General features: G+C 62.0%; 419 protein-coding genes, 1 tRNA gene and 2 pseudogenes (1 of these 422 only partly in view). 205 read left to right on the top strand and 217 right to left on the bottom strand.

All coding sequences use genetic code 11. The annotated features are described in order from the left end of the window. A protein-coding gene (locus NN662_RS06790; RefSeq protein ID WP_261931883.1) for a DUF1285 domain-containing protein crosses the window boundary here: on the bottom strand, positions 1 to 503 show its 5' portion. Its footprint begins 121 nt before the window's first position; only the first 503 of its 624 coding nucleotides appear in the window; its start codon is at positions 501 to 503; the stop codon falls past the left edge of the window. A 175-nt stretch (positions 504 to 678) separates the two neighbouring features. On the opposite strand from NN662_RS06790, the gene NN662_RS06785 reads away from it, so the two are divergent. The 5 genes from NN662_RS06785 to NN662_RS06765 are packed head-to-tail and all read left to right on the top strand — an operon-like array spanning position 679 to position 7,944. Next, entirely contained in the window at positions 679 to 1,683 is a 1,005-nt protein-coding gene (locus NN662_RS06785; protein ID WP_410010964.1) for an AAA family ATPase, read from the top strand. A gap of 25 nt (positions 1,684 to 1,708) precedes the next feature. After that, positions 1,709 to 2,629: a DUF58 domain-containing protein gene (locus NN662_RS06780; protein WP_261929540.1), complete on the top strand. Its 921-nt coding sequence runs from the start codon at positions 1,709 to 1,711 to the stop codon at positions 2,627 to 2,629. Next, on the top strand, positions 2,626 to 5,448 hold the full coding sequence (locus tag NN662_RS06775) for a DUF4159 domain-containing protein (RefSeq protein ID WP_261929539.1): 2,823 nt from the start codon (positions 2,626 to 2,628) through the stop codon (positions 5,446 to 5,448). Before NN662_RS06780 ends, NN662_RS06775 begins: the two co-directional genes overlap by 4 nt. Continuing rightward, a complete protein-coding gene (locus NN662_RS06770; protein ID WP_261929538.1) occupies positions 5,448 to 7,517 on the top strand; it encodes a hypothetical protein in 2,070 nt (689 codons plus the stop codon). The genes NN662_RS06775 and NN662_RS06770 overlap by 1 nt, the downstream gene beginning before the upstream one ends. Positions 7,518 to 7,521: 4 nt before the next feature. Beyond that, entirely contained in the window at positions 7,522 to 7,944 is a 423-nt protein-coding gene (locus tag NN662_RS06765) for a GNAT family N-acetyltransferase (RefSeq protein ID WP_261929537.1), read from the top strand. 158 nt (positions 7,945 to 8,102) lie between these two features. Here NN662_RS06765 and purU read toward each other — a convergent pair whose 3' ends face one another. Further along, positions 8,103 to 8,987: a formyltetrahydrofolate deformylase gene (purU, locus tag NN662_RS06760; RefSeq protein WP_261929536.1), complete on the bottom strand. Its 885-nt coding sequence runs from the start codon at positions 8,985 to 8,987 to the stop codon at positions 8,103 to 8,105. Between the two features lie 414 nt (positions 8,988 to 9,401). Further along, positions 9,402 to 9,926 carry a GNAT family N-acetyltransferase gene (locus NN662_RS06755; RefSeq protein ID WP_261929535.1) on the bottom strand — a complete coding sequence of 175 codons (525 nt, stop codon included), beginning with the start codon at positions 9,924 to 9,926 and terminating at the stop codon, positions 9,402 to 9,404. A gap of 266 nt (positions 9,927 to 10,192) precedes the next feature. Here NN662_RS06755 and NN662_RS06750 point away from each other — a divergent pair, with 266 nt between their 5' ends. Continuing rightward, positions 10,193 to 11,179 carry a glutathione S-transferase family protein gene (locus tag NN662_RS06750; RefSeq protein WP_261929534.1) on the top strand — a complete coding sequence of 329 codons (987 nt, stop codon included), beginning with the start codon at positions 10,193 to 10,195 and terminating at the stop codon, positions 11,177 to 11,179. 10 nt (positions 11,180 to 11,189) lie between these two features. On the opposite strand, the gene NN662_RS06745 is transcribed toward NN662_RS06750, so the two are convergent. Beyond that, positions 11,190 to 11,678: an NUDIX domain-containing protein gene (locus NN662_RS06745; RefSeq protein WP_261929533.1), complete on the bottom strand. Its 489-nt coding sequence runs from the start codon at positions 11,676 to 11,678 to the stop codon at positions 11,190 to 11,192. A 41-nt stretch (positions 11,679 to 11,719) separates the two neighbouring features. Here NN662_RS06745 and NN662_RS06740 point away from each other — a divergent pair, with 41 nt between their 5' ends. Next, a complete protein-coding gene (locus NN662_RS06740) occupies positions 11,720 to 12,622 on the top strand; it encodes a metallophosphoesterase family protein (protein WP_261931882.1) in 903 nt (300 codons plus the stop codon). A gap of 28 nt (positions 12,623 to 12,650) precedes the next feature. Here the strand turns inward: NN662_RS06740 and NN662_RS06735 are convergent, their stop codons facing one another. The 4 genes from NN662_RS06735 to NN662_RS06720 form a co-directional block, all read right to left on the bottom strand. Continuing rightward, positions 12,651 to 13,346, bottom strand: coding sequence for a CerR family C-terminal domain-containing protein (locus NN662_RS06735; protein ID WP_261929532.1), 696 nt, complete (start codon positions 13,344 to 13,346; stop codon positions 12,651 to 12,653). A 432-nt stretch (positions 13,347 to 13,778) separates the two neighbouring features. Continuing rightward, positions 13,779 to 15,512, bottom strand: coding sequence for a 2-isopropylmalate synthase (leuA, locus tag NN662_RS06730; RefSeq protein WP_261929531.1), 1,734 nt, complete (start codon positions 15,510 to 15,512; stop codon positions 13,779 to 13,781). A 336-nt stretch (positions 15,513 to 15,848) separates the two neighbouring features. After that, positions 15,849 to 17,609, bottom strand: a complete 1,761-nt coding sequence (locus NN662_RS06725) for an alpha/beta fold hydrolase (protein WP_261929530.1) — start codon at positions 17,607 to 17,609, stop codon at positions 15,849 to 15,851. A gap of 198 nt (positions 17,610 to 17,807) precedes the next feature. Next, a complete protein-coding gene (locus NN662_RS06720; RefSeq protein WP_261929529.1) occupies positions 17,808 to 18,398 on the bottom strand; it encodes an ATP-dependent Clp protease proteolytic subunit in 591 nt (196 codons plus the stop codon). A gap of 296 nt (positions 18,399 to 18,694) precedes the next feature. On the opposite strand from NN662_RS06720, the gene NN662_RS06715 reads away from it, so the two are divergent. Beyond that, entirely contained in the window at positions 18,695 to 19,261 is a 567-nt protein-coding gene (locus NN662_RS06715) for a HupE/UreJ family protein (protein WP_261929528.1), read from the top strand. Between the two features lie 64 nt (positions 19,262 to 19,325). Here NN662_RS06715 and NN662_RS06710 read toward each other — a convergent pair whose 3' ends face one another. The 5 genes from NN662_RS06710 to NN662_RS06690 all read right to left on the bottom strand — a co-directional run bounded on the left by NN662_RS06710 (position 19,326) and on the right by NN662_RS06690 (position 26,347). Beyond that, on the bottom strand, positions 19,326 to 20,045 hold the full coding sequence (locus NN662_RS06710) for a gamma-glutamylcyclotransferase (RefSeq protein WP_261929527.1): 720 nt from the start codon (positions 20,043 to 20,045) through the stop codon (positions 19,326 to 19,328). A 33-nt stretch (positions 20,046 to 20,078) separates the two neighbouring features. Then, entirely contained in the window at positions 20,079 to 20,543 is a 465-nt protein-coding gene (queF, locus tag NN662_RS06705; protein ID WP_261929526.1) for a preQ(1) synthase, read from the bottom strand. A 67-nt stretch (positions 20,544 to 20,610) separates the two neighbouring features. Next, complete coding sequence (locus tag NN662_RS06700; RefSeq protein ID WP_261929525.1) at positions 20,611 to 21,543, bottom strand: cation diffusion facilitator family transporter; 933 nt, start codon at positions 21,541 to 21,543, stop codon at positions 20,611 to 20,613. Between the two features lie 131 nt (positions 21,544 to 21,674). Continuing rightward, complete coding sequence (locus NN662_RS06695) at positions 21,675 to 23,864, bottom strand: anthranilate synthase (protein WP_261929524.1); 2,190 nt, start codon at positions 23,862 to 23,864, stop codon at positions 21,675 to 21,677. 281 nt (positions 23,865 to 24,145) lie between these two features. Next, positions 24,146 to 26,347, bottom strand: a complete 2,202-nt coding sequence (locus NN662_RS06690; protein ID WP_261929523.1) for a TonB-dependent hemoglobin/transferrin/lactoferrin family receptor — start codon at positions 26,345 to 26,347, stop codon at positions 24,146 to 24,148. A gap of 264 nt (positions 26,348 to 26,611) precedes the next feature. On the opposite strand from NN662_RS06690, the gene NN662_RS06685 reads away from it, so the two are divergent. Continuing rightward, on the top strand, positions 26,612 to 27,436 hold the full coding sequence (locus NN662_RS06685) for an extensin family protein (protein WP_261929522.1): 825 nt from the start codon (positions 26,612 to 26,614) through the stop codon (positions 27,434 to 27,436). On the opposite strand, the gene NN662_RS06680 is transcribed toward NN662_RS06685, so the two are convergent. Continuing rightward, positions 27,399 to 27,803, bottom strand: coding sequence for an STAS/SEC14 domain-containing protein (locus tag NN662_RS06680; protein WP_261929521.1), 405 nt, complete (start codon positions 27,801 to 27,803; stop codon positions 27,399 to 27,401). The genes NN662_RS06685 and NN662_RS06680 overlap by 38 nt on opposite strands. 289 nt (positions 27,804 to 28,092) lie before the next feature. On the opposite strand from NN662_RS06680, the gene NN662_RS06675 reads away from it, so the two are divergent. Then, complete coding sequence (locus NN662_RS06675; RefSeq protein WP_261929520.1) at positions 28,093 to 28,563, top strand: PAS domain-containing protein; 471 nt, start codon at positions 28,093 to 28,095, stop codon at positions 28,561 to 28,563. 67 nt (positions 28,564 to 28,630) lie between these two features. Here NN662_RS06675 and NN662_RS06670 read toward each other — a convergent pair whose 3' ends face one another. From NN662_RS06670 to NN662_RS06645, 6 genes are all read right to left on the bottom strand, one after another. Beyond that, complete coding sequence (locus NN662_RS06670; RefSeq protein ID WP_261929519.1) at positions 28,631 to 29,740, bottom strand: DUF2333 family protein; 1,110 nt, start codon at positions 29,738 to 29,740, stop codon at positions 28,631 to 28,633. Next, complete coding sequence (locus tag NN662_RS06665; protein WP_261929518.1) at positions 29,733 to 31,031, bottom strand: DUF6638 family protein; 1,299 nt, start codon at positions 31,029 to 31,031, stop codon at positions 29,733 to 29,735. Before NN662_RS06665 ends, NN662_RS06670 begins: the two co-directional genes overlap by 8 nt. Further along, complete coding sequence (locus NN662_RS06660; RefSeq protein WP_261929517.1) at positions 31,028 to 32,944, bottom strand: ATP-binding protein; 1,917 nt, start codon at positions 32,942 to 32,944, stop codon at positions 31,028 to 31,030. The genes NN662_RS06665 and NN662_RS06660 overlap by 4 nt, the downstream gene beginning before the upstream one ends. A 2-nt stretch (positions 32,945 to 32,946) precedes the next feature. Continuing rightward, entirely contained in the window at positions 32,947 to 34,092 is a 1,146-nt protein-coding gene (locus tag NN662_RS06655) for a hypothetical protein (protein ID WP_261929516.1), read from the bottom strand. A gap of 69 nt (positions 34,093 to 34,161) precedes the next feature. Beyond that, complete coding sequence (locus tag NN662_RS06650; RefSeq protein WP_261929515.1) at positions 34,162 to 35,250, bottom strand: hypothetical protein; 1,089 nt, start codon at positions 35,248 to 35,250, stop codon at positions 34,162 to 34,164. Between the two features lie 226 nt (positions 35,251 to 35,476). Further along, positions 35,477 to 35,863, bottom strand: coding sequence for a c-type cytochrome (locus NN662_RS06645; protein ID WP_261929514.1), 387 nt, complete (start codon positions 35,861 to 35,863; stop codon positions 35,477 to 35,479). Positions 35,864 to 36,356: 493 nt separating this feature from the next. Between NN662_RS06645 and NN662_RS06640 the strand changes: the two genes are divergently transcribed. The 6 genes from NN662_RS06640 (at position 36,357) to NN662_RS06615 (ending at position 42,094) form a co-directional block, all read left to right on the top strand. Then, entirely contained in the window at positions 36,357 to 37,304 is a 948-nt protein-coding gene (locus NN662_RS06640) for a choline ABC transporter substrate-binding protein (RefSeq protein ID WP_410010963.1), read from the top strand. A gap of 78 nt (positions 37,305 to 37,382) precedes the next feature. After that, positions 37,383 to 38,276: a choline ABC transporter permease subunit gene (choW, locus tag NN662_RS06635; RefSeq protein ID WP_261929512.1), complete on the top strand. Its 894-nt coding sequence runs from the start codon at positions 37,383 to 37,385 to the stop codon at positions 38,274 to 38,276. After that, entirely contained in the window at positions 38,273 to 39,328 is a 1,056-nt protein-coding gene (gene choV, locus NN662_RS06630; protein ID WP_261929511.1) for a choline ABC transporter ATP-binding protein, read from the top strand. Before choW ends, choV begins: the two co-directional genes overlap by 4 nt. A 14-nt stretch (positions 39,329 to 39,342) precedes the next feature. Further along, positions 39,343 to 40,101 carry a HugZ family protein gene (locus NN662_RS06625; protein ID WP_261929510.1) on the top strand — a complete coding sequence of 253 codons (759 nt, stop codon included), beginning with the start codon at positions 39,343 to 39,345 and terminating at the stop codon, positions 40,099 to 40,101. A gap of 76 nt (positions 40,102 to 40,177) precedes the next feature. Continuing rightward, a complete protein-coding gene (locus tag NN662_RS06620) occupies positions 40,178 to 40,501 on the top strand; it encodes an ArsR/SmtB family transcription factor (protein ID WP_261929509.1) in 324 nt (107 codons plus the stop codon). 264 nt (positions 40,502 to 40,765) lie between these two features. Continuing rightward, entirely contained in the window at positions 40,766 to 42,094 is a 1,329-nt protein-coding gene (locus NN662_RS06615; RefSeq protein ID WP_261929508.1) for an aspartate aminotransferase family protein, read from the top strand. Positions 42,095 to 42,197: 103 nt separating this feature from the next. On the opposite strand, the gene NN662_RS06610 is transcribed toward NN662_RS06615, so the two are convergent. Then, the gene (locus NN662_RS06610) at positions 42,198 to 43,529 is read right to left on the bottom strand and encodes a GGDEF domain-containing protein (RefSeq protein ID WP_261929507.1); all 1,332 of its coding nucleotides are present in this window, start codon (positions 43,527 to 43,529) and stop codon (positions 42,198 to 42,200) included. 213 nt (positions 43,530 to 43,742) lie between these two features. Here NN662_RS06610 and NN662_RS06605 point away from each other — a divergent pair, with 213 nt between their 5' ends. Further along, positions 43,743 to 44,144 (top strand): rhodanese-like domain-containing protein, encoded by a 402-nt coding sequence (locus NN662_RS06605; RefSeq protein WP_261929506.1) that lies wholly within the window; start codon positions 43,743 to 43,745, stop codon positions 44,142 to 44,144. A gap of 80 nt (positions 44,145 to 44,224) precedes the next feature. Continuing rightward, a complete protein-coding gene (gene ade, locus NN662_RS06600) occupies positions 44,225 to 45,919 on the top strand; it encodes an adenine deaminase (protein WP_261929505.1) in 1,695 nt (564 codons plus the stop codon). 12 nt (positions 45,920 to 45,931) lie between these two features. Here the strand turns inward: ade and aac(6') are convergent, their stop codons facing one another. Both aac(6') and NN662_RS06590 read right to left on the bottom strand, forming a co-directional pair. Beyond that, positions 45,932 to 46,387: an aminoglycoside 6'-N-acetyltransferase gene (gene aac(6'), locus NN662_RS06595; protein ID WP_261929504.1), complete on the bottom strand. Its 456-nt coding sequence runs from the start codon at positions 46,385 to 46,387 to the stop codon at positions 45,932 to 45,934. Continuing rightward, the gene (locus NN662_RS06590; RefSeq protein WP_261929503.1) at positions 46,387 to 48,039 is read right to left on the bottom strand and encodes an alpha-glucosidase; all 1,653 of its coding nucleotides are present in this window, start codon (positions 48,037 to 48,039) and stop codon (positions 46,387 to 46,389) included. The genes aac(6') and NN662_RS06590 overlap by 1 nt, the downstream gene beginning before the upstream one ends. Before the next feature lie 168 nt (positions 48,040 to 48,207). Between NN662_RS06590 and NN662_RS06585 the strand changes: the two genes are divergently transcribed. Then, positions 48,208 to 49,119, top strand: a complete 912-nt coding sequence (locus NN662_RS06585) for a sugar kinase (RefSeq protein ID WP_261929502.1) — start codon at positions 48,208 to 48,210, stop codon at positions 49,117 to 49,119. A gap of 100 nt (positions 49,120 to 49,219) precedes the next feature. Continuing rightward, positions 49,220 to 50,314 (top strand): glycosyltransferase family 4 protein, encoded by a 1,095-nt coding sequence (locus NN662_RS06580; RefSeq protein WP_261929501.1) that lies wholly within the window; start codon positions 49,220 to 49,222, stop codon positions 50,312 to 50,314. A gap of 22 nt (positions 50,315 to 50,336) precedes the next feature. Here NN662_RS06580 and der read toward each other — a convergent pair whose 3' ends face one another. The 3 genes from der to NN662_RS06565 form a co-directional block, all read right to left on the bottom strand. Further along, positions 50,337 to 51,761 (bottom strand): ribosome biogenesis GTPase Der, encoded by a 1,425-nt coding sequence (gene der / locus NN662_RS06575; RefSeq protein ID WP_261929500.1) that lies wholly within the window; start codon positions 51,759 to 51,761, stop codon positions 50,337 to 50,339. Position 51,762: 1 nt separating this feature from the next. After that, a complete protein-coding gene (locus tag NN662_RS06570; RefSeq protein ID WP_261929499.1) occupies positions 51,763 to 52,440 on the bottom strand; it encodes a tetratricopeptide repeat protein in 678 nt (225 codons plus the stop codon). A gap of 107 nt (positions 52,441 to 52,547) precedes the next feature. Further along, on the bottom strand, positions 52,548 to 53,135 hold the full coding sequence (locus NN662_RS06565; protein WP_261929498.1) for an NnrU family protein: 588 nt from the start codon (positions 53,133 to 53,135) through the stop codon (positions 52,548 to 52,550). A 129-nt stretch (positions 53,136 to 53,264) separates the two neighbouring features. Between NN662_RS06565 and NN662_RS06560 the strand changes: the two genes are divergently transcribed. Further along, the gene (locus NN662_RS06560) at positions 53,265 to 54,242 is read left to right on the top strand and encodes a polysaccharide deacetylase (RefSeq protein ID WP_261929497.1); all 978 of its coding nucleotides are present in this window, start codon (positions 53,265 to 53,267) and stop codon (positions 54,240 to 54,242) included. A gap of 22 nt (positions 54,243 to 54,264) precedes the next feature. Here NN662_RS06560 and sbmA read toward each other — a convergent pair whose 3' ends face one another. The 7 genes from sbmA to glpK all read right to left on the bottom strand — a co-directional run bounded on the left by sbmA (position 54,265) and on the right by glpK (position 61,081). Next, positions 54,265 to 55,515, bottom strand: a complete 1,251-nt coding sequence (sbmA, locus tag NN662_RS06555; RefSeq protein WP_261929496.1) for a peptide antibiotic transporter SbmA — start codon at positions 55,513 to 55,515, stop codon at positions 54,265 to 54,267. Between the two features lie 131 nt (positions 55,516 to 55,646). Beyond that, positions 55,647 to 56,813, bottom strand: coding sequence for a YbfB/YjiJ family MFS transporter (locus tag NN662_RS06550; RefSeq protein WP_261929495.1), 1,167 nt, complete (start codon positions 56,811 to 56,813; stop codon positions 55,647 to 55,649). Positions 56,814 to 56,898: 85 nt separating this feature from the next. Continuing rightward, the gene (gene map, locus NN662_RS06545) at positions 56,899 to 57,651 is read right to left on the bottom strand and encodes a type I methionyl aminopeptidase (protein WP_261929494.1); all 753 of its coding nucleotides are present in this window, start codon (positions 57,649 to 57,651) and stop codon (positions 56,899 to 56,901) included. Positions 57,652 to 57,694: 43 nt separating this feature from the next. Then, positions 57,695 to 58,753 carry an LLM class flavin-dependent oxidoreductase gene (locus tag NN662_RS06540; RefSeq protein ID WP_261929493.1) on the bottom strand — a complete coding sequence of 353 codons (1,059 nt, stop codon included), beginning with the start codon at positions 58,751 to 58,753 and terminating at the stop codon, positions 57,695 to 57,697. Positions 58,754 to 58,852: 99 nt separating this feature from the next. After that, positions 58,853 to 59,281, bottom strand: coding sequence for a type II toxin-antitoxin system VapC family toxin (locus tag NN662_RS06535; protein WP_261931881.1), 429 nt, complete (start codon positions 59,279 to 59,281; stop codon positions 58,853 to 58,855). After that, complete coding sequence (locus NN662_RS06530; protein WP_261931880.1) at positions 59,278 to 59,523, bottom strand: type II toxin-antitoxin system prevent-host-death family antitoxin; 246 nt, start codon at positions 59,521 to 59,523, stop codon at positions 59,278 to 59,280. Before NN662_RS06530 ends, NN662_RS06535 begins: the two co-directional genes overlap by 4 nt. Before the next feature lie 70 nt (positions 59,524 to 59,593). Continuing rightward, on the bottom strand, positions 59,594 to 61,081 hold the full coding sequence (gene glpK, locus NN662_RS06525; protein WP_261929492.1) for a glycerol kinase GlpK: 1,488 nt from the start codon (positions 61,079 to 61,081) through the stop codon (positions 59,594 to 59,596). Between the two features lie 207 nt (positions 61,082 to 61,288). Between glpK and NN662_RS06520 the strand changes: the two genes are divergently transcribed. From NN662_RS06520 to xdhC, 4 genes are all read left to right on the top strand, one after another. Continuing rightward, on the top strand, positions 61,289 to 62,065 hold the full coding sequence (locus NN662_RS06520; RefSeq protein ID WP_261929491.1) for a 3-hydroxybutyrate dehydrogenase: 777 nt from the start codon (positions 61,289 to 61,291) through the stop codon (positions 62,063 to 62,065). Positions 62,066 to 62,149: 84 nt separating this feature from the next. Then, complete coding sequence (gene xdhA, locus NN662_RS06515; RefSeq protein ID WP_261929490.1) at positions 62,150 to 63,616, top strand: xanthine dehydrogenase small subunit; 1,467 nt, start codon at positions 62,150 to 62,152, stop codon at positions 63,614 to 63,616. A gap of 11 nt (positions 63,617 to 63,627) precedes the next feature. Then, positions 63,628 to 65,967, top strand: a complete 2,340-nt coding sequence (gene xdhB / locus NN662_RS06510; protein WP_261929489.1) for a xanthine dehydrogenase molybdopterin binding subunit — start codon at positions 63,628 to 63,630, stop codon at positions 65,965 to 65,967. Positions 65,968 to 65,976: 9 nt separating this feature from the next. Further along, a complete protein-coding gene (gene xdhC / locus NN662_RS06505; protein ID WP_261929488.1) occupies positions 65,977 to 66,777 on the top strand; it encodes a xanthine dehydrogenase accessory protein XdhC in 801 nt (266 codons plus the stop codon). A gap of 3 nt (positions 66,778 to 66,780) precedes the next feature. Here the strand turns inward: xdhC and NN662_RS06500 are convergent, their stop codons facing one another. Continuing rightward, positions 66,781 to 67,014 (bottom strand): hypothetical protein, encoded by a 234-nt coding sequence (locus tag NN662_RS06500; protein WP_261929487.1) that lies wholly within the window; start codon positions 67,012 to 67,014, stop codon positions 66,781 to 66,783. A gap of 96 nt (positions 67,015 to 67,110) precedes the next feature. On the opposite strand from NN662_RS06500, the gene NN662_RS06495 reads away from it, so the two are divergent. The 4 genes from NN662_RS06495 (at position 67,111) to guaD (ending at position 72,447) form a co-directional block, all read left to right on the top strand. After that, positions 67,111 to 68,028, top strand: coding sequence for a LysR substrate-binding domain-containing protein (locus NN662_RS06495; protein ID WP_261929486.1), 918 nt, complete (start codon positions 67,111 to 67,113; stop codon positions 68,026 to 68,028). A 142-nt stretch (positions 68,029 to 68,170) separates the two neighbouring features. Further along, a complete protein-coding gene (locus NN662_RS06490) occupies positions 68,171 to 69,778 on the top strand; it encodes a tetratricopeptide repeat-containing sulfotransferase family protein (protein WP_261929485.1) in 1,608 nt (535 codons plus the stop codon). A gap of 117 nt (positions 69,779 to 69,895) precedes the next feature. Continuing rightward, entirely contained in the window at positions 69,896 to 71,140 is a 1,245-nt protein-coding gene (locus NN662_RS06485) for a urate hydroxylase PuuD (RefSeq protein ID WP_261929484.1), read from the top strand. Then, complete coding sequence (gene guaD / locus NN662_RS06480) at positions 71,137 to 72,447, top strand: guanine deaminase (RefSeq protein WP_261929483.1); 1,311 nt, start codon at positions 71,137 to 71,139, stop codon at positions 72,445 to 72,447. The genes NN662_RS06485 and guaD overlap by 4 nt, the downstream gene beginning before the upstream one ends. Before the next feature lie 177 nt (positions 72,448 to 72,624). On the opposite strand, the gene NN662_RS06475 is transcribed toward guaD, so the two are convergent. Next, positions 72,625 to 73,461, bottom strand: coding sequence for a LysR family transcriptional regulator (locus tag NN662_RS06475; RefSeq protein WP_261929482.1), 837 nt, complete (start codon positions 73,459 to 73,461; stop codon positions 72,625 to 72,627). A 95-nt stretch (positions 73,462 to 73,556) separates the two neighbouring features. Between NN662_RS06475 and NN662_RS06470 the strand changes: the two genes are divergently transcribed. Continuing rightward, a complete protein-coding gene (locus NN662_RS06470; RefSeq protein WP_261929481.1) occupies positions 73,557 to 74,531 on the top strand; it encodes a quinone oxidoreductase family protein in 975 nt (324 codons plus the stop codon). Positions 74,532 to 74,731: 200 nt separating this feature from the next. On the opposite strand, the gene NN662_RS06465 is transcribed toward NN662_RS06470, so the two are convergent. The 7 genes from NN662_RS06465 to NN662_RS06435 form a co-directional block, all read right to left on the bottom strand. Then, positions 74,732 to 75,472, bottom strand: coding sequence for a metallophosphoesterase family protein (locus NN662_RS06465; RefSeq protein WP_261929480.1), 741 nt, complete (start codon positions 75,470 to 75,472; stop codon positions 74,732 to 74,734). 3 nt (positions 75,473 to 75,475) lie between these two features. Continuing rightward, the gene (gene uraH / locus NN662_RS06460; protein ID WP_261929479.1) at positions 75,476 to 75,832 is read right to left on the bottom strand and encodes a hydroxyisourate hydrolase; all 357 of its coding nucleotides are present in this window, start codon (positions 75,830 to 75,832) and stop codon (positions 75,476 to 75,478) included. Further along, on the bottom strand, positions 75,829 to 76,329 hold the full coding sequence (locus NN662_RS06455) for an ureidoglycolate lyase (protein WP_261931879.1): 501 nt from the start codon (positions 76,327 to 76,329) through the stop codon (positions 75,829 to 75,831). The genes uraH and NN662_RS06455 overlap by 4 nt, the downstream gene beginning before the upstream one ends. A gap of 46 nt (positions 76,330 to 76,375) precedes the next feature. After that, positions 76,376 to 76,876: a 2-oxo-4-hydroxy-4-carboxy-5-ureidoimidazoline decarboxylase gene (uraD, locus tag NN662_RS06450; RefSeq protein ID WP_261929478.1), complete on the bottom strand. Its 501-nt coding sequence runs from the start codon at positions 76,874 to 76,876 to the stop codon at positions 76,376 to 76,378. Then, positions 76,876 to 77,799, bottom strand: coding sequence for an allantoinase PuuE (puuE, locus tag NN662_RS06445; protein WP_261929477.1), 924 nt, complete (start codon positions 77,797 to 77,799; stop codon positions 76,876 to 76,878). The genes uraD and puuE overlap by 1 nt, the downstream gene beginning before the upstream one ends. Positions 77,800 to 77,881: 82 nt before the next feature. Beyond that, positions 77,882 to 78,589, bottom strand: coding sequence for a DUF1045 domain-containing protein (locus NN662_RS06440; RefSeq protein ID WP_261929476.1), 708 nt, complete (start codon positions 78,587 to 78,589; stop codon positions 77,882 to 77,884). Positions 78,590 to 78,705: 116 nt separating this feature from the next. Then, positions 78,706 to 79,884 (bottom strand): NAD(P)/FAD-dependent oxidoreductase, encoded by a 1,179-nt coding sequence (locus NN662_RS06435; RefSeq protein ID WP_261929475.1) that lies wholly within the window; start codon positions 79,882 to 79,884, stop codon positions 78,706 to 78,708. On the opposite strand from NN662_RS06435, the gene mnmD reads away from it, so the two are divergent. Next, positions 79,883 to 80,611 (top strand): tRNA (5-methylaminomethyl-2-thiouridine)(34)-methyltransferase MnmD, encoded by a 729-nt coding sequence (gene mnmD / locus NN662_RS06430; RefSeq protein ID WP_261929474.1) that lies wholly within the window; start codon positions 79,883 to 79,885, stop codon positions 80,609 to 80,611. The genes NN662_RS06435 and mnmD overlap by 2 nt on opposite strands. On the opposite strand, the gene NN662_RS06425 is transcribed toward mnmD, so the two are convergent. The 3 genes from NN662_RS06425 to NN662_RS06415 all read right to left on the bottom strand — a co-directional run bounded on the left by NN662_RS06425 (position 80,600) and on the right by NN662_RS06415 (position 84,903). Then, positions 80,600 to 83,893 (bottom strand): response regulator, encoded by a 3,294-nt coding sequence (locus tag NN662_RS06425; protein ID WP_261929473.1) that lies wholly within the window; start codon positions 83,891 to 83,893, stop codon positions 80,600 to 80,602. The two genes, mnmD and NN662_RS06425, sit on opposite strands and share 12 nt — an antisense overlap. A gap of 181 nt (positions 83,894 to 84,074) precedes the next feature. Then, the gene (locus tag NN662_RS06420; RefSeq protein ID WP_261929472.1) at positions 84,075 to 84,641 is read right to left on the bottom strand and encodes a cytochrome b/b6 domain-containing protein; all 567 of its coding nucleotides are present in this window, start codon (positions 84,639 to 84,641) and stop codon (positions 84,075 to 84,077) included. Beyond that, positions 84,631 to 84,903 carry a PepSY domain-containing protein gene (locus NN662_RS06415; protein WP_261929471.1) on the bottom strand — a complete coding sequence of 91 codons (273 nt, stop codon included), beginning with the start codon at positions 84,901 to 84,903 and terminating at the stop codon, positions 84,631 to 84,633. The genes NN662_RS06420 and NN662_RS06415 overlap by 11 nt, the downstream gene beginning before the upstream one ends. A 130-nt stretch (positions 84,904 to 85,033) precedes the next feature. Here NN662_RS06415 and NN662_RS06410 point away from each other — a divergent pair, with 130 nt between their 5' ends. The 9 genes from NN662_RS06410 to NN662_RS06370 all read left to right on the top strand — a co-directional run bounded on the left by NN662_RS06410 (position 85,034) and on the right by NN662_RS06370 (position 93,203). Continuing rightward, entirely contained in the window at positions 85,034 to 85,387 is a 354-nt protein-coding gene (locus NN662_RS06410) for a PepSY domain-containing protein (protein WP_261929470.1), read from the top strand. Further along, entirely contained in the window at positions 85,388 to 86,050 is a 663-nt protein-coding gene (locus NN662_RS06405) for a response regulator transcription factor (RefSeq protein ID WP_261929469.1), read from the top strand. Continuing rightward, the gene (locus NN662_RS06400) at positions 86,050 to 87,405 is read left to right on the top strand and encodes a sensor histidine kinase (RefSeq protein ID WP_261929468.1); all 1,356 of its coding nucleotides are present in this window, start codon (positions 86,050 to 86,052) and stop codon (positions 87,403 to 87,405) included. Before NN662_RS06405 ends, NN662_RS06400 begins: the two co-directional genes overlap by 1 nt. A 302-nt stretch (positions 87,406 to 87,707) precedes the next feature. Further along, positions 87,708 to 89,096: a DEAD/DEAH box helicase gene (locus NN662_RS06395; protein ID WP_261929467.1), complete on the top strand. Its 1,389-nt coding sequence runs from the start codon at positions 87,708 to 87,710 to the stop codon at positions 89,094 to 89,096. A 12-nt stretch (positions 89,097 to 89,108) separates the two neighbouring features. Beyond that, positions 89,109 to 89,429 carry a hypothetical protein gene (locus NN662_RS06390; protein ID WP_261929466.1) on the top strand — a complete coding sequence of 107 codons (321 nt, stop codon included), beginning with the start codon at positions 89,109 to 89,111 and terminating at the stop codon, positions 89,427 to 89,429. Position 89,430: 1 nt separating this feature from the next. Further along, entirely contained in the window at positions 89,431 to 90,825 is a 1,395-nt protein-coding gene (locus NN662_RS06385; protein ID WP_261931878.1) for a circularly permuted type 2 ATP-grasp protein, read from the top strand. Positions 90,826 to 90,828: 3 nt separating this feature from the next. Further along, a complete protein-coding gene (locus tag NN662_RS06380; RefSeq protein ID WP_261929465.1) occupies positions 90,829 to 91,767 on the top strand; it encodes an alpha-E domain-containing protein in 939 nt (312 codons plus the stop codon). Between the two features lie 46 nt (positions 91,768 to 91,813). After that, positions 91,814 to 92,641, top strand: a complete 828-nt coding sequence (locus NN662_RS06375; RefSeq protein ID WP_261929464.1) for a transglutaminase family protein — start codon at positions 91,814 to 91,816, stop codon at positions 92,639 to 92,641. 79 nt (positions 92,642 to 92,720) lie between these two features. Then, positions 92,721 to 93,203: a hypothetical protein gene (locus NN662_RS06370; protein ID WP_261929463.1), complete on the top strand. Its 483-nt coding sequence runs from the start codon at positions 92,721 to 92,723 to the stop codon at positions 93,201 to 93,203. Positions 93,204 to 93,224: 21 nt separating this feature from the next. Here NN662_RS06370 and NN662_RS06365 read toward each other — a convergent pair whose 3' ends face one another. The 3 genes from NN662_RS06365 to NN662_RS06355 are packed head-to-tail and all read right to left on the bottom strand — an operon-like array spanning position 93,225 to position 97,538. Next, entirely contained in the window at positions 93,225 to 94,889 is a 1,665-nt protein-coding gene (locus tag NN662_RS06365) for a CRTAC1 family protein (protein ID WP_261929462.1), read from the bottom strand. 11 nt (positions 94,890 to 94,900) lie between these two features. Continuing rightward, positions 94,901 to 96,310 carry a di-heme oxidoredictase family protein gene (locus NN662_RS06360; protein WP_261929461.1) on the bottom strand — a complete coding sequence of 470 codons (1,410 nt, stop codon included), beginning with the start codon at positions 96,308 to 96,310 and terminating at the stop codon, positions 94,901 to 94,903. 25 nt (positions 96,311 to 96,335) lie between these two features. Further along, positions 96,336 to 97,538: an ROK family transcriptional regulator gene (locus NN662_RS06355; protein ID WP_261929460.1), complete on the bottom strand. Its 1,203-nt coding sequence runs from the start codon at positions 97,536 to 97,538 to the stop codon at positions 96,336 to 96,338. Between the two features lie 212 nt (positions 97,539 to 97,750). Here NN662_RS06355 and NN662_RS06350 point away from each other — a divergent pair, with 212 nt between their 5' ends. From NN662_RS06350 to NN662_RS06335, 4 genes are all read left to right on the top strand, one after another. Then, the gene (locus NN662_RS06350) at positions 97,751 to 98,791 is read left to right on the top strand and encodes a substrate-binding domain-containing protein (RefSeq protein WP_261929459.1); all 1,041 of its coding nucleotides are present in this window, start codon (positions 97,751 to 97,753) and stop codon (positions 98,789 to 98,791) included. Positions 98,792 to 98,998: 207 nt separating this feature from the next. Further along, on the top strand, positions 98,999 to 100,324 hold the full coding sequence (locus NN662_RS06345) for a sugar ABC transporter permease (RefSeq protein WP_410010962.1): 1,326 nt from the start codon (positions 98,999 to 99,001) through the stop codon (positions 100,322 to 100,324). Positions 100,325 to 100,335: 11 nt separating this feature from the next. Continuing rightward, entirely contained in the window at positions 100,336 to 101,145 is an 810-nt protein-coding gene (locus NN662_RS06340; protein ID WP_261929457.1) for an ATP-binding cassette domain-containing protein, read from the top strand. A 175-nt stretch (positions 101,146 to 101,320) separates the two neighbouring features. Further along, positions 101,321 to 101,397 (top strand) — tRNA-Arg (locus NN662_RS06335). Between the two features lie 70 nt (positions 101,398 to 101,467). On the opposite strand, the gene NN662_RS06330 is transcribed toward NN662_RS06335, so the two are convergent. The 3 genes from NN662_RS06330 to NN662_RS06320 form a co-directional block, all read right to left on the bottom strand. Beyond that, positions 101,468 to 102,373, bottom strand: a complete 906-nt coding sequence (locus NN662_RS06330; RefSeq protein WP_261929456.1) for an AraC family transcriptional regulator — start codon at positions 102,371 to 102,373, stop codon at positions 101,468 to 101,470. Positions 102,374 to 102,439: 66 nt separating this feature from the next. Then, complete coding sequence (locus NN662_RS06325) at positions 102,440 to 103,267, bottom strand: oxidoreductase (RefSeq protein WP_261929455.1); 828 nt, start codon at positions 103,265 to 103,267, stop codon at positions 102,440 to 102,442. A gap of 519 nt (positions 103,268 to 103,786) precedes the next feature. Further along, complete coding sequence (locus tag NN662_RS06320; protein ID WP_261929454.1) at positions 103,787 to 104,692, bottom strand: LysR family transcriptional regulator; 906 nt, start codon at positions 104,690 to 104,692, stop codon at positions 103,787 to 103,789. A 263-nt stretch (positions 104,693 to 104,955) separates the two neighbouring features. Here NN662_RS06320 and NN662_RS06315 point away from each other — a divergent pair, with 263 nt between their 5' ends. Continuing rightward, positions 104,956 to 105,993 carry an aldo/keto reductase gene (locus NN662_RS06315; RefSeq protein WP_261929453.1) on the top strand — a complete coding sequence of 346 codons (1,038 nt, stop codon included), beginning with the start codon at positions 104,956 to 104,958 and terminating at the stop codon, positions 105,991 to 105,993. Between the two features lie 101 nt (positions 105,994 to 106,094). Here the strand turns inward: NN662_RS06315 and NN662_RS06310 are convergent, their stop codons facing one another. From NN662_RS06310 to NN662_RS06295, 4 genes are all read right to left on the bottom strand, one after another. Continuing rightward, positions 106,095 to 106,841: an ATP-binding cassette domain-containing protein gene (locus tag NN662_RS06310; RefSeq protein ID WP_261929452.1), complete on the bottom strand. Its 747-nt coding sequence runs from the start codon at positions 106,839 to 106,841 to the stop codon at positions 106,095 to 106,097. Beyond that, a complete protein-coding gene (locus NN662_RS06305) occupies positions 106,834 to 107,898 on the bottom strand; it encodes an ABC transporter permease subunit (protein ID WP_261929451.1) in 1,065 nt (354 codons plus the stop codon). The genes NN662_RS06310 and NN662_RS06305 overlap by 8 nt, the downstream gene beginning before the upstream one ends. Before the next feature lie 106 nt (positions 107,899 to 108,004). Beyond that, on the bottom strand, positions 108,005 to 108,994 hold the full coding sequence (locus tag NN662_RS06300) for an ABC transporter substrate-binding protein (RefSeq protein ID WP_315972583.1): 990 nt from the start codon (positions 108,992 to 108,994) through the stop codon (positions 108,005 to 108,007). 236 nt (positions 108,995 to 109,230) lie between these two features. Then, positions 109,231 to 110,142: a sugar-binding transcriptional regulator gene (locus tag NN662_RS06295; protein WP_261929449.1), complete on the bottom strand. Its 912-nt coding sequence runs from the start codon at positions 110,140 to 110,142 to the stop codon at positions 109,231 to 109,233. Positions 110,143 to 110,389: 247 nt separating this feature from the next. Between NN662_RS06295 and NN662_RS06290 the strand changes: the two genes are divergently transcribed. The 12 genes from NN662_RS06290 to NN662_RS06235 all read left to right on the top strand — a co-directional run bounded on the left by NN662_RS06290 (position 110,390) and on the right by NN662_RS06235 (position 121,713). Continuing rightward, a complete protein-coding gene (locus NN662_RS06290) occupies positions 110,390 to 111,307 on the top strand; it encodes a tagatose-bisphosphate aldolase (RefSeq protein WP_261929448.1) in 918 nt (305 codons plus the stop codon). Between the two features lie 18 nt (positions 111,308 to 111,325). Beyond that, complete coding sequence (locus NN662_RS06285; protein WP_261929447.1) at positions 111,326 to 112,750, top strand: ROK family protein; 1,425 nt, start codon at positions 111,326 to 111,328, stop codon at positions 112,748 to 112,750. Then, positions 112,747 to 113,430, top strand: coding sequence for an HAD family hydrolase (locus NN662_RS06280; RefSeq protein ID WP_261929446.1), 684 nt, complete (start codon positions 112,747 to 112,749; stop codon positions 113,428 to 113,430). The genes NN662_RS06285 and NN662_RS06280 overlap by 4 nt, the downstream gene beginning before the upstream one ends. A 128-nt stretch (positions 113,431 to 113,558) precedes the next feature. Next, positions 113,559 to 114,593: a LacI family DNA-binding transcriptional regulator gene (locus tag NN662_RS06275; RefSeq protein WP_261929445.1), complete on the top strand. Its 1,035-nt coding sequence runs from the start codon at positions 113,559 to 113,561 to the stop codon at positions 114,591 to 114,593. Positions 114,594 to 114,814: 221 nt separating this feature from the next. Further along, entirely contained in the window at positions 114,815 to 114,937 is a 123-nt protein-coding gene (locus NN662_RS06270; RefSeq protein ID WP_261929444.1) for a hypothetical protein, read from the top strand. A gap of 19 nt (positions 114,938 to 114,956) precedes the next feature. Beyond that, the gene (locus NN662_RS06265; RefSeq protein ID WP_261929443.1) at positions 114,957 to 116,033 is read left to right on the top strand and encodes a Gfo/Idh/MocA family protein; all 1,077 of its coding nucleotides are present in this window, start codon (positions 114,957 to 114,959) and stop codon (positions 116,031 to 116,033) included. Continuing rightward, positions 116,033 to 116,866: a sugar phosphate isomerase/epimerase family protein gene (locus NN662_RS06260; RefSeq protein WP_261929442.1), complete on the top strand. Its 834-nt coding sequence runs from the start codon at positions 116,033 to 116,035 to the stop codon at positions 116,864 to 116,866. Before NN662_RS06265 ends, NN662_RS06260 begins: the two co-directional genes overlap by 1 nt. Next, positions 116,863 to 117,684 carry an alpha/beta fold hydrolase gene (locus NN662_RS06255; protein ID WP_261929441.1) on the top strand — a complete coding sequence of 274 codons (822 nt, stop codon included), beginning with the start codon at positions 116,863 to 116,865 and terminating at the stop codon, positions 117,682 to 117,684. The genes NN662_RS06260 and NN662_RS06255 overlap by 4 nt, the downstream gene beginning before the upstream one ends. Then, on the top strand, positions 117,677 to 118,378 hold the full coding sequence (locus NN662_RS06250) for a ribulose-phosphate 3-epimerase (RefSeq protein ID WP_261929440.1): 702 nt from the start codon (positions 117,677 to 117,679) through the stop codon (positions 118,376 to 118,378). The genes NN662_RS06255 and NN662_RS06250 overlap by 8 nt, the downstream gene beginning before the upstream one ends. A gap of 15 nt (positions 118,379 to 118,393) precedes the next feature. Beyond that, entirely contained in the window at positions 118,394 to 119,380 is a 987-nt protein-coding gene (locus tag NN662_RS06245) for an ROK family protein (protein WP_261929439.1), read from the top strand. A 105-nt stretch (positions 119,381 to 119,485) separates the two neighbouring features. Next, on the top strand, positions 119,486 to 120,433 hold the full coding sequence (locus NN662_RS06240; protein WP_261929438.1) for a sugar kinase: 948 nt from the start codon (positions 119,486 to 119,488) through the stop codon (positions 120,431 to 120,433). After that, positions 120,430 to 121,713 carry a D-tagatose-bisphosphate aldolase, class II, non-catalytic subunit gene (locus tag NN662_RS06235; protein WP_261929437.1) on the top strand — a complete coding sequence of 428 codons (1,284 nt, stop codon included), beginning with the start codon at positions 120,430 to 120,432 and terminating at the stop codon, positions 121,711 to 121,713. The genes NN662_RS06240 and NN662_RS06235 overlap by 4 nt, the downstream gene beginning before the upstream one ends. 48 nt (positions 121,714 to 121,761) lie before the next feature. Here NN662_RS06235 and glyA read toward each other — a convergent pair whose 3' ends face one another. Beyond that, entirely contained in the window at positions 121,762 to 123,078 is a 1,317-nt protein-coding gene (gene glyA, locus NN662_RS06230) for a serine hydroxymethyltransferase (RefSeq protein WP_261929436.1), read from the bottom strand. Between the two features lie 96 nt (positions 123,079 to 123,174). Here glyA and NN662_RS06225 point away from each other — a divergent pair, with 96 nt between their 5' ends. Then, on the top strand, positions 123,175 to 124,065 hold the full coding sequence (locus tag NN662_RS06225) for a LysR family transcriptional regulator (protein WP_261929435.1): 891 nt from the start codon (positions 123,175 to 123,177) through the stop codon (positions 124,063 to 124,065). Positions 124,066 to 124,210: 145 nt separating this feature from the next. Next, entirely contained in the window at positions 124,211 to 124,951 is a 741-nt protein-coding gene (locus tag NN662_RS06220) for a sulfotransferase family protein (protein WP_261929434.1), read from the top strand. 4 nt (positions 124,952 to 124,955) lie between these two features. Here NN662_RS06220 and NN662_RS06215 read toward each other — a convergent pair whose 3' ends face one another. Then, positions 124,956 to 125,336 carry a GFA family protein gene (locus NN662_RS06215; RefSeq protein WP_261929433.1) on the bottom strand — a complete coding sequence of 127 codons (381 nt, stop codon included), beginning with the start codon at positions 125,334 to 125,336 and terminating at the stop codon, positions 124,956 to 124,958. 144 nt (positions 125,337 to 125,480) lie between these two features. Between NN662_RS06215 and NN662_RS06210 the strand changes: the two genes are divergently transcribed. Both NN662_RS06210 and NN662_RS06205 read left to right on the top strand, forming a co-directional pair. Further along, positions 125,481 to 125,792, top strand: a complete 312-nt coding sequence (locus tag NN662_RS06210; protein WP_261929432.1) for a helix-turn-helix domain-containing protein — start codon at positions 125,481 to 125,483, stop codon at positions 125,790 to 125,792. 121 nt (positions 125,793 to 125,913) lie between these two features. Further along, positions 125,914 to 127,413 (top strand): hypothetical protein, encoded by a 1,500-nt coding sequence (locus NN662_RS06205; RefSeq protein WP_261929431.1) that lies wholly within the window; start codon positions 125,914 to 125,916, stop codon positions 127,411 to 127,413. A gap of 67 nt (positions 127,414 to 127,480) precedes the next feature. On the opposite strand, the gene NN662_RS06200 is transcribed toward NN662_RS06205, so the two are convergent. Then, positions 127,481 to 128,752 (bottom strand): NAD(P)/FAD-dependent oxidoreductase, encoded by a 1,272-nt coding sequence (locus NN662_RS06200; protein ID WP_261929430.1) that lies wholly within the window; start codon positions 128,750 to 128,752, stop codon positions 127,481 to 127,483. 180 nt (positions 128,753 to 128,932) lie between these two features. Between NN662_RS06200 and NN662_RS06195 the strand changes: the two genes are divergently transcribed. Then, positions 128,933 to 129,322, top strand: coding sequence for a globin (locus tag NN662_RS06195; protein ID WP_261931877.1), 390 nt, complete (start codon positions 128,933 to 128,935; stop codon positions 129,320 to 129,322). A 4-nt stretch (positions 129,323 to 129,326) separates the two neighbouring features. Then, positions 129,327 to 129,692: a DUF423 domain-containing protein gene (locus NN662_RS06190; protein ID WP_261929429.1), complete on the top strand. Its 366-nt coding sequence runs from the start codon at positions 129,327 to 129,329 to the stop codon at positions 129,690 to 129,692. A 6-nt stretch (positions 129,693 to 129,698) separates the two neighbouring features. Here the strand turns inward: NN662_RS06190 and NN662_RS06185 are convergent, their stop codons facing one another. Genes NN662_RS06185 through NN662_RS06170 form a run of 4 tightly spaced genes read right to left on the bottom strand, consistent with a single transcriptional unit; the run spans position 129,699 to position 131,079 of the window. Then, positions 129,699 to 130,097 carry a VOC family protein gene (locus NN662_RS06185; RefSeq protein ID WP_261929428.1) on the bottom strand — a complete coding sequence of 133 codons (399 nt, stop codon included), beginning with the start codon at positions 130,095 to 130,097 and terminating at the stop codon, positions 129,699 to 129,701. A 1-nt stretch (position 130,098) separates the two neighbouring features. Continuing rightward, a complete protein-coding gene (locus NN662_RS06180; protein ID WP_261929427.1) occupies positions 130,099 to 130,413 on the bottom strand; it encodes an antibiotic biosynthesis monooxygenase family protein in 315 nt (104 codons plus the stop codon). A gap of 13 nt (positions 130,414 to 130,426) precedes the next feature. Continuing rightward, positions 130,427 to 130,684, bottom strand: a complete 258-nt coding sequence (locus NN662_RS06175) for a hypothetical protein (protein ID WP_261929426.1) — start codon at positions 130,682 to 130,684, stop codon at positions 130,427 to 130,429. Next, on the bottom strand, positions 130,681 to 131,079 hold the full coding sequence (locus NN662_RS06170; protein ID WP_410010908.1) for a DUF2325 domain-containing protein: 399 nt from the start codon (positions 131,077 to 131,079) through the stop codon (positions 130,681 to 130,683). Before NN662_RS06170 ends, NN662_RS06175 begins: the two co-directional genes overlap by 4 nt. Positions 131,080 to 131,390: 311 nt before the next feature. Here NN662_RS06170 and NN662_RS06165 point away from each other — a divergent pair, with 311 nt between their 5' ends. Both NN662_RS06165 and preA read left to right on the top strand, forming a co-directional pair. Then, positions 131,391 to 132,752: an NAD(P)-dependent oxidoreductase gene (locus NN662_RS06165; protein ID WP_261929425.1), complete on the top strand. Its 1,362-nt coding sequence runs from the start codon at positions 131,391 to 131,393 to the stop codon at positions 132,750 to 132,752. A gap of 17 nt (positions 132,753 to 132,769) precedes the next feature. Further along, positions 132,770 to 134,083 carry an NAD-dependent dihydropyrimidine dehydrogenase subunit PreA gene (preA, locus tag NN662_RS06160; RefSeq protein WP_261929424.1) on the top strand — a complete coding sequence of 438 codons (1,314 nt, stop codon included), beginning with the start codon at positions 132,770 to 132,772 and terminating at the stop codon, positions 134,081 to 134,083. Between the two features lie 49 nt (positions 134,084 to 134,132). On the opposite strand, the gene NN662_RS06155 is transcribed toward preA, so the two are convergent. Then, positions 134,133 to 134,927 (bottom strand): potassium channel family protein, encoded by a 795-nt coding sequence (locus tag NN662_RS06155; RefSeq protein WP_261929423.1) that lies wholly within the window; start codon positions 134,925 to 134,927, stop codon positions 134,133 to 134,135. 92 nt (positions 134,928 to 135,019) lie between these two features. Here NN662_RS06155 and NN662_RS06150 point away from each other — a divergent pair, with 92 nt between their 5' ends. Continuing rightward, entirely contained in the window at positions 135,020 to 135,952 is a 933-nt protein-coding gene (locus tag NN662_RS06150; RefSeq protein WP_261929422.1) for a DMT family transporter, read from the top strand. A gap of 30 nt (positions 135,953 to 135,982) precedes the next feature. On the opposite strand, the gene rutR is transcribed toward NN662_RS06150, so the two are convergent. Beyond that, entirely contained in the window at positions 135,983 to 136,675 is a 693-nt protein-coding gene (rutR, locus tag NN662_RS06145; RefSeq protein ID WP_261929421.1) for an HTH-type transcriptional regulator RutR, read from the bottom strand. Positions 136,676 to 136,960: 285 nt separating this feature from the next. Between rutR and NN662_RS06140 the strand changes: the two genes are divergently transcribed. The 4 genes from NN662_RS06140 to NN662_RS06125 all read left to right on the top strand — a co-directional run bounded on the left by NN662_RS06140 (position 136,961) and on the right by NN662_RS06125 (position 141,032). Further along, positions 136,961 to 138,214 (top strand): Zn-dependent hydrolase, encoded by a 1,254-nt coding sequence (locus NN662_RS06140; protein ID WP_261929420.1) that lies wholly within the window; start codon positions 136,961 to 136,963, stop codon positions 138,212 to 138,214. Between the two features lie 32 nt (positions 138,215 to 138,246). Beyond that, the gene (locus tag NN662_RS06135; protein WP_261929419.1) at positions 138,247 to 138,681 is read left to right on the top strand and encodes an endonuclease domain-containing protein; all 435 of its coding nucleotides are present in this window, start codon (positions 138,247 to 138,249) and stop codon (positions 138,679 to 138,681) included. A gap of 288 nt (positions 138,682 to 138,969) precedes the next feature. Beyond that, entirely contained in the window at positions 138,970 to 140,424 is a 1,455-nt protein-coding gene (gene hydA, locus NN662_RS06130; protein ID WP_261929418.1) for a dihydropyrimidinase, read from the top strand. 26 nt (positions 140,425 to 140,450) lie between these two features. Beyond that, positions 140,451 to 141,032 (top strand): hypothetical protein, encoded by a 582-nt coding sequence (locus NN662_RS06125; RefSeq protein ID WP_261929417.1) that lies wholly within the window; start codon positions 140,451 to 140,453, stop codon positions 141,030 to 141,032. Between the two features lie 5 nt (positions 141,033 to 141,037). Here NN662_RS06125 and NN662_RS06120 read toward each other — a convergent pair whose 3' ends face one another. Next, entirely contained in the window at positions 141,038 to 141,448 is a 411-nt protein-coding gene (locus NN662_RS06120; protein ID WP_261929416.1) for a cupin domain-containing protein, read from the bottom strand. Between the two features lie 79 nt (positions 141,449 to 141,527). Between NN662_RS06120 and NN662_RS06115 the strand changes: the two genes are divergently transcribed. The 8 genes from NN662_RS06115 to NN662_RS06080 all read left to right on the top strand — a co-directional run bounded on the left by NN662_RS06115 (position 141,528) and on the right by NN662_RS06080 (position 151,621). Further along, positions 141,528 to 142,319 (top strand): ABC transporter ATP-binding protein, encoded by a 792-nt coding sequence (locus tag NN662_RS06115; protein ID WP_261929415.1) that lies wholly within the window; start codon positions 141,528 to 141,530, stop codon positions 142,317 to 142,319. Next, on the top strand, positions 142,316 to 142,873 hold the full coding sequence (locus NN662_RS06110; RefSeq protein ID WP_261929414.1) for a hypothetical protein: 558 nt from the start codon (positions 142,316 to 142,318) through the stop codon (positions 142,871 to 142,873). The genes NN662_RS06115 and NN662_RS06110 overlap by 4 nt, the downstream gene beginning before the upstream one ends. Before the next feature lies 1 nt (position 142,874). Further along, positions 142,875 to 143,765, top strand: a complete 891-nt coding sequence (locus tag NN662_RS06105) for an ABC transporter permease (RefSeq protein ID WP_261929413.1) — start codon at positions 142,875 to 142,877, stop codon at positions 143,763 to 143,765. After that, positions 143,762 to 144,634, top strand: a complete 873-nt coding sequence (locus NN662_RS06100) for an ABC transporter permease (RefSeq protein ID WP_261929412.1) — start codon at positions 143,762 to 143,764, stop codon at positions 144,632 to 144,634. Before NN662_RS06105 ends, NN662_RS06100 begins: the two co-directional genes overlap by 4 nt. Positions 144,635 to 144,654: 20 nt before the next feature. Beyond that, complete coding sequence (locus NN662_RS06095; protein ID WP_261929411.1) at positions 144,655 to 145,638, top strand: ABC transporter substrate-binding protein; 984 nt, start codon at positions 144,655 to 144,657, stop codon at positions 145,636 to 145,638. A 341-nt stretch (positions 145,639 to 145,979) separates the two neighbouring features. Further along, on the top strand, positions 145,980 to 147,176 hold the full coding sequence (locus NN662_RS06090; protein WP_261929410.1) for an efflux RND transporter periplasmic adaptor subunit: 1,197 nt from the start codon (positions 145,980 to 145,982) through the stop codon (positions 147,174 to 147,176). Positions 147,177 to 147,191: 15 nt separating this feature from the next. Then, complete coding sequence (locus NN662_RS06085) at positions 147,192 to 150,608, top strand: efflux RND transporter permease subunit (protein WP_261929409.1); 3,417 nt, start codon at positions 147,192 to 147,194, stop codon at positions 150,606 to 150,608. A 293-nt stretch (positions 150,609 to 150,901) separates the two neighbouring features. Then, positions 150,902 to 151,621, top strand: coding sequence for a Crp/Fnr family transcriptional regulator (locus NN662_RS06080; protein ID WP_261929408.1), 720 nt, complete (start codon positions 150,902 to 150,904; stop codon positions 151,619 to 151,621). Positions 151,622 to 151,639: 18 nt separating this feature from the next. Here the strand turns inward: NN662_RS06080 and ureG are convergent, their stop codons facing one another. The 22 genes from ureG to NN662_RS05970 all read right to left on the bottom strand — a co-directional run bounded on the left by ureG (position 151,640) and on the right by NN662_RS05970 (position 167,903). Then, the gene (ureG, locus tag NN662_RS06075) at positions 151,640 to 152,251 is read right to left on the bottom strand and encodes an urease accessory protein UreG (protein WP_261929407.1); all 612 of its coding nucleotides are present in this window, start codon (positions 152,249 to 152,251) and stop codon (positions 151,640 to 151,642) included. Between the two features lie 27 nt (positions 152,252 to 152,278). Beyond that, entirely contained in the window at positions 152,279 to 152,965 is a 687-nt protein-coding gene (locus NN662_RS06070; protein WP_261931875.1) for an urease accessory protein UreF, read from the bottom strand. Beyond that, positions 152,958 to 153,458, bottom strand: coding sequence for an urease accessory protein UreE (gene ureE / locus NN662_RS06065; protein ID WP_261929406.1), 501 nt, complete (start codon positions 153,456 to 153,458; stop codon positions 152,958 to 152,960). The genes NN662_RS06070 and ureE overlap by 8 nt, the downstream gene beginning before the upstream one ends. A 111-nt stretch (positions 153,459 to 153,569) precedes the next feature. Then, positions 153,570 to 154,403: a GGDEF domain-containing protein gene (locus NN662_RS06060; RefSeq protein ID WP_261929405.1), complete on the bottom strand. Its 834-nt coding sequence runs from the start codon at positions 154,401 to 154,403 to the stop codon at positions 153,570 to 153,572. A gap of 429 nt (positions 154,404 to 154,832) precedes the next feature. Next, a complete protein-coding gene (locus NN662_RS06055; protein WP_261929404.1) occupies positions 154,833 to 155,441 on the bottom strand; it encodes a LysE family translocator in 609 nt (202 codons plus the stop codon). An 11-nt stretch (positions 155,442 to 155,452) separates the two neighbouring features. Next, positions 155,453 to 155,776 carry a type II toxin-antitoxin system RelE/ParE family toxin gene (locus NN662_RS06050; protein WP_261929403.1) on the bottom strand — a complete coding sequence of 108 codons (324 nt, stop codon included), beginning with the start codon at positions 155,774 to 155,776 and terminating at the stop codon, positions 155,453 to 155,455. Beyond that, positions 155,773 to 156,018 carry a type II toxin-antitoxin system ParD family antitoxin gene (locus tag NN662_RS06045; protein ID WP_261929402.1) on the bottom strand — a complete coding sequence of 82 codons (246 nt, stop codon included), beginning with the start codon at positions 156,016 to 156,018 and terminating at the stop codon, positions 155,773 to 155,775. The genes NN662_RS06050 and NN662_RS06045 overlap by 4 nt, the downstream gene beginning before the upstream one ends. 62 nt (positions 156,019 to 156,080) lie before the next feature. Continuing rightward, positions 156,081 to 157,793, bottom strand: coding sequence for an urease subunit alpha (gene ureC / locus NN662_RS06040; RefSeq protein ID WP_261929401.1), 1,713 nt, complete (start codon positions 157,791 to 157,793; stop codon positions 156,081 to 156,083). A 3-nt stretch (positions 157,794 to 157,796) separates the two neighbouring features. Next, the gene (locus NN662_RS06035; RefSeq protein ID WP_261929400.1) at positions 157,797 to 158,441 is read right to left on the bottom strand and encodes a Urease operon accessory protein; all 645 of its coding nucleotides are present in this window, start codon (positions 158,439 to 158,441) and stop codon (positions 157,797 to 157,799) included. 2 nt (positions 158,442 to 158,443) lie between these two features. Continuing rightward, on the bottom strand, positions 158,444 to 158,890 hold the full coding sequence (locus tag NN662_RS06030; RefSeq protein ID WP_261931874.1) for a lysozyme inhibitor LprI family protein: 447 nt from the start codon (positions 158,888 to 158,890) through the stop codon (positions 158,444 to 158,446). A 13-nt stretch (positions 158,891 to 158,903) separates the two neighbouring features. Then, positions 158,904 to 159,209 carry an urease subunit beta gene (locus NN662_RS06025; RefSeq protein WP_261929399.1) on the bottom strand — a complete coding sequence of 102 codons (306 nt, stop codon included), beginning with the start codon at positions 159,207 to 159,209 and terminating at the stop codon, positions 158,904 to 158,906. Between the two features lie 19 nt (positions 159,210 to 159,228). Next, positions 159,229 to 159,531 (bottom strand): urease subunit gamma, encoded by a 303-nt coding sequence (locus tag NN662_RS06020; protein ID WP_261929398.1) that lies wholly within the window; start codon positions 159,529 to 159,531, stop codon positions 159,229 to 159,231. A 22-nt stretch (positions 159,532 to 159,553) separates the two neighbouring features. After that, positions 159,554 to 160,372, bottom strand: a complete 819-nt coding sequence (locus NN662_RS06015; RefSeq protein ID WP_261929397.1) for an urease accessory protein UreD — start codon at positions 160,370 to 160,372, stop codon at positions 159,554 to 159,556. 186 nt (positions 160,373 to 160,558) lie between these two features. Then, positions 160,559 to 161,254: an urea ABC transporter ATP-binding subunit UrtE gene (urtE, locus tag NN662_RS06010; protein WP_261929396.1), complete on the bottom strand. Its 696-nt coding sequence runs from the start codon at positions 161,252 to 161,254 to the stop codon at positions 160,559 to 160,561. A gap of 171 nt (positions 161,255 to 161,425) precedes the next feature. Continuing rightward, positions 161,426 to 162,193 (bottom strand): urea ABC transporter ATP-binding protein UrtD, encoded by a 768-nt coding sequence (urtD, locus tag NN662_RS06005; RefSeq protein ID WP_261929395.1) that lies wholly within the window; start codon positions 162,191 to 162,193, stop codon positions 161,426 to 161,428. Between the two features lie 5 nt (positions 162,194 to 162,198). Then, positions 162,199 to 163,362: an urea ABC transporter permease subunit UrtC gene (gene urtC, locus NN662_RS06000; protein WP_261929394.1), complete on the bottom strand. Its 1,164-nt coding sequence runs from the start codon at positions 163,360 to 163,362 to the stop codon at positions 162,199 to 162,201. After that, the gene (gene urtB, locus NN662_RS05995; RefSeq protein WP_261929393.1) at positions 163,359 to 164,981 is read right to left on the bottom strand and encodes an urea ABC transporter permease subunit UrtB; all 1,623 of its coding nucleotides are present in this window, start codon (positions 164,979 to 164,981) and stop codon (positions 163,359 to 163,361) included. Before urtB ends, urtC begins: the two co-directional genes overlap by 4 nt. Positions 164,982 to 165,060: 79 nt before the next feature. Next, positions 165,061 to 166,353 (bottom strand): urea ABC transporter substrate-binding protein, encoded by a 1,293-nt coding sequence (gene urtA / locus NN662_RS05990; protein ID WP_261929392.1) that lies wholly within the window; start codon positions 166,351 to 166,353, stop codon positions 165,061 to 165,063. Positions 166,354 to 166,610: 257 nt separating this feature from the next. After that, complete coding sequence (locus tag NN662_RS05985) at positions 166,611 to 166,829, bottom strand: hypothetical protein (RefSeq protein ID WP_261929391.1); 219 nt, start codon at positions 166,827 to 166,829, stop codon at positions 166,611 to 166,613. Positions 166,830 to 166,979: 150 nt separating this feature from the next. Continuing rightward, the gene (gene rpsU, locus NN662_RS05980) at positions 166,980 to 167,216 is read right to left on the bottom strand and encodes a 30S ribosomal protein S21 (RefSeq protein ID WP_261929390.1); all 237 of its coding nucleotides are present in this window, start codon (positions 167,214 to 167,216) and stop codon (positions 166,980 to 166,982) included. A 50-nt stretch (positions 167,217 to 167,266) separates the two neighbouring features. Beyond that, a complete protein-coding gene (locus NN662_RS05975) occupies positions 167,267 to 167,569 on the bottom strand; it encodes a cold-shock protein (RefSeq protein WP_261929389.1) in 303 nt (100 codons plus the stop codon). Between the two features lie 124 nt (positions 167,570 to 167,693). After that, a complete protein-coding gene (locus NN662_RS05970) occupies positions 167,694 to 167,903 on the bottom strand; it encodes a cold-shock protein (RefSeq protein ID WP_261929388.1) in 210 nt (69 codons plus the stop codon). A 429-nt stretch (positions 167,904 to 168,332) separates the two neighbouring features. Here NN662_RS05970 and NN662_RS05965 point away from each other — a divergent pair, with 429 nt between their 5' ends. From NN662_RS05965 to NN662_RS05920, 11 genes and pseudogenes are all read left to right on the top strand, one after another. Beyond that, positions 168,333 to 169,268, top strand: a complete 936-nt coding sequence (locus tag NN662_RS05965; RefSeq protein ID WP_261929387.1) for a DMT family transporter — start codon at positions 168,333 to 168,335, stop codon at positions 169,266 to 169,268. 92 nt (positions 169,269 to 169,360) lie between these two features. Further along, the gene (locus NN662_RS05960) at positions 169,361 to 169,990 is read left to right on the top strand and encodes a HupE/UreJ family protein (protein WP_261929386.1); all 630 of its coding nucleotides are present in this window, start codon (positions 169,361 to 169,363) and stop codon (positions 169,988 to 169,990) included. Positions 169,991 to 169,993: 3 nt separating this feature from the next. Further along, positions 169,994 to 170,761 (top strand): hypothetical protein, encoded by a 768-nt coding sequence (locus tag NN662_RS05955; protein ID WP_261929385.1) that lies wholly within the window; start codon positions 169,994 to 169,996, stop codon positions 170,759 to 170,761. Beyond that, positions 170,758 to 171,345: a DUF1007 family protein gene (locus NN662_RS05950; protein WP_261929384.1), complete on the top strand. Its 588-nt coding sequence runs from the start codon at positions 170,758 to 170,760 to the stop codon at positions 171,343 to 171,345. The genes NN662_RS05955 and NN662_RS05950 overlap by 4 nt, the downstream gene beginning before the upstream one ends. A 105-nt stretch (positions 171,346 to 171,450) precedes the next feature. Further along, a complete protein-coding gene (locus NN662_RS05945; RefSeq protein WP_410010907.1) occupies positions 171,451 to 171,711 on the top strand; it encodes a CopG family ribbon-helix-helix protein in 261 nt (86 codons plus the stop codon). Beyond that, on the top strand, positions 171,708 to 172,049 hold the full coding sequence (locus NN662_RS05940) for a type II toxin-antitoxin system RelE/ParE family toxin (protein WP_261929383.1): 342 nt from the start codon (positions 171,708 to 171,710) through the stop codon (positions 172,047 to 172,049). The genes NN662_RS05945 and NN662_RS05940 overlap by 4 nt, the downstream gene beginning before the upstream one ends. Positions 172,050 to 172,191: 142 nt before the next feature. Then, positions 172,192 to 175,581 carry an ATP-binding protein gene (locus tag NN662_RS05935; protein WP_261929382.1) on the top strand — a complete coding sequence of 1,130 codons (3,390 nt, stop codon included), beginning with the start codon at positions 172,192 to 172,194 and terminating at the stop codon, positions 175,579 to 175,581. Next, positions 175,574 to 176,108: pseudogene (locus NN662_RS21495) on the top strand (response regulator); the annotation flags it as partial. The gene NN662_RS05935 and the pseudogene NN662_RS21495, both read left to right, overlap by 8 nt. A 68-nt stretch (positions 176,109 to 176,176) precedes the next feature. After that, positions 176,177 to 176,494, top strand: a pseudogene (locus tag NN662_RS21490) (response regulator transcription factor); the annotation flags it as partial. A gap of 135 nt (positions 176,495 to 176,629) precedes the next feature. After that, positions 176,630 to 177,670, top strand: a complete 1,041-nt coding sequence (locus NN662_RS05925) for a DUF2793 domain-containing protein (protein WP_261929380.1) — start codon at positions 176,630 to 176,632, stop codon at positions 177,668 to 177,670. 213 nt (positions 177,671 to 177,883) lie between these two features. Then, positions 177,884 to 178,159, top strand: coding sequence for a DUF1153 domain-containing protein (locus tag NN662_RS05920; RefSeq protein ID WP_261929379.1), 276 nt, complete (start codon positions 177,884 to 177,886; stop codon positions 178,157 to 178,159). 79 nt (positions 178,160 to 178,238) lie between these two features. Here NN662_RS05920 and NN662_RS05915 read toward each other — a convergent pair whose 3' ends face one another. Then, the gene (locus NN662_RS05915) at positions 178,239 to 178,691 is read right to left on the bottom strand and encodes a paraquat-inducible protein A (protein WP_261929378.1); all 453 of its coding nucleotides are present in this window, start codon (positions 178,689 to 178,691) and stop codon (positions 178,239 to 178,241) included. Positions 178,692 to 178,894: 203 nt separating this feature from the next. Next, positions 178,895 to 179,248, bottom strand: a complete 354-nt coding sequence (locus NN662_RS05910) for a flagellar export protein FliJ (protein ID WP_261929377.1) — start codon at positions 179,246 to 179,248, stop codon at positions 178,895 to 178,897. 444 nt (positions 179,249 to 179,692) lie between these two features. Between NN662_RS05910 and ctrA the strand changes: the two genes are divergently transcribed. Next, a complete protein-coding gene (gene ctrA / locus NN662_RS05905) occupies positions 179,693 to 180,394 on the top strand; it encodes a response regulator transcription factor CtrA (protein ID WP_261929376.1) in 702 nt (233 codons plus the stop codon). 169 nt (positions 180,395 to 180,563) lie between these two features. Here the strand turns inward: ctrA and NN662_RS05900 are convergent, their stop codons facing one another. Beyond that, positions 180,564 to 180,926: a PleD family two-component system response regulator gene (locus NN662_RS05900; protein WP_261931872.1), complete on the bottom strand. Its 363-nt coding sequence runs from the start codon at positions 180,924 to 180,926 to the stop codon at positions 180,564 to 180,566. 153 nt (positions 180,927 to 181,079) lie between these two features. After that, positions 181,080 to 181,727, bottom strand: a complete 648-nt coding sequence (gene chpT / locus NN662_RS05895; RefSeq protein ID WP_261929375.1) for a histidine phosphotransferase ChpT — start codon at positions 181,725 to 181,727, stop codon at positions 181,080 to 181,082. A gap of 306 nt (positions 181,728 to 182,033) precedes the next feature. Between chpT and NN662_RS05890 the strand changes: the two genes are divergently transcribed. Together NN662_RS05890 and NN662_RS05885 are read left to right on the top strand one after the other, a co-directional pair. After that, positions 182,034 to 182,624: a DUF1134 domain-containing protein gene (locus NN662_RS05890; protein WP_261929374.1), complete on the top strand. Its 591-nt coding sequence runs from the start codon at positions 182,034 to 182,036 to the stop codon at positions 182,622 to 182,624. Positions 182,625 to 182,799: 175 nt separating this feature from the next. Next, positions 182,800 to 183,930, top strand: a complete 1,131-nt coding sequence (locus NN662_RS05885; protein WP_261929373.1) for a hypothetical protein — start codon at positions 182,800 to 182,802, stop codon at positions 183,928 to 183,930. 32 nt (positions 183,931 to 183,962) lie between these two features. Here NN662_RS05885 and NN662_RS05880 read toward each other — a convergent pair whose 3' ends face one another. Both NN662_RS05880 and NN662_RS05875 read right to left on the bottom strand, forming a co-directional pair. Further along, positions 183,963 to 184,799, bottom strand: coding sequence for a TrmH family RNA methyltransferase (locus tag NN662_RS05880; protein WP_261929372.1), 837 nt, complete (start codon positions 184,797 to 184,799; stop codon positions 183,963 to 183,965). Positions 184,800 to 184,803: 4 nt separating this feature from the next. Next, the gene (locus NN662_RS05875; RefSeq protein ID WP_261929371.1) at positions 184,804 to 185,184 is read right to left on the bottom strand and encodes a hypothetical protein; all 381 of its coding nucleotides are present in this window, start codon (positions 185,182 to 185,184) and stop codon (positions 184,804 to 184,806) included. Positions 185,185 to 185,213: 29 nt separating this feature from the next. On the opposite strand from NN662_RS05875, the gene NN662_RS05870 reads away from it, so the two are divergent. Both NN662_RS05870 and rpoH read left to right on the top strand, forming a co-directional pair. Further along, positions 185,214 to 186,242, top strand: a complete 1,029-nt coding sequence (locus tag NN662_RS05870) for an RluA family pseudouridine synthase (RefSeq protein WP_261929370.1) — start codon at positions 185,214 to 185,216, stop codon at positions 186,240 to 186,242. Between the two features lie 164 nt (positions 186,243 to 186,406). Continuing rightward, positions 186,407 to 187,321, top strand: a complete 915-nt coding sequence (gene rpoH / locus NN662_RS05865; RefSeq protein WP_261929369.1) for an RNA polymerase sigma factor RpoH — start codon at positions 186,407 to 186,409, stop codon at positions 187,319 to 187,321. Positions 187,322 to 187,412: 91 nt separating this feature from the next. On the opposite strand, the gene NN662_RS05860 is transcribed toward rpoH, so the two are convergent. Next, complete coding sequence (locus tag NN662_RS05860; protein ID WP_261929368.1) at positions 187,413 to 189,275, bottom strand: hypothetical protein; 1,863 nt, start codon at positions 189,273 to 189,275, stop codon at positions 187,413 to 187,415. 55 nt (positions 189,276 to 189,330) lie between these two features. Further along, the gene (locus tag NN662_RS05855; RefSeq protein WP_261929367.1) at positions 189,331 to 190,629 is read right to left on the bottom strand and encodes an adenylosuccinate synthase; all 1,299 of its coding nucleotides are present in this window, start codon (positions 190,627 to 190,629) and stop codon (positions 189,331 to 189,333) included. 302 nt (positions 190,630 to 190,931) lie between these two features. Between NN662_RS05855 and NN662_RS05850 the strand changes: the two genes are divergently transcribed. Beyond that, complete coding sequence (locus NN662_RS05850) at positions 190,932 to 191,825, top strand: DMT family transporter (RefSeq protein ID WP_261929366.1); 894 nt, start codon at positions 190,932 to 190,934, stop codon at positions 191,823 to 191,825. 10 nt (positions 191,826 to 191,835) lie between these two features. On the opposite strand, the gene NN662_RS05845 is transcribed toward NN662_RS05850, so the two are convergent. From NN662_RS05845 to NN662_RS05835, 3 genes are all read right to left on the bottom strand, one after another. Then, the gene (locus tag NN662_RS05845) at positions 191,836 to 192,768 is read right to left on the bottom strand and encodes a VOC family protein (RefSeq protein WP_261929365.1); all 933 of its coding nucleotides are present in this window, start codon (positions 192,766 to 192,768) and stop codon (positions 191,836 to 191,838) included. 170 nt (positions 192,769 to 192,938) lie between these two features. Then, complete coding sequence (ung, locus tag NN662_RS05840; protein WP_261929364.1) at positions 192,939 to 193,643, bottom strand: uracil-DNA glycosylase; 705 nt, start codon at positions 193,641 to 193,643, stop codon at positions 192,939 to 192,941. A gap of 93 nt (positions 193,644 to 193,736) precedes the next feature. Then, on the bottom strand, positions 193,737 to 194,138 hold the full coding sequence (locus NN662_RS05835) for a ketosteroid isomerase-related protein (RefSeq protein ID WP_261929363.1): 402 nt from the start codon (positions 194,136 to 194,138) through the stop codon (positions 193,737 to 193,739). A gap of 148 nt (positions 194,139 to 194,286) precedes the next feature. Between NN662_RS05835 and NN662_RS05830 the strand changes: the two genes are divergently transcribed. Together NN662_RS05830 and NN662_RS05825 are read left to right on the top strand one after the other, a co-directional pair. Then, complete coding sequence (locus NN662_RS05830; protein WP_261929362.1) at positions 194,287 to 194,889, top strand: GNAT family N-acetyltransferase; 603 nt, start codon at positions 194,287 to 194,289, stop codon at positions 194,887 to 194,889. A 17-nt stretch (positions 194,890 to 194,906) separates the two neighbouring features. Then, a complete protein-coding gene (locus NN662_RS05825) occupies positions 194,907 to 195,773 on the top strand; it encodes a carbon-nitrogen hydrolase family protein (RefSeq protein WP_261929361.1) in 867 nt (288 codons plus the stop codon). Between the two features lie 61 nt (positions 195,774 to 195,834). Here the strand turns inward: NN662_RS05825 and NN662_RS05820 are convergent, their stop codons facing one another. The 17 genes from NN662_RS05820 to chvE form a co-directional block, all read right to left on the bottom strand. Next, positions 195,835 to 196,689, bottom strand: a complete 855-nt coding sequence (locus NN662_RS05820; RefSeq protein WP_261929360.1) for an ABC transporter permease — start codon at positions 196,687 to 196,689, stop codon at positions 195,835 to 195,837. A gap of 15 nt (positions 196,690 to 196,704) precedes the next feature. Further along, positions 196,705 to 197,973: an ABC transporter permease gene (locus NN662_RS05815; protein WP_261929359.1), complete on the bottom strand. Its 1,269-nt coding sequence runs from the start codon at positions 197,971 to 197,973 to the stop codon at positions 196,705 to 196,707. Positions 197,974 to 198,042: 69 nt separating this feature from the next. Further along, on the bottom strand, positions 198,043 to 199,143 hold the full coding sequence (locus NN662_RS05810; RefSeq protein ID WP_261929358.1) for an extracellular solute-binding protein: 1,101 nt from the start codon (positions 199,141 to 199,143) through the stop codon (positions 198,043 to 198,045). Positions 199,144 to 199,223: 80 nt separating this feature from the next. Further along, complete coding sequence (locus NN662_RS05805) at positions 199,224 to 200,297, bottom strand: ABC transporter ATP-binding protein (RefSeq protein ID WP_261931871.1); 1,074 nt, start codon at positions 200,295 to 200,297, stop codon at positions 199,224 to 199,226. Between the two features lie 243 nt (positions 200,298 to 200,540). Beyond that, positions 200,541 to 201,404 carry an SMP-30/gluconolactonase/LRE family protein gene (locus tag NN662_RS05800; RefSeq protein WP_261929357.1) on the bottom strand — a complete coding sequence of 288 codons (864 nt, stop codon included), beginning with the start codon at positions 201,402 to 201,404 and terminating at the stop codon, positions 200,541 to 200,543. Beyond that, positions 201,401 to 202,009 carry a 2-dehydro-3-deoxy-6-phosphogalactonate aldolase gene (locus NN662_RS05795; protein ID WP_261929356.1) on the bottom strand — a complete coding sequence of 203 codons (609 nt, stop codon included), beginning with the start codon at positions 202,007 to 202,009 and terminating at the stop codon, positions 201,401 to 201,403. The genes NN662_RS05800 and NN662_RS05795 overlap by 4 nt, the downstream gene beginning before the upstream one ends. Then, on the bottom strand, positions 202,006 to 202,920 hold the full coding sequence (locus NN662_RS05790) for a 2-dehydro-3-deoxygalactonokinase (RefSeq protein WP_261929355.1): 915 nt from the start codon (positions 202,918 to 202,920) through the stop codon (positions 202,006 to 202,008). The genes NN662_RS05795 and NN662_RS05790 overlap by 4 nt, the downstream gene beginning before the upstream one ends. Positions 202,921 to 202,926: 6 nt before the next feature. Continuing rightward, positions 202,927 to 203,697, bottom strand: coding sequence for an SDR family NAD(P)-dependent oxidoreductase (locus tag NN662_RS05785; RefSeq protein WP_261929354.1), 771 nt, complete (start codon positions 203,695 to 203,697; stop codon positions 202,927 to 202,929). 94 nt (positions 203,698 to 203,791) lie between these two features. After that, positions 203,792 to 205,381 carry a response regulator gene (locus tag NN662_RS05780; RefSeq protein ID WP_261929353.1) on the bottom strand — a complete coding sequence of 530 codons (1,590 nt, stop codon included), beginning with the start codon at positions 205,379 to 205,381 and terminating at the stop codon, positions 203,792 to 203,794. Continuing rightward, a complete protein-coding gene (locus NN662_RS05775) occupies positions 205,382 to 205,813 on the bottom strand; it encodes a response regulator (protein WP_261929352.1) in 432 nt (143 codons plus the stop codon). Beyond that, complete coding sequence (locus NN662_RS05770; RefSeq protein WP_261929351.1) at positions 205,794 to 208,262, bottom strand: PAS domain-containing sensor histidine kinase; 2,469 nt, start codon at positions 208,260 to 208,262, stop codon at positions 205,794 to 205,796. The genes NN662_RS05775 and NN662_RS05770 overlap by 20 nt, the downstream gene beginning before the upstream one ends. 191 nt (positions 208,263 to 208,453) lie before the next feature. Continuing rightward, the gene (locus tag NN662_RS05765; protein ID WP_261929350.1) at positions 208,454 to 209,380 is read right to left on the bottom strand and encodes a Gfo/Idh/MocA family protein; all 927 of its coding nucleotides are present in this window, start codon (positions 209,378 to 209,380) and stop codon (positions 208,454 to 208,456) included. A 15-nt stretch (positions 209,381 to 209,395) separates the two neighbouring features. Continuing rightward, positions 209,396 to 211,141, bottom strand: coding sequence for an L-arabinonate dehydratase (gene araD, locus NN662_RS05760; protein WP_261929349.1), 1,746 nt, complete (start codon positions 211,139 to 211,141; stop codon positions 209,396 to 209,398). Between the two features lie 11 nt (positions 211,142 to 211,152). Further along, on the bottom strand, positions 211,153 to 212,118 hold the full coding sequence (gene araD1, locus NN662_RS05755; protein ID WP_261929348.1) for an AraD1 family protein: 966 nt from the start codon (positions 212,116 to 212,118) through the stop codon (positions 211,153 to 211,155). Between the two features lie 16 nt (positions 212,119 to 212,134). Continuing rightward, positions 212,135 to 213,340 (bottom strand): multiple monosaccharide ABC transporter permease, encoded by a 1,206-nt coding sequence (gene mmsB, locus NN662_RS05750; protein ID WP_261929347.1) that lies wholly within the window; start codon positions 213,338 to 213,340, stop codon positions 212,135 to 212,137. Position 213,341: 1 nt separating this feature from the next. Continuing rightward, a complete protein-coding gene (gene mmsA / locus NN662_RS05745) occupies positions 213,342 to 214,931 on the bottom strand; it encodes a multiple monosaccharide ABC transporter ATP-binding protein (RefSeq protein WP_410010906.1) in 1,590 nt (529 codons plus the stop codon). A gap of 81 nt (positions 214,932 to 215,012) precedes the next feature. Then, positions 215,013 to 216,083 carry a multiple monosaccharide ABC transporter substrate-binding protein gene (chvE, locus tag NN662_RS05740; RefSeq protein ID WP_261929345.1) on the bottom strand — a complete coding sequence of 357 codons (1,071 nt, stop codon included), beginning with the start codon at positions 216,081 to 216,083 and terminating at the stop codon, positions 215,013 to 215,015. Positions 216,084 to 216,259: 176 nt separating this feature from the next. Between chvE and NN662_RS05735 the strand changes: the two genes are divergently transcribed. Next, positions 216,260 to 217,231: a LysR family transcriptional regulator gene (locus NN662_RS05735; RefSeq protein ID WP_261929344.1), complete on the top strand. Its 972-nt coding sequence runs from the start codon at positions 216,260 to 216,262 to the stop codon at positions 217,229 to 217,231. A gap of 5 nt (positions 217,232 to 217,236) precedes the next feature. Here NN662_RS05735 and NN662_RS05730 read toward each other — a convergent pair whose 3' ends face one another. Both NN662_RS05730 and NN662_RS05725 read right to left on the bottom strand, forming a co-directional pair. Next, positions 217,237 to 217,737: a hypothetical protein gene (locus NN662_RS05730; RefSeq protein ID WP_261929343.1), complete on the bottom strand. Its 501-nt coding sequence runs from the start codon at positions 217,735 to 217,737 to the stop codon at positions 217,237 to 217,239. A 237-nt stretch (positions 217,738 to 217,974) separates the two neighbouring features. Continuing rightward, entirely contained in the window at positions 217,975 to 218,616 is a 642-nt protein-coding gene (locus NN662_RS05725; RefSeq protein WP_261929342.1) for a TerC family protein, read from the bottom strand. A 228-nt stretch (positions 218,617 to 218,844) separates the two neighbouring features. Here NN662_RS05725 and NN662_RS05720 point away from each other — a divergent pair, with 228 nt between their 5' ends. The 9 genes from NN662_RS05720 (at position 218,845) to NN662_RS05680 (ending at position 228,722) form a co-directional block, all read left to right on the top strand. Then, the gene (locus tag NN662_RS05720; protein ID WP_261929341.1) at positions 218,845 to 219,798 is read left to right on the top strand and encodes a sugar-binding transcriptional regulator; all 954 of its coding nucleotides are present in this window, start codon (positions 218,845 to 218,847) and stop codon (positions 219,796 to 219,798) included. Positions 219,799 to 219,941: 143 nt separating this feature from the next. Next, positions 219,942 to 221,252 (top strand): ABC transporter substrate-binding protein, encoded by a 1,311-nt coding sequence (locus NN662_RS05715; RefSeq protein ID WP_261929340.1) that lies wholly within the window; start codon positions 219,942 to 219,944, stop codon positions 221,250 to 221,252. Between the two features lie 133 nt (positions 221,253 to 221,385). Next, entirely contained in the window at positions 221,386 to 222,258 is an 873-nt protein-coding gene (locus tag NN662_RS05710; protein WP_261929339.1) for a carbohydrate ABC transporter permease, read from the top strand. Between the two features lie 4 nt (positions 222,259 to 222,262). After that, a complete protein-coding gene (locus NN662_RS05705; RefSeq protein ID WP_261929338.1) occupies positions 222,263 to 223,093 on the top strand; it encodes a carbohydrate ABC transporter permease in 831 nt (276 codons plus the stop codon). Positions 223,094 to 223,105: 12 nt separating this feature from the next. Further along, positions 223,106 to 224,104, top strand: a complete 999-nt coding sequence (locus NN662_RS05700; RefSeq protein WP_261929337.1) for an ABC transporter ATP-binding protein — start codon at positions 223,106 to 223,108, stop codon at positions 224,102 to 224,104. Continuing rightward, positions 224,101 to 224,877, top strand: a complete 777-nt coding sequence (locus tag NN662_RS05695) for an L-iditol 2-dehydrogenase (RefSeq protein ID WP_261929336.1) — start codon at positions 224,101 to 224,103, stop codon at positions 224,875 to 224,877. Before NN662_RS05700 ends, NN662_RS05695 begins: the two co-directional genes overlap by 4 nt. A gap of 53 nt (positions 224,878 to 224,930) precedes the next feature. Further along, the gene (locus NN662_RS05690; RefSeq protein WP_261929335.1) at positions 224,931 to 226,421 is read left to right on the top strand and encodes a mannitol dehydrogenase family protein; all 1,491 of its coding nucleotides are present in this window, start codon (positions 224,931 to 224,933) and stop codon (positions 226,419 to 226,421) included. 33 nt (positions 226,422 to 226,454) lie between these two features. Continuing rightward, the gene (locus NN662_RS05685) at positions 226,455 to 227,120 is read left to right on the top strand and encodes an HAD family hydrolase (protein WP_261929334.1); all 666 of its coding nucleotides are present in this window, start codon (positions 226,455 to 226,457) and stop codon (positions 227,118 to 227,120) included. An 18-nt stretch (positions 227,121 to 227,138) separates the two neighbouring features. Continuing rightward, entirely contained in the window at positions 227,139 to 228,722 is a 1,584-nt protein-coding gene (locus NN662_RS05680; RefSeq protein WP_261929333.1) for an FGGY-family carbohydrate kinase, read from the top strand. A 9-nt stretch (positions 228,723 to 228,731) separates the two neighbouring features. Here NN662_RS05680 and NN662_RS05675 read toward each other — a convergent pair whose 3' ends face one another. The 4 genes from NN662_RS05675 to NN662_RS05660 all read right to left on the bottom strand — a co-directional run bounded on the left by NN662_RS05675 (position 228,732) and on the right by NN662_RS05660 (position 232,434). Continuing rightward, positions 228,732 to 230,027, bottom strand: a complete 1,296-nt coding sequence (locus NN662_RS05675) for a TRAP transporter large permease (RefSeq protein WP_261929332.1) — start codon at positions 230,025 to 230,027, stop codon at positions 228,732 to 228,734. Then, a complete protein-coding gene (locus tag NN662_RS05670) occupies positions 230,024 to 230,467 on the bottom strand; it encodes a TRAP transporter small permease (protein WP_261931870.1) in 444 nt (147 codons plus the stop codon). The genes NN662_RS05675 and NN662_RS05670 overlap by 4 nt, the downstream gene beginning before the upstream one ends. A 74-nt stretch (positions 230,468 to 230,541) precedes the next feature. Continuing rightward, positions 230,542 to 231,543, bottom strand: a complete 1,002-nt coding sequence (locus NN662_RS05665) for a sialic acid TRAP transporter substrate-binding protein SiaP (RefSeq protein WP_261929331.1) — start codon at positions 231,541 to 231,543, stop codon at positions 230,542 to 230,544. A gap of 189 nt (positions 231,544 to 231,732) precedes the next feature. Next, positions 231,733 to 232,434 (bottom strand): GntR family transcriptional regulator, encoded by a 702-nt coding sequence (locus NN662_RS05660; RefSeq protein ID WP_261929330.1) that lies wholly within the window; start codon positions 232,432 to 232,434, stop codon positions 231,733 to 231,735. 97 nt (positions 232,435 to 232,531) lie between these two features. On the opposite strand from NN662_RS05660, the gene aroQ reads away from it, so the two are divergent. Continuing rightward, the gene (gene aroQ, locus NN662_RS05655; RefSeq protein ID WP_261929329.1) at positions 232,532 to 232,972 is read left to right on the top strand and encodes a type II 3-dehydroquinate dehydratase; all 441 of its coding nucleotides are present in this window, start codon (positions 232,532 to 232,534) and stop codon (positions 232,970 to 232,972) included. After that, complete coding sequence (locus NN662_RS05650) at positions 232,969 to 234,018, top strand: Gfo/Idh/MocA family protein (protein WP_261929328.1); 1,050 nt, start codon at positions 232,969 to 232,971, stop codon at positions 234,016 to 234,018. Before aroQ ends, NN662_RS05650 begins: the two co-directional genes overlap by 4 nt. Positions 234,019 to 234,039: 21 nt before the next feature. On the opposite strand, the gene NN662_RS05645 is transcribed toward NN662_RS05650, so the two are convergent. From NN662_RS05645 to NN662_RS05620, 6 genes are all read right to left on the bottom strand, one after another. Further along, complete coding sequence (locus NN662_RS05645) at positions 234,040 to 234,786, bottom strand: FadR/GntR family transcriptional regulator (protein WP_261929327.1); 747 nt, start codon at positions 234,784 to 234,786, stop codon at positions 234,040 to 234,042. Beyond that, on the bottom strand, positions 234,779 to 235,765 hold the full coding sequence (gene yjfF, locus NN662_RS05640) for a galactofuranose ABC transporter, permease protein YjfF (protein ID WP_261929326.1): 987 nt from the start codon (positions 235,763 to 235,765) through the stop codon (positions 234,779 to 234,781). The genes NN662_RS05645 and yjfF overlap by 8 nt, the downstream gene beginning before the upstream one ends. Beyond that, positions 235,762 to 236,769, bottom strand: coding sequence for an ABC transporter permease (locus NN662_RS05635; RefSeq protein WP_261929325.1), 1,008 nt, complete (start codon positions 236,767 to 236,769; stop codon positions 235,762 to 235,764). Before NN662_RS05635 ends, yjfF begins: the two co-directional genes overlap by 4 nt. Next, complete coding sequence (locus NN662_RS05630; protein WP_261929324.1) at positions 236,766 to 238,295, bottom strand: sugar ABC transporter ATP-binding protein; 1,530 nt, start codon at positions 238,293 to 238,295, stop codon at positions 236,766 to 236,768. The genes NN662_RS05635 and NN662_RS05630 overlap by 4 nt, the downstream gene beginning before the upstream one ends. A gap of 104 nt (positions 238,296 to 238,399) precedes the next feature. Continuing rightward, entirely contained in the window at positions 238,400 to 239,371 is a 972-nt protein-coding gene (gene ytfQ / locus NN662_RS05625) for a galactofuranose ABC transporter, galactofuranose-binding protein YtfQ (RefSeq protein ID WP_261929323.1), read from the bottom strand. Between the two features lie 285 nt (positions 239,372 to 239,656). Beyond that, positions 239,657 to 240,376 carry an aspartate/glutamate racemase family protein gene (locus tag NN662_RS05620; protein WP_261929322.1) on the bottom strand — a complete coding sequence of 240 codons (720 nt, stop codon included), beginning with the start codon at positions 240,374 to 240,376 and terminating at the stop codon, positions 239,657 to 239,659. 162 nt (positions 240,377 to 240,538) lie between these two features. On the opposite strand from NN662_RS05620, the gene NN662_RS05615 reads away from it, so the two are divergent. Then, positions 240,539 to 241,000, top strand: a complete 462-nt coding sequence (locus NN662_RS05615; protein WP_261929321.1) for an Lrp/AsnC family transcriptional regulator — start codon at positions 240,539 to 240,541, stop codon at positions 240,998 to 241,000. 6 nt (positions 241,001 to 241,006) lie between these two features. Here the strand turns inward: NN662_RS05615 and NN662_RS05610 are convergent, their stop codons facing one another. The 7 genes from NN662_RS05610 to NN662_RS05580 form a co-directional block, all read right to left on the bottom strand. Next, on the bottom strand, positions 241,007 to 241,906 hold the full coding sequence (locus NN662_RS05610; protein WP_261929320.1) for a PfkB family carbohydrate kinase: 900 nt from the start codon (positions 241,904 to 241,906) through the stop codon (positions 241,007 to 241,009). A 143-nt stretch (positions 241,907 to 242,049) separates the two neighbouring features. Then, positions 242,050 to 243,789 carry an OFA family MFS transporter gene (locus NN662_RS05605; protein WP_261929319.1) on the bottom strand — a complete coding sequence of 580 codons (1,740 nt, stop codon included), beginning with the start codon at positions 243,787 to 243,789 and terminating at the stop codon, positions 242,050 to 242,052. A 291-nt stretch (positions 243,790 to 244,080) separates the two neighbouring features. Beyond that, positions 244,081 to 246,081, bottom strand: coding sequence for a cache domain-containing protein (locus tag NN662_RS05600; protein ID WP_261929318.1), 2,001 nt, complete (start codon positions 246,079 to 246,081; stop codon positions 244,081 to 244,083). Further along, complete coding sequence (locus tag NN662_RS05595; protein WP_261929317.1) at positions 246,074 to 247,462, bottom strand: sigma-54-dependent transcriptional regulator; 1,389 nt, start codon at positions 247,460 to 247,462, stop codon at positions 246,074 to 246,076. Before NN662_RS05595 ends, NN662_RS05600 begins: the two co-directional genes overlap by 8 nt. A gap of 95 nt (positions 247,463 to 247,557) precedes the next feature. Next, entirely contained in the window at positions 247,558 to 248,643 is a 1,086-nt protein-coding gene (locus tag NN662_RS05590) for an ABC transporter substrate-binding protein (RefSeq protein ID WP_261929316.1), read from the bottom strand. Continuing rightward, a complete protein-coding gene (locus NN662_RS05585; RefSeq protein WP_261929315.1) occupies positions 248,640 to 250,052 on the bottom strand; it encodes a sensor histidine kinase in 1,413 nt (470 codons plus the stop codon). The genes NN662_RS05590 and NN662_RS05585 overlap by 4 nt, the downstream gene beginning before the upstream one ends. After that, positions 250,049 to 250,732 (bottom strand): response regulator transcription factor, encoded by a 684-nt coding sequence (locus NN662_RS05580; RefSeq protein ID WP_261929314.1) that lies wholly within the window; start codon positions 250,730 to 250,732, stop codon positions 250,049 to 250,051. Before NN662_RS05580 ends, NN662_RS05585 begins: the two co-directional genes overlap by 4 nt. Before the next feature lie 128 nt (positions 250,733 to 250,860). Here NN662_RS05580 and NN662_RS05575 point away from each other — a divergent pair, with 128 nt between their 5' ends. The 3 genes from NN662_RS05575 to NN662_RS05565 all read left to right on the top strand — a co-directional run bounded on the left by NN662_RS05575 (position 250,861) and on the right by NN662_RS05565 (position 253,925). After that, complete coding sequence (locus NN662_RS05575) at positions 250,861 to 251,844, top strand: Bug family tripartite tricarboxylate transporter substrate binding protein (protein WP_261929313.1); 984 nt, start codon at positions 250,861 to 250,863, stop codon at positions 251,842 to 251,844. 93 nt (positions 251,845 to 251,937) lie between these two features. Further along, entirely contained in the window at positions 251,938 to 252,369 is a 432-nt protein-coding gene (locus NN662_RS05570; protein WP_261929312.1) for a tripartite tricarboxylate transporter TctB family protein, read from the top strand. Between the two features lie 14 nt (positions 252,370 to 252,383). After that, the gene (locus NN662_RS05565) at positions 252,384 to 253,925 is read left to right on the top strand and encodes a tripartite tricarboxylate transporter permease (RefSeq protein ID WP_261929311.1); all 1,542 of its coding nucleotides are present in this window, start codon (positions 252,384 to 252,386) and stop codon (positions 253,923 to 253,925) included. Between the two features lie 90 nt (positions 253,926 to 254,015). Here the strand turns inward: NN662_RS05565 and NN662_RS05560 are convergent, their stop codons facing one another. Next, positions 254,016 to 255,353, bottom strand: a complete 1,338-nt coding sequence (locus tag NN662_RS05560) for an MFS transporter (RefSeq protein WP_261929310.1) — start codon at positions 255,351 to 255,353, stop codon at positions 254,016 to 254,018. 354 nt (positions 255,354 to 255,707) lie between these two features. On the opposite strand from NN662_RS05560, the gene cyoA reads away from it, so the two are divergent. The 8 genes from cyoA (at position 255,708) to argE (ending at position 263,203) form a co-directional block, all read left to right on the top strand. Further along, positions 255,708 to 256,643 carry a ubiquinol oxidase subunit II gene (gene cyoA / locus NN662_RS05555; protein WP_261929309.1) on the top strand — a complete coding sequence of 312 codons (936 nt, stop codon included), beginning with the start codon at positions 255,708 to 255,710 and terminating at the stop codon, positions 256,641 to 256,643. A 101-nt stretch (positions 256,644 to 256,744) separates the two neighbouring features. After that, positions 256,745 to 258,751 (top strand): cytochrome o ubiquinol oxidase subunit I, encoded by a 2,007-nt coding sequence (gene cyoB / locus NN662_RS05550; protein WP_261929308.1) that lies wholly within the window; start codon positions 256,745 to 256,747, stop codon positions 258,749 to 258,751. Positions 258,752 to 258,754: 3 nt separating this feature from the next. Continuing rightward, complete coding sequence (gene cyoC, locus NN662_RS05545; protein WP_261929307.1) at positions 258,755 to 259,384, top strand: cytochrome o ubiquinol oxidase subunit III; 630 nt, start codon at positions 258,755 to 258,757, stop codon at positions 259,382 to 259,384. Beyond that, positions 259,384 to 259,773, top strand: a complete 390-nt coding sequence (cyoD, locus tag NN662_RS05540; protein ID WP_261929306.1) for a cytochrome o ubiquinol oxidase subunit IV — start codon at positions 259,384 to 259,386, stop codon at positions 259,771 to 259,773. Before cyoC ends, cyoD begins: the two co-directional genes overlap by 1 nt. Before the next feature lie 52 nt (positions 259,774 to 259,825). After that, positions 259,826 to 260,590: an SURF1 family protein gene (locus NN662_RS05535; RefSeq protein ID WP_261929305.1), complete on the top strand. Its 765-nt coding sequence runs from the start codon at positions 259,826 to 259,828 to the stop codon at positions 260,588 to 260,590. An 89-nt stretch (positions 260,591 to 260,679) separates the two neighbouring features. Then, positions 260,680 to 261,726, top strand: coding sequence for a cation diffusion facilitator family transporter (locus NN662_RS05530; protein ID WP_261929304.1), 1,047 nt, complete (start codon positions 260,680 to 260,682; stop codon positions 261,724 to 261,726). Further along, the gene (locus NN662_RS05525) at positions 261,723 to 262,031 is read left to right on the top strand and encodes an ArsR/SmtB family transcription factor (protein ID WP_261929303.1); all 309 of its coding nucleotides are present in this window, start codon (positions 261,723 to 261,725) and stop codon (positions 262,029 to 262,031) included. The genes NN662_RS05530 and NN662_RS05525 overlap by 4 nt, the downstream gene beginning before the upstream one ends. Before the next feature lie 47 nt (positions 262,032 to 262,078). Further along, a complete protein-coding gene (argE, locus tag NN662_RS05520) occupies positions 262,079 to 263,203 on the top strand; it encodes an acetylornithine deacetylase (protein WP_261929302.1) in 1,125 nt (374 codons plus the stop codon). Positions 263,204 to 263,212: 9 nt separating this feature from the next. Here argE and NN662_RS05515 read toward each other — a convergent pair whose 3' ends face one another. Beyond that, positions 263,213 to 263,671, bottom strand: a complete 459-nt coding sequence (locus NN662_RS05515) for an Lrp/AsnC family transcriptional regulator (RefSeq protein ID WP_261929301.1) — start codon at positions 263,669 to 263,671, stop codon at positions 263,213 to 263,215. Positions 263,672 to 263,814: 143 nt separating this feature from the next. Here NN662_RS05515 and NN662_RS05510 point away from each other — a divergent pair, with 143 nt between their 5' ends. The 7 genes from NN662_RS05510 (at position 263,815) to NN662_RS05480 (ending at position 272,215) form a co-directional block, all read left to right on the top strand. After that, a complete protein-coding gene (locus NN662_RS05510) occupies positions 263,815 to 265,005 on the top strand; it encodes an acetyl-CoA C-acyltransferase (RefSeq protein WP_261929300.1) in 1,191 nt (396 codons plus the stop codon). A 25-nt stretch (positions 265,006 to 265,030) separates the two neighbouring features. Further along, the gene (locus tag NN662_RS05505) at positions 265,031 to 266,158 is read left to right on the top strand and encodes an acyl-CoA dehydrogenase family protein (protein WP_261929299.1); all 1,128 of its coding nucleotides are present in this window, start codon (positions 265,031 to 265,033) and stop codon (positions 266,156 to 266,158) included. A gap of 71 nt (positions 266,159 to 266,229) precedes the next feature. After that, positions 266,230 to 267,462, top strand: a complete 1,233-nt coding sequence (locus tag NN662_RS05500) for a 3-methyl-2-oxobutanoate dehydrogenase (2-methylpropanoyl-transferring) subunit alpha (protein WP_261929298.1) — start codon at positions 266,230 to 266,232, stop codon at positions 267,460 to 267,462. Between the two features lie 2 nt (positions 267,463 to 267,464). Next, positions 267,465 to 268,478, top strand: coding sequence for an alpha-ketoacid dehydrogenase subunit beta (locus tag NN662_RS05495; protein ID WP_261929297.1), 1,014 nt, complete (start codon positions 267,465 to 267,467; stop codon positions 268,476 to 268,478). A gap of 3 nt (positions 268,479 to 268,481) precedes the next feature. Continuing rightward, positions 268,482 to 269,747: a dihydrolipoamide acetyltransferase family protein gene (locus NN662_RS05490; protein ID WP_261929296.1), complete on the top strand. Its 1,266-nt coding sequence runs from the start codon at positions 268,482 to 268,484 to the stop codon at positions 269,745 to 269,747. 4 nt (positions 269,748 to 269,751) lie between these two features. Next, a complete protein-coding gene (gene lpdA / locus NN662_RS05485) occupies positions 269,752 to 271,143 on the top strand; it encodes a dihydrolipoyl dehydrogenase (protein ID WP_261929295.1) in 1,392 nt (463 codons plus the stop codon). Beyond that, positions 271,127 to 272,215 (top strand): enoyl-CoA hydratase/isomerase family protein, encoded by a 1,089-nt coding sequence (locus tag NN662_RS05480; RefSeq protein ID WP_261929294.1) that lies wholly within the window; start codon positions 271,127 to 271,129, stop codon positions 272,213 to 272,215. Before lpdA ends, NN662_RS05480 begins: the two co-directional genes overlap by 17 nt. A gap of 30 nt (positions 272,216 to 272,245) precedes the next feature. Here the strand turns inward: NN662_RS05480 and NN662_RS05475 are convergent, their stop codons facing one another. From NN662_RS05475 to araD (NN662_RS05465), 3 genes are read right to left on the bottom strand one after another with little or no spacing between them, the layout of a single operon-like run. Beyond that, a complete protein-coding gene (locus tag NN662_RS05475) occupies positions 272,246 to 272,956 on the bottom strand; it encodes a ribonuclease activity regulator RraA (RefSeq protein WP_261929293.1) in 711 nt (236 codons plus the stop codon). 22 nt (positions 272,957 to 272,978) lie between these two features. Continuing rightward, complete coding sequence (locus NN662_RS05470) at positions 272,979 to 273,878, bottom strand: dihydrodipicolinate synthase family protein (protein ID WP_261929292.1); 900 nt, start codon at positions 273,876 to 273,878, stop codon at positions 272,979 to 272,981. Positions 273,879 to 273,896: 18 nt separating this feature from the next. Further along, positions 273,897 to 275,633 carry an L-arabinonate dehydratase gene (gene araD / locus NN662_RS05465; protein WP_261929291.1) on the bottom strand — a complete coding sequence of 579 codons (1,737 nt, stop codon included), beginning with the start codon at positions 275,631 to 275,633 and terminating at the stop codon, positions 273,897 to 273,899. Between the two features lie 224 nt (positions 275,634 to 275,857). Here araD (NN662_RS05465) and NN662_RS05460 point away from each other — a divergent pair, with 224 nt between their 5' ends. The 4 genes from NN662_RS05460 (at position 275,858) to NN662_RS05445 (ending at position 280,010) form a co-directional block, all read left to right on the top strand. Continuing rightward, positions 275,858 to 276,901, top strand: a complete 1,044-nt coding sequence (locus tag NN662_RS05460) for a Bug family tripartite tricarboxylate transporter substrate binding protein (protein WP_261929290.1) — start codon at positions 275,858 to 275,860, stop codon at positions 276,899 to 276,901. A gap of 61 nt (positions 276,902 to 276,962) precedes the next feature. Further along, positions 276,963 to 277,382, top strand: coding sequence for a tripartite tricarboxylate transporter TctB family protein (locus NN662_RS05455; RefSeq protein ID WP_261929289.1), 420 nt, complete (start codon positions 276,963 to 276,965; stop codon positions 277,380 to 277,382). Between the two features lie 25 nt (positions 277,383 to 277,407). Continuing rightward, on the top strand, positions 277,408 to 278,904 hold the full coding sequence (locus NN662_RS05450; RefSeq protein WP_261929288.1) for a tripartite tricarboxylate transporter permease: 1,497 nt from the start codon (positions 277,408 to 277,410) through the stop codon (positions 278,902 to 278,904). A gap of 44 nt (positions 278,905 to 278,948) precedes the next feature. After that, the gene (locus NN662_RS05445) at positions 278,949 to 280,010 is read left to right on the top strand and encodes a LacI family DNA-binding transcriptional regulator (RefSeq protein WP_261929287.1); all 1,062 of its coding nucleotides are present in this window, start codon (positions 278,949 to 278,951) and stop codon (positions 280,008 to 280,010) included. Between the two features lie 19 nt (positions 280,011 to 280,029). Here the strand turns inward: NN662_RS05445 and NN662_RS05440 are convergent, their stop codons facing one another. Further along, the gene (locus NN662_RS05440; protein ID WP_261929286.1) at positions 280,030 to 281,055 is read right to left on the bottom strand and encodes a glycoside hydrolase family 25 protein; all 1,026 of its coding nucleotides are present in this window, start codon (positions 281,053 to 281,055) and stop codon (positions 280,030 to 280,032) included. Between the two features lie 267 nt (positions 281,056 to 281,322). Here NN662_RS05440 and NN662_RS05435 point away from each other — a divergent pair, with 267 nt between their 5' ends. Both NN662_RS05435 and NN662_RS05430 read left to right on the top strand, forming a co-directional pair. Beyond that, positions 281,323 to 282,597: an MgtC/SapB family protein gene (locus NN662_RS05435; protein WP_261929285.1), complete on the top strand. Its 1,275-nt coding sequence runs from the start codon at positions 281,323 to 281,325 to the stop codon at positions 282,595 to 282,597. Positions 282,598 to 283,078: 481 nt separating this feature from the next. After that, complete coding sequence (locus NN662_RS05430; protein WP_261929284.1) at positions 283,079 to 285,640, top strand: FAD-dependent oxidoreductase; 2,562 nt, start codon at positions 283,079 to 283,081, stop codon at positions 285,638 to 285,640. Positions 285,641 to 285,727: 87 nt separating this feature from the next. Here NN662_RS05430 and NN662_RS05425 read toward each other — a convergent pair whose 3' ends face one another. Continuing rightward, positions 285,728 to 288,571: a M10 family metallopeptidase C-terminal domain-containing protein gene (locus NN662_RS05425; protein WP_315972582.1), complete on the bottom strand. Its 2,844-nt coding sequence runs from the start codon at positions 288,569 to 288,571 to the stop codon at positions 285,728 to 285,730. 507 nt (positions 288,572 to 289,078) lie between these two features. On the opposite strand from NN662_RS05425, the gene NN662_RS05420 reads away from it, so the two are divergent. After that, complete coding sequence (locus NN662_RS05420; protein WP_261929282.1) at positions 289,079 to 290,569, top strand: NAD-dependent succinate-semialdehyde dehydrogenase; 1,491 nt, start codon at positions 289,079 to 289,081, stop codon at positions 290,567 to 290,569. 22 nt (positions 290,570 to 290,591) lie between these two features. On the opposite strand, the gene recQ is transcribed toward NN662_RS05420, so the two are convergent. The 6 genes from recQ to hutI form a co-directional block, all read right to left on the bottom strand. Next, positions 290,592 to 292,445, bottom strand: coding sequence for a DNA helicase RecQ (gene recQ / locus NN662_RS05415; RefSeq protein ID WP_261929281.1), 1,854 nt, complete (start codon positions 292,443 to 292,445; stop codon positions 290,592 to 290,594). A gap of 90 nt (positions 292,446 to 292,535) precedes the next feature. Continuing rightward, positions 292,536 to 293,132, bottom strand: a complete 597-nt coding sequence (locus tag NN662_RS05410; RefSeq protein ID WP_261929280.1) for a HutD family protein — start codon at positions 293,130 to 293,132, stop codon at positions 292,536 to 292,538. Between the two features lie 57 nt (positions 293,133 to 293,189). Further along, positions 293,190 to 294,863, bottom strand: a complete 1,674-nt coding sequence (hutU, locus tag NN662_RS05405) for a urocanate hydratase (protein ID WP_261929279.1) — start codon at positions 294,861 to 294,863, stop codon at positions 293,190 to 293,192. Between the two features lie 10 nt (positions 294,864 to 294,873). Continuing rightward, positions 294,874 to 295,674, bottom strand: a complete 801-nt coding sequence (gene hutG, locus NN662_RS05400; protein ID WP_261929278.1) for an N-formylglutamate deformylase — start codon at positions 295,672 to 295,674, stop codon at positions 294,874 to 294,876. Position 295,675: 1 nt separating this feature from the next. After that, positions 295,676 to 297,211, bottom strand: coding sequence for a histidine ammonia-lyase (hutH, locus tag NN662_RS05395; RefSeq protein ID WP_261931869.1), 1,536 nt, complete (start codon positions 297,209 to 297,211; stop codon positions 295,676 to 295,678). Further along, a complete protein-coding gene (gene hutI / locus NN662_RS05390; RefSeq protein ID WP_261929277.1) occupies positions 297,208 to 298,419 on the bottom strand; it encodes an imidazolonepropionase in 1,212 nt (403 codons plus the stop codon). The genes hutH and hutI overlap by 4 nt, the downstream gene beginning before the upstream one ends. Before the next feature lie 167 nt (positions 298,420 to 298,586). Here hutI and NN662_RS05385 point away from each other — a divergent pair, with 167 nt between their 5' ends. From NN662_RS05385 to NN662_RS05290, 20 genes are all read left to right on the top strand, one after another. Next, entirely contained in the window at positions 298,587 to 299,930 is a 1,344-nt protein-coding gene (locus NN662_RS05385; RefSeq protein ID WP_261929276.1) for a formimidoylglutamate deiminase, read from the top strand. A gap of 49 nt (positions 299,931 to 299,979) precedes the next feature. Continuing rightward, entirely contained in the window at positions 299,980 to 300,711 is a 732-nt protein-coding gene (gene hutC, locus NN662_RS05380; protein WP_261929275.1) for a histidine utilization repressor, read from the top strand. Positions 300,712 to 300,829: 118 nt separating this feature from the next. Continuing rightward, positions 300,830 to 301,759: an ArsR/SmtB family transcription factor gene (locus NN662_RS05375; RefSeq protein WP_261929274.1), complete on the top strand. Its 930-nt coding sequence runs from the start codon at positions 300,830 to 300,832 to the stop codon at positions 301,757 to 301,759. 126 nt (positions 301,760 to 301,885) lie between these two features. Beyond that, positions 301,886 to 303,397, top strand: coding sequence for an alpha-N-arabinofuranosidase (locus NN662_RS05370; RefSeq protein ID WP_261929273.1), 1,512 nt, complete (start codon positions 301,886 to 301,888; stop codon positions 303,395 to 303,397). A gap of 9 nt (positions 303,398 to 303,406) precedes the next feature. Beyond that, on the top strand, positions 303,407 to 304,477 hold the full coding sequence (locus tag NN662_RS05365) for an ABC transporter ATP-binding protein (RefSeq protein WP_261929272.1): 1,071 nt from the start codon (positions 303,407 to 303,409) through the stop codon (positions 304,475 to 304,477). A 74-nt stretch (positions 304,478 to 304,551) separates the two neighbouring features. After that, on the top strand, positions 304,552 to 305,826 hold the full coding sequence (locus NN662_RS05360) for an extracellular solute-binding protein (protein ID WP_261931868.1): 1,275 nt from the start codon (positions 304,552 to 304,554) through the stop codon (positions 305,824 to 305,826). Positions 305,827 to 305,887: 61 nt separating this feature from the next. Further along, a complete protein-coding gene (locus NN662_RS05355; protein WP_410010905.1) occupies positions 305,888 to 306,769 on the top strand; it encodes a carbohydrate ABC transporter permease in 882 nt (293 codons plus the stop codon). After that, positions 306,769 to 307,596 carry a carbohydrate ABC transporter permease gene (locus tag NN662_RS05350; protein ID WP_261929271.1) on the top strand — a complete coding sequence of 276 codons (828 nt, stop codon included), beginning with the start codon at positions 306,769 to 306,771 and terminating at the stop codon, positions 307,594 to 307,596. Before NN662_RS05355 ends, NN662_RS05350 begins: the two co-directional genes overlap by 1 nt. Before the next feature lie 213 nt (positions 307,597 to 307,809). After that, positions 307,810 to 308,775, top strand: coding sequence for a helix-turn-helix transcriptional regulator (locus tag NN662_RS05345; RefSeq protein WP_261929270.1), 966 nt, complete (start codon positions 307,810 to 307,812; stop codon positions 308,773 to 308,775). A 225-nt stretch (positions 308,776 to 309,000) separates the two neighbouring features. Then, positions 309,001 to 310,098, top strand: coding sequence for an HD domain-containing phosphohydrolase (locus NN662_RS05340; RefSeq protein ID WP_261929269.1), 1,098 nt, complete (start codon positions 309,001 to 309,003; stop codon positions 310,096 to 310,098). Beyond that, positions 310,095 to 310,418: an STAS domain-containing protein gene (locus NN662_RS05335; protein WP_261929268.1), complete on the top strand. Its 324-nt coding sequence runs from the start codon at positions 310,095 to 310,097 to the stop codon at positions 310,416 to 310,418. The genes NN662_RS05340 and NN662_RS05335 overlap by 4 nt, the downstream gene beginning before the upstream one ends. Beyond that, positions 310,418 to 310,786, top strand: a complete 369-nt coding sequence (locus NN662_RS05330; RefSeq protein WP_261929267.1) for a response regulator — start codon at positions 310,418 to 310,420, stop codon at positions 310,784 to 310,786. Before NN662_RS05335 ends, NN662_RS05330 begins: the two co-directional genes overlap by 1 nt. After that, positions 310,783 to 312,825 carry a chemotaxis protein CheA gene (locus tag NN662_RS05325; RefSeq protein WP_261929266.1) on the top strand — a complete coding sequence of 681 codons (2,043 nt, stop codon included), beginning with the start codon at positions 310,783 to 310,785 and terminating at the stop codon, positions 312,823 to 312,825. The genes NN662_RS05330 and NN662_RS05325 overlap by 4 nt, the downstream gene beginning before the upstream one ends. Beyond that, on the top strand, positions 312,822 to 313,334 hold the full coding sequence (locus NN662_RS05320; protein ID WP_261929265.1) for a chemotaxis protein CheW: 513 nt from the start codon (positions 312,822 to 312,824) through the stop codon (positions 313,332 to 313,334). Before NN662_RS05325 ends, NN662_RS05320 begins: the two co-directional genes overlap by 4 nt. Positions 313,335 to 313,357: 23 nt before the next feature. Next, positions 313,358 to 315,046, top strand: a complete 1,689-nt coding sequence (locus tag NN662_RS05315) for a methyl-accepting chemotaxis protein (RefSeq protein ID WP_261929264.1) — start codon at positions 313,358 to 313,360, stop codon at positions 315,044 to 315,046. A gap of 171 nt (positions 315,047 to 315,217) precedes the next feature. After that, positions 315,218 to 317,032: a methyl-accepting chemotaxis protein gene (locus NN662_RS05310; protein WP_261929263.1), complete on the top strand. Its 1,815-nt coding sequence runs from the start codon at positions 315,218 to 315,220 to the stop codon at positions 317,030 to 317,032. Then, the gene (locus NN662_RS05305; protein WP_261931866.1) at positions 317,032 to 317,529 is read left to right on the top strand and encodes a chemotaxis protein CheW; all 498 of its coding nucleotides are present in this window, start codon (positions 317,032 to 317,034) and stop codon (positions 317,527 to 317,529) included. Before NN662_RS05310 ends, NN662_RS05305 begins: the two co-directional genes overlap by 1 nt. After that, positions 317,526 to 318,410: a CheR family methyltransferase gene (locus NN662_RS05300; protein ID WP_261929262.1), complete on the top strand. Its 885-nt coding sequence runs from the start codon at positions 317,526 to 317,528 to the stop codon at positions 318,408 to 318,410. Before NN662_RS05305 ends, NN662_RS05300 begins: the two co-directional genes overlap by 4 nt. 3 nt (positions 318,411 to 318,413) lie before the next feature. Continuing rightward, positions 318,414 to 319,508, top strand: coding sequence for a chemotaxis response regulator protein-glutamate methylesterase (locus NN662_RS05295; RefSeq protein ID WP_261929261.1), 1,095 nt, complete (start codon positions 318,414 to 318,416; stop codon positions 319,506 to 319,508). A 111-nt stretch (positions 319,509 to 319,619) separates the two neighbouring features. Continuing rightward, positions 319,620 to 321,368 carry a hypothetical protein gene (locus NN662_RS05290; protein ID WP_261929260.1) on the top strand — a complete coding sequence of 583 codons (1,749 nt, stop codon included), beginning with the start codon at positions 319,620 to 319,622 and terminating at the stop codon, positions 321,366 to 321,368. A gap of 6 nt (positions 321,369 to 321,374) precedes the next feature. Here the strand turns inward: NN662_RS05290 and NN662_RS05285 are convergent, their stop codons facing one another. The 11 genes from NN662_RS05285 to pobA form a co-directional block, all read right to left on the bottom strand. Further along, positions 321,375 to 322,091, bottom strand: coding sequence for a ParA family protein (locus NN662_RS05285; protein ID WP_261929259.1), 717 nt, complete (start codon positions 322,089 to 322,091; stop codon positions 321,375 to 321,377). Between the two features lie 140 nt (positions 322,092 to 322,231). Further along, a complete protein-coding gene (locus tag NN662_RS05280) occupies positions 322,232 to 323,794 on the bottom strand; it encodes an acyl-CoA dehydrogenase family protein (RefSeq protein WP_261929258.1) in 1,563 nt (520 codons plus the stop codon). Then, on the bottom strand, positions 323,791 to 324,666 hold the full coding sequence (locus tag NN662_RS05275; protein ID WP_261929257.1) for an amidohydrolase family protein: 876 nt from the start codon (positions 324,664 to 324,666) through the stop codon (positions 323,791 to 323,793). Before NN662_RS05275 ends, NN662_RS05280 begins: the two co-directional genes overlap by 4 nt. A 12-nt stretch (positions 324,667 to 324,678) precedes the next feature. Continuing rightward, positions 324,679 to 326,493: a feruloyl-CoA synthase gene (locus NN662_RS05270; protein WP_261929256.1), complete on the bottom strand. Its 1,815-nt coding sequence runs from the start codon at positions 326,491 to 326,493 to the stop codon at positions 324,679 to 324,681. Further along, entirely contained in the window at positions 326,486 to 326,986 is a 501-nt protein-coding gene (locus NN662_RS05265) for a MarR family winged helix-turn-helix transcriptional regulator (RefSeq protein WP_261929255.1), read from the bottom strand. Before NN662_RS05265 ends, NN662_RS05270 begins: the two co-directional genes overlap by 8 nt. A gap of 13 nt (positions 326,987 to 326,999) precedes the next feature. Then, the gene (locus NN662_RS05260) at positions 327,000 to 328,322 is read right to left on the bottom strand and encodes a TRAP transporter large permease (protein ID WP_261929254.1); all 1,323 of its coding nucleotides are present in this window, start codon (positions 328,320 to 328,322) and stop codon (positions 327,000 to 327,002) included. Next, a complete protein-coding gene (locus NN662_RS05255) occupies positions 328,319 to 328,861 on the bottom strand; it encodes a TRAP transporter small permease (protein ID WP_261929253.1) in 543 nt (180 codons plus the stop codon). Before NN662_RS05255 ends, NN662_RS05260 begins: the two co-directional genes overlap by 4 nt. Before the next feature lie 2 nt (positions 328,862 to 328,863). Further along, positions 328,864 to 329,904: a TRAP transporter substrate-binding protein gene (locus NN662_RS05250; RefSeq protein WP_261929252.1), complete on the bottom strand. Its 1,041-nt coding sequence runs from the start codon at positions 329,902 to 329,904 to the stop codon at positions 328,864 to 328,866. A 46-nt stretch (positions 329,905 to 329,950) separates the two neighbouring features. After that, the gene (locus NN662_RS05245; protein WP_315972581.1) at positions 329,951 to 330,745 is read right to left on the bottom strand and encodes a crotonase/enoyl-CoA hydratase family protein; all 795 of its coding nucleotides are present in this window, start codon (positions 330,743 to 330,745) and stop codon (positions 329,951 to 329,953) included. Between the two features lie 10 nt (positions 330,746 to 330,755). Further along, positions 330,756 to 331,517 carry an SDR family NAD(P)-dependent oxidoreductase gene (locus NN662_RS05240; RefSeq protein ID WP_261929251.1) on the bottom strand — a complete coding sequence of 254 codons (762 nt, stop codon included), beginning with the start codon at positions 331,515 to 331,517 and terminating at the stop codon, positions 330,756 to 330,758. 126 nt (positions 331,518 to 331,643) lie between these two features. After that, entirely contained in the window at positions 331,644 to 332,816 is a 1,173-nt protein-coding gene (gene pobA, locus NN662_RS05235) for a 4-hydroxybenzoate 3-monooxygenase (protein WP_261929250.1), read from the bottom strand. Positions 332,817 to 332,976: 160 nt separating this feature from the next. Between pobA and NN662_RS05230 the strand changes: the two genes are divergently transcribed. Further along, positions 332,977 to 333,864, top strand: coding sequence for a helix-turn-helix domain-containing protein (locus tag NN662_RS05230; RefSeq protein ID WP_261929249.1), 888 nt, complete (start codon positions 332,977 to 332,979; stop codon positions 333,862 to 333,864). Positions 333,865 to 333,910: 46 nt separating this feature from the next. Here the strand turns inward: NN662_RS05230 and NN662_RS05225 are convergent, their stop codons facing one another. Continuing rightward, positions 333,911 to 334,984, bottom strand: a complete 1,074-nt coding sequence (locus NN662_RS05225; protein ID WP_261929248.1) for an ABC transporter ATP-binding protein — start codon at positions 334,982 to 334,984, stop codon at positions 333,911 to 333,913. Between the two features lie 348 nt (positions 334,985 to 335,332). On the opposite strand from NN662_RS05225, the gene NN662_RS05220 reads away from it, so the two are divergent. The 7 genes from NN662_RS05220 to NN662_RS05190 all read left to right on the top strand — a co-directional run bounded on the left by NN662_RS05220 (position 335,333) and on the right by NN662_RS05190 (position 343,162). Continuing rightward, a complete protein-coding gene (locus tag NN662_RS05220; RefSeq protein ID WP_261929247.1) occupies positions 335,333 to 336,973 on the top strand; it encodes an extracellular solute-binding protein in 1,641 nt (546 codons plus the stop codon). A 72-nt stretch (positions 336,974 to 337,045) separates the two neighbouring features. After that, positions 337,046 to 338,164 carry a carbohydrate ABC transporter permease gene (locus NN662_RS05215; RefSeq protein ID WP_261929246.1) on the top strand — a complete coding sequence of 373 codons (1,119 nt, stop codon included), beginning with the start codon at positions 337,046 to 337,048 and terminating at the stop codon, positions 338,162 to 338,164. Next, entirely contained in the window at positions 338,164 to 339,075 is a 912-nt protein-coding gene (locus NN662_RS05210; RefSeq protein ID WP_261929245.1) for a carbohydrate ABC transporter permease, read from the top strand. Before NN662_RS05215 ends, NN662_RS05210 begins: the two co-directional genes overlap by 1 nt. Positions 339,076 to 339,090: 15 nt before the next feature. After that, on the top strand, positions 339,091 to 340,089 hold the full coding sequence (locus NN662_RS05205; protein WP_261929244.1) for a LacI family DNA-binding transcriptional regulator: 999 nt from the start codon (positions 339,091 to 339,093) through the stop codon (positions 340,087 to 340,089). A gap of 51 nt (positions 340,090 to 340,140) precedes the next feature. Next, on the top strand, positions 340,141 to 340,602 hold the full coding sequence (locus NN662_RS05200; protein ID WP_261929243.1) for an RbsD/FucU family protein: 462 nt from the start codon (positions 340,141 to 340,143) through the stop codon (positions 340,600 to 340,602). Further along, the gene (gene rbsK / locus NN662_RS05195) at positions 340,599 to 341,528 is read left to right on the top strand and encodes a ribokinase (protein ID WP_261929242.1); all 930 of its coding nucleotides are present in this window, start codon (positions 340,599 to 340,601) and stop codon (positions 341,526 to 341,528) included. Before NN662_RS05200 ends, rbsK begins: the two co-directional genes overlap by 4 nt. 8 nt (positions 341,529 to 341,536) lie before the next feature. After that, positions 341,537 to 343,162, top strand: a complete 1,626-nt coding sequence (locus NN662_RS05190) for an FGGY-family carbohydrate kinase (protein WP_261929241.1) — start codon at positions 341,537 to 341,539, stop codon at positions 343,160 to 343,162. A 42-nt stretch (positions 343,163 to 343,204) separates the two neighbouring features. On the opposite strand, the gene NN662_RS05185 is transcribed toward NN662_RS05190, so the two are convergent. From NN662_RS05185 to NN662_RS05150, 8 genes are all read right to left on the bottom strand, one after another. Next, positions 343,205 to 344,488 (bottom strand): NAD(P)/FAD-dependent oxidoreductase, encoded by a 1,284-nt coding sequence (locus NN662_RS05185; protein WP_261929240.1) that lies wholly within the window; start codon positions 344,486 to 344,488, stop codon positions 343,205 to 343,207. A gap of 83 nt (positions 344,489 to 344,571) precedes the next feature. Next, positions 344,572 to 345,768: a kynureninase gene (gene kynU / locus NN662_RS05180; RefSeq protein WP_261929239.1), complete on the bottom strand. Its 1,197-nt coding sequence runs from the start codon at positions 345,766 to 345,768 to the stop codon at positions 344,572 to 344,574. 2 nt (positions 345,769 to 345,770) lie between these two features. Continuing rightward, the gene (gene kynA, locus NN662_RS05175) at positions 345,771 to 346,610 is read right to left on the bottom strand and encodes a tryptophan 2,3-dioxygenase (RefSeq protein WP_261929238.1); all 840 of its coding nucleotides are present in this window, start codon (positions 346,608 to 346,610) and stop codon (positions 345,771 to 345,773) included. A 52-nt stretch (positions 346,611 to 346,662) separates the two neighbouring features. Next, a complete protein-coding gene (locus tag NN662_RS05170; protein ID WP_261929237.1) occupies positions 346,663 to 347,136 on the bottom strand; it encodes a MarR family winged helix-turn-helix transcriptional regulator in 474 nt (157 codons plus the stop codon). Positions 347,137 to 347,272: 136 nt separating this feature from the next. Further along, a complete protein-coding gene (locus NN662_RS05165) occupies positions 347,273 to 348,202 on the bottom strand; it encodes an XdhC family protein (protein WP_261929236.1) in 930 nt (309 codons plus the stop codon). Positions 348,203 to 348,328: 126 nt separating this feature from the next. Continuing rightward, positions 348,329 to 350,593 carry a xanthine dehydrogenase family protein molybdopterin-binding subunit gene (locus NN662_RS05160; RefSeq protein ID WP_261929235.1) on the bottom strand — a complete coding sequence of 755 codons (2,265 nt, stop codon included), beginning with the start codon at positions 350,591 to 350,593 and terminating at the stop codon, positions 348,329 to 348,331. Then, positions 350,583 to 351,641, bottom strand: a complete 1,059-nt coding sequence (locus tag NN662_RS05155) for an FAD binding domain-containing protein (RefSeq protein WP_261929234.1) — start codon at positions 351,639 to 351,641, stop codon at positions 350,583 to 350,585. The genes NN662_RS05160 and NN662_RS05155 overlap by 11 nt, the downstream gene beginning before the upstream one ends. Next, positions 351,638 to 352,135: a (2Fe-2S)-binding protein gene (locus NN662_RS05150; protein ID WP_261929233.1), complete on the bottom strand. Its 498-nt coding sequence runs from the start codon at positions 352,133 to 352,135 to the stop codon at positions 351,638 to 351,640. The genes NN662_RS05155 and NN662_RS05150 overlap by 4 nt, the downstream gene beginning before the upstream one ends. Before the next feature lie 199 nt (positions 352,136 to 352,334). Here NN662_RS05150 and NN662_RS05145 point away from each other — a divergent pair, with 199 nt between their 5' ends. From NN662_RS05145 to NN662_RS05100, 10 genes are all read left to right on the top strand, one after another. Then, positions 352,335 to 352,913: a TetR/AcrR family transcriptional regulator gene (locus NN662_RS05145; RefSeq protein ID WP_261929232.1), complete on the top strand. Its 579-nt coding sequence runs from the start codon at positions 352,335 to 352,337 to the stop codon at positions 352,911 to 352,913. 243 nt (positions 352,914 to 353,156) lie between these two features. Then, on the top strand, positions 353,157 to 355,478 hold the full coding sequence (locus NN662_RS05140; RefSeq protein WP_261929231.1) for a bifunctional salicylyl-CoA 5-hydroxylase/oxidoreductase: 2,322 nt from the start codon (positions 353,157 to 353,159) through the stop codon (positions 355,476 to 355,478). 9 nt (positions 355,479 to 355,487) lie between these two features. After that, positions 355,488 to 356,276, top strand: coding sequence for an SDR family NAD(P)-dependent oxidoreductase (locus NN662_RS05135; RefSeq protein ID WP_261929230.1), 789 nt, complete (start codon positions 355,488 to 355,490; stop codon positions 356,274 to 356,276). Positions 356,277 to 356,314: 38 nt separating this feature from the next. Then, positions 356,315 to 356,761: a cupin domain-containing protein gene (locus NN662_RS05130; protein WP_261929229.1), complete on the top strand. Its 447-nt coding sequence runs from the start codon at positions 356,315 to 356,317 to the stop codon at positions 356,759 to 356,761. A 64-nt stretch (positions 356,762 to 356,825) separates the two neighbouring features. Next, complete coding sequence (locus NN662_RS05125) at positions 356,826 to 357,668, top strand: enoyl-CoA hydratase family protein (RefSeq protein WP_261929228.1); 843 nt, start codon at positions 356,826 to 356,828, stop codon at positions 357,666 to 357,668. A 3-nt stretch (positions 357,669 to 357,671) separates the two neighbouring features. Beyond that, positions 357,672 to 358,868 (top strand): acyl-CoA dehydrogenase family protein, encoded by a 1,197-nt coding sequence (locus tag NN662_RS05120; RefSeq protein ID WP_261929227.1) that lies wholly within the window; start codon positions 357,672 to 357,674, stop codon positions 358,866 to 358,868. A gap of 8 nt (positions 358,869 to 358,876) precedes the next feature. Beyond that, complete coding sequence (locus NN662_RS05115; protein WP_261929226.1) at positions 358,877 to 359,290, top strand: acyl-CoA thioesterase; 414 nt, start codon at positions 358,877 to 358,879, stop codon at positions 359,288 to 359,290. Further along, on the top strand, positions 359,283 to 359,678 hold the full coding sequence (locus NN662_RS05110) for a RidA family protein (protein ID WP_261929225.1): 396 nt from the start codon (positions 359,283 to 359,285) through the stop codon (positions 359,676 to 359,678). Before NN662_RS05115 ends, NN662_RS05110 begins: the two co-directional genes overlap by 8 nt. Before the next feature lie 10 nt (positions 359,679 to 359,688). Next, complete coding sequence (locus tag NN662_RS05105; RefSeq protein WP_261929224.1) at positions 359,689 to 361,686, top strand: 3-hydroxyacyl-CoA dehydrogenase NAD-binding domain-containing protein; 1,998 nt, start codon at positions 359,689 to 359,691, stop codon at positions 361,684 to 361,686. Between the two features lie 153 nt (positions 361,687 to 361,839). Next, positions 361,840 to 362,340 carry a MarR family winged helix-turn-helix transcriptional regulator gene (locus NN662_RS05100; protein ID WP_261929223.1) on the top strand — a complete coding sequence of 167 codons (501 nt, stop codon included), beginning with the start codon at positions 361,840 to 361,842 and terminating at the stop codon, positions 362,338 to 362,340. A gap of 2 nt (positions 362,341 to 362,342) precedes the next feature. Here the strand turns inward: NN662_RS05100 and NN662_RS05095 are convergent, their stop codons facing one another. From NN662_RS05095 to NN662_RS05070, 6 genes are all read right to left on the bottom strand, one after another. After that, positions 362,343 to 363,029 carry an ABC transporter ATP-binding protein gene (locus NN662_RS05095; RefSeq protein ID WP_261931864.1) on the bottom strand — a complete coding sequence of 229 codons (687 nt, stop codon included), beginning with the start codon at positions 363,027 to 363,029 and terminating at the stop codon, positions 362,343 to 362,345. Then, positions 363,026 to 363,775, bottom strand: coding sequence for an ABC transporter ATP-binding protein (locus NN662_RS05090; RefSeq protein ID WP_261929222.1), 750 nt, complete (start codon positions 363,773 to 363,775; stop codon positions 363,026 to 363,028). Before NN662_RS05090 ends, NN662_RS05095 begins: the two co-directional genes overlap by 4 nt. Continuing rightward, positions 363,768 to 364,739, bottom strand: a complete 972-nt coding sequence (locus NN662_RS05085; protein ID WP_410010961.1) for a branched-chain amino acid ABC transporter permease — start codon at positions 364,737 to 364,739, stop codon at positions 363,768 to 363,770. The genes NN662_RS05090 and NN662_RS05085 overlap by 8 nt, the downstream gene beginning before the upstream one ends. 18 nt (positions 364,740 to 364,757) lie before the next feature. Beyond that, positions 364,758 to 365,672 (bottom strand): branched-chain amino acid ABC transporter permease, encoded by a 915-nt coding sequence (locus NN662_RS05080; protein ID WP_261929220.1) that lies wholly within the window; start codon positions 365,670 to 365,672, stop codon positions 364,758 to 364,760. A gap of 9 nt (positions 365,673 to 365,681) precedes the next feature. Beyond that, complete coding sequence (locus NN662_RS05075) at positions 365,682 to 366,818, bottom strand: ABC transporter substrate-binding protein (protein WP_261929219.1); 1,137 nt, start codon at positions 366,816 to 366,818, stop codon at positions 365,682 to 365,684. 117 nt (positions 366,819 to 366,935) lie between these two features. Continuing rightward, positions 366,936 to 368,561, bottom strand: a complete 1,626-nt coding sequence (locus NN662_RS05070) for an AMP-binding protein (RefSeq protein ID WP_261929218.1) — start codon at positions 368,559 to 368,561, stop codon at positions 366,936 to 366,938. 259 nt (positions 368,562 to 368,820) lie between these two features. Here NN662_RS05070 and NN662_RS05065 point away from each other — a divergent pair, with 259 nt between their 5' ends. Further along, positions 368,821 to 369,645, top strand: a complete 825-nt coding sequence (locus NN662_RS05065; RefSeq protein WP_261929217.1) for an alpha/beta hydrolase — start codon at positions 368,821 to 368,823, stop codon at positions 369,643 to 369,645. A 146-nt stretch (positions 369,646 to 369,791) separates the two neighbouring features. Here NN662_RS05065 and NN662_RS05060 read toward each other — a convergent pair whose 3' ends face one another. After that, the gene (locus NN662_RS05060) at positions 369,792 to 371,786 is read right to left on the bottom strand and encodes a methyl-accepting chemotaxis protein (protein ID WP_261929216.1); all 1,995 of its coding nucleotides are present in this window, start codon (positions 371,784 to 371,786) and stop codon (positions 369,792 to 369,794) included. Positions 371,787 to 372,146: 360 nt separating this feature from the next. On the opposite strand from NN662_RS05060, the gene NN662_RS05055 reads away from it, so the two are divergent. From NN662_RS05055 to NN662_RS05025, 7 genes are all read left to right on the top strand, one after another. Beyond that, complete coding sequence (locus NN662_RS05055) at positions 372,147 to 373,166, top strand: LacI family DNA-binding transcriptional regulator (protein ID WP_261929215.1); 1,020 nt, start codon at positions 372,147 to 372,149, stop codon at positions 373,164 to 373,166. Between the two features lie 62 nt (positions 373,167 to 373,228). Continuing rightward, positions 373,229 to 374,464: an ABC transporter substrate-binding protein gene (locus tag NN662_RS05050; protein ID WP_261929214.1), complete on the top strand. Its 1,236-nt coding sequence runs from the start codon at positions 373,229 to 373,231 to the stop codon at positions 374,462 to 374,464. 109 nt (positions 374,465 to 374,573) lie between these two features. Next, entirely contained in the window at positions 374,574 to 375,503 is a 930-nt protein-coding gene (locus NN662_RS05045; RefSeq protein WP_261929213.1) for a carbohydrate ABC transporter permease, read from the top strand. Next, positions 375,503 to 376,366, top strand: coding sequence for a carbohydrate ABC transporter permease (locus NN662_RS05040; RefSeq protein ID WP_261929212.1), 864 nt, complete (start codon positions 375,503 to 375,505; stop codon positions 376,364 to 376,366). Before NN662_RS05045 ends, NN662_RS05040 begins: the two co-directional genes overlap by 1 nt. 18 nt (positions 376,367 to 376,384) lie before the next feature. Then, positions 376,385 to 378,316: a glycoside hydrolase family 127 protein gene (locus tag NN662_RS05035; RefSeq protein WP_261929211.1), complete on the top strand. Its 1,932-nt coding sequence runs from the start codon at positions 376,385 to 376,387 to the stop codon at positions 378,314 to 378,316. 5 nt (positions 378,317 to 378,321) lie between these two features. Then, entirely contained in the window at positions 378,322 to 379,413 is a 1,092-nt protein-coding gene (locus NN662_RS05030) for an ABC transporter ATP-binding protein (protein WP_261929210.1), read from the top strand. 422 nt (positions 379,414 to 379,835) lie between these two features. Next, the gene (locus NN662_RS05025; protein WP_261929209.1) at positions 379,836 to 381,020 is read left to right on the top strand and encodes a sensor domain-containing diguanylate cyclase; all 1,185 of its coding nucleotides are present in this window, start codon (positions 379,836 to 379,838) and stop codon (positions 381,018 to 381,020) included. A gap of 42 nt (positions 381,021 to 381,062) precedes the next feature. On the opposite strand, the gene NN662_RS05020 is transcribed toward NN662_RS05025, so the two are convergent. Together NN662_RS05020 and NN662_RS05015 are read right to left on the bottom strand one after the other, a co-directional pair. Continuing rightward, complete coding sequence (locus tag NN662_RS05020; protein ID WP_261929208.1) at positions 381,063 to 383,546, bottom strand: response regulator; 2,484 nt, start codon at positions 383,544 to 383,546, stop codon at positions 381,063 to 381,065. 310 nt (positions 383,547 to 383,856) lie between these two features. Further along, positions 383,857 to 384,750: a LysR family transcriptional regulator gene (locus NN662_RS05015; protein ID WP_261929207.1), complete on the bottom strand. Its 894-nt coding sequence runs from the start codon at positions 384,748 to 384,750 to the stop codon at positions 383,857 to 383,859. A gap of 128 nt (positions 384,751 to 384,878) precedes the next feature. Between NN662_RS05015 and NN662_RS05010 the strand changes: the two genes are divergently transcribed. Together NN662_RS05010 and NN662_RS05005 are read left to right on the top strand one after the other, a co-directional pair. Then, positions 384,879 to 386,459: a proton-conducting transporter membrane subunit gene (locus NN662_RS05010; RefSeq protein ID WP_261929206.1), complete on the top strand. Its 1,581-nt coding sequence runs from the start codon at positions 384,879 to 384,881 to the stop codon at positions 386,457 to 386,459. A gap of 4 nt (positions 386,460 to 386,463) precedes the next feature. After that, positions 386,464 to 388,893, top strand: a complete 2,430-nt coding sequence (locus tag NN662_RS05005; RefSeq protein ID WP_261929205.1) for a YbcC family protein — start codon at positions 386,464 to 386,466, stop codon at positions 388,891 to 388,893. Between the two features lie 70 nt (positions 388,894 to 388,963). Here NN662_RS05005 and NN662_RS05000 read toward each other — a convergent pair whose 3' ends face one another. After that, positions 388,964 to 390,130, bottom strand: a complete 1,167-nt coding sequence (locus NN662_RS05000; protein ID WP_261929204.1) for an HPP family protein — start codon at positions 390,128 to 390,130, stop codon at positions 388,964 to 388,966. Positions 390,131 to 390,429: 299 nt separating this feature from the next. Between NN662_RS05000 and NN662_RS04995 the strand changes: the two genes are divergently transcribed. The 10 genes from NN662_RS04995 to NN662_RS04950 all read left to right on the top strand — a co-directional run bounded on the left by NN662_RS04995 (position 390,430) and on the right by NN662_RS04950 (position 401,164). Beyond that, positions 390,430 to 391,362 carry a DMT family transporter gene (locus NN662_RS04995; protein ID WP_261929203.1) on the top strand — a complete coding sequence of 311 codons (933 nt, stop codon included), beginning with the start codon at positions 390,430 to 390,432 and terminating at the stop codon, positions 391,360 to 391,362. Between the two features lie 169 nt (positions 391,363 to 391,531). Further along, a complete protein-coding gene (locus NN662_RS04990) occupies positions 391,532 to 392,581 on the top strand; it encodes a sensor histidine kinase (protein WP_261929202.1) in 1,050 nt (349 codons plus the stop codon). Further along, complete coding sequence (locus tag NN662_RS04985; RefSeq protein ID WP_261929201.1) at positions 392,575 to 393,324, top strand: LytR/AlgR family response regulator transcription factor; 750 nt, start codon at positions 392,575 to 392,577, stop codon at positions 393,322 to 393,324. Before NN662_RS04990 ends, NN662_RS04985 begins: the two co-directional genes overlap by 7 nt. 572 nt (positions 393,325 to 393,896) lie before the next feature. Beyond that, the gene (locus NN662_RS04980) at positions 393,897 to 394,754 is read left to right on the top strand and encodes an NAD(P)-dependent oxidoreductase (RefSeq protein ID WP_261929200.1); all 858 of its coding nucleotides are present in this window, start codon (positions 393,897 to 393,899) and stop codon (positions 394,752 to 394,754) included. 307 nt (positions 394,755 to 395,061) lie between these two features. Continuing rightward, the gene (gene dctP / locus NN662_RS04975; RefSeq protein WP_261929199.1) at positions 395,062 to 396,168 is read left to right on the top strand and encodes a TRAP transporter substrate-binding protein DctP; all 1,107 of its coding nucleotides are present in this window, start codon (positions 395,062 to 395,064) and stop codon (positions 396,166 to 396,168) included. Positions 396,169 to 396,235: 67 nt separating this feature from the next. Next, positions 396,236 to 396,781, top strand: coding sequence for a TRAP transporter small permease (locus NN662_RS04970; protein WP_261929198.1), 546 nt, complete (start codon positions 396,236 to 396,238; stop codon positions 396,779 to 396,781). A gap of 21 nt (positions 396,782 to 396,802) precedes the next feature. Continuing rightward, positions 396,803 to 398,089: a TRAP transporter large permease gene (locus NN662_RS04965; RefSeq protein ID WP_261929197.1), complete on the top strand. Its 1,287-nt coding sequence runs from the start codon at positions 396,803 to 396,805 to the stop codon at positions 398,087 to 398,089. Further along, positions 398,086 to 398,901: an amidohydrolase family protein gene (locus NN662_RS04960; RefSeq protein ID WP_261929196.1), complete on the top strand. Its 816-nt coding sequence runs from the start codon at positions 398,086 to 398,088 to the stop codon at positions 398,899 to 398,901. Before NN662_RS04965 ends, NN662_RS04960 begins: the two co-directional genes overlap by 4 nt. A gap of 195 nt (positions 398,902 to 399,096) precedes the next feature. Further along, positions 399,097 to 400,299, top strand: coding sequence for an alpha-hydroxy acid oxidase (locus NN662_RS04955; RefSeq protein WP_261929195.1), 1,203 nt, complete (start codon positions 399,097 to 399,099; stop codon positions 400,297 to 400,299). Positions 400,300 to 400,501: 202 nt separating this feature from the next. Further along, entirely contained in the window at positions 400,502 to 401,164 is a 663-nt protein-coding gene (locus tag NN662_RS04950; protein ID WP_261929194.1) for a GntR family transcriptional regulator, read from the top strand. A gap of 154 nt (positions 401,165 to 401,318) precedes the next feature. On the opposite strand, the gene NN662_RS04945 is transcribed toward NN662_RS04950, so the two are convergent. The 5 genes from NN662_RS04945 to NN662_RS04925 form a co-directional block, all read right to left on the bottom strand. Next, complete coding sequence (locus NN662_RS04945) at positions 401,319 to 401,999, bottom strand: RraA family protein (RefSeq protein ID WP_261929193.1); 681 nt, start codon at positions 401,997 to 401,999, stop codon at positions 401,319 to 401,321. Positions 402,000 to 402,024: 25 nt separating this feature from the next. Further along, entirely contained in the window at positions 402,025 to 402,954 is a 930-nt protein-coding gene (locus tag NN662_RS04940; protein WP_261929192.1) for a hydroxyacid dehydrogenase, read from the bottom strand. 581 nt (positions 402,955 to 403,535) lie between these two features. Next, entirely contained in the window at positions 403,536 to 405,062 is a 1,527-nt protein-coding gene (locus NN662_RS04935; RefSeq protein WP_261929191.1) for a tripartite tricarboxylate transporter permease, read from the bottom strand. Between the two features lie 4 nt (positions 405,063 to 405,066). Next, positions 405,067 to 405,522, bottom strand: a complete 456-nt coding sequence (locus tag NN662_RS04930; RefSeq protein ID WP_261931863.1) for a tripartite tricarboxylate transporter TctB family protein — start codon at positions 405,520 to 405,522, stop codon at positions 405,067 to 405,069. A 77-nt stretch (positions 405,523 to 405,599) separates the two neighbouring features. Beyond that, complete coding sequence (locus NN662_RS04925; protein WP_261929190.1) at positions 405,600 to 406,523, bottom strand: tripartite tricarboxylate transporter substrate binding protein; 924 nt, start codon at positions 406,521 to 406,523, stop codon at positions 405,600 to 405,602. Positions 406,524 to 407,204: 681 nt separating this feature from the next. On the opposite strand from NN662_RS04925, the gene NN662_RS04920 reads away from it, so the two are divergent. Further along, positions 407,205 to 408,386: a hypothetical protein gene (locus NN662_RS04920; RefSeq protein ID WP_261929189.1), complete on the top strand. Its 1,182-nt coding sequence runs from the start codon at positions 407,205 to 407,207 to the stop codon at positions 408,384 to 408,386. A 540-nt stretch (positions 408,387 to 408,926) separates the two neighbouring features. Next, on the top strand, positions 408,927 to 409,358 hold the full coding sequence (locus tag NN662_RS04915) for a hypothetical protein (RefSeq protein WP_261929188.1): 432 nt from the start codon (positions 408,927 to 408,929) through the stop codon (positions 409,356 to 409,358). Here the strand turns inward: NN662_RS04915 and NN662_RS04910 are convergent. From NN662_RS04910 to NN662_RS04785, 26 genes are all read right to left on the bottom strand, one after another. Further along, complete coding sequence (locus tag NN662_RS04910) at positions 409,324 to 409,749, bottom strand: hypothetical protein (protein ID WP_261929187.1); 426 nt, start codon at positions 409,747 to 409,749, stop codon at positions 409,324 to 409,326. The two genes, NN662_RS04915 and NN662_RS04910, sit on opposite strands and share 35 nt — an antisense overlap. Positions 409,750 to 409,821: 72 nt before the next feature. Beyond that, positions 409,822 to 410,385 carry a recombinase family protein gene (locus NN662_RS04905; protein ID WP_261929186.1) on the bottom strand — a complete coding sequence of 188 codons (564 nt, stop codon included), beginning with the start codon at positions 410,383 to 410,385 and terminating at the stop codon, positions 409,822 to 409,824. 474 nt (positions 410,386 to 410,859) lie between these two features. Further along, the gene (rfbD, locus tag NN662_RS04900) at positions 410,860 to 411,783 is read right to left on the bottom strand and encodes a dTDP-4-dehydrorhamnose reductase (RefSeq protein ID WP_261929185.1); all 924 of its coding nucleotides are present in this window, start codon (positions 411,781 to 411,783) and stop codon (positions 410,860 to 410,862) included. A 71-nt stretch (positions 411,784 to 411,854) separates the two neighbouring features. Next, the gene (gene rfbC, locus NN662_RS04895; protein WP_261929184.1) at positions 411,855 to 412,418 is read right to left on the bottom strand and encodes a dTDP-4-dehydrorhamnose 3,5-epimerase; all 564 of its coding nucleotides are present in this window, start codon (positions 412,416 to 412,418) and stop codon (positions 411,855 to 411,857) included. Next, a complete protein-coding gene (locus NN662_RS04890) occupies positions 412,400 to 413,719 on the bottom strand; it encodes an O-antigen ligase family protein (protein WP_261931862.1) in 1,320 nt (439 codons plus the stop codon). The genes rfbC and NN662_RS04890 overlap by 19 nt, the downstream gene beginning before the upstream one ends. After that, the gene (locus tag NN662_RS04885; protein WP_261929183.1) at positions 413,719 to 414,912 is read right to left on the bottom strand and encodes a tetratricopeptide repeat protein; all 1,194 of its coding nucleotides are present in this window, start codon (positions 414,910 to 414,912) and stop codon (positions 413,719 to 413,721) included. Before NN662_RS04885 ends, NN662_RS04890 begins: the two co-directional genes overlap by 1 nt. Next, positions 414,830 to 417,223, bottom strand: coding sequence for a GumC family protein (locus NN662_RS04880; RefSeq protein WP_261929182.1), 2,394 nt, complete (start codon positions 417,221 to 417,223; stop codon positions 414,830 to 414,832). The genes NN662_RS04885 and NN662_RS04880 overlap by 83 nt, the downstream gene beginning before the upstream one ends. A 41-nt stretch (positions 417,224 to 417,264) precedes the next feature. Beyond that, complete coding sequence (locus tag NN662_RS04875) at positions 417,265 to 418,008, bottom strand: polysaccharide biosynthesis/export family protein (RefSeq protein ID WP_261929181.1); 744 nt, start codon at positions 418,006 to 418,008, stop codon at positions 417,265 to 417,267. 1 nt (position 418,009) lies between these two features. Next, positions 418,010 to 418,822: a tyrosine-protein phosphatase gene (locus NN662_RS04870; protein WP_261929180.1), complete on the bottom strand. Its 813-nt coding sequence runs from the start codon at positions 418,820 to 418,822 to the stop codon at positions 418,010 to 418,012. A gap of 109 nt (positions 418,823 to 418,931) precedes the next feature. Continuing rightward, complete coding sequence (locus NN662_RS04865; RefSeq protein ID WP_261929179.1) at positions 418,932 to 419,483, bottom strand: hypothetical protein; 552 nt, start codon at positions 419,481 to 419,483, stop codon at positions 418,932 to 418,934. Positions 419,484 to 419,586: 103 nt separating this feature from the next. Beyond that, on the bottom strand, positions 419,587 to 420,681 hold the full coding sequence (locus NN662_RS04860; RefSeq protein WP_261929178.1) for a DUF1972 domain-containing protein: 1,095 nt from the start codon (positions 420,679 to 420,681) through the stop codon (positions 419,587 to 419,589). After that, a complete protein-coding gene (locus NN662_RS04855; protein ID WP_261929177.1) occupies positions 420,678 to 421,790 on the bottom strand; it encodes a glycosyltransferase family 4 protein in 1,113 nt (370 codons plus the stop codon). The genes NN662_RS04860 and NN662_RS04855 overlap by 4 nt, the downstream gene beginning before the upstream one ends. Beyond that, on the bottom strand, positions 421,787 to 423,178 hold the full coding sequence (locus NN662_RS04850) for a hypothetical protein (RefSeq protein WP_261929176.1): 1,392 nt from the start codon (positions 423,176 to 423,178) through the stop codon (positions 421,787 to 421,789). The genes NN662_RS04855 and NN662_RS04850 overlap by 4 nt, the downstream gene beginning before the upstream one ends. A gap of 5 nt (positions 423,179 to 423,183) precedes the next feature. Then, positions 423,184 to 424,185 carry a glycosyltransferase family 2 protein gene (locus NN662_RS04845; protein ID WP_261929175.1) on the bottom strand — a complete coding sequence of 334 codons (1,002 nt, stop codon included), beginning with the start codon at positions 424,183 to 424,185 and terminating at the stop codon, positions 423,184 to 423,186. Next, a complete protein-coding gene (locus NN662_RS04840; RefSeq protein ID WP_261929174.1) occupies positions 424,182 to 425,408 on the bottom strand; it encodes a glycosyltransferase family 4 protein in 1,227 nt (408 codons plus the stop codon). Before NN662_RS04840 ends, NN662_RS04845 begins: the two co-directional genes overlap by 4 nt. Continuing rightward, positions 425,405 to 426,682 carry a hypothetical protein gene (locus NN662_RS04835; protein ID WP_261929173.1) on the bottom strand — a complete coding sequence of 426 codons (1,278 nt, stop codon included), beginning with the start codon at positions 426,680 to 426,682 and terminating at the stop codon, positions 425,405 to 425,407. The genes NN662_RS04840 and NN662_RS04835 overlap by 4 nt, the downstream gene beginning before the upstream one ends. Further along, the gene (locus NN662_RS04830) at positions 426,679 to 427,578 is read right to left on the bottom strand and encodes a glycosyltransferase family 2 protein (RefSeq protein WP_261929172.1); all 900 of its coding nucleotides are present in this window, start codon (positions 427,576 to 427,578) and stop codon (positions 426,679 to 426,681) included. The genes NN662_RS04835 and NN662_RS04830 overlap by 4 nt, the downstream gene beginning before the upstream one ends. A gap of 21 nt (positions 427,579 to 427,599) precedes the next feature. Further along, positions 427,600 to 428,772 carry a phosphotransferase gene (locus NN662_RS04825; protein ID WP_261929171.1) on the bottom strand — a complete coding sequence of 391 codons (1,173 nt, stop codon included), beginning with the start codon at positions 428,770 to 428,772 and terminating at the stop codon, positions 427,600 to 427,602. Beyond that, entirely contained in the window at positions 428,769 to 429,779 is a 1,011-nt protein-coding gene (locus NN662_RS04820) for a glycosyltransferase (protein ID WP_261929170.1), read from the bottom strand. The genes NN662_RS04825 and NN662_RS04820 overlap by 4 nt, the downstream gene beginning before the upstream one ends. Next, positions 429,770 to 430,639, bottom strand: a complete 870-nt coding sequence (locus NN662_RS04815; protein WP_261929169.1) for an acyltransferase — start codon at positions 430,637 to 430,639, stop codon at positions 429,770 to 429,772. The genes NN662_RS04820 and NN662_RS04815 overlap by 10 nt, the downstream gene beginning before the upstream one ends. Further along, positions 430,636 to 432,243 carry a hypothetical protein gene (locus tag NN662_RS04810; protein WP_261929168.1) on the bottom strand — a complete coding sequence of 536 codons (1,608 nt, stop codon included), beginning with the start codon at positions 432,241 to 432,243 and terminating at the stop codon, positions 430,636 to 430,638. Before NN662_RS04810 ends, NN662_RS04815 begins: the two co-directional genes overlap by 4 nt. A 64-nt stretch (positions 432,244 to 432,307) precedes the next feature. Continuing rightward, the gene (gene rfbA / locus NN662_RS04805) at positions 432,308 to 433,180 is read right to left on the bottom strand and encodes a glucose-1-phosphate thymidylyltransferase RfbA (RefSeq protein ID WP_261929167.1); all 873 of its coding nucleotides are present in this window, start codon (positions 433,178 to 433,180) and stop codon (positions 432,308 to 432,310) included. 105 nt (positions 433,181 to 433,285) lie between these two features. Continuing rightward, positions 433,286 to 434,329 carry a dTDP-glucose 4,6-dehydratase gene (gene rfbB / locus NN662_RS04800; RefSeq protein WP_261929166.1) on the bottom strand — a complete coding sequence of 348 codons (1,044 nt, stop codon included), beginning with the start codon at positions 434,327 to 434,329 and terminating at the stop codon, positions 433,286 to 433,288. Between the two features lie 100 nt (positions 434,330 to 434,429). Continuing rightward, positions 434,430 to 435,713, bottom strand: coding sequence for a sugar transferase (locus NN662_RS04795; RefSeq protein WP_261929165.1), 1,284 nt, complete (start codon positions 435,711 to 435,713; stop codon positions 434,430 to 434,432). A 148-nt stretch (positions 435,714 to 435,861) separates the two neighbouring features. Further along, positions 435,862 to 436,152, bottom strand: coding sequence for a hypothetical protein (locus tag NN662_RS04790; RefSeq protein WP_261929164.1), 291 nt, complete (start codon positions 436,150 to 436,152; stop codon positions 435,862 to 435,864). A gap of 167 nt (positions 436,153 to 436,319) precedes the next feature. Then, complete coding sequence (locus NN662_RS04785; protein ID WP_261929163.1) at positions 436,320 to 437,510, bottom strand: EAL domain-containing protein; 1,191 nt, start codon at positions 437,508 to 437,510, stop codon at positions 436,320 to 436,322. 433 nt (positions 437,511 to 437,943) lie between these two features. Between NN662_RS04785 and NN662_RS04780 the strand changes: the two genes are divergently transcribed. Continuing rightward, the gene (locus NN662_RS04780) at positions 437,944 to 438,570 is read left to right on the top strand and encodes a recombinase family protein (protein WP_261929162.1); all 627 of its coding nucleotides are present in this window, start codon (positions 437,944 to 437,946) and stop codon (positions 438,568 to 438,570) included. Positions 438,571 to 439,004: 434 nt separating this feature from the next. Here the strand turns inward: NN662_RS04780 and NN662_RS04775 are convergent, their stop codons facing one another. Further along, entirely contained in the window at positions 439,005 to 439,268 is a 264-nt protein-coding gene (locus NN662_RS04775; protein ID WP_261929161.1) for a hypothetical protein, read from the bottom strand. Positions 439,269 to 439,324: 56 nt separating this feature from the next. On the opposite strand from NN662_RS04775, the gene kdpF reads away from it, so the two are divergent. The 6 genes from kdpF to NN662_RS04745 are packed head-to-tail and all read left to right on the top strand — an operon-like array spanning position 439,325 to position 447,195. Further along, the gene (gene kdpF / locus NN662_RS04770; RefSeq protein WP_261929160.1) at positions 439,325 to 439,444 is read left to right on the top strand and encodes a K(+)-transporting ATPase subunit F; all 120 of its coding nucleotides are present in this window, start codon (positions 439,325 to 439,327) and stop codon (positions 439,442 to 439,444) included. Positions 439,445 to 439,457: 13 nt separating this feature from the next. Then, entirely contained in the window at positions 439,458 to 441,167 is a 1,710-nt protein-coding gene (kdpA, locus tag NN662_RS04765) for a potassium-transporting ATPase subunit KdpA (protein WP_261929159.1), read from the top strand. Positions 441,168 to 441,177: 10 nt separating this feature from the next. Continuing rightward, positions 441,178 to 443,223, top strand: coding sequence for a potassium-transporting ATPase subunit KdpB (gene kdpB, locus NN662_RS04760; protein WP_261929158.1), 2,046 nt, complete (start codon positions 441,178 to 441,180; stop codon positions 443,221 to 443,223). Positions 443,224 to 443,228: 5 nt separating this feature from the next. Further along, complete coding sequence (gene kdpC / locus NN662_RS04755; RefSeq protein ID WP_261929157.1) at positions 443,229 to 443,798, top strand: potassium-transporting ATPase subunit KdpC; 570 nt, start codon at positions 443,229 to 443,231, stop codon at positions 443,796 to 443,798. An 8-nt stretch (positions 443,799 to 443,806) separates the two neighbouring features. Further along, a complete protein-coding gene (locus tag NN662_RS04750) occupies positions 443,807 to 446,497 on the top strand; it encodes a sensor histidine kinase (protein ID WP_261929156.1) in 2,691 nt (896 codons plus the stop codon). Then, positions 446,494 to 447,195 carry a response regulator gene (locus NN662_RS04745; RefSeq protein WP_261929155.1) on the top strand — a complete coding sequence of 234 codons (702 nt, stop codon included), beginning with the start codon at positions 446,494 to 446,496 and terminating at the stop codon, positions 447,193 to 447,195. Before NN662_RS04750 ends, NN662_RS04745 begins: the two co-directional genes overlap by 4 nt. Positions 447,196 to 447,517: 322 nt before the next feature. Here the strand turns inward: NN662_RS04745 and NN662_RS04740 are convergent, their stop codons facing one another. After that, positions 447,518 to 448,735 carry a hypothetical protein gene (locus tag NN662_RS04740; RefSeq protein ID WP_261929154.1) on the bottom strand — a complete coding sequence of 406 codons (1,218 nt, stop codon included), beginning with the start codon at positions 448,733 to 448,735 and terminating at the stop codon, positions 447,518 to 447,520. A gap of 169 nt (positions 448,736 to 448,904) precedes the next feature. On the opposite strand from NN662_RS04740, the gene NN662_RS04735 reads away from it, so the two are divergent. Together NN662_RS04735 and NN662_RS04730 are read left to right on the top strand one after the other, a co-directional pair. Next, positions 448,905 to 449,900 carry a helix-turn-helix domain-containing protein gene (locus NN662_RS04735; protein WP_261929153.1) on the top strand — a complete coding sequence of 332 codons (996 nt, stop codon included), beginning with the start codon at positions 448,905 to 448,907 and terminating at the stop codon, positions 449,898 to 449,900. 149 nt (positions 449,901 to 450,049) lie between these two features. Then, positions 450,050 to 451,972: an autotransporter outer membrane beta-barrel domain-containing protein gene (locus NN662_RS04730; RefSeq protein ID WP_261929152.1), complete on the top strand. Its 1,923-nt coding sequence runs from the start codon at positions 450,050 to 450,052 to the stop codon at positions 451,970 to 451,972. A gap of 362 nt (positions 451,973 to 452,334) precedes the next feature. On the opposite strand, the gene NN662_RS04725 is transcribed toward NN662_RS04730, so the two are convergent. The 7 genes from NN662_RS04725 to NN662_RS04695 all read right to left on the bottom strand — a co-directional run bounded on the left by NN662_RS04725 (position 452,335) and on the right by NN662_RS04695 (position 459,303). Beyond that, positions 452,335 to 453,042 carry a ThuA domain-containing protein gene (locus NN662_RS04725; protein WP_261929151.1) on the bottom strand — a complete coding sequence of 236 codons (708 nt, stop codon included), beginning with the start codon at positions 453,040 to 453,042 and terminating at the stop codon, positions 452,335 to 452,337. Continuing rightward, positions 453,039 to 453,923 (bottom strand): NAD(P)-dependent oxidoreductase, encoded by an 885-nt coding sequence (locus NN662_RS04720; RefSeq protein ID WP_261929150.1) that lies wholly within the window; start codon positions 453,921 to 453,923, stop codon positions 453,039 to 453,041. Before NN662_RS04720 ends, NN662_RS04725 begins: the two co-directional genes overlap by 4 nt. Continuing rightward, positions 453,923 to 455,440: a sugar ABC transporter ATP-binding protein gene (locus NN662_RS04715; RefSeq protein ID WP_261929149.1), complete on the bottom strand. Its 1,518-nt coding sequence runs from the start codon at positions 455,438 to 455,440 to the stop codon at positions 453,923 to 453,925. The genes NN662_RS04720 and NN662_RS04715 overlap by 1 nt, the downstream gene beginning before the upstream one ends. Next, a complete protein-coding gene (locus tag NN662_RS04710) occupies positions 455,437 to 456,441 on the bottom strand; it encodes an ABC transporter permease (protein ID WP_261929148.1) in 1,005 nt (334 codons plus the stop codon). Before NN662_RS04710 ends, NN662_RS04715 begins: the two co-directional genes overlap by 4 nt. 10 nt (positions 456,442 to 456,451) lie before the next feature. Continuing rightward, complete coding sequence (locus tag NN662_RS04705) at positions 456,452 to 457,426, bottom strand: ABC transporter permease (protein ID WP_261929147.1); 975 nt, start codon at positions 457,424 to 457,426, stop codon at positions 456,452 to 456,454. 40 nt (positions 457,427 to 457,466) lie between these two features. Beyond that, the gene (locus tag NN662_RS04700; protein ID WP_261929146.1) at positions 457,467 to 458,264 is read right to left on the bottom strand and encodes an SDR family NAD(P)-dependent oxidoreductase; all 798 of its coding nucleotides are present in this window, start codon (positions 458,262 to 458,264) and stop codon (positions 457,467 to 457,469) included. Between the two features lie 82 nt (positions 458,265 to 458,346). Beyond that, positions 458,347 to 459,303 carry a sugar ABC transporter substrate-binding protein gene (locus tag NN662_RS04695; RefSeq protein WP_261929145.1) on the bottom strand — a complete coding sequence of 319 codons (957 nt, stop codon included), beginning with the start codon at positions 459,301 to 459,303 and terminating at the stop codon, positions 458,347 to 458,349. 384 nt (positions 459,304 to 459,687) lie between these two features. Here NN662_RS04695 and NN662_RS04690 point away from each other — a divergent pair, with 384 nt between their 5' ends. Continuing rightward, positions 459,688 to 461,364 (top strand): ABC transporter substrate-binding protein, encoded by a 1,677-nt coding sequence (locus NN662_RS04690; RefSeq protein ID WP_261929144.1) that lies wholly within the window; start codon positions 459,688 to 459,690, stop codon positions 461,362 to 461,364. The last annotated feature ends 9 nt before the right edge of the window (positions 461,365 to 461,373 follow it).

The raw sequence follows: 461,373 nt of genomic DNA, 5'->3' as shown, positions 1-461,373 counted from the left end.
TACATCAGCGCCCGCGTGACAAGCGCCTCCAGCCGGCCGCGCACGTGAATGTAGGGCTTAAGCTGATTGTCCTCGCCCGCCATCTCGAAGCGCAGCGGATGCTCCGGCCCGACCTCGACGACATCGCCGACATTGGTCCGGAAGGTGAGCAACGGCGCGCCGTCCTTCTCGCCGACATGCATCTCGACGGCCAGGAACGGCGCGTCCTCGACCCGGATGCCGACCTTTTCCACAGGCGTGACGAGATAGGTCTTGCCGTCCTCGTCCCGCCGCAGGACGGTCGAAAAGAGCCTCACCAGCGGTTTCCTACCGATCGGGGTACCCATGTAGAACCACGTGCCGTCGGCGCGGATTTCCATGTCGATATCGCCGCAGAACGGCGGATTCCAGCGCTCCACCGGCGGCAGACCACCGCCCTTGGCGCCGGTCTCCGATGCGGCACGCTGCACGAGTGCGGCCAGTCCGGCCGCATCCTGCTGCGCTTTCATCTCATTGGCCGCCATCATTCAGTCCCGATTATCCATTTACCATTCCCTTCACGAGATAGTCATTTGCACCCAGCTTGTCAGCCACCACAATGGAAATAAGCTATGATGCGCTGAAGTGCAGAGCCCGACACCACGATTCGGCAGCCCAATTTCGCCCGCACCCTGCCAATGGAGATGCCCCATGAGCCTGATGTCCGCTTCCGAAACGACACTCGATGAGAAAGCCATCGTCGAGCTTGCCGAACGGGCGCTCGCCGACATCGCCTCGGTCAAGAGTGAGGTGGCTAAAGTCATCTTCGGCCAGGAAAGCGTCGTCGAGAACACCCTGCTCGCAGTCCTCTCCGGCGGTCACGCACTTCTGGTCGGCGTGCCGGGCCTCGCCAAGACGAAGCTGGTAACGACGCTCGGGACGGTCCTCGGCCTCTCGGCCAACCGCATCCAGTTCACCCCCGACCTGATGCCATCGGACATTCTCGGTTCCGAAGTCATGGACCAGGACGAGCACGGCCGCCGCTCCTTCCGCTTCGTCAAGGGGCCGGTGTTCGCGCAGCTCCTGATGGCCGACGAAATCAACCGCGCTTCGCCGCGCACCCAGTCTGCGCTCCTGCAGTCCATGCAGGAGTACCACATCACCATGACCGGCCAGCGCTACGACCTGCCAGCGCCCTTCCACGTGCTCGCGACCCAGAACCCGCTGGAGCAGGAAGGCACCTATCCGCTGCCGGAAGCCCAGCTCGACCGCTTTCTGCTGCAGGTCGACGTCAACTATCCGGAGCTCGCCGCCGAGCGACAGATCCTGATGGAGACGACCGGCATTGCCGAAGGCAAGGCGGAGAGCGTGATCGATGCCGAGCGGCTGCAGTTCATCCAGAAGCTCATCCGCCAGATGCCGGTGCCGGACAGCGTCGTCGATGCGATCCTCGATCTGGTCCGCTCGGCCCGCCCGGGTCAGGGCAATGCGACGACGGACAAGCATGTCGCCTGGGGTCCCGGCCCGCGCGCCGGCCAGGCAATGATGCTCTGCGCCCGCGCCCGCGCGCTCTACGAAGGCCGGCTGGCGCCGTCGCTCGACGATGTCTATGCGCTTGCCGAGCCGATCCTGCAGCACCGCATGGCGCTGACCTTTGCAGCAAGAGCGGAAGGCATGAGCGTTCGCGACGTCATCGCCGACCTCGTCCGGAAGGCCAAGGGTTGAACAAGGTTATAGGAGGCCGGCGAATTTGGCGGCAATAGGCCAGAAGGTCATCCCGACACCGGCGACGGAAACGCTTGCACGCGCCCGCCAGCGCGCTGCACTCATCCCCGATTGCATGGTCGAGGCCAAGCGTATCGCCAATACGGTGATCGCCGGCTGGCATGGCCGCCGCAAGCGCGGCATCGGCGAAAACTTCTGGCAGTTCCGCCCTTTCACCGAAGGCGAAAGCCTGTCGCGCATCGACTGGCGTCGCTCGGCGAGAGACGATCATGTCTATGTCCGCGACCGGGAATGGGAAGCCGCCCACACCGTCTGGCTCTGGGCCGACCTCTCGCCGTCGATGATGTACAAGTCGAGCATGGCGCCGGTATCCAAGGAAAGCCGGGCCATGGTGCTGATGCTGGCGCTTGCCGAAATCCTGGCGCGCTCCGGTGAACGCATCGGCTGCCCGGGCGTCATGGAACCCGTCTCCGCCCGCAACGCCGCCGAACGGCTGGCCACCGCCCTGATGCACACCGACATCGACGGCGGCCTCCCCGACACCGGCATGATCCGCTCCTTGAGCGATCTGGTGCTGATCGGCGATTTTCTCGACACGCCGGAAGCCATTCTCGACCGGCTCGGCCCGCTCGCCAAGCGCGGCCTTCGCGGCCATGTGGTCGAGATCGCCGACCCGGCGGAAGAGGAATTTCCCTATGCCGGCCGCACGGAATTCGTCGATCCCGAAACCGGAGACAAGCTGATTTCCGGCCGCGCCGAGACCGTCCGCGAGGATTACCGCAACGCCTATCTGTCGCGACGTTCCGCGCTTGGCGAGAGCTTGCGCCACCTCGGCTGGAACTTCATCAGCCATCGCACCGATCATCTCGCCTCCGAGGCCCTTGTCGCCGTGCACATGTATCTCTCCGGCATGCCGGCAAAGACCGTCAACGGAGGCCGGCGATGATGGGATTGCCTTTCGCCTTCACCTTTCCGCTGGCGCTCGGCGCGCTCATCGCCCTGCCGCTGATCTGGTGGTTGCTGCGCCTGACGCCGCCATCGCCAAGGACGGAAGTCTTTCCGCCGCTGCGCATCCTTGCCGGTGTGCTCAAACGCGAAGAGACGCCGGCCAAGAGCCCATGGTGGCTGACCCTCCTGCGCATGATCATGGCGGCGGCCGTCATTCTCGCCATCGCCGGCCCCGTCTACAATCCGCAGGTCAGCAAGGTCGCCGGCGACGGGCCACTGGCGCTGGTGATCGACAACAGCTGGGCTTCGGCCGCCGACTGGGACAAGCGGGTCGAAACGGCGAAATCGATCATCGAGGATGGCGCTGATGGCGAAAAGCCGGTGGCGATCGTCTTCACCACCGACCAGACGCATGACGCGACACCCGGAACGGCCCGTGCGGCGCTGGAAAAGCTCGCCGCCGCCAAGCCGCGCCCGCTGAAGGCCGACCGCGCCAAGGCGATCGAAGCCCTGCGCGCCGAACTGCAGGGGCAGACGCCCGGCACGCTCGCCTTCATCTCGGACGGTATCGACGAGGCCGGCGACCGCAAGGCGATGCAGATGCTCGCAGACCTCAAGCCGCAATCGCTCGATCTGATCGAGGGCGACAACAGCCGCGCGGTGGCGCTGACCTCCGCGTCCAACGATGCCAGCAGCATGACGGTCACCGCGACGCGCCTCGACACCGCCGCGCCCGCCCGCCATCTTCTCGTTGCCCAGGATAGCCAGGGCCGGCCGATCGCCACCGGCGACCTCGACTTTGCCGCCGGTGCGGCTACGGCCAGCGCCAAAATCGACGCGCCCTTCGAAATGCGCAACGACTTCGCCCGCATCGCCATCCGCGACATGGACACCGCCGGTGCTGCCTATCTGCTGGACGACGGCTTCAAGCGCCGGCGCGTGGCGCTGATTTCCGGCGAGGCGGCCAACGAATTCCAGCCGCTGCTCTCGCCGCTCTATTACATCCGCCGGGCACTGGAGCCCTATGCCGACCTGATCGCCCCGGACAATGCCGACATGTCGGTCGCCATCCCAAATCTCCTCGAGCAGAAGCCCTCGGTCATCATCATGGCCGATGTCGGCCGCCTGCCGGCCGAAACCTATGCGCCGCTCGAACGCTGGCTGGCAAACGGCGGCATGCTGATCCGCTTTGCCGGTCCAAGACTGGCGGCCGCCCCCGCCGACGATCCGCTGGTGCCGGTGACGCTTCGCCAGGGCGAACGTTCGCTCGGCGGCGCGCTCTCCTGGGCCGAGCCGCAGCCGCTTGCCGACTTTCCGCCGGACGGCCCCTTCGCCGGCCTGCCGACGCCGAAGGACATCCTCGTCAAGCGGCAGGTGCTGGCCGAACCAAGCCCGGACCTTGCCGCCCGCACCTGGGCGAGCCTTGCCGACGGCACCCCGCTCGTGACCGCCAAGCCGGCCGGCGCCGGCAACATCGTGCTCTTTCATGTGAGCGCCGAGGCGACATGGTCGAACCTGCCGATCTCGGGCGAGTTCGTGGAAATGCTGCGCCGTGTCGTGCAACTGTCCCGCTCGGGCGGCGCGACGGCGGAAACCACCGCCAATTCGATCGCCAGCCTCCTGCCGCCCTACCGATTGCTGACCGCCAACGGCGCGTTGACGAGCGACACCGGCTCGGCCAAGCCGCTCGACGTCGCGGCCAAGGGCGGCGTGCGGACGAGCTTCGACAATCCGCCCGGCCTTTATGGTTCCGAGGACGGCTTCACCGCCCTCAATCTAATGGCGAAGGACGAAGTGCTGAAACCGCTTGATCTTTCCGGCATCGCCGTGCCCGTCACCCGCAGCCAGCTTGTCGGCAACGAGGCATTGTCCCTGAAGCCGCCGCTCTTCATCCTCGCCTTCATGCTGCTGGCACTCGACAGCCTGATCGTGCTCTTCATCAACGGTGCGTTTGCCCGTCTGCCAAAGGCGACACGGGCGGCGGGGAGTGCCGCCGCGATCCTGCTCTTTGCCGCAGCCTTTGCCTTCGCGGTACCGCATCAGGCCCGCGCCGACGACAGCAAGCCCGGCGACGACATCCTGATGAAAAGCCTGGACACCACCCATCTCGCCTATGTGGTGACCGGCGAGAAGGCGACCGACGACATTTCCGAGGCGGGGCTGAAGGGGCTAACCGAATTCCTGACCTACCGCACGGCGCTGGAACCCGGCGAGCCGATCGGCGTCGATATCTCGCAGGACGAGCTTGCCTTCTACCCGATGATCTACTGGCCGGTTTCCGCCACGGCCCCGATGCCGACCCCCGCCGCGATCAGCCGCATCGATGCCTATATGCGCAACGGCGGCACGGTCTTGTTCGACACGCGCGACCATATCAGCGGGCTCGGCGACGACTCCGTCTCCGCCAATGGCGAGCGCCTGCAGATGATCCTTGCCAATCTCGACATTCCGCCACTTGAGCCGGTGCCGGCCGATCATGTGCTGACCAAGGCCTTCTACCTGCTCTCCAGCTTCCCCGGCCGCTATGCGGGCGGCCCGTTGTGGGTTGAAGCGCGGCAGGATCCCGACAAGGCGAGCCGGAAGTCATCGTCTTCGGGCGACGGCGTCTCGCCGATCTTGATCACCGGCAATGATTTCGCGGGCGCCTGGGCCATCAACGATCGCGACGAGCCGCTGCTGCCGACAGTGCCGAATGACGAAACCCAACGCGAATACGCCTACCGTGTCGGCGTCAACATCATGATGTACATGCTGACCGGCAACTACAAGGCCGACCAGGTCCACATCCCGGCGCTGCTTGAAAGGTTGGGCCAGTAATGACGGTTGCCTTTTCGCCCTTCCTGCCCTGGCCCGTCATCGCCGTTCTGGCCTTCGCCGCCGCAGTCCTGCTGGCGCTCGGTATCTGGCGCTCGGTGCGCGGCACATGGCTTCGCGCCGGTGCGCTTCTCCTCCTCCTGGCGGCGCTCACCAATCCGGAACTCCTGCAGGAGGACCGCGAGCAGCTGTCGACCATCGTGCCGGTCGTCGTCGACCGCTCGCAAAGCCAGATGACGCCCGAGCGCATCAAGGCGACCGATGAGGCTCTGGCTCAGGTCGAACAGAGACTGTCGCGCTTTCCGCGGCTGGAACCACGCATCGTGGAAGCCCGCGACGACGCCGATGCCGAGGCGCCCGCCACCAGGCTCTTCTCCGCCCTGCAGGCGGCCGTCGCCGACGTCCCGCCGTCGCGCATCGGCGCGGCGATCTTCATCACCGACGGCCAGATCCATGACCTTCCTAAATCGGCCGACCAGATCGGATTCAACGCGCCGGTCCACGGCCTGATCACCGGCCGGGCGGACGAGTTCGACCGCCGCATCGAGATCGTCAAGGCGCCCCGCTTCGGGCTCGTCAACAAGGAGCAGGAGCTCACCTTCCGCGTCATCGACGACGGCAAGGCCCCCTCCTCCGCCGCCGACGTCACGGTGCGCATGAATGGCGAGGAAATCGCCACCTTGAGCGCAAGGCCCGGCCAGGACACTCCCTTCTCCTTCAAGGTCCCGCGTGGCGGCAACAACATCCTGGAATTCGACGTCGGCGCACTTGCCGGCGAGGTGACGACCGCCAACAACAAGGCGATCCACGAGATCGAAGGCATCCGCGAGAACCTGCGCGTGCTGCTGGTCTCCGGCGAACCGCATGCCGGCGAACGCGCCTGGCGCAATCTCTTGAAGTCGGACGCGTCCGTCGACCTGGTGCACTTCACCATCCTGCGGCCGCCGGAAAAGCAGGACGGCACGCCGATCAACCAGCTGTCGCTGATCGCCTTCCCGACCCGCGAACTCTTCGTCGAGAAGATCGAGGACTTCGACCTGATCATCTTCGACCGCTACCAGCATCGCGGCGTGCTGCCGATCCTCTATTACGACTACATCGCCCAGTACGTGCAGAACGGCGGCGCGCTGCTGATCGCCGCCGGGCCGGAACATGCGGGCGACAATTCGATCGCGCTCACCCCGCTCGAAACCGTGCTGCCCGCCGAACCGACCGGACGCATCGACGAGAAGGCGTTCTATCCGCGCCTTTCCGACGAGGGCAAGAAACACCCCGTTACCCGCGGGCTCGAAGGTTCCGACCAGGAGCCGCCGCACTGGGGCCGCTGGTTCCGCAGCGTCGACGTCGAACGGCCGAAGGGCGAGACGGTGATGGTCGGCGACGACAACCACCCTCTCCTCGTTCTCAACCGCGTCGGCGAAGGCCGCGTCGCCATGCTGCTCTCCGACCAGGGCTGGCTCTGGGCGCGCGGCTTCGAAGGCGGCGGACCGCATGTCGCCCTCTACCGGCGCATTGCCCACTGGCTGATGAAGGAGCCGGCGCTGGAAGAAGAAGCCCTGACGGCAAAGAGCAGCGGCCGGACGCTCGAGATCACCCGCCAGACCATCGGCGACGATCCGGGCCCGGCAACCGTCCGCTTCCCGTCCGGCAAGAGCGAGAGCGTAACCCTGACGCAGTCGAAGCCCGGGCTTTACGCCGCCGAGGTGAAGACCGATGAGACCGGCCTCTTCCAGATCACCAACGGCGATCTTTCGACGCTTGCCCATGTCGGCGCACCGGATGCGCCGGAGTTCAAGGCGATGGTGTCCACCGAACAGGTGCTCGCCCCGGTCGTCGAGGCCAGCAAGGGCTTGATGACACGCGTCGAGAAGGCCGACGGCAATGTCGACGTGCCCGCGGTCCTGCCGCTTTCCGGCACCATTCGCACGGCCGACAGCCAGCGCATGGTGGTCCACCTGACCGATGAAAGCGTGCTGAAGGGCATCAACACCTATCCGCTGTTTGCGGGCTTTGCGGGGCTTGGCGCGCTGCTCCTCGCCTTCTCGGCCATGTGGTGGCGTGAAGGACGCTGAAACCGTGACGCCTCGTCTCGAAGTCACCGATACGCTGGACGCTGGGGCCGAAGAGAAGATCCTCGCCGAATTGAAGGCTCACAATGACGTGCTGTTCGGCGCTCCGAGCGACCGCCGCGGCCTCTACGTACCGATCCGCGATGAGGCCGGCGCCGTCATCGGCGGGCTGACCGGCTACACCGGCCGCGGCTTCCTGCATGTGGAAATGCTGTTCATTCCGGAAGAGATGCGCGGAAAGCGCCTCGCCGGCCGTCTGCTGGAGATCGCCGAGACGGAGGCGAAGGCCCGCGGCTGCGTCGGCGCCTATATCGACACGGCCAATCCCGACGCCCGCCGCGCCTACCAGCGGCAGGGCTACGAGATCATCGGCACGCTTGCCGACTACCCGCCGGGCTTCTCCATCACCTGGATGGCCAAGCGGTTTTGACGCGCTTCCCGGAAATGGAAAACCCCTCGGAGATGTCCGAGGGGTTCAATCAATAGCAGTATTAAAAGACCGATACCCGGCCCTTCGCATGGCTCCGGGCGTTCGGCGCTTGAAACGCTCCACCGGAGCGTTTCATCGGGCTTGCGCCCGACCGTGCCTCACCCCATGCGCTCCGACTTGTAGGCGCCGGGGCTGGCCGGGAAGACGACCGTGCGGTTGCCGTTGATGAAGGTCCGGCGCTGGATATGCGCATGGATGGCGCGCGCCAGAACCTGCGCCTCGACGTCACGGCCGATCGAGACATAATCGTCTGCCGACTGCGAATGGGTGATGCGGGCGACATCCTGCTCGATGATCGGGCCTTCGTCGAGGTCCGACGTTACGTAATGCGCCGTGGCGCCGATCAGCTTCACGCCGCGCTGGTAGGCCTGCTTGTAGGGGTTGGCACCCTTGAAGGACGGCAGGAAGGAGTGGTGTATGTTGATGATCTTGCCGGACATCTTGCGGCACATGTCATCCGACAGCACCTGCATGTAACGGGCGAGCACGATCAGTTCCGTCCCGTTCTGCTCGGCCAGATCCATGATCCGCGCTTCGGCTTCCGGCTTGTTCTCCTTCGTCACCTTGATGTGGTGGAAGGGAATGTCGTGATTGACGACGACCTTCTGGTAATCGAAGTGGTTGGAGACGACGCCGACGATGTCGATGTTCAGCGCGCCGATCTTCCAGCGATAGAGAAGGTCGTTCAGGCAATGGCCGAAACGCGACACCATCAGCAGCACCTTCATGCGGCTTTCGGCGTCGTAGATTTCCCAGTCCATGTCGAACTTGTCGGCGATCGGCGGGAAACCGGCCTTCAGGGCCTCGAGCGTCGCGCCCTCTTCCGAAAGGAAGGTGACGCGGGTGAAGAAATTGCCGGTGTCCAGATCGTCGAACTGGGATGAATCGGTGATGTTGCAGCCCTTGTCGGCAAGATAGGTCGCGATCGCAGCGACAATCCCGCGCGTCGACCGGCACGAAACGGTGAGAATAAAGGTCTTCATGGTTCCCCCGCAAAAACGGCGTCGTTGGTCTTCTGTCCTGCCCGAAGCGGTCGGCGCCGCAGCGGATCGGCTTAGTGGCAAAGTCTCGGGGACATGTCCACCCGCAACGTCGAATGCCGGTTTCACCGTCAATCACCGTTGGCAGATGCGCATCTTGCAGATGTCCCTTTCCTCAGCCGCCGAGATTAGGCGAGATCGCAAAAAACTCTGCTCCCTTTGCGCCTTCGAAAGGCTCATCACCGCCAAGGCATTTCCGGGCCGGCCGCCGCAAACCGATTTCCGGCAGCGGGAGACGAAAAGCGATTCCTATCCAGGCGCTTGGTCGCGACGCTTGACTCCGAACGCGAAGCGACCATCGGACCGTCCCTTCTACGGAAGGCCTGATATTTCAAGCCGTTTGGCGCAAAAGCTGAATCAGGCCGTCAAGGCCTGCCGGATTTCACCGCGCCAGCCGATCACGCCGTGCAGCCGCTCATGGGTATCGGCGGCGATCGGCACGACCAGCACGCGGCCCGGATCGACCGGGCCCGGGAATTCCAGCGCGCCATAAGCGACTTTCTCGAACCCCAGAGGCCCGTAATAGGGCGGATCGCCGACGAGGATGACGGCCTCCGAGCCGGCCCTTCTGGCGGCCGCAACCGCAATCCGAACCAGTTCGCGGCCGATGCCGATGTTCTTGTGCGACGGGCGAACGGCAAGCGGTCCGAGCAGATGGCCCTTGACCGACCCGGCATTCACCGGCGTCATCCGCACGGAGGCAATCACCTCGCCATTGTCCTCGCAGACATAGGAGAGCGAACGCGTGTGCGGCCCCTGCTCGCGAATGCGGGCGGCAGCGCGCGTGAACCGGCCAGGGCCGAAAGCTTCTTCGTTGATGACTTCGATGACGTCGTCGTGCGACGGATCCTCGGTGAGGTAGACGAGATCGTGCTTTTTCATGTGGGAACGGAAACCGGAAAGACAAACAGATGAGCGGTTCGAACGCGCTGGCAAAAGCGCGTGAAGGTCATCGGCGTCGTCGCAGGTTCCGTACGGCAGTCATGGTCACATGTGTCCCGAGTTGAGGTGAAAGGCGGATATCAGGAAATTTTCATTGCGTCCAACACAAAACGCATTGTTCACCTTTTTTGTCTCGATCTTCCCGTCATGGTCACTAAGTATAAACGTGACATCACGAACACGAAAACAAACGGGAGACACCGGATATGGGCAAGCTGATCGACGGCACCTGGCACGACGTCTGGTACGACACCAAGGAAACCAAGGGGCACTTCAAGCGCTCCGCATCGCGCTTTCGCAATTACGTGACGGCCAGCGGCGAGGCAGGCCCGTCCGGGGACGCCGGCTTCAAGGCCGAGGCCGACCGCTACCACCTTTACGTCTCCTATGCCTGTCCCTGGGCTCACCGCACGCTGATTTTCCGCAAGCTCAAGGGGCTGGAAGACCTGATCGGCGTTTCGGTCGTCAATCCGCTGATGCTCAGCAACGGCTGGGAGTTCGGCGGCCATGAGGGCGCGACGGAAGATCACCTTCATGGCTCCACCAAGCTCTGGCAGGTCTACACCAAAGCCGATCCGCACTATTCCGGCCGCGTCACCGTGCCGGTCCTGTGGGACAAAGAGAAGGAAACCATCGTCTCGAACGAATCCGCCGAGATCATCCGCATGTTCAACTCGGCCTTCAACGGCCTGACCGGCAACACCGACGACTATTATCCGGAGGCGTTGAGGGAAGAGATCGACGCGATCAACGACCGGGTCTATGACACCGTCAACAACGGCGTCTACAAGGCCGGCTTCGCGACGACCCAGGAAGCCTATGAGGAGAATGTCGCGAAACTGTTCGAGACGCTTGATTTCCTGGAAGAGAAGCTGGCGAGCAGCCGCTACCTCGTCGGAAACCGGCTGACGGAGGCCGACTGGCGGCTCTTCACCACGCTGGTGCGCTTCGATCCGGTCTATGTCGGCCACTTCAAGTGCAATATCCGCCGGATCGCCGACTATCCGCATCTGAGCGGCTACCTTCGCGATCTCTACCAGACGCCGGGCGTCAAGGAGACGGTCAACTTCGACCACATCAAGCAGCACTATTACCGCAGCCACACGATGATCAACCCGACCGGCATCGTCCCCGTCGGCCCGGCCCTTGATCTCGACGCCCCGCACGATCGCGCAGCGCTCGTCAAAGGCTGAGACCCGACCTCTACCAGTGCTCGGCGGGAGAAATCTCGCCGGCCAGTTCCGCCAGCCGCCGACGGGTTGCCGGCGTCACACCGTCAGGCAATCCGTCCAAGGCAAAAAATCCGGCCTCGGCGATTTCGCGATCCGGCAGGCGCGGCGCACTCTGTCTCACGCGAACCCGGTAGAGCAGCACATGGTCGCGCCGCGTCGTCACGGTATTGAAGTATGCCTGGACCAGTTGCGGCGCCTCGAGCATTTCGAGGTTCCCCTCCTCCTTGAGCTCCTTCGTCAACGCCGCATGGGCCGTCTCGTCGCGCTCGACGCCCCCGCCCGGCAAATGCCAGCCGCTGACATAGGTGTGGCGCACGAGGAAGATCCGGCCCGCCTCGTCGAAGCACGCTCCCCTGACGCCGAGCGTCATGCCGCGCACCAGGAAGTAGTAGACGTGCAAGGCGCGCAGGAGGACCTTCTCGCCGATCCGCCGCATGCGGGATGTTCTTTCCGGGTTCATTTTACTTGCCCCAGGCCCCCCGCATGCTTATGCCTCTTGCCATGTTCAAACTTGCCCATATCTCCGACGTCCATCTCGGCCCCCTGCCTCGGCTGACCATAGGCGAACTCCTGTCGAAACGCATCACCGGCTTCATCAACTGGCATCGCAACCGGCGCAAGCACATGTTCACCAATGCCCTCGACATGATCCTCGAGGATATCGAAAAGCAGGCGCCCGACCATCTGGCAATTACCGGCGATCTGGTCAACCTCGGCACCGGTTTCGAAGTCCGCGCCGTGGCACGCTGGCTCGATACCGTCGGCAATCCGAAGGATGTGTCCGTCGTGCCGGGCAATCACGACGCCTATGTCCGCGGCTCGATCAAGAAGGCGATCGCGGCCTGGAAGCCGTACCTAACCGGCGATGACGGCGCGATTTCCGGCGTCGAGCCGGATCAGCCCTTTCCCTATATCCGCCGGCGCGGCCCGATCGCCCTGATCGGCTGCTCGACATCCATCGCCACCCCGCCCTTTTCCGCGACAGGCTATTTCGGCCCCGGACAGGCGCGCGAGACGGCAAGGCTGTTGAAGCAGGCGGGAGACGAAGGCTTGTTCCGGGTGGTGATGATCCACCACCCGCCGATCCGTGGCGCGGCCGCCAGCCACAAGCGCATGTTCGGCATTCGTCGCTTCAAGGCGGCGGTCTCGGTCGGCGGCGCCGAACTCGTTCTGCACGGCCACACGCATCTCGACACGATCAACTGGATAAAGACGTCGAAAGGCGACATTCCGGTGGTGGGGATCGCATCGGCATCGCAAGGTCCGGGCGGGAAGAAGCCGCCGGCCGCGTATAATCTGTTCGAAATTTCGGGAGAGCCCGGAAACTGGAACCTGTCGCTCGAGCGGCATGCGCTGACGGAGGACGGCGAAAGCATCGCATTGGATATGCGCAAGGACTTCTGACGCCGGGATACCCGGCGCCGCGTGTTGATCAGGTGTCGAGAAGCTCCAAATGCTTCTGCGGCGACATCGCCTTGCCGGCGCGATGATAGGCGATGATCGCGCGGAGATTGTCCTTCAGCGTATCGATCACCATTCCGGCCTGTTTCGGTCCGAACTCGCACCAGCCCATCTGGTGCAGGACCACCGCCTGACAGTTCTTGAAATGCATGGTCTGGCCGATCAGCGTGAAGACCAGCGCCCGCATGGCACAGGTATCGGCGCGCTCACCCGTCGCAATCGACAGCAGCTGGCACATGCGCTCATGCAGCGGTCCGGTCAGTTCCCTTTCGAGATAGACCAGCACCTCGCCCGGCTGGAGCATCTCGCGCATGATGAAGCGCGTGATTTCGAGAGCGTCGGGCCGTTCCGTCGACGAACGGATGAAGGTCGCCAGGATGTCTTCGAGCATCAAGGTGGCGGCGTCCGGCGTCATCTCGGGCGCCAGCGTCTTGCTGAAGGCGTCGCCCATTTCGTCGATGATCGTCGACACCACGTATTCGGCACAGGCGAGCCGCAGACCCGGCTTGCCACCGAAGTGATAGGCAATGGAGCCAATGTTGGCCGCTGCCTGATCGGCGATCTGGCGCGTTGACACGGCGTCGTACCCATGCTCTCCAAACAGGCTCAGAGAGGTGGAAATGAGCGCCTGCCTCGTGGCCATTGCCCCCGAGAGTGTCTTTTTCATAGCTGCCAAACCCCTTTCTTTCTCTTTTAATCACTCGATTAATATACAATTTTCGCCGAAGATCAAGCCTTGCTGTCCACCGCGACGGTTCGCCGCGATACGTGCCCGGCAAGATTGGCCGCAAATTGCCATCCCCTGCCCTGCATAAAAGCACGTCATCGAAGGTTTTAAAACTCGTAAGGCTGCCTTCAGGCCGGATTGGCTCGACATCCGACAGCCATCTTTGGGCTTTGCCCGGTACGAGACGACACGATCTCCTCGCCGGCGCCATAGGGAACATATGGTTATTGTAATGTATAAATGCAAGGATCAGCCGGCAGCCGGCCAGTCCTGAGCAAGGTCCGTTGCCACCTTATCGGCCGTGGACGCAGAAAAGGCCGCGCTCTGCAGCACGGCCTTTCCAGGTCTGGTCTCTCGGATACCGTGTCAGGGTCAGCGTTGCGCCAGCACCCGGTTTGCAGCCGAGACCACCGCTTCCATCGAAGCGGCAACGATGTTGGTATTGACCCCGACGCCGAACAGCTTGCCGCCCGGATAGGACACTTCCATGTAGCAGATGGCCGACGCGTTGGAGCCGTGCTGCAGGGAGTGCTCGGAATAGTCCTCGACCGTCATCTCTATGCCGAGATAGGCCGAGAGCGCATTGATGAACCCATCGATCGGGCCGTTGCCAAATCCTTCGATCCGCTTCGTTTCACCACGGTCGGTTATTTCGGCGGCGACCACGCGCCGGCCCTTCACCGCCGTATCGGCATAGGTGTGGTGATCGACGAACTTCAGACGCGCCTCCGGCTGGTCGACGTAGCGCTCGATGAAGCGTTCATAGATGCGCTTCGAAGGAAGCTCCTTGCCCTCTTCGTCGGTGATGCGCTGGATGTCCTCGCGGAACTCCACCTGCAGGTTGCGCGGCAGGTTGATGCCGTAGTCCTGCTGCAGGATGTAGGCGATACCGCCCTTGCCCGACTGCGAGTTGATGCGGATGATCGCCTCGTAGGTGCGGCCGACATCCTGCGGATCGATCGGCAGGTAAGGCACTTCCCACAGCGGCTTGTTGGCGACCTTGATCGCCTTCATGCCCTTGTTGATCGCATCCTGGTGCGAGCCGGAGAATGCCGTGTAGACCAGTTCGCCGACATAGGGATGCCGTTCCGGGATCGTCATCTGGTTGGAATATTCGTAGACGTCCTTGATGCGCTCGATATCGGTGCAGTCCAGCTCCGGATCGACGCCCTGCGTGAACATGTTCAGCGCCAGCGTGACGACGTCGACATTGCCCGTGCGCTCGCCATTGCCGAACAGCGTGCCCTCGACGCGATCTGCACCGGCCATCAGCCCCAGTTCGGTCGCCGCAATGCCGGTACCGCGGTCGTTGTGCGGATGCAGCGAGACGATGACGTTTTCGCGGTTGTTGATGTTGCGGCACATCCATTCGATCTGGTCGGCATAGATGTTCGGCGTCGCCATCTCGACGGTCGAAGGCAGGTTCAGGATCAGCTTGTTGTCGGCGGTGGGCTGGATGATGTCGATGACGGCATTGGAAATCTCCAGCGCCACTTCCAGCTCCGTGCCGGTAAAGCTTTCCGGAGAATATTCGAAGCGAAAGCCGCCGCCGGCCTTTTCGGCCATGTCGGTGATCATCTTCGCCGCATCGACGGCAATCTGCTTGATGCCGGCGACATCCTTGCCGAACACCACGCGACGCTGCAGCTCGCTCGTCGAGTTGTAGAAGTGGACGATCGGACGATGAGCGCCCTCCAGCGCCTCGAAGGTGCGGGTGATCAGTTCCGGGCGGCACTGAACCAGTACCTGCAGCGAGACGTCTTCCGGCACACCGCCTTCCTCGACGCACCAGCGGGCGAAATCGAAATCGGTCTGCGAGGCGGACGGGAAACCGATCTCGATTTCCTTAAAGCCCATGTCGAGCAGCAGCCTGAACATGCGCGCCTTGCGGTCGTGTCCCATCGGATCGACCAGCGACTGGTTGCCGTCGCGCAGATCGACCGAGCACCAGATCGGCGCCTTGGTGATCGATTTCGACGGCCATGTGCGATCCGGAATGTCGATTTGCGGATAGGCACGGTACTTCACGCCGGCGGACGGCATGCCCTTCTTGCCGGAGGCATCCGGCTGGGCTTCGGTCTGGGCGGGGGATGCGTTCACGTTCATCTTGCTTCTCTCTTCGCTCCCGGCAGGTCACGCGGCCTATAGCGTATTGTCGCTCTCTTGGCGACGGAAAAGGCGTGTGTTGCCGTTCAATTGGTCTGGAAATCTGGCTTTCGAGGAGAGCTTCTGCCGGCAGGGCTTATCGGCCGCCGGGCGCTCCCTCAAAGGACCCGGCAACCGCGAGTAAGGCCGAGGAGAAGAAGCGAGGATAGCGCACGCGAAAAGAACGGGCGGCCATATCGGCCACGTCCGGCTTCGCTGATGATCTGTGCGCGTTCTGTCGTCATGACTGGGCTTATAGGGGCTGCGGCAAGGAAAGGCAAGCATAACCGCAAGCAATCACGAAGGCAGATACTGGACCGCCTCCGCCAGCACGTCGCGCCAGCGCTTGAAGAAGATCAGTTCGCCTGCATGCTGGTCCTCGACATAGTGCAGTTTTGGAAAGACCTTCTTGATCTCGGCCAGCGTTTCCGGCGGAGCGGAAGGATCCTCGCCGCCGATGAAGACGATTTGCGGCAGGTCGCATGCCGACATCAGTTCGGACCAGTCCTGCTGCTGCAGGATCACCTCTTCCGCGAAGGCTTCGTGCGCGCTGTGCCAGTCGGAGAAGGAAATCTCCGAGCCGGTGAGCAGTGCCTCGAAAATCTCCGGCGTGTCGCAAAGCGCAAGGTCGTTCGGCGAATTCTGATGGACGAGCCGTACGAAGCCCGCCTTGCCGATCCGCCGTGCCAGCGAAAAACCGGCCTTGATCAGGAAGGGAAGAATCTTCGGCGCGTAACGCGCGTTGGCGCGCACGAACCGGTGCCATTTGCTCATCCGTTCGAGCTGGATATGCGAGAGCGTCGGAAATCCCCCACCGCAGATCAGGATCGCCGTCAGCCGTCCGGGATGACGGCGGGCGAAGGAATAGGCGAAGAAGCTGTCCGGCCCGAGCGCGATGACCGGCGCCGCCACCACCGCCAGATGGTCCATCAGAGCCAGAAGGTCGTCCGAAACCACGTCTACCCGGCTCGCGCGCCGCGGCACCGGCGAACTGTGACCGTAGCCCGGGCGGATCGGCACGATGACCTTGTAACCGTTGCGCCTGGCGAGCGCTTCGGCCACCGCCGGCCAGCGGATGAGGCCGTATTTCATCGGCATGAAGATAATCGGCCGGCCAGCCGGATCGCCAAGGACGACGTAGTCCGCACGACGCCCGTCGGGACGCCAGAGCGTCTGGAACGGCACCGGAGCGAGTTGCCCTGCCGCGCCCGATACCGCCAGCCCACGGGCCGCCGTCCGGTCACCATCGCCACCGACCATGTCCATGAGGTTCAGCGTTACGCGCAGGAGATCCGCCTGGCTCTTGGTGCGGGTCTTGTTCAGGATCGACTTGACCTGCGTGCGGATCGTCTCCAGCGAACGCTCCCGCGACGCCGCCAGCGCCCCGATCGTCTGGCCCTCGACCAGCCCGCGCACAATGTCGATTTCAGCGCTCGTCAGCTGGAAGGCATCCTTGATCATGATCGACAACGCTTCCGGCCAGGCAAGCTCCGTCGAGATCGCCAGCACGAACTGGCCGCCGTAGCGCGACGGATCCAGCGGACTGAGACGGAAGACGACGACACGCCCGCCGTCGCCAAGGTGACAACGCAGATACCGATTGCCGGCAGCCAGCCCGGCAACGCTTTGCACCTCCGTGCGGTAAAGTTCGATTTCGTCGGCATCGAAGGGAAGCGCATCGGCAGCATCACCGCCCCTCACCCCGAACACGGAAATCGCCGCAGCGTTCGACTGTCTGACCGTGCCGTCCGGCTCCACGACGAATGCCGCCGTGGGCAGCAGCGAGTTGAGGAGCGCGTGCAAGGGGTTGACGACGGTCTCCGCCGGCGTGCGGTCGAGCACCATGGCCGCCCGTTGCGCATGATCCTCGAGAAACGTGTCGAGAAATTCGCCGCCCTTCTCGCCGTCAAGGCGCAGGATCGGCCCGACCTTCTCTTCCCATACGTCGATCAGCCGCTCGTAGTGGAGCGACGGGTCAAGCGCAGTGTCATAGAGCGATGTGACGATTTCCGCCCTCTGTCCCTCGCTCAGCCTGCCACGTTCGTCGTCTGTCCCCATCCTGTCCCCATGGCCCGGGCCGGCTCCCGCGATCCTTGCAGCAGACGCGGCGACACCCAGGCTCTGCCAGAACCTATATCATGGACCAGCCGGGAACGACCCCTTGAATTGAGGGGTTCCGGATTTCCGCACGCACAGGCTGATGCACGAAGGGCCCCGCATGCGAGGCCCTTCGACGTATTCCGGATGTCGCGAGGATCAGCCGATCTCGGCCTGCGACGTGATGATCTTCGACACCAGGCCATAGGACTGGGCTTCTTCGGCAGACAGCCAGTAGTCGCGGTCTGTATCCTTGGCGATCTTTTCGACCGGCTGGCCGGTGGCCTCGGCGAAGATCTTGTTCAGCCGCTCGTTCATCTTGATGATTTCGCGAGCCTGGATCTCGATGTCGGACGCCATGCCGCGTGTGCCGCCGGACGGTTGGTGAAGCAGGAAGCGGGTGTTCGGCAGGCAGATGCGGCGCTCCTTCGGAGCGGCGACATAGATCAGCGCGCCGGCGGAAGCCACCCAGCCCGTGCCGATCATCCAGACCTTCGGCTTGATGAACTTGATCATGTCATGGATGGAATCACCCGATTCCACGTGACCGCCCGGCGAATTGACGAAGATCTTGATGTCTTCGTCGCCGGCAGCGGCCAATGCCACCAGCTGGGCGCAGACCTTGTTGGCCAATTCCTGCGTGATGCCGCCATAGATGAAGATCGAGCGGGACTTGAACAGGTTGGCTTCTGCATCCTTGCCAAGCGGCGCTGCGGTCTTCTTGTCGTCTTCTTCGTCTTCGAGGCGCATACGCGAACTCCCAATGCTTGATTTCTGTGTCACGGACATAATGCGACTCCAGTCGTAAAACAATGGATGAAAAAGGCAAGGCGAGCACGCAGTGAAGGAAAGGTTATGGGGTGAAGACATTGATCGCGGTTAATTGGAGCGCCGATTGTCACCGTCTCAGCGTCGCAAACGCCATAGTCTACGGCAAAATGCGCATGGACATCGCCGAAGGACTTACCCTAGGCTGTGAATCTCATTATGACGGGGTCAGGCGTGACCGGTTCTCGGGCGCCGTGTCGACCAAAACGAGGGACATCATGTTGAAAAGAATTTCCATCACCGCCGCCATTCTCGCCGCTGCCGTCGCGCCGGCCTTCGCGCATATCAGCAGCGAACACCTGTCCGCGATGACCGGTCTCGAGCATCCGCTGTCGGGTGCCGACCACATCCTCGCCATGGTCGCCGTCGGCCTGTGGGCATCGATGATCGGCGGTCGCGCCAGGCTCATCGTTCCCGCAGCCTTCGTCTCGACGATGGCGCTCGGCTTCCTGCTGTCGATCTCCGGCGTCGCCCTGCCCTTCGTCGAGCCGGCGATCCTCGCCTCGGTCATCGGCCTCGGCCTGCTCGTCGCCATGGCGGTGAAGATGCCGACTGCCGCTTCCGCCGCCGTCGTTGCCGTCTTCGCCCTGTTCCACGGCTTTGCCCATGGCACCGAAATGCACGGCGCCGGCGCGCTGCCGTTTGCCGCTGGCTTCATCGCCTCGACGATTGCGCTGCACGCCGCCGGTATCGGCCTCGGCACGCTGCTCGGCCGTTACCAGACCGTCGCCCGCCTGCTCGGTGGCGCAACGGCCATTGGCGGCATCGCCTTGATGATGGCGTAAGCCGGATCAACCAGATTCAAATATGCGAAACGGGGACTTCAAGCCCCCGTTTTTCATTGGCCGGTCAGACCGATTTCGGGAAGTCGGGCCGCCGTTCGATCTCGTCGGCGATCAGCGACTGCAGCCGCCAGAGGTTCCGGTCGCGAATGCCCAACTGCTCGAGATGCGAGACGGTGTTGAAGACATAGTCGGCCATCGACCCGCGAAAGCCGCAGGCTTTGGCGAGAATGGCCGCAAGCGCTGCGTCGTCCTCGCAGACGATATAGCGCCCGCTCTTGCGGTTCATGGCGAATGTCAGAGCCCGCACCCTGCCCTCTTCGGTCACAACGTCGATCCAGCGCCAGGGAAAGGCGGACGGCACCATGCTGACCTCGCGGCGGATGAGCTTGTGCAGTTCGGCCTCGAGCCCGTCGTCTGGCAACCGGTAGGCCATGCCACGACATTGCCCGCCGCGATCGAGCGCCAGCATCACGCCAGGCGTTTCCCGGCAGCCGCGATAGCGGTAGTCCCATCCGAGGCAGAAGCGCCGATGCCAGCCGAGCGCCGTCGCCGGCCGCTTCTCGGTATAGGCCGTCTCCGGATTCCAGATCAGCGATCCATAGCCGAACAGCCAGATGCCATCGTCCGGCCGCGAGGCCAGAATTGCCTCGACATCTCTGGCGTAATCGGCATCGGTGGCCGTACGAAACCCTTCGATCAGCTGCGGACCGGGGTCGGCGATCTCGCGCGCGACATGGCGGAGGTGCGTCTCGGTGAGCCGCATCTGCCTTGGCGCCTTCGCCATGATCAGCCTCCCCAGTTATGTCTTCAACTGCCCTCAGCCGCGCCCGCGATAGGTCGGCACGCCCTGCTCGGGAATCCACACCCCCTTCGGCGCCTCGCCGGTCTGCCAGAAGACGTCGATCGGAATGCCGCCGCGCGGATACCAGTAGGCGCCGATCCTCAGCCATTCCGGCTCCAGGAGATCGACAATACGCTTGGCGATATAGACAGAGCAATCCTCATGGAAAGCGCCATGGTTGCGGAATGCGGTGAGGAACAGCTTCAGCGACTTCGATTCCACCAGCCATTTGCCAGGCACATAGTCGATGACGATATGGGCGAAGTCCGGCTGCCCCGTCATCGGGCAAAGCGAGGTGAATTCCGGCGCGGTGAAGCGCACGACATATTGCGTGCCGGCATTGCCGTTCGGAACCCGTTCGAGAACGGCCTCTTCCGGCGTCTGCGGCGTGGATACGGTCTGGCCGAGCTGCGTCAGCCCGGAAACATCGGTCTTGGACATGGGTAGGCCTCTAGGTCTGGAAATTGCCGGTGTCATAGACCCGGCGGGCACGGAAGGGAAGCCCCGGTCAGCCGGCGGCTGCCTGGCGGCTGCGCCGCCGGCCGATATTCACATGCACGCCGTGCGCCTTCTCCCCTTCCGGCTCCACATGAATGGCGATGCTGGCGCCGGAGATCACGTTGTGGATCGCATCTTCCAGCCGATCGCAGATGTCGTGCGCCTCGCCGACCGGCATCTGTCCGGAAACGACGAGGTGGAAGTCGACGAAGACCGCCGGGCCGGCGCGCCGGGTGCGCAGATCGTGGACGCCGATGGCGCCCTTCGCATTGTCCGAAATTGCCTGCTTGATCGCCGCCTCCTCGTCCGTCGTCACGGCCTTGTCCATGAGGCCGCTCACCGAGTGGGAGATCACCTTCCAGCCCTGATAGAGGATGTTGACGGCGACCAGGATGGCCATCAGCGGATCGAGGATCGCGTAGCCCGTGAGGATGGCTGCGACGAGCCCGACAAGAACGCCGCCGGAGGTGATGACGTCCGAAAGAATATGCTGGCCATCCGCCGTCAGCGCCGCAGAATGATGCGCCTTGCCGATACGGATCAAGAGGTAGGCCCAGGCGGCGTTGACGACAGCAGCCCCCGTATTGATCACCAGGCCCAATGCCGGCGCGGCGGGCAATTCCGGTGAGCTGAGATGCGGCAGCGCCTCGTTGACGATCAGCAGCGCCGCCAGCACGATCATCACCCCTTCGGCGACCGCCGAGAGATACTCCGCCTTGTAGTGACCGAACTGGTGATCCTCGTCGGCCGGCTTCTGCGCATAGACGACGACGAAATAGGCGATGAAGGCAGCAATCACGTTGACCGTGGATTCCAGCGCATCCGAAAGCAGCGCGACGGATCCCGTCACCCACCAGGCAAGCAGCTTCAGACCCATCACGAAGAAGGCAAGTGGGATGCCCCAGAAAGCGATCCGCTTCAGGTTTTCGCGCTCGACAGCCATGACCGGCTTCCTTTCGTGATCTCCCGCGCCGCATAGCATTCAAACGCCGGAGAGCATAGCGGCAGATTGCGCTATCAAAAGAAAAAGGCGGCCATGGATGCCGCCTTTCCTGCTCGAAGCGATCGGGCGGCTCAGGCAGCCTTGATCTTCGCCCGCTTTGCCAGATGCGTTACCACGTTCTCTATCATCCGCATGCCGGCGTCATGGCCGAGCGTCATGATCGATTCCGGGTGGAACTGGACGGCAGCGATCGGCTCCTTGGTGTGCTCGATTCCCATCACCGTGCCGTCTTCGCTTTCCGCCGTGATCATGAATTCGGCCGGCAGGGCGACGGGATCGGCGAAGATCGAGTGGTAACGGCCGACCGTGATCTCCTTGCCGAGGCCCGAGAAGACGATCCCCGGATCGAGCACGCGGATGCGCGACGGCTTGCCGTGCATCGGGATCGCCAGCTGGCGCAACTGCCCGCCATAGGCTTCGGCAAGCGCCTGAAGGCCGAGGCAGACCCCGAAGATCGGCAGGTCGCGAGCCCGCGCCTTCTTGATCGTCGCCTTGGTGTCGAAGTCCTGCGGGCTGCCCGGTCCAGGCGACAGCACTACGAGGTCCGGCTTCATGCGGTCGAACACCTCTTCCGGCACCGGCGTTCTGACGGTCGTGACCGTTGCGCCCGTCTGGCGGAAATAATTGGCGAGCGTATGCACGAAGCTGTCTTCGTGGTCGATCAGGAGGATGTTGACACCCTTGCCGACGGCGGCGACATCGCGCTGCGTCTTGGCGTTGGTGGCGACCTTGGCTTCACGGATGGCAGAGAGCATGGCGGATGCCTTCAGTTCGGTTTCGGCTTCTTCTTCCTGCGGATTGGAATCGAACAAAAGCGTCGCGCCGGCGCGCACTTCGGCAATGCCGTCCTTGATGCGGATCGTGCGCAGCGTCAGGCCGGTGTTCATGTCGCCGTTGAAGCCGACCATGCCGATCGCCCCGCCGTACCATGCGCGCGGGCTCTTCTCGTGGTTCTCGATGAAGCGCATCGCCCAGAGCTTCGGCGCACCGGTGACGGTGACCGCCCAGGCGTGGCTCAGGAAGCCGTCGAAGGCGTCCATGTCGTCGCGCAGGCGGCCCTCGATGTGATCGACCGTGTGGATCAGGCGGGAATACATCTCGATCTGCCGGCGGCCGATGACCTTGACAGAACCCGGCTCGCAGACGCGCGACTTGTCGTTGCGGTCGACGTCCGAGCACATGGTGAGCTCGGATTCGTCCTTCTTGGAGTTCAGGAGCTTGAGGATCTGTTCCGAGTCCGCGATCGGATCATCGCCGCGCTTGATCGTACCCGAAATCGGGCAGGTTTCGATGCGCCGGCCGGACACCCTGACGAACATTTCCGGCGAGGCACCGATCAGGTACTCCTGATTACCGAGATTGATGAAGAAGGAGTATGGCGACGGATTGATCGCCTTCAGGCGGCGGGAGATCGCCGACGGCTTGCTTTCGCAGCGCTCCATGAACTTCTGGCCGGGAACGACCTCAAAGAGATCGCCCTTCTGGAAGCTTTCCTTAGCCTTGACCACCAGTTCGGAATATTCGCCCGGACGATGGTCGCCGCGCGGCGGGATCGTATCCGTCATCCTGAACGGTTCCGGCGCGATCGTGCCGGCCTTGCCGAAGGTGGTCAGATCGCCCTTTTCGAAGTCGTAGCGCTGCACCCATGCCTTGGCCGAGTAATTGTCGACGACGAGGATTTCGTCCGGCAGGTAGAGCACCATGTCGCGCTGGTCGCCCGAACGCTCCAGCTTCAACTTGATGGCGTCGAACTGGAAGGCGAGATCGTAGCCGAAGGCGCCGTAGAGACCGAGATTGTCGTCGGCCTTGGAGAAGAACAGGTCCGTGATCGCGCGCAGCACGGTGAACACGGTCGGGATCTTCGAGCGCTCTTCCTCGGTGAAGACCCGGTCCGGTTCCTTGACCGTCAGGTCGATGCGGCGGGCGGTGCTCTGGTCGATGATCACGTCTTCGACAGCGGCAAGCTTTTCGCCGATCAGGGTCAGGAGCACCTCGCCGCGCTCGTTGTAGGCGTCGAGCCACATCTTGCGGCCGAAACATGAGACGCCGACGGGCGGATCGACGATCGCCGTATCCCAACGGGTGTAACGGCCCGGATACTCGTAGTTCGACGACAGAACCGCGCCGCGACGCTCGTCCATCATGTCGATGTAATCGGAGATCGCGTCGGCGTAAGGCTTCTCGATCTTCTGCCGGGTGATAGTGATGCCACCCTTAGTCTCGTAGACTTCCGCGCCGTCTTCGCGAAGTATCGTAACCATTCTCTTCTCTCCAGCATTCCCCTGGCCGGGTGATCAGGCGCCTAAAATGCAAAAAAGCCGCCTGAAGGATCCCGGGCGGCTTCACAAGTCTTCGTCTTCAAGACACGACTGGTCGCGGCCGCCTCAGCGAGCCCACCACCAGTTCCAGATGTTCAAAGACGTGTTCATGGGGCGAATTGTTAGCGCGTGTCCCCGCCTTTAGCAAGACCGGCTTTTCCGCTTTCAATAAATAGGGAGCGGCATGATGCATGCCGCCCCCGAAACTGCTAAAACCTTGAAGCTTAAAAGGTCTTCGTGATTGAAACTTTGAACGTGCGTCCCGGTTCCGAATAGAAAGCACGGTTGGATGAAGCGGATGTGACGTTCACGTCCTTGACCTCCAGCGCATCGTAATACTCCTTGTCGAACAGGTTGTAGACGCCGGCCTGCACCCGCAGCCCCTTCAGCTTTGCGGGCTCCCACCATCCGGTCAGGTTGACGATGCCGTAGCCGGCAGGCTTGAAATTGGCCGTGGACTTGTCCGAAACGCCGCTGACGCCGATGACGGTCAGATCCGTTCCCCATTCCTCCCGCTGATAGCCGATGCCGGCAACCACCTTCAGCGGCTGCACCGACGCCAGGCGCTCACCCGTATCGATGTCCTCGCCGAACGCGTAGCTCAGCGCGCCATGGAGATTGATGCCGTTGTCGAAGCTCTTGTGCAGGTTCGCCTCGACACCATAGATGCGGACACGGTTGCGATTGAAATACTCGGTGCTGCCCATCGGGAAGTCACCGGTGATGGTTGTCTCGCTGTCGATGAAATTGCGGTAGCGGTTGTAGAAGCCGGCCAGCCGGCCGCCGAAGCCCTCATTGCCGAAGTTGGTGCCAATCTCGAAGCCGTTGCTGGTTTCCGGGTCCAGATCCGGATTGCCGATCGTCCGGTAACGGCCCGGATTGGTGTAGTTGAGATACATCTGCGTAACATTCGGCGCCTTGAAGCCGACCGCCCATTGCGCATAAAGCTCGACATCCGGCCGAACCTGCCAGGACGCTCTCACCTTCGGCGAGAACTGGTAGTCGCTGGTTCCGTCCGGCAGCCCGTCATAGCCGTCATTGTTCTCGTACCCGGCCGTTTCCTTCGTATCGTAATTGAACCAGTCGAAACGCAGGCCCGGCGTCAGCGAAAAATTGCTGTCGCTGAAGGTGATCTTGTCGTCGGCATAGATGCCCAGATTGGTGCTCCAGACTTCCGGCATGTCGGCCTGGTTGTTGTGATAGAAATTGCACGGTGAATAAGGATTGTAGAGAATGTCCGTGCAAGTGCCGTTCTCGCCGGTTTCATATTGCGTCGTCTTGGCGAGCGATGCGTTGCCGCCGACGGTGACCTCGTGGCTCAGGCTGCCGGTTTCGAAGCCACCCTTCACCCAGCCGGTGAAGCCGAACGACTTGTCGTCATAATCGCTCTTGCGCCAGTAGTCGCCGATGGGATTGGTCAGGCGATAGCCTTCCACCCCGCCGTATTTCTGCAGCTTCTGCCAGTAGAGCGTGGCTGACGCACTGTCGATCAGGCTGTCGGCGCTTTCAGATTGGAACCGGTAATCGAGCGAGACGCGCGTGCGGGTCGTGTCGTCGATATCGTCGTAATCGTTCGGACGATAGGTCGAGCCTTGCTGGTTGCGCAGATCGGTCGTCGAATCATAGTTGTAGTGCTCGGCAGTCAGCCCGATCGTGTGCCCGCCCTCGAGCTTGCGGCGGATCTTGAACATGACGTTCTCGCGATCGAAATCCTCCGGGTTCGCCTCGGTGCGGGCCGAACCATAACCGCCGACATCGCCCTTCGTCTCGGTCTCATGTCCCTTCTTGTAGCTGCCCTGGAACAGCACGGAAGTATCGCCCACGCGCTTGGCACCGGCAACCGAACCGCTGAAGGAGCGGTCGGAGCTGTCATAGGTGGTCTTGGCGACGGCACCCCAGTCCTTGCCATCGGTGATCAGGTCTTCCGGCTCCAGCGTGCGCAGCACCACGGCGCCGCCGAGTGCACCCGAACCCGCCCGCGACGAATCCGCGCCGCGGACAATATCGACGGCAGACAGCGACGAGAAGTCGTAGCTGTCCGAACCACCCAGCGCATAGCCGCGCACCGGGTCGCTCACATAGGGGATCGGAACGCCATCGATCAGCGTCAGGACCCGGTCCTCTTCCAGCCCGCGGATGTTGACGGAGCCGGACGCGCCGACGAAGCTGACGCCGGGCTCAGTGGTATTGCCGAGGTCATCAAGATTGTCGACGTCCTTCTTGGCAATCTCCTCACGCGTCGTCTCGCTGGCGAGCGGCGTGTCGGCAACCGCGGATTTCACGCGCTTGCCCTTGAGAACGATCGGGGCGAGTTCCGTCGTCTCCTCGGTCTTCTGCGCATCCTGGGCAAAGACGAAGCAGGCCGACGAGGCAAGAAGGATGGCAGACAGCGCAAGTATCGAGGAATGCGCGGGGCGAAGCGGCATTGAGCTAGTCCTTTCGACGAAATCGACCGGGCTGGCTAAGGCATCGTCATATGCCGGGCTGGCTGGGCAGGAAAATGAGGCACCTAAAAGTGCCCGATTTCCGCCACATAAATAACATGAGTTTTTATGTCAACAAATTATGCACGCCGTATCGGAATTGAACATTTGCGCCGTTCGCGCGTTGCAGCCTTGCAACAACGGCGCTTTCGGCCCGAATGCCGTTGCGGGCCCCTCGCCCACGGGCGGAAGCATGGAGACGACGCATTGAGGACATTGACGGCCGGACTTCTGGCCCTTGCCACGCTGCTGCTGATCTCGGCCGCCCTGCCGAAAACCGGACCAGTTCCCGAGGAAAATCCTATACGCGAAGCCGCCGAACCGAAGTCGAACGAAAAGGACGACGCGACCGAGAAGAACGCGGAGGCGCAAAAGTCCGATTCCGACGACGCGGAAAAGACCAGCGACGAGACGAAGCCGGACGAACAGGCTACCCCGAAGTCGCCCCCGCCCCCTCCGGTCGAAAAGGAGGATCCTGCCGCCTATGCCGCCTGTATCAGCGACCTGAAGGCCATCGGCGCCGCCTTTACCGAAAAGGAACGGATTGACGATGGCAATGGCTGCGGTATCGACAAGCCCATTGAGGTCACCGCCATCCTGCCCGGCGTCAAGATCGAGCCCGCGGCGACACTGCGCTGCGAGGCGGCGCTGGCGCTGGCCCACTGGACTCGTGACACCGTGATACCCATGTCCGAAAAGGCCTTTCCGAAGGCCGGTCGCTTGACCTCGCTCAGCCAAGCGTCAAGCTATATCTGCCGCAACCGCAACAGCGCGGCGACCGGAAAGCTGTCCGAGCATGCCAGAGGCAATGCAATAGACATCGCCACGTTCAAGTTCGAAGGCGGAAAGACACTCTCTGTGGAGCCGCGCGGCAAGGATTCCACCTTCGACGGCGCCTTTCAGCGCTCCGTCCGCGAGGCAGCCTGCCTGGACTTCACCACCGTGCTTGGGCCGCCAAGCGACGATGCCCACAGAACGCACCTGCACCTCGACGTCATAAAGCGGCGTGGCGGGTTTCGCTATTGCTGGTGAAATCCTTGTCATAGGCAAGCCAGGCCGTCGCCTTGTCGAGGTTTTCCGTCTTGAAGACATGCGTTTCCGCCGGGATCATGAAGGCGACGGAATGAATGATGGCGGCCATCACCGAACTGGAGGTCACCACCGCGATCTTCTCGAAATCGAAATAGTGCCTCAGGCCAAATACCGCATCGTCCCAGACGGCGCCGAGTTCGAAGCCGGCAAAGTCGTCCGCCAGCACGAACAGGAACCGCATCTTCCCGTCTTCCAGAGCCGTCAGCACGGCCGGAATGAGAACCGCCTCATAATCATGCGCCTTGAGTTTTCCATGCGCCTCGAACCCGATAATTCCGTCGGGCAGATCGTCCATTGGTTTCAGCATCGTTTTCTCCCTTGCAACCGGACCGAAGAACGAAATCGGGCCACAGTGTAGCACAAACGATGCACTGGGTGCACGGAACCGGAAGGCGGCCTCGCGGCAGAATTACATAGGAAATGCAAGATTTAAGGATATTCAGGCATCTTGACAGCGGGTATCCTTCGCGCGGTTGGAGGAGAACTGCGAGAAAATTCCGCCACGCCCAAGGTTTTCAATGAGATTTTCAATCTCTTGAAATCCGAAGGTGAAGCCGCCCCGTATATGTGGTGAAATTAGGAAACAGCTTGTGCCATTGCGTTTTACAGATATAGACGAGCGTTCAAATAGCGCCGACCGCGACCATATCGGTATTTCCGACAAGGAAATCGTGGAACTCGTCGCCGCCTACCGGCTCTATGGTTTCTGGCGGATGGATCTGGAAAGCGGGCATTTCTTCGCCACGAAGGATATCTTCACGCTGTTCGGCATGGAATACACCACAGGTCCGATGAACCTGGTCGAGGCCAACAGCAAGATCCATCCCGACGACTATACCCTTGTCGTCCAGGCGCTCGAGACCTGCATCGAGCAGAAGAACAGCTTCCACGTCATCTTTCGCCTGAAAGGCAGCGACCAGAACTACAAGTTCGCCCGCTGCGTCGGCCGGTACCGGGAAACGCCGGAAGGTCGGGGCGAGATGGTCGGCGTGACCTATGAATTCTTCGAGCGGCTTCGCGCCATCGGCTTCGTAGGCGATGGCACCGAAAACTTGGCAACCGCCTGAGACCGCTGCAGGCCCGCCAAAGCACAGGGCGGGCCGACGATTTTCTTCATAAAATTATCGCAACCCGTCAGCGGTCGAGGACCGACCGGAGTTCGACGAGGTTCGAACGCACTCTCAGGATATAGAAGCCCATCGTCGCCAAATGCGTCGGCATGATCCAGCCGGCCTCGCTGCCGTTCGAAATGATCGCCGGACGAATTTTCAGTGCACCTTCGAACTGCGCATCCATCTGCGACCAGATGGCGCCAAGATTGCGTTCCTTGACCACATCCGCGAAATCCGACCGGGCCGCCGACAGCACCGCATACTGGGCGTAGAGCTGCCCGTAGGCGAACCAGAAGCGGTCGTCGGCACGGGTATCGAACCAGCCGGAATTATAGTCTTCCGAGCGCTTGCGCAGAATGTCCGAGGTGCTGCCGAGGTCGCTTGCCATGCGGTCGAAGAGCTGGATCAGGTTGTCGGCGCGCGTATCGAAGGTCGCGTTGCAGGATGCAAGATCGCTGTTGAACTTGTCGAAATCCTTGATCGCTTGACGATAGAAGCTCGGCGTCGGCGTCTTGAACCCGAACGGATGCAGGCCGAAATACCAGGTATATTCGTCGAACTGGATATTGCCCCGCGCCCGCTGCAGGTCGTTGTTGATGCTCGACGTGCCGCGCACGCGGCCGAGCGCATCGACGAGCTCGATCGCCGTCCGGCGGACGACCTGGTTCACACCGCGCTGGAAGGACGCCTTGTTGTCGAGGAACGGCGTGTTGTCCCAGTCCATGCCGAAGAGGCCGAGCTTGTAGAGCAGCATCGACGAAATCCAGGCATTCTGGTTGACGTTGAAATCGGTAAGATCGGAGGCGACCTTGACGACCGCCGACGGCTCGCAGGTCCCCGGCTTGTCCGGGACGGCCTCACCGGCGCTCAGCGTGCGAGATCCGAAATCATAGCTCTTGACCAGGTCTGGATTAAAACCGGACCAGACCTGAGTCTGCCAGATGAAATAACCATAGAGACCGACCAGCACGATGAGAAAGACGCCGATCGGCCCCTTGACCAGCCAGTGGCGGCGGCGATACCAGCCAGTCAGCGCCATGAACGGCCAGACGATCCACGCCACGAGCATGCCGAATCCGCGGCCGATGGCACGGAAGCCGCGCTCGAAGAATTCGATGATCGGATCAAGCATTGATGTCGTCTCCTATGCCGTAGAGGCGCTTGCGGAACGCTTTCTTGTCTTTCAGATATGCGCCGGTCAGCACCGACACAACATGCGCGCGGAAATTCTCGGGAAAATCCTCATAGCTCCGGTAGAAGCCCTGCTTGTCGAAGACGAAGCGGGACACGAAATCCTGCGGCACAAGCTGGGCGATCAGCCGGTTGGTGAGCCACATGTCCGGATGTGCGGGGTCGGCGCGCAACAGCGAAAAGCGCCGTTCAGGCGCCACCTCATCCATCCGGATGGAGCCCGTCTGCGCGATGGTCTTCTGGATGCCCGCGAGAAACGGATAGGTCCCCTCCGCCATCACGGCGTCGGCGTTTCGATGCAGGAAGGTCTGCGTCCAGATCGGATCGATCCGCTCGAAATCCGCCTGCGGCTCCAGCCTGGCGATCAGCGACTGCAGGGCCATGTCGGCGCGGTGGCGGTAGAGCCCCGATGCGTCCACCCAGCTCGCCCGCGGCAGCTCGATGCGGCCCGAGCGGGCCAGGAATTCGTAGATGCGGGCATGATCGTTGATGGAGATGTAACTGACCTGCCAAGGCCGCGAGCGACGGAAGCCCGGCGCATCCGGATCGCAGATCACCGTGATCGTCCGCTCGTCGGAAAAGATGTAGACGCCACCGAAATGATCCGCCCAGAAGCTCTCGTGGCGAAACACCAGCTTGTCCGGCACCAGCGCGTTCTGACGGATGTCGCCGGTCGACTTGGCGAGCTCCACCATGCGGTTGAGCATCGCATCGTCGCGCCAGGCGTCCGGCACCGTCGTCAGCCGGTCGGCAAGCGCCCGCAACTCGCCGGCCTTGCCGAGCAGATCCTCCGCCGACAGCACGCGGAAACGGACTTCGTTGATCGACAGCAAATCTTCGAGACTTTTGACCTCGGCAACCGAATCCTCGATCTCGCCGTAGAGCGCATCCTTGATCGTCACCGCCGTGATCGCCCGCCGGTTGGCGAGGTAGAATTCGTGCATCAGCCCGGCGGTGTTGGAAAAGCTCGTATGGACGACCGGCAGATTCTCCTGATCCGGCGTCATGATGACGAAGCGGCGGTTGACCTTCTTCGGGTCGAGATAGTCCCAGTCGTCGAGTTCTGCCGCCACGTCCGGCGAAAATCCGGTCATGTCTATCGAGAACCGGTCGAGCTTCGTTTCCGGCAGCCCGAAACCCTTCAGCGCCTTGTTATAGCGCGCGATCAGGTGCGGCTCGGCGATGTCGAGCAGCCTGCCATAGATCAGTTCGGCTTCGAGAAGGCGTTTCATTCCTGCCAGCGCCCTTCCCGTTTCATCGTCTCGATCTCGCGCACCGCCTTCTCCCGCTGACGCTCGCGGCGGACAATGTCGGAAACGGCGGCATCGTCGGACTTGTCGGTGTAGCGGAATTCGCTGTCGGCGTAGCGGTTGATCTCCTGCAGGATCATCTCAAGCGTGATCGGCCCGCGCAGATCCTCGATCATCGCCTTCTTCTCGTCGTAGCTCTTGTGCATGAAGGCTTCCGGTGTCGCGAACCATTCGTCCGGCAGGTCGACATCCATTGCCCGCATGTTGATCGCATCGGTGATACTCTTGATCGCCCGGCCGGTGAAGCGCGGCTCGGCGACCTTGATCATGTGCAGATAGGCGCCGATGTCGGCCAGCGACCTCGGCTCGCCGTGGTCTCGCGTAAAGCGGTCCCACACGGCCACCAACCCCTCCTCCTGTGGGCGCGAATAGCCCTGATAGGCCTCGGAGACGGCCTTTTTTATCTCCTGTCCGGCAAAGAGCACGTGCTGGCCGAGCGGGATCGAGTGGTTCTTGCCGATCAGGAGCGCGAAGATGTCGATATAATCATCTTCCGTCTGCGGACCATCGACCAGCCAGCGGGCGCCGGCGCGCTGGCGCAGCGCATCGTCGACGTTCTCCGGATAGTTGGAAAACATGCCGAAGGAGCAATTGCCGCGCACCACGGTCGACGCGCCGGCAAAGCTCTCCATCAAGACGGCGGTCACCTCCTGCTGGCCAGCGGATGCCCGGTCGTCGGCGCGCTTCGCGGCCACCTGATCGATGTCGTCGATCGTGCCGAAGCCGATCGCCCGCGGGTTCATCACATTGTTGATGAACTCCTTGCAGTTCTGGCCGGACTTGCCCTGATAGGACGAAATCTGGTCGACACCGAAATTCTCGTAGTGGAAGGCATAACCGGCCACCTGGCAGTAGTCATTGAGGAGGCCCGCGACCATCTGGATGAGGATGGTCTTGCCGGTGCCCGGCATGCCATCGCCGATGAATGTGAAGAGAAAACCGCCGAGCTCGACGAAGGGGTTCATCTGCCGGTCGAAATCATAGGCCATCAGCATCTTGGCAAGCTTCATCGCCTGATACTTCGCGATATGGTTGCCGATGATCTCGTTTGGCTTCTTGAACGTCATGACCAGCGGCTTGCGCGTCTGTCCCGGCGCGACATCGAAACCGTCGAGCGTGAAATCGTCCTGGTCGATGCGGATGTGATTGCCTTCGAAGGCGGAAAGGCCGGTAAAGCGCGCCTTGCGGCCGATCAGTCCGGCAATCGCCTCACGCGCAAACGCTCTCGCCCGCGCCGTCATCGCCATCTCGTCGGCGCCACCGGCAATTGCGGTGTCGAGCCCCGAGATCATGCTTTTCAACGCGTCCTGCGGCGTGTCGAACAGATAGTCCGGCTCATGCGTGTCGTTGACCGGCTCGCCCTCTCCGGCCAGCGTCTGCGCCAGATAGGCGGCGAAGGTGAAGGCGGCGACGTAGGCCTGGGCGGCGAGCAGCGCCTTGAAATGCGTCGCCTCCTCACCCTGCAGCGGCGCCGAGATGTTGCGCGCCATCAGGCCTTCGAGCGCGGTCTGCCGGCCGTAGACCTCCGCCACCGCCAGCGCCACCTGCAGTCCGCGCCGCGCCCTGTAAAGCAGCGTATGCTGGGCCGGCGACATCAGCGGGTCGTCGGGCTTCACCGACTGAATGGTCTTCGACAGCTCGACCTCGCGGGTTCGCCGCATGCCTCCGGTCGAGACCGTGGAAACGAAGCGCCGACCGGTGCCGGCAAGCGGTGTCGACGGCGCGGCACCGCCGGTCTCGATCATCACGAGCCGCGTCACCATGCCTTGCGCGACCGCCAGATGCTTGGCGATATCATCTTCGTGGATCGTGGTCAGTCCGGTACTGGCAGCCATCGTCAAACCTCGCTGATCACCCTGTTCGATGAAATCACATGCACCTTGTAATTGCCGAAAATGCTGTCGGCCTCGCCGGCTGCATAGAGCGCCTGATAGGCGTCATGCGGCACGAGGGCGTGCTTTTCGTAGGCGCTGACCCCCATGCGGGTCGCCTCGAGATCGTTGGTCTCGATGTGGAATTCCTCCGCCGCCGGCGCGGTCGAGAAGAAGCCCTTCTTTTCCGGCCGCTCGCGCTTGGAGAAGATCTCCTGCATCGTCCAGGTGAACATCCAGGCATTGTCGCCGTTCCGGACCTTGGAGAGCACGTCGTTGACGCGCCCGTTGTTCTCGGTGATGCCGGCGGAATAGAGCGGGCCGAGCACCAGCCGGCGCACGACCTTCGGATGCAGTTCCGGAAAATCCTGGTCGAGATTGACGGCAATCGTTGCCGGCGTGAGCGAATAGGCGCCGTTGCGCACGACGAAATCGTCGAACCGCACCGCAAGCCGCGGATTGAGCAAACCGCCGACCGGCAGCGGAATGTCTGCATCCGGATTGAGCCTGCCGTCCTTCGTCACCAGCAGCTTGACCATCTCTTCCGACGAATCCTCGATCGCCGCCAGATAGACCATCGGCAGCGTCTGGCTACCGTCAAAAATGCCCCAGGCGACGTGATAGACCGGCCGCATCGTCTTCGGATTGACGGAAACATGCAGCGTGTCCGGCAGGACGGCCGGCGAGAAGACGGCGCCCTCGCCGATCTGCTCCAGGTAGATGCGCTCGGCCATCTGCTGCTGCAACGCCGACGGAAAGCTCTTCTGCCTGAGGATGAAGTCCGCCATTTCCTCGCGCAGCGCCTGCGCCGGGGGAATGGAGGCCAGCCGGCTCTCGGCGCTGGCACGGTCGTTTTCGAGTTCCAGCACGTTCTGGAACACCGGAAAGCCGCTGTCGGCACGCGAAATGCGGAACTGCTCGGCAAAGCCGGCATGCGTCTCCCAGCAGGAAAACGACGCCATCAGCCGCCTGAGATAGGGTTCCAGCACGCCCGCCGCGAAACCATCGACGGGCCCCTTCGGCCCACGCTGCTCCACATAAGCCTCAAACCCGGAAAGCGCCGCCTTGATCGTCGCAAAATAATGCGCGGCGGCGGGTGACCCATTGCTCATTTCCAAATGCCCCTGATCCCAACCCTGACCCCATGTATGGGGAAAGGGTCGGGAATGCCGTGTGAAAGCTTACTGCTTCACGTAGTTTGCCGAATTGTGCTTGTCCATCACCGCCTGGAAGCGGCGGGCGAAGGCGTCGTCGGCGAGCTTCTTGCGGCGCTGGATGTCCTGGGTGGACAGCATGTTCTTCTCGTGCATTTCCAGAAGATCGCCAATGTGGCGCTGGGCGGCGGCGCCGATGCCGGCCATCGTCTCCTCGGCGGCTGTATCGACCTTGCTGCCAAGCGTGTTGATCTTGTGCGCCACATCCTGCTGCGCCGCCGTCTTCAGCGAATCTTCCAGCGCCTTGTAGAGAACGATGCGCTGCTCGGTGTCGATCGTCAGCTTGTTGATCAGCGTATTCTGGGCGGCAATCTGGTTGTTGAGCGAGTCGACGAAGGTCTGGAACATCGACGTGTAGCGTTCCAACGTCTGGCTCTCGGCCAACAGTTCCTGCTCGCGTGCCTGCAACTGATTGTACTCCGTCGCCATCGCCGAGCGCTCGCCCTCGATCTGCGTGCGTTCGCCCTGGTCGGTCGAAGCGGCAATGCGGTTTTCGAGGTCCATGAGCATGGGATTAAGATCGTCGATCCGCTTCTGCGTCTCTTCCAGCGTGCCGATCGTCGCCTTGCGACGCTCGATCACCTGCACGAGGCTCGCCTCGGACGTCTTGTAGCGCTCGTCGAGAACGGCGCGCTGCTCTTTCAGGATACCGACGATCGCATCCGACTTGCCGAGCAGGTCCTGCAGATTGCCGGCGAGCGACATGTTGCGAACCCGGTCGGTGCGCATGCGCTGCGCCTTCTGCTTGGAGAAGATGCCGACGAACTTTTCGAAACCTGTCATGCTCTTCATGCTTTCGAACTCCTGTCCGAAAACATTGGTGGCATCCTCTAGCCCGATGATCAGGTCGGCGATATTCGTTTCCATCACCTTCTGCTGGTTGATGACATCCTGTAGCCGCGCATTCTCGATGTCGAAATCGGCACTGCCGAGCTTTTCATCGGATTTGGCGAATTCCTCGAGGACAATGCCGGACTGCTCGAGCTTCGAGCGCATGTCCTTGACGATACCCCTGGTCTTTTCGATCTCGCTGTCGAACGATTGAAGCGTGGCCATTGCAAACGTCTCCCCTTGTGAGCCCGTCTGCAGATTATCGGCAGACGCGGTTCCGTCAATCGCGGGAAGACAATCAATCCAAACGGATAGTTGTGATTCCGCCGCTGAAATGTAGTTATGGCTGCAATCGGTACAAGAGATAATCGGCAGGCGAATGACAAGAGGCCCGGCGGAACGATCCGCCGGGCCATCTCTTTGAAAATGCTGTCAAGAGATCGGCGCGACGTTACTTTGCCGCCGCCGGATCCTTGAGGTAGGCGATGATGTCGAGGATATCCTCTTCCTTCGTCAGACCTGCAAACGCCATCTTGGTCTTCGGCACCAGCGCCTTGGGCTTCTTGAGATACTGGTCGAGCAGAGCGTCGTCCCAGACCTTGCCGTCGGCCCCGAAGGCCTTCATGTCGGGCGAATAGGTGTAGCCCTCTACGGTTGCCACCGGACGGCCGACCACACCCATCAGCGACGGTCCAACCTTGTTCTTCGGCTCGGTGGCGGTGTGACAGGCCGCACACTTCTTGAAAACCTTGGCGCCGGCTGCAGCATCCCCGTCCGCATGGGCCGCTCCCGCGACCATTAGCGATGCGGCAGCAACGGCAACAAAACTCAACTTCATCCGATGTCCTTTCGTCGTCATCCGTTTTGCCGACCCCACGCCGACAAAACATGCAGCAATGCTACTCGATATAAGCATGCTCTACGGCATGACCTGATGACGCGGCTTGATCAGGATCAAACCCGGCACATTTTCACCCACTAGGTGCGCGTGCAGCAACAGGACTTCCGCCAGCCATCGCCAAAAGTGAAAAAACTGGCAAAAATCACAGGAATTTCAATGAAATTTCCCCAAAAGGGGTTGCCCTTCCAGCAGCCTGCCGCTAGGTCACACCCGCCCTTTCCGGGCTTGCCTCACCGTTTCACCGCCGCTGTGCGTTCGCATGCGGCATGATCAAAATCCCAGACCAACTCCCCGCGCGCTTAAATTTTAGCCATTTCTGAACGTCGCAAACGCACTGGGCAAACTGGCGCAAACGAACCGAAACCGCTTGATCGATTGAGGTATTGGTGCTTGGCTTGGGAACAAAAATTAAGACTGGGAGTCAAACATGATGAAAACAAGCATTCTGGGAATTTTTGCGGCTTCGGCCATGTCCATCGTCGGCTTCACAAGCGCGATGGCAGCAGAAGCCGACAACTGCAAGGCAGTCCGCTTTTCCGACGTCGGCTGGACCGACATCACCGCCACGACGGCGACGACGTCCGTCGTTCTCAAGGCTCTCGGCTATGAGCCGAGCGTCACCGTTCTCTCCGTTCCCGTGACCTATACCTCGCTGAAGAACAAGGACATCGACGTGTTCCTCGGCAACTGGATGCCGACGATGGAAGGCGACCTGAAGCCCTACCGTGAAGACGGTTCGGTCGAAAGTGTGCGCGCCAACCTCGAAGGCGCCAAGTACACGCTCGCAACCAATGCCAAGGGCGCCGAAATCGGCATCAAGGATTTCGCCGACATAGCCAAGCATTCGGACGAGCTCGAAGGCAAGATCTACGGCATCGAGCCCGGCAATGACGGCAACCGCCTGATCCTCGACATGATCAAGGGCGACCAGTTCGGCCTGAAGGACTTCGAACTCGTGGAATCCTCCGAACAGGGCATGCTGGCGCAGGTTGCCCGTGCCAAGAAGGCCGACCAGCCGATCGTCTTCCTCGGCTGGGCACCGCATCCGATGAACGTTCGCTTCGACCTGACCTATCTGTCCGGCGGCGACGACGTGTTCGGCCCCGACTTCGGCGGCGCAACCGTCTACACCAACGTCCGCGCAGGCTACACCAGCGAATGCCCGAACGTCGGCGCTCTCCTGAAGAACCTGTCCTTCACACTGCCGATGGAAAGCGAGATCATGGGCAAGATTCTCGATGACGGCGAAGAGCCGGAAGCTGCCGCAACGGAATGGCTGAAGGCCAATCCGGACGCCATCGAGCCGTGGCTCGCCGGCGTGACGACCTTCGACGGCGGCGATGCCTCTGCCGCGGTCAAGTCGGCTCTCGGCCTCTGATGACATGACGAAACGGGGTGCCAAGGCACCCCGTTTCCGATTGCAGGGACAGTCTAGGCACGGGGGCCCCACTCAGCCATGTTTTCAGACAACTCATTTCTCTTCGACAAGGACTACAAGATTGCCATCGGCAAATGGTCGGAAGCCTTCTTCGAATGGCTCACCGACAATTTCGGCTGGTTCTTCAATTTCGTCACCAGGGTCCTGAAGTCCTGCATCGATGCGCTCGTCTACGTGCTGCAGATGCCCGACCTCAAAGGCACCGGATACGAGAACTACTACGGCATCTTCATCATTCTCGTCTTCACGGCGGCGACCTGGTATTTCAGGCGCAGCCTCTCCAACGCGCTGCTGGTGCTCATCGGCTTCCTGCTGATCATGAACCAGGGCTACTGGAAGGAAACCACCGAAACCCTGGCGCTGGTCGTCGTCGCCACGGCGGTCTGTATGATCATCGGCGTTCCGATCGGCATTGCCGCCGCCCGCCGCGCCTGGCTCTATTCCGTCATTCGCCCCATTCTCGATCTCATGCAGACGCTGCCGACCTTCGTCTACCTGATCCCGGCGCTCATCCTGTTCGGCCTCGGCATGGTACCCGGCCTGATCGCAACGGTGATCTTCGCGATCCCGGCGCCGATCCGCCTCACCCGTCTCGGCATCATCTCGACGCCCGGTTCGCTGGTCGAAGCCGCCGAAGCCTTCGGCGCGAAGCCGCTGCAGGTGCTGACCAAGGTGGAACTGCCCTTCGCGCTACCGCAGATCATGGCCGGCCTCACGCAGACGATCATGCTGTCGCTGTCGATGGTCGTCATCGCCGCACTCGTCGGCGCGCCGGGTCTCGGCGTACCGGTGGTGCGTGCGCTCAATACGGTCAACGTCGCCAAGGGCTTCGAGGCAGGCACCTGCATCGTCATCCTGGCAATCATCCTCGACCGCGTGTTCCGCATTTCCGACGAAGGAGAAGGCGCATGAGTGACGCTGTCATCTTCAAGAACATCGACATCGTCTTCGGCGACAAGCCCGGACCAGCGATCCCGATGATCGACGCCGGCAAGACCCGCGACGAGATCAGCCGCGAGACCGGCCTCGTTCTCGGCGTCGCCGACGCCTCGCTGACCGTCAAGGAGGGCGAGATTCTCGTCCTGATGGGCCTGTCCGGCTCCGGCAAGTCGACGCTGCTGCGCGCCGTCAACGCGCTTGCCCCGGTCGTGCGCGGCGAAGTCTCGGTGATCACGCCGAACGGGCCGGTCAACCCTTACACCGCCAATGCCCGGACACTGCGCGACCTGCGCACGCACACCGTTTCCATGGTGTTTCAGCAGTTTGCGCTGCTACCGTGGCGGACAGTCGCCGAGAATGTCGGCTTCGGCCTCGAGCTCGCCGGCATGCCGGAGAAGGAGATGAACGCCAAGGTCGACGAGCAGCTGGAACTGGTCAACCTCGCCCAGTGGAAGAACCGCAAAGTGGGCGAACTGTCCGGCGGCATGCAGCAGCGCGTCGGCCTGGCCCGTGCCTTCGCGACCGGCGCACCGATCCTCCTGATGGACGAACCCTTCTCGGCGCTCGATCCGCTGATCCGGACGCGGCTGCAGGACGAACTCCTGGAATTCCAGCGGCGGCTAAAGAAAACTATTCTCTTCGTCAGCCACGATCTCGACGAAGCGGTCAGGATCGGCAACCGCATCGCCATCATGGAAGGCGGGAGGATCATCCAGTGCGGCACGCCGCAGGAGATCGTCCGCAACCCGGAAAACGACTACGTCGCCGATTTCGTCCAGCACCTGAACCCGATCAACATGCTGCTCGCCCGCGACGTGATGCGGCCGGGCGCCGGCGGAGCTGAAGCCGGAAGCGGTGTGACCGGGACGACCTCTCCGACGACGCCGCTCGCCAACATCCTCGACGCTCTGTCGCGCCAGCCCGGTGTCATCGGCGTGGTCGAGAACGGCGCGGTTGTCGGCACGATCGGAGCGCAGGACGTCATTTCCGGCCTGACGCGCCACAAGCGCGCCGAGCCGGCGTAACGCGGTCAGGAAACATGGCAGACAAGCCGTCGGTCATCAGAGAGACGGATGAGGAAGCGCGCGGTCTGGCCCGCGCGCTTCTGCGTTCGGCCTCCTACGCCTCCCTGTCGGTCCTGGAGCCCGGAACCGGGTTTCCGTTTGTCAGCCGCACGCTGGTCGGGACCGCTCCCGACTGCGCCCCGATCATTCTGGTGTCCGCGCTCTCCACCCACACCAAGGCATTGCTGGCCGATGGCCGCGCCTCGCTGCTTGCCGGCGAGCCGGGCAAGGGCGACCCCCTCGCCCACCCGCGCGTCACCGTTCAATGCCTCGCCGATCCGGTCGACCGTGACAGCGCCATACATGCGACATTGCGCCGCCGATTCCTCGCTCGTCATCCCAAGGCGGCCTTGTATATAGATTTTCCGGACTTCCGTTTCTTCAGGCTTACGCCGCAACGCGCGAGCCTGAACGGCGGGTTTGGCCGGGCCTATCTTCTGGAAGGCAGCGATTTTGTGATCCCGCCATCTATCGCAAATCAAATGGAGAGATACGAACAGGATCTTTTGGACACCATTAACGCAGGATGGCCGGACATCATTTCCAGGCTTGCGGCAGCCAGGGGGCGCAACCCGGCAAAGGGAAGATGCAGGCTGGTTGGCATCGATCCAGCCGGCCTTGATCTCAAGAATGGCGACACTCTAATCCGCAAGGAATTCGGAAGGATAGTGGACAGCATAGAAAGTATGCGAACCTTATTAAATGAACTAAATATTCCAGTTTTCCAAAATTAAGAATGTACGATCCAACAATTGCTGATATACCACATGGCAATCCCAAGGCCCTACTTTAATACCGAGACACAAAACCATGACCGAGAAAATGGCGCTTACCGTCTTCTGCGATGAGGCGGCCAGGATGCTGTCAGCATTCGCCAATCCCAAGCGACTGATGATCCTGAATTTTCTTTTGATGGGCGAAGTCGCCGTCGGCGACCTGGCCGAACGGGTCGACCTCAGCCAATCCGCCCTGTCACAGCACCTCTCCAAATTGCGCGCACAGAAGCTTGTAGCCACCCGTCGCGAAGCCCAGACAATATACTATTCGAGCAACAGTGAAGCCGTCGCGAGGCTGATGACCCTATTGACGGATCTTCACGCCGCCAAGGCGATACAGGGAGAGGCGGCGGCCTGATATCAGCGATCGGGCCTCGCCCAGGTCTACCGACCGACACATCGACGGTGTGAACGCGGCCAGGCACACGCCTGGTCCGCTGACACAAATCGACAGCGAGAGACCCGCCCTCGTTGCACCTTCCACCCAACCTCATCACCGAACGGTAACAGGACTCGCGGCGCTCGTTGACTAAAGGCGCAGCGCTGATAATTTGCCATCCGGTAAAAAAACGAAGCGGCATCCGCATCGGGTGCCGTTTTGCATTGGGCTTCGGAGAAGAAAATGTCAAACAGATTGAATGCCACACCGAACGATTTGCGCGCCTTTTGGATGCCGTTTACGGCGAACCGCCAGTTCAAGAAGGAACCGCGCCTGTTCGTTGGCGCCAAGGATATGTATTACACGACGCACGACGGGCGCCAGGTGCTCGACGGCACCGCCGGCCTGTGGTGCGTCAATGCCGGCCACTGCCGCCCGAAGATCACCGAAGCCATTCGCGAGCAGGCCGGCGAGCTCGACTATGCACCCGCCTTCCAGCTCGGCCACCCCAAGGCCTTCGAACTGGCCAACCGCCTGGTCGACATTGCGCCGGAAGGCATGAACCACGTTCTCTATACCAATTCGGGTTCGGAATCGGTCGAGACCGCGCTGAAGGTGGCGCTCGCCTATCACCGCGCCAAGGGCGACGGCTCCCGCTTCCGCCTGATCGGCCGCGAACGCGGTTATCACGGCGTCAATTTCGGCGGCATTTCGGTCGGAGGCATCGTCGCAAACCGCAAGATGTTCGGCACACTTCTGACCGGCGTCGACCATATGCCACACACCCACCTGCCCGGCCAGAACGCCTTCACCCGCGGCGAGCCGGAGCATGGCGGCGACATCGCCACCGAGCTTGAGCGTATCGTCACCCTGCATGATGCCTCGACGATCGCCGCCGTCATCGTCGAGCCGGTCGCCGGCTCCACCGGCGTGCTCATTCCGCCGAAGGGCTACCTCAAGAAGCTGCGTGACATCTGCACCAAGCACGGCATCCTGCTGATCTTCGACGAAGTCATCACCGGTTTCGGCCGTCTTGGCACGCCGTTCGCCGCCCAGTATTTCGACGTCATGCCCGACATCATCACCACCGCCAAGGGCCTGACCAACGGCGTCATCCCGATGGGCGCCGTGTTCGTGACGTCGGAAATCCACGACGCCTTCATGAACGGGCCGGAACACCTGATCGAGTTCTTCCACGGCTACACCTATTCCGGCAACCCGATCGCATCCGCGGCGGCGCTTGGCACCCTCGACACCTACAAGGAAGAAGGCCTTCTCACCCGCGGCGCCGAGATGGCGTCCTACTGGGAAGATGCGCTGCATTCGCTGAAGGATTGCCCGAACGTCATCGATATCCGCAACATCGGCCTGATCGGTGCAATCGAGCTCTCGCCGATCGCCGGCGAGCCAACGAAGCGCGCCTTCACCGCCTTCCTGAAAGCCTACGAAAAGGGCCTTTTGATCCGCACGACGGGCGACATCATCGCCTTGTCGCCGCCGCTGATCATCGAAAAGCACCACATCGACGAGCTGTTCGGCAAGCTGCGCGAAATCCTGATGAACAACATCTGAGGCAAAAGGCCGAGGATTGCGAAACGACAGCCTCCCCGCTCATCACGGGGAGGCTTTTTCGTCTGTAGGTCCGTTCACGTCATTGGCCGCGAGCATGGCGGGCTCAGCCGAGGATTTCGGCCCTGTGGACACGGTTGCGCCCGGAAGCCTTGGCGGCGTACAGCGCTTCGTCAGCCCGCTTCAGCACGTCATTGAGGCCGCCGTCTTCGGCATGGAGTTGGGCGACGCCGATGCTGACCGTCACCGTCACGCTGCCGCTGCTGACCGGCACAGCGTCTCTCGCCACCAGATTGCGCAGCATCTCCGCATAGACGACGGCATCGTCGAGCGATTTGCCCTTCATCACCACGAAGAACTCCTCGCCACCGGCTCGCGCAATCAGCCCGTCGCCGCGCACGCGATCGTCGAGACGCTCCGCCACCTCCAGCAGGACCACGTCACCGCCGGCATGTCCGAAGCGGTCATTGATGGTCTTGAAGTGATCGATGTCGAGAACCAGCACGCAGAGAGGATCATTTCCCCCAATGGCCTCCTCGACCATCGCAGCGCCTGCGGTAAAGAACTTGCGGCGATTGTAGCAGTTCGTCAAAGGGTCACGCTCGGCCGCATCGATCAGCTTGGCCTCCAGCGCCTTATGTTCTGTGATGTCGAGCATGGCGCCGGCAAGACCGATGACCTCGCCGCCTTCGTCGATCATCGCCGCCTTGTGGAAGCTCACCGTATGCCTGCGGTCGTCGCCTGCAAAACAGACCTTCGCTTCGTAGATCTGCACGCCGCGCTCCTGCATCAGGGCTTCATCCGCATCTTCGTAGGTCTTCGCAAGATCCGGCGGAGCGACGTCATACACGGTGCTGCCCAGCACCTCGGCGCGACTGCGCCCGATGAAGGCGGAAAAGGCCTTGTTGCATCCGATATATCGGCCTTGCCGGTCCTTGTAGAAGATCGGCGAAGGCAGCGTGTCGATGCAGGTCTGCAGGAATGCGCGGTCGGATGCGACCTCCTCAAGGCGCGCGACGTTGGCCGATTGCCGCGCCAGTGCCCGACTGGCGCGCGCGATGACGACATCCGGCGTCGCGGTCACATCCATCACGTCATCGGCACCGAGAGAGATGACCCTCGCGGACCATGTTGGTGAGAGAGCGACATCGACGACGGCAATCAGATAGGCATCATCGCCGAGTTCATCGCGGACTGCGGCGATATCGCGTCCAAGGCTTCCGGCACTGACGGGCACGAAATAGGCGTCGCCGGCGCCACCTTCCCGCTTGTCCGTAATCGGCATCACCTTGGCTTCGAGGCACCAGCCGGGCAGATCGCTCCCGTCGGCCGCCCACCAGAAAAAACCACGCTCTGAAGGGCGATCTGTGCGGGCGGGACATTTTGGGGGAATGACTGCAGGCAGGCTCTGGTCGAGCTTGGTGGTCTGATTGAGCATTGGTGAGCAGGCCTCAAGAAATTACAGGTTAGTTCTAGGCTAGGCTGATTATCGAACTCTTAAGCCGGAGGCTGTTGTCGACAAAAACATGAGGCGGATTGCGCGCCCGAATTCTTCGGCATGCGCTCTTTTTCATCTTGCCCTGTTTTCGCACGGAGCAAGCGACGCTAGGTTGATCTCTGGAACGCTTGGAACATGCGGACGGAGGAGCGAATGAAAAAGGGCTACAAGCAACTGCTCGATGAGGCGAATGCCCAGGTCATCGCGGTCACCGCGGCCGACGCGGCCTCCCTGCACGGTGACCCGGCCGTCGTCTTCGTCGATCTGCGCGACCCGCGCGAGCGGGAGCGCGAAGGCACCATTCCGGACGCATTCTCCTGCCCGCGCGGCATGCTGGAATTCTGGATCGATCCGGAAAGCCCCTACGCAAAGCCGGTCTTCGCCGAGGACAAGCGCTTCATCTTCTTCTGCGCCAGCGGCTGGCGCTCAGCGCTCGCCGCCAAGACCGCTGAAGACATGGGACTTGAGAATGTCAGCCACGTGGCGGGCGGCTTCACCGCCTGGCGCGATGCCGGCGGACCGGTCGCGACCGTCGAGCACAAACCGAAGGCCTGAGCGCCAAAGCCGTCTCCCGCCATTTCCTTGACCTGCCGCGGGGGATACACTTGCTGCAAAGCAACATGGAGCAGATTCGCATGAGTGACCTCAGCCGACGTATCGACCAGGGCGTGGGCCGTGAAAAGGCGGACATCGTCTTGAAGGGCGGCCGCTTCTTCGATCTCGTCACCGGCGAACTCGTTCACTCCGACATCGCCATATGCGGCGACACCATCGTCGGCACGCTTGGCGAATACAGCGGCAACGAGGAATTCGACATTTCCGGCCGGATCGTGGTCCCCGGATTCATCGACACCCATCTGCACATCGAATCCTCGCTGGTCACCCCGCATGAGTTCGACCGCTGCGTACTGCCCTATGGCGTGACCACTGCCATCTGCGACCCGCATGAGATCGCCAATGTCCTGGGCACGGAAGGCATCCGCTTCTTCCTCGCTTCCGCCATGGAAACGATCATGGACATCCGCGTTCAGCTGTCGTCCTGCGTGCCGGCGACCCATCTCGAGACCGCGGGGGCCGACCTGCCGATCGAGAGCCTCCTGCCCTTCCGCGACCATCCTAAGGTGATCGGCCTGGCGGAGTTCATGAACTTCCCGGGCGTGATCCACAAGGATCCGATCTGCATGGCGAAGCTCGAAGCCTTTCAGGGTGGGCACATCGACGGCCACGCGCCGCTTCTGCGCGGCAATGACCTGAATGGCTATCTGTCCGCCGGCATTCGTACAGACCACGAATGCACCAGCGCCGAGGAAGCGCTGGAGAAAATCCGCAAGGGCATGCACATCCTCGTGCGTGAAGGCTCCGTTTCCAAGGACCTGCATGCGCTGATGTCCATCCTCACCGAGCGCCTGTCGCCCTTCGTCGCGCTGTGCACGGATGACAGAAACCCGCTGGACATCGCCGAACAGGGCCACCTCGACTACATGATCCGCACCGCGATCCGCGCCGGCGTCGAACCGATCGCAGTCTACCGCGCCGCCTCGATTTCCGCCGCCCGCGCCTTCGGCCTGCGCGATCGCGGCCTGATCGCACCCGGCTGGCGCGCCGACCTGGTGGTGATCGACAGCCTGGAAAACTGTGCGGCGGAATATGTCTTCTCCGCTGGCCGCATCGTCACCGAAGGCCTGTTCGCGTCGCGCAAGCCCGTCGCCCCCGTCGGCCTCGAAAGCGTCAAGGCGAACCCCGTCAATGCCGCCGACTTCGGCGTGCCGTCAAGCGCACTGGAGACCTCGGTCATCGGTGTCCTGCCCGGCAAGATCATCACCGAGCACCGCCGCTATCAACTGCCCTCGAAGGGCAACCAGACGGGCATAGATTTCGACCGCGACATCATCAAGGTCGCGGTTATCGAGCGACACGGCAAGAACGGCAACCATGCCAACGGCTTCGTCCAGGGTTTCGGCCTGAAGAAGGGCGCGATCGCCTCCACCGTCGGCCATGACAGCCACAACATTTGCGTGGTCGGCGTCAACGAGGACGACATGGCGCGGGCCGCCAATCGGCTGTCCGAGATCAACGGTGGCTTCGTCGTCGTCGAGGACGGCAAGGTGACCGGCGAGATCGCCCTGCCCGTCGCCGGCCTGATGAGCTTGGAACCCTACGAAAGCGTCCGCGACACGCTGCACGACCTGCGTAAGGCCGCCTACGCCCTCGGCGCCACGCTGGAAGAACCCTTCCTGCAGCTCGCCTTCCTGCCGCTGCCGGTGATCCCGCACCTGAAGATCTCCGACAAGGGCATGGTCGACGTCGACAATTTCACGCTGATGGGATGAGCAGCGGGAGGATCACTCCAGCGCCTTGCGGAAGAAAACCACCCGTTCGGTATCCTCGAAGCCGAGCGACCGGTGCATCTCGTGCGAGACGGTGTTGTCGGCATAGGCGTCCGAGCCGAGCTCGGTCATGCCCTTTTGTCTGGCCCATCCCTCCACCGCCTGCACAAGCTGGCCCGCAACGCCTTTGCGGCGTGATTCAGGAGCAACATAGATGCCCTCGAGAAAGGCGACCGGTGAGGTCTTGCAGCCGCTCACGGAGTCATGGCGGATGCTGACTTCAGCAAAACCGACAGGTCCCGACGCATCGTCGACCGCCAGGAAGCCGGCAAACCGGTCCGGCCGCGTCAGCATTGCCTCCACCTCGGCGAAGAGATGCTCCTCGGTGTGTTCATGCCACAGCACGTGCCGGAAGCGGACCCAGTCGCGCATGTTATCCGTCGTGCAACGAACAATCGCGATCGCCATCATCAGTCTCCTATCTTGCCCGCAAACCCGCTCATCGGCGGAAGGCTGACGACGCGGTTTTCCAGCGTCCCCTCCATCGCCGGCGCATCGAGCGGCCGGCAGTCGGCAAGGTGCTCCGGCAGCGCATAGTCCTGCGGCCGCCGGGTCAGGTTGAAGACGAAGACCAGATGCTCCCCGTCCTTCTCCCGCGTGAAGGCCAGCAGGTCGGCATTGCCGCCAAGGAACATCATGTCGCCATCGAAGAGAACGGCATGCGACTTGCGGAAGGCCAGCACGGCACGGTAGTGCTCCATGACCGATCCCTCGACGCCGGCCTGACCGTCCGCGGCCATCGCCAGATGCTCCGGCTTCACCGGCAGCCAGGGCTTTGCCATGCTGAAACCACCATTCGGCTGCTGCCGCTCCCACACCATCGGCGTGCGGCATCCGTCGCGACCCTTGAAAGCCGGCCAGAAGCGGATGCCGTAGGGATCGGTCAGTTCCTCGAAGGAAAGCTCCGCCTCCGGCAGCCCCAGTTCCTCGCCCTGGTAGAGGCAGATCGAGCCGCGCAGGCAGGCGAGAATGCTGATCGCCAGCTTTGCCACGGTCTCGTATTCGGCAGAGTTATGGGCAAACCGGCTCACATGACGGTGGACGTCGTGGTTCGAGAACGCCCAGCAGACCCATCCGTCCGACACCTGCTTCTGGAATTCGATGACACAGCGACGGATGTGATCGGCGGTAAAATCAGGGCTCAGCAGGTCGAACGTGTAGCACATGTGCAGCTTGTCGCCGCCGCTGGTATAATTGGCGACCGTCTTCAGTGATCGCGCCCCGTCGCCCACCTCGCCGACCGATGTCCGGCCTTCATATCGGTCGAGCAACGCCCGGAAGCGCTTCAGGAAGTCGATATTCTCCGGCTGCGTCTTGTCGTAGAGGTGATTCTGCATGCCGTAGGGATTGACGTCGGGAGCATCGAGCCCGACGGCGTCCGGATCCGGCTCCAGCGGCGGGTTGTCGCGCAGGTGCTTGTCGTGAACGAAGAAGTTGACGGTATCGAGCCGGAAGCCATCGACATCCCGGTCGAGCCAGAACTTCACGGCTTCGAGCAAAGCCTCCTGGACCTCCGGATTGTGAAAATTGAGATCGGGCTGCGAGGCGAGGAAGTTGTGCATGTAATACTGCTTGCGCACGCCGTCCCATTCCCAGGCCGGGCCGCCGAAGATCGACAGCCAGTTGTTCGGCGCCGTGCCATCGCGCTTGGGATCGGCCCAGACGTACCAGTCGGCCTTGGGATTGTCGCGGCTCGAGCGGCTTTCCTTGAACCAGGGATGCTGGTCGGAACTGTGCGAGAGCACCTGGTCGATGATGATCTTCAGACCGAGCTCGTGTGCCTTTTCGACCAGCGCATCGAAATCGGCAAGCGTGCCGAACATCGGATCGACGTCGCAGTAGTCCGAAACGTCGTAGCCCATGTCGGCCATCGGCGAGGCGAAGAACGGCGACAGCCAGATGGCGTCGACGCCGAGCGAGGCAATATGGTCGAGACGACGGGTGATGCCCTTGAGATCGCCGATGCCGTCGCCGCTGGTGTCCTGATAGGAGCGCGGATAGACCTGATAGATGACACCGCCGCGCCACCAGTCCGCACCCGTATTCGTCCTGCCAGCCGCCATGAGAACCTCTCGTCCTGTTGATCTGAAAATCGGATGACCGCCACCGCGCGGAGGGTCTCCTGTGACAAGGGGTAAAGCACAATCCGGGGAACCGCAATGCGGCCCTGGCGTCTTGTCTGCATCGCGTCAAAAGGCTAGGACCGCTCGGCAGCAATTCTGGAGGCGGACTTGGCGAAGCGTTTTCTTTCCATCGGCGAATGCATGGTCGAACTGTCGCAGGCCGAAGGCGGGCTTCTGCGCAAGGGCTATGCCGGCGACACCTTCAACACCGCCTGGTATGCCCGCATCTGCCTTTCTGGTGACTGGTCGGTTTCCTACTACACGGCGCTCGGCGACGATCCGGTCTCCGACGAGATGCTCGCCTTCATGTCCAGGGCCGATATCGAGACCGGCGACATCCGCCGCATCAAGGGCCGCACGCCCGGCCTCTACATGATCCACCTGAAAGACGGCGAACGCTCCTTCAGCTACTGGCGCGATACGTCCGCCGCCAAGGATCTCGCCGCCGATCCGGATCACCTCCGCCGCGCCATCGATGCGGCCGACATCGTCTATGTGTCCGGCATCACACTGGCTATCCTGAAGCCCGACGGCCTCGATACGCTGCTCTCCGAACTGCGCCGCGCCAAGGTCTCCGGCAAGCCGGTCGCCTTCGATCCGAACCTGCGCCCGCGCCTCTGGCCGGATCGTCAGACCATGCTCGACACGATCAGCCTCGGCGCCCGCGCCGCGTCCATCGTGCTCCCCGGCTTCGACGACGAGGCCGCCCATTTCGGCGATGCCTCCATCGACGCCACCCTTGACCGCTACAAGGGTCTCGGAGCCACCGGCATTGTCGTCAAGGACGGGGCCAAGGGCGCAACCCTCGATTTCGGCAATGGCCGCCGCCATGTGCCGGCCGCGACCGCCGACAAGGTCGCCGACACCACAAGCGCCGGCGACAGCTACAACGGCGCCTTCCTCGCCCGCTATCTCGACGGCGCTTCGCCGGAGGATGCCGCCGCCTTCGCAGCACGCGTCGCGGCAAGCGTCATTAGCCATCATGGCGCATTGATACCGGCCGAAAAGCTCGGCCTTTGAGGCGTTCCGCCGCACTGTAATATTCACGTCACATGACGCAGGCATGGTCCGGGCGTGCTGGAGCCAGCCCGGTCCCGGCAAGGATGGGTGTGACTGTGGAATGACACGAATCATCATCGTCTCCGATGCCTGGCATCCTCAGGTCAACGGCGTCGTCCGCTCGATCGAGATGACCTCCCGGGAGCTCGACAAGATGGGCTTCGAAACCGTGATGATCACGCCGCAGCTCTTCCGCTCCGTCCCCTGCCCGTCCTATCCGGAAATCCGCCTGTCGCTCTGCAGCGCCCGCTCCGTCGGCAAGAAGATCGAGGAAGCCCAGCCGGCCTTCGTCCACATCGCCACCGAAGGGCCGCTCGGCTATGCCGCCCGCGCCTGGTGCCGCCGCAAGGGCATGCCGTTTTCGACAAGCTACCACACGCGCTTTCCGGAATATGTCGCCGCCCGCTACCCCGTGCCACTGACGCTGCTCTACGGCATCATGCGCCGCTTCCACAATGCCGGCTCCGGCTGCATGGTGGCGACAAAGAGCCTCGAGAATGATCTCGCCGCGCATGGCTTCAAAAACCTGATGCGCTGGAGCCGCGGCATCGACGGCGCGCTCTTTCATCCCCGCGAAAAGCAGGAGCGCCCCTTCGGCCTCCCCCGCCCGATCTTCATGACGGTCGGCCGCGTGGCGATCGAAAAGAACCTGCCCGCCTTCCTCGACCTCGAGCTTCCGGGCTCCAAGGTCGTCGTCGGCGACGGTCCGGATCTGGAAAAGCTGAAAGCCCATTACCCGGACGTTCATTTCACCGGCGTGAAATTCGGCGAGGAGCTTGCGTCGGCTTACGCCGAGGCCGACGTCTTCGTCTTCCCTTCGAAGACGGATACGTTCGGCAATACCATCCTCGAAGCCCTTTCAAGCGGCGTTCCGGTGGCCGCCTATCCGGTAATGGGACCGATCGACATCATCGGCGACCATCCGCAGGCCGGAGCGCTGAACGACGACCTGCGGCAGGCCTGTCTCGACGCTCTTCCGCTGAAGGGCGAGGATGCGCACGCGCTGTCGGAAACCTTCACATGGGAAGCGGCGACGCGGCAGTTCCTGGACAATGTCTTCAAGGCGAACGGCATCCCGCCGTCGCGTCGCTTCGGCCTGTTCCGGCGCCGCCAGAACGCGGAATCAATCACGCAGGAACTGCCCGCATCCCATTGACGGATCGGAGAAATCCAACCGATCAGCGAGTCTTGCGCTTCTTCTTTTCGAACGGATTGTCGGAGGTCCGGAAATGGATCCGGATCGGCACACCCGGCATGTCGAAATCCTTGCGCAGACCATTGATCAGGTAACGCACGTAGGATTCCGGCAGCGCGTCCGCGCGCGTCGAGGAAATCATGAACGCCGGCGGGCGTGTCTTCACCTGCGTCATGTATTTCAGCTTGATGCGGCGGCCGGAGACGGCCGGTGGCGGATGCTGGACCTGCTGGGTGTCGAGCCAGCGATTGAGCTTGGCCGTCGACACGCGCTTGTTCCACACCCGGTCGGTATCGGTCACCGATTGCATCAGCTTGTCGAGGCCCTGCCCCGTTTCGCCGGAGATCGGCACGGCGCGAATGCCGCGCGCCTGCGGCAGCAGCCGGTCGGTCTTTTCGCGAAGCTCGGCGAGCACCGCCTGACGGTCCTCAATCAGATCCCACTTGTTGAAGGCGAGCACGGCGGCGCGGCCTTCGCGCAGCACGAGATCGACGATGTGCAGGTCCTGCTTTTCGAACGGGATCGTCGCATCGAACAGGATGACCACCAGTTCGGCAAAGCGGATGGCGCGCAGCGTGTCGGCGACCGAGAGCTTTTCGAGCTTCTCGGTGACCTTCGCCTTGCGGCGCATGCCGGCGGTGTCGAACATCTTGATCATCCGTCCGCGCCATTCCCACTCGACGGAAATGCTGTCGCGGGTGATACCGGCCTCGGGGCCGGTCAAAAGACGGTCTTCGCCGAGGAAGCGGTTGATGAGCGTCGACTTGCCGGCATTCGGACGGCCGACGATCGCCACGCGAAGCGGCTTGCTGTCGTCGTAGAGCGGCTCTTCGTCGTCATCATCGACATCGTCGCTGATCGGCAGGTCGATGTCCGTGACCGCCTCTTCCTCTTCGGACGGAAACGCCTTTTCCTCGCCGATCGCGGCGATGATGGCATCACGCAGATCCCACATGCCTTCGCCGTGCTCGGCGGAGATCGGACACGGTTCGCCGAGGCCGAGGGTGAAGGCGTCGTAGAAGCCGCCGTCGGAACCGCGCGCCTCGGCCTTGTTGGCGACCAGCACCACCGGCCGGCCGCGCTTTCTCAGCATGCCGGCGAGTTCTTGGTCGACCGGCGTCAGGCCCATCTTGGCGTCGACCAGAAACAGCGTCAGGTCGGCCTCATCGATGGCGATCTCGGTCTGGGCGCGCATGCGGCCCTGCAGCGTATCGGCGCCGGCCTCTTCGAGACCGGCGGTATCGATGATGCGGAAACGGAGGTCGATGAGCTTCGCCTCGCCAGGACGGCGATCGCGGGTCACGCCCGGCGTATCATCCACCAGCGCCAGCTTCTTGCCGACGAGCCGGTTGAAAAGGGTGGACTTGCCGACGTTCGGACGGCCGACGATGGCGACGGTGAAGCTCATATCAGCCTTGCGCCACCTTGCCGGAGGCAGCGATCACGCCGAGCAGCATCTTGGCCCGGTTGGCGATGTTTGCCGGCGTTTCGTTGTCGTTTTCGATCGCGTCGAACCATTCCTTGGCCTTGCCGTAATCGCCGGCCTTGAAGGCGGCGAGACCGAGAAGTTCGCGGGCGGAATGCCGGAAGGAATTGCCGGCAACGGCCAGAACTTCGACTTCGGCCGAAACCTGATCATAGGTGCCCGTTTCGACGAGCAGCCAGCCGGCGCGCAGCTTTGCGGCGTTGCGGATCGCTTCGGGAACGGACTCATCGTTACCGATTGCCGAGAACGCGTCGATCGCGCCCTTCTTGTCGCCCTGCTGGGCCATCAGCGAAGCGGCGCGCATCTTCGACAGGATCGGGTAGGAGCCGGAGCCGTTGGCTTCGAGGTCGGCCAGCGCCTTCTTGGCTTCGTCCAGCTTGTCCTGGTCAGCAAGCTGCAGCGCCGCAAGGAACTGGTCGCCCGACCGGGAAGCACGGGAATCGGCCCAATATTCGTAGCCGCGATAGGCAGCAGTTCCCACGACGACCAGGACGGCAAGCGCAACGATGATCCGGCCGAAGCGTCTCCAGACGGCCTTCATCTGATCCGAGCGCAGCTCTTCGTTTACCTCACGGATAAAACTGTCGTCGTTGTGTACCATGCATGTCTCCGCGGCCGCGTTCTGCGCCAGCCTTTGTTATCCGGGCCTTCTACCCGATTTTGCCTGCATTGTAAGGGGGCTGCCCGTGTTTTCTTGCCGACCCTGGTTTACATGGCCACCAGAGGGCTGACGCCGATCAGGGCCTCATGCAGATGGAAGACGATCGCCGCCCAGATCAGAATGCCGAGTGCGACCGCGAAAATGTCGTAGCGGCTGGACACGAAAGGCCGCGCTACGACCTCGCCGGACGCCACCCGCTTCTTCAGCGAAATGCGCAGCACCACCGCCCAGGCGAGGAATGCGCCGAACAGCATCACCGAGGAGGTCTCACCATTGGCAAGCAGGTGCGAGAACGCCCAGATCTTGATCGCCACAAGCAGCGGAAACTTCGTCTTGGTGCGGATGTAGCCTGCCGGCAGCGCGGCGGCCGCCAGACAGACGCAGGCAATCAACATCAGGCTCAAGGTGATATGCGACATCCAGACCGGCGGATTGTAGAGCATGCCGGTCACCGACCGCGCCTCGGCGAAGGCCCAGACCAAGAGCGCCAATGTGGCAATGCTCAGCACCGAATGGAGCATGATCCACACCGGTCTTCCCATCGCGGAAATGGCTGACCGGCGCAGACCCGGCGCAACGACACGGACCAGATGGACCGCGAGAAAAAGCAAGATGCTGACCGCCAGAAGCGCCATATGTCCGATCCCCGAAAGCTGTATTCAATCGTTTTTTCGCCACGAAACGCCTGCATGAAGCAGCGACAATCCGTTCGCGCCACAGGTTTATTCGGGATTGGCCCGCGAAATCAATATTGAAGGACATTCATGCGTCATTCTGCTCGCCTTTCATTGCTGTTCACCTGCCTTCTTGCCTCCACGGCGATCGCGAAGGAGCCGCAGAAGCAGCTGGTCATCATCTCCTTCGACGGCGCCCACGACAACGCGCTGTGGGAAAAGAGCCGGCAGATGGCGAAGGACAGCGGCGCGCACTTCACCTATTTCCTCTCCTGCACCTTCTACATGACCAAGGACAGGGCGCACGCCTATCAGGCACCCGGCGAGAAGCGCGGCCGCTCGAATGTTGGCTTCGCGCCCGACAATGCCGACATCGCGGCGCGGCTCGACAATGTCTGGAACGCCCATCTGGAAGGCCACGAGATCGCCAGCCACGCCTGCGGCCATTTCGACGGTTCCAAATGGAGCAAGGCCGACTGGCTTGAAGAATTCGGCACGTTCCGCAAAACCCTGCTCTCTGCCTGGGACGGCATCGGCAAGACCGCGCCGGATGGCTGGGCCGACTTCGTGACCAACGACATCCGCGGCTTCCGCGCGCCATATCTCGCCGTCAGCAAGACGCTGCCGGAAGCGGAGAAGGACGCGGGCTACCTGTTCGATGCGAGCCTCGTGACCCGCGGTCCCGCTTTGCCGGTCATGGATGGAAAGCTGACCCGCTTCGGCCTCCCGACCATCCCCGAAGGCCCGCGCGACCGCCGCATCATCGGCATGGACTACAATCTCTATGTCCGCCATTCCGACGCCAAGGAAGACAAGCGCGATGCGCCTCAGTTCGAGGAGCGCGCCTATGAAGCCTTCAAGTCCGCATTCGACCGGCAATATGACGGCGACCGCATTCCGCTGCAGCTCGGTTTCCACTTCGTGGAGATGAACGACGGCGCCTACTGGCGTGCACTCGACCGGCTTCTGCAGGATGTCTGCCACAAGGACGATGTTGCCTGCGTCACCTATCCGGAAGCCATGGAAATCCTGAAAAAGGAAAAGGCGGAGAAATCCTCCGCCTCTTGATCTTCAGACAAATCCTGACCGATCAGTGCTCGACCGGGTTCGCCATGTAATCCTGGTCGATCTGCGGCAGCGGCTCGTCATAGATCGCCGCCTCGAAGGCGCGCAGGCGCTTGTAGATCGACAGGAGGTCGACGATCGTCGTCCAGGAATTCACGAGATACTGGAATGATCCGCGCACCTGGTCGAAGACGTTGTTGATCTGCGTCATCAGGCCGAGCGTCAGCTTGCCCGCGACGATCGACGGCACCAGCACCAGCAGGCTGAAGATGTTGTCGGCCTGTAGATAGAAGATGCGGGCGACGTTGAAATAGAGGTAGTGGAAATAGAGCCGGAAATAGTTCGTCCGGACATTGTCGTAGAGTTCGCGGATCGTCAGCGGCTCGGCGCGGGCGCCGTCATCCTCGCCATAGACGAGTTCCTTGCGGTAGGCCGCTTCCACACGCTGGTTCTTGAATTCGAGCCCCGGCAGCTTGATGCCGACGATCGCCAGGAAGAACGTGCCGAAGACCGACCAGAAGATCGCCGCCCAGACGAGCGCATAGGGAATATGCCCGACGATCGGCAGTTCGGTGATGTCCTTACTGAGCGTAAAGAGAACCGGAAGGAAGGCGATCAGCGTCATCACCGAGCCGATCAGGCTCACACCCAGCCCCTCGACGGTCGAAGAGAAGCGCATCGTGTCTTCCTGCACACGCTGGGAGGCACCTTCGATGTGGCGCAGCCGCCCCCAGTTGGCCATGTAGTATTCGTTCATCGCGGTCCGCCAGCGGAAGATCCAGTGGCTGACGAAGAAGCGGTTGAGGACGCCGATGGTGATCGCCACGAAGGCGATGCCGGCAACGCCGAGCATGCCGAGGTAGAGCTCGCTTGCGGTGACGGCGCCGGGCGTCGAGAGCGCTTTCTGGATGAGGTCATAGTAGGGACCGTACCAGGCATTGAAGGCGACGCTGACCTGAACGCTGAAATAGGTGTTGAAGATGATCAGCGCGCTGCCCCAGAGCGACCAGCCCTGCCACGGATGCGGGCTGATCATCCGCCATGCGGCGCCAAACAGCAGGACCACGAAGAAGTAGTAGATGTAGAACCAGAGAAACGACGGCGCCCAGAAGCGCGATATGCCGATCGGCAGATCGCTGTCGGGCATTGTGCTTGCCAGTCCAATGTATTCTCCCCATCTGTCGGCGCCGGCATACCATAAGCCGATGCAGAGCAGCGACCAGACGACGGCGGAAATGAAGAATGGCTTCGGCTTGGGGAAGAATGAGAGGAACAAGCTATGCGGCTCCCTTGTCGTATGTCTCGCATGCGAGCAGGATTGATTTGCGGGGAACCTAGGCCAGAACGCAAAACGCGGCAATGGCGGGCGGCCAAGATGACACAATTGTAATCAGGGAAAATGCGCCTTTACCGGGGCTTGGCACCGAGCGTCATCACAAGGAACGCAACCACAAGCATCCCCGCGGCCATCAGGCTCGCCATGGTAAAGCTTCCCGTCAGCGACGCCGCATAGCCGGCAACGACAGGGCCGATGATCTGCCCGACCCCGAAGGCCGCCGTCATGAGACCGATCGCCCGGCGCGGACTTTCATGCCAGAGCGTGCGGCTGAGCTGCAGGCCGTAGGCGGTGATCATGATGAAGGTCGCACCGAGAAAGATGCCGCCGATCAGAAGGCCGGCGAGCCCGGGCACCAGAACGGACGCAACGACGCCCACCGCTTCCAGCGCAATCCCTGTGAGGTAGGTCCGCCGAAGACCGTTTCTCTTCGCATAGAACGGCCAGAGAAACATCGACGCCATGACGGCCAGGCCGGTGGCGAACCAGCAGAGAAACTCGGACGCCGCCCCGCCCCCGCCCATCCGCGCGATGGTGACGAGGAAGGTGGCGGTGATGATGTAGCCGAAGCCGAACAGGCCGTAGGAGACGATCATCCGGATCCCCTCGCCGCTCCATCTCAGATGCGGCTCGGCTGGCGTCTTGCCGCGATGCCGGTCCGGTCGCGGGATGAAGATCACGCCAACCACGAAAGCCAAGACACACAGCGCGCCGGCCACAATCCACTCAGCCCGCCATTGCGCGATGCCGAAATCGATCGGCTTCATGGCAAACACCATGAGCGAGGACAGCGCGATGCCGAAACCGACGCCGCCGAAATGCAGCGCCTGCACGCGTGCGTCGCCCGGAAAGCGGGCAAGGATCAGCGATGTCGCGAAGATCATGATGAAGGCGCTGGCGACGCCGGCGCCGAAACGCACGACCGAGAACAGGAAAAGATTGGAGGTAGAGGCCATTAGGCCAAGCAGGACGGCGTTGGCGGCCAGAGACCAGAGCGCCACCTGTCGCTCGCGCCCCGAGGCCCATCCGAGCGATGCGAGAATGGCGCCTGCGAGATATCCTACAAAATTGGCCGAGGCGATGATGCCGGCATCACCCGCCGAAATCCCCGCGCCGGCCATCATGCCCGGCAGGATGGGCGTGTACACGAAACGCCCGAAGCCCATCGCCGCAGCCATGACGATCGCACCGGACAGGCCGGCAAACAGGGCGGATTCGGAGGCGGGCTTCATTTGCATACAAGCGTTATGGCATCCCACACCGCGCTACACAAACGCGGAATGCTGAATGGTGGCGCAATAAATTTGATCGGTAGCCCGCCGCTCAATCCGGCAGCGTCAGGATCAGCGGCCCGTTCTTGGTGGCAACGACGGTATGCTCGTACTGCACGGTCAGCGCCCGCGGATCGGAATAGAGCGTCCATTCGTCCGCCTCGCCGTCATCCGCCCATTCGGCGCCGAGCGAGAGAAACGGCTCGACGGTGAAGACCAGTCCGTCTTCGGCAACACGACGCTCCGACCTATCCGGCCAGGTGGACAGCTCGGAGGGTTCCTCGTGGAGCGAGCGGCCGACGCCGTGGCTCGCAAGGTTGCGAATCAGCGTGTAGCGGTTCCTGTTGGCGAAACGCCCGATGGCATTGCCGATATTGGCGAGCGGCGCGCCGGCCTTCACCTGCTGCAGCCCGATGAACAGCGCTCGTTTGCCGTCGCGGCAGAGCCTTTCCGTCCGCTTGGCGACCGGCGGCACGCCATAGGACGCGCCCGTATCACCGAAGAAGCCGTCCTTGACCGCCGACACGTCGATGTTGACGAGGTCGCCGGGCTGGATGACGCGCGCGCCGGGAATGCCGTGCGCCACTTCCTCATTGACGGAAATGCAGGTGGCGCCGGGAAACTTGTAGCAGAACTCCGGAGCCGATTGCGCACCATTGTCCTCGAGGATCTTGCGGCCGATCGCGTCGAGTTCCGCAGTCGTCATTCCCGGCTCCAGCGCTTCGCCCATTTGCTTCAGAGCAACGCCACAGATGCGGCCGATATCCTTCAGCTTTTGAAGTTCGTCGTCTGAGGAAATGACCATGGGCTCCGTCCGGTTGCTCGCTATTCTGGTTCAGGTAGCAGTGTTATTCTGCCGCTTTCTCCATCTTTTTCTCATCCGTCAATGCTTTTCTGACGAGAGGAGCCACCTTCGTGCCGAAGAGTTCGATGGCGTGCATGAGCTTTTCATGCGGCATCAGGCCGATCGCCATCTGCAGCAGGAAACGGTCGTTGCGGAAGATGCGGTGATGAGCGACGATCTTCTCAGCCATCTCCTCCGGACTGCCGACGAAGATGGCACCATGCTTTCCGCGCTGCATGTCGAAATGCGACCGCGTCATTGCCGAGAAGCCGCGCTCGCGACCGATACGGTTCATGACCGCGGCCTGCGGCTCGTAGAAGATGTCGGCCGCTTCTTCCGTCGTATCCCAGACGAAGCCGTGAACGTTGATGGAGGTCGGCAGCTTGTCCGGATCGTGACCGACCTTGCGGGCCGTCTCGCGGTAAAGCTCGAACAGCGGTGCAAACCGGCGCGGCTCGCCGCCGATGATGGCAAGCGCCAGAGGCAGGCCGAAATAGGCCGCCCGGGCCACCGAGTTCGGCGTACCACCGACGGCAATCCACAAGGGGATCGGATCCTGCAGCGGCCGCGGATAGACCGGCAGATCATGGATTGCGGCCCGTGTTTCGCCCGACCACGTCACCCGTTCGCCTTCGCGCAGCTTCATGAGAAGACCGAGCTTTTCGTCGAACAGCTTGTCGTAGTCGTCGAGATCGTAACCGAAAAGCGGGAAGGATTCGATGAAGGAGCCGCGCCCGGCCATGATCTCCGCCCTGCCCTTCGAAAGAAGATCGACGGTAGCGAACTGCTGGAACACCCGCACCGGATCGTCGGAGCTCAGGACCGAGACGGCGCTGGTCAGGCGAATGTTCTTGGTCTTGACCGCCGCCGCCGCCAGCAGCGTTGCCGGGCTGGAGGCCATGTAGTCAGGGCGGTGATGTTCGCCGAGACCGAAGACGTCGAGCCCGACCTTGTCGGCAAGCTCGATTTCGGCGATCAGTTCCTCGGCGCGCCGTGCCGCGGCCTCCCCCTTGTTCGGTGCATTCGGGTCGACATCGGCGAAGGTATAGAGGCCAAGTTCCATGATCGTTCCTTTCGGTTTTCACGCCTGACATAGGCCGCCGACGGAACGAGGCCAAGGGCAGCCGCGAAGACAGACTGTCCTCAACACGAAAACAGTCGCCTAGTCGACCGGTTCCCACGGATTGAAGAGTTTGACCGGCATGCCCTCGAAATCGCGGACATTGCGGGTCACCAGCGTAAATCCAGCAGCAATGGCGGTTGCCCCGATCAGCGCGTCACGCTCCGGTTTGTGGTCCGGAATGTGCAGTCCGGCGCAGACACGAGCAACGTGTCCGTCGATTGGCAGTATTCTGGTGTCAAAGACGCCTACCACCGTCTCTTCGAGCCAGCGCCTCAGTCCCTCACCCTGGCGGGCATCGCGACGCTCCATCAAAAGCGCACCATATTCCAGTTCCAGAAGCGTGATGGCGGAGATAAAGGATTGCCGTGGATCGCTAACGCCAATCCATGCCACAACATTCTTGTCTGCCCGACCGCTACGAAATTTTCTCAACTCTGAAACGACATTTGTATCGAGGAGATACATCAGTCGAATTCAGCCGGTCGAATTCCCAAGTCTCCAAGCTTGGGCGGATCGAAATCGATGTCGTCATCTTCCGGCATGGAAAGAAGCTCCGCCAGATTCTGCTTCCGGAGCCCCGCGAGGCGTTCGTACTCCTCGATCGACAAAAGCACATGCGCGGGCCGGCCGCGGTCGGTGATGAACACGGGTTCCTTTTCGGCCGCCTTCTTGGCGCCGCTGGTATTCTGGTTGAATTCCCGGCTGGTCATGATCGTCACGGCCGCGTCTCCTTTGTAGCAACGTTACTACATTTGGTGCCGGCCGTAAATCGGAACAATATCAGCTCAGCGTCCGCTCGACCGCCCGCTTCCAGCCCTTGAGCCTTGCCTTGCGTGTGTCGTCATCCATCTGCGGCTCGAAACGGCGGTCGCGCGCCCAGCTGGCGGCAAAGCCGTTCATATCCGGCCAGACGCCGGCCCGCGATCCGGCGAGCCAGGCGGCCCCTAGCGCCGTCGTCTCGAGGATCGTCGGACGATCGACGGGCGCGTCGATCAGGTCGGAAAGCCGCTGCATGGTCCAGTCTGAGGCGACCATCCCGCCATCGACGCGCAGTACCGTGTCGCCTTCAGCACTCTTCCAGTCCTTCTTCATCGCGTCGAGCAGGTCGCCGGTCTGGAAGCAGACCGCCTCGAGCGCCGCCTTGCAGAATTCGGCGGGGCCGGTGTTGCGAGTCATGCCGTAGATCGCGCCCCGCGCCTCCGCATCCCAGTAGGGCGCGCCGAGGCCGGTGAAGGCCGGAACGAGATAGACGTCCTGCGACGGGTCGGCATTGGCGGCGAGCGCGCCGGATTCGGCCGCATTGTCGATGATCATCAGCCCGTCGCGAAGCCACTGCACCGCAGCCCCTGCGATGAAGATGGAGCCTTCCAGCGCATAGGTGGTCACCCCGTTCATGCGGTAGGCGATCGTCGTCAGGAGCCGGTTCTTCGAATGCACGAAATCCGTGCCAGTGTTCAGAAGGGCAAAGCAGCCAGTGCCGTAGGTCGATTTCATCATGCCCGGCTTGAAGCAGGCTTGGCCGATGGTCGCCGCCTGCTGGTCGCCGGCAACGCCGAGGATCGGGATCGGCGCGCCGAACAGATCCTTCTCCGTCGTCCCGAAATCGGCGGCGCAGTCCTTCACCTCCGGCAGCATCGACACGGGGATTTTGAGGATGCCGAGAAGATCCGCATCCCACTCATTGTTCCTGATATTGTAGATCAGCGTGCGCGAGGCATTGGTCGCATCGGTGACGAAGGACTTGCCGCCCGTCAGCCGCCAGATCAGGAAGCTGTCGATCGTTCCGAAGCAGAGCTCGCCGTTTTCCGCCTTGTCGCGTGCGCCTGCGACATGATCCAGCAGCCAGGCAACCTTGGTCCCGGAAAAATAGGGATCGAGCAGCAGCCCGGTCTTGTGGGTGAAGGTCTTTTCATGGCCCTGCTTCTTCAGCGTCTCGCAGAAGGAAGCGGTGCGGCGATCCTGCCAGACGATCGCCTTGTGGATCGCCTTGCCGCTGTCGCGTTCCCAGACGACCGTCGTTTCGCGCTGGTTGGTGATCCCGATCGCTGCGATGTCGGATGCCGTTATCCCGGCCTTCTTGATGGCGCCCTTGATCGTCGAGACTACGGACTGCCAGATCTCCTCCGGATCATGCTCGACCCAGCCGGAATCGGGGAAGAACTGGGTGAATTCCTCCTGCGCGATCGCAACGACCTTCATGTCCCCGTCGAAGATGATCGCCCGGCTTGATGTCGTGCCCTGATCGATGGCGAGAATGTAGCTGCCCATGCCGTCCTCCCAGAAGTCATGCTTTGGTTTCACTTCAATATCAGCCAAAAACGAATGTCAAACGAAAACAAAACGCAAATACTCCGCATCCGCGGCATCGCGTCACGGTCGCCGGAAATCTCAATTGCCAGCGCTCCCTGTTGTCAATAACCTGCCCTAGATACTGCAATGCAGCAGAACACAAACTCATTCACAGGGAGTTCCATCATGGCAATCACTGTCGTCGTCACCGGGTCGACCAGCGGTATCGGTTTCGGCATCGCCAAGGGCTTTGCCGGCAAGGGTGCCAATATCGTGATGAACGGCTTCGGCAAGCCCGAAGACATCGAGGCAAAGAAGAAGGAACTGGAAGACGCCGGCAGCGGCAAGGTCCTCTATCACGCCGCCGACATGACCAAGCCGGAAGAGATTGCCGACATGATCGCCACCGCCGAGAAGACCTTCGGCGGCATCGACGTCCTCGTCAACAATGCCGGCATCCAGCATGTCGCTCCGGTCGAGGAATTCCCGATCGAGAAGTGGAACATGATCATCGCCATCAACCTGTCCTCCTCCTTCCACACCATCAGCGCCGCGGTTCCGGGCATGAAGAAGAAGGGCAAGGGCCGGATCATCAACATTGCATCCGCCCACGGCCTCGTCGCCTCCCCCTTCAAGTCGGCCTATGTCGCCGCCAAGCATGGCATTCTCGGCCTGACCAAGACGGTCGCGCTGGAGCTGGCCGAACACGGCGTGACGGTCAACGCCATCTGCCCCGGCTACGTGCTCACACCGCTCGTCGAAGCGCAGATCCCGGATACGGCCAAGGCGCGCAACATGACGGAAGAACAGGTGAAGAAGGAAGTCATCCTCGAAGCCCAGCCGACGAAGGAATTCGTCACCGTCGAACAGATCGCCGCACTGGCACAATACCTTGCGAGCGACGACGCCAAGCAGATCACCGGCACGCACATCTCCATGGATGGCGGCTGGACGGCGAAATAGTTTCCGTTGCACTGCAACCATTGACGGAATGCCGAAATAGGCAAAGAGTGGCCTTTTGTTTACTAATTGGACAAAAGGCAAGTCATGGCAGATTCGATCCGCTTCTTCTTGAATGATGAAGTCGTTTCTCTTTCGTCCGTCCGCCCGACGGAAACGCTTCTGGATTTTCTTCGGCTGAAACGCCGGCTGACCGGGACGAAGGAGGGATGCGCGGAAGGAGATTGCGGCGCCTGCACGGTCCTCGTCGGCCGCCTGGTCGACGGCGCATTGCGCTATGAAGGGGTCAATGCCTGCATCCGTTTCCTGGGATCGCTAAACGCGACTCACGTCGTCACGGTCGAGCATCTGGCGGCCAAGGACGGCAAGCTGCACCCCGTCCAGCAGGCGATGGTCGACACCCACGGCTCGCAATGCGGCTTCTGCACGCCCGGCATTGTCATGTCGCTTTACGGGCTCTGGCTCTCCAACAGCGCACCCTCGCGCGCCGATATCGAGAAGGCCCTGCAGGGCAATCTCTGTCGCTGCACCGGCTACGAGCCGATCGTCAAGGCCGCCGAACAGGTGTCGGCGGCGCGCCCGAGCACGCTGTTCGATCCGGTGGAAAAGATCCGTACCGAAGTCGCCGCCAAGCTGTGGTCGATGCGCAGCGACGAAACGATCGCCATCTCCTCGGAAGACGGCCAGATGCTGGTGCCCGGCTCGGTCGAGAAGCTCCTCGAAATCCTTGCCGCGCATCCGGAAGCGACGATCGTCGCCGGCTCCACCGATGTCGGCCTCTGGGTCACCAAGCAGATGCGGGAGTTGAACCCCGTCGTCTTCATCAATCACCTGACCGACCTGCAGATCGTTCGCGCCGACGAGACGGGCGTCTTCATCGGTGCCGGTGTTACCTATAGCCAGGCCTTCAAGACACTTGCCGCCGAAATCCCGGCGCTTGGCCCCCTCCTCGACCGGATCGGCGGCGAGCAGGTGCGCAACATGGGCACGATCGGCGGCAACATCGCCAACGGCTCGCCGATCGGCGACACGCCGCCGCCGCTGATCGCGCTGGGCGCGACCCTGACGCTGCGCTCCGTGCGCGGCCGCCGGTCGATCCCGCTCGAAGACTTCTTCATCGAATATGGCAAACAGGATCGCGCCGCCGACGAGATCGTCGACAGCCTCTTCATTCCCCGCCCGCCGGCGGCAAGCCGGTTTGCCGTCTACAAGATTTCCAAGCGCCGCGACGAGGACATCTCGGCGCTCTGCGGCGCTTTCAGCCTTACGCTCGACGACAGCAACAGCGTCACCGACATCCGCATCGCCTTCGGCGGCATGGCCGGCACGCCAAAGCGCGCCCGGTCCGTGGAAAGCGCTCTCATCGGCAAGCCATGGAGCGAGGAGACGATCGCCGCGGCGCGTGACGCCTTTGACAGCGATTTCCAGCCGCTGACCGACTGGCGCGCCAGCGCCGGATACCGCCAGCTGACGGCGAAGAACCTTTTGACCCGCTTCTACCTCGAGACCACCGGCGACCGACAGGAACTGGTGCGCTTCGAAGCCGCGGAGTGAGGAAGACGGACATGGACAAGAGAACCTTCGAACCGAAAAACAGCATCAACGGCCCGATGCATCAGGTCCTGAAGCACGACTCCGCCCACAAACATGTCAGCGGCACCGCCGACTACATCGACGACATGCCGGAACCGGCGAACCTCCTGCATGGCGCACTCGGTCTGTCGACGCGCCCGCATGCGAAAATCCTGTCGATGGACCTGTCCGAGGTGGAAGCCTCGCCCGGCGTCGTCTGCGTGCTGACCGGCAAGGATGTGCCCGGCGTCAACGACGTCTCGTCCGCCGGACTGCATGACGAACCGCTCCTCGCGGAGACGGAAGTCCAGTTCCACGGCCAGCCGATCTTTGCCGTCATCGGCGAGACCCGCGAGGCTGCCCGCCGCGCCGCCACGAAGGCAAAGATCGAATACGAGGATCTGCCCTTCTGGACCGACATCGATGGCGCGCTGGCCAATAAGGCTCCGACTGTGGTCACCCCGATGACGCTGAAGCGCGGCGAGGCAGAAGCGGAAATGAAGAATGCGCCGCGCAGGCTCTCCGGCACGATGCGGATCGGCGGCCAGGAGCATTTCTACCTGGAAAGCCACATCTCGATGGCGATTCCCGGCGAGGACGATGAGGTCACCATCTGGGCCTCCACCCAGCATCCAAGCGAAATCCAGCACATTGTCGGCCACGTTCTCAACATTCCCTCGAATGCGATCACCGTGAACACGCGGCGCATGGGCGGCGGCTTCGGCGGCAAGGAGACGCAAGGAAACCAGTTTGCGGCTCTGGCTGCCATCGCCGCAAAGAAGCTGAAGCGGGCCGTAAAATTCCGCCCCGACCGCGACGAGGACATGACCGCGACCGGCAAGCGCCACGATTTCCGCGTCGATTACGAAGTCGGCTTCGACGACGACGGCGCCATCCACGCGGTAAAGGCGAACTATGCCGCCCGCTGCGGCTACTCGGCCGATCTGTCCGGCCCCGTCACCGACCGCGCCCTCTTCCATGCCGATTCCAGCTATTTCTATCCGCACGTGCTTCTGAAGTCGCAACCGCTGAAGACCCATACGGTCTCCAACACCGCCTATCGCGGCTTCGGCGGTCCGCAGGGCATGGTCGGCGGCGAGCGCATCATCGAGGAGATCGCCTATGCGCTGGGCAAGGATCCGCTCGAAATCCGCCGCAAGAATTTCTACGGTGAGAAGGGCTCCGACCGCGTTCTGACGCCCTACCACCAGACGGTCGAGGACAACATCATCGGCCGCATCGTCGACGAGCTGGAAGCCTCGTCCGACTATCAGGCCCGCCGGCAGGCGATCATCGAGTTCAACCGCACGAGCCGCGTCATCCGCAAGGGCATCGCGCTGACGCCGGTCAAGTTCGGTATCTCCTTCACCATGACGGCCTTCAACCAGGCCGGCGCGCTCGTACACGTCTATCAGGATGGCTCCATCCACCTGAACCACGGCGGCACGGAAATGGGCCAGGGACTCTACACAAAGGTCGCCCAGGTTCTTGCCGATGCCTTCCAGGTCGATATCGACAAGGTGAAGATCACCGCGACGACGACCGGCAAGGTGCCGAACACCTCGGCGACCGCCGCCTCCTCCGGCACCGACCTCAACGGCATGGCCGCACTCGATGCCGCCAACCAGATCAAGGACCGGCTGGTCCGCTTCGCCGCCAAGAAGTGGAAGGTGAAGATGGCCGACATCACCTTCCTGCCCAACCGGGTACAGATTGGCGACAAGGAGGAAGTCCCCTTCCCCGATCTCGTCCGTCAGGCCTATTTCGAACGCGTCCAGCTGTCCGCTGCCGGTTTCTACAAGACGCCGAACATTCACTGGGACCGCGCCAGCGGCAAGGGCCAGCCGTTCTACTACTTCGCCTATGGCGCGGCCTGCTCCGAGGTGTCGATCGACACGCTGACGGGCGAATACATGATCGAGCGAACCGACATCCTTCATGACGTCGGCAAGTCGCTCAATCCGGCAATCGACATCGGCCAGGTGGAAGGCGCCTTCGTGCAGGGCATGGGCTGGCTGACAACGGAAGAACTCTGGTGGGACGGCAAGGGACGGCTGCGCACGCACGCGCCGTCGACCTACAAGATCCCGCTCGCCTCCGACCGGCCGAAGATATTCAACGTCCAGCTGGCGGAATGGTCCGAAAACGCCGAACCGACCATCGGTCGCTCCAAGGCTGTCGGCGAGCCGCCCTTCATGCTGGCGATCTCGGTCCTGGAAGCCCTGTCGATGGCCGTTGCCAGCGTCGGCGACTATCGGGTCTGCCCAAAGCTCGACGCACCGGCGACGCCGGAGCGTATTCTGATGGCCGTGGAACGCATGAAAACGGTATGATGCCGTCTCATGTTCACTCGTGATTCCTTCAGGGCGTTTTGCGCCCGCCATCGCCAGCTGGTCTTCGTAGAGGTCGCCTCGGTCAAAGGGTCGACGCCCCGCGAGGCGGGCGCCTTCATGCTGGTCGCACCGCGCGAGACATGGGGCACGATCGGCGGCGGCCAGCTGGAATATCGCGCCATCGCCCATGCGCTGAAGCTGATGGTCGGCGAAGAGACCACGCTCTCGCTCGACATTCCGCTCGGACCCGAGATCGGGCAGTGCTGCGGCGGGCGAACGCTGTTGCGCTTCCTGCAGGCCGATCCGCACATAATCCAGCTGATCGAACGGCGTCTGGAGGACGAACGCGCCATCTGGCCGGACGTTTACATCTTCGGCGCCGGCCATGTCGGCAAGGCGCTCGTCCGCGCGCTGTCTCCCCTGCCGCTCGCCGTCACCATGGTCGAGACGCGCGCCGAGGAACTGCAGGGCCTTAAGGCGGAAGGGGTCTCGGTGAAGCACGTCGCCATGCCGGAGGCGCTGGTGGCGGACATCCGGCCGGGCGGCGCCGTCCTGGTGATGACCCACGACCACGCGCTCGATTTCCTGATCGCCCGCGAAGCGCTCATGAACGACGATCTTCTCTACGTCGGCATGATCGGCTCGTCGACGAAACGCGCGACCTTCGTCAACTGGCTGGCGCGTGAAGGCGAGGACGAGACGCTGGCACGGCGTCTGATCCTGCCGATCGGCGGCGCCAGTGTCAGGGACAAGCGTCCAGCGGTGATCGCCGCCATGGTTGCAGCCGAGCTTCTCGACCACCTGCTTTGACCGTCACAGCATGAGGCGAAGGACGCTGCCGGCCCGCCAGAATTGCTCGCGTCCGGCCAAACTTGCCGGTTCGGCGCCATCGCCGATGCCGATATCGGCGCGGATAGGCGCATCGAGCGCATCTACACGACCGCCTGACGTTGCAGACGGAGTTGATCGCCCGAACATCAGGCGCAGTTTTTCGATGACAGAGCGCGCCGCCGCGCCGCTGCCCTGGACGTCTTCAATGCTGGCCATTGCCAGTTTCCTTTTATTGATCCACAGTCAATTTCGTCCGAAAAATGCTTTCGCACCAACGAATTTGTTGTCGACATGCATAAAGAGAACTGATCCATGAAATTGTCGAAACAACTGCCGCTCAATGCACTCAGGGTCTTCGAGGCCGTGGCCCGGCACGGGTCTTTCACGCGCGCCGGCGACGAACTGGGCATGACCCAGACGGCGGTCAGCTATCAGATCAAGCTTCTGGAGGAGGCGATCGGCGAACAACTGTTCCTTCGCCAGACACGGCAGATCACCCAGACGCCGGTGGCCGAGCGCATGCTGCCGAAGGTGACCGAGGCTATGTCGCTGCTGCACGAGGCCATGGATTCGGCGCGCAAGGCATCGAATGAGATGCTGGAAATCCATGCGGTCCCGACCTTCGCCACCCTGTGGCTCGCCCGCAATCTCGGCTCCTTCCAGTTGCGCCATCCGGAAATCGCCGTGCGGCTGGTCCGCTCCGACCAGGCAACGCAGGTCTATCGTCAGGGTGCGGACGTCTCGATCGAATATTGCAACGAGGCGCCGGCCGGTCTCGTCGCGCATCCCCTGCTTCGGCTGGAATTCACGCCGATGCTGAGCCCGGCCCTGGCGGAGAGCATCGGCGGCGTGAAGACCCCCGCCGACCTGCTGCGGCTCCCGGTGATGAACGAAACCGCCGACGAAGAATGGTGGCGCCGTTGGCTGGCGCTGGCCGGCGCGGACTACCAACCGCTGAAACGTGCGACGATCAACGCCATGGGCATCATGGACCTGGAGGCCAAGGCAGCCATCAGCGGCCAAGGCATCGCCATCCTGAGCCCCTTCCTGTTCCAGGAGGAACTGGCCTCCGGCCGCCTGATCCAGCCGTTTCCCTTCGCCCTGCCGGCCAAGGCGCCGCTCAGCCTCCTCTACGCCCACGCCCACCGCCGCGCACCGAAGATCCAGGCCTTCCGCGCCTGGCTGGAGAGCGAACTTGCCGGCGAAGCCGCCACGCTGGAGACACGGTGAGCCAAAAGCAAAAGGCCGAGGTTCAGCCCTGGACAAGCCGCAGACGCTATCCACCGGTTGATAGTTGGAAAACATGCGCAGGGCGATGAGCAGCGACACGGCAGAAAAAATTGAGGCTATGCTGGCGCGAGCCCGCCAAGGCATGCAGTCAGCAGCGCTTGCCGGCCGGCAGCTGCCAGCGGGCTTCGCCGATACGATCGCCGAGACCTGCATCAAGGCGGCGCGGCAGGAAATTGGCCGAAACGAGCCGGCCGCCGCCGTCAGCATAGTCGATGGCGCCCTCTCGCTGTTTCCGGATCACCCGGCCCTCCACCTGGAGCGTGCCTCGATCGCCATCACCACCGGCGATCCGCGCACCGCCCTCTCCCACCTCTCGTCCGTGCTGGCCATCCGCAAGGATGATGCCGACGCCCTCCACCTTGCCGGCTATGCCAGTCAACTTCTGTGGCGCCTCGACGAGGCCGTCGCCTATCTGCGGCGCGCCGTGGAACTGCGTCCGGATAACGACCGCTTCCTCAGGACGCTCGCCAACGCCTATTCCGCCGCCGGCCGGCCGCAGGACGCCGCCGCCATCTGGCTAGACTTCGTGGAGCGCGAGCCGGACTGCCTCGACCACCTGTACTGTCTTGCCGGAACCCTGAACGACGCCGGCGAGATCAAGCAGGCGACCGAGACCTACCGTCGCATCGTCACGCTGGCGCCGGACAGCGGCGCCGCGCATCGCATGCTGGGCCTGGCGACGCGGTATGACGACCCATCGCATCCGCATATCGCCGAACTGGAGAACGGCCTGGCGCGGGCGTCGGAAGACAAGGCCAATGCCCGGGAATTCCATTTCGCGCTCTACCGCGCCTATGACGGCACCGGGGACTATGACCGTGCCTTCGCCCATCTGATTGAGGCGAACCGGCTGCTTGGAGAAACCAAAGGCTATTCAAGAGGTTCCGAGTTCACCCTGATTCAGCGTCTGCAAGATCATTTCTCTTCGGCTTTCGTTGAAGAGATGCCCGTATCCGATTCGCAGGATTCACCTATTTTCATCGTCGGCCTGCCGCGCTCCGGTTCGACGCTGACCGAGCAGATCCTCGCCAGCCATCCCGATGTCGGCGGCGCCGGCGAGGTTGCGGTGCTGCAGGATCTCGTCGAGCGTAACCTGTTCGATCACGGCCTCTCTACCCTCAAGACCCTCGACCGCGGTTCGGTTCCGTTACTGAATACGCTTGCCGCCGAATACATGTCTTGCCTCACCGCCCTCTCTCCCGGTGCCCGGCGTGTCACCGACAAATACCTGTCGAACTTCCTGTGGATCGGCGTCATCCGCATGCTGTTTCCGCAAGCCCGCATCGTCCATTGCCGGCGCGACCCTGTCGCCAACGGGTTTTCGATCTTTTCCAACCACTTCGAAACCAGCGGCCTGCTCTACAAGGCGCGGCTGGAAGATATCGGCCGCTACCATCGCGCCTATAGCGGCCTGATGGATCACTGGCACGCCTGCTTTCCGGGCTGGATCCACGATCTCGACTACGAGACGCTGACGGAGAACCAGGAGGCGGAAACCCGCCGCCTGCTTGCCTATTGCGGCCTTGCCTGGAACCCGGCCTGCCTCGAATTCCACAAGACGAAACGGACGGTCAAGACGACGAGCTACAATCAGGTCCGGCAAGCCATGTATAGCGGCGCGGACCGCAAGACCCTGAATTACATCCATCATCTGCAGCCGCTGATCGACAGTCTCGCTGCCGGGAAGTGACGCTTCATATGCCGAACCGCCACGCGGCGCGACAAATGCGGTGCGGCGCACAAAATCTCTTTTCTTGTCCGTCCGAATTGCGCAAAGTGGTCGCAAAGACTTCATGGGGGCACTTGCATGTATGAATTCGCCATCGCCTGGGAATGGCTGGCCTTTGCCGTTCGCTGGCTGCACGTGATCACGGCGATCGCCTGGATCGGATCGTCCTTCTATTTCGTTGCCCTCGACCTCGGCCTCGTGAAGCGGGACCACCTGCCGGAAGGCGTCTATGGCGAGGAATGGCAGGTCCACGGCGGCGGCTTCTATCACATGCAGAAGTACCTGGTGGCGCCGGCGACGATGCCGGAGCACCTCACCTGGTTCAAATGGGAAAGCTACGCCACCTGGCTTTCCGGTTTCGCCATGCTCTGCGTGGTCTATTACGGCGGCGCCGACCTGTTCCTGATCGACCGGCACGTGCTCGATGTCAGCCAGCCGGTCGCCATCCTCATCTCCATGGCGTCGCTCACCGTCGGCTGGCTGTTCTACGACACGCTCTGCAAGTCGCCGATCGGCAAGAGCACCTGGGGCCTGATGATCCTGCTCTATGTGCTGCTGGTGCTGATGGCCTGGGGCTACACCCATCTCTTCACCGGCCGTGCCGCCTTCCTGCATCTCGGCGCCTTCACCGCGACGATCATGTCGGCCAACGTCTTTTTCATCATCATCCCGAACCAGAAGATCGTCGTCGCCGATCTGGTGGCCGGCCGCACGCCTGATCCCAAGCTCGGGCTCCAGGCCAAGCAGCGCTCGCTGCACAACAACTACCTGACGCTCCCCGTCATCTTCTTCATGCTGTCGAACCACTATCCGCTGGCATTCGCGACCTATTTCAACTGGATCATCGCCGCCCTCGTCTTCCTGATGGGCGTCACCATCCGCCACTGGTTCAACACCACGCATGCGCGCAAGGGCACGCCGCACTGGACCTGGGCGCTGACCGCCATCATCTTCGTCGTCATCATGTGGCTGTCGACCCGCCCCGGCCCCGAGCAGGCGGCGCAGGATGAAAACACCGCCGTGGCGCCCGCCTTCCAGGAGTTTGCCGCCGACGCCCATTTCGGTGCGGCCCGCGACGTCATCCTGTCGCGCTGTTCCATGTGCCATGCCGCCGAACCGGCCTATGAAGGCATCAACCGTCCGCCGAAGAACGTCATGCTCGAGACCGATGCGGAGATTGCCTCGCATGCGCGGGAAATCTATATCCAGGCCGGCCGCAGTCACGCCATGCCACCGGGAAACGTCACCGACGTCACGCCCGACGAGCGCAAGCTGCTGACGGCCTGGTATGAAAGCGCAACAGGCGGAAGCAAGACCGAATGACCGAAACTCTCCTTTTGCGCGGGCGGCTCCTGTCCTTCCGCCGCGCACCTGCCGACATTTCCGACACCGGCAGCTATCTTTACGAGGAGGACGGCGGTCTCCTGATCGAGAACGGCAGGATCGCTGCATGCGGCAGCTACGCCGACGTCGCCAGCAAGGCTTCATCGGGCGTCCGCGAGGTCGACCATCGACCGCATCTCATCATGCCGGGCTTCATCGATACCCATCTGCATTTCCCGCAGATGCAGGTCATCGGCTCCTACGCCGCCAATCTGCTGGAATGGCTGAACACCTACACCTTCATCGAGGAACAGCGTTTCGCCGACAGGGCGCATGCGGAGAGGATAGCCGTCCGCTTCTTCGACGAGATGGCCCGCCACGGCACCACGACGGCGGTCGCCTACTGCTCGGTCCACAAGACCTCTGCCGACGCCTTCTTCGCGGAAAGCCTGAAACGCGGCACCGCGATGATCGCCGGCAAGACGATGATGGACCGTAATGCGCCGGACGCGCTGACCGACACGCCGCATTGCGCCTATGACGACACCAGGGCGGTGATCGCCGAATGGCACGGCAATGGCCGCAATCGCGTCGCCATCACGCCACGCTTCGCCATCACCTCGACACCGGAGGAGATGGAGGTGGCAAAGACGCTCGCCGCCGAACATCCCGATCTGCACATCCAGACGCATCTTTCAGAGAACAAGGACGAGATCGCCTTCACCTGCTCGCTCTATCCGGAGGCGAAGGATTACACCGATATCTATGCCCGCTACGGGCTCCTGGGCCCGAAGAGCCTGTTCGGCCACGCGATCCACCTTTCCGACCGCGAGGCGGATGCCATGAGCGAAAGCGGCTCGGTCGCCGTCCACTGCCCGACCTCAAACCTCTTTCTCGGCTCCGGCCTTTTCCCGATGAAGACCTATCAGCGCCGCGACAAGCCGGTCCGCGTTGCGGTCGCAACGGACATTGGCGGCGGCTCCAGCTATTCCATGCTGCGCACGCTCGACGAAGCCTACAAGATCCAGCAATTGCTCGGCGAACGGCTGAACCCGCTCGAAAGCTTCTACCTGATGACGCTCGGCAATGCCGAGGCGCTCTCCATGGCGGACGAAATCGGCACGCTCGACCCCGGCACCATCGCCGACCTCGTCGTGCTCGACGCCTCGGCCACACCGGCCATGGCGCTGAAGCAGGAGGTCAACCGGACGCTGACGGAAGAACTCTTCCTCATGCAGACCATGGGCGACGACCGCACGATCGCCGAGACCTACATCGCCGGCCGTCCTGCCAAGAGCGTTCTGTGAGTTCTTGACCTGACCTTTCTTGTAAATTGCCCCTCACCCTGACCCTCTCCCCGCTCGCGGGGAGAGGGGACGAAGCCGCGGCGCTTCTGCACAGTCCCTTCTCCCCGCGAGCGGGGAGAAGGTGCCCGGCAGGGCGGATGAGGGGCAATTATCGCTGAGGTTTGCTCGGCCACTCCCCTACCCCGCCGAAACCGCGTCGATCACCGCCCGGATCGCCGGGGCCTGACGGATATCGGGGTGCACGACGAGCCAGACCTCGCGGGTCAGCGGCGGCAGCCGGCTTTCGACGACCTCAAGGCCCAAATCGGGGCCGACCATGAAATCCGGCAGGATGGCGATGCCGGACCCGCTGCAGGCCGCCATCAACTGAAGGTCTAGAACGGAAGACCGGAAGGAAACCGGGCGACCGGCAGCAAATTCCAGCAGCAACCGGTATTGCGGCGAATTCTCCATCTCCCGGTCATAGCCAATGAAGGTCCAGTCCGCCTCCGGCGTCTGCCGCGTGTAGCCATGCGCAGCGTAGAGAGAAAACGTCACGTCGTCGATCTTGGTAATCGTCAACTCGCCTTCCACCGGTCGGGTCATGCGGATCGCAATATCGGCCTCGCGCCGCGCCAGCGAGGCATCGCGCTTTTCGCCGAGAATGGTGAGCCGCAACTGTGGATGCCGCTGGCGCAACGCCAGAAACCGGGGGCCGAGCACCTTGGTGCCGTAACCCGGCGGAGCGCTGATGACGACCTCGCCCGCTATCTCCGAACGGCCACCGACCGCTGCCCGCTCGATTGCGATCGCCCCCTCCTCCATGCGCTCGGCCAGCGCTGCAATGCGTTGTCCCTCCACCGTCAGCGACAGGTGGCGTCCGCGCCGATCGACGAGCTTGAGGCCGAGCTCGGCCTCAAGCGCAGCCACCCGCCGCGCCACCGTCGCATGCTCGACCCCGGCCGCCCTGCCCGCCGCTGACAGCGTGCCTTCTTTGGCAAGCAGCGCAAAGATGCGCAGGTTTTCCCAGTCCATATCCGTTAATTTCCTCACATCCAATGCGCATATATCGGGAATTTTCAATCAGAATAGCGTGCGCCAAACTCCTGTCCAGACACAGGAGATGCAGCATGACCAAAGTCGTGAAACTCACCGAGACCGGTGGCCCCGAAAACTTCGTCATCGAGGATCAGTCGCCGGCAGATCCCGGCCCGCAGGAAATCCGCATCCGCCAGGAGGCGATCGGGCTCAATTTCGTCGACATCTATCATCGCGTCGGCCTCTACAAGCTTCCGAGCTATCCGGCCGTGCTCGGCGTCGAAGGCGCCGGCGTGGTCGAGGCCGTCGGCAGCGCGGTGACCGACCTGAAGCCCGGGGACCGCGTCACCTATGCCGGCGCACCCGTCGGCGCCTACGCTGCAACCCGGCTGCTGCCCGCCGAACGCGCCTTGCGGCTGCCCGACAGCGTGTCGGCGAAGGTCGCCGCCGCATCAATGCTGAAGAGCCTCACCGCCTATATGCTCCTGAAGGAAGTTTATCCGGTTGGCGACAACACCACCGTCTTCGTCCAGGCGGCCGCCGGCGGCGCCGGCTCGACCATCGTCCGCTGGGCCAAGCATTTCGGCGCCACCGTCATCGGCGCCGTCAGCTCGGACGAGAAGGCGGAGATTGCCCGCCGCCATGGTGCCGACCACGTGATCGTCGGGCGTAACGCCGATCTCGGCAAGGAGGTCAAGGCGCGGACGGACGGTCGCGGCGTCGATGTCGCCTATGAGGGGCTTGGCGGCGACGCGCTGATCAAGGTGCTGGACTGCGTGCGCCCGTTCGGCATGGCGGTCAATATCGGCCAGATCGTCGGGCCGGTGCCGTCCACGATCGGCGCCGACATTGCCGCACCGCGTGCCATTGCCTTCGCCCGGCCGAGCGTGATGTTCTACATCTCCGACACGGCACGATACCGCAAGGCCGCCGATCGCGTGATCCACCATCTTGCAGCCGGCATGGCACCAGGCGAAGGTCAGGAATATGCCCTTGCCGACGTCGCCCAGGCTCATCGCGACCTTGAGGCCGGACGCACGAGCGGCAGCGCCATTCTCATTCCCTGACGGGCACAGCGGAGTAAAATTCGAGCGGGAAGAAAAATTTACCGGAAAGAAAATTTCTTCTTTACTTTACGTTAACCACTCGGCAGTATCTTCACATACAGATCCTGCATTTACGAATGCAGTCGAGGGAAACCGCGCTAGCACGGATGTACTGCAGCGCGGTTTCCCGCACATGAACACTCCAGAAATTGCAGTCGTTTCTAGCGCAGCCAACCGGTCGCCAGCGCCGACGCCCACTCGTGCCGGCCGTTCTCGCGTGCCAGCCCGGCTGCGGCCTCGCAATCATAGCGCACCTGCCGGAAGGTGACCGACCAGCCCCCGTTGTCCTTCTCGAGAATTGCGTAGCTTGCCAGCGGATTGCCCGCCTGCAAGCTGTGCGGATAAGGCTGATCATCCTCGTAGCCGGGACAGCCGACGCTGCCCGGATTGACGATCAGCCGGCCGTCGCGAAGCCGGACCGTTCGCGGCGTGTGGGTGTGTCCGCAGAGGATCAGTTCAAACGCCACACCTGCGGCCATTGCCTCGACCTCATCGATCGGGCGCTGATGCATCACGCCCTCGGGCGAGACGGTTTCCAGCCAGTAGGTGTTGTCGTCGCTCGGCATGGCATGACAGAGATAGACTGCGTCCCGCCAGACGCGATCGAATGGAAGGCTTGCCAGCCATTCAAGATGCGCAGGGATCAACCGGTCGCGGGCATAGCGATCGGTCCGCCCCATCTCCTCCGGCATCTGTTCGACGAGATAACGGTCGTGATTGCCGCGCACCGTCGGCAGGTCGAGGGCGATCAGCCGGTCCGCCACCTCCGCCGGCCAGAGTGGTCCGGAGACGCAATCCCCCAGATTGACGATATCGCGCACCCCCAACCGCGCAATATCGGCGAGCACAGCTTCCAGCGCTTCGAGATTGCCGTGAATGTCGGCGATCGCGGCGAAACGCACCGCTCAGCTGCCGCGATAGGTGGAATAACTGTAAGGCGAGAGAAGCAGCGGCACGTGATAATGCGCCGTCGTATCGGCAATGCCGAAGCGGATCGGGATGTCGTCGAGGAACGGCGGATCGGCAAGCGCCACGCCCTTCACCTTCAGATAATCGCCGGCATGAAACAGGAGTTCGTAGCGGCCGGCGGCGAAATCGTCGCCCTGCAGCAGCGAACCGCCATCGACGCGGCCATCGGCATTCGTCACCACCGTCTTGATCAGCACCGGGGTCTTTCCGTCGAGCCGGAAGAGATCGATGACCAGCCCTTCGGCGGGCGTGCCGCGGGCGGCGTCGAGGACGTGCGTGGTAAGACCGGTCATGGCTTCGGCTCCGTGATCGTGAAGGGTGTGTCGAAGAAGAATTCCTCGAGATTGTTGCCCGGCCCGGCGCGATCGACAACCAGGAAGTCGGACGCCTCGCCGATCGCCATCAACGGATGGTGCCAGACATTGCGGCGATAATTGACGCCCTGGTGAGCCTCGGCGAGGAACACCTGCGGCTCGCCGGGATGTCCGTCCTCGTCCGTCGAAACGATCACCAGAAAAGGCCGGCCGGAAAGCGGCGTGAACGACTGGCTGCCGAACGGGTGCCGTTCCATCATGTCGACAGCGTAAGGAAAGCTGCGCGCCTGCCCGCGGAAGATGTTGAGGATGACCGAAGCCCCCTCGCCTTCGGCTTCGGCGGTGGCGAGCGCATGAAAGCGCTCCGTCGTGCCGCCATTGATCAGCCGCATGGTCTGCGGATCGGCCTCCAGCACATCGCCAAAGGGGGCAAAGGCCGCCTTGGTCAGCGGCCTTATCGACAGCACGCGGCTCATCATGAGCAATCCATCAGCCGCAAGCGCAGCACGTCAACGACGTCAATCATGGGGCATTCTCCGAAAACAGGGCTTCGAGCCGCAGCCGCGCGATCTTCTCCACCTGTGCGCACGCCGTTTCCAGTTCCTCGCCGCGCTCGTGATGAATGCGTGTCTCGAACGCCGCCAGAATGGCATCCTTGAAGAGGCCCTTCACGGCAATGATGAAAGGAAAGCCGAACTTCGCGACATAGGCCGCATTGAGCTCCGTAAAGCGCGCATGCTCCGCGGCCGTCAACTGGTCGAGACCGGCGCCGGCCTGCTCCTTGCGGCTGTCCTCGGTCAGCTTGCCGGCAATCGCGAGTTTGCCGGCGAGATCCGGGTGAGCGCGAAGCACGCCCAGCTTCTCCTCGTCGCTCGCCGCGCGAAAGGCGTCGCATAGGGCGGCATGAACGCCTTCCGCCGAAAGCGGCTCCCGGAGGCCCGCATCATAGGCCCGCTCGGCGACCCAGTGCGAATGCTCGAATATGCCGCCGAAGCGGGCGACGAATTCCTGTCTGTCCATCATCACATGATCTGCGGCTTGTGGTGCTCGTGCCAGTGATGGGCGATCTCGATCCGCTTGGGGATCCACACCTTCTCGTGGGACAGCACATATTCGACGAAGCGCTTCAGCGCGGCGGCACGGCCCGGGCGGCCGACGAGACGGCAGTGCAGGCCGACATTCATCATCTTCGCCTGCCCCTCCTTGCCCTCCTGATAGAGCACGTCGAAGGCGTCCTTCAGGTAGTTGAAGAACTGGTCACCGGCGTTGAAGCCCTGCGGCGTGGCGAAACGCATGTCGTTGGTTTCGAGCGTGTAGGGAATGATCAGGAACGGCTTGCCGTCGAGACCCGGCACCCAATAGGGCAGATCGTCGGCATAGGAATCGCTCGAATAGAGGAACCCGCCCTCCTCCATCACAAGCTTCAGCGTATTGTCGGACGGCTTGCCCTGATACATGCCGAGCGGGTGCGATCCGGTCAGTTCCTTGTGCAGCCGCACAGCTTCGAGAATGTGCTCGCGTTCCTTCTCGATCGGGAAGTCCTTGTATTCGAGCCAGCGATAACCGTGGCTGGCGATCTCCCAGCCGGCTTCCTTCATCGCCGCAACCGCTTCCGGATTGCGCGCCATGGCAAGCGTGACGCCGTAGACGGTCACTGGGACATTCAGGCTCGTGAACATGCGATAGAGACGCCAGAAGCCGGCGCGCGAACCGTATTCGTAGATCGATTCCATGTTGAGGTTGCGCTGCCCCGGCCAGGACTGCGCGCCGACGATTTCCGACAGCAGCGATTCCGACCCCGGATCGCCATCCAGGATCGAGCTTTCGCCGCCCTCTTCGTAATTGACCACGAACTGCACCGCGATCCGCGCATCGCCCGGCCATTTCGGGTCGGGAGATTGGCGGCCATAGCCGACGAGATCGCGGGGATAATTGTCTATGTCCATCGACGCACCTTTTTTCCAGTCGGTCAAAAATTATCAGGTGCGATTGGATTGTCGAGGGCGCGAAGCCAAAAAGCGGTGCGTTCTACGCCCTCTTTTTCTGCGACACGGGACCAAGCGGATGCAGCGAGTGCACGTGGAACGGAGCGCCCTGCTCCTCCTCGATCATCAGCGCCAGATTTGCCACTTCCAGCGGTGTTTCGAGGGCCGGCGCAAAGAACCGGTTCAGGGCGCGCTCGAAACGCTCCAGTTCGGACACGTTGAGCGCACCCGTCAGCATCATGTGGAACCGGTATTCGTCCATCACATGCGGATGGCCCCAGCGATGGAGATTGGCAAATTCGGCGGCGTTGAGGATATCGGGGTTGCGCCGCTCGATCTCGACATCGCTGAGCGGGGCGCGGTAGGCGTCGAACTCATGGATGACGGCGGCGGCCAGTTCATGCATTTCATAGGGATAGGTCGATGCGATCAGACCCAGTCCCTGCCCGACCCGCGCGACTTCGAGCGGCGGCAGCAGGAACGGCTGGCGGCCGCCGGCAAACGTCATCATGTGCTTGAGAAGAGACGCCGGATTGGCATCCTCCTTCAGCCGGAACGGCGCCTGCAGCATGGCGTGGAAGCCCGCCCGGCGCGGCAGCGCGGTGTGAAAGGCGATCTCATGGATGCCGAGCCCGCCGATGCCATGCGGTTCATAGAGATGGCCCGCGAAAGCGTCGCGGCCGAGCCACAAGGCCGCCGCCTCCGCAAGCTGATGGCGCGGCGGCGGTGTAAAGACGATAGAATAGCGCATGTCGTACATCCCGCAGGAAGGATGAAATCTGTCCGCATCGGTCTTTCCGATGCCGTTTGCGCCGGTTTAGGTGATTTGCGTAACAGATTGACGACGGGGATATGGCCGAAATGCGCTCATATCTTGCCGGCAAGGGCAAAGTGTCTTGCGGCCTGGAAACTATCCGGAACGTCGATTTCCGAAGGCGCTCCGATAATCTCGCCGACGACGGCGCTTGCCAACCGATGGGCGATCCCGAAACTGACCTTGAAGCCGCCCGTCAGGAACGAGACATTCGCATGCGCAGGATGCCGGCCGGCCATCGGATCGCGTCCGATCGCCTTCGGCCTCAGCCCGGCCCAGCGTTCCACGACCGCCGCGTCCCTGAGGCAGGGCGCCAGCACCCTCGCCCGCTTCAGCAGGTCATCGAGCAGGGCATCGGTCGAGAACGGCCGATCGAACTCCTCCTCGCTGGTACTGCCGATTGCGACCAGGCCATCTTCATGCGGCACCACATAGACGCCGTCATGAAAGATCACCGGCAGTGTCGGATCGATATCCGCCTTCAGCAATGCGGCCTGTCCCTTGACGGGCTTGCCAAGCGGCTTGCCTGCGGCAGTCAGGGCGCCCGCAAGCGGAAACGACCCCACGCCGGCGGCAATCAGGCAGTGGCCAAACCGGATGGTCTTATCGCCGACAGAGGCGACGCCGGCATCCGGATCGATGGCGGTCACCGCAGCATTCTCCAGACCCCTTGCCCGGCCCGACTGCCGAAGGGCCGCGATCAGCGTCGCCGTCAATGCCCTGGGCGACACACGGGCCGCAAACGTGTCGAGCACCACGCCGAACGGCGCGGCTTCGGCGTCAGGCCAATCCGCAAACGGTGAGCGCTCCAGCACCTGCCAGACATAGTCCGCACCGCTGGCCTGCCAGTTCCGTCGTGCGTCGTCTGCATGCCCGAAGGCGCGCTCGCGGTTCTGCTCGTGGGTCAGCGGCAGCAGGCGGCCGCAACGGCGATATCCGGTCGAAAGGCCCGTCATCCCTTCCAGCGCGGCGATTTCGGCTTCCAGCGAGACCAGCGCATCGAACTGAAACTGCTTCTTCGCGTTCCACCGGTCCGGCTGGTGAGACATCAAGGCGCCGAGGAAGCCGTTGCTTGTTCCGCCGCCCAGTCGGCCCGCATCGGCGAGCACGATATCGAGCCCCGCCGCGGCTGCCTTGCAGGCTGCCCACAGCCCCATGATGCCGCCGCCGACGATCAAAAGACCGGTGGACGATTGACCGCTCGCTACCGCGGTATTATCGGCTTGGCTCATGACGGATCCAATTTCAAACGACGGCGCCTCCGGCAACAGGCTCGAATGGCGCGAGGGCGATATGCCCTATTCGACCGCCTTTGGCGACCACTTTTATTGCCAGACGGACGGGCGGCTGGAATGCGCCTACGTGTTCATGGACGGCAACGGATTGCCGGCGCGCTGGCAGGACGGCCAGGATTTCCGGATTGGCGAACTCGGCTTCGGCACAGGCCTCAACCTCTGCGAAACCTGGCGGCAATGGAAGCTGTCGCGCCCGGCAGGTGGTCATCTACACTTCACCTCCTTCGAGCTCTATCCCATGCAGCGCGACGAGATCGACAGGGCGCTCGCCCATTGGCCGGAGATAGACGCGGAACGACAGGGGCTGGTAGACCTTTGGCCCGACGCCCCTGAGGGCATCGTCACGCTCGAACTCGACGGCAGCACGACGCTGACGATCGTCTGCGGCTCGGCGATGGACACCGTTCCCGCCGTTCCAGTGCCCTTTGACGCCTGGTATCTCGACGGCTTCGCGCCGTCGCGCAATCCCGACATGTGGTCGCCGGAACTGATGGCCGATGTCTTTGCGAAGACCGCAGAGGGAGGCAGTTTCGCCACCTATGCCGCGGCAGGCTTCGTGCGCCGCAATCTCGCCGCCGCGGGCTTCGAGGTCAGGCGCCGGCCCGGCTTTGCCGGCAAGCGCGAAATGCTGTTTGGAACGAAGACGTCCCCTTCAGCGGCGTGATTGCCCCGCCCCTTCGCCTTCCACATCGCTCAGCAGCGCATGAATCTTGTCCAGCAGGACCGATGGCACGATCGGCTTGGCGAGGTGATCATCCATGCCGGCATGGAGGCAGATTTCGCGCTCCCGTTCGAGTGCATGGGCGGTTATGCCGATGATCGGCACATGCGCGCCATCGCCCCTTTCCTGTTCGAGGTCTCGTATCATGCGGGCAGCCTCGAAGCCGTCCATCACCGGCATCGAGATATCCATGAGGATCAGCGCGGGCGACGATGCCTCCCATGCGGCCACCGCCTCCGAGCCGTTTTCGACCATCTTGAAGCGAAGGCCCGCCTCGAGGAGGATTTGCGAGAAGAAGATCCGGTTGACCTCGTTGTCCTCGGCGACCAGCACATCAATCCGCTGCACCAGGGTCGAAGCGTCGACCGCCGGCGGCCTCGTTTCCGGACGCGGACCCTGCTGCTGCCGATGCCGGACGTCTGGCACCTCGCGCACCGCAGTCCTGAGAACCTCGATCAGCGTGTTGCGCAGAATTCCAAGCCGCACCGGCTTGACCACATAGGTGTCCGCGATCGTGCCGGTCTTCGGCTGCCCCCGCTCCGCGGCATCCAGCGATGACAGGAGGATGGCCGGAATATGCGGGCATATATCGCGATGGATGATACCAACGGCGGTCGTGCCCTTCATGTCGTCAAGCCTGTCGTCGACGATGATCGCGGCCGGCTTCACCCCCGCTTCGATGGCAGCCCGGAGGATCTGCATCCCCATCGCCGCATCTTCCGCCGCCACCGCGTCGCAACCCCAGTCGGACAGCTTGTTGGTGAGCATCGCGCGACCGTACGGATTGGAATGGACGACGAGAACACCGCTTCCGCCGAGATCCACCGGCAGCGACCAGACCCGCTCGCGATGCGCGGCGACTTCGAACGGCAGCTCGACGATAAAGGTGGAGCCGACGTGGGGCTCGCTCTCGACCGCAATCGTACCGTGGAAGAGATCGACCAGTGCGGCCGTCACCGACAGGCCCAGCCCCATGCCCTCATGGCGCTTGCTGCTTCCCGCATCCAGTTGATGGAACTTGTCGAATATGGTCGGCAGCTTCTCGCCGTCGATCCCTGTTCCCGTATCCCTGATCGTCAACACCAGCCGTATCCGCCTGGGATCGTCCTTGTCGGGCTTCGACGAGACGTCGATCAGCACGTGGCCTTCTTCGGTGAAGCGGATGGCGTTGCTGACAAGGTTGATGAGAACCTGTCTCAGACGGCCGGCATCGCCGACGAGCGCACTTGGCAGGCTGTCGTCGCTCGAAAGGAAGATATCGAGATCCTTTTCGAACGCCGTCGCCGAAAACAAGGTCGCCACGTCTTCAACCGCTTCGAGCGGATCGAAATGCTGGTTGACCAGTCGCAACTGGCCGGCCTCGATCGTCGAGAAGTCGAGAATGTCATTGATGATCGTCATCAGGGCCTTGCCGGATTTGATCATCACGTCGATGAAGGTCTTCTGCCGCGGATCCGGATCCGTTTTGGCAAGCAGTTCCGCCATGCCGAGAACACCGTTCATCGGCGTGCGGATTTCGTGGCTGACGGCCGCGAGGAAATCGGACTTCGCCCGGTCTGCGGCCTCGCTGCGGGAGAGCGCCACCTTCAGCTCTTCTTCACGCTGCTTCATCTCCGTCATGTCGGTCAGCACGATGGTCCACTGACCAAGTCCGTTGGGCGAGGCTTCCATATGCACCCAGGTCTTGCCTGCGGCCAGGAAACCGGCGGAGAACGCCTGGTCGTTCTGGAGAAAATTGTCCCATTCCGCCCGCTTGTCTTCGAGCGCGCCTTCGAAATCGCCCCGCGCAGCACAATGTGAAATGAGGTCTGTCCACGCGGCGCCGGGCAACAGCAACTCCGGCGGCAGTTCCAGCATGGCCGGCAATGCGTCATTGGCAAGCAGAATGCGCCCGTCCTCGATCAGCAGCAGCCCCTGCGACATCACCCGCGTTGCATCGGAGATGAACCGCCCGAGACGGGACAGCTGTTCCTGTACCTGATCGATCTCCATCTCCCGCGACCGGATGGTGGTCACGTCCGTGTAGATCATCAGCAGGCGTCCGTCGCTCAGATGCCGGTTCGAGACGACAACGGTCTTGCCGTTGGCATATTCTATCTCCTGCGGCTCGTCGAAATTGCCATCCGCGAGCTCCTTCGTCCGCCGGTCAACATAGGATTCCAGCGCCTCGGATTTGACCGGCACCATGCCGCTCCTGCGCGTCACCTCCACCACCTCGGCAAATCCCATGCCTTCGAGCACAAGGTCATCGCCCCAGCCCCATATGTTGCGGGCCTCCGGATTGACGTATTCCACGGTGAGTTCGCTCGACATGATGACCACGCCGACGGGCATCGCCGACACGAGACGTTCGAGATCGCCGCGCAGGGCTTCGGTTTTCGCCCTTTCGGCAATCAGCTGCGCCTCGCGCTGCTTGAGCTCCGTAACGTCGGTGATCGTCCCGACGAGGAAGGACCTGCCACCGGCGGAAACACTGCAGACACGGCAAAGCAGGTCATGGTCCGCGCCGTCAGACAGGACCGCCGTTTGCTGAAATTCGGCCGTTCGCCCGGTCTTGAGAACCTCCTCATCCGCGGCCTGGTATTCATACCCCGCGGGACCGAAGATATCTGGCTGGGTCGTTCCTACCAGCTCCTCTTCGGGCATGCCGACGATATGGGCATAGTGACGATTTGCGGCGATCAGCCGATGGTCTCGCGCACGCACAAATGTGGCGACCGGAAGATTGTCGAGCAGTTCCTTGAAAAGATCCTGCCCGAAGGAATTCTCGCCGCCAGCAGGTACAGGTCCCTCAGGCGAGGGTGCCCCGGCGACGAGAGCGCCCTCACCGGACGTCTCCTGCAAAGTTGCCCTGCTGCCGGAAATTGCGCCCGCCTGCTCATCGAAGAGGCCGATAACGTGAAACTGGCCGCCATCCGAGATGAAACGTTCGATCAGCACGGAATGCCGTGTGTTGGCGGTCGCATCGAACCAGCCGGTGGTTTCTTCCGAGCCGAAGACAAGCGCGCGCCGTTCCCGTTCCTCGAGTTCGCCCGTCTCGCCGGCGATGCCGAGATCGCTTGCGGTATGACCTTCAAAGCTGTCGGCGGTCCGCCCGAAGAGGCGCGCAAAGGCATCGTTGACCACGGCAAAGCGAAGCTTCCCGTCTTTCACATAGGCGGGAAGATCGTAAGCGCGGACGCGCGCACATGCCAAAAGAACCAAGTCGGCCCCGGCCTCGGACAATTCAAAACTCCCGGTTGCACCAGTTCAGGTCAACAACAGGAATATCAGATGTCCCTTGAATAATTCGTTAACCATAAGCCGGAACCAGGGATTGGAAGCCGGAGGAGTGAAATGACAATGCCAGGGCCGCACGGGCGGGGAGCGTGGCGGCCCTGGCATCGATGCAGCGATCGGTGTTCTGTTATCGCGACCGCTTGCGCCCGGTGATCATGGCCCGAACAAGGTTTTCCCGATGTTCGAAGCTGGCGAGTATGACACCCAGGATATGAAGCCCGACCAATGCGAGCGTCAGATTGACCGCACCTTCGTGCAGATTGCCGACCCATTCGACGCCCCAATAGGCGTCCGTCGTCATCATGTAGCCCGACGTGGCGATGGTTGCGATCAGGACGAGGAGTGCGATCACCATCGCGCCGCCAGCCGGGTTGTGGCCGATATAGCGCCGCGCCCGCATGCGGACGGTATCCTTCAGAAAACCGACAACCGTGGACGGCCGGTAGATGAAGGCCGAGAAACGTGCGTGCTCGGTGCCGATCAGTCCCCAGATGACCCGGAAGGCGATCAGCCCGGCGATCACATAGCCCGAGATGATGTGGGCGTTCTTCCACTCGTCGCCGGTCAGGTAGGAAAAGGTGAAACAGCCGACCAGAGACCAGTGGAACAGCCGGACGAACGGGTCCCAGACCTTTTCGGTCGCGGCGCCCTCATTGAGCGCGCCGCGATTGTCGAAACCGGCATCAACCGTCATTGTCTTCACCGGCGGCTTCGCCGGTCACCGGGTTGAACAACTGCTCGACGCGCTTGCCCTTGGGATCGACGGCATAGACTTCGTAGCAGCCCTTCTCGGCCTTTACCTGACGAACCTTGTAGCCCATGCCTTCGGCCTTCTGCTGCATGGCCTCCTTCGTCATCCACTTGGACTGGGGCTCGTTGCCGCAAGGGCTGCCTGCGGCAAAAGCGGCGCCGGCGAAAGCTGCGGAAGCAAGGATTGCAAGAATGGTGGTTTTCATAAAGTCGTCTCCAACGTCTTGTCGGGACCGGACTGTCCGGCCACGAGATGGAAACTAGCGCAGGCAAGCTGACAGCCGGCTGACGGCGCTTGTCAGGTTGCTGTAAGGTTCGCGGCGCTAATGGGAGGATATGGCAACCCGTGGCGCAACCCAGACCATGTCCCTCTCCCGTCGGCGCATGCTGCTTCTCGCGGCAGGCGCGTTTGCGACCGTCTTGCCGAGGCTCGCGCGCGCAGACGATGACGATGGAGACGGTGATCGCGACGATGCGCTGCGCTCCGTCAGCGCCGGCCACGCAAAACCTCTGTCCGCCATCCTGCCGACGATCCGGGAAAAGTGGCCGGGCGATCTCGTCGGCGTGAAGATCCGCCGCAAGAAAAGCCGTCTCTATTATTCCATCCGCGTCGTCGCCGAGAACGGCCACCTGATCGAGATCGAGGTCGATGCCGCTACCGGCGCGGTGCTCGAGGTGGAAAACGAATAGATGCGCATTCTGCTGGCCGAAGACGATCCGTTGATCGCGCGCGACGTCGCCGCACATCTGGCAAGTGCCGGATATCTGGTCAGGCACGTCGCCGACGGCGAAACCGCCTGGCACCTAGGCGACACCGAGGATTTTTCCGCCGCCGTCCTGGATCTTGGCCTCCCGACACTCGACGGCATGCAGGTCCTGAAGCGCTGGCGCGCCGCCGGCCGCGACATGCCGGTCCTCATCCTGACCGCAAGGGGCAATTGGGAGGAACGGGTCGAGGGAATCGACGCGGGCGCCGACGACTACCTGCCAAAGCCCTTTCGCATGCTCGAACTTCTGGCCAGGCTGAGAGCGATCATGCGCCGCTATGCCGGCCAGACCGGGACGATGCTCGCCTGCGGCCCGATCGAGATCGACACGAAGAACAAGGCCGTCTTCCTTAATGGCGTGCCAGCCCCGCTGTCTGCATTGGAATACCGCTGCGTCTCCGTGCTCGCCATGAATGCCGGCCGTCCCGTCTCGCAGATCGAGCTGACCGAGCAACTCTACGAGCAGGACTTCGAGCGCGACAGCAATTCGATCGAGGTGCTCATCACGCGATTGCGCCGCAAGCTCGGCAGGGAAACCATCCTGACCAAGCGCGGCTTCGGCTACCAGTTGACGACCAGCGAGTGATGATGCGGTCGATCCGGCTTCGCTTTCTGCTCGTTTCGCTGATCGGCATCACCATTGCGCTCTCGCTCGCCGCATGGTTCTTCGTCGCGCTGTTCACCCGCAATCTGCAAGCCCGGATCGACGGGGAGCTCTCCGGCTACATCGGGCGGCTGGCGGCCACGCTTCGGTTCGACGATAGCGGCGCCCTCGAGCGTCCGCAGCAGCTCGCCGACAACCGCTTCTACCAGCCCTATGGCGGCCTTTACTGGCAAATCGAGGACGAGGCGCAAAGTGTCCGCATGCGCTCGCCATCTCTCTTCGACTACGCCCTGCCCCTGCCCGCCGACACCCATGAGCCGGGCACCGTTCACCGCTACCGCCTTCCGGGACCGGACGGCCGGGACGTCATGGTTCAGGAGCGCATCATCGTCGCGGCCGCGCCCGGCGGAAAGCGGGAGATCCGCATCGCCGTGGCCGTCGATGCCACCGACCTCGACAATGCCAGCAGCCGCTTTGCCCGAACGATCCTGCCCTACATCCTGGCCCTGGCGCTTCTGCTGTCGCTCATGTCGGCCTTGCAGCTCTCCTTCGGCCTGCGTCCACTGTCGAGGCTCGCCGACGACGTCAGGAAGATACGCGAGCGCCGGGCCACGCATCTCGACGGTGAATATCCGAGCGAGCTTTCGGTGCTCTCCAGCCAATTGAACCAGCTGATCGAAGCGCAGGAAAAGACGGTCAAATCCGCCCGCGCCCGCGCGGCCGACCTGGCCCACGGGCTGAAGACCCCGCTGACCGTTCTTGCCAATGACGCCCTGACCTTGCGCGACAAGGGTGAGACGGAGATCGCCGACGAGCTGGAGGCGCTTGCCGCGACGATGCGGGCACATGTTGACCACGAACTGGCGCGGGCGCGCATGGCTCCAAGCCCGGAGCAGAGACGATCCGACGCCAATCTCCGGGACGTCGTCGACGGTCTCGTCAGGACGTTGCGCCGCTCGCCGGATGGCGAACGGCTGGACTGGCGCTCGGAGGTTCCGGAAGGCGCCGTCGTGCCCGTCGATCCGCAGGATGCCCGCGAGATGCTCGGCAACATCCTGGAAAACGCCGCCAAATGGGCGTCGGCAGCGGTCAGCGTCCGGGCGATCATGACGCGCGACGGCTGGCGGCTGGCGGTGGAGGACGACGGTCCCGGCGTCTCCCCCGACAAGCTTGGCGAGATCACCGCCCGCGGCCTGCGTCTCGATCACCGCAAGCCGGGCAGCGGCCTGGGCCTCGCCATCGTCGAGGACATCGCGACGCTTTATGGCATCGACGTCCTTTTCGACAATCGCGAGAAGGCCGGATTGCGGGCCGTGCTGACGTTTCCAAGGCTTTGAGAAACGACAGGTTTTTCGCACCTGCGAAACATTTACCTTGACTTGTGGGCCGCAATCCATCAATTAACGCCCAGCTTTCACCTTCCGGCCGCCGCGTGAGCTGGCCCCTGCGATTGAATTGAACGGACGCTCAAGAAGGAAAAGCGCAATACGTTAAGCACCGTGACGGTGCCATCCCAGCGCTGGAAAGCTATTTCCAACAAGCAAGTTCCCACTTCACGCGGGGTTCTTGATGTCTCACAGGCCCGACCCGCAACGAGCGGAGCCGGCAATACCTGTTGCGGCATCCGAAAGGTATTGAATTGACCACATTTGAATCTCTGGGTCTCTCTCCCAAGATCCTGAAGACGCTCGCCCTCGCCGGTTTCGAAAATCCGACGCCGATCCAGGCGCAGGCGATCCCGCTGGTACTCGAAGGCCGTGACCTGATCGGTCTCGCCCAGACCGGCACCGGCAAGACGGCAGCATTCGGCCTGCCGATCATCGAGCGGCTGATGGCGGAAGGCAAGGACGGCGTTCGTCCGGAATCGCGCACGACCCGCACGCTCATTCTCGCCCCGACCCGCGAACTGGTGAACCAGATCGCCGACAACCTGAAGTCCTTTGTCCGCAAGACGCCGCTGAAGATCAACACCGTCGTCGGCGGCGCCTCGATCAACAAGCAGCAGATGCAGCTTCTTCCCGGTTGCGACATTCTCGTCGCCACCCCGGGCCGCCTGCTCGACCTGATCGCCCGCAACGCGCTCTCGCTCGCGAAGGTCAGCTACCTCGTCCTCGACGAAGCCGACCAGATGCTCGACCTGGGCTTCATCCACGACCTGCGCAAGATCTCCAAGATGGTTCCGGCCAAGCGCCAGACCCTTCTGTTCTCGGCCACCATGCCGAAGACGATCGCCGATCTCGCCGGCAACTTCCTGACCAACCCGGTCAAGGTGGAAGTCACCCCTCCGGGCAAGGCCGCCGACAAGGTCGAGCAGTATGTCCACTTCGTCGCCGGCAAGAACGACAAGACGGCCATCCTCGAGAAGTCGCTCAACGACAATCCGGACGGCCGCGCGCTCGTCTTCCTGCGCACCAAGCACGGCGCCGAGAAGCTGATGGTGTACCTCGACAAGCGCGGTTTCGCCGCCGCCTCGATCCACGGCAACAAGAGCCAGGGTCAGCGCGAACGGGCTCTCAAGGGCTTCCGTGACGGCACGGTCAAGGTTCTGGTCGCCACCGACGTTGCCGCCCGAGGCATCGACGTTCCCGGCGTGACCCACGTCTACAATTACGACCTGCCGGAAGTGCCGGACGCATACGTCCACCGCATCGGCCGTACGGCCCGCGCCGGACGCGACGGCGTTGCCATCGCCTTCTGCGCACCGGACGAAGCCGGTCTCCTGCGCGACATCCAGCGCCTGATGGGCATCGAGATCGCCATCGCTTCGGGTGAACCGCATGCCGGTAACGCCCGACCGGTCCGTGGCAGCGGTGGCCGCAATGCAGGCGCCGGTCGCGGCAACGGCAACGGCCAGCGCGCACCGCGTGGCCAGGGAGCAGACGCCGAGCGCCGTGATCATGGCGATGGCGCCGGCCATCATCGTCCGGGCAAGAAGCCGCACCGCAAGGGCGCGTCTTTCCGTGGCGGCAAGGGGTCCGGCAGCGGACGCCCGAGTGCCGGCCGACAGGACCGCCGCGAACGCGCCTGAGCCTTTGATGGCATGACTATTTTGGATGGCGGGGCTCGTTCCCCGCCATTTCTTTTTTTTCCGGCAGGACATTTTCTGCTGTCGCTGAACAGCAAATGCTCAACTGATCAAATAAGCAGCAATCGCATTCTGCTTTTTCGGCAATTGCGTGCTGAACACGATCGACGAAGCGCGCGTTACAGCATCGCCAGATTGAGCTTCGCGGCCAAAGTCAGACCGTTGCGTACCCGCGAAATTTCTTTTGCTTCAACTGCGCACGCTTCTTGCATTGCCGATGGCATTGTAATCTTATGGAAAAAAATCACAGGGGAAAGTTCACTTGGCATTCGATGAAATGACAAACGCGGACGGAAGCCCGCGGGAACCCTACAGGAAATACATGGAGTGGCTCTCGGTACAGGATACCGAGCATCTGAAAGCCAAGGCGCGCGACGCCGAGAACATCTTCCGGCGAACAGGGATCACATTTGCCGTCTACGGCCACGAAGACTCCTCCGAACGCCTCATTCCCTTCGATCTCATTCCCCGCATCATATCTGGCCGCGAATGGCGAAAGCTGGCCCAGGGCATCGAGCAGCGCGTGATCGCCCTCAACGCCTTTCTCGACGACATCTACCACAAGCAGGAGATCGTCCGCGCCGGCCGCATTCCCCGGGAACTCATCGAGCGCAACGACGCCTTCCTGCCGCAGATGATCGGCATGAAGCCGCCGGGCGGCGTCTACACCCACATCATCGGCACGGACATCGTGCGCACCGGTGAAGACCAGTTCTATGTGCTGGAAGACAATGCCCGCACGCCGTCCGGCGTCAGCTACATGCTGGAAGACCGGGAAACGATGATGCACATGTTCCCGGAACTCTTCCAGAAGATCCGGGTGCGCCCGGTGGAAGACTATCCGCTGCGGCTGCGCCAGTCGCTCGACACGCTGGCGCCTCCCGGCTGCAAGGGCAAACCCCGCGTTGCCGTTCTTACCCCCGGCATCTTCAACTCCGCCTTCTATGAGCACGCCTTCCTCGCCGACCAGATGGGCGCCGAACTGGTGGAAGGCTCGGATCTGCGCGTCATCGACGGCAAGGTGCAGATGCGCACCATCCGTGGCTACGAGCCGATCGACGTGCTCTATCGCCGCGTCGACGACGACTTCCTCGACCCCCTCACCTTCCGTCCGGATTCGGCGCTCGGCATCGCCGGCATCATGGATGTCTACCGCGCCGGCAACATCACGATCGCCAATGCGCCCGGCACCGGGATTTCCGACGACAAGGCGATCTATTCCTACATGCCCGACATCGTCGAGTTCTACACCGGCCGCAAGGCGATGCTCGAGAATGTGCCGACTTGGCGCTGTTCCGAGCCCGACAGCCTCGCCTATGTGCTCGACAATCTGGCCGACCTCGTCGTCAAGGAAGTACACGGCTCCGGCGGCTACGGCATGCTGGTCGGCCCGACCGCGACGAAAAAGGAAGTCGCCGAATTCGCCAAGAAACTGAAGGCCAAGCCGGGCAATTACATCGCCCAGCCGACGCTCTCCCTCTCCACCGTTCCCATCATGGTCAAGAAAGGCGTTGCCCCGAGACACGTGGACCTCAGACCCTTCGCACTCGTATCGGACAAGGTCAGGATCATCCCCGGAGGGCTGACGCGCGTCGCCCTCAAGGAGGGTTCGCTCGTCGTCAATTCCAGTCAGGGAGGCGGCACCAAGGATACCTGGGTGCTGGAGGACTAAGACATGCTCGGACGTACTGCCAACGGACTCTACTGGATGTCGCGCTATCTGGAGCGCGCCGAAAACACCGCTCGCCTCGTCGATGCCGGCCTGCGCCTGTCGCTCACCCGCTCGTCAGGTGCCGACGACGAATGGGAAAGCATCCTGCATTCGGCCGATGTGAAGGAAGCCTACTTCAAGAAGCATGACAAGGTGACCGCCGCCGACGTGATCGACTTCATGCTGCGCGACCGGGACAACACCTCCTCCGTCATCAACAGCATGGAATTCGGCCGCAACAACGGCCGCATGGTGCGCACCGCGCTCACCCGCGACACCTGGGAAGCGCTGAACGAATGCTGGCTGGAAACCCGTCAGCTTCTGTCGAAGCGGATCAGCCCGGCCGTGCTGCCCGACGTCATCGAGACGATCAAGCGGCGCATCTCGCTGATCGGCGGCATGTTCTTCGGCACCATGCTGCGTGACGAGAACTACAATTTCGCCCAGCTCGGCACCTTCATCGAGCGCGCCGACAACACGAGCCGCATCCTGGACGTGAAGTACTACGTGCTCCTGCCGTCGATCACCTCAGTCGGCTCGTCGCTCGACAGCGTGCAGTGGGAATCGATCCTGCGCTCGGTCTCGGCCCAGCGCTCCTACAGCTGGGTCTATCAGGAGGACTATTCGCCGGCCAACATCGCCGACTTCCTGATCCTCAACGTCCAGATGCCGCGCTCGCTGGCCTATTGCTATGAGAAGCTCTGCTCGAACCTGAACTATCTGGCGCTGTCGGTCGGCGACCGTCACCCAGCCCATTCCACGGCGGAAGCGATGCGCAACCAGCTGCGCACCAAATCGATCGCCGAGATCATGGACCAGGGCCTGCACGAATTCCTCGACGACTTCATCACGCAGAACAATCAGCTCGGGATGGAAATTTCATCCGCATACAGGTTCTATTGATCGTGGACCTGTTTGAGCCCCGAACAGACAGGATGGAGATTGCGGCATGAGACTGAAGATCAGCCACATCACCGAATACCGCTATCCGACCCCGATGGAATTCTTCCTCCAGCGCCTGCGCCTGACGCCGAAATCCGGCCCAGGCCAGACCGTTGGGGCGTGGAAGACATCGGTTGAAGGTGCAAATTTCGAGGTCGGATACGACGACCACTTCGGCAACCGCGTGCAACTGCTGAGCATCACGGCGGAAACCGACAGCGTGCGGATCATCGCCGAAGGCGAAGTGGAGACCTCCGACCTCGCCGGCGTCGTCGGCCCGCATGTATCGAATGCGCCGCTGTGGCTTTTCAAGCGCGAAACGCCGCTGACCAAGCCCGGCAAGCTGGTGCGCGAACTGACCCGCGGCCTGACGGGTACCGATCTCGAAAAGATGCATGCGCTGATGCTCTCGATCCACGAGACCATCGCCTACGAGCCGGGCAACACCACGACCGCCACGACGGCAGAGGATGCGCTGGAGCACAAGAAGGGCGTCTGCCAGGACCATGCCCATGCCTTCATCGCCGCCGCGCGTTCCATGAAAATCCCGGCGCGCTACATTTCCGGCTACCTGTTCATGGAAGACAAGCTGGAGCAGGAGGCGACGCATGCCTGGGCGGAAGTCTACATTCCGGATCTTGGCTGGGTCGGCTTCGATCCGGCCAACAATCTGTGCCCCGACGACCGCTACATCCGCGTTGCCTGCGGCCTCGACTACCGCGATGCCGCTCCGGTTTCCGGCATGCGCATCGGCTCCGGCGAAGAAAAGATGACCGTCACGGTGAAGATCGTCGAGCAGCCGGCCGGCCAGTCGCAAAGCCAGAGCCAGGGCTGACGGCGACCCGCGCCTGAAGGACGGCAAGCTCCGCGCCAATTTGCGTGTCTAGAACCCTTGACCGAAAGGGAGCGTGATCATGCTGTTCGGGCAATCGGTCTTTCAGTCGGTGCTCGAGCGGCTGAAGGAAGAGCATCCTGAGGTCGAGGACGAGGAACCGTCGTACCGCGTGCGCGGTCTCGGCGCGGCGTTCGTTGCCGCCCAGTCGCCGTCAGACGATGTCAGAGCCAGTGGCGTCATGAGCGCCTACATGGATATTGCCGGCGAAACACCCCCTTCCCCGCCCGAACCGGAACCGGCTGAAGAACCCGCCATCGAGCAGGAGCCGGTCATGCCGGCGCATCTCTCCCGCATCGACCCGCAGGAAGTCTCTGAGGAACTGGCGCTCAGCGAGGACGAAACCGTCGCCAGCCTGCACGAAAAGCGCCGCCTGTTTGCCAAGGCCAATCACCCGGACAGCGTTGCCGCGGAATTCCGCGACAATGCCAATATCCGCATGATGATCGCCAACCTGCTGATCGACGAGGCGCTGCGGCGGCTGAAAAAGCAGGACACCCGCTGATCCAGCCGCCTATGGCTTCAGTCAATGCGCATTGCTCACCGGAAACCAGTACTGCGCCCCGGCGGCACCGCGCCGGATCACCACATGCTGGTTGGCGAAGATGCGGTAGGGCGCGCTCCATTCGCCATCCGGCCATTGCACCCGGATCACCGCGCGTTCGTTGACGCCGAGCCCGAAATGCGTGAAGCCGAGATGGCCCGACGCATGGCCGCCGCCGACCTGGACGGTCCGCACCTGCGTCAACGTCCCTGCCCTGACATTGATCTTGGCGCCGACGGCGAAGGGATTGACCTTGCCGTTGTCGAGTTCGATCTCCGTCCAGTTGCCGAGCGGCCGGTAGCCCCAGTCGGTCTTGGCGCCCATGTTGCGGAAGAGGCTCGCCTTCTGGCTGCGGTTGACGACCAGCAGATCGAGCATGCCGTCATTGTTGAAGTCCTCCAGCACTGCACCGCGGCCCTTGGTGTTCAACGCGATGCCTGCCTCGCCGCCACGCTCGTGGAACTTGCCGTCGAAGCCTCCAAGCAGGAGATTGTCCGGATCGAAATTGGCAAAGTCCGGCATCACCTCGACATTGCCCTTGGCGATGAACAGATCGAGGTTGGTGTCGTTGTTGACGTCGGCGAATTCCGAATGCCAGCCAGTCGAGGGCCGACGGTCGCCGCCGGCATAGGGCCGGTATGCGGTCGAGCCCTTCTCATAGGCGATGTCGCGGTATGTCGGCCGATCCTCCTCCGCCTCGTCGTCGAGCGTCTGCAGCATGGTGTCGCCCATCGAGGTCAGCGCATATTCCGGCAGGCCATCGGCGTTGAGGTCGGCTTCGGCGATGCCCATGCCCCAGATCTTCAGCGCCTGCCAGCCCTGCGCTGCCGTATACTGCCGGGGCGGATGGCCGTCGGGCAGCTCCCAGAGCTGTTCCTGGCCGCCACGATAATATTGCCGGTCATTGGTGACCCTCAGCGACGCCTTGCCCGACCGGTTCCAGTCGGTAAACAGCATCGACAGCGAGCAATAGCTGGGCCTCAGCGCGAAGGCATCCGAGTAATCCGGCTTGTCGCCCTCCTTCGGCCGCAGCAGCCGGTTGTCCGAGCAGGTGCCGAACGGCGATCCCGGCGCGGAACGATCGACATAGTTGCCGAACGCCAGTGTCGGGAAGCGGTTCTCGCCTTCCCAGGTGGCGGCAAATGCCGTCGACCAGTCCCGCCCGCCGTCAAACGCAAAAGCCCGGTTGGCCTTTTCGAAACTGCAATTCGGACCGCCCTTCAGGACGATGTTCTCGCCGAGCCGCAACAGCACGAGATCGATGTGACGGTCGTTGTCGATATCGACCGGATAGACGCCGAGCACGGATTTCTCGTCCCGTTCGGAAAGCCCAAGCGACCGCTTCTCGAAGGCGAGCGCGCCGCCGACCGGGCTGTGGTTGACATAAAGCGTCGCGGGCGACGTTCCGCCGGCGAGCACCAGGTCGGGCGTCCGGTCGCCATTGCAGTCGAAGCTCGCAACGCCGCCGCCGACGAAATATTCCCATGGGCCGGTGTATTCATGGTCGATGCCGGCGGCGAGCGCCTCTTCATGGAACTGCGGAATGTCGCCGTAGAACGGTGCTTCGGGCTTGGCGTCATCCGCGGCGATCGAAGGCTGGAAGAGCCCGAGTGCGGCAAGACCCGCGTAGAATACGGTTTTTCTCATGATACCCCTCCTCATGGCTTGATCACCAGCGTCTTCAGGTAGGCAATGATGCTGTTGCGGTCGGCTTCCGAGGCCGCCACGTAGGCATCACGCGCCGCCCGCCCGTCGCCGCCATGTGCGCGGATCACCTCGTCGAGCGTGGTGATGTCGTTGCGATGGCCGTAAGGCGCCGTCGAGCCCACGCCCCAGAGTTCGGCGGTCATGAAGATGTTGCGATCGACGAATCGCTGCGGCAGCAGTTCGTTGCCGAGCTGGTCGATGCGGTTATCCGTCATCGTGTGGCGCTTGAGGTCGCCGAACAGCGGCACCAGAACCTCGCCCTTATCGTTGCGCGGCAGCGCGTCCGTCCATTTCTCCAGCGCCAGATCGTAGATCGCCGGCGCCTTGACCTGGGAAATGCTGAGCGTGCCGGCAACGTCAGCACCGCCCGGATCGGAAAATTTCAGCGATGTCAGCGGCAGGCTCGGCTTGTGACAGGTCTCGCAACCCATCGCACCGAAATTCCTGGCGCCGAGCGCCGCCATCTCGCGCCAGCGGGCGTCGTCGGGCACTTCCTCGACAGGTGCGGGCCTTGTCGCCTGCCAGGCGACCAGCGCCGAAACATCGGCGGCGTTGATCTCGTCGGCAACACCGTCACCATCGAAATCCGCCTCGCCGGTCCAGCGCGCGCCGAATCGCTCCTCCGCCTCCATACCGTGATGGGCATTCAGCGCATTGATGGTGAACTGCCGGATCGACGTCATCACGCCCTTCTGGCTGAACGGCCGGATGACGAGGTCCATGTCGACGCCGTCAAGTTCACTCATGTCGACGATGCCGTCGGGATGCACGGTCAGCCAGCCGAAGTCGATGCCCTTCGTCACAAGCTTGATGCGCAGCTCCTTGCCGACCTTCTCCGCTTCCTTGAGAGCCTCGAGACGCTGGCGCTGCAGATCGGCCGTCATCTCGCGGGCCAACAGTTCGACAAGGCCGGCGCCGAACAGGTGGGTCGTTCCGCGCTCGTTGGAGAACTGCGGATCGGTCGTGTCGAAATCGGCGCTTTCGAAGCCTTCCGAGACGAAAACGTTCATCGAGAAGTCGCCGGCGCCGCCGACGACCGGCTGGTTATGACAGGACGAACAGGAATTGGAATCCATACCGGCCGTGCGCGAGAACTCGTTCGGCACGGGATGCCGGCGCTTGGTCGGTACGATCGCCTGTGTGGCCAATGGCCGGCCGGAGCCGTCGAGCGTCGTATAGCGCGCCTCGAACAGCTTCTCCCCGATATCCGACAGCGCCTTCAGCTGTGCCGCGTCCAGCGTTCCGGAAACCTCGGCTCCCGCCGTGCCGAGTGCGGCCGTGCGCTCCTCCCACGGTTCTGCGGCCATCGCCGGCATGGCCAGCGCCATCAGCGCCGCGCCGCCCGTTATCCATCTCCTCATAGTCCCCTCCTCCTCAAAACATGTCTTATCCGGTTTGCATGATAGCCTGGTCCATCGTCGAGAGCGCCTTGCTCAGGTGCCCGCTGAAGGCCAGGTTCTGCTCATCCGCAATAATCGAAATATCCGGCATGCCGCGCATGGCGACGATGTGCGATTGGCCGAGTCCCTCCACCAGACCCGCCCTCATGAGATCGTAATAGCGGGTGCCGGGTCCCGTGATCACGATCGGCATGAAATCATAAAGGCTCATGAGCCGCGACAGGCCGTTGCCGAGCGCCAGGCCGGCTTGCCGGAAGGCGAATTCGGCCATGCGGTTGCCGCGCCGCGCATTTGCGGCAATCTTGTCCAGCTCCGAAAGCGGCACGAATTTCGCCGGTATCGTGTCCTCCGGCACCTCGAAGGCACTCCGCAAGATCGCATAGAAGCCGGAATAGGCCTCGATGCAGCCCCTCGCCCCGCAGCGGCAGAGCGCGCCGCCGCTCTGGTGCAGCATGTGACCGAAATTCGGCGCGGAAACGCTTTCGCGGTCACCGGCAGTGGTGACGATGCCAAGCCCGATCGAATGGCCGAGCGACAGTGCCGTCAACGACGGCGGACTGCGATCCAGCCGACGTGCGATCGCCTGTGCGACAAGCAGCGTCTCGTTTGACAGGGAAATGATCGCATGCCGATTGGCGTCGAAGACCGCCTGGAAATCCACCTGCTTGCTGCCGAACACCGGCGACCACATCAGGACCGGGCGGTCGCTGGCGACGAGGCCCTTGCTGCTTGCGGTGATCGCCAGCAGCCGATCGCCATCGATCTGCGAGCGCTCCAGCAGGCGAGCGAGCCCTTGCCGCAACATGACCACGAACTCCTCCGGCCCGTCGGGATTGGTCTGCCGCGCCTCGTTGAACCGGTCGATCAGCGTACCGCGATAGTCGGCCAGCGAGAATTGCACCGTGTCCGAAGAAATGATGATGATGGCCAGATAGGCGAAATCCCGTTTCGGCGCGAAGAGCACCCTGGGCCTTCCTCGGCCGGTGGCGGCGATCTGCTCCACCCTCTCGATCACGCCCCGCCCCTCGAGTTCCGCCGTGATCGCCGACACCGTGGCCGACGAAAGTCCGGTCCGCTCGGCGATCATCGTGTGTGCGGCAGCACCGTGCTGCCTCAGAGCGTCCAGCACGAGGATGGCGTTGCCGATACGCAACTGTTCAGTACTGGACCTGGCCGAACTGACCATCATCCGATTCTTTCGACGTTTCCTTTTTGGGGGCTCCTCCCAGAGCACACGGCGGCGTGCAGACCAAGCTTTTCAGCCGAGTTGACAGCCTAAAAATTCTCTGCCATTTAATTTCTCGACTGTCGAGAAAAAACTTTTTGAGGGTTCTCGGCAGATTTGTGGTCCGGCTGGCCATTACCTAGGAGGGGCGCCGGACGTTCGATTGGGAGGACAATATGAAGAAGTTGACTGCCGCGCTTGCGGGCGCAGTATTTACCATGGCTATCGCTGGCCCGGTTCTGGCCGAAGGCAAGACGGTCGCCGTTTCCTGGAAGATCTTCCAGGAAGAGCGCTGGAAGCGCGACGAAGGCGTCATCAAGAAGATCGTCGAAGACGCCGGCGACAAGTACATTTCCGCCGACGCCCAGGGCTCTGCCGCCAAGCAGCTGACCGACATCGAATCGCTGATTTCGCAGGGTGCCGACGTGCTCCTGATCGTTCCGTGGGACTCGGAAGCCATCATGCCGGCCGTTCAGAAGGCCAAGGATGAAGGCATTCCGATGATTGCCTACGACGTTCAGATCGAAGATCCGAGCGTTCTCTACATGACCTTCGACAACGTCGGCGTCGGCCGCCTGATGACCCAGGAAGTTCTCAAGGTGAAGGACAAGGGCAACTTTGCCATCATCAAGGGCGACCAGGGCGATCCGAACGCGACCTTCCTCTACAACGGCATGATGGAAGTGCTGAAGCCGAAGATCGACTCCGGCGACATCAAGGTCGTTGGCGAAGCCTCTTCGGACGGCTGGAAGCCGGAAAATGCGCAGAAGAACATGGAACAGATCCTGACCGCCGCCGACAACAAGGTCGACGCCGTTCTGTCTGAAAACGACGGCATGGCCGGCGGTGTGGTTGCTGCCCTCGCCGCCCAGGGTCTCGCCGGTACTGTTCCGGTCTCCGGTCAGGACGGCGACTTCGCCGCCATCAACCGCGTGGCTCTCGGCACCCAGACCGTTTCGATCTGGAAGGACTCCCGCGCCCTCGGCAAGGCTGCCGCTGAAGCAGCCCTGATGCTCGCCGACGGCAAGGAAATGACCGACGTGCCGAACGTCTCCAAGTTCAACCAGGGCGCCAAGGGCGTCGAGATGAACTCGGTTCTGCTGACGCCGACCCCGGTCACCAAGGACAACATCAACGTTGTCATCGATGCCGGCTGGATCGACAAGGCAACCGCCTGCGCCGGCGTACCGGCTGGCAAGGTCGCAGCCTGCGACTAAGACCTGCGGGCAAAGCCTCTATTGGCTGAAACGGGACCGCGCTGCATCCATGTGGCGCGGTCCTGTCGAATACGGGGCACAAAAGTCATGAACCATCATGCAGTCTCGCAGCCGGTCTGCGACGCTTAAGGCAAGCGCACGAAGCGGCCCGCCCGACGTCACGATCACTGGGCGGAAGACTTCGAGATTCATTAAAAAGGCAGAAAAATCGTGAACAAACCTCATTCCGCTTCGCCCGGTCCGGGGCAAGTCAAAGAAGGGCCGGTCACCACCTTCCTTCGGGCGACGGAGATCGACGCGCGCATGCTCGGCATGATCGGCGCCCTTCTTCTCATTTGGGTCGGTTTTCATGTGTACGGGATGATCTTCAACGGCTACGGCGCGTTCCTGACCTTCCGCAACCTGTGGAACCTGTCGGTCCAGACCTCGTCCATCGCCGTCATGGCCACCGGCATGGTGCTGATCATCGTCACCCGCCACATCGACCTGTCGGTCGGCTCCATGCTCGGCGTGACCGCCATGATCACCGGCGTGGTCCAGGTATGGCTGTTGCCGCCGGTCCTCGGCTTCGGTGACCCCGCCATCTGGATTCTCGCGGTCATCACCGCGCTCGTCGTCGGCACGCTGATCGGCGCCTTCCAGGGCATCCTGATCGCCTACCTGCAGATCCCAGCCTTCATCGTCACGCTCGGCGGCCTGATGGTCTGGCGCGGCGCGGCATGGTGGGTGGCGCGCGGTGAGACGATCTCGCCGGTCGACGCCAACTTCGCCCTCATCGGCGGCGGCCCCTATGGCTCCATCGGTGTCACGGCCAGCTGGATCGTCGCGGCGCTCGGCTGCGTTGCCATCGCCTTTTCTCTCCATGCAGCACGCCGCCAGCGCACCCGCTTCGGCTTCCCGCTGCGTCCGATGTGGGCGGAAGTCTTCATCGGCACCTGTGGCTCGCTGATGCTGCTCGGCGCTGCCTATGTCGCCAACAACTACCCCTGGCCGCGCGGCATCGTCAAACAATACGCCGCCGCCCACAACATCACCGTGCCGCCGGAAGGCCTCGACATCGGCCATGGCTTCGCCATTCCGGTGCTGATTGCCGCGGCCGTCATGGTCGGCATGACCTTCCTGGCCAACCGCACCCGCTTCGGCCGCTATGTCTTCGCCATCGGCGGCAATCCGGAAGCGGCAGAACTCGCCGGCATCAACACCCGCCGCGTCACCGTCATGGTCTTCGCGCTGATGGGCACGCTGGTCGGCATTTCCGCCATCATCGCCTCGGCCCGCCTCAACTCGGCGACCGCCGACCTCGGCAAGCTCGACGAACTCTACGTCATCGCCGCGGCCGTCATCGGCGGCACGTCGCTGGCCGGCGGCTCGGGCACCATATGGGGCGCCGTCCTCGGCGCACTGGTCATGCAGTCGCTGCAGTCGGGCATGGTGCTGATCGGCTTCGACAGCGCCATGCAGCAGGTGGTCGTCGGCATGGTGCTCGTCGTAGCGGTCTGGATCGACACGATCTACCGCCGGCGTATCAAGTAAGGAGGACGGACATGAACGAGAACACAAGCCATTCTCAAAACGGTGCCGTTCCGCTGGTCGAAATGCGCAACATCTCGATCGCATTCGGCGGCATCCACGCCGTGGAGAACGCATCGGTCGACCTCTTCCCCGGCGAAGTGGTTGCCCTGCTCGGCCACAACGGCGCCGGCAAATCGACGCTGATCAAGATCCTCTCGGGCGCCTACAAGCGCGACGCCGGCGATATCCTGATCAACGGCGAACAGGTCGAAATCCGCAATCCGCGTGACGCCAAGGCCTACGGCATCGAGACGATCTACCAGACGCTCGCCGTCGCCGACAATGTCGACGCCGCCGCCAACCTGTTCCTCGGCCGCGAGATCCTGACGAAGTGGGGCACGCTCGACGATGCCGCCATGGAGGCGGAAGCGCGCGAGGTGATGGGACGCCTGAACCCCAACTTCAAGCGTTTCAAGGAGCCGGTGAAGGCACTGTCTGGCGGCCAGCGCCAGTCGGTGGCGATCGCCCGCGCCATCCTCTTCAACGCCCGCATCCTGATCATGGACGAGCCGACCGCAGCCCTCGGGCCGCAGGAAACCGCGCAGGTCGGCGAACTCATCAAGCAGTTGAAGAAGGAAGGCATCGGCATCTTCCTGATCAGCCACGACATCCACGACGTCTTCGACCTCGCGGACCGCGTGACGGTGATGAAGAACGGCCAGGTCGTCGGCCATGCCCGCACCGAAGACGTGACCAAGGACGAAGTCCTCGGCATGATCATCCTCGGCAAATGCCCGCCCAAGGCCATCCCCGGCCCCGGCGCCATGGCCGAAGCCGGCTGACGGCAACAGACCATGAGAACAGTGAAAAGGCCCGGTTCGACCGGGCCTTTTCCTTATCCGCATCACCACCCCGAACAAATTCCCCACCCTTCCCTTTTTGGCCATTGAAGCAGGCCGAAAGGTAGGGTAATACCCGAAGCGCTGACACCCGATTCAAGTCGGGCCCTTACGGCAAGCACCCGTAGCTCAGCTGGATAGAGTGTTGGATTCCGATTCCAAAGGTCACAGGTTCGAATCCTGTCGGGTGCGCCATTTTAATCGCAATTGTCATTCCGGCTGAGCCTAAGCTGCCGAAAGTCGCGGATTTCCCGAGTATCCCGGCCTAGACGGCAGCTTGGAGAATCGTGCGTACGTCGGTCTTTGGTGGCGCCCCAAAGAGTCTTCGGTACTCGCGATTGAACTGCGTGACGCTTTCATAACCGACACGAAGGGCTGCGCTGCCCGCGTCGACACGATCAGCAATCATGATCCTGCGCGCTTCATGAAGGCGCAGATGCTTCTGGTATTGCAGCGGGCTCATGGCCGTCAGAGCGCGGAAATGATGATGCAGAGTGGATTCGCCCATGCCCGCAATATCCGCCAGGGTCTCGATGCGGATGGGCTGGTCGTAGTGCTCCTGCAGCCAACGGATCGCAGTCGAAACCCGATTCGTTTGCGAACCGACCTGAACCGAATGGCGCAACCGGCTGCCGACCGGCCCGGTCATGACCCGGTAGAGAATTTCTCTCTGAATGGACCTCGCCATTATGGGAATCTCAGCGGGGCGATCCAGAAGCTCGAGCAGGCGCAAGGCGGCTCCCGCCAATTGCGGCGTCACAGGCCCGATGGCGATTCCCGATCCCCGCCCTTCTGTGACCCCTCCGAGCTGATCGACCTCGGCAATCAGCTCGCGCGCGAGGTCGAGGTCAATGTCCAGTTTGAACGACACATAAGGAGCCGTAAGGCTTGCCTCGAGCACCTGAACAATGGTCGGCAGGCCAACTGCTGTCAGCAGAAAATGGTCCTGATCGTAGAGATAGGTCTCATCGCCCAGAATCACGCGCTTTGCACCGGTGACGATGAACGCGAAGGACGGCTCATAGAGCGAGGAGACGGGCGACATCGGGCATGCGCGCCGATGCAAAGAGAGGCCGGGAATGGCAGTATCGAGGGACCCTTCGTGCGGAAGGCGCTTTTCGACGCATTCGCGCATCCGACCACGCGCGAATTTCATCTCGTCTATTGCCATGACCGCCTTCATTTCCATAAACGACCCGCTTCAGTGCCTAGCCACCCTGGCCTCTCAGATCACTGCCTAAAAGTCCGTTGACAACACCAGATCCTTCCAGTGTTCGAGACTTTCGGCAAGCGCTGCGGATTTATTGTCGAAAACCGCGTAGGCATCCGAGCCTGTCGGAAGCCACACGGGGGGATTATCCGCATTGGCCAGCGCCAACATGGCTGCGGCGAATTTTCGAGGGTCGCCGATCTGTTGGTGGTTGTCAGCATCAAGCGCCTGCCGATGTCGGGCGGAGGCCGCTGCATAGTCATCGATCGCAAAATCGCCGTAGCGCACCGAACTGCTGTCGAGAAAGTCAGTGCGGAAGCGGCCGGGATAGACGCAGGTCACCTTGATGCCGAAAGGCGCCACTTCGCGGGCGAGCCCTTCCGACCAGCCGGATACGGCATGTTTGGTGGCGCAATAGATTGAAGAGCCTTCAAAGCCCTGCATGCCCGCAATGGACGATATCGAGATGACGTGGCCGGAGCGCTGAGCCCGCATGACCGGAAGAACGGCGCGCGTGACATCAAACACGCCGAAGACGTTAGTGGCGAACTGCCGCGACACGGTTTCCGAGGAGATCTCTTCGAAGGCACCAAGTTGGCCATAGCCCGCATTGTTGACGAGAACGTCGATCCGTCCGAACCGCTCCTTCGCCGCATTGACGGCTTCATCGACCGCCGCCCGATCGGTAACATCGAGAGGAAGCGTATGGAGCCTGCCAGCAAAGCCTTCCAAGAGCTTATCGATCTGTTTTGGGTCGCGCGCCGTGGCAGTGACAGAGTCGCCTGCCTCAAGTGCTACGCGTGCGATTTCCAGGCCGAGACCACGATTGGCCCCGGTAATGAACCAGGTTTTCATAGAGCAATTCCATTTCTAATCGGATACAGGTGCGTCACCCGCCAATGCCCCGGAATGTATGGCTTAGTGCCTGCAACGGCTAGAAACAGTCCTGTCTATTTCTTGCCTGATCCTGTCTGTCTGCGGGGTGGAAACCATGCCTGTCGTCATGAAATCCACGAAGACCTGAACGACACGCCGCAAATGGATATCTGTTCGAACAGCACCTCAATCTGGGCATCAATGACACGCCGATGTTCACTCTGCGTCCAGTATGGAAGGGCACCCGCGCACTTCATGCTAATGGTCATTGATGTCGCTGGATCGGCTCCGTCGGATCGGATCCAGCGACATCCGCCTGCCACTCTCCGTCGCGATTGGCGCGCCGCATCAACTCGGCTTAAAGGAGGGCTACAGCGTAGATACAGTTCTCGTCTTCACCCGGCGCGGCGCTCCAATTCTCTCAGAGCAAAACCGTTTGCGAGCAGATTGCCGGCATGCCACTGCGATTGCTGCCTTGTGACACCATGAGCGACAATGTCATGAAATCCGTCCACGCTCGGCCAGAAAGTCGAGCAGAGCGCGCACCCGGGACGGCAGAGGTCCTCCCTGGCCGATGTGGATGGCATGGAAGGCCTCGCGATCACCGGGGTTCAGGTGTTCGAGAACCGGCACAAGACGACCGGCGGCGATATCCTCACGGACGGTGAACGCGGCGAGGCGCCCCAGGCCGACGCCGTTCAGTGCCAGCCGGCGCAATCCCTCCCCGTCGCTCGCCTGAACGCGCCCGACGGCGGGCACGATCGCCGTCCCCTCTTCCGTCTTCATCGGCCAGCCGTCGACGGCGCGGGCATAGCCGAAGCCGAGACGGTTGTGCTGCTCGAGATCTTCCAGCGTCACCGGCTCGCCGAACCGGGCGAGATAGGATGGCGCGGCAACCACGCTCATCGCCGTGTCGCCGAGCTTGCGGGCAACAAGGCTGGAACTCTTGAGAGGACCGGCACGCACCGCCACATCGGTCCGCTCGGCCAATAGATCGATCACCATATCGGTTTCGACGAGATCGACCGTGACTCCCGGATAGCGGTCCAGAAATTCCGGCAGGATCGGCGCGAGGATGTGGGCGGCATATGACTTGCTGGTATTGAGCCGGATGCGTCCCACCGGCTGCTCGCCGGCTCCAGCGTTGCGTTCAGCATCCATGATATCCGCCAGAATGCGGGTGACGCGTTCATAAAACGTGCAACCCTCCGGCGTCAGTTGGAAGGCCCGTGTGGAGCGGTTGACCAGGCGCGCGCCGAGCCGCGCCTCGAGCCGGCTGATCAGCTTGCTGACGGCGGAAGGCGTCATGCGGCAAGCGCGCGCGGCAGCCGAAAAGCCTCCGTGTTCCACGACGCAGACGAAGACTTCCATCTCACTGGTCCGGTTGATCTCGGAGCGAGCCATTGGTCCTTCAATTCACAAATGATGTTCCTTTCGGCATACTATATCACCTTAAGATACGGGTCTATGTCTTGTCTCGAACTTGAAAATTGCGAGACAGATCATGCCTTTATTTCCCCATGCGCGTGACAGCCGAGGCGCTGCCGCCGTCGTCCGCAAGGCAGACGCAGGACCAAAACCCTGCGCCGACTGACATTGCCCTCGCCGGCACGCACCGAATTCACGCCGCTCACTCTTCTTCCTCTGACATGACAAAGGATCAGATCATGGACTATCGCTTTCTCGGCCGTTCGGGCCTCAAGGTTCCCGTTTTGAGTTTGGGTGCCGGCACCTTCGGCGGAACGGGCCCTCTGTTCGGCGCCTGGGGGACCACGGATGTCGAGGAGGCGCGTCGTTTGATCGATATCTGCCTGGAAGCCGGCGTCACATTGTTCGACACCGCCGATGTCTATTCAAACGGCGCATCGGAAGACGTGCTCGGCGCAGCACTGAAAGGAAGGCGGGACAGCGTGCTGATCTCGACCAAGGCCAGCCTGCCGATGGGCGACGGGCCGAATGATGCAGGCTCGTCGCGTTTCCGCCTGATCCGCGCCGTCGAAGATGCGCTGAAACGTCTGGACACCGACTATATAGACCTTCTTCAACTGCACGCCTTCGACGCCCACACACCGGTCGAGGAGGTTCTCTCCACCCTCGATACGCTCGTGCGGGCCGGCAAGATCCGCTATGTCGGCGTGTCGAACTTCTCCGGTTGGCAAATCATGAAGGCCTTGGCGGTCGCCGATCGCTACGGCTGGCCGCGCTATGTCGCCAACCAGGTCTATTACTCGCTGATCGGCCGCGACTATGAATGGGACCTGATGCCTTTGGGGGCCGATCAGGGACTGGGTGCGCTGGTCTGGTCGCCGCTCGGCTGGGGCCGGCTCACCGGCAAGATCCGGCGCGGTACGCCGGTGCCCGATGGCAGCCGCCTGCACGAGACGGCAAGCTTCGGCCCTCCCGTCGAAGACGAGCGTCTGTACCGCGTCGTTGACGCCCTTGACGAGGTGGCCGAGGAAACAGGCAAGACCGTGCCGCAGGTCGCGCTCAACTGGCTCACCACCCGACCCACCGTTTCCTCCGTCATCATCGGCGCGCGCAATGAAGAGCAGCTTGGCCAGAACCTCGGCGCTGTCGGCTGGGCATTGTCACCCGAGCAGATCGCGAAGCTCGATGAAGCAAGTGCGGTCACCGCGCCCTACCCGCATTTTCCCTATCGTCGTCAGGAGGGCTTCGCGCGTCTCAATCCGCCGATTGTCGATTAGAAATCGGCAAGTCCCGACGCGCCGCCCAGACCCGACCTGAGGATGGAAACGACGGACGGCAGGAGACGATATCTACGCACACAGCGTCGGATCGACGGCTGTCAGCCGCCGATCATAAGCTTGACCACTTCCGAGTGATCCGTCTCCGAAATCGCCCTTTCGCCGGCCACCACGCCGCGGCGCAGGACGACAATGCGGTCGGACACGGCGAAGATGTCCTGGAGATTGTGCGAGATGAAGATCACGCCCCTGCCCTGTGCCTTCAGGGCCTTGATGAGGGAGATCACCTTGCGCTGCTCAGGCACGCCGAGGGCGGCCGTCGGCTCGTCCATGATCAGGATCTTGGCGTTCCAGTAGACCGCACGGCCGATCGCCACCGCCTGACGCTGGCCGCCGGAGAAGTTCGACACCGGCGCATCCAGGCGCTTCACATGGAAATCGAGCTTCGCCATCGTCTCGCGCGCCGCATCCGCCATCGCCTTGCGGTCAAGCACCGGCAGAAAGCCGAAGCGTTTGGTCATCGGCTCGCGCCCTAGGAAGATGTTGGCGCCGATCGACAGGTTATCTGCGAGCGCCAGATCCTGGTAGATCGTCTCGATCCCCTTCATGCGCGCTTCCTGCGGAGAAGAGAATTCGACCGGCTTGCCCTCGATGAAGATCTCGCCGGAGGTTGGCGGATAGACGCCGGACAGTGCCTTGATCATGGTCGTCTTGCCCGCACCGTTGTCGCCGGCCAGCGCCACGACCTCCCCGGCCCGGACCATCATCGAGCATTCCTGCAGGGCCTTCACCGCGCCGAAATGGCGCGAAAGATTGCGGACTTCCAGAAGCGGAGCCTGACTATTCATCCTGTTTACCTCCGCTGAAGCGGCGCTGAGCCTGATCGATCAGGACTGAAATGATGATGACCGTGCCGACGGCGATGAACTGCCAGAAGGGCTCCACGTTGACGAAGACCAGTCCGTACTGGATGACCGCGATGACAAGCGCGCCGGCGATCGTGCCGATAACGGAGCCGGAGCCGCCGAAGAGCGAGGCTCCGCCAATGACGACGGCAGCGACCGAATCGAGCAGCAGCGGTTCGCCGGCCTGCGCGGCACCGGCCGTGAAGCGCGCCGCATAGAGCGCCCCGCCGAGGCCGGCACACATGGCCGAGAGAATGTAGAGCTTCAGGATATGCGCCTTGATGTCGATGCCGGAGCGTCTGGCGGCCTGCGCATTCGCGCCGATCGCATAATTGTGCTGGCCGAAACGGGTCTGGCTCAGGATGTAGTGCATGATCAGCAGGAATGCCGCTGTGACGATCACCAGATAAGGAACGCCGAAGAAGCGTCCGTTGCCGAGCTGCGCAAACGCCGCATTCGCCACGGGGACCGTGGTGCCACCGGCCAGAAGGAATGCCGTGCCGCGCGCAACGCCGAACATGCCCAGCGTACCGATGAAGGGCGGGACCTTGAGCCGTGAAATGAGGAGCCCGTTGATCATGCCCGGAACGCCGGCAATAACGATTGCCGCGACGATGCCGCAAAGCATGGCCGGCACGGGTGGCATGAAGCCGCCGGCAAGGTTCGTCACATGCGCGGCAACGACGGCCGCAAGGCCCATGATGAAGCCGGCCGAAAGATCGATGCCGCCAGAAATGATGACAAAGGTCTGACCAACGGCGATCAGCAACGGCGCCACGGCGAAGACCGCAATGGATTGCCAGTTGAACTGCGATCCGACGAACGTTCCGCCGAAGGAAACCCGCGACCAGATTTCGAAGGTCAAGATGAGAAAGGCCAGGAAAAGCCAGGCCCTGAGCTGGGCGATCCGCTGCACGATGGTCTTGGCCATCTCGTCGTGATCGGCCTGCGGCGCCACGTGATGCTCTGGTTCGCCGGAGAGAGTCTTTTGATCGGTCATGCGTGATCCCGGACTGTCGTCAGATGGAGGGAAGCACTCGGTCGCTTCCGAGAGAACGGCACCCGCAACGGGTGCGGGTGCCGCCTTGCGCTCGGGAGGAGCGGTCTCAATCCGAATAGATGAACTTCGCTACGTTCGGATCGTCGACATTCGCTTTGTCGATGACGGTGAAGCCGGTGCCGATTGCGGTCGGAACCGAGTTGCCCGTCAGATGGGCATAGGCCGTGACGACGCCGTAATAGCCGATTTCCGCAGGATGCTGCGCAATCGCCAGGTCGACGAGGCCGGACTTGATGTTGTCGACAATGCTGGTCGGCGCATCAAAGGCGACGACCTTGATGTTGCCGGTCTGGCCGGCCTGCTGAACGCCGTTGGCAGCACCGAGTGCCGAAAACAGGTTGGCGCCGAAAACGCCGACCAGATCCGAGTTGCGGGCATAGACGGCCTGCAGCTGGGACGCAGCCTTGTTGGCATCATTGTCGTTGAACTGGGTGTCGAGAACGGTAATACCCGGGAATTCCTTCATTGCCGACTTGAAGCCTTCTTCGCGCTGGTCGGTCGTCGAAATGCCCGGCTTGACGTTGGAAACGTAAACCTTGCCCTTTTCGCCGACGGCCTTGGCAAGCGCACGGGCTGCCATGGCACCGCCGAGCACGTTGTCGGAGGCGACGTAGGAAATCGGGAAATCGGCATCGCCCGAGCCAGTCTGGTACTTGCCGGTGCCAATGAAGGTATCAACGGTCACGACCGGGATGCCGGCATCGTTTGCCTTCTTCAGCGGCTGAACCAGCTGTGCCTTGTCGGTCGGCGCGATCAGGATTGCATCCGGCTTCTTGGCGATTACGGCATCGAGAACCGGAACCTGCGTTACCGGGTTGAAGTCGGGCGCGCCCTGGAAATCCAGCTCGACACCAAGCGCGTCCGCAGCAGCCTGCGCGCCCTTGCGCATCGTGATGTAGAAGGCATCGGTAGTCAGGCCGGGAATGAGGGTGATCTTGAATTTCTTGTCCTGGGCGCCTGCGTTGTCGGCAGTCATTACGGCGGCGCCTACCAGGGCGACAGCGGCCGTGGCCTTAAAGAATGAACGACGTTCCATAGTCTCCTCCTTTGGAACACTTATTGGTTGCTGAACGCTATCTCCCAAAGCGTCATGCCGGCGCATACTCGACGCAAAACTTTACTCACGTCAAGCGCAATTTCTTCCTGAAATGAATTTCTTTGCGTTCCGGCGCTGCGGTTCGCTATCAGCGTCCGCCCGTAAGTGACTGAATGAATATCGTCTAATCGGTGCAAACGGTGGGGCTGACAAATGTTCCGGATTGAGGCAGGCCCTCAGCCCCGCGAGGGCATCAACATCGAGATGATGGCCTGCGCCGTCGCCGTATCCGTCACGATGGCATTGACCATGCCTGATCGCACCGCGCCGATGAGCCCGGCAGCCTTCTCCGGCGATGCCGCCACCGCAATCGACAGCCGGGCGCGCCCCAATTGCTCGCGCGACGCCGCAATCATCCGCTCCTCGCCCTCCCACGACACGGTCTTGCCGTCATGGTCGAAATAGTGACGGATGACGTCGCCAACCGCCTCGGTCAGCGCCTTTTCGCTCGCAGTCGCAGCGCTCGCCTCCGGCGGATTGATAGGATGCGGCAGACCGACACCGACGATCGCGCAGTCCAGCTTATCCCAGAGCGAGACGGTGTCGTTGACCCCCGAATCGGCCAGGAACGCTGCTCGCAGTTCCGGGGACGAAACGTAAGGCGCATGAAGGAAACGCGGCTCGCCGCCCATCTGCTCGGCCGCCTGCCGGACGAATTCGTTGATCTGGAAATGCGCCGCCGATTGCTGCAGGCCACCGTTCAGCGGCACCACCGTAACGCCCCCAAGCCGTGGCAGTCCCGCCGAGATCACCTCGCGGATCGCCCTCCCCCAGCCGATGCCGACAACGGATCCGCTGGCAAAGCCAGCCTCCTTCAGAAGATCGGCAAGCGGCGCGGCCAGGGCGCCGACCATTCCCGGCGACACGGTTTCGGCCACCGCCACACCCTTGAGGCCCAGCAGTTCGGCGAGCTCTTCGGCGACTTCGTTCGGCGCCACAAGGTCCATGACCTCGATCTTCACAATCCCAAGCGAACGCGCCTTCTGCAGCATGCGTGACACCGTTGCAGTGGACAGCTTGAGCCGGCGGGCAATGTCCACCTGTGCCATTTCCTCGACATAGTGAAGCTTCGCGACCATATGCAACATGGCGCGGCTCGCAGGGCCTTCCTGATTGGGCTGAACAGCCAGCTTGCAATTCCTTTCTGAAATGTGTTACACGACACATCGAAAGTTATCGCTTAATTACCGTCGTTTCGCAACGACCGAAATAAGAAACAGGGATGGAAGCATCTCCCGCGGACAGTCGTCCGAGCGGGCGGTCTTCGTGCGGCCGGAAACGGCCTTGCCATACAGAACGTGCAACTGACCGTAGAGACGTCGAAGGAGAATGACAGTGTCCGCAATGACCACAGCCGAACTCAGGGGCTACCAACAGATCTGCGGCGACGAAGGCGCGATGATGGTGATCGCCTGCGACCAGCGCGGCGGCATGCGCCAGGTGCTGGCCGCGACTCCGGAGGAGCAGGCAAAGATCAGCAACGAAACGCTCGGCCTCACCAAGGCAGACATCGCGCGTCATCTCGCGAGCGCAGCTGGCGGCGTGCTGGTGGACCCGATCTGCGCGGTCCCCATGATCGTCGACGAATGGCTTCTGCCGAAGAACACCGGCCTTCTCATCGGGCTCGATGCGTCCGGCTGGGACACATCGCCCGAAGGCTATCGCCTGTCGAAGCTTGTCGAGGGCGTTGATGCCCGGCGCGTGCGCGAACTTGGCGGCACCGGCGGCAAGATCATGATCTATCTGCGGATGGACACCCCCGCCGCGAACACCCAGAACCTGGAGATCCTCAAATCCTGCATCGAGGATTTCGCCCGCGAGGATCTGCTGCTCGTCGTCGAGTTCCTGACCTACCGGCTGGAAGGCGAAAGCAAGGAAGGCTACGAAGCCAGGCTACCATACCTCATCCAGGACGGTTGCCGTGCCTGCCTTGATCTCGGCTCCAAGGTCCTGAAAATCCCCTATCCGGGTTCGCCGGAAGCTTGCGCGGAAGTGACCCGCATCTGCGGTAGCACGCCCTGGGCAGTGCTCTCGGCCGGCGTCGATCACTCCACGTTCCTCGGCCAGGTCGAGGCAGCCATGAGCAACGGCGCGTCGGGCGTGATTGCCGGTCGCTCGCTCTGGAAGGATTGCATCTCTCTCGACCGCGCCGAGACGGAGAAAAAGCTGACGACGATCGCTGTGCCGCGCCTCAAGGAGTTGCAGGCGATCATCCGCAAGTACTACCGTCCGGCTTACCGCAAGGCGGCTTGAGTTCCGGGAGCAGCAGACATGGCGAGAACCTCTGTCGGCCTCGACGTTGGCGGCACGCGCATTCGTGTGGCGCTTGTCGACGAGACGGGAGCGATCCTGCGCAAGAAGATCGTCGACGGAACGCGCGATCCCGAACGGGCCGTTCAGATCTTCATCGAGCTTGTGACGGAGATCGATGACAGCGCGTTCGAAGCGATCGGCGTCGGCATTCCGGGCCGCGTCAACGCCCATACCGGAGAGGTCCTGTCCGGCGGCTTCCTGAACCTTGCGGGCGTCGATGTCGCCGGCATTCTCGGCAAGCGCTTCGCCAGACCCGTGGCGGTCGCCAACGACTGCTCCATGGCACTCGTTGCCGAGGCCCGCGCCGGCGCCGGTCGCGGCCTGTCCAACATCGTCATGCTGACCATCGGCACCGGAATTGGCGGCGCGGCGATGCTCGACGGCAAGATCGTCAGCGGCCGCCGGTCGGCAGGTCAGTTGGGCCACCTGATCGTCAGCGAAGGCGGCGTCCGCTGCGTCTGCGGCCAGTCCGGCTGCGTCGAGATGTATTCCTCGGGCACTTCGTTCCGCCGCCTCGCATCCGAAATTGGATTTCCGACGGGCTACACCTGCGAAGAAGCGCTGTCCGACGCCGATAGAAATGACGACGCACGATCGTTGATCCACAATTGGGCCGGACCGCTCCGCGCCGCGATTTCATCGCTTTCGGCAAGCTTCGACCCTGACATTCTCCTGCTAGGCGGAGGCCTCGGCGAAAGCGCCGTCAAGGCACTGGAGCAACTGCCGGCGGAGACCTCATGGTACGACGTGCCGGTCGCCCCGGCCCTCCTTGGCGACGATGCCGGGGTGATCGGCGCGGCGCTTGCCGGTCTCGATCTCGTGCAGCCTGCACCATCTGCCGGAAAACGGCTGGTCATGGTCAACGGCATTCCGGCCACCGGCAAGAGCCGGGTGTCCGCAGCCCTTTCATCCCGGACCGGCTGGCCGATCCTGGCGCTGGACACGGTCAAGAACCCCTTTCTCGCCGAGATCGAGAATGTCGACCGTCTCTTCAACCGCCGGCTCGGCAAGGCGAGCTACAAGGCGATATGGGACATCATCGCCGCCGCCCCTGCGGGCTCGACCTTCATCGTCGACGCATGGTTCGGCTTCCAGCCGCTCGAGCTGCTGGACGAAGGCATCGCCCACGCCGGCATCACCGCGCTCGCCGAAATCTGGTGCCACGCGCCGGGGGACGTGCTTGCCGAACGCTACCGCGCGCGACTGTCCTCGCGCCTCCCGGGCCATCCCGGAGAAGCCTACATTCCCGAGCTGATCGCCCTTGCCGAACGGGCGACGCCCGCCGGCCGTGGGCCGGTCTTCGATCTGGACACGACGAAAGTGCCGGACGACGACGCCCTTGCCGACTGGGTGACAAACGCATTGAAAGGCCCGCAACAATGAACGGCTTCGAACTGGTCATCTTCGATTGCGACGGCGTGCTGATCGATTCCGAAGCGATCGGCGTCCATATCGAAGCGGACCTGCTGACGGCTTCCGGCTATCCCGTCACGGCGCCGGAAGTCGCGGAACGTTTTTCCGGCCTGCCCTGGGACCAGATTCTCAAGATCGCTGAGCGGGAAAGCGGCCTGGACCTTTCCGGCAAACTTGCGGGCCGGCTGGAGCAACTTCTCGACCAGCGCTTGCCGCTGGAAGTCGAGGCCATCAGCGGCGTTGCAGAAACGCTGGCAACGCTCGGCAGGAAACGCTGCGTCTGCTCCAACACCAAGTTCAGCCGTGTGGACCTGCTCCTTGGCAAGGTCGGCCTGAAAGACTTCTTTGCTCCGAACATCTTCTCGGCAAAGGATCTCGGTCCGGGCCGTTCCAAGCCGAAGCCTGACATCTTTCTGCATGGCGCAGAAAGAATGGCCGTTGCCCCAGCCAGAACCGTGGTGGTCGAAGACAGCGTCCACGGCGTCGAAGCCGGCGTTGCAGCCGGCATGACCGTCATCGGCTTTACCGGCGGCGGGCACAGCTATCCCGGCCACGCCGCGAAGCTAAGATCCGCCGGTGCGAGCGCGACCATCGCCGACATGCGCCTTCTGCCAGACACGTTGCAAAGGCTGGAGCAGGCGATGGCGTGAGATTGCTAGCCTTGAGCAAATTGCGCTTTTTCAGGGTATTGCCGTTGACGCACCGGCGAATTCTGATTTACGCGCGGATGAGGAACTGTCAGCGGATCAAAGGCCTCTGACGACCTCTGGGGGATGACATGGCGAAGAAAACGTACAAGTCGATGGACGATTTTGCCGGCGCCTGCGGCGTGTCGCGTCCGACACTGTCGAAGTATTTCAACGATCCGTCACAGGTCAAGGAGACAACGCGCAAGCGCATCGAGGCCGCGCTGAAGAAGTCGAATTTCGAGCCCAACCTCTTTGCGCGTCACCTGAACCGAAAGCGGACGAAGAACATCGGCATCCTGATACCCAGCATGGCCGATCCCTTCTATGTGCAGGTCGTATCGATGATCGAGCTGGAACTGCGTGACCGGGGTTTCTGGCCGATTCAATTTTCTTCGCATACACGTCCCGATCTCGAGGAAGAAGCCGTGCGCACGCTTCTGTCGCTGAAGGTGGCGGGCGCCATCGTCGCCCCGATGGGCTTCAGTTCGCGACGCGGAGCGCTCGAACGGCTGAAGGACGCCATTCCGGTCGTCTGCTTCGACAGCCCGTCCAGCTTCAATCTGCCCTTCGTCGGCAACGACAATGCCCAGAGCGTGGCCGCGATCGTTCAGTATCTCTGCCGGTCCGGCGAGCCGCCGCTCTTCCTCGACGTACCGCACATGATGGAAAACACCAACGAGCGAACCGAAAGCTATCGCTCGACGATGATCCGTGAAGGCCATGAACCACTTGTCATTCCGTGCGACGCGACGCCCTCATGGGAATTCGAGCGGCTGGGCTACGAGCAGATGAGCCGCATGCTGGAGAAAGGCGCCCTCCCCGGCAAGACGATTCTCTGCGCAAATGACCGTTTTGCCTTTGGCGCCATGGCTGCGGCGTTTGCCTCGGGCCTGAAGATCGGCAGGTCGGAAGGATCGGACATCCGGATCGCCGGCCATGACGACCATCCGCTGAGCCGCTACACCTGCCCGTCGCTGACCACCATGGCGCAGAACGCTCCGGAAATCGCGGCGCGGTCCGTGGAAATGCTGTTGAGCATCATCGACGAGGAGAGCGATGCCAGGAAGGCCGTACCCAGCCGGATTATCCTGGAAGCCACTCTGATGATGCGGGAATCCGCTTGAGAAAGTTACGCGCGATAAAAAATAATATCTCACAGAGAAAACAATAATTTTCTCCTATAATCTTTTTAATTCAATAACTTGACAAAATTCCCGAGCAGAAACTTGCTCCGCCCTGACAAATAGACTCTTGACACCACCCTACACTCGGGTGCCATTGAAGGAGAGGAGGACCGGAGGCATGCCCTGCCGGGACCGCATCCGTGCGACTGGAGGAGTTCAATATGGCGTTTGTCAATAGCAGGCCCTGTTGCGCATCCGAATTGCTGGCGGTGAACGCCTCACGTTCGGCGATCGACAAGTCGAAGCTGCATTTCGTCCATCCCCAGACCCACCTGACGCTCTGAAGGAACCATTGAGGATATCATGCCCGCAAAGCAGGAAAAACGTCTCCGCGTCGGTGTGTTGGGCGCCGGCCAGATCGCCCAGGCCGCCCATTTCGAAAGCTGCACCAAGGCTGCCAATGCCGATCTCTATGCAATCTGCGATGTCGCGGACGACCTGCGCGAGCGCATGGTCGTCGCCCATGGCGCGGAGAAGAGCTACAACGACTACGACATGATGCTGTCCGATCCCGATCTCGACGCGGTGATCATCGCGACCGCGGATGCCTTCCACGTCCCCGCCTCCATCCGGGCGCTCGAAGCCGGCAAGCATGTGCTGTGCGAAAAACCTGTCGGCCTCACCGTCGAGGAATGCCGCGACCTGAAGGCGGCCGTGACCCGTTCGGGCAAGGTCTTCCAGGTCGGCCACATGAAGCGCTTCGATCCGGGTCTGCAGGCCGCCAAATCCTTCATCCGCGACGAGATGGGAGAGCTGGTTGCGCTCAAGGCCTGGTATTGCGACAGCACGCACCGCTATCCGATGACCGATGCGGTCCAGCCGCTGATCGTCACCAGCGCCAACGCGAAAAAGCCGTCGACCAATCCGAAGGCGGACCTGCGCCGCTACTACATGCTCGCCCATGGCTGCCACCTGATCGACACGGCGCGCTATTTCGCCGGAGATATCATTTCGGTGGATGCAAGGCTTTCCGAGCGCGCCGGAATCTGGTGCTGGTTCGTTGACGTGGAATTCGCCTCCGGCACGCTCGGTCATCTCGACCTGACGGTTCAGGTCCGCATGGACTGGCACGAAGGTTTTCAGATCTACGGCCAGAACGGCAGCATTCTCGGCAAGACCTATAACCCCTGGTATTACAAGTCGAGCGAGGTCGACATCTTCCGCGAGGCCGATGGTGCCACCCACCGGGTGCTGGGCGCGGACGGCCATTTCTACCGCCGTCAGCTTGAGGGCTTTGCCCGCACCATTCTCGATGGCGCGGCCATGGAAGGCGCAAACATTGACGACGGCCTCGCCTCGGTCCAGGCGATGGTCGCGATCGCCCGCTCAGTCGAAAGCCGCAAGCCGGTCGCACTTGCCGATGTCTCGGGCGGTGTCTGATGAAGCTCGGGATATTCGCCAAGACCTTCGATGGCAAGGACCCGCTGACGGTCCTTGAAGCGGTTGCCGCGGCCGGTTTCGGCTCGGCCCAGTACAACATGGCCTGCTCCGGCCTTCCCTCCATGCCCGACGTCATCGACGAGGCCGACGCCAAGCGCGTCGCCGGCGCCGCCGCACGCACCGGTGTCGACATCGTTGCCGTGTCCGGCACCTACAACATGATCCATCCCGATCCGGCCGTACGCACCGCCGGACACCGCAGGCTGGAGACGATCGCGGCAAGCTCGGCAGCGATGTCGACCCGGCTCATCACGCTCTGCACCGGCACCCGCGATCCGATCGACCAGTGGAAAGAGCACCCCGACAACAACACGCCGGAGGCCTGGCGCGATCTTGTGGACGCGATGGCCATCGCCGTGGAGATCGCCGATCGCCATGATGTCGATCTCGGCATTGAGCCGGAACTGGCCAATGTCATCAACTCGGCCGAAAAGGCACGCCGGCTGATCGCCGAACTTCAGAGCCCGCGACTGAAGATCGTGCTCGACCCGGCGAACCTGTTCGAGGTGGCGACGCCTGAGGAGCGGAGGCGCACGGTATCCGCCGCCATCGACCTCCTCGCCGACCGCATCGTGATGGCGCATGCCAAGGATCGCTATCCGGACGGCCGTTTTGCAACCGCAGGCAAGGGCGTTCTCGACTACGGCCACTATCTGGGCAAGCTGACGGAGATCGGCTTCTCGGGCAGCCTCGTCACGCACGGCCTTGCCGCCTCCGAGGCCAAGGACGTCGCCATCTTCCTCACCAATCATCTGAAGGCCCTGTCCGCATGACGAGCCTTGGACCGTTTGAAACCGGTGATGGAACGGTCCTCAACGTCGACGGCGACGAGGCGGGTATCCCGGTCGTCTTCCAGCACGGCCTTTGCGGCGACGCGAAGCAGACCGCCGAAGCCTGCCCGCCCCTGCCGGGCTATCGCCGCATCACGATCGAAGCGCGCGGGCACGGCAGCTCCGGGGCCGGAGATCTTTCCCGCTTGTCGATCGCCACTTTCGCCGAAGATGTCGCCGCCTTTATCGAAACGCGGCTGACGGCGCCGGTGGTGGTGGGCGGCATATCGATGGGCGCGGCGATCGCGCTGAGGCTTGCGGTCACGAGACCCGATCTCGTGCGTGCCCTCATCCTCGCGCGGCCCGCCTGGATCGCGGCGGCCGCGCCGCATAACATGCGGCCGAATGCCGAAGTCGGCCATCTGCTGCAAACCCTGCCGCCGGAAGAAGCCAAGGCTGCCTTCCTCGCCAGCGAGACCGGACAACGGCTCGCGAAGGAAGCCCCCGACAATCTCGCCTCGCTCACGGGCTTCTTTTCGAGGGAGCCCATTGCAATGACGGCCGCGCTCCTGACCTCGATCTCGAATGACGGCCCCGGCGTCAGCGAGGCCGATATCGCCGCCATCACCGTGCCGACGCTCGTCATCGGCCACGATCGCGACATCATCCACCCCTTTTCCCACGCCGAAGCTCTCGCCCAGACAATTCCGGGCACACGCCTCGTGAAGATCACGCCCAAGGCGGAAGATCGCGCGCACTATGTCTCGGACTTCCACGGGGCTCTCGGACAATTTCTCAAGGAGATCGAAGACCATGAGTGATCAACACAAGACCTGGATCGCTGACCTGCCGAAGGACCGGTTGATCGCCGAATTTTCCGTCTGGTCAGCCGATCTGATGCGGCTTGCCGACGACCTCGCCCGCGTCGAACACTATGTCGACGTCCTGCATGTCGATGTCGCCGACGGTCACTTTGCCCCGGCCATGCTGTTCTTCCCGGACCTCGTCGCCGGCGTGCGCAAGGCGTCGAAGCGACCGATCCATGTCCATTTCATGGTCGCCGACGATGTCATCCTTCCGCAGATCGAACAGTTTGCCGATGCCGGCGCCGATCTGATCAGCCTGCACGTCGAAAACGAGAGCGTCGCCGAGGCGGCCCTGGAGCTCCTCGACAAGCGCCGGGTCGCGGCCGGCATGGTGTTGCGGGTGGAAACGCCGGTGGAGCGGATCCGCAAATATGCCGCCCATCTCGATTTCATCACCCTGCTCGGCACCGCGATCGGTGTCAAAGGACAAGGTCTCGACGAGAAGGCCGGCGACCGTCTGGCAGAAGCCAGGAAGATCATCACCGATTGCGGCGCCGACCATCGCATCGTGCTCGCCGCCGATGGCGGGATCCGCGAACACACCGTGCCGCTTTTGCGAGAGGCCGGTGCCGAAACGGTCGTCCTCGGTTCACTGGCCTTCAACGCGCCATCGCTCGCCGATCGCATGGCTTGGCTCCGCGCCCTTTGAGAAGGCCTAGTTCCGATGGAGCATTTCGCCATAGGTGTCGATCTCGGAGGAACCTCGGTTCGCGCGGCGCTTGTCGATGAACGGGGCAACATCCTCGCACAGGACGAGGACGAAACCGATGCGACCGGCGGCCCCGAGCGGGTGCTCTCCCAGATATTCGGCCTGGCCCGTGGCCTGATCGCCTCGCGGCCGAGCCTCGCTCCGGCAGGCGTCGGAGTGTCGACGCCGGGGCCGGTCGATACCATCACCGGCATTGCAAGCGACATCCCCACCCTTTCGGGTTTTGCCGGCTTTCCCCTGCGCGCAGAACTGGAACGACAGTTCGGCCTCACAGTCTCGCTGGAAAACGACGGCATCGCCGCAGCCATCGGCGAATGGCAGTTTGGCGCCGGAAAGGGATATGACAGCCTCGTCTACGTCACCGTCAGCACCGGCATCGGCGGCGGCATCATCGCCGACGGGCGCGTCGTTCGCGGCCGCATGGGCATGGCCGGCCATGTCGGCCATATGACCATCACGCCGGACGGAGAACCCTGCCCTTGCGGCAACCGTGGATGCTTCGAAGCCTATGCGTCGGGAACGGCCTTCACTCGGCGCGCGCGCCAGCGTGCAACCGAACGAACCGACACGGTGCTCGGCCGGGACGGCAGTCCGATCAACAGCCGGGCGATATTCCGCGCCGCCCGGGACGGCGATACCTTCGCCAATCAATTGATCGACGAGGAAGCCGAGACGCTGGGGCGCGGGATCACCAACCTCATCCACATTCTCAGCCCCGAGATCGTCGTCATGGGTGGCGGCCTGTCGAACGAATTCGACCGGCTTCATGCCGGCATTGCGGATCATATCGCACGGCGGGCCATGCCGGCCTTTCGCGAAGTGCCGGTGGTGCGGGCCGCGCTTGGCCAGAATTCCGGTCTTGTCGGCGCCGCGGCTCTTGCCCTGCCGGGACGAGATCTCGCATTTCATCCCGTGGCGAAACCGGGCGTTCTGGAATTTTAACGCTCGCCATTCGACGTATTCGCGAGACAGGGGTAATACATCCGGCATGAGGCAGAAGAGCTGCTTGGGGCGGTGCCCACACAAAACACGGACGAGGGAGAGCCAGTGAAGAAAATCGTCACTTCGGGAGAGATTCTCGTCGAGATCATGGCGGACAGGCTGGACCAGAGCTTCCTGACGGCCGGCCCGCTGGTCGGACCGTTTCCCTCCGGCGCGCCCGCCATTTTCATCGGCCAGGCGGCGGCCCTCGGCCAGCCTGCCGGGCTGATCGGATGTGTCGGCAACGACGATTTCGGAACACTGAACATTCGCCGGCTGGAAGCGCTGAGCGCCGACGTTTCAGCCATCACGATCCATCCCGAGCTGCCGACCGGCACGGCATTCGTCACTTATCGCAGTGACGGCAGCCGGCATTTCGTCTTCAACATCAAGCACAGCGCCGCGGGCGGGCTTGCCTTTGGCGACGCAGCGCGTGCGCTGGTTCAGGGCGCCGATCATATGCACGTGATGGGCTCCTCCCTGTTTTCACCGGAAGCGACCGAGGTGGCGCTACAGGGGATCGCCGCCATCAAGGAACGGCGCGGTACCGTGTCATTCGACCCCAATATCCGGCGCGAGATTCTCTCGCTGCCGGGCATGCGTGAGGCACTGGCGAAAGTTTTCGAGCTGACCGACGTCTTCCTGCCGAGCGGCGACGAACTGTTCCTGTTCACGGACGAAAATTCCGAAGCGGAAGCCATCCGGTCCATTCTAGTCCGAGGGCCTTCAGTGGTCGTTCTGAAGAAAGGCGCTGCCGGCGCAGTCTATGTCGATCGGGAACGGACCGTCACGAGCACCGCATTTCCGGTCGAGGAAGTCGACCCAACAGGGGCCGGTGACTGCTTCGGGGCAGCCTTCGTCTCGATGTGGCTTCGCGGTGCCAAGCCGGAGCATGCCATGCGCATTGCCACGGCGGCTGGCGCGCTAGCCGTGACGCGCAAAGGCCCGATGGAAGGCATTCACGCCATAGCCGACATCGAAGCATTCATTTCCAGCCAGGAGCATCGGGCATGACCAGCGTCACCAGACAATTCGCCGACATGCCCGCGGCCCGGCGCGCTGGCCGACGGCCGGGCATCGTCTCCGTCTGCTCGGCCCATCCGATGGTGATCGAGGCGGCCTTTCGCCATGGTCTTCGTCGCGAGGGACCGGTGCTGATCGAAGCGACCTGCAATCAGGTGAACCAGGACGGCGGCTATACCGGCATGACGCCAGCAGACTTCCGCAGCTTCGTCGAAGAAATCGCCGGCAAGGTCGGCTTTCCGCTCGACCGGCTGCTGCTGGGTGGCGATCATCTCGGCCCCAATCCGTGGACCGCACTCAATGCGGAAACGGCCATGGAAAAGGCCGTAACGATGATCGAAGCCTTCGCCGCTGCAGGCTTCACCAAGCTGCACCTCGACACCAGCATGAGCTCCTCCGACGACCCCACGCCGCTGCCGGACGAAGTGATTGCCCGGCGCGCGGCAACGCTTGCCGCCGCCGCCGAACGCTCGGTTGAGGCAACCGGCGGCGCCCTGCCCGCCTACATCATCGGCACAGAAGTGCCCGTTCCAGGCGGCGCTTCGGAAGCGCTGGACCATCTGGAAGTCACAAAGCCCGAAGACGCGCTGCGGACAGTCGAAATCCACCGGGACGCGTTTTCAAAGCTGGGGCTGGAAAGCGCCTTCGAACGGGTGACCGGGGTCGTCGTCCAGCCCGGCGTCGAATTCGGGAATGCCGACGTCGTGGAATACGCGCCGGCGAAGGCAATCAGCCTGTCCGCCACTTTGAACGACATGCCGCAATTCGTCCTCGAGGCCCATTCGACGGACTATCAGAGCCCGCAGGCGCTGCGCCAACTCGTCGACGACGGGTTCGCCATCCTGAAGGTCGGGCCGTGGCTGACCTTTGCGCTCAGGGAAGCGCTTTACGGCCTCGACAGCATCGCCGGCATTCTCGTTCCGGAAAGCCGCCGGGAAAGTCTCGCCGCGAGCATGGAGCGTTTGATGCAGGAAAAGCCGGGCAACTGGCGCAAGTACTACCACGGCACCGAAGCGGAGCAGTACGTCCAGCGGCACTATTCGTTTTCGGACCGCATCCGCTATTACTGGCCCGACCCCGCAGCGCAAGCGGCCGTTTCCGCGCTGCTTGCCGATCTTGAGGGAGTTCGGATACCGCGACCGCTCATCAGCCAGTATCTCGGCCATCTGGAACCGCTCGTCGAGAGTGGAAAGGTCAGGCCAATGGCGCACGACCTCATCCTCGCCAGCATCGAACGCATCCTGGACATCTACGCCGACGCCATCGACTGAAACGTGGCGAAGATCGATCCGCCACGTTCCTGGAGCCATTGCCGGTCTTTAGTTGACGAAGTGCACGGTATCGAATGTCCGGCGCCATTCGGCAACCTCGGGCGCAAGCGCCTCCGGGTCATTGCGCTTCAGGCCGGCGGCGATCAGCTTGGCAAGCCGCGGCGCGTCGGCCGCCGTCATGCCCCAGCGCGTGAGTTCCGGCGTGCCGATGCGAAGACCGTTCATGTCACCCTTGACGTCCGCGATCGGCAGGCCGATGCCGCAGGCGAGGAAGCCGGCGCGGCGCAGCGTCTTCGACGCCGCCTGCCCGCCGCCGAACTCAGCCGCCTCGATGGCGAACTGGTGGGACCGGGTATAGCCGTCCGCGCCGGCAAAGACCGGCAGGCCTTCCTGGGCCAGGGATTCGGCGAGCGCCATCGACATGCGGATCATTTCCGCTGCGTAAGCCTGACCGAAATCGCGCCAGTCGAGCATGGTGACGGCGAGCGCCGCCGACTTGGCCGCATCGAAATTGGCGGTCATGCCCGGGAAGGCGATAGCGTCGAGCGCCTTGGCAATCTCCGCCTCGTTGGTGACGATCAGCCCGCCGGCCGGGCCGCCGAGGCTCTTGTACGTGCTCATCGTCATGAAATGCGCGCCCGCATCCAGCGGGTTCGTCCACGCCTTGCCGGCAATAATCCCGCACTGATGGGCGGCATCGAACATCACCTTGGCGCCGACCTCGTCGGCAATCGCCCGCACTTCGGCAACCGGATGCTCGAACAGGTTGAGGCTGCCGCCGACCGTGATCAGGCGCGGCCGCTCGCTGCGGGCAAGCGCACGCAAGCCATCGACATCCACGGTATAGCCGTCGGCACGGACGGGTGCCGGAACGGTGCGCAGGCCGTAGAGACCGGCGCAGCCGGCAATGTGATGCGTCACATGACCGCCGATCGAGGCCGGCGGCGCGATGATCGTGTCGCCCGGCTTGCAGGTCGCCATGAAGCCGAAGAGATTGGCGAGCGCGCCCGACGGCACGCGGATTTCCGCATATTTCGCGTCGAACACTTCCGCCGCCAGTTCGGCGGCGATCACTTCGATCTCCTCGATCGCCTCCAGCCCCATCTCATACTTGTCGCCGGGATAGCCGAGCGAAGGGCGCGTGCCGATGCCCGAAGCCAGCAGCGCCTCGGCCTTGGGGTTCATGACGTTGGTCGCCGGGTTGAGATTGAAGCATTCCTTCTCGTGGATCTCGCGGTTGCGCTCCGCCAGCGCTTCGACGCGGGCGAGCACGTCGCCGGACGCCTGCTCGGCAACCTCGCCGGCAATCTCCAGCACGCGCGTTTCACACTGTTCGGGAACCCAGTTTCTGCGGGACAATGTCATGGCCGATCTCCTTTGTTGGCGCGAGCATCCGATTTTCCAGAAGACCCGGCAAACCAGATTTGCTATTTTTGAGTTTAGAAAAACTGAGGGTAGAAAATGCCGGTCTCGCCTCCCCGTCCCAAGGGTCCGCCGCTCAACGCGCTCCGCGCCTTCGAGGCCGCCGCCCGGCTGGAAAGCTTTGCCGAAGCCGCCGAAGAGCTTTCGGTGACGCCGGGGGCGGTATCGCAGCACATCCGCACTCTGGAGGACTGGACCGGCGCCGACCTGTTCATCCGCCACGCACAAGGCGTACGGCTCACCGCGGTCGGCAAGTCGCTGCTGCCGAAATTCGTCGCCGCCTTCGATCACCTCGGCGAAGCCGTCAGGGCGCTGCAGGGCATCCGGCCGGTCACCGACATCCACATCGCCACGATGCCCAGCATCGCGCAGTTGTGGCTGTCGCCGCGGCTGAGCGGCATCCGTCGGCACCTGACCGGCATAAGGCTGTCGGTCACGGCGCTGGAAAACGCGCCGAACCTGAAGCGCGAGCTCTTCGACCTGTCGCTGTTCATCCGCAAACCCATGGGCCTGCCGTCGGAGACCGTGTTGGAAGAGGACCTGATCTTTCCGGTCTGCGCGCCGTCGCTGGCTGCCCAGATCGCCAGACCGGAAGACCTTGAGACGGTGCCGCTGCTGTTCGACCGATCGTGGGAGGAGGACTGGGACCTCTGGCTTGCGAGCGCAGGCCTGTCCTTTCCAGGCGGGCCACAAGGGCCGCGCTATTCGCTCTACAGCCTGGCGCTGGAAGAGGCCAAGGCCGGGGCCGGTGTGCTCATGGGCCACCACGCGCTTGTCGCCCCCGCCGTTGCATCGGGGCAGCTCACCCGCCTGTTCGACCGCAGCCACCTGACCGGCAAGGCGCTGGTCCTCGAAGCTCTGCCGGAAAAGACCGCCAGCCCCGAGGCGATGACAATTGTCCGTCTGCTGAGGGAGCTAGGCACAGCCTAACCCGACGGGCGTGATTGGAGGGATTTCAGCGGCCGTTTTCAGTGTGGGAGCCACTCTATTGCCGAGAGTGCGTTTTGGGCGCACTCTGATCTCCTTATGCTGGTCAAGCTGGGTTGACTGGCCGTGGTGCTGCGGGGGGGATATCATGGCACTGCAAGTCATCGGGGCGGGCTTTGGCCGGACAGGCACATGGTCCACGTTCGCGGCACTCAATCAGCTCGGCTTTCCCTGTTATCACATGCAGGAAGTCATTCTGAACAAGGCCAACAAGGGACATCTGGACTTCTGGCACAAGGTTGCCAATTCGCAGCCGGGCACGCAGTTCGAATGGGAGCAGGTCTTTGCCAACTACAAGGCGACAGTCGACAACCCCGCCTGCTGTGTCTGGCAGGAGCTTCTTGTCGCCTACCCCGACGCCAAGGTCATCCTGACCCTGCATCCGAAAGGGGCGGAAGCCTGGTACGACAGCACCATCGATACGATCTACTTCACCGAGACACTCTGGCAGTTCAAGGTGCTGGAGTGGCTGACGCCTTTCGGCCGGAAGTTCGGCGACATGTCACGCAAACTGGTGTGGGGACGCACGCTGAAAGGCGTGATGAACGACAAGGCGAGAGCGATCGCGCGCTACAATGCCTACATCGACGAGGTGAAGGCCGCGGTGCCTCCGGAAAAGCTTCTGGTGTTCAAGGTGTCGGAGGGATGGGGCCCGCTCTGCAGGTTTCTAGGCGTGCCGGAGCCTCAGACCCCGTTTCCCAATCTCAACGATCGTGCCTCCGTCAAGAAGGTCATCGCCGACGTCATCAAGGGGGCCTACATCATGCTTGGCCTCAGCGTGGCGGGCATCGCCGCCGTTCTTGGCCTCCTGATATGGATGTTGTCCTGAGACGTCACTGTGCGTTCTGCGGCAGGCCGTCGGCGATCTCGTAATAATCGCCCTTGTCGGCGACGAAGATATGCATCTCCAGATGCGTCCCGGTCGGTCCGTCGAAAGCGCCCATGGCGATGGCGATCCAGTCGCGGTGCGGTGGGTCGAAGAACAGCGATGAGCCGCAGACCGAGCAGAAGCCGCGGCGCACCTTTGCCGACGACTGATACCATGTGACGTTCTCTTCACCCGCAACTGTCAGGCTATCCTTCGCCACATTGGCGGAGGCGAAGTAGTGGCCGGACTGCTTGCGGCAGATCGAACAATGGCAGGCGTCCGGCGCAGACAGCGCTCCCGCGACTTCGAAGCGGACGGCGCCGCACAGACATGAACCCCGATGCATCAGCAAATCTCCTGTTCGTCGAGCTTAGACTAGAGGAACCCGGCAGAGATTGCATTCACAACCAGACACACTTTTTACGACAGTACAGTTGAAACATGCACGCATAGATGTTTTATCAAGATTCATACGCTCCAGGGGAGATCGATGGACACCCAAGCTGTCAGCGCGCGTCTGCGCACCGCGATGGAAACAAAGCGGCGGCGCAAGCTCTTTGCGTTTTCGCATGAGCTCGGCGTGAGCCCGAGCACCGTCACAAGATGGCTGCAGGGACAGCCGATAAGCTCGGACAATCTCGTCCGGCTCGCGGAAGCGCTCGACATTTCGATCGACTGGTTGCTGATGGGCAAGGGCGACATGTCGCCGACAGCCCTGCCTGTATCAAACGAGCTCGACGCCCTGCGGCGACTGCCGCCGGATGCAAAGGCCGCATTGCGAGACCTGTTCAGCAGGATCTAGGTCGGAATTGCGTCAACGCAATCATAAGATGTTACAATTGCACTAATGCAATCTAGAATAGTTTACAGACTGTCGCCAGCGCTCGACCATGGCCCTGCAATCCACTTATGGAGGAACGGACATGCCGAGAACACTCTATCTTCCCGGAACCACCATCGCCGGATGGGCCGGGGTTCAGGTCTGGCAGGGACACAACAATGTCTTTGCCAACATAACCGCCACCTGGAACTGGTCTGTCACGCATCACCAGCACTATGAAGTCGCCCGCTTCGGCGGCGGATCTTATTGGGTCCCGGTGTCCACCCATCCGCCCCATGTCTGGGGCGGCTCGAAATATGTCGTCGGAACGCAGCCTGCCGGCGGGACCCCGGTCAATCCCTACGGAAACGAGCAGAGGCCGGACACCACCTACATCTGGATCCCCGATGCCAGCATACCCGGCTACATCGTGCCCGGCATGACCTCAAACTGGGTAATCTGCGGTTATCCGACCGCCTACCCACCGCCGCATCAGGCCGCCAATCTCCTCGTCCCCGAGGACCTGCCCAGACGCGGTGTTCGCCGCACCGCTTACCGCCAACAATCCAACCGGGAGGAAACCGCCATGCGCATGCTCGAAGTGGCACACACAACGCTTGAGGAAATCCTTAGCACCACCAAGCCGACGGACGTCAAGGCACTCGCCGCCGCCAACCAGGACGCGTTCTCCGACAGCGACGGACTGATCTCCTTCGTAAACCTGTCCTCGTCCTTCGTCACCAACAATCCTGAATTCAAGACCGGTCGCGCCGTCTGCGACAAGATCTCGAACTTCTATTCGACCATCCGCGAGCCCGTCTTCGACTTCCTCGTCAAGAACCCGGCAAAGGTTCCCCCCGGCGACGTCGTGCCCAAGACCAAATGGGATCCGGCCGTCAACGACATGATCAAGATGATGCTGGCGCAGGCCGGCGGGTTGACCAATTTCAGCGTCACCAACGAAACCTATTCGGCAACGCAGGTGATCGCGGAATTCAACACCAGCTTCCTCAAGCTGATCTTCGATGCCGCCGTCGTGCCGGCGAGCATCATCAGCCAGGTCGGCAACTTTATCACCAGTGTCGGCGACACGCTGCGCGGGAGTTGGGACGATCGCAGCCGGACCTTTGCGACGGCCCTTCTCGGACAGTGCCACGAAGCCGTGCCGGTCGCCGCCGGCAGCGACACGACGATCTACTTCCCGAAGCTCAAATACTACCGGATCGAGGTCGATTCCAGCCAGCAGGAGTTCACCTCGCCCTGCACCTCGGTGAAGAAGGTCACCTTCAACTTCAACTACACCTACTACGTCACCGGCCTGAAAGCCTCGATACTCGATCCCACGTCAAACGACTACAAGCAGTTCGTCGGCTTCCTCGACAAGCAGCAGAACATCTCCTACGACCAGGCGCAGAACCTGCTGGACCAGATCCTGAACGGCACGGTCTCCTCGGCGCCGTCCGGACAGAAACAGACCCCCGGCATGCTCGACGAGATGAACACCTTCGGTGTCGATCTGATGGCCTATCCGAAGGCCCTCATCCAGCCGCATCCGGGGATCGAAAGCGTGCTGAACGGCATCGTGGCCGAAACCAACGGCTAGCGCGCGCCGAGGAAACCGGAAACAGGGAGCCGCGAGCCTTCATGGCTCGCGGCTTTTTTTGCATCACTCAAAACCGCGCCGGCGAATAGGCGGCGATGTCGTTGCCGTTGCCGCGCCGCGAGATGAGACCGGAAACGAGGCGGGCGGTGACCGGAGAGAGTGTCAGCCCGATATGCCCATGGCCGAAGGCGAGAATGACGTCGTCGCCGCCACCGGACGGACCGATGACGGGCACGGAATCCGGCATGGAGGGCCGAAAGCCCATCCAGGTCCGGTCCGGCGTCCTGTCGTTCAGGAAAGGAAAGACCGCGCGCGCGCCGCGCTCCAGCGCCGCCAGGCGATGCGGGCTCGGCGGCGCGGCCGTCCCGCCGAGCTCGACCGTCCCGGCCACCCGCAAGCGGCCGTTCATCGGAATGAAATAGAAGCCGCGCTCGGTCGGGCAGGTCGGCCGGGTCAGCGGCACATCGTCCATGTCGTATTCGAGGTGATAGCCGCGCTCGGTCTCCAGCGGCACACGGCTGCCGGCCTGGGCGGCGAGCGCACGCGAATGGGCGCCGGCGGCGAGAACGACGCGCTTCGCCCTTACACGCAGCGCACCGCCCGAAATCTCGACGCCACCATTCACCCGCGTCAGCGTCTCGGCCCTCGCTTTCAGGAACGGCACGCCCTCAGCCGTCAGCTTCGCCGCGAGCAACCGCATCATGCCGCCCGGATCGGCCAGATGGATCGCATCGCGAAAGTGAACGCCGCCGCCCGCAATCGGCGGCAGGGCCGGCTCGAGCGCCGCCACTTCGTCCGGGCCGACAAGGACCTGCATCACGCCATGATTGCGCCGCAGCGCAAAATCCTTCCGCGCGCCCAGAAAGTCCTTTTTCGAGGAATAGAGGTAAAGCGCGCCGTTCTCGCGAATGAGACCAGCCCCGCCGATTTCCGCCGCCAGCTCCCGCCACGACGCGGCCGCACCGGCAAGCAGGCCGGCAATGAGAGCCGTGTTGCGCGCCGCATTGCCCGGCAGCGACTGCCAGGCAAACCGCAGGAGCCACGGAAACAGCATGGGCAAATAGGCCTTGCGGATGGCGAGCGGACTGTCGCGGTCCAAAAGCAGCGACGGCAGGTTCTTCAAGACCGCCGGCGTTCCGACAGGCATGATCGCGTAGTCGGCGATCGTTCCGGCATTGCCGTAGGAGGCACCCATGCCCGGATCGCCGGGTTCGATGATCGCCACCTCACGGCCTTCGCTCCTCAGCCGGAGTGCGATCGTCATGCCGATCGTGCCGCCGCCGACGATGGCGATTTCCGTCGATACCGTCCCTGCCGCCTGTTCCATGATGTCCGTCATCCCCGACCCCGAATCCGCCTGCCCAAATGGCGCCGCCGCACCCAATCACCGGCCGAACCGGCAATCAAGCCCTGCGATGCAGGCCGGCCACACGGGCGCGCCGAAACGCCGCACGAACGGCCCCACGCTTGCGGTCTCTGCACGGTTGCGAATATGACAATGGAACAAGGGTTGGTAATGATGAGCAACGAAACGATCACGCTTTACGAGGCCATCGGTGGCGATGCCACCGTCAAGGCCCTCGCCCGCCGCTTCTACGAACTGATGGACGCATTGCCGGAGGCCGCCCGCTGCCGGGCCATTCATCCGGCCGATCTTTCCGGCTCCGAACAGAAGCTTTACGATTACCTGACCGGCTATCTCGGCGGGCCGCCCGTCTACGTCGAGAAGCACGGGCATCCGATGCTCCGCCGCAGGCACTTCATGGCCGAGATCGGACCGCAGGAGCGGGACGAATGGCTGTTGTGCTTCCGCCGTGCCATGGATGAAACGATCGAGAACGAGAAGCTCAGGGCGATCATCTGGCCGCCGATCGAACGCCTCGCCCACCATATGCAGAACCGGGAATAAGCCCTTGCCGAGACTCCAGAATATCATCCTGTTTCTTGCCGGACTGACGGGTCTTTCCGGCGTGGCTCTCGCCGCTGCCGCCACCCACCTTGGCGACCGATACCTGCTCGGCAACGCGTCCCTGATCTGCCTCAGTCACGCGCCGGTGCTGCTGGGCCTCGTGGCGGTGTGGACACGGGTTCGCACCGCCCCCCTGGCCGCGGTCGTTCTCTTCGTCGGAATCCTGTTCTTTTCGGGAGACCTCGTCGCCCGCCACTTCACCAACGCCGCCCTCTTCCCGATGGCGGCCCCGTCCGGTGGTGTCCTGATGATGGCGGGATGGCTGCTGATCAGCCTCGGCGCATTCTTCCGTACCGAGCCCGAGCGCTGACACGCTTCATCCGGCGGAAGATGGGCCCGGCCGGGAAGCGCTGCTGAAGCGCAGCAGGTTCCAGTGCGGATCGTGAACGAAGAATTCCTCCACGTTCGGCTGGTGTTCGCACAACGGACTGAGCTGGTCGAGGCCCGCGTCGCGGAATTCCTGGTAAAGCCTCTTTATGCCGCTGCCGCGCATGCAGACGCACGAGTTTTCGCAGAGTTTGGGGTCGTCAACCAGCCAGAAATGCAACTCCATGCAGCCGCGACGAATGATCAGGTAGGACGTCTCGTCATTCGGCACCCGCTCGAACCCGAGCTTGTCGCGATAGAATGCAAGCGTGACGCCCAGGTCCAGCGACGGCAGGACCGGCAGAACCTCCGCCAGACAGTCGTCGCTTATAGAAGAATCTGTGGTCAAATCATGCTCCCTCGACGTCCGTGAAACCCTCGAACATCGGCGGCCCCAGATACATATCCTTGTGATCCGCGGCATTTTTATGGGCCTGCCGGAAATTTTCCGACTTGGTCCAGTTGACGAAATCCGCTTCACTCTGCCAGGTCGAATGGGAGGCGAATAGAGTATATCCCTCGTTTGTGACAGTTTTACCGCGCAGCAGCCGGAACTCTTTGAAGCCCGGAACACCGGCCAGAGTCGACTCGCGGTTTTTCCACACATCCTCGAATGTGGTCTCCGAGCCGCAAGCGACCTTGAAGCGGTTCATCGCAATGTACACGCCGGTGTCTCCCCTATTTAATGCCGGCAATCTGCCGAATGGAACGCGCGAACGCAATCACGCGGCCCTCGACCTCCACATTTGATTGCACTCCCCCTGGTGCGGCAGACTGCCTTTTCTGGTGAAATGGTAAAACATTCGAGAATGCCGCCCCGCGCGCTGTTTCATCCTCGATAATCTGATGAAGTTCCACGACAAATCCGCCGTTTTCCAGCTGCATCAGCTTGTGCAGGCCGATCAGCGCCACCCTATCGCCATCGTCGAGGATCACTGCAGTCCGTCCCGTTCATGCAGGTCGGCGAGTGCCCGTTCCAGACTGGATTTGGAGCCGTTTCTAAGCGGAATGAAGGCCTTGCCGAATTTCTTGCAGCCGGTTTTCACCCGCAGGCAGGCGTCATGGCTGATGCAGTTGACCGGGCAGAAGACGCAGTCGACAGACGGCAGCACCGTATCGATCCGGGACACCGCCTCGCGCAGACCGCCGTCGTGGTGGAGCAGTTCGGCACCGTAGCTCTCCGCGAGCTCCCTGAGATGCGCAACCTGACAGTCACGGCCGCCGACATAAAGGAAGCTACGGCCGCCGAGCCCCTGGCGGTCCGTCGAAGACATTTCATTTTGCGCCTGTGGCTGATTGCTCCGGTCGCGCTTCTTGATCTTCTTCGCCATTGGCCGAGTTCCCTCCTTGCAGGCATCAGGGCTGAGAGCCCCTCTGATGTCGGCACCATATAAAACATGAATTTTATAATCAAGAATAAAGATGACTAGAAAAATCATGTTTTTGAGCCTTGGGGGACCGGATGAATCCAACACTGAATCAAACTGTGAAGACCATGCAACTCCGGTTCAGGGAACGGGAATAAGCGATTCAAATCATTCGCTTACAGACCCATGACCACTGCAAATATTTACCGTTTGATAAAATTTTGAAGCTGAGTTACCGTTATCTCAGTCGCCATACCAAAAAAGAGGGAACATTCATGGGACGACTGGATTCCGGCATAGCCGCCGGCAGGCTTCAGCCTGCCGAATACGAGACCAATTTTTCCGACCTGCATCCGCGCCTCGACAAGCATGAAGCGCTCGTCGCCTCCGACCGCTGCTACTTCTGCTACGACGCGCCGTGCATGACGGCCTGTCCCACCTCGATCGACATTCCGATGTTCATCCGCCAGATCGGAACCGGAAATGCGATCGGCGCGGCAAAGACCATCTTCGATCAGAACATCTTGGGCGGCATGTGCGCCCGCGTCTGTCCCACCGAAACGCTCTGCGAGGAAGCCTGTGTGCGCAACACGGCCGAGGAGAAGCCGGTCGAGATCGGCCGCCTGCAGCGCTATGCGACCGATGCAGCAATGGCGGAAGGCAAACAGTTCTACACCCGCGCCGCCTCGACCGGTAAGACGGTCGCCGTCGTCGGCGCCGGTCCCGCCGGTCTCGCCTGCGCCCATCGCCTCGCCATGCACGGCCATTCCGTCGTCGTCTACGAGGCGAAGGAAAAGGCTGGCGGCCTGAACGAATACGGCATCGCCAGCTATAAATCGACCAACGGCTTCGCCCAGAAGGAAGTCGACTACGTGCTGTCGATCGGCGGCATCGAAGTCAGGAACGGCCAGATGCTCGGCCGCGACTTCTCGCTCTCTGACCTTGCCTCTGATTATGACGCCGTCTTCCTCGGCATGGGTCTTGCCGGTGTCAACGCGCTCGGCGCCGAAGGCGAACAGGCGGCCGGCGTCGCCGACGCCGTCGAGTTCATCGCCGAACTGCGTCAGTCCTCCGACCTCTCCACCCTGCCCGTCGGCCGCCGCGTCGTCGTCATCGGCGGCGGCATGACCGCCATCGACGCCGCCGTCCAAGCCAAGCTGCTCGGCGCGGAGGAAGTCACCATCTGCTACCGCCGCGGCAAGGAGAACATGAACGCGTCCGAATTCGAACAGGATTTGGCCGCCTCCAAGGGAGTCATGATCCGCCACTGGCTGCAGCCCAAGACGGTGATCGCCAGGGATGGCAAGGTCGCCGGCATCGAAGTCGAGTACACCGAACTGAAGGACGGCAGGCTCTCCGGCACCGGCGAGACCGGCGTCATTGCCTGCGACCAGATCTTCAAGGCCATTGGCCAGACCTTCGAGGCGACCGGTCTCGGCGCCCTCAAGGTCGAAAGCGGACGCATCGCCATTGACGGCGAAGGCCGCACCTCCGTTGCCGGCGTGTGGGCCGGCGGCGACTGCGTGAAGCTTGGCGAAGACCTGACCGTGACCTCGGTCGCACAGGGACGCGACGCAGCAGAATCGATCAACAAGGCCCTGGCCGCCGGCACCGTCCGCGCCAGCGCCGTGGCTTGAAGGAAGGGAGCAGGACAATGGCTGATCTTCGCACGAACTTCGTCGGCATCAAATCGCCGAACCCCTTCTGGCTCGCCTCCGCGCCGCCGACCGACAAGGCCTACAATGTCGAGCGCGCCTTCAAGGCGGGCTGGGGCGGCGTGGTCTGGAAGACGCTCGGCTCGGAAGGCCCTCCGGTCGTCAACGTCAACGGCCCGCGCTACGGCGCCATCTGGGGCGCCGACCGCCGCCTTCTCGGCCTCAACAACATCGAACTCATCACCGACCGGGACCTATACGTGAACCTGCGGGAGATGAAAGAGGTCAAGATGAAATGGCCGGACCGGGCGCTGGTTGCCTCGATCATGGTCCCCTGCGTCGAGGAGGAGTGGAAGGCGATCCTGCCGCTCGTCGAGGAAACCGGCGCCGACGGCATCGAGTTGAACTTCGGCTGTCCGCACGGCATGTCCGAGCGCGGCATGGGTGCTGCAGTTGGTCAGGTGCCGGAATATATCGAGATGGTCGTGCGCTGGTGCAAGCAGTACACCCGCATGCCGGTCATCACCAAGCTGACGCCGAACATCACGGATATCCGCAAGCCGGCCCGTGCGGCAAAGGCAGGCGGCACCGACGCCGTTTCGCTGATCAACACCATCAACTCGATCGTGTCCGTCGATCTCGACAACATGGCCCCCTCGCCCACCGTCGGCGGCAAGGGTACCCATGGCGGCTATTGCGGCCCGGCGGTCAAGCCGATCGCGCTCAACATGGTCGCCGAGATCGCCCGCGATCCGGAAACATACGGCCTACCGATCTCCGGCATCGGCGGCATCACCACCTGGCGCGATGCGGCCGAATTCATGGCGCTCGGCTCCGGTACCGTCCAAGTCTGCACGGCGGCGATGACCTACGGGTTCAAGATCGTCGAAGAGATGATCACCGGCCTGTCCGACTGGATGGACGATAAAGGCTACGCGACGCTCGACGACCTCGTCGGCCGCGCCGTCCCAAACGTGACCGACTGGCAGTATCTCAACCTCAACTACATCGCCAAGGCGCGCATCGATCAGGACCAGTGCATCAAGTGCGGTCGCTGTCACATCGCCTGCGAGGATACCTCGCACCAGGCGATCACGGCCCTCGTCGACGGCGCCCGAAAGTTCGAGGTCATGGAAGACGAATGCGTCGGCTGCAACCTCTGCGTCAACGTTTGTCCCGTTGAGGGATGCATCACCATGGTGCCGCTCGCAGCCGGCGCGATGGACGAGCGCACCGGCAAGCCCGTCGACCCGAACTACGCCAACTGGACGACCCATCCCAACAACCCGATGGCAAGGCAGGCGGCGGAATAAGTGTCCTCCTCAAACTCCAAGCGCCCGGTTCGTCCGGGCGTTTTTTTGTTCAGACGTCGCCCTCGTTGGGAATGTTCAGCACGGTGCCGCAATGCTTGCAGTGCACGGCGTCGCGCTCATGCTGGGACAGACCGCATTGCGGACAGGGATATTTCACCTTCGATGGACGGAAGATCGTCTGCACCAGTCGCAGGAACAGCGACACGCCGAACACCATGATCAGGATCGACAGCAGCCGTCCGGTCTGGCCCTGCAGGGTGATGTCGCCGAACCCCGTCGTCGTCAGCGTCGTGATGGTGAAATACATCGCATCGAGGAAATGCCGGACGTTCGGATTGACGCCCACCTGGGTCACGAACACCGCTTCGGTCATGACGAAGATGAAGATGAACATGTTGGTGGCACTGAGGATCACCTCCTCGTTGCGCTTGAAGTAGGGAAAGTCGTGCCGGAGCTTGTTCTGCAGCCGGTAGGAGCGCAGCAATCTCAAAACCCGCAGGCCGCGAAGGAAGGCGAAGTTCTCGCCGAGAATGGGCGCCAGAAACGACAGCATGGCGACAAGGTCGGCAAGATTGAGGGGATGGATGAAGAAGGCCGGCTTCTTCTTCGCGATCCAGAGCCGCGCCGCATAGTCGGCCAGGAGGTACAGGCCGAAGACCACATCCAGCGCCTCCATCAGCGCCGAGCCGTAATAGAAGGTCGAGACGACAAGGAAAAGGATCGTCAGGAAATCGATGCCGAGAAGGCCGTAGCGGAACCGGTGCGCGGCATCGCTGTCGCCTTCGTAAAGTTCGTAAATCCGCGCCTTCAGCCTCTGCAATGTGCCACCCCCGTTTGTTTTCATGCCCCTGCTTGGCAGTTTTGCACGATTGCGGCAAGACAACCCGGTCCTTTCCGGCTAAAGCACATTTCAACCTCACAGCTATGGACAGAACCTTGAAACAGGATGTTCAACCGCCAAAGTCGATCCACAACACCCATGCCACGGGTGCGGTGAAGCTGCGCGCGCATCTGGCGATGCTGTCCTTCTCGCTGCTGGTCGCCGGATCGTTTTCGCTCGGCGGCATGGCAGCGCAGCACATGCCGGCGGCAGAGCTGCAATTCATCCGCTACGTGATCAGCATTCTCGTCATGGCGGCGATGGCGGTCTTCATCTTCCGGCAGCGCCTGACCATTCCGGTGCAGCCCTGGCGCTTTGCCATCTACGGCATGCTGATGGGCACCTACATGCTGACCATGTTCCTGGCGCTGGAGATCACCAGCCCGGTGCAGACGGGCGCCGTCTTCACGCTGATGCCGCTCGCGAGCGCCGTCTTTGCCTTCATCATCCTGAGACAGCACACCCGCCCCGGCGTCTTCCTGAGCCTTTTGATTGCCGCAAGCGGCGCCATCTGGGTGATCTTCCGGGGCGACGTTCAGGCCATCCTGCGCTTCGACGTCGGCCGGGGCGAACTGATCTATTTCGTCGGCGTGCTCTGCCATGCGGCCTATGTGCCGCTGTTGCGCAAGCTCGATCGCCGCGAGCATCCGACCGTCATCGGCTTCTGGCTCTCCGTCGCCGTCAGCATCTACCTCCTGTTTCCGGCCGCGCCGCAGATCGCCCAGACCGACTTCTCCGCCATGCCGCCGATCGTCTGGACAGCGCTCGCCTATCTGTCGGTGGTCACAACCGCGATCACGTTCCTGCTGATCCAGTATGGCTCCATGCGCCTGCCGGCTCCGAAAGTGCTCGCCTACAACTACCTGACGCCAAGCTTCATCATCATTCTCGAAGGACTGATCGGCCATGGCTGGGCGAGCCCGGCCGTCTTCGCCGGCGCCCTGGTGACAGCCTGCGGCCTCATCGTCACCGGCCTGCTTCCGGATTGACGGATACCGCAGCCGGAGACACCGGCCTGATCAGATCGCTTCGGAAGCAAGTCCACCCGGATCGCGCGCGATCGGAGTGTCTGGCGCCTTCACCCTGAGACCCTCGATATAGAGCTGCTCGAGGAACCGTGCGGCATCCTCGAACCGGCCGTCTCCGGACAGCTTCTGGCCGAGCACGGCCCTGACCTGCACGTCGAAGTCGGCATAATGCTGGGTGGTCGCCCATATCGAGAAGATCAGGTGATAGGGATCGCACTTGGCGATCTTGCCGGCCTTGGCCCAGGCGCGGATCACCGCCGCCTTGTCGTCGACCAGCTCCTTCAGCGGACCGGCCAGTTCATCTTCGATATGCGGTGCGCCCTGCAGCACCTCATTGGCGAAAAGCCGGCTTTCGCGCGGAAAATCCCGCGCCATCTCCAGCTTGCGGCGGATATAGGACCGGATCTCGGTCTCCGGATTGCCGGCGGCATCGAAGGCCCTTAGCGGCTCAAGCCAGGTCTGCAGCACCCGGTCGATCAGCGCCCGGTGCATCGCCTCCTTGGTGCGGAAATAGTAGAGCAGGTTCGGCTTCGACATCTCGGCCACCTCCGCGATCTGGTCGATCGTCGCGCCCTTGAACCCGTAGGAGGAAAAGACATCCAGCGCGGCCTGGAGGATCACCTCCTCCTTCTCTTCCTGAATGCGGGTCCTGCGCTGCGTTTTCGCCGCCCTGGCCTTGACCATCTACGCCTGTCTCCTCACCCGGAAAATGCATGACCGGCGGCAAAAACTGCCGCAAGAATGCGCATGCGGAAAACCTATGCAAAATCTTCGCGGCGTCCCCTCTTTTTTGGCTTTTCCGTCTTGAGTGGCGCCGCGGAAATTGTAATGTTTACCAATCGGTCAAATTATCAGACAGAATTGCCCGTAAGGCAACTGGTATCAGACGGCGAACAAAAACAACAAGCGCCGCACCGACAAAGGGAACGAGACCGGCAGACCGCCGGCGAAACTGGCGAGGATGAAATCATGGTGGCAGCACCCGGCGAAAACATGCGCGTCAACGGCGACCGCCTGTGGGACATGCTGATGGAGATGGCGAAGATCGGCCCCGGCATTGCCGGCGGCAACAATCGCCAGACGCTGACGGATGCCGACGCCGAAGGCCGCAAGCTCTTCCAGACCTGGTGCGAGGATGCCGGCCTGACGATGGGCGTCGACACGATGGGCAACATGTTCATGACGCGGCCCGGCACCGATCCGGACGCCCTGCCCGTCTATGTCGGCAGCCATTTGGACACCCAGCCGACCGGCGGCAAGTTCGACGGCGTGCTCGGCGTGCTCGGCGCGCTGGAAATCATCCGTTCGATGAACGACCTCAACATCAAGACGAAGCATCCGATCGTCGTCACCAACTGGACGAACGAGGAAGGCGCCCGCTTTGCGCCGGCCATGCTCGCCTCCGGCGTATTCGCCGGCGTCCACACCCAAGACTACGCCTATAACCGCACGGACCCAGAGGGCAAGAGGTTCGGCGACGAATTGAAGCGGATCGGCTGGGTCGGTGACGAGGAAGTCGGCGCCCGCAAGATGCACGCCTACTTCGAATACCACATCGAACAAGGCCCGATCCTCGAGGCGGAGGAAAAGCAGATCGGCGTGGTCACCCACTGTCAGGGCCTCTGGTGGCTGGAATTCACGCTGATCGGCAAGGAGGCCCATACCGGCTCGACGCCGATGAACATGCGCGTCAATGCCGGCCTCGCCATGTCCCGCATCCTGGAAATGGTCCAAGACGTCGCCATGAGCGAACAGCCGGGCGCCGTCGGCGGCGTCGGCCAGATGTTCTTCTCGCCGAACTCCCGCAACGTCCTGCCCGGCAAGGTCGTCTTCACCGTCGACATCCGCACGCCGAGCCAGGAAAAGCTCGACCGCATGCGCGCGAAGATCGAGGCGAAGGCGGCGAAGATCTGCGAGGATCTCGGCGTCGGCTGCTCGGTCGAGGCCGTCGGCCATTTCGATCCGGTGACTTTCGACCCGAAACTGGTCACCATGGTCCGCGACGCCGCCGAACGGCTCGGCTATTCCCACATGAACCTCATTTCTGGCGCCGGCCACGACGCCTGCTGGGCCGCCAAGGTGGCACCCGCCACCATGGTCATGTGCCCCTGCGTCGGCGGCCTCAGCCACAACGAGGCCGAGGAGATCTCCAAGGAATGGGCCACCGCCGGTGCCGACGTGCTGCTGCACGCCGTGCTGGAAGCCGCGGAGATTGTGGAGTGATGCTTTCTCCACGAGAAAGTGGGAGAATTTGGATGGCCACCAAGTCCGAGGCGTGGGTTCGAAAGCCTGGTGCAACCGCACGAGCCAGAATACTGCGCGCAAACGATACGGAACCGGAATATCGTCTGTGGAGCGATCTTCGAAGCCGTAGGTTGAGCGGATACAAATTTTCACGGCAGATCCCGCTGGGGCCTTACATCGCGGACTTCATCTGCCGCGAAGAGAGCTTGGTGGTCGAGATTGATGGCGCGCAACATGCCGACAGCCAAGTTGACGACATCCGGACAGGCTGGCTGAACGCCAACGGTTACTCAGTTCTGCGCTTCTGGAATGATGAGGTTTTGAAGGAACGCCGCGCCGTACTGGAAACCATCCTGGCCGTTCTGGAAGGCAAGATTTTCGAGCGATGCGACACTTTGCGTTTCCATCCCGCGACGGTGACTTCTCAAGGGGAACGGCAAGAATGAGAGCAGTTTGCACCCCCGTTTATGGGAACCCCTCATCCGCCCTTCGGGCACCTTCTCCCCAAGGGGAGAAGGCGAGATCGCCGCAGCCTACAGCCAGTAACCCCTCCCTCTTCTCCCCTTGGGGAGAAGGTGGCGCAAAGCGCCGGATGAGGGGTTCCAATCGACACGGGAAGCACACCGGCTCTCCGGTGTCGGCACCAAAGATCCGGGAACACAACTCTGCACCAACACCTCTAAACCCCATGCATCACAGCAACAGAGCGCAGGATTCCGAAGGGGAGAACTAAAATGACCACAGTCATCAAGAACGGCACCATCGTCACCGCCGACCTGACCTACAAGGCGGACGTCAAGATCGATGGCGGCAAGATTGTCGAGATCGGCCCGAACCTTTCCGGCGACGAGACGCTGGATGCGACCGGCTGTTATGTCATGCCGGGCGGCATCGATCCGCACGTCCACCTCGAGATGCCCTTCATGGGCACCTATTCGTCGGACGATTTCGAAAGCGGCACGCGCGCCGGTCTTGCCGGCGGCACGACCATGGTCGTCGACTTCTGCCTGCCCGACCCCGGCCAGTCGCTGCTCGACGCGCTCAATCGCTGGGACAACAAGTCGACCCGCGCCAATTGCGACTATTCCTTCCACATGGCGATAACCTGGTGGGGCGAGCAGGTCTTCAACGAGATGGAGACCATCGTCAAGGAAAAGGGCATCAACACCTTCAAGCACTTCATGGCCTACAAGGGCGCGCTGATGGTCGACGACGACGAGATGTTTTCGTCCTTCCAGCGCTGCGCCGCGATCGGCGCGCTGCCGCTGGTGCATGCCGAAAACGGCGACATCGTCGCGCAGATGCAGGCAAAGCTGCTTTCCGAAGGCAATAACGGCCCCGAGGCGCACGCCTATTCCCGCCCCGCTTCCGTCGAGGGCGAGGCCACCAACCGCGCCATCATAATCGCCGACATGGCCGGCGTGCCGCTCTATGTCGTGCACACATCCTGCGAACAGGCGCATGAAGCCATCCGCCGCGCCCGCCAGAACGGCATGCGCGTCTATGGCGAGCCGCTGATCCAGCACCTGACGCTCGACGAGAGCGAATATGCCAATGCCGACTGGGATCACGCCGCCCGCCGGGTCATGTCGCCCCCCTTCCGAGACAAGCGCCATCAGGATTCACTCTGGGCTGGCCTTGCTGCTGGCTCCCTGCAGGTGGTCGCAACCGACCACTGCGCCTTCACCACCGACCAGAAGCGCTATGGCCTTGGCGATTTCACCAAGATCCCGAACGGCACCGGCGGGCTTGAAGACCGCATGCCGATGCTATGGACCTACGGTGTCGCGACCGGCCGCATCACCATGAACGAGTTCGTGGCGGTCACTTCCACCAACATCGCCAAGATCCTCAACATGTATCCGAAGAAGGGCGCGATCCTCGTCGGCGCCGATGCCGACCTCGTCGTCTGGGATCCGAAGCGCGAGAAGACCATTTCGGCCGCCAACCAGCAGTCGGCGATCGACTACAACGTCTTCGAAGGCAAGAAGGTCAAGGGCCTGCCGCGCTACACGCTGACCCGTGGCGTCGTGGCGATCGAGGAGTCGACCATCAAGACCCGCGAGGGCCACGGCCAGTTCGTCAAGCGCGAGCCCTTCCCCGCCGTCAGCACGGCGCTGTCCACCTGGAAGGAAATCACCGCCCCGCGCAAGGTCCAGCGCACGGGCATTCCGGCGTCTGGCGTGTAATCCTTTCGATGACGGAGAGCCCCACAATGGCACCGACAGACACACCAGGATATCAGCGCTATTCGATAGTAGCGCATTTCTGCGCCGCGGTAGTGGGGCTCCAAACATTCATCTGGACATTCGCTTTTTCCCCCAGCGACTATCTTAAGTTCAGCAGCTATCGCAGAGTACTTTCAGCGTTCAGCACGGAGGCCTCGCACTATGGGTTCGGCGCAATCACATTCTTCGCGCCACTCATCCTCTGGGCGATGGTACTGACTTTGCCTACCGTATGGATTGCAACACGAATTGCAAAGCGATGGAATATTCGCGCAATCTGGCAGTTTGCTGCGTTGGGATTAATCTCAAGCATTTTGACCGCTGCCTTCTCTGTCGTCTTCCTCTTGGCCTTTGCCCCACCGAATAGCAATTTTGAGTATTCTGGTGTCGCAGGACTGGACAATAGTAGGCCGGAACTTGGCAGAAGCCTCTCGTCTCCGGTGGGGGAATACCTTGCCGGCCTCGTTGCCCTCTGCGGACGTATGGCTCCTGCTAGCCTCATAGGAGCACTTGTCTATCGCTTGGCCGGCGGAGGACTGGATCTTTTGAAGAACAGGGCTTTATCTTGAGCATTTCACGGCACCAACCCATCCAGATCCGGCGTCAAAACCACGCTTTCCTGCTCGTTCGGGTCTGTTCGCGCGATGACCGCCGTGCAGGGCACTGTCCCGGTATTGACCGGCACATGCGGCACGCCGGCCGGGATGTAGAACATGTCGCCGGCCCGCTGCACCTGAACGTGCTCGAGTTTTTCGCCGAAATAGGTCGTCGCCTCGCCGGCCACGATGTAGATCGCCGTCTCGTGGCTTTCGTGGAAATGCGCCTTGGCGCGCGCGCCCGGCGGAATGGTCAGCAGCATCATGGCAATGCCCGTGGAGCCGACGCTTTCCGCGCTGATACCCTCGATATAGGAAAAGCCCTGCTTGCCGTCATAGGTCTCGGAGGGGCGGATGGTCTTGCATTGGGGATACGTCGACGATGACATGAATGGAAATTCCCTGACATGAGACAAGAAGGACGGATATACCGTCACGGGGACAGATTTTACAACAAACTGGGATCACATGGCTGAACAATCGAAAACGGTCGTCGAGGCGAAGGGGCTTGGCCTGACATTTCAGACCAATGACGGGCCGGTGCACGCTCTGTCGGATGTCAATCTGGAGGTCAAGAAGGGCGATTTCGTCTCCTTCATCGGCCCGTCCGGCTGCGGCAAGACCACCTTCCTGCGCGTCATCGCGGATCTCGAAAAGCACACGTCCGGCACGATCACCGTCAACGACACGACGCCGGAAGACGCCCGCCGGAACCGTGCCTACGGCTACGTCTTTCAAGCCGCGGCCCTTTATCCGTGGCGCACGATCGAGCGCAACATCGCCCTGCCGCTCGAAATCATGGGCTATCCGGAAGCGGAGAGAAAGAAGCGCATCGAACGCACGCTCGATCTCGTCAACCTGTCGGGCTTCGGCAAGAAATTCCCCTGGCAGCTGTCCGGCGGCATGCAGCAGCGCGCCTCGATCGCCCGCGCGCTCGCCTTCGATGCCGACCTGCTTTTGATGGACGAACCCTTCGGCGCCCTCGACGAGATCGTCCGCGACCACCTGAACCAGCAGCTGCTGGAGCTCTGGGCACGCACCAACAAGACCATCTGTTTCGTCACCCACTCGATCCCCGAAGCCGTCTATCTCTCGACCAAGATCGTCGTCATGAGCCCCCGCCCCGGCCGCGTCACAGACATCATCGAATCGACGCTACCGAAGGAGCGCCCGCTCGACATCCGCGAGACCCCCGAATTCCTCGAAATCGCCCACCGCGTCCGCGAGGGCCTGAAGGCGGGGCATAGCTACGACGAATGAGTACGGTCAATTTCCAGAAACCCGAGCCAGTCCTAGCAAACGCCGAATTCCGAAACGGCGAGTTGCGGTACTTCAGGAAAAATCCTCGAAATATCATCCACTCATTGTTCGTGCTTCTATGCCTCGGAATCTGGGCTCAACAGACCTACTCCGCGGTGAGAGCCACGCTCGCAACTCCTCTCGGCAAACTCAGTTCCGGCATGCTATTCGGATTAGTCTTCCTCGCGCTTTTCGGCGGCCTGGTTATCTCGACCTTGATTTGGTCGCTTTTCGGCACGCAGTCGCTCACGGCCAGCCTCGCAAAATTGACGTATACGAAGCACGTCGGGCCATTTAAATGGAGCCGCCACTTTCGCCCCGATACAGTTCAAAATCTGCGGTGGCTCGATAGCGTCACGGTCAAGGGAGCTGAGGGCCCGGAACGAACGGAGTCTTCATTGAGATTTGACCACGGCTCCAAGACAATCACCGCTTTTGCAGGCATCACCGAGCCTGAATCCGTTGCTTTGATCGAGGCGCTCAACAAGGCTATGGGAAAGAAGAGGGAGATATAGAATGGCAGGAGCCCTCCGCGCCAAATTCCTCCCCATCCTCACCGTCATCCTCGCCATCGTCGCGATTTGGTATGTCGCGGCGCTCTTCATGAACCACACGCTGGCCGCCGAGGAAGCGATCCGCAAGAACGAGAACCTGACGGCCTCCGAGGTCTGGCTGAAGTCCTATCAGATGGACAAGCCGCTCCTGCCCGCGCCGCATCAGATCGTCGCCGAAATCTGGAAGACGACGGCGGAGATGAAAGTGACGTCGAAGCGTTCGCTCGTCTATCACGCCTGGGTCACCCTGTCGGCCACCCTGCTCGGCTTCGCGCTCGGCACCGTCACCGGCGTGCTGCTGGCCGTCGGCATCATCCATAACCGGGCGATGGACAAGTCGCTGATGCCGTGGATCATCGCATCCCAGACGATCCCGATCCTCGCGGTGGCGCCGATGCTGATCGTCGTCTTGAATGCCATCGGCATTTCCGGCCTGCTGCCCAAGGCGCTGATCTCGACCTACCTCTCCTTCTTCCCGGTCGTCGTCGGCATGGTGAAGGGTCTGCGCTCGCCCGAAACGATCCAGTTGGACCTAATGCACACCTACAATGCCAGCCGCAGCCAGCTCTTCTGGAAGCTGCGCTGGCCGTCTGCCGTGCCGTTCCTCTTCGCCTCGCTGAAGGTCGCGGTCGCAATCTCCCTGATCGGCGCCATCGTCGGCGAATTGCCGACAGGGGCCGTCGCCGGCCTCGGCGCCCGCCTGCTCTCGGGCTCCTATTACGGCCAGACCATCCAGATCTGGGCCGCCCTCTTCGTCTCGGCGATCGTCGCCGGCGGCCTCGTCTTCGTCGTCGCCGCCGTCGAGAAGCTGGTGATGAAGGCGATGGGCGCCAAACCGGAGGCGCTCGCATGACGACGACGCTCACCATCATCGCGGCGCTGGCGATCTGGCTCGGCGCCTGGGCGCTGAACGAGAAGCTGGTGCATGTCACGCCGGCGAGCCCCGCCGGCGCCCGGCGCATCAACCTCGCGGTCCCGGCCATCTTCGGCCTGACGCTGCTCGCCCTCTGGGAACTCATCACGCGGGGGCTGAACGTACCGGAAATCCTGCTGCCGGCCCCGAGCGCCATCCTCGCCGAAGCGGCCACGGCCTTCCCCACACTCTGGCTCGATCTGGTCCAGACGGTCTTCAAGGAGGTCCTGCCCGGCTATCTCATAGGCTGCGGTCTCGGTTTCGTCGCCGCCCTGCTGATCGACCGCTCGCCGTTCCTGAAAGCGGGGCTGCTCCCGCTCGGCAATTTCATCTCGGCCCTGCCGATCATCGGCATCGCGCCGATCATGATCATGTGGTTCGGCTTTGAATGGCCGTCGAAGGCCGCCGTCATCGTCCTGATGATCGTCTTCCCCATGCTGATCAACACCGTCGCCGGTCTTTCCGCCGCCGGCCACATGGAGCGCGATCTGATGCGCACCTATGCGGCCAGCTGGTGGCAGACGATGGTCAAGCTTCGCCTGCCGGCGGCCTGGCCGTTCATCTTCAACGCGCTGAAGATCAATTCGACCTTGGCGCTGATCGGCGCTATCGTCGCGGAATTCTTCGGCTCGCCTTCGGTCGGCATCGGCTTCCGCATCTCGGTGGAGATGGGCCGCATGAACACGGCCATGGTCTGGGCCGAAATCCTGGTGGCTGCCGTCACCGGATCCTTGTTTTACGGGATCGTCGCGCTGATCGAGCGCAAGGTCACGTTCTGGCATCCGTCTGTCCGTGGTGGACAGACGTAATAAGAAGAGGGAACTGAAACATGAAACTGAAGATTGCGACATTGCTGGCCGCGACCGCGCTGGCATTCTCGGCCCTCCAGGCTCAGGCGGCCGACAAGATCACCCTGCAGCTGAAATGGGTCACCCAGGCGCAGTTTGCGGGCTACTTCGTTGCCAAGGACAAGGGCTTCTACGACGAGGAAGGCCTCGACGTCGAAATCAAGCCGGGCGGTCCGAACATTGCACCGGAACAGGTGATCGCCGGCGGCGGCGCCGATGTGATCGTCGACTGGATGGGCGCGGCCCTTGCCGCCCGCGAAAAGGGCGTTCCGCTCGTCAACATCGCCCAGCCCTACAAGGATGGCGGCCTGGAAATCGTCTGCCCGAAGGACGGCCCGATCAAGACCGTTGCCGACTTCAAGGGCCACACGATCGGCGTCTGGTTCTACGGCAACGAAGTTCCCTTCTTCGCGCTGATGAACCGCGAAGGCCTGAAGACCGGTGAAGGCGCGGACGAAGTCAAGGTTCTCCAGCAGAGCTTCGACGTTCAGCCGCTCATCCAGAAGCAGGCCGACTGCATCCACGTGATGACCTACAACGAACTCGGCCAGGCGATCGATGCCGGTTACACGCTCGACAAGCTGACCGTCTTCAACTACGCCGAGATGAACGCCAACCTCCTGGAAGACGGCCTCTATGTTCTCGGCGACAAGCTCGAAGACCCGGCCTTCAAGGCCAACATGGTCAAGTTCGTCCGCGCCTCGATGAAGGGTTGGGCGTACGCCAAGGATCATCCGGAGGAAGCCGCCGACATCGTGCTCGACAACGACACGACCGGCGCCCAGACCAAGGAGCACCAGGTCTACATGATGACCGAAGTGGCCAAGCTGCTGGGCGATTCCACCGGCGTTCTCGATGAAGCCGCCTACGACCGGACCGAACAGGCCGTGCTCGACCAGAAAATCATTACCAAGAAGCCGGAAGGCGCCTGGACGCATGAAATCACCGACGAAGCGCTGAAATAAAATCGTTTTTTCGGATATTCTAAAGGAGCCGCGCGGGCAGCAATGCCCCGCGCGGTTCTGCGTTTGGGCGGAATCGATCAAGTTGCGCGTACACCCCGATTGACAGCGCGTTTTGCAGCGCACAGAATAAAATCAAGCAAACGGTGGAATTAATTGGATGCGCTGCCTTGCAAGCGTGTTTTTGAAATCCCATGTTGATGCGGCTTGCGATTTGAAGGGGGCATTCTGACGTCGCAAAGGCTGCATGAAATGCGTCAATGAACAACCATTTTTGAACAATCATGCCTCGGCCCGCCCCGGCTGTCGTATTGGTTGTTGAGCGACCTTTTCGGAACCGTCACATGACCCGATTTAAGCCTTTCCTTCTGAGCGTGGCATTTTCCGCCCTCGCCCTCTCCGATCCGTTCGCCGGACACGCCGAAGAGGCGCCGGCTGCGGCAACCAAGGCAGACCGCCAGTTTCCGGCGATCATCGTCACCAAGGTGGAGGACAAGAGCCTCACCGACCGGCTGATCGCCAGCGGCACGGTGAAGCCGGTCGAGGAAGTCTACGTCCAGCCGCAGGTTGACGGCCTGGCAATCGAGAGCTTGGGCGCCGATATCGGCGACCACGTCGACAAGGGCGCGGTCATGGCCGTGCTGTCGACCGATGCTCTGCTGCTGCAGAAAAGCCAGCTGGAAGCCAACAAGGCGAAGGCGGAAGCCTCTCTCGCGCAGCTGCAGGCACAGCTGATCGAGGCGAAGGCCAATGCCGACGAAGCCGTGCGCCAGCGTGACAGGGCGGTCAAGCTCAAGGCCTCCGGCACCATCTCCACCTCCCAGGTCGATCAGCTGACGGCATCGGCGACTGGCGCCAATGCCCGCGTCACCGCCGCGGAGCAGTCGATCGTCGTCGCCAAGGCCGACATGAAGGTCGTCGACGCCCAGATCGCCGACATCGACCTCAAGCTTGCCCGCACCGACGTCAAGGCGCCGGTAACGGGTGTCGTCTCCGCCAAGACGGCCAAGGTTGGCGCCATCGCCAGCGCCGCCGGCCAGCCGCTCTTCACCGTCATCCGTGACGGCGCTGTCGAGCTCGTCGCCGACGTTGCCGAAGGCGATGTCCTGCGGCTGAAACCCGGACAGAAGGCGCACATCACGCTGGCCGGCAGCTCCGAGACACTCGACGGCTCCATCCGCCTGATCGATCCGACCATCGACCCCGTGACCCGCCTTGCCTCGGTCCATATCGCCATCGACGAACCGGAGAAGGCCCGCGCCGGCATGTACGGCAGCGCCGAGATCATCATCAAGCAAGTCGAAGGCATGGCCTTGCCGCTGACGGCGGTCAACACCGACGAGACCGGCTCGACAGCCCGCAAGGTCAAGGACGACCGCATCGAACTGGTCAAGATCGAGACCGGCGTTCAGGACGGCGACTATATCCAGGTGCTGAACGGGCTGAAGGCCGGAGATACGGTCGTCGCCAAGGCCGGCGCCTATGTCCGCAACGGTGACCGCATCACGCCGGTCGAAGACATGCCGACGGCATCGAACTAAGGAAAGACTGGAACGATGAATTTCTCAGCCTGGTCCATCCGTAATCCTGTTGCCCCGCTTCTGGCCTTCGGCATGCTCCTGTTCATGGGCTACCAGTCCTTCATGAACCTGCCGATCACCCGGTTCCCCAACATCGACGTGCCGATCGTCTCCGTCGTCGTTACCCAGAGCGGCGCCTCCCCGGCCGAGCTCGAAGCGCAGGTGACGAAGGAGGTCGAAGACGCCGTCTCCGGCATTTCCGGCGTCGATGAGATCCAGTCGACTGTATCCGACGGCTCGTCCCAGACCGCCGTTGTCTTCCGCATGGAAGTGCCGACCAATCAGGCCCTGCAGGACGTCAAGGACGCCATCGACCGCATTCGCGGCTCGCTGCCGGCCGCCGTCGACGAGCCGATCGTCTCCAAGGTCGACGTCGAAGGCCAGGCGATCCAGACGTTTGCGGTTTCCGCCCCCAACATGACGATCGAGGAACTGTCCTGGTTCGTCGACGACACGATCAAGCGCGCCCTCCAGGGCCAGCCCGGCGTCGGTCGTGTCGACCGCTACGGCGGCGCCGACCGGGAAGTCCGCATCGAACTCAGCCCTGACAAGCTCGCCGCCTACGGCATCACGGCCGCCGATGTCAGCAAGCAGCTGAAGGGCGTCAACACCGACCTCGGCTCCGGTCGCGGACAGGTGGGCGGCGCCGAACAGGCGATCCGCACGCTCGGCGATGCCCGCAGCGTTTCCGCTCTCGCCAATACGACGATTTCGGTCGGCAACGGCCTGTTCGTCAAGCTGTCCGACCTCGGCGTCATCAAGGACACCTATGAGGAGCCGAAGTCGTTCTCGACCTTCAACGACACGCCCGTCGTCACCTTCGGCGTGTTCCGCTCCAAGGGCGCCAGCGAAATCTCGGTTGCCGAAACGGTCGGCAAGGCGCTCGACAAGGTCCGCGCCGAAAATCCCGGCGTCGACATCTCGCTGATCAACGATTCCGTCTACTACACCTACGGCAACTACGAGTCCGCCATCGACACGCTGCTCGAAGGCGCGATCCTCGCCGTCATCGTGGTCTTCCTGTTCCTCAGGAACTGGCGTGCCACCCTGATTGCAGGTGTCGCCCTGCCGCTGTCGGCCATTCCGACCTTCTGGGTCATGGATATGATCGGCTTCTCGCTCAACCTGGTGAGCTTCCTCGCCATGACGCTGGCGACCGGCATTCTCGTCGACGACGCGATCGTCGAAATCGAGAACATCGCCCGCCACATCAAGATGGGCAAGACGCCGTACCGCGCAGCAATCGAGGCGGCCGACGAAATCGGCCTCGCCGTCATCGCCACCTCGTTCACCATCATCGCCGTCTTCGTGCCGGTGTCCTTCATGCCGGGCATTCCGGGCCAGTACTTCATCCAGTTCGGCCTGACGGTCGCCTTCGCCGTGTTCTTCTCGCTGGCCGTGGCCCGCCTGATCACGCCGATGATGGCCGCCTATCTCATGCGGTCGACCGACACGATGGACGACCACGAAGGCAATGACGGCACGATGATGCGCGGCTATACGCAGCTCGTGCGGGCAACCACCGGCCAGTTAGCCCCAGCATTTCTCGTGCGCTTTCGCGAATACGTTAAACGCAGGACAATGCACTCTAACCGGCGCCTTGGTCGGTTGGTAAATTACATAGCCACGCGCGCAAGCTTCGGCTGGCTTCCGCGCTTCGCAACGCTTATTGGAGCTATCGGTTTCTTGGGCGCATCGTTGATGTTGCTGGCGCAGGTGCCGGGCAGCTTCCTGCCGCCGGAGGATGCTTCACGCATCACGCTCTCGGTCGAGCTGCCGCCGAACGCGTCGCTTGACGACACCGAAAAGGTCACTGACCTGATGTACGACCGGCTGCACACCATCCCCGAGGTCGAGAGCATCTTCGTGCTCGACGGCGCCTCGCCGAAGGGTGATCTGGAGCTGCGTCGCGCGACTGTGACGCTCAACCTCCACAAGATCGAACATTCGCTGCTGAAGACCGTCGTCAACAACGTCTTTGGGCGCCTGCCGCTGATCGGGCCTTACTTGCCGAAGATGGAAGTCCACGGCCGTATCAAGCCGCAGTGGGACGTCGAGACGGAAGTCTTCGCACGGCTCAAGGACATTCCGGACGTTCACATCCTCAAGCTCAACGACCGCGGCGAGCGCGACCTGTCGTTCAACTTCCTCTCCAAGAACGAGAAGGACCTGAACGAGGCCGTTGGCATCCTCGAGACCAAGCTGAGAGCCGAACCGTCGCTTGCCAATGTCAGCGCCGAAGGCTCCCTGCCCCGTCCGGAACTGCAGATCCGTCCACGCAAGGACCAGGCCGCCCGCCTCGGCATTACGCCGCAGCAGATTTCCGAAATCGTGCGCATCGCGACGATAGGCGATGTGGATGCGGCCCTCCCGAAAATGTCGCTGGATGATCGCCAGATCCCGATCCGGGTCCAGGAATCGCTCGACATGCGGCGCAACCTCGCCGAAATCCGGGCGCTGAAGATCCGCACCGCGACCGGCACCATGGTCCCGCTGTCGAGCGTCGCCGATGTCGATTATTCGGAAGGCGTTAGCTCCATCAAGCGCAACAACCGCTACCGGGTCGTCACCATCGGCGCCGACCTGCCAAAGGGCGTTGCACTCGATACGGCGACCGCGGCCTTCAAGGATGTCTTCGCCAACACCGAGCTGCCGAAGAGCGTGCAGCTCGCCGAAAGCGGCGACGCCAAGGTGCAGGCGGAAATGCAGCAGAGCTTCGTCAACGCCATGCTGATGGGCCTCCTGCTCGTGCTCGGCGTGCTGATCCTGCTCTTCAAGGACGTCATCCAGCCGTTCACCATCCTGTTCTCGCTGCCGCTCGCCATCGGCGGTGTGGCAGTGGCGCTGATCGTGACCAACAACCCGCTCTCCATGCCCGTCCTGATCGGCATCCTGATGCTGATGGGCATCGTGACGAAGAACGCCATCCTGCTGGTCGACTTCGCCATCGAAATGCGCCATCAGGGCATGCACCGGCTGCAGGCCGTGGTCGAAGCGGGCCGCAAGCGCGCCCGGCCGATCATCATGACCTCGATCGCCATGTCGGCAGGCATGCTGCCCTCCGCCATGGGTGTCGGCGAAGGCGGCAGCTTCCGCGCGCCGATGGCGATCGCCGTGATCGGCGGCATCATCGTCTCGACGGTGCTGAGCCTCGTGGTCGTGCCCTCCTTCTTCCTGATCATGGACGACGTCTCCCGCTTCTTCGGCTGGATCTTCGGCCGTCTGGTCGGACCGAAGGAAGAAGAGCCGGAGCCCAGAACGGCCGACGACATCGCCCGCGACGTCGAAAACAGCCAGGCGGCCATTTCCAATCTCGCAGAAAAGGTATCGAGGCTGGAGAAGGATCGCGGCGGCAGCAACATCATCAAGCTGCCACCCCTGGCCGCCGAATAGGCAGCCCGCATCCCACAGGACTGATGAGAGAGCGCCGGATTTTCCGGCGCTTTTTCGTTGTGCCGTCGCATATTTTTCCGCGCGCGGCCCGAATGAATTGACTGAAATCAAATGGTCCCGAGGCGGAGCGCGCTAGAAGAATAGAAACGTGACCGGGTCGCATCGACCGACAACGCAGCGCCACTCACGTGACGAGGGAAAGGTCCCCACTCCCTGTCGAAACGCTGGAACTGGGACGGCTGTCATAACGGTGCACACCGGATTTGCCCGCCGAAGGAAAAATGGGACTGCAAATGCACGGGAACAACGAAACAGCCATCCTGCTGGGGCCGCTGTTGAAACTGGAGCCGCGTGAGGTCAGCGCCGTCACGGGCCTCCCCTTCCTGCTCGGCATGAGCCAACCGGCACTGAGGAAACTGCTGGCGACAGCGGAAGTCCGCCGGCTGGACGCAAAGGAAGTCCTGTTCAGCGAAGGCCAGGCGGCCGAGCACTTCTTCTGCGTCGTCTCCGGTCACTTGCGCGCCTACAGGACGGACAGGGATGGACGATCGGCCGACGTCATGCTATTCGGCCCGGGCGACTGCTTCGGACACTGCATGCTGTTCAACGGCGCGAAGCAACATTTCGATGTCCAGGCGGCGGAAAGAGCAACGATCGTCGCCTTCAGCCTCGACCATATCCGCAAGCTGATCGGCGAAGAGCCGGATGTCGCCCGCGCCATCATCCGGTCGCTTTCGACCAATCTGCTCAACGCCACGGACTGTATCGCCAATGACCGGCTGCAGACGGCGCCGCAGCGCGTAGCCCACTACATCCTGACCCATTGCCGGAAGGACGATGCCGGCAAATCGGCGACCATGCGCCTGCCCTTCCAGAAAAGCCTGCTGGCCGGCAAGCTCGGCCTGGCGCCGGAAGCCCTGTCGCGCGCCTTTTCAACGCTAAAGGACAATGGCGTCATCGTTCGCGGCCGTCTGATCCATGTGGAAAACACCGGCGCGCTCGAAAACCTCTGAAGCAGCGGGCGGCAGACGTCAGAGGCCGCCCTGCGTTTTCAGAAAGCTGACCACCGTATCGATGCCATCGCCACGCTTCATGTCGGTGAAGACATAGGGCCTTGAGGTGCGCATGCGCTCGGCATCGCGATCCATCACGCCGATATCCGCGCCCACATGCGGCGCCAGATCCTTCTTGTTGATCACAAGAAGATCGGAACGGGTGATGCCCGGCCCGCCCTTGCGCGGGATTTCCTCGCCCTGGCAGACGGAGATCACATAGATCGTCAGGTCGGCAAGGTCCGGTGAAAAGGTCGCCGCCAGATTGTCGCCGCCCGATTCGATGAAGACGATGTCGAGATCCGGAAAGCGCTCGTTGAGCGACGCGATGGCCTGCAGGTTGATCGTCGCATCCTCGCGGATCGCGGTATGCGGACAGCCGCCGGTCTCGACGCCCATGATCCGGTCGGAGGTCAGCGCCTGCATGCGCACTAGCGCTTCCGCGTCCTCCTTGGTGTAGATGTCGTTGGTGACGACAGCGACGGAATAGTCGTCGCGCAACGCCTTGCAGAGCTTTTCCGTCAGCGCCGTCTTGCCGGACCCGACCGGTCCGCCGATACCGACGCGCAATGGGCCATTTCCCGATGCCATTCTTTCCGTCCTGTCTCTTGCCGCGCCTTACGACCTGAAAAGGCGCGCGGTCTGTGTTTCATGTCTGAGGCTCGATATCTCGGCAAGAAAGGCCGAGGAGCCGAGCGCATCGATGGTGGAATGGGAGGCCTTCTCCGCGGCGCCAGCGATCAGGCTTTCCAGACCGGCAAGGATGGCGACGCCCTGCCTCTGCCCGCAAAGCGACAGCCGGATGCCCGCCGATACGGCTTGCGAGGCAACCGCATGCAGATAGGCGGCAAGCGCCGCTGAAAGCTCAACCCCGTTTGCCGCCGCCACCACCCCGACGGCGACCGGATAAGGCGCGTCGGCAAGCAGACTATCGAGCGCCGGATGTGGCCATGCCCCGGCAGCCTCCAGGAACGCTTCGCCGACAAGGCGCGTCTCCCGATAACGCTCTGCCGAACCGGCCAGCGCCGCCGCCAGTTCCGCAAGCTCGGCGAGCTTCTCCGGCTCTTCAAACCGGCGATAGCTTTCCGCCAGCAGCACGGCATCGTTCCAGGCGGGACCGGACGTGATCGACAGGCGGGTCCAGTCGGCCAGCCCCTCGCCGTCCCTTAGCCGACCCTCGGCGGCGGCATTCTCCAGACCCGCGGAATAGGCGAAGGCGCCAACTGGAAACGCCGGCGACAGCCATGTCATCAGCCGCAGCAGCGATTGCGTGGCGCCGGCGGTCGGCAATGCGAGCTCAGTCATGGGCGTGATGCGCATGTCCGCCATGATCGTGTCCATGCCCGTGACCGTGTCCGTGACCGCCATGGGCGTGATAGGCGCCGCGCACCGGCTGGAACGCCTCCCGGACATCCCGCACGTTGGCTCCAAGCCCTTCCAGCATCGCCCGGATGACATGATCACGGCCGATCACGATACGGTCTTCGGCAATCTGGGCCGGCAGATGTCTGTTTCCGAGATGCCAGGCGATTTCCATGAGGTGCAGCCTGTCGCGGCCGGTCACCTCAAACAGGTCCTCTTGCTCGGCAATGACGCGGATATAGTTTCCCTCGTCCGTCAGCAGCATGTCGCCATCGGCAAACAGCACGGCTTCCTTCAGGTCCAGCATGGCCATCGAACCATCGGCGAGATGCAGGAGCTTGCGCCGCAGATGACGGGCGTCATGGGCAAGTGTGACCGTGTTGGCGGGCGTTGCATCAACGCTTCCGGCCGGACTGTAGGAGTTTATGCGCTGCATGGTGAGGCCTGACTGAAAGATAAGTTCACCATGCAAAATAGACGCGGCAGGCGCAAGGACAATACGTCGTTTGGGCACCCTCGCCGTGGCTCGCGAAACCGCGGCTTGCCGTCAGGCGGCACCCCGATGCAATGTCAGCGGCGCACCGACGGCGATCTCGTCCTTCTGCAGATCCTGCTCGTGCAGAACCCGGTTGCGGCCCGCGCTCTTGGCCAGATACAGCGCCTTGTCGGCTGCCCGGTGTGCGGCGTCGGGATCGCGCCCCTCGCCGATCTCGGCAACCCCGGCCGAAAGTGTCAGGCGGATGCTGGATTGGCCCAGATGAAAGACCGTCTCGCCGATATGCCGGCACAGTTCATTGAGCCGGATCAGGCGTTCATGCGCATCCCCGGACGTGATGATGACCGCAAACTCCTCGCCGTTCAGACGGGCGACGGCACGGGCATCGCCCAGCCCATCGGCGATCGCGGTGCCGACCCGCTCGATGACGGTGTCGCCGACCGCGTGGCCATAGCGCTCGTTGATGCTCTTGAACCGGTCGATATCGAGAACGGCGATCGTCGCCTCACCCGACACACCCCGCATGGCCTCCTGGAAGCCGCGCCGGTTCAGAAGGCCCGAACGCGCGTCGGTACCGTGCACGCGCTGCATCCGCTCGCTGGCCTTCGACAGGCGATAGACTGTGGAGCCGGAGCCATAGGCCAGAATGCCGGTGACCGCCGAGCTTGCGAGCCATGCCGTCACGAAGAGCGAGACGAAGGGCGCATCGATCTCGTGCGGCATCAGATTGAAGCTCTTGAGCACGGGCAGGAAGGCCAGAAGCAGCAGCGGCGAAAATACGGCGGCAAGACAGGCCTGCTTGACGGCGTGCAGCCAGACATGCCTCATCGTGGTGATCGGCGAGGCGAACATGTCTTCCGGCAGGGCGATGGCTTCTGCATGCATTGACGACGGTCTCCACGGTGCCGCAGCCTTGCATCCCAAAATGATCGCAAGGTCGATTGACAGGAAACTTACCGCAACGATTTTTCGGCTTCGCTAAGCCGTCCGCTAAACTTTGAAACATTCGGATATTTAGATGAAATGGCTGCCATGCAGGGCGGGACGAGATGCCCCCTGACGGAAAAGCAAAAAGCCCGGCACGGGGGCCGGGCTTTTCAAATCCAGTAGCTATGCCAAGGAGCTGCACCTCCCAAACACCTCGGCCAAAGCCGCCGCATCAACCGGGATCGCAGCAAGTCTTGGGAGGAAAAATCCGCGATCAACCGATGGAACCCTGTATACACCAGAGATTGCTGCAGCGCACCATCAAAGCGCTTTGAAATCAGCCGCGCATACCGGCTATGCGTCAGGGGAATAGCTCGGTTCCCCTGATCAATGCCGTGACAGCGCCATGGTGCCGCCGGACGCCACCAGCGCCGTCGCCACCAGCCGGTTGAGATAGACGAATATCCGCTCCGAACGGATGAAACGACCGAGCACCACGCCGGCGATCACATAGAGGATGACCGCCACCACTTCCATGAGCAGGAACGCGCCGCCCATCTTGACGAGCTGCGGCCACGCAGCACTCGTCGCATCGATGAACTGCGGAAAGAAGGCCGTGAAGATGGCGATCGCCTTGGGGTTGGTGATCGCGATGTTGAAATCACGGCGCATCAGCGCGCGGACCGACGTGTCTTTCGCCTCCATCCGCGACAATTCGCGGGCCTTGCGCCAGATCAGCACGCCCACATAGACGAGATAGACCGCGCCGATCAGCTTGATCGCCGTGAAGGCCGTCGCAGACGCCGCCAGAACCGTCCCGAGCCCGATCACCGTTACCAGGATCAGCAGCGTAAAGGCCGGCATCCGCCCAAGCCCACCAAGCATCGCCCGCGCAAATCCCAGCCGCGCGCCATTGGCAAAAGCCAGCATGTTGTTCGGCCCCGGCGCACAATTGAGCGCGAAGCAGGCCGGTATGAAGATGGACCAGGCGATCATCGCGTAGGCTCCTAATTCGTATCGTCGTCAAATGTCTGCCGGACATCGAGCAAGTTCTCGTAGTCCATCGCACCATGAAATATTCTGAGGATTTCCACCACATCGGCATTCGCGCGATAGATAATGACATAGTTGCGGCTGACGCGCCTTCTCAAGCCCGCGTCTTGGAAACCCTCCAGCGCGACGAACCTCTCGGCCATATGGCCCAGCTCGGCACACTTCTTCCGAAGTTCGATAAGAAATTCACGCGCGCGGCGCTTTCCCGCCTGCTCGCTGAGATGATCTCCGATCGAAATGAGATCAAGCGCGGCGAGGCGGGAAACTCGAACTTTCATCTTTCGGCGAAATGTTTCAGAAGACGATCAAAAACCACGTCGGCATCCTCCAGCTCGCCCCGGTCAGCCGAGTCTATCCCTTTCTGGACCTCGCGCCGAAACGCCTCGAGTTTCGCCTCCCGCTCCTGCACGAGCCGCACGCCCTCGCGAAGCACGTCGGTGCGGGACTGGTAGCGACCGGTCTTGATCAGTTCGTCGACATAATCCTCCAGCGGCTTTCCAAGATTGGCTGCAATCGACATGGCAGGCTCCTTTCCGCGACTTGAGCAATAATAGTCCCTACGGGCCTTGCCGGGAAGCGGCCTCAGAACAGGAAGTACCGCTGCGCCATCGGCAGCACCTTTGCCGGTTCGCAGGTCAGGAGTTCGCCGTCGGCGCGCACTTCGTAGGTTTCCGGATCGACCTCGATGTTCGGCGTCGCTGCATTATGGATCATCGATGCCTTGCCGATGCCGCCGCGGGTGTTCTTGACCGCCACGAGCTGCTTGGCGACGCCGAGGCGTCCGGCAAGGCCGGCATCGAGCGAAGCCTGGGAGACGAAGGTCACCGACGAATTTGTGCGCGCCTTGCCGTAGGCGCCGAACATGTGCCGGTAGTGGACCGGCTGCGGCGTCGGGATCGAGGCGTTCGGATCGCCCATCGGCGCTGCCGCGATCGTGCCGCCAAGGATCACCATGTCCGGCTTGACGCCAAAGAAGGCCGGCGACCACATGACGAGGTCGGCGCGCTTGCCGATCTCGACCGAACCGATCTCGTGGGAAAGCCCGTGGGCGATCGCCGGATTGATCGTGTACTTGGCGACGTAGCGCTTGACGCGGAAATTGTCGTTGTCACCGGTCTCTTCCTTCAGCCGGCCGCGCTGGCGCTTCATCTTGTCGGCGGTCTGCCATGTGCGGATCGACACTTCGCCGACGCGGCCCATGGCCTGGCTGTCGGACGAGATGATCGAGAAGGCGCCGATGTCATGGAGAATGTCCTCAGCCGCGATCGTTTCCTTGCGGATGCGGCTTTCGGCGAATGCGATGTCTTCCGGGATCGACGCCGACAGGTGATGGCAGACCATCAGCATGTCGAGATGCTCGGCGATCGTGTTGACCGTGTAGGGCCGCGTCGGGTTGGTCGACGACGGAATGACGTTCGGGCTGCCGCAGACCTTGATGATGTCCGGCGCGTGGCCGCCGCCCGCCCCCTCCGTGTGGAAGGCATGGATGGTCCTGCCCCGGATCGCCGAAATCGTGTCTTCCACGAAGCCCGATTCGTTCAGCGTGTCGGTGTGGATCATCACCTGCACGTCGTACTGGTCGGCGACCGACAGGCAGCAGTCGATGGCGGCCGGCGTCGTGCCCCAGTCCTCATGAAGTTTCAGCGACGAGGCACCGCCCAGCACCATTTCTTCCAGCGCGCCCGGCAGCGAGGCATTGCCCTTGCCGGCGAAGGCGAGGTTCATCGGGAAGGCGTCTGCCGCCTCGATCATGCGGGCGATGTGCCACGGGCCGGGCGTGCAGGTGGTCGCGAGCGTCCCGTGCGCCGGGCCGGTGCCGCCGCCGAGCATGGTGGTAAGGCCGGACATCAGCGCATCCTCGATCTGCTGCGGGCAGATGAAATGGATATGCGCGTCCATGCCGCCGGCGGTGATGATCTTGCCTTCCGCCGCAATCGCCTCCGTACCCGGGCCGACGATGATGTCGACGCCCGGCTGGGTGTCCGGATTGCCGGCCTTGCCGATCGCCACGATCCGCCCGTCCTTGAGGCCGATATCGGCTTTGACGATCCCCCAGTGATCGACGATCAGCGCATTGGTGATGACGGTGTCGACGGCGCCGTCGGCGCGGGTCACCTGGCTCTGCCCCATGCCGTCGCGGATCACCTTGCCGCCACCGAACTTCACCTCGTCGCCATAGGAGGTGTAGTCCTTCTCGACCTCGATGAAGAGTTCGGTGTCGGCGAGCCGCAGTTTGTCGCCGGTCGTCGGACCGAACATGTTGGCATAGGCGGCGCGGGACATTTTGAACGGCATGGTTCACACTCCTTCAAGCGGGGAGATTACGGAGATATCGGAAATTCGAATGAGCCGGCCCTCGGCCGCATAGCGGTCGACCAGCACTTTTTCGGCGGCGAACGGATGTCCGTCCCAGCCCTGGTGGCCGAAACCGGCAAGCAGGATCGTATCCTCCGGCCCGGCATGGTGGGTCAGCACCTCGGCGATCGCCACCATGCCGGAAGACGGCACGACATAGGCGCCGGCGCCGACGGCGGCGAGATCGGCATCGAGCCGCTCGTGCACCTGCCTGTCGATGACGCGGAACCCCTTGCCCGATTCCGCCGCGAACGCAGCGAACCCGTCGGTGTAATCGTCACAGAAATCGTCGAGATCGGGATGGCTCTCGCCAAGCACGGCGCGCATCTCATCAAACTTCAGCGGATCACGGACGCACCAGATCGATGCGGCAGCACGCACGGCGGCGATGTCGCGCCAGTCGCTTTCATAGAGCATCTGCTTGCCCGGCCGGCCGGTGTTGCAGACGGCGACGACATCCGTCCGACCGCGTTCGCTCGTCAGCGACCGGCAGTCGTTGAAGCGGATGACGAAATCGCAGCCGTCGACGCGCGCGGCGGCATCCTGCGGCACGGGCCCGTTTCCGACGATGGCGATGCGACGAACCATGGCTACTTCTGCTCCCCGCCGTCTTCGCCCTGATCCTCAAGGCCGGTCATCAGCTCTTTCAGTTCCCTGGTGCGCTGGCGCGTGAGATCGGCAAGGCAGGACCCGACGAGCAGCGGCTCCATCGAGCCGCCGCGGGCCTGAAAGCCCATGCCGTCGCAATGGCCGTCGCGATAGTCGACCCAGGCGCGTTGCGCCTTCTTCAAGGCATCGAGCGCACCGACCAGGTTCTTGTCGATATCGGCAAGCTGGGTGTCCTCGTCCTTCGCATAGGCGACCGCCTGCTTGTAGACGGCGTTCAGCTCCTTGTCGGCGGCCTGCCAGTCCTGATAGGCGCAGATGTTCATGTCCGTCTGGGTGACGGGATCGCTGCAGTCGACGTCCGGGTCCTGCGCCAGCGCATGGCTCGCAAGCGGCAGGCCGACGATGGCGGCAGCGGCAAGAAGCTTCAGCACGCCCGCGCTCCTAGAGCTTGCCCATGACGGACTGGCGGAAGCCGTAGACCTCGCGCTTGCCCGACATCGGCACCAGGGTCACCTGCCGGGTCTGGCCGGGTTCGAAGCGCACGGCGGTGCCGGACGGAATGTCGAGCCGCATGCCGCGCGCCTTGTCGCGGTCGAAGGACAAGCCCGGATTGGTCTCGCCGAAATGATAGTGGCTGCCAACCTGGATTGGCCGGTCACCGGTGTTGGAGACCTCCAGCGTGACGGTCGGAAGACCGGTATTCAGTTCGATTTCGCCTTCAGCGGCAATCAGTTCGCCCGGAATCATGAATCAATCTCCCAACCACTTAACGTATCGGTTCGTGTACGGTGACGAGCTTGGTGCCGTCTGGGAATGTCGCTTCCACCTGCACGTCGTGGATCATCTCGGCGATGCCTTCCATCACCTGATCGCGGGTGATGACATGTGCACCGGCTTCCATGAGATCGGCGACCGAGCGGCCGTCGCGCGCGCCTTCGACGACATAGTCGGTGATCAGCGCGATCGCTTCGGGATAGTTCAGCTTGACGCCGCGCTCCAGCCGCCGCCGGGCCACCATCGCCGCCATGGAAATCAGCAGCTTGTCTTTTTCTCTCGGGCTGAGGTTCATTGTCGTTCCACTCGTTTGCGATCTAGAGGTTCCAGACTTTCGGCACGGACGCGCCGCCGCGCAAGGCCGAAATCACCGGGATCAGGATTTTTCTCAAAGCGAAGCCGTCCGGCGCGATCAACCGGACGATCAGCTTGTCGCCCCAATGGCTGGCGCCGCCCGTCGCATCGCCGATCAGCGCCCGCACCTTGGGCAGATGGGCCTCCGCCATCGGGCCGCAATAAAGCGCCGTCGCGAACGCGACCTCGCTGGACAGCGATGCCGCCCGCGCCGTCAGCGCCGTAATGTCGCCCTCCAGCCGCTGGTCCTCCGCATGGACCAGCCGCCCTGCCCGGCGGATGCGCCAGCGGTCGCGAAAGAAGCCCTCGCGCATGGTCTCGCCCATCGCCTTGCGGCCAAGAAGCACGGCTTCGACGGCGACGAATTCCGCCGTCCCGGCCAGGTCGACATCCAGCGAGCGCGTGAGCGAGGCGCGGTCGAAGAGAATGGTTTCCTGCGGCAGCCACGAAAGCCGCGCGCCGTCGCCCGCCTCGATCCGCGTCGAGACCTCGGCGGTGCCGAAGGACGCCTTGTAGAGCTTTTCGCAGGCCTGCGTGGTGACGGTGAGATTGGTGTCAGGACCGGCGGCGATCGTCCAGTCCATGCGGTCGCCGCCCGTCAACCCGCCGGAGGTGTTGATGAGGACGGCTTCCATGCTGGCGTCGAAGGTGGTGGGCAGGCGGATCTTGGCCGCCCCTTCTTGGTAAAGTTCGGCAATGCGGGTGCGCCCGGCCAGCGGCTTCGCGACCAGCCGGCCCGTGCCCCGCGCCCGCTGCGGCAGTGTTTCCGCCAATGCAGACAAATGTCTCTCCCCTCGTCGCCGGCGCGTTCACGCGGCTTTGCATGCCGTCACGCCGTTCAGGCGTTTTTCTTATCTTTCAACACTTTGCAGGAAAGCAATTTTCATGCCCGCCTTCAAGCGCCGTGTTTGCCGCATGGCATCTGTCGCCGCCGAGGCGGCTGCCGCTTTTGACGGCAGCACTGCCCATCAAACGGTCAGATGGCGGCGCGCTTCCGGTGTGTCCAGCGTTTCGGCAGCCCCTTCGTGGACGATCTCGCCGCGGTCCATGATGTAGACGTGATCGGCAAGTTCGCGGCAGAAATCCAGATACTGCTCGACCAGCAGGATCGCCATGCCGGTCGAATCTCTCAGATAGCGGATAGCCCGGCCGATATCCTTGATGATCGACGGTTGAATGCCTTCGGTCGGCTCGTCGAGCACCAGGATTTTCGGCCGGGTTACCATCGCACGTCCGATGGCCAGCTGTTGTTGCTGGCCACCGGAGAGGTCCCCACCCCGTCGCGATAGCATCGTTTCCAGAACCGGAAACAGACTGAAGATGTCGTCGGGAATGCTGCGGTCCTTGCGGGAGAGCGGCGCATAACCGGTTTCGAGGTTTTCCTTGACGGTCAGAAGCGGAAAGATCTCGCGCCCCTGCGGCACGAAGCCGATCCCCTGCTTGGCCCGCGCATAGGGTGCCATGCCATCGAGCGCCGTGCCGTTGAAGGTGATCTTGCCCTTCGACAACGGATGCTGCCCCGTCACGGCCCGAAGCAGCGACGTCTTGCCGACCCCGTTGCGCCCGAGCACGCAGGTGATCTTGCCCATCTCCGCCTTGATCGAAATCCCGCGCAACGCCTGCGCCGCGCCGTAGTGAAGATTGGCGTTTTCAACGGTCAGCATGGGTATTCTCCTTCATGCGGGGAGGCTTCACCCCCCTCTGTCACTTCGTGACATCTCCCCCACAAGGGGGGAGATTGGGTCTCCGCCGCTGGCGTTCCTGCGATCTCCCCCCTTGTGGGGGAGATGCCCGGCAGGGCAGAGGGGGGTAAGAGGCAGTGAACATCCATCCCCTCACCTCCCCAGATAGTTCTCAATGACCTTCTGGTCATTCGAGACGAAGTCGATGGAGCCTTCGGCGAGCACCGAGCCTTCCGCAAGGCAGGTGACCTTGACGCCGAGATCGCGGATGAAGCTCATGTCGTGCTCGACGACCACGACCGAGCGGGTCTTGGCGATGTCGCGCAGCAGCGCCGCCGTCTCGACGGTTTCGGCGTCGGTCATGCCAGCGACCGGTTCGTCGACGAGGAGAAGCTTCGGCTCCTGGGCGAGCAGCATGCCGATCTCCAGCCATTGCTTCTGCCCGTGCGATAGGTTCGCCGCCAGATCGTCCTTGCGGTCCGTAAGCCGCACCGTTTCGAGGATCTCCTCGATACGGGCCTTGTCGCCGGATGACAGCGTGTAGAAGAGCGTGGCGAAGACGCCGCGGTCGCGGTTCAGCGCCAGTTCCAGATTGTCCCACACCGTATGGCTTTCGAACACGGTCGGCTTCTGGAACTTGCGGCCGATGCCGAGCTGGGCGATGTCGGCCTCGTCGCGCTTGGTGAGATCGATGTCCCCCTGGAAGAAGACCTCGCCCGAATCCGGCCGCGTCTTGCCGGTGATGATGTCCATCATCGTCGTCTTGCCGGCCCCGTTCGGACCGATGATGGCCCGGAGTTCCCCTGGCGCGATGACGAGCGACAGGCTGTTCAGCGCCTTGAACCCGTCGAAGGAGACGGAAACGCCGTTCAGATAGAGAAGGCTCGACGGCCGTTCGGCTGGCGTATCACTGACCTGCATGGTTCTCACTCCGCCGCTTGCGGTTCGGCTTCGCCGGTACCGCGATTGTCTTCAGCCTTCGCCGCATCCCGGTATTCCCTGCGGGTGACGAAATACTGCTGCACCGTTCCGACGATCCCCTTCGGCAGGAAGAGGGTGACGAGGACGAACAGCCCGCCGAGCGCGAAGAGCCAGATTTCCGGGAAGAGACCGGTGAAGATCGTCTTGCCGCCATTGACGAGGACCGCGCCGATGATCGGCCCGATCAACGTTCCGCGCCCGCCGATCGCCGTCCAGATGACGACTTCGATCGAGTTGGCCGGCGCAAACTCGCCGGGATTGATGATGCCGACCTGCGGCACATAGAGCGCGCCGGCAATGCCCGCCATCATCGCCGAAACGACGAAGATGAAGAGCTTCATGTGCTCCACCCGGAAGCCGAGGAAGCGCGTGCGGCTTTCGGCGTCGCGGATGCCGACGAGGATCTTGCCGTATTTCGACCGGACGATGGCCGAAGCGAGGATCAGCGACAGCGACAGGAAGATCGCCGAGGCGGCAAACAGCACGGCACGCGTGCCGTCGGCCTGGATGTCGAAGCCGAGGATGTCCTTGAAATCGGTCAGGCCGTTATTGCCGCCGAAGCCCATGTTGTTGCGGAAGAAGGCGAGCAGCAGCGCATAGGTCATCGCCTGGGTGATGATCGACAGATAGACGCCGTTGACGCGTGAGCGGAAGGCGAACCAGCCGAACACGAAGGCGAGCAGGCCCGGCACCAGCAGCACCATCAGCATGGCGAACCAGAACTGGTCGAAGCCGTACCAGAACCAGGGCAGTTCCTTCCAGTTGAGGAAGACCATGAAGTCCGGCAGGATCGGGTCGCCATAGACGCCGCGCGAGCCGATCTGGCGCATCAGGTACATGCCCATGGCGTAGCCGCCGAGCGCGAAGAAGGCGCCGTGGCCGAGAGAAAGAATACCGCAGAAACCCCAGACCAGATCCAGCGCCAGGGCGAGTAGAGCATAGGTCAGGTATTTCCCGAGAAGCGCCATGATGTAGGTCGGGATGTGCATGGCGCTTTGCGGGCCGGTCATGAGGTTCAGGACAGGAACCAGAACCGCAAGAGCGAGCAGGATGACTGCGGCAAAGACGATTTTCTTGTCGAGGGCGCGGAGGATAAACGAGGTGATCATGCTTCCACCGCCCTTCCCTTCAGCGCGAACAGGCCGCGCGGACGCTTCTGGATGAAGAGAATGATGAGCACGAGAACGATGATCTTGCCGAGCACCGCGCCCGCATAGGGCTCAAGGAACTTGTTGAGGATGCCGAGCGAGAAGGCCCCGACCAGCGTGCCCCAGAGGTTTCCGACGCCGCCGAAGACGACGACCATGAAGCTGTCGATGATGTAGCCCTGCCCGAGATTGGGCGAGACGTTGTCGATCTGCGACAGCGCCACGCCCGCCATGCCGGCAATGCCGGAGCCGAGCGCGAAGGTGAAGGCATCGACCCAGGCGGTGCGGATGCCCATCGAGGAGGCCATGCGCCGGTTCTGGGTGACCGCCCGCATCTGCAGCCCGAATGGCGTCCGCTTCAGAAGCATCAGCAGCGAGACGAAGACGGCGAGCGAGAAGACGATGATCCACATGCGGTTCCAGGTGATCGTCAGCCCGCCGAGCGGGAAGGCGCCGGACATCCAGCTGGGATTGCCGACTTCCTGGTTGGTCGGTCCGAAGATCGAGCGCACCGCCTGCTGCAGGATGAGCGAGATGCCCCAGGTCGCCAGCAGCGTTTCCAGCGGCCGGCCATAGAGGAAGCGGATCACCAGCCGCTCGATGACGAGACCGACGGCACCCGCCACCACGAAGGCCACCGGCAGGGCGATTGCCAGCGACCAGTCGAACAGCCACGGCGCCGAGGTGCGGATGACCTGCTGGACGACGAAGGTGGAATAGGCGCCGAGCATCACCATCTCGCCATGCGCCATGTTGATGATGCCCATCACGCCGAAGGTGATGGCAAGACCGATGGCCGCCAGCAGCAGCACCGAGCCGAGCGACAGCCCGTACCAGATATTCTGCACGACGTTCCAGAGTTGCTGGGCGTTCTGGATATGGGCGATCGCCTTGTCGATGTCGGGCTTCAGCTCGTCGCTGGCCGCACCCTGCGCCGCCATCAGCACCGAGATCGCATCCTGACCGCCCATGTCGCGAATGACCTGGACCGCAGCCTGCTTTTCGGCGAGAGGCCGGTCGGAACTCATGATCAGGAAGGCATGCGCTTCTTCGAGCGCGGCGCGGACTTCCGAATCCTTTTCGGCCGCAAGCGCCGTCTCCACGGGCTCGAGCGCTTCCTGGTCAGGCGACTGCAGGAGCGATTTTGCCGCCGACAGTCTGACCTCGCGCTTCGGGCTCTGCAGCGTCAGCGTACCGATCGCCGAACGGATCGTCCGTCGGATGCTGTTTTTCACCTTGATCTTGGTGAGCGCGCCTTCCGCTTCCTCGCCGACCTTTTCCCCGCTCAAGGGGTCGATCAGCGCCAGATTGGAGCCGGCCTTCTTGGTGATGAACACTTCATTGTCGGAGGTGCGGACATAGAGATCGCCGTTCGACAGCGCATTCAGGGTCGGCACAACCGCCGTATCACCCGTTGCAGCCAGGTCGGCCACGATCTTCTCGACCTTGTTGAAATTGGCGCCCGCGAAGGAATTGATCAGCGTTTTGAGATCTTCCGCATGCAGCGGCCCGCTGGCAGCAGCGATAACGACGATCGCCGCGATAATTCTGAATAGATGAAGAAAATGTCTTTTGAACATGATCGGCCCGCCCCTTTTCATGAAGCCGCAGGCAGGAGGCCCGCCTGCGGCACGTTCGGTTCAAGCGAGAAGCGGGAGCTTAGGAGCCCTTGCCGCCGCACTTGCCGGTGGCAACGTTGAAGTTGCCGCAGGACATCGGCTTGCGCCAATCGGAGATCAGGTCCTTCGAGTCCGGCAGGTAGTCGGACCATGCGTCGCCCGGGACGAGACCGGGGGTCTGCGAAACGATGTCGAACTGACCGTCATCCTGGATTTCGCCGATGAGGACCGGCTTGGTGATGTGGTGGTTCGGCATCATGGCCGAGTAGCCGCCCGAAAGGTTCGGGACAGACGTGCCGGGCAGTGCGTCGATGACGGCGTCCTGATCGGTCGTACCGGCAGCTTCAACCGCCTTCACCCACATGTTGAAACCGATATAGGCGGCTTCCATCGGGTCGTTCGTCACGCGCTTGTCGTTGCCGGTGAACTTGTGCCATTCGTCGATGAAGGCCTTGTTGACAGGCGTATCGACAGATTCGAAGTAGTTCCAGGCAGCCAGGTGGCCGACGAGCGGCTTGGTGTCGATGCCGGCGAGTTCTTCTTCACCGACGGAGAAGGCGACGACCGGAATGTCTTCGGCCTTGACGCCCTGGTTGCCGAGCTCCTTGTAGAACGGAACGTTGGCGTCACCATTGACGGTGGAGACGACGGCGGTCTTCTTGCCGGCAGAGCCGAACTTCTTGATGGCGGAGACTTCGGTCTGCCAGTCGGAGAAGCCGAACGGCGTGTAGTTGACCATGATGTCTTCGGCGGCAACGCCCTTGGCCTTCAGATAGGCTTCGAGGATCTTGTTGGTCGTGCGCGGATAGACATAGTCCGTACCTTCCAGAACCCAGCGCTCGACGCCTTCTTCCTTCATCAGGTAGTCGACGGCGGGAATGGCCTGCTGGTTCGGAGCAGCACCCGTGTAGAACACGTTGCGCTCGGACTCTTCGCCTTCATACTGAACTGGGTAGAACAGGATGTTGTCGAGTTCCTTGAAGACCGGCAGGACCGACTTGCGCGACACCGAGGTCCAGCAACCGAACACGGCGGCAACCTTGTCCTTTTCGATCAGCTCGCGTGCCTTTTCGGCAAACAGCGGCCAGTCGGACGCCGGGTCGACGACGACGGCTTCGAGCTTCTTGCCGAGAAGGCCGCCCTTCTTGTTCTGCTCGTCAATGAGCATCAACATGACGTCTTTCAGCGTGGTCTCGGAAATCGCCATCGTGCCCGACAGCGAGTGCAGGATGCCGACCTTGATCGTGTCGTCGGCGGCAAGTGCGCTGGTGAAGGCCGAAGCCGTCATGGCCGCGGCCAGAAGCGCACCAGAAATTTTGCTGGTGATAGACATTTTGGTTTGAACCCCTCTTCTCGTTCACTCCGCAACGGCGCGGGAGAAAAACGTCAACCGCTGCTGCAGGCGACTATCCGACGGGATTGTGCGTTGCGATATACGTCAATTGACGTAGGCAGAGGGGGCAAATGTGCGGTGCTCGGATCAAGCGCGACAGACCCGGCAAAACGGCGCAATCAGAGCACCAGGATGCCGATCTCAACTGTCGTTGGGGGGACTTTTGCCGGCGGCGGGACGCGGCCGGGCTTGCAAATTCAGCGCGCTGCCGTCTTCGGCGACCGCTTGGTCTTGGCGGGCGACGCCGGCGTTTCGGCGTCCTGGGCCATGCGCAGGGCGCGCAGCTTTTCCGTCTTCTTGTCGCGGGCGGTCGCCTCGGCCGCGATGATGGCACGCGCCGTGCTGTCGGTGACAGCCGCCTTGTCCCGCGGGGTCATCTTGGCGGGATTGAAGAATGCGTCCTTGGTGGCAGTCATGTCTTCTTCCTTTCGGCTTGGGAATGGAAAGATCGGTCGATTGCGGCCCGCCCCCGATGATGGGAGCAGCACTTGGGAACCGTGACCGCGGCCTGCCGGAAGGCAAGATCGGCCCGCCCGCCGCAATAGCCGGCGTGACGGGCAATCCGGTCAGCGAGCGCGCGCGACCTTCTTCGGGCCGGGAATGAGGCCTTCGCGCTGCATCTTCTTACGCGCCAGCTTGCGGTGACGACGAACGGCTTCCGCCTTTTCGCGGGCTCTCTTCTCGGACGGCTTTTCGAACGCACTGCGCTGCTTCATTTCCCGAAACACGCCTTCGCGCTGCATCTTCTTCTTCAACACGCGGAGTGCCTGATCGACGTTGTTGTCCCTGACAAGAACCTGCAAAACAATTCCTTCCTTCTGTTTATCTGCGCGGCGAGACGCCGCTCTTCATTTCAACGCGACAGAGATCTGCCGGTTTTCGACCGAAGCGGCTTCAGCCACGAGTTGCCGCTGCCTGCAGCAGCGACGCTGACCTCTCTGACCGCAGCCTCCTTCAGCGTCTCGATGTCGGATTCCGTCACGCGCCGTTCGAAGTTTTCATTGTCGAACTGCACGCGGTACTGCCGCTCGCCGCGATCGGCAGACGGCAAGACGCTGACAATTGTGCATGTCCTGAGGTCGGTCGATGTCTTGACCAGGCCGGAATGCAATATGACGACATCGCCAGCGGCAAAGCCCTTTGCGCTCTTCATCATCATGGCTCCATAATCGGGCAAAGCCCTGGAAATAAATAAAAAGGCCGGGAGTGACCCCGACCTCTCCAGGTCATTCGAGCGCCACGCTGCCAGTACATCCGTGGTCAGCAGGCGCGAATGACGATCAGGCGACCTTGAGGTTGTCAGCCGCGTTCTTGCCCGACTTGCGGTCACGAACGACTTCGAATTCGACCTTCTGGCCTTCGGCCAGCGAACGGATGCCCGCACGCTCGACGGCGGAGATGTGAACGAAAACGTCCGTCGATCCGTCGTCCGGCTGAATGAAACCAAAACCCTTGGTGCTGTTGAACCACTTTACTGTGCCTGAAGTCATGACGATTTCCTTTCAATCGCTGGTGTTGCCCGGCTGTAGCTCGCCAGGAAAAGCTCGATGTTTTGAGAGGAAATCTGAAGAGGAGCAAAAGCTCCGGAAGCAAAAGTCACAAGCAAAGTTCGATACGTCTTATATAGTCGTTATGGCGAAACAATCAATCAAAATCGATAATTTAGTTCCTCGAGCGCTACCGATCCGGGCGATGATTTTCCATCAACAGCTTGAAACCATTGCCCATATTGAAATAAATTTTCCTTCGATGTCAGATGGCCGAGACCCTTGCGATCTGCGTTCCTCCTTGCCTCCGCCGCCGCGCGGTGACACAACAGGACACGGATCGCGTCGTTCCTCCGACTTGCTGCGGAAGAAGGCCCCAGTCCCAATCGAATGCCCACCCTTCTCTCTCCCATTCTCTTTTCGAAGGCCGGAATGAGCACCCAGAACCAGACCGGGACGCAAACGCCCCCGCCCGCCGAAGAGCATCGTCATGCCGACCTGATCGCCAGGATCGCGCCGGTTCTCTTCCTCGTCTTCTGGTCGTCCGGTTTCGGCTTCGCCAAGGTCGGCCTGCAGCATGCTCCGCCGCTGACCTTCCTCGCGCTGCGCTACGGCATCATCGTCGTCGTTTTCCTGCCGCTCTTCTTCATTCTCAAGGCCCAGGCGCCCGCAAGGGCGATCGGCTGGCTGCACATCGCCGTCGTCGGCTTTCTTATCCAGTCGGTCTATTTCGGCCTCGCCTATGGCGGCATGAACCTCGGCGTATCGGCCGGTGTGACGGCGGTGATCGCCTCGATGCAGCCATTGCTGGTCGCGCTCGCCTCCCCCTTCGTCACCGGCGAGCGGATCAATCTCGTCAAATGGGTTGGCCTGATTCTCGGCGCCGTGGGCGCGATCATCGTCATCGTCGGCAGCCAGACCGAGGAAATGGGCGCCGCACTCGACATCGGACTCATCCTTTGTGTCGGGTCCACCGTCGGCATGGCAGCCGCCACGCTCTACCAGAAGCGCTTTCCGGTCAAAGCCCACCCTGTCACCATCAACCTCATCCAGTATGCGGTTGGCCTCGTCACCATCGCTCCCATGGCGCTCACCTTCGAAAGCGGCCCGGTCGACTGGAGCACCGGCCTCTTCGTCGCTCTCGGCTGGCTGGTCGTCGCCAACTCGCTGATCTCGATCTCGCTCCTCCTCTTCATGCTCGGCCGCTCCGAGGCATCCAAGGTATCGGCGCTGTTCTTCCTGATCCCGCCCGTCGCCGCCGTCTTCGGCTGGGTGCTGCTCGGCGAACAGCTGACGCTGGTCGCGATTGCCGGAATGGCGATTGCCGGTTTCGGGGTCTGGCTCGTGTCGCGGCCACAGGCCGCATGAGGCCCCCAGCCCTCCGACACAATCTTGCCGGACTTGACCCCTTGTGATGGTCGGATAAACATTCCGGCAGCCAAGATCAGGAAGGGCGATCCATGACAAGACAGGTGGACGGAAAACGCACCGCAGCGGGCGGCGCAGGCAGCAGCCTATTGACGCTGGCGCTCGCGGCCGTGTTCGTGGCCGGCCTTCCGGCCATTGCCGAAGCCCATATCACGCAGGATAGCGCCGGCGGCTTCGTTCACGGCTTCCTGCACCCGCTGTCGGGCGCCGATCACCTGCTGGCCATGTTCTCGGTCGGCCTCTGGGGCGCGCAGATGGGTGGCCGCTCGGTCTGGAGCCTGCCGATCACCTTCCCGCTGATCATGGTCGTCGGCGGCGTGCTCGGCATTGCCGGCGTACCACTTCCCGGCGTCGAAGTCGGCATTGCGCTCTCGATCCTCGTGCTTGGCGCGGCAATCGCTTTCTCCTGGAAGCCACAGGAATGGGTGGCTCTCGCCATCATTTCCGTCTTCGCCATCTGCCACGGCTACGCGCACGGCGCCGAATTGCCGATCGCCACCGATCCGGCGGATTATGCCATCGGTTTCGTCGTCGCCACGGGCATGATCCACATCTTCGGCATTCTCGTCGGCCTCTACGCCGGACGGCTCTACAACGGAAAACTCGCCCGCATCCTCGGCGCAATGATCGCGCCGGGCGGCGTCTATTTCCTGATGAGCTGACCGGTGACGCCTGTCGGATCGGTACCCCACGCCGGCGACTGGCGCCGAAATGCCGCCCTTGCCTTCGTCCTGTTCTTGGCCGGAACGGGGCTGATCTTGCTCTCTTCCATCCGCGAAGCGGACGTCCAGGGCAACCTGTTGCGATGGGCGCTGCAGCCTTCCCTTTCCTTCGACCGTCTTCTGCCGCTGATCGGCTTCGGTTTTCTGCTGGCGCAATTGCCCGCCCGATCAAGACTCGTCGCCATCGCCCTGCTGATTGCCGGAATGGCGGCGGGGTTTGGCACGCGTGACATCTTTCTGAAAGCGGTGGCCCCGCTTCCGGGCGCCGGCACGCACTTCTTCTATGCCGGGCCGCTGGCGACGCTTGCGGTCGGGCTTTGCCTCGTCCTGCCCGTCAGGTGGCGCCCATGGCCTGCCCTGCCGGTCGCCTTCGTGATCGGCATGCTGCTGGCCATTCTCGTCAGCCTCTCGGATCTCACGTTGCACGACCGCTTCTTCGTGCCGCAAAACCTCGCCGCATCGCTCTGGACCGTCGCACTGGCCGCAGCCCTTGGACTGCTGGCACGTTTCCCCTGGGCGGGAACGGCAACGCAGATCATGGGAAGCTGGCTGATCGCGATCAGCCTGCTCTATGGCGGAGCCTTCGCCGTCTCGAAAGACCGCGAGTTTCATCCGCCCGCCTTTGCCGCCGCTCCGTCCGGCGAAGGAGATTACCCCGGTTTCGCCACGGTGCTCGGAGAACTCGACGCCCAAGGAGATGGCAAGCCATGAGACGGCCGCTCCTTGCTCTGGCACTTCTCGCGGCAGGCGCGCTGCCGGCATTCGCCCATCCCGACATCGCCGTCACCGTTCGCGTTCTCTTCAATGTGAAAGACGGCAATCTCGCCGCGCTGGCGGAAACCTGGACCTTCGACAGCGCCTACAGCGCCTATCTGATCAAGGCTTTCGACGCCAATACGGACGGCGCTTTCGATCCGGACGAAAACCAGGCTCTCGCAGCGAAGATGAAAGCCGACCTCTCCGGCCTCGGCTACCTCACCCGGCTTTCGGCGGAAGACGGCACGCAATTTCCGCTGAACCTTTCAGCTTTCCATGTGGAAATCCGGGACGGCGATGTGACGGTCTCGCTGGGGCTGACGCCGCCTGAGGCCGTTCCCCTTGCCGGAAGGTCGCTCTCGGCCATCGTCGCCGACACCGGCTACATCGCCGACATGCGGCTTGCCGACGACCGGCCGGCAATGATCCGCGGCGACGATGCCGCGACCAACTGCACGACGACCATCAGCCCTGCACCGGACAATGCCTATTTCGGCGGACTGGTGACCCCGGAGAAGATTACCCTCACCTGCCAGTAGTGCAGCGCTTCCATTTCCTGCCAGAGACTGAGCGGCACAGGCAATTGAGTTTGACCCAAATCCTGCGTCGAGGTATCATTTGTATTACAAATGAAGGAAAAAGCGATGTCAGAACATAAGCTTTCAGATCCGATCACGATGCGTCTGCCAACGGATGTACTGTCCGAAATCGAAGAGATCGCTGAAATCTGCAACCGAAGCCGAAGCTGGGTTTTCGTTCGCGCTTTGAAATCTTATCTGGCGGCAGAAGGACGTGAGATCATCGAACTTGCAGAGGCAAAGCGGGATATTGATGATGGACAGGGTCGCGATCTGGATGAGCTCATCGAAGAAGTCGATGCCATCGTCAAGGGAGCGGCGGCTTGAAAGTCACAGTCTCGCCTCGCGCACGAGACTATGTCAGACGCGAAGCAAGCTATCTGAAATCAAGAAGTCCGAGAGCAGCTCAACAATTCCTCGATGATCTGAGGCGGCTGAGACAAGAACTCTCCCGCTTCCCGGAAATGGGAAAGTTGAATACCGACATCCCAATGCCAGGAATTCTGCGCTTCGTCATGGGTGAGTACCTTGTCGACTACCAGGTCCTGAAAGAGGAGATTGCGATTTTCGCCGTTCGTCATGGTCGCGAACAGCCGCCAAGGATTGAACTGGACGAGGATTTCAACTTCGAGAATCCCACCGGGAATAATTCCGGCACAAAGTAACAGTGCATCCCAGGTGGCGATCCCTCTCTACGCCTGCTCGAACTCCCCTTGCAAATTGCCTGCAATCCGCAGACACTCGCCACAATTTCAAGGAAGACGGCGACCTCCCACGACCGTCACACGGGAACAGCAGACGAGCCCTATGGCCGCACGCCAACGCATCATACCCGTCCGGCGCGAGTATAACCGCTGGGTGGCAAACCAGACGCTTGAGGATTACGCGCTGCGGTTTACCGCCAAGAGCGCGCGCCGGTTTTCCTCCGAACGCATTTCGCAGACGGCGATCGGCGCCATCTCCTTCCTGGCGCTGGAAGCGATCGGCGGCGCGATAACGCTGTCCTACGGCACTACCAACGCCTTTTTCGCCATCGTCGTCGCCTCCATCGCCATGCTGATTGTCGGCCTGCCGATCAGCCGTTATGCGATCCGCCACGGCGTCGACATCGATCTTCTGACCCGCGGCGCAAGTTTCGGCTATATCGGTTCGACGATCACCTCGCTGATCTATGCCAGCTTCACCTTCATGCTGTTTGCCATCGAGGCGTCGATCATGTCAGGCGCGCTGGAACTCGCCTTCGGCATACCGCTATGGATTTCCTACATTATTTCGGCCGCCGTGGTGATCCCGCTCGTCACCCACGGCGTGCAGCTGATCAGCCGCTTCCAGCTCCTGACGCAGCCGTTCTGGATCGTCCTGAACGTCCTGCCCTTCGTCTTCATCGCGCTGTCCGACTGGCAGAAATTCGACCTCTGGCGCGCATTCGCCGGCATTCATCATCCGCCGGCAGCCGCCGGCACGGCCGCACCCTTCGATCTTGTCGAGTTCGGCGCCGCGTCCGCCGTCATCCTGGCGCTGATGGCGCAGATCGGTGAACAGGTCGACTTCCTGCGCTTCCTGCCGCCGGAGGGCACGCGAAAGCTGCGCCATCGCATTGCCATCTTCCTCGCCGGCCCCGGCTGGGTGATCGTCGGCGCGCCGAAACTTCTGGCCGGATCCTTCCTCGTCGTACTCACGCTGAGTTCCGGCGTCCCGACCGATCGCGCCGCAGACCCGGCGCAGATGTATCTGACCGCCTTCGGCTACATGATCCCCTGGCACAATGCCGCTCTTCTTCTGATGGCCGCCTTCGTGGTCGTCTCGCAACTGAAGATCAACGTGATGAACGCCTATGCCGGCTCGCTCGCCTGGTCAAACTTCTTCTCGCGCCTGACGCACAGCCACCCCGGCCGCGTCATCTGGCTGTTCTTCAACGTGGCGATCGCCCTGCTCCTGATGGAGCTCGGCATCTACCGGCTGCTGGAAGAAACGCTCGGCATCTTCTCGATCATCGCCATGGCCTGGCTCTGCACGATCTCGGCCGACCTCTTCGTCAACAAGCCGCTCGGCCTCTCGCCGCCCGGCATCGAGTTCAAGCGCGCCCATCTCTACGACATCAACCCGGTCGGCCTCGTCTCGATGGGAGCGTCCGCAACGCTGGCGCTGATTGCCCATTTCGGCGCGGTCGGGCCGACTGCCGCATCGCTGGCGCCCTACATCGTCCCGATCGTCGCTTTCATCGTCTCGCCGCTGATGGCTTATGCGACGGGCGGGAAATATTACCTCGCCCGCAAGCCGCGCCAGAAATGGCAGGAGATGTCGACCATCACCTGCTCGATCTGCGAGCATCCCTTCGAGCCGGAAGACATGGCCTGGTGCCCGGCCTATGCGGCGCCGATCTGCTCGCTCTGCTGCTCGCTCGACAGCCGCTGCCACGATCTCTGCAAGCCGAAGGCACGTTTCAACGCGCAGGTCGGCGCCGTCGCGCGACGGCTGCTGCCGGACGAGATCGTTACGCGCCTGACGACCCGGCTCGGCCGCTACGGCATCGCCGTCCTGCTGGCCGTCTCCGCCATCGGCGCGATCCTGGCGATGATTGCCCATCAGGTCGGCATTTCCGCGCCGGAAGTTGCCGAGGTGGTCAACCGGACGATCCTCGTCGTCTTCTTCGTCTTCGCCATCCTGACCGGCGTCGCCTGCTGGTTCTACGTGCTGGCCCATGACAGCCGCGTCGTGGCGGAAGAGGAATCCTCCCGCCAGAACACGCTGCTCCTGAAGGAGATCGCCGCCCACCAGAAGACCGACGCAGCCCTGCAGAAGGCCAAGGAAGACGCCGAAGCCGCCAACCGCGCCAAGAGCCGCTATGTCGTCGGCCTGTCGCACGAACTCAGGACGCCGCTCAACGCCGTGCTCGGCTATGCGCAGATCCTCGAACGTGACGATACGATCCCTGCGCCGCGCCAGTCGGCAATCAAGGTGATCAAGCGCAGCGCCGACCATCTTTCCGGCCTGATCGACGGCCTTCTCGACATTTCCAAGATCGAGGCCGGCCGGCTGCAGGTCTATTCCAAGGAAATCAACATTCAGGATTTCCTCGACCAGATCATCGACATGTTCCGCCCGCAGGCGCAGGCAAAGGGCCTATCCTTCGTCCACGAGCGGGCCGCCAACCTGCCGCAATACGTGCGCACCGACGACAAGCGGCTCAGGCAGATCCTCGTCAACCTGCTGTCGAACGCCATCAAGTTCACCGACCGCGGCGAGGTCCGTTTCACGGTCGCCTATCGCAGCCAGGTGGCCACCTTCACGGTTGCCGATACCGGCCGCGGCATTTCCGAGAAGGACATTGCTCACATCTACGAGCCCTTCCAGCGCGGCGAGGCCGAGACCGTGCAACCCCGCCCCGGCCTGGGCCTGGGCCTGACGATCACGCAGCTTCTGACCAACACGCTGGGTGGCGAAATATCGGTCTCCAGCATCAAGGACGAAGGCTCCACCTTCAAGGTGCGCCTGATGCTGGCCGCCATCGACCGGCCAAGCACCGCACCTGCTGCGGAAAAGCGCATCGTCTCCTACACCGGCCCGCACCGCACCATCGTCATCGTCGACGACAACGAGGACCACCGCAGCCTGATGCGCGAGGTTCTCGAGCCGATGGACTTCGTCTTGCTGACGGCCGAAAGCGGCGAGGAATGCCTGCAGCTCGTCGCCGAACTGAAACCCGATCTCTTCATGATCGACATCCTGATGCCCGGCATGACCGGCTGGACGCTGGCGACACGACTGCGCGACCTCGGCCAGACGGCGCCGATGCTGATGGTCTCGGCCAATATCGGCGACGGCTCCTATCTGGAAGGCGGCACGGACGCCCACAACGACACGCTGGCAAAGCCGGTCAATATCCGCCAGATGATCGACAAGCTGGCCGCCTATCTCGGGCTCGACTGGATCTACGAGGAGGAGCGGTCCGAAGAAAGGACCGACCGCCATTCGGCGATCGCCAATCCCGGCCTTTCGCATGTCGAGGAATTGCGGCGGCTCGGTGAAATTGGCTATGTTCGCGGCATCGAGGCAAAACTTGCCGAGATGGAAAAGCATGAGACCCATCGTCCCTTTGTCGAGGCCCTGCGTGCCTATGTGCAGGCCTTCGACATGACCGGCTACATGGAATTCCTCAGCCAGTTCGAAGAGAAAGGCATCAAGGCCAGTGGTTAGCAGCGGGCTCCCGAGAGACATTGTCCTCCTGGTCGACGATTCCCCGGATGCGCTGGGCTTCCTGACGGACGCACTGGAGCAATCCGGCTTCTCCGTGCTGATCGCAACTTCCGGCGCCGCGGCGCTCAACATCGTCGACCGCATCACGCCGGACCTCGTGCTGCTCGACGCCGTCATGCCGTCGATGGACGGCTTCGAGACCTGCCGGCGGCTGAAGGCCAATCCGGCGGTCGCCCAGATCCCCGTCATCTTCATGACCGGCCTTTCGGAAACCGAACACATCGTCCACGCGCTCGAATCGGGCGGCGTCGATTATCTGACAAAACCGATCAACATCGATGAACTCCGCGCCCGCATCCGCGTGCATCTCTCCAACGCCCGCTCAGCACAAAGCGCCCGCGTGGCGCTCGATGCCGCCGGTCGTCACCTGCTGGCGGTCAAGAACGACGGCAAGATCCATTGGTCGACGCCGCAGGCGACCCGCCTCGTCAATGCCGCCACCGGCAGCGATGACGGGCTGGAGATCATTACCGAGAACGTCGGCCGCTGGCTGAAGACCCGCGAAAAGGCCGACGGCGGCGAAAGCGCGCTGACGATCTCGCACAACGGCCGCGCCGCGCTACAGCTGACCTTCCTCGGCGCGATCGGCGGCGATGAATATCTCTTCCGCCTGACGGCGGCCAACGAAAGCAGCGACGACGAGATCCTGCGCCAGCACTTTCCGCTGACGAACCGGGAGTCCGAGGTGTTGCAATGGATCGCCAAGGGCAAGTCGAACCGCGACATCGGCGAAATTCTGGGATTGAGCGCCCGCACGGTCAACAAGCACCTCGAACAGATCTACATCAAGCTCGGCGTCGAAAACCGGGCCTCCGCAGCCGTCAAGGCAGCGCAGGTCTTGCTGGAAATGTGAGGTTGGACGGGGAAATACGGGTAGGCACTGCCCGGTTTCTCTAGTCATTTCAACACTGACGCGGCAGTCTTCTCCACCCCCTCGGCATCACCCTCATACTCTCCGGCAGTTGTTGTTTTGCCGGAGACGATGCTGATGTCCGAGATCACCGCCAATCTTAAGATGCCCTATATCCTGCCCTCGCAGGCGCAGAAGCATGTAACGCACAACGAGGCGCTGCAGCTGATCGATGCCGTCGTCCAGCTGACGATTGAGGATACGCTGGACGATGAGCCGGACACGCCCGACGAGGGGCAATGCTACCTCGTCGGCGACAGTCCGACGGATGCATGGGCCGGTAAGGCGGACCGCCTCGCCTTCCGGCAGGACGGCGCCTGGATCTTCATCGAGCCGCTGGAAGGTTGGCGCGCCTGGTTCAAGGCCGATGGCCGGCAGCGCTATTGCACGGGCGCTGGCTGGACCGAGTTGCCGCTGCCGGACGAGGCGAGCTTTGGCCGGCTCGGCGTCAACGCGACGGCGGACACCAGCAACCGGCTGGCGGTCTCTTCACCGGCGAGCCTCTTCAACAATGCCGGCAGCGGACATCAGATCAAGGTCAACAAGGCGGCGAGCGGCGATACGGCCTCGCTCCTCTTCCAGACCGGATGGTCCGGACGCGCCGAGATGGGGCTCGCCGGAAATGACGAGTTCTCGGTCAAGGTGAGCCCCGACGGCGCCAGCTGGGCAACGGGCTTTTCGATTGCGCCCGGCGGCATCGTCCGGCTTCCGAACAGGCCGCTGGCGCGGGTCTCGCTCTCCCCGCAGACCGCAACGCCCGTCGATGGCGAGGAAACCGGCTTTGACACCCTTCATATCAGCCAGGGCGCCATGACGCTCGGCGCAGCGCTTGCCAGCGGCTACGGCAAGTCGCTGGTCGTGCCGGCGTCCGGCTTTTATCTCGTCGCCCTTTCCGCCCGCATTGTCACGACCACCGGCCACATGCTGGTCCTGACGGCCAATGGTTCGACCGGCCTGGTGGCCGTTAACGATTTCGCAATGGTTGCCGACGGTTTCAGCCAGCATGCCAGCGCCATCACCTATCTTTCCGCCGGCGATACGCTGACCCTGAAGCATTTCGGCACGGCGACCTACGAGTTCGACGTGACGAAAACCGAGGCGATGGTGCTGATGCTGTGACCCTTTGGCGAAAATCTTTCAGAAAAAATTCTTCGCGCGCATCGGCCGAAAACGGTCGCTTGCCCCGGCAAACCGCGGATTCCCGCCAATTATGGCGCAAATCGGGCCAAGGTACTTTCAATTCTTATCAAATTCTTACTTGGCCTTTAGGCAAATTTTAAATGTGGCAAGCTAGTGTTGCCCCATATGGTCTTGTGTTTAGTAGAGAGTCCAATGACCGAGTTAATGCGTCCACGTGTAAAATATGTCATCGGTCCCGATGGCAGCCCACTTACTATTGCTGATTTGCCACCCGCCAATACCCGTCGCTGGGTCATCCGCCGCAAGGCCGAAGTTGTCGCCGCCGTTCGCGGTGGTCTCCTGAGCCTGGAAGAGGCCTGCGAACGCTATACCCTTACCGTCGAAGAATTCCTGTCCTGGCAGTCTTCCATCAACAGCCATGGCCTTGCTGGTCTGAGAACCACTCGCATCCAGCAGTACCGCCATTGATGGAAGGGGCATCAGCCCCTTTCACACCCTTCCCTTTCCTTCCCCCTCCACGTCGCCCGTGTAATCCTCGCTCCGCGTTTCAGTCGCCCGGTTTCGGCGCGATCTGCGGCAGGATACCCGACAGGATTGCCGATCCCGCGTAGAACCACAGCCCCGGCTGGGTGAAGGCCGTCGCAAATCCCGACGTCTTGGCCGCGAAGATGACGATTGCCACCAGCATCACGTCCATCATCGACCACTTGGCAAGATAGGGAAAGATCGCCACCAGCAGCCCCTTGGCCTGCTTCGGCTTGCCGTTGACGAATTCCGCCGTCAGCACGATCAGCTTGACGACCGGAAAGACGACGGAGAACAGCCCGACGATGACGGCCAGCAGCGCGTCGCCGTTCCCCCAGAGTTCGAGCAGCAATCCGATCAGCGATGGCGTTTCGGAAAAGAAGTGCAGCGTGTTGAGTTCGATGAGCGGCAGTACCAGGCCAAGCGCCAGCATGAAGGGTGCTGCAAAAAGACAGACTGCTCTCAGGACCTTCAATGTTTCGCCGCTCCGCCCGTTCGGTCTCAAGCCTCGCCGAAGGGCGGGCACCCGACCGATGTAGCGACGCCATGCGCTATCCGCAATATGCAGGCCGGCGATCGACAATACACAACGACGTGCGGGCGCCTGCCAGCAACAGCCGGCGGACGCCCGTTTTGACGACGGACCCGGGAGCTAAGGCCCGTTCAAGACCTCTGGCGTCAGGCGCGAAGCCGCTGCGAGGAGCTGTCGCGCTCCTCAAGCGCCGCGGCCTTGGCGTATTCCGCCTCGACCTCTTCCAGCGCCAGTTCCGCCGCATCCTGCTGGATCTTCAGTTCCTTGATGGATCCCTGAAGATTGTCGGCGCGCTGGCGCGCCGCCTTGGCAAACGTTGGATAGGCGAAATGCGACGGATCGCTGATGCCGGACTTCTTCTCTTCGAAGGCAATCTGGTTTTCGAGTTCGTCGGCCATCCGCTCGAACTCGGCCATCATCATCTGCAACTGCTGCAACTGACGGCGCTTTTCCTTGACCTGAAATTCCTTCAGGCGTGTAAGGCTCTCACGTGACTTCATACGCAATACTCCCGTGGATACCGTGACCCCGGCTCATTCACAAAAACACCCTACCGACCCAATCGAAACGAATCGGTTAACGAAAAAAAATCGACGGCGTTAACAAAAACCTACCGCTGGTAACCTTTCGTTTACGGGCATGGTTAATCATAGGGGTGATCATTTAAGGGTCAGTAAATGCCAAGGCCGATTTTTAGGTCTCGACAATGATGAGTCGAAAGAATCAGTTAGCGGGATTTCTTCACGTACTGATTCACAAATGGCGATGTCGGATTCACGCGGAAAAACAGGAGCCTGCTAAAAATATTTAATAAATTCGATACTCCTTGCCAGAGGGAATTAGAATTTGTTAACCATTACGTGGCAGCTTTCCTAACAGGCAACGACTGGACCGGGCGCTTCTAGGGGCTGTCAAACCTTTTAGCGGCGGAAAAGGGGATAAATATGCGGGTTCTACTCATCGAAGACGATAGTGCGACAGCACAGAGCATCGAACTGATGCTCAAATCGGAAAATTTCAACGTCTACACCACCGACCTCGGTGAAGAAGGCGTCGATCTGGGCAAGTTGTATGATTATGACATCATCCTGCTCGACCTTAACCTTCCCGACATGTCGGGTTACGAAGTGCTTCGCACACTTCGCTTGTCCAAGGTTAAGACACCTATCCTGATTCTTTCCGGCATGGCCGGCATTGAAGACAAGGTCCGAGGCCTCGGCTTCGGCGCCGACGATTACATGACCAAGCCGTTCCACAAGGACGAGCTGGTGGCCCGCATTCATGCGATCGTTCGTCGCTCGAAGGGACACGCCCAGTCGGTGATCACCACCGGCGACCTGGTCGTCAACCTGGATGCCAAGACTGTCGAAGTCGGCGGCCAGCGCGTTCACCTGACCGGCAAGGAATACCAGATGCTGGAGCTGCTTTCGCTCCGCAAGGGCACGACGCTCACCAAGGAAATGTTCCTCAACCACCTTTATGGCGGCATGGACGAGCCGGAACTCAAGATCATCGACGTGTTCATCTGCAAGCTGCGCAAGAAGCTCGCGAATGCCGCCGGTGGCGCCAACTACATCGAAACCGTATGGGGCCGCGGCTATGTGCTGCGCGAGCCCGACGGCAGCGAATACATGGAAACGGCCTGATCCTTCAGGCCGAGCCAGAGCCCCTTATCCGCGATCAGCCGCCAGGACGGAAACGTTCCGGCGGCTTTTCCATGTCCGCAATCCGGCAATGCGGCGCAAATGAGCGAGACGCAGCCTCATGCCCGTGTCGGGCACGGCTGCGGAATGAGGGAATGTTAGCGTTGAGAGATCAGGCGGCCACGACGATGTGACCGAACTTCTCGGTGAGGATCCGGCGGTCGAACGGCTTCATCAGGAAATCGTCGGCACCGGCGCGCTTGCCGGGCATCATCGTCTTCAGATCCGCTTCGACGACGCAGTAGAAAATGCGAACGTCCGCGCCGTTGGGAAGAGCCCGCACATTGGCGATCAGGTCGAGCGCGCCCTCCATGGCCGCATCGACGATGAGGATCTTCGGAAGGTCTGCCTCGCAGCGTACGATCGCCTCGCGGGCGCTCGACGCTTCCATGACCAGATAGCCAAGCTCCGACAGAATTCGCTTGCCAACCTTCCGGACGATGTCCGACCCGTCGACGATCATCAGTCTGAGCATAGCCATGGCAGCCTCCTTGCGTGTCCCCGGTGCGGTGTCTTGCGGGCCATGAGCCCCCACCCGCCCTTCACGATCTTGTGGGAGCGCGAGATGCCGCCAGCAGGCAACACGTCACGCTCCCTCAGACTATATTAGGAGTCCGCTAAGGAATGGTTACGCGGCCGGCGCAACTTCTGCGGTGAAGATGATCGCCTCTTCCGTCACCTGATACTCGATCTTCATACCGGCTTCCTCGGCGAGCAGCACCGTGTAGTAGGGCTGGACGGCGTGGGCATCGACCGCTTCGGACAGCGTGCCGTTCAGAAGTTCTGCGAACTTTGCCGGAACCCGCATCATCCGTCCCTTGGAGACAAGCGTGAACTTGGCGTCGAATTCCGGATTTTCGAGCGTTACGTCAATCGAACCGCCGCGCGGGATCGACGAGTAGCTGACCAGGAACAGGTTGAGGAGCATCTTGACGCGGTTCTTGGCGACGATGGCGCGCGGACCGCTCCAGCTGACCTCGACCTTCTTCTCGGCGGCTGCGAAATCCTTGGCAGCCTTCTCGGCTTCGCCCGTATCGATGGATGCACCGACCGAGCCGGATGCGCCGAAGGCGAGCCGTGCGAACTTCAGCCGGACCGAGGCGTTGAGCGCGCTGGCGCGGATCAGATCGAGTGCATCCTCGTCCGCCCCGCCTTCGTCCAGAAGCTCGAGACCGTTGTTGATCGCACCGACCGGCGAGATCACGTCATGGCAGACGCGGCTGCACAGGAGAGCGGCCAGGTCCGGGCCGGAAAGGGTGAGGTTCGGATTGGTCATGGTCGAAAGTCTCCTGATGAATGGTCGCGGCGCGTGCGGCACGGTGTTGCCTGCCGCCGGGCGCGCGTCAATGGGTTACCGTGTCCCTGGCACGAGAAAATGGCGCAGCACCCGATCCGGCGGCAATGCGTCATTTTCTCGTGTCGGCTTCACCGATATCACATCGCAGGCGCAAATAGTGCGCCGGAAACGCAAGTAATAAAGGCAAATCGACGGTGCCATAATGACACCATATTTGGTAAACCGATTGTTAAGGGGAAAGGTGGAAAATGCTTACATCCGAATTACCGATGAACGGGTGAAGCCATGTTTCTGAAAAAATTGCGCACCTGGGCACGACTGCGGCTCGTCACCGCCTTTTTGGCCTTCGCAAGCCTGACTGTGCCTTCCAGTTCTACTTACGCCGCCACGAATGCCGAATATTCGATGCAGGAGATCGTCGATGCCGGCCATTCCTTCTTCGGCGAAACCAGCGGCGGTCTCGCCAAGGTGATCGAGACGGCGTTTTCCAAATACGGCCTGCCGAATGGCTACATTCTCGGCCAGGAAGGCTCCGGCGCCCTGATTGCCGGCCTGACCTACGGCGAAGGCGCCCTTTACACCAAGAATGTCGGCGAGCACACCGTGTTCTGGCAGGGCCCTTCGCTCGGCCTCGATTACGGCGGCAACGGCGACCGCACGATGATGCTGGTCTACGATCTGCCGAATGTCGACGATCTCTATGACCGCTTCGGCGGCGTCAACGGCTCGGCCTATGTGGTCGCCGGCGTCGGCATGACGGTTCTGAGGAACCGCGACGTGCTGCTCGTGCCGATCCGCACCGGGATCGGGGCGCGTCTGGGCATCAATGTCGGCTATCTGAAGCTGACCCGCCAGCCGACCTGGAACCCCTTCTGATACGGCCCGGCCGTTAACCAAAACCGAGAATTCAGGCGGCCTGCGGGCCGCCTTTTTATTTCCGCCGGTGGCCAACAACTTGCCGCTGTCAGTATAAGATGATTTAAGTACCGCAACGGAACAGACGAAACGGCCGACCGTGATTGAATTTGCTCTCTTGTTTGGATTGGGCTTCTTGAGCGCCGCATTGGCGTTCCTTCTGCTGGCTCCTGCAATCCACCGCCGCATCGTCCGTTATACCGAGCGTCGCCTGCAGGCGACGATGCCGCTGTCCCCGCAGGAGATCTCGGCCCAGCGCGACATGGCGCGCGCCACCTATGCCGCAGAAAACGCCAAGGCCAGCATCGAACTGACCAGGCAGCGCGAAAAGGCGACCAATCTGGAAGTACGCAACGTCACCCTGTCCGAGGAAGCCCGCAAGCTGTTGTCGGAAAACCGCGAGCTGAAGATGCAGGTCGAGGAGATGAGCGTCGAGGCCGCCGACCTGCGCTCGAAGATCCGCGACGAGGACGGCTACATACTGCGCCTGAAGCAGCATCTGGGCGAGGCCGAGCGGGCGCTGGCCTCCAAGGGCTACAGCGCCGAGACGCTGCAGCGGCGCGTCGATCTGGTGGCGTCCAACCTCGACACGCTAAAGATCGAGATCGCCAGCCGCGATACCGAAATCGAGAACCTCAAATACCGCCTGGCCTCCATCCGCGAGGAACGCGAGACGCTGCGCAACGAACTCAAGGAGATGACCCACCGCGCCAAGGAAGCCGAGTTCCAGGCAAGCCGTCAGGAGGGCAAGGTGGCGAAGCTAGAGAACCGGCTGGAAGAGGAAGCGGCCAAGAATGCCGATTCGCAGACGGCGCTCCGCCAGCGCATCCAGGACATCCGCCAGTTGACGGAACGGCTGAAGGCCGCCAATGCTGACGCCAGAAATGGCAATGCCGTCGCCGGTCTGCAGATGTCCGGAGCCGACGCCACCCCGGCCGCCAACGGATCCGCCCATGCAGGAGAACAGTCTGTCGTGAAAATGCTGTCGCCAGACGAAATGAGCCGGTTGCGTGAAGAGCTCTATCACCAGAACACCGCTCTCTCCGAGCGGCTGATGAAGGCGGGATCCGCCGACAAGGACGATGCGCTGAGAGCGGAGATCGCAACGATGGCAGCCAAGGTGGTGGCGCTGACCGCCAGCGAAGAAGGCGCCGCCTCGCCGATCCGCAGCCTACTTGCCGACATCCCGATGGATGACGGCGAACCGCTGCCGGGAAGCCTTGCCGAGCGCGCCCGCAAGATGCTGTCCGGCGAAGCCGCCGAATAGACCCCTCTCCGTCTCAAAATGAGCAAAGCTGCCTAGCGCAGGCGCCCCGCTGCCGACGCGATCTCGTGCAGCGCGATGCCGGCCGCCGTCGCCACGTTCAGGCTGTCGAGACCCGGCGCCTGGGCGATGCTGACCACCGTGAAGCGTGACAGGATGTCTGGCGAGAGCCCCTCCCCCTCGGTGCCGAGAACGAGCGCCGTGCGGCCCTGCGGAGCGACATCGGTGATCCGTCGCTGGCCGGAGGGCGACAGGCAGAAGACATCGAACCCGGCATCCGCCAGGCGTGAAACGAGTTCGGTGTCCGAACCGCCGCGCATGTAGGGCACCGACAGCACCGAGCCTACGGAGACCCGCAGCGCCTTGCGGTAGAGCGGATCGCAGCTCGTCTGGTCAAGGAAGACCGCATCGACGCCGAAGGCGGCCGCATTGCGGAAGATGGCGCCGATATTGTCGTGGTTGGAAATGCCGCAGGCGACGACCACGAGCGCGTTCTCCGGCAGCGACGCCAGCTCGGCGTCGAGATCCGGCGCATCCTCGCGGCGTCCGAGCGCCAGGATGCCGCGATGCAGGTGAAAGCCGGCAATCGCATCGATCACCGCCTGCTCCGCGACATAAACGGGCACGTCTTCCGGAAAGCGCTCCAGAATGTCCTGAATGCCGGCGAGCCTGTTGCGCAAAACGAGCACCGCCTCGGCCACGATGCCGTTGCCGCGCCGGTGGGCTTCGGCGAGCATCCTCAGGACGACGGTGCCCTCGGCGATGAACCGGCCCTCGCGCCGTGTCATGTCCTTCTCGCGGATGTCACGGAAATAGGTGATCCGCTGATCCTGCGGATCGTCGATGACAATGACGGAGCGTTCGGCGGACATGGGATCAGCGGCTGCCGACGTCGATGTCGGCGATGATGCGGCCGGTTGCGATGTCGAACACGAAGGCCTTGCGCTGACCGTCCGTCATGTGACCGAAGAACAGCACCTGGCCCTCTGACAGCGACGTGTTGTCGACCGTGAAGCCATCCGGCAGCGCCGCGCGACCGCTCAGCGGCTGATCGGACGGGACGGAAAGAGGCCCGGACACCGCGGCCTGCTTGCCCGGCGTCTGCGTGACCTTGTAGACAACGGCGGCCAATACGGCCATAAGCATCACGCCCATGATGCCGGCCGATACGAGCTGAAGGCGGACCATCTTGCGGCGGACGTTTTCCATCGCCGGATCGAGCGGCTTTTCGTCTTCGTCTTGCTCGATATGAGCCATGTAATTCGCCTTTCACACGGGAACTGGAAATGAAAGCCCCCTTTAAACAAGGTCAAGACAATAAGAAAGTCCTCACGGCGGATGAAACGGCATCCGGGCGACTGGACACCTGGCTTGCGGCCGGGCTGGAGGGGGAATTCTCGCGCAGCCGCATCAAGAGCCTGATCGAGGGCGGCAACCTCACCGTCAATGGCAGCGTCGTCGACGGTGCGCACCGCAAGATCCGTCCCGGCGACGTCGTCGAGATCGCCCTGCCGGAGCCGGAAGATCCCGAACCGCAGGGCGAGAATATCCCGCTCGACATTCTCTACGAGGATGACGACGTCATCGTCATCAACAAGCCGGCAGGCCTCGTCGTCCATCCCGGCGCCGGCAACTGGACCGGCACCCTCGTCAACGCGCTGATCCATCACTGCGGCGACAGCCTGTCGGGCATCGGCGGCGTGAAGCGTCCGGGCATCGTCCACCGGCTGGACAAGGATACGACCGGCGTCATGATCGTCGCCAAGAACGATCTCGCCCATCGCTCGCTGTCGGCGCAGTTTGCCGACCACGGCCAGACGACGGAGCTCGCCCGTGCCTACAAGGCGATCGTCTGGGGCCGCCCCGCGCAGATCCGCGGCACGATCGACCTGCCGCTCGGCCGCTCCATGTCCGACCGCACCAAGCGCGCCGTTAAGCGCGAGGGCGCCGTCGACGCCGATCACGCCGTCACCCATTTCGAGGTGCTGGAGCGCTTTCACGAACGCCCGGACGCCACCGCGCTGGCCTCTCTGGTCGAATGCCACCTAGAAACCGGTCGCACGCACCAGATCCGTGTGCACATGGCCCATATCGGCCACCCGCTGATCGGCGACGCGCAATATGGCGGCGGCTATCGCACCAAGGCCAATCTGCTGACGGAGGAAGCAAAGGCCGTGGTCAACCGTTTCCCGCGTCAGGCGCTGCATGCCTTCATGCTGCAGTTCGAGCATCCCTCGACCGGCGAAGTCATGCATTTCGAGGCGCCGTTGCCTGCCGATATGGCCGAGCTGGCCGAGGTCCTGAAGAGCGTCTGACCCTCACCAAAGCGTGAAGGCGAAAAGCGCTTGAAACACGGTTTTGCCGTACTTATCTGTGATATCTATCAGTGTGGGGTTTGACAGGAACACACACGTTTACGGCTCGCTCACAGGGCACCGCCGCCGCGGTGCGAGGGGTCGACAGAAAAGGAGGGGTGCTTATGGCCCGCGCATCATTGCCAGTCATCGCCTCAGGCGAAGCCGGTCTCAGCCGGTATCTGGACGAAATCCGCAAATTTCCCATGCTGGAACCGCAGCAGGAATACATGCTTGCCAAGCGGTATCAGGAGCATGGCGACCGCAACGCCGCCCATGAACTGGTGACGAGCCACCTGCGCCTCGTCGCCAAGATCGCCATGGGCTATCGCGGCTACGGCCTGCCGATCGGCGAGGTCGTTTCCGAAGGCAATGTTGGCCTCATGCAGGCCGTGAAGAAATTCGACCCGGAACGCGGCTTCCGCCTGGCGACCTACGCCATGTGGTGGATCAAGGCGTCGATCCAGGAGTACATCCTGCGCTCGTGGTCGCTCGTGAAGATGGGCACCACCGCCAATCAGAAGCGCCTGTTCTTCAACCTGCGCCGCCTGAAGGGCAAGCTGCAGGCGATCGACGAAGGTGACCTGAAGCCCGATCAGGTGAGCGAGATCGCCACCAAGCTGAACGTTTCCGAGGAAGAAGTCGTCTCGATGAACCGGAGGCTCTCCGGTGACGCATCGCTGAACGCACCGATCCGGGCAACGGAAGGCGAATCCGGCCAGTGGCAGGATTGGCTGGTCGATGACCACGACAGCCAGGAACAGGTGCTGATCGAGCAGGACGAGCTGGAAACCCGCCGCTCGATGCTGGTCAACGCCATGAAGTCGCTGAACGACCGCGAAAGGCGCATCTTCCAGGCCCGCCGCCTGTCGGAAGATCCGGTGACGCTCGAGGAGCTGTCGTCCGAGTTCGACATCAGCCGCGAACGCGTGCGCCAGATCGAGGTCCGCGCCTTCGAGAAGGTCCAGGAAGCCGTCCAGAAGGAAGCCCGCGACCGCGCCAAGGCCGTTCGCGTGGTGGACGCCGACGCCAGCCTCTGAGCGCTAGCCACAGCGTCAATTCCGCAGACATGAAAAAACCGCCCGGCGTGAGGAACGCCGGGCGGTTTTGTTTTGCATCACTTTCAGACGGTCAGTTGCCGCTATTACCCATCGCCGCCCACTTGTTGAGCGCCTCGTCGAACACCTGCTTGCCGGTCGAGCCCTTCTCGAGCGTCAGCAGCGCACGGCGGCCGTTGCGGTAGGTGATCGGAATGTCGATCCAGTCACGCGTGCGCAGAAGCTCGAGGTTGGCCTTCTTGGCCTCGTCGAAATCGTTGAGCGCAATCATGTGGAAGTCGTCGGTGATCTTGGCCGGGACGGCCACGAGGGCGTTGCCACGGTCCTGCTCAGACTTCTTCATGGCAATGCGCTGCACCGAATCGATGCCGCCGCCTTCGAAATTCTCCGGCAGCGAGAAGACCAGCTCGATGAGATGGCTCGCCGGCAGCGAAGCGTCGTCGTTCTTCTTGATGGTGAGGAGCGCAGAAAGCCCCTTGTCCGGAACGGAAAGCTGGCCCTGGATCGTCGGCTCCGGACGGCCGTCATCGCTTGCTTCCTGCTGCAGCGACCAGGTCACGGTGCCGGCGATCGCCGTCGGTGCGCTCTGGCCGAGCTTTTCTTCGTAAAGCAGCATCTTCTGCGCGCCGTTGGTCGTCGCTGCCGCCGGGGCCGCAGTGGAGCCTGCATCCGCGTTGGCCTGAGCACCCGGAGACTGTTCGGAGACCGAACGACCTTCCGCACCGTTGTCGCTTCCGTCTGCCGAGGCAGGACCGGAATTGACCTCGCTACCATCGGCCATCAGGCGCTGGGTGAACTTCTGCGGGCCGGCATCCTCAGTCCCGGTCGCCGGAGCGGCCTCGGCCGGTTTGCTCTCCGCCACGGCCGGCGTCGTTTCGGCAGCCGGTTGCTGATCGTTCGTCGCGGCCGGAGCCGTTTCGGCCGGCGCGCTCGTGTCGACGGCCTCGGCGGTCTTGGTGCCGCTATCGCCGCTCATCGCCATCCAGGCCGCAACACCTGCCCCCGCCAGAACGACGATGCAGACAGCAGCGATGATGATCTTGCGAAGATTGCCGCCCGAGCCTTCATGCGCCTGAGCAGACTTGCTCCGGCGGCGCGACGCCATACGGTCGATGGAGGCCGGCTCGTCGGCATCGTCGACTTCGCTGTCGAAATCGCCGTTGTAGCTGCCGTTATACTGGCCATTGGAATAGCCGTGCGATTGTGCGGGAGCAGCCGCCGCGCCGCGGCGCTGCGTTACCGGCTCGACTGCCGGCTCTTCCGAGTAATAATCGTCCTCTCCGAAGATGTCCTCGGCCGATCCGGCGGCATAGGTGCTGGTCCGCGCCGGCTTGTAGGCGGGCTCGTCCTTGAAGTCGAGGTCCAGCTCGTCGGAGACCTTCGGCATGCGCGGTCCGGCCGGTGCGGCAGGCGCCGGCTGCACCGGAGCCTTGGCGGCCGGAGGCGGACTTGGCGGTGCCTTGCGGCCCGTCAGGTCGTTGATGATATCCTCAAGATTGTTGTGGGCCTGATCGAGATTGTAGTCGGTCCGCTTCGGCGCGGCAGCGGCAGCCCCCGCATTGGCGGACGCCGCCGGTGCATGCGGCTCCGGGCTGCGCTTCGAAAGCGCGGCCTTTGCCTCGCTCGCCTGCCTGGCAAACGTTTCCCGCGACAGGTCGGACGCCGGCGGCGCACGCGAGGGAGCCGGCGGCGGCACCACGGGTTCGGGCTCCGGCTCCGGCAACGCCTCGGTATGTTCCAGCTCGACTGCCTCGATCGCCTGATCGAGTTTTTCGATCTGCCGCTCCAGCATGGAGGGCGAAGGCGCCGGCTTCATGTTCTCGAGTTGACGGACGACCGCCGTGCGGGCCTTTTCATAGACTTTGGCCCGTCGCTCCGGCGTATTCTCCTTCAACCCGTCGACAGCACGCCGAATGACCTCAACAAAATCCGACATCAGCACCTTCTCATTCGCACCGGAATCCCGGCTAAAACACAGTCCCCGTTAGAGATTAGTCTTCAAAGGGGTCCGTCACAAGTATCGTGTCGTCACGCTCAGGGCTGGTCGAAAGCAATGCCACCGGCGCACCGATGAGCTCTTCCACCTGGCGGACATATTTGATCGCCTGGGCCGGCAGATCGGCCCATTTGCGGGCGCCGACGGTCGATTCCTTCCAGCCTTCCAGCGTCACGTAGATCGGCTCGACCCGCTGCTGCGCACCCTGGCTCGCCGGCAGATGATCGATCTGCTCGCCGTCCAGCATGTAGCCGACGCAGATCTTGATCTCGTCGAGACCGTCGAGCACGTCAAGCTTCGTCAGCGCGATCCCGTGAATGCCGTTGGTGGCAACCGACTGGCGCACCAGCGCCGCATCGAACCAGCCGCAACGGCGCTTGCGGCCCGTCACCGTGCCGAATTCGCGGCCACGCTCGCCGAGGAACTGGCCGACCTCGTCGGTCAGTTCGGTTGGGAACGGACCTTCGCCGACGCGGGTCGTGTAGGCCTTGGTGATGCCGAGGATGTAGCCGACGGCCCCCGGACCCATGCCCGAACCGGCAGCGGCCTGACCGGCAACCGTGTTCGACGAGGTGACGAACGGATAGGTGCCGTGATCGATGTCCAGCAGCGTGCCCTGGGCGCCTTCAAACAGGATACGCGAGCCGCGACGGCGCGCCTTGTCGAGCAGCAGCCACACGGTTTCGCGGTAAGGCAGGATCCGGTCGGCGACCGAGGTCAGCTCTTCCATGATCGTCGCATGCGCGATCTCCGGCTCGCCGAAACCGCGACGCAGCGCATTGTGATGCGTCAGAATTCGATCCACCTTCAGTGCCAGACTGTCCTTGTCGGCCAGGTCCATCACGCGGATTGCGCGGCGGCCGACCTTGTCCTCGTATGCAGGGCCTATGCCCCGGCGCGTCGTTCCAATTTTCGTGCCGCTGTTCGAGGCCGCATCTTCGCGAAGGCCGTCCAGCTCGCGGTGCAGCGACAGAATCAGCGTCGCATTGTCAGCGATACGGAGATTTTCCGGCGAAATCTTGACGCCCTGCTGCTCCAGCCGGTCGATTTCGGCGATCAGCGCATGCGGGTCGACGACGACGCCGTTGCCGATGACGGCGAGCTTGCCTTCGCGCACGACGCCCGAGGGAAGCAGCGAAAGCTTGTAGGAAACACCGTCGATGACGAGAGTATGGCCCGCATTGTGGCCGCCCTGGAAACGCACGACGATATCGGCGCGCTCGGAGAGCCAGTCGACAATCTTGCCCTTTCCTTCGTCACCCCACTGCGATCCAACAACAACGACGTTCGCCATTTCCATGTCCCTAGTTGCGGCGGCACAGGCATTCCACTGCGACGCCAATCTTTACAAACCCGCGCATGTATAATGAGTTGTTTCCCATATTGCGACTCCGATATGACAGTTCCGCCGGCTTTTTCGCGTGACAACCAAGCGCGAGGCAGGCTAGAGCAAAAACCAGCGGCCGATCATCCCGCCATGAGGCTCCGCCTCCACCGACGCCGCCGTTTTCAGGGAGAGGACATCGTGACCACACGTTCCTGCCGGACAGGGGCTTGCCAGTCCCGTTTCGCCGAAACTTGCCGAAAGAGGCCGGCATGACCGCCGTACAGAAGGCCTATCTGGCGCTGGTCATCGCGACGCTGAGCTGGGGCGGCAACACGGTGGCGGGCAAGTTCGCCGTCGGGCACATCACGCCGTCCATGCTGACGCTGTCGCGCTGGGTTCTGGCCGTCACCCTGATCTTCGCGATCTCGGTGCCGCAACTCAAGCGCGACTGGCCTGTTCTGCGCCAGCACATACCGCTGCTCATCGGCTACGGCGCGATCGGCTTCACCGGCTTCAACTTCTTCCTCTACTCGGCACTGCAATATACCAGCGCCGTCAATGCCGCGATCGAGCAGGCCGGCATTCCGATGCTGATCTTCGTCCTCAACTACATACTGTTCCGCACGCGGGTTGCAGCCGCCCAGATCGTTGGCTTTGCGCTGACCCTTGTCGGCGTCGCGGTCACCGCCTCGCATGGCGACCTGATGCGGCTCGTCAACCTCACCGTCAACTTCGGCGACGGCCTGATGCTGGTCTGCGTCATCATCTATGCCGGCTACACGGTGGCACTGCGCTGGAAGCCGCAGCTTCACTGGAAGAGCATGATGGCGGCCACCGCCGTCGGCGCACTGCTTGCCAGCATTCCGGTTGCTGCCTGGGAGATATCGCGCGTCGGCGTGCAATGGCCCGATACGCGCGGCTGGGGCATCGCCGTCTTTGCCGGCATCTTCCCGTCCCTGGTCTCGCAGATCCTGTTCATCAAGGGTGTCGAGGGCATCGGACCGAACCGCGCCGGACTGTTCATCAACATGATCCCGGCCTTCGCCACCATCCTTTCGATCGCCATCCTCGGCGAGCGGCTCGAACTCTTCCACATCGTGGCGATCGTGCTCGTTCTTGCCGGCATCGCCATTGCCGAATGGCGGCGCAAGCAGCCGGTATAAGCGGCGACGATCAGTCCTCGATCGGCTGCAGGCTCGCCTCCAGCACGGCGCGCAGATGGCGATGCTGGATCGGCAGCATGAGATTGCGCCCGAGTTCGGCCGGGTCTTCGTCCCTGTCGAAGCCGGGCTCGCTGGTGGCGATCTCGAACAGGATGCCTCCCGGCGCACGGAAATAGATCGCCGAGAAGTAATCGCGATCGAACACCGGCGTCACCTTGAAGCCGGCATCGGCGAGTGCGGCGCGCACTTCGTCCTGCGCATCCCTGTCGTCGACGGCGAAGGCGATGTGGTGGACGGACCCCGCCCCCTGCTCCGCCTCTGCGGCATCGGGCACCATTTCGATATCGACGATCGAGGCGCCGTTGCTGCTTGCCAACGCGTAGCGGACAATATTGCCGTGCCGCTCTACCGGATCGTAACCCATGAACAGCAGGAGCTCCGACATCGCGCCGGCATCCGCCAATCGAAGGGTGACAGAATGAAACCCGTGGATGGCCCGGTCGGCGGCGACACCGCCCGCCAGCCAGGCGCTGCGGTCGTCGATCGGCGCCTCGACCAGCGCCAGATCCTCGCCGTCCGGACCGATGAAGTTGATCTGCCGTTCGCCGAAAGCGTCCGTATGGGGATGGAGCGTCACATTGGCGTCCAGCAGACGCCGCCGCCAGAATTCGATGGAGCCGCGCGGCACCGAAAACCGGGTAAATCCGCCCTCGCCCGAACCGTGACGGCATCGCTTGCGCGCCGGATCGGGAAAGTAGGTCATCACCTTGCCGGGCGTCCCGGTCTCGTCGCCGTAATAGAGATGGTAGATGTCCGGCTTGTCGAAGTTGACGGTCTTCTTGATCCGTCGAAGCCCGAGGGTGCGCGTGAAGAAGCGGTTGTTGACCGCCGCGTCGTGCGCAAGCGACGTCACATGATGCAGTCCTCTGATCTGGTCGAGCATGATGCCATCCTCCGCGTGCAGACCGATCCTGGCGGCCTGTGGGTCAAACTCCAGTTCAATGCGTCCTCACCCCGATTTGCGGAGGCTAACCGGCATCAATGGCAAACTTATGGACGGATCGTGGCGGTCGCCCGAGAGTCGGAAGAGCGCCGGAGGAGCGGTCTCGGCGGTCAGCCGGCAGCGCCTGGATCGGCCGGAAGCTGCCAGTCTATCGGCTGACGGCCATGCGAAGAGAGATAGGCATTCGCCTTCGAAAACGGCCGCGAACCGAAGAACCCGTTATGGGCCGAAAGCGGCGACGGATGCGGCGATCGCAACACCAGGTGGCGGGATGTATCGACGAAAGCCGCCTTTTTCTGCGCATAGGAGCCCCAGAGGATGAAGACGACGTTTTCGCATTCGTCGTTGACCAGGCGGATCACCGCGTCGGTGAAGCGCTCCCAGCCCTTGCCCTGGTGCGATGCCGCGCGGGCCTGCTCGACGGTCAGCACGCTGTTGAGCAGAAGCACGCCCTGCCGCGCCCAGCTTTCGAGGAAACCATGACGAATGGGCTCGATGCCGAGATCGCTCTTCATTTCCTTGTAGATATTGACGAGAGACGGCGGAATGCGCACGCCGGGCTGCACGCTGAAGCAGAGGCCATGCGCCTGCCCCGGCCCGTGATAGGGATCCTGGCCAAGGATGACGACGCGGACATTCTCGATTGGTGTCAGGTCAAGCGCGCGGAAATATTCGGCGCCTTTCGGAAAGATCTGCTTTCCCGCCGCTTTCTCGTCCTCCAGGAAGGATTTGAGCGACTGCATGTACGGGCTGGCGAATTCGCCCGCCAGCCGCGTCTTCCAGCTCTCTTGAAGCTTGATCCCTGCCTCGGCCATGACCCTCTTCGCCTCTATTCCGGTTCGGGGTCATTGAAGGGGCAGGCCTTCGCGTCGGTCAACCCTTGCCGGGGCTTTCCACAGAAACAGGCGTCAGGCGCCGACCTGGGCAATCCAGTCGTTGAGGTTGTAATAGTTGGTGACCCGCGTGACCTTGCCGTCCTTCAGCTCGAAGAAGGCGCCGGCCGGCAGGCGGTAGGTCTGGCCGTTCGCCTCCGGCAGACCCTCGTCCGTTGCCAGATAGGTGCCGTTGACCATGAACTCCGCCGACGCGCGGCTGCCGCCGGGATGGGCCATGATCACCATGTCGGTCAATTCTTCGCGGTAGCAGCGGTTCATGTGCTCCATGAACGTGGCGAATGCTGCCTTACCCACCTGCCGTTCGCCTTGGTTGATGTCATGCACGACATCCTCGGCAAGCAGCGACAGGAAGCGCTCCATGTCCTGCCGATTGAAGGCGTCGTAATAGGCGGCGATGGTTTCGGCGGCTGTCATCTCTGTTTCCCGTTTCATGCTGGCACTCGCTCTGGCGGAATCATCCGCCGGTCCTCTTTTTCCTAACAAGCGATCCGGCGATGACGCCAGACTGAAAACGTCCGGCGACGGCTTGATCGCGCCCCATCGTCCATGGAATATCGCCGCCATGAACACCACCGACGACATCCGCATCGAGACGTACCACGGCGATGCGATCACGCCTTACATCGCCGACCTGGCGCGGCTGCGGATCACCGTCTTCCGTGCCTTTCCCTATCTCTACGAAGGATCGGAGGCTTACGAGGCAAAGTATCTCGCAACCTATGCACGGGCACCGGAGAGCCTGTTCGTCCTTGCTTTCGACGGTGATGCCGTCATCGGCGCCTCGACCGGAATGCCGATGGCCGACGAGACGGACGAGGTGAAGGCGCCCTTCCTCGCCGCAGGCCTCGATCCGAAGACGATCTTCTATTTCGGCGAATCCGTTCTGCTCGACAATTATCGCGGCCACGGCATCGGCGTGCGCTTCTTTCACGAACGCGAAGCCTATGCAAAACGGCTCGGCCGCTTCGATCGCTGCGTCTTCTGCGCCGTCGAACGCCCTGAAGACCATCCGCGCCGGCCGGCGACGTATGAGCCGCTGAATAGCTTCTGGGCAAAGCGCGGCTATGTTCACCATCCGGAACTTGCCACCACCTTCACCTGGAAGGACCCGGACGAGGCTCAAGAGAGCCCGAAACCCATGTCCTTCTGGATGAAGCCGATCTGACCGCCTGGAGTGCCACGATGAAGCTTGCCGCCAGCCAGTATGCGATGACGCTGTTTGCGGATTTCGACGCTTTTGCCGAAAACCTGATCGACCATTGCCGGGAAGCAAAGGACGCCGGCGCCGAGCTTCTGCTGCTGCCGGAATACGCGGCGATGGTGATGACCGGCCTGCTGGCGCCCGACGTCCGTGCCGATCTCCATGCCTCGATCGCAGAGTTGCAGCAGTTCCTGCCGCGCTGGCTGGAACTCTCGGAAGAGATCGCCCGCAATCTCGACATCGTCTTCTGCCCCGGCTCCGCGCCGGTGAAGGACAGTGACGGGCATTATCGCAACCGCGCCTGGCTATTCGGCCCAGACGGCATGATCGGCCATCAGGACAAGATCATGATGACCCGCTTCGAAAAGGAGCAATGGGGCATTTCCTCAGGCCAAGGGCTGAAGGCATTCGACACGCCAATCGGTCGGTTGGGGATGCTGATCTGCTACGACAACGAATTCCCGATGCTGGCGCGCAGGCTGGCCGAGCGCGACGCCGACCTGATCCTCGCACCAAGCTGCACGGACACCGAGGCCGGCTACTACCGGGTCAGGATCGGCGCGCAGGCCCGGGCGCTGGAAAACCAGATTGCCGTTCTCGTCTCCCCGACAGCAGGGTCCGCGCCGTGGTCGCCGGCGGTCGACGAGAATTTCGGCAAGTCGGCGCTCTATGTCCCCTCCGACTACGGCATGCCACCAAGCGGCGTCATCGGCGAGAGCGAGAGCGTCTTCACCGAGGCAAGCCGCTGGTCGTTCTTCGACATCGATCTTGATGCCGTGCGGCTGCTGCGCCGTGAGGGACAGGTCTTCACCCGCCGTGACTGGCCGGATCAGTTCGGCAAACACTGAAGCGGAGATGAAAAAGGCGGCCCGAGAGCCGCCTTTTCACAATTCATGCAATTCGGCTTGATCAGCCGGGCGACAGCCCGCGCAGCCGCTCGGAGCGCCGGCGCAGCATTTCCAGAACCGTCAGCAGTGCGATCGAGATGACGACCATGATCGACGCTACGGCCAGGATGGTCGGCGAGATCTGCTCGCGCAGGCCGGTGAACATCTGCCATGGCAACGTCTTCTGCGCCGCCGAACCAAGGAAGATCACGACGACCACTTCGTCGAACGAGGTGATGAAGGCAAACAGTGCACCGGAGACGACACCCGGAATGATCAGCGGCATCTGCACCTTGAAGAAGGTGGTGATCGGATCGGCGCCCATCGACAGCGACGCACGCACCAGCGAGCGGTCGAAACCGACCAGCGTCGCCGTCACGGTGATGATGACGAAGGGTGTGCCGAGCGCCGCGTGGGCCAGAACGACGCCCCAATAGGTGCCCTGCAGGCCGATGCGCGAATAGAAGAAGTACATGCCGGCAGCCGAAATGATCAGCGGCACGATCATCGGCGAAATCAGCACCGCCATGATCGCCCCACGGAAAGGCACGTGGCTCTGCGACAGGCCGATGGCCGCCAAAGTGCCGAACGCCGTCGCCAGGATCGTTGCCATCGGCGCGATCAGCACGGAGTTTTTCAGCGACTGCTGCCAGTCGGGATTGGTGAAGAAATCCACGTAATGCTTCAGCGAATAGCCGGCCGGATCGAGATGCAGCATGGCCGGCGTGAAGGTGAAGAAATTCTCCGCATTGAAGGACAGCGGCAGGATCACCAGGATCGGGAAGATCAGGTAGAAGAAGATCAACCCGCAGATCACGCGGAAGGTATAGTACCAGATCCGCTGCGGCACCGATGCATAGGGAGGAAGACCTGACATAGTAGACGCTCCTCCTTAGCCGAGCTTCACGTTGTCGATGCCGACAATCTTGTCATAGAGGACGAACAGCACCATCACGACCAGCAGCAGCAGCGTACCGAGCGCGGCAGCAAGGCCCCAGTTCAGCGAGCTGGAGATGTGGTAGGCAATTCGGTTCGAGATGAAGACGCCCGAGGTGCCGCCGACGAGTTCCGGCGTGATGTAGTAGCCGATGGCGAGGATGAAGACGAGGATGGAGCCGGCGCCAATGCCCGGAACCGTCTGCGGGAAATAGACCCGCCAGAAGGCCGTCCAGTCGTTTGCGCCAAGGCTTTTCGCCGCGCGGACATAGGAAGGCGAGATGGTCTTCATCACCGAGTAAAGCGGCAGGATCATGAACGGCAGCAGGATGTGCGTCATGGCGATGATCGTGCCTGCCTGGTTGTTGATCATCACCAGCCGGTTGTCGTCGGATATGATATGCGCCCAGACGAGCAGGTCGTTGATCACGCCCTGCTGTTGGAGCAGGATCTTCCAGGCCGAGGTGCGCACCAGCAGACTGGTCCAGAACGGCAGCAGCACCAGGATCATCAACAGGTTCGAGCTTCTGGCCGGCAGGTTGGCAAGCAGCCAGGCGATCGGGTAGCCGAGCAGAAGACAGCTGAAAGTGATCGCGAGGCTGAGGAAGACGGTGCGGGCGAACAGGAAGAGATAGATGCGCTCTTGCGGCGGAGCCATATGGATGCCGCTGGCGTCACGCTTCATGTCGAGTGCCGCGAGGAAATAGTTCGGCGTGTATTCTGACGACAGGACCTTGAGCATGCTCCAGAACTGGACGTCGCCCCATTCCTTGTCCATCGCCAGGAACTGGCCCTTGTAGTCGCCATTGTCCTCGAGCTTGCGGACTTCGCGGCCGGTCTGGCGGAAGAGGCTCGAGGCACCGGGCATGTCGTAATTGAGACGTGAGCCGAGACGGGTATGCTCCTTTGCCTTGACCGCGACCTTCAGGTCGTCGGCAAGTGCGGCATAGACCGGTTCACCCGGTGCTTCACCGGATTTCGGATCCCATTCCTTCAGCGCCACGACGGTCTTCGGCAGCGTATCGGGAACGATGCTGTTGTCGATCGAACGCATGAGCATGTCCGCGATCGGCGCGACAAAGCTCAACAGAATGAAGACCAGCAAGGGTGCGATCAGAATGAAGGAGCGGAGTTTTTCGCGCCGTAGCGCCTTGGCCAGGCTCGCCTTCAGCGGCTTGCCGTCGACGGTCAGAACCGGCCCGTCAGTTGTCGTCGTTGCACCCATTAGACCCACGCCCAGTCATAGAAATTCAGGAAAAGGGACGGAGCGCGAGCCCCGTCCCTCATCATCACATTACTTGGCGAGCCAAGCCTGGAACTTCGCGTCGATGTCGTCGCGATGGTCGGCCCAGAACTCGAAGTTATAGTAGATGACGTTCTTCGAGTTTGCCGGATCGGTCGGCATGTGCGGTGCCATCTCGATGCCGAGCGTGGCGTGCTTGCCGACGAGCGGAGCGGACGAGGCGCGAGCCGGGCCGTACGAGATGTACTTGGACTGGTCGGCAAGGCGCTGCGTGTCGGTCGCGAACTTGACGAAGTCTTCGACAGCCTTCAGGCGGTCTTCAGGCAGGCCAGCCGGGATGATCCAGCCGTCGAACGAGAACACCTGGGCGTCCCAGAGCATCTTGATCGGCTGCTTCTGTTCGGCGATTGCCGAGAACAGACGACCGTTATAGGTCGAACCGATCACGACTTCCTTGTCGGCCAGCAGCTGGGGCGTTTCGGCAGCAGCCGACCACCATACGGTCTGGTCCTTGATGGTGTCGAGCTTCTTCAGAGCGCGCTCGACGCCTTCATCGGTGGCCAGAACGTCATAGAGCTGATCCTTCGGCACGCCGTCGCAGAGCAGTGCCCATTCGACGTTGTTGATCGGGCGCTTTTCAAGCGCGCGCTTGCCGGGGAAGGTCTTCAGGTCGAAGACGTCGCAGATGTTCGACGGCTCCTTGCCACCCCACTCGGCAACGTCGGAACGATAGCCGAACGTGGTCGAGTAGACGATCTGCGGGATGTAGCAGGAGTTGACCAGCTGGGCGCCGAAGTCTTCGGAAGCAGGCGTGCCGTCCGGAGCCGGAGCGAGCAGCTTGTCCGGATCGACTTCCATGGCCAGACCTTCGTCGCAGAGACGGAAGGAGTCGGCCGCGTCAACGTCGACCAGGTCCCAGGTCAGGTTGTTGGCTTCCTTCATCGCGCGCAGCTTGGCCACGGCTTCAGCGGAAGATTCGTCCCAGATGAAGTTAACGTCCGGATGCTCCGCATGATACGGGTCCGCATAGGCATTCTTCTGCGAAGCCTGGTAGGCACCGCCCCAGGAAACAACCGTCAGGTCGGTCGCCATGGCAGCCGACGCGAGAGCGACAGCAGCCGTGGTTGTCAGAATAGTCTTGAGCATTTTCATTGTTATTCTCCCCTTCTTTGAGGTTTTGCCGGATTCACCGGCTATAGCTTGCAGATGGCGGCCCTGCCATCTGCAGGTTCTCATGCAACGGCGTCGAGCGCCTTGCAGTCCTTCAGCGACCAGCCGATCATGCGGGAATCTCCAACCTTGAGATCCCAGCGCTCGCCGCGGTTACGCACCTTGACGACGAATTCGTCGTTGCCGCAGACATTCATGCGGATGCGGATATGGTCGCCCAGATAGATGAGTTCTTCGATCTTTCCCTGGACCTGGTTCTGGTGGGAATCGGTCGGGACAATCTCGACGCGCTCCGGCCGGAGCGAGATGGTGGTCTTGTCGCCGACACCCTTGACGTTGACCTTGTCGGCCACGAGCTCGGTGCCGTCAGGCAGGCGGACCTTGCATTCGCCGCCGTTCACTTCGACCACGTCGCCGGTCAGCTTGTTGTTCTCGCCGATGAACTGGGCGACGAAGGAGTTCTGCGGCTCTTCATACAGCATGTCAGGGGCAGACAGCTGCTGGATGACACCATCGTTGAACACCGCAACGCGGTCCGACATGGTCAGGGCTTCGGTCTGGTCGTGCGTCACATAGACGATCGTCACACCGAGGCTTTCATGTATGTGCTTGATTTCATACTGCATCTGCTCACGCAGCTGCTTGTCGAGCGCACCGAGCGGCTCATCCATGAGGACCAGCTTGGGATCGAAAACCAGGGCGCGTGCCACCGCGACGCGCTGCTGCTGACCGCCGGAAAGCTGGGCCGGACGGCGGGAGCCGAATTTCGGCAGTTCCACCATTTCGAGCGCGCGCTTCACGCGGGCCTCGATCTCGGACTTGTTCATCTTCCGCACCTGCAGCGGAAATGCCAGGTTTTCCGAGACCGTCATGTGCGGGAAAAGCGCATAGTTCTGGAAAACCATGCCGATGCCGCGCTTGTGAGGTGGAACATTGTTGATCGGATTGCCGTCGAGATAAATCTCGCCATGCGTGGCCGGCTCGAAACCGGCAAGCATCATCAGGCTTGTCGTCTTTCCCGACCCGGATGGTCCGAGCATGGTCAGGAACTCGCCACGGGCAATGTCCAAGTTTAGATTTTTGACGACTAACGTCTCGCCGTCATAGCTCTTTTGCACGCTATCAAAGCGCACCATAAGATCGGTGGCTGGCACAACTACCCCGTCTAGCTACTGTTTTCCCCTGGCAGGTTCATCCTGTCCTTAGTTGCAGCCATACAAGCACATCTCTTTGCGGCGATGCAACAGCCGCCATCCAAGAGGATAAAAATTTATTCCCACAAGTGGAGAAAAACGTCGCTCACGGCAGCTTCTGTCGAATTTGCGACAAAATTTGCCGTGAGCGACGGTGAAACGCCCTGCGATTCCTGTGCCATCCCCTCAAAGAATGACGCGATGCTCCGCCTGACCGCTCATGTCGCAGCTCGCCACATGCACCTTTCCGGCCGATGGTTGGCTCACGAGATCTTCGTTGGAAAGCCCCTGCTGCGCCGTCGTTACAAACAGCTGGTTGAAGTTTTCGCCGCCGAAGGCCGGGCAGCTCGTGTGAGCGGCCGGTGCCTCGATCGCCCGCAGGAAGCTGCCGTCAGGCGCGTAACAGGCAACCCGCGATGCGCCCCACTGCGCATTCCAGAAATTGCCCTGCGAATCGACGACAGCACCGTCCGGATAGAGGCCCTCGTTGCTAAGATCGAGGAAAACCTCCGCCTCCCCGACGGGCCAGCCGTCCGAATCGGCAAGCGGCTGACGCCAGACAATCTGCCGGTCGGTATCGGCGAAATAGGCGAATCGGCGGTCGGGTGAAAAGCAGATCGCATTGGAGATCGTGACGTTCGGGACCAGACGGCGCAGCTCACCCTTATAGAAGCGGTAGATCGAGCCGGCCCCGGCTTCCGCACTCTTGCCCATGGTGCCGATCCAGAAGCCCCCCCAGGGGTCGGCGCGGCCATCGTTGGACCGCGTCACCGGGTTGTCGGCTTCCAGATCGCAGATCTTCCGTCGCTCTCCCGAGATCAAATCAAAGCGGGAGAGCGACGTTTCGCTGGCGATCAGCAGGGTGTCCCTGTCGACCCAGCCGGCCGCGGAAACCTTCTCGTCGAATGTCCACTGCTTCTGCTCGCCGTTCTCAACCGTCATCAGCGTGCAGTTGATGATGTCGAACCAGAAAAGCTGGCCGCGTTCGGGATGCCAGAGCGGCCCTTCGCCAAGGAAGCAGTCACGATTGTCGTATACGTTTGCACTCATTTGCTGCTCCCGGCGTCATAGGCTTCAACCATCTTCTTTGCCACCGAAGCGACCTCTTCGACCGAACGGCCCGGCTTGTAGAGCGCAGTGCCGATGCCGAAACCGTCGGCGCCTGCGGCGAACCAGTCCCTGAAATTGTCCGGACCTGCGCCACCGACGATGTAGACTTCCGTCTCCTTCGGCAGGACGGCGCGGATGGCCTTCAGTCCCTCCGTTCCCAGCATGACGGACGGAAAGATCTTCAGACCGTCGGCACCGGCTTCGAGCGCGGCAAAGCACTCGGTCGGGGTCAGCACGCCCGGAAAGGACTGAAGTCCGGCCGCCTTCGTTGCCCGGATGACATCCGTGTTGCAGTTCGGCGAAACGATGAGCTTGCCGCCGGCTGCCGCGACATTCTCGACATCCTTCACCGTCAGAACGGTGCCCGCGCCGATCAGTGCCTTGCCGGCAAATGCGTCCGTCATGATGCGGATGCTTTCGAGCGGTTCGGGAGAATTGAGCGGTACCTCGATGCGGTCGATGCCCGCCTCGATCAACGCTGCGGCGACGTCCTTCGCTTCTTCGGGGCGGATGCCTCGCAGAATGGCGATCAGTTTGCGGCTCATTGTGCCTGGTCCTTTTCCATTTGGGCGCGGGCCGCTTTCAGCCCGCTGAGAGTAAGCGTGTCATTGTCGGTGATCACCGGCCGGCACCCTTGCGCCGAAAGCGCCTTGGCGTAGAGGTCGGAAAGTGCGCGGGCGCCGATGATGGCGATGTTCTGGCCGAGCCAGTAGGGCCTGGAAGCGGCGAGTTCCATGCCGATCAGGAGGCCGGACAGGCGCGCGCGCGCGGCCGCCGGATCGGCATCGGTAAGAAGCGATTCCGCCCTCAGCGAAAACAGGCGCGAGGCGACCGCCTCCGGCTTGGAGATCGCGTCGTCGACAGCGGAGGCAAAGGCGTCCTGCTGCCAGCCATCGGCGGGAATGGAATGGCGAAGCACCGATTGCGTCGAGATCAGCGAGAACAGTTCTCCCGACATGAACGTGCGGAAGCTGACGACCTCGCCGGCGCTGATCTGCGCCCACTTGGTATGGGTGCCGGGAAGGCAGAGCACGCCGTCGAAATCCGGCTTGTCGAACAGGTAGCCGGCGATCTGGGTTTCCTCGCCGCGCATGACGTCGGCGGGCTGCATCTGGCAGAGCCCGGGAATGATGCTGACCGAGATGCGCGGATCCTGGACCGGTACGGACACCATGTTGTCGGCATGCAGCGGCGGGCACGGCACCTTGGCATAGGGCGCCTCCAGCCAGCCCTGGCGGGCACCGACCATGCCGCAGGCGATCACCGGCAGACGTTTGCCGTCCGTCAGCCACGGGCCGACCACCTCCAGCAGCGCGCCCTCGAATTCATCGCGCTTCAGCGAGCCCATGCCCTTGTTCGACCCCGCCTGGGCGAGAACGGCGCCATCCTTGCCGATCGCCCATACGCGCAGGTTCGTCGTGCCCCAATCGGCAGCAATCCAGTCTACAGTCATCATGTCATTTCAACCCGTTACAACCACGCCGCCATCCACGACCAGAGCCTGTCCGGTCATCATGCGGCTCGCTTCAGAGGCCAGGAAGAGCGTCGTATCCACGATATCGCGCGGGCCGAGATGCTCCTTCAGGCATTGTTTTTCGAGGAATGCGGCGAGCCCTTCGGGCGTCGCCCAGAGGTCCAGCTGCCGCTCCGTCAGCACCCATCCCGGCATGATCGCGTTGACGCGGATGTTGTCGTGGCCGAGCTCGCGCGCCATCGTCCGGGTAAGACCGGTGATCGCCGCCTTGGAGGTGACGTAGCCCGGCATTCCGTCATGCCCCATCATGTAGGTGATCGAGGAAAAATTGATGATGGCGCCGCCGCCGAGCGCCCGCATGCCCGGCGCGACCGCCTGGATGGTGAAGAACTGCGGCCGCAGGTTGACGGCAAGCGCCGCATCCCATTCCTCGACCGTCAGGTCTTCCCAGCCGTGCCGCGTGTCATTCGCAGCGTTGTTGACCAGCACCTGAACGGGGCCATGCGCATCGACGGCCTTGTCTATCGCCGCCTTCAAGGCATCGATGTCGGTGATGTCGCAAGGGATGAACAGCGGCGCGATGCCGTATTTTGCTTTCATCTCGGCCACGAACTGCGTGGCGTCAGACCGCTGGACGAAGGCGACCCTGGCGCCCTGCTCGATAAACCCCTCCGTCAGCGCGGCTCCGATGCCGGAACCGCCCCCGGTAATGAAGACGCTCTTTCCCTTCAGATCATGAAATGTCGCAAACTCCGTCACCGGATTCACTCCCTTTATTCCGCCATGGCCTTGCCGGCGCAGGCGTCTTGTTGGTTTTGCGGCCGACAGAATGAACCGGCCGATCAGATGGCGCTCACGCGCAAAGATGTATGCCGTTTTCCCGTGTCACCAGTTTGAGGGTGGCAATGTTGCGCACGGCCTGCTGCAGTTGCGAGATCGTCGCCGGCTTGATCATGTAGCCCTGCGCGCCGCGTTCCTTGGCCCGAAGAATATCGCGCTCGTCGCTTGACGTGCTCAGCATGCAGACCGGGATAGGCCTCAACCGTTCGTTGCTGCCCAACACCTCCAGCACCTGGAAACCGTCCATGATCGGCATGTTGATGTCGAGCAGGACAAGGTCCATCGGCGGCACTTCGTGCTCGGCCAGCAGCTTTTCGAGAAGGGTGATCGCCTCGCGACCATTGGAGGCGACGTGCAGGTTGAAATGCACCTGCTCGCGCTTCATCAGCTTGATCTTGGTCAGCGTGACGTCGACCGGATTGTCTTCAACCAGCAGGACGTTGGCGAGACGCAGGATGTCCGGATCCGAGCCGGTCGCCGGCAGCGACGCCACCGGCCTGCGCGGCGCGGGCGCTCCGTCGAGCACCGCCGGGTCGGGGTTCGGCAGGGCGATGGTGAACGTGGTCCCCTGCCCCAATGCGGATGTGCACTGGATTGTACCGCCATGGATCTCGGCGATCCGCTTGCAAAAGGCGAGCCCGAGACCGCTGCCTTCGACATCGCGTCCGACCAGCCGCTTGAAGGGTTCGAAAATCCGGGCATGAAATTCGGGGGCGATGCCCGGCCCATTGTCGCGGACATGAATGAGATTGTGCGTCTCCGTCGCCTCGGTCCAGACGCGGATATGCGGTTCGGGCTTGTCGCAGTATCGAATGGCGTTCTGAATCAGGTTCTGCAGCACTTGCACCAGCAGCGTCTGGTCGCCATAGACACTGGCCACCTCGCCGGTCTCGACGATCGCGTTCGAAGACTGGATCTGCTGGCCGAGGCTCGCCTCGGCCCGCACGACGACCTCCGCGACCGATACCATCTTCATGTCGCGGTGTTCGTAGGCATCGAGCTGCGTGTAGTGGGAGACGCTCTGTATGAGCTTCTCCATGTTCTCACCCGCCTTGATGATGAAGTTCATCATGTCGCGCTCCTGCTCCGGCAGGTCTGGCGATTCGGCAACGATGCCGGCAAAGGAGCGGATGGCACGCACCGGCTCCTTGAGGTCGTGCGCCATGGCGCGGGTGAAGATCTCCAGCGACTGACGCTTTTGTTCGACAAGGCTTTCGAGCCGCGCCCTGTCGATCGCGCTGTAAATGCAGCGCTGCAGGGAATCCGCCGTCACCGTATCCTTGATGAGATAGTCCTTCGCGCCCGCCTTCATGACTTCGACGGCGACGGCTTCATTGCCCTGTCCCGTGAGCATGATGACCGCCGCATGCGGGTCCGCCTTCAGGATATCCTGCAGCACCACGAGTCCGTTGCGGCCCGGCAGGGAGTAATCGAGCAGGATGCAGGTCGGCTTCTTCTCGGCTTGCAGCCGCAGCGCCTCCTCGCCATTGCCCGCCTCAAGGATCACCGCACCGGAGCCGATGCCCCGGCGGATGAAGCGCTTGTACATGTCGCGGTCATCGTAACTGTCATCGACGATGAGGATCGTGCTTTTCTCCGGCACCTAGTCCTCCCTCGGCAGGATCGCGATCTCGAACCAGTATTCCTTCAGCCGCTGGATGGCGGCAAACAGTCCGTCGAGGTTCACGGGCTTCTGGATGTAGGTATTGGCGCCGAGCTGGTAGCAGGCATCCACGTCCCGCTCGTCATCCGAGGTGGTCAGGATCACCACCGGCGTCTTGCGGGTATCCTCGCGCTGCTTGAGGACCGTCAGCAACTGCCGGCCATCCATGCCCGGCATGTTGAGATCGAGCAGGATGAGCCCCGGCTTGTGCTTGGCGTTGTCCAGGAGTTCGATCGCCTCGTCGCCGGAGGCCGCCCGCAGGATCGGATTGCGGAGATTGGCCCTGCGGAAGGCGCGCATCGTCGCTTCGAAGTCGTCTTCGCTGTCCTCGACCATCAGGATCGGCTGAACGTCATGCTGCGGCTTGTTCATGCGCATCACTCCCCAGTGTAAAATAGAATGTCGTACCGACCCCGATTTCCGAGGTCAGCCAGATGTCGCCGTGATGGCGGCCGACGATCTTCTTGACGAAGGTCAGGCCCGAACCCGTACCCTCGTCGCCGTCGTCACGCTTCTCGAGCCGTTTGAAGATGCGGAACACGTCGGAGAAGAACTCCGGCGCAATACCCTTGCCGTTGTCGCGGACGTAGAAGACCGCGCTGGCATTTCGGCCCGAGGCGTCGTTGTAGCGCGGCAGGAACCCGACTTCCACCCGCTTGTCCTGCTTGTCGTTGTATTTGACAGCGTTGGTGATGAGGTTGCGGAAGGCTTCAGCGACACGCACGGAATCGCAGGTATAGACAGGCAGGTCGGCCGAGATCTCGACCTTTGCGCCACGCTCCTGCAGGAAATCCTCGAGCGTCGAGACCACATCCTGCACGAGCATCCTCATGTCGGTGGGCTTCACGGCAAGCTCCTGCCGGCCGATCCGCGAGAAATAGAGAAGGTCGTTGACCAAACGCTCCATTCGCTGGGAGAGGAAGATCAGCCGGTTGATCCGCCGCTTGCCGTCGTCGTCGAGAAGCTCCTCGTAATCCTCCTGCAGGAAGCGCGAATGATTGTGCAGGCCGCGCAGAGGTTCCTTCAGATCGTGGGAGGCGATGTAGGCAAAATCGTCGAGTTCCTGGTTGGAGCGCTCCAGATCCGCGGCATAGACTTCAAGCTGGCCAAGCGTGCTTGTCAGCTGCTCCTCCTGCCGCTTGCGGTCGGAAATGTCGCGTACCATGCCGACAAAGGCCCGTTCACCGCCGCCGAGCGGCACTTCGCTGACGGCAAGGTCGAGCGGGAAGACGCTGCCGTCCTTGCGCTTGCCCTGCACCTCGCGGCCGACGCCGATGATCTTCTTCTCGCCCGTCTGCATGTAAGCGGAGACATAACCGTCGTGGGCGGTATGGTAGGGCTCGGGCATCAGCATGTTGACGTTCTTGCCGAGCACCTCGTCCGAACGATATCCGAAAATGCGTTCGGCAGCCGGGTTGAAATGGCGGACGAGGTAGTTTTCGTCGATCGCGATGATGCCGTCGACCGCCGTGCGCAGAACGGCGCTCAGACGCTGCTCGCGCTCATTGAGGTTGGCAAGTGCAGTGCGCAGTTCGTCCTCTTGCCGCCTGCGCTCGGTGATGTCGCGCACGATGCCGACGAAGGTCTTCTCAGCGCCCGTTTCCACAGCGCTGACCGACAGATCGAGCGGAAAGGTGCTGCCGTCGCTGCGCAGGCCCGAGACTTCCCGGTTTGTGCCGATGATCCGCCGTTCGCCGGTCCTCATATGACGGTTGAGATAACCGTCATGCTCGCTGTGATAGGGCTCCGGCATCAGCATCTTGATGTTGCGCCCGATCACGTGGCTCGCCTTGAAGCCGAACATCGCCTCAGCCGCCGGATTGAAGCTGCGGACGGTGCCACGCTCGTCGATGCTGATCACGCCATCAGGCGTCGACCGAACCAGCGCGCCAAAGCGCACCTGTTCCTCGGCAAGCTGCAGGGACGTCTTACGGAACCAGTATACCAAGACGGCGACGATCCAGATCGTGCCAACAGACAGCACGCGATTGGTCATCACCTTCCAGAAGGCCACCCCTTCGTCGACCGAGGCAAAATAGCCGATGCCGATCAAAAGCGTGCAGACGATAGCAAAGAAGAACGGCGCGGGGCGGTCGCTGAACCAGAACGCGCAGGCAACCAGCGGCACGTAAAGAATGCCAGCGGCGACGCCGAGCGGCGTGTAAAGGTCGAAGAGCAGCGCGAAGATGCAGAGGAAGCCGGGCACCCACAAAGGCACACGGTCAGATTCGAACAGGCCCATCCGCTGGTCGCGCAGCACGATGCTGGCACCGATGATGACCATGCCCAAAGAGGTATGAAGCGCCATGCCGGCAACAGGGCTCCAGCGATAGGCCGTTTCCAGCGTCGTTGCGTAGCCCGACAGCGAGACGAAGCCCAGCGCAAGCATGGCAAGGCCGGCGAATTCCAGAACGACGTGCCGGTAACGGTTGCTGACTGGCAATCCGTCGAAGATCAGCGCGCCCGCCCCTATGAGGAAGGACAGGGAGGTATTCGGGCCCATGCCGCCACCGACGAGATCGATGAACGTGCGCGGTACGAACAGGGAGAGGAGCAGCTGTCCCCAGCCGCTCGGCAGGCCTGTCAGAATCTCCGACAACCGAAGGCCCGATATCACCACCACCAGCACCGCGGGGACAAGCACGACGGCGCGCGATCTGTTGGCCTCGAACGTGGCCATCAGCAGGGCGAAACCGAACAGGATGAAACAGAGTGCCGTGTTGAAGCCCATGGATGGCAAGCCGGGATAGACCGTCACGAGGCCTGCATCCTGCGTCAGCCAGCCGGCCATGACGACCACGCCGAGCACGGCCGCGATCATGGCGAGAACTGCAGAGGGCCGGGCTAGCTGCCTCCGATACATCAACACCCTTTCGTCAGGATGGGGCATGCCGTCCCTGGAAACGCCCCCACCGTCTCAAGTCGAAAAGACGCGAATCCCGCCACACGATTCGCGCCCTGATATTCCTATCCTATTCCGGCATCGCCCGTTGGCAACCGGGCAGCCTTTCCTCAATCGTGGAATGCCTCGACGAGGTTGCGCTTGCCGAGGAAGAAGCAATCGCCGACGAGACGCTGCGGACGGACGTCCACATCGCTCTCGCCCCTGGCGATAAGCTCCGCGAACCGACGATAGATTTCGTCATACTCGGTGTCCGGGGCTTCCGAGACGGGCTTGCCGTCAATCGACATGACGCTGCCGCCCATAGACAGCTTCAGCGTTCCACTGTCGGTTTCGACGGTGATGTCCCAGGTCTGCGGACCTGTCTGCAGCCAGTCGAGCTCCATGGCGATCGGATAACCGGCCTCGCCGCGCATCTTCACGCTGGCGGCGATCGGGGTCTGGCAGTTCTCCGGCACGTCAAGCGATGCGTCGGTGACATAGACCTCGTCCGGCATGATCTCGGTCAGGATCGACAAGGCGTTGATGCCCGGATCGAACACGCCGAAACCACCCGGCTCCCAGATCCAGGCCTGGCCCGGATGCCAGCGGCGGACATCTTCCTTCCAGATGATCTCCGCCCGCTTGATGGTCTTGCCCTTGAGCCAGGCCTTGGCAGGCGCGACGGCAGCCGCGAAACGCGAATGCCAGGTGGCAAACAGCACGACGCCCTTGGCGGCAGCCTGCGCCGCCAGCGCCTCCACCTCGCCGAGCGTAGCGCCCGGCGGCTTCTCGATCAGCACATGCTTGCCGGCCGCGATCGCCGCCGACGCCATGTCGTAGCGGCCGCTCGGCGGCGTGCAGAAGGCGATCGCCGGAATATCGCCGCTCTCCGGCAGGTATGCCTCAAGCGATGCGTAATACGGTACCCCGTCGACGCTCGCATTGCGGCTGACCGCCGCCGCCATCTCGAAGGATGGCGAACGGGAGATCGAGGGCAGATGCTGGTCGCGGGCGATCTTGCCGATGCCGACGACCGCAATCGGTGTCTTGCTCATGTCTTGCGTCTCCCCTTAGTGCGAGTCCTTGCCGACCGGTGCGCCGCGGCATCCCTTGAGGAAGTCGAGGTCGGCCCCGGTATCGGCACCCTGCACGTGATTGTGGTGCAGCCAGGCATAGCCGGACGGCGGCATGTCGACGGTCGGACGCCAGTCGGCGAGACGGGCGGCCAGTTCCTCTTCGGAGATATCGAGGTGCAGGCGACGGCCTTCGACGTCGAGCTCGATCATGTCGCCGTCGCGAACAACGGCCAGCGGACCGCCGGCGGCCGCTTCCGGCGATGTGTGCAGCACGACGGTACCGTAGGCGGTGCCGGACATGCGCGCATCCGAGATGCGGACCATGTCGGTAATGCCCTTCTTCAGGACCTTCGGCGGAAGACCCATGTTGCCGACCTCGGCCATGCCCGGATAGCCCTTCGGACCGCAGTTCTTCAGGACCATGACGCAGGTCTCGTCGATGTCGAGAGCGTCGTCGTTGATCTTGCGCTTGTAGTCGTCGATGTCTTCGAAGACGACGGCCCGGCCGCGGTGCTTCAGGAGATGCGGCGAGGCTGCCGACGGCTTCAGAACGGCGCCGTTCGGAGCGAGGTTGCCGCGCAGGACGGCGATGCCGCCGTGAGCGGTGAGCGGCTTGTCGGCCGGCAGGATGACGTCTTCATTGTAATTGACGACGTCCTTGACCTCTTCCCAGATCGAACCGCCGGAAACGGTCAGCGCGTCCTTGTGCAGGAGACCCGCCTCGCCGAGACGCTTGATGACCACCGGCAGACCACCCGCATAGAAGAACTCTTCCATCAGGTACTTGCCGGACGGCATCAGGTTGACGATCGTCGAGACGTCCTTGCCGCAACGATCCCAGTCATCGAGCGTCAGGTCGACGCCGACGCGGCCGGCGATCGCCAGCAGGTGGATCACCGCATTGGTGGAGCCGCCGATCGCACCATTGGTGCGGATGGCGTTTTCGAAGTTTTCCTTCTTCAGGATGTCGGACGGCTTCAGGTCGTCCTTGACCATCTGCACGATGCGGCGGCCGGACATGAAGGCCATGACGCGGCGGCGGCTGTCGACGGCGGGGATCGCCGCATTGCCGGAGAGCGCCATGCCGAGCGATTCCATCATCGAGGCCATCGTCGACGCCGTGCCCATGGTGTTGCACGAACCCGGCGAACGCGACATCGAGGCTTCGGCCTCGGCGAATTCGGCTGCCGTCATCTCGCCCGCCTTCACGGCTTCGGAGAATTTCCACAGATGCGTGCCGGAGCCGACGCGCTCGCCGCGGAAATAGCCGTTCAGCATCGGGCCGCCGGAGACCATGATCGCCGGGAGGTCGCAGCTGGCGGCCCCCATCAGCAGCGACGGCGTGGTCTTGTCGCAGCCGACCAGGAGGACGACGCCGTCCATCGGTTGCCCGCGGATGGCTTCCTCCACCGACAGCGCCGCAAGGTTGCGGAACATCATCGCCGTCGGGCGGAAGGCGCTTTCCGAGGCCGAGAACACCGGCACTTCGACGGGGAAGCCGCCGGCCTCGTAGATGCCATGCTTCACCCGCTCGGCGAGATCACGCAGATGCGCGTTGCAGGGGGTCAGTTCCGACCAGGTATTCAGGATGCCGATGACCGGACGGCCGTCGAACAGGTGGTGCGGCAGGCCCTGGTTCTTCATCCAGCCGCGGTGATAGATCTGGTCGCGGCCCGAGCCGCCGAACCATTCCTGGGATCGAAGCTTGCGGGGCCATTGGGCAGGTTTGAAAGCAGCCATTGTCTTTCTCCTCAAAGAGCAGTGACGGCTGTCGACAGCTTGTCGCTGCCGGCGAGCGGATTTTTAAGGGTCAGGCCGAAATCGGGTGCGCCGATTTCGAAGACGTCGCCGGCCTCCGTGCGGATGCCGTCGGCAAAGGACAGCGTCGCCGTGCCGAACATGTGGACATGCAGGTCGCCGGGCTGACGGAACAGGCCGTACTTGAAGTGATGATGCTCAAGATTGGCGATAGTGTGGGACATGTTCGCCTCGCCGGACAGGAACGGCTTTTCCCAGATGATCTCGCCGTTGCGGCGAATGCGCGAGAAACCGCGAATGTCGTCCGGCAACGGGCCGACCAGCAGTTCCGGGCCGAAGGACGCCGGACGCAGCTTCGAATGCGCCAGGAACAGGTAGTTGATCCGCTCGGTGACGTGATCGGAAAACTCGTTCGAGATCGTGAAACCGAGGCGGAACGGCGTGCCGTCTTCGCCGATGACGTAGAAGCCGGCGATTTCCGGCTCTTCGCCGCCATCGAGCGCGAACGACGGCGAGACGAGCGGCTCGCCCGGGCCGATGGCGTTGACGCCGGTGCCCTTGTAGAACCACTCCGGCTGCACGCCTTCTTCACCCGGCTTCGGCTTGCCACCCTCGATGCCCATGCGGAACATCTTCATCGAGTCACTCATGCCGGCCGTATCCGCATGCATGGCGTCGCGGGCCGACGCGGAACCCGTATGGGTCAGGCCGGTGCCGGTCAGGAACATGTGCGCCGGATCCGGATGACGGACGGGGCAGTCGAGTGCGCCCTGGTCCGCCAGCTGCATCAGGTCGACACTGTCGCCGAGCCCGTACTGGTCGACCAGACCGGCAAGCGTCTTGCCGGAAGCGATGGCGGCCTGAGCAAGATGATAGACGCTCTTGGCGCCGTTCACGAGACGAGAATCCTCGCCCCGGCGGCAGATGACGCCGCCGGACTTCAGTTGCGACAGATGCATGGTTCGGTTCCTAACCCTAGCTAGCTTTGTTCTTGTTGTAGACGTCGAAGACTACGGCGAGCAGCAGCACGGCACCCTTGATGACCTGCTGCCAGTCGATGCCGATACCCATGATCGACATGCCGTTGTTCATGACGCCCATGATGAAGGCACCGATGACGGCACCCACCACCTTGCCGACGCCGCCGGTCGTCGCCGCGCCGCCGATGAAGCAGGCCGCGATAACGTCCAGTTCGAAGCCGAGGCCGGCCTTCGGTGTCGCCACGTTCAGGCGAGCCGCGAAGATGAGACCGGCAAGTGCTGCCAGCGCGCCCATGATCGTGAACGTCAGCAGCGTCAGGCGTTCGGTGTTGATGCCCGACAGCTTTGCCGCCTTCTCGTTGCCGCCCATGGCGTAGATGCGGCGGCCGAACGTGGTGCGGGTGGTCACGAAGGTGAAGAGCGCGATCAGCGCGAACATCACGATCAGCACGTTGGGAAGACCCTTGTAGCGCGCCATCAGGAAGGTAAAGCCGAGGAAGCCGACGGCGATCAGGATGTTGCGGGCGATGAAGATGCCATGCGGCTCTTCAGCAACGCCGTGCGCCATCTGCGCACTGCGTTCCTTCATGTTCGACCAGATGATGATCGCCGTGACGATCGCGCCGAGCAAGAGGGCCAGCGTGTTGAAGGGCTGGCCAAACAGCGTGAGCGAGAAGACGTCCGGCACATAGCCCGACGACAGCAGCTGGAACTCCTTCGGGAACGGACCGACGGACGCACCGCCGAGGACGGCAAGCGCAAGACCCTTGTAGATCAGCATGCCCGCCAGCGTCACGATGAAGGCCGGGATGCGGAAATAGGCGGTCAGATATCCCTGGCTGGCGCCGATCAGGCCACCGACGGCGATACAGATCGCGCCGGCGACGAAGACGTCGACCTTCCATTGCACGATCAGCACGGCGGCGAGCGCGCCGATGAAGCCGGACACGGAGCCGACCGACAGGTCGATGTGACCGGCGACGATGATCAGCAGCATGCCCAGCGCCATGATGACGATGTAGCTGTTCTGCAGGATGATGTTCGTCATGTTCACCGGCATGAACAGCGTGCCGTTGGTGTTGAACTGGAAGAACACCATGATGACCAGAAGCGAAATCAGCAGCGCGTAGTCGCGGATGTTCGCCTTGATGTAGTGGGCAAGGTCCACCTTTTCCCGGGTTGTCTCGGCAGCCTCGGTCATTTCAATTCTCCCATGATTTCATAATCGCGCGCATGATCGCCTCCTGGGAGGCTTCTGCAGCGGGCATCTCGCCGACGAAGCGGCCTTCGTTCATCACATAGATCCGGTCCGACATGCCGAGCAGTTCCGGCATTTCGGACGAGATGACGATCACCGCCTTGCCGGCCTCGGCCAGCTTGTTGATGATGCCATAGATTTCATATTTCGCACCGACGTCGATACCGCGGGTGGGCTCGTCGAGGATCAGGACATCCGGACCCGAAAACAGCCACTTGGAGAGCACCACCTTCTGCTGGTTGCCACCCGAAAGGTTGACCGTCTTCTGGTAGACGCCGGACGAACGGATCGCGAGATCGCGCCGGTAGTTCGTGGCCACTTGCAGTTCGCGGATGTCGTCGATGACGCCCCGGCTCGCGACGTTCTTCAGGTTCGCCAGCGTGACGTTGTGCTTGATGTGGTCGATGAGCACCAGACCGTAGGTCTTGCGGTCCTCGGTCACGTAGGCGAGCCCGGCCTTCATGGCGCGCGGAATGCTGGAGACGTCTGCCGGCTTGCCGTGGATCGTCACGTCGCCGGAAATCTTCTGCCCCCAGGAGCGGCCGAACAGAGACATCGCGAATTCGGTGCGCCCTGCCCCCATGAGACCGGCAATACCGACCACTTCGCCGGCGCGCACGTTGAGATCGATGCCCTTGATGACCTTCCGCTCCGCATGCTGCGGGTGGAACACCGTCCAGTTCTTCACCTCGAGCAGCGGCTCGCCGATCGTGGCATGACGCTGCGGATAGCGGTCGGTCAGTTCACGGCCGACCATCGCCTTGATGATGCGGTCTTCGTCGACCGTGCCGTCGGAACAGTCCATCATGTCGACGGTCGAGCCGTCGCGGATGACCGTGATGCGGTCGGCGACCTTGGTCACCTCGTTGAGCTTGTGGGTGATCAGGATCGAGGAAATGCCCTGCGACTTGAACTCGGTCAGAAGCGCCAGCAGCGCGTCGGAATCGCGCTCGTTCAAGCTCGACGTCGGTTCGTCGAGGATCAGGAGCTTGACCTTCTTGTTCAGTGCCTTGGCAATCTCGACAAGCTGCTGCTTGCCGGTACCCAGATTGGTAATCAGCGTATCGGGGTTCTCGTTGAGGCCGACCTTCTTGAGAAGTTCCTTGGTACGCTTGTAGGCTTCGAGCCAGTTGATGACGCCGAACTTGGCGGTCTCGTGGCCGAGAAAGATGTTTTCGGCAATCGACAGGAGCGGCACCAGGGCCAGTTCCTGGTGGATGATGATGATGCCGAGCTCTTCGCTGTCGGGAATGCCGGAGAACGCCACCGGCTTGCCTTCGAAGCGGATCTCGCCGGTGTATTCTCCGTGCGGATAGACGCCGCTGAGCACTTTCATCAGCGTCGACTTACCCGCGCCGTTTTCGCCGACGACGGCATGAATTTCGGCAGGCATCACCGTCAGGTTGACGTCCGTCAGCGCTTTCACGCCGGGAAACGTCTTGGTGATGTTGCGCATTTCTAGGATGGGCTGCATGTATCTAACCCCGGAGCCTTTTTGTCCGGCCGGTCCTGGTGAACCGGGCCGGCCATGCATGCGTCGAGCGCAGGCAGGCCATTTCAAACGACGTATGGAAAGAGGGCCCGGCAACACCGGACCCTCCTCGTGAAAATCGACTTAGTTGTCGATCTGGTCCTGCGTGTAGTAGCCGGAACCGACCAGAACCTTGGTGATGTCGTCCTTGTAGACGACATAAGGCGTCAGCAGGTTCGACGGAACGACCTTGGCACCGTTGTCGTAGGTCTTGGTGTCGTTCACTTCCGGCTCCTTGCCCTGCATGACGGCATCAACCATCTTGGCAGTGGTGGCAGCCAGTTCGCGGGTGTCCTTGAACACGGTCGAGTACTGCTCGCCGGCGATCATGCCCTTGACGGACGCAAGTTCGGCGTCCTGACCGGAAACGATCGGGAAGTCCTTGCCGGCCGGATCATAGCCAACGCCCTTGAGCGAGGAGATGATGCCGCGCGACAGACCGTCGTAAGGCGACAGGACGGCGTTGACCTTCTTGTCGGTGTAGTTGGCCGACAGCAGGTTGTCCATGCGAGCCTGAGCGACCGCACCGTCCCAACGCAGCGTACCGACGACGTCCATGCCCATCTGGCCCGACGGAATGACGATGTCACCCGAGTCGATCATCGGCTGCAGAACGCTCATCGCGCCGTCATAGAAGAAGAAGGCGTTGTTGTCGTCCGGCGAACCGCCGAACAGTTCGACGTTCCACGGCTTGGTGTCCGGGAAGCGTTCCTTCAGGCCCTTGACGAGCGATTCTGCCTGCAGAACGCCAACCTTGAAGTTGTCGAAGGTCGCATAGTAGTCGACGTTCGGCGAGTTGCGGATCAGGCGGTCGTAAGCGAAGACCTTGACGCCCTGCTCATGTGCCTGAGCGAGAATGTCGGACAGCGTCGTGCCGTCGATGGCGCCGATGACCAGAACCTTGGCGCCCTTGGTGACCATGTTCTCGATCTGGGCGAGCTGGTTCGGGATATCGTCTTCGCCGAACTGCAGGTCGGTGTCGTAGCCGAGCTCCTGGAAGCTCTTGACCATGCTTTCGCCGTCCGAAATCCAGCGGGTCGAAGACTTGGTCGGCATTGCAATGCCGACGAGGCCCTTGTCGCCCGCAAACGACGGAGCGGCAAACATCGACACGCCGAGTGCAATCGACGCAACGAGAGTTGCGATTCTTTTCATATGATGTCCTCCCAGACAACAACCGCAGACCATTCGATCCGTCACCGGACCAACCATCTCTGCGGAGCTCTATATCAGGATCCCAGCGATCCGGCAGCGACCCTATTGAGTCTTGCCATACCAAGCAAATAATTATTTCCGCTTACAACATGCCAGAATTGGTATATTGAAGTTCGATGTTCAGCAAAGCGGCACTCCGTCTCAAACTCATTCACCTGCAGCTGGTCGCGGCCGTGGCGCAGTCCGGCCAGATCAGTCACGCGGCAAGGCTGCTCGCCATGACCCAGCCGGCGGCGTCCCGCATGCTGTCGGAAATCGAGAAGATCGTGGGCATGACGCTGTTCGAGCGCCACCCGAAGGGCATGACGCCGACGGATGCCGGGCGCCTGCTGGCGCGCCGTGCCCACAACGTATTGACGGAGCTTGGCGAAACCTCTGCGGAAGTCGAGGATTTCCGCCGCGGCGTCGGCGGCACGGTGAGGGTCGGCGCGGTCACGGGCGGAGCGATCGGATACGTCGTGCCGGCAATCAAGAAGCTGCGGCAGCTTTCGCCAAAGGCGGAAATCCACGTCGAGGTGGCCCCAAGCGACCAGCTGGTGCGGGACCTGACGGCTGGAACCTTCGACCTCATTCTCGGCCGCGTTCCGCCAACGTCGGACATTCGCGATTTCAACCTCGCCCCGGCCCGCGCCGAACGTATCGAGTTCGTCGTCCGCCGTGGCCATCCGCTCGAATTCGAGGCGCAACTGACCTACGAAAGGCTGGCGAGCTTCGAATGGGTGATGCAGAGCGTCGGAACACCGATCAGGAAGGCGGTCGAGGAAGCGTTCATCACCGGCGGCGCCCAGCCGCCGACGAACGTCACGAACACGATGTCGCTCTTGGTGATGATCGCGGCCATGCAGGCCTCGAACGCGATTGCGCCCATGGCGAGCGAGGTGAGCGAGTTGATCTGCAACGACAACGCGACGTCCGGCCTGACGACGCTGAACATCCCGCCCATATTCGTCTCGCCCTACTACCTGATCTCCCTGAAGACGCGGCGACTGTCGCCGTTGGCGAGCCGGCTGCGCTCCCTGCTGCAGGAGCAGTTGAAAGCCGCCTCGCCGATCGTTGCTGCGGACCCGAACATGCCGGGACTCATCTGAGGGATTTAACGCTTGAAGGATTTCAAGGCGCGACAGAGGCCGACCAGGTCCCTGTCATAGGCCGCGGGCTGGGCAAGGATGCCGACGCAGCGCTTGCGATAGACGGCCGCCTGGCCGGATGACATGTCCGAAATCAGCACCCTATAGCCCTTGTCACCCGACGAGGAGCCAGAGCCCGATCCCGACCCGGAATTGCCGCCCGAACCACCGCCAATCCCGACGTCGGCATCCACCCCGAGACCGCCGCTTCCGACATTGACATTCGCGTTGATCCCGCTACCGCCGCCGACGGAGGCATCGACATTGGCGCTGGTGCCACCGACATTGGCATCGGCGTTCGCACTGATGCCGGATCCGCCGCCGATGGACGCGCCGACATTCGCCGACGTCGAGCCGCCCAGCGAAACGCTGATGCCGAGATCGGCCGCGACTGCGGTGGTTGAAGCAAATGCGGCAATCGCCGCGACACGAAGGACGAGTGGTGTTGCCTTGAGGATGTTACGCATGACGGCACCTCCTTTTGATTGCAGTATCAAAACGTAAGCATCTAAAAGTATATATTATTTTAGAGGGTTCGAATGCATAAATTGACAATTGCCAGTTTTTCCCATGAACAACCGGCAAACGAATTCACTAGAATTTTAGCTATTCTATCTTCAAGGCCTGATGCTAGAAGGCAAGCGAGCGTATTGCTTTGAGACACCTTGTGGACGGTCGCTGACCAGCCTTGCCATGCGATGGCGTCAGACGGGCACGACCTGCGCCACCTCTACGACCCCGCGATAGATCATCTCGAGTGCGACGAACAGGATGATCGCCAAGCCGATATAGGCGATCCAGCGGTGCCGGTTGAGCAAGGCCGCGATCAGCGATGCGGCAATGCCCATCAGCACGACGGAGAGGGCAAGACCGAAGACGAGGACGGTCGGATGTTCGTGCGCGGCACCGGCAACGGCCAGCACATTGTCGAGCGACATGGAGACGTCCGCGACGACGATCTGCCAGGTCGCCTGGGCAAGGGTCTTGCCGGGAATGCCGATATTGCTGGCACCGGACTCTGCAGCGTCAGCGGTCTCATCCGGCGCACCCTGCTTCAACTCACGCCACATCTTCCAGCACACCCAGAGAAGCAGGATGCCGCCGGCCAGAAGCAGGCCGATGATCGCCAGCAGCCAGCTCGCAGCGACCGCGAAGATGATGCGCAGCGCCGTGGCGATCAGGATACCGACCGCGATCGCCTTGCGACGGTCCTTCTTCGAGAGACCGGCCGCCGCCATGCCGACGACGACGGCATTGTCGCCCGCCAGCACAAGATCGATCATGACGACCTGCAGGAAGGTCCCGACCGCGGCTGCATCGAAGAGATGTGTCAGTGAGAAGTCCATGAAATGACCGGCTGGAGGAAGGCGGCGAGCAGGAATCTGCTTCCGGTCTCCACGGCTAGATTGCCACCGTGGCGAGATCAAGGAAAATGCCGACCTAGCTGAAACTTATTGCGTTTTACCGGCCTAGCGACACCCAAACGCATCACGTGCGGGAAAACCGGGCTGGACGTTTGCCGTCATTTGCAAGACATTGCGCCGACGAGAAGGAATATCCATCGGGGAGACATCATGGCCAGAAGGACGGGCGCATCGGGGCGGCTGGACGACGCCGCAAGGGCGGGCTGGCTCTATTACGTCGCCGGTCGCACCCAGGACGAGATCGCCTCGATCATGGGCATTTCCCGGCAATCCGCCCAGCGCCTCGTCTCCCTCGCCGTTTCCGAACGGTTGGTGAAGATGCGGCTCGACCATCCGATCGCCGACTGTCTGGAACGCGCCGCCGCGTTGAAGGAAAAGTTCGACCTCAGGCATTGCGAGATCGTGCCGAGCGATCCGGGCTCCGCCTCCACGATCACCGGCATCGCCGAAGCCGCGGCCGCGGAGATCGAACGCTGGCTGCGACGCGAAACGCCGGTCATCATGGCCGTCGGCACCGGCCGAACGCTCAAAGCGGCAGTTGACCAGTTGCCGCCGATGGAATGCCCCGACCACCGCATCGTCTCGATCACCGGCAATGTCGGGCCCGACGGATCTGCGGCCTACTACAACGTCATCTTTTCGATGGCCGATGCGATCAAGGGACGGCATTTCCCCATGCCCCTGCCCGTCCATGTCAATTCGCGCGAGGAACGCGACCTGCTGCACGACCAGGCGCTCATCCAGACCACCATGGCGCTCGGCGCCAAGGCCGACGTCTGTTTCCTCGGGATCGGTGAAATGGGCCCCGAAGCCCCGCTCTGCGTCGATGGCTTCCTGAAACGCGAGGAAATCGGCGAACTTGAGGAAGCCGGGGCCGCCGGCGAGATTTGCGGCTGGATTTTCGACCAGAACGGCGCCCTCCTCGACCATCCGATCAACGACCGCGTCGCCAGTCTTCCGATCCCCTCGCGAGAGACCGCGACCGTCATCGGCGTCGCCAAGGGCAAGCGCAAGAATGCCGCGATTCGAGCCGCACTGCTCGGCCGCCAGATCAACGGCATCATCACCGACGAAGACACCGCTGATTTTCTGCTCAAGCGTTGAGCAAATATTTTTCACAATGAAATCATTTACCTAGACGGTCTTTTCGGCAGCGCAGCACATTTGCCCGATTGACTCTTTGTCGCATTTAATGAGTAATTGCCCACGAGCAAAGCGAATGCTCATTTCTCTTCTGGGAGGAAGACATGACATTGAAGACCATTTTGCTGGGCTGCTGCTCAGCAATTGCGTTTGCCAGCATGGCATCCGCAGAAACCCTCACCATCGCGACCGTCAACAACGGCGACATGATCCGGATGCAGAAGCTGACGGACGACTTCAAGAAGGACAATCCGGACATCGACCTCGAATGGGTCACGCTGGAAGAAAACGTTCTTCGCCAGAAGGTCACCACCGACGTCGCCACCAAGGGCGGCCAGTACGACATCATGACGATCGGCACCTATGAAGTTCCGATCTGGGCCAAGCAGGGCTGGCTTCTGCCGCTCAACAACCTTGGCGCCGACTATGATGTCGACGACCTGCTTCCCGCCATTCGTTCGGGCCTGACCGTTGACGACAAGCTCTATGCTGCACCGTTCTACGGCGAAAGCTCCATGGTCATGTACCGCAAGGACCTGATGGAAAAGGCCGGGCTCACCATGCCCGACGCCCCGACCTGGGACTTCATTGCCGACGCGGCTCGCAAGATGACCGACAAGGCCAATGAAGTGTACGGCATCTGCCTTCGCGGCAAGGCCGGCTGGGGTGAAAACATGGCGTTCCTGACGGCCATGTCCAATTCCTTCGGCGCCCGCTGGTTCGACGAAAACTGGAAGCCCCAGTTCGACCAGCCGGAATGGAAGGACACGCTCGACTTCTACGTCAAGCTGATGAACGACGCCGGACCGCCCGGCGCATCCTCGAACGGCTTCAACGAGAACCTCGCCCTCTTCCAGACCGGCAAGTGCGGCATGTGGATCGACGCGACCGTTGCCGCTTCCTTCGTCACCAACCCGAAGGACTCGACGGTTGCCGACAAGGTCGGTTTTGCGCTCGCTCCGGACAAGGGCCTCGGCAAGCGCGGCAACTGGCTCTGGGCCTGGTCGCTCGGCATTCCCGCCGGCACCAAGAAGGCTGAAGCCGCCGAAAAGTTCGTCGCCTGGGCAACCTCCAAGCACTACACCGAACTGGTCGCGGAAAAGGAAGGCTGGGCGAACGTACCCCCGGGTACCCGCAAGTCTCTCTATGACAACCCGAAGTACCAGGAAGCCGCTCCGTTCGCGAAGATGACCCTCGAGTCGATCAACGCGGCCGATCCGGCCCATCCGACGGTCAAGCCGGTCCCCTATACGGGCGTCCAGTTCGTGGCGATCCCGGAATTCCAGGGCATCGGTACCGCAGTCGGCCAGCAGTTCTCGGCGGCTCTCGCCGGCCAGGTCAGTGTTGACCAGGCCCTGCAGAGCGCCCAGCAGCTTACCGAGCGCGAAATGACCAAGGCAGGCTACATCAAGTAGGATCCTCCACAGTGCTAGCCACCGGGTAAGCTTGAACCCGGTGGCCACTTGGGCCGCCGATCACGCGGATAGCGCTCTGCGGCCCTTTTTCTTTTCTCTTCGAAAATCAAGGTCGGTCGAAAGGGCAACTGCCATGGCGACGCTACAGACACGGTCAGCCGCACGGCTGATGATGGCACCCTCCGTTCTCCTGCTGCTGGCATGGATGATCGTGCCGCTGGCAATGACGATCTACTTCTCCTTCCTGCGCTACAATCTGTTGATGCCGGGGACGGAGGAATGGATCGGCTTTCTGAACTATCAGTACTTTCTGACCGATCCGGCCTTCTTCGCCGCTCTCACCAACACGCTTCTGCTGGTCGTCGGCGTTCTTCTGATCACCATTCTCGGCGGCATCGGCTTCGCGCTTCTGCTCGACCAGCCGGTGTTCGGCCAGGGCATCGTGCGCATCCTGGTGATCGCGCCGTTCTTCGTCATGCCGACGGTCTCGGCGCTGGTCTGGAAGAACATGTTCATGAACCCGGTCAACGGGCTCTTCGCCTGGGTCGCCAAGCTGTTCGGCATGCAGCCGATCGACTGGCTCGCCAGCGCACCGCTGACCTCGATCATCATCATCGTTGCCTGGCAGTGGCTGCCCTTCTCGACCCTCATCCTGCTGACCGCCCTGCAGTCGCTGGACGAGGAGCAGAAGGAAGCCTCCGAGATGGACGGCGCCGGCCCGATCTCGCGCTTCATCTACATCGTGCTGCCGCACATGTCGCGCGCCATCACCGTGGTCATCCTTATCCAGACCATCTTCCTGCTTTCGGTCTTCGCCGAAATCCTCGTCACCACCAATGGCGGCCCGGGCTACCAGAGCACCAACATCACCTATCTCGTCTACGCTCAGGCCCTTCTGCAGTTCGACATTGGCGGAGCTTCCGCAGGCGGCATCGTCGCCGTCATCCTCGCCAACATCGTTGCCATCTTCCTGATGCGCATGATCGGCAAGAACCTGGAGAGCTGAGACAATGGCACGCCAAGTCACACTGCAGCGCAAGCTGGTCATGACCGTGATCGTCTGGGCTCTCGGTCTCCTGATCTTCTTCCCGATCCTCTGGACGATCCTGACCAGCTTCAAGACCGAAGCCGAAGCGATCGCCTCGCCGCCGTCCTTCCTCTTCTTCCACTGGACGACGGAAAACTATGCCGAAGTGCAGAGCCGCTCGAACTACTTCCTGCACTTCTTCAACTCGGTCACCATTTCCGTGGGCTCGACGCTGCTCGGTCTGCTGATCGCCATTCCGTCCGCATGGGCGATGGCCTTCTCGCCGACCAAGCGGACCAAGGACGTGCTGATGTGGATGCTGTCGACCAAGATGATGCCGCCCGTCGGCGCGCTCATCCCGATCTACCTGATCTTCCGCAACTCGGGTCTCCTCGACACGCGGATCGGCCTGGTCGTCGTGCTCACCCTCATCAACCTGCCGATCATCGTCTGGATGCTCTACACCTACTTCAAGGAAATCCCGGGCGAGATCCTCGAGGCGGCCCGCATGGACGGCGCATCGCTCGCCAAGGAAATCGTCTACGTCCTGACGCCGATGGCCGTGCCGGGCATCGCCTCCACGCTGCTCCTCAACATCATCCTGGCGTGGAACGAAGCCTTCTGGACCCTGAACCTGACGGCCTCCAAGGCCGCCCCGCTCACCGCCTTCATCGCCTCCTATTCGAGCCCCGAAGGCCTCTTCTACGCCAAGCTTTCCGCCGCCTCCACGATGGCGATCGCACCGATCCTCATCCTTGGCTGGTTCTCGCAGAAACAACTCGTTCGCGGCCTGACCTTTGGCGCGGTGAAATAAGGAACGACGACTATGGGCAGCATTTCACTCAAGCAGGTTTCGAAGGTCTTCGGCGAACTGAAGGTCATCCCTTCGATCGATCTCGAAATCAATGACGGCGAGTTCGTCGTCTTCGTCGGCCCGTCGGGCTGCGGCAAGTCCACGCTTCTGCGGCTGATCGCCGGACTGGAAGACGTGTCCGGCGGCAAGATCATCATCGACGGACAGGACGCCACCGCCAAGGGTCCCGCCCAGCGCGGTCTCGCAATGGTGTTCCAGTCCTATGCGCTCTATCCGCATATGAGCGTCTACAAGAACATCGCCTTCCCGCTGAAGATGGCGGACATGGATAAGGCGGAAATCGACCGCAAGGTGCGCGACGCGGCGAAGGTTCTGAACCTCACCGACTATCTGGAGCGCCGGCCCGGCCAGCTCTCCGGCGGCCAGCGCCAGCGCGTCGCCATCGGCCGCGCCATCGTCCGCGAGCCGGCGGCCTTCCTCTTCGACGAACCGCTGTCGAACCTCGATGCGGCGCTGCGCGTCAACATGCGCCTGGAAATTTCCGAGCTGCACCAGACGCTCGGCACCACCATGGTCTACGTCACCCATGACCAGGTCGAGGCGATGACCATGGCCGACAAGATCGTCGTCCTCAACAAGGGCAACATCGAGCAGGTCGGCTCGCCGCTCGACCTGTACCGCAGCCCGAAGAACCTCTTCGTCGCCGGCTTCATCGGCTCGCCGAAGATGAACTTCGTGACCGGCGACTATGCCAAGGCCAAGGGCGCCCATACGATCGGCACCCGGCCGGAACACATCACGCTGTCGACCGAGAGTGGCGAATGGCGCGGCAAGGTGACGGTGTCCGAACACCTCGGCTCCGACACGTTCCTGCACGTCCAGGTCGACGGCATCGGCCTCATCACCGTCCGTGCCGACGGCGAGTTTCCGGTCAAGCATGGCGACACGGTGTTCATGACGCCGGACGCAAACCGCATCCATCGCTTCGACGACAAGGGACAGGCGATATGAGCGGACGGCTTGAAGGAAAATCGGCGCTGATCACCGGATCGGCGCGCGGCATCGGCCGCGCCTTCGCGGAAGCCTATGTGCGGGAAGGCGCGACCGTCGCCATCGCCGACATCAACCTCGAACGGGCAAGGCAGACGGCGACCGAGATCGGCCCGAATGCCTATGCCGTCGAAATGGACGTGACCTCGCAGGCCTCCATCGACGCGGCGATCGCCGCGGTCGAGGAAAAGACCGGCGGCATCGACATCCTGATCAACAACGCGGCCCTTTTCGATCTCGCCCCGATCGTCGAGATCACCCGCAAGAGCTATGACACGCTGTTCTCGATCAACGTCGCCGGCGCACTCTTCACCATGCAGGCGGCGGCGAAATCGATGATCAGGCGCGGCAAGGGCGGCAAGATCATCAACATGGCGAGCCAGGCCGGCCGGCGCGGCGAAGCGCTGGTTGCGGTCTACTGCGCCACCAAGGCGGCCGTCATTTCACTCACCCAGTCGGCCGGGCTCGACCTGATCAAGCACGGCATCAACGTCAACGCGATCGCCCCCGGTGTCGTCGACGGCGAGCACTGGGATGGTGTCGACGCCCTGTTTGCCAAATACGAAAACCGGCCGCTTGGCGAAAAGAAGCGGCTCGTCGGCGCCGAAGTGCCGTTCGGCCGCATGGGCCGGGCGGAAGACCTCACCGGCATGGCCATTTTCCTCGCCTCCAAGGAGGCGGACTACATCGTCGCCCAGACCTACAACGTCGACGGCGGCAACTGGATGAGCTGAATTCCGTGGCAAGCACGGACAGACAGCGACAGCCGCAGCAAGGATGCGCGAACATGACGACCAAACTCTCCCTCTCGTCGCTGGACGAGATCGCCTCGAAAGCAGCCGTTCCCGCCTACAAGCGCGAAGACTTGAGCGCCGGCATCCTGCATTTCGGCGTCGGCAACTTCCACCGCGCGCATCAGGCGATCTATCTCGATGACCTATTCAATTCGGGTCGTGATCACGACTGGGCGATCATCGGCGCCGGCGTCATGCCGTCGGACCAGCGCATGAAGGAAAAGCTCGCCGCACAGGATTACCTGACGACCGTCGTCGAGCAGGACATCAATGTCACCGCCGCCCGCGTGACTGGACCGATGATCGACATCATGACCGCGCCGGATCTCGGCAAGATCATCGACAAGCTCGCCGACCCGGCAATCCGCATCGTCTCCATGACCATCACCGAGGGCGGCTATTTTATCGATCCGGCCTCCGGCAAGTTCAACCCGGATCATCCGGCAATCGCCGCGGACGGTCGCAACCCCGACGACCCGAAAACCGTGTTCGGCATGATCGTCGCCGGTCTGAAGAAGCGCCGCGCCGCCGGCATCGCCCCCTTCACGGTCATGTCGTGCGACAACATTCCCGGCAACGGCGAAGTGACGGAAGCCGCCGTCCACGGACTTGCGAAACTCTCCGACCCGGATTTCGCCCACTGGATCCACGAGAACGTCGCCTTCCCGAATTCCATGGTCGACCGCATCACGCCGGCGACCGGCGATCGCGAAATTTCCTATCTGCGCGACACGTTCGGCATCGAGGATGGCTGGCCGGTCTTCTGCGAGGAATTCAAGCAATGGGTGCTCGAAGACAAGTTCCCGGCCGGACGCCCTGCCCTGGAGACCGTCGGCGTGACCTTTGTCGATGACGTCGCTCCCTATGAGCTGATGAAGATCCGCATCCTCAACGGCGGCCATGCGGCGATCGCCTATCCGGGCGCGCTCCTCGACATCCATTTCGTCCATGAGGCGATGGAAGAGCCATTGATCCGCCAGTTCCTGGAAAAACTCGAGAAGGAAGAGATCATCCCGATCGTGCCGCCGGTTCCGGATACCGATCTCAACGCCTATTACGACCTGATCGATCGCCGCTTCTCCAATCCGAAGATTGGCGACACCATTCCGCGGCTGGCCCAGGACGGTTCCAACCGCCAGCCGAAGTTCATCCTGCCGTCGACCGCCGACCGGCTGCGTCAGGGACTGGACGTCACGGGCCTCGCCCTCGTCTCGGCGCTCTGGTGCCGCTATTTCGCAGGCACGAGCGACAGCGGCAAGGAAATCGTCTTCAACGACGAAAGCGCCGATCGGCTGCACAAGGCGGCGGTTGCCGCAAAAAGCGATCCGATGGCGTTCCTGGCACTCGACGACATCTTCGGCGATGTCGGCCGCTCGGATGTCTTCCGCAAGCGTTTCGCCAATGCGCTCAATCACCTGTGGAAGAATGGCACGCGCAAGACGCTGGAGGACTATATCGCCGGCCGGCTCCACGCCGGCGATTGACGCCGCCTGTGCTCAACGGTTAGCTCCACGGCCATGGAAAGCGGCGAACTCATCATCTTCGATTGCGACGGCGTGCTAGTCGACAGCGAACCGATCTCCGTCGACGTGCTGGTCGACGCGATCCGCAAGGCGGGCGGGACGATCAGCAAGGAAGAGGCCTTCGACCTCTTCCTCGGCCGCAGCCTGTCGAGTGTCGTCGAAACGCTCAAGACCCAGTTCGAGATCGTTGCGGGTTCCGCCTTTCTCGATCGTATGCGGGTCGCCCTCTACGAGCGGTTTCGCGAGGAACTGGAGCCGGTGGAAGGGATCAAGGCGACGCTGGCGGCACTCGATGCCCCCCACTGCGTCGCCTCCTCGAGCCAGCCGGAGCGCATCCGCCTGTCGCTGACGGTGACCGGCCTCATCGATTTCTTCGAGCCGAACATCTTTTCCGCCAGCATGGTCAAGAACGGCAAGCCGGCGCCCGATCTCTTCTTCTACGCCGCCGAGAAAATGAACGTCGAGCCCAGGGACTGCATCGTGATCGAAGACAGTCCGGCCGGCATCAAGGCCGCCAAGGCCGCCGGCATGAAGGTCTTCGCCTTCGTCGGCGCCACCCACGGCCAACGCCAATCCTATCGACAGCAGATTGAACAGCTCGCGCCCGACGTCACATTTGACCGAATGGACGATTTGATACACCTTCTCTCGAAAAAATAAGGGAGAGGAACAATCGGGATGAGGGACATACTGCTCGCAGTCGATGTGGGAACCGGCAGCGCCCGCGCCGGGGTCTTCGACAAAGGCGGCGAGCTCATGTCGCGCGCGGTCAATCCGATCCTCATCCACCGCCCACGCGAGAACCATGCCGAACACGATTCGGAAGATATCTGGGCCGCCGTCTGCCAGAGCGTCCGCCAGGCGCTGGCCGCGGCCGCCATCGCTCCCGGCCGCGTCGCCGCCATCGGCTTCGACGCGACCTGCTCTCTTGTCGTTCGGGATCGACAGGGCGATCAGCTGAGTGTTTCGACAAGCGGCGGCAACGCCTATGACACCCTCGTCTGGCTCGATCACCGCGCCCTTGCCGAGGCCGATTTCCTGACCGGCAGCGAACATCCCATCCTCGAATATGTCGGCCACTTCATGTCTCCGGAAATGGAGATGCCGAAGCTCATGTGGCTGAAGAAGAACCTGCCCGACACCTGGGAGAGGATGGGCTACGCCTTCGACCTCGCCGACTTCCTCACCTGGAAGGCGACCGGCTCGACGCAAAGGTCGCGCTGCACGCTGACGGCCAAATGGAACTATGTCGCCCATGAAAAGCCGTCATGGAAGGCGGACTTCCTGAACATGATCGGCTTGGGCGACCTGCTGGTCAGGGCCGGCCTGCCCGAAGAGACCGTGCCGGCCGGCGGCGTGATCGGCCACTTGAGCGACCGGGCGGCCGAAGATCTCGGCCTCGACACCGGCTGCATGGTCGCGGCCGGACTGATCGACGCCTATGCCGGGGCGCTGGGCGTGCTGGGCGCCTACGCCGATCCGGGCACCGATCTGGACAGCCATGTCGCCATGATCGCCGGAACCTCCAGCTGCATCGTCGCCTTTTCCAATGAGAAGCGGCCGAGCCGCGGGCTCTGGGGCCCATATTACGAAGCCGTGTTTCCCGGCTATTGGCTCGTGGACGCCGGCCAATCGGCAACCGGCGCGCTGCTCGATCATGTGATCGCCATGCATGCGGCGGGCGGCGAGCCCAACAGCAACCGCCATCAGAGCATCATCCGCCGCATCGGGGAGCTGCAGCAAATGGAGGGCGGTGATATCGCCCCTCGCCTGCATGTCCTGCCCGACTTCCACGGCAATCGCTCGCCGCTTGCCGATCCGCATGCCGTCGGCGTGATCTCGGGGCTGACGCTCGACACCTCGTTCGACGGCCTGTGCCGGCTTTACTGGCGCACCTGCGTTTCGATCGCCTTCGGCATCCGCCACGTCCTGGAAACGATGAACGGTTACGGCTACCGGCCCGGCACGCTGCACATCACCGGCGGCCATGTCCGCAATCCGTTGCTCATGCAGCTTTATGCCGACGTCACGGGCTGCGATGTCGTCGTGGCCGAGACCGGCGACGCGGTGCTGCTGGGAACGGCGATGTCGGCCGCCGTCGGTGGCGGCCTTTACCCGGACCTCGCCTCCGCTGGCAGGGCGATGGACGCGGGCGGCAGGACGATACGGCCAGACGCTATCCGCCGCGAAGCCTATGACCGCGATTTCCGGAAATATCTTGCCATGATCCGACATCGCGCCGAACTCGACGCGATCGTCTGAAGGATCGGATCAGCCGTTATAGCCGAACATCCGCGGCAGCCACAGGACGATGTCCGGGAACAGGATCATCAGGATCAGCGCGATGACGAGCGCCGCCAGGAAGCTCCAGATCTCGCGGATGATGTCGCGCAGCGGAATGCCTGTCGTCGCGTTGATGACGAAGAGCAGGATGCCATAGGGCGGCGTGATCAGGCCGATCATGCAGTTGACGACCGCCACGACGCCGAAATGCACGAGGTCGATGCCGAGTTCGCGGCAGGCGGGGATGAACAGCGGAATGATGACGAGGATGATCGTCGAGGCATCCAGCAGGCAGCCGAGCACCAGCAGAAGGGCATTGACGGCAAACAGGAAAAAGAGCGGCGAGATCTCGATGGCCGACAGCAGACCGGCGACCTTGCCGGGAACGTTTTCCGAAGCGACGATATAGTTGAAGATCAGCGCGCCACCGATGACCAGGCCGACGGATGCCGACGACTTGGCGCTGTACGACATGATCTCGTACATCGACTTCCAGCTGAGCGCCCGGTAGAAGACGGCGGCGAGAATGAAGGCATAGGCAGCGGCAACGGCAGCCGCTTCGGTCGGCGTCGTCACGCCACCATAGATGCCGTAAAGCAGGATCACCGGCATCAGCAGCGCCGGGAAGGCGTTGACCGTCAGCTTCGGCATCTTCTTCAGCGGCACCGGCTCTTCCAGCGCAAAATCGCGCTTGCGGGCGATGTAGCTGTTCATGATCATCAGCACGAGGCCCATCAGCAGCCCCGGAAGGATGCCGCCGAGGAACAGGTAGCCGATGGAGGTATCGGAAACGAGAGCGTACATCACCATCGGGATCGACGGCGGAATGATCGGGCCGATGGTCGCCGAGGCTGCCGTGATCGCCGACGCATAGCCCGGCGAATAGCGGCCGTTGCGGGTCATCATCTCGATGATGATCTTGCCGATGCCGGCCGCGTCTGCGACCGCCGAGCCGGACATGCCGGAAAAGATCAGGCTGGCGACGATGTTCACGTGGCCGAGACCGCCGCGGAAACGTCCGACGGCCGCGACACAGAAATTCAACAACCGGTCACTGATCGTGCCGGCATTCATGATGTTGGCGGCGACGATGAACAGCGGCACGGCAAGCAGGATGAAGCTGTCGTAAAGGCCCTGGATGATCTGCTCGGCGGCCAGCGACAGATCCTGCCCGTTGACGGCAAGATAGGCGATCGCGGCGACGATCATCGAGAGGGCGATCGGAGTGCCGAGTGCCGCAAGGAAGAACAGCACCACGAGACAGGCGAAGAATGCAGTGCTCATGCGGCGGTGTCCTTGTCGCCCTCATCCAGCGTCTTGCCGCGCACCAGGGCAAATGCCCTCAATGCATAACGGGCGATGACGGCGACAGCGAAGATCGCGTAGATGCTGAACACATAGTCCAGCCGGATCCTCAGCGTGCCGCTCTTCTTGATCTTGTAGAACGTGATGTAATCCCAGGTCGCCGGCATAGCGGCAACGAAGCCGACGATGATCGCCACCGCCGAGACCAGCGCAAACATGCGCCGCATGCGGGCGCTGCCGGCATGATAGAGAATGTCGAACTTCACATGGTCGCTGTCGTCGAGGCAGAAGGCGGCTCCCCAGAAGACGCCCCAGAGCCAGAGCGTCAGGCAGAGCTCAACCGTCCAGCCGATCGGATAATTGAGGACATAGCGCGCGACAATCTGCAAAATGAACGTCAGGAACATGACGGTGAGCATAGCCACCGCCACGTTGTCCGCTCTTGCCTTCAGCCATTTTATTGTCGCGCGCACCCGTCCCCTACCTTTTCAAATCAGAGGGCGTTGATCTTGTCGACCATGCCTTCCGGCCAGTCCTTGGCGAACTCGGAGTCGAGGTAAGCCTTCTGGACGTGCGTGCGGAATGCCTCGATATCCGGCGTGTAGACCTGCAGGCCCTGATCCTTGAAGAACTGCTCGAGTTCGGCTTCAAGGGCCAGCTGCTTCTGGCGACCGGATTCAGCCGCATCGTCAGCAGCCTTCTGCACGGCAGCCTGCTGCTCGGCGGAAAGACCATCCCAGACCTTCTTGGAGAAGGCGATATAGTTGAGGTCGACGAGGTGGCTGGTCAGCACGATCTGCTTGGTCACTTCGTAGAACTTGGAATCGCGGTCGGTCGGAAGCGGATTATCCTGGCCATCGATCGCGCCCGTCTGCAGCGCCGTGTAGACTTCGGTGAAGGCCATCGGCACCGGATTGGCGCCAAGCGCCTTGCCGAGGAACTGCCAGGCATCCGTGCCCGGCATGCGAAGCTTGACGCCGGACAGGTCGTCAGGCGTCATGACTTTGCTGTCGGTGCGCAGGTTGAGCTGGCGGCGGCCGAGATACATGACCGTCAGCAGCTTCACGCCGAGTTCGTCTTCGACCTTCTTCTTCAGCGGCTCCATGAAATCGGCAGCGAACACCTTCTTCTGGTGCTCGGCGTCCTTGTGCAGGTAGCCGGCGGTGAAGATCGAGAATTCCGGGAAGATCGTTGCGAGTTCCTGAGCCGAGGTGATCGACATTTCCAAGTTGCCGCGGGCGATCGCTTCCAGTTCGGTGCCCTGCTTGAAGAGCGTCGCATTGTAATGCGGCTCGTATTCGGCGAATTCGGCGACGGCCGGGCCGAAGACCGATTCCAGGGCAACGCTGCGCTGGTCGGACGGGCTGGCCGGCGTCGACATGCGAAGCTTGATCTTGTCGGCGGCGAATACGCTGCTGCCGAACGGCACGATCGCGACGAGCGACGTGGCGGCCAGAGCGGCAAGCGCAGTACGACGGGTAATGAGTTTAGTCACAGGTCATCCTCCTCTGTTTCCCGCTCTCCCCGCGGGCCTTGAACACGTCATTTCGCACAGAAAGGGCGAAACTTCAACACAAAATCAACACACAAATGTAAATATGCCACGAAATAGAGAAATCGTATGATATTTTCCGTTTTATAATTTGATTTTGGAAGGCGCCCAAAAGCGATTCCCGTGCAGTGCCTAACCCGCGTCATCCTGCGATGCGGAGATCTTTTGCTGCAGCTCGACAGCGCCGCGGCTGTATTCGACGCCGCCATTGATGTGCGCCCGCAGAATGGTCTGCGCCTTGGCGGCATCCCTCTCCAGCGCCGCATCCAGCAGCATCTGATGCTCGCGGGCGGCCACCTCGCCGCGGAAATTCAGCGCAAGCATCTGGTAGCGCAGATATTTGTCGAAGACGATGCCGTGCACCTGCAGGAGCTGTTCGGAGTTGCAGGCCTTGATCAGCGCCTGATGGAAGCCCCAGTCATATTGCTTCCACGCCTCGAGGAAGGAGTGATCGCCGGCAATGATGCGGTTTTCCATCTGCTTGAGCTTGTAGTGGGCGGCAACCACCTGGCCCTCCCAGTCCATGTCACCGGCGGCGAAGGAAAGCCGCATGGCATGGCACTCCAGCAGGGTACGGAGATCGGCGATTTCCTGCAGGTCCTCGAAGGAGACCGGCGCCACCTGAAACCCGCGCTGCCCTTCTGCGACCACGAACCCCTCGGATGCGAGGCGGCTCAGAATTTCCCGGAGGGTGGAGATGCCTGCTCCGTAGCGCTCCTTCAGCCGCTCGAGCCGCAGACGTTCTCCCGGCCGCAATTGCCCGAAAATGATATCGGTCCGCACGCGCAGAAAGATATTGTCGCCGACGGTGGCATCTTTTGGAATGATCAGCATATGGTCAAAATATCAGATTAATGCGACTATGTCAGATGAAATGCTCCTCGTCGGAATCGATTTCACAGAAAACTGAATAAATCTCAGGGAGATGCGTGTGGCGCAGCTAATTTACGTCCTGAACGGACCGAACCTCAATCTTCTCGGCAAACGCCAGCCTCATATCTACGGCCACGAAACGCTGGCCGACGTGGAGGCCAACTGCAAGGCGCTGGCAACGGAATGCGGCCTCGAAATCCGCTTCCTGCAGAGCAATGCCGAGCACCAGCTGATCGACTGGATCCACGAGGCGCGCGAGACGGCTGCGGCGATCATCATCAATCCCGGCGCCTATACCCACACCTCCGTGGCCATTCTCGACGCCCTGAACACCTGCGAGTTTCCGGTGTTCGAGGTCCACATCTCCAACGTCCACAAGCGCGAGGCCTTCCGCCATCATTCCTACGTGTCGCTCAGGGCCGATGGCGTCATCGCCGGCTTCGGCATCCAGGGCTACGAACTGGCGTTGCGGCGCGTGTCGACGCTCGTCGGCAAATGACGAGCCCTGCCCCCGTCGCGCTGTCGGTTGCCGGCGCCGGACTGATCGGCCGCCGGCACATCGAGGCGATCGTCTCCTGCCCCGAGACAAGGCTGGCCTCCATCGTCGACCCGTCTGCCGAGGCGGCAGCCTATGCCGCCTCGCTTGGCGTCCCGCATTTCAGGACACTTGCCGACATGATCGCCGCCGGCAAGCCCGATGGCGTCGTGCTGGCGACCCCGAACCAGCTGCATGTCGACGGCGGCATGGAATGCATCGCCGCCGGCCTGCCGGTTCTCGTCGAAAAGCCGCTGGCCACCTCGGTCGCGGACGGCAAGCGGCTGGTCGAAGCCGGCATGAGCGCCGGCGTGCCGGTCCTGACCGGCCATCACCGCCGGCACAATCCGCTGATCGCCGCCGCCAAGGCACGGCTGGACGAAGGTGTCATCGGAACGCCCGTCGCCGCCCACGGCATGTTCTGGCTCTACAAGCCCGAAGACTATTTCGAGACCGAATGGCGGCGCATGCCGGGTGCCGGCCCAGTCCTCTTGAACCTGATCCACGACGTCGATCTGATGCGCTATTTCTGCGGCGAGGTCGAAAGCGTCCATGCCGTCACGTCGAACGCGGTGCGCGGCAATCCGGTCGAAGAGACGGCGGCCATCGTGCTCACCTTCGCCAGCGGTCTCATCGGCACCTTCTCAGTGTCCGACACGATCGTCGCACCCTGGAGCTGGGAGCTGACGGCGGCCGAAAATCCCGCCTATGTGCCGACGGGACAGTTCTGCTATCTGATCGGCGGAACGCATGGATCGCTGGAATTGCCGAATGCGAAGCTCTGGACCAATCCCGGCAAGCGCAGCTGGATGGAGCCGGTCGAACCCGCGAGCCTGCCTGCCCCGCAGGAGGATCCGCTGGACCGGCAGATCGCCCAGTTCGCCGCCGTCATTCGCGGCGAGGAGCAGCCGCTGGTCTCCGGTCTCGAAGGTCTGAAAAGCCTGCAGGTCATTGAAGCGGTCAGCCAATCGGCGCAAACCGGCCGGACCATCACCATCGAGCCGCTGTGACGCGATCGCTCGGAGCATTCGTCAGTCGAGCGCCTGCATGTTGGTGATGGCGGATTGAAGTTCCGCCGCGATGATGTCGCTCATCGCGGCGGCCGCACATTCGGCATCGGCCCGCTCGATGAGCTGCACCAGCCCGCGATAGGCGGCAACGGTCGCCTCGTCATACTCCCCTTCCCCGCCCGCGCCGCCCGGCATGGTGGTCGCCAGCGCGAATTCGACGATGCCGGTAATCGAGCGCATCAGCGGATTGTGCGAGGCATCCGCTGTCACCCGGTGGAGTTCCAGCGCGGCGATGGCGAAGGATTCCGGCACCGGCCGGGAGATCTCCATCTGCTGCACCCAGTAATGCATGAGGCGGATGTGATCCGCCGTGCGATGCTTCGCCGCCAGCGACACGGCCTCGATTTCCAGAAGGCGGCGAATGTCGAACAGGCTGCGGATGAAGCCCTCTTCCGGGCCGGCCTCGAAATGCCAGAGCAGCACCTGCTGGTCGAACAGCGCCCATCGGCTCTTCGGCGAAACCCGCGTCCCAACCTTCGGGCGCGCCTCCACCAGCCCTTTCGCCTCGAGCGTCTTCAGCGCTTCGCGCAGCACCGTGCGCGAAACCCCGTACATGTCCATCAGCTCCGCGTCCCGCGGCAGGATGGAGCCGACAGGGAACCGTCCGGAGGCGATGCCGACTCCGATCTCGTTGATGACGAAGGAATGGAAGTTGCGTGCAGCCGACCGCCCGGAAAGGGAGCGGATCAGGCTGCCGGGTTCACTCATGTTTCAGTTTCCAGAATACCTTGGACCGCGGCGCGGATGCGGAGAAGACCAGCCTTTGCAGGACGATGAAGATGAAAAGCAGACCTCCTATTACAATCTTGGTCCACCAACTGGAAAGTGTACCGTCGAAAATGATGTAGGTTTGCACAAGCCCTTGCAGCATGACGCCGATGAACGTGCCGAAGACGAAGCCGTAGCCGCCCGTCAGCAGTGTTCCGCCGATCACCACCGCGCCGATCGCGTCGAGCTCGACGCCGACGGCCGCCAGCGGATAGCCGGCCGATGTGTAGAGCGAGAAGACGATGCCCGACAGCCCGGCAAGCGTGCTCGACAGCATGTAGATCATGATCGTCGTGCGGGCGACCGGGACACCCATCAGTTCGGCCGAGGTGGCATTGCCGCCGAGCGCGTAGACATAGGAGCCGAAGCGGGTCCGATGCGCGACCAGCGCGCCGATGATGAAGATCGCCACCATCAGGCAACCGATCACGCTCAACCGTCCGCCGCCGGGCATCTTGTAATAGAGCGCACTGATGGCGGAATAGAATTCGTGGCTGACCGGGATGGAATCCTGCGTGATGACCGAGGCGGCCCCTCGTGCGAGGAACATGCCGGCGAGCGTCACGATGAAGGGCGGCACCTGCAGATAGTGAATCGCCGCGCCCATGGAGGCGCCGAAAAGGGCGGAGATCACCAGCACGACCGCGAATGCAGTCAGCGGATGAAAGCCGTACCAGCTGATCAGCACCGAGATCAGGACGCCGGTGAAGCCGATGACCGCGCCGACCGAAAGATCGATGCCGCCGGAGATGATCACGAACGTCATGCCGACGGCCGTGATCCCGAGGAAGGCGTTGTCGGTCAGGAAGTTGCCGAGCACGCGGGTCGACCACATGCCGGGGAACTGGGTGATGGCGGCGGCGTAGGCAAGCGCGAAGATGATGGCGGTCGCCGCCAGGGGTCTCAAACTGCGATTCATGACGTCTTCCCGGATAGGCTGCTGAGGTTGCGCCGCATTTCGATAAGGCGACCGGCCAGAGGCGACTGCATGATGAGGATCAGGATGATGACGCCGGCCTTGACCACCAGGTTGAATTCCGGCGGGAAGCCGGACACGAGGATACCGGTGTTCATCGCCTGGATGATGATCGCGCCGAGCACCGACATGGCGATCGAGAACCGCCCGCCAAGGAGCGAGGTGCCACCGAGCACGACGGCGAGAATGGCGTCGAGTTCAAGCCACAGGCCGGCATTGTTGGCGTCGGCACCGCGAATGTCGCCGGCGACGATGATGCCGGAAATGGCGGCACAGAGACCGGAGAAGCTGTAGATGCTCAGAAGCAGCAGCCGGCTGCGGATGCCGGCAAGGCTCGCCGCCGAACGGTTGACGCCGACTGCCTCGATGAACAGCCCGATCGCGGTGGACCTGACGGCGAAAACCGAGATTGCCAGAAGAACGGCGGCGATGACGACCGGCATCGGGAAGCCGAGGAACGAGCCCGTGCCGATGAAGATCAGTACCGGATTGGAAAAGGTGACGATCGTGCCTTCGGTGATCAGCTGCGCGATCCCGCGTCCGGCAACCATCAGCACCAGCGTCGCGACGATCGGCTGGATTTCCAGGAAGGTCACCAGAATGCCGTTCCAGAGGCCGCAGACGAGCCCGGTGGCAAGCGCCGCGGCGACCGCGGCCGAGGCCGGATAGCCGTTGACGACCAGCGTCGCCGAGACGGCACCGGCGATCGCCATGACCGCGCCGACGGAGAGATCGACGCCCTTGGTGGCGATGACCGCCGTCATGCCGATGGCGAGGATGGCGACAGGGACGCCACGGTTCAGCACGTCGATCAGACTGCCGAACAGGCGCCCGTCCTGCCAGGTGACGTCGAAGAAGCCGGGAAACAGGATCCAGTTGATCAGCAGCACGCCGGCGAGCGCGATGGTCTGCGGATTGACGATCCGTTGAAGTCGTTTGAGTCTCATGCCGAGGCTTCCTCCGGCTGGGCGGCAATCGCCTGAACGATGACAGCGGGGGTGATGTTGTCGCCTCGAAGTTCGGCCACCAGTTCGCGGTCGCGCATGACCACGACCCGCGAGGAATAGGCAACGATCTCATCGAGCTCGGACGAGATGACGAGCAGCGCAAGTCCGTCTTCCCGCAGCCTGTTGATGGTGCGCACGATCTCGGCATGGGCGCCGACATCGATGCCGCGCGTCGGCTCGTCGAGGATCAGGAAATCCGGATCGGTCGCCAGCCAGCGCGCGAGGATCACCTTCTGCTGGTTGCCGCCGGAGAGAAGCTTGACCGGCATGTCGTGCGAAGCCGCGCGGATATCGAGATCCTCCGCAAACTTGCCGGCGATCTCCATCTGCTCGTCGCGGTTCAGCGCCTTGAACCAGCCGAGCTTGCCCTGAAGCGCGATGACGATGTTCTCGCGCACCGACAGATCGCCGAGAATGCCGTCGGCCTTGCGGTCTTCGGGGCAGAAGCCGAAACCATGGGCGACGGCATGGGCCGGCACCTTCAGTTCGACCTTCTTGTCGGCGATGCGGATGTCGCCGCTGTCCGTCTGGTCGACGCCGAACATGATGCGCGCCATTTCGGTGCGGCCGGAGCCGAGCAGGCCGGCGACGCCAACCACCTCGCCCTTGTGGATCTTCAGCGAGAACGGCCGGACCTTGCCGGACTTGCCGCAATTGGAAAATTCGACCATGGCCGGACCGGCCTCGCGCTCCTCGACGCCGCTGACGGCGGGGGCAAACGTGATGTCCTTGCCAAGCATCATGCGCACGACATCGGTGCGCGACAGGTCGTTGAGCGGCTCGGTGCCGATCAGCTTGCCGTTGCGCAAGATGGTGACGCGGTCGGAAATGGCGAAGACCTGATCGAGGAAATGGGTGATGAAGACGATGGCCATGCCGCGCGCCTTCAGGCCGGCGATGACCTCGAACAGCTTGTCGACCTCATGCCGGTCGAGGCTGGCGGTCGGTTCGTCCAGAACCAGCACCTTGCCGGAGAGTTCAACGGCGCGGGCAATGGCAACGATCTGCTGGACGGCAACGGAATAGGTACCGAGTTCGGCCTGCACGTCGATTTCAAGACCGTAATCGGCGAGGATGCGGCGGGCGTTGTTCTCGATCAGCGACTTGCGCACGAAGCCGAAACGGGTGGGCTGGTGCCCGAGGAACAGGTTTTCCGCAACCGACCGGTTGGGCAGGAGGTTGACCTCCTGGTAGACGGTGCCGATGCCGCGCGACTGCGCCTGCAGCGGATCGCGGAAGGTGACGGGCTTGCCGTCGAGCACCACCTGCCCGCCATCGGGATGGTAGGCGCCCGTGAGAATCTTGATCAGCGTCGATTTTCCGGCACCGTTTTCACCGAGCAGCGCATGCACCTCGCCCGGCCGGAGACCGAAATTCACTCCATCAAGCGCCCGATGCTGTCCGAATATCTTGGTGACGCCGCGCGCCTCGAGCACGAATGGCGTGCCCGGACCTCCTGCAAGCATGTCGTTTCCCCCTGCCATTTGCAGCGATTGTTGCCTCTCCTCGAGAGGTTGACAAGAAGGGGCCGGCGGATCTCGACCGCCGGCCCCTCTCGTGCTGCCTGGGATTAGTAGCCGAGGCCCTTGCGGCGCTCGTACTCGCCGGCCGGATCATCGGCAGGGGTGTAGAGCTTGGACTCAGTGATGATGAACTTCTCCGGGGTCTTACCGCCGTTCAGGTAGGCATCAAGCGCTTCGTAGGCCGGACCGGCCATGTTCGGCGTCAGTTCGACGGTCGCATTGGCTTCACCGGCTTCCATGGCCTTGAAGATATCCGGCACGCCGTCGATCGAGACGACGAGGATATCGGAACCCGGCTTCAGGCCGGCGTCCTTGATGGCCTGGATGCCGCCGACGGCCATGTCGTCGTTATGGGCGTACATGGCGCAGATGTCCTTGCCGCCGTTTTCGGCCTTGATGAAGCCTTCCATGACTTCCTTGCCCTTGGAGCGGGTGAAGTCGCCGGTCTGGCTACGGATGATCTTGATGTTATCATGACCGGCAATGGCTTCCTCGAAGCCCTTCTTGCGGTTGATCGCCGGCGTGGAGCCGACGGTGCCCTGCAGTTCAACGACCTTGCAGTCCTTGTCGCCGACCGTCTTCACCAGCCAGTCGCCGGCCACACGGCCTTCCTTCACCTGGTCGGATGCGACCGAGGTCAGGTAGAGGTCCTGCGAGGCATCGACGCCGCGGTCGAGAAGCACGACCGGAATCTTGGCGTCCTTGGCTTCGCCGAGCACGTCGTCCCAGCCGGTTGCAACGACCGGAGCAACAAGAATGGCGTCAACGCCCTGGGCGATGAAGCCGCGGATGGCCTTGATCTGGTTTTCCTGCTTCTGCTGGGCATCGGCGAACTTCAGATTGATGCCGAGCTTTTCGGCTTCCATCTTCGTGACCGAGGTTTCAGCGGCGCGCCAACCCGACTCCGAACCGATCTGCGAGAAACCGATCGTCTTGCCTTCCAGACCATTGGCATAGGCAGCAGAAGACAAAAGGGTAGCGAGGCCCGCGGCAACCGCGAGCTTGGACAAGATTTTCATGATTTCCTCCCAAAAAGAATGCCGTCCCGCCCTCCCGCGGGGTTTGGCTGATTGGGACGCTAGCAAAAGTACTATTATATGTAAATAGCCTTCATGACAGTGAAATGGCAGCGCTGAATGGCGGCGGAGAAGGCCCGCCAGATCGGAATATAAAACATAAAATACAATTAGTTAGATGAGATAAAGGAATCAGAATACGAAAAGAGGCCGCCCAACGGGACGACCTCCTTAAACCTTTTTATCAACAGCCGCGGACCGAAGCCGGGCCGCAAATCATGGATGACGTCATGCCACCTTGGACTGCGGCTGGCTGCCGAGAGCGAACTCGACGGCGGCAGTGGCATGCAGCGTGGTCGAATCGAAAACCGGCAGATCGATATCGTTTGCCGAGATCAGCAGACCGATTTCGGTGCAGCCGAGAATGACGGAATCGCATCCGGCCGCCCGCCCCTTCTCGATGACGTCGAGATAGGCCTGCTTCGACCGCTCGACCACCTTGCCGCAGCAGAGTTCGTTGAAGATGGTATCGTGCACGACCGCGCGGCCTGCTTCATCCGGCACGACGGCATCGAGGCCGTAACGCGCCTTCAATCGGTCGCGATAGAACGTCTGCTCCATCGTGTAGCGGGTGGCGAGCAGCAGCGGCTTCTTCGCGCCGGCGGCGACCAGCGCTTCGCCGGTGACATCGACAATGTGGATCAGGGGGATGCCGCAGCCGTCGGCAACGGCGTCGGCAACCAGGTGCATCGTGTTGGTGCAGATCAGCACGCAACCGGCGTCCGCCGCTTCCAGCTTTCGGCCGATATCGGCCAGGTGATCGGCCGCCTTGCCCCACTCGCCCGCCTTCTGCCACTTGACGATACGGTCGAAATCGACGGAGCGCATGACCACGTCGGCCGAGTGCAGACCGCCCAGACGGTCACGAACGATCTCGTTGATCAGCCTGTAGTAAACAGCCGTGCTTTCCCAGCTCATGCCGCCGATCAGCCCAATGGTCTTCTGCATTTTCTGCCTCCGTTTCGATCTTCAGGAATCATAACGCCGGTAAAATCGAAAATGCGCTTAATGTTTGCAGAATGGGCACCCGTTCACGCCGTTAAATTTTGCAATAATGGACATTTGCGCTATTATTTTTTGACATGACAAATTTCAGCAAGAGTGAATTCCATGCTTGACGATCGAGACCGAAAATTATTGCAGGCCCTGCAACAGGATGCTTCGACTCCGGTGGCGGACCTTGCCGATCAGGCGGCGCTTTCGGTCTCCGCCTGCTGGCGGCGAATCCGCAACATGGAGGAAAGCGGCCTCATTTCCCGCCGCGTGGCGCTGGTCGATCGGCGCAAGGCGAATGTGGCGATGACGGTGTTCGTCGGCGTGCGCACGTCCCGGCACTCGATCGAATGGCTGGACAGTTTCCGCCAGGCGATTGCCGACATTCCGGAAATCGTCGAAGCCTACCGGCTGACGGGCGAGATGGACTACCTCCTGCGCCTCGTCGTCCCGAGCGTCGATGTCTACGACGCCGTCTACAAGCAGCTGATCTCGCGGCTCGACTTCACCGACGTCTCGTCCTTCATCTCCATGGAAGAGCTGAAGTTCACCACATCCGTGCCATTGAAATACCTTTGAAACCGCTCAAACGCCATGCATCCGCAGGAAGGCCTCGACCTCCTGCCTATCTGGACAACCGCTCTGCCCGCCGAACCGGCTGCATTTGATCGAGGCCGCCGCATTGGCAAAGCGGATGGCGGCTGCCATTTCCTGTCCCTCTCCGAGCGCCAGCGCGAATGCGCCATGCCAGATGTCTCCGGCGCCGAGCGTGTCGACCACATCCACGGCCACCGCCGGCACATGGCCGAAGTCGTTTCCATCGAGCACGGTCACCCCGTTCTCGCCGTCGGTAACGCAGAGCCAGGCGTCGAACTCCTTGCGCGCAGCAAGAAGGCCGGCGCGGGCATCCTCTTCGCCTGTCAGATCTCGCAACCCCTGGATCGAAAAGGCGATGTGCGAGGCAAGCCCCAGGGCCTCGAAAGCGTCCCGGACGGGCGCCTCGCCGTCCATGATGCCCGGCACGCCGCGTTCCCGCGCAATCCGCATCAGCGCCGCCGCCCCTTCCGGCCAGCGTGTATCGGCCACGGTCGCGCCGATCGGCGGATGATCCGCATCGAGCAGCCATCCGGCGTCCGCCGGCAGATCCCAGTCGCGGTAGTTGACGATCTGCCTTTCGCCCGCCGCGTCGATCAGGATCGAAGAGTAGGATGACCTGCGCCCGTCGAACCGCCGGGCGAACCGGCAGTCGATGCCGTTAGCCGTCATGCCGTCGACGACAAGGGCGCCCATCGGATCATCGCCAAGACGGGTGACCGCAAAACCCTGGCCGCCGAGACGGGTCGCCGCCAGCGCCTGCCCGGCAGCTCCGCCGCCGGTGCTCTGCGCGGCATCCTTTGCCCGGTATTTCTCAGGCTTCGTCGGCATCTCGCCGACGCGGAAGATGAAATCCATGCTGGCGAGCCCGGCGCACAGAACATTGACCATGAAAACTCTCCCACGAATGCAAGTCTTGCTCCGCTCTCGCATATCGGCGGTTACCGCAAAAGGGCAGCCGGACACTCGTCAACGAAAAACCCGGACCGGCTTTCGCCGATCCGGGTCATCGTCAGGCAGAACTGTCAGGTCGCTTATTCAGCGGCCTGCTTCATCACGCGCGGCGCGTCCTTCGACGGCACCGTATCGCTTTCCATGTGGTGGTGGGCCGCAACCGGCTTGACCATCATGTTGGCGATCAGCGCGATCACCAGCAACGCGGCCATGGCGTACATGGTCGTGTTGTAGAGGCTCGGCGTCGGGTCGATCGTGCCGGCAGGCGCAATCGACATGAGACCGGCAACCGTCACGGTCTTGGCAGCCACCAGCTGGTCGAGCTGGTCGACGCCGGCACCGAACTTCGCCTGGAAGGCCGCCGGATCCACCTTGGCGGCGAGCGCCTTGATGGAACTGGTCAGCGACATGTCACGCAGCTGCGTGATCGCCAGCGGGCCGAGAACGCCCGCCGTGCTCCACGCCGTCAGCAGACGACCATGGATGCCGCCGACATACTTGGTGCCGAAGATGTCGGCGAGGTAGGCCGGAATGGTGGCAAAGCCGCCGCCATACATCGTGAAGATGATCATCGTTGCCGCATAGAACATGATCAGCCAGGTGACCGCCGGATTGGCGCTGACCTGCTCTGCCGCGTAGGGGATCGACAGATAGAGGATGATTCCGAGTACGAAGAAGCAGTGATAAGTGTTCTTGCGGCCGATATAATCCGAGATCGACGCCCAGAAGAAACGGCCGCACATGTTGAAGACCGAGATCATCAGCACGTAGGTCGCGGCGAAAGCGGAGTTGACGATCAGCGGCAGCGTCGTGCCGAAGATTTCCGTCATCATGGTCTTCGCGACCCCGATCACGCCGATGCCGGCGGTCACGTTGAAGCAGAGGACGATCCACAAGAGGTAGAACTGTGGGGTCTTCAGCGCCTGGTCGATATGGACGTTGTTCTGGGTGATCATCTTGCGGCTTGCGGAATCCGCGGTCGGCGGAGTCCAGCCGGCCGGACGCCAGCCTTCGCGCGGAACGCGGTAGGAGAAGGCCGCAATCATCATCACGAAGAAGTAGACGATGCCGAGCGTGAAGAAGGTGCCGGCAGCGCCGGTGTTGCCGGTGCCGACCGCATAGACGCCTTCCTGCAGCGGAACGGGAGCCGCAGCCACCTGCTTGGCCGTCGCGACGACGACTTCCACCATCTGGCCGTTGACTTCCGCCAGGCGCTTGCCGCCTTCCGTGACCAGGTTGACGGCGCTTTCAGCCCCCAGGAACTGCGGCGCCTTGTAGAACACGCCGAGCAGCCATTCCTTGATCGGTGCGGCGATCATCGCGCCGCCGCCGAAGCCCATGATGGCCATGCCGGTCGCCATGCCGCGCCGGTCCGGGAACCAGCGGATCAGCGTCGAGACAGGCGATACATAGCCGAGACCGAGACCGCAGCCGCCGATGACGCCGTAGCCGAGATAGACCAGCCAGAGCTGGTGGGTCATGATGCCGAAACCGCCGATGATGAAGCCACCACCCCAGCAGAGGGCTGCAACGACGCCGACCATGCGCGGGCCGACCTCTTCAAGCCACTTGCCGGCGAAAGCCGCCGCAAGGCCGAGAAAAACGATGGCGACGGAGAAGATCCAGACGACCGACTGCAGGCCCCAGTCCTCCGGCGCTGCAGCGACGACGCCGAACTGCTTGGTGAGCGGCGGATTGAAGATGCTCCAGGCGTAAACCGAGCCGATACAGAGGTGAATGGCGATCGACGCCGGTGGCACTTTCCACCGGTTGAACCCTTCCCCCGCAACGATGTGTTCTTTCTTCAGGCTGTCAAACACGTCAATTTCCTCCCATGTGTTGACCGCCGGAAAGGTCCCTTCGCCTCAATGCCCGCCCAACCAACCTCCCGGGCAAGGCGCCCGCCTTGCCGGTGATGCCGGTCGGTGGGCTGATGCGAATGGACCGGATATCCGGCATGCCATGGAAAAGACAAGTTCCGTGCCAGTTGTAATTTGTTAAGCATTCCGGGCCTTTGCGCGGCATGAACCCGCGCAACCATGGACAAAATGTCCAGCCAGCGGCGACCCATGGACATTTTGTCCGGACAGAATGTCCACGAACGCGACTGTTCAGTCGGCTTCGGGCAGGACGATGGTGAACGTCGTTCCCTTGCCGGGCTCGCTCGCAAGCGACAAATGCCCGCCCTGGCGCGCGATCAGCGTCTGGCTGATGGAGAGGCCGAGGCCGGTGCCCTCGCTCTTCTTGGTGGAGAAGAACGGATCGAATATGCGCGCCTGCGTCGCCTCGTCCATGCCGATGCCGGTGTCCTCCACCTCGATCGTCACGCCCGGCCGGCCTTCTTCGCTGCAGTCGAAATCGCGCAGCGTCAGCACGCCGCCGTCCGGCATGGCATGGATGGCGTTGACGATCAGGTTGACCAGCACCTGCTGCAGCTCGGTGCGGTTCATCAGCACGAGCCGTGTCGAGCGGTGGTCCTGCCGGACCTCGATTTCGGCCTTGTTCAGGAGATGCTGGACGAGCGGCAGACAATCGGCGACGACCTCCGCCGGCGAATGGCGCTCGACCGCGCCGGCATATTCCTCCGGCCGCGCGAACTGCAGAAGCTTGGTGACGATCAGATGGATGCGGTGGATCTGTTCGTCGACGAGATTGATTTCCGTCCTGACGTCGTCGATCTGGCTGCCGAGCACGGAGCGGATGACGTCAAGATTGCCCTGCATGACGGCGACCGGATTGTTGATCTCGTGCGCCACGCCCGCCGTAATCTCGCCGATAGCCGCCAGCTTCTCCGAGACGATCAGCTGCTTGGTCGCCGCCTCCAGCTGGTCGTTGGCAAGGCGGAGTTCGCGGGTCCGGTCCTCGACCCGGCTGTTCAGCTCCTCGTTCCAGGCGCGCAGTTGCCTGTCGCGCGACTGGATGTCGTCCAGCAGTTCGTCCAGGTGCACCGCCACCCGCGAAATCTCGTCCTCGCCACGCTCGAGCCCCGTGCGGGCGGCAAGATCGCCCTCCTCCACCTTGGCGATGGTCGCCGTCATGCGCTCCAGCGGCAGGAAGATGCCGCTCGCCCAGCGCATGAAGACCGGCACGCTGATCGCGGCCGCCAGAAGGAAGGCGCCGACCAGAATGGCGACGGTGATGTATTTCGTCTGGCGGAAGGGTTCCTCCAGAAAGCCGACATAGAGCATGCCGACCCGCTTGCCGAAGCTGTCGACGATCGGTTCATAGGCGGAAATGTACCAGTCGTTGACGACGAAGGCGCTGCCGAGCCAGATCGTCCCGTGGTCGAGCACCTCGTCGCGCACCGCGGACGACACGCGCGTACCAAGCGCCCGCTCGCCCTCGAACAGGCGGACATTGGTGCTGATGCGCACATCGTCCAGAAACAGCGTCGCCGTCCCCTGGCTGCCTTCCGAGAGGCTCGCTTTCTGGTAGACGAGGTCGTTGATCGTGTCGATGAAGTCGAGATTGCGATTGAGCAGCATACCGCCTTCGAGCGCCGCATGCCGGCCGTCGGGCAGGATCACCGGGCTTGCCGAATGAATGATCATGCCGCGCGTTTCCGCCTTGCGGTCCGTCGGCACGGCATTGGCGGTGGAAATGAGTTCGATATGCGCCTTGCGCTTGAGATCGGGCGAGATCGTCGCCAGATCGTCTTCGGAAAAGATGTCGACCATGGTCGACGACTTGCCCGCCAGCGCCGCGGCGACCACGGGCCAGTGGTCCGACCGCGCGTTAGCGTTGCCCATCTCCGTCAGGAACAGGAAGTCGAGCCCCATGTCCTTGCGACGCGTTTCGAGCAGGGCGGCCAGCGCCGCCCCATCCGTTCGGTCGGTCGCAATCGTGTCCCGAAACTCCGCCGACTGGCCGAGCGCATCCATCGCTGTTCCGGTCTTGTCGAGCAGGCGGGTGAAATACTGATGCGCGATCGTCAGGTCGCTGTTGACCTTGGCCGTCAGCAGCGCGTCGAACTTGCCGTTCCAGCGCACCATGGCGATGCCGAGCAGCAGCGGCGCGATGAACAGCATCGGCAGGAGCGCGATCGCCAGCAGGCGATAGCGCACCGACCGCGCGCCGGGCTCCGGGGCACTGGACGAATTCCCGTCAGACATCCCAGGACGCACATTTGCGGTCGATGGTCTTGCGCGAAACGCCAAGACGCCGCGCCGCCTCCGCCCGGTTGCCGTCGCATTCTTCGAGAACCTTCAGGATGTGCCGACGCTCGAGTGCTTCAAGCGATTCCCCCTCCCCGCCGGCAAGCGCCACATGTCCGCGCATGAGTTCCTGCGGGAAGCGCCCGAGGATCAGCGTCCTTTCGACCATGTTGCGCAGCTCGCGCACATTGCCCGGCCAGTCATAGGCGAGTAGACCCTCGCGCACCTCCGGCGTGATCGCCACCTCCGGCATGCCGAGCTGCTTCGACAGCCGCTCCATGAACAGTGCAGCCAGTTCGACAACGTCGCCGCCGCGATCCTTCAGCGGCGGCATGGCGATCTGCATGACGTTGATCCGGTAATAGAGATCGGCCCGGAAGCTGCCGGCCTCGACCTTGCGTTCCAGATCCGCATTGGTGGCGAAGACGAAGCGCAGGTCGACGGGGATTTCGCGCTCGGATCCGACCGGGCGGATGCGCCGGCTTTCGATCGCCCGCAGAAGCTTGCTTTGGGTCGCCGGCGGCAGTTCGCCGATCTCGTCGAGAAACAGCGTGCCACCCTGGGCATGGAGAAACAGCCCGTCGCGGGTGCCGGCCGCGCCGGTGAACGCCCCCTTCACATGGCCGAAAAGTTCGGCCTCGATCATCTCGCTCGGAATGGCGGCGCAGTTGACCGGCACGAAGGGCTTGTCCTGGCGGTCGGAAAGCCCATGGATCGAACGGGCCGCGATCTCCTTGCCGGTCCCGGATTCGCCGGTGATCAGGATCGACGTCGGCAGCGGTGCCACGCGGGCGATGGTATCGCGAATGGCGCCGATTTCCGCCGAACTTCCGATCAGCCGGTCGCGCAACAGCCTTTCCTCGGATGCGGCCTTGAGTTCATATTTGAGAACAAAATTCTCGCTCTGCAGCCGCATGCGGTCGAGACAGCGGGCCACGGCATTGAGAATCTGGTTGGAGCGAAACGGCTTCAACACGAAATCCACCGCGCCGGCGCGAAGCGCCTGAATGACGGTGTCGAGATCGGCGTAAGCCGTCATCAGGATGGCATTGGCGAAGAAGCCGATGCGGCGCTGCTCGGCCAGCCAGTCGACTCCGTTCATGCCCGGCATGATATTATCGAGGATGACGACGTCAAAATGCGTCGCATCGAGCTTGCGCGACGCTTCGGCCGCATCCGCCGCCTCCTCCAGATGCTTGCAGCGCGGCCCCAGCGTCCTCACCAGGAAATTGCGCATCCCCGGCTCGTCATCGATGATCAGGATGCTCGCCTGGGCAAGCCAGGGGCCGAACTCCGGATCGTTGGGCAGCGTTGCGGCCGCCCTCTCCCTTTGCGGCATGGTCACCTCTCCTCCCGCTTCAAAGGCAGACTATTCAATTTCGTGATGTCAAAAAAGGACTATTGACGAAATGCAGGAAGAGGCTGTGGACGAGATCAGCGCGGCGCTAAAGACTGCTGCCACTGCTGGATGAAGCTGCGCTTCTTCTGCTTGTCCAACGCGACCAGCAGGGTGGGATTGAGACCGATGGTTCGCAGCGTCTGTTCGCCGTCCGATGTGAGCTTGCTCAACACGGCGGGGCCATCGACGGGCGAGAACAGTTGCGGCGGACCGGCGAGAAGCGCCCGCCCTTCGCTTGAGACCAGATAGTCGAGAAACAGGCTGGCAACGGCAGCGGCGCGGGCTTCGCGCGGAATATAGGCCGCCCTCGCAAGAACTAGCGTATAGTCGGAGGGGAAGATGATGCCGATCCGGTCATCGGTCTGTTGCCGGGCGAGCGCATAGGAACCGAGCACGTTGTAGCCGAACAGCAACCGGCCGTCGGCGACCCGGTCAAGGATTTCAGACGTGCAGCAGAAGGTCTGCGCCCGGTTGCGGCCGAAGCTTTCGATGAGACGCCCCCAGGTGCTCGCCTGCAGCGCATCCTCGAAGGCGAAGATGTAGCCGACGCCCGAGCGTTCGATGTCGTAGGTCCCGATCCGTCCGTCGAAACGGCCCGGTTCGCGCAACAGATCGACCAGCGAGAACCGGTCCTGCGGCACCTCGGCAGGCGCAATCCCCGCCTTGTTGTAGACGATCACCGCCGGCTCGAAGGTGACGCCGACAAGCTCGCCGCGCCATTTCGCGAAGTCCGGCAGGCTCGCCGCCGCCGTGCCGCCGATCTTCTGGGCGCAGCCATTATTGACCTGTTGAACCTGTGCGGCAATCGACGAGGAAATCACGAGATCGGCGGCAAACTGCTTCTGTTTGCAGGCCGACGCCATGGCTGCATCGAGATACTCGCTGGTCGTCTCGCTGTAGTGAATGGCGACGTCCGGATAGCGCTTCTGGAACCCCTCGATCAGTGGCCGGAAAGCCCTGAGGTCGGTAATGCTGGCGATCACCAGCGTCTCGGTGGCCTTGCCCGAATGCGCCGGGAAATCCGTATCCGTGGCCCGCGCGGCAACGGCACCCACCGCGAGCAAACAGAAGACACCGAAAGCGCGAGCCAGGCGAACGAAGGGAGCGTGGAGCGGGCTCATGATACTGCCTCCTCATTCCGAACGACGTCGAAGCGCATTCCGATCCAGAAGCCGGTGGCGTCGGTGCCGGTGATGATGTCGCCATTGTGAGAGACGAGCACCTCGCGCACGATGGCGAGGCCGAGACCGGCGCTTTCCGGCTTGTTCTCGTTGCGGGCGAAGCGCTTGCCGATCTCGGACGGATCGGCGGCGGAAAATCCTCCGCCCTGGTCGGTGACCTTGACGATCGCCTTGCCGTCCTTCTGAAGAACCGCGACGCCGACCGGCGGCTTGCCATGGGCATAGGCATTGGCGATCAGGTTCTTGATCGCCTCCTTCAGCGAGAAGGCATCCCCCGTCATCCACACCTCTTCTTCCGGCAGGTCGAGATCAATCGACGAGTTCTGCTGGAACGAGATGGAACGGAACTCGCGTTCCGCCTCGAGCGCGACGCGGCGCAGATCGAGCGGCGCCAGGACGGCGGTGTCGGACCGGTGGGTGACGAGCGCGTGCGAGAGCAGCTGGTCGGTCAGCCTGCCGACGCCGATGGCGCGGGCCCGGATGCGGCGCACCAGCATCTTCAGCCGTTCCGGATCGTCCTCCTCGACGGCCAGTTCCGCCTGCGCGCGGATTGCCGTGATCGGCGTACGCATCTGATGGGCCGCATCGGCGACGAAATCCTGCAGCGCATGCACGCGCCGCGACAGCCGCTCCATGAACCGGTTGATGGAACCGACCAGCGCCTCGACCTCGCGCGGCGTCGTCGAGGTAAAGGGCGACAGGTCGAGGGGATCGCGGGCAATGATTGCCCTTTCGATACGGTCGAGCGGGCGAAGTGCCAGCCGCATCGCGAGGATGGCAAGAAAGATGACGGCCACGCCGGCGAGAACGACGAGCAGCATGGCGCGCCGGGCAATGCTGCGGGCAAGCGCCGTGCGCGCTTCCGTCGTATGCGCGACAATGATGCGAACCGGCCCGCTGACGCCCTTCTCCGCGAGATAACGGGTCAGCATGACCGCTCTGACCGGCGCGCCGGCATAGTTGGTCTCATAGGTGACTGGACGATTGCCCTTTTCCCGCCCGGCCGGCGGCAGGGGAAAATCGTCATAGCCCGTCACCGTCTCGCCCGTCGAATCGAAGATGCGGTAGAAGATCCGGTCGTCCTTCGCGAGCGCCAGAAGCTCGAAGGCCGACAGCGGGATATCCGCCTCGAACTGCCGGTTGCTGACCGAGATGCGTTCGGAAATCTGCAGCGCGGCACCGGTCAGCAGCTGGTCATATGTTTCGTCCGCCGCCGCCCGGCCATAGCTGTAGGCCGCATAGATCGCCACCGTCGACGCCAGCAACAGCAGGACCGTCAGAAGAAGTGCCAGTCGCGTTGCAACCGACGGGCCACGCGAAGACGGCAAGGAAACGCCGGAGATCGTCAAGCGGATTTCCCCTGAACCGTGTCACGCGCCTGGTAGCCGATGCCGCGCAAGGTGCGGATTTCCAGGTCGGCCCCCTCCAGCTTGCGCCGCAGCCTTGCGACGTAAAGCTCGACGGCATTCGCATTGCTGTTGCTCTCCAGCCCGAACAGCCGCGTCAGCAGCTCCTCCTTCTCCAGAACCCGACCGCGATTGGTCAGGAATATCTCCAGCAGGATCGTTTCCCGTCGCGTCAGTTCAACCTCCTTGCCGTCGACCGTCAGCGATCGTTCGGCCATGTCGAAGGTGAGGTTGCCGACGGCGATCGACCGGTCGCTCTGCGTGCTGCCGCGCCGGACGATCGCCCGGATGCGCGCTTCGAGCTCGCCGAAATCGAAGGGTTTGACCATGTAGTCGTCGGCGCCGTAGTCGAGCGCGCCGATCTTGTCGTTGACGGAGAGCCTGGCAGTCAGGACGAGCACCGGAAAGACGATCTGCTCCTGGCGCAGGCGCTTTAGAAAGTTCAGGCCCGAGCCGTCCGGCAGGTTCATGTCGAGAATGACCAGATCGTAGTCGTTCGTCACGGCGAAATGCCAGGCATCTTCCAGTGTCTGGGCAAGGTCGACGACATGGCCGGCATTGCCGAGCCGGCCGGCAATGGCCTCGGCGACATCCAACGTATCTTCAACAAGCAAGAACCGCATCGCGCGGCCTCCCGGGCTCTCCAGTGGGGTGACAGGTTAATGACAGCTTTCTCGACTAGCGTAAACGCCGATCGCGGATTCTGTTCGGAGGCAGCCCGCGTCATCCATTCATTCCTGAGGAGGGATTCATGAAAAAACTGATAACGACAACCTTCGCTGCCGTCATGACGGTCGCAACCTTCGCTGCACCGTCCTTCGCCTTTGAACCGGATTCTCCGGAGTGCATCGCACCGGCAAACCCGGGCGGCGGCTGGGACTTCACCTGCCGTCAGGTCGGCAAGGCGCTCCAGGACCTCAAGCTGGTCAACGGCACCGTTCAGGTTGCCAACATGGCTGGCGGCGGCGGCGGCGTGGCTTACGCCTTCGTGGTCGGCAAGCGTAACGACGATTCCAACCTGGTCGTTGCCGCGTCCTCTGCGACGGCAACCCGTCTTGCCCAGGGCGCGTTCCCGGGCAACACCATGGATCAGGTTCGCTGGGTCGCTTCCGTCGGCGCCGACTACGGCATCATTGCCGTTGCCAAGGATTCGCCGATCAACACGCTTCCCGAGCTGATGGACAAGATCAAGGCCGACCCGACCAGCGTCGCTGTCGCAGGCGGCTCCGCCGTTGGCGGCTGGGACCACCTGAAGGTGCTGATGGCCGCCAAGAAGGCCGGCGTCGAAGACGTTCGCCAGATCAAGTACGTCGCCTTCGATGGCGGCGGTGAAGCCGTCACCCAGCTTCTGGCCGGCAGCGTTCAGGCCTTCACCGGCGACGCGTCCGAAGCCAAGGGCTTCGTCGACTCCGGCGACATCAAGGTCATCGCCGTTCTCGCCCCCGAGCGTCTGGAAGGCGACTTCGCCTCCTTCCCGACCGCCAAGGAACAGGGCATCGACGTGGTTGGCGCCAACTGGCGCGGCTTCTACGCTCCGGGCAACATGTCCGACGAAGCCTACAACTACTGGGTCGAGTCGATCGGCAAGGTCTACGACTCCAAGGAATGGAAGGACATCATGGCCCAGAACGGCCTCGCTCCGCTCGACAAGCGCGGCGCAGACTTCCAGGCCTTCGTTCAGGAATCGGTCAACGACATCACCTCGATTTCCAAGGAAATCGGCCTGATCAAGTAAACCAGGCAACTGAGCATCAATGGTCCGGGCAGGTATCTCCTCGCCCGGACTTCTTGTAAGATCAAACACGGGAGACATATCGTGGGAGGCAACATGAGCGACCGCGTTCTCGGCGTTGTCGGGGTTCTGCTGGCGGGCTTCTACATCTGGCAGGCGACCCTGATCGAAACCAGCTTCATCACCGATCCGGTGGGCGCCAAGACTTTTCCAATCATCGTCGGCATCGTTCTGGCCATCGCCAGCGTCGCCATCTTCTTCCTTCCCGATAGCGATCCCCACTGGCCGGCCGTCAGCCGCCTGTTCGAGATCGGCCTGTCGGTCGCGGTGATGATCGCCTACACCTACGCACTGCCGGAAGCCGGCTTCGTGATCGCGACCATCTTCGCCTCGGCCTTCCTCGCCTGGCGTCTCGGTGCAACACCGCTGGAATCCATCATCGCCGGGTTCTGCATCTCCGTCGGCATCTACGCCATCTTCCATCTCATCCTTGGCCTTTCGCTCGCCAAGGGACCGTTCGGCTTCTAAGGGGAGGAACAGTCATGGATACCCTATTCGCCCTTGCCGACGGCTTCGCGGTCGCACTGACCTGGCAGAACCTGCTGCTCGCCCTGATCGGCTGTTTCCTCGGCACCATCATCGGCGCACTGCCGGGCCTCGGTCCGTCAAACGGCGTCGCCATCCTCATCCCGCTCGCCTTCTCTCTCGGCCTCGGCGCCACGCCGGCGCTGATCCTGCTGACGAGCGTCTATTACGGCGCCATGTATGGCGGCCGCATCTCGTCGATCCTGCTCAACATTCCCGGCGACGAGCCGGCGGTTATGACCACGCTCGACGGCTATCCGATGGCCAAGAACGGACAGGCCGGCGAAGCGCTGGCGCTCTCCGGCATCGCCTCCTTCGTCGGTTCCTTCGTCGCAACGATCGGCCTTGCCTTCCTCGCCCCGCAGCTCGTCAAGCTGGCGCTGCTGTTCGGCCCGGCCGAATACTTCGCCCTGTACGTGCTCGCCTTCGCCACGCTCGGCGGCATCGCCAGCGCCAATCAGGGCAAGGCGGCCTTTGCCGCAGCCCTCGGTCTCGGCATTGCCATGGTCGGCGTCGACGGCCAGACGGGCGTTCCGCGCTTCTCCTTCGGCAACGTTCATCTCTACGACGGCATCAACTTCCTGGTCGCCATCGTCGGCCTGTTCGCACTGTCGGAAGTCTTCATCTTCCTCGAGCACCGCAACGAGGAGACCGACGGCAATCCGGACTCGAAGGTCAAGATCGGCCGCATGCTGCCGTCCTGGGCCATGCTCAAGGGCTGCTTCGGCGCCATCTCGCGCTCGACCGTCATCGGCTTCCTGGCCGGTGTCCTGCCCGGTGCCGGCGCCTCGCTCGGCTCCTTCATGGCCTATGGCCTGGAAAAGAAGATTTCCGACAAGGACAAGACGTTCGGCAAGGGCGATCCGCGTGGCGTCGCAGCTCCCGAAGCCGGCAACAACGCCGCTGCCGGTGGCGCCCTGGTGCCGATGCTGGCGCTCGGCGTTCCCGGCTCCGGCACGACCGCGGTTCTGCTCGCCATGCTGATGGCGCTCAACATCACCCCCGGCCCGCTGCTGTTCACCAAGAACCCGGACGTCGTCTGGGGCCTGATCGCGGCGTTGATCATCGCCAACGTCATGCTCTTGGCGCTCAACATCCCGATGGTCGGCATCTTCGTGCGCATCCTGATGATCCCGACCAAGTACCTGATGCCGGCGGTCGCGATGATCTCCTTCGTCGGTATCTACGGCATCTCCGGCTCGACCTTCGACCTGATGGTCATGATCCTGTTCGGCGTTCTCGGCTGGGTCCTGCGCAAGCTCGACGTCCCGCTGGTGCCTGTCATCATGGGGGTGCTGCTCGGCAACGCCATGGAAGTCAATCTCCGGCGTGCCATGACAATCTCCAACGGAGACTGGTCGACGCTGGTCGCCTCGCCGCTGTCGATCTCGATCTGGACGCTTGCCGTCGCCGGCTTCGTCCTGCCGATCATCGCCGGCAAGTATCTGCGCCGTGCCAAGCCGACCGTCCCGGAAGTCGCAGAAACAGAAGCCGACTGAGGTTTCACACTTCAGACGTAGCAAAAGAGAAAGGGCACCGGAGAAATCCGGTGCCCTTTCTGATTCTCGGTCTGAAAACCCTGGCCTGGCTCAGTCGTCGGCGGTTTCCACCGTCTTGCTGAAATAGAGCGCGACCAGCGTGCAAACCGCGCCCGACAACAGATAGATGCCGACATAGGCGACGCCGAAGGCATGGGCGACGCTCAGAGCAACCAACGGAGCGAAACCGGCACCGATCAGCCAGGCCAAGTTCGACGTCAGCGCCGCACCCGAATAACGGTAGACACGGCCGAAGCGCGAGGCCGCGGCACCCGCAGCCTGACCGAAGGACAGGCCGAGAACCGCGAAGCCGAGCAGCACGAAGGCATCCTGACCGCTGCGACCCATGTCGAGCAGGAATGGCGCAGTGACAGCGAAGATGGCGATCAGCACCGCCGAGACCGTCAGCTGTCCGCGACGACCGATCTTGTCGGCCAGCATGCCCGACAGGATGATCGTGCCGATACAGATGCAGGCGCCGAGCATTTCGACAAGCAGGAAGCTGTGGACCGGATGATCCGAGTAGAGGGTGATCCAGCTCAGCGGGAAGACCGTCACGAGGTGGAACATGGCGAAGCTGGCGAGTGGGATGAAGGTGCCGATCACCACGTCCACGCCACGGTTGCGGATAAGGTCGACGGTCTTGACCGGCATCAGCTCGGCCCGTTCCAGGAGCTCGCCGAATTCACGCGTCGCCACCAGGCGGAGACGGGCAAACAGCGCCACGACGTTGATCGCGAAGGCGACGAAGAACGGATAGCGCCATCCCCATTCGAGGAAGTCTTCCGTCTTCAGCGCCAGCACGAAATAGGTGAAAAGGCCGGCGGCCAGCAGGAAGCCGAGCGGCGCGCCGAGCTGCGGCATCATCGCGTACCAGCCGCGGCGATTGTTCGGCGCGTTCAGCGCCAGCAGAGAGGCAAGACCGTCCCAGGCGCCGCCGAGCGCGAAGCCCTGTCCGAGACGCAGCACGATCAGCATGGCTGCCGCCCAGTAGCCGATCTCGTCATAGCCCGGCAGGAAGCTCATTGCGGCGGTCGAGCCGCCGAGCACGAACAGCGCGATGATGAGCTTCGTTCCGCGACCGTACAGGCGGTCGATGACCGTAAAGACCACGGTGCCGACCGGGCGGGCGATGAAGGCCAGCGAGAAGACGGCGAACGACAGGAGGATACCCTCAAGCGGCTGAAAGTTTGGAAAGAAATGCGACGGAAAGACGAGTACCGACGCAATGGCGTAGATGAAGAAATCGAAGAACTCCGACGACCGGCCAAGGATAACGCCCAGCGCTATCTTGCCCGCATCCGTTCCGCGATCCGCATGCATGAAGCGCGCATCTCGCTCCAGTCCGGCAGAATTCGGATGATCGCTGATCTGACCTGCAACACTCATTAAGTAACTCCTCCAAGCTTCATCGAGCTCTGATTCTCCGCCGGCGTCCCCGTGAGGCCATCGCCTGCGATTCCACTCCTCGCCCACCAAATATGCGCGCGAGGACTGCCTGCGTCAAATGGACCTTGCCGGAACGGCCGCCGGCCACATCCGAAGGGGTGCGGGATGCCCCGCCTTTTTGTTGGCGTATTCTTGTCGAATTTTTGCTGCACTGCGTCACATCACCTCATAGGCATTTTGATCTGGATCATTTACCGGCTCGTACCCAAGAGGAGTGGGGGAAAATAGGACACCATAACGCAAGGTAGAACCGTGAAGAAAATTTGGAGATTTGGAGCTGCGTCACTCCTTTGCATGATGCTTGCCTCATGCAACTGGGTCGTCATGGCGCCCTCCGGCGACATCGCCATCCAGCAGCGTGATCTGATCGTCATTGCGACGGTCCTCATGCTTCTGATCGTCGTTCCCGTTATTGCCGCAACCCTGTTCTTCGCCTGGCGCTATCGCCAGTCGAACACGGCCGCCAAGTACGATCCGGAGTGGGATCATTCGACCGGTCTCGAGGTTGTCATCTGGGCTGCTCCCCTTGCTATCATCATCGCGCTTGGCGCGGTTACCTGGATCAGCACCCATACTCTCGATCCCTATCGCCCGCTTGACCGTGTCGCCGAGGACAAGGCCCTTGATCCCAACGTCAAGCCGTTGACCGTGGAAGTCGTGGCTCTCGACTGGAAATGGCTGTTCTTCTATCCCGATTACGGCATCGCCACAGTCAATGAACTCGCGGCCCCGGTCGATGTTCCGATCAATTTCAAGATCACCGCCTCTTCCGTGATGAACTCGTTCTACGTCCCCGCGCTGGCAGGCCAGATCTACGCCATGGCCGGCATGGAGACGAAGCTGCACGCCGTCATCAACAAGGCGGGCGAGTACGAAGGCTTCTCGGCGAACTATTCCGGCGCCGGCTTCTCGCACATGCGCTTCAAGTTCCACGGCCTCGATCAGGCCGGCTTCGATGACTGGGTCGCCAAGGTCAAGGCCAGCAATGACAGTCTGACCCGCGCCGCCTATCTCGATCTCGCCAAGCCGAGCGAGAAGGAGCCGGTCCGCTACTACGCCAGCACTGATGCCGGTCTTTACGACAAGATCCTCGACATGTGCGCCGATCCGTCCGAGACCTGCATGAGCGAAATGGCGATGATCGACGCCGGGCTGGTCTGCCGGGCACCCGATGGCGTGCTTGAGAAGGCGGCGCTGGACGAAAAGAAAGCGATCCGCCCCGAGGGATGATCCGCATCCGCTGCTGCGGCTTCGCCTCGGCGCGAAGCCGGACCCGGCGCCACACGCGCCGGACGCATTGACAGTTAGAAAGATAACTCAAAGGAAATCCGATGTTTTCCGATCCGGATTTGATGAAATTCCTCTTTGGCAAGCTGACGCTTGACGCCATTCCCTACCATGAGCCGATCCTGGTCGCGACGTTTGCCGTCGTGGCGCTCGGCGGCGCCGTCGTATTCGGCGCGCTGACCTATTTCCGCCTGTGGGGATACCTCTGGAACGAATGGTTCACCTCGATCGACCACAAGAAGATCGGTATCATGTACATCGTTCTGGCCGTCATCATGCTGCTGCGCGGCTTTGCCGACGCGCTGATGATGCGTCTGCAGCAGGCGATCGCCTTCAACGGATCGGACGGCTACCTGCCGCCGCATCACTACGACCAGATCTTCACGGCCCATGGCGTGATCATGATTTTCTTCGTGGCCATGCCCTTCGTCACCGGATTGATGAACTTTGTCGTGCCGCTGCAGATCGGCGCCCGCGACGTCTCCTTCCCGTTCCTCAACAACTTCTCCTTCTGGATGACGGTCGCCGGCGCGGTGATCGTGATGATCTCGCTGTTCGTCGGCGAGTTCGCCAAGACCGGCTGGCTGGCCTATCCGCCACTGTCGGGCATCCTCTACAGTCCGGACGTGGGGGTCGACTATTACATCTGGGGCCTGCAGGTGGCGGGCATCGGGACACTGCTATCAGGCGTCAACCTGATCGTGACCATCCTGAAGATGCGCGCCCCGGGCATGTCGATGATGAAGATGCCGGTCTTCACCTGGACCTCGTTCTGCACCAACGTGCTGATCGTCGCCGCCTTCCCGGTCCTGACCGCCGTGCTCGCCATGCTGTCGCTTGACCGTTACGTCGGCACGCACTTCTTCACCAATGCCGATGGCGGCAACGCCATGCTCTACGTCAACCTGATCTGGATCTGGGGCCACCCGGAAGTCTACATCCTGATCCTGCCGCTGTTCGGCGTCTTCTCCGAAGTCGTCGCCACCTTCTCCGGCAAGCGGCTGTTCGGCTACACCTCGATGGTATACGCGACGGTGGTCATTACCCTGCTGTCCTACATCGTGTGGCTGCACCACTTCTTCACCATGGGCTCGGGCGCCTCGGTCAATGCCTTCTTCGGCATCACGACCATGATCATCTCGATCCCGACGGGCGCGAAGATGTTCAACTGGCTCTTCACCATGTATCACGGCCGCATCCGCTACGAAGTGCCGATGCTCTGGACGATCGGCTTCATGGTGACCTTCGTCATTGGCGGCATGACGGGCGTCCTGCTCGCTGTCCCGCCGGCCGACTTCGTGCTGCACAACTCGCTGTTCCTGATCGCCCACTTCCACAACGTGATCATCGGCGGCGTCGTGTTCGGCGTCTTTGCCGGCATCAACTTCTGGTTTCCGAAGGCCTTCGGCTTCAAGCTCGACGCCTTCTGGGGCAAGATGTCCTTCTGGTTCTGGCTGATCGGCTTCTACTTCGCCTTCATGCCGCTCTACGTTCTGGGCCTGATGGGCGTGACGCGCCGCATGAGCCAGTTCGAGGATCCGTCGCTGCAGATCTGGTTCCAGATCGCCGCCTTCGGCGCATTCCTGATCCTGCTCGGCATCCTGTCCTTCCTCGTCCAGCTCTACGTTTCCTTCAAGAACCGCGAAGCGCTGAAGGACGAGACCGGCGATCCGTGGAACGGCCGTACGCTGGAATGGTCGACCTCTTCGCCGCCGCCGTCCTACAACTACGCCTTCACGCCGATTGTCTACGATCACGACGCGTGGTGGTTCATGAAGAAGCACGGCTACAAGCGTCCGCAGGAAGGCTTCATCCCGATCCACATGCCGAAGAACACCCCGACGGGCATCATCCTCGGCGGTCTGAGCATCGCCTTCGGCTTCGCCATGGTCTGGCACATCTGGTGGCTCGCCGTCGTCTCCTTCGTGTCGATCCTCGGCGTCACCATCGTCCATACCTTCAACTACAAGCGCGACTACTACATCCCCGCGGAAGACGTGGTTCGCGTCGAGGCCGAGCGCACCCGGCAACTCGCTGCGCTGGAGGCCTGACCCATGACGGATACTGCAATGGAAAAGCACCCGGCGAACGGCGAAAGCTACGCCTTCTACACAACCGAAGAGCACCACGCGGAAAACGGCACCGCAATCGGCTTCTGGATCTACCTGATGAGCGACTGCCTCATCTTCGCGATGCTGTTTGCGAGCTACGCCGTTCTCGGCCACAGCTATGCCGGCGGCCCGAACCCGAAGGAAATCTTCGAGCTGCCGCTGGTGGCGGTCAACACCGCCATGCTGCTGTTCTCGTCGATCACCTACGGCGTCGCCATGCTGGAAATGGAAAAGGGCAACCGCAAGGGCGTGCTCGGCTGGCTGGCGATCACCGGCCTGTTCGGCCTCGCCTTCCTGTGCATCGAGCTCTACGAGTTCTCGAGCCTGATCCATGAGGGCGCCGGCCCCGGCCGCAGCGCCTTCCTGTCGTCCTTCTTCACCCTCGTCGGCACCCACGGCCTGCACGTCACCTCCGGTCTCGTCTGGATGGTCGTGCTGATGCTTCAGGTCGCCAAGCACGGGCTGATCGCCGACAACAAGCGCCGCCTGATGTGCCTGTCGATGTTCTGGCACTTCCTCGACGTCATCTGGATCGGCGTCTTCTCCTTCGTCTATCTCATGGGAGTTCTCTGATGAGCGCCGAACACCACGCCGCCGGCCATCACGGTCACGACCATCACGAAACCCATGCCAGCCACGGCACGCTGAAGTCCTACCTGACCGGCTTCGTCCTGTCGGTCATCCTCACGGCCATTCCGTTCTGGCTGGTCATGGGCGATGTCATCGGCGACCGCATGGTCACCGCCACGCTGATCATGGCGCTCGGTCTCGTCCAGATCGTCGTCCACATGATCTACTTCCTGCACATGGACAGCAAGTCGCAGGGCGGCTGGACGATGATGGCGCTGATCTTCACCGTCATCCTCGTGCTGATCGCTCTCTCCGGATCGCTGTGGGTCATGCATCATTTGAACACCAACATGATGCCGCAGATGGAAGACATGATAAAGCAGCTGCCCTGACGGCTGACCGAAGCGGCCCTCAGGGGCCGCTTCGCACATATGGGACAGAGACATGAAGCCTGCCGCACCAAGCCAAGCGCAAAAGCCCATCAGCGCCCGCAAATGGCTGACCGTCGGCATACTGACGCTGTTCTTCTTCTCCGTCTTCACCGCACTCGGCACCTGGCAGGTGCAGCGGCTCCACTGGAAGCTCGATCTGATCGCGCGCGTCGACGCACGCGTCCATGCGCCCGCGGCACCCGCCCCGGCAGAAGCCGACTGGTCGTCCGTGACCGCCGAAAAGGACGAGTACCGCCACGTCACCGCCACCGGCCGTTTCCTCAATGACAAGGAAGCGCTCGTCTATGCCTCGACGGAACGCGGTCCCGGCTACTGGGTGATGACGCCGCTGGAAGAGGACGACGGTTCCATCGTCTTCGTCAATCGCGGCTTCGTGCCCCTCGATCGCAAGGACCGGGCAGGCCGCATGGACGGCGAGCCGGAAGGGACAGTCACCGTGACCGGCCTCCTCCGCATGAACGAGCCGAAGGGCACGCTGCTGCGTTCCAATGCGCCACAAGACGACCGCTGGTATTCGCGCGATGTCGAGGCGATGGCCGCCTCCCGCGGTCTCGGCAACGTGGCCCCCTACTTCATCGACGCCGATGCGACGCCCAATCCCGGTGGCCTGCCGATCGGCGGCCTGACGATCGTGCAGTTCCGCAACAGCCATCTCTCCTATGCCATCACCTGGTACGTCATGGCGTTGATGGCGATTGCCGGCGGCTACATTGCCCTTCGTTACCGGCGCAATCCGGACGGCGCGTCGGACGACTGACGACTAGACCTCGACTATATCGCATTTACATATGAACAATTATTCATATGATGCGTTTCAGTATCGATTTGAGTCTTGAGGAGCAGGCCATGGCCGGACACGATCACGCACACGGAGCGCCGGACGGAAAGCACGAACACGCCCATTCCGGCGGCAGCCACAGCCATGCGCCGAGCGTCAACACCAACAACGAGCGCGCGGTCCTGCTCGGCTTTGTCCTCACATTCGGCTTCATGATCGCCGAAGCCGCCGGCGGTCTCATATCCGGCTCGCTCGCCCTGATCGCCGATGCCGGCCACATGCTGACCGACTCCGCCGCACTGGCACTCGCCTGGGCCGGCTTCTACTTTGGCCGCAAGTCCGGCGACAACAAGCGGACCTTCGGCTATATGCGCTTCGAGGTCCTTGCCGGTTTCATCAACGCGCTGGCGCTGATCCTGCTCGTCGTCTGGATCGCCTATGAGGCGGTCATGCGGCTGCTCAACCCCTCCTCCGTGCTAGCGGGGCCGATGTTCCTGATCGCCGTCCTCGGGCTCTTCGTCAATATCGGCGTCTTCATGATGCTGATGAAGGGCGACAGCGATCATGTGAACATCAAGGGCGCGATGCTGCATGTGCTCGGCGACCTCTTGGGTTCGGTGGCCGCGATCGTCGCCGCCATCGTCATCTACTTCACCGGCTGGATGCCGATCGACCCGATCCTGTCGCTGCTGCTCTCCGCTCTCGTACTGCGCAGCGCCTGGATTCTGTTGAAGAATTCGCTCAACATCCTGATGGAAGGATCGCCGCACGGCGCCAATCCCGAAACCATGCGGGCGCATCTGCGCAAGGCGGTCGATGGTGTCGCCGACGTCCACCATGTCCACGTCTGGTCGATCACCTCCGGCCAGACCACGGCGACCATGGAGATCACCCTGGTCGAGGGCGCCGATCCGGCCGAAACGCAACGGCGGCTGAAATCGGAACTGTCCGCCGAATTCGAAATCAGGCACTCGACCATCGAGATCGACTGGGACGGCCACAAGAATACCTGCCCGATCGAGCGGCAGAACGGTGCGAAGAAGCCAGTCGCATCGACCGCCCAGGGTCACGTCGGCCATGATCATGGGCATGCGGCCGGAGGGCATTCGCATTGACGACCGCAGCACCTGATGACGCCAACATCACCATCATCGCCGAAACCTTCCGGCTGCTTGGCGACCAGACGCGCCTGCGCATATTGCTGTGCTGCCTGAACGAGCCGATGTCGGTCGGCGATATCACCGCGCGTGTCGGCGCCTCCCAGTCGCTGGTCAGCCACAATCTCCGCCTGCTTCGCGCCGCCCGACTGGTGCGCAGCGAGCGCCGCGCCAAGCAGGTCTTCTACGAGGCCGCAGACCAGCATGTCCGCCATATGCTGGCCGACATCACCGAACACGCCGCCGAGGAGGCAGAGGAATAGCCGCATCCGACTACGTGCCGGACCGCCAACACGAACAGAGAATGACAATGACCCCTGCCGAAATCCTCGACCGCCTGATTGCCTTCCCCTCCGTCGTCGGAACGCCGAACGGCGAGATCGTCGCCTGGATTGCCGACTATCTGGAAAAGATCGGCGCGAAGGTTACGCTGATCCCCGGTCCCGAGGGCGATCGTTCTAACCTGTTCGCGACGCTCGGCCCCGCCGACCGGCCAGGCTACATAGTGTCGGGACACATGGACGTGGTGCCGGCCGGAGAACCGGACTGGAGCAGCGACCCCTTTGCCATGCGCCGGGACGGCGACCACCTCTTCGGCCGCGGGACGAGCGACATGAAGGGCTTTCTGGCCACCGTCCTTGCCGCCGCACCCGAGTTCGCCAAACGAGAACTCAAGCATCCGATCCACATCGCCTTTTCCTATGACGAGGAAGCCGGCTGCCGCGGCGTGCCGCACATGATCGCAAAAATCCCGGACCTCTGCGCCAAGCCGCTGGGCGCAATCATCGGCGAGCCGAGCGGCATGCGTGCGGTGCGCGCCCACAAGGGCAAGGCGGCAGCGCGGATCACCGTGAAGGGCCTTGCCGGCCATTCGTCCCGCCCCGATCTCGGCCGCAACGCCATCCACGCCATGGCAAACGTCCTGAACGCGACGATCACGCAGGCGGCGAACCTGGCGACCGGCCCCTTCGACGACGCCTTCCAGCCGCCTTACTCCTCCATGCAGGCCGGTATCATTTCCGGCGGACAGGCCCTCAACATCATCCCGGAGGAAGCCGTCATGCAGGTCGAGGCGCGCGCCATCACCGGCGTCGATCCGGCCGGACTGTTGACGCAGGTGAAAGAGGCAGCCGAAGCGCTGGCGAAAGACGGCTTCGAGGTCGAGTGGACGGAGCTGAATGCCTATCCGGCCCTCTCGCTTGCCGCCGATGCGCCGCTTGCAACGCTTGTGGAAGAGCTCAGCGGCAACGAAAGCCTCGCCGCCGTCAGCTATGGCACCGAGGCCGGTCTGTTCCAGCAGGCCGGCATCGACGCCATCATCTGCGGTCCCGGCGACATCGGTCGCGCCCACAAGCCGGACGAATATGTGCTGATCAGCGAGCTGGAGGCCTGCCTGTCGATGATCCGCGCGCTCGGCGACCACTGCGCTGCCTGACGGTAGCGATCATGCGGGAAAGGCCGACCGCCGCACGAAGGTCTTGATGGCGAAATTCGACTGGATGCGCGCCACGCCCGGCGCCGCCGTCAGGATGTCGAGCAGCCGCTGGTAATGTTCCAGATCGCGCACCATGGCATGCAGCAAATAGTCTGAACTGCCGCTCGTCTGGTATCCTCCGACGACCTCGGGGATATCCGTCACGCAACCCTCGAAGGCCAGTAGCACGTCCTTGGTCTGGCGTTCGAGCGTCACGGAGATGAAGACGCCGAGCGTGCCGAGCATCCGCCCTTCGTCCAAGAGCGCGGCATAGCCCTGGATGGCACCGCTCTCCTCCAGCTTGCGCACACGCCTGAGCGTCGGAGAAAAGGACAGGCCGATGCGCGCGGCGAGATCGCGCCAGCTGATGCGCCCCTCCTCGCTCAGGACCTTGAGAATCTTTCGGTCGAAGCCGTCGAGATCGTCCATCTAGATCATATGATCCCCGAAATTCCAGAATAATGGATCAAAGCTATCATTTAGACCAATTTCGTCAATCGAATTAGCGATGAAACGCGCCTGGAAGAGTGCTATTATCCAAGACATCAAGTCAGTTTCATTGGGAGGTGGAAATGACAACGGAAGATCCGGTCGTGATCGTCGGCTCCGCCCGCACCGCCATCGGCGGCCTGCAGGGGCAGTTTGCCGGAACCAGCGCGCCAGAACTCGGCGCCAGCGCGATCCGCGCCGCCCTCGAACGCGGCAATGTTTCCGCCGACATCATTGACGAGGTGGTCTTCGGCTGCGTGCTCCCCGCCGGTCTCGGACAGGCGCCGGCCCGACAGGCTGCCATCGCCGCCGGCATTCCCTACGCATCGGGTGCAACCACCATCAACAAGATGTGCGGCTCCGGCATGAAGACCGCCATGCTCGCCCATGACCTGATCGCGGCAGGTTCGGCCGCCACCTGCATCGCCGGTGGCATGGAAAGCATGACCAACGCCCCCTACCTCTTGGAAAAGGCCCGCAGCGGCTATCGCCTCGGCCATGGTCGCGTTATCGACCACATGTTTCTCGACGGGCTGGAGGACGCCTACGACAAGGGCCGACTGATGGGGACATTCGCCGAGGACTGCGCCGAGGCCTACCAGTTCACCCGCGAGATGCAGGACGACTACGCCATCACCTCGCTGAACCGTGCTCAAAAGGCCATCGACACCGGCCTGTTCGAAAGCGAGATCGTTCCGGTCACCGTGCGCAATGGCAAGAGCGAAACGCTCGCCGCCACAGACGAACAGCCGGGCAAGGCGAAGCCCGAAAAGATCCCCACCCTCAAACCGGCCTTCCGCGACGGCGGCACGGTGACGGCGGCCAATTCCAGCTCCATTTCCGACGGCGCGGCCGCCCTCGTCCTGATGCGACGGTCGGAGGCGGAACGGCGCGGACTGACACCGCTCGCGGTGATCCGTGGCCACGCAACCCATTCGCAGGCCCCCGCCCACTTCGCCACGGCCCCGATCGGCGCGCTGGAAAAGCTCTCGGCGAAGACCGGCTGGCACCTGAAGGATGTCGATCTTTTCGAGATCAACGAAGCCTTCGCGGTTGTCGCCATGGCCGCGATGCGCGACCTTGACCTGCCGCATGACACGGTCAACGTCCATGGCGGCGCCTGCGCGCTCGGCCATCCGATCGGTGCCTCCGGCGCGCGCATCATCGTGACCCTGTTGGCGGCAATGGAGCGCTATGATGTCCATCGCGGCATGGCGGCGGTCTGCATCGGCGGCGGCGAGGCAACCGCCATCGCCGTCGAGCGCCCGCGATAACACGGAACTGGGAGGAGACCCGCGCATGATCCTGACGGAAGCACAAGAACAGATCCGCGACATGGCCCGCGATTTTGCCCGCGAGCGCCTGGCGCCGGGTGCTGCGGACCGCGACCGGCACTCCCGCTTCCCGAAGGAGGAGTTGAAGGAGATGGGTGACCTCGGCTTCCTTGGCATGCTGGTGCCGGAAACCTATGGCGGATCGGAGACGGGTGCCGTCGCCTATGCCATCGCGCTGGAAGAGATTGCCGCCGGCGACGGCCCCTGCTCCACCATCATGAGCGTCCACAGTTCCGTCGGCTGCGTGCCGATCCTCAAATTCGGCACCGACGCGCAGAAGGAACGCTTCCTGCCGAAGCTCGCCAGCGGCGAATGGATCGGCGGCTTCGCGCTGACCGAGCCGCAGGCCGGCTCCGACGCATCCAACCTGAAGACCAAGGCGGTGCGCGACGGCGACCATTACGTCATCAACGGCGCCAAGCAGTTCATCACGTCGGGCAAGAACGGCCAGATGGTCATCATCTTCGCGGTCACCGATCCGGCCGCCGGCAAGAAGGGCATTTCCGCCTTCATCGTGCCGACCGACACGCCCGGCTACGAGGTCGTGCGGGTCGAAGAAAAGCTCGGCCTGCATTCCTCCGACACCTGCCAGATCGCCTTCACCGACATGCGCATCCCGGCCGACCTGCGTCTCGGCGAGGAAGGCGAAGGCTATCGCATCGCGCTCGCCAATCTCGAAGGCGGGCGCATCGGCATCGCCGCCCAGGCCGTTGGCATGGCGCGCGCCGCATTCGAGGCGGCCCGCGATTACGCCCACGAGCGCAACGCCTTCGGCAAACCGATCTTCGACCATCAGGCCGTCGCCTTCCGCCTCGCCGATATGGCAACCCGCATCGAGGCAGCCCGGCAGTTGGTGCTGCACGCCGCTGCATTGAAGGAGGCCGGCCTGCCCTGTCTTTCGGAAGCCTCTATGGCAAAACTTTTCGCCTCGGAAATGGCCGAGAAGGTCTGCTCCGACGCCATCCAGATCCACGGCGGATATGGCTACATGGCCGACTACCCGGTCGAACGCATCTATCGCGACGTCCGCATCTGCCAGATCTACGAAGGCACGAGCGACGTGCAGCGCATGGTCATCGCCCGCGCCTTGTAGCGGGCGGGCTTCCGTCGCCGGAAGAGGGGCCGCGGCGGAAGCCTGAATTTGAAAGAGGAGGAGAATGACGCATGAATGAGCCCGGTCATCTGAGCCTGCATGTTCCGGAACCGGCGGTGCGCCCCGGCGGCGAGCCGGACTTCTCCAACGTGAAGATCCCCAAGGCCGGCAGTGTGCCACGACCCGAGATCGACGCGGCGCCGGAGACGATCCGCGACCTCGCCTATTCGATCATCCGCGTGCTCAACCGCGACGGCGAGGCCGTCGGCCCCTGGGCCGGATCGCTGAGCGATGACGAGCTTCTGGATGGCCTGCGCCACATGATGACGCTACGTGCCTTCGACGCCCGTATGCTGATGGCGCAGCGCCAGGGCAAGACCTCCTTTTTCATGCAGCATCTGGGCGAGGAAGCCGTTTCCTGCGCCTTCCGCAAGGCGCTGTCGAAGGGCGACATGAACTTCCCCACCTACCGACAGGCAGGCCTGCTGATCGCCGACGGCTACCCGCTCGTCACGATGATGAACCAGATCTTCTCCAACGAGGCCGACCCGCTGCATGGCCGCCAGCTGCCGGTGATGCATTCGTCAAAGGCGCATGGCTTCTTCACCATCTCAGGCAATCTCGCCACACAGTTCGTCCAGGCGGTCGGCTGGGCCATGGCCTCGGCCATCAAGAACGACACGAAGATCGCCGCTGCGTGGATCGGCGACGGCTCGACGGCAGAATCCGATTTCCACTCCGCCCTCGTCTTCGCCTCCACCTACAAGGCACCCGTCGTCCTCAACATCGTCAACAATCAGTGGGCGATCTCGACCTTCCAGGGCATTGCCCGCGGCGGCTCGGGCACTTTCGCCGCCCGCGGCCTCGGCTTCGGTATCCCCTCGCTGCGTGTCGACGGCAACGACTACCTCGCCGTCCATGCGGTCGCCCGCTGGGCGATCGAGCGCGCGCGCCGCAATCTTGGGCCGACGCTGATCGAATATGTCACCTACCGCGTCGGCGCCCATTCGACCTCCGACGATCCGAGCGCCTACCGGCCGAAGACGGAATCCGAGGCCTGGCCGCTCGGCGATCCGGTGCTGCGGCTCAAAAAACATCTGATCCTGCGTGGCGCATGGTCGGAGGAACGCCACGTACAGGCGGAGGCGGAGATCATGGACAGCGTCATCCAGGCACAGAAGGAAGCCGAAAGCCACGGCACGCTGCATGCCGGCGCCAAGCCTTCGGCGCGTGACATCTTCGAGGGCGTCTATCAGGACATGCCGCCGCATATCCGTCGCCAACGCCAGCAGGCGGGGTACTGAATATGGCCAGGATGACCATGATCGAAGCCGTCCGCAGCGCCATGGATGTCTCCATGGAGCGCGACGACGATGTCGTCGTCTTCGGTGAGGATGTCGGCTATTTCGGCGGTGTCTTCCGCTGCACGCAGGGCCTGCAGGCGAAATACGGCAAGACGCGCTGCTTCGATGCGCCGATCTCGGAATCCGGCATCGTCGGCGCTGCGATCGGCATGGCAGCCTACGGCCTGAAACCCTGTGTCGAGATCCAGTTCGCCGATTACATGTATCCGGCCTATGACCAGCTAACCCAGGAAGCCGCCCGCATTCGCTACCGCTCGAACGGCGACTTCACCTGCCCGATCGTCGTGCGCATGCCGACCGGTGGCGGCATTTTCGGCGGCCAGACCCACAGCCAGAGCCCCGAGGCGCTGTTCACCCATGTCTGCGGTCTGAAGACGATCGTGCCTTCCAACCCCTACGACGCCAAGGGCCTGCTGATCGCGGCAATCGAGGATCCCGACCCGGTGATCTTCCTCGAACCGAAGCGGCTCTATTCCGGCCCCTTCGACGGACACCATGAGAACCCGGTCGTCGCCTGGTCGAAGCATCCGCTCGGCGAAGTGCCGGAGGGCCATTACACAATCCCGATCGGCAAGGCCGAAATCCGCCGCCAAGGTGCGGCCGTCACCGTCATCGCCTATGGAACGATGGTGCATGTGGCGCTCGCCGCCGCCGAAGAGACCGGCATCGACGCCGAGGTGATCGACCTGCGTTCGCTCGTGCCGCTCGACCTGGAAACGATCGTTCAGTCGGTGTCGAAGACCGGCCGCTGCGTGGTCGTCCACGAGGCGACGCTGACGTCGGGGTTCGGCGGCGAGATCGCCGCTCTGGTGCAGGAAAACTGCTTCTATCACCTCGAAGCGCCGATCATCCGCGTCACCGGCTGGGATACGCCCTACCCGCATGCGCAGGAATGGAGCTATTTTCCCGGTCCCGAGCGCGTCGGCCGCGCCCTGCAACAGGTGATGGAGGGCTGAGCCATGAGCGAACACACCATCAAGATGCCGGATGTCGGCGAAGGCATCGCCGAGGCGGAGCTGGTCGAATGGCATGTAAAGCCCGGCGACCCGGTGCGCGAGGACATGGTGCTTGCGGCCGTCATGACCGACAAGGCGACCGTCGAGATCCCCTCGCCCGTCGCCGGCATCGTGACATGGCTCGGTGGGGAAGTCGGCGAAACGATCGCCGTCAAGGCGCCGCTCCTGAAGATCGAGACGGACGCATCGGTCTCCATGGACCAAGCTCCGGAGCAGAACACGCCGGCTGAGCCACAGGAAGAGCAGAAGCCGGCCGCGCGGGACGAACCCACCAAAGCCGAAACTCCGAAGACGACGCAGCCCATCGCTGCAGCCCCCAAACCGCAGCCGCCTGCGGCAAAGCCTCTCGCCTCGCCAGCCGTACGCCAGCGGGCGCGAGACGCCGGCATCGATCTTCGCCAGGTCCGGGGCAGCGGCCCGGCCGGCCGGATAAGCCATGAGGATATCGAGCAGTTTCTTGCGCATGGCGCAGGGCCGGAAACCGCCCCGGCGGGTCTCAAGCGCAACACGAGCAGCGAGCAGGTGAAGCTTACCGGCCTTCGCCGTCGCATCGCCGAGAAGATGACGCTTGCCACCTCGCGCATCCCCCACATCACCTATGTCGAGGAAGTCGACATGACCGATCTTGAGGAGCTGCGCGCCACGATGAACAATGGCCGCAAGTCGAGCCAGCCGAAGCTGACCGTCCTGCCCTTCCTGATGCGGGCCATGGTCAAGGCGATCGCCGAACAGCCGGCGATCAACGCCACCTTCGACGACGACGCGAACGTGATTACCCGCCACGGCGGCGTGCATATCGGCGTGGCGACGCAGACGCCGACGGGACTGACAGTCCCGGTGGTCAGGCATACGGAAGCCCGCAGCATCTGGGACTGCGCGGCGGAGGTTGCGCGCCTTGCCGATGCGGTGCGCACCAATACCGCCGCACGCGAGGAACTGAGCGGCTCGACCATCACCATCTCGTCGCTCGGCGCACTCGGCGGCATCGTCTCTACGCCCGTCATCAACCATCCGGAGGTCGCCATCATCGGCGTCAACAAGATCGCCACCCGCCCGGCATGGGACGGCAGCCAGTTCGTGCCCCGCAAGATGATGAACCTGTCGTCGAGCTTCGATCACCGCATTGTCGACGGCTGGGACGCGGCGACCTTCATCCAGCGGCTGAAGGCGCTTCTCGAAACGCCTGCGCTGATATTTATCGAGGACTGATGCGATGAAGGAAATGACCTGCAGACTTCTCGTCATCGGCGCCGGCCCCGGCGGCTATGTCTGCGCCATACGCGCCGGACAGCTGGGCATCGACACCGTCATCGTCGATGCCGGCAAGCCGGGCGGCACCTGCCTCAACATAGGCTGCATTCCGTCAAAGGCTCTGATCCACGCCGCCGACGAGTTCGAGAAAGTCCAGAAGATGGCCGCCGGCCAGAGCCGCATCGGCATCAGCCTCGACACGCCGAAGCTCGACCTTGAAAAGACGGTCGAGTGGAAGGACGGCATCGTCGGCCGGCTGACCGGCGGCGTTGCCGGCCTTTTGCGCAAGGCGAAGGTCAGGGTCGTCGAAGGCACCGCCCGCTTCCGCGACGGCAAGACGGTGGAGGTGGAGACCGAAACCGGCGCCCAGCTCATCCGCGCCGAGACCGTCGTGATCGCCACCGGATCCGCGCCGGTCGAGCTTCCCTCCCTGCCCTTCGGGGGCCGGGTGATCTCCTCGACGGAAGCCCTGTCGCTGAAGGCGGTGCCGGAAACACTGGCGATCGTCGGCGGTGGCTATATCGGGGTGGAACTCGGCACTGCATTCGCCAAGATGGGCGCCAAAGTCACGATCATCGAAGCGACCGGACAGATATTGCCGCTCTATGACACGGATCTGGTCCGCCCGGTTCAGACGCGGCTCAAACATCTGGGCGTCGAAGTCCTGACCGGAGCAAAGGCCAAAGGGCTCGACGGCGACGCCTTGCTGATAGAGACCGCAGATGGCAGCGAACGACGGCTGGAAGCGGCGAAGGTACTGGTCACCGTCGGCCGACGTCCGCGAACGCAGGGCAGCGGGCTCGAAGAACTCGACCTCGACCGCGCCGGCCCCTTCATCCGCGTCGACGAGCGCTGCCGCACCTCCATGCGCGGGGTCTACGCCATCGGCGACGTGACCGGCGAACCGATGCTCGCCCATCGCGCCATGGCGCAGGGCGAGATGGTGGCGGAGATCATTGCCGGCATGAAACGCGAATGGGACAAGCGCTGCATCCCGGCGATCTGTTTCACCGATCCCGAAATAGTCTCCGCCGGCCTCTTGCCCGACGAGGCACGGGCGCTAAGCTCCGACATACGCATCGGCCAGTTCCCGTTCACCGCGAACGGCCGGGCAATGACGACGGAAGCGGAGGAAGGCTTCGTGCGGGTGGTGGCACAGGCGGAAACGAATGTGGTACTCGGTATCCAGGCGGTAGGCAGTGGCGTCTCGGAACTGTCGAGCACCTTTGCCCTCGCCATCGAGATGGGTGCGCGGCTGGAAGACATCGCCGCCACCATCCACGCCCACCCGACCCGCAGCGAAGCCCTGCAGGAGGCAGCATTGAAGGCACTCGGTCATGCAATCCACATCTGAGACGCGGACATCGCCGGAGCCGGCCGAAGAGCTCGTGCTGACGGAAGTCGCAGGCGCGATTGGCCGTATCCGGTTGAACCGCCCCAAGGCGCTGAACAGCCTGACGCTCTCGATGGTCCGCGACATCGAGGCGGCGCTGGATGAATTCGAGGCCGATGACGGAATTGCCGCCGTGCTGATCACCGGAGAAGGCGAACGCGGCCTTTGCGCCGGCGGCGACATCCGTGCCTTCTACGAGGGCGGCAAATCCGGTTCCGACCTGCCGGTGACCTTCTGGGCCGAGGAATACCGGATGAACGCCCGCATCCACCGGCTGAAGAAACCCTATATCGCGTTGATGGACGGCATCGTCATGGGCGGCGGTGTCGGGGTTTCGGTCTATGGCAGCCATCGCATCGTCACCGAGCGGACACGTTTTGCCATGCCGGAGACAGGCATCGGTTTCTTTCCCGATATCGGCGGATCATGGTTCCTGAGCCGCCAGCGCAACGAACTCGGCACCTATGCGGGCCTGACCGGCAGTCAGCTTGCCGCCGCCGACGTCATCACGCTCGGCCTTGCCGACTTCTATGTTCAAAGCGAACGACTTCCCGCACTCATTGATGCCCTGACGACACTTGCACCCGGCAGCACACGCGCCGACATCTCCGCCCTGATCCGCGGGTTCGAGGCTGGCCTGCCGCGTGGCAAGCTCGAACAGGACAAGACGCTGATCGACCAGACCTTCGCCTTCGATGTCATGGAAGACATCTTCGCCGTCCTGCAGCGCAACGAAAGCCCCTTCGCGATCGAGACGCTCAAGGTGCTGAAGTCGAAATCGCCGCTGAGCCTCAAGGTGACGCTGAAGCTCCTGCGGCTCGGTCGCCATACCACCCTTCTCGAGGAATGCCTTGAACGCGAGTTCGCCGCCACTGCAGCAGTGCTGAAGAGTGACGATTTCTACGAAGGCATCCGCGCGGCGGTAATCGACAAGGACCGAAACCCGCGCTGGAAGGCATCGAGCCTCGCGGAGGTGACGGCCGAAGAGGTGGACGCCTTCTTTCCGAAGGCGGAGAGCCGGCTCTTCACGTAGAGCCGGCTTAAAAGATCGAATAGCCTACGCTTAGCGCCCGTTCTTCTTGCGCCAGGCTTCGAACGTCGCCAGGTGCTCGTCCTTGGTGCGCGGATAGAGGCCGATGATGGTCTCGCCGGCCTTCACCTGGTCGACGACGAAATCCTCGTAGACTGTCATTTCCGCTGCCTCGTCGGCGATCTCGTCGGCGATGTGCGCCGGGATGACGATGACGCAATCGTCATCACCGACGATGATGTCGCCCGGAAACACCGGCGCGTCGCCGCAGCCGATCGGACCGTTGATCTCGATCGCTTCGTGCAGGGTGAGGTTGGTCGGGCTCGAGGGCCGCGTGTGATAGGCCGGAATATCGAGCTCGCCGATCGTGACCGCATCGCGGAAGCCGCCGTCGGTCACGATCCCCGCCCCGCCGCGCACCATCAGGCGCGTTACCAGGATGTCGCCGGCGCTTGCCGCGCGCGCATCCTTGCGGCTGTCGATGACCATGACATGACCTTCCGGGCAGGTCTCGATCGCGACGCGCTGCGGATGCTGCGGATTGCGGAACTCGGTGAGCTGATTGCGATCTTCGCGGGCCGGCATGTAGCGCAGCGTGAAAGCCGGGCCGACCATGTTCTTGCCCTTCATCTTCACCGGATGGACGCCCTGGATCACCTGGTTGCGCAGGCCGCGCTTGAAGAGCGCCGTCGCGAGCGTGGCGACGGAGACGCCCATCAGTTTTTCTTTGGTCTCGGATTTCATGTCTTGTCCTCAATCACATGCTTCAGATCAGGCCGTTGGCCCGCAGGAAACCTTCCATCTTGCCCTGTTGCGCCGCCGTCAGCGGCCAGGCGGACGGCGGTCGCGTCGCACCGCAATCCTTGCCGATCGCCTTCAGCGCCGCCTTGACGCCGGTGACGTTGGTGCCGTTCAGCTCTTCGGCGCGGACCTCCTCGAAAGCCCGCATGGCGGCAATCAGTTCACGCGCCTTGCCGTAGTCGCCGCCTTCCAGCGCCGCATGGATGGCCATTGACCGCTCCGGCCAGAGATTGATGAGTCCGGAGGTGAAGCCACGCGTACCGACCGCATAAAATGCCGGTGCCCAGACTTCGGCAAGCCCGCCGACCCAGACGATGGAGGGATCGCAGGCGGCAATCGCCTCGGCGAGCTTCAGCGGATTGGGTGTCGCCCACTTGACGCCCTTGACGCCCGGCACGGCGCAAAGATCGGCGATCGCCTTGGTGCCGATCGCGTCGTTGCGCAGATAGAGCATGATCGGCAGGCCACCGGATGCGTCGCTGACCGCCTTGATGTAGTCGACGGTGCCTCGCGGCGAGACGAACGGGTCCGGCGGCTGATGGATCATCAGCGCCGCCGCCCCTGCATCTGCGGACGTCTTCGCCAGCCGGCAGGCGTCGCGAATGCCACGGCCGACGCCGGCCAGCACCGGCGCGCGGCCGTCGACCATGCCGGTCACTTCCGTCACCATGGCGCAGGCTTCATCGGTCGTCAGTGCGTAGAACTCGCCGGTATTGCCGTTGACGACCGGAATGTGCACCCCGGCGCCCAGAACGTGATCGATGATCGGTTTCAGTCGGGCCGGCGCAATGTCGCCGTTCTCGTCATAAGGCGTCACCAGAATGCCGGAAATGCCCTTGAGGGCCGTGTCGAGATCGTGGGCCATGCAGTTGTCCTCTCGGGCTCAGTAAATATCGGGTTCGCCGACAGGGCGGCCGAAATCGGATTGCAGAAAGTCGAAATCGCAGCCCTGGTCGGCCTGCGTGACGTGCTTGGAGAACATGTAACCCCAGCCGCGTTCGAAGCGGGGATCCGGCGCTTTCCATGCCGCCTTGCGGGCCGCAAGCTCCTCCTCGCTGACCAGCATGTCCAGCCTGCGGTTCGGCAGGTCGAGACGGACGATGTCGCCGGTCTTCAGGAGCGCCAGCGGTCCGCCGATATAGCTTTCCGGCGCCACATGCAGCACGCACGCACCATAGGAGGTACCGGACATGCGGGCGTCCGAAATCCGCAGCATGTCGCGATGCCCCTTCTTGATCAGCGCCTTGGGGATCGGCAGCATGCCCCATTCCGGAAAGCCCGGACCGCCGAGCGGGCCGGCATTGCGCAGTACCAGCACATGATCCGGCGTCACATCGAGATTTTCGTCGTCGATCGCCTTCTTCATCTCCGGATAGCTGTCGAAGACCAGCGCCGGGCCTTCATGGACGTGGAATTTCGGATCGCAGGCGGCCGGCTTGATGACGGCGCCGTCTGGGCAGAGATTGCCGCGCAGCACGGCGAGCGAACCCTCGTGATAGACCGGGTTCGACAGTGGCCGGATGACGTCGTCATTGTAGACCTTCGCCCCTTCCAGATTTTCGCCCATGGTCTTGCCGGTCACCGTCAGCGCGGAAAGATCGAGACGGTCCTCCATCTGCTTCATCAGCGCCCGCAGGCCGCCGGCATAGAAGAAGTCTTCCATCAGGTAGTCCTTGCCGGACGGCCGGACATTGGCGATCAGCGGCGTCACGCGGCCGAGCGCATCGAGATCGTCAAGCGTCATCTGCACGCCGGCGCGACGCGCCATCGCGATCAGGTGGACGACCGCATTCGTCGAACAACCGGTCGCCATGGCAACGACGGCCGCGTTACGGCAGGACGCTTCGGTGACGATCTTGTCCGGGGTCAGCTCTTCCCAGACCATGTCGACGATCCGCCGGCCGCAATCGGCGCCCATGCGCTGGTGGCCGGAATCGACCGCCGGGATCGACGACGCGCCGGGCAATGTCAGGCCCATCGCATCGGTGATCGCCGTCATCGTCGAGGCGGTGCCCATGGTCATGCAGGTGCCGGCCGAACGGGCGATGCCGCCCTGAATGCCAAGCCATTCGGCATCGGAAATATTGCCGGCGCGGCGCTCGTCCCAGAACTTCCAGGCATCGGACCCCGATCCGAGATACTTGCCGGCATAATTGCCGCGCAGCATCGGCCCCGCCGGCAGGTATATCATCGGCACACCGGCCGAAAGCGCCCCCATGACGAGGCCGGGCGTGGTCTTGTCGCAGCCGCCCATCAGCACCACGCCATCGAGCGGATGCGAACGGATCATCTCCTCCGTCTCCATCGCCAGCATGTTGCGATAGAGCATGGAGGTCGGCTTGGTGAAGCTCTCGTCGACGGACAGCGACGGCATCTCGACCGGGAAGCCACCGGCCTGCAGCACGCCACGCTTGACGTCCTGCACCCGTTCCTTGAAGTGCGAATGGCAGGAATTCAGTTCCGACCAGGTGTTCAGCACGCCGATCACCGGCTTGCCGCGAAAATCATCCTCGGAATAGCCGAGCTGCATCATGCGTGAGCGATGACCGAACGAACGCAGGTCATCGGGCGCGAACCAGCGCGCACTACGGAGTTTTTCCGGATTTTTCTTGTCGTGCATCAGCACCTCCCTGGCTACCAACCTTATGTATGCGCTTTCATAAAATCATGTCAACGGCATAACGATGTGGAAATCGATCGATATTTGTTCGTGATTGTGGAGTTGACAAACCGGAAAATAACCGACCAAACTAATGTATGCGCATTCATTGGAGCGTTTGCGTACACTTATCATCTGATCGACTTAGGAACCAACCGCCATCTGGCGGAGCTTGGGAGGAAACAATGAAACTTACCCGTAGAATGATTCTCGCCGCCGGCGTCGCGATGGCGCTGACCCAGCCAATCTCCGCTTGGGCGGCAGACCTGCCGAACAACATCCGCGTTGTCATCGGCTCGACCTCGACGGGCGGCGACACCTACCAGAACTCTGCCATCGTCGCCGATGCACTGTCGGAAAAGCTCGGCGTGAACATGAAGGTGGACGCCGTCGGCTTCAGCGAAGGCTTCAAGGCCCTCGAACGTGACAAGCGCGGCACCACGATCATGATCTTCCACGACCAGGCCTTCCTGGGCCACCTTTACGGCGTGCGCGGCTACGACGACATCTTCGACAAGTACAAGATCGGCCCGACCATCGCGATCAATCCCGGCAATGCCTACCTGGTAGCCAAGGATTCGCCCTACAAGACGATGGACGACATCTTCAAGGCAGCCGCAGACGGCAAGAAGATCCGTGTGGCGATCCAGCCGGGCGGCGTCTCGGAAATCGGGTTTTCAGCGATGAAGAATGCCGCGAGCATTCTTTCGCCCGGCTCGGAAGCCAATCTGGTTGCGGTCAACACCGGCAGCCAGTCCGACAAGAACCAGGCGATGTTCGACGATCTCGCGGACGTCATCAACGGCTCCATCCAGGCAAACGAGCAGTTCACCCAGCTCCCCGACAGCGACCAGAAGGCCATGCGCTTCGTGTGGATCACCGCTCGTCCGGAAACCATCGAGCAGGCGCCTGAACAGGGCATGGGCGGTACCACCCGCGACGATCTTCTGAAGTACACCAGCCCGAAGACCAGCGTGACCGAGGACGGCAAGAAGGACTTCGTGTTCGATAAGGAATTCTTCTTCATCTACAACAAGGACATGCCGCAGGCCGAAGTCGACGCCATCGACACGGCACTGAAGGAAATCTATGCCGACGGCAAGATCGAGGAACGCCAGAAGCAGGCCTTCTTCATTCCGGATTTCCGACCCTCTGCCGAAGCTGCGAAGGCCATCGAGGAAAAGAACGCCGCATACGGCAAGATCATCGAGAAAATCACCGGCAAATGACGCGAAAGGGCCGGAGGCGAACTCCGGCCCTCTCCTGCCCTGTTATTTCAAGGAAGCCGTCATGAGCAGCCTGACCCACGTTAAGATCAACTTCGCAACATCGCACCTCATCTTCCCGACGGTGATCGGATCCATTCTGGTCATCCTGGGATTGGCGATCGTCATTCAGCGGCGGCAGTCGCTGGCCGGATCCGCCGGCTACTGGCGCGAGATCATCTCGCAGATGGACAAGCTCCGCTTCTTCGGCGTGATCGCGCTCTGTTTCATCTATTTCTGGCTGCTCGAACCGGTCGGGGAACTCATTCCCAATACCGGTTTTGGCTTCCTCGCCTGTTCCATTCCGTTCGTCTTCCTGACGTCGGTGCTCTTCATGCACCAGCGCACGGTCAGAACACTCGTGCCGGTCGTCATCATGGCGATCGTTGCGCCCGTTCTCTCCTGGTGGCTCTTCAACGACGTCTTCTACCTGACGCTGCCCTGATCCGACCTCTCGCGGACATCATCTCATGGAAATCTTCGACTTCATCACCCCGCTCTTCCTGGTACTCATCGTCGCCGGGACCTTCATCGGGATCATCTTCGGCGCCATACCAGGCCTGACCGCCACCATGGCGGTTGCCGTCTGCCTGCCGCTGACCTATTCGCTCGGCCTCAACAACGGTCTCGCGCTGCTGCTCGGCCTTTATGTCGGCGGCATTTCTGGCGGACTGGTGCCGGCGGTGCTGATCGGTATCCCCGGCACCCCCTCATCGATCACCACGACGCTTGACGGCTATCCGATGGCGCAGAGGGGCGAAGGCGAGAAGGCGCTGCGGATCGGCATCATTTCGTCGGTGTTCGGCGGCCTGTTCAGCCTGCTCATCCTTTACCTCTTCGCCCCGACGCTCGCGGATTTCGCGATCAAGTTCTCCTATGTCGAGAAGTTTCTCATCATCCTTTTCGCGCTCACCGTCATGGGCGCGCTGAGTTCCAACATGCTGATGGGCATATTTTCCGGCTTTCTCGGCATCTTTATCAGTCTCATCGGCACCTATTCGATCGAAAACGGCGGCAACGGCGAGTTTCGCCTGATCCCGCCTGGTCTCGAATACTGGCTTCAGGACGGCTTCGTGCTGCTTCCCGTGCTGATCGGTCTCTTCGGGGTCGCCGCGGTCTTCGACGAGGCGGAACGCGGCGTGCCCGAAGGTCAGAGCATGAGCGACATCAAGATCGGCCGCGATTCGACCTTTTCGCTTTCGCTCTTCAAGGGTCAGATCGGGAACCTCATCCGCTCCTCCGGCATCGGCACCTTCGTCGGCATTCTGCCCGGCGTCGGCGGATCGGCCGCCTCCATCCTCGCCTATTCGAACGCCAAGACCTTTTCGCGCACGCCCGAGCGTTTCGGCAAGGGGGAACCGGCAGGCATCATCGCATCGGAATCCGGCAACAACGGCTTGACCGGCGGTGCGCTCATACCGCTGCTCTCGCTCGGCATCCCGGGAGACTCGACGACCGCCCTGCTGATTGGCGCCTTCACGCTTCAGGGTGTGCAGGTCGGGCCGCTCTTCATCGGCAACAATCCCGGCACGTGGGACGCTATGATCGTCGCGATGCTGATCGCCAACATCGCCATGTTCGCCATCATGTATCTGGCGATCCGCTATCTGGCGCTTATCGTCACCGTACCGAAGCACATCCTCTTCCCGCTGATCCTGATGATGTGCACCATCGGCGCCTACACGACCAATTACGGCGTCATGTTCGATGTCTGGACACTTCTTATCTTCGGCCTGTTCGGCTGGCTGGCCATGAAGATCGGCATCGAGATCGCCCCATTCATCATCGGCTTCATTCTCGGCCCATCCGCGGAAGTCTATTTCGTGAAAAGCCTGGAATCCTTCGGCGATTTGACGATCTTCTTCACCAAGAGCTGGATTGCGGTCCTGTTGTGGGTGTTGATCGCCGCGTCTGTCTGGGTTTCCATCATCCTGTCACGGAGAAACAAGGCAAACGGTGACGGCTGATGCTAAGGTAAGCCGAATCCGAAACATGAGGAATCAGGCGCAGGATGGCGAAATCCGGATCCGGGACGCAGGAAAGGCAGAAAACCGACGGGACGGCCGCAAGGCCGTCCGGCGGCCGGTCGGTGACCATGGAGACGGTCGGCCGGCTGGCCGGGGTATCCCAGGTCACGGTTTCACGCGCGCTCAGTGACCCCTCCAAGGTATCGCCGGCGACGCTGGAAAAGATCAGACAGGCGATCGAAACCACCGGCTTCGTACCGAATGCGCTTGCCGGTGCCCTGGCCTCACGAAGGAGCAAGCTGATCGCGGCTCTGGTGCCCTCGATCACCAACATCGTCTATTCCTGGATGATCAAGGCCTTCACCGAGGGGATCAGTGGCCATGGCTACCAGATCCTGCTGTCAGAGACCGGCTTTGATCCGGCCGAGGAAGAAAAGCTGATCATGACGCATCTTTCCCGCCGGCCGGATGCCATCCTGCTGACGGGGATCCATCACACGTCCGAGGCCCGCAGGATGCTACTGGCAGCCGGCATACCGGTCGTTGAATTGTGGGACACGACCGAAAGCCCGATCGACCTGTGCGTCGGCTTTTCCCATGTCGAGGCCGGCCGGGCCGCCGCCGATTTCGCCGTCGGTGCAGGCTACCGGAACTTTGCGACGGTTTGCGCGGGCGACGAGCGCGCAACCCGACGCCGCGATGCCTTCACACGTGAAGTTGCCCGTCTTTGCGGCAAGAACACCACCGCGATCAACTTCGAGGAAATCGCCAGGCTCTCTCACGGGCGTGACGCCATGCGTCGACTGATCGAGGACGAGGGTTTTCGCGACGGCGTGATCTTCTGCAGTTCCGACATTCTGGCTCATGGGATCATCATCGAAGCCAATGCCCGCGGCCTGAAGATCCCCGAAGACGTTGCCGTCATCGGATTTGGCGACCAGGAATTCGCCGCCTATGTCGAACCGGCCATTACCACGGTCAGGGTCGATCGCACGAAACTCGGTCACACGGCGGCCGCCGCCATTCTGGCCCGTTGCGAGGGAGGTCCGTCGCCCGACAGGGTGACCGACCTCGGCTTCGAGATCATCCGCCGGAAGTCTGCCTGAGACTGAGGGCCCTCAGCCCTCAGCTGCGCCCCGTTCCGGAGAAGCGGCGCCATTCGGCTTCGCTGCCGTGGAAGGCGTTCAGATCGATGCGTCCGTCCACGCCGTGCGACAGGCCAGAACCGGAATATTGCCAGAACAGCCAGTCGCGGCCCGGATAGACCTTGGACGGATGCGCGGCCACCGAGCGCAGCCAGAAGGGATGGCTCTTGAACGCGCCCTGCAGGTTGTCCTCGTAGAAGTCCGGTGCGGTATAGATGATCGGCCGCTTGCCGTAGTGGCGTTCGAGCATGTCCATGAACACCTGCATCTTCTCGCGCACCTTCTCCGGCGATGGGCGGCGCTTGCAGCTCGACTCATGGTTCCATTCGACATCGATGACCGGCGGCAGGGCATCAGGATCGCGCGGCACGTTGCGGATGAACCAGTCGGCCTGTTCGCCGGCGGTCCTGCACCAGTAGAAGAAGTGGTAGGCCCCGCGCTTCAGGCCGGCCACCTTGGCATTGCGCCAGTTGGTCTTGAACATCGGGTCGAGATGGTCGCCTCCGTCGGTGGCCTTGATATAGGCGAAGTTTGCACCCTGCGTGCGAAGCTTCGGCCAGTCGATATTGCCCTGCCAGCGCGAAACGTCGACGCCGTGGACGGCATGATTGTGCGGCGAGCGCTTGCCGAAATTGATCGGCTTGGCATCGCGGAAACGGCTGCTGTAGACGCGCGAGCCTTTCAGCACAGCCGGCGACGGCGTGGCGTCGAAGCTTTCCCCTGTCGGCCGTTCGCTCGGGAGTGGGAGACTGACGGCCATTTCCGAAGCCTCGGCAGCACCGGAGGCCGGCATGTCGCCTGCCCAGGCAAGCTCGTGAGGCTGAGCATCGCCCACTTGCGCCACCTTCTTGGCCGGCGCATCGCCGACCGGCTCGGGCGGGGTGATGGACCCGGTCACCTCCTGCGGCGCGACGATATTCAGGGCCTCCGTCGGGCCGGACGTCGCCCGGCAGCTCGCAAGCGCAACACTGCCGAGGATGAGGAGGGATAAGGCCTTCAAACGCATGAACACGAAACTCGATACAAGGGGTTCAGGTGGTTTCGCCCGGCCTCTGCCGCTGTCCCGGACGGATTTGCTAACAAAGGTTTACCGGAAAAAGATAAATTGAATCTTTACCGAACCGGCCCGTCAGCGCCGATTCGACGAAAAAGTGTTAACGCGTGGTGGATTGCGCACGAAAGCGTGCGAAGAACATGACACAAGTCAATTCCGGCGCGCCGGGATGGCGTATGATCGCGCCCGTATCCAATGTCTGGAAAGGGCACCTGCGGGATGGAAACACTGGACGTCTTCCAGCGCCTGGCGCTGGCATTGGCGATCGGACTGCTGGTCGGCATCGAGCGCGGCTGGCAGGAGCGCGATCTGCCGGCAGGCGGTCGCACGGCCGGCATCCGCACCTTTGCCCTTGCCGGGTTCCTCGGAGGCCTGACTGCCCTTATCGGACAGATGATCGGCTGGACCCTGCCCGCGGCCCTGGTCCTTTCCTTCGGACTGGCCTTCGTCGTCTTTCAGAAGATGGAGGCGGAGCAGGAGAACAACCACTCCGTGACCAATGTCGTCTCGGCCTTCGTGGTGCTTGCCCTGGGCATGCTGGCGGTCCTCTCGGACATGAAGGTCGCGGCCGCCTCCGGCGTCGTCACCACTGGCCTGCTTGCCGCACGTCACAGCCTGCACGGCTTCCTGCGCCGCATGACATGGCTTGAACTCCGGGCGGCCCTTGTCCTCATGACCATGACCTTCGTCGCCCTGCCGCTGCTGCCGAACCGGGCCATCGATCCGTGGGGCGGGTTCAATCCGTTCGAATTGTGGTTGCTGACAATCCTGATCGCGGCGATTTCCTATGTCGGCTATCTGGCGATCCGCATAGCCGGGCCGCAGGCCGGCGTTCTCTTCGCCGGCGCAGCAGGCGGCTTCGTCTCCTCGACCGCCGTCACCCTCTCCTTCGCCCGAATGGCCGCGGAGACGCCGGCATTCTCGCGCCGTTTCGCAGCCGGTGCCGCGATTGCCGGCGCCATGTCGCTGAGCCGGGCCACGGTTATCGCCACCGCCATCGCCCCGGGCCTGCTGCTACCGATCGCCAGCGCCACCGTTCCGGCCGTCGTCGCCTTTCTTCTGGCCTCTGTCCTGATGGTCCGCCGCTCGACAGCGACGGGAAGTGCGCCCGCGGTCAACCTCAGCAACCCGTTCGAACTTGGCATGGTGCTGAAATTCGGCGCCCTGCTGGCGGTCGTCAGCTTCGTCTCACGGTTCCTGATCGCCAAACTCGGATCGGCAAGCCTGCTCGGTGTCGCCGCCGTCTCGGGCATCGCGGACCTGGACGCGATCACCCTGTCCGCCGCGCAACTGTCGCAACAGGCCGTCGCACGAGAGACGGCAGCCATCGCAATATTGATCGCAGCCGCGGTCAACCTCGTCACGAAAGCCGTGCTGGCGTTGACATCGGGTACGCGGCTCTACGGCATAAATCTGGCAATCTTCACCGCGATAGCCATTGCCAGCGGCGGCATGGGTTTTGTGATCTTTTTGGAACTTGCTGGGGGGAAGTGAGGAGCAGCAGATAGAGACGGACCAAAGGTCATCAAACAGGCCGAAGAGCGTCAATCTGATCCAGGCTGCCTTATGCGCGACAGGCTTTCACCATGCCGGTCTGGTCTTGAAGATAGTATTGTCCAAGCGGCCGGGCCCGGGCCACTCGAAAGAAGTCGCATCAGTGCTTTACGTTTGCGTACCAGCCGGCACAGACGATCGGAATGATTGCCATTGCGATGATGCAGACCGTAAGAATGCTTTGCGTGTCCATGACAGTATCTCCCTTTCTTGTGACCTGATAACGCATGATCTGTGAGAAAGGTTCCACGCCCTGTAATAGCGCGGCTTCAGGCCCGAAGACCCGGTGGTGAGAGGACCGCGATCAACAGGGATCGAATTCCGCCCGTCGTACAGTATGCGGAGAATGTCGTAGACAGGCTTTGGTCGTGTCGCGCCAGCAATTATGATTTGGCAAAACTTCCAATCAGGGTCGCAAGAAATGGCAGAGTTTCCGAACAAGGCGAAGATCGTCATCGTGGGTCTGGGGGGCATCGTCGGTGCCTCGATCGCCCATCATCTGATCGAACGGGGATGGGACGATATCGTCGGCATCGACAAATCGGGCATCCCGACCGACATCGGTTCGACGGCGCACGCCTCCGACTTCTGCTACACGACCAGCCATGACTACCTGTCGGTCTGGACGACGCAGTATTCGATCGATTTCTTCGAGAAGATGGGCCATTACGCCCGCATCGGCGGCCTGGAAGTCGCCCGCACGGGCGACGACACCTGGATGGAGGAAATCAAGCGCAAGGTAACCTCGGCCAAGGCCTTCGGTACCCGCGCCCATCTGGTCACGCCGGCCGAGATCAAGGAGAAGTTCCCGCTGATCGAGGAGGACATGGTCCAGGGCGGCATGTTCGATCCCGACGCCGGTCTCGTAATCCCGCGCTCGCAGACGGTTGCCGGCAAGCTCGTCGATGCCGCCGAAAAGTCCGGCAAGCTGCAGATGTTCGGCAACACGCCGGCCAAGTCGCTGATCGTCGAGGGCGGCCGCATCAAGGGCGTCGTCACCCATCGCGGCACCATCTATGCCGATCACGTCATCGTCTGCGCCGGCCTGTGGGGCCGCCTGATCGCCGAAATGGTCGGCGAGGACCTGCCGGTCATGCCGGTCGACCATCCGCTGACCTTCTTCGGCCCCTATAACGAGTTCGAAGGCACTGGCAAGGAAATCGGCTTCCCGCTGTTGCGCGACCAGGGCAACTCCGCCTACATGCGCGACACCGGCGACCCGAAGACCACCGAAGGCGGCCAGATCGAATGGGGTTACTACGAGACGACCAACCCGCGTCTCTGCCATCCTCGCGAGCTGCTTGAGAAGCACGAAGCCCGCCTGTCCCCCTCGCAGCGCGACCTCGAGATGGAACAGATCATCGAGCCGCTCGAACGCGCCATGGAACTGACGCCAATCCTCGGCGAACTCGGCTACAATGAAGGCCACTCCTTCAACGGCCTGCTGCAGGTATCGGCCGCGGGCGGCCCGTCCTGCGGCGAAAGCCAGAAGGTGCGCGGTCTCTGGTACTGCGTCGCCATCTGGGTCAAGGACGGCCCCGGCTACGGCAAGCTGATCGCCGACTGGATCACCGACGGCCGGACTGAGATCGACCACAACTCGATCGACTATTCGCGCTTCTACCCGCACCAGCTGACGGAAGAGTTCATCGAGAACCGCTGCTTCGAAGCGGCCCAGAAGATCTACTTCCCGGCGGTCCATCCGCGCGAACCCTACGCAACGAGCCGCAACATCAAGCGTTCGCCCTTCTACGAGCGCGAGAAGGAACTCGGCGGCTACTTTATGGAACTCGGCGGCTGGGAACGCGCCCACGGCTACGCCGCCAACGAGCACCTGCTCGAAAAATACGGCGACAGGGTTCCGGTCCGCGAGAACGAATGGGACAACCGCCACTTCTGGCGCGTCTCGAACGCCGAGCATCTGGCGATGAGCGACGATTGCGCGATCATCAACCTTTCGCACTTCTACATGTTCGACGTCGAAGGACCGGACCACGTCGAGCTGATGGAATGGCTCTGCGCCGCCAAGATCGGCGGAGACAACAACATCGGCAAGGGTATCTACACCCACTTCCTCGACGACGAGGGCATGGTGCGCGCCGACCTGACCGTCTTCCGCATGGCCGACCGCTGCCGCATCGTGGACGGCGCCGATGCCGGCCCGCGCGATTTCCACTATGTGAAGCGCGTCGCAGAGGACAAGGGTTTCGACGTCACCGTGACCGACGTCTCGGAAAAGTACACGACGCTCGGCATCTGGGGTCCGAATGCCCGCGAAAACCTGAAGAAGGTCGTTGCCGATCCGGCCGGCCTCGATCCGGAAAACTTCCCCTTCGCGGCGATCAAGCAGATCGAGATCGCCGGCAAGCCGGTCTCCGCCTTCCGCATTTCCTATGTCGGCGAACAGGGCTGGGAACTGCACATGAAGTACGAGGACGGCCTGGCCGTCTGGGATGCGCTTCGCGCTGCCGGCGTCATGGCGATCGGTGTCGAAACCTACGCCAATTCGCGCCGCATGGAAAAGAGCCTGCGCCTGCAGAACGCCGACCTGCTGACCCAGTACAACCTGCTGGAATCCGACCTTGCCCGCCCGAAGGTCAAGGAAGCCGACTTCCGCGGCAAGGCGAAGCATCTGGAGTACAAGGCACGCGATCAGCAGCCGGCCATGCTCTGCACGCTGGTGATGACCGAGAACACCGATGCCAACGGCGTCAAGCGTTACCCGGTCGGCTCCATGCCGGTCATGGATCCCGAAACCGGCAAGACGCTCGTCGATGAACTCGGCCGCATCTCCTACACCACCTCGGTCGCCTTCGGCCCGACGATCGGCAAGAACATCGCGCTCGCCTATCTGCCGAAGGAATACTGCCAGGTCGGCCGCAAGCTGAACGTCGAATACTTCGCCGAAACCTACCCGGTCGAAGTCGCCGCCGTCGGCTACAAGCCCCTCTACGACCCGGAAAACCTCAAGCCGCGCACCTAATCGGCTGAATACTGAATGGAAAAAGGCCCGCTCGTCATCGAGCGGGCCTTTTGCTTGGATAGATCAAAAACTGCCGCTCTGTCGGATTCAGACCACGACAAAGTCCTGATGCTGCAGGACCGTACCCAGAGCCACATGCGCGAACACCACCGCAGCATTCGCCCCGTTGCCGTCGCTATCGTAGGAGAGCGTTCCCACGGTATCGTCATAAATGATCCGCTGGTCGGCCGTCGTGGCCGCGGCTCCTGTCCCGAAGGCGCTTTCCAGAAGTTCACCCAGAGATGGAAGGGCGGCGAAAACGCCGTGATCAAGCAGGATCGTGTCATCTGCGCTGGAGAAGTCCGCCAGCGTATCGGCATTCTCGCTCCCCATATGCTGGAAGAAGAAGCTGTCCTTGCCCGATCCGCCGATCAGGATGTCGTTGCCGGCACCGCCTGCCAGCCAGTCATTGCCGGCAAGGCCGTTCAGCACATCGTTGCCGGTGCCGCCGGAAATGATGTTGTTCAACGTGTTCCCGGTCCCCTGGAAGTCGCCGTCACCATCATAAATCAGGTTTTCGAGATTGGCGCCGAGCGTATAGCTATCGAGCGTGACGTGAACCGTATCCGTGCCGGCGCCGCGCGCCTCTGAAACCAGGTCACCGGTCGAGTCGACGTAGTAGGTATCATTTCCGGCACCGCCGTACATCTTGTCGTCGCCGGTGCCGCCGATCAGGATATCATTGCCCCTGCCGCCAATGAGCTGATCATTGCCGGCGCCACCGATCAGCCTGTCGTTGCCATCTCCACCGTCGAGATAATCTCCGTTGTCACCACCGGTAATCGTATTGTCCGACCCATTGCCGTATCCCTTGAAGGACGAACCACCGACATAGGTCAGATCTTCGATATTGGCGGCGAGCTTGTAGGTGCTCACATCTGCAAAAACCGCGTCGCTACCGCCATTGCTAGTCTCGACAATCGCGTCCTTCGCGTTGTCGACATAATAGATGTCGTCCCCGGCACCGCCGATCATCCGATCGGCACCTGAACCGCCATCCAGCACGTCGTTGCCGTTGCCGCCATTCAGCGTGTCATTTCCAGCGCCGCCGGCTATGTGGTCGTTGCCAGTGCCGCCGGTGATCACGTTTGCAAGTTCGTTGCCCGTACCGGTCCAGTCGCCGCTGCCCTGGTACGCCAGGTTCTCGAGCCACGCGCCAAGAACGAAGCTTTCCAGGGTCGTGTAGACCGTGTCCGTGCCGCCCGCCTTGCCAGCCAGTTCGATGATGACGTCACCCGTGCTGTCGACAACATAGATATCGTTGCCCGATCCCCCGTTGAGCTGATCGTCACCCGTACCGCCGTCGAGATAGTCGTTGCCCGGCCCGCCGATCAGTATGTCGTTGCCGGCGCCGCCAATGAGCCTGTCATTGCCGCCATTGCCGACGATCCGGTCGGCATCATCGGTTCCAACAAGCAGTTCAGATCGCTTCGTGCCTGCTATTTCGTTATAGACGAGCTGGACATCGTCGTTGAGGATCGTGACATCCGCCGTGGCGAGGCCCAGGTCCAGTCTGGATGAGGGATCGGACAGAACGACGCGGAACGTCTCGGCCTGCTCGTAGGTCGTATCGCCGCGGACGAACAGCGTGATGGTCTTCGACGTTTCACCAGCCGCGAACGTCAGCATGCCGGATGTGTCGCCGGAGAAATCGCTTCCGGCAGCAGGATTGGCGCCCGTCCCAATCAGCGACCAGCTCACATGCTGTTCGGTGTCCGCCGCCTTGCTCAGCGACACATTGAAGGTGACGGCACTCGTCCCGTCATTGCCTTCCATGACCGTCGATGCCTCTGCAGCAATCGAGACGGCCGGATCCAGAAGCGCTGGATCCAGCAGGGAGCTGAACGTCCGCAGCACATTGAAACTGTCCATGAACTGTTCGACGGCGGTAATCGTGTCCGTGCCGACAAGGGCGCTCATGAACGTGAAGGTCACGGTGGAAACATCGTAGGTCCAGGTGATGTTCGACCAGCTGTCGTTGAAGATGACCGTGTCGGTCCCCTCACCGCCATCGACCACATCATTGCCGGAACCGGCAGAGATCGTGTCGTCTCCGGCCAATGCATAAACCGTGTCGTTGCCGCCGTTCGTGGTGATCACGTTGGCGAGTTCATTGCCGTGAACCGTATCGTTGCCGTTACCGGTGACGACATTCTCGATGTAGCAGTTGCGGGCGATGGAAATATTCATCGTCATGCTGTTGGCCGACGAGAAGCTTCCGGGTGCAAGATCGATGTCGCTCGCGGTGTTCCAGCCGGAAAGATTGAGCGTGTCGTTGCCGCCGGCGTCCCAGATGCAGATGATCGGGTGGAGGTTCTGGCTGAAGTCGTAGATCGCCGCTGTCACGCCGGTGATGTTGGACGAGAAGCCGTAGACCGTATCCCCGGTCCTCGTCGTGGTGTCCGCGCCGTACATCGACTGCATCGCCATGATGTCGTTCATCATCGGCGTCTGCGGCGCATACAGCTTTCCATCGGAGCCGACCCAGTCCGCCCATGCAACCAGTCCCTGACCGTTGGCGCTGCCCGAACCCCAGGAAGGGCCGAAATAGGACATGACGGAATAGACCGTCGAATCCTGATAGGACGACGGCGTGTCGGCAGATCCGTTATAGTCGCCCATGTGGTCGAGGCCGAAGGCATGACCGATCTCGTGGATGTATGTCATGAAGCCGTGCGCGCCGATCTTCGGCGTCATCAGGTCGTTGACCCCGGTCGTCGAATTGTAGGCGCTGTTCAGCCAGACGCTACCGACCGATGGGTAGTAGGCGTGGGCGTAGTCGACGCCGGTGCTGGAGTTGCCGAATTCGATGTTCGATGTCGTTGGCGACGATCCGGCAGCCACCTGCTGCACGGACGGCTTGATGACGTCGTCCCAGAGGGTCAGCGCCAATTGTGCGCGTGATTGCTGGGTGGAACTGAAGGCGGAAAATCCAGATCCTTCGCCAGAATATGTGGCAATGCCGCTGGCGGACGTGGCGAATGAGTAGGTGATGACCGAGGAAGTCCAGCGCGAGCCGGAATTCAATTGGGCGATTACTTGCTGATCAGTCCACGACGAAAGCGCCATCGCATTCCCATTCGCTTGTTTCGACAAAGGGGTCTTCACCCATCGCACCATATTGCTGGATCGAAGCTTGTTTTCCGGTTAGCAAAATTGGTGAATCATTCGTCTCTCGATCCCGGAAAATCCTTTTAAATCAAGGCGAGTTCTACGACTTTGATACAACCGCCGGATCAGGATGCCCCTGAAAGAAATAGGTCGTTCCAGAGCGGCAAAGCATGCGCATCCCCCGCCGTCCTCCACGGCATTGTCTCAGGGACAAATTGGCGGTTGTCGATGAGCCCAATTCATGCAAGGCGTATGCCCCCGGTCGGGTTCGGGAGGCCCGCCTGTTTCATGGAGCATACAAGCGTGACCCTCACCCCTGCCCTCACCCGCCACCTGAAGAACCCGGACCTTTTTGGCGAGATTGCGCGCATGCCGGCGCTCGGCCAGGTCAGCGGCGAGCGAACGTTCCAGATCTTCAATCCGTCCACCGGTGAACATCTTGCCGAGCTGCCGGACATGGGTGTTGCGGAAACGACGGCGGCAATCGACAGGGCCTATGAGGCGCAGGCTGAATGGGCCGGGCTGACGGCGCGGGCGCGCAGTGACGTGTTGTGGCGCTGGCACCAGCTGATCGTCGACCATACCGACGATCTTGCCGCCATCCTGACCGCCGAGATGGGCAAGCCGCTCGCCGAAGCGAAGTCGGAGGTCAGCCATGCCGCCGCCTATCTGCAATGGTATGCGGAAGAGGCGAACCGGATCTATGGCGAGACGATTTCGGCGCCGTCCAACGACCGCCGCATGATGGTCATCAAGCAGCCGATCGGCGTCGTTGGCACGATCACGCCGTGGAACTTCCCGGCTTCGATGGTCGCCCGCAAGATTTCGCCTGCGCTCGCCGCCGGCTGCACCATCGTCCTGAAACCGGCCGAACAGACGCCGTTGGTGGCCGGTGCCATGTTTGCGCTGGCCGAAAGGGCCGGTTTTCCGGAAGGCGTCCTCAACCTCGTCTATGCGTCGGAAGGCGCCGCCGTCGGCCATGAACTCTGCACCAATGCCAAGGTCCGCAAGATCAGCTTCACCGGCTCGACGGAAGTTGGCCGGCTGCTGATGCGCCAGTGCTCCGACCAGATCAAGAAGGTCAGCCTCGAACTCGGCGGCAACGCGCCCTTCATCGTCTTCGACGACGCCGATGTCGACGCGGCCGTCGATGGCGCGATCCAGGCGAAGTTCCGCAATGCCGGCCAGACCTGCGTCTCCGCCAACCGGCTCTATGTGCAGGCCGGCGTACACGACGAGTTTGCCGAGAAATTCGCGGCGCGGGTCAAGACATTGACGGTCGGCGACGGCTTTGTCCCGGATGTCGCGATCGGACCGCTGATCGACACCCGGGCGCTCGCCAAGATCGAGGGCCATATCGCCGACGCGGTGTCGAAGGGCGGCACGATCCTCTCCGGCGGCAGGCGGATCGGCAATGACGGCACCTTCTTCGAGCCGACCGTGCTGACGAAAGTCTCGGGCGCGATGCGTATCGCGCAGGAGGAAACCTTCGGACCGCTGGCGCCGATTATCCGTTTCGAGGACCCCGACCAGGTGGTGCGCGAGGCCAATGACACGATCTACGGACTTGCCGCCTATTTCTACGCCTCCAACCTCAAGCGCGTCTGGCGTGTCGCCGAAGCGCTGGAATACGGCATGGTCGGCATCAACACCGGCCGCATGTCGTCGGAAGCGGCACCCTTCGGCGGCATGAAGCAGTCCGGCATCGGCCGCGAAGGCTCCCGCCACGGCCTGGAAGACTATCTGGAGATGAAATATCTCTGCATGGGCGGGATTTGAACTCAGGCCGCCCGGCCCGACGCTATTCGTGCGCCCGGATGACGGCGAGGAAGTCGTCGCCGAAGCGTTCGAGCTTCGACTGGCCCACACCGGAAATGCCCAGCAGCGCGTCCCTGTCCGTCGGCCGCTCGGTGGCGAAGGCGACGAGCGTCGTATCCGGAAAGACGACATAGGGCGGGACGGAAAGCCCCTTGGCGATCTCCATGCGCGCCGCCCTCAGCGCCTCGAAAAGCTCCATGTCGCGTCCTTCCAGCGCCGCCTTGGCGGTCGCCGCGCGGGCCGAGGAGCCCTTGGACGCCTTGCCGCGCGTCGGGCGATCCTTGCGGAAGAGAACCTGTCGCTCGCGCTTGAACACCGCGCGCGCATCCGGCTCCAGCTTCAGTGCGCCGAAAGCCTCGTGGTCGACGCTGACGAGACCGGCGGCCAGCAATTGCCGGTAGACCGATTGCCATGTCTTGGCCGGCACGTCCTTGCCGGCGCCGAAGACCGGCATGTCGACATGGCCGAAGCGTGTGGTCTTCTCGTTCTCGTTGCCCATAAGCACATCGATCAGATGCCCCGCCCCGAAGCGTTCCCCCGTGCGGTAGATGGCAGCCAGCGCCTTGATCGCCGCATCCGTTCCGTCCCAGGTCTCGACCGGTTTGAGGCAGGTGTCGCAATTGCCGCAATGGCCGGGATGCGGCTCGCCGAAATGCGCCAGGATCGCCTGCCGCCGGCAGCCCGGCGTCTCGCAGATGGCGAGCAACGCATTGAGCTTCGCCCGCTCGACCCGCTTGATCTCGATCGCGGAATTGCCACCGTCGATCATCCGGCCACGCTGGATGACGTCGGCCATGCCATAGGCCATCCAGACCTCCGACGGCAGGCCGTCACGTCCGGCGCGTCCCGTTTCCTGGTAATAGGCCTCCACCGAGCCCGGCAGATCGAGATGGGCGACATAGCGCACGTTCGGCTTGTCGATCCCCATGCCGAAGGCGACGGTCGCCACTAGGCAGAGATTTTCCTCCTTCAGGAACGCATCCTGGTTGGCGTCGCGAACCTCGCGATCCATGCCGGCATGATAGGCAAGCGCGCGAATGCCCTGCCCGTTCAGCCATTCCGCCGTCTCCTCGACCTTGGCGCGGGACAGGCAATAGACGATGCCGCTCGCCCCCTTGTGCCGCGACAGGAATTGCAACAACTGCTGGCGCGGCTGGTCGCGCTCGACAATCTCGTAGGCGATGTTAGGCCGGTCGAAGGAGGTGGTGAACACCTTGGCGGAAGCAAGATTGAGCCGCTCGATGATGTCGTCGCGGGTATGCGGATCGGCGGTCGCCGTCAGCGCCATGCGCGGCACGCCGGGGTAGTCGTCGGCAAGCTTGCCGAGTTCGCGGTATTCCGGCCGGAAATCATGCCCCCATTGCGACACGCAATGCGCCTCGTCGATGGCAAACAGAGCGATCCGCGCATTGCCGATCATGTCCCTGAAGCCGGGAGTCGAGACCCGCTCCGGGGTGACATAGAGGAGGTCGAGTTCACCCGCGCTGAGCGCCCGCCGAACCTCCATGAACTCCTCGCGCGACAGCGACGAATTGAGGGCTGCCGCACGCACGCCAAGCTGCTTCAGGGCCTCCACCTGATCGCGCATCAACGCGATCAGCGGCGAAACCACGATGCCGACGCCATCGCGGCAGAGGGCTGGTACCTGAAAGCAGAGCGACTTGCCGGCACCCGTCGGGAACAGCACGACGGCATTGCCGCCGGAGACCACCTGATCGACGACCTCCGCCTGCCGGCCGCGAAAGGCCGTATAGCCGTAGACCCGCTTGAGGACGGCAAGAGGACTATGGGGATCGTCGTCGAAAAAGGGCTCGATGCGGTGGGAAGACTGCGGCATGGAATCGCTTTCGTGGGAGAATTTCCGCCATTATGGCACAGCGATCCGCCGGTCGTGACCCCTGCCGGCCGTATTCCCCCGCAGAAGTCCTCAGACCGGTGTCATGACGACCGCGAGAATACGGCTTCCCGTGCCGGCATTCACGCGTGCCGCGAGACGGCCACCGGCCGGAACCAGCAGCGTTTCATCGGCCGCCAGCGTAAACGTCCGGTCACCGAGAACGATGTTCGCCGACCCCTCGCAGCAATAGACCAGCAGGCAAGCCCCCTCCGTCAGCGTGATATCGCTCGAGCCGTCCGCAATGGCCAGAACCATGTGCCGGCAGCGACCACGCCGCGTCATGACGTTGAAATCGGCCAGTGGCCCGTCGATCAGCCGCGCACGGGTCTCGGCGTCGGCGGCAAAGCTGTGCGGCGCGCTCTCGGCCGTAAGCGTGACGGCGTCGTCCCCGGCAACGAAGAGTTCGAGCCCCTTGCCGGTCAGGACAGACAAGGTCCGGTCGATATCGGGAAAGCGCGAGAACGGTCCGTCCTCGACGACGCTCGCCATGCTGACACGCCAGTCGAAAGTGTCCAGCGTCGCGCCGGGCGGATGGATGGCGATCTCGACGGTGACGCCGCCGCCGTTCTTCCACGGCATGCGGCGGTAGTCATCGGGACGCAGGATCTTGGCGGCGCTTTCGGCCATGACGGACCTCCATAAAGGAAGACCCCGGACCGTAGTTCGGGGCCTTGTTGTTCGGTCTTAGTTGCCAAGGATGCCCGGCAGGCGCAGGCCCTGCTCGCGGGCGCAATCGAGCGCGATGTCGTAGCCGGCATCGGCGTGGCGCATGACGCCGGTCGCCGGATCGTTCCAGAGAACGCGGCCGACGCGGGCGGCCGCTTCATCCGTGCCGTCGCAGCAGATGACCATGCCGGAATGCTGCGAGAAGCCCATGCCGACGCCGCCGCCGTGGTGCAGCGACACCCAGGTTGCGCCCGAGGCGCAGTTCAGGAGTGCGTTGAGGAGCGGCCAGTCGGACACGGCGTCCGAACCGTCCTTCATCGCTTCCGTCTCGCGGTTCGGCGAAGCCACCGAGCCACTGTCGAGATGGTCGCGGCCGATCACGATCGGCGCCTTCAGCTCGCCATTGCGAACCATTTCGTTGAAGGCGAGGCCGAGGCGGTGACGGTCGCCGAGACCGACCCAGCAGATGCGCGCCGGCAGGCCCTGGAAGGAGATGCGCTCGCGCGCCATGTCCAGCCAGTTGTGCAGGTGCTTGTTGTCCGGCAGCAGCTCCTTCACCTTGGCGTCAGTCTTGTAGATGTCCTCCGGATCGCCGGAGAGAGCGGCCCAACGGAACGGGCCGATGCCGCGGCAGAACAGCGGCCGGATATAGGCCGGCACGAAGCCCGGGAAGGCGAAGGCGTTCTCGAGACCCTCGTCCTTGGCGACCTGGCGAATATTGTTGCCGTAGTCGAGCGTCGGGACGCCGGCATTCCAGAAGGCCAGCATGGCTTCGACATGCTCGCGCATCGAGGCGCGGGCGGCCTTTTCCACGGCCTTCGGATCGCTCTCGCGCTTGGCCCGCCATTCGGCCATCGTCCAGCCCTTCGGCAGGTAGCCGTTGATCGGATCGTGCGCCGAGGTCTGGTCGGTGACGATATCGGGACGGATGCCGCGCTTGACCATTTCCGGCAGGATGTCGGCGCAATTGCCGAGAAGGCCGACGGACTTCGCCTCGCCCGCCTTCGTCCAGCGGTCGATCATTTCCATGGCTTCATCGAGCGTTTCCGCCTTCTCATCGAGATAGCGGGTGCGCAGGCGGAAATCGATGGAGTCCGGATTGCATTCGATCGCCAGGCACGAAGCGCCGGCCATGACCGCGGCAAGCGGCTGGGCGCCACCCATGCCGCCGAGACCGCCGGTCAGGATCCACTTGCCCTTCAGGCTGCCGTCATAATGCTGGCGGCCGGCTTCGACGAAGGTCTCGTAGGTACCCTGCACGATGCCCTGGCTGCCGATGTAGATCCACGAACCGGCCGTCATCTGGCCGTACATGGCGAGACCTTTCTTGTCGAGCTCGTTGAAATGATCCCAGGTCGCCCAGTGCGGCACGAGGTTGGAATTGGCGATCAGCACGCGCGGTGCGTCCTTGTGCGTCTTGAAGATGCCGACCGGCTTGCCGGACTGCACGATCAGCGTCTCGTTTTCTTCCAGGTCCTTGAGGCTGGCGACGATGCGGTCGAAATCCGACCATGTGCGCGCGGCACGGCCGATGCCGCCATAGACGACCAGTTCGTGCGGGTTTTCCGCGACTTCCGGGTCGAGATTGTTCATCAGCATGCGAAGCGGCGCTTCCGTCATCCAGCTCTTGGCGTTGAGCTCGGTGCCACGCGGGCTGCGGACGTCGCGAATGTTGTGGCGGGGATTGTCCATGATGTCTCTCCTAGATCCGGGCCGAAAGCGCGATCCTCTCGATGCGCTCCAGAATATCTTTCAGGTGAATGCGAAGGCGGGCGGCCTTGTCTTCGTCATAGGCAAACGGCGGTGCTTCCGTTGCCAGATGGGTCGACTGCGCAAGCTCCAACTGGATGGCGTGCATGCCGTCCTGCGGCCGGCCATAGTGCCGTGTCGTCCAGCCGCCCTTGAAACGGCCGTTGACGATGTGGGTGTAGCCGGAGGCGGAAGCCACGACGTTTTCCACCGCCGCCTCGATTTCGGGCGCGCAGGTGATCCCGAGGTTGGTTCCGACGTTGAAATCCGGCAGCGTGCCGTCAAACAGGAACGGGATCACCGAGCGGATCGAATGGCAGTCGTAAAGGACGGCGATGCCGTGGATTGCCTTCACCCGCTCGATCTCGGCGGCGAGCGCCGCATGATACGGCGCGTGGAAGCTGGCAACGCGTTCGGCGATATCGGCCTCTGTGGGCTCTTCACCGCTTTTCCAGATCGGCTTGCCGTCGAAATCCGTCGTCGGCACCAGTTCCGTGGTGTTCTGCCCCGGATAGAGGCTCACACCCGCCGGGTCGCGGTTGGCGTCGATCACGTAGCGATGAAAGGTCGCCCGGACACTCGTCGCATCGGCGAGCAGCCCGTCATAGAGCTCATGGATGTGCCAGTCGGTATCGGCGAGCAGCCGACCATTGTCGTTCAGCCGGTTCCAGATCGCTTCCGGAACGTCGGTGCCGGTATGCGGCAGGCCCAGGATGACGGGCGAGGTGCCCTGCTTGATGTCGACGACAGCCATCCTACACCTCCAGGACCGGCAGGATGCCGGGGCTGATCGCCGCGTTCAGAGCGCCTGTGGCAATCAGGTTCCCGGCAGCGGCGAGATCGTCGGCCATGTAGCGGTCGACTTCGAGCGATGCGACGGCGTCGCGCACGACGTTCATTGCCTTCGTCAGTTCCGGGCTGGTCGTCAGCGGACCGCGAAATTCGACGCCCTGGACGGCGGCGAGGGCCTCGATGCCGATGATCGAGAACAGGTTTTCCGTCATCTGCAGGAGCCGCCGCGCTCCATGGCAGGCCATGGAAACATGGTCTTCCTGGTTCGCGGAGGTCGGCGTGGAGTCGACCGAGGCCGGATGCGTCATCTGCTTGTTTTCGCTCATCAGCGCCGCAGACGTGACCTCGGCGATCATCAGGCCGGAATTGAGGCCCGGCTTCTTGGCGAGGAAGGCCGGCAGGCCGTAGGAGAGTGCCGGATCGACCAGGAGCGCGATACGGCGCTGTGCGATCGCGCCGATTTCAGAGACGGCGATGGCGATTTGGTCGGCGGCGAACGCCACCGGCTCCGCGTGGAAATTACCGCCGGAAACGACGGAATTGTCCGAGAGGACCAGCGGATTGTCGGTGACGGCATTGGCTTCGATTTCGAGCGTGCGCGCGGCCATGCGCAAAAGATCGAGGCAGGCGCCATCGACCTGCGGCTGGCAGCGGATGCAATAGGGATCCTGCACGCGCTCGTCGCCTTGGATATGGCTCTCGCGGATCACCGACCCCTCCAGCAGGTTCCGCAGCGCGCTGCCGGCATCGATCTGGCCCTTGTGACCGCGAAGCGTGTGGATATCCGGATGGAACGGCGCCGAGGAGCCCATGGCGGCGTCGGTCGACAGCGCGCCGGTGACGAGCGCGCTGCTTGCCGCGCGGTGAGCGCGGAAGAGACCGGCAAGGGCAAGAGCGGTGGACGTCTGCGTGCCGTTGATCAGCGCCAGACCTTCCTTTGCCGCCAGTTCGACCGGCTGCAGGCCGGCCTTGTCAAGCGCGGCGGCAGCCTGCATGCGTTCGCCGCCAAGGAATGCCTCGCCATGGCCCATCATCGCAGCAGCCATATGGGCAAGCGGCGCCAGATCGCCGGAGGCGCCGACGGAGCCCTTTTCCGGGATCACCGGAATGACACCCTTGTCCAGCATGTCCTCGATCAGCCGGACGACGACCATGCGCACGCCGGACGCCCCGCGGCCAAGCGAGATCAGCTTCAGCGACATGATCAGCCGGACGATGTTTTCGGCAAGCGGCGCCCCGACTCCGCAGCAATGCGACAGGATGAGGTTGCGCTGCAACGTGGCGACGTCGGCGGCATCGATCTTGATCGAGGCAAGTTTGCCGAAGCCGGTGTTGATGCCATAGACCGGCTCGTTGCCGGCGGCGATTTCGGCGATGCGGGCCGCCGCCTTCTCGATGCCGGGGTGATAGGACGGTTCGATCCGGGCGGGCTCCCCCGTCCAGTAGATCGTTTCCAGCTCGCTGAGAGCGACATGACCGGGTTTCAGAACGATGGTCATCTTGCGATCCATTCTCCCTTGAAGATCCTTGCGTGAAGCGAGTTGAAGCCGATGCGGTAGACGAGCTCCGCCGGGCTATCGACGTCCCAGATGGCGAGATCGGCGGACTTGCCGGGGGCAATCGTGCCGACCTGTGACTGCAGTCCAAGCGCGTGGGCGGCCTCGCGGGTCGCGCCGGCGATGCATTCGCCGACCGTCAGCCCGAAGAGCGTCGCCGACATGTTCATGGTCAAAAGCAGCGATGTCAGCGGCGAGGTGCCCGGATTGCTGTCCGTCGCAATGGCGATACGGACGCCTGCATCCCGCAACGCCTGCACCGGCGGCTTCTGCTTTTCATTCAGCGCATAGAAGGCGCCCGGCAGGAGAACGGCGACCGTTCCCGCTTTCGCCATCGCCTGCGCACCTTCGGCATCAAGATATTCCAGATGGTCGGCGGACAAAGCGCCATAAGAGGCGGCAAGCTTGGCGCCGCCGAGATTGGAGAGCTGTTCGGCATGCAGCTTGACCGGCAGGCCAAGTGATTTGGCCAGATCGAAGACGCGGGCGATCTCGTCCGGCTGGAAGGCGATTCCCTCGCAGAAGCCATCGACAGCATCGACCAGCCCTTCGGCATGCGCCTGACGGAGCGCCGGCAGCACGACGTCGGCGATGTAATCGCCGTTGCGGCCCTTGTATTCGGCCGGAGTGGCATGCGCGCCGAGGAATGTGGTCACGACGCGGACCGGCCGGATTTTCTCGATGGCGCGGGCCGCGCGCAGCATGTTGAGCTCCGCCTCTATACTGAGGCCATAGCCCGACTTGATCTCGATGGTGGCAACGCCTTCGGCGAGCAGCGTGTCGAGGCGGGCAAGCGAAACTCGGACGAGACCGTCGACATCGAGAGCGCGTGTGGCATTGACGGAGGAGACGATACCGCCGCCGGCACGAGCGATTTCCTCGTACGTCGCACCGTCGAGCCGCATCTCGAATTCGCGGGCGCGATTGCCGCCATAGATGATGTGCGTGTGGCAGTCGATCAGCGCCGGGGTGACCCAGCGCCCGCCGAGGTCCCTCACCTCGACATCGGACGCAGCACCGTCCGGCAACTGGCTTTCCTCGCCGACCCAGGCAATTCGGCCGTCTCGCAAAAGCACCGCGCCCTTGTCGATCACGCCGAGGCCACCATCGGCATCGTCAAGCGTCGCGATCCGCGCATTCCTGAGCAACATCTCTCCACCTCTTCAGCCTTGCAAGACGCCCGATGACTGAGGGCTGCCTCGCATTTTCGCTTTTCTTTGTGCTAAATATGTATATACATAAAAATCGCATTGCAAGCGAATTTTGAGAAACCCGGATGCCGAGTTTTACCGGCACCGGACCGCAAGGAGGCTCACGAATGGCTGTGTTCGCCGAAAAGGCCCTGCTGGCCGAAGGCTGGAAAAAGAATGTCCGCATCACGTTCGACGGATGCTCGATCGAATCCGTGACGCCGGATGCGACGCCGCAGGCGGGCGACGAGCGGCATGCGATCGTCGTTCCCGGCATGCCGAACCTCCACAGCCACGCCTTCCAGCGCGCCATGGCGGGTCTTGCCGAAGTGCGCGGCCCGGCAAGCGACAGTTTCTGGAGCTGGCGCACGGTGATGTACGACTTCGCGCTGTCGATGACGCCGGAAGAGATCGAGGCGGTCGCAGCCCAGCTTTACATGGAAATGCTGGAGGCGGGCTTCACCCGTGTCGGCGAATTCCATTACCTGCACCACGACAAGGATGGCCGGCCCTACGAAAATATCGCCGAGCATGCGGAGCGGATTGGTGCGGCGAGTACGTCGGCCGGCATCAACCTAACCCTCCTGCCCGTCTTCTATGCGCATTCGAACTTCGGCGGCCAGCCGCCGATCGATGGCCAGCGGCGCTTCATCAATTCGCTCGACAGCTTTGCAAGACTGATGGACGCAAGTGGCAAGGTGACCGCCAAGCTTGACGGCGGAGAGCTTGGCCTCGCCCTGCACAGCCTCCGGGCCGTTACGCCGGATGAATTGCAGACGCTGGTCGCCAATCATGGAAACGGACCGATCCACATCCATGTCGCCGAGCAGGTGAAGGAAGTGGAGGATTGCATCAGCTGGTCCGGCGCAAGGCCGGTCGAATGGCTGCTCGCCAATGCCCCCGTCGACGAGCGCTGGTGCTTCATCCATGCGACCCACATGACCAAGGCGGAAACAACAGAAATGGCGACGCGCGGGGCGATCGCCGGCCTCTGCCCGATCACCGAAGCCAATCTCGGCGACGGCATCTTCCCGGCCGAAACCTTTCTTCAGAACGGCGGCCAGTTCGGGGTGGGCTCCGATTCCAACATCTCGATTTCGGTCGCCCACGAACTCCGTCAGCTCGAATATTCCGAGCGCCTGGGCCTGCGCGCCCGCAATGTCATCGCTGCTGCGGGTCAGTCGACCGGTCGCCGGCTCTTCGACGGCGCGCTCAGCGGCGGTGCCAAGGCGCTATCGGGGGCAACCGGATTGGCCGCGGGCGCCTCAGCCGACATGGTGTCGCTCGACGCGAGAGACGTCTTCGTGCGTTCGGACGACCAGCTTCTCGACCATTGGATCTTCGCCGACGGCGTCGCAGTCGACAGCGTCTGGACCAACGGTCGCAAGCGCGTGGCGGACGGACGGCATGTCGACCGCCAGCGAATTGTGGAGCAGTTCAGGAAGACCATGAAAAGTCTGGTCAATTCCTGATAAGCCTGAACGGAAGAATGCCCGTCACCGGGCGAGCGAAAGCGGGACCATGAGCGACAGGGACGATCCAGCGCGATCCTCACTCTACCGGACGATCCTCGGCGAGCTCGAGCGCAAGATCGTCTCCGGCGAATGGCCGCCCGGCCACCGCCTGCCCTTCGAGGTCGATCTGGCCACATCCTACAATGTCTCGCGCATGACCATGAACAAGGTCATGACCCAGCTTGCCAAATCGGGCCTGATCGAACGCCGGCGGAAATCCGGCAGCTTTGTCGCCCAGCCGCGCGGACAATCGGCGATCCTGGAGATCACCGACGTCGAGGCCGAGGTCCGCGCCATGAAACTGGCCTATGCCTATCGGCTTCTGTCGCGCACGCAACGCGGCGCCACCCCGGCGGATGCGGCCGCGTTCGAGGTCAAGAAGGGAACCGGACTCATCGAAGTTCGCGGCCTGCACCTTGCGGGCGGCGAACCTTTCTGCCTGGAGGAACGGCTGATCAATCTCGACACCGTGCCGGAAGCCGGAGATGCAAGCTTTGCCGACGGACCATCGGGCGCATGGCTCTTGAAGCAGGTGCCCTGGAGCACGGCAGAGCACAAGATCTTCGCCGTCAACGCCTCGACGGAGACGGCCCGACAGCTTCATATTGCGGCGAGAGCTGCCTGTCTGCTTATCCAGCGTCGCACCTGGAGCGAAGCCGGTCCCGTGACCTTCGTCCGCTTCATCTACCCCGGCGACAAGCATGTCATCGGCGCGACCTTCACGCCCGTTGCCGGGTGACAACACCCCGCTTTCAAATCCCCCGACGGTATTTCGCCGCGTTGATCCATATCGATTTGTAAATATCGAAAAATACGATATAGACATGGGAATCTGATCAAAATACCAGGACGCCGGCATGAATCCGAAATTTCTCGTCATCGACCCGGAAAAAGACGTCGCGCTGCTGAAGGCCATTGCCTCCCTGCCCCGTCTGCAACTGATGCAGGAGCTGGCGAAAAACCCGGGGATGAATGTCAACGAGCTTGCCGAGGCCGCCGGATTGCCGCAGTCCTCCGCCTCCTCTCACCTGCAAAGCCTTGAAACGGCAGGACTTATCCGGACGGAAGTGAGGAAGGCCCGCAAGGGCAGCCAGAAGGTTTGCTACGTCGTCTATGACGAACTCATTCTGGCGTTCAATCCCTCGCCAACCAAGATCATGCCGAACCGGATCGAAGTCTCCATGCCGCTCGGACTCTACACCGGCAGCACGGTCACCGGCCCCTGCGGCATCTGTTCCACCGAAGGCATTATCGGCCTTCTCGACGTTCCCGACACCTTCATGGACCCCGAGCGCATGAAGGCAAACCTTCTGTGGTTTACCAGCGGCTTCATCGAATATCAGTTTCCCAACAATGCCAAACTCAAGGGCGTGGGCGTCGAAAGCCTTGAAGTCGTTATGGAAATCAGCTCTGAGGTGCCGGGAACGCTGAGCAACTGGCCCTCCGACATCCTGCTGTCGATCAACGGCAAGGAGATCGGCGTCTGGACCTCGCCCGGCGATTTCGGCGATCATCGCGGCCTGCTTACCCCCTCCTGGTGGAAGCTCAAGGGCTCGCAATACGGCATGCTGAAAACCTGGATGGTCGGCCCGGACGGCACCTATGTCGACGGGCAGAAGATCTCGGATGTCGTCATCGCCGATCTCGATATCGACAATCATCGCTCGATACGGCTGAAGATCGAGGTCAAGGCCGACGGCCGCCATCCCGGTGGCGTCAACATCTTTGGCCGCGGCTTCGGGAACTACGATCAGGACATAATTTTGCGATTGAATACAGTCTCTTAATAAAAACCACCGTCGCTCTGTGCGGTGCAGCACATTAAGGCTGTTGACAAAAACCCGACTTGCCATGAGTTTATCGTCAATTCAGATGCATATCTGATTTATCGATACACAACTTGGGAGGATAGAATGGAAGCACGCGTTGCTGTCCATCGGGATTTTCGTGTCAGTACGATCGACAACCGGCTTTATTCCGCGTTCATCGAGCATATGGGTCGGGCGATCTACAGCGGCATTTACGAGCCCGGGCACCCCGAAGCCGATGCCAACGGCTTCCGCAAGGACGTGCTGAAATTCGTGCAGGATCTGAAGATTCCGGCGATCCGCTATCCGGGCGGAAACTTCGTCTCCGCCTACAACTGGGAAGACGGGCTCGGCCCGAAGGACAAGCGCCCGGTTCGCCTCGATCTCGCCTGGCGTTCGAAGGAGACCAACCAGGTCGGCATCGACGATTTCGCCATCTGGGCGGAAATGGCCGGCATCGACATGATGCTCGCCGTCAATCTCGGCTCGCGCGGACTGGAAGACGCCCGCAACTTCCTCGAATACGTCAATTTCCCCGGCGGCACGACCTTGAGCGATCGCCGCCGCGCCAACGGCCGCAACGAACCCTATGGCGTCAAGATGTGGTGCCTCGGCAACGAGATGGACGGCCCCTGGCAGATCGGCCACAAGGTGGCGACCGAATACGGCCGCCTCGCCAATGAAACCGCCAAGGCCTTCAAGGGCTTCGACCCGACGATCGAGGCGATCGTCTGCGGCAGCTCCAACGACGGCATGCCGACCTACCCGGAATGGGAGCGCCAGGTTCTCGAGGAATGCTACGAGAACGTCGACTACATCTCGCTGCACAAATATTTCGGCAACAACAGCAAGGACACGCTGAACTACTTCGGCAAGATCGAGGAAACCGGCCGTTACATCCAGACGATTGCCGGCACCATCGACTATGTGAAGTCGAAGAAGCGCGCCAAGAACGACGTCCATATCTGCTTTGACGAATGGAATGTCTGGTACCACATCCGCGAGGAAGACGGCCGCCGGATCAAGGAGTGGGACTGGCCGGAAGCCCCTGCCCTCCTCGAGGAAGACTACAATTTCGAGGACGCGCTCTTCGTCGCCGGCCTCCTGAACGAGTTCATTCGACGCTCCGACCGGGTCCGGATCGCCTGCATCGCCCAGCTGGTCAACGTCATTGCCCCGATCCGCGCCGAAAAGGGTGGGCCGGCTTGGCGCCAGACGATCTACTACCCCTACCAGATGGCGTCGCTCTACGGCCGCGGCGATGCGCTGAACGTCGCCGTCTCCGGTCCGACCTATGACTGCCGCGTCGCCGACGACGTCAATTATCTCGACGTCTCCGCCGTCCACGACAAGGAAGGCGGCATGCTGACGCTGTTCATCGTCAACCGCCACCTGACGGAGAAGGCCGATCTCGACGTCTCGCTGACCGGCTTTGCCAATCCGTCACTTGCGGAGCACTTCGTCATGCAGGGCTACGGGCTGGAGGAAACCAACGGTCCCGACCGGCAGGACCACGTCAAGCCGACCAACGGTTCGGGCGTCGGCATGGAGGACGGCAAGCTGAAGGGATCTTTGGCGCCGCTCTCCTACCACGTCCTGCGTCTCAAGGTGAGCTGAGGCGGAACCATGAGCATTCAGCTTCGCAATGTGAAGAAGAGCTACGGAAGCTTCGGCGTCATCCACGACGTGTCGCTGGACATCCCGAAGGGCGATTTCGCCGTGTTCGTCGGACCGTCGGGCTGTGGAAAATCGACGCTTCTGAGAATGATTGCCGGGCTGGAGGAAACCTCCGGCGGATCGATCATGATCGAAGGCGAGGACGTCACCAATGTCGAGCCGGCCCAGCGCGGCGTCGCCATGGTGTTCCAGTCCTATGCGCTCTATCCGCATCTCTCCGTCTTCGAGAACATGGCCTTCTCATTGCGGCTGAGGCGCGCACCGAAAGGCCAGGTGCGCGACATGGTGCACGAGGCGGCCCGCATTCTGCAACTCGAAGACGAGCTGCAGAAGAAGCCGTCACAGCTGTCGGGCGGCCAGCGCCAGCGTGTCGCCATCGGCCGCGCGATCGTCCGCCAGCCGAAGGTCTTCCTGTTCGACGAACCGCTGTCGAACCTCGATGCGGAACTGCGGGTGCAGATGCGCCTCGAGCTTGCCCGCCTGCACAAGCAGATCGGCGCCACCATGATCTATGTGACGCACGACCAGGTCGAGGCGATGACGCTCGCCGACCAGATCTTCGTCCTGAAGAAGGGCGTTCTGCAACAGTCCGGCAGGCCGCTGCAGCTTTACGACAATCCTGACAACCAGTTCGTCGGCGGCTTCATCGGTTCGCCGGCCATGAATTTCCTGGCGGCGACGGTTCGCGGCCGGGATGAAACCGGCCTCAAGGTCGAGCTCGATGGCACCGGCACGGTCATGACCGCGGGCGTCGCGGCCGATCTGCCGACAGGAACCCAGCTGACGGTCGGAATGCGCCCGGAACATCTCGATGTCACCGGCGACGGCTTTGCCGCGACTATTGAGATGGCCGAGGATCTCGGCGGCGTCTCCTATCTCCACACACGGTTGAAGGATGGCCGTGAAATCGTGGTCGAACGGCGCGGCAGGCGGGAGGCCGGCGGCGGCGAGACGATCCATCTGAGCTGCGATCCGGAAAACCTCATGCTGTTTGCCAGGGACGGCAGCCGGCTGCGCTAGCGCAACTTCGTTTCATTACCAGGATCCGCCAGAGGGAGCGATTGGCGGTGTGTCACACAAGGGAGGAAAGCATGATGAAGTATTTGAAGACATTGCTGATGACGAGCGTCATCGGTCTGACGGCGCTGCCGGCGCTGGCCCAGCAGAACATCGTCTGGTGGGATTTCCTGAGCGGCGGCGACGGCGTGCGCATGAAGGCACTCATCGACGGCTTCAATAAGGAACATCCAGATATCCAGATCAGCGGCACGACGCTGGAATGGGGCGTCCCCTTCTATACCAAGGTCCGCACCTCCGTTGCGGTCGGCGAAGGCCCGGATGTCATGACCTATCACCTGTCGCGCGCACCGCTCGGCCTTGAAGAAGGCGTGTTGAGCGAAATCACCGACGAGGACATGAAGAATGCCGGCCTCAGCCGTGGCGATTTCTTCGAGGCGCCGATCAAGGCTGCGACCTATGATGGCAAGCTTTACGCCGTGCCGTTCGATATCCACGCAATCATTCTCTACTACAATGCCGACGCCCTGAAGGGCTCGCCCTATCTCGACGACAACGGCAAGCTGACCGGCATCAAGACGCTGGCCGACTTCGAAGGCGCACTGAAATGGCTGAAGGACAACGGCATGGAAACGCCGCTGACCTATCAGACAGGCGGCGACGGCGGCGTCTGGCGCGTCTTCTACACCCTGCTGAAACAACAGGGCGGCGAGTTCATCGCCGATGGTCAGGTCCTGCCGGGCGACAATGCCGCCAAGGCCGCCAAGGCGATCCAGACCATGACCCACTGGCAGGAGGAAGGCTGGGCACCGCAGCAGGCCGAATACGAAGCCTCGGTCGCGCTCTTCTCCTCCGGCAAATCCGCCTTCCAGCTGAACGGCGTCTGGGAAGTGCCGACCTTCAACGACCTCGAGGCCAGCGGCAAGCTCGGCTTCAAGTGGGGCGCGGTCGAAATCCCGCCGCTGATGGGCCAGCCGGCCACTTGGGCAGATTCGCACGCCTTCGCCATCCCGAACCAGGGTGACAAGACGATCTCCGGCGAAAAGCGCAAGGCGGTCATGGAAGTGATCGGCTGGATGGAGAAGCATGCCATCAAGTGGGCCTCCGCCGGTCACATTCCGGCCTACAAGCCCGTCACCGAAAGCGATGAATACAAGGGCATGGAGCCAAATGCGACCTATGCCTCGCTTGCCGCTCACGCCGCCTATGACCCGCAGACGCGCGTCACCGGCGTCGCCTCGCCTGCCTATGATGCTGCAATCAACATCATCTCGCCGGCGATCCACGGCTACATGAGCCCTGAGGATGCGGTCACGCAGATCCAGGAAGAGCTGCAGGGTCAGTTGAAGTAACGCCTAGCCGCCCCGGCCGGTTCCTTGATCGGCCGGGGCAGTCCAGACGGAGAGAAAACCCATGGCCATGATTGAAAACCGGCGCAAGAAGTCGCTGATTGCGTTATCGATGGTGGCGCCGTTCGTGATCACCTTCACGCTCTTCTTTCTCTATCCGGTCGTCGAGATGGTGCGCCTCAGCTTCACCGACGCACCGCTGATCGGTCCGGGGAACTGGGTCGGCTTCGACAACTACGTCAAGCTGATAACCGACCGTCTCTTCATCACATCCCTGAAGAACAACGGCTATTTCATCCTGCTGACCGTCGTGCCGACGACCATTATCGCCCTGATGATCGCGCTCGCCGTCAACCGTTTGAAAGGCGGAATGCAGGCGCTGGTCATGACGCTTTTCTTCCTGCCCTACGTCCTGCCCGTCTCCGTTGTCACGGAAATCTGGGCCTGGATGCTGGACTTCCAGTTCGGCGTCCTGCAGCCGCTGATCTCGCTGATTTCCGGAAAGCCGGTCGCCGTCTTCAAGAACCCCTACTGGGTGATGCCGACGGTCGCGGTCGTCACGATCTGGTGGACGAACGGCTTCAACGTCCTGCTGTTCATCGCCGGGCTGCGCAACATTCCGAAGGAACTCTATGAGGCCGCGGCGCTCGACGGCGCCACCAGCTTTCAGCGGTTCCGGCGCGTGACCTGGCCGCTGCTTTGGCCGGTGACCGCACTCGTACTGACCCTGCAACTCATCCTGCAGCTGAAGATATTCGACCAGATCTACCTCCTGAGCCAGGGCGGCCCGTTCAATTCGTCCTATGTGCTGCTGCTCAAGGTCTACCGCGAGGCCTTCCAGCTCAATCACGGCGGCTATTCGTCTGCTGTCGCCACGGTTCTATTCGTTCTGATCGCCGGCGTATCGGTGCTTCAGTTCCAGCTGCTTCGCATCCGGAGGGGATAATGAGCCCGGCGCGCAAAACAGAAAACATCATCCTGACGCTGATCACGCTGACGGCCGCCGCCGTCTGGATCTTTCCGCTCTACTGGGCCCTGATCACCTCGATCCGCTCGGAAGAGCGCGTCGTCAGCAATGCCAGCCTCCTGCCGGACGAATTCCAGCTGACCGCCTATGTCGAAGCCATCTTCAACACGAAGATCATGACCTGGTATTTCAATTCGGTCGGCACGGCGGTGATCGTCACCGTCGTCGTCATCCTGTTTTCGCTGATGTGCGCCTATGCGATCTCGCAGATCCGCTTTCCCGGCCGCCGCCTGCTCTACGGCATCGTGCTGGCAAGCTTCATGGTGCCGACGCAGGCGCTCGTCGTCACCCAGTTCATCCTCATGCACAAGATGGGCCTCATCAACACCTGGGGCGGCATTATCCTGCCGCAGCTGATCGTCCCGGTGGTCATCATCGTCTACAAGCAGTTCTTCGACGCCGTGCCGAAGGAAATGCGCGAGGCGGCAGTGCTCGATGGCGGCGGCGAATACACCATTCTCTTCAAGGTCTACCTGCCACTGAACTGGGGGATCACCACGGCGCTGGCTATCATCACCTTCATCGGTGTGTGGAACGCCTTCTTCTGGCCGTTCCTGATCGTCACGTCGGAAGACATGATGACGATCCCGGTCGGCATCACCCAGGTTAACGATGCCTTTGGCGTGCATTATGCCCGGCTGATGTCTGTCGCACTTCTCGCCGCCATGCCGGTCGCAGTGGCCTATCTCGTTTTCCAGAAGAAGGTGACCGAGGCGGTAATGATCTCCTCGGGGGTCAAGGGATAGGCCGCGATAGCAAGGTTACATTCATTCGATCCGCGCTCGCGGGAAATGCTGGGCAAAAGAATATTGAACCATCTTTGGGCCTTCTATCTTTTGACAATATACCGAGCCGTGTTTGTCTTTTAAATTGACCAAACGCAAGCGGACTGTCACCAGACGACGCGGCTCGGAGCAAGCAGTTTCGTCTCATGTCCGGCCGCCGGGAACCGGAGATCCATGTTACGAAAATGTCTCATCGAGACAACAGACCCCGTTGAGTTCAGCAATTTCGTCACGAGATCTTATCGCGAAACGAAAGTGTGGCCGACTGGCGAGCAATCCGGCTTCGATATACGACTGCAGCTCTCTACCACACGCAATTTGAAACTGGCGCAACTTTCCTCCCGGACAGGATACCATTGCAGCCAGATTTCCGCCGGAAAAGGGTACTTCGGGCTGTTCCTGGTTCAATCCGGAAGCGTGCGCCTCAAGAGCAAGAATGCCGCCGTAGAGGTCGCCGCGGGAACTGCTCACCTGCGTCTCGGCGGCGAGCGGCTGGAATTCGAAGCATCCGCCGGATCGACGCTTCTCCACGCAGAGATTCCCATTGCGCGATACGCGTCTCTGGCTTCCAACCACGCCGTCGCCCCGGAGGAACAACTGGGCGGATTGGAATCCGTTGTCCGGATCGAAGCACATAGCCTCTCGATCATCGAAGACATGGCGATGGTGCTGATCGGTGACCAGTCGGACATCCATCCCTTCATCAGGTCTCCTTTTGCTGCACTTCGGGTGAAGGAAGCGATCATCGCAGCATTCATCGACTATTGGCCGTCCCACGATTCCCCGGGTGGCATGGCAGACTATGGCAATACGGCCCGACGCGCCATTTCCTGGTTGCATGAGCATTTGCAGGAAGATTTCACCATGGAGGATGTCGCGAAGGCGATTGGTGTCAGCATGCGCGGCATGCAACAGGCCTTCAAGGATGACGTCGGAACCAGCCCGATAAATTACGTCCAGAGGTTGCGGCTGCAAAGGGCCCGTCAGGCCCTGCTCGATCCGTCCAGTGGCATGAGCGTGAGTGAGATCGCCCACGTGTGGGGATTTAGACACCTTGGATACTTCGCGGCAAGGTATCGCACGCTCTACGGTGAGGCTCCGTCCGAAACGCGCAGGAAAGCGCAGATGTCAAAGTCGTAATATATCACAAAAGCGCACAACCATCACACTTACGCATAAGTTGAAACGCCTGCTAAATTCCAGACTGAAATTTAAGTCACAATTAAGGTTTACGATCTTTACTCAATAGCGCCCCAAGCCTTCGTATAAAGGCTTTTTACCGCATGATGCGGATTTAAATCCAACATCTATTGCAAGAATTTTCTTTCGCGCCCTGGTGGAAACCTCGCGCGAAGCGGGGGTTACATGCGCGTAGTTATTGTCGATGACAGCACCTCGGTTGTCTCCTTTCTGGAAAGCGCCATCGGGAAGATCGAAGGCATTACAGTCTGCGCGTTCACCAAGCCGCTTGATGCATTGAAAGAGCTGAGAACGAATGACGCGGACCTGCTTCTGGTGGACTACACCATGCCGCGGATGAATGGTGTCGAATTGATACGGAAGGTCAGGCGTCATGCCATGACGCCGGACATTCCCATCATCATGCTCACCTCTGAAACCGATGCGTGTGTCAAATTGGCCGCCATGGAAGCCGGCGCGACGGAATTCGTCAACAAGCCCATCGATACGGCCGAGCTTACGATCCGGGTCCGCAACCTCATGAACCTCTGGTGCGCGCAACGCCAGCTGGCGGAACGGACCATCAAACTCGAAGCCGATATCGCCGCGGCCAACAGGCAGATCGCCAGCCAGGAAGAGGAGCTCATCTGGAGGCTGTCCAAAGCCATGTCCTGCCGGGACGGCGAGACTGCCGAACACGTCGCCCGCGTGGCAACGGTTGCCGCCCTGATCGGCGGTGAGCTGGGTCTCGATGCGAAGCTGGTGCGCACGATCTACCTCGCCTGCCCGCTTCATGACGTCGGCAAGATCGGCATTCCGGATGCCATCCTGCTCAAGCCCGGTCGGCTGAGCACGGAGGAGTTCGGGACGATGCGCCAGCATCCCTCTCTCGGAGCCGAAATCCTCAGCGACAGCTCCTCGCCCGTCATCCAGATGGCGGCCCGGATCGCAGAAAGTCACCACGAGAAATGGGACGGCAGCGGATATCCGAAGGGTCTCAGCCAGGAGGACATTCCGATCGAAGGGCGCGTGGTCGCGGTCGCAGACGTCTTCGACGCGCTCTGCAGCGAACGCCCCTACAAGCAACCCTGGCCCGTCGACAAGGCGTTCCAGGAAATCATCCGTTGCAGCGGCAGCCACTTCGATCCCGCCTGCGTCGCGGCTTTCTGCCGGCAATGGCAGAAAATCAGGGAGCTCTACCGCGAGCCCGATCAGTTTTCGGCAGACGAGGAACGTTCCTCCACCTCTGCCCACGCATCCTCAAAAACCGGAAAAGTCGCATGACCGAACATCCCGAAATTTTGCGCCTTGACGGCGCGCTGACAATCAAGACGGCGGCCGATGTCAAGGAGCGCATCTGTGCATCCCTGGAAGCCGCCTCGGCCCGCGGCGTGCCCCTGCACATCGACATCGACGAAGAGGCCGAGTGTGACCTGACGACGCCGCAGATGCTGCTGTCAGCCCTCAAGACGACCGAACAGAAAGGCATCGACCTGATCTTGAACGCCCCCGCAGAGGGCTCATTTCCCACGACCTTGCAGCGCGGCGGCTTCCTCGCCGACGGCGCTGAATTGAAAGATTTCTGGATAAAAGGATTGCAATAATGAGCGCAAACATTCTGACCGTCGACGATTCCGCAAGCATTCGGCTGACGACACGCATTGCCCTCACCGGAGCCGGCTACACGGTAACGGAAGCGGTCGACGGCGCCGACGGCCTCGACAAGATGAAGGCCGGAAGCTTCGACCTGATCGTCACCGACCTCAACATGCCGAACATGGACGGCCTGACCATGATCCGCAGCTTGCGACAGCTGCCGGCCTACATGGGGACGCCGGTCGTCTTCCTGACGACGGAGTCCGACGGCGAACTCAAGCAGCAGGCCAAGTCCGCCGGCGCGACCGGCTGGCTGACCAAGCCGTTCGAGCCCGACACCCTCGTCAAGATCGTGCGGAAGGTTCTCGGACGATGAACAATCTGGACCCGATCGCAGTCTTCATGACCGAGGCCGCCGAACAGCTCGAGCTGATCGAGGCGGGGCTCCTCGACCTGACGCGCAATCTCGATGATCGCGCCCAGATCGACGCTGTATTCCGGGGCCTCCATACGCTCAAGGGCTCGGGCTCGATGTTCGGCTTCGATCAGCTCGCAGCCTTCACGCATCATTGCGAAACGGCGTTCGATCGTGTCCGCAAGGGCGAAGCCCCGGCAACCGAAGAACTCGTCGGTGCCGTTCTCGATGCCCAGGGACACATGCAGGCGCTGCTGGAAACACCGAATGGCGACCATGAGGACATGAGCCGCAAGCTGCTGGAAAACCTGCAGCGCGCCGTCGATGGCGCCGGCGGCGCTCCGGTTCGCAGTGCTGAGACCGCAGCAGGCCCGGTTACCGAACCCGCAACCGCCGCCGCGTCCGGAATGCGGTCCTGGCTGCTGAAGTTCAGCCTGCCGGCAAACGCCATGATCAACGGCACCAACCCGCTCGGCCTTCTCGACGAGCTGCGGGAGCTCGGCGACTGCGACATCATCGCCGAAACCGACAACATTCCGCTCCTCGACGATCTCGATCCGCGGGAAATCCATCTCTCCTGGACGGTCACGCTGAACACCGACAAGCCCCAGAGCGAGATCGAGGACGTCTTCATCTTCGTCATGGATGACATGACGATGGAGCTGACGGATGTCACGCCCGCCCTGGCGGAAGTCGCAGTCGTTGCCAAGCCCGTGGCCAAGCCGGGTGAAATGGCCGTATCCGATCCGGCACCGGTTGCCCGCGAAGCCTCCGCTTCCAGCGAAAGCAGCAAGGCTCAGCCGAACGACGCGAAGGCTCAGCGCCAGGCAGACAACGTCCGCGTTCCGGCCCTCCGCCTTGACGAAATGATGGACCGCGTCGGCGAACTCGTCATAGCCCAGTCGCGATTGAGCCAGATGACCAGCTCGCTCGCCGATCTCGGCCTGCGCTCGGTCTCCGAAGAAATCGAACGCCTATCCGGCGAACTGCGCGACACCATGATGGTTCTGCGGATGATGCCGGTGGCGAGCCTCTTCAGCCGCTTCCGCCGTCTCGTGCACGATCTGGCCCGCGAAACCGGCAAGGACATCGAACTGATCACCGAAGGCGAGACCACGGAAGTCGACAAGACGGTCATCGACCGGCTCGCCGATCCGTTGATCCACCTCGTGCGCAACTCCATCGACCATGGTCTGGAAAACCCGCAGGATCGCATCGCAGCCGGCAAATTAGCGACCGGACGCGTCCAGCTGACCGCCCACCAGACCGGCAGCGAAGTTGTGATCACCATCAAGGACGACGGCCGCGGCATCGACCGTGACCGGGTGCGCGCCAAGGCCGAAGCCAACGGCCTCATCCAGCCCGGCCAGCAACTGACGGACCAGGAGCTGCTGCAGCTGATCTTCCAGCCGGGCTTTTCCACTGCCGAGAAGGTCACGAACCTTTCGGGTCGCGGCGTCGGCATGGACGTCGTCAAGAAGACGATCGAGACGCTTCGCGGCGCCATCGACGTCAAGTCGGAGTTCGGCAAGGGCTCGGAAATCGCGCTGCGCATCCCCCTGACGCTGGCCATCATCGACGGCCTTCTGGTGCGGGTCGGCAACGGCAACTACGTCATACCGCTCTCGGCGGTCGAGGAATGCCTCGAACTGACTGTGGAAGAGGATCTTCGCTCGCGCGGGCGCAGCTTCATTTCGCTGCGCGATCATCTCGTTCCGTTCATCCGCCTCAGGGAACTCTTCCGCACCGGAACGGAGCCGGAAAAATTCCAGAAGGTCGTCGTTATCTCGACCGGCAGCGAACGGGTCGGACTGGTTGTCGACCAGATCATCGGCGACCACCAGACTGTCATCAAGTCCATGTCGAAGCTTCACAACAATGTCACGTCCTTCTCGGGCGCAACGATCCTTGGCGACGGCAACGTGGCGCTCATTCTCGACGTCGCGCATCTGGTTGCCGCAGGTCAGTCCCAGGAAACGCAAATGAGGGCAGCAGGATGACGAAAACAGTCAGCAAGGCCGACCACAAGGCGCTTTGGAAGGATGAAGAGGAGCTTTCGGTCCTCACCTTCAGCCTTAACGGCGAAATATTCGCCATCGAAGCGATCATCGTTCAGGAAATCCTGGACCTGCTGCCGGAAACCAGCGTGCCGGGCAGCCTGCCCTTCGTCGGCAGCGTCATAAACTTCCGCGGCAAGGTCATACCGCTTGCCGACATTCGCGTCGCATTCGGGATGGAGGCATCCGACGTCACGATCGACAGCCGGATCGTCGTCACGGAACTCGAACTCGACGGCGAACTGGCCCTGATCGGCATTCGGACCGACAAGGTCTACGAAGTCACCCGTCTCGCGGCCAGCGCCAGCGAACCGCCTCCCATCGTCGGCATGCGCTGGCGGCCCGACTACATCCACGCTCTCGTCAAACGCGAGGGTGAATTCATCATCGTCCCGAACCTCCAGGCAATCTTTTCGTCGCAGAGCGCGCAATCGCTCAAAGCATCGGCGTGACCAAAGAAATCGAGGAAAATCAAATGCGCTTTACCATCAAACTCAAGCTCTTATTGGCCTTCGGCTTCATCATCTCCATGCTGGTTGGCACCGCGGTCTACAACGTGATGAGCCTCGCCGCCGTCAACGATCACTGGTCCGAGGCCGTCCATGGCCCCGCCGAGCGCCTCAGCCTCGCCCAGGACCTCAACATTGCCCAGCTGCAGCAGATCCGGCAGCAGAAGAACATGCTGAACGCAAATTCCATCTCGGAGCTGAAAGGCTACATAGCCAAGAGTGACGAAGAGCGCGCTGCCTTTGACAAAAACTTCGCGACCATCCTTTCCAAAGCCACCGAAAAGGGCATGGTCTACTGGAACAAGCTCAAGGACCTGACCGCCAGCTTCCGGCAGGATGACGACGAGATGCGCCGCATGCTTCTTGCCGGAGACACCGCTGGCGCCATGCGCATTTCGGCGACCACGGCACGCGAGGCGGCCTCGAAAATCGACGATCTTCTCGCTGAAGTCTTCGATCTGGAACGCGACCGCCTGGTCGTCGCGGACAAGAATGCCGCCGATGAATACGCGAAGATCCGCACCATCGTGATCACTGTGGCTACCGTCGCCTCCATCGTCGCCCTGATTGCCGCTCTCTGGATCATCATGTCGATCAACAAGGGCATTGCGCTCGCCGTCCGTACCGTGCAGACGGTTGCCGATGGCGACCTGACCGAACTTGCCGAAGTCAAGACCCGCGACGAAATCGGTGACCTGATCGGCCACGTCAACTCGATGATCGAACGCCTGCGCGGCGTCGTCGCCGATGCGCTGTCGGCTTCCGACAACGTGTCCGCCGGCAGCCAGCAGCTTTCGGCAGGGTCCGAGCAGCTCTCGCAGGGCGCGACCGAACAAGCCTCTTCGGCCGAGGAAGCCTCCGCCTCGATGGAAGAGATGGCGTCGAACATCAAGCAGAACGCCGACAATGCCGCCCAGACGGAAAAGATTGCCCGTCAGTCCGCCAAGGATGCGGAAGTCTCCGGCGAAGCCGTCACCAAGGCCGTCAATGCCATGCGGACGATCGCCGAGAAGATTTCCATCGTCCAGGAAATCGCCCGCCAGACCGACCTGCTGGCCCTGAACGCCGCTGTCGAAGCAGCCCGCGCAGGCGAACACGGCCGCGGCTTCGCGGTCGTCGCTTCCGAAGTTCGCAAGCTCGCCGAGCGCAGCCAGGCGGCAGCCGCCGAAATCTCCGGCCTGTCCGGCGAGACGGTGACGGTCGCGACGGAAGCCGGCGAAATGCTGGTCCGCCTCGTTCCGGACATCCGCAAGACGGCCGAACTGGTTGCGGAAATCTCCGCCGCCTGCCGCGAACAGGATATCGGCGCCTCGCAGATCAATGAAGCCATCCAGCAGCTCGACAAGGTGACCCAGCAGAACGCCGGCGCCTCGGAAGAAATGTCGGCAACGTCGGAAGAACTCGCCGCTCAGGCAGAAGAGCTTCAGGCCTCGATCGCCTTCTTCAAGGTCGACAATGCCGACCTCGCAAAGTCTGCAGCCACCCGCACGGCCAAGGCTCCGGCGAAGCCGGCTGCCCGCCCGGCCGTCACGAAGGCTGCACCGAGGAAGGAGAACAGCGTTGCCGCCCAGCAGGCACGGGTCAAGGGCTTCGCTCTCGACATGTCGATGGGCGGCCCGGACGCAGACGACGCGGACTTCCGGCAGAGCGCATAGGCGACTGTTCGATAAAGCAGATACGGCGCCTCAAGGCGCCGTATCGAAGCCGGTGAATGACCGCCGGTTCGAGAGAGGCCTCCCCGACATGCTCTCAAAAAAATGTGCGTTAGACCGCCAACTAAACACCGACACGTTCAATAATCACTCAGTCCGTCAGGGAATGCCTCAATGCGCTTCACCATCAAGCTGAAACTCGCACTTGCTTTCAGTCTTCTCATACTGCTGTCGACCGGCATGTCAGTCATGGCAATCATGAATCTGTCTTCACTCAATACTGCAATCACCGACATCATTCAGGGTCCCGCTGCCAACCTGCGCAACTCAAGCGACCTCTCTGACGCCGTTCTCAATGCGATCCGCAATGAAAAGAATGCAATTCTGAACACCGACCCGAAGCTCGTCGACACGTTTGTGACGGAAGTGCGCAGCAACCAGCAGAAGATCGAAACGCTGGCTGCCAAGATCCAGCTCGACCAGAACCCCGGAATTCAGTCGAAGATCACCGAATTCCTGGCCAATGTCCCCGCTTGGCGGCAAATCCAGGAAAGAGTGCTGAAGCTCGCTATCGAGAACACGGACGAGAGCAACCGGATGGCCGGCGAACTCTCCATGAGCCAAGGCCGCGCCGCAGCGGGCGAATTGCTGAAGTCACTCGGTGACCTCAACGACGCGATTGCGACCGACCTGGCCGCGACGGACAATTCCACCAATCAGCAATACGCCTTCTCGCGCAACCTGCTGCTTGGCGCTCTGGCAGTCATGTTCGTACTCTCTGTCGCCGTCGCAGTCTGGATCGCTCTCGGCATCAATAACGGCCTCAAGAAGATCCAGGCGGTCGCAGAGGCAGTCGCCATCGGCGATCTGGACCAGGACATCGAGATCAAGACCAACGATGAGATCAAGGACCTGGTCAACACGATCAACGTCATGACAGGCAACCTGCGCAATACTGCCGACATCGCCGACCAGATCGCCAACGGCAACCTGACGGTCGAACCCAAGCCGCTTTCCGACAAGGATACGCTCGGCATTTCGCTGCAGTCGATGGTCGAGCGCCTGCGCGGCGTCGTCGCCGATGCCATGTCCGCATCCGACAACGTCTCATCCGGCAGCCAGCAGCTCTCCTCGGGCTCCGAGCAACTCTCGCAGGGCGCAACCGAACAGGCCTCATCGGCCGAGGAAGCCTCCGCCTCGATGGAAGAGATGGCGTCGAACATCAAGCAGAACGCCGACAACGCCGCCCAGACGGAAAAGATCGCCCGTCAGTCGGCCAAGGATGCAGAGGCTTCCGGCGACGCCGTCAACAAGGCCGTCAATGCCATGCGGACGATCGCCCAGAAGATCTCCATCGTCCAGGAAATCGCCCGTCAGACCGACCTGCTGGCCCTGAACGCCGCTGTTGAAGCAGCCCGCGCCGGCGAACACGGCAAGGGCTTCGCGGTCGTCGCCTCCGAAGTCCGCAAGCTCGCCGAGCGCAGCCAGGCGGCAGCTGCCGAAATCTCCGGCCTCTCCGGCGAGACGGTCTCCGTTGCCACCGAAGCAGGCGAGATGCTCGCACGCCTGGTCCCGGATATCCGCAAGACGGCCGAGCTCGTCTCGGAAATCTCTGCGGCTTGCCGTGAGCAGGATATCGGCGCCTCGCAGATCAACGAGGCCATCCAGCAGCTCGACAAGGTGACCCAGCAGAATGCCGGCGCCTCGGAAGAAATGTCGGCAACCTCGGAAGAACTCGCCGCACAGGCGGAAGAGCTTCAGGCCTCGATCGCCTTCTTCAAGGTCGACAGCAGCGTCGGCGGCAAACCGGCCCATCAGGTCCGCGTGACAAGCCCGGCCAAGCAGGTTGCCCGCAAGGTTCCGGCCAAGCCGGCGCAAAAGCCCAACAACACGGTTGCCGCCCAGCAGGCCCGCGCAAAGGGCTTCGCGCTCGACATGTCGATGGGCGGTCCCGACAGCGACGACAACAACTTCAAGGAGAGCGCATGATGGCGGACAAGGCCGGCGAAGGACAGTATGTAACGTTCAGCCTCGACGACGAATGCTTTGCCGTTCCGGTCGAGGTGGTTCGGGAAATCCTGGATCATCAGGATGTGTTCCGCATCCCGCATGGCCCGGACTACCTCTTGGGGCTGCGGGACGTGCGCGGCCAGGGCGTGCCGATCATCGACCTCCGTCTGCGTCTCGGCATGTCCGCCACGCAGAAGACCCTGCACACGCGCGTGCTGGTCATCGACGTGCCGCTGGCCGGGCGGATGTTGACGCTCGGCCTCGTTGCCGACCGCGTGCACGAGGTCGCCTCCTTTCAGGCGACAGGCATCGAGGGCGCGCCGGATATCGGCGTGCGCTGGCCCTCCGACTATATCGCCGGCGTTGTCCGGCGCGAGACGGACTTCGTGGTCATCGTCAACCTCGCCCGCCTGTTTGACGACAGCGATGCGAAATCCCTGACCGGCATCGGTCAAAAGCAGGTGGAAATGGCATGATCGGAAGTGCAGCAAGAGCGCAGCGGCACACTGAAGCAGAGGCGTCGCCGGGCGACGTCTCCGGCCTCTCCCATCGCAATTTCGAGATGCTGGCGCGCTACATATACGATTACAGCGGCATCAAGATGCCCTCCTCCAAGCGAACCATGCTGGAGGGCCGCATCCGCCGCCGATTGCGTCCGACCGGCCTGCAAGACCTGAACGAGTACTGCGATTACCTCTTCAAGCATGGCGGCCTTGAAAGCGAGGCCGTGCACCTGATCGATGCGGTCACGACCAACAAGACCGACTTCTTTCGCGAGCCGAAGCACTTCGAACACATGATGCAGACCAGCCTGCCCGAACTGGCGGCCGCTGGCCACAAGCGGTTGCGGCTCTGGAGCGCCGCCTGCTCCATCGGTGCGGAACCCTACACGCTTGCCATGGTGATGGAGGACTTCAAGGCCGCATCCGGGCAGAAGCTTGACTACACAATTCTGGCGACAGACCTGTCGACCGACGTCCTGAAGATCGCCCATCGCGGCATCTATCCCACCGGCATGATCCAGCCGGTCTCCAAGCCGCAACGCGCCCGTTATGTCATGGAATCGCGCGATCAGGCACGCGACGAAGTGCGCATTCATCCGAAATTGCGTTCGCACGTCGGTTTCGCGCGCCTGAACCTGATGGACAGCAGCTACAAGGTCGGCGATCTCATGCAGATCGTATTCTGCCGGAACGTGCTGATCTACTTCGACAAGGAGACACAGCAGAAAGTGCTCTCCCGGCTCTGCGACAATCTCATGGAGGGCGGCTACCTCTATGTCGGCCACTCGGAAACGATCACCGGCCTGAAGTTGCCCGTCAAGCAGGTGGCCAACACGGTGTTCAGAAAGGTCTAGGACATGCAACTCGGCAGGAAAATCCGTGTCCTGATCGTCGACGACAGCGCCAGCGTCCGCCAGGCCTTGACCCGCGTTCTGGAGGCCGACAACGAGATCGAGATCATCGGCGTCGCCTCCGATCCCTTCATGGCCGCCAAGAAGATCCAGGAAGAGATCCCGGACGTCATCACGCTCGACGTGGAAATGCCGCGCATGGACGGCATCACCTTTCTGCGCAAGTTGATGTCGCAGCATCCCATTCCGGTGGTGATGTGCTCGTCGCTGACGGAGGCAGGCTCGGAAACGCTGATGCAGGCGCTGGAAGCCGGCGCCGTCGACATCATCCTGAAGCCGAAGATCGCGGCAGCCGACCATCTGGAAGAGACCGGCGCGATGATCCGCGAAACGGTCAAGGGCGCCGCTGCGGCCCGATTGGGCGCGCGACGTCGCCTCGTACCGGCCCCGACCAAGATCCAGGGCAAGCTGACGGCCGATGCCGTCCTGCCTCCCCCCACCGGCAGGGCCATGGCCAAGACGACGGAAATGGTCGTCTGCGTCGGCGCGTCCACGGGCGGAACCGAGGCGCTACGCGAATTTCTCGTCGCCCTGCCGGCCAACACGCCCGGCATCGTCATCGTCCAGCACATGCCGGAAAAGTTCACTGCCGCCTTTGCCAACCGATTGAACGGATTGTGCGAGGTCGAGGTCAAGGAAGCGGAGAACGGCGACCCCGTGCTTCGCGGTCATGTCCTGATCGCTCCCGGCGGCCGGCACATGATGCTCGAACGTCAGGGCGCGCGCTACTGCGTTGCCATCAAGGATGGCCCGCTCGTCTCCCGCCATCGTCCGTCGGTCGACGTTCTCTTCCGGTCGGCGGCGAGGTCGGCCGGCAGCAACGCCATGGGCATCATCATGACCGGGATGGGCGATGACGGCGCTCGCGGAATGGAAGAGATGCACAAGGGTGGCGCCTTCACCGTGGCCCAGGACGAGGCGACCTCCGTCGTCTTCGGCATGCCGAAGGAAGCGATCGCCCGCGGCGGCGTCGATCGGGTGGTACCGCTCGAACAGATCGCCCGGGAATTGCTTGCCGCGGACCGCCGGCATCTGGGCTGAATCCCGGGTGTTACCGGACATTAAGCACGATCAGAAGTAGTCCACGGAATTTACCAGACATTTCAGTTTGTTGCCTCTTATGAAGCGGACAACGGGGACACGAAGAAGACCATGAATGCTTTGGCGAGACTGACACCGGCCACCTACGAGGTGGCGGCGGCCGATACGGACGGCATCGCGTGCAGGCTGGAGGAGGCCAGATCGCAGATCGAGCAGAGGTTTCTCGAGGGCGGGACCCTGCTGGTCTCGGTTCTGGAGGTTTTCACCCAGTTGACCCAGGTGCTGGAGAGGGTCAGCGGCTCGCTGAAGGAGGAAGAGGCGGCCGAAGCGTCCCAGGAACTCGCCCTGACGGCCAGCCTCATTGCCGAACTTCCCGAAGCGCAGACATTCCGTGACATGCGGCTTGGAGAGATCGGTGTCGAGGGCCAGGCTCTCGGCCGGGAAATCCAGGCGATGGAAGAAACGCTCCGCTACCTCAGGACCTTCGCGACCACGGCCAAGATTACCGGCGCGCATATTCCCGACTTTGCCGGCTTCGCCGTCGAGATCATCGAGCGGATCCAGTTCGCGACCAAGGAAGTCAAAAGCCTCTCGGACCGGATCGCCACCCTGCACGGCATGATCGGTCAGGCGACAGCGGTCAGCGGCTCCAAGATGAGCCGCCATGACGCGGATATTCCGCTGATCGTCGCCGATCTGAAGAACAACGCCGGGGCCATCAAGTCGCAGCGCGAAGCGTTGGGCAAGGTCGCGGCCAAGGTCACCGACATGGCCCACAAGGTCCAGGGGCGGCTTGCCAGCAGCCTGTCCGCGCTGCAGATCGGCGACGTCACGCGCCAGCGCATCGAGCACTGCCAGGCAGCCTATTCCATTGCCCAGGCCCAGATCGAAGCCAATGCAGCAGCACTTGACGACGACAGCAGGGAGCGGCTTCTTGCGGCCGTCACCAAGCTCGTACACGAGCAGCTGAATGCGCTGAGCAGCGATTTCTCCCGCGAATGCAGCACGATCGTCGGCAATATCCGCGCCTTTTTTAACGACGCCTCTTCGCTGATGCAGGTCTACGAGACCCTGCTGCCACGCCAAGCCGGAACGGAGACAACGCCTCTGGCGGCGGTCAAGGCGGGCCTGGAAAACGCCCGCGGCACCGTCGGCGCCATCGAACGGTCGGCCGCCGAGGCCATGCGGCTTTCCACATCCGCCAACGGCGTGGTGGAAGATCTTGTCCGCAGCGTCGAAACCATTCAGCTGGTCCGCACAGACATCCAGTACATGGCGCTCAATACCAATCTGCGCTGCGGCAGGCTCGGCGAGGAAGGCCGCGCGATCGCCGTCGTCACCAGCGAACTGAGGACATTTTCCGCCAAGCTGGACGAAGCCGCGGATCGCGCACTCGTCAACCTGCGCCGGCTGGAGACCCTGGCGAGCGACCTGCAGAAGACCCGATCCGAAGGGGACGGCCAGGACCTGTCGGCGCATATCGACATCGCCCTCAGCCATGTCACCACGGCGGCCGACACCGTCGATCTGCAGATGGGCGAACTGCGGGACTGCGGCAGCAATGTTTCCGCCCAGCTTGCCGCTGCCACTACCGGCCTCAACTTCCACCACGGCATACAGGATATCATCGCCGCCTGCGCCGAGCGCACGGCGTCTGCGCGTAGCGCAACGGTCGATCTGACGGGACTGGAGGAGATTGCCTCCGCCATATCCACCCAGGTCTTCAAGACCTATACGATGAAGTCGGAACGGGATGTCCACGTCCACGTGCTTGGTTTGCCGGAGTCCGCGGGCGCGGCCGCTGCTCCCGCGCAATCTCAAAAGGACGATGACGATCTCTTCGAGGACGCCCTTTTCTGATCGACGTCAGGCAACGTTGAGGACGGAACCCTCTTCCGTCGTTCTGCCGACCGCATAGGGCATGATCCGGCGGAAGACTTCCATGCCGAGCATGTGCGCGTTGTGCTGCGCCTTGTCGAGGTTGCTGACGCGCTGGGCGTCCATCGTGTAGAGCGTCTCACCTGCCCCGAAGACATCGCGGAAGGCCGAACGCTCGATGATCGGCGTATCGAGAAGATGCACGCGCTTTTCTTCCAGAAGGGCCTTTACGGCCTGCAATGCGCGGGTGGTCACCATGGGATTGATGCGGGTCAAAACGACCGAATGCGGAATGTGAATGCCGGCCCGAACCTTCAGATACTGCAGGATCTCGATGACGTTGGCCGCGCCCTGCGCATCCATGGCCGAGCCCTGCACCGGAATGATCACGTATTGCGAATGGCCGAGCGCCTGGGCCAGAAGCGGACTGCGGGAACCTGGCAGATCCACGAGGACGAAATCGTTCTTTGTCTTCGCAGCCTTTATGTTGCGATCGAGATTGGCGGCAGAGACATAGGACACGACCGAAAGCTTGGCCGGAACATTGGCGCCGAGCTGCTCGTACCATTTGGAGATCCAGTTCTGCGGATCACAGTCCAGAACGGCGACGGAATATCCCATGCGTTCAAGCTCGCACGCGATGATCAGCACCGCCGTGGTCTTGCCGGCCCCACCCTTGGTATTGGCGAAAGTGATGACCGTCATGATATGCTCCGAAGCTGATGGCTAGCCGACATTTCCGAAGAAAATCATAAGGTTTCATGGTTAACCGACTGCTAACAGCAGCCGGTCCGGTCAATTTTCGGGCGCTATTTCGGTCGATCACATCCGAAAATTGCAGCCTCTTACGCGGCGCTCATGACACCGTCGCTCTGTCGGCGGGAAAGAACGAAGTCGAACAGCCGGGACGTTTCGCCATCCTCGCTGACACCCGCAATCCGCGACCAGACCGATTGGAACAGCAAGGCGCCCGTCAGCGTCATGAAATCGTGGGCATGTGACGCCGGGTCGGTTTGGGCCGAAAGACCGGCGCGCATCGCCCGCCAACGATCGCGAAGCCGCAGCACGTCGGGATGCGCGGTCAATCGGCAAATCAGGGCGTCAAAGGAATCTGCGCCTGCGCCGCCATCCGCCCGCAAGCCGCGTGTGGCCAGCGCCAGCGCGTGGATGCCGTTCGCGCCCTCATAGATCGAAGTGATGCGGGCGTCGCGCCATGTCTGCGCCACCCGGTACTCGCCAAGATAGCCGTACCCGCCCAGGATCTGGATCCCGAGATCAGCCGCCCGGATACCCGCCTCCGTGCAGAAGACCTTGCAGACCGGCGTCAGGAAGTCGACCAGCGGCCCGGCATCGCCGCGAGCCTGCTCGACCAGTGTCAGATGCACCATGGCGCGGGCACCGAGCGCGAGCGTGCGCTGCTCGTCAAGCATCCGGCGCACATCGGCATGGTCCGCCAACACGGCCGAGCCGCCGTCGCTCCGGCGACCCTGCACGCGTTCGCCGGCATAGGCGGCGGCGATGGCGGACGCGCGGGCAGCATGGGCGACGCCCTGCAGCGCCACATCGAGTCGGGCGTGGTTCATCACCTTGAACATCGCCTTCAGTCCCTCGCCCTCCTTGCCGACCAGTTCTGCCGGGGTCCCCGAAAACGCCATCTGGCATGTGGGTGACGCGTGCAGACCGAGTTTCTCCTCGATGCGCACGATGCCGATCGTCGCACCCGCCCGCGATCGGCTGGTCAGAAAGAGCGACAGTCCTTTGACACCGTCCTCCGGCGCGCCGGTGCGGGCGAGGACCAGATGCAGGATGTCATCCGACATGTCCTGGTCACCGCCGGAGATGAAGATCTTTTCGCCGTCGAGCCGCCAGCCGTCGCCGCTCTGCACCGCCCGGGTGCGGATGCGCGACAGATCGGAACCGGCACCGGGTTCCGTCAGGCACATGGTCGACAGGACCTCGCCCGCCGACAGACGTGGAACCCACTCGGCCTGCTGGGCTTCGCTCCCGAAGGCCAGCAATGTGGACACGGCGCCGGGAACGAGATTGCACACCATCTGCAGGGAATGGCAGGCACCGGAGAAGATTTCCGAGATGCCGGCCGCGACAAGCCCGCCCTGCCCCATGCCGCCGAACTGTTCGGGCGCGGTCAATCCCTGCCAACCCATTTCGACAAGCTGGCGGAAAGCCGGCGCAAAGCCGTCCGGCATGCGCACCCGGCCGCCCTCGAGCCGGCAGCCCTGCCGGTCGCCGATCTCGTCCAGAGGCGCGATCACCCCTTCTGCGAAATCGGCGAAGTGACGGATGATGCCCTCGGCCAATTCCCCGTCCCAGCCCGGCAAGGACGTCGCATCGGCCACCTGAACCATCGAAAAGAGGATGTCGTCGACGGGAGCCGCAAACGGGATCATTGAGAAACGCCCAGAAGACGCATCGCGTTCTCCTTCAGGATCAGCGGCCTCACCTCGTCCTTGAAGTCCGCCTTGTCGAAGGCGTCGAGCCATTTTTCCGGCGAGATCATCGGCCAGTCGGATCCGAACAGCATCTTCTTCTTCAGTATGCTGTTGGCGTAGCGCACCAGGATCGGCGGGAAATATTTCGGCGACCAGCCGGAGAGGTCGATATAGACGTTCGGCTTGTGCTGGGCGACGGCCAGCGCCTCCTCCTGCCACGGAAAGCTCGGATGGGCGGCGATGATGTTCATGTCGGGAAAATCGACAGCCACATCATCGAGATGCATCGGGTTGGAATATTTGAGCCGCATTCCGTTGCCGCCGCGCATGCCCGATCCGACCCCGGTCTGGCCGGTATGGAACAGGGCCACGCAGCGATGCTCGGCCAGAACCTCGTAGAACGGGTAGGCCATGCGATCATTGGGATAGAAGCCCTGCATGGTCGGGTGGAACTTGAAGCCCTTTATGCCATGCTCCTCGACCAGCCGCCGCGCCTCGCGCACCGCCATCTTGCCCTTCCACGGATCGATCGAGGCAAACGGAATGAGGACGTCGTCGTTCTGCTTGACGAGTTCCAGCACCTCGTCGTTGGAATAGCGGCGATAGCCCGTCTCGCGTTCGGCGTCGACCGGGAAGATCACCGCCGCGATATTCTTCTCGCGGTAATGAGCCGCCGTCTGCGGAATGGTCGGCGGGTGTGTCCATGGCGCGCCGAAATAGCCGGCCATCGTGCATTGCAGTTCGTCATAGCCGTCGTCGGCATGGCAGCCGCAGGGCTCCTCGGCATGGGTGTGAATGTCGATCGCGCGAACCTTGGCAAAATCCACCATGTAAAACCTCCCTCAGACGCGTATCAGCGCCGGGTCTTCGTTGTCGTAGAGGCGCTCCAGCAGACGGGCCCGGCGCGTGATGATCTTGCGCACGTTGAGCGAGCCCTTGTCGGTCAGTTCACCGTCCTTGAGCGACGGCGGTTCGGCGAGGATCATCGCCCGGCTGATGCGCCGGCCGGAACCCGTTGCGGTCTTTGCCATGGCCCTGAGCCGTTCCTCGATCGTCGCCTGCAGAATGCTGTCGATCACCGCGCCGTCGGAACAGTTGTCGCCGTGTACCTGGTCGGCGCGGGGAAAGATGAAGAGACCGATCGCATCCCGGTCGTGACCGCAGACGACGACGTCCTGCACCAGCCCGCGCAAGCCTTCGAGTGCGTCGAGCCGCAGCTTGCCCGCCTGGACCCATGTTCCCGTCTGGAGCTTGAAATCCTCCGAGACTCGTCCGTCGAAGATCAGGCCGCGATCCGGATCCGCGGGATCGACGAAGCGAACCGCATCGCCTGTCTTCAGGAAACCGCCCTCGTCGAAGGCCTCGGCGGTCTTCGCCGGATCGCCATAGTAGCCCGGCATGATGTTCGGCCCTTTGACGCGCAGTTCGCACCGCAGATCCTCGTCCGGGATGAGCTTGACCTCTGTGCCGGGCAAGGGCACGCCGATGACGCCCGAACGCCCGATCGGCTCGTGCACCATGACGGTCGCCGGCGCCGTCTCGGTCATGCCCCAGCTCGAGATCATCAGCGGAATGCGGCCCCGCTGTTCCATCGCCATCGTCTCCAGGCTGGTCCAGACATCCTGCGGCAGCGAGGCACCGGCGTAGAAGATCATGTCCAGATCACGGAAATAGGCTTCGCGCAGCGCAGCATTTGTCTGCATTTCCCGCACCAGCATGGAGAAGCCGACCGGCACATTGAAGGACAGCGTTCCCGGCCGCTCGGTGGTGTTGCGCACGGTCTCGGCAAACAGTGCCTTTGTCGGCTTGCCGTTGTCGATCGTCAGCGTGCCGCCATGCGCCAGCATCATGTTGAGATTGTGCGATCCGCCGAAGACATGGTTCCAGGGCAGCCAGTCGCAGATGCTCGGTGGGCGATCCTTGAGGAAAGGCAGCACCGAAGCCATCTGCGACTGGTTCGCGCACATCATCCTCTGTGTCGTGAGGACACCCTTCGGATCGGAGGAGGAGCCGGAGGTGAAGAGGATTTTGGCGACGGTGTCGGGACCGACCGTGGCAAGACGCTCGTCGACGTCAGCCGCGACTTCTTCCGCAAGGAGATCCGCAAACGGCGTGACCGGCCGGAGCGCGCCGTCCGTGCGGCTGGCGACGATCTCTACGCCGGCAAGGGCTGGCAGGCCAAGAGCGCCGGCATAAAGGCCCGCATCGTCCACAAAGGCGAGTGCCGGGCAGACCTTTTCGACGATGTAGAGCAGGCGCGCATGAGCCTCCGGGATCAGCGAATACTGTTCGGCGAGCGGCACCGTCGGCACGCCGGCAAATTGCGCACCATAGGACAGCAATGCATGATCGATCGAATTGCCCGAAAGGATGACGATCGGGGTTTCCGGCCCCATGCCCCGGGCAATCAGCGCCGAGGCTATCGCGCGGATATGGACAAGCGCCTGATGATAAGTGACATCGCGCCAGCCCTCGCCTGCCCTTTCCGACAGAAATACGCGATCAGGAGCCGTCTTGGCCCAGTGTTGCAGCCAGTCGGCCGTGCGACCGACAACCGGATCGAGCGGCAGGTTTGAGGTCAAGACCAGATGCTGGTCGCCACTGTGCATGGTCACGGAGTGGCGCACGGTGCGCAGAGCGGTGATCGTCTCAGTCATCCAACTGCTCCCGCCGGCGCTTTGCGCCACTGCGCGCCGCCCGGCTCAAGAGTTTTCGCAACGTATCGAGTTCTTCTGCCGTGAGATCCGCAAACATCGCGGCTTCATGGGCCTGAACGGCAGCTTCCGCACGGTTCCAGAGATCGGCCCCCTCCGGCGTGATCTGCAGGGCATAGGCGCGCCTGTCGGTTTCCACGGGCAGGCGTTCGACCGCATTCAAACTCTCCAGTTCGTCGACGACGACGACGACTCCGGAGCGCTTGATGTTCAGCACCTGCGACAGCCGCGTCTGGGATATGCCGGGACTGGCGGTAACCACCGCGAGCGCCGAGAAGGTACCAACCCGAAGCCCGAATGGTGCCAGCGTCTCGCTGATGTCTTCATGAACCGGGATGAACGCCCGTTTCATGTTGTAGCCGACGAACTGGCGAAGCAGCCGGTCGTCTGGTGCCTTCACCTCGAGGTTCTGGTTGGCAACGGCGTTGGTGGACACTGGTTGGCCCTCCTCAGTTCGCGACAAGATCGACCAGCCAGTAACTCAAGGCCGGAAACGTGATGATGATGGCGATGCGGGTGAACTCCGCCATGATGAATGGCAGCGTGCCGCGGAAGATCTGCGTCATCGGGATGTCCTTGGCGAGCGCCGAGATGACGAAGAGGTTCATCCCGACCGGCGGCGTGATCAGCCCCATTTCCACGACTATCAGCGAAATGATGCCGAACCACATGGCCATATGCTCCGGCGTCAGGCCGAAATCGAGCGCCATGACCGTTGGAAAGAACACCGGAACAGTCAGCAGGATCATCGAAAGGCTATCCATGAGGCAGCCCATGACGAGGTAGAAGACGACCATAGCCAGAAGGATCAGCATCGGCGGGATGCCCGAGCCGGCGAAGAAATCGGCCACCTCAACCGGCATGCGGCTGAGCGCCAGCGCCACGTTGAACAGATCGGCGCCGAAGACGATGGCGAAGATCATCGCGGTCGAACCGGCCGTGTCGACCAGGCTGTCCAGGATCGACCGCAGGCTGAGGCCACCCTTCAGTATGCCCAGGATCAAGGTCAGGACGACGCCGATAGCCGCGCCCTGCGCCGGGGTGAAGAAGCCGCCATAGATGCCGCCGAGAACGATGATGAAGATCAGCGCCACGTGCCAGATGTCACGCAGGGTGCGCAGTCTCTGACGGAAATTCTCGCGCTCGCTGGTAGGCCCTTCCGCCGGATAGAGACGGACATAGACCGAAATGGCGATCATGAAACCGATGACCGCCATGATGCCGGGCACCGTCGCGGCCAGGAACAGCTTGACGATATTCTGTTCGGTCAGCAGCGCATAGATGATCAGCACCACCGATGGCGGAATGAGAATGCCGAGCGTACCGCCGGCGGCTAGCGCACCGGAGGACAGCGCGCCGGAGAAGCCGTGCTTGCGCATTTCCGGCATGGCGACGCGCGTCATCGTCGAAGCCGTCGCCAGTGACGAGCCGGAGATCGATCCGAACAGAGCGCACCCTGCAACCGCCGCCATAGCCAGGCCGCCTCGCCGGTGACCGATCCACGAGCGCGCCGCCGCGAAGATCGAGGCCGATATGCCGGAGTTGGTCGCCAGATGCCCCATCAGGATGAAGAGCGGCACAACGGCGAAGTCGTAGGACATGAACTTGTCGACCCAGGCCGACTTCAGATAAGCGGTCAGTCCGGCAAGAGAGCTCAGCTGGATGTAGCCGACAGCACCGACGAGGCCCATGGCGAGGGCGATCGGCATACGGATGAAAATCAGGATGAAGAGGGCAACGATCAGGACGATCGCGATGGCGAAGGGCGTCATGTTTCAATCCCGGTGCGGAAACTGCGGGGAAAGGCGGCTTCGAGGACCTGGACGGCCGCAACGAGCGCGGACATGCCGGTGCCGAGAATGGCCGGCAGGTAGACCCACCAGATCGGCGCGCGCAGCAGCATCGTCTGGTCGCCATAGCCCCGCATGTCGATCATGCCCTGCACCAGTTCCCAGCAAAGGAATGCCCAGGCGAGCGCGAAGAGAAACGTCCAGACCGCGTCGATCGAGCGATTGGTGGCGCGTGGCAGCCAGTTGGTGAAAACGTCGACCATGACGTGTCCCTTGGAAAGCTGGCAGAGCGGCAGGAAAAGCGAAGCGCAGGCGGCGCAGGAAAGCTCCACCAGTTCGAATTCGCCGCGCACCGCGCCGAAGCCGAATGTTGCGCCAATCACGGAAACGGCAACCGTGACCGACGCGCCGAGCACCACCAGCCCGCCAAGGCCGGCCAGCGCCGTGCACAGGACGCGGAGCGTCCTGGACAGGAGGGTGCCCCCCTCCTGTCCTGCCTCTACTGGAAGGCGTTCCGACATGATCAGCTCTCGTCAAGCAGTGCGTTTGCGCGCGCCATGATGGCGGCACCGTCGAGACCGGCCTTGTTGAGCTTTTCGGTCCAGGCCGCATGGATCGGCACGGCTGCCTCGCGCCAGGTGGCGATTTCCTCGGTCGGAATCTCGACGATCTTGTTGCCCTGCTTCTCGACGACGGATCGGCCGAAAGCCTCGAATTCGTCGAACTGCTTGCCGATGCGGTGCGACAGTTCCATGCCGGAAGCGGCATCGATGACGCCACGAAGATCGTCCGAAAGGCTTTCATACTTCGCCTGGTTCATCACGAAGGCGAACGTGTTGGCATAAAGGCCACGCGCCGCCGGCGCCGGCTCCGCGCTGAAGGATGTCAGTTCCTGCAGCTTGAACGCGGGCACCACTTCGAACGGCAGGCAGCAACCGTCGATAACGCCACTCGACAGCCCGACCACCATTTCGGTGACGGGGAAGAAGACGACCTCCGCGCCAAGCGACGTCAGCATGTCGCCCGTTGCCTGGTTCGGCGCGCGCAGCTTGAGCCCCTTGAGGTCGGCCTTGCTGAGCACGGGCGCGTTGCGCGTGTGCAGCTTGCCGCCGGCATGGGTGTGATAGGCGAGAACCTTCATCCCGCGATATTCATTCGGACCGAACTCGTCCATCAGCTTGTGCATGGCGACCGATGTCTTCTCCGCCGTTGTGACCATGAACGGGTTGGACATGGTTTCGGCCACCGGGAAGCGGTCCGGCGTGTAGACCGGCAGCGTCCAGGCGATATCGCAGATGCCCTGGCGCGTCTGGTCGACGAGCTGCGGCGGCTTTCCACCGAGCTGCATGGCCGGGAAAATCTGAATCTCGATTGCCCCGTTCGAGGCCTTCGCGACCTCGGCGGCCCAGGGCTCGAAAAACTGCTTCTGCATCGGAGCGACACCCGGCAGGAAGTGATGCAGCCGAAGCGTCACCTCCGCGGCGTGCGCCCGCGTTAGAATTGCCGGCGTGGCCAATGCCGCGCCGATGGAAGCCAGTACTGTACGTCTTGTGAAGCTGGTCATCGAAGTTCCTCCCACTATCTCGACCTTCAATTCACGCTTGTCGCGTCTACCGGAAATCCGGCTTTCGCTTCTCCAGGAAGGCTTTCAGGCCCTCCACGGCATCTGCGCTTGTCTGCGACACGGCGGCGGCGAGGCTCTCGGTGAAGAGACCGTCGGCACGCGACATGTCGGATATCCGGCTGATCGCCTGGATCATCATAAAATTGGAAAGCTGGGCGTTGTCGGCGATCTTCAGCGCCAGTTCGCGCGCCATCGCCATCGCCTCGCCCTCACCAACGGCGTAATGCGCCAGTCCGAGCGCCAGACCCTCCTCGGCGCCGTATTTGCGGCCGGTCAGCATCATCTCGCACATCCGGTCGGAACCGATGATGCGGCCGATCTTCACGCTTGCCCCGCCGCCGACAAAAATTCCGCGCCGCCCCTCCGGCAGCTGGAAAATGGTCGAAGGCTCGGCGATGCGCACATGGGTCGATGCCGCAAGCTCCAGCCCGCCGCCGATCACCGCGCCGAACAGCGCGGACACGACCGGAAGGCCGGAAAACTGCACGAGTTCCATCACCCGGTGCCAGTTGCGCGAATGACGCATCGTATCTTCGGCATCACGGGCGACATGCTCGCTGAGGTCCAGACCCGAACAAAAATGGCCCGCCGTTCCGGTAAGAATGACGACACGCACACCCTTTGGCGGCCGACTGAAAAAGGCGTCGATCTGATCGAGCAACGCGTCGCACATGGCATTGCGCTTTTCCGGTCGGTTCATCCGGAGGATTGCCAGCGGTCCATCGATTTCGACGGTCAGCATCTGGTTCGCATCCCCGGTTTTGACATGTGCCTGTGACAAGAAACGTCTCCTACTTGATTGGCATGCGCGCGCTGGCGTCGAGGCGGATGACCGAGCCGTTCAGCATCGGATTTTCGACGATCGCCTGGACGAGGCGGGCGTATTCCTTCGGCTCGCCCATCCTGGACGGGAAAGGTACGGATTTGAGGATTTCCGCCCGCACCTCATCCGGTAGCCCCTCGCTCATCGAAGTCTCGAACAGCCCCGGTGCAATCGCCATTACCCGGATGCCGAAGCGCGAAAGCTCGCGGGCGGCCGGCAGCGTCATCGACACGACGCCGCCCTTGGACGCAGAATAGGCGGACTGTCCGACCTGCCCATCCTCGAAGGCGACGGAGGCAGTATTGATGATGACCCCGCGCGCGCCGTCAGCGTCCAGAGGCTCGGCCGCAGCCATTGCCCGCGCGGCAAAGCTCATCACGGTATAGGTTCCCAGAAGATTGACACGCAGGGTGCGATCGAACGGGCCGATCGAAAGACTGCCATCGCGCGGCAGGATGCGGGCGGCCGTTCCGATGCCGGCGCAGGACACGGCAATCCGCGGGGTTCCAAGCTCGTCGACGATACGGGCAAAAGCGGCACCGACCTCGACTTCGCTGGAAACATCAGCGCCGATCGCGAGCCCGCCAATCTCGCCGGCAACTGCGGCAGCGGCACTTTCGGAGAGATCGATACAGGCGACCTTTGCGCCAAGCGCAGCCAGGTGGCGCGCGGTCGCGGCACCCAAGCCACTGCCCGCTCCCGTTACCACAGCAACGTGTCCCTTGATCATCGACAATTCCTCCCTGTCCATATTTGTTATGAAAAAATATTGTTATGTCAATGAACAATATGCAAGCATGACAAAATCAGGAACTGCTCACCGTTTGCGTCAAAACGAGAAGCCGGAATTGCAATGCTAGAACGGCAGACCGACGTAGTTTTCCGCAAGCGCCGTCGATGCCGCACGCGAATGGGTGAGATAGTCGAGTTCCGCTTCCTGGATCTTCTGGTCGAAGTCGAGCGTGTCGGGGAAGCGATGCATCATCGTCGTCATCCACCAGGAGAAGCGGACAGCCTTCCAGATCCGTGCGAGAGCGCGCGACGAATAGGCCTCGATGCCCGCATCCGACTTCTCCTTGTAGTGTTCGAGCAGCCCCTGGAAGAGGTAGTGCACGTCGCTCGCAGCGAGATTCAATCCCTTGGCACCTGTCGGCGGCACGATATGCGCCGCATCACCAACAAGGAACAGCCGGTTGAAGCGCATCGGTTCGGCAACGAAGGAACGCAAGGGCGCGATCGACTTTTCGAACGACGGTCCCGTCGTTACCCTTTCGGCGTGGAAGTCCGGCAAGCGGCGGCGCAGTTCATCCCAGAACCGGTCGTCGCTCCAGTCCTCGATCTTCTCGTCGAGCGCGCACTGGATGTAGTAGCGGCTTCGGGTCGTCGAGCGCATGGAGCAGAGCGCGAAGCCCCGCGCGTGATTGGCATAGATGAGCTCGTGATTGACCGGCGGAACCTCGGCCAGGATGCCGAGCCATCCAAACGGATAGATCTTTTCATAGGAGCGGATAGCGCCGTCTGGCACGGACTTTCGGCTGACGCCATGAAACCCGTCGCAGCCGGCGATGAAATCGCAGTCGATGCGATGCGTGATGCCATCCTTTTCGTAGGTCACATAAGGCGCGGCGCCGTCAAAATCATGCGGCACGACGTTGCCTGCCTCATGTATGGAAACGCCTCCCGTCTCCTCGCGGCGCTGCATCAGGTCGGATGTCAGCTCCGTCTGGCCGTAAACCATAACACGCTTGCCGCCGGTCAGGCCGAACAGGTCAATGCGGTGATCGCGACCGTCAAACGCCAGCGAGAAGCCGTCATGCGGCAGCCCTTCGGCATGCATGCGCTTGCCGGCATTTGCCTCGTCCAGAAGCCGGACGGTGCTTTCCTCCAGAACGCCGGCGCGCACCCGCCCAAGGATATATTCCTTGCTGACGCGATCGAGGATGACATTGTCGATGCCGGCATCCGTCAGCAACTGCCCGAGCAGAAGCCCGGACGGACCGGATCCGATGATGACCACTTGTGTGCGCATGTTTCCTCCTGCGGCCACGGCTCCCACCATGGTCCTTTCCCCGGAGCGCATCCGGGTTCATTCGATTGCAGGAGAAACTTGCGTTTTGACAGGTTCGATCTCAATGGACATTTCCGCCAAGAAATTGCACAAATCGAACACATAGCCTCAGGAAACAGCCATGCGCCAACCTGTCCCGACATATGATCTATACGGCGAAGAAATCGGCGATAGGCCCGATTTCTGGATGCATTGCGAAACCATACCCGCCCGCAGCCGGCTTCATCACTGGGAAATCGCCCTGCACCGCCACGAGAATTTCTTTCAGATCCTGTACATCGCGGACGGCTCCGGCGATGCCGTGTTCGGCGAACGGACGCAGGTATTCGCCCCGCCGACCATCATCACCGTGCCGCCAACGGCAAAGCACGGCTTTCGCTTTTCGAGTGATGTCGACGGTTTCGTCTTCACAATTCTCGCCTCACACCTGCCGGCAGCGCCGGGCGGGCGAAGCAGGCTTGGAAGCTGGCTTGCCAAGCCGCATCTCACCTATCTGGGCGACAATGATGACGGCCACTATGTCGCCGAGACCCTCAGACGCATGGCCGTCGAATGGGAGGCCCGTCATGGCCACCGCACCGCGCTGCTCGACAGCCACCTGATGACGGTGCTGATGCTGACCGAACGCATTGATCAGACGCGGTCCGACGACGGAACGAGAGACGAGGCCGTCAATGAACGGCGCCTGGAGGTGTTCAATGCCCTACTCCAGCAGCACTATCTCGACCACCGCCCGGCAGCCTTTTATGCGCAAGCGCTGAACATCTCGCCAACCCATCTGAACCGGGTCCTGCGCGCGGCAACCGGCAAGAGCGTCCAGGAAGCCATCGCCGGAAAGCTGCTCGCGGCAGCCCGCCGCCAGCTGGTCTTCACTCGCACCAGCGTGCAGGAAATCAGCTTCAGCCTTGGCTTTTCCGATCCCGCCTATTTCTCGCGCTTCTTCGTCCGCCACACCGGCGTGTCACCGCGCGCATGGCGCCTTGCGGAGCGTCAAAAGCTCGGCGCATGACAAAGCGGGCGCCGAGCGGCTGCGCCTCGCTATCGCCCGCCTCCTGTCAGCCGAAGTCGTGACGCAGGCTCTTGCCCGTCTTCGCGTCGAAGAGATGCAGCTTCTCGGGCCGTGGCGAAACCACCACCTGCTGGCCGGGCTTGAATTCATGCCGCTCCGAAAACACGGCAACCAGTTCGCTGGCGCCGTAGCGCAGGAAGACCATGGTTTCATGCCCTGTCGGCTCTGTCACGATCACGGTTGCCGCAAGACCGCTTTCGCTCAGCAGCAGATGCTCGGGGCGAACGCCGAGCAGAACCTGCTGCCCGTCTGCTGCCTCGGGCCTGAAGCCGAGGGCAATCTCGTCACCCGTTTCCGAGACGAACAGGCCCCTGTCGGCCTTGTACGTTCCCTTCATCAGGTTCATCGACGGCGAGCCGATGAAGGTCGCGACGAACGTATTGTTCGGCCGATCGTAAAGCTCGAGCGGCGTGCCCATCTGCTCGACATTGCCGCCCTGCATGACCACGATCTTGTCCGCCATGGTCATGGCCTCCACCTGATCGTGCGTCACATAGACGGTCGTCGTCTTCAGCCGCTGGTGCAGCTCCTTGATTTCCTTGCGCATCTGTACGCGCAGCTTGGCGTCGAGGTTGGACAGCGGCTCGTCGAACAGGAACACCTGCGGCGAGCGAACGATGGCGCGACCCATGGCCACGCGCTGGCGCTGACCGCCGGAAAGCTGGCGCGGATAACGGTCGAGATAGGGAACCAGATCAAGCGTCTCGGCGGCCGCCTGCAGGCGCTGCTTGATGACGTCGGCAGGCATCTTCTTCAGCCGCAGCGCGAAGACCATGTTCTCCGCCACCGTCTTGTGCGGATAGAGCGCGTAGCTCTGGAACACCATGGCGATGTCGCGATCCTTGGGCGGCAGGTTGTTGACCACCTTCCCGCCGATCGAGATGGTGCCGCCGGTTATGCTTTCCAGCCCGGCGACCATGCGAAGAAGGGTCGACTTGCCACAGCCGGACGGGCCGACCAGCACGACGAACTCGCCGTCATTGATATCGATGTCGATTCCGTGAAGGACGTTCAAGGCGCCATAAGCTTTCTGCGCGCCGGAAATATTGACCTCAGCCATCTCGCTCCCATCGCCTCGCGCCGGACCGTCCTCACGGAACCGGAACCCGAGGCTTCCTTTCAAAAGCCGCAGATTTTCCACGCGGAAACCGGGCAAAACGCGCCCTGAACCGCTTGCGAAAAATTGGCGACAACCTCCTCCATGAAACGTTTCATTTTCTGTTGACTTTTTCCGGCTCCCGTCTAATGCTCGATGCCGAGACCGAGAGGAGCGGTTTCACGCAAGATATGAAACGTTTCATTTTCTTGCTTACCAGATAGTTCTGCCCGAGACCAGCGCAAAAATCGGAACGGCTTTGCCGCCTCCAAGCCTGCGGGCAGCACATCAGAGAAACGTGGAGGAGACCACATGAAAGTCGAGATTTACGATGCATTGATGCGCCGTCATGCCAGCCGCCGCGACATATTGCGCGGCACGGCAAGTGCTGCGGCCCTGCTGGGCGTTTCGGGTGCGATGAGCGGCCTGCCGGGAATGGCATTTGCCGAAGACGACATCCGCGCGCAGATCCTGCAGATCCCCGGCGTCGGCAAGGGGTCGCCGACGGACGCGGACTACCAGAAGGTCGGCGAACTCTGCCTTGGCCCGACCAAGGCAAATGTCAAGGAAGGCGAATTTGCCGGCGTTGAACTGACCTTCATGGGTCTCAACAACCAGAACCAGCACAACTTCCTGTTCCGCGGCTTCCTGAAATCCTGGGAAGCCTATACCGGCGCCAAGATCAACTGGATCGACCTGGCGCAGGCCGACTACAACGCCCGCCTGCAGCAGTCGATCGCCACCGGCACCGTCGACTTCGACATCATCGAAATGGGCGCACCCTTCGAGGGCGACACCGCCGGTCGTGGTCTTCTCGACGAGATGCCCGACTGGGTCGGCAAGCAGATCGAATCCGACGACCTCGTGGACTACCTGAAGCCTCCGGTCGGCACCTGGGACGGCAAGACATATCGCGTCACGATCGACGGCGACTGCCACACCTTCGCCTACCGCAAGGACTATTTCGGCGAAGGCTCCGTCAGCGGCAAGGCCGAACCGCCGAAGACCTGGCAGGAAATCAACGAAGTGTCGAAGGCCGTCATCGGCAAGACCGACCCACTCACCGGCCTTCCGACCTACGGCTTCCTTGATCCGCTCAAGGGCTGGGGCGGTTTCGGCTTCTACTTCCTCGAAGACCGCGCAACGCCGTATGTGAAATATCCGGGCGACGCCGCATGGCTGTTCGATCCGGACACCATGAAGCCTCTCGTCAACAATCCGGGTTGGGTTCAGGCGATCCAGGACGTGATGGACCTGATCGCGGCCAACGCCTATCCGGCGGACCAGATCAATGCCGACCCCGGCACCACCGCATTCTCGCAGTTCCTCGCCGGCACGGGCTCCATGCTCACCTGGTGGGGCGACGTGGGCGCGGCCGCCCGCACCTCCGACACCTCGGTCGTCGGCGATGTGGTCGGCTTCGGCATCAACCGCGGCTCGGACAAGGTCTACAACCGCAAGACCGGCGCCTGGGAAGAAAAGTACAACGAAGCCCCGAACATGGCCTATCTCGGCTGGGGCATCTACGTCACCAACCGCGTCTCGGGCGACGAGAAGAAGCGCAAGGCCGCCTGGTCCGCAGCCGCCCATCTCGGCGGCAAGGACCTGTCGCTCTGGACGTCGGCCTATCCGTCCGGTTTCCAGCCCTACCGTCAGTCGCACTTCAAGTATGACGAATGGGAAAAGGCAGGCTACGACCGCGCCTACATCGAGGACTTCCTCGGTTCGAACGCCGACAGCTACAACCACCCGAACGCTGCCATCGAACCGCGCATCCCCGGTATCTTCCAGTACTATTCCGTTGCGGAAGACGAACTGGCGAAGGGCTTTGCCGGACAGTACAAGTCCGCACAGGAGACCGCGGACGCGATTGCCGCTGCCTGGGAGAAGATCACCGATCAGATCGGCCGCGAAAGCCAGCTGAAGCTGTATCGCGCGAGCCTCGGGCTCTGATCTCCTGAACCGATCGCGCCGGCGGAACCACGCGTTCCGCCGGCGTTCAAAACGGCCCGGACGAGGAATATCATGTCGACAACCGAAGGCGATCTGCTGCACACGGTCGAAACCGGATCCATTTCCAGGAGCCGGCGCTTCTGGGGCCATGCGGCTCTCTGGCTGAGCGCCCTCTGGCTGATTGCCTCCTTTATTCTGCAAGCGTCCCAGGACCTCGGCTGGACCGGGTTCGGCTTCGACAACTGGCGGCCGGTGCTCTACGCCTATTTCATCTGGGCCTTCGTTCTGTGCGTGACCCGCGTGGTCATCTACGGCGAATCCGGCAAGAAGGCGCTGTTCGTGCTGCCTGCCGCCCTCTTCGTCGTCTCGATGGTGGTGTTCCCGCTTCTGTTTGCCCTCTGGGTCGGATTTTCCAACTGGAACCTCGCCTCGCTGACGGGCCGCCAGTTCAACGGGCTCGACAACCTCCGCCAGATGATCGCCGACCCGTTCTATGCCAATGCGCTCCTGAACATGGTCTATTACTGTCTGGCGATCGCCATCGAATACGCGATCGCCTTCGGCCTCGCGCTTCTGCTGAACCAGGAGATCGTCGCCCGCAAGTTCTGGCGCGTCACCTTCCTCGTGCCGTTGATGCTGTCGCCGGTCGCCATCAGCTGGATGGTCGGCAAGTCGATGCTGGAGCCGCGCTTCGGCCCGATCGCACGCTTCGCCCGCTGGCTCGGCTGGGAAAACCCCTCCTTTTTCGGCGATCCGCTGACGGCCCGGCTCTCCATCATGATCATGGACGCCTGGACCTTCATTCCCTTCATGATGATCATGCTGCTCGCCGGCCTGCAGGCCCTGCCGCGTGAGGTCCTCGAGGCTGCCGAGGTCGACGGCGCGACGAAGTGGCAGCGCTTCTGGCAGGTCATCTTCCCGCTGATGCTGCCGGTCTCGGTGACCGCCGTGATGATCCGCATCATCTTCAAGCTGAAGCTCGCCGACATCATCATCACCGTCACCTCCGGCGGTCCGGGCGGCGCCACCGATTCCGTGACCAGCTTCATCTACCGCGAATACCGCGACAGATCGAATGTCGGCTACGGCACGTTGCTCGCACTCGTCTATCTGGTGATCATCGTCATCGGCATGACGGGGCTGATGAAGATTTCGGACCGTATTGTCCGCCGCATGACAGGGAGGCTCTGATGGCTTCGATCGATCTCGACAAATTCGACCGCGGCCAGCGCCTGCGCTGGTGGGGCATGCGCTTTGTCGTCTACGGTCTTCTGACCCTTTGGGCGATCATCTGCATCTTTCCGCTGTTCTGGACCGTCACGACCTCTTTCAAGACGGCCGCCGACGTCATGCGCGGCAATCTCGTGCCATGGCTGAACTTCCATCCGAACTGGCTCGGCTGGCGCTCGCTCGGGCTTTCGCCCGATACGATCTTCGCGACCTCCACGGTGCGCGAGGAGTTCATGCGCCGGCTCTGGAACAGCATCATCATTTCGGGAACGTCGTCGGCCCTCGCCGTCGTCCTCGGATCGCTCGCCGCCTACGGCCTCAGCCGCTTCTCCTACAAGTTCGGCTACATGCGCAATTCGGACATTTCCTTCTTCTTCCTGTCGCAGCTGATCATGCCGCCCGTCGTGCTGGCCCTGCCCTTTCTCGTTCTCTACAAGGAACTGGCGCTGCTCGACACCTATGCCGGGATGATCGCCATCTACACCCTGATGGTGCTGCCGATCGTCATCTGGATCATGCGCGACCAGTTCGCCACGGTGCCGGTGGAACTCGAGGAAGCCGCCCTCGTCGACGGTCTGTCGATCTGGGGCGCCTTCCTGCGCATCATCGTGCCGCTGGTGGCGCCGGGCATGGTCGCCGCCTTCATCCTGGCGCTGATCCTGTGCTGGAACGAGTATTTCTTCGCCGCGCTGCTGACCTCGACCAATACCAACACGCTGCCCGTGATGATCGCCAGCCAGACCGGCAGCCAGGGCATCAACTGGTGGTCGATGGCAGCGCTGTCGACGGCCGGCATCCTGCCTCTTGTATTCGTCGGCGTCCTGCTGGAAAAACACATCATCGCCGGCATGACCGCCGGCGCGGTGAAATAGCAGCGGTCTATCGAGATGGACAAGATACCCACAGTCAAGGATGTCGCCGTCGAGGCTGGCGTCTCCGTGGGTACGGTCTCGCGGGTGCTCGCCGGCGAGGCCGCCGTCAAACAGGCGCTGCGCGACAAGGTCAATGACGCCATTTCGACGCTCGGCTACCGGCCAAATGTCATGGCAAGGGCGCTGCGCACCAGCAAGACGGACGTCATCGGCCTGATCGTCCCCGACATCACCAACCCGTTCTTCGGGCAAATGGCCGCAAGCGCAGAGATCGCCGCCTCCGAGCACAAGCACTCTCTGATGCTCGGCAGCTCCCACAATGATCATGCCGCCGAGCGCAGCCACATGCTCGCCTTCCTGGATCGTTCCGTGCGGGGCATCATCGTGGTCGCTGCCAGCGACAGCCCCGCCGTCCGCCTGAAATCGAGCGTGCCGATCATCTCGCTCGACCGCCGCTTCGGTAGCTACCCGCTGGTGTCGACCAATCACGCGCAGGCCGCAGCCCTCGTCGCCGATCATCTTTTCGAACTCGGCCACCGGCGGATTGCCTATATCTCCGGCCCCGTGGATACGGAAGCCGGCCGCGCGCGCCGCGACGGCTTCGTCAAACGGATCAAGGCGTTGGGCGACACGGTCGATCTCGAGATCTTCTACGGAAAGTTCGATTACGAATCCGGCGAGGCCGTCGCCCGAATGCTGCTCTCACGGCCCACAGGGCAGCGACCGACCGCCATTGCCGCGGCCAGCGACCAGCAGGCGATCGGTGCCCTGCGCGCCGCCCGCGACCTCGGCATCGACATCCCGCGCGAACTTTCCGTCACCGGCTTCGACGACATTCACCTCGCCAATCTCGTCGTGCCGCGGCTGACCACAGTGCATCAGCCGACGGACGAACTGGCAAGGCGTGCCGTCGAACTGCTTTTCGAGGCAAAGCCGGACCCTGGCGACGAAGCGATGAGCGCAACGCTCGTGGTGCGCGGCTCGACCGGACCGCCCGCCCACAATCACACCTGAAACGCAATTGCAGACAACGCCGGAACGGCGGCCACAAGAAGGGAAGAAACCATGCTCAAAGGTATAAGGGCGGAACTCAACGGCGACATTCTCCAGGCGCTGAGCAACATGGGCCACGGCGATTATCTGGTCGTGTCGGACACCAATTTCCCGTCCGATTCCGTCGCGCATAAGACGCGGCTCGGCAAGCTCCTGACCATGGAGAACATCCCGGCACCACAGGCGATCGACGCCATCCTGTCCGTCCTGCCGCTCGACACGCCGCTGCAGCCGTCCGTCGGCCGCATGGAAGTGATCGGCAAGCCTGACGAAATCCCGGGCGTCCAGGCGGAAGTCCAGGCGATCGTCGATCGCGTCGAAGGCAAGCCAGCGCCGATGTACCCGATTGAGCGGATGGCCTTCTACGATATCGCTCGCAAGGCCTACTGCGTCATCGCCACCGGAGAGATGCGCTTCTACGGCTGCTTCATCCTCACCAAGGGCGTCATTCCGGCCGAGGACGTGGTGCGATGAGCGACAGAAAATCAATCGTCATCCTCGGCATCTTCGCTGCCGACACCGCCTACAAGGCCAAGCGCATGCCGCAGATCGCCGAAACCCTGATCGGGTCGGGTTTCTCGCTCGGCCCCGGCGGCAAGGGTTCCAACCAGGCGATCGCCGCAGCCAAGGCCGGTGGCAAGGTCACCTTCATTTCGCGCGTCGGCAACGACCCCTTCGGCGACATGGCGCTCGCTGCCTATGACGCGGCCGGCGTGAAAGCCAATGTCATGCGCATGGACGGCGTATCGACCGGCGCCGCCTTCATCTTCGTCAACGAGGACAATGGCGACAACGCCATCATCGTCGCACCGGGTGCCGCCGGCATGATCGGCAAGGAAGACGTCGACGCCAATCGCGCCGAGATCGAAGGCGCCGCGATCTTCATGACCCAGCTCGAGCAGCCGATCGAAGCCGCCATCCATGGTCTGACGATCGCAAAGAAGGCCGGTGTAACGACGATCTTCAACCCGGCACCCGCCCAGGCCCTGCCGGATGGCATCTACCCGCTCTGCGACTTCATCGTCCCGAACGAGGTGGAAGCGGCCGGCATTGTCGGCCACGACGTCGACACCGACGAGCAGGCGGTCAAGGCGGCGGATACATTGCTGAAGCGCGGCGCCAAGGGCGTCGTCATCACGCTCGGCGGCCGCGGTGCGCTCTACCACACGGCCGGCCACAGCGAATTCGTACCCGCATTTTCTGTCGGCAAAGTCGTCGACACGACCGGCGCCGGAGACGCTTTCCTCGGCGGTTTTGCGACGGCGATTGCCGAAGGCCGGGCCGCAATCGATGCGGTGCGCTTCGGCGCGGCAACCGCTGGCATTGCCGTCACCCGCCCCGGAACGGCCCCGGCCATGCCCGAACGCAGCGAAATCGAAGCGCTGCTGGCCTCCGCATGAACGAGCGGATGGCGAGCACGGACGAAAATAGCGACGACCGGTTTCTGATCGGCGTAGACGTCGGCACGGGCAGTGCCCGCGCCGGCGTTTTCGATCTTTCGGGCAAGCTGCTCGCCGTCGCCAAGCGCGACATCGCCCTCTACCGGGACGCCGGCGGCATAGCCGAGCAATCGAGCCGCGACATCTGGTCGGCGGTATCGGCAGCCGTTCGCGAGGCAGTCGCCGGGTGCGGCCGCGCCGCATCGTCGGCGATCGGCATCGGCTTCGACGCCACCTGTTCGCTGGTGGTGCTCGGAGACGGCGGCGCGCCCCTCCCCGTCGGATCCTCGGAGGATCCCGACAGGGACATTATCGTCTGGATGGATCATCGCGCGATCAGTCAGGCGGAGCGGATCAATGCGCTCGGTCATCCAGTGCTCGACTATGTCGGCGGCCGGATATCGCCGGAAATGGAGACCCCGAAGCTGCTGTGGCTGAAGGAAAACCGGTCGGAGATCTTCGATCGCGCCTGGCAGTTCTTCGATCTCGCCGATTTCCTGACCTGGAAGGCGACCGGTGATCTCGCCCGTTCGACCTGTACCGTCACCTGCAAATGGACCTATCTCGCCCATGAAAACCGCTGGTCTGCCGACTATTTCGAAAAGATCGGCCTCGGCGACCTCAGTGAAGAGAACTTCGCCCGCATTGGCCAGACGATTGTCGAGCCGGGCACTGCGCTTGGGTCGGGCCTGACGGCGGAAGCTGCCAGGGATTTCGGCCTGCCGGCCGGCATTGCCGTGGGTGCAGGACTGATCGACGCCCATGCCGGCGGACTGGGCACGGTCGGCATCGGCAAGGGGGCGGCGAGCAATCTCGGTTACGTCTTCGGCACCTCGTCGTGCACCATGACGACCACGGAGGCGCCGGTCTTCGTTCCCGGCGTCTGGGGACCCTATTATTCCGCCATGGTGCCGGGCATGTGGTTGAGCGAAGGCGGCCAGAGCGCGGCCGGCGCCGCAATCGATCATCTGCTGGCCCTGCATCCCTCCTCATCGGAGGCCGCAAGCCGCGCGCAATCCGCCGGTCAATCACTGCCGGCCTACCTCGCCGACATGGCAATCGAAAAGTCGGGATCCGCCTCCGCAGCCGTCCAGCTCGCGCGCGGTCTGCATGTCGTGCCGGAGTTTTTCGGCAACCGCGCCCCCTTCGCCGACCCGCATGCCCGCGGCCTGATCGCCGGCCTCGGCATGGACCGCGACATCGACAGCCTCGTGGCGCTTTACGTCGCCGGCATCTGCGGGATCGGCTACGGTCTGCGCCAGATCGTCGACGCGCAGGCCGAGGCAGGCATTACGACAGAGAACGTGGTTATCAGCGGCGGTGCGGGTCAGCATCCGCTGATCCGGCACTTGCTCGCCGACGCGTGCGGGCTGCCGGTCATCGCGCCCGCGACCAGCGAGCCGGTGCTTCTGGGGTCCGCCATGCTCGGCGCGATGGCCTCCGGCAGCGTCGATAGCCTGCAAACGGCGATGCAGCGGATGTCCGCCGCAGAGGCGACCTTTCAACCAGACACACGGTTTCAAGACCTCCACGCCAGGCGCTACGACGCGTTCAAAAGCCTCCAGACCTCCGCGAGAGCTGTTCGGGATATCTGAGGCGACAGAAATATGGAGCGTCGCAAAGGCGGATCGCTGCCTTCAGAAACGCTCGCCCGCAAGATGGGCGATCTGCGCGCCCGCCTCGTAATAGACCTCCTTGGCCAGTCGCAGCGCCGGGATCGTCTGCTCCGTCAGCGGCAGCGGAAGGTCCGCCTCGTCGAGAGTTCCGAGAACAAGCTCCGCCAGCGCGCGGCCGAAGACGGTGCCGGGCGCGATACCACGCCCGTTGTAGCCGGAAAAGCCCACAACATTCTCCGCAAACCGGTGGAAGCGCGGCAGGGCATTGTCCGTCATGCCGATCATTCCGAACCATTCGCTTTCGAACTCGACGGGACCAAGGGCCGGAAAAAGCCGTTTGAGCGATCGCTTGGCCCAGGCGACATGGACGGTGCGCCCGGTATTGCGCAACGCGCCGACACTGCCGAAGACCAGGCGGCCCGCCTGATCGAGCCGGAACGAGGAAAGGATTTCCTTCGTATCCCAGGCACCCTGCCTTTCAGGCAGAATGGTCTGCAGAATATCCGGCGGCAGCGGCCGGGTCGCGAGGTTGAAATAGGGCAGATGTACCTGCTCCTGCCGCACGGCTGTCCATGGCCCGGTGCTGTAGGCATCTGTCGCGACGATCACCCAGGGCGCAGTGACGCTTCCGCCTGACGTTCTCACGGTCCACTCCGAACCGGTCCGCGAGCAGGCGGTCACGCGCGACCCGGTGTGGATCGTAGCGCCTGCCGCAAGAGCCGCACGGGCAAGGCCGCGGACATAGGCCAGCGGCTGCAGCGTTCCCGCGCGCTTGTCCAGGAGTGCGCCTGCATAGGCATTGGTTCCGACAAGACGGGCCGTCTCGGCGGCATCGACCAGCGACACCGGCGCTCCTCGCTTGCGCCACTGCCTTTCCCGCTCGGAGATGTCTTGCAGGCCCGCCTCTCCGACGGCGCAATGCAATGTGCCGTTGCACTGCAGTTCGCAGGCGATTCCATGCCGGTCGATGATGTCCATCACGACCTTCGGGCCGGAGCCGAGCATGGTCAGCAATCGCTCGCCCTGCACCTCGCCGAGTTCGCCCGGCAGGTCGTCCGGCATCACCCACATTCCGGCATTGATCAGCCCGACATTGCGGCCGGCACCGCCGAAACCGATCTCGGCGCCCTCGAGTACGATCACGCGCCGTCCGGCCTCCGCCAGATGAAGCGCGGCGGACATGCCGGTGAAGCCGCCGCCGACGATCACCACCTCGGCACGGAAATCGCCGCGAAGCGCGGTGGTTTCCGGAGCAGATGGCGCGGTCTTTTCCCAAAGGCCGTGCGAGCGTGGGTCGTTCAGCATTCCCGCAATCCTTCAGCGCGAGTCGGTGATGATCGCAAGGAGATCGGAGAGCGACCAACCTGTAAAGTGGGGCTGCGCGCCCGTCACGTCACGCGCGAAACCGTCCTGTATTTCGCATCGTCCCAGAGCTGTCCGTCTATGACCTCGCCGATGATTTCGGCAGCCCTGACGACGTCATCCTCATCGAGATAGAGCGGCGTGAAACCGAACCGCATGATGTTCGGCGCGCGGAAATCGCCGATGACGCCGCGATCGATCAGCGCCTGGATCGCCGCATAACCGTGCTCGAAAGCAAAGGACACCTGAGAGCCGCGCAGCGCCGGATCGCGTGGCGAGACAAGCGCAAGCCCCGGACATCTGGCCCCGACTTCGGCGATGAAGCGTTCGGACAAGGTAATGGAGGCTGCCCGGATATCGGCCATGTCGACGCCCTCCCAGGCATCGAGCGCCTGATCTAGGATCGAAAGCTGCACGATCGGCGGCGTGCCGACCCTCAGCCGTTCCGTCGACATGGCCGGCCTGTAGCCGAGTTCCATGGCAAACGGCGCATCATGACCCATCCAGCCGGCCAGCGCCGGTTTGACATTTTCGATGATGTCGGGCCGGGCGTAGATGAAGGCCGGGGCACCCGGGCCGCCATTGAGATACTTGTAGGTGCAGCCGACCGCGAACTCCGCCCCGCAGCCGGAAAGATCGATAGGCACGGCGCCGGCGCTGTGGGCGAGATCCCAGATCATCACCGCGCCCGCCTCATGCGCCTTACGCGTCACGGTATTCATGTCATGCATCCTGCCGGTGCGGTAATCGACCTGGGTCAAAAGCACCGCCGCGACAGTGTCGTCGATCGCGTCGAACACATCCTCCGGAGCGGGCGTGCGCAACTCGTAATTCTTGCCGATCACGTCGATCAGCCCACCCGCCATGTAGAGATCGGTCGGAAAGTTGCCGCTGTCGGAGAGAATGATGCGCCGCTCCGGCCGCATCTTCAACGCCGCGGCAAGCGCCTGGTAAACCTTGATCGAGAGCGTATCTCCGGTGGCGACCGAACCGGCCGGTGCGCCGATCAACGGTGCGATGCGGGAGCCGACGCGCTGCGGCAGCGAAATCCAGTCGGCCGTGTTCCAGGCCTTGATGAGTTCCCTGCCCCACTCCTCGGCGATGACATGGCCGGCGCGCTCGATGACGCCCTTCGGGAGCGGTCCGAGTGAATTCCCGTCGAGATAGATGACGCCTTCGGGCAGATTGAACAGATGCTTGCGGGGAAGTTTGGAGGCCGTCATCTTCAAAGTTCTCCTCGCAATTGCCAGAGTTCGGGAAAGAGCTCGACGCTCAGCATCTTCTGCAGGTAGTTGACCCCGGAGGTCCCGCCCGTCCCGCGCTTGAAGCCGATGACGCGCTCGACCGTGGTCACGTGGTTGAACCGCCAGCGCCGGAAATAGTCTTCCAGATCCACCAGCTTTTCCGCCAGTTCGTAGAGCGACCAGTAGCGGTCGATGTCCTGGTAGACCGTCTTCCACTGCGCCTGGATTTCGGGAACGACGGCATGCGGCGTGCGCAATTGCGGGGCCGGAACGGCATCCTCCGATCCGTCCACCGTGCGAAACAGGAGCCGCACCACCTCATCGTAGAAGCTCGGCCGATCCAGCTCGGCCGAAAGCATGGCGTGAACCTCAGGCACGTGTTCGTGCGGCTTCAGCATGTTGGCGTTGCGGTTGCCGAGAATGTATTCGATCAGGCGATACTGATAGGACTGGAAGCCGGAGGACGGTCCAAGGGCTTCGCGGAACCGCGTATAATCGGCAGGCGTCATCGTTCGCAGCACGTCCCAGGCGCTGTTGAGCTGCTCGAAGATGCGGGCGACGCGGGCCAGCATCTTGAACATAGCGGAAATGTCCTCCCGCTTCAGCGCCTCGCGCGCCGCGCCAAGTTCATGGATGATCAGCTTCATCCAGAGCTCGCTGGTCTGGTGCTGGATGATGAACAGCATCTCGTCATGCGCCTGGCTCAAGGGATGCTGCTGGCCGAGAATGCCGTCGAGATGAAGATAGTCGCCGTAGGACATTGCGTCGGCGAAATTCATCTTCGCGCCCTCGGCACCCGGATTGTAGGGCTGGTTGCTCAAATGAAGCTCCTGAAAAGTGGAAATGCGGAAGCGCACCGGTCATCGGCGGGGATCATTGCCGCTCCTCCAGCGCGTGAACGAGATGATCGAGCCGCCGGATCATGCCATCGACGTCATCGGCATTGAGTCCGCCGAGTATCTCGTCGATCCAGGACTCATGGGTCTGCGCCAGCGTTTCGAATTCCTGCCGGCCACGATCCGTGAACTGGATGATCTGCGTCCGGCGGTCCTGCGGCGGAATGATGCGCAGGACCAGCCCGTCGTCCACGAGCTTGTCGACGATGCCGGTGATGTTTCCGTTCGACACCCGCAAAAGCCGGGAGATGTCCTTCATCTTCAGGCCGTCCGGCGCGCGGGACAGCGCGGACATAACGTCGAAACGCGGCAACGTCGTGCCGAAATCACCCCTCAGCCTCCGCCGTACCTCGTCTTCGACAAGCCGCGTCGACTTGATCAGCCTGAGCCACAGCCGAAGACGATTCTTCGAAAGCTGCCTGAGCGCATCCTGGTCTTCCACATCGGCCATGGCATCCGTCCCCACGTCGGGCCGCACCGGAAAATGGCGCGGCTGTCAGTGGATACCACAGGCCAGCGACGGGCCGCAATATAGTTTAATCATGAAATGTTTATATTGAGCCTATCGTTGCGCCGCGCCGTCGCCGTCAGGCATAGGTCTGAAGACGACTGGCGGCGACGTCCGCCACCACGGAGAGCGCAAGCGACGAGGCGTCGCGGGCAGGTCCGAACATGCCGATCGGCGCCTTGATGCGGGAAAGTGCGTCCTTGTCCCAGCCGCGGGCCGCAAGCCGATCAAGCCGCCTGCGGTGCGTTCGCGCGCTGCCGAGCGCACCGATGTAGAGCGGCTCTGCCCGTAAGGCTGCATCCAGCACATCCAGTTCCTTGTCGATATCGTGGTGCAGGAGTGCGACGGCGGTGAACGGATCGATCAGGCCGGAGAGCCGTTGAACGTCCTCCCCCGGCCGCAGATTGACGACGTCAAACCCGGCAGCCTCCGCGATGCCGCAGACCATGTCGGCCTCGTTGCTCTGCCCCGAGACGACCAGACGGGTCGCCGGCCGGTAGACGGTGGCAAACGCATCGCCCTGCCATCCCGCCCGCACGACCGGATCGTTTGCCACCAGCCTGCCCGCACCCGGGGAGTAGGTGAGCCCCGCCGGCTGCCTCTGGCGGAGACAGGAAAGCACATGCCGGATCGGAGCCGCATCGCGCAACACGTGAATGGCGACGGTGACGCCGCCGCCGCAGGGCAGCACGATGTCGAAGAAGGGCGAGCCTTCGCCAAACATCACCATTCGATCCCGGCCCGCTTCCAGTGCAAGAAGCGCCTCGGAGGCGACGGCAGCCTCGACGCATCCGCCGGAGACATATCCACAGAAGCGACCATCGGCGGCGACAGCGACGTGAGAGCCAAGCGCACGCGCCGCGCCGCCGCGAATGTCGACAAGTGTGGCGATCGCCGCACCGCCGTCTTCACAGGCATCGGCGGCAAAGCCGAGGATTTCGGCCGGATCGTCGGACGCGGTGGATCGCGCCGGCGCCGGCCAGCTTTTGCGATTTGGTGTATCCAGCATTGCATGCTCCAAATGAACTGCACGGGCCGGAGATGCCCGGCACTAGATTCTTTTCATGCGGCAATCGTGCATGTTGCCGCTGGTGGACACCGGCAGGGACGTCTTGCCCTGCCGGCACCAATTGTCTTACGCAGCCGGACGGCTCTCGATCAGGTCCTCGATCCGGATCGGGAAGCGCCGGACCCGTACGCCGGTCGCATGCCAGATCGCATTGGCGATCGCGCCGACCGTCCCGGTGATGCCGATTTCGCCAACGCCCTTCACACCCAGCGGATTGACGAGCGTGTCTTCCTCCGGGATCAGGATCGCGTCGAGCGAAGGAATGTCGGCATTGACCGGCACATGGTACTCGGCGAGATCGGCATTCATGATCCGCCCGGTCCGGTGGTCGAACACGGCCTCTTCGTGAAGCGCGAAGGAAGCGCCCCAGATCATGCCGCCGAAATACTGGCTGCGCACCAGCCGGGGGTTGATGATCCGGCCGGCGGCGAAGGCGCCGACGAGCCGCGTCGCCCGCACCTGACCGAGATCCGGATCGACCTTCACTTCGGCAAAGACCGCCCCGTGCGAATACATGGCGTGCGACGCCGTGACATTCTCGTCACGCCCCGACTTGCCGGTGCCGACGATCGCGACGCCGCCCGCACGGGCAATGATCTCGGCATAGCTCTCGCTGCGGCTCTCGTCGTCACAACGATAAAGCCGCCCACCCCTTGCGACCACGCCGATATTTCCAGCACCGAAGAGTGGTGACGCGGAATCGGCCGTGGCGATTTCCGTCAGCCTGGCAATCGCGTCCTCGCCGGCATTGTGAAGCGCCAGCCCGGCGCTCGCCGTGTGACCCGAGCCGCCCGCAATACCGCCGCTCGGCAAGGTCGAGATGCCCGAATGGAACTCAACCTGATCCATGTCCAGGCCAAGAGCCTCGGCGGCGATCTGTGCCAGCGCCGTCCAGGCGCCCTGCCCCATGTCGATGCCGGAGGTCTCGACCAGAGCCGTTCCGTCAGCCCGTAACGTGGCACGTGCATCCGCCGGGAAGTGCGGACAGTGGAAAACTGCCGTCCCCATGCCCCAGCCGACGAGGAAACCATTCTCGTCGCGCATCTGCCGTGGCTTGAGAGGCCGGTTCGACCAGCCGAAACGCTTGGCGCCTTCGGCATAGCAGGACCGCAGGGCCTTGGACGAGAACGGCCGGCCGGTTCCCGGCTCCGTTTCGGCATAATTGGCCAGGCGGAAGTCGAGCGGGTCCATGCCGCAGGCGTCCGCCGCCTCATCCATCGCGACTTCCAGAGCCGCCGATCCGGATGCTTCTCCGGGTGCACGCATCGGCCCCGGCGTGCCGATGTCGAGCCGGATGCCATCATGCTCCGCCAGAAGCGCCGGACTGGCGTAGAGCGGCAGCGACGCGTTCGACGACGATTCGAGAAAGTCGTCGAAACTGGACGTGGCCGCCAGCGTGTGGTGATGCAGCGCCGTCAGCTTGCCGGCACCGTCGAGGCCGATCCGCATGGTCTGCCAGGTCTGCCCGCGATGCCCGACTGGACCATACATCTGCGCCCGGGTGAGCACGAGCTTGACCGGCCGGGCCAGCATGCGGGCAGCAAGGATGCCGAGAAGCTGCGGCCCGTTGAGGATCGCCTTCGACCCGAAGCCGCCACCGATGAACGGCGAGCGGATCGTCACGTTTTCAGCCGGTATGCTGAAATACGCCCCGTAGGACTCGCAGCTGAGCGCCAGAGCCTGATTGGGCATGTCGAGTGTGACCTTGTCTCCATCCCACTCGGCAACGACCGCATGCGGCTCCATCGCATTGTGATATTGCGGCGGGACCACATATTCGGCTTCGACGATCCGCTCCGCCGCAGCCATGCCGGCTTCGATGTCGCCATATGCCGTGCGAGGCGGCGAGCCGACGCCGATCGCTTCGGGCGCAAAGCGCACGCCATTGTCGAGATGGGTGCGGGCCGCCTCCGCCTCATACTGCGGAGCAAGCAGCGCCGCCCCCTCGGTCGCAGCCTCCAGCGTTTCGGCAACGACGAGAGCGATCGGCTGACCGGCATAACGCACCGAATTGTCCTGCAGCACTTCGGTACGGAAGCCGAAGGGCGGCATTTTCTCGTCCGGATCGTGCGAAAGCGGCGGACGGTTTTCCGGCGTGATCACCTCGACGACACCCGGATGCGCCTTTGCCGCATCAACGCTCAGGGAGATCACGCGGCCCCGCGCGATCGTGCTGGCCGCCATGACTGCGTAGAGCATGCCGGCCGGGTGGTTGTCGGCGGCATAGGTCGCCTTGCCCGTGACCTTGAGGACACCGTCGCGGCGGGTCAGCGGTTGACCGACATTCGAACCGAACCGTGGATTCTTGGAATTTGCTGTATCAGGCGACATGGTTTGCTCCCGTATGTGCGGAGAGGACGGAACCGGGTAGCGCCGGCATTTCGGCCGGCGTTCCCTCCGATGCGAGTGTCAGCGCGCGCACCAGGATGCGGCGCGCCAGTTCGATCTTGAAGGCGTTGTCGCCGGACGGCTTCGCCTCGGCGAGCGCCAGTTCTGCGGCCCTGACGAAGGCTTCGGGCGATGGGGCGACCCCTTGGAGTGCCGCTTCCGCCTCCTTGGCGCGCCAGGGCTTTGCCGCAACCGCGCCGAGCGCAATGCGCGCCTCCGTGATGACCCCGCTCTCGATGGTCAGCAGGGAAGCAGCCGAAACCACCGCGAAGGCATAGGAGGTGCGTTCCCGCAACTTCAGATACCGGGCGTGGCTCGAGAAGGATGAGGCTTCCGCCGGCAGTGTGACCGCAACAATCAGTTCTCCAGGCTGGAGCGCCGTCTGCTGCTCGGGTGCATTGCCCGGCAGAAGGTGCAGCATTTCGAGCGGAATGGTCCGCTGCCCCTCCGGTCCTTCAACCTCGACGACGGCATCCAGAGCGGCCAGCGGCACGCAGAAGTCGGACGGGTGGGTGGCAATGCACTGATCGCTCCAGCCGATGACGGCGTGCAGCCGGTTTTCGCCGTGAAGCGCGTCGCAACCCGAGCCCGGCTCCCTACGGTTACAGGCGCTGCCCTTGTCCTGAAAATAGGCGCAACGCGTCTTCTGCATCAGGTTTCCGCCGACTGTGGCCACATTGCGAAGCTGCGCCGATGCGCCGGAAAGCAGGGCTTCGGCAACAGCCGGGAAGTGCTTGGCGAACCGGTCGTCATAGGCGAGGTCGGAATTGCGGACGAGCGCGCCGATGCGCACGCTGCCGTCGTTACGCCATTCGATCCGGTCGAGCCCGGGCAGCCGGCTGATGTCGACAAGGCGGTCGGGTTGGGTGGCGCCGACCTTCATCAGGTCCAGCATGTTGGTTCCGCCGGCAAGGATTGCCGAACCGGGTTCACCGGCCATGCGGATCGCTTCCGCAACGCTTGCGGGCTTCACATAATCGAAGGGCTTCATGCCGCGTCCCTCCCCTTCTCGTTGACAAGGACCTTCTGGGCTTCGATGACGGCTTCGGTGATGCCCTGATAGGCACCGCACCGACAGAGATTTCCGCTCATCAGTTCACGGACGCGCTCCGGATCGTCGCCCGCCTTTCCCTCGTTGATGAGCCCGACGGCGCTCATGATCTGGCCGGGGGTGCAGTAGCCGCACTGGAAACCGTCACAGGCGATGAAGGCCGCCTGGACCGGATGCAGGTCATCACCATCGGCAAGACCTTCGATTGTGGTGACGTCCGCACCGTCGAGGCTGGCGGCGAGCGTCAGACAGGAATTGATGCGCCGCCCGTCGACAAGGACGGTGCAGGCACCACACTGGCCGCGGTCGCAGCCCTTCTTGGTGCCGACGAGATCCAGTCGCTCGCGCAAAAGGTCGAGCAGCGTGACACGCGGGTCGTCTATCGCAATGTCGCGCGACTGACCATTGATCGTCAGACTGATGGAGAGTGACATGAAGTACTCCATTTCGTAGATTGATTTTTGCGGATCGGGGCCGCCGAGCGGCGACGGAATGTGGCGAAGCAAATGACTTCAGACGTGTAGGCACATCGCCTTCGCCGATCGTCGGTTTCTATCGCGACGCTCTCGGCGTATAATCAATATACGGAGGCATCCTCCGTTTATCAAGCAAAAATGAAACCTGTCTGGAAATATGGAAGCCGAAGCCGAAAAGAAAAGACGCAAACCGCGCGCCGACTCGCTCAAGAACCGTGCGAGGCTGCTGGAAGCTGCGGCGAAAATCTTCAGTGCCGGCGGATCGCAGGCAAGCCTTGAAGCGGTCGCAAGGCAGGCCGGCGTCGGCATCGGCACGCTGTATCGGCACTTCCCGACACGCGAGGACCTTTTCTCCGCGGTCTACCGCCGCGAGGTCGACCAGCTCGGAGATCTCAGCGACGCGTTGTCGAATGAGGCTGATCCGGTCGAGGCCCTGCGGCAGTGGCTGCGCGCCAATGTGCAAATGGTCGCCACCAAGAAGGGCATGATCGAGGCACTGCAGCTCGCGACATTCAAGTCGTCGGAACTCCAGGCCTATTCCAGCAAGCGCATGACCGATGCGATCAGCCGTCTGCTGACGCGCGCGATCGAAGCGGGGAGCATCCGCGACGACGTGCCCCCGGAAGATGTGCTCAGAGCGCTTCTCGGTATCTTCTACTCACAGGGACCGGAAAACTGGCAAACCAATGCCCTGCGTCTGGTCGATGTCTTTGTCGACGGACTGCGCAAGCGCTGACGGCTGAGGACAGCCTCACATCTGCTTTCCTCGGGTTCACGAACAGCGTGCCCTCTGATGAAATCTGGCCGCTCGCTGTGCGAGATGCCCGGTCCCCGCGATCTCAATCGCCAGAAATTTTAAGCTCAAAATAAATTGACGCTCGCCCCTTTTGGAATTGACAGCCATGGGCAGACGCAATTACTTTAATCTTAAAATAATTCCTGACAAACAGGAAGCGCCATCGACGAAAGGGAACGGAAAATGCGCATCGTCTGCATCGGTGGAGGACCGGCCGGTCTCTATTTCGGTCTTCTGATGAAGAAGTTTCATCCGGAACATCACGTCCGCGTCGTCGAGCGCAACCGGCCCTATGACACCTTCGGCTGGGGTGTCGTCTTCTCGGATGCGACCATGCAGTCCATGCGCGTCTGGGATCCCGAAACCGCCGCGGAAATCGAGGACGCGTTCAACCATTGGGACGATATCGAGGTCCTGTTCAAGGGCACCCGCCAGCGCACCACCGGCCACGGCTTCGTCGGCATAGGCCGCAAGAAGCTCCTGAACATCCTGCAGGCCCGCTGCGAGGCACTCGGCGTCGAGCTCGTCTTCGAGACGGAGGTCGACAGCGACCTCGACTTCCCCGACGCCGACCTGATCATCGCAGCCGACGGCCTGAACTCGAAGATCCGCCGCAAATACGAGGCCGAGTTCGAGCCTGACCTCGTCGTCCGCCCGAACCGCTACATCTGGCTCGGCACCGACAAGCTCTACGACGCCTTCACCTTCGACTTCCGCAAGACCGATCACGGCTGGTTCCAGGCGCATATCTACAAGTTCGACGACAAGACCTCGACCTTCATCGTCGAGACGACGGAGGAGGCCTATCAGGCCCATGGCCTCGACAGGCTCGACCAGCAGGGCTCGATCGATTTCTGCGCCGACCTGTTTTCCGAAGTGCTGGACGGCGGCAAGCTGATGACCAATGCGCGTCATGTGCGCGGCTCGGCGTGGCTGAATTTCAGCCGCCTGATCTGCGGCAAGTGGAGCCTCCACAACGGCAAATCGCATGTAGTGCTGATGGGCGACGCCGCCCATACCGCCCATTTTGCCATCGGATCGGGCACCAAGCTTGCAATCGACGATGCAATCGAGCTCACCAATCAATTCCAGAAATTCGGCCACGAGACGGACAAGATCCCGGCCGTGCTGGCGGCTTACGAAGAGATCCGCCGCGTCGACGTCGCCCGCATCCAGAATGCCGCCCGCAACGCCATGGAATGGTTCGAGGTGGTCGGTCGCCGTTATGCCGACACGCTGGAACCCGAGCAGTTCATGTATTCCATGCTGACGCGTTCGCAGCGCATCAGCCACGAGAACCTGCGCCTGCGCGACAAGGACTGGCTGGAAGGCTACGAGCGCTGGTTCGCCCGCAAGCAGGGGCTGAACGTCGAGGAGGGCAAGCGCTGCCTGCCGCCGATGTTCACGCCCTATACAGTGCGCGACATGACGCTCGCCAACCGCATCGTCGTTTCGCCGATGGCGATGTACTCCGCTGACGACGGGCTCATCAACGACTTCCACATGGTCCACCTCGGCAGCCGCGCACTCGGCGGCGCCGGCCTTGTCTTCGCGGAGATGACCTGCGTGTCGCCGGACGCCCGCATCACCCCCGGCTGCCTGGGCCTGTGGAACGACGAGCAGACGGAAGCTTGGAAACGGGTGATCGGCTTCATCCATTCAAACAGCGCGGCGAAGGTCGGCATCCAGATCGGTCATGCGGGCCGCAAAGGCGCCACCAGGCGCGCCTGGGACGGCATCGACCAGCCGCTGGAGGATGGCGGCTGGCCGCTGATTTCAGCCTCCGCCCTGCCCTACCTGAAGAACAGCCAGGTGCCGAAGGCCATGGACCGGGCCGACATGGACCGCGTCAAGACCGACTTCGTCTCCGCCACGAGACGGGCGGCAGAGGCCGGTGCCGACTGGCTGGAGTTCCACGCTGCGCACGGCTACCTGATGTCGAGCTTCCTGTCGCCGCTCACCAACCGGCGTGAGGACGAGTATGGCGGCAGCCACGAGAACCGGGCGCGCTATCCTCTGGAAGTCTTTAGGGCGATCCGCGAGGCCTGGCCGAAGGAAAAGCCGATCTCCGTGCGCCTGTCCTGCAACGACTGGTTCGAGGGCGGCAACACGCCGGAGGATGCGGCAATCTTCGCCGCGATGTTCAAGGATGCCGGCGCCGACTTGATCGACTGCTCGTCCGGACAGGTGTGGAAGGAGGAACAGCCCGTCTATGGCCGTCTCTTCCAGACGCCATTCTCCGACAAGATCCGCAACGAGATCCGCATCCCGACCATTGCCGTCGGCGCGATTTCGGAAGCCGACCACGCCAATTCGATCATCGCCGCCGGCCGCGCCGATCTCTGCGCCGTCGCGAGGCCGCATCTGGCCGATCCGGCCTGGACGCTGCACGAGGCCGCCAGCATCGGCATTTCCTCGATTGCCTGGCCGAAGCAGTACCAGTCCGGCAAGTACCAGTACGAGGCAAACCTCGCCCGAGCCAATGCTGCACCGGCAGCGAAATAGGAGCGGCTGATGACGAACGGAGTACTCACAGGACGCCATGCTCTGGTCACCGGCGCCGGCAGCGGCATCGGCGCCGCCATTGCGCTGCGTCTTATCGCCGACGGTGCTTCCGTAACGCTCGCCGGCCGCCGACGCGCGCCCCTGGAGGAGGTGGCACACAAGGCGGAAAGCGACCGCACCTTCATCGCCGACGGTTTCGATGTGACCGACTCGGCCGCAATTGCTGCAGGCCTCGATGCTGCACGATCCACTTTCGGCCCCGTGTCCATCCTCGTCAATTGCGCGGGCGAAGCACCGAGCGCACCGTTCGAGAAGACGGATGCGGCGATGTGGGCGCACGTCCTCAACGTTGACCTGACGGGCGTCTTCAACGTCACGCAGGCAGCCCTCGCCGACCTTAAGGCGCATGGCCGGGGCGCACGGATCATCAACATCGCCTCGACGGCAGGGCTTGCCGGCTATGCCTACGTCTCGGCCTACTGCGCCGCCAAGCATGGCGTCATCGGCCTGACCCGTGCTCTGGCGCTCGAGCTGGCGAAGAAGGGCGTGACGGTCAATGCGGTCTGCCCCGGCTTCACCGATACGCCGATCATTGCCCGGTCCATCGCTGCCATCGTCGAAAAGACAGGTCGCAGCGAAGAGGACGCATTCAAGGAATTCGTCAAATCCAATCCGCAGGGACGGCTCGTGGAGCCGCAGGAGGTCGCCGATGCCGTTGCGTGGCTGGCCTCTCCCGGCGCATCGTCGATTACCGGCCAATCGATCGCGGTGGCCGGCGGAGAGATCATGGCGGGTTAGCCGCCCTGACTTGCAGCAACGACAACCGGGAGTGTGGAATGGAACTGGAAAAAGGCATTACGGCGAACGGAACCGGCTTCAAGGGCGTGAAGTGGAATATCCTCGGGCAGATCTATTTCCCGAAGGCGCTCTCTGACGACACGTTTGCATTCGAGACGAACAGCGAACCCGGGCAGTTCGTGCCCGTTCACGTTCACCCGACCCAGGACGAGTTCATCCTCGTGCAGGAAGGCGAGTTGGATCTGAAGCTTGACGGGGAATGGACGAAGGCCAGGGCCGGCGATCTGGTCCGCATGCCGCGCGGCGTGCCGCATGGCTATTTCAACAAATCGGACAAGCCCTGCCGCGCCCTGTTCTGGGTGTCGCCGGCGCGCAAGCTGGAAGACCTCTTCCGCAAACTGGACCAGATGACGGACGTCGATGAAATCGTCCGTGTCTCCGGCGAGCATGAGGTGGATTTCCTGCCTCCGTCTGCAAACGAATAACAACAGGATCAGCACCGGCCGCTACAATAATGGCGGCCGGCCCGCCGGGGGAAAGGAGCTCAACATGACGAACGCTATGGCAGGCATGACGCGGCCATTCCGCGACTACAAGGCCGAGCACTTTCTCTGGGAGGTGAGCGAGGATGGGCGGGTCGCGACCCTGACGCTGAACCGGCCGGACAGAAAGAACCCGCTGACCTTCGAAAGCTATGCCGAGTTGCGCGACCTCTTCCGCGACCTCGCTTATGCCTCCGACGTCCGCACCGTCGTGCTGACCGGTGCCGGCGGCAATTTTTCCTCCGGCGGCGACGTGTTCGAGATCATCGAACCGCTGACCGCGATGGCCATGCCCGACCTTGTCGCCTTCACCCGCATGACAGGCGATCTCGTCAAGGCGATGCGCCGGTGCCCGCAGCAGATCATCGCCGCCGTCGACGGCATATGCGCCGGCGCCGGGGCAATCCTGGCGATGGCCTCCGATCTGCGGCTGGCGACACCTGAAGCAAAGACCGCCTTCCTCTTCACCCGCGTCGGGCTTGCCGGCGCCGATATGGGCGCCTGCGGCATGCTTCCGCGCATCATCGGCCAGGGCCGCGCCGCCGAGCTTCTCTATACCGGCCGCTTCATGACCGCCGACGAGGGCGAGCGCTGGGGCTTTTTCAACGCCCTGCACCCGCAGGCCGACCTTCAGACCAAGGCCACAGCGCTGGCGCAGTCGATTGCCGACGGCCCTTGGTTTGCGCATGGGATGACCAAGACGATGCTGAACCAGGAATGGGCGATGGGGATCGAGGAACTGATCGAATCCGAAGCGCAGGCCCAGGCGATCTGCATGGCGACGCAGGACTTCCGCCGGGCTTTCGAGGCCTTCGCCGCAAAGCGCAAACCCACCTTCGAAGGCAACTGAGCGATGCCGCGGATCACGCTCTCCCCTGCCCTTGAACGCGACCACCTGTCGTGGCCGTTCTTCGAGGTGTCGCATGCCGACTGGGCGGCGAAGCTCGACGCCTTCGCGGCGGGTGAAGCGATGGCGCATGTCAACCATGACGATGTCGATGGCGCCTGCCGCGCGCTCGTCCGCTCGCTCGGCGACGCCGGCCTGCTCCATGCCGCCGTCGGCCTTTCGGGCGGAGAGGCAATCGACAGCCGCAAGATCTGCATCGCCCGCGAGACGCTCGCCTTTCACGACGGCCTCGCCGACTTCGCCTTTGCCATGCAGGGGCTCGGCAGCGGCGCCATCAGCCTCAGCGGTTCCGAGACACTGAAACAGGACGTGTTACCCAAGGTCGCCGCCGGCGAATGGATCGCCGCCTTCGCGCTGTCCGAGAAAGATGCCGGCTCCGACGTCGCCGCGATGTCGTGTTCGGCGCGCTGCGACGGTGACGACTATGTGCTCGACGGCGAGAAGACCTGGATTTCGAACGGCGGCATCGCCGATGTCTACACCGTGTTCGCCCGCACCGGCGAAGCGCCGGGAACGCGCGGCATCTCCGCCTTCGTGGTCTTTGCCGACGATCCGGGCTTCTCGATCGCCGAGCGCATCGATGTGATCGCTCCGCATCCGCTGGCGACGATCCGCTTCGACAATTGCCGCATTCCGGCCTCGCGCCGGCTCGGCGCAGCCGGCGAAGGCTTCAAGATCGCCATGCGGACGCTCGACATCTTCCGTGCCTCGGTCGCCGCCGCCGCACTCGGCTTTGCCCGCCGGGCACTCGCCGAAGCGCTCGCCCACAGCCGCGAACGGCCGATGCTCCGCGGCACGCTCGCCGACCTGCAACTGACACAGGCGGCCCTCGGCGACATGGCGACCGCGGTCGACGCGGCGGCGCTGCTGACCTACCGCGCGGCATGGCGCCGTGACGTGCAAAAGCTGCCGACGACGATGGAAGCGGCCATGGCCAAGATGACGGCGACCGAGAACGCCCAGGCCGTCATCGACCGCGCCGTACAGATGTTCGGCGGCCGTGGTGTGCGGAGTGGCGAGATGGTCGAACGGCTCTACCGCGAGATCCGGGCGCTGCGCATCTACGAAGGCGCGACGGAAGTTCAGAAGCTCATCGTTGCGCGCGAACTGATCAAGGCGCATGCCGCCAGAACGACGGCGTGAGGAAGCCCATGTTCCAGACGACGCGCTATCTCAAATTCGGCGATTGCGATCCTTCCGGCATCGCCTACTTCCCGTCCTATCTCGATCACCTCGTCGGCGTGCTGGAAGAATTCTTCGCCACGGCCGGCGTCCCATGGCCGACGCTCATTCAGGAACGGCGGATCGGCGTGCCGACGGTGAAACTCGACCTCACTTTCTCGAAACCCGGCTTTCATGGCGACCGGCTCGACTTCGCGGTGAGGCTGAAGCGGATCGGCACGTCCTCGATGGACCTCGAGCACGAGGTTTCGGCCAATGGCGCCCTTCTGTGGCGCGCGGACCATCGCATCGTCGCCACCTCGCACGACACCCACCGCGCCTGCCCGTGGCCCGACGACATACGCAGCGCCTTCATGCCCTATCTGGAGACACAAGATGCATAAGATCCTCCAACCCGAAGGATGGGCAAAGCCCCTCGGCTATTCGAACGGCATGGAGGCCCGCGGCCGCCAGATCTTCGTCGGCGGCCAGATCGGCTGGAACGGTCAGTGCCAGTTCGAAACCGACGACTTCGTCGGCCAGGTGAGGCAGACCCTGCAGAATGTCGTCGACGTGGTCGCCGCTGCCGGCGGAGAGCCGCACCACATCACCACCATGACCTGGTACTTCGTAGACAAGGCCGAATATCTGGCCGATCCCAAGGGGCTGGGCGAAGCCTATCGCTCCGTCATGGGCCGGCACTTCCCGGCCATGGCCGCCGTGCAGGTGGTCGCCCTCGTGGAGGATCGCGCGAAGATCGAGATCCAGGCCACCGCCGTCATTCCGGATTGACGGGGGACTGATGATGACCGGTGAGCCGCAAGCAACAGAAACGCTTTCCTTTTCCCGAACGATCCATGGCCAGCGCGAAGGGACGACGCTTGTCGTGACGATCGACAACCCCCCGGTCAACGCCACGGGAGCAGAGGTGCGCAACGGGCTGGTCGCCGCCATCAGCCATGCAGGAAGCAATGATGGCGTGACAGCGGTCGTCATAACCGGAGCCGGCAAGACTTTCGTGGGTGGGGCGGATATCCGTGAATTCGGCAAACCGCCCGTCGAGCCGACGCTTCCCGCCGTCGTCGCGGCGATCGAGGCGAGCGACAAGCCGGTCGTGGCAGCCGTCAACGGGGCAGCACTCGGCGGGGGGCTGGAACTGGTCCTTGCCTGCCATGCGCGTATCGCCGCCTCTTCCGCGTCCATGGGGCTTCCTGAGGTCAATCTCGGCCTCGTTCCCGGCGCCGGCGGCACCCAGCGCCTGCCCCGTCTCGTCGGCATGGAAGCCGCTCTCGACATGATTGCCGGCGGCAAGCCGGTCAAGGAAGCAAGGGCGCTTGAAACGGGGCTGATCGACAGGATCGCCACCAACGACCTGATTGGTGAAGCCGTCGCGCTCGCCGGCGAACTGTCGGGCAAGACTCCGCGCCGGACGGGCGCCCTGACCGTCGCTAAATGGGACGAGGCGGTTTTCGACGCGATGGCGACCCGCTTCATCAAGAGGTCTCGCGGTCAGACCGCTCCCGGTGAAGCGATCCGGCTTGTGCGGCTGGCGGCGAAGACCAACCTCGAAGACGGGCTTGCGGCCGAGCGCGAGACATTTATCCACCTGCGCGACGGCACGGAGTCGGCAGCGCTGCGACATATCTTCTTTGCCGAGCGTGCCGTCGGCAAGCCGGCCGACCTTTCCGGCGTCGAACCCTATCCATTGTCGGTGATCGGTATCGCCGGCACCGGCCTGATGGGCTGCGGCATCGCGGTCGCAACGCTTGCTGCGGGCTTCACAGTTGTTGCACTTGACCAGACCGAAGAAGCCGCGAACGCGGGCCTGCAGCGCGTTCGCGGCATGATCGAGCAGTCTGTCACTTCCGGACGCCTGAGCCGGAACGCCGCCGACGACCAGCTTTCCCGCCTGACGGCAACCGCCGACGCCACGGCGCTGGCGAACGCCGACCTCGTCATCGAGGCGGTGTTCGACGATCTCGACGTCAAGACGCAGCTCTTCCGCACCCTCGACGGTATCGTTCGCCCGGATGCCGTTCTCGCCACCAATACCAGCTATCTCGATCCGGACCGGATCGCAGCGGCGACCGCGCATCCGGAGCGTGTCGCGGGCCTGCACTTCTTCTCGCCCGCCAACATCATGCGGCTCGTGGAGGTGGTCCGTTGCGCCAGGGCGGCGCCGCGCACGATGGCCACACTTCTCGCCTTCGCGCGGAAACTGAAGAAGATCCCAGTCGTCACCGGCGTCTGCGAGGGCTTCATCGGCAACCGCATCTTCTCCGCCTACCGCACGGAAACCGAGCGACTGCTCGAAGAAGGCGCGCTGCCGCAGGATATCGACCGGGCGGCAGAGGATTTCGGCTTCGCCATGGGACCCTTCGCCGTCTTCGACATGGCGGGCCTCGAGATCGCCTGGGCAAGGCGCACACGGCAGGCGGCAAGCCGCGACCCATCGCTCCCCTATTGCGAACTGTCCGACAGACTGTGCGAAGCCGGACGTTTCGGTCGCAAGGCTGGACGCGGCTGGTATCGATACGAGGACGGTAAGCGTCTGGTCGATCCCGACATCGACCGGATGATCGCCGACTATCGCGTCGAAAAGGGCTTTTCCGCGCGCCACATTCCGGACGCCGAAATCGTCGAAAGACTGCTCGATGCCATGGTCCGCGAAGGCCAGGCACTGATCGAAGAAGGCATTGCCGCCGGCCCGGACGACATCGACGTGGTGATGGTCCACGGCTATGGTTTTCCGGCCCGCCATGGCGGGCCGATGTTTGCCGCCGGCATCCGGAATGCATAATCGCACCGCCCGCCAAAGCCGATCTTTCCACCGCGATTTCGTGCCGGAAGGCTATGACAATTCCCGGAGCTGCTTTAGAGTTCAAATAGTTTGCCGGGCAGCGCTTTGCGCATTCGGCAATAACTCATTCATACCCACGGGAACGTTTCAGCCTTGAGCAAAGCAGTCGATCTGGAAGTCGTCGTCGAGGACACGCATGAAGGCAAGGACGAGCTGAGGCTCTGGCTGAAGCTGCTGGCCACGACGAAGCTGATTTCTCAGGAGATACGTCGGCGGCTGCGCAGCGAATTCGGCGCCACGCTGCCGCAATTCGACCTTCTCGCGCAGCTCTACCGCGAGCCGGCGGGCCTGCGTCTCGGCGAGCTTTCCAAGCGCACCATGGTCACCAACGGCAACATCACCGGGCTGGTCGAACGGCTTGAAGCGGATGGGCTGGTGATCCGCGAGACGCCCGGCGGCGACCGCCGTGTCACCGTTGCGCGCCTGACGGAAATGGGCCGCACCTCCTTTGCCGAAATGGCAGAGGCGCATGAAGGCTGGATCCGCGACATGATGGCGGATGTCGATCCGGGCACGATCAATCGCATGCTGTCGCATACGGACCTGCTCCGCCAGTCCGCGCGCACCCACCTCTCCGGTCCAGAAGACGAATAGGCTCAGATACCGAGATAGCGATCCTTGATCGTGCCGTCGATCTCGCCGGGTCGGCCCGTCCAGACGGAGCGGCCGTTTTCAAGGATCACGCAGCGGTCGGCGACCGGCAGAAGCTCGGACAGCGTCTTGTCGACCAGCAGGATCGACAGCCCGTCGGCCTTCAATGCCTTGATCGCCCGCCAGATGTCGTCGCGGATCACCGGCGCCAGACCTTCCGTCGCCTCGTCGAGAATGAGCAGCGTCGGATTGGTCATCAGCGCCCGGCCGATGGCGAGCATCTGCTGTTCGCCGCCCGAGAGCGTCCGCGACAGCTGATGGCGGCGCTCGGCGAGCCTCGGAAAGAGCTCGTTGACCCGCTCCAGCGTCCAGCGTCCCGGCCTTGCGGCGGCCACGAGGTTTTCGTGCACCGTGAGCGTGCTGAAACAGCGCCGGCCTTCCGGCACGAGGCCGATGCCGCGGCGGGCGACGCGAAAGGCCGGCTGACGGCTCGTCGACTTTCCGGCAAAGGAAATCTCTCCACGTCGGGGCGGCGACAGGTTGCAGATCGAGCGGATGGTGGTGCTCTTGCCCATGCCGTTACGACCCATCAGCGCCATCACCTCGCCTTCGCCGATACCAAGGCTGACGCCGAACAGCGCCTGGCTCGCGCCGTAGAAGGTTTCGATGTTCTTGACCTCGAGCAGCATCAGGCGTGTTCTCCGAGATAGGCGGCGCGCACGGTCGGGTCGCGGCGGATCTCGTCGACGCTGCCGGTGGCGACGATCTTGCCGTAGACCAGCACCGAAATGCGGTCGGCGAGCGCGAAGACGGCGTCCATGTCATGCTCCACCAAGAGGATCGGCGTCTCCTCGCGCAGCTTGTCGAGAAAGCCGGTGAGCGCCTTGGAGCCTTCCGGTCCCATGCCAGCCATCGGCTCGTCGAGCAGGAAGGCCTTTGAGCCAAGCGCGAGCGCGATTCCGATTTCCAGCTGACGGCGCTCGCCATGCGAGAGTTCGGAGGCCGGCAGCCTTGCCCGTTCCGCCAGCCCGACCCGTTCGAGAATGGCCATCGCTGGCTCGGTCAGCGATGCATCGCCCATTACCGGCCGGAAAAACCGGAAACTCGAACCCTGCCGCGCCTGAACCGCCAGCATGACATTCCTGAGCGCCGAGAATTCGGGCGCGATCGAGGAAATCTGGAAGGTGCGGCCCAGCCCCTTGCGGGCACGTGCCGCCGGTCCGAGCCGGGTGATGTCCTCGCCCTCGAGCCGGATCGTCCCACGGTCGGGCTGCAGCGTGCCGCAGATCTGGTGGATCAGCGTGGATTTTCCCGCGCCATTCGGGCCGATCAGCGCGTGGATCTCGCCGCGGCGGAGATCGAGGCTGACGTCGCCGGTCGCCTGCAGCGCGCCGAAGGTCTTCACAAGGTTGCGGATCTCGAGAACGGGCTCAGCCATGACGCGCCCTTCCTGCCAGGAGGCCGATCGCGCCGCCTCTGGCAAAGAGAACGGTGGCGAGCAGGATGAGACCGAGGAAGAACTGCCAGCGCTCGGTGACCTCGCCGAGGTAGTATTCGATCAGCACGTAGAGCGCCGCGCCGGCGACCGGGCCGAACAGCCGGCCGGTGCCGCCGAGGATGATCAGCACGATGAGTTCGCCCGACATTTGCCAGGCGAGCATGGACGGGCTGACGAAACGGTTGAGATCGGCAAACAGCGCACCGGCGATCGCCGTCAGCATGGCGGAGATGACGAAGGCGACGAGCTTGACCGGAAACGGCGAGATGCCGACCGCCGACGCCCGGACTTCGTTCTGCCGGGAGACTTCGAGCGCGCTGCCGAAACGCGAGCGGCGGAGCACGAAGAAGACCAGCAGCCCCAACATCAGAAGGACATAGGTGATCAGGAAGAAGCTCATAGGCTTCATCGTGTTGACGCCAGGAAAGCCGTTGCGCACCAGGATCGACAGCCCGTCCTCGCCGCCATAGGCCGGCCAGGAGACCGCGAAATAATAGACCATCTGGGCGAAGGCGAGCGTGATCATGATGAAGTAGACGCCGCTGGTGCGCAGGCTGATCGCGCCGACGGCAAGCCCCATCACGCCGGCCATCACGGCCGCGACGATCCAGATGACCGGCATGAGGGTGGTGCCGGGTATGCCGAACAGCATCGGCTCTCCGGAAAAGGAATGGCTCGCCAGAATGCCGGCTGCATACCCGCCGATGCCGAAGAACATGGCGTGGCCGAAGGAGACCATGCCGCCAAGGCCGAGCGCGAGATTGAGGCCGACGGCGGCAAGGCCAAGGATCGCGATGCGCGTCGCCAATGTGATGTAGAAGATTTGCCCGCTCGCCTGTGCGGCGAAGGCAGCACCCAGGAGCCCGAGCGCAATGGCGGCGTTGACGAGGGTTTCGCGTGTGATCATGTCGCCTGTTCCCGTCTATGCCGCAAACAGGCCGCGTGGCCTGAAGGCAAGAATGAAGGCCATCATGATGTAGATCAGCATCGATGAGATCGCCCCGCCGACCGAACCGGCGGCCGAAGGCGACAGGACGAGCAGCAGCGCCTGCGGCAGCAGGAAGCGTCCCAGCGTATCGACTACACCGACTAGCAGCGCGCCGATGAACGCCCCCTTGATGGACCCGATGCCGCCGATGACGATGACGACGAAGGCGAGGATCAGCACCGGCTCGCCCATGCCGACCTGCACCGACTGCAACGCACCGACCATGGCGCCGGCCAGACCGGCGAGAGCCGCGCCGAGGGCGAAGACGACGGTGTAGAGCGTCTGGATATCGATACCGAGCGCGCCGATCATCTCGCGGTCGTTTTCTCCGGCGCGGATCTGGATGCCGAGCCGGGTGCGGCCGATCAGCATGGCAAGGCCAAGCGCCACCAGCCCACCGACAAGGATGACCGCCAGACGGTAGACAGGATAATGCACGTCTCCCGGAAGGGCGACGGCACCCTGCAGGATCGGCGGAATGTTGAGGTAAAGCGGAAACGAGCCGAAGATCCAGCGCGTGCCTTCCGAAAAGATCAGGATGAGGGCGAAAGTCGCCAGAACCTGATCGAGGTGGTCGCGCGCATAGAGCCTGCGCACGACCAGGATTTCGACGAGGGCTCCCGCTGCCGCCGCGGCAACGAGGCTGGCCGCGAGGCCGAGCCAGAAGGAACCGGTCGCGGCTGCCACCGCGGCACAGGCGAAGGCACCGACCATGTAGAGGGAGCCATGAGCCAGATTGATGAGGCCCATGACGCCGAAGATGAGGGTCAGTCCCGCAGCCATCAGAAACAGCATGACGCCGAACTGAAGGCCGTTGAGCAATTGCTCGATCGCCAATGCCACGGTCACGATCCGTCCTTACATCTTGCAGTCTTGCGCGTAGGCGTCGCCGTGATCGGTGAAGGCGGTGCCGACGATCTTGTTGGTGATCACGTCACCTTCCTTGACCACTTCACGGACGTAGATGTCCTGGATCGGGTGCTGGTTGGTATTGAACTTGAACTTGCCGCGCGGAGAAGCGAAGTCAGCCTTCAGCAGTTCGGCCCGGAACGCGTCGGTATCCTTCACGTCGGCCTTGGCGGCTGCCGAAAGGATGATCTGCGCAGCGTCATAGCCCTGCATGGCGTAGATCGACGGCAGGCGGTTGTACTCGGTCTTGAACGCCTCGACGAAGGTCTTGTTGGCGTCGTTGTCGAGGTCGTGGGACCACTGGCCGGAATTCTTCGTGCCGATCGCCGCGTCGCCGATCGCGCCGAGCACGTCCTGGCTGAAGGAGAAGCCCGGGCCCATGACCGGAATGTCGACGCCGGACTGGGCATACTGCTTCATGAAGGCGATGCCCATGCCGCCCGGCAGGAACATGAAGACGCCATCGGCGCCCGAGGCACGAATCTGGGCGATCTCGGCGGCGTAATCGGTCTGGCCGAGCTGCGTGTAGATCTCACCCGCCAGCTTGCCCTTGTAATAGCGCTTGAAGCCCGTCAGCGAATCCTTTCCCGCCGGATAGTTGGGCGCCAGAATGAACATGTTCTTGTAGTCCTGGTTGGCATACTGCCCCATGGCTTCATGAAGATTGTCGTTCTGGTAGGCGACGTTGAAGTAGAGCGGGTTGCAGCCCTTGCCGGCAAGCGGAGCCGGCGCGGCATTGGTGGAAATGTAGAACTTGCCCTGGGCGACGACGCCCGGCTCGACGGCCATCAGCAGGTTCGACCAGACGATGCCGGTCAGGATGTCGACGTTTTCCTGCTGGATCAGCTTGTCGGCGAGCTGCACGGCGATTTCCGGCTTCTGCGCATCGTCTTCCACGACGACGGAGACGTCCGGATTGTTGGCCCGCTTGATCGCAAGCATGAAACCGTCGCGGGTGTCGACGCCGAGACCGGCGCCACCGCCGGACAGCGTGGTGATCATGCCGATCTTGACGGGCTCGGCGGCTGCAGTGCCGGCGACGCCGAGGCTCAAGGCCAGGACTGCGGCGGAAATGATTGTCTTCATTGTTCCCTCTTTCTGGTTATCTCGAACGCCGGGTACATGGAACCACTTCGCCCTCCCCCCGACTTGGCGAAGGCAATGTCCAACGGCGAAACGACATTCGTCAAGCCATTGAACGGTTTAGTTGACAGTCTCGGTCTTCAGACGGAAGCGCTGGATCTTGCCGGACTCTGTCTTGGGCAGTTCCTTGATGAAGACGATCGAGCGCGGATACTTGTAGGGCGCGATCTGCGCCTTCACATGATCCTGCAGCAGCTTGACGAGCGCTTCGCCCGGCACGGCATGGGCTTCGAGCACCACATGCGCCTCGACGATATGCCCGCGGACGTCATCCGCCTTGCCGATGACGGCGCATTCACGGACATATTCGTGGGAGAGAAGGGCGGCCTCCACTTCCGGACCGGCGATGTTGTAGCCGGCAGAAACGATCATGTCGTCGGACCGGGCGGCAAAGTGGAAATAGCCGTCCTCGTCCTCGATGAAGCTGTCGCCCGTCAGGTTCCAGCCGTCGCGGACGTAGTCGGCCTGCCGCTCGTCGGCCAGGTAGCGGCACCCGACCGGGCCGCGCACCGCAAGCTTTCCAACCGTGCCACGCGGCACCTCCTTCATCTCGTCGTCGACGACGATCGCCTGATAACCGGCAAGCGGCTTGCCGGTCGACGCCGGCTTGTGGTCATCGAGGCGGTTGGAGATGAAGATGTGCAGCATTTCCGTCGAACCGATGCCGTCGAGGATCGGCTTGCCGGTCTTTTTCACCCATTCTTCGTAGACGGGCGCCGGCAACGTCTCGCCGGCGGAAACGGCGACCCGCAGCGACGACAGATCCGCCCCCTGCTCCATGGCGCCGAGCATGGCGCGGTAGGCGGTGGCCGCGGTAAAGCAGATCGTCGCCTTGTACTTCTTGATGATCTCGATGAGGTTCGGCGGCGTGGCATTTTCGAGAAGTGCTGCGCTGGCGCCGAAACGTAGCGGAAAGATTGCCAGTCCCCCAAGGCCGAAAGTGAAGGCGAGCGGCGGCGAGCCGACAAAGACGTCCTCCGGCTGCACGTCCAGCACTTCCTTCGCATAGGCGTCGGCGATGATCAGCAGGTCGCGATGGAAATGCATGGTCGCCTTGGGGATGCCGGTCGACCCGGAGGTGAAGCCGAGCAGGGCGACGTCGTCGCGGCCGGTCTTCACAGCATCGAACTGCACCGGCTTGTCGAGCGCCGCGCGGTCGAGTTCCGCGTCGTGATTGGCGGTCCCGTCGAAGCCGACGACCTGCTTGAGGAAGGCGCTTTCCTTGGCGCAGGCGACCATCTCGTCCATCAGGCGGCTGTCGCAGAGTGCCAGCGAAATCTCGGCCTTGTCGACGATCTTGGCGAGCTCCTTGGCCCTCAGCATCGGCATCGTGTTGACGACCACCGCGCCCGCCTTCGTGGCCGCCAGCCAGCAGGCGACCATGGCTGGATTGTTGGCCGAGCGGATCAGCACGCGATTGCCGGGCTTCAGACCGAAATCCTCAACCAGCGCATTGGCGAGCCGGTTGGTCCAGTCGGTCAGTTCCTTGTAGGTGCGGCGACGGCCATTGCCGATCAGGGCGACGCGATCGCCAAAACCGCGTTCGACCATGCGGTCGCTGAGCTCGACGCCGGCATTCATCCATTCCGGATAGTCGAAACCAGACAGGTCGATCTCGGGCCAGTCTGCAGGCAATGGAAGATTATCCCGCGCGAACGTGTCCGCGTGAGCCGAAGGTCCAAGCATGTTGTCTTTCCCAGTTTTAGTCAGCGCGAACCGACGGGCCTGTTCCCTGCCCTTTGACGATCCGTGGCGGCGCAATTCGCCCTCAATTCAAGCATTGCACTGTCTGCGCCTCCTCGCAAGGAAGAAATTTCAAGTTTATAATATTTTTTGCGATAGCCTTGTTTCCATTGACTTCGGCCCCTTTCATCCGGACATTCCGGATCATGTGATAACCCTGCCCGAACGGGCGACGGCCCGACAAGAAACGCTGCGAGGAAAGATGCTGCACCGAATTACCGACTGGTCCGATGCCTATGCCAATGGCGCGAACATTCCCGGAGGCGACCGCTGGCCCGGACTGTGGGTCGAGCCGGCAAAGGCCATGCGCGAGGCATTGACGGCAACAGGTCGCGCAAAACTGGACCTCCCCTACGCCGACGGTGAGCGCAACCGCTTCGACCTGTTCCTGCCGGAAACGGCACCGAAGGGTCTCGTTGTCTTCGTGCACGGCGGCTTCTGGGTTCGCCTCGACAAGAGCTACTGGTCGCACCTGGCCGCCGGTCCCTTGGCGCATGGCTATGCGGTGGCGATGCCCTCTTATACGCTTTGCCCGGAAAACCGGGTGAGCGGCATCACGGGGGAAATCGGCAAGGCAATCGATACGGCTGCGGGCATGATCGATGGACCGATCCGGCTCATCGGCCACTCCGCCGGCGGCCACTTGGTCTCCCGCATGGTCTCCTCGACCTCGCCGCTCTCCAAACCTGTCGCAGCCCGCATCGCCCATGTCGTGTCGCTGTCCGGCCTGCATGACCTGCGCTCGCTGCTGCCGACCAGCCTCAACGACGGGATCCGGCTCGATGCCGACGAAGCGGTCGTCGAAAGTCCGGCCCTGCTCCACCCGGCCGATAATACCCGCATCACCTGCTGGGCAGGCGCCGGCGAGCGCTCGGAATTTCTCAGGCAGAACGCACTTCTCGCCAACATCTGGAAAGGCCTCGGCGCCACGACCGACTGCGTTGAGGAGCCCGACCGCCATCACTTCAACATCCTCGACGGACTTCTCGATCCGCAGCATCCGCTGACGCTGGCGCTGCTGGGCTGACAGTCGAACGGAAAATGAGGTCAGATTGCGCTGCGCGCGACATAGTGAAGCAGCGCCCGCGCTCACATGTCCGGCTCAGAGACGAGAAGGCCGCCGCAAAGGCATTTGCGGAGGCTCGGTGATTTTGGATGTTGCGGGGCTGAGGGTCAGAAATCCTGCCAATCCGCGGCGGCAGCAGCCGAACCGTAGGCGTTGGCAAGCTTGCGTCCTAGACCACGCGCGGGCGACGCCACCGGCTGTGCGGCAGGCGCGACGTGACGAGGACCGCTGACGCTTTCCGTCGTCTTGAAGCGGGCAACCAAGACGCTGAGGTTTTTCGCTTCTTCGGCAAGTCGGTTGGTCGCGGCAGTGGATTCTTCCACCATCGCGGCGTTCTGCTGCGTCGTCTGGTCCATCTGGTTGACGGCGACGTTGACCTCGGACAAGCCGGTCGACTGTTCACGCGCCGCAGTCGCAATCGAGTTGACATGCTCGTTGATCTTGATGACCCGGCCTTCGATCTGCCGCAGCGCTTCGCCGGTCCGGCTGACAAGATCCACACCCGAACGGACTTCATCACCGGAGCGATTGATCAACGTCTTGATGTCCTTCGCGGCGGTCGCCGAGCGCTGGGCGAGTTCCCGCACTTCCTGCGCGACGACAGCAAAGCCCTTGCCGGCTTCGCCGGCGCGCGCCGCTTCCACGCCGGCATTCAAGGCCAGAAGGTTGGTCTGGAACGCGATTTCGTCGATGACATTGATGATCTGGCCGATCTCGCTGGACGCTTTTTCGATCCGCCCCATGGCTTCGACGGCGGACTCCACGACCTTGTTCGATTCCTCCGTGTTCCGACGTGCCTCCTGCACCATGCCTGAAGCCTCGAGCGAGCGTTCCGAGGAGTTTTTCACCGCAGACGTGATTTGCTCGAGCGCGGCAGCCGTTTCCTCAAGAGAGGCCGCCTGCTGCTCCGTTCGCTTGGACAGGTCATCGGATGCACCGCGCAGCTCTCCGGCACCGCCATTGATCATGTCGATCGCCGAACGGATCTCGCCCATGATCGTCCGCAGGCTAGTCATTGTTGTATTGACGTTGTCCTGCAGGTTCTTGAATGCACCGTGGAACTGGCCATTCATCGACTGGGTGAGGTCGCCTGCAGCCAGCGAGGCGACCACGCGAACCGTCTCGTCAACACCGTTTTCAACCGAGCCGACCAGTTCGTTGACGCTCGCCGCAAACCCGGCGAGATCAGGATTTTCGTACCTCTTGGTAATCCGGGCACTGAAGTCTCCGGCGACCGCACTGGACACCACCGAGGCTATGCTGGATTGAAGGTCGGCATTCTGCGCCTGGAGTGCTGCTTCCTGGGCGTTCATTTCACGCACCTTGATACCGTTTTCCCGGAAGACTTCGACAGCGTTGGCCATCTCGCCGATTTCGCCGGCTCGGCCGGTGAACGGAATGTCCTTGTCAAGATCGCCGGCTGCTAGCGAGTTCATGCTTTCCGTGATCTCGCGGATCGGATTGGCGATCGCCCGCTTGCCGAAAATCCCTGAACCGATCAGCAACAACACCATGACGCCCGTCATGACATTGGTCACGATCGACGACAGGGATTGCATCTCGCGACGGTAGTCGGTGGCGTCGCTTGCACGTTTGTTCGCAGCATCGACCGCCTGATCGACGAGAGTGGACATTTCCTCGGCCGTTGCACTCAGGCTTTTTACGGTTTCGCTGTCTTTGGCGCCGTCGCCGGATGCCAGCTTGCTGGCGAGGTTCTTGGCCTCCTGATCATAGTTGTCCAGCAAGGTCTTGATCTTCTGAACTCTGTCGACATTCTCCTGAACGGTCATGTCGGCGACCGCGGCGTCAATAAAGCCGATCGCAGATTCATAGCGCGTTTCGATATATTGGGCGGCTTCCGCCTTCTCGGCCGGCGTCGCTGCCAGGCGGAAATCGCGCACGCCGATCTGCATGCCCCGCATCGAAGCCTTCATCGATACCATATTTCGGGAAATGTCCTGCTGGATCCGGCTGAGCGAGACGGCCTGGTCGACGGACGTGCCGACTAGCCAGGTCGTCAATGCGGTCACGAGCATGAAACCTATGCCGAGCGCCGATATGATCGCCAGTTTCGTACTGATGCGGGAAAAGTCCAGTTTCATTTAAAAAAATCCTTCGCTTGACGGACGGCGTTTCATACGCCTCGAAGCGAGCAATTCATTCGCCCAAAAAGAGATCAGAAGTGGTGCGCTCAATGGTTGCGCACCGAGTTGTATTCGTATGGATACTAGTTAAAGTTTTAATTAACCGGCGCTAATTTTCATTCGAAATTGACCTGCCCCGCCGATATGCGGTCGCGCGCCAAGCCTCTCCTCACAAGGCTTCCCCAGCTAAAGTTGCGTTGAACCGTTACCAGCCAAGCCTCCCGCTCATCCGACGAATTATTTTGAGAAAACGTTTTCTTACATTGACACGTCCAATGAGAAAAGGTTTTCTCTCCTCAAATTTGGAGGGAGGCCAGATTGACGAGTTCGGACAAGACATTGCGTCGCGCGACAATTCATGACGTGGCCAGAACGGCCGGCGTCAGCGTGTCGACGGTGTCCAAGGCGCTGAATGACACCGGCCGGATGGCCGAAGAGACCCGTCGGCGGATCAAGAAGGTTGCCGCCGATCTGAGCTTTCGTCCCAACGCGCTCGCCCGCGGTCTCCTGTCCAGCCGTTCCCTGACCATCGGCCTGCTGACCAACGACACTTATGGCCGTTTTACCCTGCCCGTGATGGCCGGGATTTCCGAAGCGCTGGTCGATCAGGGCGTGTCCGTTTTTCTCTGCGCGATCGAGGATGATCCGGCGCTCGGCAAGATCCATGTCGATGCCATGCTGGACAAGCAGGTGGACGGCATCATCGCCACCGGCAAGCGTCTGGACCGCTCACTGCCGGTCGACCTTTCGGGGCTTCCGGTCCCGGTGGTCTATGCGTTTACAAGCGGCACGCCGGACAGCGTGACTTTCACCGCAGACGACGCGCAGGGGGCCGAACTGGCGACCGACTGGCTGCGGCAGATCGGCCGCAAACGACTGGCGCACATCACCGGACCGGAGGATTTCGCCGCCGTCAACGAGCGTGCCGCGGCCTTTCGCGCCCACGCCGGCGACGGCGCGGAAATCCTCTACGGACAATGGTCGGAGGACTGGGGCCATCGGGCCGTCGCCGAACTTTGGAGCCGGGACGGAGAGAAGCCGCACGGCATCTTCTGCGGCAACGACCAGATTGCCCGCGGTGTCATCGACGGCTTGCGCGAGCGCGGCATCAAGGTGCCGGAGGACGTCTCTGTCGTAGGCTTCGACAACTGGGAAATCATGGCGGAGCATACCCGCCCGCCCCTGACCACCATCGACATGAACCTGAAAGAGCTCGGCCGTCAGGCAGGGCTGACGGTGCTCGCCCTGGGAGAAGGCGAGCCGGTCGAACTCGGTGTGAGAAAGCTACCATGCCGGCTGGTTGTTCGCCGGTCCTGCGGAGGAGCAGGCGCATCCTGAGAAGACAAACGTCATCAAAAAGGGCCGCATGCCACGTGGCCTTATCAAAGGGAGGAATGGAAATGCTCAGTCGGATTATGGCATCCACAGCGCTCGTGACATTGCTTTTTGCCGGCAGCGCATCGGCCGAAACGGTGCAGATGTGGGTGAGAAGCGGCATCGGCGATGCCTTCAAGGAAACCGTGAAAGCCTATAACGGCAGCCACGAGGACAAGATCGAGCTGACGGAAGTGCCGTTCAGCGAACTGGTGCAGAAATATGCGATCGCTATCGCCGGCGGTCAGGCACCCGACGCACTGTCGCTGGACCTGATCTACACCCCGGCATTTGCTGCCGCCGGACAGCTGGAGGACCTGACCGACTGGGCAAAGTCCCTGCCCTATTTCAATTCGCTCTCGCCGTCGCATGTGAAGCTCGGGACCTACGAGGACCATATCTACGGCCTGCCACTGTCGGTTGAAACCTCGATCTTCGCCTGGAACAAGGACCTCTACCGCAAGGCGGGTCTCGATCCGGACAAGGCACCGACCACCTGGGACGAAATCACCGCCAATGCCGAGAAGATCACGGCGCTGGGCAATGACACATACGGGTTCTATTTTTCCGGCGGCGGCTGCGGCGGCTGCATGATCTTCACCTTCACGCCGCTCGTCTGGGGTGCCGGTGCCGACATCCTGTCCGAAGACGGCAAGACCGCCACGCTTGACACCCCGCAGATGCGCAAGGCCGTCGATATCTATCGCAACCTCGTGAAGAAGGGCACGGTGCCGGCAGGAGCGTCGACCGACAACGGTTCGAACTTCCTCAGCCTCGTCAACGGCAATATCGGCCAGCAGACGCTCGGCGCCTTCGCCATCGGCACCATGATCACCCAGCACCCCGAGCTCGACTTCGGCGTGACGCTAATCCCCTCGGTCGACGGCAAGACGTCGTCCTTTGCCGGCGGCGACAACTTCGTCGTCACCAAGGGGACGAGCAAGCTCGAAAACGTCAAGGCGTTCCTCGACTATGTCTATTCGCTGGACGGCCAGAAGATCATGGCCAAATACGGCAGCCTGCCGACGCGCGGGGACCTTGCCGATCAGGTTCTCGAAGGGCTTGATCCTCGTCTGAAGGTCGGTGTCGAAGCGATCAAGGTCGCCAAGACGCCCTACACCCTGCAGTTCAACGACCTGATCAACAGCGCCAACGGTCCCTGGGCCAGCTTCACGCATGCGGCAATCTTCGGGGACAATGTCGACCAGGCATTCTCGGATGCGCAGGCGCAGATGCAGCAGATCATCGACGACGCCCAGTAAAAAGCCTCCCGGACGGCCGCCACAGTGGCGGCTTCAGAACCGGCCGGAAGACCCGCGAAACGCTTCCGGCCGGTACCGGCACAACACAAGAAAGAGGTCATCAAGGCAGATGACGGTCGCCACAGTCCACACCAAGACATCCGAGCCGGTCAGAAGACGGCGCCGATCGCTGCAGCGCGGTTCCTGGAAGGGATTGCTTTACATCGGGCCGGCCATGCTTCTGGTCGCCATCTTCTTCATCATTCCGGTGTTCTTCACCGCCTGGATGAGCCTGCACAACTGGTCGCTTCTCGGAAATCCGAAATGGGTGGGCCTGCGCAACTACATCCGCATGTTTTCGGACACGCAATTCAGGGACGCGCTCGGCTTTACCGCCTACTACACGGTCATCGTGACCATCGCGATCTTCGCGGTTGCCTTTCCGCTGGCCATATTCGTGGAACGCCAGCGCCGTTTCGTCGCCGCCTACCGGACGCTCATCTTCCTGCCGGTGGTCGTCGGTCTCGCGTCCGCGTCGCTGCTTTGGGTCTGGCTTTCCAATGTCGACAGCGGCTTCTTCTCGCCGCTGTTCGAGATGATCGGCCTGACCGAAGGCCGTCTCAATCTTCTCGCCACCTTCGACAGGGCCTTTGCCATCATCGTCGTCATGGTGGTCTGGAAGATCGCCGGCTTCACCATGGTCATCCTGCTGACCGGACTGCAGTCGATCCCGGCGGAACTCATGGAGGCGGCACGGATCGACGGCGCCGGCTGGTGGCAGCGCTTCCGTCATCTGACGCTGCCGCTGATGCGCAAGACACTGGCGCTCGCGCTCATCCTCTCGATCACCGGTTCGGTGCTTGCCTTCGACCAGTTCTACATCATGACCAGCGGCGGCCCGCAGAACAAGATGATCTCCGTCGTCTACTACATCGTCAATCAATCCTTCGTGTCGTTCCATCTGGGCTATGGCGCAGCCTTGTCGATGGCCGTGCTGGTGATCCTGGTCGCCATCAGCGTCTTCCAGCTCTGGCTGCTGCGCGTCGGGGAGGACCAATAATGGCTTCGAGAAACAGCATCAGGGCGCGCCGCCGCCTGCTCGGCAATCTCACCTTTCATTCCACCGGCATCATCGTTTCGCTGCTGTTCTTCGCACCCTTCGCGATCGCACTGCTCTCCTCTTTCAGACGTGGTCAGGAAGCCGGAACGCCGCCGCTGCCGCCATGGCCATTGCACGGCTTTTCGTTCGACGCCTACCGCGCACTCGACACGTTCGGCGCCGGCGTCTGGCAGCATACGCTGAACTCGCTGATCGTATCGCTGGCAACCGTCATCCTCACGGTCATCGTCAGCGTGCTCGCCGGCTATGGGTTCTCGCGCTATCGCTTTCCCTTCAAGAACGTGCTCTTCATCCTGCTGATCGCAACATTGATGATCCCGTTCCAGTCCATCCTGACGCCGCTCTTCATCATTCTCGCAAAATTGCGGCTGAGCAATTCGCTCGCGGGCCTGGTGCTCGTCTACGTCACGCTGCAACTGCCCTTCTCGGTCTTCATGATGCGCAACGCCTTCGATGCGGTGCCGAAGGAGATCGAGGAAGCGGCGCGGATCGAAGGCGCCAGGGATCTGCGGCTGCTGACACGCGTGCTCCTGCCGCTCGTCATGCCGGGCGTGGCAACCGTGGCGATCTTCGCCTTCCTCAATGCCTGGAACGAGTTCCTGGCGGCACTCATCCTGCTCTCCAGCAACGACCAGTACACCCTTCCGGTCCTGATGACCGCCGTCAGGGTCGGCCGATTGGGGGCAATCAACTGGGGCGCCGTACAGGCGGGCGTGGTCGTCATGATCGTGCCCTGCCTCGTCGTCTTCCTCTTGCTGCAACGCTATTACCTGCGCGGCCTGATGGCCGGTGCGGTCAAGTAAAACAAGGAAATCAGCAACATGCCCAATCTGGAAAAGCAATTCCGTCCTCCTGCCGTTCCCGCCGTCCGCGTCGACGGGTACTGGGGCAAATGGCAGGACTCGATCTGCAACGCGACGGCCGGCATCCTGCTCGATCGTTGTGTCGAGGCCGGCATGCTGGATGCGATCGACGTCCGCAAGCCAAGCCCTGGCGTCGTCATCCCGATACAGCCCTGGGGCGGCACGACGCAGATGTTCTGGGACAGCGATCTTGCAAAATCGATCGAAACGATCGCCTACGCCCTCTACCGCAAGCCGGACGCCACTCTGGAAGCGCGGGCCGATGAAATCATCGACATGTATGAGCGGCTTCAGGACGACAACGGCTATCTGAACGCCTGGTTCCAGCGCGTCCAGCCCGACCGCCGCTGGACCAACCTGCGCGATCACCACGAACTCTACTGCGCCGGCCACCTGATGGAAGCAGCCGTTGCCTATTATCAGGCGACGGGAAAGCGCAAGCTCCTCGACATCATGTGCCGCTTCGCCGACCACATGATCACCGTCTTCGGACATGGCGAGGGACAGTTGCCCGGCTATTGCGGCCATCAGGAAATCGAACTCGCGCTCGTCAAACTGGCGCGGGTCACCGGCGAGAAAAAGTATCTCGATCTGTCGAAATATTTCATCGACGAGCGCGGACAGGAGCCGAACTTCTTCGACGCGGAAGCGGTCCGCGATGGCCGGCCGCTTGCCGACTACATCCAGAAGAACAATGAATACAGCCAGTCGCACCAGCCGGTTCGCGACCAGAAGAAGGTGGTCGGCCACGCCGTCAGGGCCATGTACATGTATTCCGGCATGGCCGATCTGGCCACGGAATACAACGACGACGCGCTGACCAGCGCCCTCGAAACGCTCTGGGACGACGTGACGACGAAGCAGATGTACGTGACCGGCGGCATCGGCCCCTCGGCCAGCAACGAAGGCTTTACCGACTATTACGACCTGCCGAACGAAACCGCCTATGCCGAGACCTGCGCCTCCGTGGCGCTCGTCTTCTGGGCGAGCCGCATGCTCGGCCGCGGACCCAACCGACGCTTTGCCGACATCATGGAACAGGCGCTCTACAATGGCGCGCTGACCGGTCTGTCGCTCGACGGCAAGACGTTCTTCTACGACAATCCGCTGGAAAGCACCGGCAAGCATCATCGCTGGAAGTGGCACCATTGCCCGTGCTGCCCGCCGAACATCGCCCGGCTCGTCGCCTCGATCGGCTCCTACATGTACGCCGTCGCCGACGACGAAGTCGCAGTCCACCTCTACGGCCAGAACACGGCGCGGCTGACGGTGGCGGGCAAGGACATCGAACTGCGCCAGCAAACGTCCTACCCCTGGGATGGGGCCGTCTCGATCGAAGTCGATGTCGCAGAACCGCAGGCCTTCGCCATGTCCCTGAGAATTCCGGAGTGGGCTATCGGCGCCAGTCTCTCGGTCAATGGCGAGGCGGTCGACGTCAGCGGCTGCCTGAAGGACGGGTATGCCCGGCTGGAGCGGACATGGCAGAAGGGCGATCGAATCCTTCTCGACCTGCCCATGTCGCTCCGCCCGCAATATGCCAATCCGAAGGTGCGCCAGGATGCCGGGCGCGTGGCCCTGATGCGTGGACCGCTCGTCTATTGCGCCGAGGAAGTCGACAACGATGCCGATCTTAACGCCTATGTCGTCCCACCGTCCGTTTCCGAAGCCGGGACCGAACAGATCGAGGCACTGGGGGGCGCGATCGCCGTCGACATTGAGGTGGCGAAGGAAGATATCGATGGCTGGGGCGCCGCCCTCTATCGGAGCCGGCCGGCAGCACGCCATGCCGCGAGATTGCGGCTTGTGCCGTACCATCTCTGGGACAATCGCGATCCCGGTGCCATGCTCGTCTGGCTGCAGGCCGGCGACACGCAGGCGAACGGAGGCTGATCAGCATGAGGCAATCCACGGGAAGTGCGGGCGTCGTGCTGACCGACGTTCGCAAGAACTTCGGCGCGATCGAGGTCATCCACGGCATCGATCTCGACATAACGGGCGGCGAATTCGTCGTTTTCGTCGGGCCGTCCGGCTGCGGCAAGTCCACGCTGTTGCGAATGATCGCCGGGCTGGAAGAGGTGACGGACGGCGAGATTGCGATCAAGGGCCGCGACGTCACCGACCTCGATCCGTCGGAGCGCGGCATTGCCATGGTCTTCCAGTCCTACGCGCTCTACCCGCATATGACGGTGCGCGACAATCTCGCCTTCGGCCTGAAAATGGCGCATGCCGGCGCGGAGGAAATCGCCACGCGCGTCGGCCGGGCATCCGAAATCCTGAAGATCGCTCATCTGATGGACCGCCGGCCCGGCCAGTTGTCCGGCGGCCAGCGCCAGCGCGTGGCGATCGGCCGGGCGATCGTGCGCGAACCCGACGTCTTCCTGTTCGATGAGCCGCTCTCCAACCTTGACGCCGAACTTCGGGTATCGATGCGGGTGGAGATCGCCAAGCTGCACAAGGAGCTCGGCAATACGATGATCTACGTCACGCACGATCAGACGGAAGCGATGACGCTCGCCGACAAGATCGTCATCCTGCGCGACGGTCGCATCGAGCAGAGCGGCACACCGCGAGACGTCTACGAAAACCCGGTCAACACCTTTGTCGCCGGGTTCATCGGATCGCCACGCATCAATCTTCTCCAGGGAGAATGGCTGGGCGGCGGACAGATCACGCTCGCCGGCACCAGCCTCGATGCCCCGATTGCCCTCACAAGGGGAAAGCCAGGAGGAACGATCACCGTCGGCATGCGGCCGGAACATGTTACCGTTCTTCAAGGCGGCGATAGCGGACTGAAAGCCACCGTCGATTTCAGCGAATATCTCGGCGGAACACGCTATCTCTACTGCAGCCTCGCAGACGGCCAGCCTTTCGTTGCTGAACAGCGAGAAGGGCCGGACTACAAGGGAGGCGAAACGGTCTGGCTGAGCGTCCCTGGCGAAAAGTGCCGCTATTTCGGCGAAGACGGATTGCGCCTCGATCGCCTGTGAGACGACAGATTATCCTTTGACAGGCGGCAGACCGGTACCGGCACCGGCAACGCTCGATGACGCCCCCAGCTTGGTCACCGTCGTCATCGAGCAGCCCACGTTTCCCGACATGACGCCATCCGCCGAAGGAGCCATCACGGCTTTTCGGTCGCCAGAGAGGACGTTCGCGTCCGTATGATGCAAGGCCGGTCTTCAGGGATTTCCTGGGGTGTCTTGACGTTCTGCCGATGGCACCGCGATGGAAACCTTCTGGAAAGAGTATTCTGTCACCATAAAGGATGCACGCGTCTGGATTTCGGGCGCGATAGCGATCAGATTGTTTTTTGCATTTTAATAATTGGTGTAACCGGTTTGATGGAGGCGGTGACTAATGTCCACCGCAGAAGCGATGTGGTTATTTCCCGCTGAAGAGCGCATCCGGCATGATACTTGATTACAATTCCCTTCTCCTGGCCCTCGGCTTCTCCGCCGCGTGCCTGATGGTGACCCTTCTCGGAACCTGGGTTTCGCGACGCGCCGATTCCTTCCTCCTGACGCTGGTCGTCGCTCTCCTGTTCACCGTCGTCGGCATATTTGTGTTCAGTTCCTATACGCTGGAAACCGGTACGATCAGGGCATCCCTCGCCTATGCCAGCCTGATGGCCGGCTTCAGCACCATCTATGCCGGGTCCGTGCAGTTTAGAACCAATCGCAGCCCCTGGACGCTGGCGTCCGTTTTCTCCTTCGCCACGATCGTGCCGGGCGTTGCGTTAATCCTGTCCGGTGTGGACGGTGTGGGCTTCATCTTCATGAACGCCACGACGGCCGCACTGCTGATCGGCACGGGTTGGCAGTACTGGCGCGCGCGGGCGGAAGCCCCGGTCCCGCTGATCGGTATGGTCATTCTCTATGTCCTGAGTGGAGTTTCGTTTGCGCTCTGCGCCGCTGTCCTCCTCAGCCGGCACCAGTGGGTTCTCGGACATGCGCCGCAAAACTGGGCCGAAAATCTCAACCTCGCCATCTGCGTCGCCGGCATGTCCGGCATCGGCGCCTTGTCGCTGGCGCTCCATCAGTGGCGACTGGCGGCGAGACATCGTCACGAGGCCAACACCGATCTGCTGACCGGACTGCTCAACCGCAGGGCGCTTTTCGACAAGGTTTCCGGCAGACCTATCGACACGAAGACCGCAATCGTGACATTCGACATCGACCTGTTCAAATCGGTCAACGACCAGCACGGCCATGCGATCGGCGACATGGTGATCAGGATATTCGCGGAAGAGCTGAACAATGGTGTGGAAGATCACGAGATCGTGGCCCGTCTGGGGGGCGAGGAATTCGCCATCGTCCTGACCGACACGCTGCCTGCGAGGGCCGAGCGGGTCGCTGCCGACATCTTGCGCAAGTTCGCGTTACGCGAAATTCCGGCCGGGGAAGCGAGGTTGCGGTGCACGGCGAGCGCCGGCATTGCCTTCGGCAGGATGGAGACGGACAATTTCGAAATCGTCTTGAACCACGCCGATGCGGCCCTGTACCAGGCCAAGCGCGACGGCCGGAACCGGGTTCAGATCGCCGACTTTCTGCATGAGGTCGAGCGGGCGGACGCCAAAGGCAACGCCGCTCCATAAACCCTGTACCGGTTGCCGGGAGGTAGCAGCCTCAGAACCGCGTCAGAGCACAGAGGCTGCCCGAACCGCATCCGCAATGGCCCTTTCCAGATCCTTTTCATCATAGGGCTTGGTGACGACCGCGCTTGCGGGAATGCCGGGATCAGTAGCGCCGCCGGTTGCAAAGACAATCGGCAAACGGGGATGCTTCAGTCTGGCGCTCTCGGCAAGGTTCAGCCCGCTGCCATCCGGCAGTTGAAGATCACTGATCAGGATGTCGATATCGTCGCCAAGGACAGCGAGGCTCTCCGCAACGGTTGCGGTTTCGGCGACGTCGTATCCGAGCTGAGCAAGCATTTCGGCCGCAACCATCCGAATGAAGGGCTCGTCTTCACACAACAGGATCTTTTTCCGGCGGTCGTCTTTCTCCGGCTGCGGCAAAGGGGGACGCTCGTCCAGAACCTGGCGTACCTTCCGCGCCAACTGTTCGCGGGTGTACGGCTTGCTGAGGAAGTTCAGGCCGCTGTCGAGCTTGCCATCATGCACGATCGAATTTTCGGCGTATCCGGAATTGAACAACACCGCCACATGCGGCCTTGCATCGCGAACCATCTGCGCCAACGCAGTGCTGTGCACGCTGCCCGGCATCACGACGTCGGTAAACAGCAGGTCGAAGTGCACCCCGCTTTCCAGAACGCCGAGCCCGCCCTGACCATCCCGGGCCAGCAGCACCTGGTATCCCAGCCCGCGCAGCAATTCCGCCGCCGTTTCACGGACGGCATCGTCATCCTCGACCACCAGCACGGTTTCGGTGCCGCCGGAGATCGTAGCCTCCGCGGCAACGACGGCATCCTCCGCCGCCGTCGCGCGGGGAAGGTAGAGCCTGACCGTTGTGCCCTTGCCGATTTCCGACGCGATGTCGATGTGCCCGCCCGACTGCTTGACGAAGCCGTAGACCATGGACAGGCCGAGGCCCGTTCCCTTCCCTTCGGCCTTCGTCGTGAAGAAGGGATCGAACACCTTTTCGAGCGTCTCGGGCGCAATCCCGGACCCCGTGTCGGTCACGGCCAGCATGACGTACTGCCCCGGTGCGACGCCGAAGGTCGTCTGCGTATACGCCTGGTCGAGGTCTTCATTGGCGAGCTCGATGGTCAGCTTGCCGTTGCCGGACATCGCATCGCGTGCGTTGATAGCCAGATTGAGGAGTGCGGTTTCGACGTTTGTGGCGTCGGCGAGCGTATTCCAGAGGCCGTCCGCAACGACGGTCTCGACTTGCACGCCCTCGCCGATGCTCCGGCGCAGCAAGCCGTCCATACCACCGACAAGGCGGCCGAGATTGATGACCTTCGGCTCCAGCGGCTGCCGGCGGCCAAAGGACAGAAGCTGCGAGGACAAAGTGGCGCCACGTGTCGCCGCCATCATGGCATTGTCGAGCAGTTTCAAGGATTTTTCGTCATTGAGCCGCTCGATCGTCAATTGCAGGCTGCCCTGAATGACCTGCAGAAGGTTGTTGAAGTCATGGGCAATGCCGCCGGCCAGGTTACCGATCGCATCCATCTTTTGCGACTGACGGAGCATGGCCTGGACCTGGGCAAGCTCCTGCGTGCGAGCCTCCACCCGCTCCTCCAGCGTCGCGGCGAGCTCTTGCAGCCTTGCCTGTGCAACCTTCTGCTCCGTGACATCGTGACCCTGGACGAAGATGCCTTCGACCTTCTTTCCCGATTTGATGGGCTGGTAGACGAAATCGAGATAACGCAGTTCGCCCTCACCGTCCGGCCCGCGATTGAGAATGACGCGGGCGCCATCCGCGACAAAAGGCTCGCCCGTTCGGAACACGCGATCGAGAATGTCGATGAAGCCCTGCTCGACGACCTCGGGCAGCGCTTCGGCCAGAACTTTGCCGATGATGTCCGTCCGCCCGACGATCGCCAGATAGGCTTCGTTGGCGAGATCGAAGATATGCTGCGGCCCGCGCAAGACCGCCATGAAGCTCGGCGCTTGGGCGAACAGGGTCCGCAGATATTCGCGCTCCTTCGAGAGGAGAAGATTCTGGCCCGCCACCTTTCCTGCGCGATCCATGATTCCGCTCTCAAGGCTCATGTCGCGGCTCTCCGCGCGGCGCCTGAGGCGTTGGATCTCGGTGACATCCGTCGTGTGCTGCAGGATATAGAGCTGGCCATTCTCGCCGATGATCGGCGTATGGGTCGCACTCCAGAAGCGTTCCTCGAAGGAGCCGTCGCGGCGTGCAATTGGATACGGGATCAAAGGGAGATGATCCATCTCTCCGGTATTCACAACAGCCGCCAGAGATTTCCTCAGCATCTGGTCAGAAACCGAACCCGGATCACTGGGAAAGGCATCGAACATGTTGCGCCCGAGGATCTCGGCCCGCTCGCGCATGGTCGCCGTCAGATATGCCTGATTCATCCCGACGATCGTGAACGTGCTGTCGAGCAAGACATAGGGGTTCGGGGCGTGTTCGAACAGCATACCCATATCGAGGGGAAGCGACACATGTCCGCGTCCTGCCGAAGTTTCTTCGCTCAAACCAAATTCCTCCGGCGCTGCCTGACAGCGTCATTCCTCATCATGGGTATCAAAGATCATCGACAACTCGAGTGCTCGGCCTGAACCCACGGCCTCCCCACTAGCTGGAAATTATGAGGTTGAGTCAAGCACTAAGCCTGATCCGAAAAGACATTCCGCTGGCCGGACCTGCACCTTCGAAGACTTGCCCATGCCCGTAAGGTGATTTTTCAAGACAGTGGTCTCGAAATGACACACCTTCGATATCCTTGAGGCACGTCTTCAGGTGGTCCGGCGGGATGGATTACGACATCCGTCCACACAGTTTCAATTATGGATTATCCAACGTCGTGGTGATCCGGTCGAGCAAGGAGCGGATCAGTGGATTGGGAAAGCGGCGTTTCACGGTCACTGCATAGAAGGATTCGATGACACCCGGAAGTGCGTCGAACTCCACGAGCATGCCGGATTCCAGTTCGCCCTTCACAACAATCGGGGGCAAGACGGCAAGTCCGATCCCCTCACGCGCCAGAAGTCGCATCATCGCCATGTCATCCACCTCAGCCGCGATCTGCGGTGTTATGCCCAGCCGCGCGACAAGGGCTTCGAACTGTGCCCTCACCCCGCTTTCGAGCGTTGGGAGAACCACGGGATACCGATCGAGGAGTTCGAAAAGCGTTGCTCCCGGCTGGCCATGGAACGGCTTGCCGACGAGGCTCACACGCTGCTGATAGATCTCGTGCGCGACAAACGGCGTGACCGCATCGGCCATCGGCGCCTGAGTGAGGAGCACGATGTCGAGGTTCAATGTTTCGAGTGACCCAAGCAACTCGCTGGTGCTGCCGGAGCGCAGGATCATGTCGACGTCCGCACGCCCCAGCAAGGGACGAAGAAATTCCACCTGGAAGTTTCGCGATAGCGTCGCCAACGCACCGACGCGGATGGCGCGGCGGGCACGCCCCGCCTCCTTCAGCGTTTCAACCAATTCCTCGCCCGTGGAGAAGATCGTATCCGCGTGGTCGAGCGCGATGCGGCCGGCTTCGGTCAGGTAGAGCTGTCGGCCGCGCCGCTCGAACAGCGCGTGTCCGAGCCGGTCTTCCAGCTGCTTGATTTGAATGGATAAGGCAGATTGGGAGAGGTTCAACCGCGCGGCCGTGCGGGTCAGGTTGCCGTCATGGGCGACCGCACGAAAGTAGCGCAGATGATGATAATTAAGCTCAGCCATAGTTCTATTTAATAGAACGAAAAACAAGAAACAATGAATTTTTATTGATATCAAGTCGCTGCTATCACGACCTCCAGATCACCCTGCCTTCGAAATGGCAATCATCAACTGACTGGAGATGTCCGACCATGCACGCGCTCCCGCTCGTCGCGCCAATGCTTCTCGCCGCCGCCTCACTGACGGCCTTCCTCGGACCGGGTTTCAGACCACGGTTTGCAATCCGCCTCGCCGAACTGGCGGCTCTCGGCGCCATCGCCGTCTGTGTCTTGTCGGCGCTGGTCCTATCACGCGACGGCCCCGGAACAAGCATGGCGGTCGGCTATGGAGACGTCACACTTTCGTCCCGCCTCGACCTGGTCAGCCTGGTCATGCTGACATTGGTGTCCTTTCTCGGATGGATCGTGCTGCGCTATGCCGGCACCTTCCTCGACGGAGAGGCCAGACAGGGCCCGTTCATCGGCTGGATGGCGGCGACACTCGCCGCCGTGCTGCTTCTCGTCCAGTCGGGATCGCTTTTCCAACTTGTCCTCGCCTGGATCGCAACGAGCCTGTTCTTCCACAGGCTTCTCCTGTTCTATCCTGAACGGATTGCGGCACGGCGCGCCGCACGGAAGAAATTCGTCGTCTCGCGGATCGGCGATGTCGCCCTGATCGGTGCCGCGCTCTTGCTCGCGACGACCTTCGGGACCGATGACATCACGGACATCCTCATGGCCGCAAACCTTGGCACAGATCATCTCACCGTCACGGCGGCGGCTGCACTGCTCGCAGTGGCGGCCATGCTGAAGTCGGCGCAGTTCCCCACCCATGGCTGGCTGACCGAAGTGATGGAAACCCCAACCCCGGTTTCCGCACTGCTGCATGCCGGCCTGATCAATGCCGGCGGCTTCCTTCTCATCCGCTTCGCCGACGTGATGTTGCAGGCACCGATGGTCCTTGCCGTGCTTGTCATCGTGGGTGGTTTCACGGCTCTCTTCGCAAGCCTGGTGATGCTGACCCAGTCCGCGGTCAAGACCTCGCTCGCCTGGTCGACCGTTGCGCAAATGGGCTTCATGACGCTCCAATGCGGGCTCGCCCTCTTCCCGATCGCATTGCTGCACATAGTCGCCCATTCGCTCTACAAGGCCCACGCCTTCCTGTCCTCGGGCTCGGGAGTAGAAACCGTGGCGGCAATCCGCCGGCCAGGGCCGGTCGCGGTCCCGGATGTGAAAGCGGTTGGCCGTGCCTTCCTGCTGGCGCTCGCGGTCTACACCCTCATCGGAATGATGTTCGGCTTTGCCGGCGAGCCACCGCAGGCGATCGCCCTGGGCGCCATCTTGATCTTCGGGGTCGCCTATCTGGTCGCCCAGGGGCTCGCCGATGCCGCCCCGCGTGCCCTCACCTCGCGGATATTGATCCACTCGAGCGCCATCGCGGTCGCCTACTTCGCACTCCAGCGCCTTGCCGAATGGCTGATGGCGGGAACCCTGCCGGCAACGCCTCAAGCCGGGCCGCTGGAATGGACCCTCATGATGCTGGCCGTTCTCACCTTCGGCATCACCGCGTTTGCCCAGTCGCTGTTCCCGCTCTGGGCTCACCATCCGGCAGCCGCGGGCTTGAGAGTCCATCTCGTCAACGGACTTTACGTCAATGCGCTGTTCGATCGCCTGCTCGGCAGTTGGCAGAGCAGACCGTCCACCTCTTCCATCTCGGCGTCAGCAAAGGAGTAAACTCATGTCGGATACGACCAACATAAAGACCCTCTATGGCGACGCCCTGCGCGAAGCCGCCGATCACGCCATACGGGCGATACCTCCGGCCTGGCCGCTGACAGCGACCGTCGCCGTCAATCCCTTTCTCGGCCAACGGGCGGAACCCTTCGACAACACGGCGGCCCTGCTTGCGCGGATCACCGGCGTACGGCTCGCGCCCCCGCGCGCTCACTATGCCGAAAAGATCGATAGCGGGTCGATGACCGACGAAGACCTCGAGGCTGCCCTGCAGGCGACCAACCTCGTCGGAAGCCTAGATCTGATGGCGCTCAAGGCGGCCGTCAGCCAGGAGCCCGCTGCGATTACTCCTCTGCCGACGATTGCCGATCTCTGCTTCACGGTAACCGGCATGGACTGGCCCGGCCTCATCTCGGAGCGGATCGGCACCTTTGCAGCCGGCTTCTTCGACGAAGGACAGGCCCTCTGGTCCGCCTCGCGCCAGGGTGGCCTCTACTCCGCCTGGCGCGCCTTTGCCACACACGATCTGACGCCCGAAATCCTGGGACTGGGCGGCTTCGGCCTGCACGTAGCCGGCACGCCGGAGACCGCGCAGGCGGCTATCGAAAGAGCCACCATGTCGCTGGGCATGGGCGGCCATCCTGGAACCTATTTGCATCAGCTGCTGCTTTCCACGGGCGGCTGGGCGCAATTTGCCCGCCACCTGCATTTCAAGGCAGAACTGGAGGCCGGCAAGGACGAAACGGCACTGGATCTGCTTGCCATCCGGCTTGTCTTCGAAGAGGCACTCTTCCAGCGTTACAAGGCTCATATCGAGGACGAGTGGATCAGAATTCGGCGCATGCATGCCGAGCCGGCAAGCGCCGATTTCGACATGATCATCGATCATGTGCTCTTGAAGGCGGCTGAACATGCCGCGCAGCGCAATCTGGCCGACAGCCTCATCGCGGCACCGGACTTGCAACATGCGGGAGACCGGCCCGCCTTGCAGGCCGCCTTCTGCATAGACGTGCGCTCGGAGGTCTTTCGCAGGTCGCTCGAAAGCCAGGATCCGGGCATAAAGACGCTCGGCTTTGCCGGTTTCTTCGGCCTTGGCACCGCCCATAAGGGCTTTGCCTCGGACGTCATGGAGCCGCGCCTGCCCGTTCTCCTGAAACCGGCCGTCTTCAGCTGCAGCGCTGTCACCGACGACAGTCATGCCGACGCGAAGGCGAGATTCGGTGCGCGCGCCGTGCGGGCGATCGGCCGTTTCAAGCTCGCCGCCGTCTCGTCCTTCGCCTTCGTCGAAGCCATGGGCCCACTCTATGCGGGCAAGCTGCTGCGCGACAGTCTGCGCCTGACAAGGAAGCAGCACCACGACGCGAAGCCGCAATGGTCGTCGGCGCTCAGCCTCGATGCCCGCGCCGGCATGGCGGAAACCGTTCTTCGGGCCATGTCGCTCACGGAAGATTTTGCCCGCGTGGTGCTTCTCTGCGGCCACGGCACCAATGTCGTCAACAATCCCTATGCCAGCGCCCTCCACTGCGGCGCCTGCGGAGGCTATGCCGGCGACGTCAACGCCAGACTGCTGGCGGATCTGCTGAACGATGTCGCCGTGAGAGAGAAGCTCGGCGAGAGAGCGATCACCATTCCCGCCGATACGGTCTTCCTGGCGGGGCTGCACGACACGACAACGGACAGTGTCACCCTGTTCGAGCAGGACCTCGCTCGGCCCGTCGACAGCGACGTCATGCGGGAGATCCGGCGCTGGCTGGAACAGGCGGCGAGCCTGGCGCGCGCCGAGCGTTCGAAGCGGCTGCCGCACGCAACAGCCGCCACCATTGCCGCACGCAGCCGGGACTGGTCCGAAATTCGCCCGGAACTGGGCCTGGCGGGCTGCCGGGCCTTCGTGGCCGCGCCGCGGTCGCGCACGGCCGGCCTTCCTCTGGACGGGCAGGTCTTCCTGCACGACTACGTCTGGCGGAAGGACCCCGAGTTCAAGGTGCTGGAGCTGATCCTGACCGCCCCGGTGGTCGTCGCCAGCTGGATCAGCCTGCAATATTTCGGCTCGGTCGTCGCGCCTTCGCTCTTCGGCTCCGGAAACAAGCTCCTGCACAATGTCGTCGGAGGCATGGGCGTGGTCGAAGGCAATGGCGGCAATCTGCGCGTCGGACTTCCCTGGCAGTCGGTGCATGACGGGGCGAAACTCCTCCACGAACCGCGTCGCCTGACCGTCGGCATCGAAGCGCCGACCGAGGCGATCACGGGCGTACTCGAGAAGCATCCGGACGTGCGCGCGCTCTTCGACAATGGCTGGCTGAGCCTGTTTTCCATCGATGACCGGGGGACGATCTCCTCGCGTTACGCCGGAGACCTGATTTGGCGGCCAGCTTTCAGTAAGGTCGTGCATATGCACGACAAGTCAAGCTTGCGAGGTGTGCCCATGCCCTGTTAGGCGGCCGAAGCTCGAACGGGCAAGCAACACACCTCCTCAACAGGCGTGTTGCCACAAAGCCAAAGACCTTTCAGATCGATTGGGACGATGCCTCCTTCGACCGGGCGAGGTTACGGGCAAGCGCGGCAATCAGATCGCTCCTGGTGACGATGCCGATCAGCCTTCCATAGTCGAGGATGGGGACGGCATCGACATCGCTGTCGCCCATCATGGGAAGCAGTGCGCCAAGCGGCGTTGTGGCAAGTGCACGAGGAACCGCGACACGCATGATATCGACGGCCATGACCGGCTTGTCTCTTCCGCGATCGATCAACCGCCGCAAGGCGGGAATGAAGGCCCGGTTGAGCCGAAACGCATCCTCTCTGGCACGGCTGATGAGATGTATCTGGAAGATGATGCCAAGGAATTTTCCTTGCGCGTCCACGACCGGCAAGGACGTGAACCGGTGCTTCCTGAAGAGATCGGCAACCTCTCCCAACCCGGTATCGACCTTCACCGTGATCAGGTTTCGCGACATGATGTCCGAAGCGGTCAGGACGTCTGCGTGATGGGCCGCCGCTTGCAGTTCTGCGGCGCCGATCAGGCGGGCGAGGTCCTCGACGCCAAGATTGAACGAATGCCGGTAGCGGCCGAGAATGTCGCTCAGTTCCGCTTCTGAAAGCCCCAGGCGTTCCAACGGGGCGGCGTCGTCCGTGCCGTGCCGGTTCGGCTCCTCGAACTGGCGAAAGGGATATCGGCGCCCGGTCAGCCGGGCATAGGCAATGGCCACCAGAACCAGTGCTGTCGTGCCCGTCGCAATCGGTGCAAGCGCAAACCAGAACCCCAGATGCTGAATGGCATCCGGGCTCATGGCCGCCGTCATCGCGACCGCCCCGGCCGGCGGATGGACCGCTCTTGCCAGGATCGTTGCGGCGATGGCGAGACCGACGGCGAGTGCAATCCGCAAGGTCGGTTCGGTGACGAACATGCAGACCGCCACGCCAACCAGCGCTGCGAGCGTGTTGCCGACAATGGCCGACCACGGTTGGGCCAGCGGGCTGTTGGGAACGGCGAACAGGAGAACCGAACTGGCCCCTAGGGGAGCCACAAGGTAGAGCCCGGTCGTCAGGTCGATACTCGGCGAAAGGACAAAGAGACCGGTTAGCCCCAATCCAATGAGCGCGCCCAAACCGGCGCGCAGGGCCTCGACCGGCGATGTGCGCGCCACAGCCGGCCCGAATGAACGAAAAATCTGCAATCTGCTGGTCCCGCTTGAGATGAATGCGAAAAATTTCAGCAATTGATGAAAATTTCAACTGCAAAGATGAGGCCGGAAGAGCTCTACGGGAGCTCCATCGGTGCTTGTGGCACCACCGCCGAGAGCGACGACATCCAACCCGGCATCTGGCCACCTGCCTCACCCCCGAGTGCTCGTTCATCGACGCTTTTGCCGCTTGGTCGGATAGCGATTGAGATGGGCGGCCCACGGGATCTATTCCAGCAGTCATTTCAAAGTCTGGAGGAGCCATGCACCAGCAGCCGGGAAGGAGGGCCGCCGTGTCCGGGTCGTCTGTTGCATCGGGACTGCGTCCGGAAATTCTGGCGCTTCTGGCTGCAATGGCCAACGGCACGATCGGGCCGTTCAGCCGTATCGCCTTCGAGGCAGGCGCCGGCCATTCCGAGATCGCCTTCTTCAAGTGTTTCGGCGCCTTCATCATCGTCGCGTCGATCTGTCTTCCGTTTGCCAGGTACCGTCGGGGCGTGATCGACCTCCGCCACAAGGCGCTTCCCCTCTGCGTGCTCTCGGCAACCGGAATTGCCGGCGTCTATTTTCTGGAGACCTGGGCCTATCGTTCGGTCTCGATCCCGCTGGTCTCGCTGCTGATCTATGCAGCCGGGGGCCTGGTGTTGCCAATCTCCGCTCTCTTCCTCGGCGAACGTTTCGGCATGCGCCAGATCATGATCTTTGCCCTGATCCTGCTCGGCGCGGTCCTGCTTTATGCGGCCGCCGACCTGACCGCGAACGCTTTGTCCGGCGTGCTTCTGGCGCTCCTGGGCGGGCTTGCCTATGCCGTCTTCATCGTCGGCGCCAAGGCATGGAAGGTCGGCAGCGGCCTCGCCCATCTCGTCTGGATATTCGGCTTCTCCAGTCTCATTCTCTTCGTGCCCTGGTGGATCGAGGGCGCGGCACTGCCCGGCCCGGTCGCGACCCTGGCAATCCTGGGGCAGATCCTCGTTCCGGCGATTGGCGGTTACTGGCTGACGATGGCGGCCGTGCACAAGGGAAAGAGTACCAGCTCCGTCCAGGTCATCGAGACCAGCGAACCGGTATTCGCCTGCCTCTATGCCTTCCTGATGTTCGGTGACCGGCTGACGTCGCTCGGCATTCTGGGCGCCGTATTGGTCCTCCTGGGGCTAATGCTGTCGGTTGTCAGACGCAATCGACGCATCGCAACCGCACCGGCGCTGGTCTCCGAAGGTTCCTGGTAAGGCAGGCCGCAGACCACGATGAGCCATCCCTGCAGACTACGACAACGCCTTGTCTTCCGCAGACAACGCACCGTCGAGGAGAGCCCGGGCACACACCGCGCGATTGGCGTCTGGATGACGACATGCTAGCGATAGCCTCATCCCGAGCGGCCCATCGCAGGAGCACAGCGTGAGCGAAGCATCAGACGACCTGGCGGCAACCAAGCGAACCTATTCCCGTGTCGCTCTGTACCTGTTCATCTGCCTGCTGGGGTTGATGATCAGGCTTCCTCTGTATGCCGACAAGACGCAAGGCGCGATTTTCTCGATCGGCATAGACACTTTGCTGTTCGTCAGCTTCCTGCCTTTCGGCCGCTTCATCGAACGATCCCGATGGTCGCGCATAACCTTGGTCAATGGCACGGCTCTGGTGGTCGTTTCCATGCTGATGGGACTTGGCATAAGCCTGTGCTCGATAGCCTTCGTTCAAGTCGAACCCGTCTTCAGGAACAGGTTTCACGACCATCCACTCGCCGCCTATCCCTATTTCGTTCTCCTCTACATCCTTCTCGGTCTGGCCGCATTCTGGGAAAAGAACTGGCAGACGGCGGTCAGGTCCACCCGCAGGGCGGCACAGGCAGAGCAACGTCTCATGGAAGCCGAGCTGAAGCGCCTGCGCAGCCAGATCGATCCCCATTTCATGTTCAATACACTGAACATGGCGCTGATCGAGATCAACAAGCACCCGAAGCGCGCCTCCTCGCTGATCGGTGAGCTCAGCGCCTATCTGCGCCATTCCCTGGACAGGGCGCACATCGCCTTCGTACCCCTTTCCGCCGAACTGGCCATGGTGCGCTCGTATCTGCGCATCCAGTCCATGCGGTTCGGCCCGCGGCTCGTCTGTCAGATGGATGTCGCCACGCCGGCTCGCAAAATGATGGTCCCGGCCTTCCTGCTCCAGCCACTCGTTGAGAACGCGATCAAATACGGCATTCCGGACGACAATCAGGTGCAGCGGGTTGCCATCAGCATTAAGCGGGATGGAGACAGCCTGCTGATCACCATCCGCAACCATGGCGACCTGCGCATGGTCCCGGGCGCCAACAAGGGTCCGGGAATCGGGTTGGCAAACCTCAGGGCCCGCCTCGACATCCACTATCCCGGCAAGAACGAGGTCAGTCTTCGCCAGGACGAGGAGGAAGTGGTCGTTGTCGTTCGGCTTGAGGGTGAGCCATGCTGAAGGTTATCGCCGTCGATGACGAACCGAGCGCGCTCTCCGACATTGCCGATCGCATTCGGGGCGACGACCGGTTGCGGCTGGTTGGCACGGCGCTCAGCGCCGTCGAGGCCCTTGAGATCATTCCCCAGCGCAAGCCGCAGGCATTGTTTCTGGACGTGCAGATGGCCGGGATGAGCGGCCTGGAACTGGCCCAGGCTACCAAGGACCTGAAGGTTGTGATCGTTTCCGCCTATTCCAGCCATGCCCTCGATGCCTTCGAGGTTGACGCGATCGATTATTTGCTCAAACCGATCAATCAGTCGCGGTTCCAGGAGGCCGTCAATCGCCTCGTCAAGGCCGTCGATCTGGAGGCGGCCCTGATCAGGGCCCGCCCCTCCAGGGCGGACAGCTCCACCACGCTGGTGACGGCCGGACGGGACCGCCAATTGATACCGGCACAGGACATCATCGCCGTTCTCGCCGACGGCGACTACGCGCAGATCATCCCCGCCAATGGCAGGTCGATGCTGTCCGGCCTGTCGCTCAAGCAGATAGAAGCGAGCCTGCTCGGCGAACCGTTCCTCAGGCTCGACCGCTCGACACTCATCAATCTAAGCCGACTGAAGTCCTTTCGAACCGTCGATCGGGTCAAGATGCGTCTGTTCTGCGACGGGCTAGACGGCTCGATGCTGATCGGACGCAAGGCGGCAACCACCTTGCGCAACCATCTCGCCGCCGGCCTCAAGGGAAAAACTCCGGAATAGCCCCGGCAGAAGCCATTCTGCAGACAGGAACAAGCTGCAAGACGACGAGATTGCGCGACCGTCGGCAAAATCGCGGTTCGTCCGGTTCACCTGGGCCCTGTTGCCTCCGGACTATGACTTCATGCATGTCAATTTGCGGCACGCCGTAGGGGAGACGCCCTTGGAACGGCAGACGCCGCGCGGAATTGTATGGTGGGTTACATGTTGTCTACAACGCCGACATGTCGTCAGTGGCGGTGCGAAGTATGCAGGCGACAAGGGCCAGACGGGACTTCCGAGTTCCACCAACCCTCGGCGGTCGCTCAAGCGACACAGATTACAAGGGCGCTACAATGGCTGACGACCACCCCGAACAATATCCGACACATCCATTTTATGGATACAAAAATGACGACGCCTCCACTGCGCCAGATCCGCCCTTGAACCAATCAAAATGCCAGAAATAAAACAAATATCTGTTTTTTAACGCTTTAATTGAAAATCAAGAAGCGGAAACGAGAGGAGCGAAGAAATCCTCTTGTATTTTCGTATTTATTTTGTACTTTCAGATCGCATTGGTGAGGAGAGTCGGCATGACGGGTGAATTAGGCGACGATTGCGTTATCGTGATCGGCTATGGAGAGGTTGGCCGTGCGTTCGGCGACCATATTGAACGTGCCGGTCGGCGCGTCGCTTACGTCGACCCTGTCGCGGAAAATGTTGCACCGAATGCAACGCTTCTAAGGGATGTGCCCTGGGAGGTTCCGGATCGGACGCTGATACTCGGCGCGATTCCGTCGGCTGCGGCAAGAGATGTAGCCGTCAACCTCGCTGCCATTCGCAACGAGTTTCTCTATGTGGATCTTTCATCTTCGCCTCCGGCTCTGATGAAGGAATGTGCCGGCATTCTCGAGGAGGCCGGTCGAAGCTTCGTAGACGGAGCCATCATGGGATCCGTCGACCTGGCGGGAGCCCATGCCCCCATCATCTTGTCTGGCCCAGCTTCGCAAAAGGCAGCGTCTGACCTTGCGGCGCTGGGCTTCGATGCGAAGTCGCTGCAGGGATCACAGGCCGGCGACGCTTGTGGCCTCAAACTTCTCCGCACGCTGATGACCAAGGGCATCGAGGTTTTGGCAATAGAGTGTTTTGCCGCAGCCACCGCCATGGGACTGGGCTCCGAAATCCGTGAAAATCTGACCGACGTCTGTGCCCGGCCGTTTCCGGATCTCCTCGATGCCATGGTTCGCTCGCATGTGGTGCACGCCACGCGCCGGAAGCACGAGGTCGAGGCGGCTATCGCACAGGCGAGCACTCTGGGCCTGGAGGTCTCTGTCACTCGGGCCGTTCTGTCGGTCTACTCCAGAACGGAAGAGCGCATCGCGCTCGAGCGCCCAAACCTTCCGATGACAACCGATGAGGCTGTCTCATGGTTGGCAAACGGAATGAGATGACCGTGCTCCAGGGCTATCACGTTTGAGCCCATGGGCATGCACACATGCAATCAGGATGCATCTGCCGACACCGGTGTGAAGGAATGACCGCACGCTCTCGTTTTCGCGCATAGGACTGTTGAGGCTACCAGTTCAGATCCGAATTCGAAGTTGCATGAAAACAAGGCATTGGCATGAGCCCGTCGTTTGACGGGCACCAGGATATTTTAGAAAAGGCTCGCGGTAATCCGTGTGATGGAAGCATTCAACATCCAGGATTCACACAGCCGGGCTGCAGCGATAGATATTCATCCATGGAGGAGAACCGATGAGTAGATTGACGACAAGCTTTACAATCGCAGGCCTGGCAATGGCAACGATGTTGCCATCGGCCGCCAGTGCGGAAGTGACCCAGGAACAGCTTCAGGAACTCGCCGCAAAACTGCCGGAATCGACACAGGTGAATGTCCTGGCGATCGCATCGAGCACGTCGGAATGGGGCCTGCTTGAAAAGCCGTTCTGGACCGAACTGGTCCCCAAATTGAGTGGCGGCAAGATAAAGGTGAAGCTCAATTCCATCACCGAACTGGGTGTGCCCGGCGGGCAAATGATCAAACTCGTTCGTTCCGGCGTCTACGACATTTCGGACACGGTGGCTTCCTATGCGGACGAGGATGTGAAGGAGCTCGACGCCATGGATATTTCCGGCGTCTCGCCAACGATCGAAGGCATTCGGGAAACGACTGCCGCGATCATGCCGGTGATCAAAGACGCGCTGCAGCAGAAGACGGGTACCGACGTCATGGCAAGCTGGCCGACCACGGGACTGGTGTTCTGGTGTCAGTCCAAGGTCACCAATTTGGCTGACCTGCAGGGCAAAACCGTTCGCGTCTTCAGCAAGACACTTTCCGATTTCGTCAAGGCGCTGGGCGCCTCCCCCGTTTCCATGCCTTTCGCCGAGATGGCGCCGGCACTGCAGCGTGGCGTCATCGATTGTGGGATAACCGGCACCGCCAGCGGAAACATCGCCAAGCTGCCGGAAGTGACAAAATACGTCTACGCGCTGAATGCCGGTTGGGCACCTCAGATCCGCATCGTCAACGCGAAGTGGCTCGAGAAGCAGCCGGCCGAAGTTCGGGAATGGCTGCAGCTCGCAAGCCAGTATTTTGAAGAGCAAATGGCTTGGCCGACCCAGATCCGAAATCACAAGATGGGTCTGCAATGCACGGCCGGCGCCGACACCTGTGATACGCAGGGCGGCTTCACGAAATACGACTCGACGGTGACCTATCCCACGGATGCGGAGCTTGAAACAGTTCGCGAAAAGGTAAAGGCGGATGTCCTGCCTGGCTTTGCCGCAAGCTGTGGCGCCAGCTGCGTTGAAAGCTGGAACGCGACCGTCGGCAAAATCGTCAATCTGACGATGACCGAGTGACCGTATGTCGCAAACTCCCGGGCTCATCAGGCCCGGGAGGCAGCCTAGTGAGAACAGGTGACGTCTGATGGGTACCGAACTACTCCGCAAATTAGTGACTTACGCCGCCCGCGTAGGCGGCTACGGCTTTCTGGCAGTTGCTGTAATGATCTGCGTCGACACGATCATTCGAAAGACGTTGAAGATTTCCATCGTCGGTTCAACAGAGATTTCAGGCTTTGTTTTCGCGCTCGCGACTGGCACAGCGATGGCGTTCACCGTGCTGCTGGCAGGGCATATACGCGTTGACGTCCTGCAGAACTTGTTACCACGCACCATCGCTGCCGTATTGAATGTCGCAGCAGCAGTGTCGCTGGTCCTAGTTGGCGGAATCCTCGTGTGGAACGAAGCTTTGCTGCTGAACGAAGCGCTCGAGTATCAAGCCACATCGACCTTGCTCGATTTCCCACTTTGGATTCCACACCTTTTGTTCCTGTCGGCCCTTGTCCTGTTCGTGATTGCATCCCTCGTCATGTTGATGCAGCAGCTCAGGCATTTTCCGAACGAAAGCCCCGCCCTTGGTGGCGATGCCGGCGCCGACAATCCCTTCGATATTCCAGACGACGCCCGTTGACGGCCAGCAGGAGAGACAGTCATGCAACTCTTGAGCTTCTCGCTCGCTCTTCTGACGCTCATCGTCACGAGCATGCCAATCGGCGTGATCCTGATCCTCATGGGGATCATCATGAGCCTGTTTTGGCTGCCGGTCGGGATCTTCTCGGTCATCGGAATGACGACCTGGGAAACGGCCAATAATGATCTTCTCATTGCAATCCCGCTATTCATCATGATGGGGGAAATCATGCTGCACAGCGGAGGTGCATCCTCGATGTACCGGGCACTTCTGCCTTGGCTCAACAGGCTTCCCGGAAGCCTGATGCACACCAACATTGCCGCCTGCACGATGTTTGCGGCGACCTCTGGCTCCAGCGTGGCGACCGCGGCGACCGTTGGAACCATTGCGCTGCCCGAGATCAAGAAGCGCGGCTTCAATGAACGCCTCTTCCTCGGCACCCTCGCTGCCGGGGGAACACTCGGCACTTTGATTCCGCCATCGATCAACATGATCATTTACGGCGCCATTACAAAGACCTCGATTCCCAAGCTCTACCTGGCGGGTTTCATCCCCGGTCTGCTTCTGTCCATCGTGTTCATGGCCACCGTTGCAATCCTCTGCATCATCAAGCCCTCCTGGGGCGGCGAAAAGATCGTCGCGACGTGGGAAGACCGCATCAAGGGTCTGCCAAACCTTCTGCCGATGTTTTTCATCTTTCTCGTGGTGATTGGATCAATTTACGCCGGACTGGCAACGCCAACCGAAGCATCGGCATTGGGGATCATCGCATCCCTCCTGTTGAGCGCATGGAATCGTACGCTGAAAATCAAGATGCTCAATCGGGCGGTCGATGGGACCATGCGTTCGGTCGGTATGATCATGTTCGTTCTGATCGGAGCCTATTATCTCAATTTTGCGCTGGGCATCTCTGGCTTCGTCGATCAGATCAACACCTTCATCACGACACTGCCGCTACCGCCGGTCGCGATCTTGACTGTCATCATCGTCATCTATCTTCTGCTGGGATGCGTTCTGGACGGGATATCCATGATCGTGCTGACGGTGCCGGTGACGGCGCCAGCCGTGATGCACCTTGGCTATAATCCGGTATGGTTCGGTATCATCGTTATGCTGGTGATCGAGGCCGGCATGATAACGCCGCCCATTGGCATCAACTGCTATGTTGTTCAGGGCATACGCAAGGGTGGGTCGCTGAACGATGTCTTCATCGGAATTCTGCCTTTCCTTGGGTCAATCCTCCTCGTCATCGCTCTGCTGATAGCGTTCCCGGGCATTGCTCTCTGGTTGCCGGAGACCTTCGGTTGACGAACTTTCTCACATTGACCAAATCCGAAACGACCGCAGTCTGGGACGCGCATTTCCACATTCTGGACGGCGCGGCGCCGGTCTCCCCGTTGGCCGTGCTGCCAAACAAGACCGCGTCGATAAAACAGTACCGGCGCATGGCCACGGGGCTCGGACTGACGCATGGCGTGATTGTTCAGCCATCGATCTATGGAACCGATAACGGGGTAACACTACGCGCCCTGGAAGAGCTTGGTCCGAATTATCGCGCGATCTGTGTGATCAAGCCGGACTGCGAACCGGCCATTCTCGCCAGGTGGCATGGTTTGGGTGTGCGCGGTGTCCGCTTCAATCAGGTGCAGGCAGGCGCGACAGACATCCAGGATTTGCCACGGATCTCGGAACTTATCAGCGAATTTGGGTGGCACGTTCAGCTGCATATCAAGGCTGATTTTCTTGAGCGCTATTCCGGCATGCTGCGAAGCCTGAAGACACCACTTGTCCTTGATCACCTAGGTCGGTGCACACCTACACACACTGCTGATCGAAAAAGCCTGACGAAACTGTTTGAGTCAGATCACGTCTGGGTCAAGCTGTCAGGCCCCTATCATGAACCGGATGCCGATGGGTCCTATGAGCACAGTCGTGGGGTCGCAAAGTCCCTGGTGGCCGTGGATCCGACCCGACTGGTGTGGGGGAGTGACTGGCCACACGTGACGGAGCGTCAAAAGCCATCGATGGCAAAATTGGCGGGCTTTGTGGAGGCTGCGGCAGGAAGCGAAAGCAACATGCGGCAGATCCTAAGCCTCAACCCGTCGCGGCTTTACAAATGAATGACTTGGGTCACGAAAGTCCCCGGCGAAGGTTCTGCATGGCGTGTCCGGACCGGTTTCGGTTCGACGAGTTGTCATAAACACGACTGATCCAGGCCCGTCCATGTCGTTGACCTTGGCCGGAAAGGAATGTGCTAATCAAAGGTCTGAAGGCTCTAAAGTCTACGGGACCTCGAATTGGATCGGAATACTGCATTGGCAAAAACGCCGCCCGCAATCATAGCCCGGAAGACAGCGTCGACTGTGCCCAGGAACCTGCGCGCCTTTCTTTCGCTCGAGGATTTCCGTCTCTCTGCCAAACGGCACTTGCCGGTGCCGATCTTCGGCTATGTGGACGGAAGCGTGGAGACTGGAGCCAGCATGAACAATGCCCGCGCCGCCTATGAGCGGATGGCATTCGTTCCATCAGTGTTGCGTGATGTGTCGGCACGAAGCACGCGCACCGAGCTCTTTTCCCAAGCTTTCGCCGTTCCCTTCGGAATTGCGCCCATGGGCTTCAGCGCCCTTGCAGCATATGACGGCGATGTGGCGCTGGCGCGCGCCGCACATGAATTCGGCAGCATTGCAATTTGCAGCGCTGCATCGCTGACACCTTTGGAGCGCGTTGCATCCGAGGGCCGGTCGCGCTGGTTTCAATGCTATGTCCCCGGGGACGAGGGACGTATTTCCGCCCTGATCGAGCGCTTGAAGCGAGCCCAGTTCGAGACCCTTGTCGTGACGGCGGATGTGCCTGTCGCCGGGAACCGGGAGAACAACGCCCGCAACGGCTTTGATGCACCATTCCGCCTCACGGGCCGGCTGACATGGCAGTTTTGTTCCAAACCATCCTGGACTTTGGGAACCTTGGGTCGAGAGATCCTCCAACGCGGCATGCCCTACTTCGAAAACATGGATGCCGAACAAGGTCCGCCGCTATTTTCAAGCACGCTGACCCGCTCCATTCTCGGCCGCGATCAGCTCACTTGGGAAAGCCTCCGTTTCATCCGGAAGATCTGGCCCGGTAAACTCATCCTCAAGGGCGTGCTATCGGTTGCCGATGCGTGTCGGGCAGAGGAGCTGGGCGTTGACGGCGTCATCATATCCAACCACGGCGGGCGGCAGCTTGATGCCTGCGTCGCCCCGTTGGATGTGCTGCCTGAAATTCGCGCGGCGACAAGCAATCTGGCAATTCTGATTGATGGTGGCATCAGGCGCGGAACGGATATCCTCAAAGCGATAGCGCTCGGGGCAGATTTCGCCTTCATTGGTCGGCCGTTCCTTTTTGCGGCATCGGTGCGCGGTGCGCCCGGAGTGAGCCACGCATTCCGGCTCCTTCAAAACGAGATGCTGACCAGCATGGCCTTGCTGGGAATTAACCGCCTGGATGAGCTGTCACCGGATAGACTGCAACGTGTCTGAGTGTGCCCGTCTGCAGGGCCAGCTATCGGATCAGTGTGCTTTGAACTGGACTCTGTTATGGCGGTTCGGCAATGGCTCAACCCATGAGTTACGCCCGGCAATTTACGGCGAAAACACTTGCGCCCGATTGGTCGTGGAAAGTAAACATATCAGATCGCAGCACTTCGGATTTCCGAAAAAAGGCAAAAATTGAGGGAAGCGAATGAGCATCAGCGACCAGGTCCATAACGAAATCAGGCGGCGGTTGATCGCTGGGCATTTCAGTCCTGGGGAAAAGCTCAAAGAAGAGCATGTTGCGGCTCAACTCGGAGTGAGCAGGACACCTGTAAGGGCAGCGATACAAAGGCTTGTTGCCGAGGGTCTGCTGGAGGCCGCTCCAAAGCGAGGAGCAATTGTCACCGAATGGCGTGACATCGACACCGAGGAGATATTCGAGCTTCGCGTGCTTGCGGAAGGGCAGGCCGCGGCTTGGGCGACACGGCATATCACCGAAGACGAGATTGCCCATATGGATGCGCTGAATTCGAGAATTGCAGCGGCAATACGGGACAAGCCCAAAGCCTATCTTGATGAAGTTCAGGCCGCCAATTTCGAATTTCACATGGCGCTTTATTATGCCTGTGGAAGCGCCAAACTCAGGATGTTCGGCAGCAATCTGCTCGAATATCCGCTCGTGATCGGTGGCTTCTTCATATACTCGGACGCCGATGCCCTGGAGAGTGTCCGGCAGCACACCGAGATTATCAACGCGCTGCGGTCCCGAAATGCGGATTGGGCACGATCGGCAGTTACCTCGCACCTCTGTGCCGCGATGGAGCGCTTTCGCAAGGTACGCCGGGAAAAAGGCTCCAATCAGACGGGTTGACGCTGACAACGAAGAACTGCCGTTTGCAACTTGGGGACAATCGGCGGATCGGATCTCCACAAGCAGGTATCCGCCTCAATGTCAGCGCATCTGCAATCAAAGTGCAGCATCACCGTTGCGATGCTGCACTCCAATCCAAATGGCCGGAACAAATTCAATTGACGTATTCGACGCCGCGTGAATCGAGCAGCTTGTCAACCCAGGTGCGGTCGACGCTTCCATCACGAATAGCGGAAATCTCGCGCTTTTCTGCGGCCTGCTTTGCCTCAGCAGCGATGAGCAATGCCTCGACCTGCTCTTGCGGTACGCAAACGACGCCATCGCAGTCTCCCACTATAAGGTCGCCGGGATTGACCACCATGCCGTCGATCGACACGGGCACATTGATCTCGCCTGGGCCGTCCTTGTAAGGCCCGCGATGTGTGACACCGGCGGCAAACATGCCGATTCCGGAATCGTGGATTTCGTCGATGTCGCGTATCGCGCCATTGATGACAAATCCCGCCACACCCTTCTCCTGTGCGAGGTAGACCATGATTTCACCCATGATGGAATTGGTCAGGTCCCCTCCCGCATCGACAACGATCACGTCGCCTGGTTCCGCCATATCGATTGCCTTGTGAACCAGAAGGTTGTCGCCGGGTCGCGTTTTGACCGTCAGGGCAGCGCCAGCCATAACCTTGCCTTTTGCGTGGAACGGGCGAAGCCGCGGTCCTGCGGCAGTGATCCGGCTCATCGAATCAGAGATATTGGCTACCGGCAATTTCGCAAAGCGCATCGCCAACTCGGAACTTACTTTCGTCTTCCGCTTATGGATCGTAAATCCGATCGTCATCTTCAGTCTCCTTGGATTTTGGAAGTTATGAATACCGAGCCGGCGAGTTCGAGCGGCCAAGGCTTGAAAGAACCTGTTCCGCGATCGACTGGCCCACGCGCCGCAAGGCACCGTTGGTCGCCCCGCCAACATGGGGCGTGGCAATAAAGGTTGGGCAGCTCAGAAGCGGATTGCTGGGCTCTGGCGGTTCGACCGCGAAGACATCCGAAGCAGCGCCGGCCAAGTGGCCGCTCAGCAATGCAGATGCCAACGCAGCCTCGTCCACTATCCCGCCCCGTGCGCAGTTCACCAGATACGAACCCTTGGGCATGAGCTTCAGCGCGGCAGCGTCGATTAGATTCCTTGTCGACGGCAGCAGCGGAGCATGCAGAAAGACAATTCTCGAATTCTTCAGGATGTCATCCAGGCTCCGGGCGCGCCGGATGCCTGCCGGCCATTGCTCTTCCGCGATACCCGGGTCGTAGGCGTGAACATCTGCGCCGAAACCCTGGCTCAGCCGGCGGGCGGTGGCGCGGCCCACTGCACCGAGGCCAAAGATGCCCGCCTCGAGCTCTCCAAGGTCATAGCCATTCTTCTCGTCTGCACTTGCAGCCCGTCCTTCCTTGGTGGCCGAACTCAGGCGTTGCAAGTTGCGGATCAGTGCCAACGCAAAACATATTGCGAGATCGGCGACAGATTCGGCATTGGCGCCCGGTGTCGATAACACAGTCACACCACGTGCATTCGCAGCATCGACGTCAATTGCATCCAGCCCGGAGCCGTGCTTTCCGATTATCTTCAGGTTCGGGCAGGCCGCGAGATCTTTGGCTGAGATGGCTTTGGTTCGCACGATGACCGCGTCACAGTCGGATGGAAACGAAACCTCCGGGGTCAGAACAACGGCCTGCTGCCTCAGGAATTCAATGACGTCTTGGTGGATGGGGTCCACCACGTGGATTACGGGACGCTTATTCATGCCACGCGCTCGGAAAGGCGGGGCAGAAGGCGACTGCCTGGAATAGCTCTGCCTGGAGCAACTCCGGAGTTCGATCGAATTTCGTGCCGCATATCATTGATATCCATCCAGTATTCGCGCCTGACGCACAAAGCGGCGGGACTTGATTCCACGGGAGCAACCACCGCTCACAGATCTCGAAATAGCCTCATCGGCTTCCCGTCGGCTGCGCCGCCTGACTGCATCAGGTCCAGCAAAATAAATACAAAAAAAGACCAAAAATGCAAGCGACAGACAAACGAACAAACCTCCATTTTCGATTTCTCTCCATTTATTTCCGTAAATTACAGAAAATCCTTATGATTTCACCTTGAGTACAAATTTCGAAAGCTCGCAAACACCAGTTTTTGTATCCAAAATTATCACAAGGCATTCGTCGCGCACCGAACAAGTCGCCGATTGGCGCTTTCCGAGAGATGCGGGGTGGAGCCACCCAAATCATGACGTTGTGAAACGCGTCGCCGACAAGCTTTCAGCCGGTGAAGAAATCGATAACGGCAGAGAGCAGAGGCGAAGATCGCGACGTCTTCGCCTCTCCGGCATCACGAACTGGCGGCGCCATGATGAGCGGATCCATCGCTTGACGCGTCCCTGCGCTTGCGGAACAGGCGGAATGCTGGAATTCCGAAAGACAAGGCGATCAGGCAGATCATCATCCAGGAAATCGCTCCGGTGAACAAAGCACCGAAGCTGCCACCGGAGATCAGGAGCGTGCGGCGCAGCGCTTCTTCCGCCATCGGGCCGAGGATGACGGCAAGAACGGTTGGCGCGGTTGGAATGTCCAGTTTTTCCATTGCGTAGCCCAGGAGGCCGAAGCCGAGCATCATCCACACTTCGAACAGGCTGTTGTGAATGGCGTAAACACCCACGACCGACATGAGCATAATCATCGGGGCCAACAGCTGAGAGGGAAGCCTCAGAATGTAGATGAAGCCTTTTGCGCCAACCAATCCAAGAAAATACATCAAGACGGCCGTAAACAGCATCGACAGCATGAAGCCGTAGGTAATGTCGGCACTTTCGCGGAAAAGCTGCGGCCCCGGAACCAGTCCATGCACCAGCAAGGCTCCAAGCATGACCGCGGCAACGCCGCTGCCGGGGATACCGAGCGTCAACGCCGGAATGAGCGTTGCTGCGGTATCGGCATTATTGGCGCACTCGGGAGCGGCGACACCTTCAGGCGCGCCTTTTCCGTATTTCTCCTTATCGGGGTCGCCACGGCGTTGCTCGTTCCATGCAAAGACGGCTGCAATATTGCCGCCAAGCGCCGGGATGATCCCTGTGACAATACCGATCAGTGATGCCTTCAGCCAGACGGGGATCAGGCTTGACCAGCGAAATCCGTCAGGTCTCCCATCGAGTTCGCGCTGGCTCTCTCCAAGCTTGGGCGGCCTGATGGCGAGATCGATGGCCGGAGGAATGGCATAAAGGCCCGTCAGCAAGACGATGATGTCAATTCCGCTGAGGAGTTCGACATGGTCGAAGGAAAATCGTTCGATTCCGGAAATCGGATCAATGCCGATCATGCCGATCAGCAACCCGAGGCAGGCCGCGATCAGTCCTTTGACAGGATTGGAGGACAAGAGGACTGCAATGGTCATAAGGCCGAATGCCGCAAGCCAGAAGTAGTTTGCGGGGCTGAATTTAAGCGCGACCATTGCAAGGGGTGGCGCCAACAACAGCAAGGCGACCGCGCTGGCTGCCGATCCGATGGACGACGAGGCCAGTGAAATTCTCAGCGCAAGCCGCCCCTGCCCTTTCTGGGCCATCGGGTAGCCGTCGAATACGGTCGCCACTCCCGCTGGCGTGCCGGGGATCCGCAACAGGATCGCCGGAATCGAGCCTCCATACATCGCCCCATTGTAGATGCCGGCCATCATCGCCAAAGCCGGCAAGGGATCCATGGAGAAGGTCAGCGGTATCAGCACCGCAATGCCCATGGTGGCAGACAGTCCCGGCAATGCCCCAACGGCAATGCCAACGGCTGTGCCGACAATCATCGCAAGCATCACGGGCAGGGTAAACATCTGCGGCAACGCGGAGAGAATGTGATTCAGGATTTCGAACATCGCGTTAACTGCCGATCGAGAGGATGGCTTCCGGGGGAAGCGGGATATTGAGCAAGAGGTGGAAAACGGAAAACAGAACTGCCACGAAGGCGACGGTTGCGATGACGATCGGCAGCGGCCTGCGATATCCGATCGCCATAGCGACCAAAGGCAGAATGATGGCGGCGCTGGTGAAGTATCCAAGCGTCGAGATGCCCATCACAGCGATTGCCGTGCCGCCGAAAAGCGCGACGAAACGCCAGATTGCGAATTGGTTCCACTGTATGGGAGATCCCGCATGTCTTCGCAGCCCGAGACCACTTTGAAATATCCAGATCGCCGTGAGAGCCAGCGCCAGGATCAAGACGGATCTCGGCATCATTCCGCTTCCGCCTCGATAGCCCATGGCCTGCATGAAGAATATCAAGAGGACGCCGCCGGCAATCAGGCCAGCCAAAATTTCCAGGTGTAGTCGCCGCATAAGTCTGCCTCCCATAGTGCAACCTCGAAATGAACAGCAGTAAGGGGCAACCTCCCAGTCGCCCCTCGTCATTCAAGTCACTGCTGAACCCAAGGGTCCTTTGCCCAGAGCGCTTCGTACTGTTTCTGCATCCCCTCGAGTGCGGCGGTAAAGGCTGCGGAATCCATATAGTCGAGCGCGAGCTTCTGCTCGTTGGCGCGGGCTTGGAAATCAGGATCGTTGACTGCCGCCCGCACGGCTTCGGCGAGCTTTGCAACAATGTCATCCGGAACGCCTGCCGGAGCGCCTATGCCGCGCTGCGACCCGGAGATCACGTCATAACCCTGTTCCTTGAATGTCGGGACATTGGGCGCCTTGTCCCAGCGCTTTTCCGCCATCTGCCCAAGCGCAATGAGCGAACCTTCCTCGACGTCCGAAATCGCTTCCGAGATGTTCATGTCCGCGATGGCAATATGCCCGCCCAAGGCGGCAGCGCGCACATCTGCGTTTCCACTGAACGGCACATGCGACAGCTTGACCCCAGCGGCTGCTTCAAATGCAAGAGCCGCCAAATGGTCGTCGGAGCCGAGGCCTGTCGTACCATAGGTCACCTCACCCGGATGCTCCTTGGCATAGGCGACCAACTCGTCCAGCGTCTTGTACGGGCTGTCCGGAACAACGCTGAATGCGCCCGGGTCGTTGATGACATTGGCAATCGGCTTCAGCGTGGACAGCGAATAGCGAGCCTTGCGCTGAATGGGAATCGTGATCAGGTTCGGCGTATTGATGAAGCCGATCGTGTAGCCGTCGGGCGCCGATTTCGCCAGCTCCGTAAACCCGATTTCACCGCCTGCGCCAGGCCGGTTCACGACGACAATTGATGCGCCCTCGCCCAGATGCTTCTCGACATAGGGGACGAGTGTCCGGGCAGCAATATCGGTGCCACCGCCAGCGCTGTAAGCAACGATCATTGTAATGGGACGATCCGGATATTCCGCCAGGGCCGGACCCGCCGCGATCAAGGCAAGCGCACTCACAATGCCTGCTACAATTCTTTTTCTCATGAATTCCTCCGCAAATTGACGCCACCCTCCCGGCGACGGGACCGATCAGTAGCCAGCCCACCCGGAAGCTATCATGGGATACAAAAATGTCCACATTTTTTGAAGCTTGCGGCGACATAAATCTGGAGTATTAAGTTAAATATCTGCAATTTATATATCTTTTTGCACGTCATCATTTTACCAGAAGCCCCAAGTTTTCACATTTTGTATTTTATTTGATTTTCTGAGGGCGTTTGAACGCCATCGGTCAAGCTCAAAGTCGACGTCGCCAAAGGCCTGAAAGCATGGATGCCGAAGCGGCTCGGGTGCGAGACATGATGCGTATCCCGACACGTCAGAGCTTCATCTGTTTCGCTGCCGTCATCGATCCCTCCTGCCCTCGGCGTTTGCCAGGCGGACGGACACAAATCTGCAGGTGCATCTTGTCGTGGCAGGTCTCTGATACCGACCTGTTGAGGGCCACGCGTATCCTGAGAGGCGTGATGCGGGCGAGCTTCAACACCAAGAGGCACAGATAGGTCCTCGAGGCCTGTACGGAGGAGCTTTCCGAGAGACAATTTACGGAATTCAAGCATCGGCATGTTTAGGGAAGCCAGGCAAACGGTGTCTTGGAGAGGGTTCTGGCAGACTGTCCGGCAGATGAAATTGACCATCCACGGACACCGTTGGCGTGAGGCTTTGCTGCTGGCCACAGGCCTTGCCTTGGCCGTTATCACCGGTTGCCAGACCGGTGACATCGCCGAGGGCGTCACGGCTCCGTCGGCGAATGCGACGGCCAAGGCCACGGGTCCACAGCCGAAAAGCGAGACAATAGGCGCGGGCGATCCCCTCATCGGCTACCTCAGCTATCTGCCGGACAACCAGGCGACAAGCCAGGCGGAACGGGACAGACGTGCCGGCGCCGCCATGGCCATTCGTGATCTCGCGGGCGGCGAGTTTTCCATGCAGGTCGCGCAGGTCGGAGACAAGCCAGGCGAGGTGGAAGCCACAACCCGAAGGCTCGGCTCGAGCGGGATCAAGCTGCTGATCACCTCCGCGCCCTCATCCAGTCTGCCGGACATTCAACGCGCGCTTGCAGGGCGTGATGCCCGGATAATTTTGCTGGCGGACAATGGCGATGTTCCACAAAAGTCCGGCGCCTATCCGTTTTCGTCCAATGCGGTCGACGGCATCGTCGAGGCGGTATCCTTCGCCATGGCCGAAGGCGCCGCCAAGGGCGCGATCCTCGCACCGCCGGGCTATCCAAAAGGCGAGATGGACCGCGCAAAGCGCGAAATCGCTGCGTTTGGCGGCTCGATCTCTGCGACGATTTCAGTGGATGCTGCAGGCCTGAACAGCAGGCAAACGGAATCCCTGAAAGCCTATGATCTTGTTGTCCTGTTTCCGGGCATCAAGAATGCACCGCAGATCGTCAGGAGCATCCAGGACGGGCGCTCTGCTTCCAGTCGGGCGATGCTTGTGATAGCCGAAACGACCCCGACCGATGCCCGTCGCACGCCGGAACTCGCCGGCGCGCTCGTCTGTCGCTTCGGCTACAACATACAGAACCGTATCGGCGATCGCTATCTGCGCGAAACCGGATTTCCGGTGAGTCTCGACGCCGCCTATGCCTACGACGCCACGGCCATGGCGCTTGGCATAGCGCGGCGATATGGCCGCGAGGGCCTGGATGATGCCCACCTGACCAACCCTTCCGGCTTTCGCGGCGCGGCCGGTGTCTTCAGACTACACTCCGACGGAACGGTTCGCAGGAACTGCGACATGTTCCGGGTCTCGAATGGCCAGTTCGTCTTCTTTCAACCGGCCCCGACGACATTCTGAGACGGCGCCTGATCGGGTTGCCGTTATCCGACAGGTTCACTTGCGTCCTCACCTTTGACTGATTTGAACCGTCATCCCGTAGCAGATGGTCCGCAACAGGTACGAGACCAGTATCTGCCAGCATTGATAACTCTACGCCCGAACAAGCTTGCCCTTATCCAGGCAGTTCGAACGATCCGAGCGCAAGGATCATCCGCACGTCCGCTTCCGGCGAAGCCCACCGGTAGTCACGCATGGGCAGCAGGCTGTCAGCGGCTTGCAGGTCTTAATGCATGGTGGAGGTTTGCAGCAAAGACAAGATTGATCAGGCAACGCCGGCGCCTCCCCGATTGCAAAGGCGGTCTTGTTCGCTGAGTTGCAAGACAACGGAATGACTTGAGGGATGAGTCGCTCTTTGTGAGCCCATGAACACCTTGGAGTATTGGTGTTTTGTCAAATTTCTGGCATTGTCACGCAGATTTCGACAATGATAGTCAAATAACTTCAGCCGCCCTACGAAGGCAATTGCACGAGCGCTCCGAAAGCAGAGCCAATGATAACATGACCATTCCAGTGTATGTTATTGATGTCACATCCGCCACGATTTCAGAACATCATGTCAAACGATCGGAGAGCGAGCGGGCCGTTTCCCTTTTGCTCAATGCGTCGAATGTGAAGAAGCTGCAGACAGGCGATGGGCACATTGTCATCTTCGCTAAGCCTGACCGGCGCGATCCGACGACAAGTGTCTGCTTCATCGACGGAGTTCTGGTCCCTGGTCTCGGCAAGCTTGTGATCGCAGGCGCCGATGGCGAGACCATGCGCGGTCCCCTGGTATCGATTGACGACTTCGCAGAACGCGTTGAAGTCACGAGACCTGCGTTAGACCCCGTTGAATTGATGGATGGACAAAGGAAGGTCGGCTTCGCGGTCCGTCTTGTCAGAGAGAAGGCAACAGTCAAGGCCAGGGCGATAGCGTCGTATCGACAGTAATGGCAAAGCGCTCAATGCGTGACGTGAACTTCTCGACCGCGCTGATATGAAACACCACATCATCCGCCTCAAACAATGTTGCCACAATGACCGGATCGAGGACAGGCTTGTAAAGCTGTATCCGTCCAGCAACTTCGAGCATGCTGACGGAAGGCTCCTCCGCACTATTGGACAATAGAAGGAGCTTGCCTATCAGGGGGTCCGGATAGCCATCCAGCATCATGTAATGGTTCAATCCGTTCCTCAGGCCTGCATCGTCGAAATACAGGCTGTGGGCACTGTCATAGGTTATGACATCGACAACATCGCAATCGATCGCATCCGCAATGAACGCACCCTGATTGCGGCGAAAGGACTTCTTGCAAATCTTCGAGGTGTCCGGGTCAATCAAATATGCGATCCTTGGGGCGATCATTGATTCAATGCCCTGCTCATTTTTCACCAAATGCAAAAGTGGCTACCGTCAATGAAATCCCTCAGAGGTCCGAAGGTAGCGACGCAGGGTTCGAGAGGACACCCCAAACGTATCCGCAACGATTTGTGGAGGTGTCCCCGAAGAAAGCGCCCTTCTTGCCTGCATGATGTCGGCCATGCTCAATGCCCTCGGTCGTCCGAGATGCTTTCCATTCATGCGGGCGGCTTCCATGCCAGCGCGTGTCCTTTCACTGATGAGAGATCGTTCGAATTCCGCCAGGGCGGCCATCATGTGGAATATGAGCCTCCCGCCCGACGAACGCGTGTCTATGCTTTCAGTAAGTGATTGAAAGTCGACATCCCTACGCCCAAGTTCCTCCACCAGATGGATAAGGCTCGGCAGAGATCGACCCAATCGGTCGAGGCGCCAGACCACAAGTGTGCAACCACTATTCAATGCATTCAGCGCCTGCTGCAGGCCGGGCCGTGAAAACCCCGCCCCCGAAATGCCAAGATCCGAGTAGATTTTGTCACAGCCGGCTTTCCGCAAGGCAATGAGCTGCAAATCGAGATTCTGATCGTTTGTTGACACACGTGCATATCCGACCCTCATAGGCGCTACTATTCACACCTCTCGGCCTCCCCTAACTGCCAAACGCACAGAGACCGTCAAAAACAACATTCTAAAATGTGACCGGCTGCAACGCGCGATCGACGAAAAGCTCAACGATCAAATCGATTGTCGATTAAACGTAGGAACGCAGTCGGGTGGACACCTGGGTCACCTGAAGCTCGATATCACGAGCCGAACGAACCACCGCGCCGCCAAAAGGCGATACAAAGTGCGGCGTCACATGCCAAAGGTGTTCGTCGGGCGTTTCACCCGACAAGCGGCAATGGCTGCGACCAATTCCAAAGCGAGAGGAGTCTCCCCAACGATTTCGATATTAAATCCCAGGAGTTACTACACACTTAATGGTTGTGTGGCCAAAGGTTGCATAGCCGGCAAAGACTGCTCGTGAATTGACAGCCGCGCAGTTCATGGTCCGTTTGCCTGCAGAGTGGATCCGGCTACCCCATCAAGAGCTCAATCAGGTAAGTCATCCAGCACGAGCCCGACAATCGCGTTCATCGATGTCTTCCAGTGAGGGAGCCTTATGCCATGCAGTTCTTCCAGCTTTGCACAATCAAGCCGAGAATTGGCAGGCCGGCACGCGGGTGTCGGATACTCGCTTGTTGATATGGGCACAATCTCCGCGGATGGTCCGCCGGCGCCCCGCGACTGCGCGAGGATTTCCGCTGCGAACTCGGCCCAACTAGCCTGCCCTGTTCCACTCATGTGGAAGATGCCCCGCAAGCTATGGTCGCGGCTGGATAACAAGCTCCGGATAATGCAAATCACCGCATCTGCGATATCCAGAGCAGACGTTGGATTTCCGACCTGGTCCCCGACGACGGAGAGCGTTTCCCTCGTTGCCGCTATCCGCAGCATGGTCTTGAGAAAGTTGCGCCCATAGGGGCTGTAGACCCATGCGGTCCGAAGGATGACATGATCCTCGGTGGCCGCCGCCAGCGCGATCTCGCCATCCAGCTTGGTGCGACCATAGACACCGAGGGGCGCAACCGGGTCAGTTTCTACATAGGGCGAGGGTTTGCTGCCATCGAAGACATAGTCGGTCGACAGATGCACGACCGGAACACCTAGCATCGCAGCAGCCCTGCCGATTTCACCCGGCGCCAACGCGTTGACTTTCCGAGCCGTCTCGACTTCCTGCTCCGCCAGGTCGACGGCGGTATAGGCGGCGGCTGAGACAATCGCGTCGGGTTTGGCGTCGATGAGGGTTTCGACAATCGTACTCGTATCGGCGAGGTCGAGCCAGGGCCGGCCCAGCGGCACGAACTCGATATCGGCGTGCAGCGCCCCGCGCGCCACGAGCGAGCGGACGACCTGGCCTTCCAGGCCTGTCACCACCAGCCGCAACCGGCGAGCTCCGTTGTTCATTTCATGCATCGCGTCACCTCATTTCAATACGATCTTGGCGGTAAGGGGCCGGAGTTTTCAGCCAGATTATTTCGCCGACATCAGCCGCCACCGGCGGGCAATGGGTCCAGCTGGGCGAGCCCTGGATGTTGCTGGTCCTTGGCGGACAATATCGCTGTGCCTGCGACGACAGGCCAATCGATCCCCAGCGCCGGATCATTCCACAACAGGCCGCGGTCATGATCGGGGCTGTAGTAGTTGGTGACCTTGTAGCAGACGACGGCATTGTCGGTGAGTGTGCAGAATCCATGTGCGAAGCCCGGCGGCACCCACAGCAAACGCCCACTGTCTTCATCAAGCTCGACAGCGACATGTTGACCAAAGGTCGGTGAACCCTCCCGAATATCGACGGCAACGTCGAGAATGGCCCCGGCAACACAGCGCACCAGTTTTCCCTGCGCTCTTGGCTCGGTCTGATAATGCAATCCGCGAACGGTGCCACGTTCCGCAGAAAGGGACTGGTTGTCCTGGACAAAGACATGCGCGCCGGCATGTTCAGTGAAGACATCCTGCCGGAAGGCCTCCATGAAGTAGCCGCGCGCATCGCCGAAGCGCTTCGGCGTGATCAAGAGCAAGTCCTTTATTGCTAGGCGTTCGAGTTCCATTTCGTCTCCCTCTCAACATCATCGAGATTTCCATTGTCCAAGCATCGCCGGGCACAGGGCCGGGTCGACGTTTCAGAAGCGGCAAAGAAAAGTGCGTTGTAGAACGCGAATGCCGCCGCCATCGCCACGGTTCGCAGCGGATAGTCGACGGTCGAGTGCACCAGGACGACACAAATCGAGAGAAAGGACAGGCGCTGCAGAGGCGCTCCATGGACCTTCGTCAGTTGCAGGAGCACTGCGACGATATAGGCGATCACCAGAGCTGCGCCGGCGAGGCCACCCTCGAGCATGATTTCGAGAAAGTCGTTGTGCGCATGGTTTACATACGGCTGATAAATATCTTTGAGCAGCTCATAGTGAGGATAGACGAGGTCAAAAGTCCCGTATCCTGTTCCAAGCAGCAGGTTCTCACGAATGGCGCGCAGGGTGGTCAGTGCGAACAGCTGTCGGCTGAGCGTGGTTTCGGGCACATCCACGCCAATCCGAACAATGGCGCCGTAACCAAAGAGGAAAACCAAAAGCACCAACACCGACGCGCCAAGTCTGCCAAGCCTCATTCCCCTCCAGCCGATCAGAAGCGAAAGAAAGAGGACGGAGAACCCCATGAGGATGCCTGCTCTCGATCCAAGTGAAAGCAGAGCGATGAGGATGGCCACCAAAGCCGAGACGGCAAAGGTCCGCATCCCCTGAACCGATAGCCCGTAAACGGCGAGAGGAATGCTCGCACAAAACAGGGTGGCAAGATGGTTCTGGTTGGCGAAGAGCCCTGCCCCAAGGCTATGGCTCTGCGGTCCGACGATATTGCCGCATCCCTCGCTGGAGTAGTTAAGGAGAACCACTAGAATATTGACGATGACGCCAGCGGAATAGAACAGCATCATCCTGCCAAGCTCTTCGCGCCCGAGGCGACGCAAGGCGACGAACATCGCAATCTCGCAGAGTACCGTGATCACAGCCAAGATCGTCCGCGGGACCGAGAGGCTGACGCTGCTCCATTCAAAGGCACGACCTGTCGAGGGATCAAATGGCAAGAAGACCGACGGTCTTGCAAATGCCAACCAGGTTACTGGCACCGGCAACAGTTGCACCAGGGCCGAGCAAAGCAGCAGGCTGAATATGAGCTTGCACCATCTGGACGACGGCGTATTCCAGTGGCGCCCTATCGCGTAGGCCGAAACGCAGACCATTGCCACAAGCAGGAGCAAGTCGACTGTAAGTCCCCTTGCCGTTCCCCCGCCCAGCAGCAGGCAAAGAAGGAGGACGAACCCCAACAGGATGCGACTTTGCCGGTCCCCCACCATCACGATCCCCGCACCACGGCGACAGTGTCGAAGGCAATCCAGCCGCGATACGTCTCATTCCAATTTTCCGCCACCGCCTTCGTCGACAGGTCGAGGATCTGGAATGGGCATTCTCCGGACGGGACTGTCAGGTCGGCGGCGAAGCCGTCACTGTAGCTGCCATCGGGCATGGCCAGTTCGACCAGCACCCGGTTGGAATTGCCGCAGCGAACCCGCCAGGAAAGACCCTTGGGCAAGGCAACCTCATTGGCACGCACCTGCAGTCTCAGGCTGTAGCGGGCCGGCGGCAGAAGCAAATATTGCCGAACCTTGAGATTGCGGACGGGCGCATGCTGAAACGTCAGCGTCAAGCCTTGTTTAGCGCCGCTGCCTGCCGCACCCGGATAAGAAAAGACCACGCCAGGATGATCGCGAATCTGCCAGTCGAAGGGGCGTCCGCTCGGCTTCAGCCGAAATTGCCCGTCATAGACATGACCGACCATCGGCTGCTCTTCCGGTGACAGTGTCATCAGGAAGGTCCGATAGGCCACCTCATACCGTCCGGCATTGATGAGCCCATTCAGGACGTTCGAAATTTCGCCGGTCTTGAGCGGCGCAGGCTCGCCAACGAGATCTTCAATGAGCTTGGCCGAATACGCCAGCGTCTGCCCGTTTCCGGCAAGCCGGCTGAGCAGCGTCGTCCGCCACGGTGGGGATGCCTCCAGTCGCCTGAGCAGTGTTTCGTACTGTTGTGGTCCGGCAAAGACCTGCGGAATCAAAGGGGCGTAGACTGAAATCTGCTCCGGCCAGCGGCGAAACAACGCGTCGAACCGCTCCAGCGCTTCGGCGTAGTCTCCTCTCTCGATCGCAACACGCAAAACCCATTGCAGGGCGTGGCGTTCAGTGCGGGCGAGGCTGAGTGACCTTCCAAAGGCCATCGACGCATGGTCGGACGCCCCCTTTTGCCGCTCCGCCTCGCCGATGATGCTGTAAAGGCGTGCGTCGCCCGCATTGAAGGGAAGCAATGCTCGTGTGCGCCGCTCGATATCCTCCAATTGCTCCGGCGTGGCCGCTCCTGCAAAGCTCTGCATGGACATGGTGAGCAAGGCCTCGACATTGATCGGAAACAGATCAAGAGAAAGCTCGGGAGATCGTGTCTCGAAATGCCGACTTAACCCGATGATGCCAGCCAACGAAACGGCCACGAGCACCATGAGCCACAGAATCAAAGGTCCATTTCGAGACATGCGCGATCCCCTCGCCCTCGGCTTCAGCCAAGCGGGGGCTGAGCTCAGCGTGTTCATAGTAATAATGACGAGCGTATGAATATCCGTAGTCGAACTTCTGAGTTTGGAACATTGTCATGGCAACACCGACAACATTTGCCCCGACAGACTGCAATCTCCTCAAGGAAACACTGGCGGATTTCCGGGAAACACCATTGCTTGACACGATCAACAGGGTTCCATCAGCCAATTGGCTGAGGATAGGGACATCGGCCAGACCGATCACCGGCGGCGCATCGATGATGACGATGTCGTAGTATTTCTTGAGGCTGGAAACGATCAGCCCCATCCGGGCGGACGACAGCAGGTCCGCCGGATTGGGCGGAACAGTGCCGGCAGACATCAGGAACACATTGGCATCCTTTTGACGCCGAACGAGCCCCGACACATCCTCTCGGCGGACCGAGTTCATCAGTATATTGCTGAGCCCGATCGCATTGTCCTCATTGAACTTCCTGTGGATGCTTGGCTTGCGCATGTCGGCATCGACGATCAACACTTTCAGGCCAAGGGAAGCGAAGTCTCTCGCCAGCTTGACCACCGTGGTCGATTTGCCCTCCGACGGCTCCGCGCTTGTCACAAGCAGTGTGCGAGGCGCTCCGTCAGGAGCCGCAAATTGAAGGGACGTTCGAAGCGAGCGATAACTCTCAGACAGTCCCGACTTGGGGTTTGCCAGCTGCTGCTCGAGCTGGTCTGCATGCACGAGCGGGAGAATGCCGAGGACCGGCAGACCCAGCTCGCCTTCCACCTGATCGGGGTTGCTGAACGTGTTGTTGACCAGTTCCAGGATGTAGATCAACGCCGCCGTCACGCCGAGCGAAAGCAGCAAGCCGACGGCAAGATTGATCGGTAGCTTCGGCGAATATGGTTCAACGGGCGCGACCGCCAGATCGACGATCGCAGCGTTCTGCATCTTGAGTTCGGAACCGACGGCAACCTCGTTGAGCTTGCCGATCAGGCTGTCATACTGCGTCCGATTGGAATCCACCTCACGCTTCAAAATGGTGTACTGGATGTTCTTGTCCTGATAGGCGGACTGGTCGGCCTCGAGTTCGGTCAGCTTGCGCCGGAGATCGGCAACCTTGGCAATGGTTTCCTGCTGCTTGAGCCTGATCGCACCGGTGATGGCGTCGATCCCGAGATTGAGCTGCTTCTCCACCTCCTGTATCTGCGACTGCAATTGCCGCATCTCCGGAAAGTCGGGCTTGAAAAGATATTGCTTTTCGCGATAGTCGCCCTTCAGTTCGGCCAGCCTCCCACGCAACTTTTCGAGCGCCTCGCTCTGCATGACCTGCTCGAGGCTGCCCCCCTGGCCTGCGTCGATCTGCTTGACAAGCCGTTCGTAATCCAGGTTTTCCTGGATCGCCGAAGACAAGGCCTTGTTGATTTCGGCCATATTGGAGCCGATGAGGGACAGGTCATTTCCGGTCACGGTGATCCCGGCCTTCTTGGCGTATTCCACCAATGCCTTTTCCGAGTCCTGTAGTTTCTCCTTCACCTGCCGGACCTGCTCACGGATGAACTCCCCGGCCTGCATGGACGTCTTGCTGCTCTGATCGATCCGCTGATCGATGAAGCTCTGCGCCACCTGGTTTGCGATCTCCCGCGCATATTGCGGGTTCTGATCACGATAGATGATCGTCAGGAGACTGGTGTTGGGAACCAGGTTGACCTGCAGGTTCGACATAACGCGAGCGACAGCAATTCGCACCAATGCATCCTGCGGCAGATCTGGTCTGCTTGATGAATGATCTCCCTGAAGAGCGTGCGCGAAAAGATTGGCGAGAGAGAAGTTCCTTCGCGGGAACAGAAAGTCCGGCCGTTCGGTAAGGTTCAGTGCGAAAACAACGCGCTGCGCCAACGCACGACTGAGAAGCTTTTCGCGCGCGGTCTGGAAAGCACGCATGTCGCTGCTTTCGGTCGTCACCTCGATGTCTTCGATGACGCGTGCCGACGGCAAGACCACCTCAAGCTTCGCAGCCGCCTGATACTTGGGCGTCTGCATGAACGTGACGAGGGTCGCCAGCACAAGGCCCGCAGCGATAACAGCCGCCGCAAGCCAGCGGTACTTCAAAGCTCGAAGGAACAGGCCGACAGCATCAATGCCCTCCAACCCCCTCCTCTGGGAAAAGTGAAACTGTTCCTGCCCGCCGAAAAAGCCTCCATAATAGCCATCCGATGCAATGCTCGTGGCATGGGGAGCACGCCCCATAGGCAGCTTCTGACTGTAATCTCGCATCTTTTGACTTCCGACTGATTGCTACAATTCAACGACCGGCCTCACGGCAGGACTGAAATACCGGTGGCCACCCGAGCCGAAAGGCCCAGGGCTTCCTTCAGATTGTTGATGGCCACGCGGCTGCGCGAGGTGAAGACGACGACGACATCACCGCCGTAGATCTGGGGATTGGGCATCCGTCCGTCGCGGATGTCGGCGACATTGTAATTTGCCACCAGCTTCCTCTCGCCTACGGTACGGTAGACGTAGACCTTCCTCGGATCGGCAAGGTCGCGGAACCCTCCCGCGAGCGCCAATGCGTCCAGCAAAGAGGTATTGTAGGACACGGGAAACAGCCCCGGCTTCGCCACTTCGCCATCGATCGTCACTCGCTGGCCCACCGAATCCTTGAGAAACACAGACACCTGCGGATTCTGAATATAGCGAGCCCCGTAAAGGCGCTTGATTTCCGCTTCGAGGCCCCGAAGCGTCTTGCCGCCCGCCGTCAGCGTCCCGATCAAAGGAAGCGATATGAGCCCCCTGGCATCAACCTGCACCGTGCGGTTCAGGTCGCTCGCCTGAAAAATCTCGATTGTCAGAACATCTCCCGGCAAAAGGGACTGCTCCAGACCGCCGGCGCTGTTCAAGGGAGGCGGCAAAGCGGCGACGCGGCTGAGATCGCCTGTCGCCTCGCCTGCGTGGGACGAGATCGGCTCCTGGAAGGTTCCTGCACCGCCACAGGCAGCCAGCAGGCAAGGCAGGAGACCGATCACTGCCACTCGTAAAACATTCATGAAATTCTGCACCTCAGTGTCCCGCACGAAAAAAGACGTTCAAAGTGGCGTAAATGTCCTGATGCCAGCCGACCCGGCTTGATCGCCGGCTACGACGCGGGGTGATGCTTGGCAGATTGCCGTCGGCAAGCATGATCGCCGGACGCCTCTCGAACATGTTTTCAGCCATTTCGGCACCCCAGCGCTCCGCCACCAGCCGCATGGCCGTCGAAAGCCTGGGAGTGCGCACGCGCACGCCATGCGCATCGCTGGCAAAGATGCTGCCCATTCCATCTTCTATGATGCGACCGGTGAACTCTTCCGCTTCCTGCCCAAAGTGACCAAGAAGGGATCCAGCTGTCAGTTGCAGCGGGCACCCGAGCTGGTGAAGACGCCGCACCACGTCATAGCGCCTTCTGATCCAGCCCAATCTCTCCGGATGCGTGATGACCGGGATGTATCCAGCCTGCAGCAGGCGCCGGGCAAACTCCTCCAGAAAGGGAGCAAACACCTGGTGCGGCGGTTCCAGCAGGAAATAGCGGCTACCATTCAGCGTGGGGATTTCGCCACGCCGGAGGCGAAGCGGCAAATCGTAAATAACGTGCACATCCGCTCCCTGCACCAGCGTCAGAGGGATGCCGCGCTCATCGAGATGCCCCTGCAGCGCCTTCATCGCCGGCAGAACTGTTGTCGTCGAGTTCGGATAGCGCCCCTGAATGATATGCGGCGTGCAGGCCATGTGCGTGACGCCGTCTTCCACCGCCATGCGGGCCATTTCGATGGAAGTCTCCAGCGTGTCGGCACCATCGTCCAGTGCAGGCAATATGTGTGAATGAAGATCGATCATGAGAAAACTGGCATCCCGGCTGCCCTCTGGTGCCGCGGTGGCGAATGCGACGAATCTCCGCCCCGTCGAACGCGTGCGCAAAAGGCCCACCCCTCGGCGGTCAAAACGGTTAGCGACTGACGCTGTCTCCGCTACGCGCAACGGAAATGCTGATACCGCCGAGGGCCAGCCCTCCCATGTAGGCAAACGGCACAACCTTCATGGCAGTTAAGCCAGACGCGGCGACACCGTTTCCGTTGACACCAGTTCCGTCGACACCAGTCGCGACGTAAGGGCACCAGTTGCCCGACGTACCTTTCCATTCAAGCGACTGACCAGCCGCTACCGAAAGCCGGCATCCCTGGCCGAATCCGATGACAGTCGATGACCGTGCCCCAACAAGAATGCGTGCCGGCGCTTTGAACCGCACTCCGCCTTTTGCCGGCGAGAACCCGGCGTCACCGGACAGGTAAACCATGCCCTTAGCCGCGAGTACCTGCGCGCTCGTCGCCAGACTGCAGCCACAAACAATTCCTTCCTGCGCCTGCACCTGGGGAATCCAGGATGTGCCGAGAACAAGGCTCAATGTCACTCGAAGAAAAAGTCTTTTCAATTTTGCCCCCTTGTTTTTCAAAAACACAATAACAACTAATAATATCGTAAAAAACTCAATGTCAATCACCTATTTAAATATAATCTACAATCATTATTGACAATAATAACCACTTTTCCCTCTTATACGGAAGAGGAATTATCAAAATACAATACTTTTGTCGTTTAATTTATTAAGGCGGCTTTGTAAATTCGTCAGAAAATACAGAAAGATACTTACAGCCAATCTGACTCCAGCTGTAGCGACGCACAGCTATGTCACGGAGACTATTCCCAAGCTCCCTGGGCAAACGGTCGCTGATAATCCGGGTCAGCGTCACCGCAGTATCGAAATAGATTGCCTGATTTTCCGTGGTGTTTCGGTTGTAGACGCAGTCGAAAGCGATCACCGGAGCACCAAAGTGCATCATTTCCACCAATGCCGGATTGGTTCCCCCGGCAGAGTGACCATGGACATAAACTGAAGCACCCGCGCGCAGCTGATAGAGAATCGCTTGTTCATAGATCGGGTCCAGCAGATGGATGCCGACGGTCTCGCGATAAAGCTCCTTCAGGCGCAGGCCATACTCGCTTTGCTCCCAGTTGCCGACGAAGACCAACGGCCTTCCGGCGGCGGCAAAGCCTTCCAGGATCATAGCCACATTATTTTCCGGTTCGATCCGGCAAAGGGCCAACGCGTAGTCCTTTGGCAGCTTCGGGAGTCGCGCCTCATCCGGCAACGGATCGGCACAGGCCACCGCGTGATCACCGCCATAGGCGATAACCGTCGCATCAATGCCGTAGAATTCCCGCAGGTAGTCGGCGATCCCGTCATTGTCTGCGATGACCTGATGGGAAAAGCGAACCGCCAGCCATTCTGAGAACCTCAGGAACAGGCGCGCAGGTCGCTTCCATTTCCCACGCCGCCATTCGATGCCGTCGACATTGGTCACGATCCGCATCCGGGAGAAAAGGCGGAGGAACGGCAGTATCCACGCTCCCGACACACCCAGAAGCAGGGCCACATCGTTACCTCGCCTCGCGCAGTCGAGCAAAGTGACGGCATCATAAAATATGCTCTGCAGACCGTTGGCCTTGAGGCGCGAATATCGCAACTTTGCATCGAGAAATGCGGGAGCGCGCTCCGGATAGGCCGGTGCACTGCAATAGACCGTCAACTGAGCCTGCCAGCCGCAGGTCTGATGCTGGCGGACAAGGTTCTCTGCCAAGGTCTCGAAGCCACCATAGCGGCCCGGCACGCCGACCGTTCCCAGAATAGCGAGTTTCATGCGGCAGCACCCCGCTCTTTGAGTTGACGAACATGGTTTCGCAGCGCGTTGGCAAACGCATCCTGGCTGAAGGTGTTGGCCTTGCTTCGGGCGGCCAGTGACATCGACGAGCAAAGCTCCGGCGAATCTGCCAGCCTTCGAATCGCCGCAGCCACTGCCGCCTCTTCCCGTGAATCGATCAGCAGCCCGTCGACGCCGTCGCTCACGAGTTCTGAAGGGCCACCAATGGGAGGAGCGATAACCGGTATGCCGAAGCTCATGGCTTCGACGAGCGTGAGCCCGAAGGTTTCGATCCACTGATCGACACGAGACAGGTTCACCACCAGGTCTGCAGAGGCGTAGAAGCGTGACGGATCGTCGGTCTGGGCGTATACCCGGACATTGCCAGGCCTTCGGTATCGTTCGAGATAGAGGCCGATTTCCTCCGCCTCGGCGTTTAGCACCAGCGTGAACACGATGTTTGTCTGGTCATAGAGAGCACGCGCCACCTTCAGGAACTCCGGCACGCCTTTGAAGTCGCGTGGCGAGGCCAGCATCAGCACTTCGAAAGATCCGCTGCGTCGCGGACGATAGGGCTGCGTCATGCCTTGGCGCTGCAAGGACGGTGAAACCGGATTGGCGAGTACGATGGAGCGTTTTCGGTCGATCGGCAGACGCTTCAAATGATCATGGGAGACGTAAATCAGAATGTCGGCCGTGCGGGCGGCAACCTTCGTCAGGAACCACCGCAACGGCGCCGGAGAGATGGAGACCTCGTGGACGTGGCAAACGACATTTCGCCCGTTGCGCTTGGCCCAAAGCGCCGCACCGAAGGGCAGGAGCGTGTTCACATAGATGACAGCGTCGTGCGGAATGGCACGTTGCCGGCTCAGCTTGATGTAGAGATGAATCTGACTGGCGATCAACGCGAACAGCGTTCCCAGCCGGAACCGGCTGCGACGATACCAATAGCGCTGTTTCTTGACGGCAGTCCCCTCGAGAAGCCCACGCCCCATGGAGCCGACGTAGAGTAGGCCAGGATCGTCCTCGCCACGGAGCGCTTCAATGGCGCTCTGGAGGACACGCGGGCTGCCGGAATTGTCATTGAGGAGATGGAAGAACACAATCACGACGACGCCTCCTTCAAGGTCCGTCTGGCGGCTGCGCCATAGTGGTCGACGACCCGATCAACAATGGCGCGCGCCGCCAGTTCAGGCGGGCCTTCATTTTCGACCTGGATCATCCAGCCACGCCGCACGAGGTCGCCGTAGCGGCGATTGAGATCGCTGATCTGCTCGACAGAGAGTTCCTGCTTGCGCCTGCGGGCCACCTCAGGGGCGACGCGAATGAAGAAAGAAAAGCGCGGCAATGGCAGTACGCGTCCCACTGCCCGAAGGCACCAGTCAGGCAACCTAATTCGGCTGCGACCGGGATCGCAGATCATGTCGTGATAATACCGGTCGAAAAGAACGATCCTGCGGTCCTTCAATGCCGGGTGCACCAGCCGGATGTAGCCGACGAGGTAATCCATGGCGTAATAGCCAAGCCGCACAAGCGAGCCGGCGAAGCCGGAAGGAGCCGCACGATGGGGCTGCGCATAGTCGACGTCGACCTTGTCCAGGGCGCCCCCGGCCTTGGCCATCTCGGCGATGCGCGGCAGTACCGTAGGGCGGAAATGATGGTATCGGACCCCGTTTTCGCCATAGAGCTGGCGCAGTTCGGCGAGTGCCAGGTCGATCACCGTCGTCTTTCCGGAGCCATCGGGGCCGCTGACCGAAAGCAATAGACCGTGCGGGCGCACGCGATTGCGAATGCGCTGCCAGAGAAACCTGGCCATCAGAGTCAGCCTGCCCGCCCGTTGCCTCCGCGACAGTGCCAGCCAAAGGCCGAGCCGCTTGAAAGGCGTCAGGGGTTCAAGCGCAGATGCGGCATCCGTTGCCATTGCCCTGATCAGCCGCTCAGCTTCCTGGCGACCGAGGAGCGATACGAGATACCCCTCAAGACCTTGCTGATGACCGCGGACGATCCGACCGAAGCGCGCATCGTATTTCGGATGAACCGGCTTGCCGACGACCAGGTGAAAGAGAAACTTGTCCAGCAGGAGCACCATCTCGGACACAACCGGAATGCCGTTGTGGAAGCGAAGGTCCGTGAGCATGTCGCCGGCCGACAAGAGCTCGATCGCGAGCGCCTGGCTTGACGTGAAGAAGTCGATCTTCAGATCGAACATGCCCTCGCTGAGACGCCGCATCAGCGTGATCTGAGTCATGCGTTCGTCGGCATAGTGATTGGCGAAACGGAGATCGAAATCCTTCGCCAGTTTGACAACGATGTCGATTGCCTTACGCAGGTGCTCCGGTCGGACGACGATATCGATATCTCTCGCACCGACGCTGAACGGCAAATGCTCATGATTGCGCAGAACCGCATAAGCGATCGCACCACCGGAAAGGTCAGAGAACAGCCGGGCGAGCACGCTGTGTTCCAGCGTGTCGGAGCTCTTAGTCGGAGTGACCATGAGTGTCATCTAAACACCGATTGCGTTTTGAGTTTCTGGCGAATGAGCTTTGGCGAAACGGCTGCCGTCAGAAGCAGATAGAGGCCCAGCTTGAGATAATGGCGGGAGGCAAAGGAGAAGCCGGCAGCCTTGTAGAAAGCGGCTGCCTTGTCCGAACGCCAGTCGTTGAGCCGTTCCCGAAGGGTGCGCGACGCGATGAATTCAGCGAGACTGCGCTCAGCTCGCCCGTTGCGGCGGCGGATCATGCAGTCCTTGATCCAGCGCATCTTGAGCTGCATCAGCTTGAGGTTTTTCGTGGACAGCGAACCCGGCGGCTTGCGATAGCGGAAGAGCACGTCCGGTATCGTCAGGAAATAGCGACCTTCGGCGCCCAGATCGGCCATCCGGCACCACAGGTCGAGATCCTCTGCAAAATCTTCATAACGGATGCCCTTCGCGTTCGACAGCAAGGACTGCCGATAGCCACCCACCGCAAGCGCATCCTGCCGCCGAAAAAGAGTGGCGGGAGACATGAACATCAGCTTGCTCTGACGATACATGAGCAAAGCCGCCGCTTGGTCCTGGGGGCCGACCCGCTGGCGGCCGATGTTGCTGTTCGCTCCTGAACCACTGAAATAATGGGCATGACTTCCCACGCCCAAGATTGACGGATCCTGCACCAGCACCCTTCCCTGCTTTTCGAGCAGAGCAGGATCGGCGAAATCGTCGGCATCGAGAAACATCACTGCCTCGGTGGCCGCCTCGGTCAGTCCCAATTGTCGGCAATAGGCCGTGCCGCGATTGGCTGCGTTGCGGATGAGGCGGATACGGTCGTTCTCGGCAGCGAACCGCGACACGAGATCTACGGAACCATCGCGGGAGCCGTCGTCGATCACCAGGATCGCCGCTGGCAACCACGTCTGCTCCAGAAGCGACTGCAACGTCTCGCCGATCGTGGGTGCCGCATTGAAGCAACACACAATGACGGTGATGGCCGGAAGCCGTGGGTTGAGGGCTGAATCGGTCATGGGCAGGTGTTCCCGACAAGGAGGTATTGGGAAGCCATGGCGCTGGCGAGCGCGTCATAGGTATGGCGCTGGCGAGCGATCCGCTGCGCGTTTGCGGCAAGAGACTGTCTGCGACCTTCGTCGACGGCCAGAGTATCGATGGCATTCGCGAGATCCGCGACGGGATCGCGATCCCTCTTCAGAGCAACGGTAATGCCGGCCTCCTGCCCCGTCGCGCGTCCTGTCGCGTCGCCTTCCAGGCAAATCACGGGAAGGCCCGTCAACATGGCCTGCAGCACAACTGTCGCCAGTCCGTGATGGAAGGACGGATAGAGAAAGAGATCGCTCTCCTGCATCAGTTCGGTCAGCCTCTGCATCGGCACCTGGCCATGCATGGTGACGCGGTTGCCCTGGGGATGCTCCGCTACGATCGCCTCCATCCGTCGCCGCAGCGGACCGTCGCCGACGATCGTCAGCAATGAGGATGGCTCGCGTTCGAAGAACAGCAGAGCGGCGTCGAGCGCCAGCAGCGCACCCTTCCAATCCTTCAGTTCGCCCGCGTACAACAGCCGGAGCGCCCCCTTGCGGGCGACCTCCGTCTTGGGCCGCGCCAATTGCGCGGTATTCTCGATCGCGGTCTGCGTGAACGGCATCAGCTTTGCGGCAAGCCGGTTCGGCATCGTCTCCGGCGTATGGCTCAGGACGAGGCGTGCGCGCCTGCCTGTCAGCCGAACAAGTGGATCGCCGTGACGCATAAGAGCCCGAACGAAGGCGCGAACGCGATCCTTCAGGCGGGAGGTCAGGCTGAGCTTGTCGAGAATGACGCGATGGGTGTCCTCACTCCCGACCGGGCCCCAGAGCAAGGGCGCCTTGCAGAGCGCCAATCCGGCTGGCATCCAGTCCATGCCGCCCGTCAGATGGTGGCAAAGATCGAACCGCTGCTTGCGCATCAAGCGGCGTGCAAACAGTCCGGAGCCGATTTGCCAAAGGTAATAATAGAGAAAGAACAGGCGCTTGCCGCGCTTGTAGAAGCGGAAGACCCAGGGCAGATCGAAATAGACGAAGTGAAGCCGGTCCGGCTTCGGCTCCTGGCGAAAAGCTGCCTCGTGGACAGCACGCAGATTTGCCCGGGTGATTACCCATACGTCATGATCAGCCGCCAGTCGTCGCACCATGCGCCAGCCGATTTCACCTTCGCCGCCCCTTCCGGTTTCGCAGGCATACGCCGAGATCAACACCTTCATGGCAACAACCTCCCCGAGAAGGTCCGCAACGAAGAAGCGGGTGGCTGGCTGAAATGATGGACGGCCCGCAAGAGGACGAGGCTGTACCAGAAGACCTGGCTGTTCCATGCCGAATTGGACAGGACGGCGCACCACAGAAGGATCAGCGGCAAGGTATCCCGGTTCAGAAACCGAAAGAGGTAGGCGTGGCAGAACAAGGCTGTCCCCACCAGTCCGGAGATCATGACGTAGCCTGGAATAAAGCCCGCCACGGCCACGTCCTTGGCAACGCCGATCAGGTGCCCCTGGACGTAATAGGTGATGGCGTCATAGCCGCCGCCGAACCAGACCGAGAGATCGCCGATACGTGCTGTTTGAAGAAAGAGGATCAGCGGCATGACACGCAACGCGCCGCTGTGATCGGCCTGCACCATTGCCATGATATCCAGGCTCGGCAGGGCCGTCATGAAGGCCACCAGACGATGGATCGATTCCAGCTCCACCGTCTGCAGAAACGGCCACGAGAGCGCCAAAAGCCCGAATCCGGTGACAATCCAGCGCAGCCGAAGCGACATGACGATGGTCAGCGGAAGGATAGCAATCGCAAGCGAGCTTCCCGTCAGCAACACGGAGACTGAAAAGGCCATAATGACGAGGCGGTTCTGGCGCCACGTGACAGCCAGGCTCGGGACTGGACCGCCTCGACGTTGAAGAATGAGATAGGAAAGCAGCGTGAATGCCAGAATGCGAGCAGCATGGGACGGCTCTACCGCCAGGGAGTTGTAGCTCCACGACCCCTTGGACAGAATGTGATTGGGAACGGGCAGCCCGACGTGAGAGCAGATCATCTGCAGAACCGAGACGATGGCATAGGCAAAAATGATCTGGCGCAGCAGTCTCAGAAGCCGTTGCCGCGTCACGGCCGCCGTATAGAGCGTTCCGCAGAAGGCCACATAGGAAAGCACGAACATTCCCGTATATCCGAGACTGGAAACGTTGCGGGTTCCCCCATTCACCAGTTCGGCGACGAGCAGATAGATCATGGCGATGGAGGACCAGACGAGGTCCTTGCCCATCGGCAATTGAAGCAGCACAATGATCGGTGCGGCCAGAGCGGCAACCAATATGACCATCACGTTGCGCTGGTCGCCGAGCACAAAGGGGGACAAGGCCGTACCGAAAACAACCAGAATGGTACACGCCGTGGCCCATTGGCGCGCAAGGCGCTGCCTCTCGCGCATGATCTGATATTCAAAACCGAACGGGTTCAGTGAAGGGCTATGGGCGCGGGTCATCGATGCCCCCCGATCCAGCGTCTTGCCCAGGTCAGGGCGACGACGACCTCGTGGGAAAGTGCAAGTGCCGCCAATCGCGCCGGTCCGTATCCCAGGTAGCGGGCGTTGTAGTACTGACGGCTGCGGCTCCAGAGCCTCTGCCTGCGCACAGGATCCCCCTTGGCAGTCGAACGGTGCGCATGAAGCGCCTCCAGCATCGGCACATAGACGGATCTCATGCCTGCCGTCCGGACCTGGGCGGCGAGAATGGCCTCCTCGCAATAGAGAAAGACGTTCCTGTCGAAGTAACCGATGCCTTCCAGGAACGTGCTGCGTACCAGAAAGCAGCAACCGCTCAGCTTGAAGACACCCCCGTCATGACGACCAGGCTTTGACGGAGACCGGCGAGGAGAGACGGCCGCCACAAGCATCCTCAGCGGAGCGAGAAGTTCCTGAACGAATCCTGGCTCGAACATCGGATTTTCGTTCTGTCCGGAGAGGTTGATGATGGCGGAACCCGCGACAGCATTGCCGTCGTCTCGAAGCAATGCATCCGCGAGACGGCTCAGGTAATCCGATCGGGAAATCCGCACATCCGGATTGACGATCAGAACAGCCGCGCATCCGAGATCTGTGGCGATCCGTGCACCGATATTGTTGCCTGCCGAATAACCATCGTTCGAGCTGTTCGAGACGAACAGACCGTCGCCGGCTCGATAATCAGAGGGAATTGGCTGGCCGGCATCCAGGAACCCCGCGGCCGGCAAGGCCGCAAGAAAAGCATTCCGCATTCGTTGCAAGCGTTCCGCACTGGACGCGTTGTCGACGACGACGATATCCAGCAGCACATCGCGCTGCGCGAGCAGCCCCTTCAGCGCTTCGGGAAGATCATTGTCGCTATTGTAGGTCAGGATCACGGCGCCAAGTCTTCGCATCGCCTATGCCCCCCGACCTAGAAGGGCATCGACGACCTGTCCGCGCCACGCGCCCTCTTCCCAGGCGTCCTGCTGCCTGCCGTGTGCCGACAACCGGCGCAGGTAGAAGCCCGCATGGCAAAGAAGCGACATCAGCACCGCCGCTACTGCGCCTGCTTCATTGAGTTGCGCAAAGACGCCCCGAACCCGGGCGAGGAGCCGGTCTACCGTCGCAGCAGGATCACCGCCCGACGCAGTGGCGAGCATGTAGTGGACGAGGTCGTATCCGACAGGCAGATCCGCGTCCGCGTATTCCCAGTCGAAAACGTAAAGGCGATCGCCCAGGATGAAGCAGTTCCACGGCGTGAAATCACCATGGGCGAGCGCGACCGGCATGCTGGAAACGCGTGACGCCAGGTAGTCCAGCCCGAGTGCGAACCGCCTAGACCAATCGCTCGGCAACCCGTGATTGCCGGAAAGATCGAGAAGCCGGCGATAGGCGTTTCCCGCATCGGTTCGACCGGTTTTCGAAAACAATTCGAGAAGGAAGCGCTCGTGCCGGCTACCTGGATCCGACGGGCTGATCACACCCCCGGTCTTGCGGCTGTCGGTGACCAGAATGGATAGCCCGTCCCCGCCCTGATCGCTGAAGGCCAGAAGATGCGGGACTTGTACGGAGTTCAGCCCGAGACCGGCAATCGTCCCGAGCATGCCTGCCTCATGCGCGAGATAAGGCCGCACCGAAGCGCGCCGTCCGAGCTTCGCGTAGCCGAGGATCGTGCCACGCTCGTCCATCATCTGGATCGCTGTCTTGCGATGCGGACCGTCGGTACCCGTAAAATAGGCACAGCTCGCCATCCGTGGCAGAACCTCGCCCGGCAGCCGTGGCAACCGACCGAAACGTATTCTGCCGGAAGCCCAACCAGCCGTGAACCCCAGCCGGACAGCAGTCGTTATCCACCCCCGCGCAGCCCGGGCCGTCAACGAAACCGGCTGGTACATCGCCAGCCCGGCACGGGCGGCAGGTGCATTGTCTGAAGGCAACAGCCACCACCGCGCATTCGATCGCGCGCGCATCATGCCATAGGCGATCCCGCTGCTGACGACGGGCCGCACCCCGAGAAACGCAACATCGCCGAGGAACTCCTCGAACGGTCCTTGGGTGTGGCGGGATGGGAGGTGTTGCGGAACGTTCACCAGATCCCCCTGTAATCGCGCAGGACACTGGCCGGCCCCTTGGCCAGGTGCCAGTAGTCCGGATTGGCGATCGCCTTCAGCGCCGAGGCAATGCGCCGGTCCCGACGGAGGTTTTCCCGGGCCTGCAGGAAGGCAATCTTGCGGTCCAGATGCGCGAGCGAACTCGTCACGCCGATGCCCTGTGACCTGCCCTCGCGCTCGACATTGCTGCGAACAGTCAGAAGTGCCGCGATCAGCCGCGCAGCTCTCAACTGAGCCTTTTGTCGGCCCGCGTCCCCGAATGCCGCGGCACCGCCGAGAACGACACTCGTCTGCGCGGCATGCCGCCGATAGCGAACCAGACGCGGCGGCAGCGCGATGCCTGTGGCGCCCATGGCCACTGTGTGCAGGGAAAACCATGTGTCATGAGTCATCGCTATCGGATCGCAATCGATCCTGGCAAAGGGCAGTATGGCGTTGCGACGGAAGGCTGAGGCCATGCCGTAGACGAAATTGCCCCCCTTCAGCATCGTCTCGAGCGGAGAGCGCCGAAACGCGATCTGCCGCGCCGGCGAAAAGGCCGAAAGCTGCCAGAGCGACTGGCTGAGATCACTGCATCCACCAGTGAACTGCGAGGCATCGGAGAAGACAAAGGCGGCTTCGGGATGCTGATCGAGCGCATCAAGGCAGGCCTTGACCTTGTCCGGATGCCAGATGTCATCCTGATCGCAAAAGAACACGATATCGCCCCGGCAATGGCGGAGTGCTGTCTCGAAAGCAGCATTGACCCCGTGATTGCGATCGGCTTGCGATATCCGGACCGGGAACGGCGCTTTTTCCGCAATATCAAGCAGCAGTTGCTGGGTTCCATCAGTCGATGCGTCGTCGTGGACGACGAGCTCATCCGGCATCCTCGATTGGCCAAACAAGCTTTCGACTTGGGCACGCAGATGCGCGGCACCGTTATAGGTTGCCATCGCTATCGAGACGCGTCCGCTTTCTCCGCGCACTTCCCGGTTCAGCGGCATGACGCTTCTCCTTGGCTGGTACCCAGACAAAAGGCATCGGCATCCTGCTTTTCGAGATCCAGAGCGAATGGTCTGTCACCGGTGGCGTAGTGACGGTGCAAAGCGGCTTCGGAGTGCCGGTCGAAGACACGCCGGATATTCTCCTTCAGCAGGCGGGCGGGAACGCCACCCAATACGGAGAAAGGCGGCACGCTCGCCGTATAGTCCTTTGACAGCAAGCTGTAGGACGACGCCACGATGACGTCGTCGGGCGTGATCGTCCCCTTCTTGATGACGGTGCGGCTTCCAATCCAGTTGCGCGCGCCGATGACAACGGCCGCCTTGCAGTCGGCGGCCTGCCCCGTCTTCGTGTCGAGAATGTAGTGGAAGTCATCATCCGAGATCGTCGTCTGAAAGGCGATCCCGGTCATTTCGCCGATCTTTACCAGTGCACTGGCATAGATGAAGACGTTTTCGCGGATTCGGGCCCGTCTGCCGATCTCAAGCCGGCCCCTTGGGCCGACATAGATGTCGCAGCCTTGCATGATCGTCACGCCCTCGTGAAAGACGATCAGTCCAAGGTTGCGAATATTCGTGATGCCCTGCCCCCGGTCCTCACGCTTCCCGATGCGCACCATGCCGCGCCGGACCTCGCCCCGGATTTCCACACGACCGGAAAGGCTGGAGAACTGGGTGTGTGCATGGATGTAGACGGGCAACTTGATCGCGACCGGCAGCGGCATGCTGCGAAAGTTGAAATAGACGGTCTTGAGCCAGTTCACCCGGAAGGGCCAAAGGCGACTCTCAAGGGTCGAAAAGATCCTGTTGAGAAAGGATTTGTGAACTGCAGCTTGTTCAGTCATGCCATTTCCGCCCATCATGACGATGCTCCCACCCGGCGGACGATGCCCTGCCAGACCTCCATCCGCTCGGATGCAGAGATGCCGAGAAAGCAGACGGCGAGCAGCGTGGCGAAACCGGTCAGCACCAACGCTGCAAGTTCACCTAAGATCGTGTCGGGAAGGCACACGCGCAGGAGCGCTCCGAACGCCAGCACCAGCGCTGCGATCCCCAGGCTCGGCAACACAACGACGCGCAGGAAGCATCCGACATTCAACCCGACCAGACCGCGTAGAATGAAAAGCCGCACGCCGAGGGAAAGCACCGACAGGATCAAGAGCAAGTAGAAAACGGCCAGCACGCCGCCTCCCATGGAGAGCGTCAGATAGGCAAGCGGAATGGCACTCAGCATCAGGCCGCCGACCAGTGACTGGTAGGTCCGTATCGTGCCAGTTGCCTGGGCTGCGGCCATCAGCGGAAAGGATACGCTGTTGATCAGGGCCGTCACGAGCAAGAGCCGTGCGATGCCGCTCGCATCCGTGGGCGCGGTCTTCAGCCAGATGTCGAGCACGGCATCGATCCCCACGATCATCGGCGCCATCAGCACCAGCATGAGCAGGAAGGAAAATCTGGCGCTCCGTTCGACAAGCGCGTGGAAACGCGCCGTGTCGCCGGCTGCATGAGCCATGATGATCTGCGGACCGGAAGCAATCTGAAGGTTGGCGGCCAATGTCGACGTCGCATTGCTGAGCTGCAAGGCGATATTCTGCGCGGCATTCGCAAGGGGACCGAAAAAGAGGTTCAGGATGATGCCGATACCCTGGATATTCAGGACCTGCGCCGCGGCCCCCAGGAGGCTCCAGCCGGCAAAGCCTGACATCCCGCGCAGCAGAGAGCCGTCCCAGCAAAGGCGATACCGGCAGGAAGAATAGGCTCGCGTGCAGTAAATCACCTTCGCAGCCGCGGCAAGAAAGGTCACGGTGAACATCAGGCCCGCGAATGTCTTGAGACGGTCCCCGTCGCTCACGATCAGAAGAAGTGCGACCATAAGGCGAAGGACAGCAAAGGCGATGTCGAAAGCCGCGTAGGCAGAGAACCGCTGATAGGCCACCATCGTCGCGTTGTACGGAACCTGCAGAATGGTGATCACGGTTGACAGAACGGCGAAATGGAAGGCCAGCAAGGCGGCATCCAGCCGGCCTGCGGGAAAAACCATATGCGTCTTTACGAACCACAGACCCAAGGTCTCGGCGGCAACCAGGGTCAGCAGGGCGATCACCGCATGTATCTGCAGTGAAGCGCTGAACACGGAGCGCAGCCGCGTATTGTCGGGTTCTGCCAACTCGACACTGAGGAAGCGTTGCGTGCTCGTGGCAAGCGCAGAGTTCAGGAAGGATACCAGGAGGGTAACGCCCGCGACTGCGAAGTACACGCCGTAGTCGACCGCGCCGAGTTCGGCGAGCACAATGCGCGCCGAATATAGCGAGATGCACATCGTCACGATCGTCCGCAGGCTCATGACCAGCGTGCTTTCGCCCAAAGAACGCGCTCTGCCCATTATCGGCGGCACCGATCCTCTGCGGCCGTTCACCGGTGAGGCATCCGTGCCACTGCTGGGGGCCATATTCAGCTGCCCCGTACTCATGCGCTACACATCCTGCGTCCGCGGCATCCGATGGCAACGCATGTCCCGCTGTGCGACCGGCAGCTCATCGAATGAGCCCCGCGAGATACATGCCGTAATCATTTTTGCGGAACAGCCGAATGCGGCCGTCCAGCGCCTGTGCGTCTATCCAACCACGCTCGTAGGCAATCTCGTCCGGTGATCCGACCTGAAGTCCTTGCCGGCTCTGCAGCGTACGCACGAAGTTGCTGGCATCGAGAAGGCTCGAATGGGTTCCGGTATCGAACCAGGCATAGCCCCGCCCCATACGCTGAACCGTCAGCGAATGTTCGAGCATGTAGAGTTCCAGCAGCGAGGTGATTTCGAGCTCGCCACGCGCCGACGGCCTTATCTGACGCGCTTTCTCGGAGGCGGTTTCGTCCATGAAATAGAGGCCGGTTACGGCATAGTCCGACAAGGGTTCTTGCGGCTTCTCGACGATGCTTGAGGCTCGGCCCTCGGCGTCGAACGCCACGACGCCGTATCGCTCGGGATCCGACACCCTGTAGCCGAAGACGGTTGCGCCCCGTGTCTGCGCGTCGGCATCCGCCATGAGCGCGCTCAATCCGTGTCCGAAGAAGACGTTGTCGCCAAGCGCCATCACCGAGGGCGCCCCCGCGAGAAACTCCTCCGCCAGCAGATACGCTTGGGCAAGACCATCCGGTGAGGCTTGTTCCAGCCAGGTGAACGTGATGCCCCACTGGCTGCCGTCACCGAGCGCCCGCTGAAACTGGTCCCGATCCTGCGGGGTCGTGATGATCGCGATTTCCCGAACATTCGCGAGCATCAGCGCGCTGATGGGATAATAGATCATCGGCTTGTCGTAGAGCGGCAGGAGCTGTTTGGACATTCCAACCGTCACCGGATAGAGCCGCGTGCCGGATCCACCGGCAAGAATGATACCTTTACGCTGTTTCATAACGTCACTCCCAGGGTACGCGCAGCGTCCACTGTCCAATATTCGCCGCCCGTATCGAGACGGGTCGGGGCGGCATGACAAGAGCTTGTGTTGAAGGCCGGACCTTTACGCGGCATGGCCCAGACGACCGCCGGCCCGCTCTTCGAGGGGGCGCCACCAGGCTTCGTTGTCGAGGTACCACCGGACGGTACGATCCAACCCCTCCTCCACACTGACGGCCGGCACCCAGCCAAGTTCGGCGCGGATCCGATCAGCATTGATCGCGTAGCGCGCGTCATGCCCCGGGCGATCCGTGACGAACGCGATCTGATCGAGATAGCTGCCGCTCGCCTTCGGGCGCCTTTCGTCGAGAATGGTGCAGAGTGTCCGGACGACCTCGAGGTTGGTCCGCTCGTTGGAGCCGCCGATGTTGTAGCTTCGGCCTGCTCTCCCCTTTTCGATGACCGTCAGAAGAGCAGCCGCGTGATCCTCCACGTACAGCCAGTCGCGCACATTCGAACCGTCGCCGTAAACCGGCAGGGGTTCGCCGGCGAGGGCTTTCAGAATGATGCGAGGCACCAGCTTCTCCGGGAAATGGAAAGGGCCGTAATTGTTGGAGCAATTCGTGATCAGCACGGGCAGTCCGTAGGTCTCGTGCCATGCTCGAACCAGATGATCGGATGCAGCCTTGGATGCGGAATAGGGACTGCGCGGATCATAGGGTGTCTCTTCCGTAAACCGTATCTCCGGATCGACCGGCAACGACCCGAAAACCTCATCGGTGCTGACGTGATGGAAGCGGAATGCGGGCGGCTTGCCCTTTCGGACCCAATGCGCACGCGACGCCTCCAGCATATTGAAGGTCCCGTTGATATTGGTGCGAACAAAAGCATCCGGACCATCAATCGAACGATCGACGTGAGATTCCGCCGCGAGATGCATGACGGCATCAGGATCGTGCCTGGCAAGGACCTGATCGAGTGCCCCGCGATCGCGTATATCCGCATGTTCGAAGGCATAAAGCGGGCTATTGGAAACAGATGCGATATTGGCGAGGCAGGCCGCATAGGTCAGCGCATCGACATTGACGACCGAATGCCCGCGCGAAATCGCAAGTCGGACAACCGCCGAACCGATGAAACCTGCCCCCCCGGTGATCAGCAGTTTCATTGGACACACCTCGGCACGATGAATGCGTCACATTTCTCGGCAAGGATCAGGCAGACGCGGCTGGAGCCCCGTACACATGTGCCATCAAAGTGTATCTTGCTCATTTCGCCCCAAATCCCCCGAATATAGTCTTTACGGTCTTCAACAAAATCACGATGTCCAACCAAGGTGAAAAGTTCTTTATGTAGTAAAAATCGAACTGCAGCTTCGTGTTGACATCTTCCACCTGTGCAACGTGACCTTGATTTACCTGAGCCCACCCCGTTATTCCCGGCCTCACAACGTGACGATAGCGATAGAAAGGGAGTTTTTCTTCGTACCAGACAGACAGTGGCAACGCCTCCGGGCGTGGACCGATCCAACTCATCTCACCTCTGAGAATATTGAGGATCTGCGGGAGCTCATCGATGCGAGTGCGTCTCAGATAGCGCCCGAGCCGGGTAATGCGCGGATCCCCGTCTGCGGTCATGGCGCGCTCGCGCGCATTTGCCGCCCCCGGCGACTCAAGGCGCATGGTGCGGAACTTGTAGATGGTGAAGACCTCGCCGTGATATCCGACGCGCTGCTGCCGGAAGACGGCCGGACCGTTGGACTCCAGACGGATCAGGAGACCCACGAGCAGGAAGGCGGGAGACAGAAGCGTGAGGCAGACGGCCGCGGCGAGCCAATCAAGCCCGTGCTTGATCGTCAGGTAGGCCTGGTTGGGATTGAGCGAGCCGAGCGTGTTTTCTGACAGGTGCTCGATCGCAACGCGGCCCGTCAGCGATTCCATGATTTGCTTGACGTGATAGACCGGCGTTCCAGACAGCGCGCAATCGGCAAGAAAGCGTTCCCATGCACCGGAAAGATCGGCCCGCAAATCTGCGACGACACCTTGAATGCGTTCGTTGTGCACACCGGGCGAAACCAGCATGCGCCAGGCAACCCCGCTGATGGAGGTCACTTGCGTGACATCGCCCCCCGGCACCACGGCCAGACGCACTGGTTCCAGTCTGCTGACGACCACGGCCAGGCCGAAATACCAGAGCGAGGACAACAGGAACGATCCTCCGGCCTGGAACCGGCTGTAGTCGAGACGGAAGAAGAATATGATCAGGAACACCAGCCCATAGGTCAGGGCGAAGGTGGGCAGAATGGCGCCTGCCGCCGCAACACCGGGAAACGTGCCCAGACGGCGGTAAAGCACATAGCCCATAAAATGGGCGATCATCGCCGCGAACACGGTGACCTGATGGTTGCTATTCGACAGGATCTCCGGAACAAAAGCCATCCGAAGGGACAGCGGAATGCCGATTGCAAAGGCCAGCCCGCCGAGAAGCTGGTAACGGATCCTCAACAGCCGACGGGCCGGGTTGTCCCAATAGCCTATTGCATGCCTGTACATACTGTCCCCTCTGAATTCCATGACGCGTCGCTGCCAAGGGTGCTGCGACCTTGGTGGAGCTCCCGCCGCGCGGGCAACTTTCCGGTGGTTGGGATTGATGGATGCCGGAACCCGTTACGGGATCCTGCGGCCCGGTTAGCGAGAGCGTTCAACATGTCTGATCGCCCTCGATGAGCGCAGAGACCAGCATGCCGTAGGCCCGCCAGCTTTCTCCGATTGCCCTGCCATGTTCCCATGCCGTGGCGGCGACGCTCGTCAGCACGGCGCCGGAAACCGTCGAGGCCATCTCTTCTGCGTCCGGAATGGGAAGGTCGTCGTAGCCTGCCAGAAGGCCCGCCTCGTAGACGGAAACGATGGCCTTAGCATCGTCGTCGCTCAATGACGGACACACGCCTCGCACGGTCGTTTCGACGGCCTTGATGCAATCGTGAAGCTGCATGAGAGGGTGATCGAAACTGCCGAACAAAGGCTCGATGCAACGAATGTACCGTGACAGCGTCGACTCACCCGGACCGGGCGGTAAGGACGCCAGTTTCGAAAGCGATGCCGCCGATCGAACGATGGCTCCGCCCTGAACCACGGCCCATTGTTTGGATCCCGTATGCGTCATAACAGGACCTCGCCGTCGCAACGACCTTCAGCGCGGGACCGCGGCGCGAAAGCGACAATCTTGTCGGACAAAAGGGGGGACGCTTTTCGAAGCCTCGGCTCCTCCGGTATCTGCGGACACCCGGTAAAATAGCCCTGAAGCCATTGCGCTCCCGAAGCCTTGGCGGCGGCAACGGCGGCAATGTCCTCCACACCTTCGACGACAACGTCGTCGGCCAGGCACAACGACATACTCACGAGGCTCGACAGCAATTCCTCAGCCGTTTCGAGTGACACAGTCTCGCGCACGTAGAGACCGTCGATCTTGATGATGTGCGGACGGAGCTGCCGCGCGAACGCGATGGAGCTGACACCCGCCCCGAAGTCATCAAGCGCGATGCGGCATCCTGTCTGCCGCAATGCGGTCAGGCATGACAGGGCATCTTCGATATCCGGCGGGGATGCCGTTTCCGTGACCTCCAGCACAAGCCGCTTGGCGATGTCTGGGCATTCGCGAAGCTCCTGGACAATGGAGTGCCACCAGAGATCGTTGCAGACTGAAAGGCCGGATATGTTGCAGCCGAGGACATCGTCAGGTCGTGCGCGCAACCGTAAAATGGTTGCACGCACGACACGGCGATCCAGCGTACGCGTCAACCCCAACCGCTCGATAGAAGGAAGATATACGCTCGGCGCCAGGACGGCCCCGTCGTAGCCCGACAGTCGTAACAGGCATTCATTGTAAAGAACCCGGACGCCATCAGCGGCGCTGACTATTGGCTGTTCCGCAAAGGCGATCTCGCCGTCTCTTAGAAGCGAATAGGCAAGGACGGCCGTGCCCATATCGAACCGATACTGGGCGGCATCCAAACTCGAGGACGGCAATGGCAACAAATCCACCGGCCGGCGATCTTGGTAGAAGCCAAGCGCAACCATGACACGCACGGAGCCAATCACGACGGGAGAGATGGCGACCTCGTGAACGATGGCCTCGATATCAGAAAAGTGATCCCCGGCATCGGACGCAACCTCGTGGTGGAGCTGAACCCCCCAGGCACTTTGCTCACACCGCCAGGAGCTCTCGGCGAGGGCCACTTCAAAACGGCGCCAGACCTCGTGCAGAACGCGTCCGGCAGTACCCTCCGAATAGGCGGCAGCGATGCAGAAGAGATTCTCGATCGAGACGTTGACGACGGATGAAACGCTCACTGGCTGAGCCCTCGCGCAGCGCTTGTGAGGCCGCAGCCCAGCATTTTCGACAGCAAGACCGGACCTGCGGCCCCGTCTACAAGCCCCCTGTGGCGCGCAGAATGCGCAGCAATTTCACCAGAATGAGAAAACGCGAGGCGTAGGAGAGCGTTGCTGCTCCGGCTGTTCCGCCCCAATCCGTCGTCGCCGTCGCCCTGCATAAAGGGGTCCCTTCCGGTACAACGACTCGGAAGGCTCCGGCCAGCAATCTATACACTGTAAAATTTGACTTTTTTTTAACCATCTCGGGAATTGCCGAGTTCAGACAAAAGGGACCCCTTAATGTCAATAACATGACACGTAGCTGGTCGACTGCAAATGCAATCAGGACCTCGTTCTTCCGGCACCAGCTCAATGATGGTCAGCGAAGGTCAAAGACGCCGGAAACAAGAAAATGAAAATAGGATATGCGCGCGTTTCTACGGAAGATCAGAGACTCGACCTCCAGATAGAGGCTCTTAAAAGGAATGGTTGTGACAACATTTTTTCGGATCATGGAGTCTCTGGAGGCAACTTCGAGCGTCCCGGTCTGGAACAGGCTCTCGATCAGCTTGAGACAAACGATACGCTTGTGGTCTGGAAGCTCGATCGTCTCGGCCGTTCCCTGATCCGCCTTGTTCAGCTGATAGATGAGCTCGGGAAACGGAAGGTGCACTTTCAGTCCCTGTCAGAGAACATCGACACCAGTTCGCCCGGGGGCCGTCTCGTCTTCCACATGATGGCAGCGCTCGCCGAATTCGAGCGGTCCCTCATCAGCGAACGCACACGCGCAGGCATGGCTGCCGCACGCCGGGTAGGCCAGCACCTCGGCCGCAAGCCTATCCTGTCGGATGACGAGCTACGGGAGGCGGCCGATCAGGTCACGCATCAAGGGGCAGTACTGAACGAGGTCGCCAAGCGCCTGGGCCTTGCCCCCCGTTCTCTGCGGCGCATGATACAGGCGCGCTTAGGGAGAAACCAGCCGAAGCTCTGTGGCCAGAACCCTGCAAATGACCGGCTCTTGGAGGCTCGACGCTCGTAAGGAGATTGCCCCCCTATGCCGCCCTTGCCGGAAATATCGGGTGGGCCGCAGTTATTCCTGGAAAAGTGATGTTTCGCGCGTCATGGCGATCAATAGAATTAAGGCAGGCGCGCGGAACTTCCGAACTCACGCGATAGATGCGCCTCCGTGCGACGTCGGCGGGAAATGCCTGCACGGCAGGTTGATGGCGTTTGCAGTGGCCAGGCAAAATCCGCCCGTGCTTCCAGGCGATCAACCTCACAAGGCGGAGCGTCCAAGTCTATGCGCGAACCGCGCCGGTTCCGCCTGACGTGGACGAGCTTGAACATTCTGCGTGCCTCATGCCCGGCAGTCCACATCCTTCCGTTTCGTGCGATTTAAACGACAAGAACCGCCCCGAAAGACAGAGGCGGCGAATGATTTAGCAGCTGCAGGAACTAGTGCCGGGGGACTGATTACACCGAGGCTGGAAAATTTGGCCCGTTCCGTAAAAAAGACGGGTCGTCCGGCAGTGGGTCAATTTGAACTGGACGATTGCCTTGCTCTTCGCCGGCGTCCGCAGAGCGGCCAATTCGGACGATCAGCACCTGCGCCAATCGCTTTGCAAGCCGAGGCCCCATCTTTATCTTTTCCTTATTCCGCTGCGCGACCTTCCCAATCGAAACCTGATCCGGTCTGTCGATAGGATTGGCTCCTGACATCAACAGGAGTCGTTCCATGTCTGACATCATATTCCTTGCGCTCGGTACGGGCGTGTTTGTGGCGCTCGCGGTTTATGCCCGCGCCCTTCAGCGCATGTGAGGCCGGCGCGATGGAAGCTCTTCTCGGCATCGTGATAGCGGCTGCCCTTTTCATCTATCTGGTCGTCACGCTGCTGCGGCCGGAAAAGTTCTGATCGGAGGATGATCATGACCTTTATCGGATGGCTGCAAATCGGCTTCGGGCTGCTTCTTGTTTTCCTTGCCATCAAGCCGCTTGGTGTCTACATGGCCGCGGTGTTTGACGGACGGCGGACCTGGCTTTCGCCAGCGCTCCTGCCGCTCGAAAACATGTTTTACAAGCTTTCCGGCATCAAGGCCGAGCGCGAGCATGGATGGCTCGGCTACACGCTCGCCATGCTGGCTTTCTCACTGGCGGGATTTCTCGTCCTCTATGCGCTTCAGCGCCTTCAGGCCTATCTGCCGGTCAACCCGCAGGGCTTTGCCGGAGTGCCGAGCGATCTTGCCTTCAATACCGCCGTCAGCTTCGTGACCAATACAAACTGGCAAAACTATGCCGGCGAAGCGACCATGAGCAACCTGACGCAGATGGCGGGCCTCGCGGTACAGAACTTTCTGTCGGCGGCGACGGGCATCGCGCTCGCGATCGCCGTGACACGGGCGTTCAGCCGATCGCAGGCGCAGACGATCGGCAATTTCTGGGTCGATCTCACACGGGCGACCCTTTACGTGCTTCTGCCGATTGCAATTGTCATCGCGATCGCGTTCGTACTCCTGGGCCTGCCGCAAACGCTTGCCGGAACGGCAACCGCCACAACGCTTGAGGGCGCAAAGCAGGTGATCGCGCTGGGGCCTGTCGCCAGCCAGGAGGCGATCAAGCAGCTCGGAACGAATGGCGGCGGCTTTTTCAATGCCAATGCCGCGCACCCGTTCGAAAATCCTAATGCGCTTTCCAATTACCTGAACATCTTCGCCATGATGTCCCTGTCCTCGGCGCTCGTCTACGCGTTCGGCCAAATGACCGGAAACCGCCGGCAGGGTTGGGTGCTCATCGCCTCCATCGCGATCCTTCTGTGCGCGGGCATCGCGGTCATCTACTGGGCCGAGGCCAACGGCAACCCGATCCTGACTGCGCTCGGCGTCGATCCGGCGCAGGGGAACATGGAAGGTAAGGAGATCCGCTTTGGCCAGGCCATGACAGCGCTCTATGCCGCCGTCACGACCGGGCAGTCCAATGGCGGCGTCAATGGCATGATCGGCTCGTTCACCGGGCTCGGCGGTCTTGTCCCGATGTTTCTCATCCAGCTTGGCGAGATCCTGCCCGGCGGCGTCGGTTCCGGACTGTATGGCCTGATCGTATTCGCGGTTCTCTCGGTCTTCGTCGCGGGCCTCATGGTTGGTCGCACGCCGGAATTCCTCGGCAAGAAAATCGAAAGGCGCGAGATGAAATTCGCCATGCTCGCGGTGCTCATCCTGCCTCTCGTCATCCTTGGATTCTCCGCCGTCGCTGCCATGCTGCCCTTCGCGGTATCGTCCATCGGCACCGCCGGACCGCACGGACTTTCAGAAATCCTCTATGCCTATACGTCAGCGGCCGGCAACAACGGCTCGGCCATGGCCGGGCTCAACGGCAACACCGTCTGGTACAACACGACGCTTGGCATCGCGATGCTGCTCGGCCGTTTCGGCTACATCGTACCGGTTATGGCCATGGCGGGTTCAATCGCCGCCAAACAGAAGATTCCGGCCTCCAAGGGCACATTCCCGACCGACACGCCCCTGTTCGCGGGCCTTCTCATTGGCATCATCCTTATCCTCGGCGGCCTGCAGTTCTTCCCTGCCCTCGCGCTCGGACCTGTCGTCGAGCATTTCGCGATGCTTGCCGGACAAACCTTCTAAGGTCACTCACATGTCCACCCTATCGCACCAGCCCCATGCTCCCAGTCTCTTCGACCCGGCGATCCTCGCGCCGGCGGCAAGAGATGCCGTGAGGAAGCTCGACCCGCGACGTCTCGTCCGCAACCCGGTCATCTTCGTCACGGAAGTCGTCGCCGGCTTCGTGAGCTTCATCTTCATCAACGACCTGATCTCCCATGCCGCCGAGGCAATCTTCTCCGGGCAGATAGCCGCCTGGCTCTGGTTCACCGTGCTTTTCGCAACCTTTGCCGAAGCGGTTGCGGAAGGACGCGGCCGCGCCCAGGCAGAAAGCCTGCGGCAGGCAAAGTCAGAACTCGTCGCTCACCGTCTGAAGGCCGACGGGACCACGGAGTCCATTGCAGCCGAGAAGCTTAGGCTCGGCGACCTCGTCCTTGTGAAAGCGGGGGAGCTGATCCCCGGCGACGGCGAGGTGATCGAGGGAATTGCTTCCGTCAACGAAAGTGCGATCACGGGCGAATCCGCCCCCGTGATCCGCGAATCCGGCGGCGACCGCTCCGCGGTGACGGGCAGAACGCAGGTCCTTTCAGACTGGATCAAGGTCAAGATCACCGTTCAACCGGGGTCGAGTTTCGTTGATCGCATGATTGCACTGATCGAGGGGGCCGAACGCCAGAAGACGCCCAATGAGATTGCGCTCTCCATTCTGCTCTCCGGCCTGACCTTGGTCTTCCTGATCGTCGTCGTATGCGTCTGGGGGCTGGCCGGCTACTCGGGAACGGTCGTGTCCGTAACCGTTCTGGCGGCCCTGCTCGTCACGCTCATCCCGACGACCATCGGCGGGCTTCTTTCGGCGATCGGCATTGCCGGCATGGATCGGCTGGTGCGTTTCAACGTCATCGCCACTTCAGGCCGCGCAGTGGAGGCGGCAGGCGATGTCGACACTCTGCTTCTCGACAAGACTGGGACGATCACCTACGGCAACCGCATGGCGTCGGACTTTCTGCCCGCACCCGGCGTCGAGCCACACGAACTGGCCGAGGCCGCCCTTCTCGCAAGCCTTGCCGACGAGACGCCGGAGGGACGTTCCATCGTCGCGCTTGCCAGCGGCACGTACGGGATTGCCACGCCCGATCTGATCGCCGATGCGATTGTTCCCTTCGCGGCTGAAACACGACTTTCCGGATGCGACATCGGCGATCGCCGTCTGCGCAAGGGTGCAGTCGATTCCATCTTGCGTTTCGCCGGCGTAGTCGAAAGCGGCGGCCCCTTGGCCTTCAGGCAGGCCGTCGAGAAGGTTGCCCGCACCGGCGGCACGCCGCTGGCCGTCGCCGATGGAGACAGGCTGCTTGGCGTCATCCACCTCAAAGACGTTGTGAAGCCGGGCATCAAGGAACGCTTTGCGGAACTGCGCGCCATGGGCATCCGCACGGTTATGGTCACCGGCGACAACCCGGTTACCGCCGCCGCCATCGCTTCGGAGGCCGGGGTCGACGATTTCCTCGCCGAGGCCAAACCGGAGGACAAGCTCGCCTATATCCGCACCCAGCAGGCGGAAGGCAGGCTGGTCGCCATGTGCGGCGACGGCACCAACGACGCGCCGGCTCTTGCCCAAGCCGATGTCGGTGTTGCCATGCAGACGGGAACCCAGGCTGCCCGCGAGGCCGCCAACATGGTCGATCTCGATTCGAGCCCGACAAAGCTCATCGAGATTGTCGAGATCGGAAAACAGCTCCTGATGACGAGGGGGGCCCTGACGACCTTCTCCATCGCCAACGACGTGGCCAAATATTTCGCCATCATTCCGGCGCTGTTCGTCGTCACCTATCCGCAGCTGGGCCTGCTCAACATCATGGCGCTCGGCTCGCCGAAATCGGCGATCCTCTCAGCGGTCATTTTCAACGCGCTGATCATCATCGCGCTCATTCCGCTGGCGCTGAAAGGGATCTCTTATCGGCCAGCGGGAGCCGATGTGCTCCTGCGCCGCAATCTCCTCCTGTACGGCCTTGGCGGGCTCGTCTTGCCCTTTGCGGGCATCAAGATCATCGATTTCGCCATTGTCTTCCTGAACCTGGTGTAGGTCCCATGCTCAAGCATCTTCGCCCCGCATTTTCGATTGTTGTCCTGATGACTGCGTTGACCGGCATTGCCTATCCCCTGGCGATCACCGGCGTCGCGCAGGCGATCGCGCCGGCAAAGGCCAACGGCAGCCTGATCTTGAGGGATGGTCATGTCATCGGCTCCCGCTTGATCGGTCAGAGCTTCAATTCTGACGGCTATTTCTGGCCGCGGCCATCGGCTACAGCATCCGTTCCCTACAACGCAGATGCGTCCGGCGGCTCAAACTACGGTCCCACATCGGCCAGTCTCCGATCGCGAGTGACAGCCGACATCACGCGGCTTTCAGGCACCGGGATGAGGGCACCCCTGCCCGCAGATGCCGTCATGGCATCCGGCTCAGGCTTGGACCCTGACATTTCGCCGGATTTCGCCCGTGCGCAGGTCTCCCGCGTGGCAAAGACGAGAGGGATTGAACAGGCCGATCTCGATCGCCTCGTCGAAACTCATACCAGCGGGAGATGGCTCGGATTCATCGGTGAGCCACGCGTGAATGTGCTAGAACTCAATCTTGCACTTGATGCATTGAAGACCTGAAGGACGGCATGGGAATACCCGACCTAGATCCGAACCGGCGCCCCGATCCGGACGCCCTGCTTGCCCTTGCGGAGAAGCAACGCCGGGGCAAGCTGACGATTTTCGTGGGCGCGGCGCCCGGTGTCGGGAAGACCTACGCCATGCTTCAGAAGGCAAGGCGGCTGCGGGATGCCGGTGCCGACATCGTCGTCGGTTTGGTCGAGACCCATGGCCGTGACGAGACGGCGGCACTTCTCGACGGGCTCAAGTTGTTGCCAAGGGTCGCCGTCGAGTACCGGGAACGCCTTCTGCATGAGTTCGACCTTGACGGCACGCTGAAGCGCAGGCCGGGTGTCGTCATCGTTGACGAACTCGCCCACAGCAATCCGGAGGGCAGCCGGCATCCCAAGCGCTACCAGGACATCGAGGAGCTGCTGAGTGAGGGAATAGACGTATGGACGGCGATGAACATCCAGCATCTGGAAAGCCTCTCCGATCTCGTGACACAGATTACCGGCGTTACCATCCGGGAACGCGTACCGGATAAGGTGCTTGCCAACGCGGACGAGGTATTGCTTGTCGATCTTTCGCCCTCCGAGCTCGTCGAGCGCTTGAAGCAAGGCAAGGTGTACCTGCCTGAAAGTGCGACCCGTGCCGTCGACCGCTTCTTCAGGATCGGCAACCTTACGGCGCTGCGTGAACTGGCATTGCGTCGCACTGCCGATCGTGTCGACGATCAGGTTGTCGATTATCTGAAGCAGAATGCGATTTACGGTCCCTGGGCCAGCGGTGAACGACTTGTCGTGTGCGTCGGGGCGGACACCCTGTCGGAAACCGCTGTGCGTGCCGCAGGACGATTGGCGTCAGGGTTGAATGCGTCATGGGTCGCCGTTCATGTCGAGCGGCCGGATATGGACCGAGAAAGCCCGGAGGCGCTAAGGCGGGTCGATCAGACACTGAAACTCGCCGAGCAGCTGGGGGCCGAAGTGCAGAGGCTCAGTGGCAACGACTTTGTTGAAGAGATACTGAGCTTTGCAGCGCGCCAACACGCCACGCAGATCGTCATAGGAGCGACGCGCAAGATGCCCTGGCGCCCATGGCGCGGACAGTCGCTTCAGGCTGCCCTTGGCGAGCGGGCGAACGGTCCTGCCCTTCATGTCATCACCGGAGAAGGCGAGCCGGCGATGGCAAGGGTCAGCACCTTGATGCCTGGCTGGTCGGAGATAAAGCGCACGCTCCTTCTCGGCACGCTGGCAGTCGGCGCGGCCACGATCATCGGCTCGGCCCTGGACACGATCGTTCATCTGCCCAACCTGTCGATCGTGTTCCTGATGGCCGTCCTTGGTGCCGCAGCCTATGCCGGATTGGGTGCCGCACTGTTTGCCTCGGCACTATCGACGCTGGCCTACAACTTCTTCTTCATCGAGCCGCGCTACACCTTCACCGTCGCGGAACCTTCGGAAGTATTCGCTCTCTTTGCTTATCTCGGGGTTGCCCTGCTGGGTGGCAGCCTGGCGGCGCGCATCCGAGACCAGGCGAAAGCTGCGCGCAGCAGAGCCGCGGCAACGCAGGCGCTCTATGATTTTTCACGCAAACTCTCCGGCACCGCCAAGGACGACGAGGTCCTCTGGGCCGCCGTCACGCAATTGCAGGCCACCTTGCGGCGCAATGTCATCGTTTTTCTGCCCAAGGAAGGAGACCTGCAGATCATGGCGGCCTGGCCGCCCGATACCGAGGCGAACGTCACCGACATGACCGCGGCGCGATGGGCACAGGAAAAACAGGAGCCGGCCGGAAGCGGTACGGGCACACTTCCCAACAGCCAGTTTCAGTTCAGGCCGCTGATGAGCCCCCACGGCTCTGTCGGTGTCTGCGGCATCGAGCTTGCCGGCGAGCCGATGACCTCTTCCGAGGAACGCAATCTGATGGCGATCATCGATCAGACCGCGATTGCGATCGATAGGGCACGTCTGTCGAGGGAGAGCCTGGAACAGGCTGCGCGGCTGGAGGGGGAGCGCTACAGGGATGCTCTCCTGTCGTCGATCTCGCACGATCTGAAGACGCCGCTGGCGACGATAACGGGGGCAGTGAGCAGCCTGAGGGAGTTCGGAGAAAGGATGCCGCCGGCGAGCCGCGATGATCTCCTGCAATCGATCGAGCAGGAAAGCGACCGGCTATCGCGTTTCGTCGCCAACCTCCTGGACATGAGCCGCATCGAGGCGGGCGGCCTAAGAACTGCACGCGACTGGATCGACGTCGCGGATGTCGTCCGCTCGGCGGTCGAGCGCATCAGGCGATATTTCCCGGGACGGGTCATAGAGACGGGCATCGCCACCGATCTGCCGCTGATCGAGGGCGACAGCGTGCTCATGGGCCAAATCCTGTTCAATCTCCTGGACAATGCCGTCAAATATGGCGGCAGCGAACCGATCAACGTTTACGCCCGCCGCGATGGCGATGCAGTCCTGATTTCCGTCACGGATCTTGGAAAGGGAATTCCCCCGGAAGACCTCGAACGCGTTTTCGAAAAGTTCTATCGTCGCGGCAAGGCCGATGGTCGCGCACCTGGGACCGGACTGGGCCTGTCCATTGCGCGCGGCTTTGTCGAGGCGATGGGTGGGACGATCAGGGCCGAAAGTCCGGCACTTAAGAAGAAAGGTACACGCATAGTCATGAGGTTCCCGCTGAAGACCGCCTCCGGCGACGGGACGACGCCATGACCCTCGATCGCATCCTTGTCGTCGACGATGAACCGCAGATCCAGCGCTTCCTCAGGCCCGCTCTCAATGCCGCCGGCTACGACGTGCTCCAGGCAAGCACGGGCGCGGAGGCATTGAAGGCAGCGGCAACCGCTGCCCCGGATGTCATTATCCTCGATCTCGGGCTTCCCGACATGGACGGCAAGGATGTTGTCGCCCAGTTGCGCGGATGGTCGGACATCCCGATCATCATCCTGTCCGCCCGTGAACGCGAAAGCGAGAAGATCGCTGCCCTCGATCTGGGCGCCGATGACTATGTCGAAAAGCCATTCGGTATCGGCGAACTGGCGGCGCGCATCCGCACAGCACTTCGGCACAAGAGCCGCACAAGCACGACTGCCACGCATATCGAGATTGACGGTCTGGAGATCGACACATTGCGGCGCGTCGTTATGCGTGACGGCATGGCAATCAGGCTCACGCCCAAGGAATACGATCTTCTCGTTCTTCTGGCCAGGCATGCCGGCCGGGTCGTCACCCACCGGACGCTGCTGACCTCCGTCTGGGGGCCAGCGCATGAAGAAGACCTCCAGTACCTCCGCGTCTTCATTGGTCAACTCCGCCAGAAAATCGAACGCAATCCGGGAGAACCGTGGATCATCCGGACCGAACCGGGCGTGGGTTACCGTTTTGCGGAAAGCGATCAAGGCGGCTCGTGACGGATCGGACTAGAGCACGAATGGATGGTTGTCTGACGAACCCAGATCGGGACCAAGGCAGGCAAGGATAAGCCACTATCAACTCTGGCGAAGAGATGTCATCGAAGGGCGTAACTCAATTTCACGAAGAGACTGCCCTGCTTGCGGTTATGATCCGCGTTTTCAGGTTCGCGCGCTCCCTAACGTGAGGTTTTCGCCGCGATCAAGCGCGGCGAGATCCGATGCCGCGAGCCAGACGAGAGCTTGCCGCGGAATAGGCTGGCATTTGATACGCCGAATTTAAACGCTCTCTACCGCCGAGCGGGACCTCGTCAAACCATGATCATCGTAAGAACACTTGCCCCGCAGCGGCCTCACTGGCCTTGATACGCAAGGCTTTGGCCTCCCCCTTATCGCCCAAGCTTTCCTGCACTTCTGCCCGCTGGGCGAGATAGGGCGCCCAGTCGGGATCGCCTTCAATCGCCTCGGCCAGCGCACGGTCGGCACCCTCGAAATCGAGGGCGCGGGCGAGGAGACGCGCATGGGCGGCCAGCACCGCGCTGTTTTCCGGTTCCATCGCCAACGCGTTGTCGATCAGCGCCGCGGCGCCCTTCAAGTCGCCGCGGCTGGCCAACAGACGCCCAAGCTCCGCCGTTGCCTGGGCCTTCATCGGACCGTCCTCTTCCACCTCTTTCAGCCTACGCAGCATCGCCTCGGCCTCGGCCAGGTTCTCCGACCGGCGGGGACCGGAAAAGGCCAGCATTTGGGCAAGATAGTAGGAGCCCCAGTCGTCGCCGAGTTGCATGCCTTCGCGGTAGTGCGACATGGCCGCGAGCGGATCGACCGGCAGGCCAAAGGATCCGTCCCGGTAGAAATGACCGAGCACGGTATGCGCATAGCCGATATCGTGGTCTGCCGCCTGGATGTAGGCGTTCACGACCTCCTTCGGATCGTCGCCCTCCCTCCATGCGTCGTGCAACGCAGAGGCTAGGCCGCCTGCCGCAGCGGTGTAGCCGGCGGCGACTGCCTGACGGTATAGATCGGCCGCGCGAACCGGATCGGCAGGGGCCGCGATACCATCGAGATAGAAACTGGCAAGGTTGTTCAATCCAACGCCAATCCCGGCGTCAGCTGCCACCTTGTAATGGTCACGGGCCTTGCTCACGTCAGCGTCGACACCGAGCCCGTGCTCGTAGAGAATACCGAGAGCGACATCGGCAAGCTTGTACCCCCCTTTCGACGCTTCCTCGAAGAGCTGGCGCGCATCAGAGAAATTGTCGAGCCGCTGTTCGGCGCGCCCGAGCTGGAAAGCGTAGCGCGGTTCGTCGGGCTTGGCCTCGCGGGCAGCCAGGCAGGCCTCCCGGGCGGGAACCGCATCGATTGCCATATGCTCCACGCCCCTCGCACCGAACATCCGGTCGTTGGGGCTGGCGGCCAGCCTGTCACATTCGGCTCCGACACCTGACTGCGCAACAGAGAAGCCGGCGACCGTCAGGAGGGCTATGCATGCGCCGCCGGCGATGGCCACGCGGATGGGTATCGTCGACCTCGGGGTTTCCATACCATTCTCCGAAAGCTGATCATCCCGCACATCTATCCGAGCCCATCAATCCAGCGTTATTCTCCGCGTGTCATCCAGGGCAGCCGCTCTTGCTTATTTGTCTCAATCTGCGAAGTTTGCTTCCTCACAAATCGTCATCAATCATGGTCATGAACGAGACGGCCGACCCTTGAAAGTACAGAACTTCTCCACCAGCCATTTCGCTCCGGGCGATCGGTTCGAGGCGTTCAGCCTTCGTATCGGTTCGATGTTCGACATGGGCGCTCCAGACAGGGAGGAGGCGACGCGCTTTTCGGCCAGCATCGAGAGCCTCAACATGGGAACGATGCTGGTCAGCGCCATGCAGACACACGAATTCGTCTACGAGCGCAGCCGCCGGCGTATCGTGCGTGATTTCATCGATCACCTGATGATCCGCGTCGACCTCGATCGCCCACCGGGCGAAGGTGGAAGGACGCGCAGCGTCCTCATCATCGATCTCGGTCAGGTCTCCGAACGCAATCTCACACCGGAGCACAATGTCTCGGTAGTGCTGCCCCGGCGCATTTTCGGATCGCACGCAGACGCGCTTGCGCGTCTTCACCAAACGCCGCTATTTCACGGCGGCGCACTCTTTCTCGGCGATCATCTCGTCTCGATCATGCGTCACGGCGGCGATCTCCATGGACCGATTCCCGAAGGGGTTGCTGCCCTGACTCCTTCACTCGTCACCACCTGTCTGGCGCCCTCGGCCGGTCACGTGTCGAAGGAGGCGCAGGGCGATTTCGAACTGGCACTTCTCTCGCGGGCCCGGCAGATCATCGACGACCGGCTGGCCTCGCCACGACTGACGCCCGACATGCTGGCACGCGAGATCGGCGTGTCGCGTTCAACACTCTATCGGATATTCGAGCCGGCGGGCGGTGTGGCCAGGGTAATCCGGGAAGCTCGAATGAAGGCTGCGGCCCGCGCCATCGCCGATCTCGAAAGCGGAGTGCGCATCGGCGACATCGCCCACCAGTTCTGCTTTTCGAGCGACGCCCAGTTCACCCGCAGCTTCAAGGCCCATCACGGCTATACGCCGAGCGAATACCGGGCGGCGGTCGTGGCTGATCGTGGCTGGACCAGTGCGGTGAAACCGGCCGCCGACGGACGGCTCTTTCCGGGCTGGCTCGCCAACCTCTGAACGCTGCAAGCGCCCTGCCACAAGCTGCCAACGCGGCAATTGAGACGCAGGCGCAAGAACCCTCCCGATGGTGAGACGGATTCGATAACGGTTGAGACGCAATGACGGGTATCTGACCGGGACGTCCGTTCTGTACCCGGAGCATGCCAGTGAAAGCCGTCCGCCCCTCCACCTCCGCCGCGGCCATCGTCGTCGCGATCATCCTGCCGCAGACCGCGCATGCCGCGTGCAGCGTCCCCACGTCCGGCCTGATCACCGTCGACGATATGTGCTTCTACGACCTCGCACCGGGTACCGTGCACAGCGTCTTTGCTGACGGTCGGTCGCTGTTCGACATTGTCAACCGGGGCGAACTGAACGACAACACCTACGGGGCTTACGGCGCGCTGGATGTTCTTGACGGGTTCGACTTCTCGTTCGTCAACGAAGGTACGATGACGGGAAATGCTGCCGGTATCAGCGTCTTCGATTCCTGGTATTTCGGTCTGTATAACGCAGGCACGATCGATTCCGAGTCGGACAGCGGGATCGCCGTCCGCCGTTCACTTGATTTTGATCTGATCAACAGCGGCACGATCGACGGCGAGTATGGAGCGATCCAGATCGTGGACGGTGAGAATTTCTACCTGCTTAACACCGAAACGGGCGTGCTCAAGGGTAACGGGTCCTCGCTTGATGTCCGCGGAAGAGGAGACGTAATCATCGAAAATCACGGGCGGATGGAAAGTTTCGTCACCCTCCATGCTCCGGCGCGGATGTTGAACACGGGTTATATCTTCGCGCTCGGCACCTCGGGCGAAGCGATCGAACTCTACCAGTCCGGCCATATCGAGAATTTGGTCTTTCTGACCGGCGGCAACACGCTTTACATCGAGCCGGGCGCCAGCTTCGGGTCTTCGGTCAATTTCGTGAATACTTCGAACAACACCATTCACTTCGCCCCAGGCAGCTACACGATGGCGGTGCAAGGGTTTGCCGAGGACGCCAACGACGTCACCCTCCACAACCGCTTCCAGAGTCTCGTCGTCACCGGTGATCCGGCAAACGAGGCGGTGCTCGATGTGGTTCAGTCCAACGGAGCCTCGGCACTGCCCGGCGCCATCGGCCGGCAGATCGGCGCAATCAGCGACATCGTCGGCGGCATCGCGCCGCAAGGCGGCACTCCAAACGGCAACGCAGCGCTCGCCTATGCATCGGCGCCAACACTGACCGGCGCGGCGGCTGCCGTCACTAACGTGGTTGGCGCCTCGTCATACGAACCGTCCCGCTTCTTCTGGCTCAGCGGTTACGGCGGCGGTGGGCGCGACCGAGCAAACCTCACCGACACCGCCCACGCCGGTCTGGTGACGGGCTACGAAATACGTGAGGGAGTGATACGCGCCGGCTTCCTTGGCGGCATCGGGCAATTGTCCAATGACGGGCCCGCCGGCACCGGATCGGTCGATGCCGACAACGCCTTCGCGGGCGCCTATTACGGCGGGCAGCATGGCGCCTATGATATCGATGCGTTGCTCATCGCCGGCGGTTTGCGGGCGGAGACGACCCGTGACGTCAGCGGCGGCGACAATGCCGCGACCGGCTCCTATGACGGCTGGTACATCGCCCCCGAACTCGCCGTCAGCCGCAGGCTGGCGCTGTCCGACGGCTGGTCACTCACCCCGGGCGCCCGACTGCGCTATGTCGGCACCTGGCTCGACGGCTATACCGAGACCGGTTCCGTGCAGAATGTCAGCTATGACGACCGGTCGTCGCATGTGGTCGAGGGCAGCCTCGAAGTCCGGCTCGGCAAGGCGCACACTTTCGAAAATGGCATGAACCTTCGCTTCGACCTTTCCGCCACGCTGGTCGAAAGCCTCAACCTCGGTGACCCGCGCTACGACGCCACGTTGGTCAATACTGCTTTCACCACGTCAGCCTTTGCCGATCGGGCCGTGACCGGCGGCACCTTCGAAGTGTCTGCAGAACTGAATGTGACCGACAGTTTCAGTGTTTATGGCGGCGGCAGGCTGGCATTCTATAGCGACGACAGTTGGTGGTGGTCAGCCAAGGGCGGGGTCAAAGTCGGCTTCTGATGCGGATCACCTATCACCCAAGTCTTGGGCCCTGCGCACCGCGCCAGACTTGAAATGCAGGTTTCGAAAACGTTTGTTTGTGAGTGGCGCGAGACCCAGAATTTGGAGATGCAAGTTCGGCATCAAGAGTGCAAACAGATGAGACGCGCTGACGGACTCGCTATGCTGCAGGATACTGATCGCTGCCTGCATTCATGAAATTATGCGATTTAACGACAGGTGGTGACGGTGATAACCGGCAAGCGGCTTGTCCATCACGCAACTCCAACATCCCCTCTTTCAGCAGAGTCCGTGAAGACAATGCCACCGGACGTACATCAACCGCGCTTTAGCGGTCATGCTGACCAAACCTGCACGTCAGATCAGTCGCGCGACTTTGCCGCCCACAGCGCGCCGCGTCGGATGATTTCGGTAACCTGGTGCACCCGCAGGTCATCCAGTTCGTGACCAATCGAGCAATAAAACACTCGGCCCTGGTCCCACCGCCTCTTCCAAACGACGGGAATTACTGTGCCCTCGATCCACCATAAATGGTCACCGGAAAATGTCGTGGTGACCAGCACTTCGTTGGAGGGATCGACAAGCATGTAATACTGCTCGGAGCGCAGCCGGAAACTGCGTATGCCTTTGACGATCGGATCGTCGGGCCTGCAGATGGTGACATCGTAGTCGATGTAGTCTTCCCGAGGCTGCAGATTGTCGGGCCAGCCGGGGGGATGGGCGACGAACTGGCCCCCGATCAGGAAATGATAGGTCGGACGGTCGCGGAAAGCATCACCCATATGGCCGTGCCAGCCGGCGATACCGCAACCGGCGGCAATCAGCTTCAAGAGGCCATCCTCCTGGAGCTTGGTCATGTTGCCGAACTCTTCCTGATGACCCGAACGCGCGGAAGACCATATCGGTGTGATCAGATTGACATCCGACAGCATCTCCGGATTTTCCAGCGGTTCCAGCGTATCGTAGACGTCAACCGTGAAGCCGTTGTCACGCAGCAGTGCCGAATACCAGTCTGCGAAATCCGTCGGGGCATGGCCTTCCCAGCCACCAACGAAAAGGGCTGCCTTCATCGATTTTCCTCCCGCATGAAATTGACGATCGAAGCCATATCTCGCGCCGCATAACCCGCCGCTTCGGCTTCCATGAGTTTTGATAGCGTGACCCTGCCTTGAGGCATGGCGATGCCGAGGGACTGTGCAAGTTCAGCGGCAACGGCCATGTCCTTGCGTGCCAGAGCGACCGTGAACGTCACCTCGTGAGCGCTTTCATTCAGGTAGAGCGCTCGTCGATACTTGAGCATCGGCGCACAGGCGGCGCTGGCTTCGATTACGTCGAATGCCGTGTCGGGCCGAATACCCGCTGCCTCGGCAAGTGTCAGGGCTTCCGCCAGTGTCTGATTGAGGCCGTGGATGAGCGAATTGACGGCGAGCTTCATTGCAGCCCCGGCTCCGGCCCGGCCGAGGCAGATGGTCCGGTTGCCAACGGCCGAGAAGATCGGCGTGAGCGGCCCTGCGACCGCCTCGTCACATCCCGCCATAATGGTCAGCTGTGCCGCTTCGGCGGCCTGCGTCGCACCGGACACAGGCGCGTCTATCACAAAGGCACCCGGGGGTGCTGCCTCGACAAGCGCCTCGATATGCTTCGAGCTCATCGTGCCCATTTCGATGAAATAGCGGGCACAATCGCCATCGGGGTGTCGCGCCGAAAAGAGACCGTCCTTGCCGAAATGAACGAGCTCCGACGAAGCATCATCGGCAAGCATGGTGATAACCACGTCGCACTCCGCAGCGAGCGATGCGGGCGTTTCGGCGATGGCAGCTCCCAGCGATCTGGCGAGATCTTCAGCCTTTTCCCGTGTGCGGTTCCACAGGACCAACTCGAAGCCGGCACGCGCGAGATTGCGGACCATATGGGTTCCCATGCGGCCAAGACCGACGAAGCCGATCCGCATCAGGCCACCTCCTGTTGCGCAGGCTTCATCCCCGAAATGGCCTGGATGAGATTGTCTTCCGTCACGTCCTCCGAGGTAAACGTGTTCATGATCCGGCCCTGGTACATCGCAATGATGCGATCGCTGACGTGCAGCACCTCCGGCATTTCGGAGCTGATGACGATGACGGCGTAGCCATGGGCGGCGAGATCTCGGATCAGATTGTGAATTTCGGATTTCGACCCGACGTCGATGCCGCGCGTCGGCTCATCAACGATCAGCACATTGGGATGCATGGACAGCCACTTGGCGATGACGATCTTCTGCTGGTTACCACCGGAAAGATTGCCGACGAGTTGCTTCCAGCCCGGTGTGCGGATGTCGAGGCGGTCGCGGTATTGATCGAAGATCGCGATTTCCAATCCCTCCGCCACGAACGGACCTGCGGTCAGACCATCCACTTGCGGCAGCGTCATGTTGTCCCGGCAGTTCATGCCGAGCACCAGGCCCTGGGACTTTCGGTCCTCCGGCACGAGAGAAATGCCTTTCGCAATCGCATCTGCCGGAGAGCGGATGTCGGTTTCCTCCCCCGCGACGATGATCGTACCGGCGCTCGGCTCGCGCAATCCGAACAGCGTCTCGGCGATTTCCGTGCGGCCGGCACCGACAAGTCCGTAAAAGCCCACGACCTCTCCGCTGCGCACGGTGAAGCTGACATCGGAAAAGAGCCGGCCACAGGACAGCCCCCTCACCTCGAGCGCGACATCGCCCAGTTGATGGTGGATCGCATTGCGCGTCAGGTCGAGCGACCGTCCGATCATCAGTTGCGTGACCTCGTCCTCGTTGGTCTCGGCGGTCTTCAGCGTCCCGCGAAACTCCCCGTCACGCAGCACGCTGATCCGGTCGGTGATCTTGAAGATCTCCTCCATCCGGTGAGAGATGTAGACAATGCCAACGCCCCGGCCTTTCAGGTCAGCAATCACATCGAAGAGCACGATCTTCTCCGCATCCGTCAGCGATGCGGTCGGTTCGTCGAAAATCACCGCCTTGGCATCAACTGTGAGCGCCCGGGCGATCTCCACCATCTGCTGATTGGCGATCGAAAGCGACCCGACAATGGTTCTCGCATCGAACGACACGTTCAGGCGTTTCAGGATTTCGTCCGTGCGGGCAAACAGTGTTGGCCAGTCCACCCTGCCGAAGGATTTGCGCGGCAGTTCGCCCAGATAGATGTTCTCGGCCGCAGTCAGTTCTTCCGCCAGACTGAGTTCCTGATGGATGAAGACGATGCCTTTCGACTTTGCCTCCAGCGGATTACTCATCACCACCGGCTTGTCGCCGACGAATATGCGTCCGCCGTCGGGTTGGTGAATGCCGCCGAGCACCTTCATGAGGGTCGACTTTCCTGCGCCGTTTTCCCCCATGAGGGCATGAACCTCGCCCGGAAGTACGGCAAAGGAGACGTCGTCAAGCGCACGGACCCCGGGAAATGTCTTGATGATGCCCTCAAGCCGAAGGGCAGGTGCAACCTCGCTCATATCTTCAACGTCTCCTTGCCCTTGATGTTCAGCTGCCTGTCGAGAAACAGGACGGCGATCAGGATCAGGCCGATCACCAGATTGACCGTTTCGGTATTCGTGCCGATGTAGGCCAGTCCCTTGCGCAGAAGCTCGATGGCGAGAACGCCACCGAAGGTGGAGATGATCGATCCGGCACCTCCGGTCAGCTTGGTTCCTCCAAGGACGACCGCAGTGATTACCCACAATTCGTACAGCTCGCCGTCATTGGGATTGACGGAGCCCGACTCCGAATAGAAGACCACGGCTGAAAGTGCGGCGAGGAAGCCTATAATCATGAAATTGATCAGGAAATGCGGGCCTACCCGGATCCCGGCATTGACCGCTGCCTCGCGATTGTCGCCGATCGCATAGGCATTGCGGCCGTGCACCGTGTGGCGCATGACGAACCACAGGATCGCCGTCACGCCGAGCAGGAACCATGTCGCCGTATGGACGCCCAACAAGCGCGCTTCGGCAAAGTCCACCAGCGTCCAGTTCAGGTTCGATGTGGGCTGCTCGCCGTTGTACATGAAGACGAGACCGCGATAGCCGAGCATCGACCCAAGCGTGACGATGAAGGCGTCGACGCCCGTTTTCCAGACGATGAGGCCGTTCAGTGCGCCGAGAGCCACACCGGTGCCAAGGGCCAGAAGCCAGGAGATCGGGATAACCCAGTTCCCCAGCCCACTGAACACCGGCCAGGTCATGCTGTCCAGCAGAACGATACCCGCCAGCGCAAAGGTGGCGCCGACCGAGAGATCGATATTGCCGTTAATCATGATGATCGTCATGCCGGCGGCGATGATGCCGAGCGGTGCGGCCTGCTTGAACAGAAGCAACATGTTGCCCACATCCATGAAGGCCTTGTCCGACAGGGAAAGGAAATGGCCGGCTGCCGAGAAGAACACCAATTCAAGGATGATGAAGCCCCAAATGGCGCCGCGCTTGAGAAACGTGCTGAGTGTTCCTGCTTGAAACATGGCCTTCTCCCTACGCGATCGCCGACCAGAGCTTGCCGCGCTTGGCCGCGATATCGAGCCAGACAGCAAGGATGATGATGATCCAGGTCACCACATACTGGACATAGAAGTGCAGTCCGACGAGAAGCAGTCCATTCTGTATGAAGCCGAGGATCAGAACGCCGATCACGGTCTTGAAGATGGTTCCCGAACCGCCGAGCAGCGAGGCGCCGCCGAGGATGACCGCCGCCAGCACCTCCAGTTCCAGCCCCTGCCCGACCGTATTCTGGCTGCCGAGCGACCGGCTGGCCTGAATGAGACCGGCAGTCGCCACGCAAAAGGACGACAGCAGATAACAACAAAAGATCACCCGCGCCCGGCGAACGCCGGAAAATGTCGCCGCCACGCCGTTTCCGCCGACCGCGTAGACCTTTCGACCGAATGGCGTTCGCGCCAAGACCACGGCCAGCACGATGCCCAAAGCGGCGAAGATCAAGATCGGCACCGGTACGCCGGCGACGCTTCCCTGGCCGAAGACGGAAAACCACGTCCCCTCCTTGTCGGCTATGTCCATGTTCTTGCCGCCCGAGTAGGTCAGCGTCAGCCCGTGAATGGCAGACAGCATACCGAGCGTGACGATTAGCGAATTGAGGCGAAGATAGCCGACCAGAAGGCCGATCAGGGCGCCCAGCGCCAGCGTCATGATGAACATTGTCGGAATGGCGAGTGCCGGTCCGATCCTGTCATGCAGATCGAGAACGACGATGGTCGAAAACGACATCATCGATCCAACCGAAAGATCGAGGTTTCCGCTGATGACGACGAACGTTACGCCGAGTGCCATCACGCCGAGAATAGCGGATGACCGGACGACGCCCATGACGTTGTCGAGTTCTAGAAACCGCGGATTGGCGATCGTGAAGCCGATCATGAACAGGATGAAGGCAATCAGGATGCCCTGCTGGGCAATGCGCGCGGCAAAGCCCGATTTCATAAGATGTGCCATCGACCCCTCCCAGAGTCAGGCGCTGTCCGCAAGCAAGCGTTCAGACCAGAGTCATTCCACCGTCGATCATGACGATCTGTCCGGTCATGTAGTCACTTTCTGGCGATGCCAGAAAGGTGGTGGTGCCGGTGATGTCGGCGGGCTTGGCAACGCGGCCCTTCAAGATGCCGGACGCGAATTCCTCCATCGCCTGCCCCGGCCTTTGCGCCGCGCCGATGTTCATCAGGTCGCGATCCACTTCCTCCCACATTTCCGTGGCGACAACTCCCGGTGCGAAGCCGGTAACGGTGATGTTGTGCTTGGCCAGATCACGTGCCCCCGACTGGGTCAACGAGACCACGGCCCACTTGCTCGCGCAATAGGGGGCGACATTGTCGAAGCCCTGGCGGCTGGCAATCGAAGCCGTGTTGATGATCTTGCCGCCGGTCGCCTGCCGGATCATCTGATGCGCCGCCTCCTGCATGCCGATCATGCATCCCAAAGCGTTGACATTCATGATGAAATTCCAGTTCTCCTCGGTCACGTCGAGGAAATTCATCGGCTTGTTGACGCCGGCATTGTTGAAGCTGACATCCAGCTTGCCGAAGCTTGCCGCGACATGGGCTATCATGGCCTGCACCGATGCCCGGTCTGTAACGTTTACACCGCAATAGGCAACCTTGCCGCCCGCGTTATGCGCCAATTCGGCAGCGTCTTCGGCCGCCCGCCTCGCGCCACCTTCATCGATGTCGGCGAAGCAGACATCGGCGCCTTCCTCGAGCAGCGCCCGTCCGATCGCACGACCAATACCTCGGGCTGCGCCTGTGACAAGGCATGACCGTCCGGACACACGTCCCATGACCGCCTCCAAATTCTCTTCATGCAGGTAAAGATTGGCGGGCGCCGCTAACGCACGGCGCCCGTTTGACTGAACAATCTGGTCAGAACACCGGCTTGGTGAAGTCCTTCATGTTGTCCTGGGTAATCTTCGGCGTGTCGAAGTAGTTGAGGAAAGGCACATCCTTGCCGTCGAGCACGTCGATCGCGGTCTGCAACGCGGCCTTGGCATCGTCGACCGGAGACTGGTAAATCGACCCCCAATATTCGCCGCGCTCCATCGCTTCGTAGCCGACGGCAAAATTGGTCGCACCGACAAAGATGATGCCGTCGCGGCCGGCCGCCTTGGCAGCGTTCAGGGCTCCGACCCCCATGTTGTCATCGCCTGCATAGACGCCGTCGATGTGGTCGTATTTCACCAGGAAGGCTTCCATGACCTTCTGCGACTTTTCGCGGTTCCAGTCGCCCGGCTGCGTTTCCATCAGCTGGACCTTCGGACATACCTCCGGCAGGCGATCCTCGAAGCCCTTGGCGCGTTCGATCGCGGTGGTGTAGCCGGGCTGACCGGAGATCTGGACGATCTTGGCTGTGTCGGCGATACCCATGTCCTTGAACTTGTCGCACATGATTTCGGCGGCGCGTGAACCTTGGGTGATATTGTCCGGACCAGAGAAGGACTTGACGAAATCGAAGCCTTCCTTGGCGATGTTGGAATTGGTGACGATGACCGGAATGCCGGCCTTGTAGGCCTTGCGTACGGCCGGGATGACGGCCTCGCCGTTCGTCGGCCAGATGATGATGGCATTGACGTTCTGCTGGATCAGATCCTCGATCTGAGCGATCTGCCGAGACACGTCGCCGCCAGCGTCGAGAACCACTGCCTCGACCTTGTCGTTGGCCTTGGCAGCCTCGGTGAATGCCTTGTCATAAGTGGTCTGGTAGCTGTCCACGCCGACATTGTTCTGCGTGATACCGATCTTGTACTGGGCGGCGCTCGCGGCCCCGCCAAAGGCCAGGACTGCAATGGCAGCCGTCCCGGCAAACAATGCGCTCAGTTTCATGTCAATTCCTCCCATTTGAACACTGTCGGTTGCCACTCCGTCTCTACGGCACCTTACTAAACCTCGGCGCCCTCTCTCTGTAGCGGTATGAACCAACCGGCAGCGTGGTCAGCAAACTGCAGCGACCGGCGACCGAAGAGAGTCGCAAATATATCCATAATGAATATTTTTTTATCCATTACGGATTTTTTATCGATAGGATCGTCAGTTCAATCTGAACATTTTTAGGGGGTCGTCATGAATACCGACAACAGGAATGGTGAAGGGCGCAATTCTTCGAAAGCCGCAGGCAAAGCTGGTGTTCCAAGAAGCGCAACATTCCAGATGAGGGAGGAAGGATCAAGCGAAGATAGGATTCAGGTCGCTGCCGACGAGCAGATCGAGATGCTGGAAATCATCTCGTTTCTGGAAACGTTCAGCGAAGAGCTGCGCGACGCGACCGAACTCTACACGCCCAATCCGCATTTCAGCATGTCGCTTCAACTCGTCAAAAGTCATCTGGAGGCCAAGACCGTCACGCCGACATCCCTGATCGGGGCGTCGGGCGTTCCCTATGCCACAGCAACACGACGATTGAAGGAGATGATCGGCACTGGCCTCATCGACGAGCGTCCGCGTACACGCACCGGCAAGACGGTCACGCTTCATCCAAGCAACAAGCTGCTCGAGGCGTGGATGCAACTCACGGGGCGGGTGCGACGCCTCGCCCGTACGACTTTTGCTCCGGAAGGCGTCAAAGGCAGCACAGACGACTATTATTTCGGCGGCTCCTATCTTGCCGCCAGGTCCATTCCACCCTTGACGGTCTTCGCCGAGCCGCTCCGTATCCCCGGGGGCGTTCGGGTTCTCGTCCACGGTGATCCGACATTCATGGTGATGGACCAGCTGAAGCGTCAGTTCGAGCAGGCGGTCGGCACGGAAATCCATCAACGCGCCTTCTCGATCGACCGACTGCGCCAGGAGATCATCAAGAATTCGGAGCGCAAGATCAGCCGATACGACATCATCGCCTTCGACCTTCCCTGGCTGGGCCAGCTGGTCGAGGACAACGTACTCATGCCGCTGAACGCGGCCATGGATATCAACCGGCTGGATCCCGCCGACTTCCATACCGCAGGATGGAAGGCCACGCATTGGGGCGGCGAAGCCTACGGGGTTCCGGCGCAGACCACACCCGAGCTGCTGTTCTATCGCAAGGACCTCTTTGCCGAGGCAGGCCTTGAGCCGCCGGTTACCACGACGGATGTGATCAAGGCCGCCAAGGCGCTGCATGACCCCGCCCACGGGCGCTACGGCATCGCCTGGAACGCGGCGCGCGGGACGGCCCTCGGCCATACCTTTCTGATGACGCTGTCGGATTTCGGCCAGCCCGTCATCGATATCCCCCCGAATGCCGGCGGCTTTGACACCAGCAATCTGCATCGCGGCGGATGGCGTGCAATGATCGACTGCGACGCGGGGCTCGAAGCGGCGGAATATCTCCTCAACCTGCTGAGTTATTCGCCGCCCTACATCCTATCGATGTCGTGGTACGAGCGAGTGCGTCCCTATGCGATGGGGTCGGTCGCCATGGCCTATGGCTACACCCTTCTTGCACCGTATTTCGAGCTGGACCCGACATCCCCGGCCTACGAGCAGACGGGCTATCTGCCGCATCCGGTCGGTCGCGGTAACGCGCCGATCGCCCCGGTCGGTGGCTACGCTCTGGGGATTCCGCGCAACATCCAGCCGGACCGGCTGAGGGCAGCGGCGAAGGCGCTGACAATGTTCACCTCGCCGGAGGCGCAGAAACTGTTCGTTTTGAACGGGAGCCGCACCAATCCTCGCTATTCGGTCGGCGCGGACCCGGAGGTCCGCCGTACGTCGCCGATCTTCGAAGCCGTCGACTCCATGTCCTGGCGCGACGAGCTGCAATTCTGGCCACGGCCACCGATACCACAACTTCCGGAGATCATTCAGATCTGCGGTGAGGAACTGCATGACATGTTGCGCGGAATTGTGACGCCGAAGATGGCCTTGCAACGTGCGCAGGAACGGGCTGATCGCGCCATGAACGCGTGAGGCAAATCC

The sequence above is a fragment of the Rhizobium sp. NRK18 genome, assembly GCF_024385575.1.
GTDB lineage: Bacteria > Pseudomonadota > Alphaproteobacteria > Rhizobiales > Rhizobiaceae > JANFMV01.
This window is presented reverse-complemented; position numbering and strand designations above follow the sequence as displayed.

Coding starts and splice junctions, on each gene's coding strand:
- NN662_RS06785 (WP_410010964.1), top strand. CDS start 679: ATGTCCGCTTCCGAAACGACACTCGATGAGAAAGCCATCGTCGAGCTT.
- NN662_RS06775 (WP_261929539.1), top strand. CDS start 2,626: ATGATGGGATTGCCTTTCGCCTTCACCTTTCCGCTGGCGCTCGGCGCG.
- NN662_RS06770 (WP_261929538.1), top strand. CDS start 5,448: ATGACGGTTGCCTTTTCGCCCTTCCTGCCCTGGCCCGTCATCGCCGTT.
- purU (WP_261929536.1), bottom strand. CDS start 8,987: ATGAAGACCTTTATTCTCACCGTTTCGTGCCGGTCGACGCGCGGGATT.
- NN662_RS06755 (WP_261929535.1), bottom strand. CDS start 9,926: ATGAAAAAGCACGATCTCGTCTACCTCACCGAGGATCCGTCGCACGAC.
- NN662_RS06750 (WP_261929534.1), top strand. CDS start 10,193: ATGGGCAAGCTGATCGACGGCACCTGGCACGACGTCTGGTACGACACC.
- NN662_RS06745 (WP_261929533.1), bottom strand. CDS start 11,678: ATGAACCCGGAAAGAACATCCCGCATGCGGCGGATCGGCGAGAAGGTC.
- NN662_RS06740 (WP_261931882.1), top strand. CDS start 11,720: ATGTTCAAACTTGCCCATATCTCCGACGTCCATCTCGGCCCCCTGCCT.
- NN662_RS06735 (WP_261929532.1), bottom strand. CDS start 13,346: ATGAAAAAGACACTCTCGGGGGCAATGGCCACGAGGCAGGCGCTCATT.
- leuA (WP_261929531.1), bottom strand. CDS start 15,512: ATGAACGTGAACGCATCCCCCGCCCAGACCGAAGCCCAGCCGGATGCC.
- NN662_RS06725 (WP_261929530.1), bottom strand. CDS start 17,609: ATGGGGACAGACGACGAACGTGGCAGGCTGAGCGAGGGACAGAGGGCG.
- NN662_RS06720 (WP_261929529.1), bottom strand. CDS start 18,398: ATGCGCCTCGAAGACGAAGAAGACGACAAGAAGACCGCAGCGCCGCTT.
- NN662_RS06715 (WP_261929528.1), top strand. CDS start 18,695: ATGTTGAAAAGAATTTCCATCACCGCCGCCATTCTCGCCGCTGCCGTC.
- NN662_RS06710 (WP_261929527.1), bottom strand. CDS start 20,045: ATGGCGAAGGCGCCAAGGCAGATGCGGCTCACCGAGACGCACCTCCGC.
- queF (WP_261929526.1), bottom strand. CDS start 20,543: ATGTCCAAGACCGATGTTTCCGGGCTGACGCAGCTCGGCCAGACCGTA.
- NN662_RS06700 (WP_261929525.1), bottom strand. CDS start 21,543: ATGGCTGTCGAGCGCGAAAACCTGAAGCGGATCGCTTTCTGGGGCATC.
- NN662_RS06695 (WP_261929524.1), bottom strand. CDS start 23,864: ATGGTTACGATACTTCGCGAAGACGGCGCGGAAGTCTACGAGACTAAG.
- NN662_RS06690 (WP_261929523.1), bottom strand. CDS start 26,347: ATGCCGCTTCGCCCCGCGCATTCCTCGATACTTGCGCTGTCTGCCATC.
- NN662_RS06680 (WP_261929521.1), bottom strand. CDS start 27,803: ATGCTGAAACCAATGGACGATCTGCCCGACGGAATTATCGGGTTCGAG.
- NN662_RS06670 (WP_261929519.1), bottom strand. CDS start 29,740: ATGCTTGATCCGATCATCGAATTCTTCGAGCGCGGCTTCCGTGCCATC.
- NN662_RS06665 (WP_261929518.1), bottom strand. CDS start 31,031: ATGAAACGCCTTCTCGAAGCCGAACTGATCTATGGCAGGCTGCTCGAC.
- NN662_RS06660 (WP_261929517.1), bottom strand. CDS start 32,944: ATGGCTGCCAGTACCGGACTGACCACGATCCACGAAGATGATATCGCC.
- NN662_RS06655 (WP_261929516.1), bottom strand. CDS start 34,092: ATGAGCAATGGGTCACCCGCCGCCGCGCATTATTTTGCGACGATCAAG.
- NN662_RS06650 (WP_261929515.1), bottom strand. CDS start 35,250: ATGGCCACGCTTCAATCGTTCGACAGCGAGATCGAAAAGACCAGGGGT.
- NN662_RS06645 (WP_261929514.1), bottom strand. CDS start 35,863: ATGAAGTTGAGTTTTGTTGCCGTTGCTGCCGCATCGCTAATGGTCGCG.
- NN662_RS06640 (WP_410010963.1), top strand. CDS start 36,357: ATGAAAACAAGCATTCTGGGAATTTTTGCGGCTTCGGCCATGTCCATC.
- choW (WP_261929512.1), top strand. CDS start 37,383: ATGTTTTCAGACAACTCATTTCTCTTCGACAAGGACTACAAGATTGCC.
- choV (WP_261929511.1), top strand. CDS start 38,273: ATGAGTGACGCTGTCATCTTCAAGAACATCGACATCGTCTTCGGCGAC.
- NN662_RS06625 (WP_261929510.1), top strand. CDS start 39,343: ATGGCAGACAAGCCGTCGGTCATCAGAGAGACGGATGAGGAAGCGCGC.
- NN662_RS06620 (WP_261929509.1), top strand. CDS start 40,178: ATGACCGAGAAAATGGCGCTTACCGTCTTCTGCGATGAGGCGGCCAGG.
- NN662_RS06615 (WP_261929508.1), top strand. CDS start 40,766: ATGTCAAACAGATTGAATGCCACACCGAACGATTTGCGCGCCTTTTGG.
- NN662_RS06610 (WP_261929507.1), bottom strand. CDS start 43,529: ATGCTCAATCAGACCACCAAGCTCGACCAGAGCCTGCCTGCAGTCATT.
- NN662_RS06605 (WP_261929506.1), top strand. CDS start 43,743: ATGAAAAAGGGCTACAAGCAACTGCTCGATGAGGCGAATGCCCAGGTC.
- ade (WP_261929505.1), top strand. CDS start 44,225: ATGAGTGACCTCAGCCGACGTATCGACCAGGGCGTGGGCCGTGAAAAG.
- NN662_RS06590 (WP_261929503.1), bottom strand. CDS start 48,039: ATGGCGGCTGGCAGGACGAATACGGGTGCGGACTGGTGGCGCGGCGGT.
- NN662_RS06580 (WP_261929501.1), top strand. CDS start 49,220: ATGACACGAATCATCATCGTCTCCGATGCCTGGCATCCTCAGGTCAAC.
- der (WP_261929500.1), bottom strand. CDS start 51,761: ATGAGCTTCACCGTCGCCATCGTCGGCCGTCCGAACGTCGGCAAGTCC.
- NN662_RS06570 (WP_261929499.1), bottom strand. CDS start 52,440: ATGGTACACAACGACGACAGTTTTATCCGTGAGGTAAACGAAGAGCTG.
- NN662_RS06565 (WP_261929498.1), bottom strand. CDS start 53,135: ATGGCGCTTCTGGCGGTCAGCATCTTGCTTTTTCTCGCGGTCCATCTG.
- NN662_RS06560 (WP_261929497.1), top strand. CDS start 53,265: ATGCGTCATTCTGCTCGCCTTTCATTGCTGTTCACCTGCCTTCTTGCC.
- NN662_RS06550 (WP_261929495.1), bottom strand. CDS start 56,813: ATGCAAATGAAGCCCGCCTCCGAATCCGCCCTGTTTGCCGGCCTGTCC.
- map (WP_261929494.1), bottom strand. CDS start 57,651: ATGGTCATTTCCTCAGACGACGAACTTCAAAAGCTGAAGGATATCGGC.
- NN662_RS06540 (WP_261929493.1), bottom strand. CDS start 58,753: ATGGAACTTGGCCTCTATACCTTCGCCGATGTCGACCCGAATGCACCG.
- NN662_RS06530 (WP_261931880.1), bottom strand. CDS start 59,523: ATGACCAGCCGGGAATTCAACCAGAATACCAGCGGCGCCAAGAAGGCG.
- glpK (WP_261929492.1), bottom strand. CDS start 61,081: ATGGGCAGCTACATTCTCGCCATCGATCAGGGCACGACATCAAGCCGG.
- NN662_RS06520 (WP_261929491.1), top strand. CDS start 61,289: ATGGCAATCACTGTCGTCGTCACCGGGTCGACCAGCGGTATCGGTTTC.
- xdhA (WP_261929490.1), top strand. CDS start 62,150: ATGGCAGATTCGATCCGCTTCTTCTTGAATGATGAAGTCGTTTCTCTT.
- xdhB (WP_261929489.1), top strand. CDS start 63,628: ATGGACAAGAGAACCTTCGAACCGAAAAACAGCATCAACGGCCCGATG.
- xdhC (WP_261929488.1), top strand. CDS start 65,977: ATGTTCACTCGTGATTCCTTCAGGGCGTTTTGCGCCCGCCATCGCCAG.
- NN662_RS06500 (WP_261929487.1), bottom strand. CDS start 67,014: ATGGCCAGCATTGAAGACGTCCAGGGCAGCGGCGCGGCGGCGCGCTCT.
- NN662_RS06495 (WP_261929486.1), top strand. CDS start 67,111: ATGAAATTGTCGAAACAACTGCCGCTCAATGCACTCAGGGTCTTCGAG.
- NN662_RS06490 (WP_261929485.1), top strand. CDS start 68,171: ATGCAGTCAGCAGCGCTTGCCGGCCGGCAGCTGCCAGCGGGCTTCGCC.
- NN662_RS06485 (WP_261929484.1), top strand. CDS start 69,896: ATGTATGAATTCGCCATCGCCTGGGAATGGCTGGCCTTTGCCGTTCGC.
- guaD (WP_261929483.1), top strand. CDS start 71,137: ATGACCGAAACTCTCCTTTTGCGCGGGCGGCTCCTGTCCTTCCGCCGC.
- NN662_RS06475 (WP_261929482.1), bottom strand. CDS start 73,461: ATGGACTGGGAAAACCTGCGCATCTTTGCGCTGCTTGCCAAAGAAGGC.
- NN662_RS06470 (WP_261929481.1), top strand. CDS start 73,557: ATGACCAAAGTCGTGAAACTCACCGAGACCGGTGGCCCCGAAAACTTC.
- uraH (WP_261929479.1), bottom strand. CDS start 75,832: ATGACCGGTCTTACCACGCACGTCCTCGACGCCGCCCGCGGCACGCCC.
- NN662_RS06455 (WP_261931879.1), bottom strand. CDS start 76,329: ATGAGCCGCGTGCTGTCGATAAGGCCGCTGACCAAGGCGGCCTTTGCC.
- uraD (WP_261929478.1), bottom strand. CDS start 76,876: ATGATGGACAGACAGGAATTCGTCGCCCGCTTCGGCGGCATATTCGAG.
- puuE (WP_261929477.1), bottom strand. CDS start 77,799: ATGGACATAGACAATTATCCCCGCGATCTCGTCGGCTATGGCCGCCAA.
- NN662_RS06440 (WP_261929476.1), bottom strand. CDS start 78,589: ATGCGCTATTCTATCGTCTTTACACCGCCGCCGCGCCATCAGCTTGCG.
- mnmD (WP_261929474.1), top strand. CDS start 79,883: ATGACGGATCCAATTTCAAACGACGGCGCCTCCGGCAACAGGCTCGAA.
- NN662_RS06435 (WP_261929475.1), bottom strand. CDS start 79,884: ATGAGCCAAGCCGATAATACCGCGGTAGCGAGCGGTCAATCGTCCACC.
- NN662_RS06420 (WP_261929472.1), bottom strand. CDS start 84,641: ATGACGGTTGATGCCGGTTTCGACAATCGCGGCGCGCTCAATGAGGGC.
- NN662_RS06415 (WP_261929471.1), bottom strand. CDS start 84,903: ATGAAAACCACCATTCTTGCAATCCTTGCTTCCGCAGCTTTCGCCGGC.
- NN662_RS06410 (WP_261929470.1), top strand. CDS start 85,034: ATGGCAACCCGTGGCGCAACCCAGACCATGTCCCTCTCCCGTCGGCGC.
- NN662_RS06405 (WP_261929469.1), top strand. CDS start 85,388: ATGCGCATTCTGCTGGCCGAAGACGATCCGTTGATCGCGCGCGACGTC.
- NN662_RS06400 (WP_261929468.1), top strand. CDS start 86,050: ATGATGCGGTCGATCCGGCTTCGCTTTCTGCTCGTTTCGCTGATCGGC.
- NN662_RS06390 (WP_261929466.1), top strand. CDS start 89,109: ATGACTATTTTGGATGGCGGGGCTCGTTCCCCGCCATTTCTTTTTTTT.
- NN662_RS06385 (WP_261931878.1), top strand. CDS start 89,431: ATGACAAACGCGGACGGAAGCCCGCGGGAACCCTACAGGAAATACATG.
- NN662_RS06380 (WP_261929465.1), top strand. CDS start 90,829: ATGCTCGGACGTACTGCCAACGGACTCTACTGGATGTCGCGCTATCTG.
- NN662_RS06375 (WP_261929464.1), top strand. CDS start 91,814: ATGAGACTGAAGATCAGCCACATCACCGAATACCGCTATCCGACCCCG.
- NN662_RS06370 (WP_261929463.1), top strand. CDS start 92,721: ATGCTGTTCGGGCAATCGGTCTTTCAGTCGGTGCTCGAGCGGCTGAAG.
- NN662_RS06365 (WP_261929462.1), bottom strand. CDS start 94,889: ATGAGAAAAACCGTATTCTACGCGGGTCTTGCCGCACTCGGGCTCTTC.
- NN662_RS06360 (WP_261929461.1), bottom strand. CDS start 96,310: ATGAGGAGATGGATAACGGGCGGCGCGGCGCTGATGGCGCTGGCCATG.
- NN662_RS06355 (WP_261929460.1), bottom strand. CDS start 97,538: ATGATGGTCAGTTCGGCCAGGTCCAGTACTGAACAGTTGCGTATCGGC.
- NN662_RS06350 (WP_261929459.1), top strand. CDS start 97,751: ATGAAGAAGTTGACTGCCGCGCTTGCGGGCGCAGTATTTACCATGGCT.
- NN662_RS06340 (WP_261929457.1), top strand. CDS start 100,336: ATGAACGAGAACACAAGCCATTCTCAAAACGGTGCCGTTCCGCTGGTC.
- NN662_RS06330 (WP_261929456.1), bottom strand. CDS start 102,373: ATGGCAATAGACGAGATGAAATTCGCGCGTGGTCGGATGCGCGAATGC.
- NN662_RS06325 (WP_261929455.1), bottom strand. CDS start 103,267: ATGAAAACCTGGTTCATTACCGGGGCCAATCGTGGTCTCGGCCTGGAA.
- NN662_RS06320 (WP_261929454.1), bottom strand. CDS start 104,692: ATGGCTCGCTCCGAGATCAACCGGACCAGTGAGATGGAAGTCTTCGTC.
- NN662_RS06315 (WP_261929453.1), top strand. CDS start 104,956: ATGGACTATCGCTTTCTCGGCCGTTCGGGCCTCAAGGTTCCCGTTTTG.
- NN662_RS06310 (WP_261929452.1), bottom strand. CDS start 106,841: ATGAATAGTCAGGCTCCGCTTCTGGAAGTCCGCAATCTTTCGCGCCAT.
- NN662_RS06305 (WP_261929451.1), bottom strand. CDS start 107,898: ATGACCGATCAAAAGACTCTCTCCGGCGAACCAGAGCATCACGTGGCG.
- NN662_RS06300 (WP_315972583.1), bottom strand. CDS start 108,994: ATGGAACGTCGTTCATTCTTTAAGGCCACGGCCGCTGTCGCCCTGGTA.
- NN662_RS06295 (WP_261929449.1), bottom strand. CDS start 110,142: ATGTTGCATATGGTCGCGAAGCTTCACTATGTCGAGGAAATGGCACAG.
- NN662_RS06285 (WP_261929447.1), top strand. CDS start 111,326: ATGGCGAGAACCTCTGTCGGCCTCGACGTTGGCGGCACGCGCATTCGT.
- NN662_RS06280 (WP_261929446.1), top strand. CDS start 112,747: ATGAACGGCTTCGAACTGGTCATCTTCGATTGCGACGGCGTGCTGATC.
- NN662_RS06275 (WP_261929445.1), top strand. CDS start 113,559: ATGGCGAAGAAAACGTACAAGTCGATGGACGATTTTGCCGGCGCCTGC.
- NN662_RS06270 (WP_261929444.1), top strand. CDS start 114,815: ATGGCGTTTGTCAATAGCAGGCCCTGTTGCGCATCCGAATTGCTGGCG.
- NN662_RS06265 (WP_261929443.1), top strand. CDS start 114,957: ATGCCCGCAAAGCAGGAAAAACGTCTCCGCGTCGGTGTGTTGGGCGCC.
- NN662_RS06260 (WP_261929442.1), top strand. CDS start 116,033: ATGAAGCTCGGGATATTCGCCAAGACCTTCGATGGCAAGGACCCGCTG.
- NN662_RS06255 (WP_261929441.1), top strand. CDS start 116,863: ATGACGAGCCTTGGACCGTTTGAAACCGGTGATGGAACGGTCCTCAAC.
- NN662_RS06250 (WP_261929440.1), top strand. CDS start 117,677: ATGAGTGATCAACACAAGACCTGGATCGCTGACCTGCCGAAGGACCGG.
- NN662_RS06245 (WP_261929439.1), top strand. CDS start 118,394: ATGGAGCATTTCGCCATAGGTGTCGATCTCGGAGGAACCTCGGTTCGC.
- NN662_RS06235 (WP_261929437.1), top strand. CDS start 120,430: ATGACCAGCGTCACCAGACAATTCGCCGACATGCCCGCGGCCCGGCGC.
- glyA (WP_261929436.1), bottom strand. CDS start 123,078: ATGACATTGTCCCGCAGAAACTGGGTTCCCGAACAGTGTGAAACGCGC.
- NN662_RS06225 (WP_261929435.1), top strand. CDS start 123,175: ATGCCGGTCTCGCCTCCCCGTCCCAAGGGTCCGCCGCTCAACGCGCTC.
- NN662_RS06220 (WP_261929434.1), top strand. CDS start 124,211: ATGGCACTGCAAGTCATCGGGGCGGGCTTTGGCCGGACAGGCACATGG.
- NN662_RS06215 (WP_261929433.1), bottom strand. CDS start 125,336: ATGCATCGGGGTTCATGTCTGTGCGGCGCCGTCCGCTTCGAAGTCGCG.
- NN662_RS06210 (WP_261929432.1), top strand. CDS start 125,481: ATGGACACCCAAGCTGTCAGCGCGCGTCTGCGCACCGCGATGGAAACA.
- NN662_RS06205 (WP_261929431.1), top strand. CDS start 125,914: ATGCCGAGAACACTCTATCTTCCCGGAACCACCATCGCCGGATGGGCC.
- NN662_RS06200 (WP_261929430.1), bottom strand. CDS start 128,752: ATGACGGACATCATGGAACAGGCGGCAGGGACGGTATCGACGGAAATC.
- NN662_RS06195 (WP_261931877.1), top strand. CDS start 128,933: ATGAGCAACGAAACGATCACGCTTTACGAGGCCATCGGTGGCGATGCC.
- NN662_RS06170 (WP_410010908.1), bottom strand. CDS start 131,079: ATGGCGAAGAAGATCAAGAAGCGCGACCGGAGCAATCAGCCACAGGCG.
- NN662_RS06165 (WP_261929425.1), top strand. CDS start 131,391: ATGGGACGACTGGATTCCGGCATAGCCGCCGGCAGGCTTCAGCCTGCC.
- preA (WP_261929424.1), top strand. CDS start 132,770: ATGGCTGATCTTCGCACGAACTTCGTCGGCATCAAATCGCCGAACCCC.
- NN662_RS06155 (WP_261929423.1), bottom strand. CDS start 134,927: ATGAAAACAAACGGGGGTGGCACATTGCAGAGGCTGAAGGCGCGGATT.
- rutR (WP_261929421.1), bottom strand. CDS start 136,675: ATGGTCAAGGCCAGGGCGGCGAAAACGCAGCGCAGGACCCGCATTCAG.
- NN662_RS06140 (WP_261929420.1), top strand. CDS start 136,961: ATGGTGGCAGCACCCGGCGAAAACATGCGCGTCAACGGCGACCGCCTG.
- NN662_RS06135 (WP_261929419.1), top strand. CDS start 138,247: ATGGCCACCAAGTCCGAGGCGTGGGTTCGAAAGCCTGGTGCAACCGCA.
- hydA (WP_261929418.1), top strand. CDS start 138,970: ATGACCACAGTCATCAAGAACGGCACCATCGTCACCGCCGACCTGACC.
- NN662_RS06125 (WP_261929417.1), top strand. CDS start 140,451: ATGGCACCGACAGACACACCAGGATATCAGCGCTATTCGATAGTAGCG.
- NN662_RS06120 (WP_261929416.1), bottom strand. CDS start 141,448: ATGTCATCGTCGACGTATCCCCAATGCAAGACCATCCGCCCCTCCGAG.
- NN662_RS06115 (WP_261929415.1), top strand. CDS start 141,528: ATGGCTGAACAATCGAAAACGGTCGTCGAGGCGAAGGGGCTTGGCCTG.
- NN662_RS06110 (WP_261929414.1), top strand. CDS start 142,316: ATGAGTACGGTCAATTTCCAGAAACCCGAGCCAGTCCTAGCAAACGCC.
- NN662_RS06105 (WP_261929413.1), top strand. CDS start 142,875: ATGGCAGGAGCCCTCCGCGCCAAATTCCTCCCCATCCTCACCGTCATC.
- NN662_RS06100 (WP_261929412.1), top strand. CDS start 143,762: ATGACGACGACGCTCACCATCATCGCGGCGCTGGCGATCTGGCTCGGC.
- NN662_RS06095 (WP_261929411.1), top strand. CDS start 144,655: ATGAAACTGAAGATTGCGACATTGCTGGCCGCGACCGCGCTGGCATTC.
- NN662_RS06090 (WP_261929410.1), top strand. CDS start 145,980: ATGACCCGATTTAAGCCTTTCCTTCTGAGCGTGGCATTTTCCGCCCTC.
- NN662_RS06085 (WP_261929409.1), top strand. CDS start 147,192: ATGAATTTCTCAGCCTGGTCCATCCGTAATCCTGTTGCCCCGCTTCTG.
- NN662_RS06080 (WP_261929408.1), top strand. CDS start 150,902: ATGCACGGGAACAACGAAACAGCCATCCTGCTGGGGCCGCTGTTGAAA.
- ureG (WP_261929407.1), bottom strand. CDS start 152,251: ATGGCATCGGGAAATGGCCCATTGCGCGTCGGTATCGGCGGACCGGTC.
- NN662_RS06070 (WP_261931875.1), bottom strand. CDS start 152,965: ATGACTGAGCTCGCATTGCCGACCGCCGGCGCCACGCAATCGCTGCTG.
- ureE (WP_261929406.1), bottom strand. CDS start 153,458: ATGCAGCGCATAAACTCCTACAGTCCGGCCGGAAGCGTTGATGCAACG.
- NN662_RS06060 (WP_261929405.1), bottom strand. CDS start 154,403: ATGCATGCAGAAGCCATCGCCCTGCCGGAAGACATGTTCGCCTCGCCG.
- NN662_RS06055 (WP_261929404.1), bottom strand. CDS start 155,441: ATGATCGCCTGGTCCATCTTCATACCGGCCTGCTTCGCGCTCAATTGT.
- NN662_RS06050 (WP_261929403.1), bottom strand. CDS start 155,776: ATGAAAGTTCGAGTTTCCCGCCTCGCCGCGCTTGATCTCATTTCGATC.
- NN662_RS06045 (WP_261929402.1), bottom strand. CDS start 156,018: ATGTCGATTGCAGCCAATCTTGGAAAGCCGCTGGAGGATTATGTCGAC.
- ureC (WP_261929401.1), bottom strand. CDS start 157,793: ATGCCGTTCAAAATGTCCCGCGCCGCCTATGCCAACATGTTCGGTCCG.
- NN662_RS06035 (WP_261929400.1), bottom strand. CDS start 158,441: ATGGTTCGTCGCATCGCCATCGTCGGAAACGGGCCCGTGCCGCAGGAT.
- NN662_RS06025 (WP_261929399.1), bottom strand. CDS start 159,209: ATGATTCCGGGCGAACTGATTGCCGCTGAAGGCGAAATCGAACTGAAT.
- NN662_RS06020 (WP_261929398.1), bottom strand. CDS start 159,531: ATGAACCTCAGCCCGAGAGAAAAAGACAAGCTGCTGATTTCCATGGCG.
- urtE (WP_261929396.1), bottom strand. CDS start 161,254: ATGCTGACCGTTGAAAACGCCAATCTTCACTACGGCGCGGCGCAGGCG.
- urtD (WP_261929395.1), bottom strand. CDS start 162,193: ATGCAGGTCAGTGATACGCCAGCCGAACGGCCGTCGAGCCTTCTCTAT.
- urtC (WP_261929394.1), bottom strand. CDS start 163,362: ATGATCACCTCGTTTATCCTCCGCGCCCTCGACAAGAAAATCGTCTTT.
- urtB (WP_261929393.1), bottom strand. CDS start 164,981: ATGTTCAAAAGACATTTTCTTCATCTATTCAGAATTATCGCGGCGATC.
- urtA (WP_261929392.1), bottom strand. CDS start 166,353: ATGTCTATCACCAGCAAAATTTCTGGTGCGCTTCTGGCCGCGGCCATG.
- NN662_RS05985 (WP_261929391.1), bottom strand. CDS start 166,829: ATGACTGCCACCAAGGACGCATTCTTCAATCCCGCCAAGATGACCCCG.
- NN662_RS05975 (WP_261929389.1), bottom strand. CDS start 167,569: ATGATGAAGAGCGCAAAGGGCTTTGCCGCTGGCGATGTCGTCATATTG.
- NN662_RS05970 (WP_261929388.1), bottom strand. CDS start 167,903: ATGACTTCAGGCACAGTAAAGTGGTTCAACAGCACCAAGGGTTTTGGT.
- NN662_RS05965 (WP_261929387.1), top strand. CDS start 168,333: ATGAGCACCCAGAACCAGACCGGGACGCAAACGCCCCCGCCCGCCGAA.
- NN662_RS05960 (WP_261929386.1), top strand. CDS start 169,361: ATGACAAGACAGGTGGACGGAAAACGCACCGCAGCGGGCGGCGCAGGC.
- NN662_RS05950 (WP_261929384.1), top strand. CDS start 170,758: ATGAGACGGCCGCTCCTTGCTCTGGCACTTCTCGCGGCAGGCGCGCTG.
- NN662_RS05945 (WP_410010907.1), top strand. CDS start 171,451: ATGTCAGAACATAAGCTTTCAGATCCGATCACGATGCGTCTGCCAACG.
- NN662_RS05935 (WP_261929382.1), top strand. CDS start 172,192: ATGGCCGCACGCCAACGCATCATACCCGTCCGGCGCGAGTATAACCGC.
- NN662_RS05925 (WP_261929380.1), top strand. CDS start 176,630: ATGTCCGAGATCACCGCCAATCTTAAGATGCCCTATATCCTGCCCTCG.
- NN662_RS05920 (WP_261929379.1), top strand. CDS start 177,884: ATGACCGAGTTAATGCGTCCACGTGTAAAATATGTCATCGGTCCCGAT.
- NN662_RS05910 (WP_261929377.1), bottom strand. CDS start 179,248: ATGAAGTCACGTGAGAGCCTTACACGCCTGAAGGAATTTCAGGTCAAG.
- ctrA (WP_261929376.1), top strand. CDS start 179,693: ATGCGGGTTCTACTCATCGAAGACGATAGTGCGACAGCACAGAGCATC.
- NN662_RS05900 (WP_261931872.1), bottom strand. CDS start 180,926: ATGCTCAGACTGATGATCGTCGACGGGTCGGACATCGTCCGGAAGGTT.
- chpT (WP_261929375.1), bottom strand. CDS start 181,727: ATGACCAATCCGAACCTCACCCTTTCCGGCCCGGACCTGGCCGCTCTC.
- NN662_RS05890 (WP_261929374.1), top strand. CDS start 182,034: ATGTTTCTGAAAAAATTGCGCACCTGGGCACGACTGCGGCTCGTCACC.
- NN662_RS05880 (WP_261929372.1), bottom strand. CDS start 184,799: ATGTCCGCCGAACGCTCCGTCATTGTCATCGACGATCCGCAGGATCAG.
- NN662_RS05875 (WP_261929371.1), bottom strand. CDS start 185,184: ATGGCTCATATCGAGCAAGACGAAGACGAAAAGCCGCTCGATCCGGCG.
- NN662_RS05870 (WP_261929370.1), top strand. CDS start 185,214: ATGAAAGCCCCCTTTAAACAAGGTCAAGACAATAAGAAAGTCCTCACG.
- rpoH (WP_261929369.1), top strand. CDS start 186,407: ATGGCCCGCGCATCATTGCCAGTCATCGCCTCAGGCGAAGCCGGTCTC.
- NN662_RS05860 (WP_261929368.1), bottom strand. CDS start 189,275: ATGTCGGATTTTGTTGAGGTCATTCGGCGTGCTGTCGACGGGTTGAAG.
- NN662_RS05855 (WP_261929367.1), bottom strand. CDS start 190,629: ATGGCGAACGTCGTTGTTGTTGGATCGCAGTGGGGTGACGAAGGAAAG.
- NN662_RS05850 (WP_261929366.1), top strand. CDS start 190,932: ATGACCGCCGTACAGAAGGCCTATCTGGCGCTGGTCATCGCGACGCTG.
- NN662_RS05845 (WP_261929365.1), bottom strand. CDS start 192,768: ATGCTCGACCAGATCAGAGGACTGCATCATGTGACGTCGCTTGCGCAC.
- ung (WP_261929364.1), bottom strand. CDS start 193,643: ATGGCCGAGGCAGGGATCAAGCTTCAAGAGAGCTGGAAGACGCGGCTG.
- NN662_RS05835 (WP_261929363.1), bottom strand. CDS start 194,138: ATGACAGCCGCCGAAACCATCGCCGCCTATTACGACGCCTTCAATCGG.
- NN662_RS05830 (WP_261929362.1), top strand. CDS start 194,287: ATGAACACCACCGACGACATCCGCATCGAGACGTACCACGGCGATGCG.
- NN662_RS05825 (WP_261929361.1), top strand. CDS start 194,907: ATGAAGCTTGCCGCCAGCCAGTATGCGATGACGCTGTTTGCGGATTTC.
- NN662_RS05820 (WP_261929360.1), bottom strand. CDS start 196,689: ATGTCAGGTCTTCCTCCCTATGCATCGGTGCCGCAGCGGATCTGGTAC.
- NN662_RS05815 (WP_261929359.1), bottom strand. CDS start 197,973: ATGGGTGCAACGACGACAACTGACGGGCCGGTTCTGACCGTCGACGGC.
- NN662_RS05810 (WP_261929358.1), bottom strand. CDS start 199,143: ATGAAAATGCTCAAGACTATTCTGACAACCACGGCTGCTGTCGCTCTC.
- NN662_RS05805 (WP_261931871.1), bottom strand. CDS start 200,297: ATGGTGCGCTTTGATAGCGTGCAAAAGAGCTATGACGGCGAGACGTTA.
- NN662_RS05800 (WP_261929357.1), bottom strand. CDS start 201,404: ATGAGTGCAAACGTATACGACAATCGTGACTGCTTCCTTGGCGAAGGG.
- NN662_RS05795 (WP_261929356.1), bottom strand. CDS start 202,009: ATGAGCCGCAAACTGATCGCCATTCTGCGAGGCATCCGCCCCGAAGAA.
- NN662_RS05790 (WP_261929355.1), bottom strand. CDS start 202,920: ATGATGACTGTAGACTGGATTGCTGCCGATTGGGGCACGACGAACCTG.
- NN662_RS05775 (WP_261929352.1), bottom strand. CDS start 205,813: ATGAACAAGCCGCAGCATGACGTTCAGCCGATCCTGATGGTCGAGGAC.
- NN662_RS05770 (WP_261929351.1), bottom strand. CDS start 208,262: ATGATCGCGGCCGTGCTCGGCGTGGTCGTCATGGCCGGCTGGCTGACG.
- NN662_RS05765 (WP_261929350.1), bottom strand. CDS start 209,380: ATGAGCAAGACACCGATTGCGGTCGTCGGCATCGGCAAGATCGCCCGC.
- araD (WP_261929349.1), bottom strand. CDS start 211,141: ATGGCTGCTTTCAAACCTGCCCAATGGCCCCGCAAGCTTCGATCCCAG.
- araD1 (WP_261929348.1), bottom strand. CDS start 212,118: ATGCATCTGTCGCAACTGAAGTCCGGCGGCGTCATCTGCCGCCGGGGC.
- mmsB (WP_261929347.1), bottom strand. CDS start 213,340: ATGACCGAGGCTGCCGAGACAACCCGGGAAAAGGTGGACCTTGCCCAC.
- mmsA (WP_410010906.1), bottom strand. CDS start 214,931: ATGCATGGCCGGCCCGGTTCACCAGGACCGGCCGGACAAAAAGGCTCC.
- chvE (WP_261929345.1), bottom strand. CDS start 216,083: ATGAAAAGAATCGCAACTCTCGTTGCGTCGATTGCACTCGGCGTGTCG.
- NN662_RS05735 (WP_261929344.1), top strand. CDS start 216,260: ATGTTCAGCAAAGCGGCACTCCGTCTCAAACTCATTCACCTGCAGCTG.
- NN662_RS05730 (WP_261929343.1), bottom strand. CDS start 217,737: ATGCGTAACATCCTCAAGGCAACACCACTCGTCCTTCGTGTCGCGGCG.
- NN662_RS05725 (WP_261929342.1), bottom strand. CDS start 218,616: ATGGACTTCTCACTGACACATCTCTTCGATGCAGCCGCGGTCGGGACC.
- NN662_RS05720 (WP_261929341.1), top strand. CDS start 218,845: ATGGCCAGAAGGACGGGCGCATCGGGGCGGCTGGACGACGCCGCAAGG.
- NN662_RS05715 (WP_261929340.1), top strand. CDS start 219,942: ATGACATTGAAGACCATTTTGCTGGGCTGCTGCTCAGCAATTGCGTTT.
- NN662_RS05710 (WP_261929339.1), top strand. CDS start 221,386: ATGGCGACGCTACAGACACGGTCAGCCGCACGGCTGATGATGGCACCC.
- NN662_RS05705 (WP_261929338.1), top strand. CDS start 222,263: ATGGCACGCCAAGTCACACTGCAGCGCAAGCTGGTCATGACCGTGATC.
- NN662_RS05700 (WP_261929337.1), top strand. CDS start 223,106: ATGGGCAGCATTTCACTCAAGCAGGTTTCGAAGGTCTTCGGCGAACTG.
- NN662_RS05695 (WP_261929336.1), top strand. CDS start 224,101: ATGAGCGGACGGCTTGAAGGAAAATCGGCGCTGATCACCGGATCGGCG.
- NN662_RS05690 (WP_261929335.1), top strand. CDS start 224,931: ATGACGACCAAACTCTCCCTCTCGTCGCTGGACGAGATCGCCTCGAAA.
- NN662_RS05685 (WP_261929334.1), top strand. CDS start 226,455: ATGGAAAGCGGCGAACTCATCATCTTCGATTGCGACGGCGTGCTAGTC.
- NN662_RS05680 (WP_261929333.1), top strand. CDS start 227,139: ATGAGGGACATACTGCTCGCAGTCGATGTGGGAACCGGCAGCGCCCGC.
- NN662_RS05675 (WP_261929332.1), bottom strand. CDS start 230,027: ATGAGCACTGCATTCTTCGCCTGTCTCGTGGTGCTGTTCTTCCTTGCG.
- NN662_RS05670 (WP_261931870.1), bottom strand. CDS start 230,467: ATGCTCACCGTCATGTTCCTGACGTTCATTTTGCAGATTGTCGCGCGC.
- NN662_RS05660 (WP_261929330.1), bottom strand. CDS start 232,434: ATGCTGATCATTCCAAAAGATGCCACCGTCGGCGACAATATCTTTCTG.
- NN662_RS05650 (WP_261929328.1), top strand. CDS start 232,969: ATGACGAGCCCTGCCCCCGTCGCGCTGTCGGTTGCCGGCGCCGGACTG.
- NN662_RS05645 (WP_261929327.1), bottom strand. CDS start 234,786: ATGAGTGAACCCGGCAGCCTGATCCGCTCCCTTTCCGGGCGGTCGGCT.
- yjfF (WP_261929326.1), bottom strand. CDS start 235,765: ATGAATCGCAGTTTGAGACCCCTGGCGGCGACCGCCATCATCTTCGCG.
- NN662_RS05635 (WP_261929325.1), bottom strand. CDS start 236,769: ATGAGACTCAAACGACTTCAACGGATCGTCAATCCGCAGACCATCGCG.
- NN662_RS05630 (WP_261929324.1), bottom strand. CDS start 238,295: ATGCTTGCAGGAGGTCCGGGCACGCCATTCGTGCTCGAGGCGCGCGGC.
- ytfQ (WP_261929323.1), bottom strand. CDS start 239,371: ATGAAAATCTTGTCCAAGCTCGCGGTTGCCGCGGGCCTCGCTACCCTT.
- NN662_RS05620 (WP_261929322.1), bottom strand. CDS start 240,376: ATGCAGAAGACCATTGGGCTGATCGGCGGCATGAGCTGGGAAAGCACG.
- NN662_RS05615 (WP_261929321.1), top strand. CDS start 240,539: ATGCTTGACGATCGAGACCGAAAATTATTGCAGGCCCTGCAACAGGAT.
- NN662_RS05610 (WP_261929320.1), bottom strand. CDS start 241,906: ATGGTCAATGTTCTGTGCGCCGGGCTCGCCAGCATGGATTTCATCTTC.
- NN662_RS05600 (WP_261929318.1), bottom strand. CDS start 246,081: ATGTCTGACGGGAATTCGTCCAGTGCCCCGGAGCCCGGCGCGCGGTCG.
- NN662_RS05595 (WP_261929317.1), bottom strand. CDS start 247,462: ATGCCGCAAAGGGAGAGGGCGGCCGCAACGCTGCCCAACGATCCGGAG.
- NN662_RS05590 (WP_261929316.1), bottom strand. CDS start 248,643: ATGAGCCCGCTCCACGCTCCCTTCGTTCGCCTGGCTCGCGCTTTCGGT.
- NN662_RS05580 (WP_261929314.1), bottom strand. CDS start 250,732: ATGCGGTTCTTGCTTGTTGAAGATACGTTGGATGTCGCCGAGGCCATT.
- NN662_RS05575 (WP_261929313.1), top strand. CDS start 250,861: ATGAAAAAACTGATAACGACAACCTTCGCTGCCGTCATGACGGTCGCA.
- NN662_RS05570 (WP_261929312.1), top strand. CDS start 251,938: ATGAGCGACCGCGTTCTCGGCGTTGTCGGGGTTCTGCTGGCGGGCTTC.
- NN662_RS05565 (WP_261929311.1), top strand. CDS start 252,384: ATGGATACCCTATTCGCCCTTGCCGACGGCTTCGCGGTCGCACTGACC.
- NN662_RS05560 (WP_261929310.1), bottom strand. CDS start 255,353: ATGAGTGTTGCAGGTCAGATCAGCGATCATCCGAATTCTGCCGGACTG.
- cyoA (WP_261929309.1), top strand. CDS start 255,708: ATGATGCTTGCCTCATGCAACTGGGTCGTCATGGCGCCCTCCGGCGAC.
- cyoB (WP_261929308.1), top strand. CDS start 256,745: ATGTTTTCCGATCCGGATTTGATGAAATTCCTCTTTGGCAAGCTGACG.
- cyoC (WP_261929307.1), top strand. CDS start 258,755: ATGACGGATACTGCAATGGAAAAGCACCCGGCGAACGGCGAAAGCTAC.
- cyoD (WP_261929306.1), top strand. CDS start 259,384: ATGAGCGCCGAACACCACGCCGCCGGCCATCACGGTCACGACCATCAC.
- NN662_RS05535 (WP_261929305.1), top strand. CDS start 259,826: ATGAAGCCTGCCGCACCAAGCCAAGCGCAAAAGCCCATCAGCGCCCGC.
- NN662_RS05530 (WP_261929304.1), top strand. CDS start 260,680: ATGGCCGGACACGATCACGCACACGGAGCGCCGGACGGAAAGCACGAA.
- argE (WP_261929302.1), top strand. CDS start 262,079: ATGACCCCTGCCGAAATCCTCGACCGCCTGATTGCCTTCCCCTCCGTC.
- NN662_RS05515 (WP_261929301.1), bottom strand. CDS start 263,671: ATGGACGATCTCGACGGCTTCGACCGAAAGATTCTCAAGGTCCTGAGC.
- NN662_RS05510 (WP_261929300.1), top strand. CDS start 263,815: ATGACAACGGAAGATCCGGTCGTGATCGTCGGCTCCGCCCGCACCGCC.
- NN662_RS05505 (WP_261929299.1), top strand. CDS start 265,031: ATGATCCTGACGGAAGCACAAGAACAGATCCGCGACATGGCCCGCGAT.
- NN662_RS05500 (WP_261929298.1), top strand. CDS start 266,230: ATGAATGAGCCCGGTCATCTGAGCCTGCATGTTCCGGAACCGGCGGTG.
- NN662_RS05495 (WP_261929297.1), top strand. CDS start 267,465: ATGGCCAGGATGACCATGATCGAAGCCGTCCGCAGCGCCATGGATGTC.
- NN662_RS05490 (WP_261929296.1), top strand. CDS start 268,482: ATGAGCGAACACACCATCAAGATGCCGGATGTCGGCGAAGGCATCGCC.
- lpdA (WP_261929295.1), top strand. CDS start 269,752: ATGAAGGAAATGACCTGCAGACTTCTCGTCATCGGCGCCGGCCCCGGC.
- NN662_RS05480 (WP_261929294.1), top strand. CDS start 271,127: ATGCAATCCACATCTGAGACGCGGACATCGCCGGAGCCGGCCGAAGAG.
- NN662_RS05475 (WP_261929293.1), bottom strand. CDS start 272,956: ATGAAATCCGAGACCAAAGAAAAACTGATGGGCGTCTCCGTCGCCACG.
- NN662_RS05470 (WP_261929292.1), bottom strand. CDS start 273,878: ATGGCCCACGATCTCGACACGGCCCTCAAGGGCATTTCCGGCATTCTG.
- araD (WP_261929291.1), bottom strand. CDS start 275,633: ATGCACGACAAGAAAAATCCGGAAAAACTCCGTAGTGCGCGCTGGTTC.
- NN662_RS05460 (WP_261929290.1), top strand. CDS start 275,858: ATGAAACTTACCCGTAGAATGATTCTCGCCGCCGGCGTCGCGATGGCG.
- NN662_RS05455 (WP_261929289.1), top strand. CDS start 276,963: ATGAGCAGCCTGACCCACGTTAAGATCAACTTCGCAACATCGCACCTC.
- NN662_RS05450 (WP_261929288.1), top strand. CDS start 277,408: ATGGAAATCTTCGACTTCATCACCCCGCTCTTCCTGGTACTCATCGTC.
- NN662_RS05445 (WP_261929287.1), top strand. CDS start 278,949: ATGGCGAAATCCGGATCCGGGACGCAGGAAAGGCAGAAAACCGACGGG.
- NN662_RS05440 (WP_261929286.1), bottom strand. CDS start 281,055: ATGCGTTTGAAGGCCTTATCCCTCCTCATCCTCGGCAGTGTTGCGCTT.
- NN662_RS05435 (WP_261929285.1), top strand. CDS start 281,323: ATGGAAACACTGGACGTCTTCCAGCGCCTGGCGCTGGCATTGGCGATC.
- NN662_RS05430 (WP_261929284.1), top strand. CDS start 283,079: ATGGCAGAGTTTCCGAACAAGGCGAAGATCGTCATCGTGGGTCTGGGG.
- NN662_RS05420 (WP_261929282.1), top strand. CDS start 289,079: ATGGAGCATACAAGCGTGACCCTCACCCCTGCCCTCACCCGCCACCTG.
- recQ (WP_261929281.1), bottom strand. CDS start 292,445: ATGCCGCAGTCTTCCCACCGCATCGAGCCCTTTTTCGACGACGATCCC.
- NN662_RS05410 (WP_261929280.1), bottom strand. CDS start 293,132: ATGGCCGAAAGCGCCGCCAAGATCCTGCGTCCCGATGACTACCGCCGC.
- hutU (WP_261929279.1), bottom strand. CDS start 294,863: ATGGACAATCCCCGCCACAACATTCGCGACGTCCGCAGCCCGCGTGGC.
- hutG (WP_261929278.1), bottom strand. CDS start 295,674: ATGGCTGTCGTCGACATCAAGCAGGGCACCTCGCCCGTCATCCTGGGC.
- hutH (WP_261931869.1), bottom strand. CDS start 297,211: ATGACCATCGTTCTGAAACCCGGTCATGTCGCTCTCAGCGAGCTGGAA.
- hutI (WP_261929277.1), bottom strand. CDS start 298,419: ATGTTGCTCAGGAATGCGCGGATCGCGACGCTTGACGATGCCGATGGT.
- NN662_RS05385 (WP_261929276.1), top strand. CDS start 298,587: ATGGCTGTGTTCGCCGAAAAGGCCCTGCTGGCCGAAGGCTGGAAAAAG.
- hutC (WP_261929275.1), top strand. CDS start 299,980: ATGAGCGACAGGGACGATCCAGCGCGATCCTCACTCTACCGGACGATC.
- NN662_RS05375 (WP_261929274.1), top strand. CDS start 300,830: ATGAATCCGAAATTTCTCGTCATCGACCCGGAAAAAGACGTCGCGCTG.
- NN662_RS05370 (WP_261929273.1), top strand. CDS start 301,886: ATGGAAGCACGCGTTGCTGTCCATCGGGATTTTCGTGTCAGTACGATC.
- NN662_RS05365 (WP_261929272.1), top strand. CDS start 303,407: ATGAGCATTCAGCTTCGCAATGTGAAGAAGAGCTACGGAAGCTTCGGC.
- NN662_RS05360 (WP_261931868.1), top strand. CDS start 304,552: ATGAAGTATTTGAAGACATTGCTGATGACGAGCGTCATCGGTCTGACG.
- NN662_RS05355 (WP_410010905.1), top strand. CDS start 305,888: ATGGCCATGATTGAAAACCGGCGCAAGAAGTCGCTGATTGCGTTATCG.
- NN662_RS05350 (WP_261929271.1), top strand. CDS start 306,769: ATGAGCCCGGCGCGCAAAACAGAAAACATCATCCTGACGCTGATCACG.
- NN662_RS05345 (WP_261929270.1), top strand. CDS start 307,810: ATGTTACGAAAATGTCTCATCGAGACAACAGACCCCGTTGAGTTCAGC.
- NN662_RS05340 (WP_261929269.1), top strand. CDS start 309,001: ATGCGCGTAGTTATTGTCGATGACAGCACCTCGGTTGTCTCCTTTCTG.
- NN662_RS05335 (WP_261929268.1), top strand. CDS start 310,095: ATGACCGAACATCCCGAAATTTTGCGCCTTGACGGCGCGCTGACAATC.
- NN662_RS05330 (WP_261929267.1), top strand. CDS start 310,418: ATGAGCGCAAACATTCTGACCGTCGACGATTCCGCAAGCATTCGGCTG.
- NN662_RS05325 (WP_261929266.1), top strand. CDS start 310,783: ATGAACAATCTGGACCCGATCGCAGTCTTCATGACCGAGGCCGCCGAA.
- NN662_RS05320 (WP_261929265.1), top strand. CDS start 312,822: ATGACGAAAACAGTCAGCAAGGCCGACCACAAGGCGCTTTGGAAGGAT.
- NN662_RS05315 (WP_261929264.1), top strand. CDS start 313,358: ATGCGCTTTACCATCAAACTCAAGCTCTTATTGGCCTTCGGCTTCATC.
- NN662_RS05310 (WP_261929263.1), top strand. CDS start 315,218: ATGCGCTTCACCATCAAGCTGAAACTCGCACTTGCTTTCAGTCTTCTC.
- NN662_RS05305 (WP_261931866.1), top strand. CDS start 317,032: ATGGCGGACAAGGCCGGCGAAGGACAGTATGTAACGTTCAGCCTCGAC.
- NN662_RS05300 (WP_261929262.1), top strand. CDS start 317,526: ATGATCGGAAGTGCAGCAAGAGCGCAGCGGCACACTGAAGCAGAGGCG.
- NN662_RS05295 (WP_261929261.1), top strand. CDS start 318,414: ATGCAACTCGGCAGGAAAATCCGTGTCCTGATCGTCGACGACAGCGCC.
- NN662_RS05290 (WP_261929260.1), top strand. CDS start 319,620: ATGAATGCTTTGGCGAGACTGACACCGGCCACCTACGAGGTGGCGGCG.
- NN662_RS05285 (WP_261929259.1), bottom strand. CDS start 322,091: ATGACGGTCATCACTTTCGCCAATACCAAGGGTGGGGCCGGCAAGACC.
- NN662_RS05280 (WP_261929258.1), bottom strand. CDS start 323,794: ATGATCCCGTTTGCGGCTCCCGTCGACGACATCCTCTTTTCGATGGTT.
- NN662_RS05275 (WP_261929257.1), bottom strand. CDS start 324,666: ATGGTGGATTTTGCCAAGGTTCGCGCGATCGACATTCACACCCATGCC.
- NN662_RS05270 (WP_261929256.1), bottom strand. CDS start 326,493: ATGACTGAGACGATCACCGCTCTGCGCACCGTGCGCCACTCCGTGACC.
- NN662_RS05260 (WP_261929254.1), bottom strand. CDS start 328,322: ATGACGCCCTTCGCCATCGCGATCGTCCTGATCGTTGCCCTCTTCATC.
- NN662_RS05255 (WP_261929253.1), bottom strand. CDS start 328,861: ATGTCGGAACGCCTTCCAGTAGAGGCAGGACAGGAGGGGGGCACCCTC.
- NN662_RS05250 (WP_261929252.1), bottom strand. CDS start 329,904: ATGACCAGCTTCACAAGACGTACAGTACTGGCTTCCATCGGCGCGGCA.
- NN662_RS05240 (WP_261929251.1), bottom strand. CDS start 331,517: ATGATCAAGGGACACGTTGCTGTGGTAACGGGAGCGGGCAGTGGCTTG.
- pobA (WP_261929250.1), bottom strand. CDS start 332,816: ATGCGCACACAAGTGGTCATCATCGGATCCGGTCCGTCCGGGCTTCTG.
- NN662_RS05230 (WP_261929249.1), top strand. CDS start 332,977: ATGCGCCAACCTGTCCCGACATATGATCTATACGGCGAAGAAATCGGC.
- NN662_RS05225 (WP_261929248.1), bottom strand. CDS start 334,984: ATGGCTGAGGTCAATATTTCCGGCGCGCAGAAAGCTTATGGCGCCTTG.
- NN662_RS05220 (WP_261929247.1), top strand. CDS start 335,333: ATGAAAGTCGAGATTTACGATGCATTGATGCGCCGTCATGCCAGCCGC.
- NN662_RS05215 (WP_261929246.1), top strand. CDS start 337,046: ATGTCGACAACCGAAGGCGATCTGCTGCACACGGTCGAAACCGGATCC.
- NN662_RS05210 (WP_261929245.1), top strand. CDS start 338,164: ATGGCTTCGATCGATCTCGACAAATTCGACCGCGGCCAGCGCCTGCGC.
- NN662_RS05205 (WP_261929244.1), top strand. CDS start 339,091: ATGGACAAGATACCCACAGTCAAGGATGTCGCCGTCGAGGCTGGCGTC.
- NN662_RS05200 (WP_261929243.1), top strand. CDS start 340,141: ATGCTCAAAGGTATAAGGGCGGAACTCAACGGCGACATTCTCCAGGCG.
- rbsK (WP_261929242.1), top strand. CDS start 340,599: ATGAGCGACAGAAAATCAATCGTCATCCTCGGCATCTTCGCTGCCGAC.
- NN662_RS05190 (WP_261929241.1), top strand. CDS start 341,537: ATGGCGAGCACGGACGAAAATAGCGACGACCGGTTTCTGATCGGCGTA.
- NN662_RS05185 (WP_261929240.1), bottom strand. CDS start 344,488: ATGCTGAACGACCCACGCTCGCACGGCCTTTGGGAAAAGACCGCGCCA.
- kynU (WP_261929239.1), bottom strand. CDS start 345,768: ATGACGGCCTCCAAACTTCCCCGCAAGCATCTGTTCAATCTGCCCGAA.
- NN662_RS05170 (WP_261929237.1), bottom strand. CDS start 347,136: ATGGCCGATGTGGAAGACCAGGATGCGCTCAGGCAGCTTTCGAAGAAT.
- NN662_RS05165 (WP_261929236.1), bottom strand. CDS start 348,202: ATGCTGGATACACCAAATCGCAAAAGCTGGCCGGCGCCGGCGCGATCC.
- NN662_RS05160 (WP_261929235.1), bottom strand. CDS start 350,593: ATGTCGCCTGATACAGCAAATTCCAAGAATCCACGGTTCGGTTCGAAT.
- NN662_RS05155 (WP_261929234.1), bottom strand. CDS start 351,641: ATGAAGCCCTTCGATTATGTGAAGCCCGCAAGCGTTGCGGAAGCGATC.
- NN662_RS05150 (WP_261929233.1), bottom strand. CDS start 352,135: ATGTCACTCTCCATCAGTCTGACGATCAATGGTCAGTCGCGCGACATT.
- NN662_RS05145 (WP_261929232.1), top strand. CDS start 352,335: ATGGAAGCCGAAGCCGAAAAGAAAAGACGCAAACCGCGCGCCGACTCG.
- NN662_RS05140 (WP_261929231.1), top strand. CDS start 353,157: ATGCGCATCGTCTGCATCGGTGGAGGACCGGCCGGTCTCTATTTCGGT.
- NN662_RS05135 (WP_261929230.1), top strand. CDS start 355,488: ATGACGAACGGAGTACTCACAGGACGCCATGCTCTGGTCACCGGCGCC.
- NN662_RS05130 (WP_261929229.1), top strand. CDS start 356,315: ATGGAACTGGAAAAAGGCATTACGGCGAACGGAACCGGCTTCAAGGGC.
- NN662_RS05125 (WP_261929228.1), top strand. CDS start 356,826: ATGACGAACGCTATGGCAGGCATGACGCGGCCATTCCGCGACTACAAG.
- NN662_RS05120 (WP_261929227.1), top strand. CDS start 357,672: ATGCCGCGGATCACGCTCTCCCCTGCCCTTGAACGCGACCACCTGTCG.
- NN662_RS05115 (WP_261929226.1), top strand. CDS start 358,877: ATGTTCCAGACGACGCGCTATCTCAAATTCGGCGATTGCGATCCTTCC.
- NN662_RS05110 (WP_261929225.1), top strand. CDS start 359,283: ATGCATAAGATCCTCCAACCCGAAGGATGGGCAAAGCCCCTCGGCTAT.
- NN662_RS05105 (WP_261929224.1), top strand. CDS start 359,689: ATGATGACCGGTGAGCCGCAAGCAACAGAAACGCTTTCCTTTTCCCGA.
- NN662_RS05090 (WP_261929222.1), bottom strand. CDS start 363,775: ATGGCTGAGCCCGTTCTCGAGATCCGCAACCTTGTGAAGACCTTCGGC.
- NN662_RS05075 (WP_261929219.1), bottom strand. CDS start 366,818: ATGAAGACAATCATTTCCGCCGCAGTCCTGGCCTTGAGCCTCGGCGTC.
- NN662_RS05070 (WP_261929218.1), bottom strand. CDS start 368,561: ATGCTTGGACCTTCGGCTCACGCGGACACGTTCGCGCGGGATAATCTT.
- NN662_RS05065 (WP_261929217.1), top strand. CDS start 368,821: ATGCTGCACCGAATTACCGACTGGTCCGATGCCTATGCCAATGGCGCG.
- NN662_RS05060 (WP_261929216.1), bottom strand. CDS start 371,786: ATGAAACTGGACTTTTCCCGCATCAGTACGAAACTGGCGATCATATCG.
- NN662_RS05050 (WP_261929214.1), top strand. CDS start 373,229: ATGCTCAGTCGGATTATGGCATCCACAGCGCTCGTGACATTGCTTTTT.
- NN662_RS05045 (WP_261929213.1), top strand. CDS start 374,574: ATGACGGTCGCCACAGTCCACACCAAGACATCCGAGCCGGTCAGAAGA.
- NN662_RS05040 (WP_261929212.1), top strand. CDS start 375,503: ATGGCTTCGAGAAACAGCATCAGGGCGCGCCGCCGCCTGCTCGGCAAT.
- NN662_RS05035 (WP_261929211.1), top strand. CDS start 376,385: ATGCCCAATCTGGAAAAGCAATTCCGTCCTCCTGCCGTTCCCGCCGTC.
- NN662_RS05030 (WP_261929210.1), top strand. CDS start 378,322: ATGAGGCAATCCACGGGAAGTGCGGGCGTCGTGCTGACCGACGTTCGC.
- NN662_RS05025 (WP_261929209.1), top strand. CDS start 379,836: ATGATACTTGATTACAATTCCCTTCTCCTGGCCCTCGGCTTCTCCGCC.
- NN662_RS05015 (WP_261929207.1), bottom strand. CDS start 384,750: ATGGCTGAGCTTAATTATCATCATCTGCGCTACTTTCGTGCGGTCGCC.
- NN662_RS05010 (WP_261929206.1), top strand. CDS start 384,879: ATGCACGCGCTCCCGCTCGTCGCGCCAATGCTTCTCGCCGCCGCCTCA.
- NN662_RS05005 (WP_261929205.1), top strand. CDS start 386,464: ATGTCGGATACGACCAACATAAAGACCCTCTATGGCGACGCCCTGCGC.
- NN662_RS04985 (WP_261929201.1), top strand. CDS start 392,575: ATGCTGAAGGTTATCGCCGTCGATGACGAACCGAGCGCGCTCTCCGAC.
- NN662_RS04980 (WP_261929200.1), top strand. CDS start 393,897: ATGACGGGTGAATTAGGCGACGATTGCGTTATCGTGATCGGCTATGGA.
- dctP (WP_261929199.1), top strand. CDS start 395,062: ATGAGTAGATTGACGACAAGCTTTACAATCGCAGGCCTGGCAATGGCA.
- NN662_RS04970 (WP_261929198.1), top strand. CDS start 396,236: ATGGGTACCGAACTACTCCGCAAATTAGTGACTTACGCCGCCCGCGTA.
- NN662_RS04965 (WP_261929197.1), top strand. CDS start 396,803: ATGCAACTCTTGAGCTTCTCGCTCGCTCTTCTGACGCTCATCGTCACG.
- NN662_RS04950 (WP_261929194.1), top strand. CDS start 400,502: ATGAGCATCAGCGACCAGGTCCATAACGAAATCAGGCGGCGGTTGATC.
- NN662_RS04945 (WP_261929193.1), bottom strand. CDS start 401,999: ATGACGATCGGATTTACGATCCATAAGCGGAAGACGAAAGTAAGTTCC.
- NN662_RS04940 (WP_261929192.1), bottom strand. CDS start 402,954: ATGAATAAGCGTCCCGTAATCCACGTGGTGGACCCCATCCACCAAGAC.
- NN662_RS04935 (WP_261929191.1), bottom strand. CDS start 405,062: ATGTTCGAAATCCTGAATCACATTCTCTCCGCGTTGCCGCAGATGTTT.
- NN662_RS04930 (WP_261931863.1), bottom strand. CDS start 405,522: ATGCGGCGACTACACCTGGAAATTTTGGCTGGCCTGATTGCCGGCGGC.
- NN662_RS04920 (WP_261929189.1), top strand. CDS start 407,205: ATGAAATTGACCATCCACGGACACCGTTGGCGTGAGGCTTTGCTGCTG.
- NN662_RS04915 (WP_261929188.1), top strand. CDS start 408,927: ATGACCATTCCAGTGTATGTTATTGATGTCACATCCGCCACGATTTCA.
- NN662_RS04905 (WP_261929186.1), bottom strand. CDS start 410,385: ATGAGGGTCGGATATGCACGTGTGTCAACAAACGATCAGAATCTCGAT.
- rfbD (WP_261929185.1), bottom strand. CDS start 411,783: ATGCATGAAATGAACAACGGAGCTCGCCGGTTGCGGCTGGTGGTGACA.
- rfbC (WP_261929184.1), bottom strand. CDS start 412,418: ATGGAACTCGAACGCCTAGCAATAAAGGACTTGCTCTTGATCACGCCG.
- NN662_RS04890 (WP_261931862.1), bottom strand. CDS start 413,719: ATGGTGGGGGACCGGCAAAGTCGCATCCTGTTGGGGTTCGTCCTCCTT.
- NN662_RS04885 (WP_261929183.1), bottom strand. CDS start 414,912: ATGGTGCTCGTGGCCGTTTCGTTGGCTGGCATCATCGGGTTAAGTCGG.
- NN662_RS04880 (WP_261929182.1), bottom strand. CDS start 417,223: ATGCGAGATTACAGTCAGAAGCTGCCTATGGGGCGTGCTCCCCATGCC.
- NN662_RS04870 (WP_261929180.1), bottom strand. CDS start 418,822: ATGATCGATCTTCATTCACACATATTGCCTGCACTGGACGATGGTGCC.
- NN662_RS04860 (WP_261929178.1), bottom strand. CDS start 420,681: ATGAAACTCGCTATTCTGGGAACGGTCGGCGTGCCGGGCCGCTATGGT.
- NN662_RS04850 (WP_261929176.1), bottom strand. CDS start 423,178: ATGGTCACTCCGACTAAGAGCTCCGACACGCTGGAACACAGCGTGCTC.
- NN662_RS04845 (WP_261929175.1), bottom strand. CDS start 424,185: ATGACCGATTCAGCCCTCAACCCACGGCTTCCGGCCATCACCGTCATT.
- NN662_RS04840 (WP_261929174.1), bottom strand. CDS start 425,408: ATGAAGGTGTTGATCTCGGCGTATGCCTGCGAAACCGGAAGGGGCGGC.
- NN662_RS04835 (WP_261929173.1), bottom strand. CDS start 426,682: ATGACCCGCGCCCATAGCCCTTCACTGAACCCGTTCGGTTTTGAATAT.
- NN662_RS04820 (WP_261929170.1), bottom strand. CDS start 429,779: ATGCCGCTGAACCGGGAAGTGCGCGGAGAAAGCGGACGCGTCTCGATA.
- NN662_RS04815 (WP_261929169.1), bottom strand. CDS start 430,639: ATGATGGGCGGAAATGGCATGACTGAACAAGCTGCAGTTCACAAATCC.
- NN662_RS04810 (WP_261929168.1), bottom strand. CDS start 432,243: ATGAGTACGGGGCAGCTGAATATGGCCCCCAGCAGTGGCACGGATGCC.
- rfbA (WP_261929167.1), bottom strand. CDS start 433,180: ATGAAACAGCGTAAAGGTATCATTCTTGCCGGTGGATCCGGCACGCGG.
- rfbB (WP_261929166.1), bottom strand. CDS start 434,329: ATGAAACTGCTGATCACCGGGGGGGCAGGTTTCATCGGTTCGGCGGTT.
- NN662_RS04795 (WP_261929165.1), bottom strand. CDS start 435,713: ATGTACAGGCATGCAATAGGCTATTGGGACAACCCGGCCCGTCGGCTG.
- NN662_RS04790 (WP_261929164.1), bottom strand. CDS start 436,152: ATGCAGCTTCACGATTGCATCAAGGCCGTCGAAACGACCGTGCGAGGC.
- NN662_RS04780 (WP_261929162.1), top strand. CDS start 437,944: ATGAAAATAGGATATGCGCGCGTTTCTACGGAAGATCAGAGACTCGAC.
- NN662_RS04775 (WP_261929161.1), bottom strand. CDS start 439,268: ATGGAACGACTCCTGTTGATGTCAGGAGCCAATCCTATCGACAGACCG.
- kdpF (WP_261929160.1), top strand. CDS start 439,325: ATGCCCGCGCCCTTCAGCGCATGTGAGGCCGGCGCGATGGAAGCTCTT.
- kdpA (WP_261929159.1), top strand. CDS start 439,458: ATGACCTTTATCGGATGGCTGCAAATCGGCTTCGGGCTGCTTCTTGTT.
- kdpB (WP_261929158.1), top strand. CDS start 441,178: ATGTCCACCCTATCGCACCAGCCCCATGCTCCCAGTCTCTTCGACCCG.
- kdpC (WP_261929157.1), top strand. CDS start 443,229: ATGCTCAAGCATCTTCGCCCCGCATTTTCGATTGTTGTCCTGATGACT.
- NN662_RS04750 (WP_261929156.1), top strand. CDS start 443,807: ATGGGAATACCCGACCTAGATCCGAACCGGCGCCCCGATCCGGACGCC.
- NN662_RS04745 (WP_261929155.1), top strand. CDS start 446,494: ATGACCCTCGATCGCATCCTTGTCGTCGACGATGAACCGCAGATCCAG.
- NN662_RS04740 (WP_261929154.1), bottom strand. CDS start 448,735: ATGGAAACCCCGAGGTCGACGATACCCATCCGCGTGGCCATCGCCGGC.
- NN662_RS04725 (WP_261929151.1), bottom strand. CDS start 453,042: ATGAAGGCAGCCCTTTTCGTTGGTGGCTGGGAAGGCCATGCCCCGACG.
- NN662_RS04720 (WP_261929150.1), bottom strand. CDS start 453,923: ATGCGGATCGGCTTCGTCGGTCTTGGCCGCATGGGAACCCATATGGTC.
- NN662_RS04715 (WP_261929149.1), bottom strand. CDS start 455,440: ATGAGCGAGGTTGCACCTGCCCTTCGGCTTGAGGGCATCATCAAGACA.
- NN662_RS04710 (WP_261929148.1), bottom strand. CDS start 456,441: ATGTTTCAAGCAGGAACACTCAGCACGTTTCTCAAGCGCGGCGCCATT.
- NN662_RS04705 (WP_261929147.1), bottom strand. CDS start 457,426: ATGGCACATCTTATGAAATCGGGCTTTGCCGCGCGCATTGCCCAGCAG.
- NN662_RS04700 (WP_261929146.1), bottom strand. CDS start 458,264: ATGGGACGTGTGTCCGGACGGTCATGCCTTGTCACAGGCGCAGCCCGA.
- NN662_RS04695 (WP_261929145.1), bottom strand. CDS start 459,303: ATGAAACTGAGCGCATTGTTTGCCGGGACGGCTGCCATTGCAGTCCTG.
- NN662_RS04690 (WP_261929144.1), top strand. CDS start 459,688: ATGCTGGAAATCATCTCGTTTCTGGAAACGTTCAGCGAAGAGCTGCGC.